The organism is Peribacillus sp. Hz7 (assembly GCF_042136355.1).
Lineage (GTDB): Bacteria > Bacillota > Bacilli > Bacillales > DSM-1321 > Peribacillus > Peribacillus asahii_A.
Genome location: NZ_JBHHJV010000001.1, coordinates 1 through 461,373 on the forward strand (window position 1 = coordinate 1; position 461,373 = coordinate 461,373).

436 protein-coding genes, 5 pseudogenes, 4 riboswitches and 3 other annotated features (1 of these 448 only partly in view) are annotated in these 461,373 nt (G+C 37.9%); of the genes and pseudogenes, 355 read left to right on the forward strand and 86 right to left on the reverse strand.

Annotation, left to right across the window (positions count from 1 at the left end):
* Positions 1 to 146: pseudogene (locus tag ACE199_RS00005) on the forward strand (IS110 family transposase); the annotation flags it as partial.
* A 652-nt stretch (positions 147 to 798) separates the two neighbouring features.
* On the opposite strand, the gene ACE199_RS00010 reads toward ACE199_RS00005, so the two are convergent.
* On the reverse strand, positions 799 to 966 hold the full coding sequence (locus ACE199_RS00010; RefSeq protein WP_375348071.1) for a hypothetical protein: 168 nt from the start codon (positions 964 to 966) through the stop codon (positions 799 to 801).
* Positions 967 to 1,283: 317 nt separating this feature from the next.
* On the opposite strand from ACE199_RS00010, the gene ACE199_RS00015 reads away from it, so the two are divergent.
* The 3 genes from ACE199_RS00015 to ltrA all read left to right on the forward strand — a co-directional run bounded on the left by ACE199_RS00015 (position 1,284) and on the right by ltrA (position 4,371).
* A complete protein-coding gene (locus ACE199_RS00015; protein ID WP_375348072.1) occupies positions 1,284 to 1,772 on the forward strand; it encodes a YsnF/AvaK domain-containing protein in 489 nt (162 codons plus the stop codon).
* A 70-nt stretch (positions 1,773 to 1,842) separates the two neighbouring features.
* The gene (locus ACE199_RS00020; RefSeq protein WP_375348073.1) at positions 1,843 to 2,265 is read left to right on the forward strand and encodes a YsnF/AvaK domain-containing protein; all 423 of its coding nucleotides are present in this window, start codon (positions 1,843 to 1,845) and stop codon (positions 2,263 to 2,265) included.
* 915 nt (positions 2,266 to 3,180) lie between these two features.
* Complete coding sequence (gene ltrA, locus ACE199_RS00025) at positions 3,181 to 4,371, forward strand: group II intron reverse transcriptase/maturase (protein ID WP_375348074.1); 1,191 nt, start codon at positions 3,181 to 3,183, stop codon at positions 4,369 to 4,371.
* A gap of 335 nt (positions 4,372 to 4,706) precedes the next feature.
* Here the strand turns inward: ltrA and ACE199_RS00030 are convergent, their stop codons facing one another.
* Positions 4,707 to 4,943, reverse strand: a complete 237-nt coding sequence (locus ACE199_RS00030) for a heterocycloanthracin/sonorensin family bacteriocin (protein ID WP_375348075.1) — start codon at positions 4,941 to 4,943, stop codon at positions 4,707 to 4,709.
* Between the two features lie 508 nt (positions 4,944 to 5,451).
* Here ACE199_RS00030 and ACE199_RS00035 point away from each other — a divergent pair.
* Together ACE199_RS00035 and ACE199_RS00040 are read left to right on the forward strand one after the other, a co-directional pair.
* Positions 5,452 to 5,637 carry a hypothetical protein gene (locus ACE199_RS00035; RefSeq protein ID WP_375348076.1) on the forward strand — a complete coding sequence of 62 codons (186 nt, stop codon included), beginning with the start codon at positions 5,452 to 5,454 and terminating at the stop codon, positions 5,635 to 5,637.
* A 154-nt stretch (positions 5,638 to 5,791) separates the two neighbouring features.
* Positions 5,792 to 6,073: a hypothetical protein gene (locus ACE199_RS00040; RefSeq protein ID WP_375348077.1), complete on the forward strand. Its 282-nt coding sequence runs from the start codon at positions 5,792 to 5,794 to the stop codon at positions 6,071 to 6,073.
* Positions 6,074 to 6,150: 77 nt separating this feature from the next.
* Here ACE199_RS00040 and ACE199_RS00045 read toward each other — a convergent pair whose 3' ends face one another.
* Positions 6,151 to 7,386 carry an IS110 family RNA-guided transposase gene (locus tag ACE199_RS00045; RefSeq protein WP_375348595.1) on the reverse strand — a complete coding sequence of 412 codons (1,236 nt, stop codon included), beginning with the start codon at positions 7,384 to 7,386 and terminating at the stop codon, positions 6,151 to 6,153.
* Between the two features lie 645 nt (positions 7,387 to 8,031).
* Between ACE199_RS00045 and ACE199_RS00050 the strand changes: the two genes are divergently transcribed.
* Positions 8,032 to 8,910: an SMI1/KNR4 family protein gene (locus tag ACE199_RS00050; protein ID WP_375348078.1), complete on the forward strand. Its 879-nt coding sequence runs from the start codon at positions 8,032 to 8,034 to the stop codon at positions 8,908 to 8,910.
* Between the two features lie 154 nt (positions 8,911 to 9,064).
* On the opposite strand, the gene ACE199_RS00055 is transcribed toward ACE199_RS00050, so the two are convergent.
* Positions 9,065 to 9,670, reverse strand: a complete 606-nt coding sequence (locus ACE199_RS00055) for a LysE family translocator (protein WP_375348597.1) — start codon at positions 9,668 to 9,670, stop codon at positions 9,065 to 9,067.
* A gap of 751 nt (positions 9,671 to 10,421) precedes the next feature.
* On the opposite strand from ACE199_RS00055, the gene ACE199_RS00060 reads away from it, so the two are divergent.
* The 4 genes from ACE199_RS00060 (at position 10,422) to ACE199_RS00075 (ending at position 15,036) form a co-directional block, all read left to right on the forward strand.
* On the forward strand, positions 10,422 to 10,589 hold the full coding sequence (locus ACE199_RS00060) for a hypothetical protein (RefSeq protein WP_375348079.1): 168 nt from the start codon (positions 10,422 to 10,424) through the stop codon (positions 10,587 to 10,589).
* Positions 10,590 to 11,359: 770 nt separating this feature from the next.
* Positions 11,360 to 11,758: a hypothetical protein gene (locus tag ACE199_RS00065; protein WP_375348081.1), complete on the forward strand. Its 399-nt coding sequence runs from the start codon at positions 11,360 to 11,362 to the stop codon at positions 11,756 to 11,758.
* Positions 11,759 to 12,198: 440 nt separating this feature from the next.
* Positions 12,199 to 12,279: riboswitch (glycine riboswitch) on the forward strand.
* 140 nt (positions 12,280 to 12,419) lie between these two features.
* Positions 12,420 to 13,784: an amino acid permease gene (locus tag ACE199_RS00070; protein ID WP_375348082.1), complete on the forward strand. Its 1,365-nt coding sequence runs from the start codon at positions 12,420 to 12,422 to the stop codon at positions 13,782 to 13,784.
* Positions 13,785 to 14,031: 247 nt separating this feature from the next.
* Positions 14,032 to 15,036: a DUF3231 family protein gene (locus ACE199_RS00075; RefSeq protein WP_375348083.1), complete on the forward strand. Its 1,005-nt coding sequence runs from the start codon at positions 14,032 to 14,034 to the stop codon at positions 15,034 to 15,036.
* Positions 15,037 to 15,177: 141 nt separating this feature from the next.
* On the opposite strand, the gene ACE199_RS00080 is transcribed toward ACE199_RS00075, so the two are convergent.
* A complete protein-coding gene (locus tag ACE199_RS00080) occupies positions 15,178 to 15,318 on the reverse strand; it encodes a hypothetical protein (RefSeq protein WP_375348084.1) in 141 nt (46 codons plus the stop codon).
* 83 nt (positions 15,319 to 15,401) lie between these two features.
* On the opposite strand from ACE199_RS00080, the gene ACE199_RS00085 reads away from it, so the two are divergent.
* From ACE199_RS00085 to ACE199_RS00110, 6 genes are all read left to right on the forward strand, one after another.
* Positions 15,402 to 16,226, forward strand: a complete 825-nt coding sequence (locus tag ACE199_RS00085) for an SMI1/KNR4 family protein (RefSeq protein WP_375348085.1) — start codon at positions 15,402 to 15,404, stop codon at positions 16,224 to 16,226.
* Between the two features lie 78 nt (positions 16,227 to 16,304).
* A complete protein-coding gene (locus ACE199_RS00090; protein WP_375348598.1) occupies positions 16,305 to 16,745 on the forward strand; it encodes a DUF4275 family protein in 441 nt (146 codons plus the stop codon).
* A gap of 322 nt (positions 16,746 to 17,067) precedes the next feature.
* Positions 17,068 to 17,478 (forward strand): hypothetical protein, encoded by a 411-nt coding sequence (locus ACE199_RS00095; protein ID WP_375348087.1) that lies wholly within the window; start codon positions 17,068 to 17,070, stop codon positions 17,476 to 17,478.
* A gap of 400 nt (positions 17,479 to 17,878) precedes the next feature.
* Positions 17,879 to 18,658: a TSUP family transporter gene (locus ACE199_RS00100; protein WP_375348088.1), complete on the forward strand. Its 780-nt coding sequence runs from the start codon at positions 17,879 to 17,881 to the stop codon at positions 18,656 to 18,658.
* Positions 18,659 to 18,892: 234 nt separating this feature from the next.
* Positions 18,893 to 19,600 (forward strand): YfjL-like protein, encoded by a 708-nt coding sequence (locus ACE199_RS00105; RefSeq protein WP_375348089.1) that lies wholly within the window; start codon positions 18,893 to 18,895, stop codon positions 19,598 to 19,600.
* Positions 19,601 to 19,749: 149 nt separating this feature from the next.
* A complete protein-coding gene (locus tag ACE199_RS00110; protein WP_375348090.1) occupies positions 19,750 to 20,133 on the forward strand; it encodes a VOC family protein in 384 nt (127 codons plus the stop codon).
* Between the two features lie 72 nt (positions 20,134 to 20,205).
* On the opposite strand, the gene trmL is transcribed toward ACE199_RS00110, so the two are convergent.
* The 3 genes from trmL to ACE199_RS00125 all read right to left on the reverse strand — a co-directional run bounded on the left by trmL (position 20,206) and on the right by ACE199_RS00125 (position 22,774).
* Positions 20,206 to 20,676 (reverse strand): tRNA (uridine(34)/cytosine(34)/5-carboxymethylaminomethyluridine(34)-2'-O)-methyltransferase TrmL, encoded by a 471-nt coding sequence (trmL, locus tag ACE199_RS00115; protein ID WP_375348091.1) that lies wholly within the window; start codon positions 20,674 to 20,676, stop codon positions 20,206 to 20,208.
* A 519-nt stretch (positions 20,677 to 21,195) separates the two neighbouring features.
* Complete coding sequence (locus tag ACE199_RS00120) at positions 21,196 to 21,690, reverse strand: hypothetical protein (RefSeq protein ID WP_375348092.1); 495 nt, start codon at positions 21,688 to 21,690, stop codon at positions 21,196 to 21,198.
* A gap of 187 nt (positions 21,691 to 21,877) precedes the next feature.
* Entirely contained in the window at positions 21,878 to 22,774 is an 897-nt protein-coding gene (locus ACE199_RS00125) for a DMT family transporter (RefSeq protein ID WP_375348093.1), read from the reverse strand.
* Between the two features lie 491 nt (positions 22,775 to 23,265).
* On the opposite strand from ACE199_RS00125, the gene ACE199_RS00130 reads away from it, so the two are divergent.
* Together ACE199_RS00130 and ACE199_RS00135 are read left to right on the forward strand one after the other, a co-directional pair.
* Entirely contained in the window at positions 23,266 to 24,270 is a 1,005-nt protein-coding gene (locus ACE199_RS00130; RefSeq protein WP_375348094.1) for a quinone oxidoreductase family protein, read from the forward strand.
* A gap of 264 nt (positions 24,271 to 24,534) precedes the next feature.
* A complete protein-coding gene (locus tag ACE199_RS00135; RefSeq protein WP_375348095.1) occupies positions 24,535 to 24,867 on the forward strand; it encodes a DUF1904 family protein in 333 nt (110 codons plus the stop codon).
* Positions 24,868 to 24,944: 77 nt separating this feature from the next.
* On the opposite strand, the gene ACE199_RS00140 is transcribed toward ACE199_RS00135, so the two are convergent.
* A complete protein-coding gene (locus ACE199_RS00140; protein ID WP_164853141.1) occupies positions 24,945 to 25,088 on the reverse strand; it encodes a hypothetical protein in 144 nt (47 codons plus the stop codon).
* 672 nt (positions 25,089 to 25,760) lie between these two features.
* Here ACE199_RS00140 and ACE199_RS00145 point away from each other — a divergent pair.
* The 3 genes from ACE199_RS00145 (at position 25,761) to ACE199_RS00155 (ending at position 27,234) form a co-directional block, all read left to right on the forward strand.
* Positions 25,761 to 26,651, forward strand: coding sequence for an acyl-ACP desaturase (locus tag ACE199_RS00145; RefSeq protein WP_252293677.1), 891 nt, complete (start codon positions 25,761 to 25,763; stop codon positions 26,649 to 26,651).
* Positions 26,652 to 26,679: 28 nt separating this feature from the next.
* Positions 26,680 to 26,934 carry a hypothetical protein gene (locus ACE199_RS00150; RefSeq protein ID WP_375348096.1) on the forward strand — a complete coding sequence of 85 codons (255 nt, stop codon included), beginning with the start codon at positions 26,680 to 26,682 and terminating at the stop codon, positions 26,932 to 26,934.
* Positions 26,935 to 27,093: 159 nt separating this feature from the next.
* Positions 27,094 to 27,234, forward strand: coding sequence for a hypothetical protein (locus ACE199_RS00155; RefSeq protein ID WP_164853142.1), 141 nt, complete (start codon positions 27,094 to 27,096; stop codon positions 27,232 to 27,234).
* Between the two features lie 167 nt (positions 27,235 to 27,401).
* Here the strand turns inward: ACE199_RS00155 and ACE199_RS00160 are convergent, their stop codons facing one another.
* A complete protein-coding gene (locus tag ACE199_RS00160) occupies positions 27,402 to 28,310 on the reverse strand; it encodes a DsbA family protein (RefSeq protein WP_375348599.1) in 909 nt (302 codons plus the stop codon).
* A gap of 307 nt (positions 28,311 to 28,617) precedes the next feature.
* Between ACE199_RS00160 and ACE199_RS00165 the strand changes: the two genes are divergently transcribed.
* The 4 genes from ACE199_RS00165 (at position 28,618) to ACE199_RS00180 (ending at position 33,321) form a co-directional block, all read left to right on the forward strand.
* On the forward strand, positions 28,618 to 29,190 hold the full coding sequence (locus tag ACE199_RS00165) for a TetR/AcrR family transcriptional regulator (protein WP_375348097.1): 573 nt from the start codon (positions 28,618 to 28,620) through the stop codon (positions 29,188 to 29,190).
* 193 nt (positions 29,191 to 29,383) lie between these two features.
* Positions 29,384 to 29,524, forward strand: a complete 141-nt coding sequence (locus ACE199_RS00170) for a hypothetical protein (protein ID WP_375348098.1) — start codon at positions 29,384 to 29,386, stop codon at positions 29,522 to 29,524.
* A gap of 635 nt (positions 29,525 to 30,159) precedes the next feature.
* Complete coding sequence (locus ACE199_RS00175; protein ID WP_375348099.1) at positions 30,160 to 30,804, forward strand: hypothetical protein; 645 nt, start codon at positions 30,160 to 30,162, stop codon at positions 30,802 to 30,804.
* Positions 30,805 to 31,809: 1,005 nt separating this feature from the next.
* Positions 31,810 to 33,321: a malate:quinone oxidoreductase gene (locus ACE199_RS00180; RefSeq protein ID WP_375348100.1), complete on the forward strand. Its 1,512-nt coding sequence runs from the start codon at positions 31,810 to 31,812 to the stop codon at positions 33,319 to 33,321.
* 370 nt (positions 33,322 to 33,691) lie between these two features.
* Here the strand turns inward: ACE199_RS00180 and ACE199_RS00185 are convergent, their stop codons facing one another.
* The 3 genes from ACE199_RS00185 to ACE199_RS00195 all read right to left on the reverse strand — a co-directional run bounded on the left by ACE199_RS00185 (position 33,692) and on the right by ACE199_RS00195 (position 38,108).
* Entirely contained in the window at positions 33,692 to 34,468 is a 777-nt protein-coding gene (locus ACE199_RS00185) for a YibE/F family protein (RefSeq protein ID WP_375348101.1), read from the reverse strand.
* Positions 34,465 to 35,604 carry a YibE/F family protein gene (locus tag ACE199_RS00190; RefSeq protein ID WP_375348102.1) on the reverse strand — a complete coding sequence of 380 codons (1,140 nt, stop codon included), beginning with the start codon at positions 35,602 to 35,604 and terminating at the stop codon, positions 34,465 to 34,467. Before ACE199_RS00190 ends, ACE199_RS00185 begins: the two co-directional genes overlap by 4 nt.
* 656 nt (positions 35,605 to 36,260) lie before the next feature.
* On the reverse strand, positions 36,261 to 38,108 hold the full coding sequence (locus tag ACE199_RS00195; RefSeq protein ID WP_375348103.1) for a helix-turn-helix domain-containing protein: 1,848 nt from the start codon (positions 38,106 to 38,108) through the stop codon (positions 36,261 to 36,263).
* A gap of 492 nt (positions 38,109 to 38,600) precedes the next feature.
* Here ACE199_RS00195 and ACE199_RS00200 point away from each other — a divergent pair, with 492 nt between their 5' ends.
* The 12 genes and pseudogenes from ACE199_RS00200 (at position 38,601) to ACE199_RS00255 (ending at position 51,369) form a co-directional block, all read left to right on the forward strand.
* Positions 38,601 to 39,848 (forward strand): MFS transporter, encoded by a 1,248-nt coding sequence (locus ACE199_RS00200; RefSeq protein ID WP_375348104.1) that lies wholly within the window; start codon positions 38,601 to 38,603, stop codon positions 39,846 to 39,848.
* Positions 39,849 to 40,208: 360 nt separating this feature from the next.
* On the forward strand, positions 40,209 to 41,651 hold the full coding sequence (locus ACE199_RS00205; RefSeq protein ID WP_375348105.1) for an MFS transporter: 1,443 nt from the start codon (positions 40,209 to 40,211) through the stop codon (positions 41,649 to 41,651).
* A gap of 44 nt (positions 41,652 to 41,695) precedes the next feature.
* Positions 41,696 to 42,892 carry a M20 family metallopeptidase gene (locus tag ACE199_RS00210; protein ID WP_375348106.1) on the forward strand — a complete coding sequence of 399 codons (1,197 nt, stop codon included), beginning with the start codon at positions 41,696 to 41,698 and terminating at the stop codon, positions 42,890 to 42,892.
* 154 nt (positions 42,893 to 43,046) lie between these two features.
* A pseudogene (locus ACE199_RS00215) lies at positions 43,047 to 43,229 on the forward strand (S4 domain-containing protein); the annotation flags it as partial.
* Positions 43,230 to 43,394: 165 nt separating this feature from the next.
* Positions 43,395 to 44,138, forward strand: a complete 744-nt coding sequence (locus ACE199_RS00220) for an amidohydrolase family protein (RefSeq protein ID WP_375348107.1) — start codon at positions 43,395 to 43,397, stop codon at positions 44,136 to 44,138.
* Positions 44,139 to 44,466: 328 nt separating this feature from the next.
* Positions 44,467 to 45,792 carry an RNA-guided endonuclease InsQ/TnpB family protein gene (locus ACE199_RS00225; RefSeq protein ID WP_375348108.1) on the forward strand — a complete coding sequence of 442 codons (1,326 nt, stop codon included), beginning with the start codon at positions 44,467 to 44,469 and terminating at the stop codon, positions 45,790 to 45,792.
* 176 nt (positions 45,793 to 45,968) lie between these two features.
* The gene (locus tag ACE199_RS00230; protein WP_375348109.1) at positions 45,969 to 46,991 is read left to right on the forward strand and encodes a homoserine dehydrogenase; all 1,023 of its coding nucleotides are present in this window, start codon (positions 45,969 to 45,971) and stop codon (positions 46,989 to 46,991) included.
* 383 nt (positions 46,992 to 47,374) lie between these two features.
* Positions 47,375 to 48,241 carry a metal-dependent hydrolase gene (locus ACE199_RS00235; RefSeq protein ID WP_375348110.1) on the forward strand — a complete coding sequence of 289 codons (867 nt, stop codon included), beginning with the start codon at positions 47,375 to 47,377 and terminating at the stop codon, positions 48,239 to 48,241.
* A gap of 471 nt (positions 48,242 to 48,712) precedes the next feature.
* On the forward strand, positions 48,713 to 49,234 hold the full coding sequence (locus ACE199_RS00240) for a CBO0543 family protein (RefSeq protein ID WP_375348111.1): 522 nt from the start codon (positions 48,713 to 48,715) through the stop codon (positions 49,232 to 49,234).
* Positions 49,235 to 49,243: 9 nt separating this feature from the next.
* Positions 49,244 to 49,699 carry a hypothetical protein gene (locus ACE199_RS00245; RefSeq protein WP_375348112.1) on the forward strand — a complete coding sequence of 152 codons (456 nt, stop codon included), beginning with the start codon at positions 49,244 to 49,246 and terminating at the stop codon, positions 49,697 to 49,699.
* 17 nt (positions 49,700 to 49,716) lie between these two features.
* Positions 49,717 to 50,241, forward strand: coding sequence for a hypothetical protein (locus ACE199_RS00250; RefSeq protein WP_375348113.1), 525 nt, complete (start codon positions 49,717 to 49,719; stop codon positions 50,239 to 50,241).
* Positions 50,242 to 50,598: 357 nt separating this feature from the next.
* A complete protein-coding gene (locus tag ACE199_RS00255; RefSeq protein WP_375348114.1) occupies positions 50,599 to 51,369 on the forward strand; it encodes a TerC family protein in 771 nt (256 codons plus the stop codon).
* Between the two features lie 277 nt (positions 51,370 to 51,646).
* Here ACE199_RS00255 and ACE199_RS00260 read toward each other — a convergent pair whose 3' ends face one another.
* Together ACE199_RS00260 and ACE199_RS00265 are read right to left on the reverse strand one after the other, a co-directional pair.
* On the reverse strand, positions 51,647 to 52,180 hold the full coding sequence (locus ACE199_RS00260) for a GNAT family N-acetyltransferase (RefSeq protein ID WP_375348115.1): 534 nt from the start codon (positions 52,178 to 52,180) through the stop codon (positions 51,647 to 51,649).
* Between the two features lie 183 nt (positions 52,181 to 52,363).
* Positions 52,364 to 52,792: a MarR family transcriptional regulator gene (locus ACE199_RS00265; RefSeq protein ID WP_375348116.1), complete on the reverse strand. Its 429-nt coding sequence runs from the start codon at positions 52,790 to 52,792 to the stop codon at positions 52,364 to 52,366.
* A 137-nt stretch (positions 52,793 to 52,929) separates the two neighbouring features.
* Here ACE199_RS00265 and ACE199_RS00270 point away from each other — a divergent pair, with 137 nt between their 5' ends.
* The 3 genes from ACE199_RS00270 to ACE199_RS00280 all read left to right on the forward strand — a co-directional run bounded on the left by ACE199_RS00270 (position 52,930) and on the right by ACE199_RS00280 (position 55,610).
* Entirely contained in the window at positions 52,930 to 53,424 is a 495-nt protein-coding gene (locus tag ACE199_RS00270; protein WP_375348117.1) for a CarD family transcriptional regulator, read from the forward strand.
* Positions 53,425 to 53,600: 176 nt separating this feature from the next.
* On the forward strand, positions 53,601 to 54,164 hold the full coding sequence (locus tag ACE199_RS00275) for a TetR/AcrR family transcriptional regulator (protein ID WP_375348118.1): 564 nt from the start codon (positions 53,601 to 53,603) through the stop codon (positions 54,162 to 54,164).
* Positions 54,165 to 55,610, forward strand: coding sequence for a DHA2 family efflux MFS transporter permease subunit (locus tag ACE199_RS00280; RefSeq protein WP_375348119.1), 1,446 nt, complete (start codon positions 54,165 to 54,167; stop codon positions 55,608 to 55,610). It begins immediately after the preceding gene.
* Between the two features lie 212 nt (positions 55,611 to 55,822).
* On the opposite strand, the gene ACE199_RS00285 is transcribed toward ACE199_RS00280, so the two are convergent.
* The gene (locus ACE199_RS00285) at positions 55,823 to 55,996 is read right to left on the reverse strand and encodes a hypothetical protein (RefSeq protein WP_252283211.1); all 174 of its coding nucleotides are present in this window, start codon (positions 55,994 to 55,996) and stop codon (positions 55,823 to 55,825) included.
* A gap of 272 nt (positions 55,997 to 56,268) precedes the next feature.
* On the opposite strand from ACE199_RS00285, the gene ACE199_RS00290 reads away from it, so the two are divergent.
* The 5 genes from ACE199_RS00290 to ACE199_RS00310 all read left to right on the forward strand — a co-directional run bounded on the left by ACE199_RS00290 (position 56,269) and on the right by ACE199_RS00310 (position 60,309).
* On the forward strand, positions 56,269 to 56,520 hold the full coding sequence (locus tag ACE199_RS00290) for a DUF1292 domain-containing protein (RefSeq protein ID WP_375348120.1): 252 nt from the start codon (positions 56,269 to 56,271) through the stop codon (positions 56,518 to 56,520).
* 73 nt (positions 56,521 to 56,593) lie between these two features.
* Positions 56,594 to 56,749 carry a hypothetical protein gene (locus ACE199_RS00295; protein ID WP_252283213.1) on the forward strand — a complete coding sequence of 52 codons (156 nt, stop codon included), beginning with the start codon at positions 56,594 to 56,596 and terminating at the stop codon, positions 56,747 to 56,749.
* Between the two features lie 446 nt (positions 56,750 to 57,195).
* Positions 57,196 to 58,350, forward strand: coding sequence for a DUF4317 domain-containing protein (locus ACE199_RS00300; protein WP_375348121.1), 1,155 nt, complete (start codon positions 57,196 to 57,198; stop codon positions 58,348 to 58,350).
* A gap of 409 nt (positions 58,351 to 58,759) precedes the next feature.
* Complete coding sequence (gene truA / locus ACE199_RS00305; RefSeq protein WP_375348123.1) at positions 58,760 to 59,497, forward strand: tRNA pseudouridine(38-40) synthase TruA; 738 nt, start codon at positions 58,760 to 58,762, stop codon at positions 59,495 to 59,497.
* Between the two features lie 299 nt (positions 59,498 to 59,796).
* Positions 59,797 to 60,309, forward strand: a complete 513-nt coding sequence (locus ACE199_RS00310) for a DinB family protein (protein WP_375348124.1) — start codon at positions 59,797 to 59,799, stop codon at positions 60,307 to 60,309.
* A 114-nt stretch (positions 60,310 to 60,423) separates the two neighbouring features.
* Here the strand turns inward: ACE199_RS00310 and ahpF are convergent, their stop codons facing one another.
* Both ahpF and ahpC read right to left on the reverse strand, forming a co-directional pair.
* Entirely contained in the window at positions 60,424 to 61,953 is a 1,530-nt protein-coding gene (gene ahpF / locus ACE199_RS00315; protein ID WP_375348125.1) for an alkyl hydroperoxide reductase subunit F, read from the reverse strand.
* A gap of 13 nt (positions 61,954 to 61,966) precedes the next feature.
* Positions 61,967 to 62,530 (reverse strand): alkyl hydroperoxide reductase subunit C, encoded by a 564-nt coding sequence (ahpC, locus tag ACE199_RS00320; protein ID WP_375348127.1) that lies wholly within the window; start codon positions 62,528 to 62,530, stop codon positions 61,967 to 61,969.
* 1,026 nt (positions 62,531 to 63,556) lie between these two features.
* On the opposite strand from ahpC, the gene ACE199_RS00325 reads away from it, so the two are divergent.
* Positions 63,557 to 63,982, forward strand: coding sequence for an SRPBCC family protein (locus ACE199_RS00325; RefSeq protein ID WP_252293738.1), 426 nt, complete (start codon positions 63,557 to 63,559; stop codon positions 63,980 to 63,982).
* A 154-nt stretch (positions 63,983 to 64,136) separates the two neighbouring features.
* Here ACE199_RS00325 and nspC read toward each other — a convergent pair whose 3' ends face one another.
* Positions 64,137 to 65,264 carry a carboxynorspermidine decarboxylase gene (gene nspC, locus ACE199_RS00330; protein ID WP_375348128.1) on the reverse strand — a complete coding sequence of 376 codons (1,128 nt, stop codon included), beginning with the start codon at positions 65,262 to 65,264 and terminating at the stop codon, positions 64,137 to 64,139.
* A 1-nt stretch (position 65,265) separates the two neighbouring features.
* Positions 65,266 to 66,504: a saccharopine dehydrogenase family protein gene (locus ACE199_RS00335; protein WP_119118043.1), complete on the reverse strand. Its 1,239-nt coding sequence runs from the start codon at positions 66,502 to 66,504 to the stop codon at positions 65,266 to 65,268.
* 901 nt (positions 66,505 to 67,405) lie between these two features.
* Between ACE199_RS00335 and ACE199_RS00340 the strand changes: the two genes are divergently transcribed.
* Both ACE199_RS00340 and ACE199_RS00345 read left to right on the forward strand, forming a co-directional pair.
* Positions 67,406 to 67,594, forward strand: coding sequence for a hypothetical protein (locus tag ACE199_RS00340; protein ID WP_375348129.1), 189 nt, complete (start codon positions 67,406 to 67,408; stop codon positions 67,592 to 67,594).
* A 194-nt stretch (positions 67,595 to 67,788) separates the two neighbouring features.
* Positions 67,789 to 68,568, forward strand: a complete 780-nt coding sequence (locus tag ACE199_RS00345; protein WP_375348130.1) for an alpha/beta fold hydrolase — start codon at positions 67,789 to 67,791, stop codon at positions 68,566 to 68,568.
* Between the two features lie 191 nt (positions 68,569 to 68,759).
* Here ACE199_RS00345 and ACE199_RS00350 read toward each other — a convergent pair whose 3' ends face one another.
* Positions 68,760 to 69,041 (reverse strand): DUF3219 family protein, encoded by a 282-nt coding sequence (locus ACE199_RS00350; RefSeq protein WP_375348131.1) that lies wholly within the window; start codon positions 69,039 to 69,041, stop codon positions 68,760 to 68,762.
* A gap of 436 nt (positions 69,042 to 69,477) precedes the next feature.
* Between ACE199_RS00350 and ACE199_RS00355 the strand changes: the two genes are divergently transcribed.
* The 13 genes from ACE199_RS00355 (at position 69,478) to ACE199_RS00415 (ending at position 80,831) form a co-directional block, all read left to right on the forward strand.
* A complete protein-coding gene (locus tag ACE199_RS00355) occupies positions 69,478 to 69,876 on the forward strand; it encodes a DoxX family protein (protein ID WP_375348132.1) in 399 nt (132 codons plus the stop codon).
* Positions 69,877 to 70,073: 197 nt separating this feature from the next.
* On the forward strand, positions 70,074 to 70,706 hold the full coding sequence (locus ACE199_RS00360; protein ID WP_375348133.1) for an FMN-dependent NADH-azoreductase: 633 nt from the start codon (positions 70,074 to 70,076) through the stop codon (positions 70,704 to 70,706).
* Between the two features lie 422 nt (positions 70,707 to 71,128).
* Positions 71,129 to 71,878, forward strand: a complete 750-nt coding sequence (locus ACE199_RS00365) for an SDR family NAD(P)-dependent oxidoreductase (RefSeq protein WP_375348134.1) — start codon at positions 71,129 to 71,131, stop codon at positions 71,876 to 71,878.
* A 45-nt stretch (positions 71,879 to 71,923) separates the two neighbouring features.
* Positions 71,924 to 72,355: a GNAT family N-acetyltransferase gene (locus ACE199_RS00370; protein WP_375348135.1), complete on the forward strand. Its 432-nt coding sequence runs from the start codon at positions 71,924 to 71,926 to the stop codon at positions 72,353 to 72,355.
* A gap of 113 nt (positions 72,356 to 72,468) precedes the next feature.
* Positions 72,469 to 73,530, forward strand: coding sequence for an LLM class flavin-dependent oxidoreductase (locus ACE199_RS00375; RefSeq protein ID WP_375348136.1), 1,062 nt, complete (start codon positions 72,469 to 72,471; stop codon positions 73,528 to 73,530).
* Positions 73,531 to 73,994: 464 nt separating this feature from the next.
* Positions 73,995 to 74,804, forward strand: coding sequence for an ABC transporter ATP-binding protein (locus tag ACE199_RS00380; RefSeq protein WP_375348137.1), 810 nt, complete (start codon positions 73,995 to 73,997; stop codon positions 74,802 to 74,804).
* Positions 74,805 to 74,828: 24 nt separating this feature from the next.
* Positions 74,829 to 75,653 carry an ABC transporter permease gene (locus ACE199_RS00385; protein ID WP_375348138.1) on the forward strand — a complete coding sequence of 275 codons (825 nt, stop codon included), beginning with the start codon at positions 74,829 to 74,831 and terminating at the stop codon, positions 75,651 to 75,653.
* A gap of 71 nt (positions 75,654 to 75,724) precedes the next feature.
* Positions 75,725 to 77,071: an LLM class flavin-dependent oxidoreductase gene (locus ACE199_RS00390; RefSeq protein ID WP_375348139.1), complete on the forward strand. Its 1,347-nt coding sequence runs from the start codon at positions 75,725 to 75,727 to the stop codon at positions 77,069 to 77,071.
* A 56-nt stretch (positions 77,072 to 77,127) separates the two neighbouring features.
* A complete protein-coding gene (locus ACE199_RS00395) occupies positions 77,128 to 78,144 on the forward strand; it encodes an ABC transporter substrate-binding protein (RefSeq protein WP_375348140.1) in 1,017 nt (338 codons plus the stop codon).
* 54 nt (positions 78,145 to 78,198) lie between these two features.
* A complete protein-coding gene (locus ACE199_RS00400; RefSeq protein ID WP_375348141.1) occupies positions 78,199 to 79,542 on the forward strand; it encodes an LLM class flavin-dependent oxidoreductase in 1,344 nt (447 codons plus the stop codon).
* Positions 79,543 to 79,556: 14 nt separating this feature from the next.
* The gene (gene ssuE, locus ACE199_RS00405) at positions 79,557 to 80,087 is read left to right on the forward strand and encodes an NADPH-dependent FMN reductase (RefSeq protein ID WP_375348142.1); all 531 of its coding nucleotides are present in this window, start codon (positions 79,557 to 79,559) and stop codon (positions 80,085 to 80,087) included.
* 327 nt (positions 80,088 to 80,414) lie between these two features.
* On the forward strand, positions 80,415 to 80,618 hold the full coding sequence (locus tag ACE199_RS00410; RefSeq protein WP_375348143.1) for a hypothetical protein: 204 nt from the start codon (positions 80,415 to 80,417) through the stop codon (positions 80,616 to 80,618).
* A 3-nt stretch (positions 80,619 to 80,621) separates the two neighbouring features.
* Positions 80,622 to 80,831 (forward strand): hypothetical protein, encoded by a 210-nt coding sequence (locus ACE199_RS00415; protein ID WP_375348144.1) that lies wholly within the window; start codon positions 80,622 to 80,624, stop codon positions 80,829 to 80,831.
* Between the two features lie 177 nt (positions 80,832 to 81,008).
* On the opposite strand, the gene dapA is transcribed toward ACE199_RS00415, so the two are convergent.
* A complete protein-coding gene (dapA, locus tag ACE199_RS00420; RefSeq protein ID WP_375348145.1) occupies positions 81,009 to 81,902 on the reverse strand; it encodes a 4-hydroxy-tetrahydrodipicolinate synthase in 894 nt (297 codons plus the stop codon).
* A gap of 127 nt (positions 81,903 to 82,029) precedes the next feature.
* Positions 82,030 to 82,209, reverse strand: a riboswitch (Lysine riboswitch).
* A gap of 245 nt (positions 82,210 to 82,454) precedes the next feature.
* Here dapA and ACE199_RS00425 point away from each other — a divergent pair.
* The 3 genes from ACE199_RS00425 (at position 82,455) to ACE199_RS00435 (ending at position 86,181) form a co-directional block, all read left to right on the forward strand.
* Positions 82,455 to 83,825, forward strand: coding sequence for an FAD-binding oxidoreductase (locus ACE199_RS00425; RefSeq protein WP_375348146.1), 1,371 nt, complete (start codon positions 82,455 to 82,457; stop codon positions 83,823 to 83,825).
* Positions 83,826 to 84,299: 474 nt separating this feature from the next.
* A complete protein-coding gene (locus ACE199_RS00430; RefSeq protein ID WP_127759486.1) occupies positions 84,300 to 84,566 on the forward strand; it encodes a hypothetical protein in 267 nt (88 codons plus the stop codon).
* A gap of 679 nt (positions 84,567 to 85,245) precedes the next feature.
* The gene (locus ACE199_RS00435; protein WP_375348147.1) at positions 85,246 to 86,181 is read left to right on the forward strand and encodes a bile acid:sodium symporter family protein; all 936 of its coding nucleotides are present in this window, start codon (positions 85,246 to 85,248) and stop codon (positions 86,179 to 86,181) included.
* Positions 86,182 to 86,292: 111 nt separating this feature from the next.
* On the opposite strand, the gene ACE199_RS00440 is transcribed toward ACE199_RS00435, so the two are convergent.
* Positions 86,293 to 87,294: an LLM class flavin-dependent oxidoreductase gene (locus ACE199_RS00440; RefSeq protein WP_375348148.1), complete on the reverse strand. Its 1,002-nt coding sequence runs from the start codon at positions 87,292 to 87,294 to the stop codon at positions 86,293 to 86,295.
* A gap of 487 nt (positions 87,295 to 87,781) precedes the next feature.
* Here ACE199_RS00440 and ACE199_RS00445 point away from each other — a divergent pair, with 487 nt between their 5' ends.
* Positions 87,782 to 88,714, forward strand: a complete 933-nt coding sequence (locus ACE199_RS00445) for a ketopantoate reductase family protein (protein ID WP_375348149.1) — start codon at positions 87,782 to 87,784, stop codon at positions 88,712 to 88,714.
* Positions 88,715 to 89,037: 323 nt separating this feature from the next.
* On the opposite strand, the gene ACE199_RS00450 is transcribed toward ACE199_RS00445, so the two are convergent.
* Positions 89,038 to 89,511, reverse strand: a complete 474-nt coding sequence (locus tag ACE199_RS00450) for a CarD family transcriptional regulator (protein ID WP_375348150.1) — start codon at positions 89,509 to 89,511, stop codon at positions 89,038 to 89,040.
* Between the two features lie 372 nt (positions 89,512 to 89,883).
* Between ACE199_RS00450 and ACE199_RS00455 the strand changes: the two genes are divergently transcribed.
* Together ACE199_RS00455 and ACE199_RS00460 are read left to right on the forward strand one after the other, a co-directional pair.
* Entirely contained in the window at positions 89,884 to 91,491 is a 1,608-nt protein-coding gene (locus ACE199_RS00455; RefSeq protein WP_375348151.1) for a tannase/feruloyl esterase family alpha/beta hydrolase, read from the forward strand.
* 291 nt (positions 91,492 to 91,782) lie between these two features.
* Entirely contained in the window at positions 91,783 to 93,438 is a 1,656-nt protein-coding gene (locus tag ACE199_RS00460; RefSeq protein WP_375348152.1) for a PQQ-binding-like beta-propeller repeat protein, read from the forward strand.
* A gap of 196 nt (positions 93,439 to 93,634) precedes the next feature.
* Here ACE199_RS00460 and ACE199_RS00465 read toward each other — a convergent pair whose 3' ends face one another.
* Positions 93,635 to 94,990, reverse strand: coding sequence for an amino acid permease (locus ACE199_RS00465; protein WP_375348153.1), 1,356 nt, complete (start codon positions 94,988 to 94,990; stop codon positions 93,635 to 93,637).
* A gap of 250 nt (positions 94,991 to 95,240) precedes the next feature.
* Between ACE199_RS00465 and ACE199_RS00470 the strand changes: the two genes are divergently transcribed.
* Complete coding sequence (locus ACE199_RS00470) at positions 95,241 to 95,447, forward strand: CDGSH iron-sulfur domain-containing protein (RefSeq protein ID WP_127759497.1); 207 nt, start codon at positions 95,241 to 95,243, stop codon at positions 95,445 to 95,447.
* 158 nt (positions 95,448 to 95,605) lie between these two features.
* A complete protein-coding gene (locus tag ACE199_RS00475; RefSeq protein ID WP_375348154.1) occupies positions 95,606 to 95,872 on the forward strand; it encodes a hypothetical protein in 267 nt (88 codons plus the stop codon).
* Here ACE199_RS00475 and ACE199_RS00480 read toward each other — a convergent pair.
* Positions 95,852 to 99,724: a dynamin family protein gene (locus ACE199_RS00480; RefSeq protein ID WP_375348155.1), complete on the reverse strand. Its 3,873-nt coding sequence runs from the start codon at positions 99,722 to 99,724 to the stop codon at positions 95,852 to 95,854. The two genes, ACE199_RS00475 and ACE199_RS00480, sit on opposite strands and share 21 nt — an antisense overlap.
* 350 nt (positions 99,725 to 100,074) lie before the next feature.
* Between ACE199_RS00480 and ACE199_RS00485 the strand changes: the two genes are divergently transcribed.
* Together ACE199_RS00485 and ACE199_RS00490 are read left to right on the forward strand one after the other, a co-directional pair.
* Positions 100,075 to 100,824 (forward strand): SDR family NAD(P)-dependent oxidoreductase, encoded by a 750-nt coding sequence (locus ACE199_RS00485; protein WP_375348156.1) that lies wholly within the window; start codon positions 100,075 to 100,077, stop codon positions 100,822 to 100,824.
* Positions 100,825 to 101,321: 497 nt separating this feature from the next.
* Positions 101,322 to 102,578 (forward strand): diguanylate cyclase, encoded by a 1,257-nt coding sequence (locus ACE199_RS00490; protein ID WP_375348157.1) that lies wholly within the window; start codon positions 101,322 to 101,324, stop codon positions 102,576 to 102,578.
* A gap of 126 nt (positions 102,579 to 102,704) precedes the next feature.
* On the opposite strand, the gene ACE199_RS00495 is transcribed toward ACE199_RS00490, so the two are convergent.
* Positions 102,705 to 103,724 carry a C40 family peptidase gene (locus ACE199_RS00495; protein ID WP_375348158.1) on the reverse strand — a complete coding sequence of 340 codons (1,020 nt, stop codon included), beginning with the start codon at positions 103,722 to 103,724 and terminating at the stop codon, positions 102,705 to 102,707.
* Positions 103,725 to 104,048: 324 nt separating this feature from the next.
* Here ACE199_RS00495 and ACE199_RS00500 point away from each other — a divergent pair, with 324 nt between their 5' ends.
* Positions 104,049 to 104,336 carry a hypothetical protein gene (locus tag ACE199_RS00500; RefSeq protein ID WP_375348159.1) on the forward strand — a complete coding sequence of 96 codons (288 nt, stop codon included), beginning with the start codon at positions 104,049 to 104,051 and terminating at the stop codon, positions 104,334 to 104,336.
* Between the two features lie 194 nt (positions 104,337 to 104,530).
* Here ACE199_RS00500 and ACE199_RS00505 read toward each other — a convergent pair whose 3' ends face one another.
* Positions 104,531 to 105,766, reverse strand: a complete 1,236-nt coding sequence (locus ACE199_RS00505; RefSeq protein WP_375348160.1) for an ATP-binding protein — start codon at positions 105,764 to 105,766, stop codon at positions 104,531 to 104,533.
* Between the two features lie 303 nt (positions 105,767 to 106,069).
* A complete protein-coding gene (locus ACE199_RS00510) occupies positions 106,070 to 106,252 on the reverse strand; it encodes a YolD-like family protein (protein ID WP_375348161.1) in 183 nt (60 codons plus the stop codon).
* Between the two features lie 621 nt (positions 106,253 to 106,873).
* Between ACE199_RS00510 and ACE199_RS00515 the strand changes: the two genes are divergently transcribed.
* The 14 genes from ACE199_RS00515 (at position 106,874) to ACE199_RS00580 (ending at position 123,014) form a co-directional block, all read left to right on the forward strand.
* Entirely contained in the window at positions 106,874 to 107,986 is a 1,113-nt protein-coding gene (locus ACE199_RS00515) for an ABC transporter substrate-binding protein (RefSeq protein WP_375348162.1), read from the forward strand.
* Complete coding sequence (locus tag ACE199_RS00520; protein ID WP_127759507.1) at positions 107,976 to 108,809, forward strand: alkaline phosphatase family protein; 834 nt, start codon at positions 107,976 to 107,978, stop codon at positions 108,807 to 108,809. Before ACE199_RS00515 ends, ACE199_RS00520 begins: the two co-directional genes overlap by 11 nt.
* A 104-nt stretch (positions 108,810 to 108,913) precedes the next feature.
* Complete coding sequence (locus tag ACE199_RS23495; protein ID WP_483878196.1) at positions 108,914 to 109,768, forward strand: ABC transporter permease; 855 nt, start codon at positions 108,914 to 108,916, stop codon at positions 109,766 to 109,768.
* A complete protein-coding gene (locus ACE199_RS00530) occupies positions 109,765 to 110,637 on the forward strand; it encodes an ABC transporter permease (protein ID WP_375348163.1) in 873 nt (290 codons plus the stop codon). Before ACE199_RS23495 ends, ACE199_RS00530 begins: the two co-directional genes overlap by 4 nt.
* A complete protein-coding gene (locus tag ACE199_RS00535; protein WP_375348164.1) occupies positions 110,637 to 111,650 on the forward strand; it encodes an ABC transporter ATP-binding protein in 1,014 nt (337 codons plus the stop codon). The genes ACE199_RS00530 and ACE199_RS00535 overlap by 1 nt, the downstream gene beginning before the upstream one ends.
* A gap of 427 nt (positions 111,651 to 112,077) precedes the next feature.
* On the forward strand, positions 112,078 to 112,860 hold the full coding sequence (locus ACE199_RS00540; protein WP_127759511.1) for a DeoR/GlpR family DNA-binding transcription regulator: 783 nt from the start codon (positions 112,078 to 112,080) through the stop codon (positions 112,858 to 112,860).
* 124 nt (positions 112,861 to 112,984) lie between these two features.
* The gene (locus tag ACE199_RS00545) at positions 112,985 to 113,857 is read left to right on the forward strand and encodes an HAD family hydrolase (protein ID WP_375348165.1); all 873 of its coding nucleotides are present in this window, start codon (positions 112,985 to 112,987) and stop codon (positions 113,855 to 113,857) included.
* Between the two features lie 29 nt (positions 113,858 to 113,886).
* Entirely contained in the window at positions 113,887 to 114,231 is a 345-nt protein-coding gene (locus ACE199_RS00550; protein ID WP_127759513.1) for a DMT family transporter, read from the forward strand.
* A 49-nt stretch (positions 114,232 to 114,280) separates the two neighbouring features.
* On the forward strand, positions 114,281 to 114,580 hold the full coding sequence (locus tag ACE199_RS00555) for a DMT family transporter (RefSeq protein ID WP_306821308.1): 300 nt from the start codon (positions 114,281 to 114,283) through the stop codon (positions 114,578 to 114,580).
* Positions 114,581 to 114,642: 62 nt separating this feature from the next.
* Positions 114,643 to 115,977 carry a D-serine ammonia-lyase gene (locus tag ACE199_RS00560; protein WP_375348166.1) on the forward strand — a complete coding sequence of 445 codons (1,335 nt, stop codon included), beginning with the start codon at positions 114,643 to 114,645 and terminating at the stop codon, positions 115,975 to 115,977.
* A 430-nt stretch (positions 115,978 to 116,407) separates the two neighbouring features.
* Positions 116,408 to 119,167 (forward strand): response regulator, encoded by a 2,760-nt coding sequence (locus ACE199_RS00565; RefSeq protein WP_375348167.1) that lies wholly within the window; start codon positions 116,408 to 116,410, stop codon positions 119,165 to 119,167.
* 10 nt (positions 119,168 to 119,177) lie between these two features.
* Positions 119,178 to 120,029: a CheR family methyltransferase gene (locus tag ACE199_RS00570; RefSeq protein WP_375348168.1), complete on the forward strand. Its 852-nt coding sequence runs from the start codon at positions 119,178 to 119,180 to the stop codon at positions 120,027 to 120,029.
* Positions 119,983 to 122,013 (forward strand): PAS domain S-box protein, encoded by a 2,031-nt coding sequence (locus ACE199_RS00575; RefSeq protein ID WP_375348169.1) that lies wholly within the window; start codon positions 119,983 to 119,985, stop codon positions 122,011 to 122,013. Before ACE199_RS00570 ends, ACE199_RS00575 begins: the two co-directional genes overlap by 47 nt.
* 47 nt (positions 122,014 to 122,060) lie before the next feature.
* A complete protein-coding gene (locus tag ACE199_RS00580; protein WP_375348170.1) occupies positions 122,061 to 123,014 on the forward strand; it encodes a sugar ABC transporter substrate-binding protein in 954 nt (317 codons plus the stop codon).
* Between the two features lie 211 nt (positions 123,015 to 123,225).
* Here the strand turns inward: ACE199_RS00580 and ACE199_RS00585 are convergent, their stop codons facing one another.
* On the reverse strand, positions 123,226 to 123,687 hold the full coding sequence (locus ACE199_RS00585; RefSeq protein WP_252295400.1) for a hypothetical protein: 462 nt from the start codon (positions 123,685 to 123,687) through the stop codon (positions 123,226 to 123,228).
* A 42-nt stretch (positions 123,688 to 123,729) separates the two neighbouring features.
* Positions 123,730 to 124,752 carry a DUF3231 family protein gene (locus ACE199_RS00590; RefSeq protein WP_375348171.1) on the reverse strand — a complete coding sequence of 341 codons (1,023 nt, stop codon included), beginning with the start codon at positions 124,750 to 124,752 and terminating at the stop codon, positions 123,730 to 123,732.
* A gap of 655 nt (positions 124,753 to 125,407) precedes the next feature.
* Here ACE199_RS00590 and ACE199_RS00595 point away from each other — a divergent pair.
* From ACE199_RS00595 to ACE199_RS00610, 4 genes are read left to right on the forward strand one after another with little or no spacing between them, the layout of a single operon-like run.
* Positions 125,408 to 127,108, forward strand: coding sequence for a spore germination protein (locus ACE199_RS00595; protein ID WP_375348172.1), 1,701 nt, complete (start codon positions 125,408 to 125,410; stop codon positions 127,106 to 127,108).
* Complete coding sequence (locus ACE199_RS00600; RefSeq protein WP_375348173.1) at positions 127,056 to 128,165, forward strand: GerAB/ArcD/ProY family transporter; 1,110 nt, start codon at positions 127,056 to 127,058, stop codon at positions 128,163 to 128,165. Before ACE199_RS00595 ends, ACE199_RS00600 begins: the two co-directional genes overlap by 53 nt.
* Positions 128,146 to 129,366 carry a Ger(x)C family spore germination protein gene (locus tag ACE199_RS00605; RefSeq protein WP_375348174.1) on the forward strand — a complete coding sequence of 407 codons (1,221 nt, stop codon included), beginning with the start codon at positions 128,146 to 128,148 and terminating at the stop codon, positions 129,364 to 129,366. Before ACE199_RS00600 ends, ACE199_RS00605 begins: the two co-directional genes overlap by 20 nt.
* A gap of 25 nt (positions 129,367 to 129,391) precedes the next feature.
* Entirely contained in the window at positions 129,392 to 129,595 is a 204-nt protein-coding gene (locus ACE199_RS00610) for a CLC_0170 family protein (protein WP_375348175.1), read from the forward strand.
* Positions 129,596 to 129,638: 43 nt separating this feature from the next.
* Here the strand turns inward: ACE199_RS00610 and ACE199_RS00615 are convergent, their stop codons facing one another.
* Together ACE199_RS00615 and asnA are read right to left on the reverse strand one after the other, a co-directional pair.
* Positions 129,639 to 131,363, reverse strand: a complete 1,725-nt coding sequence (locus ACE199_RS00615; RefSeq protein WP_375348176.1) for a methyl-accepting chemotaxis protein — start codon at positions 131,361 to 131,363, stop codon at positions 129,639 to 129,641.
* A gap of 158 nt (positions 131,364 to 131,521) precedes the next feature.
* Positions 131,522 to 132,535 (reverse strand): aspartate--ammonia ligase, encoded by a 1,014-nt coding sequence (asnA, locus tag ACE199_RS00620; protein WP_375348178.1) that lies wholly within the window; start codon positions 132,533 to 132,535, stop codon positions 131,522 to 131,524.
* A 182-nt stretch (positions 132,536 to 132,717) separates the two neighbouring features.
* On the opposite strand from asnA, the pseudogene ACE199_RS00625 reads away from it, so the two are divergent.
* Positions 132,718 to 133,241: pseudogene (locus ACE199_RS00625) on the forward strand (manganese catalase family protein); the annotation flags it as partial.
* A 194-nt stretch (positions 133,242 to 133,435) separates the two neighbouring features.
* Here ACE199_RS00625 and ACE199_RS00630 read toward each other — a convergent pair.
* On the reverse strand, positions 133,436 to 133,885 hold the full coding sequence (locus tag ACE199_RS00630) for a YndM family protein (protein ID WP_375348179.1): 450 nt from the start codon (positions 133,883 to 133,885) through the stop codon (positions 133,436 to 133,438).
* Between the two features lie 164 nt (positions 133,886 to 134,049).
* On the reverse strand, positions 134,050 to 134,673 hold the full coding sequence (locus tag ACE199_RS00635) for a LysE family transporter (protein WP_375348180.1): 624 nt from the start codon (positions 134,671 to 134,673) through the stop codon (positions 134,050 to 134,052).
* A gap of 250 nt (positions 134,674 to 134,923) precedes the next feature.
* Here ACE199_RS00635 and ACE199_RS00640 point away from each other — a divergent pair, with 250 nt between their 5' ends.
* The 3 genes from ACE199_RS00640 (at position 134,924) to ACE199_RS00650 (ending at position 135,891) form a co-directional block, all read left to right on the forward strand.
* A complete protein-coding gene (locus tag ACE199_RS00640) occupies positions 134,924 to 135,178 on the forward strand; it encodes a sigma-G-dependent sporulation-specific acid-soluble spore protein CsgA (protein ID WP_375348181.1) in 255 nt (84 codons plus the stop codon).
* Between the two features lie 53 nt (positions 135,179 to 135,231).
* Positions 135,232 to 135,369, forward strand: coding sequence for a hypothetical protein (locus ACE199_RS00645; protein ID WP_252289614.1), 138 nt, complete (start codon positions 135,232 to 135,234; stop codon positions 135,367 to 135,369).
* 171 nt (positions 135,370 to 135,540) lie between these two features.
* The gene (locus ACE199_RS00650) at positions 135,541 to 135,891 is read left to right on the forward strand and encodes a hypothetical protein (RefSeq protein WP_252293855.1); all 351 of its coding nucleotides are present in this window, start codon (positions 135,541 to 135,543) and stop codon (positions 135,889 to 135,891) included.
* A gap of 87 nt (positions 135,892 to 135,978) precedes the next feature.
* On the opposite strand, the pseudogene ACE199_RS00655 reads toward ACE199_RS00650, so the two are convergent.
* Positions 135,979 to 136,603, reverse strand: a pseudogene (locus tag ACE199_RS00655) (LysE family translocator).
* A 267-nt stretch (positions 136,604 to 136,870) separates the two neighbouring features.
* On the opposite strand from ACE199_RS00655, the gene bcbE reads away from it, so the two are divergent.
* Positions 136,871 to 138,139 (forward strand): bacillibactin exporter BcbE, encoded by a 1,269-nt coding sequence (bcbE, locus tag ACE199_RS00660; RefSeq protein WP_375348182.1) that lies wholly within the window; start codon positions 136,871 to 136,873, stop codon positions 138,137 to 138,139.
* Positions 138,140 to 138,198: 59 nt separating this feature from the next.
* Here bcbE and ACE199_RS00665 read toward each other — a convergent pair whose 3' ends face one another.
* On the reverse strand, positions 138,199 to 139,452 hold the full coding sequence (locus tag ACE199_RS00665; protein ID WP_375348183.1) for an MFS transporter: 1,254 nt from the start codon (positions 139,450 to 139,452) through the stop codon (positions 138,199 to 138,201).
* Positions 139,453 to 139,706: 254 nt separating this feature from the next.
* On the opposite strand from ACE199_RS00665, the gene ACE199_RS00670 reads away from it, so the two are divergent.
* Both ACE199_RS00670 and ACE199_RS00675 read left to right on the forward strand, forming a co-directional pair.
* Entirely contained in the window at positions 139,707 to 140,138 is a 432-nt protein-coding gene (locus tag ACE199_RS00670; RefSeq protein WP_353737941.1) for a MarR family winged helix-turn-helix transcriptional regulator, read from the forward strand.
* A 67-nt stretch (positions 140,139 to 140,205) separates the two neighbouring features.
* Positions 140,206 to 140,631 (forward strand): DUF1801 domain-containing protein, encoded by a 426-nt coding sequence (locus ACE199_RS00675; protein WP_375348184.1) that lies wholly within the window; start codon positions 140,206 to 140,208, stop codon positions 140,629 to 140,631.
* Between the two features lie 80 nt (positions 140,632 to 140,711).
* On the opposite strand, the gene ACE199_RS00680 is transcribed toward ACE199_RS00675, so the two are convergent.
* Together ACE199_RS00680 and ACE199_RS00685 are read right to left on the reverse strand one after the other, a co-directional pair.
* Positions 140,712 to 140,903: a hypothetical protein gene (locus ACE199_RS00680; protein WP_119118094.1), complete on the reverse strand. Its 192-nt coding sequence runs from the start codon at positions 140,901 to 140,903 to the stop codon at positions 140,712 to 140,714.
* Positions 140,904 to 141,088: 185 nt separating this feature from the next.
* A complete protein-coding gene (locus ACE199_RS00685; RefSeq protein WP_164853151.1) occupies positions 141,089 to 141,553 on the reverse strand; it encodes a MaoC/PaaZ C-terminal domain-containing protein in 465 nt (154 codons plus the stop codon).
* A 1,091-nt stretch (positions 141,554 to 142,644) separates the two neighbouring features.
* Here ACE199_RS00685 and ACE199_RS00690 point away from each other — a divergent pair.
* The 17 genes from ACE199_RS00690 (at position 142,645) to ACE199_RS00770 (ending at position 162,910) form a co-directional block, all read left to right on the forward strand.
* Positions 142,645 to 143,922 (forward strand): L-lactate MFS transporter, encoded by a 1,278-nt coding sequence (locus ACE199_RS00690; protein WP_375348186.1) that lies wholly within the window; start codon positions 142,645 to 142,647, stop codon positions 143,920 to 143,922.
* A 213-nt stretch (positions 143,923 to 144,135) separates the two neighbouring features.
* Positions 144,136 to 144,864: an SGNH/GDSL hydrolase family protein gene (locus tag ACE199_RS00695; protein ID WP_375348187.1), complete on the forward strand. Its 729-nt coding sequence runs from the start codon at positions 144,136 to 144,138 to the stop codon at positions 144,862 to 144,864.
* Between the two features lie 169 nt (positions 144,865 to 145,033).
* A complete protein-coding gene (locus tag ACE199_RS00700; protein ID WP_252293867.1) occupies positions 145,034 to 146,716 on the forward strand; it encodes a sigma-54 interaction domain-containing protein in 1,683 nt (560 codons plus the stop codon).
* A gap of 405 nt (positions 146,717 to 147,121) precedes the next feature.
* Positions 147,122 to 147,829 carry a FadR/GntR family transcriptional regulator gene (locus ACE199_RS00705; protein ID WP_375348188.1) on the forward strand — a complete coding sequence of 236 codons (708 nt, stop codon included), beginning with the start codon at positions 147,122 to 147,124 and terminating at the stop codon, positions 147,827 to 147,829.
* Between the two features lie 22 nt (positions 147,830 to 147,851).
* Positions 147,852 to 149,255 (forward strand): FAD-binding oxidoreductase, encoded by a 1,404-nt coding sequence (locus tag ACE199_RS00710; protein ID WP_375348189.1) that lies wholly within the window; start codon positions 147,852 to 147,854, stop codon positions 149,253 to 149,255.
* Complete coding sequence (locus ACE199_RS00715) at positions 149,256 to 150,560, forward strand: (Fe-S)-binding protein (protein WP_375348191.1); 1,305 nt, start codon at positions 149,256 to 149,258, stop codon at positions 150,558 to 150,560.
* 499 nt (positions 150,561 to 151,059) lie between these two features.
* Positions 151,060 to 152,208: an acyl-CoA dehydrogenase family protein gene (locus ACE199_RS00720; RefSeq protein WP_375348192.1), complete on the forward strand. Its 1,149-nt coding sequence runs from the start codon at positions 151,060 to 151,062 to the stop codon at positions 152,206 to 152,208.
* Positions 152,209 to 152,231: 23 nt separating this feature from the next.
* On the forward strand, positions 152,232 to 153,491 hold the full coding sequence (locus ACE199_RS00725) for an MFS transporter (protein WP_375348193.1): 1,260 nt from the start codon (positions 152,232 to 152,234) through the stop codon (positions 153,489 to 153,491).
* 18 nt (positions 153,492 to 153,509) lie between these two features.
* The gene (locus ACE199_RS00730) at positions 153,510 to 155,126 is read left to right on the forward strand and encodes a long-chain-fatty-acid--CoA ligase (protein ID WP_375348194.1); all 1,617 of its coding nucleotides are present in this window, start codon (positions 153,510 to 153,512) and stop codon (positions 155,124 to 155,126) included.
* Between the two features lie 2 nt (positions 155,127 to 155,128).
* The gene (locus tag ACE199_RS00735) at positions 155,129 to 156,022 is read left to right on the forward strand and encodes a 3-hydroxyacyl-CoA dehydrogenase family protein (RefSeq protein WP_375348600.1); all 894 of its coding nucleotides are present in this window, start codon (positions 155,129 to 155,131) and stop codon (positions 156,020 to 156,022) included.
* Positions 156,023 to 156,042: 20 nt separating this feature from the next.
* Positions 156,043 to 156,858 (forward strand): 3-hydroxyacyl-CoA dehydrogenase family protein, encoded by an 816-nt coding sequence (locus tag ACE199_RS00740; protein WP_375348195.1) that lies wholly within the window; start codon positions 156,043 to 156,045, stop codon positions 156,856 to 156,858.
* Complete coding sequence (locus ACE199_RS00745; protein WP_375348196.1) at positions 156,855 to 158,003, forward strand: acyl-CoA dehydrogenase family protein; 1,149 nt, start codon at positions 156,855 to 156,857, stop codon at positions 158,001 to 158,003. The genes ACE199_RS00740 and ACE199_RS00745 overlap by 4 nt, the downstream gene beginning before the upstream one ends.
* Before the next feature lie 13 nt (positions 158,004 to 158,016).
* Positions 158,017 to 159,216 carry a thiolase family protein gene (locus ACE199_RS00750; RefSeq protein WP_375348197.1) on the forward strand — a complete coding sequence of 400 codons (1,200 nt, stop codon included), beginning with the start codon at positions 158,017 to 158,019 and terminating at the stop codon, positions 159,214 to 159,216.
* Between the two features lie 19 nt (positions 159,217 to 159,235).
* Positions 159,236 to 160,018, forward strand: a complete 783-nt coding sequence (locus ACE199_RS00755; RefSeq protein WP_252293886.1) for an enoyl-CoA hydratase/isomerase family protein — start codon at positions 159,236 to 159,238, stop codon at positions 160,016 to 160,018.
* 306 nt (positions 160,019 to 160,324) lie between these two features.
* Positions 160,325 to 161,167 (forward strand): ABC transporter ATP-binding protein, encoded by an 843-nt coding sequence (locus tag ACE199_RS00760; RefSeq protein ID WP_252289654.1) that lies wholly within the window; start codon positions 160,325 to 160,327, stop codon positions 161,165 to 161,167.
* Complete coding sequence (locus ACE199_RS00765; protein ID WP_119118754.1) at positions 161,100 to 161,858, forward strand: ABC transporter permease; 759 nt, start codon at positions 161,100 to 161,102, stop codon at positions 161,856 to 161,858. The genes ACE199_RS00760 and ACE199_RS00765 overlap by 68 nt, the downstream gene beginning before the upstream one ends.
* Before the next feature lie 38 nt (positions 161,859 to 161,896).
* Positions 161,897 to 162,910, forward strand: coding sequence for an aliphatic sulfonate ABC transporter substrate-binding protein (locus ACE199_RS00770; RefSeq protein ID WP_375348198.1), 1,014 nt, complete (start codon positions 161,897 to 161,899; stop codon positions 162,908 to 162,910).
* A 57-nt stretch (positions 162,911 to 162,967) separates the two neighbouring features.
* Here ACE199_RS00770 and trhA read toward each other — a convergent pair whose 3' ends face one another.
* Entirely contained in the window at positions 162,968 to 163,615 is a 648-nt protein-coding gene (gene trhA, locus ACE199_RS00775; RefSeq protein WP_375348199.1) for a PAQR family membrane homeostasis protein TrhA, read from the reverse strand.
* 134 nt (positions 163,616 to 163,749) lie between these two features.
* On the opposite strand from trhA, the gene ACE199_RS00780 reads away from it, so the two are divergent.
* Positions 163,750 to 164,331 carry a DUF1836 domain-containing protein gene (locus ACE199_RS00780; protein ID WP_375348200.1) on the forward strand — a complete coding sequence of 194 codons (582 nt, stop codon included), beginning with the start codon at positions 163,750 to 163,752 and terminating at the stop codon, positions 164,329 to 164,331.
* 86 nt (positions 164,332 to 164,417) lie between these two features.
* Entirely contained in the window at positions 164,418 to 165,083 is a 666-nt protein-coding gene (locus tag ACE199_RS00785; protein WP_375348201.1) for a phosphatase PAP2 family protein, read from the forward strand.
* A gap of 80 nt (positions 165,084 to 165,163) precedes the next feature.
* Here ACE199_RS00785 and ACE199_RS00790 read toward each other — a convergent pair whose 3' ends face one another.
* The gene (locus ACE199_RS00790) at positions 165,164 to 166,309 is read right to left on the reverse strand and encodes an amidohydrolase (protein WP_375348601.1); all 1,146 of its coding nucleotides are present in this window, start codon (positions 166,307 to 166,309) and stop codon (positions 165,164 to 165,166) included.
* Between the two features lie 248 nt (positions 166,310 to 166,557).
* Here ACE199_RS00790 and ACE199_RS00795 point away from each other — a divergent pair, with 248 nt between their 5' ends.
* The 25 genes and pseudogenes from ACE199_RS00795 to ACE199_RS00915 form a co-directional block, all read left to right on the forward strand.
* Entirely contained in the window at positions 166,558 to 168,105 is a 1,548-nt protein-coding gene (locus tag ACE199_RS00795) for a spore germination protein (RefSeq protein ID WP_127759551.1), read from the forward strand.
* 1 nt (position 168,106) lies between these two features.
* A complete protein-coding gene (locus ACE199_RS00800; RefSeq protein ID WP_164853152.1) occupies positions 168,107 to 169,219 on the forward strand; it encodes a GerAB/ArcD/ProY family transporter in 1,113 nt (370 codons plus the stop codon).
* The gene (locus ACE199_RS00805) at positions 169,216 to 170,376 is read left to right on the forward strand and encodes a Ger(x)C family spore germination protein (RefSeq protein ID WP_375348202.1); all 1,161 of its coding nucleotides are present in this window, start codon (positions 169,216 to 169,218) and stop codon (positions 170,374 to 170,376) included. The genes ACE199_RS00800 and ACE199_RS00805 overlap by 4 nt, the downstream gene beginning before the upstream one ends.
* Positions 170,377 to 170,382: 6 nt before the next feature.
* Positions 170,383 to 170,607: a hypothetical protein gene (locus ACE199_RS00810; protein ID WP_127759554.1), complete on the forward strand. Its 225-nt coding sequence runs from the start codon at positions 170,383 to 170,385 to the stop codon at positions 170,605 to 170,607.
* A gap of 305 nt (positions 170,608 to 170,912) precedes the next feature.
* Positions 170,913 to 171,329 (forward strand): hotdog family protein, encoded by a 417-nt coding sequence (locus tag ACE199_RS00815; protein ID WP_375348203.1) that lies wholly within the window; start codon positions 170,913 to 170,915, stop codon positions 171,327 to 171,329.
* A gap of 19 nt (positions 171,330 to 171,348) precedes the next feature.
* Entirely contained in the window at positions 171,349 to 172,662 is a 1,314-nt protein-coding gene (locus ACE199_RS00820; RefSeq protein WP_375348204.1) for a sigma-54 interaction domain-containing protein, read from the forward strand.
* Between the two features lie 365 nt (positions 172,663 to 173,027).
* Positions 173,028 to 174,182, forward strand: coding sequence for an acyl-CoA dehydrogenase family protein (locus ACE199_RS00825; protein ID WP_375348205.1), 1,155 nt, complete (start codon positions 173,028 to 173,030; stop codon positions 174,180 to 174,182).
* A 139-nt stretch (positions 174,183 to 174,321) separates the two neighbouring features.
* Positions 174,322 to 175,122, forward strand: a complete 801-nt coding sequence (gene menB / locus ACE199_RS00830) for a 1,4-dihydroxy-2-naphthoyl-CoA synthase (RefSeq protein ID WP_375348206.1) — start codon at positions 174,322 to 174,324, stop codon at positions 175,120 to 175,122.
* 18 nt (positions 175,123 to 175,140) lie between these two features.
* Positions 175,141 to 176,778 (forward strand): AMP-binding protein, encoded by a 1,638-nt coding sequence (locus tag ACE199_RS00835; protein ID WP_375348207.1) that lies wholly within the window; start codon positions 175,141 to 175,143, stop codon positions 176,776 to 176,778.
* Between the two features lie 40 nt (positions 176,779 to 176,818).
* Positions 176,819 to 177,565: an SDR family NAD(P)-dependent oxidoreductase gene (locus tag ACE199_RS00840; protein ID WP_375348208.1), complete on the forward strand. Its 747-nt coding sequence runs from the start codon at positions 176,819 to 176,821 to the stop codon at positions 177,563 to 177,565.
* A 179-nt stretch (positions 177,566 to 177,744) separates the two neighbouring features.
* A complete protein-coding gene (locus ACE199_RS00845; protein ID WP_375348209.1) occupies positions 177,745 to 178,497 on the forward strand; it encodes an SDR family NAD(P)-dependent oxidoreductase in 753 nt (250 codons plus the stop codon).
* A 203-nt stretch (positions 178,498 to 178,700) separates the two neighbouring features.
* Positions 178,701 to 181,736, forward strand: a complete 3,036-nt coding sequence (locus ACE199_RS00850; protein WP_375348210.1) for an efflux RND transporter permease subunit — start codon at positions 178,701 to 178,703, stop codon at positions 181,734 to 181,736.
* A 202-nt stretch (positions 181,737 to 181,938) separates the two neighbouring features.
* A complete protein-coding gene (locus tag ACE199_RS00855; RefSeq protein ID WP_375348211.1) occupies positions 181,939 to 182,940 on the forward strand; it encodes an LCP family protein in 1,002 nt (333 codons plus the stop codon).
* 198 nt (positions 182,941 to 183,138) lie between these two features.
* Entirely contained in the window at positions 183,139 to 183,711 is a 573-nt protein-coding gene (locus tag ACE199_RS00860) for a nitroreductase family protein (protein WP_375348212.1), read from the forward strand.
* Between the two features lie 139 nt (positions 183,712 to 183,850).
* Positions 183,851 to 185,017, forward strand: coding sequence for a tryptophan synthase subunit beta (gene trpB / locus ACE199_RS00865; protein ID WP_375348213.1), 1,167 nt, complete (start codon positions 183,851 to 183,853; stop codon positions 185,015 to 185,017).
* Between the two features lie 547 nt (positions 185,018 to 185,564).
* A complete protein-coding gene (locus ACE199_RS00870; protein WP_375348214.1) occupies positions 185,565 to 186,899 on the forward strand; it encodes a C40 family peptidase in 1,335 nt (444 codons plus the stop codon).
* A 239-nt stretch (positions 186,900 to 187,138) separates the two neighbouring features.
* Entirely contained in the window at positions 187,139 to 187,579 is a 441-nt protein-coding gene (locus tag ACE199_RS00875; RefSeq protein WP_375348215.1) for a hypothetical protein, read from the forward strand.
* Complete coding sequence (locus tag ACE199_RS00880) at positions 187,567 to 187,854, forward strand: YxcD family protein (protein ID WP_375348217.1); 288 nt, start codon at positions 187,567 to 187,569, stop codon at positions 187,852 to 187,854. Before ACE199_RS00875 ends, ACE199_RS00880 begins: the two co-directional genes overlap by 13 nt.
* Positions 187,855 to 188,120: 266 nt before the next feature.
* Positions 188,121 to 188,288, forward strand: coding sequence for a YezD family protein (locus ACE199_RS00885; RefSeq protein ID WP_127759565.1), 168 nt, complete (start codon positions 188,121 to 188,123; stop codon positions 188,286 to 188,288).
* 220 nt (positions 188,289 to 188,508) lie between these two features.
* Positions 188,509 to 189,294: a serine hydrolase gene (locus ACE199_RS00890; RefSeq protein ID WP_375348218.1), complete on the forward strand. Its 786-nt coding sequence runs from the start codon at positions 188,509 to 188,511 to the stop codon at positions 189,292 to 189,294.
* Between the two features lie 129 nt (positions 189,295 to 189,423).
* The gene (locus ACE199_RS00895; protein ID WP_375348219.1) at positions 189,424 to 190,155 is read left to right on the forward strand and encodes an AAA family ATPase; all 732 of its coding nucleotides are present in this window, start codon (positions 189,424 to 189,426) and stop codon (positions 190,153 to 190,155) included.
* A gap of 59 nt (positions 190,156 to 190,214) precedes the next feature.
* Positions 190,215 to 190,721, forward strand: coding sequence for a GNAT family N-acetyltransferase (locus ACE199_RS00900; protein WP_375348220.1), 507 nt, complete (start codon positions 190,215 to 190,217; stop codon positions 190,719 to 190,721).
* A 633-nt stretch (positions 190,722 to 191,354) separates the two neighbouring features.
* On the forward strand, positions 191,355 to 191,804 hold the full coding sequence (locus ACE199_RS00905; protein ID WP_375348221.1) for a hypothetical protein: 450 nt from the start codon (positions 191,355 to 191,357) through the stop codon (positions 191,802 to 191,804).
* A gap of 214 nt (positions 191,805 to 192,018) precedes the next feature.
* Positions 192,019 to 192,279: a hypothetical protein gene (locus ACE199_RS00910; protein WP_375348222.1), complete on the forward strand. Its 261-nt coding sequence runs from the start codon at positions 192,019 to 192,021 to the stop codon at positions 192,277 to 192,279.
* Positions 192,280 to 193,025: 746 nt separating this feature from the next.
* A pseudogene (locus tag ACE199_RS00915) lies at positions 193,026 to 193,238 on the forward strand (tyrosine-type recombinase/integrase); the annotation flags it as partial.
* Positions 193,239 to 193,298: 60 nt separating this feature from the next.
* Here the strand turns inward: ACE199_RS00915 and ACE199_RS00920 are convergent.
* The 3 genes from ACE199_RS00920 to ACE199_RS00930 all read right to left on the reverse strand — a co-directional run bounded on the left by ACE199_RS00920 (position 193,299) and on the right by ACE199_RS00930 (position 196,893).
* A complete protein-coding gene (locus ACE199_RS00920) occupies positions 193,299 to 194,531 on the reverse strand; it encodes an aminopeptidase (protein WP_375348223.1) in 1,233 nt (410 codons plus the stop codon).
* 126 nt (positions 194,532 to 194,657) lie between these two features.
* Positions 194,658 to 195,218, reverse strand: coding sequence for an FAD-dependent oxidoreductase (locus tag ACE199_RS00925; protein ID WP_252293936.1), 561 nt, complete (start codon positions 195,216 to 195,218; stop codon positions 194,658 to 194,660).
* Between the two features lie 187 nt (positions 195,219 to 195,405).
* On the reverse strand, positions 195,406 to 196,893 hold the full coding sequence (locus ACE199_RS00930; RefSeq protein ID WP_375348225.1) for an aldehyde dehydrogenase family protein: 1,488 nt from the start codon (positions 196,891 to 196,893) through the stop codon (positions 195,406 to 195,408).
* 378 nt (positions 196,894 to 197,271) lie between these two features.
* Here ACE199_RS00930 and ACE199_RS00935 point away from each other — a divergent pair, with 378 nt between their 5' ends.
* The 11 genes from ACE199_RS00935 (at position 197,272) to ACE199_RS00985 (ending at position 207,896) form a co-directional block, all read left to right on the forward strand.
* Positions 197,272 to 198,483: an MFS transporter gene (locus ACE199_RS00935; RefSeq protein WP_127759593.1), complete on the forward strand. Its 1,212-nt coding sequence runs from the start codon at positions 197,272 to 197,274 to the stop codon at positions 198,481 to 198,483.
* Positions 198,484 to 198,622: 139 nt separating this feature from the next.
* Positions 198,623 to 198,727, forward strand: a riboswitch (SAM riboswitch).
* Between the two features lie 132 nt (positions 198,728 to 198,859).
* On the forward strand, positions 198,860 to 199,045 hold the full coding sequence (locus ACE199_RS00940; RefSeq protein WP_127759594.1) for a Fur-regulated basic protein FbpA: 186 nt from the start codon (positions 198,860 to 198,862) through the stop codon (positions 199,043 to 199,045).
* A 134-nt stretch (positions 199,046 to 199,179) separates the two neighbouring features.
* Entirely contained in the window at positions 199,180 to 199,401 is a 222-nt protein-coding gene (locus ACE199_RS00945; protein ID WP_375348226.1) for an aspartyl-phosphate phosphatase Spo0E family protein, read from the forward strand.
* A 209-nt stretch (positions 199,402 to 199,610) separates the two neighbouring features.
* On the forward strand, positions 199,611 to 200,129 hold the full coding sequence (locus tag ACE199_RS00950; RefSeq protein ID WP_127759595.1) for an acyl-CoA thioesterase: 519 nt from the start codon (positions 199,611 to 199,613) through the stop codon (positions 200,127 to 200,129).
* 144 nt (positions 200,130 to 200,273) lie between these two features.
* On the forward strand, positions 200,274 to 201,281 hold the full coding sequence (locus ACE199_RS00955; RefSeq protein WP_375348227.1) for an ABC transporter ATP-binding protein: 1,008 nt from the start codon (positions 200,274 to 200,276) through the stop codon (positions 201,279 to 201,281).
* Complete coding sequence (locus ACE199_RS00960) at positions 201,278 to 202,204, forward strand: ABC transporter ATP-binding protein (protein ID WP_375348228.1); 927 nt, start codon at positions 201,278 to 201,280, stop codon at positions 202,202 to 202,204. Before ACE199_RS00955 ends, ACE199_RS00960 begins: the two co-directional genes overlap by 4 nt.
* Before the next feature lie 17 nt (positions 202,205 to 202,221).
* Positions 202,222 to 203,187, forward strand: coding sequence for an oligopeptide ABC transporter permease (gene opp4B, locus ACE199_RS00965; RefSeq protein ID WP_375348229.1), 966 nt, complete (start codon positions 202,222 to 202,224; stop codon positions 203,185 to 203,187).
* A gap of 24 nt (positions 203,188 to 203,211) precedes the next feature.
* The gene (locus ACE199_RS00970) at positions 203,212 to 204,108 is read left to right on the forward strand and encodes an ABC transporter permease (RefSeq protein ID WP_375348602.1); all 897 of its coding nucleotides are present in this window, start codon (positions 203,212 to 203,214) and stop codon (positions 204,106 to 204,108) included.
* A gap of 24 nt (positions 204,109 to 204,132) precedes the next feature.
* Positions 204,133 to 205,899: an oligopeptide ABC transporter substrate-binding protein gene (opp4A, locus tag ACE199_RS00975; RefSeq protein ID WP_375348230.1), complete on the forward strand. Its 1,767-nt coding sequence runs from the start codon at positions 204,133 to 204,135 to the stop codon at positions 205,897 to 205,899.
* A 119-nt stretch (positions 205,900 to 206,018) separates the two neighbouring features.
* Positions 206,019 to 207,062 (forward strand): M42 family metallopeptidase, encoded by a 1,044-nt coding sequence (locus ACE199_RS00980; RefSeq protein ID WP_375348603.1) that lies wholly within the window; start codon positions 206,019 to 206,021, stop codon positions 207,060 to 207,062.
* A gap of 72 nt (positions 207,063 to 207,134) precedes the next feature.
* Positions 207,135 to 207,896 carry an NRDE family protein gene (locus ACE199_RS00985; RefSeq protein ID WP_375348232.1) on the forward strand — a complete coding sequence of 254 codons (762 nt, stop codon included), beginning with the start codon at positions 207,135 to 207,137 and terminating at the stop codon, positions 207,894 to 207,896.
* A gap of 503 nt (positions 207,897 to 208,399) precedes the next feature.
* Here the strand turns inward: ACE199_RS00985 and ACE199_RS00990 are convergent.
* From ACE199_RS00990 to ACE199_RS01005, 4 genes are all read right to left on the reverse strand, one after another.
* Positions 208,400 to 209,194, reverse strand: a complete 795-nt coding sequence (locus ACE199_RS00990) for a HipA family kinase (protein WP_375348234.1) — start codon at positions 209,192 to 209,194, stop codon at positions 208,400 to 208,402.
* 35 nt (positions 209,195 to 209,229) lie between these two features.
* On the reverse strand, positions 209,230 to 210,324 hold the full coding sequence (locus ACE199_RS00995) for a glycosyltransferase (protein ID WP_375348236.1): 1,095 nt from the start codon (positions 210,322 to 210,324) through the stop codon (positions 209,230 to 209,232).
* Positions 210,287 to 210,610 carry an NUDIX hydrolase gene (locus ACE199_RS01000; RefSeq protein ID WP_375348237.1) on the reverse strand — a complete coding sequence of 108 codons (324 nt, stop codon included), beginning with the start codon at positions 210,608 to 210,610 and terminating at the stop codon, positions 210,287 to 210,289. Before ACE199_RS01000 ends, ACE199_RS00995 begins: the two co-directional genes overlap by 38 nt.
* Before the next feature lie 1,342 nt (positions 210,611 to 211,952).
* Entirely contained in the window at positions 211,953 to 212,855 is a 903-nt protein-coding gene (locus tag ACE199_RS01005; protein ID WP_375348238.1) for a LysR family transcriptional regulator, read from the reverse strand.
* A gap of 491 nt (positions 212,856 to 213,346) precedes the next feature.
* Here ACE199_RS01005 and ACE199_RS01010 point away from each other — a divergent pair, with 491 nt between their 5' ends.
* From ACE199_RS01010 to ACE199_RS01045, 8 genes are all read left to right on the forward strand, one after another.
* On the forward strand, positions 213,347 to 214,531 hold the full coding sequence (locus ACE199_RS01010) for a CaiB/BaiF CoA transferase family protein (protein ID WP_375348239.1): 1,185 nt from the start codon (positions 213,347 to 213,349) through the stop codon (positions 214,529 to 214,531).
* Between the two features lie 52 nt (positions 214,532 to 214,583).
* On the forward strand, positions 214,584 to 215,369 hold the full coding sequence (locus ACE199_RS01015; protein WP_375348240.1) for an enoyl-CoA hydratase/isomerase family protein: 786 nt from the start codon (positions 214,584 to 214,586) through the stop codon (positions 215,367 to 215,369).
* A 149-nt stretch (positions 215,370 to 215,518) separates the two neighbouring features.
* Positions 215,519 to 216,874, forward strand: a complete 1,356-nt coding sequence (locus ACE199_RS01020) for a TRAP transporter large permease subunit (RefSeq protein ID WP_375348241.1) — start codon at positions 215,519 to 215,521, stop codon at positions 216,872 to 216,874.
* 16 nt (positions 216,875 to 216,890) lie between these two features.
* A complete protein-coding gene (locus ACE199_RS01025) occupies positions 216,891 to 217,166 on the forward strand; it encodes a hypothetical protein (protein ID WP_119116087.1) in 276 nt (91 codons plus the stop codon).
* A 150-nt stretch (positions 217,167 to 217,316) separates the two neighbouring features.
* A complete protein-coding gene (locus ACE199_RS01030; protein ID WP_375348242.1) occupies positions 217,317 to 218,498 on the forward strand; it encodes an acyl-CoA dehydrogenase family protein in 1,182 nt (393 codons plus the stop codon).
* 37 nt (positions 218,499 to 218,535) lie between these two features.
* Positions 218,536 to 218,931, forward strand: coding sequence for an acyl-CoA thioesterase (locus ACE199_RS01035; RefSeq protein ID WP_375348243.1), 396 nt, complete (start codon positions 218,536 to 218,538; stop codon positions 218,929 to 218,931).
* A 14-nt stretch (positions 218,932 to 218,945) separates the two neighbouring features.
* Complete coding sequence (locus tag ACE199_RS01040) at positions 218,946 to 219,122, forward strand: Spo0E family sporulation regulatory protein-aspartic acid phosphatase (RefSeq protein ID WP_375348244.1); 177 nt, start codon at positions 218,946 to 218,948, stop codon at positions 219,120 to 219,122.
* 132 nt (positions 219,123 to 219,254) lie between these two features.
* Complete coding sequence (locus ACE199_RS01045; protein WP_375348245.1) at positions 219,255 to 220,409, forward strand: MFS transporter; 1,155 nt, start codon at positions 219,255 to 219,257, stop codon at positions 220,407 to 220,409.
* A 340-nt stretch (positions 220,410 to 220,749) separates the two neighbouring features.
* On the opposite strand, the gene yidC is transcribed toward ACE199_RS01045, so the two are convergent.
* Positions 220,750 to 221,508, reverse strand: a complete 759-nt coding sequence (gene yidC / locus ACE199_RS01050) for a membrane protein insertase YidC (protein ID WP_252295410.1) — start codon at positions 221,506 to 221,508, stop codon at positions 220,750 to 220,752.
* Positions 221,509 to 221,547: 39 nt separating this feature from the next.
* Entirely contained in the window at positions 221,548 to 221,835 is a 288-nt protein-coding gene (locus ACE199_RS01055) for a hypothetical protein (protein WP_375348246.1), read from the reverse strand.
* 134 nt (positions 221,836 to 221,969) lie between these two features.
* Between ACE199_RS01055 and ACE199_RS01060 the strand changes: the two genes are divergently transcribed.
* From ACE199_RS01060 to ACE199_RS01080, 5 genes are all read left to right on the forward strand, one after another.
* Positions 221,970 to 222,479, forward strand: coding sequence for a transporter (locus ACE199_RS01060; protein WP_375348247.1), 510 nt, complete (start codon positions 221,970 to 221,972; stop codon positions 222,477 to 222,479).
* Between the two features lie 170 nt (positions 222,480 to 222,649).
* Entirely contained in the window at positions 222,650 to 223,036 is a 387-nt protein-coding gene (locus tag ACE199_RS01065; RefSeq protein WP_375348248.1) for a GntR family transcriptional regulator, read from the forward strand.
* Positions 223,029 to 223,928 carry an ABC transporter ATP-binding protein gene (locus tag ACE199_RS01070; RefSeq protein ID WP_375348249.1) on the forward strand — a complete coding sequence of 300 codons (900 nt, stop codon included), beginning with the start codon at positions 223,029 to 223,031 and terminating at the stop codon, positions 223,926 to 223,928. The genes ACE199_RS01065 and ACE199_RS01070 overlap by 8 nt, the downstream gene beginning before the upstream one ends.
* Entirely contained in the window at positions 223,903 to 225,846 is a 1,944-nt protein-coding gene (locus ACE199_RS01075) for a DUF6449 domain-containing protein (protein ID WP_375348250.1), read from the forward strand. Before ACE199_RS01070 ends, ACE199_RS01075 begins: the two co-directional genes overlap by 26 nt.
* Positions 225,847 to 225,858: 12 nt before the next feature.
* Positions 225,859 to 226,371 (forward strand): RNA polymerase sigma factor, encoded by a 513-nt coding sequence (locus tag ACE199_RS01080; RefSeq protein ID WP_375348251.1) that lies wholly within the window; start codon positions 225,859 to 225,861, stop codon positions 226,369 to 226,371.
* 76 nt (positions 226,372 to 226,447) lie between these two features.
* Here the strand turns inward: ACE199_RS01080 and ACE199_RS01085 are convergent, their stop codons facing one another.
* Positions 226,448 to 226,651 (reverse strand): cold-shock protein, encoded by a 204-nt coding sequence (locus ACE199_RS01085; RefSeq protein ID WP_119116098.1) that lies wholly within the window; start codon positions 226,649 to 226,651, stop codon positions 226,448 to 226,450.
* A gap of 538 nt (positions 226,652 to 227,189) precedes the next feature.
* On the opposite strand from ACE199_RS01085, the gene ACE199_RS01090 reads away from it, so the two are divergent.
* Both ACE199_RS01090 and ACE199_RS01095 read left to right on the forward strand, forming a co-directional pair.
* Complete coding sequence (locus ACE199_RS01090) at positions 227,190 to 228,767, forward strand: peptide chain release factor 3 (RefSeq protein WP_252293961.1); 1,578 nt, start codon at positions 227,190 to 227,192, stop codon at positions 228,765 to 228,767.
* A gap of 491 nt (positions 228,768 to 229,258) precedes the next feature.
* Positions 229,259 to 230,272, forward strand: coding sequence for an EAL domain-containing protein (locus ACE199_RS01095; protein ID WP_375348254.1), 1,014 nt, complete (start codon positions 229,259 to 229,261; stop codon positions 230,270 to 230,272).
* 88 nt (positions 230,273 to 230,360) lie between these two features.
* Here the strand turns inward: ACE199_RS01095 and ACE199_RS01100 are convergent, their stop codons facing one another.
* Positions 230,361 to 231,554 (reverse strand): FtsW/RodA/SpoVE family cell cycle protein, encoded by a 1,194-nt coding sequence (locus tag ACE199_RS01100; protein WP_375348255.1) that lies wholly within the window; start codon positions 231,552 to 231,554, stop codon positions 230,361 to 230,363.
* A gap of 265 nt (positions 231,555 to 231,819) precedes the next feature.
* Between ACE199_RS01100 and ACE199_RS01105 the strand changes: the two genes are divergently transcribed.
* From ACE199_RS01105 to ACE199_RS01120, 4 genes are all read left to right on the forward strand, one after another.
* Complete coding sequence (locus tag ACE199_RS01105; RefSeq protein ID WP_375348257.1) at positions 231,820 to 233,403, forward strand: aldehyde dehydrogenase family protein; 1,584 nt, start codon at positions 231,820 to 231,822, stop codon at positions 233,401 to 233,403.
* Between the two features lie 92 nt (positions 233,404 to 233,495).
* Positions 233,496 to 233,596, forward strand: a riboswitch (yybP-ykoY riboswitch).
* A gap of 92 nt (positions 233,597 to 233,688) precedes the next feature.
* Positions 233,689 to 234,489: a TerC family protein gene (locus ACE199_RS01110; protein WP_375348258.1), complete on the forward strand. Its 801-nt coding sequence runs from the start codon at positions 233,689 to 233,691 to the stop codon at positions 234,487 to 234,489.
* 268 nt (positions 234,490 to 234,757) lie between these two features.
* Positions 234,758 to 235,498: an RNA polymerase sigma factor SigI gene (gene sigI, locus ACE199_RS01115; RefSeq protein ID WP_252293969.1), complete on the forward strand. Its 741-nt coding sequence runs from the start codon at positions 234,758 to 234,760 to the stop codon at positions 235,496 to 235,498.
* A complete protein-coding gene (locus tag ACE199_RS01120; protein WP_375348259.1) occupies positions 235,495 to 236,715 on the forward strand; it encodes an anti-sigma factor domain-containing protein in 1,221 nt (406 codons plus the stop codon). The genes sigI and ACE199_RS01120 overlap by 4 nt, the downstream gene beginning before the upstream one ends.
* A gap of 49 nt (positions 236,716 to 236,764) precedes the next feature.
* Here ACE199_RS01120 and ACE199_RS01125 read toward each other — a convergent pair whose 3' ends face one another.
* Positions 236,765 to 236,965, reverse strand: coding sequence for an alpha/beta-type small acid-soluble spore protein (locus ACE199_RS01125; protein WP_119116104.1), 201 nt, complete (start codon positions 236,963 to 236,965; stop codon positions 236,765 to 236,767).
* A 365-nt stretch (positions 236,966 to 237,330) separates the two neighbouring features.
* Between ACE199_RS01125 and ACE199_RS01130 the strand changes: the two genes are divergently transcribed.
* Complete coding sequence (locus ACE199_RS01130) at positions 237,331 to 238,677, forward strand: TrkH family potassium uptake protein (protein ID WP_375348604.1); 1,347 nt, start codon at positions 237,331 to 237,333, stop codon at positions 238,675 to 238,677.
* 48 nt (positions 238,678 to 238,725) lie between these two features.
* Here the strand turns inward: ACE199_RS01130 and ACE199_RS01135 are convergent, their stop codons facing one another.
* Both ACE199_RS01135 and ACE199_RS01140 read right to left on the reverse strand, forming a co-directional pair.
* On the reverse strand, positions 238,726 to 240,468 hold the full coding sequence (locus ACE199_RS01135; protein ID WP_375348260.1) for a B12-binding domain-containing radical SAM protein: 1,743 nt from the start codon (positions 240,466 to 240,468) through the stop codon (positions 238,726 to 238,728).
* A 258-nt stretch (positions 240,469 to 240,726) separates the two neighbouring features.
* On the reverse strand, positions 240,727 to 241,767 hold the full coding sequence (locus ACE199_RS01140; RefSeq protein WP_375348261.1) for an acyltransferase family protein: 1,041 nt from the start codon (positions 241,765 to 241,767) through the stop codon (positions 240,727 to 240,729).
* 399 nt (positions 241,768 to 242,166) lie between these two features.
* Between ACE199_RS01140 and ACE199_RS01145 the strand changes: the two genes are divergently transcribed.
* Together ACE199_RS01145 and ACE199_RS01150 are read left to right on the forward strand one after the other, a co-directional pair.
* Entirely contained in the window at positions 242,167 to 242,400 is a 234-nt protein-coding gene (locus ACE199_RS01145) for an aspartyl-phosphate phosphatase Spo0E family protein (RefSeq protein WP_119116107.1), read from the forward strand.
* Positions 242,401 to 242,527: 127 nt separating this feature from the next.
* Positions 242,528 to 243,079, forward strand: coding sequence for a PilZ domain-containing protein (locus ACE199_RS01150; RefSeq protein WP_127759615.1), 552 nt, complete (start codon positions 242,528 to 242,530; stop codon positions 243,077 to 243,079).
* A 54-nt stretch (positions 243,080 to 243,133) separates the two neighbouring features.
* Here the strand turns inward: ACE199_RS01150 and ACE199_RS01155 are convergent, their stop codons facing one another.
* Together ACE199_RS01155 and ACE199_RS01160 are read right to left on the reverse strand one after the other, a co-directional pair.
* Positions 243,134 to 243,865 carry a ZIP family metal transporter gene (locus ACE199_RS01155; RefSeq protein ID WP_127759616.1) on the reverse strand — a complete coding sequence of 244 codons (732 nt, stop codon included), beginning with the start codon at positions 243,863 to 243,865 and terminating at the stop codon, positions 243,134 to 243,136.
* A gap of 60 nt (positions 243,866 to 243,925) precedes the next feature.
* Entirely contained in the window at positions 243,926 to 245,146 is a 1,221-nt protein-coding gene (locus ACE199_RS01160) for an MFS transporter (RefSeq protein ID WP_375348262.1), read from the reverse strand.
* A 261-nt stretch (positions 245,147 to 245,407) separates the two neighbouring features.
* Here ACE199_RS01160 and ACE199_RS01165 point away from each other — a divergent pair, with 261 nt between their 5' ends.
* The 3 genes from ACE199_RS01165 (at position 245,408) to ACE199_RS01175 (ending at position 249,019) form a co-directional block, all read left to right on the forward strand.
* A complete protein-coding gene (locus ACE199_RS01165) occupies positions 245,408 to 245,845 on the forward strand; it encodes a MarR family winged helix-turn-helix transcriptional regulator (RefSeq protein ID WP_375348263.1) in 438 nt (145 codons plus the stop codon).
* A gap of 212 nt (positions 245,846 to 246,057) precedes the next feature.
* Entirely contained in the window at positions 246,058 to 247,752 is a 1,695-nt protein-coding gene (locus ACE199_RS01170) for a M3 family oligoendopeptidase (protein ID WP_375348264.1), read from the forward strand.
* A gap of 232 nt (positions 247,753 to 247,984) precedes the next feature.
* On the forward strand, positions 247,985 to 249,019 hold the full coding sequence (locus ACE199_RS01175) for a YkvI family membrane protein (protein WP_375348265.1): 1,035 nt from the start codon (positions 247,985 to 247,987) through the stop codon (positions 249,017 to 249,019).
* Positions 249,020 to 249,065: 46 nt separating this feature from the next.
* Here ACE199_RS01175 and ACE199_RS01180 read toward each other — a convergent pair whose 3' ends face one another.
* Together ACE199_RS01180 and ACE199_RS01185 are read right to left on the reverse strand one after the other, a co-directional pair.
* A complete protein-coding gene (locus ACE199_RS01180; RefSeq protein ID WP_375348266.1) occupies positions 249,066 to 249,710 on the reverse strand; it encodes a hypothetical protein in 645 nt (214 codons plus the stop codon).
* 196 nt (positions 249,711 to 249,906) lie between these two features.
* The gene (locus ACE199_RS01185) at positions 249,907 to 250,083 is read right to left on the reverse strand and encodes a YkvS family protein (protein ID WP_127759622.1); all 177 of its coding nucleotides are present in this window, start codon (positions 250,081 to 250,083) and stop codon (positions 249,907 to 249,909) included.
* Positions 250,084 to 250,407: 324 nt separating this feature from the next.
* Between ACE199_RS01185 and ACE199_RS01190 the strand changes: the two genes are divergently transcribed.
* Positions 250,408 to 250,602, forward strand: coding sequence for an abortive phage infection protein (locus tag ACE199_RS01190; RefSeq protein WP_127759623.1), 195 nt, complete (start codon positions 250,408 to 250,410; stop codon positions 250,600 to 250,602).
* 56 nt (positions 250,603 to 250,658) lie between these two features.
* Here the strand turns inward: ACE199_RS01190 and ACE199_RS01195 are convergent, their stop codons facing one another.
* A complete protein-coding gene (locus ACE199_RS01195) occupies positions 250,659 to 251,471 on the reverse strand; it encodes a thermonuclease family protein (protein ID WP_375348267.1) in 813 nt (270 codons plus the stop codon).
* Between the two features lie 129 nt (positions 251,472 to 251,600).
* Between ACE199_RS01195 and ACE199_RS01200 the strand changes: the two genes are divergently transcribed.
* The 5 genes from ACE199_RS01200 to ACE199_RS01220 all read left to right on the forward strand — a co-directional run bounded on the left by ACE199_RS01200 (position 251,601) and on the right by ACE199_RS01220 (position 255,876).
* Positions 251,601 to 251,774, forward strand: a complete 174-nt coding sequence (locus tag ACE199_RS01200; RefSeq protein WP_375348268.1) for an ATP-binding cassette domain-containing protein — start codon at positions 251,601 to 251,603, stop codon at positions 251,772 to 251,774.
* A gap of 262 nt (positions 251,775 to 252,036) precedes the next feature.
* Complete coding sequence (locus ACE199_RS01205; RefSeq protein ID WP_119116119.1) at positions 252,037 to 252,303, forward strand: phosphocarrier protein HPr; 267 nt, start codon at positions 252,037 to 252,039, stop codon at positions 252,301 to 252,303.
* A 1-nt stretch (position 252,304) separates the two neighbouring features.
* Entirely contained in the window at positions 252,305 to 254,029 is a 1,725-nt protein-coding gene (gene ptsP / locus ACE199_RS01210) for a phosphoenolpyruvate--protein phosphotransferase (RefSeq protein WP_375348269.1), read from the forward strand.
* 158 nt (positions 254,030 to 254,187) lie between these two features.
* Positions 254,188 to 254,973, forward strand: a complete 786-nt coding sequence (locus tag ACE199_RS01215; protein WP_375348270.1) for an SDR family oxidoreductase — start codon at positions 254,188 to 254,190, stop codon at positions 254,971 to 254,973.
* A gap of 33 nt (positions 254,974 to 255,006) precedes the next feature.
* Positions 255,007 to 255,876: an NAD(P)-dependent oxidoreductase gene (locus tag ACE199_RS01220; RefSeq protein ID WP_375348271.1), complete on the forward strand. Its 870-nt coding sequence runs from the start codon at positions 255,007 to 255,009 to the stop codon at positions 255,874 to 255,876.
* Between the two features lie 61 nt (positions 255,877 to 255,937).
* Here the strand turns inward: ACE199_RS01220 and ACE199_RS01225 are convergent, their stop codons facing one another.
* Complete coding sequence (locus ACE199_RS01225; protein WP_375348272.1) at positions 255,938 to 257,080, reverse strand: aminotransferase A; 1,143 nt, start codon at positions 257,078 to 257,080, stop codon at positions 255,938 to 255,940.
* 154 nt (positions 257,081 to 257,234) lie between these two features.
* On the opposite strand from ACE199_RS01225, the gene corA (ACE199_RS01230) reads away from it, so the two are divergent.
* Positions 257,235 to 258,230: a magnesium/cobalt transporter CorA gene (gene corA, locus ACE199_RS01230; RefSeq protein WP_375348273.1), complete on the forward strand. Its 996-nt coding sequence runs from the start codon at positions 257,235 to 257,237 to the stop codon at positions 258,228 to 258,230.
* Positions 258,231 to 258,325: 95 nt separating this feature from the next.
* Here corA (ACE199_RS01230) and corA (ACE199_RS01235) read toward each other — a convergent pair whose 3' ends face one another.
* Complete coding sequence (gene corA / locus ACE199_RS01235; protein WP_375348274.1) at positions 258,326 to 259,279, reverse strand: magnesium/cobalt transporter CorA; 954 nt, start codon at positions 259,277 to 259,279, stop codon at positions 258,326 to 258,328.
* Positions 259,280 to 259,641: 362 nt separating this feature from the next.
* On the opposite strand from corA (ACE199_RS01235), the gene ACE199_RS01240 reads away from it, so the two are divergent.
* Positions 259,642 to 260,547 carry a chemotaxis protein gene (locus ACE199_RS01240; protein WP_127759632.1) on the forward strand — a complete coding sequence of 302 codons (906 nt, stop codon included), beginning with the start codon at positions 259,642 to 259,644 and terminating at the stop codon, positions 260,545 to 260,547.
* 379 nt (positions 260,548 to 260,926) lie between these two features.
* On the opposite strand, the gene ACE199_RS01245 is transcribed toward ACE199_RS01240, so the two are convergent.
* Together ACE199_RS01245 and ACE199_RS01250 are read right to left on the reverse strand one after the other, a co-directional pair.
* Positions 260,927 to 261,430 (reverse strand): YkyB family protein, encoded by a 504-nt coding sequence (locus ACE199_RS01245; protein WP_375348275.1) that lies wholly within the window; start codon positions 261,428 to 261,430, stop codon positions 260,927 to 260,929.
* A gap of 261 nt (positions 261,431 to 261,691) precedes the next feature.
* On the reverse strand, positions 261,692 to 262,075 hold the full coding sequence (locus ACE199_RS01250; RefSeq protein ID WP_375348276.1) for a hypothetical protein: 384 nt from the start codon (positions 262,073 to 262,075) through the stop codon (positions 261,692 to 261,694).
* A 594-nt stretch (positions 262,076 to 262,669) separates the two neighbouring features.
* Here ACE199_RS01250 and ACE199_RS01255 point away from each other — a divergent pair.
* A complete protein-coding gene (locus ACE199_RS01255) occupies positions 262,670 to 263,050 on the forward strand; it encodes a fluoride efflux transporter FluC (protein WP_375348277.1) in 381 nt (126 codons plus the stop codon).
* Positions 263,047 to 263,415, forward strand: coding sequence for a fluoride efflux transporter CrcB (crcB, locus tag ACE199_RS01260; protein ID WP_375348278.1), 369 nt, complete (start codon positions 263,047 to 263,049; stop codon positions 263,413 to 263,415). The genes ACE199_RS01255 and crcB overlap by 4 nt, the downstream gene beginning before the upstream one ends.
* Positions 263,416 to 263,529: 114 nt before the next feature.
* Here crcB and ACE199_RS01265 read toward each other — a convergent pair whose 3' ends face one another.
* Positions 263,530 to 264,396 carry a metallophosphoesterase gene (locus ACE199_RS01265; protein WP_375348279.1) on the reverse strand — a complete coding sequence of 289 codons (867 nt, stop codon included), beginning with the start codon at positions 264,394 to 264,396 and terminating at the stop codon, positions 263,530 to 263,532.
* Between the two features lie 144 nt (positions 264,397 to 264,540).
* On the opposite strand from ACE199_RS01265, the gene ACE199_RS01270 reads away from it, so the two are divergent.
* Together ACE199_RS01270 and ACE199_RS01275 are read left to right on the forward strand one after the other, a co-directional pair.
* Positions 264,541 to 266,406 carry an SLC13 family permease gene (locus tag ACE199_RS01270; protein WP_375348280.1) on the forward strand — a complete coding sequence of 622 codons (1,866 nt, stop codon included), beginning with the start codon at positions 264,541 to 264,543 and terminating at the stop codon, positions 266,404 to 266,406.
* Positions 266,407 to 266,513: 107 nt separating this feature from the next.
* On the forward strand, positions 266,514 to 267,719 hold the full coding sequence (locus ACE199_RS01275; RefSeq protein WP_252294016.1) for an EAL domain-containing protein: 1,206 nt from the start codon (positions 266,514 to 266,516) through the stop codon (positions 267,717 to 267,719).
* A 94-nt stretch (positions 267,720 to 267,813) separates the two neighbouring features.
* Here ACE199_RS01275 and ACE199_RS01280 read toward each other — a convergent pair whose 3' ends face one another.
* Both ACE199_RS01280 and ACE199_RS01285 read right to left on the reverse strand, forming a co-directional pair.
* On the reverse strand, positions 267,814 to 268,050 hold the full coding sequence (locus ACE199_RS01280) for a glutaredoxin family protein (protein WP_119116133.1): 237 nt from the start codon (positions 268,048 to 268,050) through the stop codon (positions 267,814 to 267,816).
* A 61-nt stretch (positions 268,051 to 268,111) separates the two neighbouring features.
* Complete coding sequence (locus ACE199_RS01285) at positions 268,112 to 269,089, reverse strand: MBL fold metallo-hydrolase (RefSeq protein ID WP_375348281.1); 978 nt, start codon at positions 269,087 to 269,089, stop codon at positions 268,112 to 268,114.
* A gap of 183 nt (positions 269,090 to 269,272) precedes the next feature.
* Between ACE199_RS01285 and ACE199_RS01290 the strand changes: the two genes are divergently transcribed.
* The 10 genes from ACE199_RS01290 to ACE199_RS01335 all read left to right on the forward strand — a co-directional run bounded on the left by ACE199_RS01290 (position 269,273) and on the right by ACE199_RS01335 (position 277,610).
* Entirely contained in the window at positions 269,273 to 269,512 is a 240-nt protein-coding gene (locus ACE199_RS01290; protein WP_119116135.1) for a DUF1797 family protein, read from the forward strand.
* Between the two features lie 196 nt (positions 269,513 to 269,708).
* Entirely contained in the window at positions 269,709 to 269,855 is a 147-nt protein-coding gene (locus ACE199_RS01295) for a hypothetical protein (protein ID WP_182480510.1), read from the forward strand.
* Positions 269,856 to 269,970: 115 nt separating this feature from the next.
* Complete coding sequence (gene cbpB / locus ACE199_RS01300) at positions 269,971 to 270,408, forward strand: cyclic-di-AMP-binding protein CbpB (protein WP_119116136.1); 438 nt, start codon at positions 269,971 to 269,973, stop codon at positions 270,406 to 270,408.
* Between the two features lie 407 nt (positions 270,409 to 270,815).
* Entirely contained in the window at positions 270,816 to 272,312 is a 1,497-nt protein-coding gene (locus ACE199_RS01305) for an MDR family MFS transporter (protein WP_375348282.1), read from the forward strand.
* A 257-nt stretch (positions 272,313 to 272,569) separates the two neighbouring features.
* Positions 272,570 to 273,454 carry a transcriptional regulator CcpC gene (locus ACE199_RS01310; protein WP_127759640.1) on the forward strand — a complete coding sequence of 295 codons (885 nt, stop codon included), beginning with the start codon at positions 272,570 to 272,572 and terminating at the stop codon, positions 273,452 to 273,454.
* A 173-nt stretch (positions 273,455 to 273,627) separates the two neighbouring features.
* Positions 273,628 to 274,329: a 2,3,4,5-tetrahydropyridine-2,6-dicarboxylate N-acetyltransferase gene (gene dapD, locus ACE199_RS01315; RefSeq protein WP_375348283.1), complete on the forward strand. Its 702-nt coding sequence runs from the start codon at positions 273,628 to 273,630 to the stop codon at positions 274,327 to 274,329.
* Positions 274,330 to 274,405: 76 nt separating this feature from the next.
* Positions 274,406 to 275,536 carry an N-acetyldiaminopimelate deacetylase gene (locus tag ACE199_RS01320; protein ID WP_375348284.1) on the forward strand — a complete coding sequence of 377 codons (1,131 nt, stop codon included), beginning with the start codon at positions 274,406 to 274,408 and terminating at the stop codon, positions 275,534 to 275,536.
* Between the two features lie 162 nt (positions 275,537 to 275,698).
* Positions 275,699 to 276,241 (forward strand): peroxiredoxin, encoded by a 543-nt coding sequence (locus ACE199_RS01325; RefSeq protein ID WP_127759643.1) that lies wholly within the window; start codon positions 275,699 to 275,701, stop codon positions 276,239 to 276,241.
* A 142-nt stretch (positions 276,242 to 276,383) separates the two neighbouring features.
* Positions 276,384 to 276,839 (forward strand): TlpA family protein disulfide reductase, encoded by a 456-nt coding sequence (locus tag ACE199_RS01330; RefSeq protein ID WP_127759644.1) that lies wholly within the window; start codon positions 276,384 to 276,386, stop codon positions 276,837 to 276,839.
* Between the two features lie 108 nt (positions 276,840 to 276,947).
* Positions 276,948 to 277,610 (forward strand): potassium channel family protein, encoded by a 663-nt coding sequence (locus tag ACE199_RS01335; RefSeq protein WP_375348286.1) that lies wholly within the window; start codon positions 276,948 to 276,950, stop codon positions 277,608 to 277,610.
* A 128-nt stretch (positions 277,611 to 277,738) separates the two neighbouring features.
* On the opposite strand, the gene rnjA is transcribed toward ACE199_RS01335, so the two are convergent.
* Both rnjA and ACE199_RS01345 read right to left on the reverse strand, forming a co-directional pair.
* On the reverse strand, positions 277,739 to 279,406 hold the full coding sequence (rnjA, locus tag ACE199_RS01340) for a ribonuclease J1 (protein ID WP_127759646.1): 1,668 nt from the start codon (positions 279,404 to 279,406) through the stop codon (positions 277,739 to 277,741).
* Positions 279,407 to 279,409: 3 nt separating this feature from the next.
* Positions 279,410 to 279,622 (reverse strand): DNA-dependent RNA polymerase subunit epsilon, encoded by a 213-nt coding sequence (locus ACE199_RS01345; RefSeq protein ID WP_127759647.1) that lies wholly within the window; start codon positions 279,620 to 279,622, stop codon positions 279,410 to 279,412.
* Positions 279,623 to 280,611: 989 nt separating this feature from the next.
* Between ACE199_RS01345 and ACE199_RS01350 the strand changes: the two genes are divergently transcribed.
* The gene (locus ACE199_RS01350) at positions 280,612 to 281,382 is read left to right on the forward strand and encodes a Cof-type HAD-IIB family hydrolase (RefSeq protein ID WP_375348287.1); all 771 of its coding nucleotides are present in this window, start codon (positions 280,612 to 280,614) and stop codon (positions 281,380 to 281,382) included.
* A 150-nt stretch (positions 281,383 to 281,532) separates the two neighbouring features.
* Here the strand turns inward: ACE199_RS01350 and def (ACE199_RS01355) are convergent, their stop codons facing one another.
* Positions 281,533 to 282,087, reverse strand: a complete 555-nt coding sequence (gene def, locus ACE199_RS01355) for a peptide deformylase (protein WP_375348288.1) — start codon at positions 282,085 to 282,087, stop codon at positions 281,533 to 281,535.
* A 132-nt stretch (positions 282,088 to 282,219) separates the two neighbouring features.
* Positions 282,220 to 282,369 (reverse strand): YjcZ family sporulation protein, encoded by a 150-nt coding sequence (locus ACE199_RS01360; protein ID WP_252294041.1) that lies wholly within the window; start codon positions 282,367 to 282,369, stop codon positions 282,220 to 282,222.
* Between the two features lie 155 nt (positions 282,370 to 282,524).
* Between ACE199_RS01360 and ACE199_RS01365 the strand changes: the two genes are divergently transcribed.
* The 6 genes from ACE199_RS01365 to ACE199_RS01390 all read left to right on the forward strand — a co-directional run bounded on the left by ACE199_RS01365 (position 282,525) and on the right by ACE199_RS01390 (position 289,324).
* Positions 282,525 to 283,184 (forward strand): YkyA family protein, encoded by a 660-nt coding sequence (locus ACE199_RS01365; RefSeq protein ID WP_375348289.1) that lies wholly within the window; start codon positions 282,525 to 282,527, stop codon positions 283,182 to 283,184.
* Positions 283,185 to 283,715: 531 nt separating this feature from the next.
* The gene (gene pdhA, locus ACE199_RS01370; protein WP_375348290.1) at positions 283,716 to 284,831 is read left to right on the forward strand and encodes a pyruvate dehydrogenase (acetyl-transferring) E1 component subunit alpha; all 1,116 of its coding nucleotides are present in this window, start codon (positions 283,716 to 283,718) and stop codon (positions 284,829 to 284,831) included.
* A 3-nt stretch (positions 284,832 to 284,834) separates the two neighbouring features.
* On the forward strand, positions 284,835 to 285,812 hold the full coding sequence (locus ACE199_RS01375; RefSeq protein WP_375348291.1) for an alpha-ketoacid dehydrogenase subunit beta: 978 nt from the start codon (positions 284,835 to 284,837) through the stop codon (positions 285,810 to 285,812).
* Positions 285,813 to 285,934: 122 nt separating this feature from the next.
* Positions 285,935 to 287,242: a dihydrolipoamide acetyltransferase family protein gene (locus ACE199_RS01380; RefSeq protein WP_375348293.1), complete on the forward strand. Its 1,308-nt coding sequence runs from the start codon at positions 285,935 to 285,937 to the stop codon at positions 287,240 to 287,242.
* Between the two features lie 5 nt (positions 287,243 to 287,247).
* Complete coding sequence (gene lpdA / locus ACE199_RS01385) at positions 287,248 to 288,660, forward strand: dihydrolipoyl dehydrogenase (protein ID WP_375348294.1); 1,413 nt, start codon at positions 287,248 to 287,250, stop codon at positions 288,658 to 288,660.
* 415 nt (positions 288,661 to 289,075) lie between these two features.
* Complete coding sequence (locus ACE199_RS01390; RefSeq protein WP_375348295.1) at positions 289,076 to 289,324, forward strand: hypothetical protein; 249 nt, start codon at positions 289,076 to 289,078, stop codon at positions 289,322 to 289,324.
* 10 nt (positions 289,325 to 289,334) lie between these two features.
* On the opposite strand, the gene ACE199_RS01395 is transcribed toward ACE199_RS01390, so the two are convergent.
* Positions 289,335 to 289,766 (reverse strand): DUF1885 family protein, encoded by a 432-nt coding sequence (locus ACE199_RS01395; RefSeq protein ID WP_375348297.1) that lies wholly within the window; start codon positions 289,764 to 289,766, stop codon positions 289,335 to 289,337.
* Positions 289,767 to 290,012: 246 nt separating this feature from the next.
* Between ACE199_RS01395 and ACE199_RS01400 the strand changes: the two genes are divergently transcribed.
* Positions 290,013 to 290,141, forward strand: a complete 129-nt coding sequence (locus ACE199_RS01400) for a GapA-binding peptide SR1P (protein WP_127759656.1) — start codon at positions 290,013 to 290,015, stop codon at positions 290,139 to 290,141.
* 521 nt (positions 290,142 to 290,662) lie between these two features.
* On the opposite strand, the gene ACE199_RS01405 is transcribed toward ACE199_RS01400, so the two are convergent.
* Complete coding sequence (locus tag ACE199_RS01405) at positions 290,663 to 292,147, reverse strand: aminotransferase class I/II-fold pyridoxal phosphate-dependent enzyme (protein WP_127762479.1); 1,485 nt, start codon at positions 292,145 to 292,147, stop codon at positions 290,663 to 290,665.
* A gap of 254 nt (positions 292,148 to 292,401) precedes the next feature.
* On the opposite strand from ACE199_RS01405, the gene ACE199_RS01410 reads away from it, so the two are divergent.
* The 9 genes from ACE199_RS01410 to trpA all read left to right on the forward strand — a co-directional run bounded on the left by ACE199_RS01410 (position 292,402) and on the right by trpA (position 301,075).
* The gene (locus tag ACE199_RS01410; protein ID WP_252289818.1) at positions 292,402 to 293,361 is read left to right on the forward strand and encodes an NAD(P)H-dependent flavin oxidoreductase; all 960 of its coding nucleotides are present in this window, start codon (positions 292,402 to 292,404) and stop codon (positions 293,359 to 293,361) included.
* A gap of 52 nt (positions 293,362 to 293,413) precedes the next feature.
* A complete protein-coding gene (locus ACE199_RS01415) occupies positions 293,414 to 293,686 on the forward strand; it encodes a UPF0223 family protein (RefSeq protein WP_119116158.1) in 273 nt (90 codons plus the stop codon).
* Positions 293,687 to 293,998: 312 nt separating this feature from the next.
* Positions 293,999 to 294,237 (forward strand) — a binding site (T-box leader).
* Between the two features lie 97 nt (positions 294,238 to 294,334).
* Positions 294,335 to 294,553: a binding site (T-box leader), on the forward strand.
* An 88-nt stretch (positions 294,554 to 294,641) separates the two neighbouring features.
* On the forward strand, positions 294,642 to 296,036 hold the full coding sequence (gene trpE / locus ACE199_RS01420) for an anthranilate synthase component I (RefSeq protein WP_375348298.1): 1,395 nt from the start codon (positions 294,642 to 294,644) through the stop codon (positions 296,034 to 296,036).
* On the forward strand, positions 296,033 to 296,629 hold the full coding sequence (locus ACE199_RS01425; RefSeq protein WP_252289824.1) for an anthranilate synthase component II: 597 nt from the start codon (positions 296,033 to 296,035) through the stop codon (positions 296,627 to 296,629). The genes trpE and ACE199_RS01425 overlap by 4 nt, the downstream gene beginning before the upstream one ends.
* 28 nt (positions 296,630 to 296,657) lie before the next feature.
* Positions 296,658 to 297,680, forward strand: coding sequence for an anthranilate phosphoribosyltransferase (gene trpD, locus ACE199_RS01430; RefSeq protein ID WP_375348299.1), 1,023 nt, complete (start codon positions 296,658 to 296,660; stop codon positions 297,678 to 297,680).
* Positions 297,681 to 298,454 (forward strand): indole-3-glycerol phosphate synthase TrpC, encoded by a 774-nt coding sequence (trpC, locus tag ACE199_RS01435; protein ID WP_375348300.1) that lies wholly within the window; start codon positions 297,681 to 297,683, stop codon positions 298,452 to 298,454.
* Between the two features lie 11 nt (positions 298,455 to 298,465).
* Positions 298,466 to 299,095: a phosphoribosylanthranilate isomerase gene (locus ACE199_RS01440; RefSeq protein WP_375348301.1), complete on the forward strand. Its 630-nt coding sequence runs from the start codon at positions 298,466 to 298,468 to the stop codon at positions 299,093 to 299,095.
* Positions 299,092 to 300,297, forward strand: coding sequence for a tryptophan synthase subunit beta (gene trpB, locus ACE199_RS01445; protein WP_252294066.1), 1,206 nt, complete (start codon positions 299,092 to 299,094; stop codon positions 300,295 to 300,297). The genes ACE199_RS01440 and trpB (ACE199_RS01445) overlap by 4 nt, the downstream gene beginning before the upstream one ends.
* A complete protein-coding gene (trpA, locus tag ACE199_RS01450; RefSeq protein ID WP_375348302.1) occupies positions 300,290 to 301,075 on the forward strand; it encodes a tryptophan synthase subunit alpha in 786 nt (261 codons plus the stop codon). The genes trpB (ACE199_RS01445) and trpA overlap by 8 nt, the downstream gene beginning before the upstream one ends.
* Before the next feature lie 153 nt (positions 301,076 to 301,228).
* Here the strand turns inward: trpA and ACE199_RS01455 are convergent, their stop codons facing one another.
* The gene (locus ACE199_RS01455; protein WP_375348303.1) at positions 301,229 to 301,849 is read right to left on the reverse strand and encodes a YktB family protein; all 621 of its coding nucleotides are present in this window, start codon (positions 301,847 to 301,849) and stop codon (positions 301,229 to 301,231) included.
* Between the two features lie 181 nt (positions 301,850 to 302,030).
* On the opposite strand from ACE199_RS01455, the gene ACE199_RS01460 reads away from it, so the two are divergent.
* The gene (locus ACE199_RS01460; RefSeq protein ID WP_127759666.1) at positions 302,031 to 302,228 is read left to right on the forward strand and encodes a hypothetical protein; all 198 of its coding nucleotides are present in this window, start codon (positions 302,031 to 302,033) and stop codon (positions 302,226 to 302,228) included.
* A 427-nt stretch (positions 302,229 to 302,655) separates the two neighbouring features.
* Positions 302,656 to 303,450 (forward strand): inositol monophosphatase family protein, encoded by a 795-nt coding sequence (locus tag ACE199_RS01465; protein WP_252294078.1) that lies wholly within the window; start codon positions 302,656 to 302,658, stop codon positions 303,448 to 303,450.
* 62 nt (positions 303,451 to 303,512) lie between these two features.
* On the opposite strand, the gene ACE199_RS01470 is transcribed toward ACE199_RS01465, so the two are convergent.
* Entirely contained in the window at positions 303,513 to 303,698 is a 186-nt protein-coding gene (locus tag ACE199_RS01470; protein ID WP_373995318.1) for a DUF5325 family protein, read from the reverse strand.
* A 122-nt stretch (positions 303,699 to 303,820) separates the two neighbouring features.
* Here ACE199_RS01470 and typA point away from each other — a divergent pair, with 122 nt between their 5' ends.
* Genes typA through ACE199_RS01485 form a run of 3 tightly spaced genes read left to right on the forward strand, consistent with a single transcriptional unit; the run spans position 303,821 to position 306,280 of the window.
* Complete coding sequence (gene typA, locus ACE199_RS01475) at positions 303,821 to 305,659, forward strand: translational GTPase TypA (RefSeq protein ID WP_375348304.1); 1,839 nt, start codon at positions 303,821 to 303,823, stop codon at positions 305,657 to 305,659.
* A 19-nt stretch (positions 305,660 to 305,678) separates the two neighbouring features.
* Positions 305,679 to 305,984 (forward strand): YlaH-like family protein, encoded by a 306-nt coding sequence (locus ACE199_RS01480; protein WP_119116168.1) that lies wholly within the window; start codon positions 305,679 to 305,681, stop codon positions 305,982 to 305,984.
* Between the two features lie 8 nt (positions 305,985 to 305,992).
* Positions 305,993 to 306,280 carry a hypothetical protein gene (locus ACE199_RS01485; RefSeq protein ID WP_252294082.1) on the forward strand — a complete coding sequence of 96 codons (288 nt, stop codon included), beginning with the start codon at positions 305,993 to 305,995 and terminating at the stop codon, positions 306,278 to 306,280.
* A 225-nt stretch (positions 306,281 to 306,505) separates the two neighbouring features.
* Here the strand turns inward: ACE199_RS01485 and ACE199_RS01490 are convergent, their stop codons facing one another.
* Together ACE199_RS01490 and ACE199_RS01495 are read right to left on the reverse strand one after the other, a co-directional pair.
* Positions 306,506 to 306,706, reverse strand: a complete 201-nt coding sequence (locus ACE199_RS01490; RefSeq protein ID WP_119116170.1) for a YlaI family protein — start codon at positions 306,704 to 306,706, stop codon at positions 306,506 to 306,508.
* Positions 306,707 to 306,851: 145 nt separating this feature from the next.
* Positions 306,852 to 307,451 carry a YhcN/YlaJ family sporulation lipoprotein gene (locus ACE199_RS01495; RefSeq protein ID WP_127759669.1) on the reverse strand — a complete coding sequence of 200 codons (600 nt, stop codon included), beginning with the start codon at positions 307,449 to 307,451 and terminating at the stop codon, positions 306,852 to 306,854.
* A gap of 162 nt (positions 307,452 to 307,613) precedes the next feature.
* On the opposite strand from ACE199_RS01495, the gene ACE199_RS01500 reads away from it, so the two are divergent.
* The gene (locus ACE199_RS01500) at positions 307,614 to 308,942 is read left to right on the forward strand and encodes a PhoH family protein (protein WP_252294088.1); all 1,329 of its coding nucleotides are present in this window, start codon (positions 307,614 to 307,616) and stop codon (positions 308,940 to 308,942) included.
* A gap of 171 nt (positions 308,943 to 309,113) precedes the next feature.
* Here the strand turns inward: ACE199_RS01500 and ACE199_RS01505 are convergent, their stop codons facing one another.
* On the reverse strand, positions 309,114 to 309,620 hold the full coding sequence (locus ACE199_RS01505) for a peptidyl-prolyl cis-trans isomerase (protein WP_375348306.1): 507 nt from the start codon (positions 309,618 to 309,620) through the stop codon (positions 309,114 to 309,116).
* Between the two features lie 157 nt (positions 309,621 to 309,777).
* Between ACE199_RS01505 and ACE199_RS01510 the strand changes: the two genes are divergently transcribed.
* Together ACE199_RS01510 and pyc are read left to right on the forward strand one after the other, a co-directional pair.
* On the forward strand, positions 309,778 to 310,059 hold the full coding sequence (locus ACE199_RS01510) for an Fpa/YlaN family protein (protein WP_127759672.1): 282 nt from the start codon (positions 309,778 to 309,780) through the stop codon (positions 310,057 to 310,059).
* Positions 310,060 to 310,590: 531 nt separating this feature from the next.
* Complete coding sequence (gene pyc / locus ACE199_RS01515) at positions 310,591 to 314,028, forward strand: pyruvate carboxylase (RefSeq protein ID WP_375348307.1); 3,438 nt, start codon at positions 310,591 to 310,593, stop codon at positions 314,026 to 314,028.
* 48 nt (positions 314,029 to 314,076) lie between these two features.
* Here the strand turns inward: pyc and ACE199_RS01520 are convergent, their stop codons facing one another.
* Complete coding sequence (locus ACE199_RS01520; RefSeq protein ID WP_375348308.1) at positions 314,077 to 315,054, reverse strand: COX15/CtaA family protein; 978 nt, start codon at positions 315,052 to 315,054, stop codon at positions 314,077 to 314,079.
* A gap of 808 nt (positions 315,055 to 315,862) precedes the next feature.
* Between ACE199_RS01520 and cyoE the strand changes: the two genes are divergently transcribed.
* The 7 genes from cyoE (at position 315,863) to ACE199_RS01555 (ending at position 322,789) form a co-directional block, all read left to right on the forward strand.
* Entirely contained in the window at positions 315,863 to 316,795 is a 933-nt protein-coding gene (gene cyoE, locus ACE199_RS01525) for a heme o synthase (RefSeq protein ID WP_252289848.1), read from the forward strand.
* 257 nt (positions 316,796 to 317,052) lie between these two features.
* Positions 317,053 to 318,135, forward strand: coding sequence for a cytochrome c oxidase subunit II (gene coxB, locus ACE199_RS01530; RefSeq protein WP_127759676.1), 1,083 nt, complete (start codon positions 317,053 to 317,055; stop codon positions 318,133 to 318,135).
* A gap of 25 nt (positions 318,136 to 318,160) precedes the next feature.
* Complete coding sequence (gene ctaD, locus ACE199_RS01535) at positions 318,161 to 320,035, forward strand: cytochrome c oxidase subunit I (RefSeq protein WP_375348309.1); 1,875 nt, start codon at positions 318,161 to 318,163, stop codon at positions 320,033 to 320,035.
* Entirely contained in the window at positions 320,035 to 320,664 is a 630-nt protein-coding gene (locus tag ACE199_RS01540) for a cytochrome (ubi)quinol oxidase subunit III (protein ID WP_119116180.1), read from the forward strand. Before ctaD ends, ACE199_RS01540 begins: the two co-directional genes overlap by 1 nt.
* 4 nt (positions 320,665 to 320,668) lie before the next feature.
* Entirely contained in the window at positions 320,669 to 321,001 is a 333-nt protein-coding gene (ctaF, locus tag ACE199_RS01545; protein WP_127759679.1) for a cytochrome c oxidase subunit IVB, read from the forward strand.
* 246 nt (positions 321,002 to 321,247) lie between these two features.
* Entirely contained in the window at positions 321,248 to 322,141 is an 894-nt protein-coding gene (ctaG, locus tag ACE199_RS01550; protein ID WP_375348310.1) for a cytochrome c oxidase assembly factor CtaG, read from the forward strand.
* A gap of 186 nt (positions 322,142 to 322,327) precedes the next feature.
* Entirely contained in the window at positions 322,328 to 322,789 is a 462-nt protein-coding gene (locus tag ACE199_RS01555; protein ID WP_252289852.1) for a DUF420 domain-containing protein, read from the forward strand.
* A 226-nt stretch (positions 322,790 to 323,015) separates the two neighbouring features.
* Here the strand turns inward: ACE199_RS01555 and ACE199_RS01560 are convergent, their stop codons facing one another.
* Positions 323,016 to 323,378, reverse strand: a complete 363-nt coding sequence (locus ACE199_RS01560; protein ID WP_119116184.1) for a YugN family protein — start codon at positions 323,376 to 323,378, stop codon at positions 323,016 to 323,018.
* Between the two features lie 398 nt (positions 323,379 to 323,776).
* On the opposite strand from ACE199_RS01560, the gene ACE199_RS01565 reads away from it, so the two are divergent.
* From ACE199_RS01565 to ACE199_RS01590, 6 genes are all read left to right on the forward strand, one after another.
* Positions 323,777 to 324,685 carry a CAP domain-containing protein gene (locus tag ACE199_RS01565; protein WP_375348311.1) on the forward strand — a complete coding sequence of 303 codons (909 nt, stop codon included), beginning with the start codon at positions 323,777 to 323,779 and terminating at the stop codon, positions 324,683 to 324,685.
* Positions 324,686 to 324,967: 282 nt separating this feature from the next.
* Positions 324,968 to 325,408: a YlbD family protein gene (ylbD, locus tag ACE199_RS01570; RefSeq protein WP_252289856.1), complete on the forward strand. Its 441-nt coding sequence runs from the start codon at positions 324,968 to 324,970 to the stop codon at positions 325,406 to 325,408.
* A gap of 13 nt (positions 325,409 to 325,421) precedes the next feature.
* Entirely contained in the window at positions 325,422 to 325,664 is a 243-nt protein-coding gene (locus tag ACE199_RS01575) for a YlbE-like family protein (protein WP_127759684.1), read from the forward strand.
* A 66-nt stretch (positions 325,665 to 325,730) separates the two neighbouring features.
* On the forward strand, positions 325,731 to 326,150 hold the full coding sequence (locus tag ACE199_RS01580; RefSeq protein ID WP_252294105.1) for a hypothetical protein: 420 nt from the start codon (positions 325,731 to 325,733) through the stop codon (positions 326,148 to 326,150).
* Positions 326,151 to 326,204: 54 nt separating this feature from the next.
* On the forward strand, positions 326,205 to 326,648 hold the full coding sequence (locus ACE199_RS01585) for a YlbF/YmcA family competence regulator (protein ID WP_252294107.1): 444 nt from the start codon (positions 326,205 to 326,207) through the stop codon (positions 326,646 to 326,648).
* Positions 326,649 to 326,764: 116 nt separating this feature from the next.
* The gene (locus ACE199_RS01590) at positions 326,765 to 327,040 is read left to right on the forward strand and encodes a YlbG family protein (protein ID WP_127759687.1); all 276 of its coding nucleotides are present in this window, start codon (positions 326,765 to 326,767) and stop codon (positions 327,038 to 327,040) included.
* A gap of 92 nt (positions 327,041 to 327,132) precedes the next feature.
* Here ACE199_RS01590 and ACE199_RS01595 read toward each other — a convergent pair whose 3' ends face one another.
* Complete coding sequence (locus tag ACE199_RS01595; protein WP_127759688.1) at positions 327,133 to 327,531, reverse strand: DUF7147 family protein; 399 nt, start codon at positions 327,529 to 327,531, stop codon at positions 327,133 to 327,135.
* Positions 327,532 to 328,035: 504 nt separating this feature from the next.
* On the opposite strand from ACE199_RS01595, the gene ACE199_RS01600 reads away from it, so the two are divergent.
* The 3 genes from ACE199_RS01600 (at position 328,036) to coaD (ending at position 330,843) form a co-directional block, all read left to right on the forward strand.
* Positions 328,036 to 329,433 carry a hypothetical protein gene (locus ACE199_RS01600; protein WP_375348312.1) on the forward strand — a complete coding sequence of 466 codons (1,398 nt, stop codon included), beginning with the start codon at positions 328,036 to 328,038 and terminating at the stop codon, positions 329,431 to 329,433.
* A 345-nt stretch (positions 329,434 to 329,778) separates the two neighbouring features.
* On the forward strand, positions 329,779 to 330,354 hold the full coding sequence (gene rsmD / locus ACE199_RS01605) for a 16S rRNA (guanine(966)-N(2))-methyltransferase RsmD (RefSeq protein ID WP_375348313.1): 576 nt from the start codon (positions 329,779 to 329,781) through the stop codon (positions 330,352 to 330,354).
* Positions 330,355 to 330,357: 3 nt separating this feature from the next.
* Positions 330,358 to 330,843 carry a pantetheine-phosphate adenylyltransferase gene (gene coaD, locus ACE199_RS01610; protein WP_127759691.1) on the forward strand — a complete coding sequence of 162 codons (486 nt, stop codon included), beginning with the start codon at positions 330,358 to 330,360 and terminating at the stop codon, positions 330,841 to 330,843.
* Between the two features lie 55 nt (positions 330,844 to 330,898).
* Here coaD and ylbJ read toward each other — a convergent pair whose 3' ends face one another.
* Positions 330,899 to 332,158: a sporulation integral membrane protein YlbJ gene (ylbJ, locus tag ACE199_RS01615; RefSeq protein WP_375348605.1), complete on the reverse strand. Its 1,260-nt coding sequence runs from the start codon at positions 332,156 to 332,158 to the stop codon at positions 330,899 to 330,901.
* Between the two features lie 162 nt (positions 332,159 to 332,320).
* Between ylbJ and ACE199_RS01620 the strand changes: the two genes are divergently transcribed.
* A complete protein-coding gene (locus ACE199_RS01620; protein WP_127759693.1) occupies positions 332,321 to 333,118 on the forward strand; it encodes a patatin-like phospholipase family protein in 798 nt (265 codons plus the stop codon).
* Entirely contained in the window at positions 333,108 to 334,130 is a 1,023-nt protein-coding gene (locus ACE199_RS01625; protein WP_375348314.1) for a SepM family pheromone-processing serine protease, read from the forward strand. The genes ACE199_RS01620 and ACE199_RS01625 overlap by 11 nt, the downstream gene beginning before the upstream one ends.
* A gap of 66 nt (positions 334,131 to 334,196) precedes the next feature.
* On the opposite strand, the gene ACE199_RS01630 is transcribed toward ACE199_RS01625, so the two are convergent.
* Entirely contained in the window at positions 334,197 to 335,408 is a 1,212-nt protein-coding gene (locus ACE199_RS01630; protein ID WP_375348315.1) for a nucleotidyltransferase, read from the reverse strand.
* 213 nt (positions 335,409 to 335,621) lie between these two features.
* Here ACE199_RS01630 and ACE199_RS01635 point away from each other — a divergent pair, with 213 nt between their 5' ends.
* The 4 genes from ACE199_RS01635 to ACE199_RS01650 all read left to right on the forward strand — a co-directional run bounded on the left by ACE199_RS01635 (position 335,622) and on the right by ACE199_RS01650 (position 338,063).
* A complete protein-coding gene (locus tag ACE199_RS01635) occupies positions 335,622 to 336,143 on the forward strand; it encodes a YceD family protein (RefSeq protein ID WP_127759696.1) in 522 nt (173 codons plus the stop codon).
* 68 nt (positions 336,144 to 336,211) lie between these two features.
* On the forward strand, positions 336,212 to 336,385 hold the full coding sequence (gene rpmF, locus ACE199_RS01640; RefSeq protein WP_119116200.1) for a 50S ribosomal protein L32: 174 nt from the start codon (positions 336,212 to 336,214) through the stop codon (positions 336,383 to 336,385).
* Between the two features lie 193 nt (positions 336,386 to 336,578).
* A complete protein-coding gene (locus ACE199_RS01645; RefSeq protein WP_375348316.1) occupies positions 336,579 to 337,343 on the forward strand; it encodes an enoyl-CoA hydratase/isomerase family protein in 765 nt (254 codons plus the stop codon).
* An 84-nt stretch (positions 337,344 to 337,427) separates the two neighbouring features.
* Positions 337,428 to 338,063 carry an RsfA family transcriptional regulator gene (locus tag ACE199_RS01650; RefSeq protein ID WP_252294125.1) on the forward strand — a complete coding sequence of 212 codons (636 nt, stop codon included), beginning with the start codon at positions 337,428 to 337,430 and terminating at the stop codon, positions 338,061 to 338,063.
* Positions 338,064 to 338,134: 71 nt separating this feature from the next.
* On the opposite strand, the gene ACE199_RS01655 is transcribed toward ACE199_RS01650, so the two are convergent.
* A complete protein-coding gene (locus tag ACE199_RS01655; RefSeq protein ID WP_375348317.1) occupies positions 338,135 to 338,584 on the reverse strand; it encodes an N-acetyltransferase in 450 nt (149 codons plus the stop codon).
* 409 nt (positions 338,585 to 338,993) lie between these two features.
* On the opposite strand from ACE199_RS01655, the gene ACE199_RS01660 reads away from it, so the two are divergent.
* The 41 genes from ACE199_RS01660 (at position 338,994) to ACE199_RS01860 (ending at position 385,776) form a co-directional block, all read left to right on the forward strand.
* The gene (locus ACE199_RS01660; RefSeq protein WP_375348318.1) at positions 338,994 to 339,875 is read left to right on the forward strand and encodes a 2-dehydropantoate 2-reductase; all 882 of its coding nucleotides are present in this window, start codon (positions 338,994 to 338,996) and stop codon (positions 339,873 to 339,875) included.
* Positions 339,876 to 339,880: 5 nt separating this feature from the next.
* Complete coding sequence (locus ACE199_RS01665) at positions 339,881 to 340,273, forward strand: DUF3397 domain-containing protein (protein ID WP_127759700.1); 393 nt, start codon at positions 339,881 to 339,883, stop codon at positions 340,271 to 340,273.
* Between the two features lie 254 nt (positions 340,274 to 340,527).
* Complete coding sequence (gene bshC, locus ACE199_RS01670) at positions 340,528 to 342,156, forward strand: bacillithiol biosynthesis cysteine-adding enzyme BshC (protein ID WP_375348319.1); 1,629 nt, start codon at positions 340,528 to 340,530, stop codon at positions 342,154 to 342,156.
* 196 nt (positions 342,157 to 342,352) lie between these two features.
* The gene (gene mraZ / locus ACE199_RS01675; protein WP_127762482.1) at positions 342,353 to 342,784 is read left to right on the forward strand and encodes a division/cell wall cluster transcriptional repressor MraZ; all 432 of its coding nucleotides are present in this window, start codon (positions 342,353 to 342,355) and stop codon (positions 342,782 to 342,784) included.
* A 46-nt stretch (positions 342,785 to 342,830) separates the two neighbouring features.
* A complete protein-coding gene (gene rsmH, locus ACE199_RS01680; RefSeq protein WP_127759702.1) occupies positions 342,831 to 343,763 on the forward strand; it encodes a 16S rRNA (cytosine(1402)-N(4))-methyltransferase RsmH in 933 nt (310 codons plus the stop codon).
* A 29-nt stretch (positions 343,764 to 343,792) separates the two neighbouring features.
* Positions 343,793 to 344,146 (forward strand): cell division protein FtsL, encoded by a 354-nt coding sequence (ftsL, locus tag ACE199_RS01685; protein WP_119116657.1) that lies wholly within the window; start codon positions 343,793 to 343,795, stop codon positions 344,144 to 344,146.
* Positions 344,146 to 346,311, forward strand: coding sequence for a penicillin-binding protein (locus ACE199_RS01690; protein ID WP_375348320.1), 2,166 nt, complete (start codon positions 344,146 to 344,148; stop codon positions 346,309 to 346,311). Before ftsL ends, ACE199_RS01690 begins: the two co-directional genes overlap by 1 nt.
* Before the next feature lie 165 nt (positions 346,312 to 346,476).
* A complete protein-coding gene (locus tag ACE199_RS01695) occupies positions 346,477 to 348,399 on the forward strand; it encodes a stage V sporulation protein D (protein WP_375348321.1) in 1,923 nt (640 codons plus the stop codon).
* Between the two features lie 243 nt (positions 348,400 to 348,642).
* Entirely contained in the window at positions 348,643 to 350,103 is a 1,461-nt protein-coding gene (locus ACE199_RS01700) for a UDP-N-acetylmuramoyl-L-alanyl-D-glutamate--2,6-diaminopimelate ligase (RefSeq protein WP_375348322.1), read from the forward strand.
* A 35-nt stretch (positions 350,104 to 350,138) separates the two neighbouring features.
* Positions 350,139 to 351,116, forward strand: coding sequence for a phospho-N-acetylmuramoyl-pentapeptide-transferase (gene mraY, locus ACE199_RS01705; protein WP_127759706.1), 978 nt, complete (start codon positions 350,139 to 350,141; stop codon positions 351,114 to 351,116).
* 1 nt (position 351,117) lies between these two features.
* Positions 351,118 to 352,470, forward strand: coding sequence for a UDP-N-acetylmuramoyl-L-alanine--D-glutamate ligase (gene murD, locus ACE199_RS01710; RefSeq protein ID WP_375348323.1), 1,353 nt, complete (start codon positions 351,118 to 351,120; stop codon positions 352,468 to 352,470).
* A gap of 187 nt (positions 352,471 to 352,657) precedes the next feature.
* Positions 352,658 to 353,758, forward strand: coding sequence for a stage V sporulation protein E (spoVE, locus tag ACE199_RS01715; protein WP_375348324.1), 1,101 nt, complete (start codon positions 352,658 to 352,660; stop codon positions 353,756 to 353,758).
* A 367-nt stretch (positions 353,759 to 354,125) separates the two neighbouring features.
* Positions 354,126 to 355,034 (forward strand): UDP-N-acetylmuramate dehydrogenase, encoded by a 909-nt coding sequence (murB, locus tag ACE199_RS01720; RefSeq protein WP_375348606.1) that lies wholly within the window; start codon positions 354,126 to 354,128, stop codon positions 355,032 to 355,034.
* A 179-nt stretch (positions 355,035 to 355,213) separates the two neighbouring features.
* Positions 355,214 to 355,993, forward strand: a complete 780-nt coding sequence (locus ACE199_RS01725; RefSeq protein WP_375348325.1) for a cell division protein FtsQ/DivIB — start codon at positions 355,214 to 355,216, stop codon at positions 355,991 to 355,993.
* 619 nt (positions 355,994 to 356,612) lie between these two features.
* Entirely contained in the window at positions 356,613 to 357,902 is a 1,290-nt protein-coding gene (ftsA, locus tag ACE199_RS01730; RefSeq protein WP_375348326.1) for a cell division protein FtsA, read from the forward strand.
* A gap of 41 nt (positions 357,903 to 357,943) precedes the next feature.
* Complete coding sequence (gene ftsZ / locus ACE199_RS01735; protein WP_127759711.1) at positions 357,944 to 359,113, forward strand: cell division protein FtsZ; 1,170 nt, start codon at positions 357,944 to 357,946, stop codon at positions 359,111 to 359,113.
* A gap of 594 nt (positions 359,114 to 359,707) precedes the next feature.
* Positions 359,708 to 360,634: a sigma-E processing peptidase SpoIIGA gene (gene spoIIGA, locus ACE199_RS01740; RefSeq protein ID WP_127759712.1), complete on the forward strand. Its 927-nt coding sequence runs from the start codon at positions 359,708 to 359,710 to the stop codon at positions 360,632 to 360,634.
* 142 nt (positions 360,635 to 360,776) lie between these two features.
* Positions 360,777 to 361,496, forward strand: coding sequence for an RNA polymerase sporulation sigma factor SigE (gene sigE, locus ACE199_RS01745; RefSeq protein WP_119116647.1), 720 nt, complete (start codon positions 360,777 to 360,779; stop codon positions 361,494 to 361,496).
* Positions 361,497 to 361,640: 144 nt separating this feature from the next.
* Complete coding sequence (gene sigG, locus ACE199_RS01750) at positions 361,641 to 362,420, forward strand: RNA polymerase sporulation sigma factor SigG (protein WP_119116646.1); 780 nt, start codon at positions 361,641 to 361,643, stop codon at positions 362,418 to 362,420.
* Between the two features lie 327 nt (positions 362,421 to 362,747).
* On the forward strand, positions 362,748 to 363,017 hold the full coding sequence (locus ACE199_RS01755; RefSeq protein WP_252289910.1) for a YlmC/YmxH family sporulation protein: 270 nt from the start codon (positions 362,748 to 362,750) through the stop codon (positions 363,015 to 363,017).
* A gap of 58 nt (positions 363,018 to 363,075) precedes the next feature.
* Positions 363,076 to 363,897 carry a peptidoglycan editing factor PgeF gene (gene pgeF / locus ACE199_RS01760; protein WP_375348327.1) on the forward strand — a complete coding sequence of 274 codons (822 nt, stop codon included), beginning with the start codon at positions 363,076 to 363,078 and terminating at the stop codon, positions 363,895 to 363,897.
* Between the two features lie 7 nt (positions 363,898 to 363,904).
* Positions 363,905 to 364,582 (forward strand): YggS family pyridoxal phosphate-dependent enzyme, encoded by a 678-nt coding sequence (locus tag ACE199_RS01765; protein ID WP_375348328.1) that lies wholly within the window; start codon positions 363,905 to 363,907, stop codon positions 364,580 to 364,582.
* A gap of 12 nt (positions 364,583 to 364,594) precedes the next feature.
* Complete coding sequence (locus tag ACE199_RS01770) at positions 364,595 to 365,047, forward strand: cell division protein SepF (RefSeq protein ID WP_119116642.1); 453 nt, start codon at positions 364,595 to 364,597, stop codon at positions 365,045 to 365,047.
* A gap of 6 nt (positions 365,048 to 365,053) precedes the next feature.
* Positions 365,054 to 365,317 (forward strand): YggT family protein, encoded by a 264-nt coding sequence (locus ACE199_RS01775; RefSeq protein WP_127759716.1) that lies wholly within the window; start codon positions 365,054 to 365,056, stop codon positions 365,315 to 365,317.
* A gap of 95 nt (positions 365,318 to 365,412) precedes the next feature.
* Positions 365,413 to 366,186, forward strand: coding sequence for a YlmH family RNA-binding protein (locus ACE199_RS01780; protein ID WP_375348329.1), 774 nt, complete (start codon positions 365,413 to 365,415; stop codon positions 366,184 to 366,186).
* A 73-nt stretch (positions 366,187 to 366,259) separates the two neighbouring features.
* Positions 366,260 to 366,775 (forward strand): DivIVA domain-containing protein, encoded by a 516-nt coding sequence (locus ACE199_RS01785; protein WP_127759718.1) that lies wholly within the window; start codon positions 366,260 to 366,262, stop codon positions 366,773 to 366,775.
* Between the two features lie 64 nt (positions 366,776 to 366,839).
* Positions 366,840 to 367,084: a binding site (T-box leader), on the forward strand.
* Positions 367,085 to 367,161: 77 nt separating this feature from the next.
* Complete coding sequence (gene ileS, locus ACE199_RS01790) at positions 367,162 to 369,930, forward strand: isoleucine--tRNA ligase (RefSeq protein WP_375348330.1); 2,769 nt, start codon at positions 367,162 to 367,164, stop codon at positions 369,928 to 369,930.
* A gap of 141 nt (positions 369,931 to 370,071) precedes the next feature.
* Positions 370,072 to 370,728 (forward strand): DUF975 family protein, encoded by a 657-nt coding sequence (locus ACE199_RS01795; RefSeq protein WP_375348331.1) that lies wholly within the window; start codon positions 370,072 to 370,074, stop codon positions 370,726 to 370,728.
* A 238-nt stretch (positions 370,729 to 370,966) separates the two neighbouring features.
* Entirely contained in the window at positions 370,967 to 371,437 is a 471-nt protein-coding gene (gene lspA, locus ACE199_RS01800; RefSeq protein WP_252289922.1) for a signal peptidase II, read from the forward strand.
* The gene (locus ACE199_RS01805; RefSeq protein ID WP_375348332.1) at positions 371,430 to 372,344 is read left to right on the forward strand and encodes an RluA family pseudouridine synthase; all 915 of its coding nucleotides are present in this window, start codon (positions 371,430 to 371,432) and stop codon (positions 372,342 to 372,344) included. The genes lspA and ACE199_RS01805 overlap by 8 nt, the downstream gene beginning before the upstream one ends.
* Positions 372,345 to 372,526: 182 nt before the next feature.
* Positions 372,527 to 373,084 carry a bifunctional pyr operon transcriptional regulator/uracil phosphoribosyltransferase PyrR gene (gene pyrR, locus ACE199_RS01810; protein WP_252294159.1) on the forward strand — a complete coding sequence of 186 codons (558 nt, stop codon included), beginning with the start codon at positions 372,527 to 372,529 and terminating at the stop codon, positions 373,082 to 373,084.
* 170 nt (positions 373,085 to 373,254) lie between these two features.
* Positions 373,255 to 374,556, forward strand: a complete 1,302-nt coding sequence (locus tag ACE199_RS01815; RefSeq protein ID WP_375348333.1) for a solute carrier family 23 protein — start codon at positions 373,255 to 373,257, stop codon at positions 374,554 to 374,556.
* Between the two features lie 203 nt (positions 374,557 to 374,759).
* A complete protein-coding gene (locus ACE199_RS01820) occupies positions 374,760 to 375,692 on the forward strand; it encodes an aspartate carbamoyltransferase catalytic subunit (protein ID WP_375348334.1) in 933 nt (310 codons plus the stop codon).
* Positions 375,655 to 376,935, forward strand: a complete 1,281-nt coding sequence (locus ACE199_RS01825) for a dihydroorotase (RefSeq protein WP_375348336.1) — start codon at positions 375,655 to 375,657, stop codon at positions 376,933 to 376,935. The genes ACE199_RS01820 and ACE199_RS01825 overlap by 38 nt, the downstream gene beginning before the upstream one ends.
* Positions 376,935 to 378,017 (forward strand): carbamoyl phosphate synthase small subunit, encoded by a 1,083-nt coding sequence (locus ACE199_RS01830; RefSeq protein ID WP_252294166.1) that lies wholly within the window; start codon positions 376,935 to 376,937, stop codon positions 378,015 to 378,017. The genes ACE199_RS01825 and ACE199_RS01830 overlap by 1 nt, the downstream gene beginning before the upstream one ends.
* A 1-nt stretch (position 378,018) precedes the next feature.
* Positions 378,019 to 381,228 (forward strand): carbamoyl-phosphate synthase large subunit, encoded by a 3,210-nt coding sequence (carB, locus tag ACE199_RS01835; protein ID WP_252283261.1) that lies wholly within the window; start codon positions 378,019 to 378,021, stop codon positions 381,226 to 381,228.
* The gene (locus ACE199_RS01840; protein ID WP_375348337.1) at positions 381,225 to 381,995 is read left to right on the forward strand and encodes a dihydroorotate dehydrogenase electron transfer subunit; all 771 of its coding nucleotides are present in this window, start codon (positions 381,225 to 381,227) and stop codon (positions 381,993 to 381,995) included. The genes carB and ACE199_RS01840 overlap by 4 nt, the downstream gene beginning before the upstream one ends.
* A 5-nt stretch (positions 381,996 to 382,000) precedes the next feature.
* The gene (locus tag ACE199_RS01845; RefSeq protein WP_375348607.1) at positions 382,001 to 382,903 is read left to right on the forward strand and encodes a dihydroorotate dehydrogenase; all 903 of its coding nucleotides are present in this window, start codon (positions 382,001 to 382,003) and stop codon (positions 382,901 to 382,903) included.
* Position 382,904: 1 nt separating this feature from the next.
* Positions 382,905 to 383,621 carry an orotidine-5'-phosphate decarboxylase gene (gene pyrF / locus ACE199_RS01850; RefSeq protein WP_375348338.1) on the forward strand — a complete coding sequence of 239 codons (717 nt, stop codon included), beginning with the start codon at positions 382,905 to 382,907 and terminating at the stop codon, positions 383,619 to 383,621.
* Positions 383,615 to 384,250 (forward strand): orotate phosphoribosyltransferase, encoded by a 636-nt coding sequence (pyrE, locus tag ACE199_RS01855; protein WP_127759731.1) that lies wholly within the window; start codon positions 383,615 to 383,617, stop codon positions 384,248 to 384,250. Before pyrF ends, pyrE begins: the two co-directional genes overlap by 7 nt.
* Positions 384,251 to 384,477: 227 nt before the next feature.
* Complete coding sequence (locus ACE199_RS01860; RefSeq protein ID WP_375348339.1) at positions 384,478 to 385,776, forward strand: Ppx/GppA phosphatase family protein; 1,299 nt, start codon at positions 384,478 to 384,480, stop codon at positions 385,774 to 385,776.
* A gap of 66 nt (positions 385,777 to 385,842) precedes the next feature.
* On the opposite strand, the gene ACE199_RS01865 is transcribed toward ACE199_RS01860, so the two are convergent.
* The gene (locus ACE199_RS01865; protein ID WP_375348340.1) at positions 385,843 to 387,558 is read right to left on the reverse strand and encodes an Rqc2 family fibronectin-binding protein; all 1,716 of its coding nucleotides are present in this window, start codon (positions 387,556 to 387,558) and stop codon (positions 385,843 to 385,845) included.
* A 250-nt stretch (positions 387,559 to 387,808) separates the two neighbouring features.
* Here ACE199_RS01865 and ACE199_RS01870 point away from each other — a divergent pair, with 250 nt between their 5' ends.
* The 17 genes from ACE199_RS01870 to spoVM all read left to right on the forward strand — a co-directional run bounded on the left by ACE199_RS01870 (position 387,809) and on the right by spoVM (position 405,880).
* Positions 387,809 to 390,487, forward strand: coding sequence for a cation-translocating P-type ATPase (locus tag ACE199_RS01870; RefSeq protein ID WP_375348341.1), 2,679 nt, complete (start codon positions 387,809 to 387,811; stop codon positions 390,485 to 390,487).
* 103 nt (positions 390,488 to 390,590) lie between these two features.
* Positions 390,591 to 391,466, forward strand: coding sequence for a YicC/YloC family endoribonuclease (locus tag ACE199_RS01875; RefSeq protein ID WP_375348343.1), 876 nt, complete (start codon positions 390,591 to 390,593; stop codon positions 391,464 to 391,466).
* Positions 391,467 to 391,520: 54 nt separating this feature from the next.
* On the forward strand, positions 391,521 to 391,784 hold the full coding sequence (remA, locus tag ACE199_RS01880) for an extracellular matrix/biofilm regulator RemA (RefSeq protein ID WP_034313813.1): 264 nt from the start codon (positions 391,521 to 391,523) through the stop codon (positions 391,782 to 391,784).
* A gap of 10 nt (positions 391,785 to 391,794) precedes the next feature.
* Positions 391,795 to 392,409, forward strand: coding sequence for a guanylate kinase (gene gmk, locus ACE199_RS01885; protein ID WP_375348344.1), 615 nt, complete (start codon positions 391,795 to 391,797; stop codon positions 392,407 to 392,409).
* A gap of 3 nt (positions 392,410 to 392,412) precedes the next feature.
* Positions 392,413 to 392,619 carry a DNA-directed RNA polymerase subunit omega gene (rpoZ, locus tag ACE199_RS01890; RefSeq protein WP_127759738.1) on the forward strand — a complete coding sequence of 69 codons (207 nt, stop codon included), beginning with the start codon at positions 392,413 to 392,415 and terminating at the stop codon, positions 392,617 to 392,619.
* Positions 392,620 to 392,873: 254 nt separating this feature from the next.
* Positions 392,874 to 394,082, forward strand: a complete 1,209-nt coding sequence (coaBC, locus tag ACE199_RS01895; RefSeq protein WP_375348345.1) for a bifunctional phosphopantothenoylcysteine decarboxylase/phosphopantothenate--cysteine ligase CoaBC — start codon at positions 392,874 to 392,876, stop codon at positions 394,080 to 394,082.
* Positions 394,083 to 394,090: 8 nt separating this feature from the next.
* The gene (priA, locus tag ACE199_RS01900; protein ID WP_375348346.1) at positions 394,091 to 396,502 is read left to right on the forward strand and encodes a primosomal protein N'; all 2,412 of its coding nucleotides are present in this window, start codon (positions 394,091 to 394,093) and stop codon (positions 396,500 to 396,502) included.
* A 260-nt stretch (positions 396,503 to 396,762) separates the two neighbouring features.
* Positions 396,763 to 397,248 (forward strand): peptide deformylase, encoded by a 486-nt coding sequence (gene def / locus ACE199_RS01905; protein WP_127759741.1) that lies wholly within the window; start codon positions 396,763 to 396,765, stop codon positions 397,246 to 397,248.
* On the forward strand, positions 397,245 to 398,192 hold the full coding sequence (fmt, locus tag ACE199_RS01910; RefSeq protein WP_375348347.1) for a methionyl-tRNA formyltransferase: 948 nt from the start codon (positions 397,245 to 397,247) through the stop codon (positions 398,190 to 398,192). The genes def (ACE199_RS01905) and fmt overlap by 4 nt, the downstream gene beginning before the upstream one ends.
* Positions 398,192 to 399,544, forward strand: coding sequence for a 16S rRNA (cytosine(967)-C(5))-methyltransferase RsmB (rsmB, locus tag ACE199_RS01915; protein WP_375348348.1), 1,353 nt, complete (start codon positions 398,192 to 398,194; stop codon positions 399,542 to 399,544). Before fmt ends, rsmB begins: the two co-directional genes overlap by 1 nt.
* On the forward strand, positions 399,541 to 400,635 hold the full coding sequence (rlmN, locus tag ACE199_RS01920; RefSeq protein WP_252283267.1) for a dual-specificity RNA methyltransferase RlmN: 1,095 nt from the start codon (positions 399,541 to 399,543) through the stop codon (positions 400,633 to 400,635). The genes rsmB and rlmN overlap by 4 nt, the downstream gene beginning before the upstream one ends.
* A 6-nt stretch (positions 400,636 to 400,641) precedes the next feature.
* Positions 400,642 to 401,391 carry a Stp1/IreP family PP2C-type Ser/Thr phosphatase gene (locus tag ACE199_RS01925; RefSeq protein WP_375348350.1) on the forward strand — a complete coding sequence of 250 codons (750 nt, stop codon included), beginning with the start codon at positions 400,642 to 400,644 and terminating at the stop codon, positions 401,389 to 401,391.
* 5 nt (positions 401,392 to 401,396) lie between these two features.
* Positions 401,397 to 403,403 (forward strand): Stk1 family PASTA domain-containing Ser/Thr kinase, encoded by a 2,007-nt coding sequence (pknB, locus tag ACE199_RS01930; protein ID WP_375348352.1) that lies wholly within the window; start codon positions 401,397 to 401,399, stop codon positions 403,401 to 403,403.
* A 26-nt stretch (positions 403,404 to 403,429) separates the two neighbouring features.
* A complete protein-coding gene (rsgA, locus tag ACE199_RS01935; protein WP_252283270.1) occupies positions 403,430 to 404,311 on the forward strand; it encodes a ribosome small subunit-dependent GTPase A in 882 nt (293 codons plus the stop codon).
* 3 nt (positions 404,312 to 404,314) lie between these two features.
* Positions 404,315 to 404,965 (forward strand): ribulose-phosphate 3-epimerase, encoded by a 651-nt coding sequence (gene rpe, locus ACE199_RS01940; protein ID WP_375348353.1) that lies wholly within the window; start codon positions 404,315 to 404,317, stop codon positions 404,963 to 404,965.
* Positions 404,966 to 405,030: 65 nt separating this feature from the next.
* Complete coding sequence (locus ACE199_RS01945; RefSeq protein ID WP_375348354.1) at positions 405,031 to 405,684, forward strand: thiamine diphosphokinase; 654 nt, start codon at positions 405,031 to 405,033, stop codon at positions 405,682 to 405,684.
* A gap of 115 nt (positions 405,685 to 405,799) precedes the next feature.
* Positions 405,800 to 405,880, forward strand: coding sequence for a stage V sporulation protein SpoVM (gene spoVM, locus ACE199_RS01950; protein ID WP_119116607.1), 81 nt, complete (start codon positions 405,800 to 405,802; stop codon positions 405,878 to 405,880).
* Positions 405,881 to 406,113: 233 nt separating this feature from the next.
* Here spoVM and rpmB read toward each other — a convergent pair whose 3' ends face one another.
* Positions 406,114 to 406,302 carry a 50S ribosomal protein L28 gene (rpmB, locus tag ACE199_RS01955; protein WP_028392895.1) on the reverse strand — a complete coding sequence of 63 codons (189 nt, stop codon included), beginning with the start codon at positions 406,300 to 406,302 and terminating at the stop codon, positions 406,114 to 406,116.
* Positions 406,303 to 406,550: 248 nt separating this feature from the next.
* Here rpmB and ACE199_RS01960 point away from each other — a divergent pair, with 248 nt between their 5' ends.
* The 50 genes from ACE199_RS01960 to ACE199_RS02205 form a co-directional block, all read left to right on the forward strand.
* A complete protein-coding gene (locus ACE199_RS01960) occupies positions 406,551 to 406,913 on the forward strand; it encodes an Asp23/Gls24 family envelope stress response protein (RefSeq protein ID WP_127759750.1) in 363 nt (120 codons plus the stop codon).
* Positions 406,914 to 406,930: 17 nt separating this feature from the next.
* Positions 406,931 to 408,601: a DAK2 domain-containing protein gene (locus ACE199_RS01965; RefSeq protein ID WP_375348355.1), complete on the forward strand. Its 1,671-nt coding sequence runs from the start codon at positions 406,931 to 406,933 to the stop codon at positions 408,599 to 408,601.
* 148 nt (positions 408,602 to 408,749) lie between these two features.
* A complete protein-coding gene (gene recG, locus ACE199_RS01970) occupies positions 408,750 to 410,825 on the forward strand; it encodes an ATP-dependent DNA helicase RecG (RefSeq protein WP_375348356.1) in 2,076 nt (691 codons plus the stop codon).
* Between the two features lie 106 nt (positions 410,826 to 410,931).
* On the forward strand, positions 410,932 to 411,492 hold the full coding sequence (gene fapR, locus ACE199_RS01975; RefSeq protein ID WP_375348358.1) for a transcription factor FapR: 561 nt from the start codon (positions 410,932 to 410,934) through the stop codon (positions 411,490 to 411,492).
* Positions 411,493 to 411,513: 21 nt separating this feature from the next.
* Positions 411,514 to 412,509: a phosphate acyltransferase PlsX gene (gene plsX, locus ACE199_RS01980; protein WP_375348359.1), complete on the forward strand. Its 996-nt coding sequence runs from the start codon at positions 411,514 to 411,516 to the stop codon at positions 412,507 to 412,509.
* A 12-nt stretch (positions 412,510 to 412,521) separates the two neighbouring features.
* Positions 412,522 to 413,472 (forward strand): ACP S-malonyltransferase, encoded by a 951-nt coding sequence (fabD, locus tag ACE199_RS01985; RefSeq protein WP_375348360.1) that lies wholly within the window; start codon positions 412,522 to 412,524, stop codon positions 413,470 to 413,472.
* Positions 413,469 to 414,212 carry a 3-oxoacyl-[acyl-carrier-protein] reductase gene (fabG, locus tag ACE199_RS01990; RefSeq protein WP_127759755.1) on the forward strand — a complete coding sequence of 248 codons (744 nt, stop codon included), beginning with the start codon at positions 413,469 to 413,471 and terminating at the stop codon, positions 414,210 to 414,212. Before fabD ends, fabG begins: the two co-directional genes overlap by 4 nt.
* A 126-nt stretch (positions 414,213 to 414,338) precedes the next feature.
* On the forward strand, positions 414,339 to 414,572 hold the full coding sequence (gene acpP / locus ACE199_RS01995; protein ID WP_119116599.1) for an acyl carrier protein: 234 nt from the start codon (positions 414,339 to 414,341) through the stop codon (positions 414,570 to 414,572).
* A 137-nt stretch (positions 414,573 to 414,709) separates the two neighbouring features.
* Positions 414,710 to 415,444: a ribonuclease III gene (gene rnc, locus ACE199_RS02000; RefSeq protein WP_375348361.1), complete on the forward strand. Its 735-nt coding sequence runs from the start codon at positions 414,710 to 414,712 to the stop codon at positions 415,442 to 415,444.
* A 28-nt stretch (positions 415,445 to 415,472) separates the two neighbouring features.
* Positions 415,473 to 419,036 (forward strand): chromosome segregation protein SMC, encoded by a 3,564-nt coding sequence (smc, locus tag ACE199_RS02005; RefSeq protein ID WP_375348362.1) that lies wholly within the window; start codon positions 415,473 to 415,475, stop codon positions 419,034 to 419,036.
* 17 nt (positions 419,037 to 419,053) lie between these two features.
* Positions 419,054 to 420,166 (forward strand): signal recognition particle-docking protein FtsY, encoded by a 1,113-nt coding sequence (gene ftsY / locus ACE199_RS02010; protein WP_375348363.1) that lies wholly within the window; start codon positions 419,054 to 419,056, stop codon positions 420,164 to 420,166.
* Positions 420,167 to 420,293: 127 nt separating this feature from the next.
* Complete coding sequence (locus tag ACE199_RS02015) at positions 420,294 to 422,681, forward strand: hypothetical protein (protein WP_375348364.1); 2,388 nt, start codon at positions 420,294 to 420,296, stop codon at positions 422,679 to 422,681.
* Positions 422,678 to 423,613, forward strand: coding sequence for an ABC transporter ATP-binding protein (locus ACE199_RS02020; RefSeq protein WP_375348365.1), 936 nt, complete (start codon positions 422,678 to 422,680; stop codon positions 423,611 to 423,613). Before ACE199_RS02015 ends, ACE199_RS02020 begins: the two co-directional genes overlap by 4 nt.
* Complete coding sequence (locus tag ACE199_RS02025) at positions 423,610 to 424,452, forward strand: ABC transporter permease (protein WP_252289998.1); 843 nt, start codon at positions 423,610 to 423,612, stop codon at positions 424,450 to 424,452. The genes ACE199_RS02020 and ACE199_RS02025 overlap by 4 nt, the downstream gene beginning before the upstream one ends.
* A gap of 11 nt (positions 424,453 to 424,463) precedes the next feature.
* Positions 424,464 to 425,972 (forward strand): hypothetical protein, encoded by a 1,509-nt coding sequence (locus ACE199_RS02030; RefSeq protein WP_375348366.1) that lies wholly within the window; start codon positions 424,464 to 424,466, stop codon positions 425,970 to 425,972.
* Between the two features lie 7 nt (positions 425,973 to 425,979).
* On the forward strand, positions 425,980 to 426,987 hold the full coding sequence (locus ACE199_RS02035; RefSeq protein WP_375348367.1) for an AAA family ATPase: 1,008 nt from the start codon (positions 425,980 to 425,982) through the stop codon (positions 426,985 to 426,987).
* The gene (locus ACE199_RS02040) at positions 426,984 to 427,847 is read left to right on the forward strand and encodes a DUF58 domain-containing protein (protein WP_375348368.1); all 864 of its coding nucleotides are present in this window, start codon (positions 426,984 to 426,986) and stop codon (positions 427,845 to 427,847) included. Before ACE199_RS02035 ends, ACE199_RS02040 begins: the two co-directional genes overlap by 4 nt.
* A 9-nt stretch (positions 427,848 to 427,856) precedes the next feature.
* Positions 427,857 to 429,620, forward strand: a complete 1,764-nt coding sequence (locus ACE199_RS02045; protein ID WP_375348369.1) for a vWA domain-containing protein — start codon at positions 427,857 to 427,859, stop codon at positions 429,618 to 429,620.
* Positions 429,610 to 432,363 carry a VWA domain-containing protein gene (locus ACE199_RS02050; protein ID WP_375348370.1) on the forward strand — a complete coding sequence of 918 codons (2,754 nt, stop codon included), beginning with the start codon at positions 429,610 to 429,612 and terminating at the stop codon, positions 432,361 to 432,363. Before ACE199_RS02045 ends, ACE199_RS02050 begins: the two co-directional genes overlap by 11 nt.
* 94 nt (positions 432,364 to 432,457) lie before the next feature.
* Positions 432,458 to 432,790 (forward strand): putative DNA-binding protein, encoded by a 333-nt coding sequence (locus ACE199_RS02055; protein ID WP_375348371.1) that lies wholly within the window; start codon positions 432,458 to 432,460, stop codon positions 432,788 to 432,790.
* A 12-nt stretch (positions 432,791 to 432,802) separates the two neighbouring features.
* Positions 432,803 to 434,143, forward strand: a complete 1,341-nt coding sequence (ffh, locus tag ACE199_RS02060; RefSeq protein WP_375348372.1) for a signal recognition particle protein — start codon at positions 432,803 to 432,805, stop codon at positions 434,141 to 434,143.
* A gap of 142 nt (positions 434,144 to 434,285) precedes the next feature.
* On the forward strand, positions 434,286 to 434,558 hold the full coding sequence (rpsP, locus tag ACE199_RS02065; protein ID WP_375348373.1) for a 30S ribosomal protein S16: 273 nt from the start codon (positions 434,286 to 434,288) through the stop codon (positions 434,556 to 434,558).
* A 12-nt stretch (positions 434,559 to 434,570) separates the two neighbouring features.
* Positions 434,571 to 434,801 carry a KH domain-containing protein gene (locus ACE199_RS02070; RefSeq protein ID WP_119116682.1) on the forward strand — a complete coding sequence of 77 codons (231 nt, stop codon included), beginning with the start codon at positions 434,571 to 434,573 and terminating at the stop codon, positions 434,799 to 434,801.
* A 194-nt stretch (positions 434,802 to 434,995) separates the two neighbouring features.
* Positions 434,996 to 435,382: a YlqD family protein gene (locus ACE199_RS02075; RefSeq protein WP_375348375.1), complete on the forward strand. Its 387-nt coding sequence runs from the start codon at positions 434,996 to 434,998 to the stop codon at positions 435,380 to 435,382.
* A 10-nt stretch (positions 435,383 to 435,392) separates the two neighbouring features.
* Positions 435,393 to 435,911 (forward strand): ribosome maturation factor RimM, encoded by a 519-nt coding sequence (gene rimM / locus ACE199_RS02080; RefSeq protein ID WP_375348376.1) that lies wholly within the window; start codon positions 435,393 to 435,395, stop codon positions 435,909 to 435,911.
* Positions 435,911 to 436,645: a tRNA (guanosine(37)-N1)-methyltransferase TrmD gene (gene trmD, locus ACE199_RS02085; protein ID WP_375348377.1), complete on the forward strand. Its 735-nt coding sequence runs from the start codon at positions 435,911 to 435,913 to the stop codon at positions 436,643 to 436,645. The genes rimM and trmD overlap by 1 nt, the downstream gene beginning before the upstream one ends.
* Before the next feature lie 129 nt (positions 436,646 to 436,774).
* The gene (rplS, locus tag ACE199_RS02090) at positions 436,775 to 437,122 is read left to right on the forward strand and encodes a 50S ribosomal protein L19 (protein ID WP_375348378.1); all 348 of its coding nucleotides are present in this window, start codon (positions 436,775 to 436,777) and stop codon (positions 437,120 to 437,122) included.
* Between the two features lie 300 nt (positions 437,123 to 437,422).
* Complete coding sequence (gene lepB / locus ACE199_RS02095; protein ID WP_252291395.1) at positions 437,423 to 437,983, forward strand: signal peptidase I; 561 nt, start codon at positions 437,423 to 437,425, stop codon at positions 437,981 to 437,983.
* Between the two features lie 37 nt (positions 437,984 to 438,020).
* Positions 438,021 to 438,893, forward strand: coding sequence for a ribosome biogenesis GTPase YlqF (ylqF, locus tag ACE199_RS02100; protein ID WP_375348379.1), 873 nt, complete (start codon positions 438,021 to 438,023; stop codon positions 438,891 to 438,893).
* Between the two features lie 219 nt (positions 438,894 to 439,112).
* Positions 439,113 to 439,892, forward strand: a complete 780-nt coding sequence (locus ACE199_RS02105; RefSeq protein ID WP_375348380.1) for a ribonuclease HII — start codon at positions 439,113 to 439,115, stop codon at positions 439,890 to 439,892.
* Positions 439,893 to 439,915: 23 nt separating this feature from the next.
* Positions 439,916 to 441,892, forward strand: coding sequence for a hypothetical protein (locus ACE199_RS02110; RefSeq protein WP_375348381.1), 1,977 nt, complete (start codon positions 439,916 to 439,918; stop codon positions 441,890 to 441,892).
* Entirely contained in the window at positions 441,889 to 442,170 is a 282-nt protein-coding gene (locus tag ACE199_RS02115; protein ID WP_252294252.1) for an EscU/YscU/HrcU family type III secretion system export apparatus switch protein, read from the forward strand. The genes ACE199_RS02110 and ACE199_RS02115 overlap by 4 nt, the downstream gene beginning before the upstream one ends.
* A 268-nt stretch (positions 442,171 to 442,438) precedes the next feature.
* Positions 442,439 to 443,599, forward strand: coding sequence for an ADP-forming succinate--CoA ligase subunit beta (gene sucC / locus ACE199_RS02120; RefSeq protein ID WP_375348382.1), 1,161 nt, complete (start codon positions 442,439 to 442,441; stop codon positions 443,597 to 443,599).
* A 20-nt stretch (positions 443,600 to 443,619) separates the two neighbouring features.
* Positions 443,620 to 444,522: a succinate--CoA ligase subunit alpha gene (gene sucD, locus ACE199_RS02125; protein WP_127759777.1), complete on the forward strand. Its 903-nt coding sequence runs from the start codon at positions 443,620 to 443,622 to the stop codon at positions 444,520 to 444,522.
* 155 nt (positions 444,523 to 444,677) lie between these two features.
* A complete protein-coding gene (dprA, locus tag ACE199_RS02130) occupies positions 444,678 to 445,556 on the forward strand; it encodes a DNA-processing protein DprA (RefSeq protein ID WP_375348384.1) in 879 nt (292 codons plus the stop codon).
* A 270-nt stretch (positions 445,557 to 445,826) separates the two neighbouring features.
* The gene (gene topA, locus ACE199_RS02135) at positions 445,827 to 447,902 is read left to right on the forward strand and encodes a type I DNA topoisomerase (RefSeq protein ID WP_375348386.1); all 2,076 of its coding nucleotides are present in this window, start codon (positions 445,827 to 445,829) and stop codon (positions 447,900 to 447,902) included.
* Positions 447,903 to 448,585: 683 nt separating this feature from the next.
* Positions 448,586 to 449,893: an FADH(2)-oxidizing methylenetetrahydrofolate--tRNA-(uracil(54)-C(5))-methyltransferase TrmFO gene (gene trmFO / locus ACE199_RS02140; RefSeq protein ID WP_119116573.1), complete on the forward strand. Its 1,308-nt coding sequence runs from the start codon at positions 448,586 to 448,588 to the stop codon at positions 449,891 to 449,893.
* Between the two features lie 59 nt (positions 449,894 to 449,952).
* On the forward strand, positions 449,953 to 450,855 hold the full coding sequence (xerC, locus tag ACE199_RS02145; protein ID WP_375348387.1) for a tyrosine recombinase XerC: 903 nt from the start codon (positions 449,953 to 449,955) through the stop codon (positions 450,853 to 450,855).
* A gap of 25 nt (positions 450,856 to 450,880) precedes the next feature.
* Complete coding sequence (gene hslV / locus ACE199_RS02150) at positions 450,881 to 451,408, forward strand: HslVU peptidase proteolytic subunit (RefSeq protein ID WP_119116571.1); 528 nt, start codon at positions 450,881 to 450,883, stop codon at positions 451,406 to 451,408.
* Between the two features lie 15 nt (positions 451,409 to 451,423).
* Positions 451,424 to 452,830, forward strand: coding sequence for an ATP-dependent protease ATPase subunit HslU (hslU, locus tag ACE199_RS02155; protein ID WP_252294264.1), 1,407 nt, complete (start codon positions 451,424 to 451,426; stop codon positions 452,828 to 452,830).
* Between the two features lie 44 nt (positions 452,831 to 452,874).
* The gene (gene codY / locus ACE199_RS02160) at positions 452,875 to 453,654 is read left to right on the forward strand and encodes a GTP-sensing pleiotropic transcriptional regulator CodY (RefSeq protein WP_127759782.1); all 780 of its coding nucleotides are present in this window, start codon (positions 452,875 to 452,877) and stop codon (positions 453,652 to 453,654) included.
* Positions 453,655 to 454,561: 907 nt separating this feature from the next.
* On the forward strand, positions 454,562 to 454,951 hold the full coding sequence (flgB, locus tag ACE199_RS02165; RefSeq protein WP_375348388.1) for a flagellar basal body rod protein FlgB: 390 nt from the start codon (positions 454,562 to 454,564) through the stop codon (positions 454,949 to 454,951).
* Complete coding sequence (gene flgC / locus ACE199_RS02170) at positions 454,951 to 455,409, forward strand: flagellar basal body rod protein FlgC (RefSeq protein ID WP_375348389.1); 459 nt, start codon at positions 454,951 to 454,953, stop codon at positions 455,407 to 455,409. The genes flgB and flgC overlap by 1 nt, the downstream gene beginning before the upstream one ends.
* A gap of 21 nt (positions 455,410 to 455,430) precedes the next feature.
* Positions 455,431 to 455,739: a flagellar hook-basal body complex protein FliE gene (fliE, locus tag ACE199_RS02175; protein WP_252290035.1), complete on the forward strand. Its 309-nt coding sequence runs from the start codon at positions 455,431 to 455,433 to the stop codon at positions 455,737 to 455,739.
* Between the two features lie 96 nt (positions 455,740 to 455,835).
* Entirely contained in the window at positions 455,836 to 457,437 is a 1,602-nt protein-coding gene (gene fliF / locus ACE199_RS02180; RefSeq protein ID WP_375348390.1) for a flagellar basal-body MS-ring/collar protein FliF, read from the forward strand.
* Positions 457,438 to 457,449: 12 nt separating this feature from the next.
* Positions 457,450 to 458,469 (forward strand): flagellar motor switch protein FliG, encoded by a 1,020-nt coding sequence (gene fliG / locus ACE199_RS02185; protein WP_375348391.1) that lies wholly within the window; start codon positions 457,450 to 457,452, stop codon positions 458,467 to 458,469.
* Positions 458,462 to 459,223 (forward strand): flagellar assembly protein FliH, encoded by a 762-nt coding sequence (gene fliH, locus ACE199_RS02190; protein WP_375348392.1) that lies wholly within the window; start codon positions 458,462 to 458,464, stop codon positions 459,221 to 459,223. The genes fliG and fliH overlap by 8 nt, the downstream gene beginning before the upstream one ends.
* Positions 459,223 to 460,542, forward strand: coding sequence for a flagellar protein export ATPase FliI (fliI, locus tag ACE199_RS02195; protein ID WP_375348608.1), 1,320 nt, complete (start codon positions 459,223 to 459,225; stop codon positions 460,540 to 460,542). Before fliH ends, fliI begins: the two co-directional genes overlap by 1 nt.
* A 2-nt stretch (positions 460,543 to 460,544) precedes the next feature.
* Positions 460,545 to 460,985, forward strand: coding sequence for a flagellar export protein FliJ (gene fliJ, locus ACE199_RS02200; protein ID WP_375348609.1), 441 nt, complete (start codon positions 460,545 to 460,547; stop codon positions 460,983 to 460,985).
* 11 nt (positions 460,986 to 460,996) lie between these two features.
* A protein-coding gene (locus tag ACE199_RS02205) for a MotE family protein (RefSeq protein ID WP_375348393.1) crosses the window boundary here: on the forward strand, positions 460,997 to 461,373 show its 5' portion. 235 nt of this gene lie beyond the right edge of the window; the window shows 377 of its 612 coding nt (coding positions 1-377); its start codon is at positions 460,997 to 460,999; its stop codon lies off the right edge, out of view.

Consider the following 461,373-nt stretch of genomic DNA (forward strand, 5'->3'; position numbering starts at 1 on the left):
CTTTAAAAAAGATGCAATCTCTTATCGCCCTGTGCAATAAATTGATACGTGTATTGTTTACCATCGGTAAAAAACAATGTGAATTTAGCGAAGAAAGAATGTTACAGGACATCCCTCATATGGTTGTGATGCAGAGGGTAGCTTAGGTTTTTGTAGCCCTGTTAATCAGAATAAAGGAACGTTTATGTTTTAGTAGACATTTGAAGCACGGATTAGTCAGTATTCAACTAAATTTCGGGCAAGGACCCTGTCGGGCAGCATAAACTGACATCCACCTCATGGAAAGGTTGGACGAAGGAATTTTGGAGCGAAGACTCTGTGAGACATGGGAGGGTTGACCTCCATGAGAGACGTGAAGACCACTAGTGCAACTATAATTCAACTGGATACCCACTTATTGGATAACAGTGGTTAAGTGGCTAAAGGTTTTTTTACTCCTTGGCTCCAAAAATATCCTTCACTTCCCCCTAATCCCAATAAGAGAATGACTAACACATGTAAGCGACTTTAAAATTCTAAGAAAACAGGAGAAAACAAGAGATATTCCTTATTTTATAGAGGGAGTTTAGTTGAACAAGTAAAGTGAGTCATTAATGTAGCATTTGACTTAAATTCGACATAAAGGATGGCGATTTCTATTGAAAGATAAAAGAGATATAAGTCTTGCCATATTATAAAAAATCATCCAAGAAAGGATGGTTAGTGAAAATGGAACAAGATTTTATTTCACTAATATCTTATGCATATCCTGAGTTCGTGTATTTAGGCAATAAAACAATTATCAAAAATTAGGGTGATCTATTTCCCCCATAATTTTGTAACATCAAGCGGTACTAAATCTCGTCCACTTATTTGTTTATGAATTATTGGGGTTTTGAAGGGGTCAAAAATTCCACTATCTTTATTAGAATAACGTGCACGTACATCAACACCTAGGATATTTCGAATTATATTGCGGTACGTCATTATATCCATCTCCTTCATTTATTTATTATAATTTATTATCTTTCCTGGTATTAAAAAAATTCAATGAAATTTGTTCACACTAACGGGTGCTTTTGTTGAAGTTCCAGCTGCCATTTGGCGGCTTTTATTGTTGAACTAATCTGGAAGGTAATTCAATAAGAGGAATAAAAATTCGATTCTCCTTAATATCGTATTTGATTCAATAGATAATTTTATTAATCCAAATAAACTTTTTAACATATTTTTTAAAGAATAAATATCCCTCAAGGGTACATTATAAAAAAGGCTAATTAAATTAACTTGTGAGGGGGATTTTTATGGGTGACTTTTTAGGTTTATTTAGTGATGACAAATCTAGAAATCAAGAAAATGATACTGAATCAAAATTCCAAGATAATGAAACCAGTGGTATATTACAACTTCATAAAGAAGAGTTAGATATTACAAAAAATAATGTCGATGCCGGAGAAGTGGTCCTATCTAAAGATGTTGTTGAAGAACAAAAAACCATGGATGTTCCTGTAATGCATGAGGAAGTTGTTATTAAGAGAACACCAATTAATAATGAGCGAAGTGATGAAACCATCAGCTCTGAAGAGACTATTCATATTCCTGTTACCCAAGAACAAGTTGAGGTAAACAAGTACACGGTAACTACTGAGGAGATTTCCGCCTCTAAACGTCAAGTTCAGGAAACTCAGCAGGTTCAAGAAACTCTTAAACACGAAGAGGCACATGTTAATACAACTGGAAGTGTAGATATTATTACCGATGGTTCAGACTTTGAAGATATAAATAACAGGTAAAAACAAAAACACCTTTTCATAACTTAATGAAAAGGTGTTTTCACCATTTTTTTTGAGGGGGGCATTAAAGTTGCCTAATAAGCAGAATTCAACACATGATCATCACGAGGAAATAAGGCTTGAATTACATAAGGAAGAATTTCAGGTAAGTAAAAAAATTATTGAAACAGCAAAAGTTAATGTATTTAAGAAGACTTATACCGTAGAAAAGCAAATTTTGGTTCCAGTAATCCATGAAGAATTAATTATTGAGAAAAAGATATTAAATCCCGAAAGTACCACGGATACAAAAGTTGAAACGATACGTATTCCTTTAAGTGAAGAGCGTATTGAGGTAACGAAACACCCAATAATCCTTGAGGATGTCGAAATTTATAAGAAAAAAATAGAAGAACATATACAATTTAATGAAACTTTAAAGGAAGAGAAACTTCACATTGATACTATTGGAGATATAAGGGTAATGCTTGATAATCAAACACCAACTGTCTAAGATACTATAAAAATGTACATAAGAAATACACTCTAGCGTTGAAGTTTGGCCTTAAAATTTTTAAATAAAATATAATCCCTCTTAATTTATTCATCTTTTTATTAAGTACTTGCTTATTATCACGCAAGTTTTTTCAATGGATTAACAAACAAGGCGAAGAAAGCTCTTTGTTGTAGGATAGAAAGTGCTTATTGAACTACCATGAAAATAAGTTTCCCTAGACTTGAAAAAAAGCAATACTTAAGAAGACCCCGGCCGATCGTCAAAAAAAACGGGAGGGCGTGACTGGATTAAGGTCAGTATCAGTATTGACAGGTCCTATCCATTTTCATTCATTGTGGTGCAGCTCTGCTGCATGGGTGGCTAACGGGTACAATAGTTTAAGATCTAGCTGTCATTATGGCAGCTTTTCTTAGTGTGCCAGGCATGGCAACTATCTAGGTGGTGAAAGTCCACTGTGGGGGTACACATCGACCAACCACTAAGGAAGCGCAAGGTACTTATCGTGAGGTAAGGGCTGGAGGAAGCGTGGAATAAAATCTTGACTCGACGAACAGAAATCTGATACTAAGGCTTTATAAAGGGATTAGACTCCTAAGCAAGTTAAAGTCCAAAAGATGTGCGTAACTTTGTAGAGTAAATCAGGCGAGTAAAAGAGGAAAGATAGTTGTCTTACCCTGGGAGGTCTTGCGGATGTACAGAAGTACAGTCGAAAAAGGTTAGTCGCAAGAAGTCAGCAGAAGCCATAGTAATGAATCAAATTCATGAAGGGCCGAACAATTTATAGTGTTTCAACACCACGAATGCGTAAGTGACGTACTCCGAATGTGTTAATGGCGAAAGTATGAGCGTATCTCAAAGGATAACCAAAAATGGGGCTATCACTTACTACGTGAGAGGAAAGGAGAAACGAGTGTGAAACTTTTAGAACAAATTCTAAGTAATCAAAATATGAACGAAGCCTACCTACGTGTCTATAAGAATAGAGGTGCAAGTGGGGTTGATGGAGTAACAGTCAACGAACTAAAGCAATATCTGAAAGAGAACAAAGATGAGCTACGTCAGCGCATCAGAACAAGAAAATACCAACCACAAGCTGCCTTAAGAGTGGAAATCCCAAAAGAAAACGGAAAGATGCGCAAATTGGGAATACCAACAGTAGTGGACAGAGTAGTTCAACAAGCCATTCATCAAGTTCTCAGTCCGATATTTGAAGAACAGTTCAGCGAATTCAGTTACGGTTTCAGACCAAAAAGAAGTTGTGAGATGGCGATTATAAAAAGCCTGGAATTTCTGAATGATAGTCATGATTGGGTAGTCGACATTGACCTTGAAAGATTCTTCGATACCGTCCATCACGATAAACTCATGCGAATTATATCCAACACAATAAAAGACGGAGATGTCATCTCGTTAATCAGAAAATACTTAGTCAGTGGAGTCATGGTGAATGGAAAATATGAAGACACACCTGTCGGTACTCCGCAAGGAGGAAACCTCAGTCCACTATTGAGTAATATTATGTTAAACGAACTTGATAAGGAACTAGAGAAAAGAGGACTAAGGTTCGTGAGGTACGCAGATGATGCCCTTATCTTTGTGAAAAGTGAAAAAGCAGCAAACAGAGTAATGGATTCAATCGTGAGATTTATAGAAGAGAAATTAGGTCTGATAGTCAATGTAGAGAAGAGTAGAATCTCACGTCCAAAAGAATTGAAATTCTTAGGATTTGGGTATTATTACGACATTAATAATAAGAGATATCAAGTGAAACCTCACCCAAGTTCGGTACAGAAGTTTCAAAGGAAGCTTCGACAACTGACAAAACGAAACTGGAGTGTTCCACTAGACTACCGAATATTGAAACTGAAACAAGTTATATTTGGATGGGTAAACTACTTCAGAGTGGCAAAAATGAAAAAGCTGACTGAACGAATAGACAGAAAGCTTCGCTCCAGAATTAGGGTCATCATCTGGAAACAATGGAAAGTAGCGAAGAAACAAATTAAATCGCTTATTCAACTAGGGATTCCGCAGGAAGAAGCGAAGGGATTAACCTACTGTCGAAAAGGTTTCCGATTCATAGGATTATCAAAAGTCGTCTAAAGAGCAATCTCAAACAAAAGACTAAAGCAGAGGGGAGTCCCCTCTGCTTTAGAACATTATCTAAAAGTACACACTGTGATATAAATTGAAACGCCGTATACGTGATCCGTACGTACGGTGTTGTGAGAGGGGCGAAAATAATACATTTATTTTCCCTCTACTCGATTTCGACTAACGGTGCAGTTTAGTGAAAGAAGGAATTCCTAGTCTTTATTGTGCACTATATTTAATGTACTATAATATTTCCAATATGATATAGCAACAAAGAAGTCCCCCTGCGGCAGATCATGCGGGGGCACTTCTGTTTCATAAAAAAGCAATTTTTTGTTGAAGATTTACCAACCACCGCAACGCATGCCACCGCAATGCCAACCACCGCAACGCCAACCACCGCAACGCCAACCACCGCAATGCCAACCACCGCAATGCCAACCGCCGCACATCATGCCACCGCAACGCCAACCGCCAAATATTATTCTCGAATCCTGACTCTGAGGAACCATTGGAATTAACTGACCAACTTGGAAATTATCCATTCCCAAAGTTTGAAGTTCATTTTGAAAATTGAGCATTTTTACCCCCCTGTTTATTTAATAATTAGGTTGAACTGACATCTAACAAGAGATTTGAACGAAGAAATTTTGTCAGTTATGTGTAATTAGGAGATACTATGTGTACTATCTTCAACAGAATATGCTTACTTTTAGGTGGCTGTTACTGGTTTAAGAGCCTATTTCATGTTAGAAGTATCATAAAATGTTGTGTCTAGAAGTAACGATGGTGATTAATTTTATTCAACTTGTTTTAATTCTCAACGAAAGATCTCTTTAAGGGGAAGATTTTCTTTTGAAAAGGAAGGAACCCCGTCAACCTTATTCTTGTTAGGAACGAGAGGTGGACTACTACCCTTGTTTGTATAAGAGAAAGATTGTGAAGTATTACACTTAAACTATCGGGTGCATTACTGGAACAAGGTAATGTTTTTTTCTTATTCAAGTAACGAGCAGGATAATACAATAAGAAGAATATGTCTTATGTCTCATCAGATTCATATTATTCATTAAGAAAGGGATGATAACGATGACAAAATTATCTTATAGTGGTTTAAAATATGGGGAAAGTGATATGGAAGTAAAATTACTGGTGGATATACAAAATGATTGGTTTGAGGTAACGCATACGAAGGAAGTGTCTCAAGTAATGAATAAATCAACAGGTGAATATATCATAGTAAAACGAAACACCCTGAAATTTGAGGTTGTTTAATAGTACGAATTGATTGTGAAGTATTGTACTTAAAGTAACGGGTGGCTTTCCTGAAACAAGGAACAGCGCTAATTTTCATTTTAGGGCCAATTAATTGAATAAGAAATGCTAAAATTAAAACTAACTTATAATCACATTTTAGGAGTTAAAATCTATGTTCAAAAGTAGTGTATGGAAATACCTTTTATCGGTTGTTGTTTATGTTGTAACAATTCTTGCTGTTGATGATAATCATAAATTTGAGGAAAATTCTCTAATCAGTTTTGGAATCTTTACATTCTCTTATTGGATAGGTGTTTGGTATTGGAACAAAAGAAGAACAAAAGAAAAAGAACAAAAGATAGCAGTAAAATTTAAAACTTTTTGTTCAATTAAACCAGCTAATAGTTTGTCAATATTTTCCGATAAAAACTTAAAATATTTCATGCTATACTAAATTTATGCATACCAAATAACCTTCCAAGGTTCTGTGTTTGGAAAATTTTGGGCTATTTAGTTATTTATACTTTTAAACTAGGTTAGATCTTGGAAAGCCGATTTGCTTTTTAAAAGTGCATAAATCCAATGTAAGAGTTTATTAGCACATGCTATCACAGCTACTTTAAAGGGTTTTCCTTCTTCACGTTTCTTATCATAAAACTCTCGTAATCGCTTGTTACGGGGAATAATTTCATTTGTCGTTTTCTGCTTGCGACAATCTCGAATAGCACATTTAACGGCCATATACAAGGCCTGCCTTAGTCTGCTAGAGCCTCGTTTGGTAATTCGATTTAAAGTCCCTTTGAATGTACCAGATTCAAAGATACTGGGATCGATTCCGGCAAATGCTACTAGTTTCTTAGGATGATTAAACCGATCAATTTCCCCAATCTCAGAAATAATCGTGGCAGCGATTTTTTCACCGATGCCGGGGATTGACCGGATAATATTACATTCTTCAATATGCTTTGCTAAAGCATCTATCTCATCTTCAAGCGTGGATAGATGTTTTTTGTATTCAAGAAGCATATTAATATACATGTTCAAACTTAAAGAAAGGCTATGATATAGGGCTTTCTGAAATGGGTTTCGAGCTGCGGCAGCCATTAGTTTTTCTGCTTGATTGTTTGCCCATTGTTGTGAACGACTTTTACAGAACTCTTTAATTTTGTTAGCGATTGTTTCTTCGCCTGCTTCCAAAACTTCTTCTGAAGTAGGAAATGCTTGTAAAGTCAGTAAAGAAACATCCGAATATAAAGCTCCAAAAACTCCACAGTATTCAGGAAATACTTGATCCAGAACTGCCTGAAATTGCAGTTTGGTTTGTACAAACATGCCTGTAATATTTTCGTGTTGTCTTGTAAGATTACGAAGGTTCAAGAGCTGGATTCCTCTTTGTTTGTAAGGCTCTAAGTCTTCTTTATAGTACAGCCCGCAGAGGTGATAAGCGTCAATGATATCTGTCTTTACCTTGCGTAAACTAGAACTCTTAGCTCGATATGATATGAGAGGATTCACGATAATTAATAAATACCCTCTGTCCTCAAAATACTGGACAATTGGTGTGTGATAATGTCCAGTGGCCTCTAACACAATGGGAGGACGTCCCCCTGATACATCTTCTACTTCTTTAATGAAATCTAGAAGACTACTTAACCCTTCAAGAGTATGTGCTACTTTGAAGCTCTTTTTGTACGGCTGCTTTTTATCCAAGAATGCTTGAACCTGACTTTCACCTTTTGCTACATCCAGACCTATGACTGGATTCATCATTTATCCCCTCCTAAAAATCTATTGACCGGTAACCCCTATTCCTCCATGTAGTATCATAGCTTCGCTTGTTATACGAGATCATTGTCCCAACCAGCCTCAATCATGTTTCTACAAGTAGGGGGTGAACTGTTTAATGGACGGGATCGAGTCCCAAGGGCCAGAACCTTCTACCCCGGCTACCGCAATCATATATCGATATAAAAAAAGGTCAATCAGAAATATTTTCTTTTCTGATTGACCTTATAATACGAAAATCGGATACTTACTGTTTAAATGGCTCAATAGAAGAAGTCAAAGGAAATCATTTACTTGGGATAAATTCAGACTCTTTCTTAATAAATACCCATTACCTTACGCAAGAATTAAGGTTAACATATATGACTTAAGAAAAGAGATTAGCTATATTATGTGAATGGTAACTAGGAGGAGCCGTGTGCGTTAATTGCGCAAGCACGGTTCTGTGAGGGGGGAGGAATACAATCTACCGTGAGGTAGAGAGATTCCCTTCTACTCGACTAGCTGAACAAGGAATGCTTTATTTTATTGAATAAATAGAGGGTTTTTTATAATAAATATCGAAAACATTCATGTTAATTTGAATGTAGTATGACAAAGTAATCCGAAAGTATCATGGAGGAAGAGATGAAGAAAGTAATAAACATGATTAATCCAAGTTCGAAAGTGGATGGAGTGTCGTTAGTTGAATTGAAAAAAACAGAAAAAGCACTTGGTGCTATTTTTCCAGATGAATACAAGGAACTTTTTTTCGAAACGAATGGAGCAAAATTTGGTGATTGGACTTTGTTCCCTATTCAAACTAATGAACAAACAGCATTAACAATTGATATTGTAAAACAAAATCGGGAATTCAGACCAAATAATATCCCAAGTGAAATGATGTGTATTGGTGAAAATATCAATGGTGATAAGCTTTGTTACCGAATTAGAAAAAGATTTATGCAGGAACAAATCTATGTTTGGTATGCTAAAACTGAGAAAAGCGATTGTAAAGCATTAACATTAAAAGAATTTATAGATTGGTATGTACCTAAAGTAAATGCTAATAAGCCTAATAAACTTGGCACTTTTATGGTTGAAAGTGGAAAGTTTATTGTTACTGACCCATACTATAAAGTGGATGAAGAAGCTGAGTTGCAAATCGTACTTTTAAATGTGAAAAATGGTAATTGGACAGCTTCCATTTCTTATACTCCTGATGAAGTTGTTAAAAACTTATTTGTATTTTATGGGGAAAAGAAACCAAGTGGAAAATGGCATGTTTGCGATAAACAGATTGGAGTTGACTCTGCACAAGCAGGAATTTTTGACTTTAAAACATTTGGTAGAGACGAAGCCATCCAATTTGATGAGGTAGTTGCTTCAGATGCACAAGGGGGAGTTGTCTCAGATGGTGCGGTTTCAATGTCTGGTTATGGTGACGGAATGTACGAAGTGAAAGTAAAATATAACATTTCAAAAATGGTTGTTGGAGTGATGATTGACTTTGTAGATGAGGAATAATGTTATTCACCAATGAGCAGTGAAATACATCTTTGTTTATTCAGCTAACGGTGCAGGTTAGTTTAACAAGGTTGAAATAGATAATTTATTCCGGAAAAAATAAGACCCTTCGATTTAGGAAAATCAAGGGTCTTACCTAATGCATAAGAATAATCTAATTATGTGTCTTTTCAAGAAATAGCTTTATACCAAAACCTATCAGTATTGTTCCTGTGATTCCTTCAATAATGTTTTGTGTTTTAGGTTTTTTCATAAAATCACTAATATAATTGATTAAATATACATAAAGTAAAGACCATACGGCAGTCAATACAGTATAAGTGGTACCCATTATAACAAACGGTAAAAAAGTATTGCTTCCAGGGTCAACGAATTGAGGGAAAAAGGTTAAGAATAAGATAGCAACTTTGGGATTCAGGATATCTGTAAGGAACCCTTGTTTAAAACAAGATGTGCTTACAAACTTGCTTTTTTTGTTCATCTCAACGCTTGCTGTTTCTTCCTTTTTCTTTAAAGACCATAATGTCTTAACACCCAGATATAGTAAGTAAACAGCACCTACATATTTGAAGATAGAAAATAATAATGCTGATTTCACAATGATGGCTGAAAGTCCTAATACAGCAGCAGAAGTATGGATAAGAAGGGCACAACAAATACCTAAAACTGTTTTAAGCCCCCCGACTTTCCCAACGGTGACAGTATTTTTTGTAGCAATTGCAGTATCGGGACCGGGTAAAATGATAAAAAAAATACACATAAGGATAAACAGATAAAAGTTTTCCAATTTATCATCACCTTTCCAATTATGATATGGTAAAAATTCTTACACTGTATTATATATTAATCGTGTATATACTTGAACATAACCTTTGTTTGATTCAATTCCTTGTTGAACTACGAGGTGCTTTAATACAAGAACAGGACCGTCAATAGACGGTCTTTTTTTATGCTTTTAAGTTTCAAAAGTTATAAGAAAGAAGCGTATCAAAAAGTGCAGTTTATGGTGCTGTTAAGATGTTGCAATCAAGTGAACAGATACTGGTAAATGTACAGGTTTGATACTGGTGGGAATTGATAAAAATACCCATAGAATGAACCTTGCACGTGGAAAGGGAAAGGCGTCAATGTAATTTGCTTTACACTATACTGTTGAATATTAATATTCAAGTTTTGTTGTGATTTGTTGGAAGGGTATGTATGGGGGGCGGGGTATATAGTTTTGTGAGGTTAGCTATCAGAATATATAAGCACAAATTTCCACCTTCAGCATTTTACCGGCACTTTTACAGGGCTTGAACGTGTGAAGGATGGTTCAGGTTTTAAAGAAAATAATAGCAGTTGTTTCCTAGTAATTTTTTGGCTGTTGTTTTCACGAAAGTTATATAGTGATATAGTCGAAAATTCTTATTTGTGCTATACTAATGTGGTGATATCTCTTATTTATGTTATACTAATGTAGTGCGATTTCTTGTTTATGTTATAATTTAGTTGATTATACGGAGGTTTATATGGAAATTGTTATGTATCAGAATGAATGTTATAAGGTCGTACATAGATATGAATCAGGTTATTGGGAAATAAATAAGGTAAATGAGAAAAATAATAATAATGTTATTCTCGTAAACAGTATAGAATTACAGGCAATATCAGACGAAGAAGCAGAAATTAAGAATTAACTTAGTTTCTGCTTTTCTGCTGTATAGACTTCTTATTTTCAATATCTTGCTATAACCAATACATAATATATATCATTCTGAACAACCACCCCTATATATGATTTTACAGAAGCCCTTTTTCAAATATCCAGCTAACAAATTTCAGAAAAATAATTTTACCTCATAAATTTTCCTCACTTTGTCTTACTTCAGGGCTTAACGAAGTACCTATTAGTAAGGAAAAGTATTCAGTGTTTGCTGGTACTTTCCAAATAAAAAAAAAATTGAATATTAATCTTCAAAAATAAAAAGCACTTACTGGTGATTAGTTGCACTGGTAGGTGCTTCTTTTTTTGTTGTAAAAGCTTCTGTAAAGAAATGAGTTGATGCAGTACCCACAAAGTAAAAGATAATTTGCTTGTATTGCGTTTCTCTGCACATCAATTCAAGGTTTTGTTCAGTTTATTAGCTGTTTTCAATTCTAGCAAGTGAAGCATCATTCAAACGTACTGAAATTACATTCTTCCTTTTGTTTTCCAACTTCCCGAGCACCTCTTCACCCTATCCTTCAACTAGCTTTCACCCTACCTTCTACAGCCAATAAAAACAATTATTTCTGTTAGATTATATGGTATCATATACAATAATTGACTAAAAATGACTACATTTGTTAACGTTTGACGAATATCTTTGGTTCATCGCTGTAACAACATTTGAAACAAAGAACGTTTGAACAAAAGAAGTTTTACGCTTGATCGTATATAGGTAAATTAGGAAGGGTGATGTGAACCATGAAAGAAAAAAGATACATATACGTACATCCAAGTGGTGAGTATTTAATATGCACATTTGATAAACCTGATAAGATTTTAGAAGCACCAACATTTAAAGAAGCAATGAGAATTGCACCAAACTATATTGCATACGCTGAAAAAGGTAATACCCTTATTTTTAGGGATATGACCATTAAAATTAAAGATAATCCAAAACACCGTTTGAAAGATGAAGAACTTGCTAATGCACTACATGATGAAGGTGAACTTAAAAGTGCTGAAGATGGTTTTGCAGAATGGAATAGGATACTGATGAAACTGGACAATGGTCAAAGAATAAGATTTCTTGGAATGGTTTTTAATGATAGGTTCAATGCTGGTAAACCAGTTGATGTTGATGATTTACTGAATTACTGAAGGGGTGCTGTTGAAGCACTTCTTTTTGATATTATACAGAAGGGATTAATATGTTTGAAATGAAGGATCAATACATAGTAAAAACAAGTAAACGTGGAACTGAATACATAGAAACTGAAGCTGGTGCTTAATGTATCAGCTTCTTTTGCATTGGCATCCCTTTAAGCATTATTTCAATGTTCAGCAAAGAATATTTAGAGCAAAGAATTTTTGCTTTAATTGTAAACTTATTGCGATAAGCCTTATTGTGTACACGCTAATTATAGAATTTACAGATGAATTCTTTCGAACTGTACCCTAAATGAAATCAAAGATGATGAGAGATATGCCCTATCCACTATATTGACAAAATATTAATCTACTACTAAAATGGAAAATATTCAGAAATAATATTTTTAAATAATAAGCAAGCTATGATTGCTATGGATCACACTATAGCAGGAGCAGCTTCTGGAGAGACCGTGGGAATTCCACGGCGCCGAAGGGTTCACAATCTCAGGCAAAAGGACAGAAGAGTATTGAATATGTATTTGTTGTGCTGAGCGTTTTAGCATAACAAGTACTTATTTATTATTCTTATATCTTAGAGATTGGAGGACATCCAATCTCTTTTTTTATTGCTCTCGTTTCATATGTAAGCTTTTATTAAGGAGGCGCCATTATGGCACAACATGAATTAAAGAGGGGTTTATCAAATCGGCATGTTCAACTTATCGCGATTGGAGGCACTATTGGTACTGGGTTATTCTTAGGATCCGGCAAAGCGATACAACTAGCAGGTCCGTCCATCATCTTTGCCTATTTAATCGTAGGTCTTGCTATTTTTTTTGTGATGAGGGCGCTAGGAGAACTTTTGCTGTCTAAAGCAGGTTATCAATCGTTTACAGACATTGCCGAAGACTATCTTGGACCTCGGGCAGCGTTTGTAACCGGATGGACATATTGGTTTTGTTGGATTATGACAGCTATGGCTGATGTGATTGCTGTTGGGGTATATGTACAATATTGGTTTGATATCCCGCAATGGATACCTGCCATTATCTGCTTGATCATTTTATTAGGACTCAATCTATTAACCGTAAAGCTTTTTGGAGAATTGGAGTTTTGGTTTGCATTAATAAAGGTCATCACGATTCTCGCATTAATAGGCATTGGGATTATTTTGCTGGTGATAGGATTCAAGACAGATGCAGGAACGGTTACGATTCAAAATCTTTGGGAACATGGAGGGATTTTTCCAAACGGAATATCAGGCTTCTTACTTTCATTCCAGATGGTGGTCTTTGCCTATGTGGGTGTGGAATTAGTAGGTGTATCGGCAGCGGAAACATCCAATCCAGAAAAAAATATCCCATCGGCGATTAATAAAATTCCTTTAAGAATCCTATTTTTCTACGTTGGCGCAATTGTTATCCTATTGTGTGTTAACCCATGGACAGAACTAAATGCAGCAGAAAGTCCTTTTGTAAAAACGTTTAGTCTAGTAGGGATTCCAATTGCCGCAGGAATTATTAATTTTGTCGTATTAACTTCAGCTGCTTCTGCCTGTAACAGCGGGATGTTTTCAACAAGCCGAATCCTGTTTAATTTAAGCAAAAATGACCAAGCGCCATTGCATTTTGCAAAACTGAATAAGAATCATGTACCAAGTAGTGCGTTATGGATATCTGTGCTTGTCTTATTAGTGGGAGCTCTTTTGAGCAAACTTATACCGGAACAAGCTTTTGGAATCGTGACAACCATTAGTGCGATTTGTTTTATTTGGGTTTGGGGTGTCATTCTCATTTGCCATTTGAGGTACAAGAAAACACGTCCGCAATTACAGGCAAGATCCAAATTTAAAGCACCATTCACACCATTTATTAATTACGCTGTCCTAACGTTGTTTGCCATGATTCTCATCATTATGCTGGTTGCTGAAGAAACACGACCGGCCCTGTTGTTAACACCAATTTGGTTTATTCTATTACTTACTCTGTATTCAAATCGTCGAAAAAAGGAAAAAAATATAAAATTATCTACCTAGAAAAAATGAGGGAGCGTTTTTTAGTTTAACGAATGGGCTTGAATTGTGATAAGTATCTGTTTAAGGGGGGCACCGAAAGGGCCCCCTTAAGGCTTGTTAATGGCTACAAGAAGGGAGGGCTATCTAGAGGTATCAGCTAAGACCTTTTTTCTATTCGATAAATATAACTAGATTGTTCCGTTATATTTTTAACCGTTTGAGGGGATATTATTCCATGATGTATTCCATTACATAGGAGGTTGTTCTAATGGAAGATAAAACAAATATTCGTTTAACTGCTGCGGAAATGTCTAGTTTATGGACCCAATACATAAACGATACATTGGCTGTTTGTGTGAACAGTTATTTCTTAAAAAAAGTAGAAGATGAAGAAGTACGTCCTATTGTTGAATGGACGCTGGATACAGCCAAAGAGAATATTTCCATTATGCAGGAACTGTTTCAAAGAGAAGATTTTCCGATACCTATCGGGTTTACAGAACAAGATGTAAATTTACAAGCTCCAAGACTTTTTTCCGATACATTTTTCTTAATGTATTTACGGCACATGTCTACTCTTGCAATGTCAACTAGTAGTTTGTCATTAAGATTGGCAACACGGCCAGATGTGGTTACTTTTCATAAGCGTGTATTAAATAAAGGGGTTGAATTGCAGGACAAAACACGTGATTTAATGTTAAAACAAGGGACCTATGTAAGACCTCCTTATATATCTACCCCCGACAAAGTGGATTTCGTAGAAAAACAACACTTTTTAGCTGGATTTTTCGGGAAAAGGAGGTCCCTTACTTCAGTTGAAATCTCCCATTTATTTTTTAATATTGAAACAAATTCTGTGGGGAAAGTTTTAATAACAGGATTTGCCCAAACTGCTCAAAATGATGAAGTGAAACAATTTTTCTCAAGAGGAAAACAGCTTTCCAAAAAATATGTAGATACATTTAGCAAGTTTTTAATAAAGGAGGATTTATCAGCCCCTATGGGTTGGGATTCGGCTGTTTTAGATACAACAACAAATATTTTTTCAGATAAATTAATGATGTATCATGTCTCAGCAATGACTGCTGCAGGAATTGGAAACTTTGGAATATCATTGGCGGCAAGTCCAAGAAGAGATTTAGGATTAAAATATGCATCTTTAATTCCAGAAATCTCGTTATATGCCGAAGATGGAGCCAATATTATGATTAAACACGGTTGGATGGAGGAACCTCCACAAACAGATGACCGTAATCAATTAATACAGAATTAATTAGTACAATTGAAGAAATAGAATTGATCTTCAGCAATCGGGCGATATAGTTGAATAAGATGTACGGGAAATAAGAAAATGACGTGTACCATTCTACACGTCATTTTCTTGTTTTGACTTATAAACAGAATTCCTTTACTTTTAACCTAGCATTTTCTTTAATTTGCTCACCGTTTCTATTTGCATATCCAAATCAGTATGGGAGTAGATATCTAACGTAATGCCGACATTTGCATGACCGAGACGTTCACTGACAATTTTGGGATTGATGCCTTGTTTCATTTTTTATCTTGCATCTATTATTGTGAACGATGATAAAATTGATTAAAAAGGCAGTATTTTCTGTTTTATGGGAGTATTAGAGAATGAATGTAGAAGAATTATGGGAAGAAGAATTGGATGAGTATTTCAAAGGTGAAGTCGATTCAGAGATAGTAGAAAATATTCAGAAGGAATTAAATGTGGATTTGCCAGAATCATATATACACTTGATGAGGAAAAGGAATGGGTTCTATGTAAAAAAGAAGTATTTCCCGACTACTACTCCGAATAGTTGGGCTAATAATTCTGTGCATGTCGATTATTTATATGGAATCGGGGAAAATCCAGGACTACTAGATAGTATGTATTTGCGAAAAGAATGGGGAATACGCAGTAAAAAATTACTGATTATATCGGCAGACCCACCGATGTTTATTTGTTTGGATTATAGAAAGAGGAAAAATCCTTCGGTTATTTTCATCGATGTAGAGCAAAATCAAGAGATAAAATTAGCAAATGATTTTCAGGAATTTATAGGCGGACTTGTTGATTACATAGAGGAAGAGGAATTAGACCCTTATGATTCAGAGCTTTCTGAGGAGGAAATAAAAGATTACTATGCAAAGATTGATAATGTAATACAAAAGGGAAAGCCAGGAGAAATTGACCGTTTTTTCACAAAAATTCTCTCAACGAATAACGAGTTAATTCGTTATATGGTTGAAAAAATGAGACAATACGAAAAACCAAAAGTCCATTTTTATTTATTGCTTTTCTTATCCTGTTGTGCTGAAGGGGAGAATAAGGGAATCATAAAGGATGATTATTTATTAGAGGTTTTCAATGAACTTTCTCAAAGTAAAAATAGGGATGTTAGGGATTTGAGTTTGTATAGCTTAAAGGAATTACATAGGAGACTCAACGTGTAAGGTTTTAGTATATTTTTTAACAGAGATACGAATGAGACATGAGTATTATGTAGAGTAGGTGTCGTTTTGGAATATGTGATGGATTTAGTCTCTCTGCTTGAGAAGAAAAAAGTAAAGGTAACTGAAATACCTAAGTGGGGAACGTATCTAAGAAAACAATGGGAAGATAACTTTGCCAATCATCTTAGTGACAAAGAAAAAAATTCTATTTACCTTTATGATGAAGATGGCTGCTGTGGCTACCTATGGCATGTATTTAGCTGGGAAAAAAAGAAGTGCTTGAAAGAGGAACAAGCTGATCTAGCATTTAACAAAGAATCAAAACAATCTTGTTATGTTTTTTATCAGCATTCTAATGATGCGTTAATTCTTGAAAAGGCTTCATCTTTAAATGCAGATGATTTCCTAAATGAAGAAGATGTGTATGTAGTAGATAAGGAATTCAGCTGGACTTATGTGAGAACCCATGAAACAGGCTGGTGCGGTCCTTATTTCAGTAGAAAAGATAAAACAATCTAAAGTTATACAGCGGGTGGGGATCGGGGGTTCAAGTCCCTCACAGGTCATCGTCTAAACAAAGCTCAAATCCTTTTGTAGCAAGGGTTTGGGCTTTTTCTTACAGTCGTAAGGAATCCATTGTTTGTTTTTATGTGCTTTTTTGTCCGTTATGTCCAGAAACGATTATCAAACCGATTGGCTGTTTTCTTCTGCATTTCTTCATTTGTGTGTGAATTGAGGAAAAGATTATTTTATTAATTATTATTAATTTGGCAACAAATGAATTGAAACATCATTGATTCGGGAAACGTATAAAAAGAAAAATTTGAAAGGATTTAAAATGATGGACGATATTGATAAAGAACAGTCTGCTAAACGAGAAAAATCGTCAAGTCCTCTTAGAAAACTAATTAAACGTATTTGGTACGTTTCGTTAGCTGTGGGAGCTGGGGCAACCATGTTACAAGAAAAATTTCCGTTTAAGGAAATGTTTTGGATTATCTCTATAAGTTCACTAATCCTTGCTTTTTCTTGTGCTGTCATGCTCTTTAAAAAAGACCTTGCATTAGTAGAGCGTATTCTTTATTCAATCACTACGATAGTGTTATTGTTTATGAACCCTCATTGGTTAGACATTCCTGCTTATTCAACAAATAATCATAGAGTTGTTGAAGGGGACCTACGGAATTTGAATATAGAAGTCCATATAAGGCGGGAAGTTATTTACATGTTAAAGTTCAAAATAAAGAATTGAAGTTGCCGACAAGTGTTCTAGAATCACATTCTGATAGATGGTTTGTCATTCATTATCTTCCAAATTCAAAATTCATCACGGACTACAAAATTCTAACCAAACAGGAAACGCAAGAAAAAATGAAAAAAGAATAAATGTCTATAACGATTGTTATGGTGACTCTTATTAAGCTAACAGATGGCTAGAGTTCAATAAGTGCAAGCCATCTTTAGCAGCCATGACCTTCAATAATCGGGAGCGTTTCTGAAATAACTGGAAACGCCTTTTTCTTATTTAGCTAAAGGATGCAGTTTAATTCAAGAAGGATTTTATTTTAACTTAACGAATCTTTAATTTTCCTAATTGTAAAAAACTGATTTTTTAGTTACTATTTTAGTAGTAACTAAAAAGGGGCCGTTTTATGTTTGGAGATTTGGATATTTCATTAGTCATTATTTTATTTATTTTTGGTTTTTTAGGAGCTTTTTTAAATTCAATTGTTGGTGGTGGTGGGTTGATTACGTTACCAGTATTATTGTTTGTTGGCCTACCACCAGCCACAGCAATCGCCACGAATAAACTTGCATCTACATTAGGAAATTTAACGAGTATGCTGACATTTTTACGTGCTGGAAAAATTGATTTCAAATTATTAAGGCCGATTGTACCGCTTGTTTTTATGGGATCAATGCTTGGGGCGGTTACAGTACACTATATTTCACCTGATTTACTCAAGCCTCTTATTTTCATCATGCTGGTAGTTGTTCTGATTTACACAATTATAAAAAAAGATTGGGGAAGCATTGAAAAACGACGTGTAATGACAAAGAAAAGCAAAGCTCTTTTTATCAGTGTGTTAATTGCCATTGGTTTTTATGACGGTTTTTTAGGGCCTGGTACAGGATCATTTATTATATTTGTCTTTATCATAATGGGTTTTGATTTTATACAAGCTTCAGGAAATGCCAAGCTACTTAATTTCATAAGTAATTTCGCAGCACTTATTATGTTTTTATTTCTTGGTACAGTTAATTACTCATATGGAATAATTATGGGTTTATCGATGATTATGGGCGCTTTTGCTGGAGCGAAATTCGCATTAGGACGTGGAGCTACTTATGTGCGAATTATTTTTATTCTTGTAACCTCTTTGCTTATTTTAAAAAATGGATATGATTTTTTTATGGAGAAGATTCATTAATATACGAGGGCGGATATATACTATTTGTTTCTCAGACTTTAAATTAGGACAATCCTCATTTGTATTGAAGAGTTCGTGAAAAATTGTACTTAAGAATAACGGAGGAGAATAATGTGATAAAATAATACATACAAGTTAAATTCTGTATGATACTTATAAGTTATAACTCTGTTAAAGTAGATTTTTCTGATTTAAAGTTATCATTTTAAGTATTTTGAATGTATAGGAGACAAAATGAAAAAATCAACAAAAGTAACTTTAGGTATCGTATCAGCTGCGATGATTGTGTTTGGAGGCTTTGTATACGTTTCATTTAATGGTGTACCATGGAAAAAGGTTGCGGTATCTCAAGAATTAGAAAAGCATGTCGAAAACAAGTACAACATTAATGTAGAAGTAGTAGATAAATATTATAACTATAAAGATGGAAGTTATGGGGCCGCGTTTAAAGTACATAGAGATCAAGAAGAATTTACATTTAATAGTGATAAAGCAGGTAATGGTGAATATTTGGACTATTATGTAGAAGAATTATGGACAAGCCAATTAAAAAAAGAAAGTTATCCTATTATTAAACGTTCTTTTAAAAGTCTTCCAATTGAATCTTATGATTACATGTTCATTTATGGAATTGCTGATGAATTACAAATTAAGAGCGATAATATTCCTGATTACAAAAAGGTGAATTCTGAACTTGATCTGGTACTTCGATTGCAGGACTATTGGAGTGAAGAAACGAAGAAAAGAGGAATCCATGAAACATATACCTTAATCCAAGAACTAAAAAAGCAAGGTATCGATAATATTGGCCTCATTATTGATTATAAAGAGAGAGCAGAAGAGCAAGAAAAAGGGCATATTTATCGTATTTTCTTTGAAGCAGGAGATTTAAAGAAGGTTCATGAACAAGAAGATATAGAGAAATATTTAATTAAGGAATAAATGATGGTGATTCGCTATTCATTAAGAAATGTGTTAAAAATAAAAAACATAAAAGGTACTTATAAATTGAACTAGCGGGTTGTTTTACTTGCAGCCAGATTGTTAGCACAGTACCATGTGTCACAACTATCAAAGGAGGAAAAGACAGTATGAGAATCGTTGTTACCAGTATATTTGTACAAGATCAAGAAAAGGCACTGGAGTTTTATTCAGAAAAACTAGGGTTTGTAAAAAAGGAGGACGTTCCTGCTGGAGAATTTAGGTGGATAACGCTTGTTTCTCCAGATGATCAAGACGGTACCGAGCTTTTACTCGAACCGAATGCCCATCCTGCCGCAAAGGAGTATCAAAAGAAGATATTCGCCGAGGGCATCCCAGCAACAATGTTTGGCGTTGCAGATATTCGTAAAGAGTACGAACGATTAATGGAAAAAGGCGTAACGTTTACTATGGAACCGACAAAAATGGGCGAAGTCACAATAGCTGTCTTCGATGATACATGCGGCAACCTTATTCAGATCGTGCAGAAGTAATTTTATGGCGAAGAAACGTAGTTCTTAATGAACTTATTGGTAAACAAAATCTTCCGAGACGGAAGATTTTGTTTATTTTAAATGGGGATATCCTTGCTGGCGCAGGGCCTCATATACTAATATAGCAGCTGTATTCGAAAGGTTCAGTGAACGAACATGATTACTCATTGGTATTCTTAAAAAGTGATCTTCATTTTTTTCTAGTAAATCTTTTGGTAAACCGGTTGTTTCTTTTCCAAACATAAAATAATGTTCCTTTGATACATCACTGAAATCAAAGGCTGAATGTGTTTTTTCACCAAACGTTTCAATATAGTAAAACTCACCTTGATTTTTTGAGAAAAAGTCATCCAATGATTCATAATACGTTATGTTTACAAGCTGCCAGAAATCTAAACCTGCTTGTTTGATCATTTTTTCATCTGTTGAAAAGCCAAGAGGTCGGATTAAGTGTAAGGCTGTATCCGTTGCAGCACAAGTAAGTGCAATATTTGCAGTATTAGTCGGAATTTCTGGTTGATATAGTACAACATGTATTGCCAAGAATGGTCACCTCTATTTTTATTTTACCCTCCAAATTATAGCATACGAATTGTGAAGATTTGTACTTAAACGGAGCAGGATAGGTAAAGGGGAATAGTGTTAAATTAACAATATATGTAAAATATATTAAAAGTTTATTTATTGTATTTTTATAATGCTAATTAGAGGTTCTGATGAAAAAAAGAACTTCTTTTTTTATTTGTTGGAGAATGTAGCGAACAAGGTGAGAAGTTCTACGGCTTGTTGTTTATTTTTAGCTTATTGTTGGAATAATGAATACAACTAGTAGAAATAAGGAGTGTTTAGTATGAGTAAAAAATGTTATGGTTGTGACTCAACAAACATTTATATCGAAGAAGAAGTATTTGAAGAGGATTATATTATCCAACTTTATATTTGTGATAATTGTGAAGTAAGCAGCACGAGATTGGAATATTATACTGATTAAAAACAAATAGGCAGGTGCCTGTCCCTCAATCGTTTAATGTTGTAAAGCGGTGAGGGACAGGCACCTGTGTATTATTTAGAAGTGAATATAAATCTTTCTTTTAATGGCCTGCCTTCACTTCCTTTTTGAGTCCAAACAATTTCTACTTCTAATTCAGACGCTTCTTCAGCTAAAAGAAAACTGTGAAATTGATAGGGGATTTTCTCATTCAATTGTTCTGCTAAAGAAACTGATTGTTCAAAGTGGTTTTTATTACAATCAGTTTGATCAGGGCAGCCAAATAGTGCATATTTTGTTTTAGAATTCGGTTGGTTTCTAAACAGATGGATTTCTGCAGATAACACGTCTTCACCAATGTTATCAACCTTTAAAGAATACCTATGGAAGTTTCCTTCCTTTGATTTTACTAGCCCTGTACCACCTAGTTTAGCTTTGTCTAATTTAACTGACCATTGTTTCGTTGTTTGTTCGGCCGGTAATTTATCAAACGTTAAAGCTTCTGTCTCTAGAGTTGTTGAGGAGATAAATAAAAGAGATAGTAGACATATTGCAAATATTTTTTTCATTGTTACGGTTACCCCCTAATTTTATTTTCTTATATTTTTCTCAAATTAAAATAAAGTATGCGGTTTTTAATGAATGGTTGAAGTAGAGAGCTTATTGAGCTAAACCAGCTAATAGATTATCAAGAAAAATAAAAATACTCTAACATACGAAACAGCGGGAAACGAATGCTTCCCGCTGTTTTGTACATTATTTAGCTGATTTTATCTTTAATCGCTTTGAAAATTTCATCGATTGATTTTCGCTAACGAATGTTGAGCCTAACAGCAATGCACCACCAAGCATTTGAACAACTGTCATTTGTTCTTGCAAGATAATAGCAGAAATCACTAATGATGTGATGGGGTCTGTATAACTTAATGCAGCGATGCTCTGCCCTTTTAATTTCTGCATACCTGAGAAGAATAACAAGAATCCAATACCTGTGTGTACAATCCCTAAGATTAAAATAAATGGAATGGAAGAACTTGATACTTCCAAAATGCCAAATCCTTCAGTAAAGAATACATATGGCATGAGAAGCAAGGTCGAAGTTCCAAGCTGAATGAATGTAATTCCGAGCCCGTCCATGTTTATGATGAACTTGTTGAATAGCATTAATGAAGCGTAGAATATAGCTGCCATTAATCCATAGCCAATGCCAAGTAAATGACCTAATCCAGATGTACTTACACCACTATTACCAACAATCAACAACATACCTAGCATGGCTATACCAATGCAGATTATTTTCTTTGCAGATAATTTTTCCTTAAGTACCAACGGCGAAAGGATCAGGACAAAGACAGGTGCAAAATAATAACTTAGTGCTGCATTAGAAATGGTTGTATGCTTGTACGCTTGGAAAAGGAAAATCCAATTTCCACCTAATGCAATACTCGAAAGTAATAAAATCAAAGCATTTGCTTTAACCAATGCCCATGAAAATTTTTTCTTCATCATGAACATGACTGTCATTAAAAAGAAACTGCCAATTAAACCACGTAATAAAGCTATTTCACTCGAAGATAAATCAATGTATCTTACAAATACGCCAATCGTACCAAAGATGATCATTGATAATAGGAACTGAATGTTAGATTTCATCGTCTACTCCTTCGAATCTGCGAAACAGCTTATATTTCGCAGATTCTTAATCTGTTTTTAATATAAGCTTATTCAGTGCTGATTTAACAGCTGGAGTAAACGGTGGCGGCGGTGATGTGGAAAAGGACTTCCAAGTGTATAAATGTATATTGGATAATGGCATAATGATCCCCCTATTTCTACTAGCATATTGATATTGTCTAATTATACTTTATAGAAGCGTATTCAACTATAGGGTCTGTTTCTGCAACAGCGAATTTAGTAGGTGAATTCGGAACATAGAGTGAGGTTATTTATAATAAGCAATCAACCTAAACAGCTGGGGGACAGGCACCTTAACTAAGTCTGTTAAATGACGTTCTTTTGTGTATTCAGTATGAGTTAAATCGTTTGTAATAGTTTGGATGTTACAATATACTGAAAATAAGGTATATTTTAACATTAGATTCGAGTGAGCGCTCGTTCAATCCATACTTTTAGGGGGAAAATAGATGAAAGCCATTGTTTTGCGAGAATTAGGCGGACCTACTCAATTAAGATATGAAGATGTGGAAGTTCCGACGCCAAAAGCAAATGAAGTTTTAGTAAAACTTAAATATGCATCGTTAAATCGAAGAGACCTATGGATTACTTATGGACAGTATCCAGGGATGGAACTGCCATCTATTTTAGGAGCAGATGGAGCAGGTGAGGTCGTTGCTGTTGGAGACCAGGTTTCTGAAATTAAAGTAGGAAGTGCTGTTGTTATTAACCCTGCTTTGAATTGGGGAGAAAGCCGAGCTTTCCATGGACCAGATCACCGTATATTAGGAATGCCATCCGATGGTACATATGCTGAATATGTAGTTGTTCCAGCAGAGAATGTTTTTACAAAACCAACATATCTTTCTTGGGAAGAAGCGGCTGCCTTACCATTAGCAGGTGTAACAGCTTTTCGTTCCCTTATGTACAGGGGCAACCTTAAAAAGGGAGAAAACGTCCTTATTCCTGGAATTGGAAGTGGTGTGGCTCTGCTTGCCCTACAGATTGCTGTAGCACATGGGGCGAATGTATTTGTTACATCTAGCAGCGATGAGAAACTTGAAAGAGCAAAGCAGCTTGGGGCAAAAGGCGGGGTGAATTATCGCTCGGAAAACTGGGTAAAAGAAATGAAAAAGTTAATGGATGGTGCTGATCTCATCATCGATAGCGTTGGTGGAGAAAACTTCAATCATTTAATTAATTTATGTAAACCAGGTGGACGTATCGTTAATTTCGGTGCTACAAGCGGAGCGGTTAAAGAACTACTTCTGCCACGAATATTTTTTAAACAATTGGATATAAAAGGGTCTACAATGGGAAGCCCAGAAGATTTTAAAGAGATGCTCCAATTTTTTGAAGAACATAAAATTTCTCCATATGTTGATAAATGTTATCCTCTTAAAGAAGCGATAGAAGCACTGATTTATATGGAAAATGGCGTTAATTTTGGGAAAATTACTTTAAAGATTGAATAATAAAGTTTAGAAATAGTTTTATTTGAACTACTCTTTTAGGTGAAACAAATGGAATGAACGGATGTCAAAGTTAAACAGGGATTGCTGCGATATCAATAAAACGGATAGAACAGGGATTGGTTAATAGAGTTCTACTTAACCAATCCCTGTGGTTTACATCTGCAACATGGAAAAGAAGGAAAGACTTTGTTTATCAAGAGACTTGATATAAAATTTCTAGTAGAAAGCTAACAAATGATGTGATACATAATGGAGGGAATACAATTGCCACACTTAGTGATTCGAGGAGTATCGATTGAAGAGATGAAAAGAATCAGCAAGCCATTAGTAGGGGAGCTTGCAGAAATTTGTGAGTGCGGGACAGATAACTTTACGTTCGAAGTGCCTCATTCCACGTTTGTATTTGACGGGGAAGAAATTCCGGCTTTCCCGCTTATTGAAGTAAAATGGTTTGAACGCGGTCAAGAAACTCGCGATCGCGTCGCCCAATCTGTTACTAAATATATCATGTCAACAGGTGTTGATGAGGTAGAGGTCGTGTTTATTCCTTTCTCTGAGCCTGCTTATTATATTAATGGCGAAAGAGTCGGAGATTAAAGGAAACATGAGGCTAGTATGCCTGTCCCCCGATTGTTTAACGATGTAAAGCGGTGTGAGGGACAGGCATGTTAAACTTATTTTTTAAAAATATAGAAAATGATTCTTTCAAAAACATCCAATTGATCTGTAATAATGAAAGCAGGGAGAAGCATCATCGCAAGAAATACAACAAGATTAGAAACAACTCCTATTTTAAAGAAACTATTTAAAACCTTCATAATTATCCCTTCTTAGTTTTAGTGATACTATATACTATTCTGGTATATTGAAAAAGATTGGACAATCTGTTAATAAAATAATAATGACAAGAAAACAATTCTATTATTTCTGTACTTCCCAAGAACTTTCTAATAGCTAATACAACTAGATTATTCCTATTTTATGATAAAAATTAGCTGGGGATAATAGTGAGGGCAGCTTTACTAAACGATATTAATAGTGTAAGATTTATATATGATAGTATTGCAATTATGGTGATGATTCACCGAATTTACTTGCAAGAAGGAGAAAAGAAGTTATTTTGGATCATTGACTGAAAAAAATATTATTTTTAGTCTACTTTGTTACCATTGTGGAGTCCTACTACTCAACAATATTTATTGAGCCTAAGTCACCTCCACGTCAGCAATCTCAAAATGTACAAGTTACTATTCATCCGTTTTTATCCACAGCTCATGTGCGGTAGCAAGGATTAATAAGAAAGCCTCCGAATTAGGAGGCTTTTATTTTTTTATCAAAATATAGTTTTACTGATTGTACCTGTCCCTCATGACTAAACAGCTGGGGGATGGGTATCTTATCTTGTATTCCTTTTATGATTTAAATTATAATTGTTAAGAAAATTCAAATGATTTAAAGTTAGACAGCAAAAAACCTTAAGGAGAAAAGACATGTTAAATTCAGATTTGGATATACGCTTAGAACCTCGCATTAAAGAATTATATCGATTACACAAGGAACGTTCTGCAAATATTGACTGGAGCTATCACGAATTTATTCCATGGGACAAGGCCATGTCCTTTAAACGAGTTCCTTGGGATGAGAGTCAAGTAACTCTTCCGGAAGGTGTAATTGTAGCGATAGAAACAGCATTACTTACAGAAGTAAATTTACCTTGGTATACTTCGCATTTGGATTATACATTTAAAAATTCAATGGAAGTAATAAATGATTTCGTACGCACTTGGACGGCTGAAGAAGACCAGCACTCTAACTTACTTGAAACGTATTTATTGGTGACACGAAATGTAAATCCCACAAGATTGCATGAATTAAGAAGACGAGTAGTTGAAAGCGGTTGGTTCCCGGACTTCACTAACCCGCTAGCAACAATGGCTTATACTTCATTGCAAGAGTTAGCTACACTCGTTTTTTATAATAATGTAGCTAAAATAGCGGGTCCGCATGATAAAGATTTAGCAACTTTACTTCGACGTTTAGCGAAAGACGAAGCGCTTCATTATGCATTCTATCGCGACACAGTAAAAGCGCATCTTGAACTGGATCCGAATTTCATTGTTTATTTTGAGGATGTCATTATTAATTTCTCTATGCCAGGCGCCGTTATGCCAGACTTTAACGAGAGAATGAAAACCATTGCAATAGATGCGAATTATGGCCCGCTGCAATACTTTGACCAAGTATTAGACGTAGTTGTGACTTATTGGGATATTGCTAACTTACAACCCACTAGCGAAGAAGCCAAACAATCGCAAGCGAATATATTGAAATATCATGGGCGTTTAAAAAGAATTAAAGATCGTCATCTAGCAAAAAAATAAAAAGTAGATGTATGAAAGGGTTTTTATAATGAAAGCAACTTGCGAATTATGTGGAAAAGAAACAAAAGATAAAGTAAGTTATTTAGAACTTGAAACGTGGGAATTTGATGTTTTGAAGAAAGAGAAAAAAGATTTTTACTCTATTTGTTTTGATTGTTTTGACAAGCATACCAATCATTTCATTGATAAGGAGACGGATCTTGAATTGAGAAAAAAACGTTCTCTTTCGGTGAATAGAGAGATTCAAGAAGAAATTGAGGCTATTCTTGAAATGGAAAGTTGAAGAAGAAAATCAAATAGCATAGCCTTCAAAAAAGAAAGCAAACTAAAATAGCGGATGCCAATAACAAAAAAATAATACGCTGATCTCTTTGTGCAGTGTATTTATAATGGTTGGTATCTAAGGGCAATAACTAAATCGAACTACAAGGATGGTGAAAACATGTTTAAAAATAAGCAAATGAAAAATAAGACTGCTTCATCTAAAACAGATGTGGAAATTCCAAATGATGGACTTACAAAATTAGCATTAAAAGCTCAAAAAAATAAGGACGCTCTAACTGCCCTTCAAAATTTAACTTGATGTTTTTGAGGGATTCTAAAATTAATCGTTATTAAGACAGTCTTTTTGTTTGAGGTTAAACAAATGAAATGAACGGATGTAAGAGTTAAACAGGGAGTGCTGCGGCAATCCCTGTTTATGATGCCTGTGAAGAATTGTAATTATGGTATGGGAAGTGTTTTAAATCATTATTTTCTTACAAAGTATGTTTCACCGAGAACTTCTTTCGTTTCATAGGTACCTGGTGTTAATTCCGTTTCAACAAATGATTCAATATCGGCTTGTTCAACATCATACATGATTTCAATCTCTTTCGAAAATAAAAGTTTTTCTTTTTCAAGCAAGCTTGAAAGGGGTGGTTGTTGGGTTGGTTGTAGTTCTTCCACATTTAGAACTTGCTTTAATCCGTCAACATAGTATTCAAACGAGCGACCACCGACAATTTTTACGCCCTTATTTTCCTCATTAATCATGATAATGGTAGGAAATCCTCTAGCACCTAGACTTCTTGCAAGACCAAAATCTTCATTTAACAATTGTTGTCCAGATGGTTGTTCAGCTTCATTTACAAGTGCTTTTCCATCAAGTCCAAGTTTATTTGCGATTTCAATCAAAACGGATTTATCTGAAATATTTTGATTAAATGCGAAAAGCTCTTCTCTTGCACGTCGTAAATAATCATAGGCTAATGCATCATTATGATTTTTTTGAATTACTTTAAATACACGCGAGGGTGGGTAGGATGATTGAACTGGATTGTCAATCATGAGTGACCCATCAATTGGCATACGTGAATATTCTCCAACTTCCCTCCAGTGACCAGCAACGTCTGCGGGTTTGTAAATTCCGTTTGCAGGATCAATTGGTCCGTCATGCCATTTTTCCAGTAGTCCTCCCATAACTGTATGAAAGTTAAAATAGTGTCCGTATTGTTCTTTAAAACGACGAAGAGTGGGTTCAATCGCCCAGCAATGAGAGCAAATTGGATCAGTTACATAATAGAGATTAATCGATTTCTTTGGTTGATTAAAATCAATAACCTCCATTTCTTCCTCTCCAGCTGCTCCGCATACACCTGTTTCTAAATCACAAATCATATTATTATTGTTTTTCAATTCATTTTCCCCCATCTCTGCAAAATTAGTAAAAAGACTTAGTGCTGGCTGAGTTCCTACTGTTGAAACGTTTGATCCGGTTAGAATCAAACGCAAATTGTTAGCTGCTGTAACTTAAGGGAAGAACCGTAGCTGACAATTTCAGCTGCTTATTATTCCGCGCCTTATAGTTTGCTTTGCAATTCTATTTTAAGCCATAATGAAACCACCAATAAACCAATAGTTAATTGGATTTGTCGTTTATACAACACATCGAAAAAATTGTTTGAAAAGTAGGAGGGACGATGATATGACTCAATCAAAGACAGATCCCCGAATTCTACGTACTCGCAAATTAATCATGGATTCTTTCATTGAACTTTCAGGTAAAAAAGAATTCAAAGAGATTACCATAAAAGATATAACTGCAGAAGCCATGATTAACCGTGCAACATTCTATTATCATTTTAAGGATATATATGACTTATTAGAGAAGGTATTATCAGAAGTATTATTAGTTAATTTGAATTCTGATTCCTACCAGAATGACGAACTAAATGAAAAAGCGCTCGTAAGTATCTTCGTTGCTATAACAAATTTTCAAACGTCATTATCTAATCGTTGTCATAGAGGATACGAAGATACCATTGCACGTATTATTAGGGAACAGCTTGAAATCATTTTTTATAAAATGTTGTTAAAACAAAGTACAACTGAAGAGGGGAAAGCTTTAAAAATTACAGCTGTCATATTAAGCTGGGGAATTTACGGTGCTTCTGTAGAATGGAGAAGAGATAGTAAGGAGCTGTCGCCGGAAGAATTTATCAAATCAGCAATTCCTTATATCATGTCTGGGATTGATGTTGGCATATTAAAAAAATGAATTGGCTATTTTTTTAAATCCTTAGCATGTTCCCATTGTGAACGAATGTACTTAAACGGATTGGGTAGCATTTGTCCAATAAGTGGAAAAACTTTTTTATCGGGTGAGTTTAGTTGAATTAACATTCAAAAATGTTCGTTTAAGATTGTAGGTGTGGGGCAAACTAAAAAAGATTGCCAAAGGGGGTTACCAAATGAAGGATGAAAAAAATAAAATAAAGTATGACGCTGATGGAAATGTTTTATCATCGGCGTCAAATTCGAAAGAAAGACCAGCATCTCCCGACTCTAAACGCGGAATCTTGGATGAAAAGAACCCGGATGATTTTGAATGAAAAATACTTTAACATCTTGTCTACCGGCTGTCCTTTTTAATAAACTGTTTAACAGATCTGTCTAATATATTTATCCGCTGAAAAATCATGCTTAGGCTTTAAAAGTGGTTGAAGAGGCTGTCCATAGAAAATGGTATAAGATGATTTTTTAGGGCAACCTCTTTTTAAATTAGGCTCTGTTAAATGTTAATATTGATAATTGTATAAAAAGTAAGGGGAACCCCGTCTATAATTAACGGGTTCTCCTTTGGGAGAGAAAAGTAAAGAATAAGTGTCAATTTGACAGACCAAGTAACATAACTTTGGTCTGTCTTTTTTATGATTAGGCTCTGTTTAACTTATGCCTTTTTGTTATTTCATTTTCAATAACGAGTAAACTAAGGTTCTTTGTACAGATGCTCGGCGTGGTTTAATTTCATAGATAACATTGCATTTGATACAGATGAACGTAGTATTCGCACATTTGCAGTACAAAGTTGTCTATATCCAATGAATGAAACGAATACCTCCATCCTGTCAAGAAAAATGACAGCTTTATAAAGGTATTTGGGGAAATTTGTAGAATAAGTATCTACAATGAAAGAAAAACAAGTTCCTTTTGATTAAGAAAAGGACAGAAGGCTTTTGGGGGAGAAATGATATATCAGTTGATGGATATCGGAATGGCGATTATTTTTGCGTTACCTCTATTATTAATCACAATAAAAAGTAAAAAGGAAACAAGTAAATGGTGGCGTTGGTCTGAAAGATTGATGATTTTAAATGTTTTAGCAATGATTATTATTTTTAAATTTGGTGAGCTTGTATGGGTAATGCTATTTTGGCAGTTTCTATTTATTTATCCTGTAAGTATTATCCTTTATATATTTCTGTATTCAAAAGATAAAACTGATTATTTTATTGGATTAGGGAAAAAACAATTAATACTTATTTCAGTCATATTAGTTATAAGTTTAAGTGCAGTAAGTTATGGTATGTTTGTAGCAAATCAAGATGTAAAACTTGCTCACCAACAATTTTTAGAGGAATTGATAAAAGCAGAAAATCCAACCGAATATTTAGCATATAATGTGCGTGAACCATCCACCGTTATGGAACTTCCTTCACAAACAAAACAACTTATGAATGGAAATGTGAGAGCAGTAACATTTCCTTGGAAAAGTACGGTTTATGTAACGGATGCTTCTAATAAGAAAGCTTGGTCGCAAGAATTTACTTATGTACGTTTTTATGATGATTGGGTACTAGAAGGAAGCTTTAATGTTTCTCTTGTTGAATAAGTAATTAAACAGCGAAAAGGGGCGATTATGAATTATTCGTCACTCGAAAGAAAAGCGTATTCGAAAATCTCGAATACGCTTATTAATTTGCAAAGAATCAACAATAAAGTTAAACGGAGCCTTTAATTAATACCCAATTATTCACCTAGCTCTTATTCCGAAAAAGATTTTGAATTAAGAAATTTCCTCACACAGCTTTAAACATAAGTTTAACAAACAAAAACCTCCAATTTAGTATGTACTCATCTTATAGAATTATGTTGTCAGGGTATTACCACTCTTATTAAGCTGAACGAGTGCGTCTCTTCCATTTTCATGTGCTGTAAATGACTCCACATTAGTCTTCCCTTAATTTTTAAAAATTTGTTGATATAATTTGGTAATGCAGGTCAAGTATAAGACGACATCAATAGGTTAAGGTAATAGTATCTACAACTCATTAAACAGCAGTCCAGGAAAGTAGTCGAGGGCTTATAACAAATGGGGAATCTATATAGATTTTTCCGTGCAGGTTATCTTACTGGAAAGTCTGGAATTTTTGATGTATGAAGGGTTTCGTTCTTTTTACGTATTGCTTGTGTTCGGGTGATTTTGGTTCTTTTTAAAATTGGCTCACATGAATCCTAAACAGCATTATCAATATTAGGTACTAGGTATGTATAGAACCATAATTCCTTTTATTACCATAAAATCCCTATAACTGTAATATAATAGTAACTATTTTCATCTCTAAATAAATGTGATACATTATTATATGTAATTAGTATAAAAAGCCATGTTTCTAGGGCTTTGTGGATGAAATTTCCGCTTTTACCAGAGTCCGGATAGTTTATGTCTGTAATATAATAGTAGATATTTTAATCTATAAATAAATGTGATACACTATAATTAATATAATTAAATTAATAATTTGATACAGAAAAGGTGTGTGACTAGGTTGCGCCTTGTCTTGTTTTGACGCGCCTACATCCTTTCTGCAAATCTTAGGGTATAAGGATGGTAAAAATGAGTAATAGAGAAAATAAAACAGATGTTATCTTAATTGGTGCCGGAATTATGAGTGCAACTTTAGGGACACTCATAAAAGAATTAGTACCAGATTGGAAAATTACAGTGTTTGAGAAGCTTGACAAAGCAGGAGAAGAAAGCTCTAACGAATGGAATAACGCGGGAACAGGGCATGCAGCACTGTGCGAGCTTAACTATACTCCTCAAAAATCGGACGGCTCTATAGATATTACTAAAGCTATCAACGTCAATGAACAGTTTCAAGTTTCAAGACAGTTTTGGGCTCATCTTGTAAATAACGATTTAATCCGTAACCCACAGGACTTTATCATGCCATTGCCTCACATGAGTTTAGTAGAAGGGGAAAAAAATGTAACGTTCTTGAAAAAGCGTTTTGAAGCGCTTTCAAATAATCCGTTATTCCAAGGTATGGAATTTTCTGATGATCCAAAAAAACTGAAGGAATGGATTCCAGTTATTATGGATGGCCGTACATCAAAGGAACCGATTGCAGCAACAAAGATCGACTCTGGAACGGATGTTAACTTCGGTGCTTTAACGCGCATGTTAATTGACCACTTAAAGAAACAAAACGTTGAAGTTAACTACAACCATCAAGTTAATGATCTTAAACGTACTAGCGACGGCTCATGGGAATTGAAAGTGCGTAATGCTAGCGGTCAAGTAGAACGTCATACGGCAAAATTCGTCTTTATCGGCGGCGGCGGCGGAAGCTTACCTTTACTGCAAAAAACAGGTATTCCTGAAAGTAAACATGTTGGCGGATTCCCAGTAAGCGGAATATTCTTAGCATGTAATAATCCGAAAGTTGTCGAGCAGCATCATGCAAAAGTATACGGAAAAGCTAAAGTTGGTGCTCCTCCAATGTCTGTTCCGCATCTGGATACACGATATATCGATAACAAAAAATCATTGCTATTTGGACCGTTTGCCGGCTTCTCGCCAAAGTTCTTAAAAACTGGTTCTAATATGGATTTGTTAGGTTCTGTAAAACCGAATAATGTCTTCACGATGTTATCGGCAGGTGCAAAAAACATGGCATTGACAAAATACTTGATCCAGCAAGTTATGTTATCGAAAGAACAACGTGTTGAAGAGTTACGCGAGTTTGTTCCGAACGCTAAAAGCGAAGATTGGGATATCGTAGTAGCGGGTCAACGTGTACAAGTTATTAAAGATACTGCTGCGGGTAAAGGTACGCTTCAATTTGGTACGGAAGTTATTACTGGCGCTAACGGTTCGGTTGCTGCATTACTAGGGGCTTCTCCAGGTGCTTCTACTGCCGTTCACGTTATGCTTGAGGTAATCAAAAAATGCTTCCCGCAACATATGAACGAGTGGGAACCGAAACTTAAAGAAATGATTCCTTCTTATGGTAAGAAGCTGTCAGAAAACCCAGAGCTTTTCCAAGAACTTCATAATGCAACATCTGAGGCGCTTGGTCTAAGTGAAAAATCGTTACAAAAATCAGGTCAAAGCGTATCATAAGTAGTTGCGAATTTTTTGAAGCTATAACCCAAAATGTAACGACTTAAAGATATGGAATAAGTGTTCTGTTATTTCGTTAAAAAAGGACTTCTCACTTTTGTGAGAAGTCCTTTTTCGGTTTTGAGGGTGGAAAAAACGCTGCGAATTATTAGTAAAATAAAAATCATCCCCTATGCCAGCAAGCTTGCGGAAACAGGTGATGATTTTTAATCATTCCAACTCGCGCGTTGAACGTCAACACTCGCGCAATGCGACTAAATTCAAATGTTATACACTTAAGTGTTGCTTAATTAACATCGAAATGCACATAATTATTCAGTCTAACTCAAAATTACAAATACAAATTGTTTGAGCTTTCCTCTCATGAAGCTTATTTAAATCTCTTGTTATTTTCTCTTGTTTTTACTAAAAAATAGGCATTAATCCAGGAAGCGATTGGAATAATCAGAGCTATACCAATTCCGGCACAAAATATAGATATCATCTCAGCACTAAATACTTTTGAATTTACGATTTCTCCAACAGAATAAGATAAATGTTTAAACCATATAAGCAATCCTAGATATCCTCCAAAGAAGGCAAAAAATAACGTATTCGTATTTGTTCCTAAGATATCCTTCCCGATACTTAATCCAGATGTGAATAAATCTTTCCTGCTAATTAATGGATTATGATTAAATATTTCACGCATGGGAGATGTAATGGAAATGGCAACATCAGTAATGGCACCTATTGTACTCATAATAATCACGGAAGCTCCAATTTTAACAAAATCTACCCCGATATAAAGGGAAAATATGCTAAGCTCCTCTATTTCTTCTTCACCAAACCCCTGAATCATAGCATTTCGTGTCACCATGTCAATAAAAAAAAGCAAAATGACAATTGTGATAATAGTAGAAATGAATGCTGTTATTGTTTTACTGTTCATTTCATTAATATAAAATAGGTTAATAAAACTAATCACTGCACATGCAATCAATGTTAAGATAATCGGATCAGCATTTGGATCTGTCATAAAAAGTATGGTAAGAAGTAGAACAACAAAGTTTAGGAATAAAGAAAAAAAAGACCGTGCTCCTTTTTTTCCACCAATAAGTATCATGAGTATAAATAAAATGGCTGCCAGCAACACTAATACATTCATAATTTTGCCCTCTTTCGATTAATGAAAAAAATAGAAGTATATAGACCTATTGGAATAGTTAACACTATTCCAATACCGCCAGCTAGGGCTCGAGCCAATTCTAATGAAAGGTTCATGGAAAGGGTAAAACCCAATGCAGAAGCATTCTTGAAATATAAAATAAGCATTGGAATGGAACCGCTTATATATGCAAAAAACAAAATATTTGTCATGGTTCCCATAATATCTTTTCCAATCTCCATTCCTGAAGTTTTAAGTGCTTTTACTGGTATGTCGTTATTCTTTTCATACAACCCAAAGATAGAAGAAGACATTGTAATGGCTACATCCATTACGGCTCCTAAAGATCCGACGATTAACCCGGCCATAAACACCATTCGATAAGGATGAGTTAGAAATTGCATTTCTTCATATCGAAGGCCATTTTCGGAAGTTAGCCGCATGACAAGATAGGTAATTAACAGCGAAATAAAAGTTCCTAGCAGGGTCGCAACAATAGCTGCATATGTTTTTTCATTAAAACCGTTAACGAGTAACAAAGAAATGACAGTAAATAAAATAGCACTTACACTGCATATCACTACTAAACTTATGTTTGATGTATTCAGATAAACATCCAATGCATATGATAACAAAACAGCATTGGCTGCCAAACTTATAATAGAAAACAGCCCTTGCTTTTTTCCAACGATAAGTAGAGTAAAGATAAAAATCCATGCTATGATTACAACGTGTTTGTCACGTTTTACATCTTTTATGGTTCCAGTTAAATCTGTATTTTCTTCTTTGTTCGTGTCAATCGAAACAAACAATTCATCTCCAACATGGTATTCTTGATCATAAGCTCCGGATGATGAATACTTGTTAGTTAAATAGATAATCCTTCCTTTTTCTTCTCCGTTTTTTAACTCGGCCACTATACGCTGATTGAATAGATAATCTTTATTATCATGTATATCAATCATTTCAGTTTTATCTTCCAAAGTGGTTTTGATGACTTTGGCTATCGGACGTTCATAGAATGAATAATTGTGATTAACAAAAAAAACAGAGGCGGCAAAACAAAGTCCTATTATGATATACAAAAAAATTTGTTTGTAAGTCATTTCTTTAAATTTGTTTACTATAACATTCAAAAAAAAACCTCCAACTATCGAGATGGAATCCAGTGTATAAAATTTGAACATGCTGTTTTTGGGAATGAATTAGAATTTTTATAATTGTTTTCAAAAAATGCATTGTTCTAGATAACAGCGTATCTCTAGCACAGCTAACGATGGTACTCATTTAACAATGGAATTAGAATAACAGGAAAATTTTCAAACTTCAAGAGAATGCCTCCCGATTCGTTTCTTATTATGATTAGGAATGTTAAGGTGTCTGTCCCTCAGTGCTATAATGTTATAGTGAGACGGGGACAGGTACCGTATCCCAGAGTACAAATTCATAATATGAGCTTTACAGAAATGAAAGATAAACCAGTCGTTACTCTGAAATTCGAATTTTGCGGCTTAAATTCTAGTGTGTTTACACAACAAAAAAAGCAGGCTCAAGCCTGCCAACTGCAATGGGTGAATTATCTATTATATAAAGTGAAACTTCCATCAGTGGGGGTTTTCCTTCATCCCCCACTGATGGTTAGTTGAACCAATCGGACCTTTACGGGCAGTTGTCCCCCACCTATCTTCTTTGGTTCCTCATAAGCTTGAGGTGGGGGTCTTACTGCCCGTTAAGTGTGGGATAAAAGATTTAAGTGATACTGATGATTTGGATTTTCTTTTTTATCGAATTTCTACATTAAGTTTCCCGGCTCTGTTAATGAACCAAAAAAGGTTTTATAAAGATAGACCGCCAGCTGTACTTTTAGGTAATCCTCGTAATGGCTAAAGTCCATATCTAGAATATCCTCAATTTTCTTAATGCGGTGATAGAGCGTATTTGTATGGATATGAAGTTCCTTAGCGGTAGAAGTCATGGAACGGTTATTTTGTATATATGCGAAAAGTGTATGCAGAAGTTCGTCCTTTTTCTCCTGACTTGTCCATAATAGGGAAAACGTCTCACGCAGAAATGAATTGATTTCTTCAGGGGAATGGTTTAAAAAAAGGATGCTAATTCCAATATCCCTGTAATGAAGAACGCCTTTTTTCTTTTGGTTTTTCAAGTGAAGAAGGGCTTTTTCTGCTTTTACATGATTTTCTTCGGCTTGTCCAGGATAGTAATGTCCTGTGCTAATTCCTGCCCGAGCTACTACTGTAAACCGTTCGTTCCACCATTCTATGCTGCTTTCGATTATTTTTGTAATGTATGCTTCGCTGACAGCATCTCGGGCAGAAGAAAAAAAGGTAATTTTATTATTGTAGCTAAAAAGAAGGCTGTTTTCTAAAGTTATTTTCTCTTTCAAATGTGTTAGAAGAAGCAGTGCATCGTTTTCAAGAGAGCGCAGATCGACGTTTCCATCTAATTCAATTAAAGCTGTTTGAAGAAAATAATGATTATCAATTCCTAATTCCTTTGCAGCAATCTCAGCCTGCTGGGGATTTTTTATTTTTAGAAACTGTTGATATGTTTCGTAGGTTTTCTTATACATGATTTCAGTCTGTGATCTAAGTTTCATAATTTCAAGAGAAAGAATAGGTGCTCCTTGTTCGATGATAAGTTTGTCGAGTTGTGATAGAGCGGCGCTTCCTTCTACTATCAGACAACCTAAGAAAACGGAGCCTGATCTAATCGGATAAATATAGCAATCAATATGAATGGTGTCACAAATTGATACATAAGCTGGTTCAATTTTATTAGTAAAGAAAAAGAAAATATCATCTATCCTTTCAGTGAAATGTTTAATGGGTTGCGGAATGTAATTGCCTTCAAGATAATCCGCATAGATAAAATTCCTTTCCATCAGTTTATTCATTTCTATGATAATAGCTTTTAATCCTTTGTTCTGAACTGATAACTTGGTGAGGTGATTGTGAATTTCTGTTCGCTTTTCTAACAGCGCGTTGGTTTCTTTGAGCCTTTGTGATAGATGGGTGACTTCATCTAGGCTTTTCTGTACTTCTGTGTGAAGTTGAGCATTATGAAGTGCAATAGCTGCTTGGGAAGCGAAGCTTTGTAAGAGAAGGAGATCTGTTTCGCTGAGACCATCTTCTATATCAAAGCAATGAAATGTCATAACGCCAATCCGTTTTGTTCCAAATGAAACGGGGACGGCTAAGATAGACTTAATAGTTTGGCTATTAGGGTGTGCCTTATTAAGGATATCAAGGTTTTCTTTGCTTAAATCGCTCATATTATCATAAATTTTTTCCTTGGAAGTAATTAGCCTTACACAGCCGTCTCTGAAAACTTTCCCTGTAATAGACTCACCTATATTTATTTTAAGGAAGCTGATGTTCTCATTAAAGCCAACATAGGTCTTTATAATCAGTTTATTCGAAGGCTCATCATACATTTGTATATAGCCTGCCTCTGCTGTTTCAACTATTTTCAAGGCAAAATGCATGATTTTTTTTAGTACTTCATCCAATTCGAGAGTTGAGTTCATTGCCTGGAAGCTTTCCATTAAATTCATTACGTGATACTGTGCCTTTTGATTTTCTAGACTTAATTGTTGGAGAAGCGCTTCTTTTCTTTCCATAGTCTTGACCTCCATTGTTGATATGAACAATTGATATATACTATCATTGTTTGATTCCACATTGACCGATATGTATGAAATTATATAATATTTAGTAAATAACCAAAAGTGACAAAAATCACTTTTTGAAAGCGCTTTCCATTAAATGGTAATGAAGTTTAGTAGAAAAACTTACAAGGAATTAGAAAATAAAATTGAAGATTTCTTTTACTACTAGATGAGGCGCCGCTGCTTGGTTAAAAGGAGCGAAACTGGAGAAAACGGTTGCGTACAGCGCTGATTTTGAGGCATTACCAATTCGGGATAAAAAGACTGTTCTCTCGGCTGCACTGTTTGGAGCAGCATATTCAGCAAAGTAAAGCAGCACTTTGCGTTACACGCATTGGTGAAAAAGATTATAGGAATTAACTAATATTAACATATTGTAAGGGGAAATTAGGCTGTTTGATTTTAGTTAAGATTAATAGTTAACTTTAGGAGGAGGACATTAATGTGCAAAACAACCAAATTAATAATAAAAAGAGGCATGTGATTCTTGCACTGCTATTTTTAGGATGGTGCTTGTCTTATCTGGATAGGATGGCAATGAATGTTGGGATTGTGGAAATTGCAAAAGATTTTAATCTTAGCCCTTCTGTTATGGGGGTTGTGCTGAGTAGTTTTTTTGCTGGCTACGCTTTAATGCAATTGCCTGGCGGCTGGCTTGCTGATAAATTCGGATCCAGAAAAGTAATTACGGTTGCTATTGTGTTTTGGTCAATATTTACTGTTTTGACAGGAATGGCTTGGTCTCTTATGTCTATGATTATGATTCGGTTTATGTTTGGTCTCGGAGAAGGAGCATATCCTGCAGCAAGCTCCAAAGCAATAGCGGATGTTTTTCCTAAAGCAGAGCGAACTAGTGCTCAGACAATCATGATGTCCTCCAATTCACTTGGTGGAGTGATTGCCCCTTTAATTGCTACGCCGTTACTCGTGTGGATTGGTTGGCATAATCTCTTTATCAGCATAGGTATATTAGGTATTTTCGTTGCAGCTTTACTTTGGTATTACTTAAGTCCGAAAAATATGCAGGTCGAAACAGTTGAGGAAGAAACGGTTCAAAAAGCTTCTTTTAAAGATGTTTTAAAAATTCGGACAAGCTGGCAGTTGGCCATTATGTGGTTTGGAGTAAGTACAGTCGTATGGGGACTCATTTCATGGATGCCTCCTTATCTTGTAAATGTGAGAGGTCTTGATTTGATGTCTATGGGTATGCTGACGTCCATTCCTGCACTTGCTGGGGCTGTCGGTGTTATTATTGGCGGACAACTTATTAAGTCTTTATTAAGCGGCAAAGAAAAATATCTTGCAATTGTAAGCTTTATCATTATGATTGTATCTCTTTATTTGTTATTCAACGCACCGTCTGTTTCACTAGTTATTACGTATCAAGCTATATGTATGTTTTTTCATGGCCCAATTGTGGCTATTATATTTAGCCTTCCGCATAAAATGTTCTCAAAGAACGTTATTGGGTCTACATTTGGGATGATTAATCTTGGCGGGATGATTGGAGCATTCCTTGCACCAATGGTTATGGGCTATTTAATTGAAATTTTTAATGGATTATATGTATCCGCATTCATGTATATCATTGCCTGTGCTGTTTTAGGTATCTTTGCGGCAGCGGGACTTATAACGAAAAAGAATCTTTCAGGCGAAGCTCATGAGAGGACTCGCGACGAAACAGTTATATAATTAAGTAAAGTCACGTTTGTTCAGAGGCTGGGTGTTTGTCCATTTTGATAAAAAGTCTAAAAACTCATAATGTACCTAGTAAATCGAATTGATTATGAAGTTCCTGACTACGATCTAATTTTAGTATAGTAAGTGAACCAACTTCATTTAATCTTCCGCAAACAGACGCACTTCTTAGGTAAGAAGGCGTCTTCTTTTTATAAGAATAAAAGCCAGTGGATTTGCGGAAAAAGGGAATTTTCACTTTAGTATAGTTGAAGATTTATTTTATTTATTTTTTGAGAGTATCTTGAAAGTAATCTGCAAATGATAAATAAAACAAATCACTCCCTTTACTAAATGAATAATGGAGGTTCAACTATGGAAACAACAAGTTATAAAGGCACAAATAAAATGATTATTGGTATTGTGTTTGGGGTTATCACTTTTTGGCTCTTTGCTCAGGCAATGGTTAATGTTGTTCCAGCCGTGCAGAAAGATTTAGGTATTTCACTTGGCACATTAAATATTGCAATCAGTTTAACGGCTTTATTCTCGGGAATGTTTATCGTTGCTGCTGGCGGACTAGCAGATAAAATTGGTCGCAAAAAAATGACCTATATCGGGTTAATTCTAAGTGTTATCGGCTCTCTTTGCCTTGTATTAGCACAAGGAGCCGTTTTACTAATCATTGGTCGTGTCATTCAAGGACTTTCAGCAGCCTGTATTATGCCTGCAACAATCGCGTTAATGAAAGCTTACTTTGAAGGTGCAGAACGTCAACGTGCTCTTAGTTTCTGGTCGATTGGATCTTGGGGCGGATCAGGAGTTGCTTCCTTCGCAGGTGGTGCCATCGCAACCTATATGGGATGGAAATGGATTTTCGTCTTTTCTATCATATTCTCTTTACTTGGTATGTGGCTGATTAAAGATACTCCAGAAAGTAAAGGTGAATCAACAGGTGCTTTTAAATTCGATTACACTGGTTTAGTCATTTTTATCATCACAATGCTTGCTCTAAACGTTTTTATTACTTTTGGTGCAGATTTAGGCTGGACAAGTCTGCTTACAATCGGTCTTGCAATCGTTACAATCATTGGAGCCATTGTTTTCTTCAAAGTTGAAAAAAGTAAAGATATAGTACTAATTGACTTTTCCTTATTTAAAAACAAACCATATTCTGGCGCAACTTTCTCCAATTTCTTGTTAAATGCGATTGCTGGTACTCTTGTTGTGGCAAACACTTATGTACAAGTAGGGAGAGGATTTAGTGCCTTTCAATCAGGAATGTTATCATTAGGGTATTTAATAGCAGTGTTAGCGATGATTCGTGTCGGAGAGAAAATTTTACAAAGAGCAGGCGCAAAATCACCAATGATTTGGGGAGCTCTCATTACAACAGTTGGTGTAGCTATTATGGGATTAACTTTTTTATCTGATGTTATATATACAGTGGTTGTCTTTATTGGATTTGCTTTGTTTGGACTTGGATTAGGGATTTATGCAACTCCATCAACAGACACTTCTGTATCTAACGCACCTTCAAACAAAGTCGGTGAGGCTGCCGGAATCTACAAAATGGCAAGCTCACTTGGCGGAGCGTTCGGTGTGGCGATTTCAGCGACTGTTTATAGTTCAATTGCAGCGGTTGGTAGTCTTGAAATCGCAGCTACTGCAGGGATTATCGTAAACGTAATATTCGGTGTACTTTCTATTCTTTCCATTATGTTTATGGTTCCTGGAGATACTGGAAAAAAAGCAATCGAAAAATCATCTAAACAAATAAGAAAGCCAAATCCTAGTCAACCAAATCCAATTCATTAAAGAATTCGGAGTATTCATTTCGAACAGTTAGAGGGGATTATTGAATGTTATTAGATGAACTAATGAAAAAATTAGATGAAAAAAAGGATCGTATCATTGAGATTCGCCGTTATCTACATGAACATCCAGAACTTTCTTTCCAAGAAGAAGAAACGGCTAAATATATCAGCGATTTTTATACGGACGTGCCAGTGGATTCAGTTGAAACAAACTTCGGTGGTGAGCGTGGTGTCGTTGTAACCATTAAAGGTTCCAAGCCCGGAAAAACCATTGCTATTCGTGCTGATTTCGACGCCTTACCAATCAAGGAAGAAACGGGGCTGCCTTTTGCATCCAAAAACGAAGGGGTTATGCATGCTTGTGGTCATGATGGTCATACAGCATACATGTTGGTATTAGCTGAGACATTAGCCGAGTTTAAAGATCAACTAAAAGGTACGATTCGAGTTATTCATCAACCGGCAGAGGAAGCTCCTCCAGGCGGCGCAATTGGGATGATTAAAGCAGGTGTCCTGGATGGTGTAGATGCAATCATTGGAATTCATGTAATGAGCAACATGAAAACAGGTCATATTTATTACAGAAGCGGGAACACCCAAACAGGAAGATCTTATTTTAAATTAGTTGTTCAAGGTAGAGGTGGACATGGCTCGTCACCTCATCTAGCGAATGATGCTATTGTTGCAGCGAGTTCATTCGTCATGAATGTACAAACCATAGTCAGCCGTCGAATCAATCCATTTGATACAGCATCAGTTACCATTGGAAATTTTGATGGAAAAGGTACATTCAATGTAATCAAAGATGCGGTTACAATTGAAGGAGATGTTCGAACAATGTCTCCTGAGACTCGAGAAATCGTAGAAACTGGAGTGCGTGCTTTTGCGGAAGGGTTAGAAAAATCATATAGCGTAAAGTCTATTCTTGAATATAACAATGACTATCCAGTTCTATATAATGATCCTGACGTAACGGAACATGTACGTCAAGCTTTAGAACAAGCATCGATTCCAGAAGTAGAAGCTGTTTTGGAAACACCGCCACAGCCGCCTTCAGAGGATTTTGCTTACTATCTTCAAAAAGTACCAGGATGTTTCTTCTATGTCGGTGCTATTCCTGAGTCAGGTGAAGCTTACCCGCATCATCATCCTAAATTTGATATCAATGAAAAAAGCCTTATCATTAGTGCTAAAGCTATGGCTGCTGTTGTAGCTTCTTACTGTGATGGGAGCGAAACGTAAGAGGATTTCATCTGAATAAAGAAAATAAAAATAGCCCCATTATGGAATATTTAATTTCCTCAATGGGGCTATTTGTTATTATTGTAGAAATAGTTATGTGAAAATTCATTATGAATGTTATACATTATCCCTTGTGTATTAAGTCTTTTTAGACATAGATTTACTTGTTGAATTGCAATTATTAAGCTCCAAAAGCGAAGCCAGAAGAATGATTGAAAACAGAGGGGTAAAAATACACGGAAATAAGGTAGAAGATACGAGGCTGCAAGTTTCGATTACCGATGGACTAATCATACAAGTTGGGAAACGCAAATTTGTAAAAATTAAAACATTATAAAGTACGATATAAAGGTACGGCTTAAAGTTGTACCTTTTTTTCAGCCTTGTTGAACTAACGATTTAGTTTAGTTCAATAAGGTAAACTTATGAATTTTTATAAATAACCTATAATTTTATTTATGTACTGGAGCTGATATGTTAAAGAAAAGAAAGGGGAATGACAATGAGAATTTTTGATGCACATTTTCATATTATTGATTTTGATTTTCCAATTATCGAAAACCAAGGATATTTGCCGCCTAGTTATGTTGTAGAAGATTATCAAAATGAAACTGCTAATTTAAATGTATTAGGTGGAGCTATTGTATCTGGGTCATTCCAAGGATTTGATCAAGAATATTTATTAAAGGCACTAAAACAACTGGGTTCAACATTTTGTGGCGTAACACAATTACCTTTTACAGTGACGGACGAAGAAATACTACATTTAAATGAAAATGGGGTAAAAGCATTACGCTTTAATATTAAAAGAGGCGGTTCAGAAGATTTATCGAAGCTGGATTACTTTGCTAGAAGAGTTCATGATTTAGTAGGTTGGCATAGTGAGCTTTATATTGATGCAAAAGAGTTGCCCGAAATTGCATCGAATATTGAAAAATTACCGGCTATATCAATCGACCATTTAGGATTATCAGAAGAAGGATTACCGCATTTATTAAAATTAGTTGATAAAGGCATACACGTAAAAGCAACAGGATTTGGACGTGTGGAACTGAATGTTGAAAATGCTTTAAAATCCATATATGAGACAAATCCAGATGCTCTTATGTTTGGAACAGATTTACCATCCACAAGAGCAAAAAGACCTTTTGAGTATGGAGATATTGAATTGATTCAACAGCTATTTGATGAACAAGCTGCTGATAAAATCCTGTATACGAATGCTTTCAAATGGTATTTCAAGTAATGTAGCTTTTATTAGATTTGAAGTGAGTACATTTAAAGTACGGGTAACGTTAGTTAAAGAAGAATGAAGTGATTTTAGGTTGGAGAACTTCTTATAGTTATTCTATTAAAGGGTGCTGATCTTCAATAAGATATTTCTTTTTACATTACAGATTTCCCGAACGAGAAAGCCCACTTCTTTAGAGGTGGGCTGATAGTGAGGTCGAACCAGGCGTGTCTCGTGACACGTTAATGGTTCGATTTTTTTAGTGTTGTGGGCGTATTTCTTGTATGGGGAATGTATGTTCTTATATAATGGTTTTATAGAAAACAAGAGAGGAGGAAAAAACATGTTTGTCACACACTCATTTCGTATTCCCTATGAGAAATATCTATATGAAGAATTGAGAATGATGCAGAGAGAAGCGGCTTCTGTATGGAATGATATCGTTCGAGAAGCGACTTCTTATTATGTTTCCCGTAAAAAGTGGTTAAGTAAAACAGAGATTCAATCTGTTCGAAAACAAACGTATCAGCTCCATTCTCAGACCGTTCAAGCCATTGCGGATAAGTATGAAGCGAATCGAGAAACGATTCGACAGCTTCGAAAAACGGATAAAAAAGCGAAGTATCCGTGGAGAAGAAAATACTATTATTGCATCCCATTAAAAAAAGCATCGATGGATATAACCAAAGATACCATTTCGATAAAAAAGGCATCCTACGGATTCTTACTTCCTGAATGGTTGACTAAAAAGAAAAAGAAGAATTGGAACGAAAAATTCCCAAAGAAAAATGAGGCTATTCTTCTTCCTAATCTTTCGGAGGAACCGTTAGATGAATGTAACTACGCAGAAATTGTATGGAGAGACAGTGCCTATTGGTTTTGTTATACTGTACAAGTCCCTGAAAGGGATATATCATCGTTTGATAAAAAAGTGGCTGGTGCTGATTTAGGAGAAATTCATGCCGTGGCAGTCGCAACAGAAAACAAGGCTCTTCTTGTTTCAGGGCGAGCCATGCGTAGTATCTCTCAATTCCGAGCGAAAGTATTGGCGGAGTTAAGTAAAAAGATGTCTCGCTGTAAAAAAGGCTCTAATCAATGGAAAAAGTATAAACAAGCCAAACACCGCATTCGTCAAACTAGTAAAAATCAACTCAAAGAGTTGGAACATAAAACCACAAAAGAAGTCGTTTCTTTTTTAGTCGAAGAACAAGTTACACATTTCGTGATAGGCAATGTATCAGGCATTGAAAAATGGACAAAGAAGAATGAGAAAAAGAAACAAAAAACGAGTAAAGTCAGAAGACAACAACTGTCGTTGTGGAACCAAGGGAAAATGAAACAAAAACTCACCTATAAAGCTGCATTGATGGGGATAAAAGTAGAGGAAACAGAAGAACGCTACACCTCTCAAGATTGTCCGTTTTGTAACGGACGACATCAAGCGAAAGGAAGACACTTTATTTGTTCTGTTCATAAAACAGAAATCCATCGTGATGTAAACGGAGCACAAAATATTGCCCGTAAAAAACATACGATGGCAGTCCAATTTCTTTATTCGGTCCTATTCAAACAACCGATTTGGTATAAACGCTTTTTGTCTGAAGAAATCAGACAAAAAACGAAACATCCGAAGGATAAACCGAAGAAAGAACCAAGTATCGCCAGTTGAATGGCGTAGTGGCACCGACCTTGCCCTTTTGAAAGACTGTTTTTCTCTCAAAAGTTGCTCGCCCAAGTTTCACCCCTGCACCTTCCTGTGGAAGTTTGTAAGTGGAATGTTTGCGAGAAAGAACCCCACTGGCTTCAGCCGTGGGAGTGGTCAGAGTGAAATAAAAGGAGATTTCTATGCAGAAGAAAATCATATTAACTGGGTATGGTACCGTTGCTAAAGAGCTAATCAAACTGATTATTCACAATGGAGCTTCGATGAAAGAAAAATACGGCTTTGACTTACTCGTAACTGGAATCGTTGGCAGTAAAGGAATGATTTACGAAGAAAAAGGAATCAAGCTTGAGAGCTTGATGGATTTCGGAACGGGTTCGGAAGCACTTTTGAGATATTCAGAATATTTCAAGCTCCCTTTTACTGAACCAATTTTTCAAGGAGATGTCTTGATCGAGTGCTCTCCGACAAATATAGAAACGGGAGAACCAGCACTTGGCTATATTCAGAAATCTATCGTGAATGGGATGGATATTGTCTCTGTTTCAAAAGGAGCACTTGTAAAGTCATTCAATGAAATTAAAACACAAGCAGCCAAGTATGGTAGCCGATTAAAATACAGCGGCGCAACCGCAGCAGCCTTACCAACGCTTGATATCGGAGAATATAGTTTAGCAGGATGCACGATTACTCGTATTGAAGGCATTTTAAATGGAACCTCCAATTTCATTTTAGCGAGCATGAGCGAGAACAATTTATCTTTTGAAGAAGCGCTAAAAATTGCACAGGAAAAAGGAATTGCGGAAGCAAACCCTGCTTTAGATGTGCAAGGATTTGATACGGCTTGCAAAATTCTACTCCTCGCTAATGGATTTTTCGGAAGCAGCTTATTAATTGACGATGTAAAAATTAGAGGCATTGAACAAGTCACTAAGGAAGACATTCAGGAAGCTAAACAAAATGGCCGTACACTTAAGCTTCTAGCTAGTGCTTACAAAGAAGCTGGGAATGTAATCGTAGAAGTAAAACCATGTCAGCTCGAAAGTGAGCATCCTTTAGCTCATGTCAATGGAACAAATAAAGGTATCGTCTTTGAAACAATCGAAATGGGGGCCGTTTGTGCAACTGGAGGAGCATCCCACCCAAGAGGAGCAGCAGCGGCAGCATTAAAGGATGTCATTAATCTATATAGAGAAACGAATTAGACCTGTTCCGATTTCGATAGTATTTTGGAGCAGGCAAGCTAGGAGTGGTCTGTTCGAAAAGCTGGATCAGCAAGGGATGGTTACATGAAAGTGGGAATCTAAATTTATTGAAATGTGGTTCTATTAGGGAAAATTGTTACTTATTCTAGGAAAATATATTACACTTGCTCAAGTTAATACAGATTGGCTAAAAAATCATTAGATTTCTTTTGAGATTGTGAAATATTACACTTAAAGTGACGGGGAGTGGTTGTTCAATTAGAGCAATCGCTTCTTGTGCTAATGGGTGCAGGGTAGTTGAAGAAGGAAATGGTTCTATTATGTCGAATTAAGGGTGATGCAGAAGATTTTGCAAAACATCATTGTTTGTGGAGGAAATAGCTTTGGATACTATTACACACACACTTTTTGGACTTTCATTATATGGCTCAATTCAGAAAGATAAGATGGATAGAAGAACAAAAATGGCTTATTTATTCACTTCCGTTGGAGCGAGTCAAATTCCTGATAGTGATGTGATTTCTCAACTGTGGGATACAGAAGGGCTTTATCAAATGTGGCATCGCGGCATTACTCACTCTATTTTTCTTACACCGATATGGGCTTTATTATTCTATGTCCTATGTATGCTTTTCTTTAAAGTGAAGGATAAGCGGTTATTTTTTCTAGGATGGCTTGCGGTAGTGATTCATAATACCAGTGATTTGTTTAATGCTTGGGGGACGGGGTATCTTGAACCATTTTCTCAAACAAGAATTACATTTGGAACCATCCCGATTATTGATTTTGTTTTCTGGGTTATCATTGGCAGTGCTTATTTTTTATCAAAGAAGACGACGATTCTGAAGAAACCTTATTATTTTCGCGCAGCTTGGTTCTTAATAGTTCTTCATGTTAGCCTGCAAAGTTTACAAGGGTATTATTACTATCAAAAGTACAATCAAGATTATGAGCAAATTGCTTTATCAGCTGGTTTTATCCCTACTACCTTTCAGGTCATTACTAAACAAGAAGGAGTCGTAACCATCTTTCAGGATGGAATCTTCCAACGTAAAGAAATCCAATATGTACTTGAATCTAAAGAGGATGCAGACCTGGATTATTTATTCTCAAAAAGCCCAACAGCCAAAACTCTCTACCAATGGTCACCATTTGTAGTCATCATTGATGATGATAAACAACTTGGAATTTATGATCCGAGATTCTACCGAAACGGCCAATCCTTCCTCTATGAATACATTACACATTAACGCTTAAAAGTACCTAGGGACTGTCCCCAAGTACTTTCGCCCAAAAGGCTTCGCATTGCGTACATGGAAAAGCCTCTTACTGAAGTGCCAGTGAACCAAAAATAAATCTAGCCAGTCACTAAATTTTCATCGCAATAGTTATTAATCAGAGCTGTCTTCAAGACAGCTTTTTCTTGTTCAACTGGCGGGGGAGGTTAGCTTAAATAAGAAGAAGCACCAATAGGTAATTCTAAATATCATGGTATTAATTAACTTAATGCACTTTTGATTGCGATTAATATTAAATACAAAGTTCCATTCTGTTAGAGCTTTGCATCAATGTCTTGGTTCATTGCCAGTTTTGATGTTACATCCTTTCAACCTTTTTAAAATTCTCATTGTTCATGTAATGATTTAATTCTTTTTGGACTAATCATATGCTTTTTAGAAAATAATTATAAGAGTAAGGAAAAATGGTTGGGTGGTTACGAAATGCATATTTTCCAGGCATTGTTATTTTTACTGGCAGCTATGAGATGGGGAGATTGGAGAAATTGGCGGAGATATTACCCTACTATTTTATTTTTTATTGGTGGCGACCTTTTGAAGAGCGCTTTACTCCATGACCATCGTTGGTGGGTATATCAAGAAACGATATTTGGAGAGAGGATATTGTTTGGACATTTAGTTATCAATCTCCTCATCATGGCAGTCATTTATCCCTCTACGATCATAATTTATCTGGGGAAATTTCCTATTGAAAAGAGTAAACGAATCTTCTGGATTCTTTTTTGGGTCCTTATTTATATTACCATGGAATCCATTAATCTTTACTATGATGTAATCAATTATTACCATGGATGGCATATTTGGTGGTCAGTAATTTTTGATATTGTTATGTTTGCTATTCTTTGGATTCATCATAGTAGACCACTGTTAGCTTGGGCATTTTCCATTACATGGCTCATTATTTTATGGAATATTTTTGATTTACCCTATACCTTGTTGAAATAAGGGGCATTTATGAATATATCGATCGTATCATCCATCACTTTACTCATTCTTATTTCTTTTTGTGTTACCCCTAAAAAAATGCATATTTTTGAAATAATTTTTATTTGGCTTATCGTATGGCTGCTCACTCATCCGTTAGCTTGGATTATATACGTTAATTTAACTTGGATAAAAGTATCGACGAAATTAGCGGATTTTTCGATTTATTTTTTTGACAGATTAATTCTTTCACCGCTTCTAGTAGTGATTTTTTTGGAGGTTTCATTGAGGTTCAATCGAAAAGCAGAAAAATGGGCCGTTCTTTTGGTGGCCATATTAATTTTAATGTTTACTGAATATGGTTTGCTCAAAATGGGAGTTTTTTATGATGTTAAGTGGAATATTGTCTATGCTTTTATTGAAAATTCCTTTATCCTGCTCGTTTCTTATTTTTTATGGATGAGATTTAGGAGAAAATTTATTTAAAAGGAGTTTTGGTACCCATGTTTTTATATTTACCGAAACACTTTGATGAAAATGAATGGTTCATTATCATTATTCTGGTTTTGAGTATTTTCTTGGTGAGACTGCCTAAAAGAATGCCTACCGAAGTTTTTTACTTAATCGTCTTATTTATTATGGCTGTTCCAAGCATCATCGACTATAGTATTGCTGCGATGCCTCCTTATGATCTATATCGAATGAATGATTCGGAGAAGCTTGAAGTGTTTGATATTCTATTAATTGGAGTTTATATTCCATTTGGGTATCTTTGCGTGTATTTGTATGGATGGTTTCAACCGAAGAAAATGAAGAGTGTACTTTATATTTTAAGTTGGGCCCTCTTGGCTACTTGTTTTGAATTTATCATGGTAAGATTACATATCTTTACTTATCATGGATGGAGTTTGGCCTATTCTTTTCCCACCTATTTGTTTGTTATTTCTCTATTCTTATTCTATTATGAGTTTCTTCTTTTCCACTACAAGAAAAAGGTTGAGTGCAAACTTCATCATAAAAACACTTAACATTGTAGTTGCAGGGTTTCTTTACCAAAAATACTCTTTCTTTATAAAAAACGCTAGTATGCTGATTTTTGCTTCAAAAGCATATCGAATTCCAAAAGGGACTTTGACGCTTGGAGCTGCTATGTAGCAGCTTTTTTTTGCTTACTAAACAAAGGGGCAGAATAGGAAGAACCATCTGGAACATATGATATTTGCAGTATTTGTTTTTTGTTGAAATGATAACAAATAGCGTACAGAGAAGAATATGGCTACATAATAAAGCCGTATTATTTAGGGTTACCTGTAGCTTATAAGGGCATTCTATTGTTAGTGAAACTTTCAACATAATATCTTAAGTTTTAGAAAGGAGAGAGGTGGATGGAGTCACTCTGGCTAGAGTATGCGTGGACATTGTTAATTCTAATTGGGTTAGAAGGACTGTTATCGGCTGACAATGCCCTTGTACTAGCAGTTATAGCCAAGCATTTACCTGAAAATCAGAAAAAAAAAGCTATAAATTACGGAATTATTATGGCCTTCGTTTTCCGATTTGCTGCACTTTTTGCCATTTCTTTTATCGCAAACGTCTGGCAGGTACAGGCGATAGGAGCAGCTTATCTTCTTTATTTAGGCTTAAAGCATATCATTCAGGCCCGGTTCGGGAAAGAAAATGAAAATATTCATAAGGACGATGAAAAGGAATCCGCTGGGAAAGGTTTTTGGCCCACAGTAGGGAAGATTGCTGTAGCTGATCTCGCTTTTGCAATTGATTCGATTCTAGCTGCGGTTGCTCTTGCTCTTGGTCTTCCGGATTCACCGCTTGATGACTTCGGCGGCATGGATGGAGGACAGTTTATTGTTGTTGTTCTTGGAGGGCTTGCTGGTCTTATCTTGATTAAGTATGCAGCAACCTGGTTTGTACAACTTCTTGATAAACGTCCAGCATTGGAAACGACAGCATATGCAATTGTTGCCTGGGTCGGTGTCAAACTTGCTGTCATTACTCTTGCCCACGAGGATATTGGTATCTTAGATCATCATTTTCCTCACAGCACCGCTTGGACTCTGATTTTCTATGGAGTATTAGTTGGTATTGCTCTAATCGGTTGGTTTGCACCGGGCAATAAGTCAGTAAATCCTAAAAGGTGACAAAGAAAAGAGAAGGGTGAGTATAATGAATGCGTATAAGTCTATATGAGGTTTCCATTAAACACTGCAACTTTTTACGCCGCTTTGCGGAAAGCTGATTTTTGTGACTTATAGGTGGCTATTGGGTGCGCTGACTTAAGTAGGATGAACGCACTTTTTCATGGAACGTCACAGTTCAATGAGAAAAGTATATGTGTTTAGTTGATTATAGGCTAATTAAAAAAGGTTGTCCTCGGGACAACCTTTTTTAATTAATATCTAATCATTCATCTAGCTTTTATTCTGAAAAAGATTTTGAGTACTGAACGACACCTTGCACATTTTCAAGAGAATTCTTTGTTAATTCTAAAGCCATAAATACTTCATCAGGCACCTCAAATGGAGCTTGTATATTCCATAAGCTCGCCGGTTTAAAACCAAACTTTGGATAATAGTCTTTATGTCCTAAGACGATTACTGAACTAAACCCGTGCTCTTTTGCATTTTTTAATGCAGCATGAATTAATTGACTCCCAATTCCCTTTTTCTGATAATTAGGTGCAACAGAAACTGGAGCAAGTGCCAAAGAATCGACAGCGTTATTACCATCTACAATTTTTATTTTAGATAACAGAATATGACCCACAATGTCTTTGTCTTGATTTAATGCGACTAATGAAAGTTCAGGAATAAATGCCTCTGATTTTCTAATCCGATTTACAAGTACGTGTTCTTTCTTGTCGCTATATTCTTCATGTAAAAAGGCTTCTTTAACAATTTCTTCAGTCGTATTATATTCTTCAGTGAGTTCTTGTCTAATTAAGATATCCATTTATAGTCTCCTATTCTTTTTGGTGAATGACACCTTTTTTATATCTATAAATGGCACTTCCTTAATGCACGAAGTCATTAAGAAAGTTTACTCACCCAGCTCTAAACATAAGTTTAACAAACAAAAACCTCCAATTTAGTATGTACTCATTTTATAGAGTGATGTTGTCGGGGTCAACCTCGACTATAGCCCCCAGTCTAGCTTTAAAATATCGTTAAGAATTTGAAATTTCTCAAACCCAATTTTATGGATGATTTTTTTTTCGAGATTTGCCTTTAAGGCTTCATTTTTCTCATAACATTCTTCGCCTAGTTGAGTTAACTGTATACACTTATCTTTTTTGTTGTTTTCTAAGCTGCTAACTGTAACTAATCCCTTTGATTCAAGTCTTTTTATGAATTTATGTGTTGCTTGCCGAGAAATGTCAACATGTTTTGTGACATATGAAATAGTTGGCCGCTTTTTATAAATTCTCGCCATAATAAACCATTCAGAATTCGATATATATATGTCACTAGTATCATTCCACAATTTCTCAGTAATACTTCGAAGTTGAACATGCCGCTCGCTTAATGAGTCAATGAAATCCAAGTTTTGCAATTCTAAATCCAACTACTTCACCCCATTTATTTTCTTCAGTTATTATACGAAGGTCTTTTTATATTGTCAACAAGATTGACGATTTGCAAGAAGTATAATAAACTATTTTGTAAACCATGTTGACAATTATAAAGATAGGAGTAATGATGATGTTTAATATTGGAGATATGATTATCTATTCAACACATGGATTAAGTCAAATTGATGATATATGTGAAAAGACTTTTTCTAATGTAACTAGAACCTATTATGTTTTGCGTCCTCTTGCAGAATCAAGTTTAACAATAAGTACCCCTGTCGATAATGATAAAGTAGTTATGCTTAAGTTGTTGAGTCGTGAAGAAGCGGAAGAAATTCTACAATCCTTTAAACTTCCGGGTACGAGCTGGATAGAAGATGTTAAAAAACGTAATAAGAAATATCGAATTATGGTGAACACAGGGAATCGCAAGGAGATTGCTCAAATAGCTAATACGTTGATGCGGAAAGAACGTGAACTCAGCCTGAAAAAACAGAAACTTTATGATCAAGATCGCAAGCTTTTACATACCATTCAAAACTTATTATTTAAAGAGATATCAGCGTGTTTGGATATTTCTGTTGAAGAAATCCTGGAACAGGTTAACAATATGATAAATGAGTAGCGTAGACCTACTAATAATTATTATTAGTTTAAATATGTTAAGAAAGTGTTTTAATCAAAATTCATGTTGAACTTTTTAGTTAATAAAAAATTTATAAAAAAAAAAGCTTACATCATAGAAAAAAATTTTGTTATAGTAAAACAGACCGGTCGGTATGGTGGAGGTGTACTACGGAAATGGATACAAAATCGCTGATAATCGGCATCGCGACAACTCTTTTTCAGCAAAAAGGATATAAGGGCACAGGCTTAAATGAAATCTTAAAAGTATGTAATATTACAAAAGGTTCGCTCTATCATCATTTTCCGAATGGAAAAGAAGAATTACTCATTGCTTGTCTTCAGTCAATGGAAGAAGCAATTACTACAGACATTGAGGATATTTTCAAACGAAATCAAAGTACTCAAGAAGCTATACAGGCAATGATTGAGAAATTAGCAACTGACTTTGATCGAGAAGGTACGCTTACTGGTTATACATTTAGCAGCATGGTTAGCGAGATGGCGTCATTAAGTGAACCAGTCCGAAATGCCTGTTCGAATCTTTACACAAGGATTCAAGAGATTTATTCCAACAAGTTAGTAGCAGATGGGTTTTCAACAGAAGCGGCTCATTCAATTGCCCTAATGATGACGGCTTCTATTGAAGGTGGAATGATGCTTTGTTTAACACAAAAATCAAGTGAACCTCTCAAAATTATTTCTCATGTATTACCCAATGTATTGAAGGAGAATGGATAAATGAAACAACAACTCAAGGCCGACTCGATAACGGAGCAACAGACGAAAACAGAGTCGGAAACGAAACAACAATTTAAAACAGGACCAATTATGGCTGCTCTTTTAGTGGCAGGCTTTGTCGGACTTTTTAGTGAAACAGCCTTAAATATTGCCTTAGGACAATTAGGTCAATTATTCCAAGTGGACCCTACAACCATCCAATGGCTAGCGACAGGGTACTTTTTAACATTAGGGATTTTAATACCAGTAACAGGTATTTTGATGCAAAAATTTACAACAAGACAAATGTTTTTGACTTCTATCATGCTAACTATTATCGGTACAGTTCTCGCAGCAACAGCGCCCGCATTTGGAGTTTTATTAGCGGGACGTATTATTCAAGCGGCAGGATTAGCGATTAATTTACCTTTAACACAAAATGTTATTTTTGCGATATATCCACCGCATAAACGAGGCGGCGCTATGGGGGTTATGGGCTTAGTTATGTTAGCTGGTCCAGCATTAGGCCCAACAATAGCGGGACTTATTTTAGATACATTATCATGGAGTTGGATTTTCTGGGTTCAAGTACCTTTCTTACTGTTCTCTCTTATTTTCGGATTCATGTATTTACCAAATGTTAATGAAGTACGTAAAGTTTCAATTGATGCATTATCTGTTATTCTTTCGACGATTGGATTTGGCGGTATTGTTTACGGATTTAGTGTATCTGGTGTTAATGGTTGGACGAGTACAACGGTTCTTGGTTCCATCATTATTGGACTTATCGCAGTCATTCTTTTTGCGGTTCGTCAAATGAAAATGAAGACTCCTATGATGAATTTAAGAGCATTTAAATATCCAATGTTCGTTCTTGGAGTGTTTATGAGCTTTATAACATTCTTTAATATGTTGTCTATGCTTGTTATTTTACCAATGTATATGCAACTGGCCTTATTAATCGCTGCATTTACAACAGGTCTTATCCTTCTGCCAGGTAGCTTACTGAACTGTGTATTAGCTCCAACCATTGGTCGTTTATTTGATAAATATGGACCAAAAGCAGTGATCACGCCTGGAACTGTTCTAGTAGCCATCGCTTATGCCATCTATTCACAATTTGGTACAGAAACGGCGTTATGGATGGTTGTAGTTACTCATATTGTCATGATGTTAGGGATAGGAGCGGTGCTTGCTGCAACACAAACAAATACGCTGAATTCTCTTCCACGACAGTATTATCCAGATGGAATCGCTATAACTCAAACGATTCAACAAGTAGCTGGTGCTGTTGGTATTGCGGTAATGGTATCGGTTTTATCAGCTAAACAAACTAGTTACTTAGCAACAACTGCGAATGAATTACCGCAAGCAGCAGTAGCGGGGTCATCATTTGTGTTTACAATCGGTTTAATATTAGCGGTTATTAATTTTGTATTGTCGCTATTCATGAAAAAGCCCAATTAACTTAAAGATAAAAGTTTAACAGAAAAAAGTTATTCCTTATGGGATAACTTTTTTCTGTGTAGTTAAAGAAAGACAAAGGCTCCCTAATGTGATGGATAGCCGTCAACCTAAATATAGAAAGAGAGCTTGTAATATCTATTTAGGAATGGCTTTAAATAGTTAAATAACCCCCTGTTAGGTGCGACTGACTCCTAAGTTACGGGCTTTTGCGGTTATTTGGATTTTCCTTTCCTCATTGCTTTGTCAAGTAATGCAGCGTTTTCTAAACCACTATCACTAAATGCGTTATCGCTGTCTAAGTTATTATCGATTGATCCTTCATCCATACTATCATTGAATTGGCCTTGAGATTTCGTTGTTTTATTGTCATTGTTAACTTCCGGCATAAAATTTCCTCCTTTTAAATATCACGAGATCGAAAGTTCATTCCAAACATTTCTTCTATGCGTCTTTGGGTATTTTTACTTTATCCATTTTGCTCTCTAAAAATGTATATAAAAACTGAATGTTTAACAGGCTATGACAGAGACATTAATTTATAGGGATTTTTGTCGAGGGAATGCCCATTTTTAGTCAATAATTAGGATTGTAATTACAGTCTTTTCGAATTTTCATTTAATAACTGTTCTTTTAAGAATTTTATTGAGGTGAGATGTTCGTGCGTCATGACCATAGAGATTATATAACCGTTGAGGATGAGAAAGGTAACCGTAAAGATTATGCGATTGAGGCATTATTTGATATGAAGGAAGAATCTTATGCTCTCCTAAAGGGAGAAGAAGAGACGATTGTCATGAAAGTCGAGGGAGAAGAGGGGAACCAATACTTATTAGGTATATCGGATCCTTTAGAAAGTGAAGCGATTTTGGATGCATACCAGATTGCGGTCGAAAATGCACAGGACAGATAAAGGAAATTTGATTTAGGATACTTGTAAAAGGTTACCCATAATCGAAAAAAATGAAGAGGAGGATGATTATTTTATGAAAAGTCAGCGAATCCCGGAACATAAACTAAATGTTACAAACACAGTTGGCCAAGCTCTTGAAAATATGGTGAACAATACGTCATCTAATACAATTGATAAGGAAAAAACACAATCTACAACATCACAGGTTCATTCAAACGAAGTGAAGTAAATCTTTCAACTTAAGAAGAATTACCGCTAATAAGTAATTATTTGCATAGAACAAGATATAAAAAATTAACCATGGGGTCTGTTTAGAATGCTGTTAAAAGTAACAAGGGGATCAATTAATATAAGAGTTTCCCTGACTTTTCCGTATTCGAGCTTTTTAATGGACACATGCTTATTATTTCTATGTGGACCCTACAACTCTCCGATGGTTAGCAATAGGTTATTTTTCAACTATATATCATGGAATTGAGTTTCCCAGGTTCAAGTACCTTCCTTACTGTTTTCTCTTATTTTCGGTAATTAATTTTGTATCGTCTTTACTTCCGAAAAAGCTTAATGATGTAAAGTTAAAATCTTAATTGAAAAAATAGAAATAGAGAGTAGGAGTTATCTATCTTTCCTATTTTCCTGTCTGAACAGTATAATCAGGAATAGGAGTTGAGATATATGAATAAAAAAGACATTGCTAATATTCGAAAGCAATTTAAAGTAGATAACGACCATCTTATGAACATTCGTGAAATCTTTAATGTGTATGTTAGGAAAGAATCAGGTGAGATTTATCATCATATCAGTCAACCATTTCAAATGTTAGAACAGGAAGCACAGGAATTATTTTTGGCAAACTTTAAAAAGGTTTTAACAGGTCATCTTGATGCCAAACTGTTTGAGCTGAAATTTCAACGAGATGTGGAAGGCAGCACACAAATGATTCTCTTCGAAGGATTACAGGCGGAAACAACAGAAGATTGGAAAGAGAACATGCTGCAAATTGTCGGGAAAATGTTTGCTAATGCTGCTTATGAATTTGATACGGTCGTGACGTTTATTCGAGGGGAATATCGAAAGCCGACTCGGAAACGGGATTTGGAATCTGGAGAAGGCGGGGATGATGCAGTTTATTCCAACGAGTTTATCCTTTGCAGTCTCAATAAAACCGATCAGCCAAAAAAAACCTTGGTGTTTGATTATATAGAGAGAGAATTCAAATCGAATAATCTCTTTGATCCAATTGTTAATTTAGAATCTCCATTATCAGGCTTTCTGTTTCCTGCCTTTAATGATAATGCTGCAGATGTAAATCATATTCTATATTGTGCAGGGAAAGTGAATCAACCAGATGAACGATTTATTGCAGAGGTTCTCAATTGTGAAGACATTATTACTGCCGCTGAGGATAAGGACAGCTTTGAACAAGTCTTAAAAAATGTGATCGGAGACGAAGTGGATTCCAGAGTCATTTCCAATGTCTATGAGGAAATCGATAAGATGGTACAGGAGAATAAAGAAAGTGAACCTCCTACATTGGATTATCGGGACATTGAACGCATTTTAGAGGTGAGCGGGGTCGAAAATGTGGATACCGCAAAAGTGGAGCATGCCTTCAAAGCAGTCGTGGATGACGAAAAACATGAATTCAAGGCAAGCAGTTTACTTCCTAAATCGATTAAAATCAATACGAAGGTGGCGGATGTCTCCGTAAGCCCGAAAGACCTAAAAAATATAAAATATATTATGTATCAAGGAAAACGGTGCCTATTGGTGGAAATCGATGAAGATGTAATTGTGGAAGGATTTCGACTGGAATCAGAGACGTTTTAATAGGTTTCACAGACAAGTTCCTTGACCCATTACATGATATAGTAATGAATGTTAGTTGGTTCTCTACAAATGGTAGGGACCAACTTTTTTTATTTTAGGGTTCAGTGATTTCATTAAACGTTTACTGAAGATAGAATGAAAATCTTTTGAATGTTTCCTTCGTTGCATGACATCGGCCTCTTTGGTACACTATGCAGAAGTGCTTTTTACACTGATTGTTAGGATGTATACACAAATTATATAGTAAAGTTCTTGTAAGCAGTGAGGTGCCCCCGAATGAAACCTGAAAATGGGGGAGCGGGGAAGCTTAGAAAACATATTACATATACAGTGCACTAATAACTTAACAGTTTGATATGGTTTCTCATACAAGCAAGAGTTGTGTGGGGGATAGAATAAGGAGGAAGCAATGAATAATTATAAAATGACCATTCAATATGATGGCGGGCGCTATAAGGGCTGGCAACGTCTTGGTAATAGTGACAATACCATTCAAGGAAAAATAGAAAATGTGTTAACCGAACTGGTAGGGGAAAATGTTGAAATCATTGGATGCAGCAGAACCGATGCCGGTGTACATGCTCTTGCTCAAATAGCTAATTTTAAGACGGATAAAAATTTGACTGAATCGGAAGTCATGAATTATTTGAATAGATATTTACCGCAAGATATCAGTGTTGTGGAGGTTACGTTCGTTCCTGAACGTTTTCATGCGCGTTATAATGCTAAAGATAAAACGTATTTGTATAAGATTTGGAATGAACACTACACCCATCCTTTCATGCGAAAGTACAGTATGCATGTGGAGCAGGAGCTGGATATCGCAAGAATGAGAAGAGCTTGTCAATATTTTATAGGTAAGCATGACTTTACTGCTTTTTCAAATGCAAAGTCTAAGAAAAAATCGATGGTGCGTGAAATATATTCTATTAATATAGAAGAAACTGATGGCTTCATCCAAATTAGAGTGCGGGGAGATGGATTTCTTTATAATATGGTTAGAAAGATTGTCGGAACGTTGATAGAAGTTGGCTTGGGTGAAATAGATGCTGAAAACATCCCAAGTATTTTAGATTCAAAAGAAAGAATCCAAACAGGCCGTATGGCAGATGCAGCCGGGTTGTATTTGGAAAAGATTGATTTTTAGACTAAATATGATGCACCGTCTATGCTATCTGTAAATGGGTTGATGTTCTGACCACTCCCATAACGCAGATAAAAAGCATTAGTTAATCATAATGGCTGAAATAAATAGTGCAGTGTGCATAAATGTCCTGTATTTCTTATGCTTATTAAAGGGTGTTTGAAAAAATGAGATGGTGAAGGTTTCTACTTAAACTAGTGGCGCAGAATAGTGAAATGAAAATCAAAGAATACTTTTCAGCGTGGAGCATATATACAGAATAGAACTCTGAGTACTCACTTTCTGGTGAAGGGAGAAATTTCATGAGTAAGTCAGTAAATGACAATCTGTATGAAACGAGAAATAACTTAGTAAAAGAGATTACTTTATTAAGTTATGATCACTTTAATATGAGGCCTGGTATGAATAAATGGAGCATAGCACAAGTTTGTCATCACTTAGTTTTAGTGGAGAAGGCATCTACTAAGGCTATTGCATGGGGATTAAAAGAGATTGATAGTACTCAAAAAGAACGTAAAAAAATTCACCTCATATTGGATAGAACGAAAAAGATTAAAGCTCCAAAAATTGTTGAACCAGATGTAGAACCATTTGAGGTTCAGCAAATAATTGATTTGTTAAGCGATTCGAGAAAAGAATTGATGACTTTTCTTAGTACTGTAGAAGATACATCCATATTGAAGGGAAAATCAGTAAAGCATCCGGCCTTTGGTGAATTACCTCTCGATCAATGGATAGAAATGATATATTTGCATGAACAGCGGCACATAGAACAAATAAAAGAGATAAAATTGATTTTAGATGCGAGGCACTAAACGTAAGGTTATAAACGGATTCTTTGATAAAGTTTTAAACAATAAAAGAAAGGCCCTTTGCTATCAGTTTGATAGTAAAGGGCCTTTCGAAAAGGATAGATATCAGATTATTGATTAATTGCGGATTAGATAATCGAAAGCGCCTAAGGCCGCAGTTGCACCTGATCCCATAGAAATAATAATTTGTTTATATGCGCTATCTGTACAGTCACCTGCAGCAAATACGCCAGGGATGTTTGTTGCACCGTGTTTATCGACTACAATCTCACCCATGCGAGTACGTTCAATCGTTTCACCTAACCAGTCGGTATTAGGTACAAGGCCGATTTGAACGAATACACCCTGCAATTCAATATGATGAACTTCTTCGGTCTCCCGGTCCATGTAAGAAATACCGTTAACTTTATCAGTGCCGGTAATTTCTTTTGTTTGAGCATTCTTTACGACCGTTACATTAGGCAGACTATAAAGACGTTCTTGGAGTACAACATCAGCTTTTAGCTCTGAATTAAACTCAAGAACTGTTACATGTTTCACAATACCTGCCAGATCAATTGCCGCCTCAACACCCGAATTACCGCCGCCAATTACAGCTACGTGTTTTCCAGCAAATAATGGACCATCACAATGAGGGCAGTATGCTACACCTTTGTTCTTGAACTTCGCTTCACCTGGTACACCAACATTACGCCAACGAGCACCTGTTGAAAGGATGACGGTTTTACTCTTTAGAACAGCACCGTTTTCAAGCTCAAGTTCAATGAAGTCTTTCTTTTCTAAACGCTTGGCACGTTGTAAATTCATGACATCAATGTCGTACTCTTTCACATGTTCTTCAAGACTTGCTGCGAGCTTAGGGCCTTCCGTATAGTTCACACTAATAAAGTTCTCAATGCCCATAGTGTCCATAATCTGACCGCCAAAGCGTTCAGCAACAATGCCTGTGCGAATGCCTTTACGTGCTGCATAGACAGCTGCGCTTGCACCGGCTGGTCCGCCTCCGACAACAAGCACATCGAATGGATCCTTATCGGCGAACTCTGATGCGTCCGGAGTACTTCCCATTTTGGCAAGGATTTCTTCAAGCGTCATACGACCGCTGCCGAATGATTCCCCATTTAGGAACACCGTTGGTACGGCCATGATGTTTTTGCTTTCCACTTCTTCTTTAAACGCTGCACCATCAATCATGGTATGCGTAATGCCAGGGTTAAGAATACTCATCAAGTTCAGTGCTTGTACAACATCAGGACAGTTGTGACAACTCAAGCTAATGTAAGATTCAAAGTGATATTCCCCTTTAATGCTCTTAACTTGATCAATGACTTTCTGATCAACCTTTGGAGCTCTTCCGCTCACCTGCAACAGAGCCAATACTAATGAAGTAAATTCATGTCCAAGAGGAATACCAGCAAAAGTTACCCCAGTGTCTTCACCGATACGATTCACACTAAAGCTTGGCGTTCTTTGTAATGGTGTTTTTTCTACTTTAATATTGGGTGACATAGTGGCTAATTCGTCTACTAAAGTCAACATGTCTCGAGATACATCATCAGATTCTGCGCTAACTTTGAGCAGCACATCACCCTCCATCAGTTGAAGATATTGGGCTAACTGTGCCTTTATATCTGCATCTAGTAACATTTAATCGTACTCCTTAAATCTTTCCTACAAGATCAAGGCTTGGTTTAAGTGTTGCAGAACCTTCTTGCCATTTTGCTGGACAAACTTCACCTGGATTGTTGCGAACATATTGTGCTGCTTTAATTTTGTTAACAAGAGTGCTTGCATCACGGCCGATACCGTCAGCATTAACTTCAACTGCTTGGACAATACCATCTGGATCGATGATGAAAGTACCGCGATCAGCAAGACCTTCTTCTTCGTTCAGTACATCGAAGTTACGAGAGATTTTTTGTGAAGGGTCACCAATCATAATATATTCGATTTTGCCAATAGCTTCTGAGTGATCGTGCCATGCTTTATGTGTGAAATGAGTATCTGTTGAAACAGAATACACTTCAACTCCAAGTTCTTTTAGAGTAGCATATTCGTTTTGAAGGTCCTCAAGTTCAGTAGGGCATACGAATGTAAAGTCTGCTGGATAAAAGCAAACTACGCTCCATTTTCCTTTTAGGTTTTCTTCAGTAACTTGGATAAACTCACCGTTATGATAAGCTGATGCTGTGAATGGTTTTACTTCTTTTCCAATTAGAGACATGATTTAAATTCCTCCTAGAGTGTTTTGTAAGAATTGATAAATAGCTAGTTTAGAACATATAGTCATAATAATTTTAATTTCTTTTTAATCATCATTAGTTAACTATAATAATTCTAATTCAAAATTTATTATTATATAAAACTTAATGTCTTGTCAAGAATAATACTCAACTTTATTATGAATTATTTTAATAGCTATTATTAATCAATGCTGGTGGCTGTTGTAATTATGGAGTGCTTAGTAATTGAAAAAGAGGTATAAATTGATTTTGATAGTAAAATATAAATTTTCAACTACTATCTATGTTTCTCAATTAATGGGTATTTAGGACAGATACAATGTCTTTAAAACTAAAATTGACGGAACAATGAGAAACTATTGTTTTCGACTCAATAGACGGTGAATCCATATGGTTAAATGTGGATTTTGTTGTAACTCTGTGAAAGAAATAGGAAGAATAGCTGATATATAAGTATGGTAAAGTGGTTATTTTATAGGTTGTATTGGATGGTTCCATGAAAGGGCGGGGGAGGAATGGAGGCTTTCCCCGTTGCACAAGCGGCAAAGATTTTAATGTTTTATCTTTCTTTACGGTGTCACTTTAGGAGTTATTTTGCACTATAAGTAAATATAAAAAGTCCAATTTCTCAACATTAAAATTAAGAAATTGGATTTTTATCGTTACTTCGGAAAAGCGCCCGATTCTGGAATAAGTGTATGTGATCGCTCCTTAATAGAAGAACATATAGAGTTGCATCACGTTGTTTAATAAACGCACCCTTTACTTTAAGTACAATTCTTCATAATCTTTCTATTCTTGTAACTGAGCATCATCCGCATCAGCTAAGGCATAGCACGCCACCCATTGTTACAAGGTTAGTGGCAGGGAAGAAATAGAATACAGGGGTGATAAAAGCAATCAATGAAAAAGTAGTCTAATATTTCGAAATAACATACAATATAGTCAGGCACCTATTGTGGATAAACCGCCCCAAAATATTCGTTTTAAAGAGGAGGTAATCTGAAATGGAAACATCTAAAAAAATAACAGTAGAAACAACAGTTCAAGCATCAGTAGAAAAGGTATGGAAATATTGGACAGAGCCAACTCATATAACAAAATGGAGCACAGCTTCCGATGACTGGCACACACCATTTGCTGAGAATGATTTAAGAGCAGGTGGGAAATTCCTTTCCAGAATGGAAGCCAAAGATGGCAGTTTTGGTTTCGATTTTGGTGGCATTTATGATGAAGTAAAGTTACATGAGGTTATCGCTTATACAATGGGCGATGGAAGAAAAGTTAAAATCACTTTTAAAGGTCAAGAAAACGAAACCGAAGTAATTGAAACTTTTGATGCTGAAACTGAGAATCCAATTGAGATACAACAACAAGGATGGCAGGCGATTCTAAATAATTTCAAAAAATATGCAGAGCAAACAACCATTTAAAAAGGCAAATCAGAGATGTTCAAGTAATCATTTTTATGAGGCTTGTGCTAACTAAGTGTAGATTTGGCATTGAATGAATCTTATCCTGTAAGTTTTTTATGCAAAGAACCAGACTCATGTTTCAGAGTCTGGTTCTTTAAAATCTACTATTTTCTTATGCGAGTCTCATCTTAAAATCTTGATAGCCAAATTGGCGCACGACGCGACAATCTCCATCTTTGTCTTTAACAGCGATGGCTGGTAATGGCATGCCGTTAAACGTGGTGGTTTTCACCATGGAGTAAATCGCCATATCACCAAAAACTAATCTGTCACCGCTTTTTAATGGCTGATCAAAAGAATAATCGCCAATCACATCGCCTGTAAGACAAGTTTGTCCGCCAAGTCGATACGTAAATGGTTTCTCGCCTGCGTCTCCTGATCCGAAAAGAGGAGGACGATATGGCATTTCTAATACATCAGGCATATGACAAGTTGCTGAAGTGTCAAGAATAGCAATCTCGATTCCATTTTTATGGAGATCAAGTACAGATGTGATTAGATAGCCGGCATTGAGCGCAACGGCTTCACCTGGCTCAAGATAGACTTCTAAACCGTATTTCTCCTGCATTCTCTTAATGCAAGCTTCTAATCTTGGAATATCATAATCTTCTCTTGTGATATGGTGACCGCCGCCAAAGTTAATCCATTCCATCTGTGGCAGCCATTGTCCGAACTTTTCTTCCACTGCATTTAGAGTTGTCTCTAAATCGTCAGAGTTTTGCTGACAAAGAGTGTGGAAGTGAAGTCCTGAAACACCTTCAAGCAAATCGGGACAAAAATCTTCCTGTTTTACACCGAATCTAGAACCTGTTGAACATGGGTCATAGATTTCATGGCCAACTTGTGTAGAACATTCAGGATTGATGCGTAAGCCGACTTTTCTGCCAGCTTGAAGAGCTTTATCTTTAAACTTTTCCAACTGTGAGAAGGAATTAAAGATAATATGATCGCAAATAGATATAATTTCGTCGATTTCATCTTCACGATAGGCAGGGGCAAAGACATGATTTTCTTTGCCCATTTCCTCGTAACCTAGACGTGCTTCGAATAAACCGCTTGCTGTTGCACCACTTAAATATTTTCCAATGAGGGGATACATTGTTGTCATAGAAAATGCTTTTTGTGCTAAAACAATTTTACATCCTGTACGTTCCATGACTCCGTTCAGGATTTTTAGGTTTTTTTCTACAAGATCTTCATCGACTACATAGCATGGTGTTGGTAATTCTTCAAATCGCATATTAACGAGCTAGCTCCGGTTCTACTGATTTTACTGGCTCAGAATCGACAAGCTCTGGATCAAAGCTTTCTTTCCATGGAAGTCCCCATTTGTTTAATGCATCCATGAATGGATCTGGATCAAATTCTTCAATATTGTACACGCCTGGTTTATTCCATTTTCCAGTCATGATCATTGCCGCACCAATCATTGCAGGCACGCCTGTCGTATAAGACACTGCTTGAGAACCTACTTCTTTATAGCATTCTTCATGGTCACAAACATTGTATACATAATATGTTTTCTCTTTTCCGTCCTTTTTCCCTTTGAAGATACAGCCAATGTTCGTTTTACCCTTAGTGCGTGGTCCAAGTGAAGCAGGATCCGGTAATACAGCTTTCAAGAACTGAAGTGGAATAATTTGTTTTCCTTCGAATTCAATTGGTTCAATAGAAGTCATTCCTACATTTTCAAGGCATTTTAGGTGAGTAAGGTAACTTTGGCCAAATGTCATGAAGAAACGGATACGCTTAAGTCCAGGGATGTTTACCGCAAGAGATTCAAGCTCTTCATGGTATAACAAATACATATCTTTTTCGCCAACTTCAGGGAAGTTATACACGCGTTTGATTTCCATTGGTTTCGTTTCGATCCATTCACCATTTTCCCAATATCTTCCGTTGGCAGAAACTTCACGGATATTGATTTCAGGATTGAAATTTGTTGCAAACGGATATCCATGATCTCCAGCATTGCAGTCAAGAATATCGATATATTCAATTTCATCAAAGTGATGTTTTAATGCATAGGCAGAAAATACACCTGTAACACCAGGATCGAAGCCGCTTCCTAAAAGAGCTGTAATACCAGCCTTTTCAAAACGTTCGCGATATTCCCATTGCCATTTGTATTCAAATTTTGCTGTATCTTCTGGTTCATAGTTTGCTGTATCCATATAGTGTGTTTTTGTTGCAAGACAAGCATCCATGATTGTTAAATCTTGATAAGGTAAAGCTAGATTCATCACGATGTCTGGTTTTACTTCTTCAATTAACGCAATTAACTCATCCACGTTATCGGCATCAACTTGTGCAGTTGTAATTTTTGTTTTTCCACCATCTAGTTTTTCTTTTAAAGCATCGCATTTAGATTTTGTACGACTTGCGATACAAATTTCCTCAAATACTTCACTATTTTGAACACATTTGTGAATAGCAACTGAAGCGACTCCACCACAACCAATAATAAGTGCTTTTCCCATTTCTCTTATCTCCTAACCTAAATAGATTTTTCAAAGCAAAGAGCAATTCCATAACAACCTAACTAGCCGTGCATCAACTACTTAGTATGTCTTTAGGAATAACCCATTAAGAAATTTTTAAACAATAAAAAAGCAAGTGCAAAACGCATAATCGCGCACAACACTTGCTTTAGATATAATTATCAATATTTAAAAAGCATAAGTATATCCATGACAAAGTCACGTGCATACGTCTACCATAAAAATCTAAAATTAGGGCAGAAAGCTCTTTAATATTCAAAATATATCGTAATATGATCAGAGTCTATATAGCAAATAATTACTTTTTCCACTCTTATTGACCGTTTCACAAGTTGATGTGCACATGCACTGGTTGTAAAGTAACCAACTTATAAAATTTGAGCTTTTAACTCAATCAATAAGGCAACTAAAGTTGCCAATCGGCATTTGACCCGGCTGTCCGTATGGCCTTGACTTCTTAAAGAAGTGGTCAAAAAATTATCTGCTTGGAAAGACTCAGAAATTTGAATATTAGCTTTCCAATCAACGCTTCTTTAGATTATCAACATACAATAAAAATATCAATAGGTAAAATAAAAAAAAAATTACCAACTTCAACTATTGAATTGAATTCTATATTATGTAAGTTTAGTTTTAAATGATACTTTCTTGACAGAGATTATTGATATCAATAATTTCTGTGTGTTTATACATAGCACAGAAACTGCACAAAGTACCGAAAAGCAAATAGGCTTGGGCAGGTAGAATTCCGTAGCGAAGCGCGTTCTCCTCTAGATATGATTCATGATTGTGAAGTGTTGTATGTAGGCTAAAATTACAATTGTTTGTATAAAAATGGTAAGATGAAGAGGGGACAATATGAAAAGAGGAGAGAAAATGGATGCAGGAAGTAGATATCTGGGGTCTTATTTTTCAATTAATCGCTTTAGCAGTTCCGATCATTTTTATCGTAATCCTATCATTATCTTGGCGCTCTTCAAAAAACAGAAAAAAACAATTCAATCATATTGACCACAAGTTAAACTCCATGGAGAAAAAAATTAAGAAATTCATGGGCTACCGTAATTAGGATGTAATCGCTATACTCATATGGATGGCTTTGCTCGAATAAAGGGCAAAGCTTCTTTTCTTATTCAAATCACTCACAAGATTGTTTTGAACTCCATCCTTTTTCGCTTCGCTACCCTACAATCTAGGTACTCACCTATGTTTACTGAAATGAATATCCTATTGTTAAAACCATCTTATTATGGAGGAATGGGCATGGGATACTTTGTGAATGTAGAACCGGGTGTGAATCTATATGTAGAAGATATTAACCCAGGCGGTAGCAAAACTATAGTGTTTATACATGGGTGGCCGTTGAGCCATAAACAATTTGAATATCAGTTTGATGTTCTTCCTGCATTGGGTTACCGCTGTATTGGCATAGACTGGAGGGGCTTTGGAAATTCGGATAAACCAATGAGCGGCTACACTTATAACAGACTGGCAGATGATATCCGCACGGTAATAGGTACCCTTCAATTAGACAATGTTACGCTCGTGGGCCACTCTACGGGTGGAGGAATCGCAATTCGATATATGTCTCGACACAATGGTTACGGAGTATCCAAACTTGTCCTCGTTGACGCTGCAGCTCCGACAGGCTTTTCAACGGAAACGGCTAATAAACTTCTTAAGGAAACGTTAAATGACCGCCCCAAGATGATGCAGGGAGTAACGGATACGTTTTTCTTTCAGTATATAACCAGCTCATTCTCCGACTGGTTTTTCCAAATGGGATTACAGGCTGCAGGGTGGTCAACCGCGGCAATCATTGTTTTATTAAGAGATGAGAAGCTCCATGAAGATATTCTAAAAATAAGTGCCCCCACTTTAATTATTCACGGCATCCATGACAAAGTTATTCCATTTGCGCAAGCTCAAGAACTACATCAAAAAATAAGAAATTCACAGCTTGTACCGTTTCAATATAGCGGCCATGGTCCGTTCTGGGAAGAACGTGACAAGTTTAACCAGCTATTGACCCAATTTATTTAGTTAAAATTAGCGCTAGATTTTTTGTGAAATATGAAGGTACCTAATCAGAGAGAGAAAAAGAAGGTAAGAAATGATTGATCATTTTAGGTGAGAAGACTCCCACTTTAAGTTTGTGCAGAGCGTAGTCCAACAAAGAGTGGGAGATGAATGGCCTTTTGTGTATAGGGAACTGATTTGAAAGAGTTCTTTTCTTAACTTTTTTCAAGTAAACACAGCTTAAATTCTCCTACGTTGCCTTTTTCATAAAGATTTGTAATGGAAGTTGAATACTGTTGAATGGTCCCTTTAAATTCTCGATTTCTTTCGGGGATTTTTACATCAAATGCTCCTTTGTATAGTAATGTTGTCACATCATGGTAATCTTCACTTGTCACATCAAACGTAACGGAAATGAGATCGCCATCCTGCGTCTTTTTTTCCCCATACTCTTTCACTGAAATAGAGTAGTTATTTAAAATGATTGTTTTTACCAAAATGATCATATCCTTTTTTGAAATAATTAGGTGCCGATACAAAACTGATTATACTATACACTCCGTTACAGTCTGCAAATCGGAAAAATAAAAAAAGATTATTGACATAAAATTTTTTAAGTATTATCATTATCTCGTATTCAAGATATATTAATTAAATGTAATTTTCGGGGGTGGAAAAAAGAAAATGTACTGATTTGCCCAATCTTATATGAATGTAACAACTAAAGCATTACGGGAGCGAATGAGGTGGGAGTAGGCAACAGTTGACCTTCATGCCGTAGAAGCTAGTTGATTATATATTTGAATCATTAAATCGTGTTGAGATAGGAATAATGATTCAAAAAGGTAAATGAAAGAATAGGAAGTTAAATTTTTTTAATCATTTATCTTGAATTCAAGATAAAATACAGGGTGATTTTAGGAGGGTTTTTTGATGATAAGTATTGGATTATTAATCATTCGTTTGGTAGTAGGTGTTTTATTCATTGGTCACGGTGCTCAAAAACTATTTGGTTCGTTTGGAGGTTATGGATTAAAAGGTACTGGAGGATGGTTTGAATCTATTGGCATGAAGCCAGGAGTAACAATGGCTCTTTTCGCAGGATTAGCAGAACTTATTGGAGGAATTTTATTTGTTTTAGGATTTTTAACCCCGCTTGCAGGAGTAATCATTGCAGGAACGATGGTAATGGCCATTGTGAAGGTACATGGTCCAAATGGATTATGGGCAACATCAAATGGATATGAATATAACCTTACCCTGCTTGCAGTGGCTATTGGTATAGCGCTAATAGGTCCTGGGCAATACGCTTTAGACGCATTTTTATTCTAAAATATAGTTAATTAGAGATTATTGAACTAAGGTAATGTTACGACATTTTAAAGAAGGCAGATTGAACGATTACCGCGCTTATGAGTTCACTAACACTGTAAGTGCTTGAAATCTATTTTGTTGACAATTATATTTTACTTATATATTATGAATTCGAGATATCTTTATTAATGATAATTTAAAGGAGACTAACAATCATGAACGTATTAGTTGTAAAAGCAAATAACCGTCCAGCTTCCGAAGCAGTATCAAGTAAAATGTATGAAACTTTTATGGAGAACGTAGAAGGTGTAAATGTAACAACTTATGATGTATTTGCAGAAGATATGCCTTACTTTGGTCAAGATTTATTCAACGCTTTCGGTAAAGTAGAATCAGGCGAAGAAATGACAGATGTAGAACAGCGTATTTTAGCTGCTAAACAAAAAGCAATGGATGCTTTAACAGCAGCAGACGTAGTAGTATTCGCGTTCCCATTATGGAACTTAACAATCCCAGCTAAATTACAAACATTTATCGACTATGTGTACCAAGCAGGTTTCACATTCAAATATAACGAAAATGGTCAATTAGTAAGCTTAATGACTGATAAAAAAGCGATTATTTTAAGTGCACGCGGCGGTGTTTACTCAACACCAGAAGCAGCGCCAATGGAAATGGCTGCTACTTATATTAAAAACGTTGTTGGCGGCGTATTCGGTATGGAAATCGTAAACGAAGTCATTATTGAAGGCCATAATGCAGCGTCAGATCAAGCTGAAACGATTATTGCTGAAGGTTTAGAAAAAGTTAAAGCTGTAGCAAAAGAATTATCAGCAGTAACAGCTTAAATCATAAGTTTTTTATCTAGATTTTAAAAAACATGATGTGAAATAGATTGGCACAATCCTTGTCTGTTTTATATAACGAAGCGAGAGGCTGTCCTAAAAGTCATGAAAATGGCTTTCGGGGCAGCCTTCCCGTTTAGTTGAACAATCATTCTCCTTAGATCGTTCCTTTTCTACCGTCCTCAAAAAGTGTGTTTAAGGACAAAGTTCCAGAACTCGAGTCAGGAAATGTCCTTCATCAAGGTCACGAAGAACAAAATCGAGGAATCCAGCGGGGAAATGTCCTTCATCAGAGTCATGAAGCACAAAATTCCAGCAATCCAGCAAATCTTTCTTTTTAATCTGTTATAGAGGCAGGTTTTCTCTCTATTGTTCTTTTGTGTTATCTTAAAAAATATTGAGGGTAAAAAGGATGTGTACAGATTATGGATTTCTCTAATAAAACAGTCGTGATAACAGGAGCGGGAAATGGCATTGGAAAAGGCGTTGCTTTATCTTATGCAGAAAAAGGGGCTAATGTCGTTTTAGCAGATATAGATGAAACAGCAGGTATACAAACGGTTACTAGCATAAAAGAACAGGGTGGAGAAGCACTTTTCGTACAAACAGATGTAAGAGTGGAAGCGGATATTGTTCGATTAATGGAAGCAGCTAATCAAGCATACGGTCAGATCGATATTTTAATTAATAATGCAGGAAAAGCGTTATTCAGGTCTCCTTATGATTTATCGATAGAAGAGTGGGACGATGTGATTAATACAAACTTAAGAAGTGTGTTCTTAGGCTCACGTGAAGCGGCAAAATATATGCGTCATAATAAGGATGGCGGATCGATTGTCAATATTGCCTCCACAAGGGCTGTTATGTCTGAGCCAAATTCGGAATCTTATGCGGCCACAAAAGGTGGAATCGTTGCCATTACACATGCGCTGGCGGCCTCATTAGGTGAGGACAGGATTACAGTAAATGCTATTTCTCCAGGTTGGATTGAAACAGGAGATTATGCAAAATTAAGTAAAATCGACCATGAACAGCATCTATCCAAGCGCGTAGGAAAACCAGATGATATTGCACGAGCTTGTCTATATTTAACAGCTAAAGAAAATGATTTTGTTACAGGTATTAACCTTGTCGTAGATGGTGGCATGACAAGGAAAATGATTTATGAGGAATAAGAAGTAAAGTGCTTGAATCATACATCCAGAAAGGGCTGAAGGTAAGTGGAGTTAAAAAGAATAGCAGTCGATAATGATTTGAAAAAAGCATTTCAGATTAGAAAAGAAGTATTTGTTGAGGAACAAGGTGTGCCAGTAGAGGCAGAATTCGATGAATTTGACACACTAAATGGACAATGTGAACACATTTTAGTTTATTACGAGGAACACCCTGTCGGAACGGGAAGAATAAGAGTTGTTGAAGGCCTAGGGAAATTGGAGAGAATTTGTATTTTAGCTCCGTATCGTAAATTTGGTCTTGGGAAAGTAATTATTAAAGCATTAGAAGAAATAGCAAAAGAAAAAGGAATATCTCGAGTGAAATTACATGGACAAGCACAAGCAGAAGGTTTTTATGAAAAGCTTGGTTATCAGGCGTCATCCGATGTATTTATGGAAGAAGGTATTCCGCATGTTTTAATGGTAAAGGAATTATGAGGGTAAGAAGAAGTTGAGTGCGACCTTAATGTCTTGGCACTCTGAAAAATAAGATTACATAAGAGCTATAGAGAATCATACGATTTGTTCTCTAGGAGCAGGAGGGGAATAAAATGGAGATAGGTATAAGCACGTTTGTAGAGACAACACCAGATGTCAAAACGGGCGAAGTGATCAGTCATGCACAGCGTATACGTGAAGTAGTTGAAGAAATTGTACTAGCCGATGAAGTAGGCTTAGATGTGTTTGGTGTAGGTGAACATCATCGCAAAGATTATGCGGCATCTTCTCCAGCCGTTGTACTGGCTGCAGCTGCGTCGCAAACGAAGCGAATTCGATTAACAAGTGCGGTTACGGTGCTTTCTTCTGCAGACCCGGTGCGAGTGTTTCAGGATTTTGCAACAGTGGATGCGATTTCAAACGGCCGTGCAGAAATCATGGCAGGCCGGGGCTCTTTTATTGAATCATTTCCACTGTTTGGCTATGACTTAAAAGATTATAATGAGCTGTTTGAAGAGAAGCTGGAGCTATTGTTAAAAATTCGAGAATCTGAGAAAGTGACTTGGAGAGGCGGGCATCGACCAGCGATTCAAAATCTTGGTGTGTATCCGCGTCCAGTCCAGAATCCATTGCCGGTCTGGATTGGCAGCGGCGGGAATTCTGAGTCGGTCGTTCGTGCAGGTTTACTAGGGTTGCCGCTCGTTCTAGCGATTATTGGCGGCCGTCCGATTCAATTTGAGCCGCTTGTCCGACTTTATAAAAAGGCCGCAGCACGCGCTGGCCATGATGTATCAAAGCTTTCCGTCGCCTCGCATTCACATGGTTTTGTTGCGGAGAACACGGAAGTGGCAGCGCACAAATTTTTCCCCTCGACCCAGCAAGCGATGAACGTATTAGGACGAGAGCGTGGATGGGGACCGTACACCCGAGCTACTTTCGATGCTGCTCGCAGTTTGGAAGGTGCCCTGTATGTTGGGGATCCACAGACCGTTGCTGATAAAATTATTTATCTGCGAAAGAATGTAGGTATCACCCGTTTTATGCTGCATGTACCAGTTGGCACAATGCCTCATGAAGATGTCATGAGGGCGATTGAGCTGTTAGGTAAAGAAGTGGCACCTAAAGTTCGCGAAGAGGTATCAAGATGGGAAAGGGAGAGTGAAGAGAAGGAATAAGTTCATTTTATAAATCCCAGTTTGTTTAATTTAAAATGGCCTCAGTTTATATAGGATAGGGTCATTTTATTGCATAAAAACAGGAAGCAGGTCGAAAATACTGTTTTCCATTTTTAAGTGAATATGGTGAAATTTTTAAAAAATATCATTGACATTCTATTTTTATGTGATAAATTAAGTTTATAAGTTTAGTTGGTATTAAACCTACAAAAAACTCCTACTTTTACCTGTATCGTTAAAATAGGATCGATTGAGTAGGACAAAGTTAAATACATAGCAGATGCTGACTGGTTAACCGGAGGCTCAGATGATAAACGATAGTCGTTGTCACCTGAGCCTTTTTTGCTTAAACAAGTCGGCGGCCACTAGTAATCTAAGCTAAGGTAACTAATTAGCAGGATTGCTATAACTATAAACCTACTATTCTTATGTGTTTATTTATAAAAAAGGGTGGGGTGAGCTCATTGACAGGTACTGAGAAAATTAGATTTGAACGTGTCACAAAAACTTTTACGGTTCGTGATACGAAACAAAAGGGTGTAATGCAAGAATTTACAGCAGTAAAGGATTTAAGTTTTACGGTAAAAGAAGGCGAGTTTTTAACATTAGTAGGTCCAAGTGGTTGCGGCAAATCAACTTTGCTTGATTTACTAGGGGGCTTATCAATGCCAACACGCGGACGCATTTTAATTGATGATGAAAAAATTACAGGCCCAGGGCTCGATCGCGGTATTGTCTTTCAGCAATATGCCCTATTTCCATGGAAGACAGCACGCGGCAATATTGAATTTGGCTTAGAGGCAAAGGGTGTTCCGAAGCATGAACGAAGAGAGCGGGCCGAGTATTTTCTTGCTTTAGTTGGACTTAGTCATTTTGCGGATCGTTATCCACATGAACTATCCGGGGGAATGAAGCAGCGTGTAGCGATTGCTAGAAGTCTAGCCTTTAATCCAGATGTCTTACTGATGGATGAACCCTTTGCAGCACTTGATGCCCAAACACGCGAATCCCTGCAAAGTGAACTTTTGCGTATTTGGGAGAAAACGAAGAAAACGATTATTTTTATTACACATGGTATCGATGAGGCAGTCTATTTAGGTGAACGTGTCGTCGTGTTGACACCAGGGCCTGGTACGGTGAAAACGATTGTGGATATTCCGCTTAAGTCGCGTTTAGAGGATGCGGATATTCGTTCCCATCCTGATTTTGTGAAAGCGCGTCATGAAGTTTGGAGTTTACTGCATGAACATGAATACCAAGGTGCTCATATTTAACTAGAATAGAGAGGAGTCATACTTATGGAGACAATAAAATCTATACAGTCAGCTGTAGAGCCGAGAAAACCAAAACTGTTTGTGTTTTCCAGCCTACAAAAGGTTTTCAAACAGTCTATTGTATTAGTGGCATTATTTTTACTATGGGAAATCGCACCACGAATTGGCTTAGTAGATCAGGCGTTCTTTCCGACATTTTCCAGTGTAGTGATTTCTTGGTGGGATATGGTTATATCAGGTGAGCTTTTTGCTCATTTTATGGCGAGTATCACCCGTTCAGTAAGTGGGTTTGGGTTAGCGTTGCTGATTGCCATTCCATTAGGGTTGATGATTGGTTGGTATCCATTGGCAAGAGAATTATTAAATCCAGTGTTAGAATTGTTCCGAAATACAGCGGCATTAGCTTTGCTGCCGGTATTTATGTTGCTGCTAGGAATCGGTGAAACGTCTAAAATTGCTATTGTATTATTCGCCTGCACATGGCCGATTCTCTTAAACACCATTGCTGCTGTAGGAAACGTAGATCCATTATTAATTAAATCAGCGCGTTCGATGAATCTCTCTTCTTATCAACTATTTCTTAAAGTGATTTTACCAGCATCCGTTCCAACTATTTTTACAGGGATTCGTATGGCAGGAACAGGAGCGATTTTAGTGTTAATCGCAGCAGAAATGGTCGGAGCAAAAGAAGGGTTAGGTTATTTAATTACGTATTCACAATACAACTTCCAAATTCCTGAAATGTACGCAGGTATTTTAACGATTGCTTTATTAGGCTTACTCATCAATCAAGGCTTAAGCATGCTTGAGCGTAAATTTTCAAAATGGAAGCAGCCAGTAAATCTATGAGATGTAAGGGATTCTATTATTTTTTTATATTAATTCTAACTAAAACAATAAGATAAATAGGAGTTGGTAATATGACAAAAAAACAAATGAAATTAGGCGCGTTTTTCCATTTACCTGGACATCATGTAGCGAGCTGGCGTTATCCTTCGACAGCGGCAAATCGTATATTCGATTTAGAGTATTTAACTGAATTAGCGCAAACAGCCGAGCGTGGAAAATTCGATATGATTTTCTTTGCGGATGTATTTGGTCAAACACCTTCAGAAAGACTAGCCACTTCGGCCTTGAAACTGGATCCACTTATTATTCTTTCGGCGCTTGCAGCCGTGACAAAAAATATCGGTTTAACGGCAACATTAACAACAACTTATAATGAACCGTTTCAAGTAGCGCGTAAATTTGGTGCCATTGATCATCTGTCAAAAGGGCGAGCAGCTTGGAATGTAGTGACATCTGGAAATGAAAAAGAGTCACTATTGTTCGGTAAAGAAAAGCATCTAGAACATGCACGTCGTTATGAAAGAGCAGAGGAATTTGTAGAGGTTGTCAAGAAGTTATGGTTTTCAATTGAAGACGAGGCACTTGTAATCGATAAGGAGAAAGGGAAGTTCTTAGACTTAGAGAAAGTCCATCCAGTTAATCATGAAGGGAAATGGTTCAAAGTACAAGGAACGCTGGATTCACCATCGACACCGCAAGGTCATCCAGTAATTGTGCAGGCAGGCTCTTCAGAAGCAGGGAAGGAACTTGCCGCAAAAACGGCTGAGGTTATTTTCACAGCATGGCAGACACTTGAAGAGGCACAAGCATTCTATCGTGATGTGAAGGGGCGCCTTACAAAATATGGCCGTAAACCTGAAGATTTAAAAGTTATGCCAGGTGTTTTTATTACAGTAGCGAAAACAGAGGAAGAAGCGATTGCTAAACGAAAGGAATTAAATGGCTATATTTCGCCCGAGATAGGTCTTGAATACTTATCTAATTTCTTTGGTATCGATTTAACAGGATACGATGTAGAGGCACCGCTTCCTGAAAGTGTAGAGTTTAATGATAATACGAATCCACAAATCCGTTATACCATTATTCGCACTCTTGCGGAACGTAAAAATTTAAAAACATTACGGGAAGTATACGAGCATATTGCGGGGGGACGCGGTCATCGAGAGATCGTTGGTACACCAGCACAAATTGCTGATCAATTAGAGGAATGGTTCTTAAATGAAGGAGCGGATGGCTTTAATGTGATGTCACCAACTTTCCCGGACGGTCTTCATGATATTGTGGAATTAGTTATCCCAGAATTACAGAGACGCGGTTTATTCCGTACAGAATATGAAAGCAATACACTGCGTGGAAATCTAGGACTTTCCATACCTGTAAATCCATCTAAAAAACAGATACAGAACGCTGGAAAATAGATAGGAATTTACTGTTGAAAGAGTATGAGACTTAGGGTGAAGTGAGGAGAAAAATTATGAAAAAATTAGCATCACTTATTTTAGCAACCGGTGTAATCGGCAGTATTTTAACAGGCTGTTCAGATAATAAGACAGCTGCTGATTCGAAAGAAGATACAGTACTGCAATATCAAGGGTCGCCAGGTATCGTGGGCTTTCCTGAACTAGCAGAGGATTTAGGCTATTTAGGAGATTTGAAGTTGGATTATATAGGTGATAGCGCTGGCGGACCGGAAAGCATTCAATTAACCTCGACAAAACAAATAGATTTTGGTGCCGCATTTAATGGAGCGATTATTAAATCTTATTCCAAAAATGTAAAATTAAAGTCCGTTGTTGGTTCTTATGGCAGTGATGAAAATACGTATATGGGTGCCTATGTACTTGAGGGCAGTCCGATTAAATCAGCTAAAGATTTAATTGGTAAAAAAGTGGGTGTAAATATTTTAGGGGCTCATGCGGAGTTCGTTATTAAAGATTATTTACGTCAAGGCGGCTTAACGGAGAAAGAAATTGAACAAGTGACACTCGTGACAATTCCGATGTCGAATGCAGAACAAGCGTTACGAAATAAACAGCTAGATGTGGCTGTATTGGGCGGGTCTGCAAGTATTGCAAGAGATCGAGCTCTAGAAGCAGGGGGAATTTTAGAATTATTTAAAGACATTGAAGTGTTTGGTACAGAATTTACAGCAGGTGATTATTTCTTTACAGAGCAGTATATCAAGGAGAACCCAAATACTGTAAAGCAATTTACGGAAGGGGTTGCCAAGGCTATTGAATGGGCACAAACAACGCCAAGAGAAGAAGTCATTGCACGCTTTGAGAAAATTATCAATGAACGCGACAGAAAAGAAACAGCCGATAACCTTAAATATTGGAAGAGTACAGGAATTGCCGAAAAAGGCGGTGTCATTACACCATCGGAATATGACGTTTGGATTGAGTGGCTTGTAAAAAATGGTGAATTAAAAGAAGGTCAAGTGAAGGCGGAAGATTTATATACAAACGAATATAACCCGTTTGCTAAATAATTTTTTTGTAAAATTCCGATTAAATAAATATGATAAGTAGGAGTTGTTGTTATTATGACGAAAAAACAAATGAAATTAGGGGCGTTTTTCAATTTACCTGGACATCATGTCGCAAGCTGGCGTCACCCTTCTTCAGGAGCGAACCGTACATTGGATTTAGATTATTTAATTGAATTAGCCCAAACGGCTGAGCGCGGTAAATTCGATATGGTGTTTTTTGCAGATGTATTTGGTCAATCCCTTTTAGAAAATTCATCATCGGGATTGAAGCTTGATCCAGTCATTATTATTTCAGCGCTTGCAGCCGTTACGAAAAATATTGGGTTAACTGCTACATTAACAACTACATATAACGAACCGTTTCATGTGGCGCGTAAATTTGGTGCCATTGATCATCTATCAAAAGGTCGAGCGGCTTGGAATGTAGTCACTTCAGCAAATGACAGCGAATCACTCCTTTTTGGTAAAGAAAAGCATTTACAGCACGCGCTCCGCTATGAACGCGCAGAGGAATTTGTAGATGTTGTCAAAAAGCTATGGTTTTCGATTGAAGACCAGGCACTTGTTATCGATAAAGAACAAGGTCGATATTTAGATATAGAGAAGGTGCACCCAGTTAATCATGAGGGAGAATGGTTTAAGGTACAAGGGGAGCTGGATTCACCATCGACACCGCAAGGTCATCCAGTTATTGTGCAGGCTGGATCGTCCGAAGTTGGAAAAGAACTGGCGGCAAAAACAGCGGAAGTTATTTTTACAGCGTGGCAAACACTGGAAGAGGCTCAAGCTTTCTATCGTGATGTAAAAGGACGTCTAGCCAAATATGGCCGTCAGCCTGAGGATTTGAAAATTATGCCTGGTGTATTTATTACAGTGGCTAAAACAGAGGAAGAGGCACTTGCCAAACAGAGAGAACTGAATAGCCGTATTTTACCAGAAGTAGGTCTAGCCTATTTATCGAACTTCATCAATATTGATTTATCAGGATACGATGTCGATGCGCCGTTGCCGGATTTTAGTACGATTGAAGATGAAACGAATCCGCGTATCCGCTATAACATTATTCGTGATATTGCAAAACGAGAAAATTTACAAACAATCCGTGAAGTTTATGAACGTATTGCGGGGGCACGGGGTCACCGGGAAATCGTTGGAACACCTGAACAGATTGTAGATCAATTAGAAGAGTGGTTCTTAAATGAAGGAGCAGATGGCTTTAACATTATGCCGCCAACCTTCCCGGATGGCTTGAACGATATTGTTGAACTCGTAATCCCGGAACTGCAGCGTCGAGGTTTATTCCGCACTGAATATGAGAGCGATACGTTGCGCGGGAATTTAGGACTTTCAGTACCTGTACATCCATCTAAAAAAACGGCACAAATAACTGGAAAATAAAGGAGAGAATGCAAATGACTAAAGCAGTGATTATTAATGGAGGCAATACAAAGAAATCTCGTTTAACAGCTATTCAACAAAAGGTGGAAAGATTTTTTGAGCAAGAGGCAATCGACTTTCATTCGCTTTATGTACATGAGCTGCCAGCTACGGATTTAATTACAGCAAACTTTGCAAGCGAGGACATTCAGCGTGCTAATCAGCAAGTAGCAGAAGCAGAAATTGTTGTCATTTTAACGCCTATTTATAAAGCTTCTTTTACAGGTATTTTAAAGACCTATTTAGATTTATTGCCGCAAAAAGCATTAGAGGGAAAAATCGTTGTACCTTTAGCAGTAGGTGGCTCGTTTGGTCATCTTTTAGCCATTGAATATGCATTAAAACCAGTATTATCGGTACTAGGTGCAACTGAAATCTTAAATCCGGTCTATGTTATTGATCAGCAAATTGAACGTTTAACAACAGGCGGTTTCCGTATTGAGGAAGAAGCAGAGCAGCGCTTAACAGCAGAATTACAAAAGCTGCTTACTGTAAAGGTTAGTTAGATTAGTTTAAGTAAAGTACTTTATACGATAAGGTTAAAAGGTTTATTTTGGAAAATTGTACTTAGAATAATAAAACCTTTTTAAATAAAGGTTCTTTAAGATATTCAAGTTACAAGAAAGTTATAGAGTTTAGTTAAGGACGTTGGTGAATTTAAACCGACGTCCTTTTTTGATACGTTTAGCATGGGTACAAGTAATAAATGCTTTTTGTTTCTAAAGAAGTTCGGTAATTGTATAAAAAACTTGGGTTTACGATTTTTTATAGATATTTGTCCAATCAAATTTAATGTCAGTTACATAGTGTGTGAGTAATAATTTGGGGAAGATGTGAAACGTTTGGATAATAATAGAAAAAATAAAATAGAGCAAGAAGTTAAAGTACACTGTTCTAAATGTGGCGGGAGGAAATGTAATTGCGTTAAAGTTAAGAAGAAACAAAAAGTCATAGAAGATAATAAAAAATTAATAATTGAACAAGAAGTTGAGGTAAATATATTTAAAGGAGAAACGGGTTCAACAGGAGCAACATGAGCAATGGGTGCAACACCAACGTTTGGTTCGTTATATAGGTCTGATACTGTAAGAACCTTTGTACAAGGCGTTCCGATAGAGTTTGATTTTCCTAGACTCATTTCAAATACGAATCGAAATTCAGGAACCAATAGGATTACGATTTTAGTCAATGGTGTACATGAAATAACTGCAACTCTTACTTTTTTAAATATTGGAAGTGCGACAAGGTGAAAAAGTAACCAGTATAAAAATGACGTGTACCATTTTACACGTCATTTTTTACTTTCATTTAATAAATAAAGTAAGATACGAGTGCGGATCTCCCAGACAGTAATGTGATATGGGAGGTCAGCCACTTTTTAGATTTCGCATAGATGAGTCAAAACTTTCGTTTATTAGAAAACTTTTTTAAGAAATCGTTTCTTCTTTTACATTCAGTACTTGCAGTGCTTGTTGTAATGAATTTGTTTCTTCATCGTTTAGAGGAATGATTGGTAAGCGAACGCCGCCGACAGACATTCCTTTTAGATTTAATGCTGCTTTTACCGGTGATGGATTTGGTGCAGCAAATAGTGCTTTTATAACTGGGAGAAGGCTGCGGTGAGCTAGAGCAGCTTCTTGAAGCTTGCCATTTTTGAAATTTTCAATCATCGCTTGCATTTCATTACCGATAATGTGAGAAGCAACTGAGATTACTCCCGTGCCGCCAATCGATAATACAGGTAATGTTAAACCATCATCACCGCTGTACAATGAAAAATCTTCAGGTGTCTGGCTGATAATTGCAGTCATCGCATCTAAGTTGCCGCTTGCATCTTTAATGGAAACGATGTTTGGGATTTGTGCAAGGCGAACGACAGTCTCAACAGAAATATTGACAATGCTGCGCCCCGGTATATTATACAGCATAACCGGTAATGACGTTGACTCAGCAATTGCTTTAAAGTGTTGATATAATCCCTCTTGAGAAGGTTTATTGTAGTATGGAGCAACGAGCATAATTCCATCGACCCCTGCTTGTTCTGCAAGCTTCGTTAAATCGATAGAGGCTTTAGTGTTATAAGAGCCAGTACCAGCAATAACAGGAATTCTTCCATTCACAACTTCAACGACAAATTTGAATAATTCGACTTTTTCTTCCGTCGTTAACGTAGGGGATTCTCCAGTTGTACCCGCAACTACTAAACCGTCTGTACCATTGTCAATTAAATAATTGATTAAGTTTCTTGCAGCATTAAAATCAATCTCACCATTGTGATCAAATGGGGTTACCATTGCAGTTAAAATTTGTCCGAAATTCATTACTTCTCCACGTCCTTTAAATTATTTTTATATAGAGGGAGAAGGGCGATTAACGATAAACGCGAAAAAGCAACAACGGGGCTTCGCTGCTGCAGTAGAAACAATATGTAACAAAAATTATTTCTGTGCGTAAGATAGCCCTCCATATAGTTTCCTATATGACAGTTCTGTATTTATTCAATAACAGAACCAGCTTCAAGAAATATGAGATTCTTTCCACTTCGGCAAATTCCCCTTTTCGCAATCGTCATTGGACCTCATTATCCTCCCAGTGCGTACTTATGGTCTTTGCTCCTCTATCCTTACTTCAAAAGAATATTGAAATAAGTGAATATTTAATTATGTTAGATGATACCAGTTTTTTTACTTGATTGCAATGGAAAGTTAGTGTTTGTCTCTTTTACTTTTTGAAGAATCTAGGTCAACTAGTTTGAGAGTATGACTATTGGTGTAATTATAATTACAGAATTTTGTGAAAAATTAACCAAATAATGGTACTATTATATGGTAACAATGAACTAGTGTTCAAATATAAAGGATAGGAGTGATTACATGATGTATAGTACCCTTGAGAAGCATGTAGGCAGCCGGTTAATACGTCCAAATGATGCACGCTATGATGAAGTGAGAAGGGTTTGGAATGCTGTAATTGATAGAAAACCAGCCGCAATAGTAGTTTGTGAGTCAGAAGATGATGTGATTGCAGCTGTACAGTTTGCGAAGGAAAATGAATTATCTATTTCGATTCGCGGTGGAGGACACCATGTAGCCGGCCTTGCTGTTTGTGATGATGGGGTAATGATTGACTTATCACATATGAGAAAAGTGACAGTAGATGAAAAAAGACAAGTGGCTGTTGTAGAAGGTGGAGCCACTCTTGGAGATATAGATCTTGAAACTCAAAAGTATGGACTGGCAGTTCCTACTGGAACAGTTTCCGAAACAGGTGTTGCTGGGTTAGCTCTAAATGGCGGGATTGGTTATTTAAGAGGGAAGTATGGGTTAACTTGTGACAATCTTGTTGGTGCAAGAGTCGTAACAGCAGACGGTGTTGTGCTTGAGGTTAATGAAAAGAATCATCAAGATTTATTTTGGGCAATTCGTGGAGGCGGCGGAAATTTTGGGGTCGTTACTAGATTTGAGTTTGCCTTGCATGCAGTAGGTCCAGAAGTATTGGCTTTGGATGTGATGTACGATTTTAAGGATGCAAAAGCCATCTTAAACAAAGTTCAACAATTTTTGGCCCAAGCTCCTGATGAAGCAGTTTCTCTTAATATAACAGCTGCTGTGCTGCCGCCCGCCCCGTTTTTACCTGAATTTTTACATCATAAAAAGGTAATCATGCTTTTAGGAATCTATGCAGGTGATGCGAAAGAAGGCCAAACAGTCATTCAACCGCTTCGCGAGTTAGCAGAACCAATTGTTGATCAAACAGGAGTAGTCCCATTTGTAGCGTTCCAAAAGAAGCTAGACCCAATGGTGCCAAAAACCGTACCTGTTTATGGAAGCTCTCTTTTCTTTGATGAATTAGATGATACAGTCATTGAGCAGCTCCTCTATAAAATAGACAATGCGCCGGCTCCAAGCATCCTTGTTCAGTTGTGGGCACTTGGCGGACAAATGAATCGAGTACCTGTTCATGCAACTCCATTTGCTATTCGAAATGCAAAGTTTGTCCTGCTGGTTGATGTAATGGCTATGGCTGGAGACGATGCTGTATGTAAACAATGGGTAGATTCCGTATACGGAGGACTGCTCCCGTTTTCCTACAAAAATGCCTCATATCTTAATGGAGTCGGTGTAAGCGACGATGCAACGACTAATGCATTTCAAGAAAACTACGAGCGCTTAGTAGAGGTAAAGAAAACGTACGATCCAAGTAATAGATTCCGTCATAACCATAACATTAATCCACAAGGATAATCTATTGGCTGTTAAGTATGTTCAGGCTTGGGGAACTACAGGTTCAGAAACAGTTGTTATTAGTATCCTGACCGAGCAGAAGAAATCATTGAAACTAGTTTAGAAAAGGTTGCAGAAAACTTCTAAATGAATAGTGTGGAGCAAACCAGCATGGTCATTTGTGCTGGTTTTATTTTGTAGTTAAAGGTTTCTTCAATGCGAAAACATTAAACGGACCAAAAAATCCATATCATAGAGTGTACCTAAAGCTAAAGAACCAGTTAAAGTGATGCCCGATGCGATAGTAATTAATACTAGATTATATTTCCCCCTTATCTGAAAACAAACCATTTTTTCTATGTACAGTTATAATGGCGACAATCATTGGGATAATAATTAATACAGCAGCCAACGGCATAAATAATCCTTTGCACATACTTAATGTTGTTAATGCCAACATGCTTACCTTATTTTTAATAAAAGGAGGAGTTAATCATGGTTAATGATAAGGAACTGGATATACAAACGAAAATGGAGACTCTTTTTACAACTACTTGTGGCACATGGGAAAATTGTACAGATTCAAACATTCAGTCGTTCTTAGAACAATGCCAGGAAAATAATATTGACCCGCAATATTGTATGAGTTGGGTAGAGCAGCATAAATCAGAAATACCTGACTGGCAAGATGTTTCCAAAGTATCGCTTGACTGGGTGAATCAACATACTTCAACTGGCTCGCCCGTTTCATTTAATGAATAGAATCCTCATTAATCAGTGGAGAGACTATTGGGCTCTCCACTTTAATTATGAAGCCTGTGAAAGGGATGACAGTAAATATTGAATGTCATGCTGCCAAATTTGGAGTTGGTGTTTTGCTTCTTTTTATTTAATAGAAAAATAGTTTAGAAAATTGGCTAGGTGGGGATTCTTGGATGTTAAGGATTTCAGCTTTTTTTCGTTTTTAGTGCTTTTAGGTACTTTCGGTTAATTTTAAGATTAGCGAGTTCTATATTAAAATTAGTGAAAAAGTATAGACGAAGTGTATACAACTGTAGTTAGTGGCCTCATTAACAATAACTAAGTATTAGTAACAGTGTTAATTTCCATTATGAAAAGAAAAGTTAAAGGGGATGTTTTTTAAAAATAAAAATGTTCCATTTTTTGTAAAAATAATATATAGTCTTATAATAGTTTAAATGGATAAATGTAAAGTGAGGGAATAGTTAAGATTGCTCAAGGAGTCGCAAAGTGTCTAAAACTGGGGCCTGAGATGGAGGTGGCTGCTTATTAATACGGCACGTGGGGGAAAGAGCCAGAGTTTATTGGTAATCTAGAAGTAAAATGCTATAACAAGCTAGTCTACTAAAGGGATGGATGATTGAGATGAAAAAGGATGTTTGACAAATTAAATAGTATTCTAGGGAGATTTTTACCCATTATGATACCTTCAAGTTTATTAATTGGTATTTTTATTGGGGATTCTATGCAAGAAGTTAAATTTCTTATACCTTGGATATTCGCTGTAATGACTTTCTCTGGGAGTCTCGGGTCTAATTTTAAACAATTAACAATGGCTCTACATAATCCATTTCCAATCATATTAGTAATGATGATCTTACATGTGATTATGCCAGGTATCGCTTGGGGAATCGGTCATCTTTTATTTGCTGGTGATTTTGACACAATGACAGGATTAATTCTGTCTGTTGTTATTCCAACTGGAATTACTAGTTTCATATGGGTGGTTATGTATAAAGGAAGTGTCCCGGTTGCTCTTTCTATTATATTATTAGACACACTTCTGTCACCGATTATTGTACCACTTAGTTTATCGGTTATTACGGTACAGCAGGTAGAAATAGATACGTATAAATTAATGACGGATTTAATTCTTATGATTGTTATTCCTTCTGTATTGGCCATGTGTCTGAACCATATGACTAAAGGGAGAATACAGCCTATATTAGGAGAGAAATTAGCTGTTTTTTCAAAATTGGGGATCGCTACGATTGTTATGATTAATGGGGGGATTGTATCGCATTATTTTAGAGAAATGAATGGGAGAATTGTCTTTATTGCAGGTACCGTTGTTATCATTGCTATTACAGGATATTTCTTGAGCTGGATTACTGCTAGGGCATTTAAGTGGAATAGAGATGTAGCCGTATCTGTAGCTTTTACAGGTGGAATGAGGAATATTAGTGCGGGAACTGTAATAGCCAGTACGTATTTCCCTCCTAAAGTAGTTTTACCTGTTGTTTTAGGAATGTTATTTCAACAAGTTTTAGCTTCTTTATGTGGAAAATTAATAGCGTCCTATGATAAAAAACAAACTAAAGTATCTAACAGTAATTATTCGGAAGTTATAGGATGACTGTTTTTAGTTAATAAAATGGATATTAATGAATACAAAAGGCTTGGCTATTTGCGAAGCCTTTTGTACGTACAGTTCTGTAAGAAGTCAGGGGTTCATCACTTCTAACCTTTACTTCCCATCCACCACTTCTTTTAAAATCTCATAAGAACGTTTTTGTTTGTCGGGATCATAAATATACGATACAGCCATAATTTCATCGACGTTATACTTCTCTTGAAAACTCGTCAACTGTTTTCGAATCGAATCTTTATTTCCTAACAGAGTCACACTGGACATTGATGCAGCCATTGCTTTTTCAGGTTGACTCCAAATGTGATCCATATTTTCAACAGGAGGTTGTAACGGTGTTTGAGAGCCGCGCACAACATTTAGGAAAAACTGCTGCATGGTGGTTGATTCGAATGTAGCTTCTTCGTCGCTTTCAGCGGCAATCACGTTCAAGCAGACTATCATATATGGAGAGTCTAAGTATGGAGATGGCTGGAATCGGTCGCGATAAATAGAAATAGCTTCCTCCATATATCTTGGTGCAAAGTGAGAAGCGAATACATAGGGCAAGCCTAATTTAGCTGCTAGAACGGCAGAATCCGTCGAAGAACCGAGGATATAGATTGGGATATTTGTTCCAACACCTGGATAAGCTTTTACATAACTTTGAAGCTCTTCAGGTCCGAAATACGTAAGTAATGCCTGAACATCGTTCGGAAATGTATAGACAGAATCCTTTTGAGCTCGTCTTAATGCGCTTGCGGTCATCATATCGGTACCCGGTGCCCGGCCAAGACCTAAGTCCAATCGATTAGGATAGATGGTTGCCATCGTTCCAAATTGTTCGGCTACGACCAAAGGGGAGTGGTTAGGCAGCATAATTCCGCCAGACCCAACACGTATATGTTCTGTATGTTCTAAAGTGTGTTTAATTAAAATAGAAGTCGCTGAACTCACTAATGTTGGTGTGTTATGATGCTCAGCAATCCAATATCGTGTATAGCCCATCTTCTCAGTCGCTTGCGCTAAATCGGCCATTGCCTCGATAGCTTCTTTCGCACTTTGTCCTTCACGAATAGGAGCTAAGTTTAAGACTGATACAGGTATTTGTATATTTGACATGTAAATGTATCCTTTCTTCATGAAGTGTCACTATTATAGTAACAATTAGAACAGTGGAAACAAACTTAAATGCTTGGGTAGAAAAATAAATAAAGGAATAAGTGCCCGAAGGTTTATCGTTCTCTTTTTAACGCAAACAATGTATTACTCCTTGCAGCTCCGTTCCATATATCTGGTACAATCAATTCTATTTTGAAAATAATAGAATCTTAATTCGTCAATAAATTTTATGTAAATAAGCTTTAAATCCTTTTGATTCAAGGCACCTCTTTGACTAAGCAGCAAGGGGATGCTTTTTCTTATATTCGTATCCGAAAATCACAAAGTGTAAGAGTAATCTAAATGGCTTAGAGGACAAATGGATAGAGGTTCAGAAAAGGCTAGGCGGTGTCTAAGGAACGAGAGATTTTCAATAGTTTGTGACTAGAGTATTGCCTCTCTTCCGTGATAACATAGATAAAAAGAGATAAGAAAGGTTGGTGCTACGATGAATATTTTGGTGCAAGGTGCAGGAGCTTTAGGTGCTTATTTTGGCGGGAGGTTGTTAGAAGCAGGTTTAAACGTTTCGTTTTTTGTGAGAGAAAGAAGGGCAGCGCAATTAGCGAAAGAAGGGTTGAAAATATACAGCCCTGAAGGAAACTTTGAAACAAGAGATGTAACGGTTTATACAGAGGCCGAACAAGCTGAAAATATCGATTTAATTATACTGGCTGTAAAAGGGTATCATCTGGGACAAGTCATCCCGCAAGTTCAAACAATTGTGGAGCAGACAGGAGCGTTTGTACTTCCTTTGTTAAATGGTATAGAGCATTTGGAAACATTGCAGCAAGCCATTGGAAAAGAAAAAGTGCTAGGAGGATTCGCCTCTATCATTGCAACGTTAAATGAACAAGGTCACGTAGAGCATACTAGTGGAAGCAGTGCTGTGAAATTTGGAGCTCTTCATAACGAGCAAACAGAAATATGTGCGCAATTAGAAGCGGTACATAATGATGTAAAAACGAATATTTTAAGGGAAGAAAATATTTTAAAGCATATGTGGAAAAAGTACATATTTATTACGTCATTTTCAGGAATTACGTCAGCGATGCAGCTGCCAGCAGGTTTTATTACAAGTACGGAAGCGTCATTTGCCGTTGCTAGAAAGGTAATCTTGGAAATGAGCATGCTCGCTGAGAAAGAGGGGATTGTTTTAACAGAGCAAGAAGTAGAAGTGATGGCAACTAGATTAAAAGGTTTCCGAGAAGAAGCTACCTCTTCCATGCATCAGGATATGAGAAAAGGACTTCCTTTAGAGGTTGAGCATTTACATGGAGGAGCACTGCGTTTGGCTGCTAAACATGATGTAACTCTTCCTGTTATTGAAACGCTGTACGGGGTATTGAAACCTTATGAAAACGGAAAGCCAAGTGGACTATAATCGTTACGGCAAAAAAGCGGCTGTGAGACAAAGAGAGAAAGTTGTGTAAAGGAAAGTTCATAGGATGTATCTTATTGAAAAGGCTGGAATCCTTGTTACATCGAGGGTTTTAGCTTTTTTAGGTTGGGTCGGAATCGATACTTTACAGCTGTGACTAAGAGGAGTAGAAGATGAAGTGTCCCCGTACTAAGGGGAGAGATACGATTAATCATATTAAAATTCATTGGTTAGTGTCGTATCTGCCTGTCCTTTTTTCTTGAGGGTTAGAGTAAGTGTTTTTAAATAAAAAAACACCAAGTAAATGATGTACGGTGGAGAGGTTTTTAACTGGATAGTTTCAACAAGTTAGCTGCTTGATTTTCTGTGAGATCAGTAATTAAAACGAGCTCGCTAATTAAGTTTCTTCGCGCTTGATTTAACATGCGTCTTTCACTTGAATTAAGCGATTTTTCCTTACTCTGAAACAAGAGATTGCGAACTATTTCAACAGAATCATGCACATCGCCTGTCTTCATTTTTTCTAGATTTGAGATATATCTTTCTTTCCATGAAAGTGAATTATGCGGTTTTTCGTCATGGAAATCTAACCATATTTTCTTCATCGTCTTCCGGTCAACGAGTGAACGAATACCTGATGTGTGTATCTTGTTCATCGGGATCATAACGTCCATTTTACAAATCGGAATGTTAATCACACAATATTCCTCTGTTTTCCCTAGGATTTCTCTTTCTTCAATGGCTTTAATGATACCTGCCCCATGCATTGGATAAAAAACTTTGTCGCCAATTTGAACCAAATCATACACCTCCATATCTATCTACATTTATTATGGTAGCATATAATTGATATTTAATCAAATTTAATATAATACCATGAATTATTGGTTTGTGTCAACAAATAAAATGTTAATTAATATAGTTCTATTTTCCTAAAATGACTATTTGTATAGATACATACTATACCTTGCGAATAGAATGTCGCTAGTATGGAGTTAAGAGAATGGATAAAGGATTGTTTAAACGGGTAATCGCTTGTTGTCTTGTGTGAACGAGGCAGGTTTTTAATTTTTCCCGTTTTTGAAAAATTCCTCTCTCATTTAAGGCTAAGGAGATTGTTTACGGTACATATTAACATTGGTTTACAATCTGAAAGGTACGGGAGGAAGAATATGAAAAGTAAATTGAAAACTTGGATTTTATTTCCTTTTATTTCATTTGTCTTTTTATTAGTATGTAGCTTGGATAATAATGAGGTTTATATGCAAGATCGAGCATCTGTCTGTTTAAACCTGAAGGGCATGAGCATACCGGCATCCCAAATCGGTTTGCCGACCAATGGTGCTACCGTTCAGTCCGCGAAGTTCGTATGGAAAACTGGAAAGTACTATAAAAATAGAGGATTTTGTAAGGTGCTAGGAGCGATTCACCCAGTAGATAAGAATGCTCCGGATATTCATTTTCAAGTCAATCTTCCCACGAATTGGAACCATAAACTATTGCAAGTAGGCGGCGGTGCTTTTGATGGTGTGTTAGTAACAGGTCTAGGAGCTACCATTGGAAAGCCTTTGGCAAGTCCAGATGCCTTGTCGAAAGGCTACGTGACGTTTGGCAGTGACTCGGGCCATCAAGGCAAGAGCTTAGACGGAAGCTTTGCCTTGAATGACGAAGCCTTGGCTAACTTTGCTTCCGATCAATTGAAAAAAACGAAAGATGTTGCTCTTGAGCTAGTGGATGCACGTTACCACAGTAAACCATCTCAGGTCTACTTTTTTGGCAGATCGAATGGAGGGCGTGAAGCATTAAAGGTTGTTCAACGCTTTCCTGCAGAATATGATGGCGTCATCGTATTATACCCGGCATTAAACTGGGTATCTAAGGCGATTAAGGATAATCAAAACGCTAACGCCCTCTACGCTAATAATGGAGCTGCATGGATTAGCCCGGCGGAAAACAAGCTCATTAATGAAACAGTTCTTAACGCTTGTGATTCCTTGGACGGTGTTGCGGACGGTATTGTAAGCCATATAACAGCTTGTGCAAAGAAATCAAATCACATTCTAAACTTCTTAAGCAAACATCTTTCTAAGGAAAAGGTAGATATCATCAAACTTTTCAATTCACCATTGCGCTTTAACTATCCGCTTGCAAATGGATTGACAGTCACGCCGGGATATTCTCAATTGCAGGGTGCAAACATTAGCGAGAGTAGACTTTCTCAATATGGAACATCGCCGTTAAAAAGAAAGAACTTTGTCTCAAGATTAGGAGATGGAGTCATTAAGTATATGGTTGTTCGAGATAAAGATTTTAATCCTGTCCATTTCAATCCAGATCAATGGAAGGCTCAAGTTGTGAAAGCCTCACAATTGCTTGATGCGACTGATCCTAATCTCTCTAAATTCAAGGACAGTGGGGGAAAATTAATCTTGCTTCACGGAACAGCAGACCAGATTGTTACTCCGTACGGCTCGGTTGATTATTACAACAAGCTTGTCGATAAGTTTGGAAAAAGTTCGCTTAATCAATTTGTTCAGTTCTATTTGGTTCCTGGCTACGGTCATAGAAGATCAGAAGCCTTCACAATGAGAGCAGATTTACTCGGTGCACTAGATACATGGGTAGTGGATGGAAAGAGACCCGTGAATCTCGTTGCACAAGATCAAAACGCTGATACTTTTGGTCGTACCCGTCCGCTATGTGAATATCCAACTTATCCAAAGTACAAAGGAAAAGGGAATGTAAACTCGGCTGCAAACTTTACTTGTGCAGCTCCTTAATTTGTGACATAGGAACTTTGATTTTTTTTTAGGGCCTGTCCTATAAGTTATTTATATGATTATGGGCAGGCTCTATAATAAAGTATTTTAAAATCTTGAGGCATGGTTCTTATTGCTCAATAAATAAAAATATTTTGAATATTTCGACAAAATAACAAGGCATACGACATCATTATTATGATATAAGTAAGGTAAATATTGTTAATTGACTTATTTATAGAAAAGCAACAAATGTTCCGACATTTAATCAGAAAGATGTAAATGATTAATAACATAATGGTGGTGTCCTTGTTGAAAGCAAATAGATTCATATTATTATCTTTGTTTTGTTCTAGTTTAGCTCTAACGACAGCTTGTGTAACGAAAGAAGCAAATACAAGTATTGAAACAAGTGAAAGAACGAAAGACAATCAAATGGATGAACCGATTGTATCTTCAGAACCGCAAGAAAAAACTCAAACAATCAAGCAAGTGAATGAAACGGAGGAAACATTCCTTGAAATTCATCCAAAAGAAACTCCAGAGATCCTCTATGAAACCATTCCAAAAGACAAATTGCATAAATTAAAATCTGTACATACGTTTTCTGAAGTGTATACGGAAGTAGAAGGTGTATTAACTTTCCGTGGAAATAATTTGAGAAACTCCTCTAGTTATGGTGAAGTGAAAATGAATCCGGTTTCTTTAGAGAAAACATGGTCATTTGTTACAGGTTCAAGCCCTAAATGGGGAGGTGGAGCTGGTTGGACAGGGCAGCCGGCCATTATAAAGTGGGATTCAGACATTAGAGAAATGATGAACCTTAAGGAAGAATTTAAACATAAGGAAAATTTCATCGAGGTGATTTATGCGAGTCTTGATGGAAAAATCTATTTCTTTGATCTTGAATCTGGTAAAGAATCAAGAAATCCTATTAATATTCATAATCCTATTAAAGGAAGTATATCCATTGATCCGCGCGGCTATCCGTTACTTTATACCGGTCAAGGAATACCTCAGCAAGGAGATATTGGTTTTCGTATTTTCAGTTTAATAGATGGAGAGATGCTGCACTTCATTCCAGGTATTGAAGCGGATGCTTATCGTCCTTGGGGAGCTTTTGATGGTTCTGCTCTTGTGAATAGAGAAACAGATACTCTTATTCTCGGCGGAGAAAATGGATTATTCTACAATATTAAATTAAATACGGTTTTTAATAAGGAAGAGAAAAATATTAGGGTTGCTCCAGAACAAATTAAATATCGCTACAAAGTAAAGGGGAATGATCATCAAGGGATTGAGAACTCTGTAGCAGTCTATAAAAACCTTGCCTTTTTCGCGGATAATGGAGGCAGCATTCAAGGGATTAATTTAATGACAATGAAACCAATCTGGGCATTGTCAGGGACTGATGATACAGATGCGTCGATTGTGATTGAGGAAGAAGAAAATATTCCTTTCCTATATACAGGAACAGAAGTAGATAAATTAAGAGGAAGTGATAGCCATTCCCTTATACGTAAAATACATGGTGTAACAGGTGAAGTCGTTTGGACGAAAAAGTATGACGTGATGTATAACGAAAGTGTCAATGGAGGCATGCTGTCTACACCTGTTATTGGAAAAAATGAAATGAAAGATTTAGCGATTTTCACCATTGCACGGCACAAGACGATGAATGCAGGGCTTATGGTCGCTGTTAATAAAACGACTGGGGAAGAGGTATGGCGATGGGAAATGCCTAGTTATACGTGGTCATCTCCAGTGGCGGTATACGATAAAAATGGACAAGCTTATCTGATTCAATGTGATTCAATTGGTACGATGTATTTGTTAAATGGAAAAACAGGAGAAGTCATAAATAAGATAAATCTAGGATCTAACATTGAGGCATCACCTGCTATTTTTAACGACTCTATCGTTGTTGCAAGCAGGGGAGGACAGATTTTTAAAGTGAAAATCAAGTAGTGTACGTAATTTTTTGGGTGAGGGAGAATGATAAAATACTGCAGGCTGGGGTGAATAACCCCGGCCTGTTCAATTATTTATAGAAAACCCACCTCTTCTTTAAAGTTTAAACAGTATTGTTGATAACAGACTCTTATGAAAAAACAATGCCACTTTTGCTGTTAAACATGCAGGTATAGGCGGATTCTGCTTAGGTTTACCCTGCATTCCATACCTTTTTTTGCATAATAATCGCAGCTAGGCCTATAATAGCGACAAATAACAAACTAACAAAAAACCCCATGCGAATGCTTTTCTCCACCAATGTTCCGCTTACCGCTGCAAGGATCAGGGCAATCCCGATAAAAGCTAACAGCTTCCCCCATACTTTCATTTCTAAAATACGAAGAGCAGAAATAATAATGAAAGACCAATTGAACAAAATTAAAATCCCTGCAGCTGTCGTAATATACTCGTAAATTTTACCAGGTAACAATAGAGCGGTAACGATGGATGCGATTAATCCAATCGTTGCGAGTAATAAAGAAGGCAAAGGGAGGTCCTTCCACCTTTTAATCTTTTTAGAAAACACAGCCGGAGCATCGCCGCCATCTGCTAGCGTGGCAAGAAGTGTTGTTACCCCAAATAATGAAGCGGTCATTGTTGAAAAACCAGCCATAATGATTGCTGCATTAAATACATGCGGAAAAAAATTAAAATGATATTTATCGAGTGCTGTTACAAAAGGACTTTCCTTCGAGTTAAACGCGCCATGTGCAGCCATATAAACGGCAAGTCCGAGTGAAATAATATAAATAATAATTAGCACGATTAACATGATGATTCCTGCTTTAGGAGCATCTTCTTTCTTTTTCAGTCTCATGGCCATTAGTCCAATGACTTCTATTCCTCCATAAGCGTAAAAAGCATAGATTAAGGAAGACCAAAAACCTTCCCATCCCTCAGGAAATAGCTCCTTCGTTGAATTCGGAAATCCAGCATGTTTTACATCACCATGAATCCATCCGAACACGGCAGCGGCGGCAAGAATAATAAACATAACAATAGCGGCTGTTTTTATAATAGCTAATAAATTCTCTACTTTATCGAAACCTTTATTGCCGGTTAATACAACGATAATAGAGAGAATGGCGTACCCAGTTGCAAACAGCCAAAGAGGAACATGGGGAAACCAAAATCTTGATAAGATGGAGAGAGCTGTTAATTGACTGCCCATAATGAGGATATTTGAACTCCAATATCCCCAGCCGCAGCTAAAGCCAGCCCAACGCCCATAAGCTTTGTTTGCATAGTAGCAAAACGATCCATCTTGAGGATCCTCAGCCGTCATTTTAGCTAATAAGTTGTATACAATATAGGTACCAATGGCTGCTAACAAAAAGGAAAAGACAATAGAGGGACCTGTTATTTCTATACCAATGGCTGACCCGAGAAAAAAACCTGTACCAATCGTACAGCCAACCCCTATTAAGGACAATTGCCACCATTTTAAATTTCCGTCTTTATTACCTTTGTTACCCTTACTTTGACCACTAGGAATAAAAAAATCCAATGCCATACCTCCTCGCATATCAAGTACTATCCTTTGATAAGGGCTTTTGTTTTATGTACAAGCATCTTTGGCAAAATAAGACGCTTGTACTAACAAGTCTTTAAATTCATGAAAATAGGAATGCGTTATATAGGGAGAGAATAGTAATAGGGAATAAATCCACTCTTTTTAACACATTACTAAATAACATGGTGTTTGCTTAAATGGATGAGTAATCAATTGTAATGAATAGAAAAGAGGTGTCTTTCATTTGGAACAAGAAAAGGTAGTTATTAAAATTAACGATAATGGTTCTATTCGCGTTAATGGGAACGTTGAACTAGTAGACGGTAATGGAGATGCATATAGTGTGGGAAATACTTTTTCTCTTTGCCGATGCGGCCAATCCGGGAAACAACCCTTTTGTGATGGAACGCATAAAAAAATTGAATTCAATAGTGCTCCGCGAGCAGAATAGGTTTTACATAGTGTAAGATTAGACAAATGAATGTCAGAAAGTCGAGCTATTGGTTCTTGGAACATGACCAGTAGCTTTTTTATTTTTAGGCTACAAAAATTTGAAACTAAGCTTACTCTTCCAACGTAAATTTAGGAAGCGGATAAGGGGGACAATGAATGGAAATCCGTCATCCGGGTCATGAAGGACCAAATTCAGAAATCCAGCAAGAAAAAGTCCGTCATCGGAGTGATGAAGGACCAAATTCAGAGATCCAGCAAGAAAAAGTCCTTCATCCGGGTTATGAAGGACCAAATTCAGCAAATCCAGCCAGGAAAATGTCTATCATCAGAGTCATGAAGGACAAAATCCGGCAATCCGCCAAGGGAAATGTCCTTCACTTTTTAGACAGCCCCTCAGCTCTTTCAATATACGTGACTGTTTAATTCCTGTAGTTTCCTGTGAATAAATGCATGTGTGTGTTTTAAGTCATTGTTATCTATCTCTACAGATAAAGCTGTAATTTCTCCTTTGAAAAAATCTTCTGCCTGTATAAGTAAGGATTCCTTTAATTTCATCATCTCTTTTTGGAAAAGGGAGTAATAGTGCAATTCAATCTTTTCGCGCTGGTTTTTTATATACTTATCTACAGGCCCTCTTAGCTTTTCTTCAAGCTCGTCCCGTAATACGCGGTTGTCTTTTACTATAAAGGAATCTTTCATATTTTGATAACGCTCTAACAATTGTTCATATTGTCCAAATGAAAAATCATGCATCTCTTCTGAAAAAGAAAGCAAATCAATAGTTGGCTCACTATACGGCATAAAAAATGTGTGATGGACATCCTTTTCAATCGTCCCTGTTAAACGTCGATGTTTCTCTTTTAGCTGCTTTTTTAGAAATACTTCAATGCGAAAAGAAGTGGCTCTCATTTCTTGCGTGAGATCATAGGCGATAAATTGTATAATTTCACTCAGACATTTTCTTAATGTGGTATGAAAGTCTCCTTCCCGAAAACGACTAAACGTAAAAATATCTTTAAATTCATCAAAATAACGATAAAACACACGCTGTTTTACATAATAAAGAAGTTCATGAATTTCTTGCAGCACTAACTTTTCTTCAATATCATCCTGACTTGTGCGAATCGTTTCAACGGCTTGCTCTTTTTTTATAAAGGCTTCGTTTAATCGTTTTACTCTTTCTGATTCATCTATATCTGCTGCATGCAGCCAGCTATCCATAATTCGAGTAATCATCGAAAGGTCATGGATGGATGATTGAATAGAAAGCTCCGTTAAATCATTTAATGTAAAACGGTGAAGTGCTTCCTCAAAGGCAGCTAAACCTGAATAGCTCACTCCATTCTTTCGTGATGGCTCCGGGATTTTTGATTCATAAAGTTGCTTTTGCTCTTGTGTACAGGCCCCTCTTATATATCTTTTCGCATACATGGCCAGCTGACTGGATACAGGGAAGATAGACGGGTAACGAATTCCGCAGCGAAGAAGTTCTTTTTCCACATGAGTTAAAACATGTTGTACTTCTTCTGCATTTTCCGCTAAATCGGCTGCATTCACAATAAAGAACATTTTATCATTGGTAAAACAGTCCTTAATACGACCAAGCTGGATGAGAAACTCTCGGTCCGCCTTCGAAAAAGCATGGTTGTAATATGTAACAAAAAGAACAGCATCCGATTCTTTAATATAATTAAAAGCTAGTTCAGTATGACGACGGTGAATTGAATCAGCGCCTGGAGTATCGACGAGAATGATGCCTTGTCGTGTGATTGGACAGTCATAATACAAGTTGATTTTCTCAATAAAACAAGCGTGTTGTTCTGTAGCAACAAGTCTTTGAAATTCAGTGATGGAGACCTTCTTTTCTTGGTTAATTAAAGCATTCATTTCGTCATATCCTAATTGAATGGCTTTTAATAAGGCAATGTGTCCTTTATCCAACAATTCTAGAGGGTCTCGCTTCTCTTCTTTTTTCTGCTCATTGGAATCGGTGCTATCGTTATCAACTTTTTCTCTTTCGGCTATTTCTTTAAGAATTTCTTCCCGTTTTAATAACAATTGAAAGAGCTCTGAAATACGTTCAACTGAAGTTTCAGAAGGGGAAAGGGCATCATTAATATCCTGTAATAAATCTTGTTCTTGTTTAAAGTTCACAATGACCGTTTCGTGAGGGTACTCCTGAGTTGGCGGCAAGATTTGATTGATAGCTGCAGTTGTTGGGCTTGGCGAGACGGGTAATATATTCTCTCCTATTAAAGCATTGGCAAAAGAGGATTTCCCCGCACTAAAAGCTCCAAATAACGTCACGATAAACCTTTGATTTCTCAGCCTGTCCGCTCGTTCTCCTAAGTCTAGACTATATGAATGCAATCCTTTATATTTCTCAATTTGAGCGGCTATTTCTATGAGACTGTCTGCTGTTTGCTGACGCTTTTCATTGAGATGTTTGAGATCGACTTGTTTTTCTTTCTTTTCGTTTGTAAATACTTCCCCAATATTAACGGTCCATTTCTTCGGCTGAACAGAAACTGCTCTTCCTTTAGTAAATGTAAATGATGATGAAGACTGTAAAGGGTGGCTTTCGTTCTCCGTAATGGTTTGAGATGTGTTATGACGTAACAGTTCTCGCAAGGAGTTAACCCTCGTTTCAACTTTGTTATGGATATTCTTGATTCCTGAAATGGCGGCTAACTTTCTTTCTAATTCATCCCGTTTTCTAATTTGATTTTTTTGTTGTGAACCTTCTCGTTTTCGTAAAGCCTTTATCGCTTCTTCTAATTGGACTCTTGCTGCTTTTTTGTAATGCGCATGTACGGATTCTATAACGGATTGACAGTAGTTAAGAACATACTCATGTGAAAACAAAGCGCCTCGCTTTAACAAATTTGTAATGATATCTGGCTCAAGGTTTCCTTCAAACCGATGTATGGATAACTGAACTGCCTCATCATCAATTTCATAAGCTTCCATATGTTTAAAGAGTAAATCTTTAATGTGGATATCTAAATAAGTTCTTGCATTTTCTTTCACTTCGTTGAAAAATTCAGTTTTTCTTTTTTCCTTTTCTGCTCTAGTTTTTTTTCTAGAAAACAAACCATTTAATTTAAAACTAAGCTGTTCGGATTCAAGAAAGTCTCTTGCTAGATTTCTTGTGTGATAGGGCATTAAATTTGCGTTTTGTAATACGGTTTTAAGTTTTTCTTCAAATTCAATTTCAAAGTGTTCTTGCAAGTCATCTAAAGGAATGAGCTTTTCTTTAGTTGCTTTCAAGTTCTTTCTTAGCTCTGCCTCATCCTCTAATTGATGAGGGGTCAATATTTCGCCATACTCCGTTAACTCTTTATTGTATTGTTTTTTTAACCACTTTTTATGTTGTTCGATTAACATAAATCCTTCTTTTACGATATTTAGTAAAACTCTTTTTTCTTTCGAGGTGATATACGTTTCTAAGCATGACTTTAATTGATCAAGCTCATTGAAACGCGCGTTATGTACTTTTCCGGAAACAAATAATAATTCATTGAAGCTTATGTTATGGTCTACTAACGATTGATGGACTTGCTCGCGAAACAAAGAAAATGGAATTTCTGTTTCCAAATGTTTATCAATTTGATTAACAACGATTATACAATCTTTATTACTTGTTGTTATTTGTTTTAAAAAGGAAAAGTTAACCTCCGATTGAACATGATGATAATCCATCATATAAACAATAGAATCAACTAAATGAAGACTTGATTCCGTTGCGACACGATGAGCATCATCTGTAGAGTCGATTCCCGGAGTATCGATAAAGGCTACACCTTCTGGTAAATTTGCATTTGGATTGCTAATTTCTATTTCTGTCACTGAATCTCCGTCACGGCAGTAGCTTTGAATTTGTGTTAAATCGTTCGGGTTTTCTAGCGTAAGCAAGCCCTTTTCTTTAAAAAGTACCTTTACAAATGGAGGACCATGATGAATTTTAACAATGTTGGCACTAGTAGGAATAGGGTGAGATGGTAAAATGGTTTCTCCTAATAATTCATTAATTAAAGTGGACTTTCCGGCTGAAAAATGGCCGCAAAAACCAATAGCGTATTCGTTACGGCTCGCTTTAGCTAAAAGATCTTCTCCCTTTTTTAAACACTCTTCATTCGCATCTTCTTTAAAGATATGATTTAGCTCACGTAATCGCTCTTGCACCATTTGGGTCGTATAATTAGCGTTCATAATCGTTTCATCCAGCTTGCCAAGTTCCGTATTATTACTCATATCTTTCTCACTTCCAATCACGACGATTTATCCTTTATGAAAAAATGTACTATAAAATCTCATCTAAAGAGCGGGGCATTTCTATTGTATAAAAGACGGCAAGGCGTTGCCTATATTATTGAACATATCTGACACCCGTATCAATTTTTTTATCATAAAATTGTTCAAAAAAGTATTAATTCTTACTGCTCGCTAGGTTCATATGTAATATCGACGGATTTATGAATTCTATAGATGAATCTTAAATGAATAATCAATTTTGTTTGAAATTGTGAAAAAGGTATTTTGTGAATCTGCGTAGAATTTAAAAGAGTAGTTTTGATTGTAGCGGTGTTTATATCCATTTCTTGATAATGATAAGGGGGAGAAGCATGCGACTTAAAGATCGAGTTGCAATGATTACAGGTGCAGGGGGGCCTATGGGGCAAGCTATTGCTTTACGGTTTGCGGAAGAAGGAGCAGCACTTGTATTAACGGATATATCGGAAAATAGGTTAAAACAAACAGAAGAAAAAGTAGCTAGTCTAACAGAAGTAGTTGCTATACGCTCTAACGTATTAAATCTTTCTGAGATTCAAGAGGTTGTTCAAGCAGGTCAAGATCGTTTTCAATCAATAGATATTTTAATCAACGTGGTCGGCGGCGTTCGAGGGGCACAGATGAATCAGTCAATTATGGAAATGGACGTAGACCGATGGGATGATACGTGGAAACTAAATTTAAAGGGAACTGTCAATTGTATTCAGTTAGTAGCTAATCAGATGATGGCTAAAAAATATGGGAAAATCGTAAATATTTCCTCTATTCATCTAGCTGGAGCAAAAGGATTTTCTGATTATGGAGCTGCTAAAGCAGGTGTAGCCTCTCTAACGAAAACGGCTGCAATGGAGTTAGGGCCTTATATAAATGTTAATTGTATTGCTCCTGGTGTTATTCAAACATCAGCGGTGGAGAGAATGAATGAAGAAGACATACAAGCTTATAAAAATCAAATTATCCTTAATCGATTGGGGGAACCAATCGATGTAGCAAATGCAGCTCTATTTCTAAGCAGCGATGAATCAAGGTATGTGACTGGACAAATCCTAGCAGTTGCCGGTGGAATGTCACCACACCTATAAGTTTGATTGAGAGGAGCGTGCAATACTTAAATTGATAATTATGGAATTCATGCCCCTCGTAGCTAATTGCAGTAGCTCTTCTTGACATTGTTGGTTTTATCGATGTTGAGAGGGGCTTTGTTCATTCAAGCTGTTCCTCGTTCTTAAAGTTGTGATTACTGATTTAGATAGTCCAACAATTAACAGTGTCATTTAAAAGAGCCAAAGTTAAAATAAATGGTATATTGACAGCCAAACGCTAAATATTAAACAGAATAGATATTTTTCCGATATAAATAAAGTTCAATGTTTGTGCTTTGAAGGGAACAAGTATGTTTGCATTCGTTATTGCGAAGCGAAATATATAGTAAAATACAGAGATAGGAAAAATCTTGCTTTATATATGATAGAAGAGATGATTAAGAATAGATAGAGCTGAAGAGAAGTGTATTGATAATTAGTAGTATCATATTAATAAAGTTTACGATAAGGGAAACTATGTAAGTGGGGTAAAGCATATGAAAGAACAGTACCTTAAGGAGTTCTTTGAAAAATCACCAACAGCTTATTCATATCACAGGGCTATCATGGATGAACGGGGGATTCCTTGTGACTATGAATTTTTAGCAGTAAATCAGACATATGAAACTCTGATGGGGGTAAAAGCTTCAGATGTTATTGGTAAAAGCTTTTATGAAGCGTTCCCGGAAGGCTGGGAAGGCGAGTCCCAATGGAAGGAAACCTTTAATAATGCAATTATGAGTCAAAAAGCAACGCAGTTTGATATGAATCATTATTCGATTCAAAAATGGATTAGAGTTAAGGTGTTTCCGCTGCATGAGCGTATTTTTGGCTGTATATATGTCGATGTTACGAAGGAATATATGTTGGATAAGGAAATCGAAGGCTTTCTAAAAGTAAATCTGGATATGCTTTGCGTTGCCACTACGGATGGACAGTTTCTGAAAATTAATAAACAATTTGAACATGTGTTAGGATATACATTTGAGGAACTGCTAGGTGAAAGCTTTGTTTCTCTTGTACATACGGACGATGTATCTTCGACTTTAGCTGCAATGAAGGACTTAGAAGATCAGAAGGAAATATTGAGTTTTGTCAATAGGGTTCGCTGCAAGGATGGTTCATACAAATATATTGATTGGCGATCCCAGCCTAACGGTAAATATATCTATGCTTCTGCAAGGGATATTACAGAAAAACGCGCAGCCGAAAAGAATTTGATTCAACTGAATAAAACATTGCAGAAGAAAAATAAAGTATTAAAGAATCTGGCTATTACGGATGAGTTAACAGGCTTATACAACCGGCATTTTATCGAACAGAGAATAAAAGAGAAGTTTGAGCATGCAGATGCTAGTCATGAGCCGGTTTCTATAATCATTTTCGACTTGGATCATTTTAAGCGTGTAAATGATACTTGGGGACATCCTGTTGGAGATGAAGTATTGAAACATACTGCTGAAATAACACGCAGTATTATACGTAAATCCGATATTTTGGCTAGACTCGGTGGTGAAGAGTTTGTCATATTGATGCGGCGAAGTACCATTGATGATGCCGTTGTTGTGGCAGAAAAGATACGGACAGTGATAGAAGATAGCGGGCATTCAATTGCTGGTAAACTCACAGCTAGTTTTGGAGTTGCTGAAAGAAGGGACTTTGAATCATTCTATAGTTTGTATAGAAGAGCAGATGAAGCTCTGTATCGTGCTAAAAAAGGCGGACGAAATCGAGTGGTCAGTTCCGGAACATGAAGACGGTGTTCCAGTAGATTCATTGCATAAATCTTAAGTAGGAATCTAGAAATGAATGAAGAAACTACCTATATAAAAAAGCCTCCCTTCAAATAAAAAGGGAGGTTTTAATGATTATATGCTGTTTTATTTAAGAACACGAACAGCTTTTACAAAACGAGGTTCCCAGTAAGAACTGTTAATGTTCGCATAAGATACACCTTTAGATGTAGAAGCATTTAGCATCTGTCCGTTACCGGCATAAATTCCTACGTGATTAATAGCACCATCATAGTTGGTATCAAAAAATACTAAATCTCCTTTTTGTAAGGTGCTTTTTGATACAGGTGTCCCAACTTGAGCTTGAGCTGATGAAGTTCGAGGTAAGGTAACACCTACAGCTTGGAATGCTCTCCATGTGAATGAAGAACAATCGAAAGCATCTGTACGTGAGGTGCTGGCACCGTACACATACTTCGCCCCTAAATATTTTGCACCAGCCGCTAATACTTGATTTGCTTCAGCGGAAGCAGTTGTAGCAGTTGAAGTAGACTGTAGTTTAGCTACTGCTGATGAAGCTTTTCCAGAAAGTTTAATAGATTGACCAACGCGAATGGCATTTGCATTTGAAATGCTTGGGTTTAAAGAAAGTAAAGCTTTTACGGTTGTATTATGTGTTTTAGCGATTTTGGAGAGAGTATCGCCTGATTTAACTTTATATGTAGTACTTGAACTGCTGCTTACAGTCGCCGTAGTAGCCTTAGCTGCAGAGGCTTGTCCAGATACACGAATGGATTGACCAACATAGATACGGTTTGGATTAGAAATCTCAGGATTTAATGCAAGTAACTTACTAAGAGAGGTATTATATCGTGCAGCGATGCTACTTAGTGAATCTCCTAGTTTGACCACATGTTTTTGTGTTGAGGTTGTGCTCTTATTACTAGTAGATTTATTAATCTGTAAAACTTGTCCAGGTTTAATAAGATTACTAGTTAAATTGTTTTTAGTTTTTAATTGTTGAACAGTTGTATTATGTACTTTAGCAATTTTATATAAAGTGTCACCTGATTTTACTTGGTATGTATTAGCATAAGCAGAAGTACTGGCAACTAGGGTACCAATAATAGTTCCTGCGACAATAAAAGATTTTTTTAACTTCTTCATAAAGAAAGCTTCCTCCCGAATAATCATAAAGATTAAATTTCAATTTCAATTTAATTATAGAGAGATAACAAAAAAAAGAACATGACAATTTTAATAAAAATACATTTCAAATATTACGAGAACGTTACGAGGTGTCTTGTTATGGTGTCAAATGGATTTTGTGTATAAAATTACAAATATAGGCTATTCAACCCATGTAGACCATTTTCTACTTTTCTAATATAATCTTTCTTGGTTGCAGTATAAACGCTGTTTCACGAGAGTAAGTCGAAAATCAACAGCATCCTATAAAGAGCTTTATAATTAAGAAGGGAGACTACATAAGTGAGACTAAAAGCTGGTAGCGCATTAGGGTATAGAGGGAGAGTTATCAGTATAAGCTGTATGGCTGCCGTTCTTAACAATAAAATCAATCATTTTAAAGGTCAAATGAAAAGGGAAAATTGGCCGCATAAAGGTGATTTATCTGTTTCAATTGGTGAAGCTAGCTATCCCTCAGATGCTGATCATTTAAAAGAGTTAATCGTTAAAGCGGATTCGAGTATGTACAAAGTAAAAATGAATTATAAACAAATGCGAGCAGTAAAAAGTGAAGAATCTATTCAACATTAAGCGGCCGTTTATCCCACGCTTAACGGGCAGTAAGACCCCCATCTCAAGCTTATGAAGAGTCAAAGAAGATAGGCTAGGTGGGGGATGAAGGAAAACCCCTACTGATGGAAGTTTCACTTTATATAGCGCTTCGGATAAAAGTAAAGGAGAGAAGGCTTATTTTTCTAAAAAAGCCTCCTCTCCTTTATTCATTATTAGTCAATCTGGATAAGCTCACAATTTTTTGAGGGAAAGCAGATTGTAACGGTTGTCCCTTGCCCTTCTGAGCTTTGGAAATCAATGCATCCATTATATTTCTCTATTATATGGTAGCAAATCATTAAACCTAATCCTGTTCCGTTGCTTTTTAAAGAATAAAAAGGAGTGCCAAGAGACTTTATTTCCTCCTCTGACATTCCGTTACCATAATCAATTACGTTAATTTCTACGAATTGATTTTTCCTTTTTGCCTTAACAATAACAGAATCCCTAATTTTTGAAGCCTCAAGGGCATTTTTAATAATATTTATCATTAATTGTTTATACTCTATGTTGTTAGCGCAGATATAGCAATCTTCCTCTACTTGTAAGTCAATCTTATTATCACGTAAAAGCCCATATGATTTCAGTAAATCTGTTACACTTTGAAGAACGTTATGAACATTTACGACTTCTATTGTTTTAACTTTATCTGGCTTTGCAATCGTTAAAAATTGAGAAATAACTTCTTCAGCCGTATTTAATTCGTCAATCATTAGAGTAAACGTTCCTCTTATATCCTTATTAACTGGACTATCTTTTTCACTGTAGAGCTGTAAAAAACCTTTAACAACTGTCAAAGGATTTCTAATTTCGTGTGCAACAGCAGCTGCTAATTGTCCTGTTGTCTTCAATCGTTCGGAATGTTGTAATTGTTCATAATATAATTGCTGTTTTTTAATACGTTCGTACGATACATGATAAATGAGATAGATAATGACTTGGCTTCCTATAAAGTTGATAGCATGGCCTGCTAAATCCTCTTTTATATGAGGAAACTGATTGCTATGACCCATTACCGTAATATAACTAAATGTAACGATTATTAAGAGTGCGTTTAAGATTAAAGAAAAATAAAACAGCTTTGAATCAAAAAATAAAATAGAAATGGCAGGAATAAGACATAGAAAAATAAAGGTAGACCAAGTGTCTGGATATAAAAAGAAAACGGTATATAGGAAAGTGAATGCCGCGATAATAATAGCAATTCTAAAACTATGATTTTTATACTTCGGATAAAGCCATAAACATGTAAATAGAATGATAGCAAGAACACTATGTAAGATGTAGCCTAAATCAAATCGACCCAAGCGAGGATTATCGAATAATGACCCCAGCATCATTACAACTGTCCAGATGAGTACTACCGTATAATATATTTTTTTATTTATTTGAGGGTAAAACTCCTTCATACATACTCCTTTTGTTGTTTTTCGTTTTAAGTCGATGAACATTTTTTAATGTGCTAGTTTAAAGTTTTCTAATTATAAAAAACTGTACTATTCAAACATAATAACATAAATGATTAAATGATTTGGAAAAAATTTATGATTGACAGATGACAGAATATTATGTCGTATGGAGGAGTTAGAGTTGCTGTAAGAAAAGGATAATTATGAGTCTCATTCGTACAAATGAAATGCTTAGTTGAAGATAAATAAAAACCTAGATCCATTTGGTCTAAGTTAAGAAGTTTCTTTATTTGATTTGTTTGCTTAATAAATATGTTTGATACTGGATAAGCGGATGGAAAAATGCTTTTGTTTTTCATCCTTTAGGGATAGTCTTTGCTCAATAAGGTTCAGGCTATAAACACGTCCTTTGAAGGTTTGTAAGGCTCCGTTTGTATAATAATCAATCGTAATAGGTCTATTTTCCGTTAGCTTTTTTAGATACATCTATATCCTCCCTATGATAAGTAATGGTTTATATAATTCCACTATAGAATAAGTATTTTAAGATAGGATGAAGAACATGTTAAAGATATTTATTAAACGAGTAAAGTGAATATTATCTAATCTGTAAAAGGGTACGAGTGACATCAAAATAATGAAAACTGTCTTTTATTAATAAAGAAATCCTTAAAAAGGTTGATCGAAGATTTGACAACTGAATTAAACAACTTTAAAGAGCAATACTACATACGAATTGTAGTATTGCTCTTAGTTTTTTACATCAAAATTAAACGACATTATGATTTCTATACAGAAAAGTTTTAGATTTATTGTCTAAGTGGCTGTTTTGTATGTGAAGGATTTTTACTTGAAAAGCTGGGGAGAGGCAGTATTTACATGCCAATCACCCCAGCTTTTTTAATGAAGATTCTCGGTTAAAGAAGAGAAGAAAAGAGGAGAAAATTTTGACGTTTACACAGGATTAAAAGCCATTGATCGAAATAAAAAGCGGATTTACAAAGTCTTAACATAGGATTAATGTGGTGTTAACACTGTCAGATTATGATTAATCCGTAATAATCATTAACAAACGTTAAACAAACCACACAAACGGAGGCACTTTTTATGAATTTGATATTTAAGAAGAAAGTTTACAAGTCTATTCAAGCTGCGGTGTTAGGAATGAGTGTAGTGGGATTAGCTGCTTGTGGAGATACTAAAGAGTCGGCTACTCCAGTTGTTAGTGATCCGAATTCATTAACCTTGAAAGAAATCGAAACCAAGGCAAAAGAAGAGGGAGCAATTAATAGTGTCGGTATGCCTGATTCATGGGCTAACTGGGGAGAAACATGGGGTGAAGTGACGAAAAAATATGAACTGGAACACAATGATACGGATTTGTCCAGTGCAGAAGAGATTTCCAAAATGGAATCTGAAGGAAAGAATGCAACAGCTGATATCGGTGATGTAGGGATTTCGTTTGGGCCAATTGCGGAACAGAAAAAATTAACGATGCCATATAAGACCTCTTATTGGGACGAGGTACCTGATTGGGCAAAGGATGACAACGGAGATTGGGTGGCTGGTTATCAGGGAACGATTGCCTTCCTTACTAATAAAGAATTGGTGGATAATCCGCCAAAATCCTGGGATGACATATTAAAAGGAGATTATAAAGTAACAGTTGGAGATGTTCAGCGTGGTACACAGAACCAGATGGCTGTTCTTGCCGCTGCTATCGCTAACGGCGGTGATGAAACAAATCTCCAACCAGGGATTGACTATTTTGTTAAGCTCGCTAAGCAAGGCCGACTAAGCTTAACGGATGCCAAGCCGGCTAATATCGAAAAAGGGGAAGTGGAAGTTGCCATTGTTTGGGACTTTAATGCACTTGGTTACGCTGAACAAATCAACCGTAACCAATTTGAAGTGACCATTCCTAGTGAAGGTTCAGTTGTGAGCGGCTACGCAACGATTATTAACAAATATGCAAAGCATCCACATGCTGCGATGGCAACTAGAGAATACATTTTAAGCGATGAAGGACAAATTAACTTGGCTAAAGGATTTGCCCGTCCAATTCGCGATGTAGAACTTCCGAAAGAGGTAGCTGAAAAAATGGTTCCAGAAGAACAGTATAAAAATGCAAAACCAATTGAAGATTACAAAGCTTGGGAAGAAACGTCTAAAACGTTACCACAGCTTTGGCAAGAAGAGGTGTTAGTCCATGTCAAATAAAGTGATAACAATTGTTGTTGATGGTATGAGATATGATAAAGCGTGTGAGGCGCTCGGATTTATTCAACATCTAGTTGAAACAAATCAGGCAGCACTTTATAAAGTAAAGTCGGAACTTCCGAGTCTTTCCCGTCCCTTATATGAAGTATTACTGACAGGTACACCAGCATCAGTAAACGGAATTACGTCCAATCAAACCGTTCGTCTATCTACTGAGAAGAGTCTCTTTCATCTTACGAAAGAAAACGGTTTAAGAAACGGAACAGTATCCTATTACTGGATAAGCGAACTTTATAACCGCGCGCCGTTTCATTTTATTGAAGATCGTGAGCAGGAGGATACGTCTAAGCCTATTCAATATGGAAAATTTTATTGGGACGATGACTATCCAGACAGTCATGTGTTAATGGATGCAGAAGTTTTGCGTAGGAAGCATGACCCGCACTTTTTATATATCCATCCGCTCGGTGTAGATGTAAAAGGAGAAGCTTTTGGTTCTGAATCGAAAGAATATCGTGAGCAAATCTTAAAAATGGGAAGCTTGTTGGCACAACTTTTACCAATTTGGATTGCAGAAGGTTACCACATTTTAATTACATCTGATCATGGTATGAGTGAATATGGCAATCATGGCGGCATAACTGATGGTGAGCGTGACGTACCACTCTTTATTATTAGTCCAAAAGTTGAGCCTGGCATTTACAGTGAGACGGTTCCGCAATTAGCTCTTGCTCCACTCGTTTGTGAACTTTTAAATATTAAGCCGTCCGATAAAATGATTTCATACCAATTGCCAGGTTTGAAAAGAAAAATCACTCTTTAAAAGAGATGCTTCTACAACATTAAAATGAAGATTGACTGGAATTGGTTTAACGAACTGTTAAACCAATTCCCAAATTGTTAATGAATATCGAGGAGCGAGACGTCTTGAGAAAAATAAAAAAACAAAAAGTTTACTTATCAGCTCTTTTATTGCCTTTTATTCTGTTTGTAATCGGATTTGAAATAGGGCCATTAGTAGCCATGATTAAGAATAGTTTTTATGCAGACGATGGAATCCGAGTTACGATTGATCAATATATAACTATATTTAAAAGTAAATTTTATTTACAAGCTATTCAAAATAGTCTTATTATTTCTTTGTTTTCTGCTGTAACTTCTGTCATTATAGCGGTCATCGCCGCCTATTCAATTACAAAGTTCTCACAAAAAATACAAAATCGTCTGCTGATGATTACCAATATGACGTCGAACTTTGAAGGGATTCCCCTTTCATTTTCCTATATTATTTTGCTAGGAAACAATGGGTTGTTTACGTTGCTTTTTGCCAAGCTAGGTTGGAATGTGTTTGAGGATTTTAATTTATATTCTTGGACAGGCCTCATTCTTGTTTATATTTATTTTCAAATTCCGCTCGCGGTCATGCTTATCTACCCGTCTTATCAAGGAATCAAGCAACAATGGAAAGAAGCCTCTTCATTATTAGGAGGATCAACACTATCATTTTGGCTTCATATCGGAATTCCAGTTCTTTTACCTAGCATTGTAGGTACATTCAGCATTTTGTTTGCTAATGCGATGGGGGCTTACGCTACAGCTTATGCATTGGTTGGCAGCAATTATAACTTATTGTCACTGCAAATTGCTTCTCTGGTTGCCAGTGATGTTGCATTAAAGCCTCAACTAGGCAGTGCGATGGGCGTGATTCTGGCAGCAACTATGATAGGGGCGATGTGGTTCAATGAACGGATGATGCGTCGCATTAGGAGGGATTTACGATGAAATCTTCATTGACTTTTCACAAAGTGATTATTGGTTTGCTAGTTATATATTTGTTAATTCCGCTTGTAGGGACATTTTTATTCTCGATTGCCGGTAAATGGGATCATACCATTCTACCTGAGAGTTATACGATGAGATGGTATATTGAACTATTTCAGGATGAGCGGTTTTACGATGCTTTTCAACGAACCCTGTTTTTAATTTTTATGTCTGTAGGCCTCAGTGTGGTTATTATGCTTCCGACCATTTTTATCATCACAGTATATTTTAGTAAATGGGAAGGAATGCTTCAAGCAGTGGCTATGCTTCCTTATGGAATTCCTCCTATTGTGGGGGCTGTTGGATTAATCAAGTTATATTCGGATGGCCCCATTCAAATTGCCGGAACCCCTTGGATTTTAATTGGTGCTTATTTCATAACCATTCTGCCGTTCATGTATCAAGGTATTCGTAACAGCCTTCGCACGCTTAATGCTGTACAGCTTGTTGATGCAGCTGAGTTACTGGGTGCTACAAAATTTCAGGCATTTCGCACTGTAGTATTTCCAAACATTCTATCAGGTATTTTAGTGTCTACCTTATTGTCAGTTGCCCTTTTATTTAGTGAGTTTGCTTTAGCTAATTTGCTTGTTGGGGGCCGATTTGAAACCCTTCAAATTTATCTTTCGGACAAACTAAACAGTAGCGGTCACTTAACAAGTGCAATTGTTATTACGTATTACTCAGTGATTTTACTTTTAACAGGGACTGTATTGAAACTGACGTTTAAAAATGAAAAAAATTCTGTCGTGCCAAATAAGAAGCGAATTCTTTCATTTTTTAAAAAACAAACTCGCCATAAAAAAACTGTGTTAGAAGGTGAAAACTAATGAGTTATGTAACTATCGATCAAGTGACTAAGGGATATGAAAACCAAGTTGTTTTGAATAATATTTCTTTAACATTAAAAAAAGGAGAATTTGCTACACTTCTTGGGCAAAGCGGATGTGGGAAAAGTACATTACTACGTTCAATTGCGGGACTTGAGGGCGTTGATTCAGGGAGAATTTTAATAGATGGAAAAGATATTACTAATTTATCTCCGCGTCAGCGCGAAGTCGGCATGGTGTTTCAGTCTTATGCACTTTTCCCTAATATGAGCGTTTTTGATAATATCTCTTATGGCCTTAGAATGAAAAAAGTAAAAAATATTAAATCAAGAGTAACAAAGATCATTGATATGGTTGATTTAACAGGAAAAGAAGAATCTTATCCTCATCAATTATCTGGTGGGCAACAACAGAGGGTTGCTCTGGCCCGTGCGCTTGTTATGGAGCCTAAAGTTCTACTTTTAGATGAACCGTTAAGCGCATTGGATGCTAAAATCAGAAAAAATCTGCAAAAAGAATTAAGAAGAATACAAAAAGAACTAGATATTACAACGATTTTTGTTACACATGATCAGGAAGAAGCCATGACGATGTCTGATCGAATTTTTGTGATGAATAAAGGAAATGTGGTACAGTCCGGTTCTCCATCAGAAATTTATACCTCACCAGTGAATACATTTGTTGCAAAATTCATTGGAAATTATAACGTTTGTAATATGGAGATTTTTAGAAAACTCATTCATAGCACAGAATTAAGAGGAAATGACGTCGCTATTCGTCCGGAAGTTTTACAGTTAGCTCCTGTTGGTGAGGAGAGATTGGATCTACAAGAGAATTGGCGAATTAAAGGGGTTATTAAAGACGTTTCTATGACGGGCAATGTTTTAAGATATGAAGTAGAAACAGAGGAGTCCTCTTTCCATGTAGACTATCTTCACCACCAAGGAACAATGTTTGAACGAGGAATATGTGTTCAAATGTTTTTGCCGAAGAAAGAGTGCATTATCTTTTGAACTACTCACCACTTAATTTTCTAACGAAAATTTGAAGTGGGAGATTCCTGCGAACACCAGTGTATCCACTAGTTTTTTAGCAGGCTCTACCCGTAGTCCCTACGGTGATTGCAAAAATATCTTGTATGTTGAACTCGCCACACGCCCTACTCTGCTTGGTTTTCGCTACTTCGGTGCGTGTGGAGGCGATTAGAACGTTGAAGATTTTACCTAGCAGACGATTTTCCTGCTAGAACCTCATATCTTCAGTTTTCAAAGAACAACTTACAAGTATATTATAGTACGCTTGTTCGGGGTGTTCAACAATTTAGGCTACCATCTACCGACATTCATCTCCCACCTACTCATTGGGCTACGCCTTTCACACTCCTTGAGGTAGGAGTCTTCTGTCGGGAAACGATAAATTATTAATAATAAGGAGAGAAATATGTCAGTTTTACCAGAAGAAAGAAAGAATGAAATTCTAAAAGAACTGAACAAAACGGGAAAAGTAAAAGTCATGGAATTAGTTGATCAATTTAATGTTTCAGAGGAAACGATTCGACGCGATTTGATGATATTAGAGGAAAAGGGGCTTTTAAAGAGGGTTTACGGTGGAGCAATTAAAACAGTCTTTCAGTTTGAGGAACCTCCATTTACGCAACGTACAACGGTGAATCAACAAGCGAAAGTTAAGGTGGGTAAAAAAGCGGTAGAACTTATTTCTAACGGAGATGTAATTGCCATTGATGTAGGGACAACTATGCTTGAATTTGCGCAGTGTATTGAAAACAAAAAGGATATCACGATTTTAACCAATTCTCTTCCTGTATCATCCGTGTTGACTGAATCGCTCAATCAAAATAAGTTTACAGGCCAAGTTCTATTGCTAGGCGGACAAATTGATCCAAAGCATCAATCTATAACTGGCAGTCTCACGGAACAAATGTTAAATCAGTTTAATGTTGATAAAGCGTTCATTTCAGCTGGTGGTGTTTCTATTCAAAGTGGGGTTAGTAATTATCATCTACATGAAGCATTAGTTTCGCGAAAGATGGCCGAAGTATCCAAGCAAGTTATCATGTTAACGGATTACTCTAAAATAGGTGTCGATACATTTTGTAAAGTGTGGCCTCTAGAAAAATTCGATGTGATTGTCTGCGAGCAACCATTTCCAGAGGAATGGAAGAGTTATTCGAAGCTAGAGGAAATCAATTGGATTCAGGCATAGTGAATCTATAAAAGGACGCATAGAGATAGAGATGGAAGAAGGGTTTCCCTCTTCTTTTGATTGCCTTTTTTTAAAATTAGAAAGAAAAACTTAATAGATAGACTGAGAAAAGGGGCTATATAATATGAGTTTTATTGCAATAGATTTAGATGGAACATTATTGAATGACCAGAATGAAATTAGTGAAGAAAATATAAAAGCGATTCAATATGCCGAAGATAGAGGTTTTGAAGTGGTGATTTCAACAGGTCGGGCTTATTTTGATGTTCAAGCAATTTGTGAAAAAGCAGGGATTGCTCCAGTTGTAATCGGTACAAATGGAGCAACCATTCATTCAAAAAATAAGACATGTGTTTCTTCTGTTACTTTAACTAAAGATTGTGTTGAAACTATTATTCAATGGTTAGATGAACGAAATTATTATTATGAAGTGTTTACTGATAAGGCTATTTATACTCTTAAGAAAGGAAGAGAACATTTTTATAATGAGATTCAACGTTTGAAAAGGGTAGATTTAGATGCAGATATGAAAGAGTTAGTTGAAGTAGCGGAAAGACAATTTGATCAGTTTGGGTATGTGTTAGTTGAAAACTATTATGACATATTAAAACAGGAGGAGGAGTTTTACAATATTTTAGTTTGTTCTTTTGATAAAAAGGAGTTAGAGGAAGCACGGAGTCAATTCAAAAAGTTTGATGAGTTGATGGTTGTTTCATCTGCCGATCATAATATTGAGATTACTAGTAAAAGAGCTTCAAAAGGAATGGCCCTTGAAAAATTCGCTTGCTTGATGAATAAATCTTTAGATCAGGCTATGGCAATTGGAGACAGCAATAATGATTTATCTATGTTCCAGAAAGTTACATACAGTGTAGCGATGGGAAATGCGAAAGATGTGATAAAAGCTGCCTGTACAACGACAACCCTTAAAAATAATGAAAATGGGGTAGCTCATGCTATTTACCGATATATGGATAACTTCGTGATTCAAAAGTAAGTGCTGCTGTTGAAGGAGAGAGTAATAAAATGGCATGGATATATATCATAATGGCAGGGTTTTTGGAGGTTGTTTGGGTGATTGGTCTTAAATATTCACAAGGCTTCACCCAGCTTATACCTAGTGTACTAACAGCAGGTATTATAATTTTTAGTTTTTTTTTACTTTCAAAAGCTTTACATTCCATTCCCTTAGGAACTGGTTACGCCATTTTCACTGGATTGGGAACGGTGGGGACAGTAGTAGCTGGTATGCTTTTTTGGGGAGAGCCTATTAATCTACTGAAAGCATTTTTTGTAGCTTTAATGATTCTAGGTATAGTTGGAATAAAAAACAGCCCGACACAGTCTAAAACAGCAAAGGAAATGAAATGATTTACACAAGAATAGGAGGAGATGATTCGATGGCTTATTTTTTCTTCTGATTGCCGGTTTCGCAGAGATTGGCAGTGTCATATGTCTAAAACGCGCAGATGGGTTTAAAAAATTATTACCCTCTTTAGCTTGTCTATTTTTTGGGAGTTTAAGCTTTTATTTTCTTTCTTTGTCATTAACCTCTCTTCCGGTAGGGACTGCTTATGCAATATGGACCGGTATTGGCTCTGTTGGAAGTGTTTTAGCAGGAATGATTTTCTTTAATGAACCTAGAAGTTTAAGATCCATCCTATTAATTATGTGCATTGTTATAGGCGCTATAGGTATTAAGATGACTTCTGGACATTAAGATTGGATGTTTAAGTGGCAGCTAATATAGAAAAAGTACAATCCCTATGGAGGAGAAGAGAAATGAAAACTGTTCAAGATTGGATAGAAGAATATCCTTTAATAAACGAGTTAGTGGCTACAGAGGAAGTGTTTTGGTCAAATCCTAAATATAAACCATTTCAAACTGTGTTGGAGAATCTCCCGCTTAATGATAATGATGTAAAAGATGCCGTGGAAAGGTTAAAGCGTTTTGCTCCTTACATCGCTAAAGTTTTTCCAGAAACAAGAAAACTTAACGGAATCATAGAATCCCCTATTGTACCCATCCCGGCGATGCATCAACAGTTATCACATATGTATGAGCAGCCGTTAGATGGGACATTTTTGTTGAAATGTGATAGCCATCTCCCCATTTCAGGTTCCATTAAAGCACGCGGGGGTATTTACGAAGTGTTAAAACACGGAGAAGCATTAGCTCTTGAACATGGTTTATTGACGGTAGAGGATGATTATTCTATCTTTGATAGTGAAAAATTTAGAAACTTTTTTTCACAATACTCCATTGCGGTAGGATCTACGGGCAACTTAGGGTTGAGTATAGGCATTATGAGTGCCAAATTGGGCTTCAAAGTAACAGTTCATATGTCTGCTGATGCGAAGGAATGGAAAAAAAATCTTCTGAAAAGCAAAGGAGTAACAGTTATCGAATATAAGGAAGATTATAGCAAAGCCGTCAAAGAAGGGCGAAAGCAGGCGCATAGTGAAGCGAATTGTTACTTTATTGATGACGAAAACTCTCGTGATTTATTTTTAGGGTATGCGGTAGCAGCAAGTAGATTAAAAAAACAATTAGAGGATTTAAATGTAACAGTAGATGAAAACCATCCGCTATTTGTTTACCTTCCATGCGGAGTGGGCGGTGGACCTGGGGGAGTGGCTTTTGGTTTGAAACTAATATATCAAGATCACGTACATTGCTTTTTTGCAGAACCTACACATTCTCCGTGTATGTTACTTGGACTGGTAACAGGGTTGCATGATAAGGTGTCTGTACAAGATTTTGGAATTGACAACATCACATCAGCAGATGGTCTTGCGGTTGGAAGACCATCAGGGTTCGTTGGTCCAACCATTGAACCTTTATTAAGCGGAAGTTATACGGTAAGTGACAATGAATTATTTAAACTATTAACCACATTGGCTGATACAGAAAATATTCATCTGGAGCCTTCTGCATTAGCTGGTGTAATAGGACCCGTAAAGTTATGGAACGAGAAACAAGGTAAGGAGTATATAAAAAATCATAACTTAAAAGATAAAATGAAAAATGCTGTACATCTCATGTGGGCTACCGGTGGAAGTATGGTTCCTAAAGAAATAATGAATGAGTATTATAAAAAAGGATCGGAATTATGATCAATCAGAATTCCTATGGAGTTAGAGGCATCGTGAGAATTGGTGTTTCAAAAGAAATAAAGAACAATGAGGACTATATTGCTAAGGGGCTATGTAGTTCATTATGGATAAATAAACATTTAGCTCAGTCTTTGGACTGGGCTTCTTTTGTTGAACTAAGTGTCTCTTTATTAATGAATAGGGGATGCATGCCAAAAATCAACAGAGTCATATAAAAATAATTTACCGTGAATAAAGTCTTGCAAAATATGTTATAATCTGTGGTGTAATGACATTTTTAGATTGATTTGTAACATATTAAATAAGTAAACGTCAAGAAATATCGGAATGTTCACACAAAGAATATATAAGTTGAGGAATCATTATTTATCTTTGCGTGTCATTTTAGTATAACGTAATGAATAAAAAAATAACGGAGCGGGGAGGAAGTATGAAATTTACAACAAAGCTCTATGCGAGTATCGGATTAATCTTATTATTAATTTCTATTAGCGTCGTTGTTTTAATGAACATGCTTGAACAGTCTATAATTAAGATGAACGTCGTGGTGAATGAATTATACGAACGAATTGACATTGCTTCGGAGATAGAATATGAGACTGCTAATGTTGGAAGAGCGTTCAGGGAGGCTACAGCAACTCCGACAAATGGAAATAATAGAGCAGCCTTGAATGCTTGGGAAGAATCAAACCTGAAGATCAAACAAGGAATTGAGTCACTTAAAGAACTGGATACTCAAGAAAAATCACTTGAGTTAATGGAACAATATACAACACTGCATGATTCATATCGAGATATGGTACAGCAAGTCATCGTATTGCAAAAAGTAAATAGTGAGGTTGATAGTCAAGCGGCAATGGTCGATGAGATCAAACTTACTCGGGAAAGAATGCTTCAAGTTTCTCAGCTCCTCGTTGGATTACAAGAACAAGAGATGAAGAATGAACTTTTAAGATCTCGAGACACTTATAATTGGGCTGTCACATCGATCTATATCTATTTAGCTATCAGCTTGAGCTTAGGAATAGGACTGATTATTTGGCTTATTAGAAGTATGACTAAGAATCTCGATAAGGTAACGACTGTTATGAACAGTGTTAGCAATAGTAATGGGGACGATTTACCTCGTATTGAAATCGTTTCCAAAGATGAAATTGGTTCAATCGCAACTGCTTTTAACACAATGGTTTCGGAGCTTGAGGCACATAGTAAGCTAGAAAAACACTTACTAGAGGAAGCGGAAGAACATGGCTGGCTTAAAACGAAAATTGCCGAAATAGCAACGATGTACCCGGAAGCTAAAGATATACAGATGCTTGGCGAGTCATTCATTTCTAAGCTTGTTCCTATAGTAGATGCGAGTTTCGGTGTTTTCTATTTGAAGAGTGAAAATGAAGCTCGGCCGTATCTTAAAAGGATAGCAGCGTACGCTTTTTCAAATCATTTTAAAGCATCTGAAGGCTTCTATATTGGAGAAGGGCTTGTTGGACAATGTGCGCTTGAAAAACAGACCATCTTGCTTACACAAGTACCAGAAGATTATATAAGCATACGTTCCGGTACAGGGGAAGGTTCACCAAGAAATATTATTATCTTACCTGTGCAACTTGAAGGAGAGGTGCTTGCGGTAATCGAAATTGCCTCCTTCCACGCCTTTAACTCTAGTCAAGTTAAGCTTCTTGAAGAAATCAATAGCACGTTAGGAATGGCGATCAATAGTATGCTAAATCATATGAGGGCAGAACGATTGTTGCAAGAATCACAAGCTTTAACAGAAGAACTTCAAGTCCAATCTGAAGAATTACAATTACAGCAAGAGGAATTAAGGACGACAAATGAGAAACTTGAGGAGCAGTATACAGCCTCCGAGCAGAAGAAAAAAGAGTTAGAAAAAGTGAGGGAGGCTCTTGAAGAAAAAGCTCAGCAATTAGAGATTAGCTCACAATATAAATCGGAGTTTCTTGCTAACATGTCTCATGAGCTTAGGACACCACTTAATAGTTTACTCATTTTGGCACGGATTCTTTCTGAAAACGAAGAGGGCAATCTTTCAAAGAAACAAGAGGAATATACTCGAACCATCTATACTTCTGGTAATGATTTACTCTTTTTGATAAATGATATTTTAGATTTAGCAAAAATAGAGTCTGGTAAATTAGAAGTGATTTCCAAGGAAATCGATTTATACGATGTACAAGATTATTTGAGTAAGCAATTTTCACCTATTGCTAGTCAAAAAGATATTCAGTTTAACGTTCAATTAGAACCTAATGTAGCAAAATATTTATATACAGATGAACAATGTCTAAAACAAATATTAAAAAATCTGCTGTCCAATGCTTTTAAATTTACTGAAAGCGGTAGCGTATCGCTGCAAGTTCGAAAGGTACGGACGGAGTATATTGAGAAACAAATGCCTGTGAGTGCTCAAGCAGAGTATATGCTGGCTTTCTCAGTTATTGATACCGGCATCGGGGTACCTAGAGAAAAACAAAGAGTGATATTTGATGCCTTTAAACAGGCTGATGGAACGACAAGTCGAAAGTATGGAGGGACAGGGTTAGGATTATCCATAAGTCGTGAAATGGCTTCTGTATTAGGCGGCTTTATCGAGTTAACAAGTGAAGTTGGAAAGGGAAGCAACTTTACGCTATATCTACCAATCCTACAATCAAGCGAGATACTAGAGGCAAACTCCTATATAGAGGAAGCCGCAGCAGAGCTCGAGTATGAGGGGTATTCACTGAATGAGAAAAAGGAAGTGGATGAAGAAGGCAGCAGTATAAACGAAGAGGGCAAATCTTCGCTCAAACATAAAAAAGTACTCATTGTTGATGATGATATACGAAATGTTTATGCATTAACAATCGCACTTGAAAAATATGAAATGGATATCATTGTAGCTGAAAATGGTCGTGAAGCGATTGAAATGTTACAAGGTAATCCAGATACCGATATTGTTTTAATGGACATTATGATGCCTGAAATGGATGGTTTTGAGGCGATGCGTAGAATCAGACAACTACCAAGGTATGAAACATTACCGATTATTGCGCTGACGGCGAAGGCTATGAAACAGAGTCGCGAAGAATGTTTAGCTGCAGGAGCAACGGATTATATTAGTAAGCCGATTGATGTAGATCAATTATTCTCGCTTATGCATGTATGGTTATATAGAAAGGAAGGATAATCAATTAAGAATGAAAAATAAACTCATACAAGATCCAGTACAAGTTCAAGAGATAGAGAGAATTGAAATCGAGTTACTTCTAGAAGCCATTTACCGCTATTATGGCTATGATTTTAGAAATTATGCACAGTCCTTCCTGCAAAGGAGAATTTTGCATCGTGTTCGCAATGAAAATCTGACAAGTGTTTCGGCACTGCAGGAAAAGCTGCTTCGTGATCCTGAGGTAATGAAGAGATTATTTTCTGACCTTTCGATAAATGTTACAGAGATGTTTCGTGATCCTGCATTTTTCCAGTCTTTTCGAAAAAATATTGTCCCTTTTGTAAGAGATTATCCAGATATTCGAATTTGGCATGTAGGCTGCTCTACTGGTGAGGAAGTTTATTCAATGGCTATTCTGTTACATGAAGAAGGAATCTATGAAAAAGCTAAGATTTGGGCAACCGATATTAATCCAAAAACTTTAGAGCAAGCAAAGAAAGGTACCTTTTCTTTAGCGAATATGCAGCTATATACAAAAAATTATATGGAAGCTGGCGGAATAAGAGCTTTTTCAGAATATTATAAGGTCGTAGGTGAACAAGTTGTTTTCCCCCCCTTTCTGCAAAAAAATATTATGTTTGCGGAGCATAACTTAGTAACAGATTCTTCATTTAATGAGTTTGATATTATTATTTGTCGAAATGTTCTTATCTATTTTAATAAGAGTTTACAAAATGATGTCCATCAGCTTTTTTATGAAAGTCTAAGTTTATCAGGTTTTATCGGGTTGGGCAAAAGAGAGGGGATTAGATTTACACGTCATGGAAACTGCTATGAAGAAATCGACTCAACAGAAAAACTATACCGTAAATATAAATAATGCTGCTTCCCAAAAAGTGAATATATTAATGGTAGACGATCATCCTGAAAATCTACTAGCATTGGAAGCTGTACTCTCATCTCCGAACTATAACTTAGTTTGTGCGACATCAGGGAAAGAAGCGTTGAAATGTTTGCTAAAACAAGAGTTTGCAGTGATTTTACTAGATGTACAGATGCCGGGACTAAATGGGTTTGAAACAGCTAAACTAATACGCGCGCGAGCGAAAACCAAACATACTCCGATTATTTTTATTACAGCGATTAGTCAAGATCGTGAACATGTTGAACGTGGTTATTCCGTTGGAGCTATTGATTATATTTTTAAGCCATTTCAGCCTGAAATATTAAAAGCAAAAATAGGAAAATTTGTTGAAATGCACGAAAAATATGAAGAGGAGATTAGTAAGAGTGAATGGCAACGTTCAGTCGAACTAAAGGAAGTAAACCAAAAATTAGACCGGACAACCTCGGATTTGCGTCGAACAGAAGCATTAACCAAAGTAATTGGTGAAACGTTAATGGATACGATTGTTACCTTTGATGATCAAGGGCATATATTATCGGTGAATCCTGCTGTCCAAAAGATGTTTGGCTATCAGTCTGATGAATTAATAGAACAGAATGTTTCTAAGCTTCTTCTAGAAGTGATAGGAGATCAAGGGGAGAGTTCCTTGGATTTCCTATCCTTAATCAAACAAGAGGTTGGAAAAGTAATTGAATCGGTTGCATTACGTAAAGATAAAAGTCATTTTCCTGCAGATATCCAAATTGGAGAGACGGAAATAGAGGGAAGTCAAATATTTGTTTGCGCTATTCGTGATGTTACGGAAAGAAAACAGGTTGAGGAAGTTAAAAAGCAACAGTTTGCTAATCTAGAACATATGGTAGAACAACGTACAATCGAGCTTCTATCAGCTAATGAAAAGCTCCAACAAGAAATTGTGGAGAGAAAAAAGATTGCGGACTACCTTTTTGTTTCACAGGAACGGTTTCGGAAAATATTTGAGTCTAGCCCTAACTTAATGGCGATTATTTCACAAGAAAATGGAACCTATATGGATATAAATACAAGCTGGGTAACATTCACTGGTTACAGCTATGAGGAGTTACAAAATCAAAAAATTAATTTACAAGATTTTATTGAAGAAGCAGGTGGTCATTCCATCCATCTAGAGCAACCTATTCGTAACATGAAAATTCAATATAAGACAAAAAGAGGAGAAATGCGTGCTGGATTATTATCATCAGAAATGATTAATATCGAACCGGAACCTTGTATTCTTTTTGTATTGACAGATATTACGGAAAGGGTTCTTTTGGAGAAGGAGATGGCTCGATTAGACCATTTGAATTTAATTGGAGAGATGGCAGCGGGAATTGCTCACGAAATTCGAAATCCAATGACCACGGTTTATGGGTTTTTACAAGTAGCAAGGGGTAGAGATGTATCAAAAGAGGTCATTGATCTCATGTTAGATGAATTAAATCGAGCTAATTCTATTATTACTGAATTTCTAAATTTAGCTAAAAATAAAGTAAGCGATAAACAAATGAAAAATTTAAATACGATTATTAACGCGTTATTTCCACTTATTCAAGCAGAAGCAATACGTGCTAGTAAACAAGTAGCTCTTGATTTGAGTGAATGCCCGGATATATCAATTGATGAAAAAGAAATTCGTCAATTTATATTAAATATGGCTTTGAATGGGCTGGATGCTATGTCTTCTGGAGGGAAACTTACGATAAAAACGTATGCGGAAGAACAGGCAGTCATTTTAGAAATAAAAGACGAAGGAGCGGGCATAAGTCCAGAAGTATTGGAGAAAATAGGAACCCCTTTCTTCACTACGAAGGAGAAGGGAACAGGGTTAGGCTTAGCGATTTGTTATAGTGTAGCTGAACGACATCAAGCAGAGATTGATATCGAAACAGGAAATGAAGGGACAACCTTTTCCATCCGATTTAAAAAGAATCATTGAGAAATGCTTCTGTCAGGGGAGTTTCAAGAAGAAGGAAGGGGGATTATATGTTTAACAACCGGAAAAGATTTCTTCTTATGATTTTTATGATTTCTCTGATTGTCATCGTTTTTATATATAAACAGTTTGGAGAAGAAAAGCCGAAAGTAGTTGTCGTTTTACAGAGCTATGACCTTGATTATTGGGATTTGATTAAAGCAGGAGCAGAAAAGGGATTTGAAGAATTCGGTATAGATGGTAAAGTGATTATGCCTAAAGATGAAACAGTAGAAGCTCAGAAGGATTTATTAAAGAAGGTTCTTAAAGAAAATCCAGATGTATTAGTTGTTTCTCCGGTTTATTCATCTGATAGTGTTACTTCAGAATTAGAAAAGTTTGTAAAAAAGGATATTCCTGTATTATTTGTATATACGGAGGATCCTTGGGAACATAAGACGGCTTATATCGGTACTAATAACTTGGATTTAGGTAAAAAAGCAGGGGTTTTAATGGCTTCACAGCTGCAGCCGGGGGATAAAGTGGCTCTTCTGCGTGGAAAACGATCAATCGTTGAAGGACAACGGATAAGGGGAGCTAAAGATAGTTTAGAGACTGTGAGGATCGAAATAGTGACAGAAGAAACCGGATTATCAGATAGTGACCCTGAATTAGTTAGGAAAACATTCGAGGATATTTTACGAGAGCATCCAGATCTTAAAGGTGTCATTGCTTCAACGGATTATATTGCACTTCCTGTGTTAAAGGTACTTAAGGAACGTGGAATGCAAATGCCTGTTGTAGGGGCAAGCGGAACTCCTGAGATGATCAAGTTAGTAGAAGATGGGACATTGTCTAGTGCAATAGCACAAAACCCTTATGATATGGGGTATATAAGCGTTCAAACCGCATTAAAAGTGACAAAGGGAGAAAAAGTAAATCCAAACATTGATAGTGGTGTAGATATTGTCACAAAAGGTAATGCGAAGGAGAGACTGGACCTCTTAAATAGCGTGCTGGAGTGAAGGTTCTCACGGGGTATCTATATTAAAAAGCCTAAATTCTTTGTAGTACAAGGGATTTAGGCTTTTTAATTATGTACATAAAAGAGTATCTCTAAAATAGATTAAGGTACTATATCAGATTCTTATGTTTCTTTTGTTGTGGATAAGAAGAAGGTTAAGGAACATTTCCATTCATACTTAATATATCTGAGTGAAATTATGGGGTTTTCAGTTATTTTTTCGTTTTTAAATTTCCTAATATAATTTTTATAAACAAGCCGACGCCTATGCCGGGAATCACAGACAAGATAGATAAAAAAGGAGGACCTAATAAAACCCCAAATATTTTTAAATTCGAGGAATAGATCAATCCTATAGTCATGAAATAAGCACTAAAAACAAATGGGAGAAAAGAATAAGGGGATTTCCCGCCTCCAGCATCCCGATAAGCATCCCATATGGCAAACATATAAATACAGGGATAAAACATCAACCATTGATAATTAGTTCGCTCAATAGCTGATTGAATATCACCTTGAAAGCTATAAATAATCACTTGGTTCAAATTTGATTGCACGTTAATTAAAACTTCTAATATGATAAAAAGTAGTCCTTTGAAAAACTTTCCGTTTAAAATTTGTCCAAATCCAGGTAATGCAATACTCCAAAGAACTTTCTCAATTCGTTCTTCCATTGACATTCCTTCACTTCCTATTGGCTAACCAATCAATGAATTTTAACTATTTTGGTTCTTATTTTTTGCAAGTTGTTCTTTATCCATCGTTCCAGGTGGCTGTTCGAGCCATTCATTACTAATCATTATGTCAGCGCCATCTTTCGCATATTGACCGATTTCAAGTGATAAACGTTCATAATTCATGGCTAAATCGCTTCGCTGACTTGCAGCAGCTGCTGTTGCATAGTTTCCCATACCAGCTGCACTCAAGAATGACATAAGAAACATTGTTAATTTATCTGAAAAAGGCGGCGTTGTTGAATCGGTAATAGATAAGTCTGACGGCATGGGTGATTGTATATCGTTATCTATTAATGCTTTTGTAAAGATTTGAACGTGTTTGTTTGAAATATCTTTTCCTCTTAACATCCATTTTTGAATATTTTCTCTTGATGATGTTTGGGCAAAACTTAACGCAATTTTTGATCCCATGAGGTTGGTTTTAATATTCATATATAAGTAAGCTATTTCTAATGCATTCAGCGGTCTTTTGTTAGTAAATGGATTTAATCCGCTTAAATATTTTTTGCTGTCTACAAAGTCCGATTTAGTTGGATAAGCAATATAGGGTGGTCTAACAAACAATCCTTTTGAAAGGGATACATCTGCACCCATATCGTATAAGTTAGATGCTTCCGTAAGGCCTTCCAGAAAATATGCTCTTATATCTTTTCTAGCACTCATTGAAACAAAGCCGCCGTATGTAACTAAGCTTAATCTGGATAAATGACCGATAAAATCCAGCATCAATGAATCAGTATATAGACGAGGGGCATCCATATTTACATCTTCACTTGTAAATCCTGTCGGTAATGGCAGTTGTTCTTCTTGATACAAGTGGGTAAGTTGTTCGATATGGGAAGATGAAAGGTCATAAGCAAATTGGATAATAGAACGGATTTCTTGATCCTCTACATCTTTTAGAAAATACCTTAAAATACATTTGGACATACTATCGTTCATGTATGCAGTCCAAATAGAAGCGATTTCAGCCGAAGTTAGTCGAGCATGATGTTCAGTCATAATTGGTTGCCTCCAAAAATGGTTTAATCTCATTTTAAATTATTCTTTACAATCAACCATATAATATGACAGAGACTTAAAGAAAAAATGTTCCTTCATTAGTGTTGCATAAATAGTTCCGCAGTTTTCCGTTTAATTAGTTAGTCTGTTTAGGACAAAAGTTCAATACCTAATTACAGGTGGCTTTATCTAGTTGGGCTTTATTTATCATTAGATCCAGGAGACGATAACAATTTGTTTGTTAAGGAACGGCTTTTTTTTAATTTTCTGGAACTAGATATAACGCTGGTTTCTAAAATGTAGCCCTTAAATAAGGGCTGGTTTGTAAAGTTTTTCATGTAATCTTCTCCATAGGATAGTCCTTTATCTATGATAAAGGACTTTTTCTATGCCGAAAATTAGGAAGCTGAATATGTATACTATTTGAAATAATTAATGGGTGGAGTACTAGTAATTTTATATAAATAGCTACGAATGAAACATCCTTAATGCTCCCTCTTGCGCTACCGTGTGTCTGATTGAAGTTCTGGTCTGTGTATGCTGAGCTGTTGAAACTAGAAATCATTCATTATTTGTAGGGTTCAAATGTAACCTATTAGGTTAAGAGCGGTTACTAGCTTCATCATACGCCAGTAAAGGAATAATTTACTTTTACATGGACAAAGTAAAAAAAGGTGGTGGTACCGTGGTTTTATTTTTTAAGCAAAAGAAAAAGAATGGTCAAATCATCTCCAAAAAGACTCCCAGTTCAGTAATAGAAGAACATTCTAAAAATAAAATTTCTAGTTCTCTTGATGAAACCGTTCATTTTATGAAAGGGATACTTGGAGATAGCAATGATTTCGTGATAAAGCACTTTGAGGTATTTGGCCAATTTCGCGCGGTGATGTTTTATTTTTCAGACTTAACGGATCAAACTCTTATTAATAACGATATATTAAAACCGTTAATGTATATACCTAATCACTTGCTGCAAAGGAAAATTGTCCTGAATGATTTAAAAGATGTCATTATTAACGAAACGCTTTATCACAGTCAAGCTAAGCTCAATGACTGTCTTGATCGTTTAGTTGATTTTGTTTTACGCGGGGAAACCGTTATTGCAATTGAGGGCATAGCAGAAGGGATTCATATTGGAACCCGTAAACTAGAAAAACGGGCAGTTAATCAACCTGAAACAGAGCAGGCGATTATGGGACCGCGTGAAGGATTTATTGAAAATATTGCAACTAATCTTGCTTTATTGCGCTATCGACTTCCCACCCCCGACTTTTGCGTGAAAAAAATGGAGATAGGACGCCTTACCAAATCAAAAGTTGCTATCTGTTATATAAAAGGAATTGCGGACAACACGGTCATCAACGAAGTGGAGAAACGACTTTCTGAAATTGATATTGACGTCATTATGGATGCAGGCTACTTGGAACAATTTATTGAAGATAATCCATTTTCTCCGTTCCCGCAAGTTCACAGCACAGAAAGACCAGACAAAGCAGTTGCTAACTTAGCAGAAGGAAGAGTTGCTATTTTAGTGGATGGTTCTCCGTTTGCTTTAATGGTCCCCGTGGTTTTCAGCCAGTTTTATCAAACGGTGGAAGACTATTCAACTAGATTTTTAATGGGGAGTTTTGTGAGACTTTCACGTATGCTGGCACTCGTATTTTCACTTGTTTTTCCCTCTCTTTACGTTTCGTTCATTTCTTTTAATCCGGAACTGCTGCCAACAGAGTTTGCCGTTGCTGTTGCAGGAGGACGAGCTGGTATTCCTTTTCCCGCTGTGGTTGAAGTATTAGTCATAGAAGTAGCGATGGAAGTACTGCGCGAAGCAACCGTTCGACTGCCGAAACAAGTAGGGGGCGCCTTATCAATTGTTGGGGTGCTTGTCATTGGTGAAGCAGCGGTGAATGCAGGTTTGGCGAGTCCGATTACAGTTGTGGTGATTGCATTAACAACCATTGGTTCTTTTGCAACTCCGGCTTATGTGGCTGCTTTTGCACTCAGAATGCTCCGATTTCCCATTATTATATTAGCAGGAATCTTCGGTTTGTACGGAGTTGTCATAGGAATTATTTTTATATTTAACCATATGCTTTCGTTAAAATCATTCGGAGTTCCATATATGGCCCCGGTTTCTCCTGAAAACTACCAAGGAATGAAAGATGTCGTAATTAGAAGTCCACTATGGTGGATGCCGAAAAGACCGACTTTTCTCCATCAAGAAAATGTTGCTAGATTAAGGGAGGAAAGGAACAAAGCATTAGAGCATAATAAAGTCGGAAACGACCAGCGGGAGGAAGGTACAGGTGGAGGACCCAAGAGAAATCACAACTCTTCAAGCGACGACAATCTTAATTAGCACGATTATTGGGGTTGGAGTTTTACCTTTGCCGCTGTTTGCTGTAAGGGCAGGGGAAACAGGAGCCCCGCTTGTTACGCTGTTCGGTATTGGGATAGCAGCAATTGGACTATTTATTATTACAAAGCTGGGTATTCGTCATCCTAGTAAAACCATTATTACTTACAGTGAAGAGATTCTTGGAAAATGGCTGGGGAAAGTTTGTAGTATATTCGTTATCATCTTTTTTACTATTTTAACAGCTCTCACTGCACGTGAATTTGGTACGGTTGTCACGACGAGTGTATTAATCGAAACACCGCTAGATGTAACGGTCATTGTTATGCTTGTATTAGCGGCAATTAGTGCACGAAATAACATAAATGTATTTGCCTATATACATAATTTTTACGTTCCTATTATATTAGCTCCGGTTTTAATCGTTGTAGCTGTTTCTTTAAAAAATGCTAATATTCTTTATTTACGTCCTCTCATTGGGAGTGGTTTTAATGAGATGTTTTTTGGAGCATTAACCGTTGCTGCTTTGTTTCAAGGTTCATTCATTATGACATTGATTATTCCAGCTATGAAGCAGCCGAAAAAAGCGATGAGGGCAAGTATATGGGCAATTCTTATATCTGGAGGCTTATATTTGCTGCTTGTTATCGCAACTGTGGCCGTCTTCGGTACGGAAGAAATTAAACAACTTTTTTGGCCCACATTAGAACTTGCCAGAACAACTTCCTTGCCAGGGAATATTTTACAACGTTTAGATGTTGTTTTTTTATCTGTATGGGTTACGGCTGTATTTACAACTATATTTGCGAGTTATTATATGACGATTTATTCGATTAAGCAGTTTTTTCGTTTACAGGATCATAAAATGCTGTCTTACTTTATTCTTCCATTTGTCTATATATTGGCTATGCTGCCAGAAGGTATTTTTCAAATGTATGACGTTATTCGATACGTAGGAAGAATCGGACTTAGTATTACGATTCTTTATCCACTGTTTTTATTTATTCTTGATGTATTAAAAAGTAAGAGGAGGAAACATAGTGAGTCAAAACAAGTATAAAGCGAAGCGAATATTTCTTTTGATTTTCTTAGTTCCCCTTCTTACTGGTTGTTGGGATAGTCGAGAAATTGAGCAGAGGGCTACCATATTAGCAATCGGCATAGATAAGGCGGGTCCAGGTGCAGAAGAACGGGAAGCAGAAGTAAGTCACGGGAAAGGAGAGATATCAATACCAGAAGAGGATATGATAGAAATTACCGTTCAAATAGCGATACCTGGGCGGATTCCATTGGGACCACAAGTAGGTGCTGGAGAAAAAAAACCGGTATTGGTCGTGCCTGTTGTTGGACATACAATTGAAGATGCCATATACAATCTTCAACAAGAAATTGCAGATGAAATATTTTTAGGACACTTAAGATTGATTGTATTGAGTGAGGAAGTAGCAAAAGAAGGAGTGCAACGTTTTAATGATTACTTGAGACGCAATCCGGAAATTCGAAGAACAGCTTCAATTGTTGTGTCAAGAGAAAAAGCTTCAAAATATATGGAAGTAAGTCCTGAGCTAGAACGTGTTCCCTCTCTCTACTTGGCAGAAATGGTTGAAAGTTTAGTTGATTTAGGGAAATTTCCTGAAAGTTTCATTGGAAAATTCTGGAGTATTTTCTCAAGTAAAGGACAGGATGGATACCTTCCGTATTTTCACATTAAAGGGAAAAAAACTATACAAATTAATGGTCTAGCTTACTTTCAAGGAGATAAAATGGTGGGAAAGACAAAACCGCAGGAGATTGGCTCATTTATGGCTGGAATAGGTGCAGAAAAGGGAGGGTACCCCGTTTTTACTGACATTCCCGGTAACGAAAAAGAAATAGCGTTAGTCCAAGCAGTCAAACGAAAAACAAGAATAAAAGCAAATTTAAAAAATGGTAAGCCCCATGTTTTGGTGAAAGTTCGCTACGAAGGTAAAGTTTCGGAGAAGGAAAGCCCGAATGTTAAGATAAAAAAAGAGGAAGATATTCGAGTTCTTGAAAGAGAATTTTCAAATACTGCGCAAAAGTCATTGAGTAATTTAATTGCTAAAACACAAAAAGCAAAGTCTGATATTTTTGGGTTTGGCGAGTATTTCCGAGGGAAGTTTCCTGGATATTGGAAACAAAACGTTGAAACAGAAGAAGATTGGCGGAATATTTATAAGAATCTTTCCTATGATGTAGAAGTAGATACTTATATTCGTCACAGCGGCATGAAAGATAAATAACGTGCCATGAAAGGAAGCTGTGTTTATGGACGATATCCGTTCGATTAACTATTTGATTATCATTTTGTTAGTGACAGGAATTTTGCTTTTGCTGACAGATGTAAAAGCCTATAAAAATGCAGGTTTAAAAAAAGAAAGAAAAGTTACGCTCATACTAGGTTGGACCCATCTTTCATTAAGCATTATTTTAACGCTGACAGCTTGGATTTATTGGACTTGGGTCTGGTAAAAAATAAGCAGCGAACAAATACACCTGTTCGCTGCTTGTTCACTTAATGTAATTTAAAATGATCAACCGAGCTATTTAAGTTTTCTGCTAATTTTGCAACAGATTCGGAACTGCTTACAATCTCATTCATTGCACTAGCTGATTGCTGAATGGAAGCTGAAGTTTGCTCAATTCCTGCGGTGGACTCTTCTATTATTGAGGCGCTATTTTCGAGCGAATAATTGATTTCTTCACTTTGTTTGGAAAGAGTATGGATATTTGTTGATATATCTTGTATCTGCATTTGTATGTTCAGTATAAATGTATTAATTTTATTAAATGTTTCTCTCGTTATTTTAATCTGCTCTGTTCCTCTTTCAACTTGTGTAAAGCTATGTTGCAGGGCAGTTACCGTTTCTGTTGATTCAGTTTGAACACCTTCAACAATGTTTACAATACTTCCGACGGATCCTGATGCTTGTTCCGCTAATTTACGAACTTCTTCAGCCACGACCGCAAAGCCTTTCCCATGCTCGCCTGCTCTTGCTGCCTCGATTGCAGCATTTAATGCTAGTAAATTTGTTTGGTTAGAGATTTCTAGAATTACTTGAACGAGCTTTGAAATTTCTTTTGACTGCAAATCTAATTTTTTAACTTTTTCAATAGACTTTATTACTTCTTGGTGAATCATATCCATTTGTTTCTCTGATTCTCTCATTAGGTCAGAGCCGTTAGTTGTTAAGTCTATAATCTTATTTGAAGACTGGCTTAGTTCATCCCCTTTATTACTTGCTTCCTGAAGTTGACTAGTAAAATGTTGCATCGTTTGAGAAACTTGATTGGCAGAACCAGCCTGTCTATCTGCTCCATTTGATAATTCGTTCATCGTAATGGCAATCTGTTGATTTCCTTCTTTGACTTCATTTGCATGATGAACCAGCTGATTAGATGCATCGACTAACTGAATAGAATTATTGTTTATCCCTTGAATAACTTGTTTTAAATCATTCAGCATTTGTTGAAAGGCAGTGGTTAATATACCAATTTCATCGGTTCTTTTAGTCTCTAGCGTAATAGAAAGGTCTCCATCGCCTACTTTTGCAACTTGATTAGTTAAGTTCTTTAACGGTTTAATAAGGTAATGGGTAAATAGATAAACAATGGTTACACTGACTAATAAAATAATAAGTGTTAATGTAATCATTTTATTCTTATAAGAAGCGATTGAAGTATAGAATTCGGTTGCATTTAAATCGGCACCTACTATACCGATTACTTCACCGGAACTAGACTTGAGCGGGAGGTAAGTAGTAATAAGACCTCCATACTCCTTTGTATTGGACATTTCAATTTGTAAATCTCCTGTTTCAAAAGCTTTCACTATATTCGGATAAGTAGCAGGATCTTCTTTATCTCCTAGTTGTGATGCGTTTTCATCGCCTATAGGCATACCGTCTACCATATAAAAATAATCATAACCATTTTCCGTTTTTTGACGAGACATCGTGTATAAATAGGTTAATCCTGTTTTTTCTCTTAAATCATTCAATTCTGTACGTAATTCTATGTAATAATCGTTTTCCCCTGCATCCAATGTGATTTCTTGTTCGTACTTGTCTATATCAATGATGTTAACGGCCTGCTTAGTGATATTTGTTGCTACTTGACTCAAAGAATCTTTCACTAACTGAACAGAGGAATGATAACTAACATAAGCAGTCACCAAACATGATAACAACACAATGGTAGAAAATATGAAAATCATTTTAAGTTGTATACTTTTCTTCATTCTTTTGCCTCACTTTCGTATAATTTCTATTTATAGATGTTTTTAGGGAAAATCAATATCATTCTTATAATAGAACTAATTACATAATGTTACAATAAAATGTTCCTAGAAAATACCCGTAGCGAACAGTTCTATGGGTATTTTCTAGGATATATATACTATAAAAGGGTGATGTTGTTTTCTTCACACTCTTTTAGAATTTGATGATTCCATATGGAGGCTTGAACTTCACCAATATGAGCTTTCTTTAGAAAGAACATGCATAATCTAGACTGACCGATGCCGCCTCCTATTGTATAAGGCAGGTTTTCACTTAAGATAGCTTGATGATAGGCTAGCACTCTTCGTTCCGCAGTATTAGCCAATTTCAATTGTTTTAATAGGGTCTTTTTATCTACTCGAATGCCCATAGAAGATACTTCAAAAGCTCTCTTTAATAGTGGATTCCAGAATATGATATCCCCATTTAATGCCCAGTCATCGTAATCAGGGGAACGACCATCGTGTTTTTCTCCAGAGCGCAAGGCGCCGCCAATTTGCATAACAAAAACAGCTTTATGTTCCTTAGCGATTGCATCTTCTCTTTGCTTTGGAGTGAGTGAAGGGTACAAGTCCTCAAGTTCTTGAGTAGTAATAAAGTAAATGTCATCGGGTAAGATAGGCTGGAGAGCGGGGTGAAATTCGTGCATATAGTTTTCTGTTGCTTTCATTGCTTCATAGATTCGCTTAACTTCTGTTTTTAGTGTATGGAGGTTGCGCTCTTCCTTAAAAATAACTTTCTCCCAGTCCCATTGATCGACGTATAGGGAGTGGAGATTGTCTAATATTTCGTCTCTTCTAATGGCATTCATATTCGTATAAAGTCCTTCACCAGAGGCAAATCCATATCTAGCAAGGGCGATCCTTTTCCACTTTGCTAAAGAGTGAACGACTTCAATTTGTGAATTGTTAATATCTGAGGCCTGAAAGGAAACGGTTCGTTCTATACCATTTAAGTTATCATTTATTCCCGTGCCTTTATTTAATAGTAAAGGGGCTGATACCTTTATTACGTTGAGTGTTCTTGCAAAATGATCTTCAAAATGACTTTTTAATTCATTTATTGCAATTTCTGTATGCATTAAATTAAGTTTAGATTTATATCCATTGGGGATAACCAAGGTTTGATCCATTTTTATCATCCTCTCAGTTATATATTTCCTTTATCTTACGTTTTCACCTCAGTAATTTAATTCACTAAGGTAATGAACTAAATTACTTTATGAATAAATTTCACAGTTGTGCCTATCAATTTATATAAAGAAGGATGATTTTTTATTTTTTATAACCCGTATGGATTAATAAAAGGACATACACTGGGTTAGGGGCCATGCCTGCGGATAGTGTAGGAAACAGGTGGACAAAAGATTATATATTGCGAGTGGTAATTTATTGGCGGATTTTAGAGCGAATCTTAATGCCGAATCTCAAGGACGTTTACAAGCGGTCAGATTGTATGAGGCAACAAATGATTGTGGAGTTAAGGACATGCTATCCTGGCTGATTGCTCGTGACACGATGCATCAGAACCAATGGATTGCGGCTATTAAAGAACTCGAAGCTAAAGAGAATGTGGTTGTACCAAGTACGTTTCCTAAGGAGCTGGAAAAACAAGAGGTTTCGTATACACTCTTCAATTTTTCTAGAGGAAATGAAAGTGCAACCGGGCATTGGGCTCAGGGACCTAGTATGGATGGAATAGGAGTTTTCAATTATGTAGAGAATCCAGCTCCTTGTGCCAACAAGCCCAAACTAAAACCGGCACCTCCATATATCCATGATACGCTACCAACAGTTCTTAGAGGAAGCAATGGGCTTATTCCTCTCAGTTTAAATTAGTTTAGTTAAACGAAATAAATGGGCTGCTTAATAAAAAAGCTATGTTATAGAACATCGTTGATTTTTGGCTCACTTCATGGGACGAAGGTTAAAATGAGCCAAAAACCATTTAATCAAGGCTATTGTTTAAAAAAGCTAATAAAAAAGAGGAGACACTTGAAAAAGTATGATTGTTCAAGTGTCGTACCTCTGCTTTATAGCTCATCTTCATCCTCATATTTACGAGTTGGAATTCTTGGGGTAAGTTCTTCTGAAGCTTCTGTTTGGTATCGTAACGTAGAAATTCGGTTGTCGTCCTCTTTTATGAGGATCTGATTGTCCATATATTTATGGAAGAAGTACTCAAATAGAGCTACACCTATTGCTGAAGCGAAAGCAGCCGTTACTATATCGTCTCCATAGGTTATGCTGTCGCCTATCAACCAAATTAATAAAAAGGCTAATCCGAAATCAGCAATGGTTGCAATTGTATTATTTGTTTTAGGTAAAATAAACAAGTCGCCAATTAAATAAGAAACAATTCCTAAAACTAAACTGATTAGAAACACATTCCCAAAAGACATGTCGAATGCTACTCCAAGTATCATATATAAAAGAACTAGACTAGAAATAAATTTTATCGCTAGGGCTCTTACATGTTTCATTTTATCGTCTCCTTTCAATACATATTGTGCTTATTGAGAAGAGAGATTATTCGTGTTTTTCATGGGCTGTTGTATGCGTACGAATTAAATAAAAAAGAGGCGTGTGCATATTTAGTTGTACACGCCTAAAATCAGAAACTTCCTATTATATATGTATGTATTTTTTAAAATAAAATCTTAGCCGCTTGGATAGCGAAATACATGCCAAAACAGATGAGCGATAGTCCAGATAATGCAGAGATGAGGACTAAGATAGACGGTGTTAAAAACCTTCGAAAGCTGCTCGAAACGAGAGCCATCGTAATATCCCAGCATAAAATACCAAGGAAGATAGCAGAGCTGTATAGAATCAAATGCTGAATATCATACTTATCGGCGGCATTAGCTAAAACTGATCCGTAAATGCCAAGCCAAAACAAAATCGTCAAAGGATTAGAAATCGACATCAGGAACCCTGATAAAAAAGAGGAAAAATGGGAGTCGTTTGCCTCTCGCTTATCTATAGCCAGTTTTCCTGCACTAAGTACGGTTTCAATTCCTGTGTAAGTGAGGACAAAGAATCCAAAAAGCCACAAAAACGTTTTCATAAAATCCATTTCTAAAAAGTGAACAACCCCAAAATAAACGAGAGCCATATAAACAGCATCTGCTAATATAGCCCCCAACCCTAATATCCAGGCGTGCCAAAATCCTTTCTGAATGCCTTTATCTAATTGAGCGGCATTAATAGGACCAATTGGTGCAGCTAATGACAAGCCTAACAAAATATAACTAAAAAAAATACCCAATCCATTTTCACCTCACCGTTTAGTACCTTCCTGCTTGTACCAATGTATTCGGATAAAGAGGTTTGTACCACTTTTTTAGATAACATACATTTACTTTTAGGGCCTTTACGATTCAGCGAGAATCGGGAGCATGTATTAAGTGGGCTTTTCTGTAGAAAATAATTTTACATGTAGACGCTGTTACACACCTTTAGTAAGCAAAATCAACGGTGTCTAGAGCATTTCCTATATTTAACAAGGAGTGTGGAGAATGGATCAATCATTAGGTTATTTACGAGAAATATTGGCTGGTTATACGGAAAATGATGCAATGGGAAAGAGACTTTTTGATAAAATTTCAAATCGTAATTACGTAACAGAAGGGGAGTTTGTTGAGGACTTAACGCAAGTAGAAAACAATTATCTTAATCGTGTATTGGTTGATGCAATTAAATACGCAAATCAGGAACAGGACGCTGAAAGAGCTCATCAATTAAACGAAGTGTATGAGCTGTTATTTATCTGACTAGGTCGGCAGTGTGACGATTTAGATTGAAGATTGAAAAGAGGGGACATCATTTGACGAATATTATAGATGGAATGGATGAAGCGAGATTTCAATCACCTTATCCAAATGGTAATAAGCAAAGAAAAAGTAAGAGTAAGGAAGATAAGAAAATGCCGATGGTGCTAAAAAATCTAAAGAATGGTTCATGAAAAGGTCATGATACAAATTATAATAAAACTCCGCTTAGTATGGCGGAGTTTTATTATGCATGGAGCTAACAATAGCGGAGGGCACCTTATCTATAAACATCATCAGGCATAAATCAGAGAGGAGAGGAAAATACTAAACATACAATTCATTAACTTTCGGAGGTAAGGTACATGTCTGTGTTTGTTTACCAAACATTTGAGCTGAAGCAGGAAAAATTTAAAGAAGGAATCGAAAATTTGCAGGAAATGGCTAAGTATCGAAATGAAAACTATAATCATAAGGTAGAAATATTAACACCTATTACGGGAAAAGATTATACATATGTACTTTTTTCAACATATGAAGGGTTGGCAGAAATGGAATTACAAAATAAAAAAATGTTTGACGATGAAGAGTACTTGAAATTGATTGGAGACTTTTTTCTGGAAAATATTGTACAAGGGAGCATGCATACACAGTTCTACCGACGAATGAGTGAGAAGAAAAAAGATAACAACGATAAGGATAAGAAAAAAGAGTAAGCGAATCATTTACAATAAACTAACACGGGGCATTACTTTTAGGAGTAAAGTCCTTATTATGATTGGAAGGGAGCTCAGCATCATGATTTAAAGAAGAGCTGTAATTCCTTGATAGCCAAAATATAAACCAAATCCAATGAGTGTTAATCCGGATAGGATAGATATACCTCTTAAGCTGTTAAGACTTAAAAATTTTCGGAATCCGGTTGTTAGCCCAGCAACGACAAGGTCCCACAACATTAAACCAAGAAAGATCATACTGCTATAAACGAGCAGGGATTTTGTTCCGTTTACTTGGGCCGTTTTTGCTAAAACAGAACCGTAGATTCCTAACCAGAAAAGAATCGATAAGGGACTTGTAATAGACATAATGAAGCCTGTAAGAAAACATTTGAATAATGAATCTCTTCCGCGGCTATCAGCAAGAGCAAGTGAATTAGCACTAAATATACTTTCCACTCCCGAATAAATAAGTATAAAAGCTCCAAATAACCAAAGGAATACTTGGACGATAAACACTTCCAAGAAATGGACCATTCCTAAATAAACCATTAGTATAAATACCCCATCTGCTATCATGGAGCCAACTCCAACAATCCATGCCAAAACCCGTTTTTAATTCCTTTATCTAAACGAGCTGAATTAACGGGGAAAATGGGGCCGCTAACGTAAATCCTAACAAAATATAGTTTAATAAAATGCTCAAGCTCAAACATAATCACTTCACTCGATATTAATAACTTGTACATTCTATGTATAAAAAGATAGAGCTATGAATCCTCGTCCTGAAAATATCCAAGTATTACAGTGGGATAATTCATCAAAGTGAGGGGAGAGTGTGGTGAATGGATGCTGAATGAGGCTATCATTTTTTGTCAAGGATAATATGCTATCTAGCAGTCCATATTAACAGTAGTTAATGCAATTTCTGAAACAGCTGTAACTGTTTCAGAAAATAATAAAAAAAGGCGTGTCACCGATGGAACATGTAGAAAATATTCAATCTGTAAAGGCTAACAAGAAATCAAAGAGTGCATCCAAAAACAAGCCTAATAATCAAAAGTGGGCTGTACTATCCATTTCATCGATTCCGCTTGTGATGACATTAGGAAATTCAATGCTTATTCCAGTTCTTCCAGCTATGGAAAAGAGTATAGGGATATCACCGTTTCAATCTAGTATGATTATTACTGTCTACTCGATTTTAGCTATCATTTTTATTCCTATTGCAGGGTTCTTATCCGATCACATAGGCAGGAAGAAAGTCATTATTCCAAGTCTAGCAATTGCGGCAATTGGGGGGCTGATTTCTGCATGGGCAGGATGGAAAATAGATAATCCATATTGGATCATTTTAATTGGACGGGCTTTACAAGGAATTGGAGCAGCTGGAGCTTTTCCAATTGTCCTACCGCTTGTCGGTGATATGTTTAAGACGGACGAAGAAGTGAGCAGCTCGTTAGGGTTAATTGAAACATCCAATACGCTTGGGAAAGTACTGAGCCCTATTTTGGGAGCCTTTTTGGCAGGATTCTTTTGGTTTATCCCATTCTTTTCTATCCCAATTTTTTGTTTAATATCAATTTTACTTATGGTTTTCTTAGTTAAAAGCCCTAATAAGAGAGAGAAACCGCTTCCCTTTAAACAATTTATACACAACATAAAGGATACTTTCAAAAACAATGGGAAATGGCTTTATGCTGTGTTTATTATTGGAATTATTTTAATGTTTGTGTTATTCGCCGTTTTATTTTATTTGTCTGATACATTGGAAAAAGTATACGATATGAAAGACGTAAAAAAAGGGCTGTTATTAGCTATTCCATTGGGAGGGCTATGCATTGCTTCTTATATTACAGGGAAATTAATTAAAGAAAATAAAGTTCTTATGAAATGGATAACCTTTGGGGGAATTGTTTTATTAGTTGCATCGATTGTAACGCTAAGTTTTTCTAAAGCTATGTGGTTTATAATTACTTTATTTTTATTAAGCGGTATTGGAATTGGAGTAGGGCTGCCATGCCTCGATGCACTTATTACATCAGGAATTGAAAAGCAAGAACGTGGAACGGTTTCTTCTATTTATAGCTCGATGCGTTTTATTGGGGTAGCTGCCGGGCCACCTGTTATGGCGATTATGATGAAACATGCTGAAAACTCTCTTTTTTATATATTAGGCGGTTTAAGTGTGATTGCAGCTATTGCTACGTTTATGGCTATTAAGCCTGAAACCGAAGAAGCGAAATGAACATATGTTTCATAGTCAATGAACAAGGCTGTCTCGCCCTGAGACAGCCTTGTTTCTAATCAATGAGCCGATTTAGCCTGATCAATATGTTTGATATGCTTATAATTGAACAAGATGAATAATACAGAAAGGACAACAAATCCTGCACCTACAAGAAACGGAACATGTGAGTTGTAAATCTCAGCAAGTTTAGCTGCCATAAAAGGTGAAATTGCAGCTCCGATGAAACGTAGGAAGCTGTATGCAGCAGATGCTGTAGAGCGTTCAACAGGTGCTGCATCCATCACAGCTGTTGTAATCAATGTATTATTATTTCCTAATAGCGCACCTGCAATAATAACAGCAGAGATTACAACGACGGAGTTTGCTGTCCAAATCCCCATTATGAGCAGGGTAAGAGCAAATAAAAGTAACATCATGACCATTGACTTAATGGCTCCGAAGCGTTGTTGAAGTTTTGGCGCCATAAAAACAGAAGTAATGGCAAGTAAGATTCCCCAACCTAAAAATACATAGCCTAATCCTTTTGGGTCTAGCCCCATGATGAATGGCGCATACGCCATGATTGTAAAGAATCCGATATTGTACAAGGCAGCAACTATCCCTAATGTGAGCAGTGAACGATGCTTCATCGCACGGAACGGATCTAATAAGGAAGTTTTGGTTTTAGTAATTGTTTTTGTGTTCGATGCGGGCATTAATTTAGATAGAATAATAAAGGCAAGGACCATCAATGTTGCGACACCAAGAAACGGTGCTCTCCATGATAAAGAACCTAATGTTCCACCAAGTAGTGGTCCAACTGATATGCCAAGTCCAACCGCCATTTCATATAGAATAATCGCTTTGGTCGTTCCGCTATTAGAAAGCGAAACGATTGCGGCTAAAGCAGTTGCAACAAATAAGGCATTACCAAGACCCCAACCAGCTCGCAATCCAACCAATGTCCATATATTGTTGGCGATTCCGCCACCAAGTCCTGAAACAATCGCAATGATGATAATTCCTAAAAGCAGCGTCCATTTATGTCCAAGTCTTGAAGAAAGCGTACCAGTAATAAGCATTGCAAATGCCATAACAGCATTATAACTCGTATAAAGTAAAGTTACTTCACTAGGTGTAGCATGCAATTTTTCAGCGATGGTTGGTAAAACAGGGTTCACAAGCCCCATTCCCATAAAGGCTGTAATACTGGCGAAAAAAATCGCCCATACAGCTATCGGTTGATGAAAAAGACCCCCTTGCCCTTTTGACAATTCAGATTGTGTGGATGGTATTGCTACTTTTGTTTTTACTTTTGATGTAGCTGACATACCTTTCTCCTCTCCTAACTGTTTTCAACTATCTATAAGGGAAAACTCCTCATAGTTTTTTTCACTAATAAATCCGAATATGCACAACAATTAAATGTAACAATATTCCTGAAGTTGCATCATACAACTATTTTAATTGTATGATGCAACTATTTGATATGTCAATACAATTTTCTAGCGTGATTAGTCATGAATTGACAAACGTTTGTAGTGAGTTATCATAATTTATAGAGAATATTTGATGAGGTGGAAAGATGATGAAGGAAGATTTACTGGAAACAATCGAACTAGAAATGGCAATACTCGGTCGGCGTCTTACATCTGTTACACCGAATAAAGCTCAAACGAATTTAGACCGAGCTACATATCTTCTATTGCTTAAGTTATTCGTTCAAGGTTCTATTGGAGTAAAAGTATTGGCGAATGAATTACAATTGGATATGTCTACAGTAAGCAGACAAGCTGCTACATTAGAGCATAAAGGGTATGTGAATAAAATTCCTGACCCCCTAGATGGTCGGGCATCCTTTTACCAAATTACTGAACTGGGAAAAACAGAATTATTAACATACAAACAAATGAGAATGGAGAGAATTGGGGAGTTAGTGAAGGAATGGTCAGATGAAGAATGCGAAGTATTTGGCCGGCTGTTAAAAAAGTTTAATCAAGCACTGCATCAAAAATAGAGATAATACGTCATCAAGGCGATTGGAAATGGCAGCGAATTCTTAAGAAAAGGGGTGATTCTAAGTTATGTATGAACTAAAAACAAAGGAAAATGATAACAGTGTTATAGAGTTTATTGAAACGGTTGAAAGTCCTAAAAAGCGTGAAGACGCCTATAAATTGTTAGATATTTTTACAGAAACGACAGGTTTTCAAGCGAAAATGTGGGGACCAAGTATTATCGGATTTGGTTCTTACCATTATACATATAAGTCCGGTCATGAAGGGGATGCACCGCTAGTCGGCTTTTCACCTCGAAAAGCAAAAATTAGCTTGTATTTTGCGACGGGTGACACGACACGAGAAGAATTGTTAAAGGATTTTGGCAAACATACGACAGGAAAAGCGTGTGTATACATTAATAAAGTGGCAGATATTGATGTGGATGTGTTAAAGGCATTAATTCAGCAATCTATAAGATTTCTACAAGAAACTTATCCGAATCAACTTTGAAAATAAAAGAATCTAAACCCTTAATGAGTCTAGATTCTTTACAGGCTGCTGAGAGGTTCCTCAACAGCCTATTTTAATGCTTATAGAAAGTCATTAATGTTTTCGTTCACCCAAACATAGATTTTTTCTCTTACGTCTGCATCATTTGCTCCGTGTTGTTCTGAAAGAGCAACAATTTCAGCTGGCAGCTGCTCGATTACTTTGTCTACTTGCTCGTCTGTTGGCGGCATTCCTAATGCGTCAATAAAGCACTCTTGAATAATTTCTTTCATGTCTGTTCCTCCGTTAAGTAAAATAAATGGACTAGCTTCCTTTTCAAATTTTAATTGAATTTTATATAAATTGAAACATATTTCAGCTGTAGTTAAAAAAAATACCCTAATCCGTTGATTTTATGATTAGGGAGGAGATATATAAGGAAAAAGGCTGCCCCTTTTCATTTCGGGACAACCTCTTTTCACACGGTTACGAGTTGTTTAGTGTCACTTGATTCTTTTGTTTTTAATAATACAGTGATTTCTGTTAATAGTACGACTTCTTCATATTGATTCGTCATAGTAAATTTGAGGGTGACTTTGCCGCGGCCGGGATTTGATGTTGGTGTTGAATTGACAACTTCTACTTCTGTATATAACACATCATTCTTTCTAACAGGTGCTGTAAATTTAACATAGTCAAGACCTTTTCCAACGATGAATTCCTCACCTAATTTATTTAAGCGAATCCATTGTCCCCACATCTTACCAAGAGTTAGAAAGCCAGAGCTGATGATTCCGTTAAACATGCTATTTTCAGCATATTCTTGATCGACATGGATTGGTTGAGGATCGTATTTCGTTGCAAAATCGGCAATTTCTTCTGATGTCATTAAAATAGGTTCGCATTGAAAACGTTGACCAAGTTTAAATTCTTCAAAAAACATTAAGACTCTCTCCGTTCTTTTGTTTGGTGTGTTATGTAACGTGTTACACATTTTATTTTTAATAGGATATTTTACAACTATAAGTTTAAATCAAAAATTTACGTTAGTAAAATACTAATTTTAGATTAGATTTCTAATTAATATTTGTGTTAATAAATTAAGGAAAGAATACGGGGGATTTAATATGAAGGAATAAAATGCCTGATATATCAACAGTTTCATTTCTTCTTTATATGAATGAATTGTCTGTTGAAATGATAAATAGAACTTTTTTTGTAATATTTTTTATAAATTACATAATTTTCTAATATAATTTTAAATATCAATTGTTAGTATTGATTATAGAAGTCGTGGAATATACGACTATTTTTTTGTATTACTACAGTGATTAATTTGACAAGGGAAGTTGGATGAAATCGTTATTTGAAAATTTATTATCTTACCTTGTCGTAATGATTATTATACTGATATACAACAAGGTGTATAATTTCATTTTCTTTTTCAGAAAATATGTAGGGAGGGAATGAATAGTTATTTATTCAAACTTACTCATATCACAGTAGTAAAGAGATCTTCTGTAATAAATCTGCACAAAAACTTTGTTACACCGTTTTTTGTGTATGAGAAAATGTAGAGGAAAATAAAGAGTTATCATGGTTGTTGAGCTTATTGATAAGGCTGCGTATGTAATAAAACAGAATGTTTTTTGATATGAAACGCTATAAACTTGTTTTAAAAAATGCGGAGAAGGTCTATCCCTTTTTCATTTGAAACACTGTATTTAAAGTATTGTGAAAAAGTAGTTTGAACGGTACGAGTAATCACTTTTTGGGGGCCGATTCTAAAAAAAGTAATAATACTGGTAAAGTTTTTTATTGATTTTTTTATGGGAAAGATGTTATGTTTTATTTCAAGGAAATATTGAAATGAATTCAAGAGTTTTTCTATTTTGGGGGAAATGGGAATCATTGGATCTAGGAATCATTCTATTTTGGGGAAAATAGAAGTTGTTCATAATTTTCAGTATTTTCTATATTTTCTATTTTTGGGGAAATAGAAAATGATACATGGGAACAAGGGGGAACTTAATAATGAAAAACAGATGGTTAATTGCTTTATCAGCTATCGCGATTCATCTCTCAATTGGTGGTGCATACGCTTACAGTGTATACAAACTGCCAATAACTGAAACAATGGGATGGACAACAACACAAGTAACCGTGGCATTTACAATAATGATGGCGCTTGCAGGAACGTCTGCCGCTTTCTTTGGAAAATTCGTTGAAAAAAATGGTCCAAGAAAATCAGCCTTGCTGGCTGCGGTTCTTTTTGGTGCAGGACAAGCTGGTTCAGGACTAGCTATTATGATGGATTCAGTAACTTTATACTGGTTAACTTATGGATTATTAAGTGGTCTTGGAATGGGGATTGGATACATTTCACCGGTATCAACACTGATTAAATGGTTCCCAGATCGCAGGGGATTAGCAACAGGTATGGCTGTACTTGGCTTCGGTGCAGGATCTCTTATTACAGCTCCAGTTGCAGCAAACCTTATGGAGACTGTAGGTATTTCATCCACGTATTATATTTTAGGTGCAGGTTATTTTATATTAATGTTTTTAGGTGCTTCTTACATTACACCTCCTCCAGCGAATTATATGCCAGAGGGAATGAAACAAGCTATTGACACTGGTAAAAAAGAAGTAAAGAAAGATCTACGACAATTAACAGCAAAAGAAGCAGTGAAAACAAAGCATTTCTGGATGCTATGGGCAATGAAACTTATTAATACGAGTGCGGGGATTATGATGATTTCGGTCGCTTCTCCAATGGCTCAAGAGGTAGTTGGCTTATCAGTTGCTGGGGCCGCTGCTCTAGTAGGGATCATGGGAATCTTTAATGGTGGCGGTCGACTTGGTTGGGCAGCAGCTTCTGATTATCTTGGTCGACAAAATGTTTTCATCGTCTTCTTTGTTATTCAAATCGTAGCGTTCTTATTACTACCAATTACAACAAATGTTTTAATATTCCAAGCATTGATCTTATTAGTTGTTAGTTGTTATGGTGGAGGATTCTCTAATCTTCCTGCTTTCGCTGGAGATTTATTCGGAACAAAAGAAGTTGGTGCAATCCATGGTTATCTATTAACAACTTGGTCATTAGGTGGAGTGTTTGGACCGATATTAGTAAACGCTATTAAAGGAAGTACAGGCAGCTATGTTCCTGTTTTCTATACGTTCTTTGGATTAATTACAGTTGCTTTTATCATTTCAATTTGGCTTAAAATGGACATTAAGAAATTCCAAATGAAGCAACAAGTAGTTAATGAACAACCGGTAGGAAAGACTTCAAGAAAGACTTCATAATGGCGATTAGATGTTTCTAGACTTTAATCCGCAGCAGTAAAGTTGTAATTTATAATTGATTAAGACATTATCCATGTAGTTTCCTTATCGTGAGATGGGAGATACTTGGGTAGTGTCTTTTCTTGGTTTAGTAAAAAAAATTTTGGTTGAGTAGGATTTGGACGAGAAAATGCGAAATATATATTGTTAAACATAATAATATAGGAGGCGTTTATGAATCATTTAAAGAAAGTGATAGGTATATTATTAGCGATTACATTAGTTGTTGGTGTATCCTTTCCTGTTAACGCTACAAAGACTACAACGAAAGCTAAAACGGTAGATTACGTAGCGCTAGGCGATTCATTAGCAGCGGGAATAACACCGGATGGAATTCTGGATTATAGTTATACCGATTATGTAGCTTCAAAGTTTGATAGTAGTAAATTATATAAGTTAGTGGATTACGATAATTTTGGTGTTTCAGGGTATACATCTGTTCAGCTGAAAAATGATGTTTTGAAAAGCAGTAAGATTAGAAAAGAGATAAAAGCAGCTACTCATATTACAATTGATATTGGAGCCAATGATCTTTTAGCTAAGCTTAAAACAGATCCAGCCACCGCTGTGGAGGCAATTCCTGAAGTGAGTGCTAATTTGCAGATTATTCTTAGTACGATTGATAAATTGAATCCAAAGGTTAAAGTGTATGTTATGGGATATTACAATCCCTTCGTTTATTATCCACAAGAGCAGCAAGAGGCCATGTTACCGCTGTTAACTAATCTGAATGCTCAAATTAAGTCTGTTGCGCAAAAGAATAAAGATACATATGTAGCGACGGATGTAGTCATTCAAAAGAAGGCTAAAACGTATCTTCCCAACCCTAATAATATTCATTTAAGTAAATCCGGATATAAAGTAATAGCAAACGAGTTTTGGAAAGTGATTTATAAAAAGTAATCAGTATATCCGTTTTGTTCTCCCTAATGTTAAGTTAGGGGTTTTTTATTGACAATTTTATCTCTTATATAGTTTTACTTTATCGTATACAATGCAATTTTACTAAAATAATATATTTGTAGTATTTGGAAAAATGTTTGTGTTACAATTTATGGAAGGGGGTGCGCGCATGAACATAGTGGAAATAGATGTAGCTTTCCCAACGTTTATAACGAACAAATCAGGGGAAATTCTTGAAGTAAATGAAGTGATGAAACAGCAATTAGGTATAGAGGTTTGTGATAAACATGTGAGCGATGTATTTTCTGAATGGAGCGTCTCTAAGGATCGATGTTTGGCACTGGGAAAAATGAGAGAGTTCTCTTGTGTATTCATCATACAAAGGCTTAGTGAAGACCGATACATGTGTGCTGGAGTTTTTTCACAAGAAATTGATTATATATTAAACGAGATAGATGTCCTTCAAAAAATGAATCGACATTTAGATGCGGTTATTGAAAATTCTTATGATGGTATTTATATCACGGATCGCGAAGGGAAAACAATTAAGACAAACTCTGCTATTGAGAGAATAACAGGTATTCCAAAACATTATTACATAGGAAAGAACGTCGATGATTTAATTAAACGAGGGATTTTAGAATCATCGGTTAGTCAGAGGGTACTTGAACAGAAAAAAAGTGTTTCCCTTGTTCAGCCAAATCGAGCAGGGAAAGAAACGTTATTAACAGGTAGCCCGATTTTTAACGATGATGGAGAAGTGGAAGCGGTTGTCACGAATATAAGGGACTTATCAGAACTAATGGAACTGCAAACAGCCCTTCGAAAAGCTAATGAGTTAAACAAAAGCTATCAAAAAGAAATTGAACGATTAAAAGGAAATCAAGAAAATGCCTTTTCTCAAATCGTGATTAATAGTGAAAAGATGAGACAGCTGTATGAGGTTGCTGAACGTGTATTAAATGTCGATACAACCATCTTAATTTTAGGACAAACCGGGGTCGGAAAGGATGTTTTAGCGAAGTTTATTTACAATCAAAGCAATCGGAGGATGCAAGGTAAATTTATTAAGGTAAACTGTGGGGCGATTCCCCCTGATTTACTGGAATCAGAGCTGTTTGGCTATGAAGGCGGTGCGTTTACGGGAGCTAATAAACAAGGGAAACCTGGATTGTTTGAATTAGCGGATATGGGGGTTCTATTTTTGGATGAAGTAGGTGAATTGCCGCTGAATCTGCAAGTTAAACTGCTTCGGGTCATTCAAGAACGTGAAGTACAAAGAATTGGTGCAGTTAAGTCAAAGAAAATCAACGTTCGAATTATTGCAGCCACAAACCGGGATTTGCGTGGAATGGTAGCGGATGGAACTTTCCGAGAAGATTTATTTTATCGCTTAAATGTGATTCCCATCTCGATTCCCCCTTTAGCTGAACGACGAGAAGATATTGTACCGTTAGTTTCGTATTTTTTACAAAGTATGAATGAGAGATATGAACTGAATAAAAGTATAAGTGAAGAGCTTAGGTCTTTTCTTTATCAATATCATTGGCCGGGAAATATACGAGAGCTGTCTAATTTAGTTGAAAGACTTGTATTGCTAACACAAGATAATGTCATCATGATTAAACATTTACCTCCAGAATATCAAACGGATTTTTTATCTTCTTCATCTATATCTTTAGATTCTGTAACTTTAAAAGAAGCAATTGAGCGAGCTGAAAAACAAGCGATTGTATGTGCTATGGAGCATTGTACGACAACGTATGAGTTGGCACAGCGACTAGATACGAGCCAACCTACTGTTGTTAGAAAGTTAAAGAAATATAATCTTTCTTTGCAAGGCGAGAGTTGATTTTGTTTATTCCACTCTTAACGGGCAGTAAGACTCCCGCTGATGGAAGTTTCGCTTTATATGTCATTAAATTAAAAAGGCTGAAATTCTTGATTTATTAAGGATTTCAGCCTTTAGTTCGTACATGATATTTTAAAAACTATTTTTAATTTGCAAAAGTTGTTCCGGCAGCTAGATAGGATGTAATGATGTGGGAAAATCAATTTGGATGTATATAGCCTCACTTTCCTAATTACCTTATAATTTGTATGACAAATTATCAGGGGATGATAGAGTTTTTCTTGATTTTTTGTAACTTATACGATATTTATCTAAAAATTTCTAAATAAAACTGGAAATTTGTATAACAAGTTTATATAATTATTACAAAATTATCCAAATGATATAAGGCAGGAAAGGTAAAAAATGATGTCTCCAAAAGAAAAGATTTCGCAGATTATTTCTAGAGAATTATTGCAAATGATAGAGAAAGGAAAATATTTACCCGGGGAAAAGCTACCGACTGAAATGGAATTAGCAAGTCAATTTGGAGTAAGTCGAGTGCCAATTCGAGAGGCTTTAAGTGTGCTACGTGCTTCCGGGGTCATCACTTCTAGGCAAGGGGGAGGGAGTTATGTTACAGAATCGACGAATACAGCTTTGCTTCAAGGAATTAAAGTTGAAAGTAATGATGTTCAAAGTATTAAATTCCTATTTGAAATGAGGAAAGCGGTTGAGCCAGAAGCAGCTTATCTTGCTGCGATAAGAAGAACACCGGAAGAACTAGAGGAAATGAAGTTGATTTTACACCAGCTTGAAAAAGAATCTGTAGAAGAAGGAAAAAGTGGCATAGAGGCAGATATTGATTTTCATCGTTCTATTGTCCGTGCTACTCATAATCCCATTATGATACAGACCATTGAAAATCTTTCGGTATTATATGAAAAAGTGTTGAGTATTACCCTTCAGCCTAATACAGAGTTAGCGCATAAAAGAAGAAATGTATTTAGGGAACATCAACGTATTGTGGAAGCGATTGAACTTGAAGAACCGGAACTTGCACGTGTTCAATGTTCCGTCCATTTAAGGAATGCAGAGAAAAAACTAGGCCTTTTTATAAAGGACTTTATTTAGAGGAAGATGAGGAGAATTGAAAATGCTTACATCCAATCAGATTATGAAGATTAATCATATTGTACAAATTGGTAGAGTGTTACTAGATGAACATGACCGGTATAGTTATTCGTTCGATGCTTCCTTTGGTACGTATCTTCCGGATGCCGTCGTTCAAACGAAACATGTAGAAGAACTTGCCGAGCTTGTGAAATTTGCTAATCAGGAAGGCATCCCGATTTATCCGCGTGGCCAATCTACTTCATTAAGCGGTGGACCGCTTCCGGTACAAGGAGGAATTGTCATTGATCTATCGGTAATGAATGATATCTTGGACATTGATGAAGAAGATCTTGTCGCAGTGGTTTCACCAGGTGTATTAACGGCAGCCATCCATAAGGCAGCAGAGGAGAAGGGATTGATGTATCCGCCTGATCCAAGCAGTTCGCATGTGTCTACTATCGGAGGGAATATGGCGGAGAATTCAGGAGGTCCAAGGGGATTAAAGTATGGGGTCACAAAAGATTATGTAATTGGTCTTGAAGTCATTACACCTGAAGGGGAAATTATTCAAACTGGCGGAAGAACGGTGAAAAATGTAACGGGTTATGACTTGACGAAGCTTATCGTAGGTTCAGAGGGGACGCTTGGCATTATTACGAAGGCTATTCTTCGGCTTATTCCGAAACCTCCAGCTACTGCTACTCTAATGGCTATCTTCTCCAACTTAGTAGATGCAGGGAGAGCTATTTCTAACATTCTCTCTTCAGGTATTTTGCCGTCTAAGATGGAATTGATGGATCAAGCTTCGATTATTGCTGTTGAAAATTATCAACCGATGGGACTTCCAAAGGATGCGGAAGCGATTATTTTATTAGAATTAGATGGTCATCCTTTAGCGTTACAAGATGAAATTATCCAAGCAGAGCAATTATGCTATGTCGTTGGTGCGAGTCAAGTTAAAATTCCGAAGAATGATATGGAAAAAGAGGAAATCTGGAGAGCAAGAAAGCTCGTATCGCCTGCGATTGTGAGAATCAAGCCAACTAAAATCTCTGAGGATGCTACCGTTCCGCGAAGTAAGATTCCCGAAATGTGTGAGCGGCTTCAAGAGATTAAGAGACGCTATCAAGTTCATTTAGTGCTGTTTGGTCATGCCGGAGATGGAAATCTGCATCCTAATATTATTTGTGATAAAAGTGATGCAGAGGAGATGGAGAGGGTAGAGAAGGCGGTAGCTGAAATATTTACGGCAGCAGTGGAACTTGGAGGGACTCTATCGGGTGAGCATGGAATTGGGAATATGAAGGCACCTTTTATGGAAATGGAGCTTGGAACAGTAGGGTTAGATATGATGAAGAGGATTAAAAAGGCGTGGGATCCTAATAATATCATGAATCCGGGGAAGATTTTTCCTGAACCAGGACAGAAATTGGAGTTGAAGTAGATGAATGAAACAGTGGAGCAATTACGTCAAGAGTTTCAATATGATAAGACAAATCAATGTGTTCAATGTGGCTACTGTCTCCCTGTATGTCCGACATATAGGAGTATGGGGAAGGAAACTCATTCTCCACGCGGCAGAATAAATCTCGTAAAGATGGTCGGCGAAGGAAGAATCACGGATTTATCTGTCTTGGAGGAGCCTCTTAATCTATGTCTAGGCTGCAGAGCATGTGAAACAGCCTGTCCAACAGGTGTGGAGTATGGAAGTATTTTAGAATCTGCAAGGGCTGCCTTGGTTAAGAGAAAAAGCTTTTCTTTTCCGGTTCGTTTAGTAAGGAAAACAATGTTTAAGAAAGTCTTTCCGAGTAAAAGTGTAATGAATTTTACGGGGCATGCTTTTTGGCTTTATGAAAAAACAGGGGTACAGAAGCTGATGAGAAAGTCCAAGCTTTTGCATAAGCTGCCTCATCATTTAGGAGAATTTGAAGCGATTATGCCAAAATCTGCATCACCGAAACAACGTGCTCACTCTTATTCATATGTAAAAGCAAAAGGAGAGCGCAAATATACGGTTGCTTTTTTTACAGGCTGCATTATGGATGCGATGTTTCATAAAATTAATGATTTATCCATTCGATTATTGGCTGAGGTCGGCTGTGATGTCTATGTAGTGGATAAGCAAACGTGCTGTGGTGCTTTACATGCTCATTCAGGCGAAATGGATGATGCTAAGGAGCTGGCTAAAAGAAATATTATCGCTTTTGAAGAAATAGAAGCGGATTATATTGTGAATAATGCTGGCGGATGTGGAGCGATGCTTTATGAATATGCTCATCTTCTTAAGGGCGAACCGGAATGGAAGAGACGAGCGTCTGTCTTCTCTGCTAAATCCAAAGATATTAGTCAAATCCTCATCTCTTGTGAAGGAGTTCAAGACTTAAAAATAAGAGAGAATGAGCGAGTCACTTATCAAAGGTCTTGTCATATGACGAATGTTCAAAAAGTAACGACGGAACCTGTTCAGCTGTTAAAAGGAATACCTGGTATACAGTTTGTTGAAATGAAGGAAGCAAATATGTGCTGCGGTTCAGCAGGAATCTATAATATGGTGAATTACGATGAATCTATGAAAATACTAGATGAAAAAATGAAGCATATGAAAGAAACAAAAGCGACTGTCATTATTACAACAAATCCTGGCTGTCTCCTTCAAATGAAATTAGGAATTGAGCGAGAAAATTTATCTTCATCTGTCAAAGCTCTTCATCTTATTGAATATTTAGCTGATGCTGCTGGAATAAAGTAAGGATATTTCTATACTGAACAGGGATGTTTTTGTACGGATTGATGATCACTGTGCACTTGTCGAGATTAACAGCGTATTTAAATAAACATTCTTAATGTCGTTTTAACAAGTTGAACATATATAGAGTCAACCTGCTGTGACTGGAAAACATAATATTTTTATTTGAAATGGAGCCTATTAGATAGGCTTTTTTTGTTTAATTTAAGGCTGTTGTGCAGGAAGTTGTTGATTTTTGGCTTAAGCGTGCAAAATCACGTTTTTATGGAGCTGAGCGAATATGAGCTGAAACTTGTTTTTTCAACAATTATTGTGTGATTCAAAAATGAAATGTTGATTCATTTTTGAATCAAGAGAATCTGCTAGTACTCTCTGTTTTTGATTCAAATATAAATCGACAAAGAATAGAAGATTAGGAAAAATGAGGTAATTAAAGAGGTTTCCTTTTGGCACACTTCTTGCATTATGTATATAGTATTCCAAATTATTAGGAGGGATTGACATGTTTACGACAGTAAACCCAGAAATTGAGCAAATTAGACAAATGGTAAGGAACTTTGTAGAAAATGAAGTGGAGCCGTTTGCGCAGCAAATTGAGGAAGAGGATAGAATTCCTGAGCATTTAATCGCGCAAGCAAAAGAACTTGGATTATTCGGAATGAGTATCCCTGAAGAATACGGTGGAATTGGATTGGGAATGGTTGGAAAGGCTGCAGTTTTGGAGCAGTTAGGAAGAACGCATAATGGATTTGCTACGTTGATTAGTGCTCATACAGGTATTGGAAGTACAGGACTAGTTCGTTTAGCTTCTCCATTCCTAAAGGATAAATATTTACCGGAGCTTGCGACAGGCAGAAAGACAGCGGCATTTGCTTTATCTGAGCCAGGTGCAGGATCAGACGCAACGAATTTGTCGACAAGAGCAGAAAAGTTAGGGAATAAATGGATTCTAAACGGAACAAAGCATTTTATTACAAATGCACCGATTGCAGATGTCTTTACGGTTTTTGCACTGACAGATAAAGATAAAAGAGCAAAAGGTGGAATTACGGCTTTTCTAGTAGAAAAAGATTTTCCTGGTTTTACGATTGGTAAAAAAGATAAAAAAATGGGGCTGCGTGGTTCATATACCGCACAATTAATTTTCGAAAACTGTGAAGTTCCGGAGGAAAACGTTATCGGTGAAGTCGGAATGGGATATATGGCCGCTTTAAAAATTCTTAGTGAAGGCCGTATTGGGTTAGCTGCACGAGCAGTTGGATCTTCTCAAAAATTAATTGAATTATCAGCTGCATATGCGAAGGAAAGAATTCAATTTGGAAAACCGATTGCCTCGAACCAAGCGATTCAATGGATGCTAGCGGATATGGCGACGGAAACAGAAGCAGCGAAAACTTTAATGCTAAAAGCGGCACATATGGTCGATGAAGGGAAAAAAGTAGTGAAAGAGTCGTCTATGGCTAAATTGTTTGCATCGGATGTCTTTAATCGAGTGGCAGATAAAGCGGTTCAAATTCATGGTGGTATGGGTTATGTATCCGATTATCCAGTAGAGCGTTTTTATCGCGATGCTCGAATTACACAAATTTATGAAGGAACAAATGAAATCCAAAGATTGATTATTTCTAGAAACGTGCTTGATGAAAATTAATCTCTAGAGAGTGAGGCGAAGGTATGCGTTGGATAGTTCTTTGTTTATTGTTTTTTGGGATGATGATTAACTTCGCAGATAAATCAATCATTGGATTGGCAGCGGTTCCAATTATGAAAGATTTCGGGTTATCTTATGCAGAATGGGGACTCGTTGGAAGTGCCTATTATTGGTTATATCCCGTTACTGGAATCTTTGGTGCAGCGTGGGCAGATAAAGTAGGAGCCAAAAAAGTATTAGGATTTTTAATGCTAACATGGGCTGTCCTCCAGTTTGGAGTAATTGCCATTACAGCCCTTCCATTATTGATCGTATATCGCCTCTTATTAGGTGCTTTTGAAGGGCCGTTTAGTCCAGTTGCTTATAGTCATGCAGATAAATGGTTTCCTCCAAAGCAACGTGGATTCGCGAACTCTGTTGTTGTATCGGGAGCGACCGTTGGCGCAATGGTTGCCGCTCCTATTCTTGTAGCGATGATTACAGCATGGGGCTGGAAATATGCCTTTGCTGCACTAGGTCTTGCAAGTATTGTTTGGGCCGTAGCCTTCCAATTCTTAACAAAAGAATCACCAGTGGAAGCATATGAAAAAGCTAAGAAGAAGGCTGCCCCTGAAAAATTTAAATTAAAAGATCTCAAGTATATCCTTACATCACGCGTCGCTTTATTTACGACATTGGCTTATTTTTCAACGTATTTCATCGTTGTATGGCTGGCTACATGGTTACCGCTTTACCTTGTTGAAGTAACAGGAATGAGTAATGGACAAATGGGCTTTGCAGTAGCGGCTGTCGGGATTGCGTCTGTTGTACTTTATATGGGAGTGTCTGTGTTATCGGATGCTGTATTTAAAAAGACTAAAGACTGGAAAATTTCACGTGTATATGTAACAGGCGGTGCGATGCTTATTGGTGCATTGAGCATGTTATCCATTCTAGTGTTCCATAATCCGATTTGGGTCATTATCGCGATGTGTTTAGCAAAAGGACTTACGTATGCAATTCTGCCAATTGGTCCAACGATTATGATTAATGAAATGCCGGAACGCCGTGGGCTTATGACAAGTATTCTAACTTCTTCCGGTAACTTGGCTGGTATCGTTGCCCCTGTTTTAACAGGTTTTATTGTGAATTTAGCAGCTACAAAAATATTTGGATATAACCTGTCCATTGCCTTTATGGCTGTGCTTGTTCTTATTTTCTCCGCGTTGTTTATGATTTTTGTCAGACCTACTGAGCAAGCTCAATCAGACGAATCAGAATTATCGGAACAGGTTGGATCATAAAAGGAGGGTGAAGTAATCTTGGAAACGGAACAAGTAAAGCCGTGGAACAAATATTATGAAGAAATAAAAGATACGTTTCATATTCCGAAGATTTCATTGTATGCCATGTTCGAGACTTCGGTTCAGCGATTTGGAGAACAGCCGGCTATTATTTTTGAAGATCAAGAAATTACGTATAAAGAACTTAAACGAAGAGTGGATTGTTTAGCTCAGGCATGGATAAATAAGGGGGTTCAGCAGGGAGAGCGAATCGGCGTTATGGTCGCCAATCATCCAGATTATATCGTTTCTTATTATGCTGCTCAGGCAATCGGTGCGATTGTTGTTCAAATTAACCCTGCTTATACGCCGAGAGAATTGCTGCAAATTGTCCAAGATTCTCATGTTTCTTATATCGTGGTAGATGCTCGTTCTGTCGCAACAGTTGATACGATTCGTGAAGTCTTTTCTTTTAAGCATGTAACGTTATCGACAACCGTAAGTGCTCATGAAGTTGAATGGGGAGACTCGATGAAAGAATTAATCGAGTCAGCTTCCCCGCTTCAACACGCTGCACCGATTAATCCTGTAGAAGATGTTGCGATTATTCAGTATACAGGGGGAACAACAGGGAAAGTAAAAGGGGCGATGTTAACGCACTATAATTTAGTTGCAAATGTCTATCAGAGCTTTGTGTTATATCGTCAACGAGTGGAATTTGGCCAGGAAACGGTTCTAGCTGTAACTCCTCTCTATCATGTATTTGCGATGACGGCTGCCATGAATCTAGGAATTTATTTAGGAGCTAGATTATTAGTCATTGAAAAATTTAATGTAGATGACGTTCTTCAACAAGTAAAGAAACATCGACCAACGATGTTTCCCGGTGTGCCTAAAATGTATATTTCATTCGTTAATCATCCAAACGCATCTACTTCGGGGCTAGAGTCGCTAAAAGTTTGTTCTTCCGGATCGGCTCCTTTGCCTGTAGAAATTATTCATAAGTTTAAAGAGCTGACAGGTGCTTCTATTTTAGAAGGGTTCGGTATGTCAGAAACATCACCAACTACCCACCGTACACCAATCAATGGAGAACATAAGGTTGGGAGTATCGGAATTCCTGTCCCTGAAACAAATTGTAAAATTGTGGATGAAAATAACAAAGAGCTTGGTGCCAATATGGTGGGCGAACTTTTGATTAAAGGACCTCAAGTGACGAAGGGGTATTGGAATAATGTGTCTGAAAGTGCCCAAGCGTTGCAAAATGGCTGGTTGCACACAGGAGATCTCGCTACGATGGATGAGGAAGGTTACTTTTACATTGTTGGAAGAAAGAAGGAAATGATTATTTTAGGTGGATTTAATATTTATCCTCAGGAAGTAGAAGGAGTTTTGTATGAACATCCAGATATTCAGGAAGCGGCCGTTGTCGGAATACCTGATCGAGAAAATGGCGAAATGGTGAAAGCTTATGTTGTGCCGAAAAATGGCTGTACACTCGATCTTGACGAAATTCGAGGGTATTGCTATACAAAATTAACGCCATACAAAGTTCCGAAAGTCATTGAAGTAAGAGATCAATTACCGCGAAATGGTGTAGGGAAATTATTAAAACGTCTATTAGTTAAAGAAGAGATGGAAAAAGGAGGCAACTGATGATGGGAACTCAAGAAATTAAACAAGTAGGAGTAGTTGGAGCTGGAGCGATGGGGTCACAAATTGCGATGGTTACGGCTCTTGGCGGATATCCAGTCGTTTTACAAGATATCGCAACAGAAAGCTTACAAAAGGCCGAAGCTTTTCTAAGAGAACAAATGGCAAGACGTGTGAAAAAAGGGAAATTTACAGAAGAACAAGTTGAAAGTGCATTCGCTAATCTTACATTTACAACGGAACTAGCAGACTTACAAAATACTGATTTAGTCATTGAAGCAATTGTTGAAAAGCTAGAAGTGAAGCAAGCGTTGTTCGAGCAGCTCGATCGTATTGTGCCAGAGCATACGATCTTGGCAACGAACAGTTCGACTATCGTAAGCTCTAAGCTAGCCGATTCGGTTCGTCGTGCTGAGAAAGTATGTAACATTCATTTCTTTAATCCTGTGCTTGTTATGGATTTAGTTGAGGTTGTAAAAGGACCACATACATCTGATCAAACAGCGGAAAAGAGCGTTGATTTTATTAGATCGATTGGTAAGATCCCGGTGTTATTAAAGAAAGAGATTTCAGGCTTTATTGCGAATCGTATTCTTGGAAAGTTAATGGATGAAGCGGTTTTCTTATATGAAAATGGCTATGCCTCACATGAAGAAATCGACCTTGTCGTGACGAAGGCGCTAAATCATCCAATTGGACCGTTTGCTCTTATGGACTTAACGGGCATTGATGTGAATTACTTTGTACGGATGCAACGCTACTCAGAAAGTGGTGATGAGAAAGACCGACCAGCGGCTGTTGTAGCGGCGAAAGTAGAAAAAGGGGAGCTAGGGAAGAAAACCGGTAAAGGCTTCTATGAATATGATGAGAACGGAAAGCGCATTGAACAAAGAGTCTAAGTGATTGGGGAGAGAGAGAAATGAAGAACATTACAGTAATTGGTGCCGGCACAATGGGGAGAGGAATTGCTCTTGCTTGTGTACAGGCAGGGTATGATGTTGTCGTACAAGATGTAAGTGAAGAATCTTTACAGCGATGTGAAACGTATATTCGTAAGTTTACAGATTCTGTGTCCATTCAGTTTGAAACAGATTTACAACAAGCGGTGAAATCCGCTGATCTAGTGATTGAAGCTGTGCTAGAACTGATGGATTTAAAAGTGGAGATTTTTAAAGCACTTGATGCATTTGCACCTCCACACGCTATACTCGCTACGAATACATCAACAATGAGTCCTACAGAGATTGCTTCACAAACATCTAGGCCGGGTCAATGTATCGCTCTTCATTTCTTTAACCCTGTTCATAAGATGAAACTCATTGAAGTCATTTGTGGGCTTGAAACAAGTGAAGAGACGATCCAAACGAGTATGGAGTTTGGGCAAAGTCTAGGCAAAGAGTGTGTGAAAATCAATGAATTTCCTGGTTTTGCTGCTGGCCGAATGAATTGCTTAATTGGGAATGAAGCGATGAATATGGTCATGGAAGGTGTAGGGTCTATTGAAGATATCGACAAAGCGATGAAGTTAGGCTTGAATCATCCGATGGGGCCACTTGAACTAGCTGATTTAGTCGGCCTTGATACACGGTTACGTAATATGGAATATTTATATGAAACATTAGGAGAGAAATATCGTCCTTGCCCAATTCTCAAAAAATATGTTAAAGCAGGCTGGATTGGCAAAAAAGCTGGTCGTGGATTTTACAGATATGACGAGGAGGGCAATAAATTATGAGTCTAGCAATCAGTGAAGATATTCAATTACTAAAAAAGAATGTTCGTGATTTTATTCAAACAGAAGTAGAAGCGGTTGCGATGCAAATTGAAGAAGAAGACCGCATTCCGGAGAGAATTGTTCAGTTATCTAAAGAGATGGGGCTGTTTGGACTGAGCATCCCAGAAGAGTATGGTGGATTAGGAGTTGGCATGGTCGGGAAATGCGCCCTTTACGAAGAAATTGGTGCGACACATAACGGCTATACAACACTGATTGGGGCACATACGGGAATTGGTACGGTTGGAATTGTCGAGATGGGCAATGAAGCGCAAAAGAGAAAATATTTGCCCGATATGGCTGCAGGGAATCGAATTGGTGCTTTTGCCTTAACAGAACCGCAAGCAGGATCGAATGCGACGAATTTGAAAACAACGGCTGTTAGAAAAGGTGATAAATATATTTTAAACGGCTTGAAACATTATATTACGAATGCTACCGAGGCGGATATATTCACAGTGATGGCTGTAACGGATCCGTCAAAAGGTGCGAAAGGAATTACTTCTTTCATTATTGAAAAAGATTTTCCAGGCTTTCATGTAGGAGCTGTCGAGCGAAAAATGGGTCTGCGTGGATCTCACTCCGCAGAAATCATTATGGAAGATTGCGAAGTACCTGTTGAAAATGTTTTAAGTGAAGAAGGACAAGGGTATGTCAATGCACTTAAAATTTTAGCCAATGGCCGTGCAGGTTTAGCCGCTCGAAATTTAGGTTCTGCTCAAAAATTACTTGACTTATCGATGATGTATGCAAAAGAGCGTATTCAATTTAATGTGCCAATTATTGAGCATCAAGCTGTTGCTCATATGTTAGCGGAAATGGCTGTTGATATTGAGGCTCTAAGATCCTTTACATATCGCGTCGCCGAGATGGTTGATGAAGGGAAGAAAGTTATTAAAGAAGCAGCGATGTTAAAATTATTTGGTTCAGAAGTATACAATCGTGTTGCCGATAAAGCGGTACAAATACATGGCGGCATTGGTTATATTGCTGACTACCCAATTGAACGTTTTTATCGTGATGCTCGTATTACCCGCATTTATGAAGGAACTTCAGAAATTCAAAAAAATATTATTATCGGTCAATTAAATAAAGAATATAACTAAGGGGGAAGAAAAAATGGAAAAGAATCGAATTGTTATTGTTGATGGAGTACGTACACCAATTGGGCGTTATGGCGGGGGATTAAAAGATGTGAAATCGGGCTTTTTAGCTTCACGAGTGATTGAAAGTGTACTAGAAAAAGCGAATGTGTCTCCAACAATTGTGGATGAAGTAATCTTAGGAGAAGTTCGTCAAACGTCAGAAGCTTCCAATGTTGCTCGTGTCGCTGCACTGCGAGCAGGTATTCCTTCAAGTACACCAGCTTTCACCGTTAACCGTCTTTGTGCATCTGGTATGCAAGCTATTGCTTCAGGTGTTCAACAAATTCAATCAGGTCAGGCGAAAGTTGTCATTGCAGGCGGGACGGAAAGCATGAGTAATGCACCGATTTTCATTCGCGGTTCACGCTTTGGCGGCGATCAGACTCAGCTAGTCGATTCAAATAAGGAAAATGGACAACAGCCTCAAGAGACGTACGGCTATCAATTAGGTATGGGGATAACAGCAGAAAATGTTGCTGAGAAATATAACGTTTCACGAGAAGATCAAGATAAGTTTGCTTATGAAAGCCAACAGCGTGCGGATCGAGCAATTAAACAAGATGTATTTCGTGAGGAAATCGCTCCAGTAACCGTTCAAGTGAAGCGCTCAACGATTGTTGTGGACACAGATGAACATCCACGTCCAGAAACGACATTAGAGAAACTAGGAACACTGAAACCTGCTTTCAAACCAGATGGTTCGGTTACAGCAGGAAATGCATGCGGTCGTAACGACGGAGCAGCAGCGGTCTTACTTATGTCAGAAGAAGAAGCAGCTTCTCAAAATCTCCAACCATATGCGGCTATCGTAGATTGGGCAGCAGTTGGTGTACCACCAGAAATTATGGGAATTGGGCCTGTACCAGCTGTTCAAAAATTATTAGAACGTACTGAGTTAACAATTAACGATATTGATTTATTTGAAATCAATGAAGCCTTTGCTTCACAAGCGCTAGCTGTTCAGAGAGAGCTAGGAATTGATCCTGAGAAATGCAATGTAAATGGTGGAGCAATTGCACTAGGACATCCACTAGGTGCAACAGGTGCACGTATTGTCGTGACATTAATGCATGAATTAAAACGAAGAGGCGGACGTTATGGAGTTGCAGCTCTTTGTATAGGCGGCGGACAAGGTATGGCGATTCTTATTGAAAACCTACAAACTAATTCATGATGAGAAAGGGGGAATCGGGATGACGATTTATGAAACAATTGTAGTTGAACGAGAGGGAAATCTAGCTTATATCATTATTAATCTACCAGAAGTAAGAAATCGACTAAGTAAGGAAACGTTAGCGGAGATTGTTGAAGCATTAGAAGAACTTAAGAACGATCGCGAAGTCGGTTGTGTCGTGTTCCGTGGACAAGGAGACAAAGCTTTTGCAGCCGGTGCTGATATTAACCAGTTGAATGCGCGTCAAGCATTGGATATGTTACAAGCCGGAGGAATGCAAGAAGTCTATGATTATATTGAATCGTATGAAAAACCGACGATTGCGATGATTAATGGGGTTGCGCTAGGCGGCGGCTGTGAATTAGCGATGGCTTGTGATATTCGCCTAATTGCAGATCATGCGAAAATGGGATTGCCGGAATTAAATTTATCGATTATTCCAAGTGCTGGTGGAACCCAACGACTTACACGACTAGTTGGGAAAGGAAAAGCAATCGAAATGATTTTACTAGGAAAATTTATTTCAGCGGAAGAAGCGAAACAGATTGGCTTAGTGTCTGAAGTCGTTCCACTTGCTGATTTAAAGGCTAAAGTAGAAGAAACAGCGAAACAAATTTTAGCTAAAGGTCCTCTTGCGGTGAAGCTTGCGAAGGTTGCGATTCACTTAGGCTCAGATGTTGATATGAAAACAGGACTCATGATTGAGCGCCTTGCTCAAGCGGTTCTCTTCTCTACAGAAGATAAATCAGAAGGAACAGCGGCCTTTATTGAAAAAAGAAAGCCTGTATTTTTATCCAAGTAATGAAATAAAAAGACCATTCCGTTATAATAGGGAATGGTCTTTATTATTGTTTGATAAATCATAAAATTCTTGAGTTTCTGTTGGGAATTTCGATATCCATTGCAAATATCCTTATTTTAATACAGTAAATTCCACTAAATAATAGTAGAATATTTGACTAAAACTATCGAATATAGCAAGGCTTTAAGGAAATAGGCAAACAATATAAAATTATCTCTTAATAATCTTGACGAAATTCATAGGATTAATTATGATTTAGGGACAATATTGAATTAGAAAACTTAGATTTGAAGTGAGGTGTGTTGCATGTATTTAACAATTAATGGGATTGAAAAAAGCTTTGTTAATGAGAAGAAAGAACGAGTGAAAGTACTCGATAATATTAATATTGAAGCCGAAAAAGGAAGCTTTGTTTCGATTGTTGGACCATCGGGCTGTGGGAAATCAACACTGTTATATTTAATTGCAGGACTTGATCAGCCGGATGCTGGAGATATACGAGTGGCAGGCCAAAAGGTGAAGAAGCCTGGGCCAGAGCGAGTTGTTGTCTTCCAAGAGGCGGGGTTGTTTCCATGGCTAACCGTATTAGAGAATGTTACATATGGTTTGAAGCTGAAGAAAATGTCGAAAGCAGAAGCTGAGGCAAAAGCGTTAGAAGTATTAAAGATGGTTCACCTTAGCCGTTATGTAGATTCGTATCCTCATCAGTTATCCGGAGGCATGAAGCAAAGGGTTGCTATCGCCAGAGCTTTAGTAATGGAACCAGATATTTTATTAATGGATGAGCCGTTCTCGGCACTAGATGAACAGACAAGAATGGTGTTACATAAAGAGCTTATAGAAATTTGGAGAAAAACAAAAGTAACGATTTTCTTTATTACTCATAATATTCGAGAAGCTGTTCAACTTTCAGAAAAGGTCGTTGTCTTTGCTACTCGTCCAGGGAAAATCAAAGACATTATTTCCGTTCCATCGATGAAAGACGGAGTCATGCCCGATAGTGTTACATTACATACGGAGCAGAAAGTTTTGAGTATTTTACAGGAGGAAATCGAAAAAGTATTGAAGGAGGAAATGGGAGATGACTACAGCTTTAAGACGGGTCCTGTTCATCGCAATGATAGCGGTGATATGGGAAGTCACATCTAGACTTTCAAGCCTTCCTGATTTTATGTTTCCAGGCCTTCTTCAGGTATTAGATACATTGGTTAACGGTATAATAAGCGGACAAATTACGGAAGCTATTTTAAAAAGTATAGGAAGGATTTTACTTGGGTTTACGATAGCTATTGTTATCGGTCTTATTCTAGGTTATTTTATTTGGCGCTACAAGCTTGTGGAGGATACGCTCGGCTTTGTTGTAACAGCTCTGCAGTCCATTCCAAGTATTGTTTGGTTTCCGCTTGCGATTATTTGGTTTGGATTAAATGATTTTTCCATTCTTTTTATCGTAACGATTGGGGCTACCTGGACGATGACAGTCAATGCTACGAGCGGCTTCAAAAATGTTCCACAGCTGTATCAACGAGTTGCTAAAACCTATGGATCAAGCGGTTTTCATTTTTTACGTACGGTCATCTTACCGGCTTCTGTGCCGCAAATCATTTCTGGTTTACGTATTGCTTGGGCCTTTTCTTGGCGCGCCTTAATGGCAGGGGAGCTGCTTGGCGGAGGCGGCGGTCTTGGTCAACTATTAGAAATGGGCCGATCACTTGGTCAAATGGATTTAGTTATTTCGGTTATGATTATTATTGCTATTATCGGAACAATTGTAGACAATGTTGTATTTTCTCGCTTAGAACGAAATGTTCAATTAAAGTGGGGAGTTAGTTCACGCTAGTTTGTAGAAATTACTCATTTAAAAAAGGAGAAAAGCAGATGAAAAAGTTATTGTTTACACTCATTGCTTCTATACTATTTATTGGTATATTAAGCGGTTGTGCACAATCTGATCAAAAAGAAGAAAAAGCAGAAAAAGGCTCTGATGAAAAAACGGTTAAAATTGGTTACTTCCCGAACTTAACGCATATCGCGACAATTGTAGCGCTTGAAAAAGGCTATTTTGAGGAAGCATTCGGTAAAGATGTGAAAATTGAAACAAAAACAGTTAGCAATGGCGGATTATTTATGGAAGCGATGGCTACAAAAGCAATCGATGTTGGTACAGTTGGTCCTGGACCGCTGCTTAACTTCTATGTGAAAAATCCAAACTATCATTTGATTTCTGGAGCAGTCAATGGCGGGGCTGTACTTGTTGCAAGTGAAGCAAGCAATATTAAAGATTTAAAAGATTTAGACGGCAAAAAAGTAGCGATTCCGGTTATTGGGAGTACGCAAGATGTAATGCTTAGAAAAGCGCTTCAAGAGGTGGATTTAAAACCAACAACAAATGGCGGTTCAGTAGAATTATTTGCGTCAGCTCCTGCAGATACGGTTTCTCTTTTCGTTCAAAAATCAGTGGATGCGGCTGCTACTCAGGAACCATGGGGCTATGTGTTGGAAAATCAAGCAGGTGGCAAGCTGCTGTTAGATTGGGATGAATTCGCATGGGGCAAAGATTCTACAAATACAGTAGTAGCTGCTAGTAAGGAGTTTTTAGAGAAAGATGGTCTTGCTGCTTCTTATTTAAAAGCTCATAAAAAAGCAGTAGAGTTTATTCAAAACAACCCTGAAGAAAGCCAAGAAATTGTTATTAAACATTTGAAAGACTTAACAGGTAAAGAGTTGAAGAAAGACGAAGTAGAAGCGGCGTTCTCTCGCTTACAAGTAACAACAGATGTGAATGAAAAAGTGATTCAAGAAATGGCGGATATTAGTAAAGAAGCAAACTATATTCCAAGCAATGATATTAAAGGCTTGATTGATCTTTCAGTTCTTGAAGGAATAAAATAAGAAAAAGTGAACTCCGATACGATTGTGTATCGGAGTTTTTTGATGATGTGTGAGATATTACAGTACAAAAAAGTACACGCTCATAAAGTGGGCTAAGCTTCCTAACAGAATAAAAATATGAAAAATCTCATGAAACCCCCAGTTTTTAAAAGTAAGCCATTTTGGCTTAAGCGCATAAATCAAGCCGCCTATCGTATAAATACACCCTCCGATTATTAATAGAAGCACTCCTTGAAAGCTTAAGACCGAAGATAATGGAACGATGACAAAAATAATCATCCAACCCATGGCAATATATAGGGCAGTAGAGAGCCAGCGAGGGCAATTAAACCAAATCATTTTAAAAGAAATTCCGCATAGGGCAATGGAAGAGATAATGAAAAATAATGCCCATCCTGTTACTCCGCGCAAACTGATTAAGCAAAATGGAATATATGTTCCAGCAATTAAAATAAAAATCATGGAATGATCTAGTTTTCTTAAAAAAGCAATCACTCTGTCTTTTGCAATAACCATGTGATACGCAGCGGATGCAGAATACAGAAGAATCATGCTTAAGCCAAATACGATGACAGCGGTAATTGTCAGGGGAGATCCTCCTGTAGAGGATGCTTTGATGACTAGTGCCAGCAATCCAATAAAAGCTAAAATCGCTCCAGCTAAATGGGTGAATCCATTAATAGGTTCTCGGATATATTGATTCATAATGTGGATGCTCCTTTATGTAGTTTTAATAACTACTTAGTATATTATATGCATGCTGATATGTAGTCAAGGTTTACGAAGTGTTTTTTATGGGATAAAATAATAGCTATACAATAAATATAGGTGGTTTTTAGATGAAAAACATACAAGATATTTTAAATCAGCTAGAACTGGAAAGTCATATTTCTTTAAATGACATTCCAGAAATAGATTTATATATGGACCAAGTGATTCAATTATTTGAGAATAAATTTAATGGGACGAAAAGAAATGAAGAAGAAAAAGTTCTGACAAAAACAATGGTTAACAACTATGCAAAAGGAAAATTATTTTTTCCAATTAAGAATAAAAAGTATTCTAAAGAGCATCTGATTTTAATCAGTCTTATTTATCAATTAAAAGGGGCCCTATCTATTAATGATATTAAAGAGCTGCTTGAAGGCTTAAATCGGAAGGTTGTGAAGGAAGAGTTCCGGTTAGATGACTTTTATAATAGTGTTCTTACTGTGAATACGAAAAATGTTGAGAATTTTTATGAAGGGATAAAGGAGCATATTAAGGATGTAAAAGAGGAAATGCAAGCGCTAGAAGATAGTGATCGTTCCTATTTGGAGCAGGTTTTATTGATTGCTTCACTTGTTCAGATGAGCAATGTATATCGAAGAACAGCAGAAAAATTAGTTGATGAAATTATTGGAGGAAAAGAAGTTAAGTGAGAGTAAGGAATGATGAGATGATTAAAAATAATGAGTAAGGCTACATAGTTACCCTATTTTTTTATGTGTTGAGGTGATTGTTTCTTGTGAATAATAAATTTCAGTTATCGTGGATTTTTATTTTAAGCATTGTATTCTTGATTGGATTTAGTATGATGGCATTGTTATTTAGTCAAAATGAAGTTACGGCATTTGATCGTGCAATCATTAGCTTTGTTCAAGGGCTGGAATCGCCATATTTAACAGCGGTTATGAAATTTTTTACGTTTATCGGATCATTCAAGGCAATTATTGTTATTTCTCTGTTCACGATGGCACTTTTATATGCAGTATTGAAGCATCGAATAGAGCTTATTTTATTTATTGTCGTGCTTGTTGGTACGCCTATTTTAAATCGTCTCTTAAAAGAGTTTTTTCAACGAGCCCGCCCGGATTTGCATCGGTTGATTGAAATTGGAGGATACAGCTTTCCGAGTGGACATGCGATGAATGCGGCGTCTATGTATGGGATTCTTGCTTTTTTACTATGGCGTCATATTCCTACTAGATGGGGACGAAGCTTGTTGATTATCTTTAGCAGTGCCATGATTGTTACGATTGGAATCAGCCGAATCTATCTGGGTGTGCATTATCCTAGTGATATCATCGCTGGATACTTGGCGAGCGGATGCTGGCTTGCGATTACAATCGCCGTTTTTCAAAGATACCAAGAAAAGAGGAGTTCCTTTAGAATTGACAGGAATTCGGCGTGAACTCGGCACAAATTGGTGGGACTCCAAAACAAACTATAAAAAAGGAAACCCATAAGACAGCAACTTATGGGTTTCTTTTTTTATTTTAGATTCGATTTCTCCAGTACTCCAACAGCTAATTCATAAAAATATTGTGAAGCTGGGAAGAGCGCTGTATCATCTATTTTGAATTTCGGGTGGTGTAAGTCATATGGGCCGCCGGAGCCAATCATGACGAAGACACCTGGAACTTTTTCTTGGTATAAAGCGAAGTCTTCGCCGATAGAGCTAGCTTCGAGAGTTTTCGTAGTATAGCCTGTTTTATCTCCTATTTCAAGGGCGAGATCGGCCCATTCTGGTGTATTATCAACGGATGGCGGTCCTGGATGCCATATGAATTCAACGTTTGCATCAAATGTAACACCAATACCATGTAACACTTTCCGCATACGCTTCTCAATAAATGCTCGTTCGGTTCTACCAAATGTACGAACCGTACCTTCTAAATAAGCGGAATCCGGGATCACATTCCATGTATTTCCGCTATGTATTTGCGTAATACTGAGCACAGCTGCTTCCCGCGGTGCGACGTTTCGGCTAATAATCGTTTGAAGCGTCGAAATAATGTGACTCGTAATAATAATCGGGTCATTTCCTTCTTCTGGTTTTGCTGCATGTGCACCCGTTGCTGTTACACGTATTTCAAAACGGTCCACAGCGGCTGTTAATACCCCATGTTTTGTTCCTAGCTCGCCTACTTGTAAAGTTGGATCATTATGAAGTCCAAATATTGCATCGACATCGTCCAATGCCCCTGTGTCTAAAATTGCTTTCGCACCATGAGATGTTTCTTCTGCTGGCTGGAAGATGAAGCGGATGGTTCCTGCTAACTTTTCTTCTACTTGCTTTAATAAAAAAGCGGCCCCTAATATAACAGACGTATGAAAGTCATGTCCGCATGCGTGCATGACTCCTTTGTTTGTAGATGGGAACGCCACATCCGCCTGTTCTAAAATCGGGAGTGCGTCAATATCGGCACGAAGCGCAATAGTTGGGCCGGGCTTACTGCCTTTAATTTCGGCAACGACTCCAGTTTTTAGTGGTAAATCAAGAATGGTAATATGTCGAGAATGTAAAGCTTCTTTAATTTTTTGAGTCGTTTCATACTCTTCATTTGATAACTCGGGATTCATATGAAGGTCACGTTTGAATTCTACTAAATATTTTTCTAATTCTGTATGGTTTATAGCCAACGGTTTCTCCTCTCCTTCAATGAAAATATGTATAAGTCCATTTCTTCCTTAATGTAAATATTATGGTAAGCATCTGAAAGAAGTCAATGCAGAAGTAGCTTCTTATACATATTTCTCGAATTTCTATCTATTTCATAATTGTCCCTGCTTTTTACATAATCCCTTTCCATAATGGAGAAAATGACTTTGACATCATTTGGACGTTATAGGTTGTAATGTTTCGTTTGAAAGGGGGAGAAGGTATGCTTTTTCGACGTTCTAAACGGAAAAAAATAAATAAACATCAACAAATGGAGGAAGAGAAAAGTCCATTATCCTCCGATTTGAACAAAAATATCGAAAAGATTCGTTTACTATACGAAGATTGTTCGGATGTCGTCTTTCGTTCTTTTTTAATTGGCGGCAAAGTAAAAGCAGAATTAATCTACATTGATGGATTATCGAACATGGAAGAGATGGATACAAGTGTTCTTTCCCCTTTAATGAAGAAGATGGAGGAGAAACGAAGTAACTTGTCTAACTGGATGGAAGAGAAACTATCGGTTGCCAAGATAACAGAAGTAGAAACAGTGGAGGAATGTATTGAACACACTTTAATGGGCAACCCCATTCTACTAGTTGAACATGAAAGTAAAGGACTCGCTTTAGGGCTGGCTCGATCGGAAAAACGTGCAGTTGAAGAACCAGCTTCTGAATCCGTTGTGAAAGGCTCACGTGAAGGTTTTGTTGAAACAATTAGTGTAAATATATCATTAATCCGAAGAAGACTCAAAGATCCGCAATTAAAAATGAAATCAATGAAGATTGGACGTAGAAGCCAAACGGAAGTGGCTATCGTGTATATGAAGGGGCTCGCGAATGAAACATTGCTTGAAGAAGTGAATAATCGATTACAGAGAATTGATATTGATGGCGTATTAGAAAGCCAATATATCGAGGAATTAATAGAGGATCATCCCTCTTCTCCCTTTCCGCAGATTTTAAGCACAGAACGGCCCGACGCGTGTGCTGCTAGTTTATTGGAAGGGAAAGTCGTAATTCTTGTAGATGGTACTCCTTTTGCGATGATCGCTCCTACAACACTTTTGTCCTTATTGCAAGCTAGTGAAGATTACTATCAACGCTTTGTGCTAAGTACAGCGATTAGATGGCTGCGTTATGGTTATGTCCTATTATCTTTGTTACTACCGTCTCTATATGTGGCTGTGCTAAGTTTTCATCAGGAAATGATACCAACAAAGCTTCTGATGAGTATAGCGACAACACGAGAAAATGTTCCTTTTCCTGCCATTGTGGAAGCGTTAATTATGGAAATTACGTTCGAGGCATTACGAGAAGCAGGGGTAAGGTTGCCGAAGCAAATTGGTTCGGCTGTTAGTATTGTCGGTGCTTTAGTTATCGGACAAGCGGCGATTCAGGCTGGGATTGTGTCACCTCCGATGGTCATGGTCGTAGCTTTAACAGGAATTGCCTCTTTTACAATCCCCCGATACAACTTAGGAGCTACCTTAAGGATATTGCGCTTTCCGATGATGTTCCTTGCTGGTACATTGGGCATTTTAGGTGTGATGTTAGGACTTCTTATAATTCTTACACACTTATGTACGTTGCGTTCTTTTGGTGTTCCTTACCTTTCACCAATGGCCCCATGGAATAAGAGTGATATGAAAGATTTCCTCATACGAGCTCCTTGGTGGCAATTATCCAAGCGTCCTCATTTAACTGGAGAGTTTAATGAATATCGCCAAGGCCCTAATCAAAAACCTGGCCCTAGAAAGGGAGGAGAGTGACGTGCTGGAACATGGGAAAATATCGGCAGTACAAATGGGAATGATGATCTACTCTGCCATTGTCACAACAGCCATTCTTTATTTGCCAGCTTCTATCTATGACTATGCAGGAAAAGATTTGTGGTTGTCTCCTATCTTATCTGCCATTTTAGGTTGTATTCCGGTATATGTCGTATATCAATTACATCGTCTTTACCCAGGAGATAGTATTATCCAATACAGTTGTTCCATTGTTGGGAAGATTGGTGGAAAACTGATTGGGGCAATTATTTTGCTTTTTATTTTATTTATATCCAACCAAGCGCTTTGGCAGTATGGGGAGTTTGTCAGCAGCTATTTTCTTCCGCAGACGCCGCAAGTCGTTTTACTTGGCACGATGGCCTTTGTCAGTAGTTTAGCTGTATATGGAGGGGTGGAAGTGATGGGAAGACTTTCAGATTTACTTACTCCTGTCCTGCTTCTTATGTTTTTGACAATTATTATCCTTCTTCTTCCGGATGCACAAGTAAAGCATATGCATCCTATTTTGGGAAATGGGGTTACTCCGGTTTTGAAGGGAGCTTATTTTTCTAACTTTTGGTTTTGTGAGTCCCTATTCATCACTTTCTTTCTTCCTTTTTTAAAAGACCCGGAAAAAGGTAGGAAATGGGGGATTGTTTCCGTATTGTTATTGTTAGTAATAGTGGTCAGTACGAATTTGATTTCTCTTTTAGTATTAGGAAGTGCAACAGGAAGCTTTAATGCCCCATTAATGAATGCTGTTCAGTATATTAGTATAGCTGAGTTTCTATCCCATCTTGAAGCAACTGTGATGGCTTTTTGGATTACGGGTGCCTTCGTTAAAATGTATGTATTTTATTATGTGTTGGCATTAGGCACGGCACAGTGGTTTAACCTTTCTGATTATCGTCCGCTTGTGCTTCCAATCGTTTTTCTATCGGTGGTCTTAGCCGTCTGGCAAGTACCGAATGTGTCGGCTTTCTTCGTGTATAGCCAAACAATAAACTCTGCAGTAGGACCTATTTTATTTACAATGATTCCTCTCTTCCTTTTGCTGATTGCTTTCTTACGGAAAAACAAGAAGCAAGAAAAACAGGTGGAACAGCAGCAATGAGAATGATGTTATATCTTATAGGGTTAACCTGTACGTTTCTACTAACAGGATGTTGGGATCGAGCCGAGGTGAATGATGTGGCTTTAATCAAAGGTGTTGGCGTTGATCGAATAGACGATAACACAATTGAAGTAACGGTTGAAATATCAGTTCCACAAGCGCTGGGTCAAGGTGGAGGCCAAGGTCAAGGTCAAGGTCAAGGAGGCGGTGGGTTAACACAAGTAGCAGCTAGATCTGGCAAGGGGAAGACAGTTCCTGAAGCGTTAGAGAAACTTCAGGAACAATTGCCAAGGAAAATATTTTGGGGACATTCAGAAGTCATTATTATAAATGAAAAGTTAGCGAAGGAAGGCATTCGTGACTCTATTGATTATTTTATACGTGATCCAAGGCCACGTATTCGGTCGTATGTGTTTGTGGCGAAAGGGAGTGCCAAAGAGATCCTTTCTCTTAAAACGCCATTATATAGTCCTTCTGAAGTACTTTGGGATATGGCTGAATCACAGACTTTGATGCATGTGACTTTAGTTGAGTTACTTCAAAGGCTTGTAAGCGGCGATGTATTCCTTCCAATGGTGCATAAATTACCACCACCAAAAGGGAAGAAATCAAATGAAACGATTGCTTATATTTACCGCACCGCCATTTTTAAAAAGGACAAAATGATTGGTTCTATTGATGATGAATTGACCAGAGGTGTGAAATGGATCCAAAATGACGTGAAAGAATCTCAGATTACGTTATTACCAGAAGGAGCACAAGGATATATATCCATGACTCTCCGTGAGGCAGACGTAAAGCTTGTCCCTAAAATAAAAGGAGATAAGTGGGAAATAACGATTAAGACTAGAACAACAGAAGAGATTGTCTTAAATGAAACGAATATACAAGTTAAGTTACCAAAAGAGATAAATTCTTTAGAAAAACAACTAGTTAAACAATTGGAAGGACGTTTAAAGAGAGTGGTAAAAAAAGTACAAAAAGAACAAAAAGCTGATATTTTGGGATTTGGAGAAGCTTTTGAACGGAAGTATCCGAAGGAATGGCGAGAAGCGAAAGACAAATGGGATGACATCTATCCACAAGTAGAGGTCAAATATGACATTGAGACAACTATTTTAAGAATGGGTGCAGGAACGGCAACAGAAGCGAGGTGAGAAATATTGAAATGGCTATTTGCACTAGGAATTACTTTTTTAGTAGCATGCATGATTGTGTACGAATGGCCAAAAATGAAACAGGACCAGAAAAAGGAAAAAAAGGTTTTTATTGTATTGGTCACTTTTGAATGGCTATTTTCTCTAATCTTTTTGTTTTACCCTGATTTGAAAAATCCGTCTGACTTTCTGCTGCCGATGGTTGATAAGGTGCAAAAAATATTGAAATAAGAAATATCATTTAATTTGTGTATAATAGTTGTTAATATATGTTTTTTCATTATATTAAGATTTCGAAGTCGATTGGCAGTGATTACACATTGCTGCATGTTCAGCTTGAATGGCTGGCAACTGAAAATCATGAAATTTGATAAGAGGTAAACCTAATAAGAGGATATCAAAGCTTTCTTTACTAAAGCATTCGCTAACGTAAAGAGAGCTTTTTTGTTCTTGTAGAAGTGTTTTCTTCCCATTTATGATAGTAGAATATATACTAAATATTAGAAATATTCACAACGATAGAAAGGAAGGGTTCGATGGTCTATACAATTGAGGAATTGTTTATCGGACAGATTGCCCGTTTGCAACGAACATTTTCTGAAGCCGACGTAAGAGCATGCAATGAATTAACGAAAGATTATAGTCCAGTATACAGACCGAGTGAAGAGAACTGGGAAAATTATTATCATCAACCCATTGTTCCTGGTTTGTTAACAGAAGGGTTAATTAACCAAGTAATTAGCGATAAACTGCCTGGGAGTGCTTGTATTTTACTGCAAAAGGAATTGGTTTTTTATCATCCTGTATTTGTCGGAGACGTAATTACAGCGGAGTTAGAGATTATTGATATTAATGTAGAACGGAATTGGGTCACTCAAAAGGTTACTTGTTACAATGAGATTGGAAATGAAGTAATTAAGGGACAAGTCGTCATTTTTTTATTATCCAACTAAGAATTGACAGGTGATAATCATGAAGAAAACACTGAATTTAATCGACCCAATTGATGAATGGGGTTCCTTGAAAGTAGATGCGAATGGTCGTCTCGTTGACGTTAGTCCGGAATTTTGTGAGAACTTTTCGATAAATAAACAGGATTGGCTCGGGGCATCGATTAATGACATCATTCAAGGCACATTTAGCAGAAAGCGTACAAAAGTCCTGTTTGGTGTTATTTTTGGATATTCTTGTTTAATTAAAGTTTCTAAAGTCAATGAGTATCAGCTTTACCGAGTCATCGTGCGGCAAGATGATATCGACCATGTTGAAATGATTTCATTTATGAATTCAATGGATTCTTCTAAAATGAAGAAAAAATCCTCTTTTCAGAATCGATATAGCTTTGAGGAGATTATGGGAGAAAGTCCTGCGATCGAGCAAATTAAAGAATTATCAGCTCGGATTGCGACAAGTAATTCAACCGTATTATTAACGGGAGAAAGCGGAACGGGAAAAGAATTATTTGCCCAAGCTATTCATGGATTAAGCTCGAGAAAAAACAATCCTTTCGTTGCTGTAAACTGTGCGGCGATTCCAGATGAATTGTTCGAGTCAGAGGTGTTCGGATATGAAGCAGGAGCGTTTAGCGGTGCCAAAAAGGAAGGAAAGCCTGGCAAAATAGAATTAGCTCATCACGGCACGCTCTTTTTGGATGAAATATCGGAGCTTCCTTACCAAGCGCAAGGAAAGTTATTGCGTGTATTGCAGGAAAGAGAAGTAGAACGATTAGGAGGAACGGCTAATAAAAATGTCGATATCCGAATTATTGCTGCGACGAATCGAGATTTAAAAACGCTCGTTCAAGAAGGGAAGTTTAGACAGGATTTATTTTATCGATTGTACATTTTTGAATTAAAAATCCCTTCTCTTCGTCAAAGGAAGGAAGACATTCTTCCGTTAGCTTACTATTTCATCAATTATTTTAATGAGATGCTAGGGCGTCAAGTGAAATTTATTGATGTCAAGCTTCAGGAATGGCTAGTAAATTATGAATGGCCAGGGAATGTACGAGAATTAAAAGCGTATATAGAACGGGGAATGAATATTGTTGAAGGCGATACAATCACGATGGAGGCTTTATATTTTTCACCTAGTGAATCAACTCCTCGACGAGCAAGAGAATCGGCCCCTCTTCTTAGTTTAGAAGAAGCGGTAGCAAATGCAGAAATCGATGTGATTCAACGTGCCCTTCAAGAGGCGAAAGGCGACCGGACTGTAGCTGCTCAAAAACTACACATACATGTTGCTAGCCTTTACCGAAAACTATCAAAATATAATTTAAAATAATAGAATTTAGAACGTGGGGCTGTCTAAAAGCGGACAGCCTCACTCTTTCTTTACTGGATTTTGTTCTTCATGCTCCTGCTGAAGGACATTTTCCTGGTTGAATTCCTCGGTTTTGTCTTTTAACACCAATGAGAATAATTGTTCAACTAAATAGGGAGGCTGCCCTGAAAGTCATAAAAATGACTTTTGGGACAGCCTCCTTTTTTATAGGCGAGCAAATAGAGGGGCCTTTGCAAATATGCTTCGCAAGATTGCGAAACTATCTCATTTTTGCGAATAGATGTGACGAGATATGCGTTTTTACTAGTAAATTCCAGTTGGCACGATATTTGCATAATTAATATAGGCAAAGGGAGGGATTAGCAATGTTGAATTTTTCATTTACAGAAGAGCAAGAATATTTTCGTAAGATGCTGCAAGAATTTGCGAAGGAGGAGTTGCTGCCTCATTACACGAAGTGGGACCGAGAAGGAATTACTCCAAGGCATTTGTGGAAGAAGCTAGGGGAGTTAGGTGTAAATGGTCTCCGAATTCCTGTTGAGTATGGGGGGAGCGGTGCTGACTGCGTTACGACAGGAATTGCTGCAGAGGAAATTGGCAGAGGGGATTTCAATCTAACCTATGCGGTTATGCTAAATGCGCTGATTGGAGAAATTATTAATAACCATGCTCGCGAGGAGTTAAAACGAGAATGGCTTCCGCAAATCGCTAGCGGTGAAAAGATTGTGGGGATTGCGATTACGGAGCCGGCTGCAGGAACAGATGCTGGTGGAATTAAAACAACGGCCGTACATAAAGGAAATGTATATGTCCTAAATGGAGAAAAGTCAGGAATTAGTGTAGCAACGTGTGGAGATGCGTTTATTATCTTCGCCAAAACAGACCCTGAGTTAGGTAACCGTGGGATTAGTGCCTTTATTGTACCGTCTGATTTACCTGGAGTGGAATGCAAAGGGTATGAAGATATGGGGAATATTCCAGTTGGCAGGGGCTCGATCTACTTAAACGATGTAGAGGTTCCAGAGGAATACTTAATTGGTCTTGAAAATAAAGGTTTTTCCCAAGTTATGAATGGATTTGATCTAAGTCGTTTGTTAATAGGACTACAGTGTGTGGGGGCTGCTTCTCAAAGTATTGATGAGACGATTGAACATGTAAAAGCTAGACAGTCCTTTGGTAAGCCGCTTGCAACCTACCAAGGCATTCAGTTTCCACTTGTGACTCATTATACGCAATTAGAGCTTATTAAATGGCAGGCATATCGCGGACTTTGGCTTCGTGATCAAGGATTAAAGCATAGTAAAGAGTCCTCTTCTGTTAAATGGCTAGGTCCGAAATATAGTGTAGAGGCTATTCATGAATGTTTATTATTTAACGGTCACTATGCTTATACGAAGGAAATGCCGCATGAGCAGCGTTTGCGCGATGTAATTGGATTAGAGATTGGAGACGGAACAGCTCAAGCGAATATGATGGTTATCGCCAAAGATATTATTGGGAAAGAGTTCCGTTCTTATTAAACTAGAGGGCTGTATTGTATAAAAATATAGATTGCTATTTTATCGATCAAATTGCGAGAATTCAAAGAACGTTTACGATGATGGAAGTAATTAAAGGACAAATGAGTCTAAAACTATTATAGCGATGGAGGTCAATAATATGGAATTAACAGATATTTTATATGAAAAAACGAATGGGATTGCCAAAATTACAATTAACCGTCCGCAGGTTTACAATGCTTTTCGAGCAAGAACAATCCAGGAATTAATTTGGTCTTTCCGTGACGCATGGGATGATAACCGCGTTGGGGTTGTTATTTTAACGGGAGCAGGCGAAAAGGCATTCTGTGTCGGTGGAGATCAAAAAGAAAAAGGCGATGAGGGTGGATATGATTATTCCGGCGGTTTAGGAGGTGGTATTGGTCTAGAGGTGGAGAATCTGCATCAAACTATTCGAAACATTCCAAAGCCAGTTATTGCAGCGGTAAATGGATTCGCGATTGGCGGAGGACATGTGCTTCATGTAATTTGTGATTTAACGATTGCGGCGGAAACAGCAAAATTTGGTCAAAGCGGACCTAAAGTAGGAAGCTATGATGCGGGGTTTGGCTCAGCTTATTTAGCTAGAGTTGTTGGGGAAAAGAAAGCGCGAGAAATTTGGTATTTATGTGAACAATATTCTGCACAAGAAGCAAAAGAAATGGGTCTTGTGAACAAAATTGTTCCTGCAGAGCAACTGCAGCAAGCAGCAGAAGAGTGGGCTGAAAAGATTGTTGAAAAGAGTCCAACAGCGCTGAAAATGCTTAAATATTCCTTTAATGCAGATAGTGCAAACATCCAAGGAATTTCGCAGTTATCAATGGGTGGTCTGGCTATGTTTTACAACACAGCAGAATCGGAAGAAGGAAAGAATGCTTTTCTTGAAAAACGGCCAGTAGATTTCAAAAAATTCAGACAGTAAAAAGGGGGATGGAATTTAGTGAAACTAGATACGCTTTTGAATCAGGAATATGTGGAGAAGTACCAGTCTATTTGGCCGAATCGAACAATCTTAGATTACTTAAATGAGGCAATCGCAAATCATCCGGACAAAGTGGCGATTATTGATAAGAAGAGCCGCTATACGTATAGAGAAGTTGGAAAACTAGTGGATCGAGTCGCCTTAGGTTTGCTGAAAATAGGTTTGGGAAAGGGAGATGTTATTTCGATTCAATTGCCTAACTGGAATGAATTCGTCATCCTTCATTATGCGGTTACTCGAATAGGGGCTATTACAAACCCTCTTATTCCAATTTATCGTGATCGTGAAATTGGCTATATGGTAGGTATGGTTGAATCGAAAATGATAGTTGTTCCAGATAAATTCCGAGGCTTTGATTACCCCGCCATGATAGAAAGGCTTAGCCACCAATGGCCGGCAATGGAGCATGTCTACGTGCAAGGGGAGAATATTCCAAGCGGAATGAAATCTTTAGCCACGCTGTTTGAAGAACCGTGGGAAGAGCGTATGGATGTAAAAGTGTTAGATGAAATCGAGCATAATCCGAATGATGTGACAGAAATTATTTTCACTTCCGGAACGACCGGAAATCCTAAAGGGGTTATGCATACACACAATACACTTTGTGTTTCAACGAATTATTGGATTGAACGTTTACGTTTAACCTCTGATGATGTGATGCATATGGCTTCTACTTTTGCACATCAAACTGGATTTGGCTATGGGGTACGACTACCGACTCATTATGCAGGAACGGCTGTTTATCAGGATATTTGGAATCCAAACGAATTTTTAGAGTTGATAGAGAAAGAGGGAATTACATTTACTGCAGGTGCAACACCATTCCTTGAAGATACTGTTCGATTAGAAGGAATTGGGAACTATAATCTTAGCACATTGCGTGCATTTGTTGCGCTAGGGGCCCCGATTCCAAGGCAGCTAGTTAAAGAGGCAAATGAAAAGGTACCGTGTAAAATTTTAGCTGGTTGGGGGCAGTCGGAAAACGGTCTTGTGACCTTGACGAAGCTTGATGATTCAGAGGAAAAACTAACAGGTACAGACGGTGTTCCTTTTTCAGGAATGGAAGTCAAAGTGGTGGATATGAATGGTGAAATATGTCCTCCGCATCAAGAGGGAGCTTTACTATCAAGGGGGCCAGCGCAGTTCGTCGGCTATTTAAAACGGATGGATGACACACTTGCCGAGCATCAGGATGGCTGGTTTATTACAGGGGATCGTGCTGTGATGGATGAAGATGGATACATTCGTATATCTGGTCGTAATAAAGATGTAATCATCCGAGGCGGTGAGAATATCCCTGTTGCCTATGTGGAAAATGTTCTTTATGAACACCCGGATATTTCTATCGTGCAAATTATTGCGATGCCTGATCGAAGACTTCAAGAGAAGGCTTGCGCATTCATTAGCATGAAGCAAGGCAAAACGCCATTAACTTTACAAACTATGCGTGAATTCCTTGAGCAAAAAGGGATAGCCAAGCAGTATTGGCCAGAACATGTAGAAGTTATTGATGAATTTCCGCGAACACCAAGTGGAAAAATTAAAAAATTCCGTCTAAGAGAAATGATTAGTGAACAGATTAGTGGCCAAGTGTAAAAAGTAAATCGAAAAAAATAGATTAAGTGGAGGGGAAGTTATGAGTAAACGAGTTGCTTTTATAACAGGAGCAGGTAGAGGAATGGGAAGAGAGATTGCTAGAACGCTAGCTGCCAAATCTATGAATATTGTTGTTACAGATGTAAATTTAGAAAACGCACAAGAAACGGTTTCTATTTTAAAAGAAGAAGGGGCAGAAGCGGTTGCCGTGTATTGCGATGTAACGAAGCTGGAAAGTGTTCAGGAAGCGGTCGCAACAGCACTTACTCATTTTGAAAAGATTGATGTATTGGTCAATAATGCAGGATGGGATAAAGTGGAACCATTTTTAAAAAGCGAACCAAGTACATGGAAAGCAATTATTGACATTAATTTAATGGGGCAAATTCATACATGTAAAGAAATTTTACCAGTCATGGTTGAAAACGGTTACGGAAAAGTCATTAATATTTCCTCTGACTCAGCGAGAGTTGGTTCAAGTGGAGAAGCAGTTTATTCGGCTGCAAAAGGTGGAATCGTGGCCTTTACGAAAACATTGGCTAGGGAAATGGCAAGACATAAACTAAATGTCAATTGTATTGCACCAGGACCAGCTGATACACCGCTATTTAGGGAAATTGGCGAAGCGAATGAAAAGCTTGCATCGGCTTTAGAAAAAGCAATTCCATTCAGACGTTTAGCTCAACCTAGTGATATTGCTAATGCTGTGGCGTTCTTGGCCTCTGATGAAGCAGAATATATTACGGGTCAAACACTTTCAGTGAGCGGCGGATTAACGATGGTGTAAGAATTTCATAGGAATGAGGCTGAATTAAAAATAGGAGATTGGCATGATTTTCTGTAGATTTGGCACGATTATAAGTCAAATTGGCATGATTTCTCATGAATTTAGCACGATTATAAGCTAAATTGGCATGATTCTACTTTTAAGACAGCCTCGTTCTATTTTTAGAAGGAGGTTACTCGATGAATAGCAGTTTACAAGGGAAAAATGTCTTAATTACCGGTGCTGCAAAAGGAATTGGTCGAGGAATTGCGTTAGCGGCTGCTAGTGAAGGGGCGAATATTGCGTTACATTACCGTGGATCTGAAGCAGAAGCTATGAAAACAGCGAAAGAAATCGAAGAACTTGGGGGAAAAGTAACTCTCGTACAAGGTGATCTTGCACGTTTAGAAGATATTAAGAGAATCAAAGAAACGCTTGATGAGAAGTTTGGCCATGTGGATTGTATTGTTAACAACGCTGGCTGGGCGCAAGTAAAATCGTTCTTTCAATATGAGCCAGAAGAATGGAAACGTGAAGTAGATATTTGTTTTTATGGTGTATTGAATTTAGTACATACGTTTATGCCTGCGATGATGGAGAACAATCAGGGGAAGTTTATTAATATTGTCGGGGATTCCGCAAGAACAGGGGATCGAAATTTAATTGTTTCAGCAGCTGCTAGAGGGGGAGCAATCAGTTTTTTAAAGTCACTAGCAATCGAAGCAGGTCGAAACAACGTGCAATGTAACACGGTTTCACTTGGACTCATTGACCAAGGTGAATTGAATTTTAATGAAGCAACACTCGCGAAGGTGGTCAAGCAGTATCCGCTCAAAAGACTTGGAAAAGTCGATGATGTAACGGGAATTATTTTATTTTTATTATCGGAATCAGCGGATTGGATTACCGGCCAGGTCATATCGGTAAATGGCGGGCATAGTATGTTGGGGTAATGAATGCATGAATAAGGGAAAAAGATGCGGCATACACTTCTTTTATTTGGTAGGGATTGATAATTGGACCATACCAAAGAATGAAGTGTTTTTTTCTGTGTTTACATAGAATTTATACTTCTTTACACATTTTAGTCGACCGTTTATGGTAATATTTAATATGGGATTATTTTATTAATTTTCCAATGATAGGGGATGTGTATGTGGAATTCTTCACAAAGTGGGCGTTTAAGAATAAAGCTGCTGTTTCGTTAGTAACTGTTTTTATTCTATTAATTGGGATGTTCAGCTATTTCAAATTGCCTATGGAATTTTTACCTTCCGCTGATAATCCACAAGTGACGATTGTCACAATGGGTCAGGGGACGGATGCAAAAACAATGGAAACGACCGTAACAGATCCGATTGAAAGGGCTGTTACAGGATTAAAAGGAAAGACCTCTGTCTATTCTGTGACGGGGGACGGCTTTTCAAAAGTTGATTTATTCTTTGAAGCAGGATCGGATATGAAACAAGCAAAGCTGGATGTCCAAGAAGCTTTAGGGAATGTAGCTCTGCCTCAACAGATGTCAAAGCCTACAGTTACCCAGCTTAATACATCGATGATTCCAATTTCATTTATCGCTGTAACATTTAAAGATGGATTAACAGCGGAAAACTTAGATTTTGTTCAGGAGGAGCTCGAGCCTTTATATAAAGATATTAAAGGAGTTTCCGATGTTCAAACATTTGGTGCTGCGGAGTCCGTTCTTTCCGTTAAAGTGAACAATAAACAATTAGCGAAAAAGAACGTATCGATTGAACAGATTATGGGAGTTCTGAACGGGCAAAATACGGCTCTAGCTGTTGGAGAAAACGTCATTGACGGGAAGACAAGTAATATTAAAGTAATTGGAGATGTAACAAGCGTTGCCAAGCTAAAAGCACTAAGGGTCAAACCAAGGGTTACGCTCGGTCAAGTGGCGGAGGTTGAAGAAGTAAAAAACGACAATCTTATTAGCCGATTTAATGGAGAAGACAGCATTGATATGAGCATTGTTAAGGACGGTCAGTCAAATGCTGTAACCATTAGCCGTGAAGTAGAAAAGATCACAAAAGAAATTAATGACAAGTACCCTGATCAGCAATCGACGATTTATTTATCTACAGCTGATATGGTAGAAACGTCTGTTCAGACGATGGTGAAAGAAGTATTGCTTGGTGCATTGTTTGCTACGATTGTGATTATGGTCTTTTTACGAAATGTACGCTCAACTTTTATTACAATCGTTTCGATTCCGCTGTCCCTTGGTTTAACCCTCTTCTTGTTATCCTTATCGGGTGTAACCTTAAATATTTTAACACTGGGCGGTGTCGCTGTAGCAATCGGTCGCTTAGTGGATGATAGCATTGTGGTTATTGAGAATATTTTCCGGAAAATGCAGCAAGAGAAGTTTTCTCCTCAATTAGTGATGGATGCTACGAAAGAAGTAGGTGTGGCGATTACAGCTTCTACTCTTACAACTGTCGCTGTTTTCTTGCCGGTTGCTTTATTGAATGGAGGGCTTCAAGAGTTCCTGCTGCCTTTTGCTTTAACGGTTACGTATTCTTTACTTGCTTCGTTACTTGTCGCGTTAACGGTTGTTCCGCTTATGAGTGCAGGACTGCTAAGGAAAACGAAGCTTCCTAAACACCGACCGGCCAAGCGTTTTACAAAGGTTGTGACGTGGTCATTGAATCATAAATGGGTTGTCCTTCTGATTTCCTTCTTATTGTTTATCAGTTCTATTGCTACATACTTTGCGATGCCTAAAGGAGCGGTGGACAATTCGACAGCTGATTATGTATCAGTAACGCTCGCTTATCCAAATGATCAGCCATTTGATGAAGTAAAAGATAAAGCAATTGAACTCGAAGAAACGATTCAAGATATGAATGAAGTCGATGATGTGTTTATGCAATTAGGAGTCTCCGCTGAAGCCGCTCAATATGGTGCGGTGACATCACCTACAGAAGCGACTTTTGGTATTTTAGTAAAAGATAAAGAGCAGATTGATACAATCTTAGAAAAAATCGAGCAGCAAAAAGAGCATTATCCTGATGCGAAGCTTGAAGCGAGTGCCGCTTCCTTTATGATGGGAGCAGGGCAAACGAATATTACGATCGATGTAATCGGGAATAATGTGGAGGAGCTCGAAGGAACAGCTAATCAAATTAAAGATCAAATTCAAGATATTGAAGGTGTAGAAGAAGTTACAACGAATCAAGATGAAAAGAAAACCATCTACTCATTCAAGGTCAATTCATCTAGAGGAAATACAGAGCAAATTGCTCAACAACTCGGTGTAATGCTGAATAGAACGCCTATCGGCCATATTACGCTGGAGGAACAGTTAACACCTGTGTACCTTGAACCAATCTTAAATCCGAAAACACCAGAGGATTTAAAGGATATTCCGGTTATGACAGCGTCTGGTTTAGTACCTGTATCAAAAGTTGCTTCATTAAAGAGTGAAGAAAGTACAACGAATCTGTTTCATAAAGACGGTGAAACATATCTTCAAGTAACAGCAACAGTTGATCCAGCTAAACTCTCTGATATTGCAAGCAAAGTAAATCTTGAGATATTTGGAGATAAAGAGAATAAAGGTCTCGATATTCCGAAAGATGTAGAGGTGTATGTTGGGGGAGCAAGCGTACAGCAAGCCGATGATTTTACTGATTTGTTTGTTACGATGTTCATTTCGATTGGTATTGTTTTTCTGATTATGGTAATTACATTTAAGTCCATGAGAGCGCCGATTGCGATTCTATTTTCATTGCCGTTCGCTGCGATTGGTGCCGTCTTAGGGCTGTTAATTAGCCGTATTCCGGTCGATATGACAGCACTTTTAGGGGCGCTTATGTTAATTGGTATTGTCGTGACAAATGCAATTGTCTTGTTAGACCGAGTGAAACAAAATGAACAACATATGATTATTCGTGATGCGATTGTTGAAGCGTCAGCAACAAGATTCCGTCCAATTGTGATGACGGCTGTAGCCACGATTTGTGCGATGCTTCCTCTTTTATACAAAAAAGCGGAAACAGGAAGCTTAGTTTCCCAAAGCTTAGCCATCGTTGTTATTGGCGGTTTAGCTGTTTCTACATTACTCACTCTCATTGTTATTCCATGTATATATGAATTGTTGTATTTTAAAAAGTCAAAAAAACAAAGAAGGAAAGCGAAAGTCTTTGCTGAAGAACGTGTTGATATGTAAAGCAGGTAAAAAAGTTTGTAGAGAAATTTGTCTCTACAAACTTTTTTTATAGAATTATAAAGTGAAACGGGGGCCTCATTGCCCGTTAAATGTAGGATAAAATGTTAAGAGTTTCTAAAGTTTTTAAAGTTATAGTGACGAAATTTTCTTTTTATTCGATAATATAGAAAAATAAAAGTTATACATAGAAGAAGGAGCATATATGGAAGAGATGGTGAAGCGTTCTAACAAGAAAAGAACGAAAAAATTTGGAAAACTTAAGCTTTTTGTATTAGTTATATTACTGATTCCTTTAGGACTGCTTGGTTATGGGTATTTTCAGTATTATGATGCGAAAACAAAAGCGGAAAGTGCACTCGGTTCTGCTCATAAAAAAGAAGAAATAGAATTTAATGGCGAGAAACATGAACAAGATAAAGTTCATATTTTATTAATCGGAGTGGATAAAAGAAAAGGACAAGTGCAATCCAATTCGGATACGATTATGATTGCTCAGTTTGATCCGAAAAATCAAAAAGTTAAACTAGCTACATTAATGAGAGATATGTATGTTCCAATTCCAGGTTATAGCGATTCCTACAAAATCAATGCAGCTAATTTCTTAGGTGGTCCTGAGTTAGTTAGAAAAACGATCAAAGAAAACTTTGGAATTGATACAGAGTATTTTGTGATGGTTGATTTTAAGGGATTTGAAACGATTATCGATACATTAAACCCCGATGGCATAGAAATTGATGTAGAAAAGTCCATGAGTAAGGGGATTGGAGTTAGTTTAGTCGAAGGAACACAGAAATTAAATGGAAAAGAACTGCTTGGATATGCTCGTTATAGACAGGATAGCGAATCAGATTTTGGCAGAACGAGACGTCAGCAACAAGTGATAAAAGTATTATTGGATGAAGTCGTGAGTACAAACGGAATCTCAAATGCTCCAAGATTACTAGGGGTCGTCCAACCGTATATTTCTACTAATATTAGCAGTGTGGATAGCTTAAGTTTAATTAAAGAAGTGTTATCTAACCGGCCTGAATCTGTAGACACTTTAACGATTCCAGTTCAGGGTTCGTACACCGATGAACGAGTTGAGGGGAAAAATGGCGGTCATAGTCAGCTTGTGCTGCAAATCGATGAAGCAGTCAATCGTCAAGCGCTGCATGATTTTCTGCTGAATGAATCAGATGATAAGGTCGCTCAATCTCACTAATTATAGCGTGTGAATTGGAAATCATATATTTGTTTGGTAATATTTATTTTGAAGCAGTTAGTTTTACATCTTCATTATGTTTATCCAACATTTAACGGGCAGTAAGCCTCCCGCCTCAAATTTATGAGGAAACAAGGAAGATAGGTAAGCTTTCACCAATCAGGTTTGTACGGTCACTTTATAAGGAGTGTTGAAAAAATGGATGTTATTACAGCGATTAAAACGAGAAGAAGTATCGGGGTTGTGAAGCCAGATCCAGTACCAAAAGAATCAGTTGAAGCTATTTTAGAAGCGGGAACATGGGCCCCTTGTCATCATCGAACAGAACCGTGGCGTTTTTTCGTTTTAACAGGCGATGGTCGAAATCGTTTAGGAAACCTTTTCGCTCAAATGACACAAGCAAAAATGGAGGAACCTCTAAGTGAGGAAGACCAAAAAAGATTAGAACGTGAGAAAAATAAGCCGTTGCGAGCACCTGTGATTATTACAGTAGCGGTCGAACCTTCAGATCAGAGTAAAGTGCTTCTTCAAGAGGAATTTGCTGCGGTGCATGCGGCTGTTCAAAATATGCTGCTAACTGCACACGCTTTAGGATTGGGAGCGGTTTGGAGAACAGGTGATATTTGTTATGCACCGGAAGTGAAGGAGTTTTTTGGACTTACAGGAAAATCAGAAGTCGTTGGCTTTCTGTATATTGGCTATTCCGATATACAGAAGGAATTAAAAGGGAAGAGAAAGCACTTTTCTGAAGTGACACAGTGGATGGATTGAATGACGGGAGGAACCTAAACGTGAAATAGGCGTTTAGGTTTTTCTGTTCTATTTTCACGAGAGAATTATTTCAATATTTCAATATTAATGGACACTTGTTATAATAGATGAAACGTATGATAAAGGAGTAGAGTTTAGAATGACGAGTAATAGTGTAGAAAGTAAAGGATACTTTGGAGAGTTTGGCGGCAGCTATATACCAGAAAATCTTCAAAAAGTAATGGATGTAATAGAAGAACAATTTTTGAAATATAAGGATGACCCACAGTTTTTGGCTGAATATCAATATTATTTAAAAGAATATATCGGTCGTGAAAATCCATTAACATATGCGAAAAACTTAACCGAACAAATTGGCGGGGCGAAAATCTATTTAAAACGTGAAGATTTAAATCATACAGGCGCTCATAAGATTAATAATGCAATCGGCCAAATTTTATTAGCGAAAAAGATGGGAGCTAAACGTGTGATCGCTGAGACAGGTGCAGGTCAACACGGAGTGGCTACCGCTACCGCTTGTGCGATGTTTGGCTTGGAATGTGTCATTTATATGGGAAAAGTCGATACGGAACGACAAGCACTAAATGTATTCCGAATGGAATTACTAGGTGCTAAAGTTGTAGCAGTCGATAAGGGACAAGGTCGCTTGAAAGAAGCGGTCGATGAAGCGTTAAATGATTTAGTTCAAAACTACGAAAATACGTTTTATTTATTAGGATCAGCTGTAGGACCTCATCCATATCCAACGATGGTGAAGCATTTCCAAGCAGTCATTAGTGAAGAGTCTAAACGTCAAATTCTTGAAAAAGAAGGAAAGCTACCGACCGCTATCGTAGCATGTGCAGGCGGAGGAAGCAATGCCATTGGTTCATTCGCTCATTATATTGATGAACCAAACGTTCGGTTAATCGGTTGTGAACCAGCAGAAGCACCAAGTATTTCAGAAGGTGTTCCAGCGGTTATACATGGTTTTAAATGTTTAACGTTGTTAGATGAAGAAGGAAATCCGAAGCCTACTTTCTCGATTGCAGCAGGATTAGATTATCCGGGTGTAGGTCCAGAACATAGTTATTTAAAAGTAAGCGGTCGAGGGGAATATGTAACGGTTACAGGGCAGGAAGCATTAGATGCATTCCAGCTTCTTTCTAAAACGGAGGGAATTATTCCAGCGTTAGAAAGTTCTCATGCTGTTGCTCATGCGATTAAATTAGCGAAAGAATTGTCAAGTGATGATGTGATTGTCGTAACGTTATCAGGTCGTGGTGATAAAGACGTGGAGCAAGTATTCCGCATGCTGCAAAAGTAAAGGAAATACGAGATAAGACTCTTGCCATATCGGTGAGAGTCTTATTTTTTTAGAAAGCGCTGTTTCCCATAAAATAAGACAAAATTCAACAGTGTCGTATCACCTAGTCTTTTTTCTATAGTTCAACAGGAAATAAATGGCGTCTTATTTTATTTGTAATGTTATTGTAATATTAAATCTATTTAATGGTAATTGAGGGTTTTTAGTTCATTTTCATCGTTAACTTAGGCTTATGTTTGTATAGATTTTGTCATAATATAGGATTTTCTAGCTACCTAAGACGAAGAAATAAGTCGAAAAATAGGAGTTTATGTTTAAAATGAAATATAATTGTAATATGAATAACACAACTTTGATAAATTATGATGTTATACTTCAATGTAGGAAAAAGTTATTTGATTATGTTTATTATTCCATTACAAACTTACATACGAGATTAATGCATTAAGAACATATAAAAATTTCTAAGCTATTCATAACAAATAAGATTCATAGAGCGCAAAGAATCTGTTACTAGATAGCTAGGGAAGAAAGCAGGGGAACGAGTTTGAAGAAAAAATTTATCGCATTAAATACATCTATTATGATCGGACTAGGAAGTTTATTTTCAATTCCAGCAGTACAAGCAGAAAGCATTTCAAATATTGAGTCTGAACGTACAGGGATCCAAGAAGAAATTGCTGAAGCACAGAAACTTATTAAAGAACTAAATGCAGAGCAAGCAAAGCTGAAAAAACAAATTGAACAAGTTGAACAAGCTATTAAAGAAAACAACGCAAAGATTACAAAAACGAAAGAGCAAATTAAAGAAACACAAGCAGACGTAGATGCACTGAAAAAGTCCATTGCAGCATTGGAAGAACGAATTGCAAATCGTGAAGAAGTTCTTAAAGAACGTGCTCTTTCATTCCAAGAAAGCGGCGGCGATGTCAACTATGTGGAAGTATTATTTGGGGCAACAGACTTCAGTGATTTCGTAGGTCGCGTTCAAGCGGTAGCGACAATGGCTCAAGCAGACCGTGATATTTTAGCTCAGCAAGAAGCGGATAAAGCTGAATTAGAAGATAAGAAAGAAGCAGTTGAGAAGAAATTATCTAACTTAAAAAGCATGAAGGTTGAGTTAGAAGGAATGCAGGTTCAAATTGAATCTCAGAAGAAACAAAGTGAAAGAGCCATGGCGAAGTTAGAGGCAAAAGAAGCAACAACGGAACAGCTTCAAGAAGGCCTAGAGAAAAAGGACGCTAACCTTGAAGCGCAAATTGCTTCTATTCTTGAAGAAAGAAGACAAGAAGCAAAACGTAAAGCAGCAGAAGAACAAACTTTACAACAAGCAGCAAGAGAAGCGCAGCAATCAACACAATCATCAACATCTAACAATAGCTCTTCAACATCATCGGCAAACGATAAATCTGATACATCTGATAAATCGAAATCAACTGAATCAACTGAACCAAAAGCTGCTGCACCAAAAGCTGCTGCACCTAAACCAAGCAGTGCTAACACAGGTTCAGCGATTACAGCAGGATACAAGTATATCGGGAACTCTACTTATAAATTTGGCGGCGGTAGAACGGCATCAGATATTGCGAACGGTTTATTCGATTGTTCTGCTTTCGTATCTTGGGCATATCGTCAAGCTGGTGTGAGCCTTCCAGCACATACAGATGCTTTAGCGGCGTCTGGAACAAAAATTTCAGCAAGCCAAATGCAGCCAGGAGATTTAGTATTCTTTGATACGTATAAAAGAAATGGACATGTTGGTATTTATGTAGGCGGCGGTAAATTCATCGGTTCTCAAAGCTCTACAGGTGTAGCTATTGCGAATATGAGCAGCGGTTACTGGGCTGACACATTCAAGGGATATGTTGTACGTGTAAACTAATAAGTATAGAGGGAATAAGCAGAGGGTACATTCTCTGCTTATTTTTCTATGAAATGCTATTTTGGTAATATTTTCAACAAAACTATTTTTGAAAAAATAAAAGAAAAAAATGAAACTTATTTTGTTCTATATCGTAAATACTATAAAGTATAAGATGAAAGGTGCTGGGAAAATTCGTATAGGACAATAAGGTACATTTACTAAAAAATGAAACATATATCAAGGAGGAACTTACTTACATGAAAAAATTATTGGCAGCTGTATTAACTGCAATTCTGGTGTTAGCACCTGTTGGAAGCTTTGTATTCCAAGAGAGCGCAACAACGGTTGATGCAAAATCCTACAAATCAGGAAAGAAAAGCTTTAATACTAATAGAAACAGCAATATCCAAAATAATAATATAAACAAATCTGATGCGACAACAACGAATAAAGCAAAGACGAACACTACTAATAAAGGCGGCTTTATGTCTGGCGGACTTATGAAAGGTCTTATGTTAGGTGGACTTGCTGGATTATTATTTGGAAGCTTATTTGCGAATATGGGTGTATTAGGATCAATTCTTGGTTTCTTAATTAATGTAATTGCAATCGTAGCTATCATTGTCATCATTCGTAAAATCTTCGTTTACTTCAAGGATAAAAAGAAAAAAGAGGATACTAATCCGTGGAGAAATTAATCATTCCAGAACAAGATATTATTAATGCGCTATGTGTGTATATTTCTCGTAAAAAACAAGTTCAACCTCAAGATGTTGAAGTAGAATTGATGTATGATGATGAGTATGGATTTTCTGCTGAAGTGTATTGGGAAGGGCGTAAGCAAGTTCTAATTACAGTGAACTTAATTGAAGCACTTCGTTTATGGCTTGATGAATTTTTAAACCGAGATCCTTATTCCGGAATTGAGCTAGTGCTTGATGATGAAGAAGGAATTATAGCTGTTATTAACTGAAAAAAAGGATGTACCTATTTTGATGGGTGCATCCTTTTTGTTTACATACCCCATTCTAGTGGAGGAAATTAGGAATGGTGGAAAAGTTTTAAAAGTGAATTGACAAATTTATCTTGCTGTATTATATTTAATTCATAGTTTTTTAATATGTTTAATGTGATAACTGTGAAAAATGTTGTACTATTTTGATAAATTGATAATGTCTATAAGTGAAACAGTAGAATACAAGAAGCAGGTGTGAATTCATGATTATAGGGGGGCTTCGTATGAGCAAGTTAGAAGAGCAGCAATTACAATATATTTTATCCAGTTTGCAAAATATCCAGTATGGTTCAGTAGTTATTACGGTACATAACGGCGAAATCACACAAGTCGATACAACGGAAAAGAAGCGGTTTCCACTTTTAAAAAGTCATACTGCCAAAGCCAAATAGAATAAATCAATGGGAAACTAAAGCATCACAAAGTATAGGGTGGTGCTTTTATTTATTTTTCATATTGCTATATATAATACGGTCAATTATTCAACAAGTTCTCCATATCTTGAACTGCTATGAATGGATAGGTCTATAAGTTCTCACTCTTTCCGTGATAGAATAAAGAGAAGAGGTGAGCAGGGGTTCACCTCGATAATGGGAAAAAAGGGGGATTTGTATGACTTTACAATCAATTGAACCAAAAATTTTAGAGCTTATTGAAACATTTGATGGGCGAATCGCGTACAAAATTGAAAACGATCGCGGAGAGTCTATTTCTTATCACGAACATGAAGCGTTTCAATCCGCAAGCTTAATTAAAATCCCGATGATTATTGAAGGGTATCGTCAAGCTGAGAACAAAGATATCTATTTAAATCAGCCGTTAACGATTCCACGCAATGAGGTCACTCGCGGGTCTGGTGTACTCCATACTTTGTCCGATAAGGTATTTTTAACAGTTGAAGATTTATTAACGCTCATGATTACAATTTCGGATAACACCTCTACGAATATGATGATGACGTTGCTTACTTTTGAGAAGATTAATCAATGTATTCAAGAGCTAGGATTGGAAAATACCGTTCTAGAACGAAGAATGTTTGATTTTAAGGCGTTAAAGGAAGGGCGCGACAATACGATGTCAGCCTCGGACACGGTACGATGCTTAAAAGCGATACATACGGGTAATTTTTTAACAAAAGCCAGTCAAGAAAGGATTCTAGACATCTTTGAACAGCAGCAATTTAAGGAACGCCTTCCTGCTATGATGGGAAAAGGTGTGAAAGTGGCTAATAAAACGGGCAGTCTTCGTGGAGTCATGCATGATGCGGCCATTATTCGCTCTGAAACGGAAACGGTTTACGCGGCTGTTTTAACGGAAGATATGGCGTCAGAAGAGGAAAGCCGTCAGATTATTAGTAAGATTGGCAAGTTGATTTATGATGAAATGGTAAGCTCTTAACTTTATATTGGAATGAAAAGAGGCCGTCCCAAGCTTTAAACTTGGGACGGTTTTTAAAAATAATACAAAGAGTGGAAATATAAGGAAGGTGATTACAATTAGTTGAAATATGATAAAGGAGGGTAGCCGATGTTTTTAAAGAAAATCACTATGCTTCAAGAGAAAGTGGCTGGGGATCAGTATCCATTTTCAATTCCAGCGATTCGGTCATTATCTGAATTAAAAATTGAAAAGCCGGTCACCTTTTTTGTTGGCGAAAATGGCTCAGGGAAATCCACTTTATTAGAAGCGATTGCCGTTAATGCTGGTTTTCATGCTGCTGGCGGCGGGCGGAACAATATATATGATGTACATGCAGCACAAGCTGATTTGCGAGATTATATTCGGCTTTCGTGGCTGCCGAAAATTACGAATGGCTTTTTCCTGCGAGCGGAATCATTCTACCAGTTTGCTTCTCATATTGATGAATTAGCAAAGGAGCATCCTAGTATTTATCAGAGCTACGGGGGACAATCTCTGCATGAGCAATCACATGGCGAATCGTTTCTATCTTTATTTACAAATCGATTTAATGAAAATGCGATTTACTTTTTAGATGAACCAGAGGCGGCACTATCACCAGCAAGACAACTAGCCCTTCTTCGCGTTATGCACGATTTAATGACGAAAGGGAATGTTCAATTTATTATTGCCACGCATTCTCCTATTTTACTCGGCTATCCGGATGCGCAAATTCTGAGCTTTGATCATGGGAAAATTAAAGAAGTAGATTATGAGAGTACGGAGCATTATCAAATAACGAAGTATTTTTTACAGCATCGGGAGAAAATGCTGATGGAGCTGTTTATGGAGGAAGATTAAAAAAGAGCTTGCAGAATTGATTCGCAACATATTTGTGTAGAACAAGAGGGGGAATTTACATGGTAAAAATTCGTAAGGCTTTCAGTGATGAAGTAGAAATGATTCGACAGCAAAGAATAGAGGCATATGAAGAACATGCACAGAGCATCCCAGAAGGACATTGGGAGGCTCTAAAGAAATCTATCGCGTCAAATGCCGATGAACAGAAGGATGTTGAACTTCTAGTTGCTGAATTAGATGGGGCAGTGGTAGGCAGTGTTGCTCTGTTTCCTGCGAAATCAGATGCCTATAAAGGACTTGTTGATATGTTAGATTACCCTGAAATAAGAATGCTGGCAGTCACACCACAGTCACGAGGAAGAGGTGTTGCTGAGGCATTAATAAAAGAATGTATTCGTCGAACAAAAGTAACGGGTTCAGAGTATATCGGCTTACATACGGCAGACTTTATGAAATCTGCTATGCGGCTGTATGAACGTATGGGCTTTGTACGCATGCCGCAATTTGACTTTCAACCTGCGGATGACGGAATTATTGTAAAGGCATATCAATTATCTATTGAATGAAGAATATGGTAAAAGAAACAGCCCCTGTTTCCTAGTATATAGAAACATGGGGCTGATGAATGTAATCATATGTTTAATGTTAAAACGCCCAATCTTCATTACGGAAGACAGGTTCAGCAGTACCGTCAGCTAGAATGCCGTCGATGTTAGCTGGAAACGTTGATATATAAGGGTTTTATGATTTTTGAACAAGAGGATAAAAATGGATAAGTGTTAGAAAAAACGCTTTTTTGTGACCACTGCGTGACCAGAAAAAGTATAGTTATAAAATCAACCTAAACAGTTAATAAAGTTCCCTTAGAATCAGCCTTTCTTAAATTATTAAGGGAGGCTGATTTGTGTAGAAAAACTCCTATCTTTACCCTTATTAAGATGTTCTCCATCACGATAGGTAGGTTAAATATATGGAATGTGAAGTAGAAAGATACCTGTTATCGCTAACAACACCTTCTTGTGAACATTAAAAAAATGTGTAAATCCTGGTTTAAGGAAGTAATCATCTTGCCTTTATTAGTGACATTAAACAGGTTAGGGCCGATGTACAGAAGTTAGAATCAGAACAGAGACTTATTAATTAATAAACAGAATAATGATAAAATATAGCGGGTTTTCTCATGGGATGGAGGTATGTTTATGCTTCAACAGATTAGGATAGGAAAATGGTTAATTGAAACTGATATTGAGAAGACACGAGAATTTTACAAGAAGGATATAACGGTATGTACTTGCTTATATTGCAAAAATTATGTTGAAGCTTGTAAGTATCTAAAGACCTCTGTATTAGATGTATTCACCAAACTAAGGATTAATCCAACAAAACCAGCACATCTTTCTGAATTCCCTACTGAAGAAGCGGGGACACGATTATACTTAGGGCATTATCATCTTGTAGGGAGAGTGCTAGAAGGAGAGTTGTGTACAGATACTAATTTTAATGAAGAAAATACTATTGAGGTAGACAATTTCACAGTTGGATTTTCGGAGGATTTAGAGTTTGTACCAGAAGGATTCCCAAACCCTGTCCTACAGTTAAGCTTTGAGGCTAATATTCCCTGGGTTCAAAGTGAAAATCCAGACGAATAATCATAGCGTGGTTCTGAAATAAGTGTAGGCAAGGGATGACTTTAGATTTGAGTTATCCTTTTTTGCGGCAGTGGATTGTAATTGAGGTTGATTAAAGGTTAATAAAACTGTGATTTTATGAATTAAAATACAGGGTTGTGGCCATGTATTTTTTATTGCTTGGAAAGGCTCAATGAATTCTCAAACAGAATACCATACATGAGGTGGTGATTATATGGATAATGAATATCAATACTATCATGTGCCGGTTAATCCGATAAATCAGCAACATGATATACACACAGAAACATCAGCAAATGAACTTAACAGGCAACAATATCCTGGGCAACAAGGGTTTCAACAAGGGTTTAGACAAGGCTATAGACAAGGGTATAGACAAGGGTATAGAGATGGATATCGAGCAGGGCAACAAGCAGGGTATTATCCAGGACATCGGCCAATACAACAGTCGTCGTGGCCTGATGAAAGTTGGTAAACCTAATGGTCAAGAGTGTTCTGGCAAGATTATTTTACCACTAAATGGTCCGAGTTTAGAGCCATAACTAATCCAGCATATAAATAAAAAGAAACTCTTCAAAAAATGATAAAAAACAGTGTCTTAGAAACGAACTGTATTGGTCGATAATCAAAGATTAATATAACCACAACTCAATTGAAAATTAGAGTCTAATAAAAACCCCTAGGGTTCACCCGGCCCAAGGGGTTTTCTATGCTAGACTAGATTAATTTTTATCGAAACTGCAAACCAGAAAGATGAGAATCCGTTCCGTCGATTCTCCGCAAGAATGGCATCAGCATCCATATTTTGTTGCTTCGAAAACAACATGAACAAACTGCCCCTTTAGCTTAAGTATATTCCTTCACAATCGATATAACTTACATTAACAACCATTAACAACACGTTAACGTATATATGTCCACACATGCCCACTGACGCTCATTATTGCTCGTGGTGGCGTTTCAAGAGTCTCCCTTCCCGCTCTTTATTCAACTTTGCTTATGGATGAATGATTTTGGGGGCTCTATGTAAGCTTGTTCAGAGTTAGTTTGTTAGTGTGTTGGTTTGTTACAGAAACCACTCTCATTCACAAACTGGCACTCGGTAAATGCTCGATACGATTCAAATTGTGGATATGATTTAATGCGGTAAAGTAATAAAAAAATCAGAGATACACTGATGCAGTTCGATAAGGATAACAGAATCGTATCCCTATTAGAGTAAAGCTAGGGTTGTCTACAATCCGCTTTCATGATTTAAGACACACACATGTTACGATGTTAATCAAACAAAATGTGAATGTTAAGGTGATATCTGAGCGGGTTGGACATACTTCAATCCAAATTACATTAGATAAATATAGCCACGTGCTTCCGAGCATGCAGAAACACGTGGCTGAGGAATTAGATAAGTTGTTTAAAATTAAAGAAATGTGACCATTTTTGTGACCACTCGAGGTTTTGAACCTTCAAAATGCCTCTATATCAACGTTTTAATTAAAACGCCCAATCTCCGTTACGGAAGACAGGTTCAGCAGTTCCGTCAGCTAGAATGCCGTCGATGTTCATTTTGTCAGAGCCAATCATGAAGTCAACGTGAGTTAAGCTTTCGTTTAAGCCATGTTCAGCTAGCTGTTCCGGTGTCATATCTTTTCCACCTTCAAGACAGAAGGCATATGCACTGCCGATAGCTAAGTGATTGGATGCATTTTCGTCAAACAGTGTGTTAAAGAATAACACATTAGATTGTGAAATAGGGGAGTTGAATGGCACGAGTGCGACTTCTCCTAAGTAATGAGAGCCTTCGTCTGTCTCCACTAATTGTTTTAAAATTTCTTCGCCTTCTTCTGCTTGTACCTCGATAATGCGTCCATCTTTAAACGTAACAGAGAAGTTATTGATAATATTTCCACCATAGCTAAGCGGTTTTGTGCTTCTTACTGTTCCGTTAACACCTGTTTTTAATGGGACTGTAAACACTTCTTCCGTCGGCATGTTGGCCATAAAATGATGTCCGTGTTGGTTGATGCTGCCGGCGCCGCACCATAGATGTTTTTCAGGAAGCTCAATTGTTAAGTCGGTTCCTGGAGCTGTGTAATGAAGTTTTGTGTAGTGCTTGTCATTCAAATAATCTACTTTTTCATGCAAGGTGTCATCGTGTGTTTTCCATGCTTCAACAGGGTTTTCTGTATCAACACGAACCGCTTTGAAGATGGCCTCCCATAGTTTATGTACGCGATTTTCAGCGGGTTCTTCAGGGAATACTTTGTTTGCCCAAGCTTCAGAAGGAACGGCTACGATGGACCAGCTTACTTTATCAGATTGCATAGCTTGGCGCCACGGTTTTAAGGCAGTGCCTGATGCTTTTTGGAAATTCGCAATTCGCTTTGGATCTACGCCTTTTAATAAATCGGGACTGGAGGAAATCACCGATAGAAAGGCTGCCCCTTTTTCCGCTAGTTCAATGGTTTCTTTTGCACGCCATTCAGGATATTCATGAAAGACTTCATCTGGTGCTAATTCATATTTTGTGCGATTCACAATGTCGTCGTTCCAATTGACAATTACATTATATGCACCAGCTTCATACGCCTTTTTGACAATTAAACGTACGAGCTCTGCGCCTTCTAGTGTTGTATTGACAACAAGCGTTTGTCCTTGTTGGATGTTAACACCGACTTTTACAGCTAGCTCTGCATATTTTTCTAAATTTGCTTGGAAATCACTCATTATGATTCCTCCTTTTCCAAAATCTACAACTTATATTGTACTAATAGAGAAAGAAAAAAGAAACTTATAGCATCCGTAAACAATGAAAAACAACAAACTGGATCTGCAGTTTGTTGTTTTTCAGTCTTATTTTAATACATCGTGATCAACATAACGTTCTCCGTTTATTTCGCTAATCAAGTTGATTGCGACTCTTGCACCGTCTCCAGCCGTCACAATCGTATGTGCACTCGTTCCTGCACATGCTCCAGCAGCCCAAATGCCTTCTACGTTTGTTTTTCCAGCAGCATCTACATCAAACACTTTCTTTGATCTTGGCTCTGTACCATCTTTTGTTGTGATACCTGCTTCTTCAGCTAAGCTTGTTAGCCCGCCTGTTGCTAAAATGATTTGTTTCGCTTCAACCGATCCGTTTTCTGTTTGGATTTGAAATCCTTCAGTCGTTTTATTAATTCCCGTTACTTTTGTTTCAATTAGTTCTGCACCAAATTTTTTCGCTTGGGCTAGACCTGTTGCTAATAAATCAGGTCCAGCAATTCCAGCTGTACCGTAATGATTATCTAACCAAGCTCTTTTTGTGCCGCTTTGGCTGCTGTCTAGAATAACTGTTTGTTTTCCTGCTTTGGCGGTAAAGATGGCAGCACTGCCTCCAGCCGCTCCAGCTCCAATAATCGCTATTTCATACATAGGAAAAACCCTCCTTTTTTATACTCAAGTTTATTTTAACAAATGAAGGAGAAAGGGGGTTAATGATTGAGACTAAAATGGCGAGATTACTTTTCGAATTGGCGAAATTCTGCTCCGAGTTGGCGAGATTATGGAATAAAAGAAAGGTCCCCCATTCGTATGAATAGGGGACCCATTTTATTTAATGTTATCGATTTAAATTAATCCAAACGCTCTTCACTTCTGTGTAGTTGTTTAGAGCATAGGAGCCCATTTCACGGCCGATACCGGATTGTTTGTATCCGCCAAATGGAGAAGCGGCATCAAATGCATTGTAGCAGTTGACCCAAACCGTACCAGCACGCAGCTTGTTAGCAATATAATGAGCATTGGCAATGTCGCTTGTCCAAACACCAGCAGCAAGGCCATATTCACTTGCATTTGCTCGTTTGATGACATCATCTAAGTCCTCATATGGTAAAGCTGAAATAACAGGACCGAAGATTTCTTCTTTCGCAATCGTCATGTTATCTTCGACGTTAGCAAAAATAGTAGGCGCAACAAAGTAACCTTCTTCACTAGGAGGAGCTCCGCCAGCTAGCACTTCCGCACCCTCTGTAATCCCTTTAGCAATGTAGCCAAGTACGCGCTTTTGTTGTTCTTCGGAAATAAGCGGTCCAATTTGAGTATTTGGATCAAGACCTGCTCCTTGTTGAATGGATTTAGCATGACTTGCCATGTCAGCTACCACGTTATCGTAATGCTTCTTTTGAATAAAGACACGAGAGCCGGCGCAACAAACTTGTCCTTGGTTAAACATAACCCCGTTTAACGCGCCAGGAATCGCTTTAGAGAAATCAGCATCAGGCAGGATAATGTTTGGTGATTTTCCACCAAGTTCAAGCGTCACCCGTTTTAGTGAATAGGAAGCAGAACGCATGATGCGTTTGCCGACTTCTGTTGAGCCGGTAAAGGCAATTTTATCTACTTCAGGGTGATCAACTAAAGATTGGCCTGCTGTTTCTCCGAAGCCAGGAATGATGTTGATAACCCCGTCTGGGAATCCTGCTTCAGAAATTAATTCAGCAAGATAAAGAGCAGACAGAGGCGTTTGCTCTGCAGGTTTTAGAACAACTGTACAACCAGTGGCAAGGGCAGCCCCAAGCTTCCACATGGCCATTAAGAGCGGGAAGTTCCATGGGATAATTTGTCCAACAACTCCAACAGCTTCATGTCTTGTATAGTTAAAATAATTGCCGCTTACAGGGATAGTTTGTCCAACGATTTTCGTTGACCAGCCTGCATAATATCGAATATGTTCAATCGCTAATGGAATATCGGCATTAGTTGTTTCTCTAATTGGTTTACCGTTATCTAATGTTTCAAGTTGAGCAAGCTCTGTTTTGTTTTCTTCCATTAAGTCCGCGAGCTTGTACATTAAACGACTGCGCTCTGCTGCACTTAATCTTGACCATGGGCCTTCATCAAATGCTTTACGAGCTGCCTTGACGGCTAAATTAATATCCTCTTTATCACCTTCATATACTTCAACAAGTTTTTTACCTGTTGCTGGATTTGGAGTGGAAAATGTTTTCTTAGAGACACTTTCAACGAATTGTCCATTAATATACAGCTTTTTTGGTCCTTGTAAAAACTTTTGAAGCTTTTCACTAACTTGCAAAGTAAGATTTGACATAAATACCTCCTAAAATATACATAAAATGGTATTGTGCAAATCATGGTGAGGGATAAATAGGTGAGAGCATTTATGATACTCCCTAATACATCTTAACAAATGTAATGATTATACTTAAATGTTAAATATTGTTAATTTTAATATTTTTTATAGGTGAAAATTTCTCTTTGAAAGGTGTGCCAAACTGCAGTTTGGCGCGAAAAAAGTCAAAAATCATCAGCACTCTATGATAGATTTTAAAAAATGTCTATATTTTTGTCATGACAGTTGTATTTACTATAGTCATGAACAAAAATAATAGATAAAATAGAAATGGGATAAAAATATATATAGTAGGAATTTTTTTAGTGTTACGGAAGTTCATCAGGAGGAATTATCATGGATAAAAAAACAAAACGGATAGCAGATCGCAAGCTGTTAGGGATTGCTGGGGCAGCTTGGATGTTTGATGCTCTGGATGTGGGGATGCTCTCCTTTATTATTGCGGCTTTGAAAATGGAAGAAGGATGGAATCTGACTGATGTGCAAGCTGGATGGATTGGAAGTACGCAATCGATTGGGATGGCTGTTGGGGCTTTACTGTTTGGAGCAATGGCGGATAAAGTAGGCCGTAAAAATATTTTAATTATTACGCTTTTACTTTTTTCTATCGGAAGCGGGTTATCAGCATTAGTAGGGACGATTAGTTTATTTTTAATTTTACGCTTTTTCATCGGCATGGGGCTGGGAGGAGAGCTTCCTGTCGCATCTACACTTGTAAGTGAAAGTGTAGCACCGAGCAAACGTGGACGAGTCGTTGTCTTATTAGAAAGTTTTTGGGCGTTAGGTTGGATTTTATCGGCTCTTATTTCTTATTTTATCATTCCGACATACGGCTGGAGAATTGCTTTAATTTTAAGTGCGTTACCAGCTTTTTATGCGGTATACCTGCGTTTTAGTTTACCAGACTCACCGAAGTATGAAGAGTTGAAGCCGAAGGAAAAACAATCGATGCTTCAAAATATGAAAAAAGTGTGGGCGAAAGAGTATTCCAAACAAACTCTTATTTTATGGGTGCTTTGGTTCTGTGTTGTATTCTCTTACTACGGCATGTTTCTATGGTTACCAAGTGTGATGCTGATGAAAGGGTTCAGCTTAATTAAAAGCTTTGAATATGTGTTAATTATGACGCTTGCTCAGCTTCCAGGTTATTTTACAGCTGCTTGGTTTATTGAAAAAATGGGTCGTAAATTTGTGTTAATTACTTATTTAATTGGTACAGCAGTGAGCGCTTATTTCTTTGGAACAGCTGAAGAGCTGCCGTTGTTAATTACATCAGGAATTCTTCTTTCTTTCTTTAACTTAGGTGCATGGGGGGCTTTATACGCTTATACTCCAGAACAATACCCAACAGTGATTCGGGGAACAGGGGCAGGGATGGCAGCGGCCATTGGACGTATCGGAGGAATTCTAGGGCCGTTATTAGTCGGGTACTTAGTAGCTGCCAATACATCGATTAGCGCAATTTTTACGATTTTTACCGTTGCCATACTAATCGGTGCCATCGCGGTGGCTTTTGGTAAAGAAACAAAAAATACAGTATTAGAATAGAAATTTGAGAAAGGAGTGCACTTGCACTCTTTTTTCATTTAGGTTATGCTAGCATAGTTGAGCAAACGATTTCCTATGTTGATATTGACATTTATTTACTAATCATATAGTATTTATATACTTTCATATTACTTTTTAATTCTTATCCAGAGAGGTGGAGGGATTTGGCCCTTTGAAGCCTCGGCAACAGACCTGTTATAGGAACTGTGCCACATCCAACAAGCAGCTGCTTGGAAGATAAGAAGAGTCGAATGAATACAGTAGCCTCTTCTTGGATAAGAAGAGGCTTTTTAAATATGCGCTGAATGTAGCTGGAATATGGAATGATGTAAGAGGTTCAGGTATCACATAAACAGAATAGAAAGGGGTTATACATATGGAATTATTTAAAAAGATTGAAGAGAGAAAAGCGCTGTTAATTGATAAATTATTAGCAAAAGGTGTATACAAAACAAAAGACGAGCGGCATTTATATGATGTTCCATTAAAAGTATTAGAAGATGAATATAAGCTTGTTGTTAATAAACCCGATCAACACTCCTCTTCCTCATGGATGACATAGTGAAGATTGATTTGTTTACATAAACATGAAAATTGGAAGTTATGTTCGGATTGTCACAAAATATTCAAGAAATGTATTCATATTTGAAGATGTTTACAAATTTATCACAATTAGAAGGGATAAATTAGATTGATTTGGGACTAATTATCTATTATGATATTTTTGTAAATATATTGAAAAGTGGGAAATGGACGATGAAGAAACTATATGCTGAACTAATTAATGAAAAAATTGAGGAAAAAAGACAAGAAATGATTAGATTAGCTATAGATTTTGGCTTTACAAGTCAGCTGGCGGTTCAAGCAAGTCAAGAGCTCGATACTCTTTTAAATGCGGCTGCAACTAGAGACAAATAGTTACACACTTCCTTTTCAAACAGATATTTGAAAAAATTCAAGAAAGCTATTGCTAAAAAATGAGCAATAGCTTTCTTTTATGTTGGCTATAATAAGCTTGTGAATCTAAAGCGATATTTAATAAAGCCTTTAGGAGATGACTGTCGTTCATTCACAATTAGAATCCCTATTGAGTGATACTACAGGTCGACAAAAAGGGGTGTGTCATCATGGAAAAAACAAAAAAATGCCGGGACTCTCTAGTTGTTAAAACAAGTATCGTTCTTCCTCCAGACACGAATAATATTGGTACGATGTTTGGAGGGAAATTAATGGCGCAAATTGATGACATAGCAGCTATTTCAGCGATGCGCCATGCTCGGTCGCATGTTGTAACGGCTTCAACGGATTCGGTGGATTTTCTGCATCCAATTTCTGAGGGCAATGCGGTTTGTTTAGAAAGCTTTGTTACTTATACGGGCCGCACCTCCATGGAAGTAGTGGTAAAAGTAGTAGCTGAAGATTTGCAAAGCGGTGTTCAAAATTTATGCGCTCTTTCTTTTTTAACTTTTGTAGCGATTGATGAAAAGGGAAAACCTATTTCTGTTCCTCGTTTAATTTCAGAAACAGAAACGGAGAAAGCGCTATATGAATCAGCGAAAGAACGAGCACAAGCGAGAAAGAAGCGGAGAACAGATACACAATATATTGCCGATACTATTGGAAACGACCTTGTTTGGTCTTTATGAAAAATCGAGTAAATACTCGATTTTTTTGTTGTTCAAAAGGTATAAAAAAATAAAAATGATTAAAAATAACAGTAATTATTTGAGAAAATAACCAAAAAGTGTTAAAAGTTGAGTAATGTTATAAAAACGGTTAGGGGGATAGGCATGGAAAAAGAACTCCTGCGAGTAGAAAACCTAACAACCTCATTTTGTATTGATGATCAATATTATGCAGCTGTTGACGATTTATCTTTTACCGTTCATGAAAATGAAATTGTTGCCATTGTAGGAGAGTCCGGCTGCGGTAAGAGTGCACTTGCTTTGTCTATTATGCAATTGCACGATAAAAAGCGAACAAAATCAGAAGGTTCTATTATATATAAAGGGACAAACTTATTGAATGCAGCAGAATCGAAGTTAAATAAAGTTCGCGGTCGACATATTAGCATGATTTTTCAAGAGCCGTTAACGGCATTAAATCCCCTTATGACAGTTGGTAAACAAATAGAAGAAAGTCTTCATTATCATACAGATTTATCAAAGAAACAGCAAAAAGCTAAAACGCTTACTCTGCTTGAACAAGTCGGGATTCCGTATCCAAAACGCACCTATAAGCAATATCCTCATGAATTGTCAGGAGGAATGCGACAAAGAGTGATGATTGCAATTGCCGTAGCTTGTTCTCCTTCCCTTGTTATTGCCGATGAACCAACCACCGCACTAGATGTAACCATCCAAGCACAAATTCTAGATTTATTAAAAGACATTCAACAAAAAACAAAGATGGGTATTATTTTTATTACCCATGATTTAGGCGTTGTCGCAGAGATTGCCGATCAAGTGATTGTTATGTATGCGGGACAAATTGTTGAAAAAGGGAGTGTAAAAACAATATTGGAGAGGCCGCTTCATCCCTATACGAAGTCTTTGCTTCACTCTATCCCTACTGTGACGAAAGAAAAGAGTCGATTGCATGTAATTCAAGGGATGGTGCCGCCCATTGCGAAAATTAACAGAAGCGGCTGTCGGTTTAAAGAGAGGATTCCCTGGATTTCTGTGCAATCGCATGCGCAATTTCCGAGGCTTCATGAAGTGGAACCAGGTCATTTTGTTCGCTGCACTTGTTATAAACAGTTTCATTTTCCGAAAGAAGGGGGTACAGCGATTCGATGACGTTGCTAAAAGTAGAAGATATCAAAGTTTATTTTCCAATTCGAGGCGGCTTATTTCATACAGTAGTAGACCATATTCGGGCGGTAGATGGTGTTTCTTTTGAATTACAGCAAGGAGAAACGTACGGGCTTGTTGGCGAGTCGGGAAGCGGCAAATCTACAACAGGAAAGGCTATTGTAAAGCTGCATCAGGTGACTGCTGGAACCATTACGTTTCAAGGCAAAGATCTTACGTATTTGAGCAGAGGGGAAATGAAGCCTTTTCGTAAAGATATTCAAATGATATTTCAAGATCCATATTCCTCTTTAAATCCGAAAAAGCGCGTGCTGGATATCATTGCGGAGCCGATTCGAAATTTTGAACGTGTATCGGTAACGGAAGAGAGAAAAATCGTGCAACAGTATTTAGAAAGAGTGGGGCTAAATCCAGATTCTATTTATAAATATCCACATGAATTTTCGGGTGGACAGCGTCAGCGGATTGGTATCGCTCGTTCTTTAACGTTGAAACCTAAATTGATTATTGCGGATGAACCTGTGTCAGCCTTGGATGTATCCGTCCAAGCACAAGTATTGAACTTTCTTCAAGATTTGCAAAAAGAATTTCAGTTAACGTATTTATTTGTAGGGCATGATCTTGGTGTCATTCGGCATATGTGTGACCGCATTGGTGTGATGTATCGCGGGCGGTTAGTGGAGGAAGGAACGAGTCAAGATATTTACAAAAATCCACAGCATATTTATACGAAACGGTTAATGGCCGCGATTCCCGATTTATCACCTGATGCTCGCGGGCAAAAAATAAAGCTTCGAAAACAGGTAGCTGCAGAATACAAGCAATTGTATTCTACCTTCTTCGACGAAAATGGACGAGCGTATGATTTAAAGCCGATTAGTGCCACACATAAAGTGGCATTGCCATAGGAGGTGAGAGGAAGCCTATGTGGAAATTTATTGTACGCCGGTTATTGATGATGATTCCACAGTTATTTATTTTAAGTGTTCTTGTATTTATGATGGCTAAAGCAATGCCGGGTGATGCTTTAGGAGGAAGAGAAATTGATCCGCGAGCTAATCCAGATGTGATTGAAGCACAGCGAGAAAAGATGGGATTAAATGATCCTTGGCATGAACAATATATTCGATGGGTGAGCAATGTTTCAAAGGGAGATTGGGGAGTATCGTATACACATAAAGTACAAGTAACGGATGTGATTGAGGACCGAATTTGGAATACAGTGAATTTGGCTCTCTTGACTTTAATTTTTACGTATTTAATCGCTATACCACTTGGGTTAATAAGTGGACGGTACAGCAATTCATGGATTGATGAAGTGATTACAGGCTATACGTATATAGGCTTTGCGACTCCTATGTTTATCTTTGCGATTATTATGCTCTTTGTATTCGGTTTTTCCCTTGATTTATTTCCGACGGGGGGAAGCGTTAATCCTACAGTGGAAGAAGGGACGTTTGCCTATGTACTGAGTAAAATTAATCATATGATTTTACCAGCGTTTAGTACGGCAATTGTTTCTACAACGGTTATTATTCAATATTTAAGGAATGAAGTCATTGATAATAAAATGAAGGATTTTGTTCGAACAGCAAAAGCGAAAGGCGTACCAGAAACAAATATTTATACTCATCATGTATTACGAAACTCTTTTTTACCGATTGCGGCTTTTTTAGGCTATGAAATTACGGGCTTAGTGGGTGGAGCGGTAATTATTGAGACGATTTTTAATTATCCAGGCATCGGTCAATTATTTCTGAGCTCTGTTCATGCTCGTGATTTTAGTGTTGTTACCGCTGTTGTCATGATGACTGGCTTTGCTACCCTATTGGGGACTCTTCTGTCCGATATTATTCTAAGTATAGTCGATCCGCGTATACGGATTGACTAAGGAGAGGTGAAGCGAGTAATGGAATTGAACGTAAATACAGAAAAACATGGACAATCTATACAAATAACACCTTCTGGAAGACAGCTAATTTGGCAGCAAATGAAAAAAGACCGTCTAGCGATGGGTTCGTTCATTTTCTTAATTTCCATCCTGCTCTTTGTGTACAGCGCAGCTTTTGTTATGGATGCAGAAGAAATTGCTCGAATTAACTTACGAGCTCTTCATCAACCTCCTTCTCTGGAGCATTGGTTAGGGACGGATTATGGCGGACGAGATGTATTTGGTCAATTAATTATTGGAACACGTAATTCGTTTACGATTAGCTTTTGTATCACATTGTTAACCGCTTTGATTGGGTTAACAACGGGGCTTGTGGCTGGTTATTTCGGCGGGGCGACTGATCATGTTGTCATGCGCATCATTGACTTTATCATCTCTTTACCGACGACGATGTTTATTATTGTGTTAGTGACGATTATTCCCGAATTTACAATATGGTCGTTTATTTTAGTGATGACTTTGTTTTATTGGACGGGCAAGGCACGATTGATTCGTTCCAAAGTGTTAGCGGAGCGAGAATTAGATTATGTTCAGGCTTCACAAACGTTAGGAACTCCGCATTGGAAGATTATGTTCTTTCAAATTTTTCCTAATGTAAGTTCGATTATCATCGTGAATTTTATTTTGAATTTAGCAGGGAATATTGGGCTTGAATCAGCTTTAACGTATTTAGGATTTGGGTTGCCAGAAAGTACACCGAGTCTTGGAACTCTCATTAGCTATGCAAGAAATCCGGATGTGTTAGAGCATAAATGGTGGGTATGGCTGCCAGCTTCCGTCATGATTCTTGTGATGATGTTAAGTATCAATTTTGTCGGTCAAGCGATTAAACGTGCGACGGACGCTAGACAAAGAAGATAACGAACAACAAGAGGAAGGTTTTTTATGAACGCTAAAGGCTATCAAGTATTATGTACATTCATAAGCTTCATATTAGTAGCAGCTTGTCAATCGGGACAAAAGATGGAGGAAGTCCATCAAGAAGTGGCAGGTGTTAGAACGAGTCAGACGTTTTTAACAAAAACAACGAACACAGCCAATGCACTTGAAGGTGGTCATCTGAATTATGGCTTAGTCGCAGACAGTCCGTTCGAAGGAATATTAAATGGAGTTTTTTTTGAAAATGCGTATGATGCGGAAATCTTGCAATTTTTTGATGAAGCGCTGCTCGCGACAGATGAAAACTCGCAATTTACTCAAGAGGGTGCCGCGACATATGAAATGTCTAAAGACTATAAAACAATGACGATTACGATTCGAGACGGTGTTAAGTGGCATGATGGCAACCCTGTAACAGGGGAAGATTTAGAGTTTGCTTATTTAACAATTGGTCACCCTGATTATAACGGGTCGCGCTATGATACAACTTTTCAAAATATTGTTGGAATGGATGAATATCATGCAGGAAAAGCAGAGCGTATCTCTGGTATTAAAGTGGCTGGAAATCGGGTTTCATTAACCTTTAAAGAAGCCAATCCGTCGATTTTAACAGGGGTGTGGACGTATCCGCTTCATAAAAAGTATTTAGGGAATATTCCAGTCGCACAAATGCCAGCTTCCGCGAAAATCCGTCAACATCCAATCGGTTTTGGACCATTTAAAGTAAAGAAAATTGTTCAGGGGGAAGCGATTGAGTTTGAAGCCTTTGATGATTATTGGAAAGGAAAGCCCAAGCTTGATCGTATTTCTCTATCTGTTGTGAACTCAACCACAGCCGTTAAAGCGCTGCAAGCTGGAAAAATTGATGTGGCTAAGATTTCGGCTGATTTGTATGAGGGAGCAAGGAAGTTAACGAATGTCAATCTTCTTGGACAAATGGAATCAACCTATACGTATATCGGTTTTAAGCTAGGCCATTATGATTTAGACAAGAGAGAAAATGTAATGGGCGGAACCAAATTGTCAGATAAACGTGTTCGTCAGGCAATCGGTTATGCGATTAATAATGATGAAGTCGGACAATTTTTATATAAAGGACTTCGTTTTCAAGCGAATACAGTAATTCCGCCTACACAGCCTAATTATTATGATGCAAGTCTTGCTGGGTATACGTATAACCCTGAAAAAGCAAAGAAGTTATTAGATGAAGCAGGTTATGTGGATCGAAATGGTGACGGCTTCCGGGAAGATCCAAAAGGAAAGAAATTTGTACTTAATTTTGCCTCGATGGCTGGCGGAGATGCGGCGGAACCATTAGCTCGGTACTATATTCAGCAATGGCGGGATGTTGGTCTACATGTCCAATTGTTAGAAGGAAGGCTTCATGAGTTTAACTCTTTTTATGATCGCTTGAAAAAAGATGATCAAAAAATTGATTTATATCAAGCCGCATTTGGCGTTGGATCAGATCCTGACCCATCCGGTCTTTGGGCAAGGGATGCCGCTTTCAATTATACTCGGTGGGTGAATGAAAAGAATGATGAGTTCTTGCAAAAAGGAGTTTCAGCAGAGGCGTTTAATAATGAGTATCGTGCAGAGGTTTATAAAGAATGGCAAGCATTGATTAAAGAAGAAGCACCGCTTATTCCTACTTTATTTCGCTATGGATTTCTAGGAGTAAACGAAAGGGTGCGAGATTTGGAGCTTGAAACAGGCAGTGTCCATGTAGATTGGTCGAAGGTAGCGGTAACAGCTGAAAAACCAATTAAATAATCAACAAACAGCCGGTTCGTTTGCTGAATCGGCCATTTGCTATGGAGCGTTGCTTTTTCCTCTAAGTAAAAAACGGTATACTTAGTGTACGAAGAAAGGGAGTGTTGATCTTGGTTTCCATAATTGATGAAAACGAAATTGTTTCCTACATAAAAGAGTTAGTCGCTATTCCAAGTCCATCGGGGTATACAGGGGAGGCGATTGCTTATGTTGCTGCGTTTATGAAAAGAAATCATGTTTCGTATCAGCTAACGAATAAAGGGGCTTTACTGGCGACGATACAAGGGAAGGACCCGAATAGACATCGTTTGTTGACCGCCCATGTGGATACATTAGGTGCGATGGTAAAAGAAATCAAACCGAATGGCCGCTTGAAATTAGCGATGATTGGAGGATTTCGCTGGAATTCCGTTGAAGGGGAATATTGTACAATCCATACCGCAGAAGGGAAGGCGTATACAGGAACGATTTTAATTCATCAGACATCTGTTCATGTGTATAAAAATGCAGGAGAGGTGAAGCGTGATGAAGAAGCAATCGAAATACGGATTGATGAAGTCGTGAAATCACAAGCTGAAACAGAAGCTCTTGGCATTTCTGTTGGAGATTTTGTTTCATTTGAACCGCGTGTAGAAGTAACAGAGAGCGGTTTTATTAAATCTCGTCATTTAGATGACAAAGCAAGTGTCGGCATTTTGCTTCATATCATGGAGCGCATTCAAACGGGAGACATTTCTTTATCACATACGACGCATTTTCTTATTTCTAACAATGAAGAGATTGGGTATGGAGGAAATTCGAATATTCCAGCTGAAGTCGTCGAATACATAGCGGTTGATATGGGAGCAATTGGAGATGGGCAAGCGACGGATGAGTACAGCGTCTCCATTTGTGCCAAAGATTCATCCGGGCCGTATCATTATAAGCTGCGTCAACATCTTGTATCTTTAGCGAAGGCTCATGCGATTGATTATCGAGTCGATATTTACCCGTATTATGGTTCTGATGCGTCCGCAGCGATTCGAGCCGGACATGATATTGTACATGGATTAATTGGCCCTGGAATTGATGCGTCTCATGCATTTGAGCGGACACATACTTCTTCGTTAAAGCATACAGCCCATTTACTTGCGCATTATTTACAGTCGGATTTGGTTATTTAATTCGATATCTCGATTATTTTAAAGCAAATAGTTTTTTGTAACAGAAACGATATGTAGAAGGGAGTGACAGATATGTGTTTGATAAATTTCGCTTATAAAATGGACTCACGGTATGACTTAGTTGTTGCTGCCAATCGGGATGAATTTTATGAAAGACCGACGGCACAGGCGTCTTTTTGGGAAGATGCATCGCATGTGTTGGCAGGCAGGGATTTAGAAAAAATGGGAACATGGATGGGGGTCACTAAACAAGGTCGTTTTGCGGCCCTTACCAATTATCGTGACCCAGATAATGAAAGCGGCAATATGCGTTCTCGTGGAGAATTAGTTGGTCAATTCTTAATAGGAGACAATCAGCCTCAACAGTATTTGCAAATGATTCAACAGCATCGTGATCAATATCCTGGATTTAACTTAATCGTTGGGGATGTAAGTTCCCTTTACTATTATTCGAACATAGAAAATGAACTTCGCTTGTTAAAACCTGGGCTGTATGGACTGAGTAATCATTTGTTGGATACACCGTGGCCAAAAGTACGTAAAGGAAAAGAAGGATTGGAAAGTTGTTTGAAAGGTTCAACTGAAAACTTAAAGGAATGTTTATTTTCAAGCTTGCAATATGCGGATCCTGCTCCAGATGAAGAACTGCCAAGTACAGGTGTTTCTTTAGAATGGGAACGAAAGCTTTCTCCGCTATTTATTCAAACTCCGGATTATGGAACAAGGTCATCTACTGTTTTGTTCATGACTGATAAGAATGTTCGATTTGTAGAACGAATGTTTAAGGGAAGAGAATACAAGGAGAGGGAATTCACGTTTGAAATTGAACGATAATTGCAACGAAATAGTTCAGCTTGTTGATTCTTGAACTACTCACCACTTAATTTTCTAACGAAAGTTTGAAGTGGGAGTCTTCTCGCCTAAAATAATAAAGTGAGAATTAAGAAGTTATATAACCTATTACAACCATTATTATTATCAGTGAAATTAACAAAGATGACTCCTGCTATGTAAAATTAAAGACAAGTGAATGTATGTTTTTGTTATGACAGCTTAACTGGTCTTTAATGTCACACATAATATAAAAATTAGTACATCACTTATATATTAGTGGTGTACTTTTTTATTTATTAGACCGCTTAAATGAATTGTAGTTTTCGATAGTGTGTGACCAGAGTATGACCAATATTTTTGTAAAAAACCTAGATAAAATTTAATACGAAATATTAAGATTTTGAGATATGACATTATGCGGAAAAAAATTGAATAGACTGTGGTCCCATTTTTAAAAAATAGAAGCCTTAAACCAGTAGGGAGTTATTTTTTTATCTGATATATTACTTAATATTACTAGAATAGTTGATAATACTGGCTAAGATATCGGGTAAGTTACTTTTCTGTTCTAAAAAAAACTTGTAGAGAGCCTCTCTATCCTCCGTACTCACATGCCACTCTTTAGGGATAGATTGAATAACTTCATAGATCAATTTGTTTGGCAAACCTATAATTTTTTCTGCAAACGATGTAAGCTCTTTGTGATCATTGAGAAGAGAGTAGACCCATTTATAAAAGGGCCAATGGAAGTTGTATTCCGGCTCCTCACTAAGCGTTTGAGCAGACCATTGGTATCGGCCCGGAAAACATCGGCCATGATCAATCATATGGACATAATAGCCGCCTTCAACTAGAGGTTCCAAAATTACATTCGTCGTACCCCGATCGCTGTTGTTCACCCATTGGTCGAATACCGTTATTCCTGCAAGCATATCGTGGTTTTTCACTTCCGTCCTGGAGGGTGGAGCTTCTCTGACATCCTCGAATACAACAGCGTTTTCAATAAAAACACAGCCATATTGGTGTCCGGAACTATATTTGTAGTTTTCGGATTGTAATTCAGGAGTTTTCTCGATAAACTCGTTTGGTATATATACAAGCTCAAAGGGGATAACGGGAAGTGAAAAGAGCGCTGCTAATTTGCCAATCACATATTCATTGACCACTTCTTTGCCTCTTTCTTTCGTAGTACCGTGCCACTTCACGACATATTTTTTACCATCGCTAAAAAAAATGACATGAGCCGTTTCACCTCTTAACGATTGTACATACTTAACTGGATATTTTGACTGTTTCATAATGTCTTTTCCCTCTTACATGTATTTGTATTGCATTATCTCCTCTTTTTTCCTTTCTTGTTTTTAATTAATTCATATAACTTTTGTTGTTCCACGATTTGCTTATTTAAATCAAATTTTTGTTCAATGACCTGTCGTGCTCTTTGGGTATATGTTCTCCATACCTCTGGATGATTCAAGAAATATTCTATACCTTTAGACAATTTCACATAATCTTTTTCGGGAGCAAGATATCCAGTTCTTTTGTGCTCAATTAATTCCGGAATCCCCCCGTTAAAAGTGGAAATTACCGGTAAACCACTTGCCATAGCTTCTTTTAATGCATTTGGAATCCCTTCTACATCGCCATCTTCTGCTGTTTCACTGGCAAGGCAAAAGAGATGAGAATCTCTTAACTCCTTAGAGATTTGGTGTGAATCCATTGCTCCTCTTAGAAAAACGCGATTGTTTAACTGGTATTTATCAATGAAGCTTTTAATTTTCTCTTCATCTTCTCCTGTCCCAATAATGTGCAGAGTTGCTCTTGGATATTTATGATGAATCAGGTGAAACGCCTTCAAAAGCGTAAGGAACCCTTTTTTCTCGACAAGCCTGGCTACCGACAAGATTCTGATTTCTCCTTTCGGAGGTAGGGAACGTTTGAAATATGGGTATAAATTTAAATCCAGACCGCCATATAAAACATGTATCCTGTCTTTTGGAAATCCTAATGTTTTTAATTCCTTAGCAAGAAAACGGCAAACTGCAAAATAGCCAGCTCCCTGATTTATTAAAGATTTATATCGTTTCTTATTTTCGAGAAATCTCTTTTTTGTTTGAGTGGAAGAATCACGTCCTCGAAAATGGACAATCAAAGGAATGCCATGCTTTGTAGCTGCTGGTAAAATATCGAGTGAATGTTTCCCTTGATGAGCGTGAATAGCCACGACATTTTGCTTCCTAAAGAAGGCGCCAAGGTCTTTAATTTCATTTACATTATAATAATGTTCAAACTGATATTGAACATTGTTGCTATTTGAGAAAGGTCCTATTACAATAGCCCGATACTGATTCAACCTAATAATCTGATTGTACATAAATCCTTGATTTATTTTAATAGGTTCTCCAATATAAAAAGCGATAGTTTGCACTATTTTCTTCCTTCCTTTCCTTCCCTCTACAATTAAATATCGATTTCTTTACTTTAAAACTTTGTAATATTTGTCGATCTCGTGCACTTGAATCTTTTAGAAGAACGGACCATTTTAAAAATTGAACCTTTTGTGTTTCTATACCATCAGGTTTTAAATTCCCGCTACGTATGTCTCTGAGCGAGTAAGCAATGATAGCAGGATAGTATTCATCCCTATTAGGCAGCTTCGTATAAAAGTTCTCCCCTGAAAATACCCCAATTAATTGAAGATTTCCGATATTCATCCCTATTCCTTCGGATATTTTCCTAATGCAAGCTTCTTCCGCAGCTTCCACGAATTCGATATAGCCAGAGCTGGCAATCTCCACATTTCATCGCTTTGTACCATCAGAAGGAGCCGTGCTAATCGAAAACTAATACGGTGACCACCGTAAGAATCAAAGGGCTTGTTCCAACGAGAGCACGTAATTCTTCAATGTATCCCATCCTTATGCCTTCTTTCGGGATAATTGTCTATCCTATCTGTGATGCTCTTTTATGAAAATTCTTCATATTACATTACATGCAGAATGGAAAAAATCGAAATGGACAACCAACTACTTATATTCATAAAAATTTCTGTTAAATACTCAATTGAACATATGAAAATTAGAACACCGAAGGATTTATCAAATGGTGAATAATACGAACGGGTGCGTGTGCGGCCGAGCCTAGGTCGTATCATATAGCGGGTGGGATTCCCGTCGAGTAAGAACTAGCCATTCGCTCGTAGCGAGTCTTGGAGGGTTAAAGGTAACTTTAGTCTTTAAGCGTAGACAGTTAGGTAGCGGGCTGAAAGCCAAATGGTTGAAGGGATTGAGCTCCATAATGTTAGTAACTCGAGAGGGCTGATGCCTTACGCACAGCAGAAAGCTACATCTTATCCTTCGTTAAAGGCAAGAAGGGTAAGGCCTCTCTGGAGTCAGAGACCTCGGCACGTCACACATTGATATGATACGGCAACTCGGGAGACCCTACCGGTCTTTTCGTGATAGAAGAGTATGGTTTACAAGCGATACAAAGCAAGGAAACCAAAAGCCGATGTAGGGAGTCGGATAGCAGCGTAGTACCGATGAAGTTGGGTAATGCCGATGGAGGAAAGGCTGGCTACCAGTTATCACCCTTACTAGGGACACATTTACTACACTCAGAGGTAGGAATAATGATGGAAACAAAACTAGTAAGGATAGCAGAATTAGCAAAAATCAGAATGAAAGAGATGAGCTACATTTTGTGAATGGTAACTAGGAGGAGCCGTGTGCGTTAATTGCGCAAGCACGGTTCTGTGAGGGGGGAGAACTCAATCTACCGAAAGGTAGAGAGGTTCTCTTCTACTCGACTAGTTCAACAACAAAAAATATTGTTGTTGTGGTAAGTGAGGTCATTTTTAGTACAAAAAAGGATAGTTAAGCAGATATAATTACTGCTTAACTATCCTTTTTCTTTTCCCATTATAATGTGTGACATTTTATATTTTAATTACATTAGGTTTGAGTGCCAGACCCTCGGTATGGTAATGCTTTAATACGTTGGGGGTCAGGCGCACTAGCATAAAAATGGTGGTAGAAGCGCCAGTGAGTAGGTACCTTATTGAGAGTAGGTTTGGTTACTTATAAAAAACTGAGAAATGAGAGAGTTCAGCTCATGTATTATAGATGGTAGATTCCTATCATGGTGGATTGCAGTATATAATGTCCTTTTTATCATAGGATTGTTCACTTGAATTATGTTGATATTTTTTTCTATTTGAGAATTTAAATGGCTTTCGAATATTAAAGCACTCCCTAATTCAGAAGCAACTAGGCTAATAATTGAGCTGGTTCTGCTGGTTTCGAAAGCAATATTAGGTTTTATATCATGCTGAGTAAAAGCAGCCATTATAATTTGGCGTGTATGATAATTGTTTGGGAAAAAAATTAGAGGCTCGCCGTCTAAATCAGTAAAACTAACTTCTTCTCTATTATTAAAATGATGATGTAGTGGAGTAATTAATACTAAAGGCTCTTCGAAAACAGGAGTAAACTTTAATACATCTGTATCTTGGCAATTGGAAGTGATTCCAATATGCACATCATATTTCTTTAATGATTCCGCAATTTCCTCCGCTCCCATTTCCTTAATTTTAATAGGTATATGTGGATATTTCCTTTTAAACTCAGGAATTATTCTACATAACCATGGAATACTAGTTACATAAGCTCCAATGCTAATTTCACCTAAACCTACATTCTTAACATCTTCCATTTCTTTAGTGGCATTTTTCAGTTGTTGTAGAATCTGTACTGAATGCTTATATAATACTTTTCCTGCATCTGTTAAAGTAATTTCTCTTGTATTTCTTTTAAACAACTTACAATCTAGTTCTTGCTCGAACATTTTCATTTGTTTACTAAGAGATGGTTGAGAGATATGTAGTTCCGATGCAGCTCTAGTTATGTTTTTATTCCGAGCTATTGATTCAAAGTACTTTAATAAACGAGTATCCATCATTTTTACCTCCAAAGTATTTCTTAAAGATTCATAGCTTGAGGTTATGGTTCCATAAATAGGAAGTATTGGTATTATAGCACAAAAATCATTTATAGTAATAATTACCAAATGTTTGAAGCATACAAAAGTATCCATTCATTTTTTATATCCAACACTAAAAGTGCTTCAAATAAAAATACTAAAAATGTAATAGTATTTTTATTGATTAATTGAAGGGGGAATTTGCTTGAATGTTGATGAAGTCAATAACTAACCATTATCAGTTTGTAGACAGTGTTATGATGTGTCCTTGAAGATTATAAGGTAAATTACATTTGATTATGTAAGCGGTTAAATTAGGATTCTATCTTACATTAAGAAAAGAGATTTCTAGTATTGTCGTATGAGTTCTTAAAAATAGATGAAACAAATCCTTTATAACAATAAATGAATTATTTTATAACAAAGAATCGGATTTTATTCGTAATACCACATAAAGGGAGGGAGAAATAATGAGTCAAGCGTTAGAAGGCTTACTAGTGTTAGATCTAGGACAAATATATAATGGTCCATACTGTTCCTTAATGTTAGCTTATCAAGGAGCTAAGGTAGTTAAAGTGGAACCAATGGATGGTGAATCTCTGCGGAAAAGAAGAAAAGATTGCCATGAGTTTTTAATGTTTAACTCCAATAAATTAGGGATTACATTGAATTTAAAAACAGAGGAGGGGAAAGAGCTTTTTTTGGATTTAGTCAAAAAAGCAGATGTAGTATTGGAGAATTATGCTAGAGGCGTGATGGATCGATTAGGGCTCGGTTATGAAACGCTGAAAGAGGTTAATCCACGTCTGATTTATGCAACTGGTAAAGGGTATGGATTAGAAGGTCCTTATGCAGATTGGCCTGCTATGGACATCACTATCCAGGCAATAAGTGGTGTGATGAGCAGCACAGGATTTCCAGATGGACCACCAGTAAAAGCTGGACCTGCCTTTTCGGATATAATGGGTGCTATTCATTTATTCGGTGGAATTACTACAGCCCTTTATCAACGAGAAAAAACGGGCAAAGGACAATTAGTAGAAGTAGCTATGCATGATACGATGTATCCTGTTTTAGCTTCACCATTAGGAGGCTTCTATAGAAGCAAGGGTACGTTACCAGAGCGAACTGGGAACCGTCATAGCGGATTGGCCATTGCACCTTATAATGTATATCCAGTGAAGGATGGTTACATTGCTATCTTTTGTGATGCTCAACGGCACTGGGAATCATTAGCAAAGCATATTGGTAGAGAAGATTTGCTGGAAGATCCACGTTTTCGAACGAATGTAGATCGTGCTAAGAATGTAGAGGTTATTGATAAGATATTAACGGATTGGTTAGCTGACAAGAAGAAGTGGGACATAGTGGAAGGTTTCTATGAAGCACGTATTCCATCTGCACCCGTCTTATCTATTGAAGAAGTGGCTGATGATCCACATTTGATAGCCAGAAAGATGATTGTTGAGATTGAGCATCCGGCAAAAGGGAAAATTAAGGTTCCGGGTTCCCCTATACGATTATCGGACTCTCCATTAGATGAAGTGGTACCTGCACCTTTATTAGGACAGCATACAGATAAAGTGCTAATGGAGTATGTGAACTTGAACGAAGAGCAACTTAGCGACTTACGTAAAAAACAGGTTATTCAATAAAGTCTCACGAAAGAATAAATAGAATCTGTAAGAGGGATGTGAAGGGAGAATTATGACGTCAACAATAATAAATCAAATAGAAGACCATGTTCAAATCATCACTTTAAATAGACCAGAAAAGAAAAATGCGTTTAACACTGAAATGATTGAAGCGTGGATTGAATCTTTAGAGCAGGCACAGCAAAATGATGACGTACATGTAATAGTCATTACTGGTGCTGGAGATGCATTTTGTTCTGGAGGTGATGTAAAAACAATGAATGAGGGGAAAGACTCTCCCTTAGATCATAAACATAGGCTTTGGAAATTTATTCATGGTGTTCCATTGACTCTGAAAAAAATGGATAAGCCTGTGATTGCAGCAATTAATGGGCCAGCAGTAGGAGCAGGATTGGATATGGCTCTTATGGCAGATATCAGGACAATGGCAGATACAGCTAGAGTAAGTGAAGGATATGTAAAGGTAGGGCTTGTTCCCGGAGATGGTGGAGCATATTATTTGCCTAGATTAGTAGGAGAGGCAAAGGCACTTGAACTCTTATGGACCGGTAACTTTATTGATGCAGAAGATGCTTTGCGATTAGGATTGGTAAATCAAGTATATCCACGAGAAGAATTTATGGAAAGAACATTAGAGTTGGCCAAACAAATTGCATACGGCCCTCAAGTAGCAATCCGAATGACTAAAAGGGCCGTTAAACAGTCACTAAAAATGGACTTGGAATCATCGTTAGATCTCATTTCCTCCCACTTTGCTATTATCAAAGAAACAGAGGACCATAAAGAAGGAGTGTTAGCATTTTCTGAAAAAAGAAAACCAAAATTCCAAGGGAGATAGCATTGTTTTAGAAGCTTGATTCAATATAAAACTAGTATAATAAAAAGTTTTCGAGTAGTAAGCATCGCATAAAAAGCTATAACCATAAAAGAAAACTGCAAAGATAATAGAGAAATATATATGCTTGTAAAAAAAGAGGGGGTGCAGTGATGGGAAATGCTTTTTTAGCATTACTAGCTTTTATAGGAATCATCATTTTTTGGAATGTCCTTCTGAAAAGAAATATTGGAGAAGCGATGTTTTTTGGTTTAATAGGGACTGCCTTGTTTGGTGGGACTCAGGCTCCACAATTAATATGGGATGGATTGGTGTATGCCGCCACATACGAAGTAATGTATGCAGCATTGGCATTTGTATTTATGTCTTATTTAATTGACAGGACAGAAGTACTAAGTGGGATGCTACTCATTCTTAATTCTATATTTGGACGTCTTCCTGGCGGAGCTGCTTATATAGATACAATAGCTTCAGCTGCAATGGGTACCTTAGCCGGATCAGGTTCAGCTAATACCGCGGCTACAGGGGCTTTTACAGCTCCATGGATGGTGAAGACAAATTGGAGTCGCGAATTAGCCGCTACAGTAGTAGCTGGCAATGGGGGATTGGGAACAGCTCTTCCACCTTCGAGTTCTATGTTTATCATGTTAGGTTTTGCACCTGTTGCTGCCCTAGTTTCAGAAGTTAACATATATATAGCCTTGTTCGTAGCAGGAGCCTATCAAGTATTATATAGAATAATTTTAATTATGTATCTTGTACGAAAACACAAAATTAAAGCGGTTTCACCCGAATTTGTTCAACCATTAAGCCAGTCATTACGAGCCGGTTGGAAATCTTTGTTTATTTTTCTAGGAGCTCTTATTCCAATGATTATTACCATTGGACCTGTTTCTGAAATGTTAGCAGCCAACCCAAATATAGGGGAAGAAGCGATGGGGAGTATATCATTAATCACGTGGATTCCTATTTTAATCATATTTATCGGATTAATAGTAGGTTGGACAAAGCTGCCAAAAAGTTCAACGGATTGGTCTAAGTTTTTAAATAATGCTATTCCTCGCTTCGCCTATATTGGTGCTATTTTATTATTCGCCTTTGCTGCAGGTGAAGTTCTAAGTAATTTAGGATTGGCTGAAGATTTAACATCCTTAATGGAAACGCTTTCTATATCAAAATGGTTAATGATCGCGATTATAGGGGTATTAGTTGTTTTAGTAGCAGGTCCTCTATCTTCTACTGCAACATTAACTGCAGTGGGAATGATTTCTTTCTCTGCGCTTATTTCAGTAGGAGTCCATCCGGTTGCCGCGGTCATCTGCATCCTTGTATTCGCAAGTACAGAAGGTTCTTCACCACCTGCTTCTGGTTCAATATTTATTTCTGCTGGGTTAGCGGGTGCCGACCCGAAAAAGATGTTTGTTCCGTTAATTACTTATTACGTGGTCCCAATTTTTATCATTGGATGGTTAATTGGAATGGGAGTATTACCTCTCCCAATACATTAATAAGAGAGGTGAAATGATGAGAAAAACTTTTCAATTTTTATTTAAGGTAAGCTGCGTATTATTCTTGCTAAGCGGTTCCTTGCTAGTTATTGGACAAATGGTAGGCCTTCTTTTACTTAATGGGGATCTTATCATTTTCAGTGCAGACACTTTTGGAAAGCCTACGTTTATTTTGAGTACCTTTGCTGGATTATTTGGTTTTGCATTGAATTATATTCCTAATACTGTGCCGGTAGATAATTCGGAACCAATAACACAACAAATGGAGAATAGTCAGTCTACACCAACTTAACGTTTAAAAATCCATATTTCATTACTATTTGTAAGCATGTTCAAATAACAAGTTAAGGTTTGATTGTTCTCAGATAAAGACAATTTTTCTATTAACGTAATATTTTAGTAGTTTATATACTTTAATCATATAAATAAGGAGTGAGAGGAAATGGATTTTACATTACCTGATGAAATAGAAATGCTACAGAAGTTAGTTCGTAACTTTGTAAAAAAAGAATTAATGCCATTAGAACATTTAGTAATAGAAAACGAAGCTAATCGAGGTTTAGACAATTCGCCGTTACTTCCTCCTGAGATAGAGGAAAATTTGCTTAGGAAAACAAAGGAATTGGGATTATGGGGATTAGATATTCCAGAGGAATATGGTGGGACAAATTTAGGGTTTTTAGCTAAGGCTGTTGTGATGGAGGAGTTATCTAAAACCATAGTTCCTTTTACTTTACCTCCAGATGCACCGAATGCCCACTTTTTAGCTGCTTGTTGTACGGAGCAACAAAAAGAGCGTTATCTATTACCGTACATTCGAGGAGAAAAGAGATCGGCTATCGCAATTAGTGAACCAAATGCAGGCTCCGATATTGGCGCTATGCAAACAACCGCTGTGAAAAAAGGAGACAAGTGGGTATTAAATGGCACAAAAATTTGGATTAGTCATGCCGATAAGGCAGATTTTATTATAACGATGGCCGTTACGGATCCAGAAAAGAGACAGCGAGGGGGAATCACAGCTTTTTTAGTAGATAAAAACACACCAGGATTAACGATTTCTAAAGGTATACCAACTATTAGTTATCAACATCCATATGAACTTATTTATGAAGATGTAGAATTAGGTGAAAGTCAAGTTTTGGGTGAAGTTGGACAAGGTTTTGTTCCTATGGCGAATCGTCTAGGTGTTCGGCGTTTAGAGCTTGCCCAGCGTTCAGTTGGAATGTCAGAGCGATTACTAGAGATGATGATAGAATATGCGAATCAAAGGAAAACATTTGGTCAATACTTAGCTGATCGTCAGTCCATTCAATGGTGGATTGCAGATGCAGCAACTGATATTCATGCAACACGTCTTATGGCATATCATGCTGCATGGAAGATGGATCAAGGGGCCAAGGACATCCGTCGTGAAGCAGCTATGTTAAAAGTATTTGGTACTGAAATGGCTCAAAGAGTAGCTGATCAAGCCATTCAAATGCATGGAGGAATGGGCTTAGCCAAAGAAATGCCGCTTGAATTTATGTATCGATATATACGTGTCATCCGTATCCTGGAGGGGGCTTCGGAAGTCCATCGCTGGACTATCGCTCGTGATCTGTTACGTAATGGTATAAGATAAACCACAAAGTCTATCTTATTTAGAAAGTCGGTGCTGCATGGAGACGATAATAGAATGGATCGTAGAAGAAGAAGACATAGATAGTATGGATCATGTCAATAATTGCGTATATGTTTCCTATCTAGAAAAGGGCCGAAAACATTGGTACCAAGAAGCAGGAGCTTCAAAACAAGATTTGGAAAAAAAAGACTTAGGAACCGCAGTATTAAAGTTGGATGTTTTATTTCGTAAAGAAGCAAGATTAGGGGAACGCTTATGGATTAAAACCTGTACTGCTCGGTTGGGAAGCACGAGCTTTGTACTTGAACAAAACATTATTAATGAAGAAGGGGAAATTATCACAGAAGCGATGGTAACGAGTGTGATGTTTGACCGGATAGAAAGAAAAAGCACAATAGTAGCGAAGGAAATCTCAAGGTGGTTTATAGAATAGGTGATGAAACCATAATGACTTTAATGAAGACTCATAAATTAGAAAATAAAATCTATCAATTGAGAAAAGAGTTAATCGGAATTGCAGAAAAAACTGGATTAAATAGCCCTGACACTATATGTTGCAGTCAGAAGTTAGATCAATTTATCACGATTTATCAAAAGACTTCACTTTTAAAAAGAGAAAATTAAAATATGTAGTTCAAGAGATGAATTCAGTGAAGAATTAGAACTTGTTCGTCATGATAAAATAGGCAGACGAATTCCTCAGGAGTCGTCTGCTTTTCCTTTTCCAGTATGATCAAAAGGAATGGGTGTGCTTATGTGACAAAAAGGAGAAAAATAAATAAAAATCTCGTTTTTATATCTACGACGTTGTTTATGGTTAGCATTGCCGGAAGCAGACCGCTTCTTCCTTTGTATGCAGATGAACTTGGTGCAAGTCATGCTGAAATTGGACTCATTGTTGCATTATTTTCTTTTTTTCCATTATTCTTATCTATTCAATCAGGAAGAATGATTGACCGGATTGGAGTTAAAGGACCACTGATTGCAAGTATTATATTCGGCATTTTATCGATGCTTATTTTAAGCATATTTCATAATTTAGTAGGAGTGTATATTTCACAAATCTTTTCGGGTTTCGCTCAACTCGTATTCGTCTTGTCGATGCAAGCATATTCTGGTCAATTTCCAAAGAGTAAATTGCGTGAATATTATATTTCCGTATTTAGTATTGCTGTAGCTGCGGGCAGTTTTTTCGGTCCACTCTTTTCTGGTTTTTTAACCGACTTAATAGGATATAGTACCGCTTTTTTAACATTAAGTTTTGTGTTAGCCGGACCACTGCTATTGTCTTTATTCTTTTCAGAGAAAAAAGCGATGTCGATACAAGAGAAAAAGAATGAAAAGAACTCATTTCAGTTACTTCGCATTCCTGATTTAAAAAGAGCAGTGCTGGTCAGTTCAGTCGGGCTGTTAGCAAAAGATACGTATATTGCCTTTTTTCCTTTGTTTGCTGCAGAAAATGGTTTATCCCCTTCAGCGATTGGCGGGATCATTGCGCTGAATGCGGGAGCAGGAATGTTTATCCGAAGCTTTTTGCCATGGGTTTCCAAGCGTGTAGATCGTGATGTAATCATTACTATTTCAATCTTTGTTTCTGGTATCATGTACATGTTGAATCCATTGTCCAATCATATACTCTGGCTGAGCATTTTATCAATCATTCTCGGCTTTTGTACTGGAATTTGTCAGCCATTGTCTATATTTGCAACAATTATTGCTTTGCCTAAAGAGCGTGTAGCAGAAGGACTGGGTCTTCGTTTAACATTTAATAAATTGACCCAAGTTGTAGGTCCCCTTTCATTGGGATCATTGTCCCCTGTATTTGGGATTGCTGGTGTCTTTTATGCGTGCGGCGCAATAATTTTAATAGGTTCTTTACATCCAAACAAGCTTCTTTTTTACAAGAAGTGACTAATGATATCTAGTTTTGAAATAAAGTTAACTACGTTTATTATCGTAAAATCAAATTCGGTGGTAAAGGTGCCGAAAAAGTTTTACGCAATGGTATAAGCTAAGCCCTAAATCTTATATTCTAGCATTTAAATGGTTAAGTGAAAGGATAAAGGAAAAGGGTGTAATAAGTTTTGTTTCTAATAGTTCATGTCTTGATGGACGTGCAATGGATGGATTGAGAAAAGAACGGGAAATATGTTGGAATAGCGAAGGAGCTATTCCTTTTTTTGATTGAGGGAAGTTATTAATGGAATGTAAAAAAGATGACTCCATATAGGAATCATCTTTTTTACATTATTTAGCTTTTTTCCAATGTTGTTTCAGTTGATTGGTTTGCAGGCTGTTTTTTATAGATTCGATTGAACAACATAGATTGCCCAATTAAGAAAAGTCCGCCGACTGACCAGTATAGAGGGAGTGCGGCCGGAGCAGAGAATGAAATAAATAGAATCATAATGGGAGAAAGCAGTCCCATGAATTTCATTTGTTGCTGCTGTTCTGTAGGCATTTGATGTAAAGAAAATTTGAATTGCAAGTAATAAATAACCCCCGCAATAAGCGCCATAACAATATTAGCTTGACCAAGGTTAAACCAAAGAAAGCTATGTGTCGCGATTTCGTGAGAGCTTTTAATCGCGTAATAAACGCCCATTAGAATCGGCATTTGAATAAGCATCGGCAAGCATCCCATATTTAAAGGATTTACGCCGTGTTTTTGATAGAGCTGCATCATTTCTCGTTGTAGTTCTGCTTTTTTTGTAGCATCTGTTGTTGATTTTATCTTCTCTTGAAGCGTCGTCATCTCAGGTTTTAGGGCGTCCATCTTACTTTTCATCGCCTGTTGTGTTTTATACTGTTTCGCGGTAAGCGGCATAATTAAGAGACGAATGATTACCGTCATGAGCACAATGCTCCACCCGTAGTTACCATGAAATAAAGTCGCGTTAAAATCTAAAAGAGATATGATTGGATTCACTAAGAATGTATGAAACATTCCAGCATTATTGTCAGTGAGTGAGCATCCTGAAAGCAGTGATGTAAAGATTACAGCTACCATAATTTTTTTCAATTGTTTTCCTCCTCAAATTGTTTTTTATTAAACAAGGTGAAGGAGGTTTGTTTTATCTGAATCATCCGGTGCACTTCTTTGCCGAACTTTTGTAAAAAAGCCTTGCAACATACGGTAGTCAAAATATTTATCAAAATTAATCGGGATTCGAGCATGTTTGGCTTGAATCAAAGCTTGATGTTTATGATTTAATTTTGTGCTCTGTGTATTTAAAAAATAAACAGCAGCAAGAGGAAAGACTAATGTCATAATATAGCCGGCCCATAAAGCCTGCTGAATCGTTTGATAATCAAATCCTATTAATAGTTCCAGCATAGGAATCCCTCATTTTTCGATTACATGTTATAGAGGTACTATAACGAATTGTCTGGAAGTAGTCAAATGTATGTAAATATCTAACTTTCGCTGATGAATGAATGAAGGCAGGCACTATATGTAGGGAAATACATATGGATAAAAGGAAGTTGAATAATGAGGTGAAAGAAATGTATCCATATAATCCATATTATGGGCAAGAGTTTTATATGTATCCATCAACATCGTATGAGTATAATCCATATAATCAACCTATAGCAGAGGATTCATTCCGTCCGCCAAACCCACCACCGCGACCGCCCCAAGGAGGATATGGTCCACCACCGCCACCATCAGGCCCTCCACCATACGGAGGCGGCCAATATGGTAGTCCTGCACAAGGCGGCGGACCGCCAACAGCTCCTCCGCCTGCATTTGTGCCGCAGCTTTCACAAGTGTCAACGCAGGCTATAGATGCTCCTTCTATGCGTGGTTGTTTGTACCGATATACGTATGTCTGGCTGAGGAATAGACGCTCGTTTTGGTTTTATCCGACATATGTTGGCAGAAATTCTGTTGCAGGATATCGCTGGAGAGAAAGTAGTCAACGCTGGGTGTACTTCGGTATTGACGCCAATGAAATTCGTTCTTTTCAATGTTACTAAATTAAAAAAGCAATCTGCGTCTTATCTAGGGGCAGATTGCTTTTTTGATGTTTAAGGATAGTTTTTTAACAGCTGTTTCCATAAAAGGAGGTTGATTTACTGGAAAAGGCTGTTTATAATCAAGGTGTACTATGTTAAGTAGTACACTTGGTACAGTGAGGAGGGGGATGATGTTCGAGTTAGATGTTCGCAGCAGAAAGCCAATTTACGAACAGTTGATGGATAAGTTAAAAGAGCTAATCATCACAGAAGTTCTGAAGGAAAATGAACGGTTGCCTTCAGTTAGAACGTTAGCTCAACAATTAACAATCAATCCCAATACGATTCAAAAAGCATTTAGACAGTTGGAAATGGAAGGGTTCATTTATACGCTTCCGGGGAAGGGAAGCTTTGTTTCACCAGCGAATAGGGTGAGAGATACAGCAAAGGAACAGAAGCTTAAGGCAGAGCTTGCTAAGATTGTGAGCGAGGCTCTTTATTTAGGGATCGATATCGAAGAAATTTATCAAATTATTGAACAAACACGGGCTGGAATAAGGGGGGATCATCATGATTGAATGTAAACAAGTGACGAAGTTGTATGAAAAGAAGGAAGCGGTTCATGACTTAAATATAGCGATTGCAACAGGGTCAATTTTTGGATTGCTTGGCTCAAACGGGGCTGGAAAAACAACGCTTTTAAAAATGCTAGCGGGTATTCTGGAGCAGGATGCAGGAGATATTCAGATTGATCAGCAGCCTGTGTTTGAAAACAAACGATTAAAGAATCGATGTGTGTTTATCCCTGATACACCTTATTTTCTTTCTAATTATACGATTTTACAGATGGCTTACTTTTATAGCCGGATGTACAGTGACTGGAACGAAGAGCGTTTTACTCAATTGCAAGAAGTGTTCCAACTTCCTATACATAGTAAAATCCATCGTCTGTCAAAAGGGATGCAACGGCAAGTCGCTTTTTGGTTAGCGTTATCAACGATGCCCGATGTGTTAATTTTAGATGAACCATTTGATGGGTTAGATCCAGTTATGCGTCAAAATGTTAGACAGCTTTTGATTCAAGATGTAGCGGAACGTGAAATGACGATTATCATCTCTTCACATAATTTACGTGAAATTGAAGATTTAGCGGATCATGTGGCGATTTTACATCAAGGGAGAATTATTCTTGAGAAAGAATTGGATGATTTGAAAGCCGATGTACATAAAGTTCAATTTGCTTTTAAAGATAAAATTCCAACCGGGTTGTATCGCGGCTTGCATATTTTACATAAAGAAAAACGAGGCAGCGTCGTGATTTGTATTATAAAAGGAAATGAAGAAGCGATTGCGGATCATTTTCATTTGTATCAACCGGATATTTTCGATATGCTGCCGCTGACGTTAGAAGAAATTTTCATCTATGAAATGGGGGATGTTGGGTATGCCATCCAAAACGTCCTCGATTAATCAAGAACTGTGGAAGTATATGTTTAGAAGCTCCGGCTGGATTTCCATTCTATCTATACTAGGGTTACTGTTTGCTTTGCCGCTTGAGCTTTTTATCTCAATCGTAGAAGAACGAACGGATTATTATGGACAAGTAAAAAACTTATTTGCTATTCATAGTACGATTCAATATGCGTTAATGGTCGTTACTCCTGTGTTAGTTGCTGTCTTTTTGTTTCGCTTTTTACAAGTGAAACAAATGTCTGACTTTATTCATAGCTTGCCTATATCAAGAAAGCAAATTTATGGTCATCATCTTGCTGCTGGTCTTGTTTTTCTACTCGTCCCGATTATAGTAACTGCATTTATTTTATTTGTTTTTTATTGGACGATAGATGTAAGCGGGCTATTTACGTTAAAGGATATCGGAGTATGGGCAGCTGTCACTTTTTCGATTGAAGTGCTCATTTTTTCAGCCGCTGTTTGTATCGGGATGATTACGGGATTATCGGCTTTGCAGGCTGTATTAACGTATATTACGTTACTTCTTCCTGTTGGTTTAGTTATTCTCTTAGGTGCTAATATTCAATTTTTATTATTTGGATTTTCGGAAAGTTATTATACGAACTCGGTTGTTCGGCGATTATCACCGCTCGTTAAAGCGGCTGATTTAAGCAGAGAGAAGCTGCATTCAATCGATATTTATATATACCTCCTTGTAGCTAGTAGTTTGTTTTTTGTTTCACTTCTTTTATATCAAAAAAGAAAGCTTGAGTATGTGTCACATGCTTTTGTTTTTCCGATTATGAAACCGGTGTTTAAATATGGGCTAACAACATGTGCGATGCTATTAAGCAGTTTGTACTTTCATGGTACGACGGAACGTATAGGATGGCTTTTAGGTGGTTTGATAATCGGTGCGTTGACTGGCTATGTGGTGGCAGAAATGGTACTGCAGAAAACGTGGCGAATTCAACTCGCATTTAAAGGATTCGGATACTTTGCGGTAGCAGTATGTATAGGTGTCGGCTTAATCAAGCTTGATCCGCTGGGCTTTGAAACGAATATTCCTGATTTAGCACAGGTTGAAAAAGTCTATATCCGAAAGGAACTAGGGAGTTATAGTGATGAGATGAATAGTGCATACGTCGCCTTAAAAGAAGAGCGGAGTATCAAGGTGTTACGAAATTTACATGAGCAAATTCTCGAGCACGGTAAGAGCGAAATGTTAGCATCGGATCGTCATTACCAATCTATTTCTTTAAAGTACGAGTTAACGAATGGAAAAAAAGTAGTGCGTGAATATTATTTACAAAATTATAATGCTTTCTCTTCTTATTTAAAAACCATCTATGAATCTGAGGAATATAAGAAAAAAGCTTACTCCTTATTAACGACATCTCCAAAGGATGTGTATCGAATTTCTATTTCCGCTAATAGCTATTTGGATAAATCAATGGAGCTGCGTGATTCAAAGGAAATTACAGAAGTGATTCAAGCGATACAAACGGATCTTTCCTATCAGAGCTATGAAGATATGCTAAATCCAACTGGTGAGTATGCAGATATTTCGATTGTGTTGGAAAAAAATCGCTTTATTCATCTATCATGGAAAGCCTCTATGCAGCATTTTACGGAATGGATGAAGAAAACAGGGAAAGACAATGACGTACGGATTCTTCCAGAGGAAATCGATTATATGCTAGTCCAGCCATATGATTCGCATGTAGATTACTATAACGAGAGGTTTGTACCAGATAAGAATGCATTAAAAATAACAAATGGCAATCAAAAGGAAGCAGTATTAAATACGCTAGTGTCCAACATAGGTGGAAGCTATATTGTTGCCGTTTATTATAAAGAAAGCAGTGAAATAGATATTAAGGGACTATCGAATGAATACGCACCTGCTTTTATTAAAGAGCATTTTAACCAATGAGGGGGAGAGAGAATGAGCAAGGGGAAAGTATCGGAGAAATGTAGTTTTACTTCCAACTACAAAAAGTTTTATAAGCGGCTCTATTACCTTGCTTTAGCGATTATTAAATGCCCTCATTTAGCTCATGATATTACGCAGGAGACGTTTATTAAGGCTTATTATAAAAAAGATACTATTGTCGATATGGATAAGGTTGGTGCTTGGTTATCGACGGTGGCGACAAGAACAGCGATTGATTTTTGCCGGAAACAAAAGCGAATTTGTCAGGTCTTTCAACAAGAATTAATCGAGGGAATGGGCTGCCATGCAATTGTTGAATGTGAAATGGAATTAAGTTGTTTAAAGGAAGATTTATGCAGGCAAGTAATGAAATTGGCCGATAAGCAACGTGAAGTATTATTATTGAAGGTGAATGGCGGGTTGAAGGAAACCGAGATAGCGGACGTTTTGCATATGAAGCCGACGACGGTAAAAGTGAACTTATATCGAGCTCGAAAGCAGTTGAGACGAGCATTAACGGCATAAAGCAAGAAGAGGGATACGGCTCATATAGAGCTGTATCCCTCTTTAAGTGTTTGTTTCATATAATGTTTAATTTAAATTATAATTTTACAACGTTTTTAGCTTGAGGTCCGCGGTTGCCTTCTTCGATTTCGAATTCAACTTCTTGGCCTTCATCTAATGTTTTGAAGCCTTCTCCTTGAATAGCAGAGAAGTGTACGAATACATCGTTTTCGCCTGGCACTTCGATAAATCCAAATCCTTTTTCGCTGTTAAACCATTTTACTTTACCTGATACTGTCATACGATAAATCCTCCTAAACATTAACAAAAGATTAATGGTGACACTTTTTTTCTTAATTGTAGAAAAATAGGCATTCACACATTAGCAAAAACCTTCACTCCTCTTTCAGAAGATGTTTGATAATATGTGAATTTTTTGATTAAATGGTAAAACCTATTATATTGGATTATAAACTAAAATATTCGAAATAACAACAAATAAACGATATAATATCTAAAAAATTCCATTTATTTTCAATTTATTGAAAAGTAAGACTTTAATATATAAGTAGAAGAAATTTTTCTTTTATTGTATACAGGATTGAAAAATATGTGCTTGTCGATATTTGAAACTCTTTTTTTGGCAAAATGCATTTTAGGTGTACATCTTTTTTTCGCTCATGTTAAAATGGAAAGGTTGAACAGGCTATTGTGCATAGTCAAGATAAAAACCTAAAAATCAATTGTTTATTCTGCGATTTTAAGGCTTTATTAGAGATAAAATATAACATCATACTATACATGAAATGTAAAACTTTGATGAACGAAAGGAAAAAATTATGCCAACTTTACATGATCAGGTTCAATCAAGAAGAACCTTTGCTATTATTTCTCACCCGGATGCCGGGAAAACGACATTAACAGAAAAATTACTATTATTCGGTGGTGCGATTCGTGACGCTGGTACTGTTAAAGCAAGAAAAACAGGAAAGTATGCGACAAGTGACTGGATGGAGATTGAAAAGCAGCGTGGAATTTCCGTTACATCGTCGGTTATGCAATTTGATTACAATGATTTTCGGGTGAACATCTTGGACACACCTGGTCACCAAGATTTCAGTGAAGATACGTACCGTACATTGATGGCTGTAGATAGTGCAGTCATGGTTGTCGATTCAGCAAAAGGGATTGAGGACCAAACGATGAAGCTATTTAAAGTTTGCCGAATGCGCGGAATTCCGATTTTTACCTTCATTAACAAAATGGACCGTCAAGGAAAGGAACCGCTGGAATTACTCGCAGAGCTAGAAGAAGTACTAGGCATTGAAACATATCCAATGAATTGGCCGATTGGGATGGGGAAAGATTTTGTAGGTATCTACGATCGCTTTAACAATCGGATTGAGCAATTTAAAAGTGAAGATGAAAATAATCGTTACCTTCCTTTAAATGAAGAAGGCGAGTTAGAAATCGAGCATGAATTACAGGAATCTCCTCTTTATGAACAAACATTAGAGGAAATTATGTTGTTAAGTGAAGCGGGAAATGAATTCTCAGAGGAGAAAATCGCCAATGGTACATTGAGTCCTGTGTTCTTCGGAAGTGCGTTAACGACATTTGGTGTACAAACGTTTTTAGATGCGTATTTACAGTTTGCTCCAGAGCCGCAAGCGAGAATGTCAACGAGTGGAGAAGTGGATCCAGAAAGCCAAGACTTCTCAGGTTTTATCTTTAAAATTCAAGCGAATATGAATCCAAAGCACCGAGATCGAATTGCCTTTTTACGTATTTGCTCTGGGAAATTTGAGCGTGGCATGAGTGTAAACTTAAGTCGTACGGGTAAACCAATTAATCTGTCTTCTTCTACACAATTTTTAGCTGATGACCGAAATACGGTAAATGAAGCGGTTAGCGGAGATATTATCGGGCTGTATGATACAGGGAACTATCAAATTGGGGATACGATTACAACGAGCAAAGATATGTATCAGTTTGAACGTTTGCCTCAATTTACACCAGAGCTATTTGTTCGGGTTACGGCTAAAAATGTCATGAAGCAAAAGCATTTTCATAAAGGCATTCATCAGCTTGTTCAAGAAGGGGCTATTCAGTTGTTTAAGACCGTACGAATGGAAGAATATTTATTAGGTGCAGTCGGACAGCTTCAATTTGAAGTATTTGAGCATCGGATGAGAAATGAATATAACGTCGAAGTTTTGATGGAGCGAATCGGCAGTAAAGTGACTCGTTGGGTAGAGGCGGATAAAGTAGATGAAAATCTACATAGCTCACGAAGCATTCTTGTGAAGGATCGGTATGAGAAGTATGTGTTCCTGTTCGAAAATGAATTTGCCCTACGTTGGTTCAATGATAAAAATCCAGATATAGAATTGTATAATCCAATGGATATAAAGTGAAACTTCCATTAGTGGGGGGCTTCCTCCCACACTGATGGTTAGTCACGTTCTACGGTCACTAAGATCTCCGCTTCGCTTCAATCGAGTGACCGTACGAACCTGATTGGTGAAAGCTTACCTTTGAAAACCACAAAGGTAAGCTTTCACTGTATCTCACCAATCGGACCTTTACGGGCAGTTGTTCCCCAACTATTTTCTTTGTTTCCTCATACGCTTGAGGTGGGAGTCTTACTGCCCATTAAGAGTGGGATAAAATAAGTGTTTAATCTAAAGCTCATGCATAGTAGTTTGCATGAGCTATTTTTTGTTGGCGTTCATTACAAATGCTATTGATTTTTTCATTTATTTGGGTCTAAAATCATAGAGAGGGCCATATTATGGTTAATTGTTTGTAAGAAAATAGTCATAAAGTCATGATTTTTGTAGTTTTTATAAGCTTCTGCATGTACAATTAATAACAGATAGAGCAGTTATATACGGGGGCCTTTATAATGGACAAGATGTGTTGTAGTTCATGTGACTTAATGTTTGTTTTTAGAGAGTGTGGATATCTATTTCTTCATGGGATAGATGACTTAGAAAGTATGTATCCAGAAGCTATTAAGGCAAATGGCGGATTGTATCTCCCTTATCGTTCTAAAGAAGAAGTGATGGAACAAGTACAAACAATCCTTTCAAAATTAGATAGATGCGATCACATAGAAGGGAATTTAGTTCAAGCAATATGTCGGCCGTCTATTATGTACTCGCTTCATCAATTATTACAAAATATAAAAGAACATGCCATGATTCAAATTATTCGTCAGACGGAATTTATCAGCTTCTTTCAGCCTATTGTTTCGTTGCGCAGTAATGAAATCATTGCCTTTGAAGCTTTACTACGAGATCCTTTAGCTAGAGTTTCACCTGGTCGGTTGTTTGAAGCTGCCCAAGCTACAGGTTTGCATTATCTATTAGATATGAAAGCAAGGCAAACAGCCATCCAATCTCGAATGGGTGTTATACCTCATGGAATTAAAAGCTTTATCAATTTCTTACCTTCAACCATTTATGATCCAGCGTTCAGTGTAAAAAGTATTATCCAACATATTGAGCGCCATCATGTACGACCAGAGGATATTGTATTTGAGGTTGTTGAAACAGAGGAAATCGTAGATATAGATCATTTAAAAACAATTTTTAGTGCATATAAACAGGAAGGGATTAAAGTAGCGCTAGATGATTTCGGAAGCGGTCATTCGACATTAGAAGTGCTGATGCAGCTTGTTCCTGATTATGTGAAGATTGATCGAGCACATATTATGAATTGCGATGAAGACGTAACGAAACAAAAGGGATTAATCGAACTGGTTAATATCTCCAAAGATCTTGGGATTACGTCGCTTGCTGAAGGGGTTGAGCGAAAAGAAGAGCTTGAATTTTGTCGTGCTATTGGTATTGAGCTTGCTCAAGGATATTATCTTGGAAAACCAGAAAAAACACCGAAATTATTAATGAGTGTATAACATAGTTATTTAGAGAACAATTCTTTTCTCAGTTGAAGCGGCAGGTTTTACTATTAATCTGTCATAAAAAGTAACAGCCAGTAAGTGTTTACTGGCTGTTATGTATCTCCTCTATAATCTTTGGAGTGCTATTTTCTTTTTCTTCGAGTAGATTCATACGCATAATGATATTTTGAAAGATTCCCATCGAAATCATCATGAGCAGCAATGAAGTTCCTCCATAACTAATAAAGGGTAAAGTGATTCCTGTAATTGGAATTAATCCTATTACACCACCGACATTAATAAATACTTGAATACCAATCATCGAAGAAATTCCAATTAATAATAGACTTCCAAAAGGATCCTTGCATTTAGCGGACAGTATAAATCCACGCAACACGATAAATCCGAGAGTAAGCAATACAAATCCTACTCCAAAAATCCCTAATTCTTCAGAAATAATGGCCAAAATAAAATCGGTATGTGCTTCTGGAAGATATCCATATTTCTGCACACTATCGCCTAGACCTACCCCTGTTAATCCTCCCGATCCAATGGCCAGAAGTGAGTTAACAAGCTGATATCCATCATCACCTGCTGTACCAAAAGGGTCCATAAACCCTGTGAAACGAGCCACCTTATTATCGGAAAATACACTCGATAAATTTCCTGTAAGAAGTACACCTAGAGCAAAAATCCCTGCAAGGCTTACGAAGATAATCAAAAGTTTACTTAAGCTTTTTAACGTCATACCAGAAGAGACAATAATCGTACAGGAGATGAGAAAGATAATGACTGCTGATCCGTAATCGGGCTGAGTAGCAATTAAATAACAAATCCCGATGAGAAACAAAATCGGCGGGATGACTGCTTTATCAATATTGTTAATACGATCCTGTCTTTTTCCGTACATAGCGGCAAGATAAATAATCATCGCCAGCTTCGCGAATTCCGCTGGTTGAAACGAGCTAGATCCTATTTTAATCCAACTTTGAGCTCCGCTTGAAGCATGACCGAATAAATCGACGACGATTAATGAGCCTGCAATACCAAACATGATAAACATGAGAAACTTTTTATTTTGATAAGCTTTATAAGGAAAAACCATCGCCGCAATCATAGCTACAAAAGAGATGATTAGTGCTATCTTTTGTTTCTCATAAAAGTAATCCATTGGGTAGTTGTAACGTCCTACAGCTGTAATCATGCTAGAACTGTACACCATAACGAGTCCGAATAAGCAGAGTAGCACAATAGCGATAAAAATTGGATAGTCGTAGGCTTTAATTATTCTTTTCACCTGTGCGTTCACCTCTATTTTACATATGAGCGACCAAATCGCCCTTCTCTATAGTAACGGAAAACTGCCTGTAATGGAAAAAAAAATTCGTCTAAAATCATATTTTCGCCAAGAAGGGGCAAACTTCCTTTGGAAAATGAAATTTAAGCCTTTTTTCTTTGAAATAGCGTGAAGGTGAAATGTTTTATACAATAAGATTATGTAGCGCGGATAGAGCTGATTTTTTTAATAATATGAACAACGTTATATAATGGAGCTAAAATGAATGATGACAGACGAGGATGAGGGATACATGGTGCAGCAACAAATGAAGTGGAATGTATATGCTCCAGCAACTGGTGAGAAGATTGCTGAGCTGGAGGAAACGTCGCTTGACTCCATTCCTAAGCTATATGAACAATCACATAAGGCCTTTGATATGTGGTCAACACTTTCTATTTCGAAGAGAATCGAGTACATTCGGCAGCTAAGGCTTTTAATTGTGGACAAGATGGATAAGCTTGCTGACATCATCTCGAAAGATACAGGAAAGGTCAAAACAGAAGCGCTTGTGGCAGATTTAATGCCAACGCTTGATGCCATGCTGTATGTTGAAAAGCATGCTGAAAAGTTATTGAAACGACAAAAAATGAAAACACCTTTATTATTAATCGGGAAAACATCATATGTGGAGTATATGCCAAGGGGGACTGTCCTTGTGATATCCCCGTGGAACTATCCTTTTCAACTAGCGGTAACGCCTATAATTTCAGCCCTTGTCGGGGGGAATACAGTTATTGCGAAGCCTTCCGAAGTAACTCCTCTAGTTGGTAAAATGATAGAAGAATTATTTGTAGAAGCTGGTTTTCCAGAAGGAGTTGTTCAATTTGCTCACGGTGGAAAAGAGTTAGGAGCAGCACTTACTGAACAAAAGCCAGATTATATTTTCTTTACAGGTTCTGTGCGAACAGGAAAGATTATTGCAGAAGTGGCGGCAAAACAATTGATTCCAACGACACTTGAGCTAGGCGGGAAAGACCCGATGATTGTTTTTCAAGATGCTAACATAGAGCGGGCGGTAAATGCAGCTTTATGGGGAGCATTTACAAACAGCGGTCAAGTATGTATGAGCGTTGAACGACTTTATATAGAGCGTCCAATTTATGAACAATTTCTGACGCTATTGAAGAAGAAAGTAGCTTCCTTAAAACAGGGAGATTCGCTGCATGATGATGTTGGTTCGATGACATTCCCTGCTCAATTGGATATTGTAGCCGATCATATTCGGGATGCTCTTGATAAGGGAGCAACGCTTGAAATAGGGACCGCACCTGACGAATGGGAGCAAGGTACGTGTTTTATCCAACCTTCACTTTTATCAAATGTGAATCATACAATGAAAGTAATTAATGAAGAATCTTTTGGTCCCCTGCTGCCTGTTATTCCTTTTGATACAGAAGCAGAGGCGGTTCAACTTGCAAATGATAGTGCATACGGTTTAAATTCAAGCGTTTGGACCTCTGATGAACATAGAGCAAAGCGGGTTGCGGCGCAATTAGTGACAGGGGCTGTTAATATTAATGATGTGCTTGTTTCAGTCGCTAATCCTCATTTACCGTTTGGCGGTGCCAAACAGAGTGGGATTGGCAGCTATCATGGTGAAGGTGGCCTTCGTATTTTTTGTCATGAAAAAGCAATTGTACATGATTCAGGGAAAAAGTCCGCTGAAATTCAATGGTACCCATATGAAGGTAAATATACCCATTTTCTTTCGCTTTTTCAACAGTATTTCGCTAGGAAAATCAGTTGGGTTTCTTTTATAAAGAGCTATCAACAATTACTTAAATTATCGAATTTTAAGGATAAATAAGGAAAATTGCCCTATTTTTTCACAATCGTTTAAAAAATACTTGTGTTATAGAAAGGTATATCATATACTACTAATATATTAAATATGATTTTTCCTTAATCAAAGGGGAGTAGCGTTAGGGTTCGCCCTAAAACAAAGTCGTCATTACATGAATGGAGACATTCATCGGCTTTGTTGACATGACTTCATGTTCAGCAAGACCTTTGCCTATTACGGCAGAGGTCTTTTTGTTTTGCCGAATGCCGATAGGGGGAAAGACATACTAACTATTGGAGGGAAAAGTAAATGGATGCATCACTATTATTGGAATACGGCTGGGTTCTTCTCGTATTAATTGCCCTTGAAGGACTTCTTGCCGCAGACAATGCAGTTGTTATGGCCGTCATGGTTAAACACCTACCAAAAGATCAACAACGAAAAGCGTTATTCTATGGGTTATTTGGAGCGTTTGTATTCCGCTTTGCCAGCTTGTTTCTTATCACATATTTGGTTAATATATGGCAAATTCAAGCGATTGGTGCCTTATACTTACTATTTATTGCTTGTCATAATATTTATAAAAAGTATTATGGGAATGAGTTGGATGTTGCGCCGAAAGCGAAAGCCACTTCTGGCTTCTGGATGACTGTTTTAAAAGTAGAGCTCGCAGATATTGCCTTTGCGATTGACTCTATGCTTGCAGCTGTAGCATTAGCGGTAACCCTTCCTGAAACAGGATGGTTCAAAGTGGGCGGTATTGATGGCGGACAGTTTTCGGTGATGTTCTTAGGTGGAATCATTGGCTTAGTTATTATGCGATTTGCAGCTAATGCGTTCGTGAAAGTATTACATCAACGACCATCCCTTGAAACAGCAGCCTTTTTGATTGTAGGTTGGGTTGGCGTAAAGCTGGCCGTTCATACACTTGCTCATCCGTCATTAGGGGTCATTAATGAACACTTCCCAGAATCCATTGTATGGAAGTCAATTTTCTGGACTGTGTTACTTGGAATTGCAGTTGGAGCTTTTCTATTATCGGGAAAAAAAGACAAACAAGACAAACAAGACAAACAAGACAAACAAGACAAACAAATACAAGAAGTCTAAATAACAATTCAGGTGTCTGATATGGCGCCTGGATTTTTTTATGAATCGATTATCCCCATAAAAAAATCTTCTATCTCGTATTATTATAGGGAGTTCGGATAAAGAGGAAACACCCAACATGAAAAATGGGTATTATTTCTTATGTTTCATAACGGAAATATGAATTTGTTTTGAAAATAGGACTTTTGAAACTGTGATTCACATCTGCTCCGCTTAAGATTAATATATTGACCTTATGTTTAATGGTCAAAAGGAGTGAGATGTACGCATGATAGGTTTTTTATTTACAGCATTGAAGAAAAAACGTTCATTAGAAGATTGCGTCATCAAAATTCAACAAGGTGACACGAAGCTTCGAAATGATACGATCCATTCTTATAAGCCTTTTATTGCTAAAACAGTTTCAAGCGTTTGTAATCGATATATTCATGAATCAGATGATGAATACAGTATTGGTCTGATTGCTTTCAATGAAGCAATTGATAAATATTCATGTGAAAAAGGAAAGTCTTTGCTTGCGTTTGCTGAGGTTATTATTAAGCGCCGAGTTATTGATTATTTAAGAAGTCAGTCAAGAAATAAGGAAGTGATTTTGGAGTCTGCTTGGAATGAAGAGGGGGGCGATGATTCATTTCTCGATGATCAAAATTCTATTCAGGCATTTGAACAGGAGCAAGAAACGTTAAAAAGAAGAGAGGAAATTCTTCTTTATAATCGTCGTTTACAGGAATTTGGCTTATCTTTTCAAGAATTAGTTCATCATTCACCAAAGCATATAGATGCTCGTTTAGGAGCAATTTCTATTGCGAAGACATTAATGGATGATGGGGAGCTAAGAGACCTTTTGTTCATGAAGAAACGGCTTCCGATTAAACAATTAGAGGAAAAAGTACGAGTGAGTAGAAAAACGATTGAACGACATCGTAAATATATTATTGCGATGTGTATCATTTTAAATGAAGAGTTTGTGTACTTATCGCATTACATAGAAGGGGTGACTCAGCAGTGAAAAAGGGTATAGTTCTATCAGTGACTAAACGACATATTACGTTGTTGACCCCAGAAGGTGAGTTTGTCAGAAGAAACCGGGATAACGGAGTGTATGAAATTGGTGATGAAGTAACGATTATCCCAGTAGAACGAACGTTTCCCATTTCTTCTAAGAAAATAGCCGTTATTGGCACGTTTGCCTCTGCTTGTCTTCTATTTTTCTCAATTATTGCTGTTCAACCCTCCACTCATGTATCTGCTTACATGACGATTGATGTAAATCCTAGTGTTGAAATAGGTGTAGATGATGATTTAGATGTGATTGAACTAAAAGGGTTAAATGATGAAGGAAAGCGTGTCGTGAAGGAATTGGGTGTATGGGAAAATAAGGAGCTTTCGACAGTGACTGACAACATTGTTGCCAAGACAAAGGAACTAGGCTATTTGAAGGGTTCTACACAGAAGATTGTCGTCTCCACAACCATGATCGAAAAGAATAAGAAGGTCAATCAGCAATTAAATAAAGAGCTGCAGCATATGTCCCAGCAATGGCCGATAAATCGTACAAAAGTACAAGTTATTCAAGCGACAAAAGAAGAGCGTAATGAAGCTAAAAGACAGGGGCTCTCAACAGGAAAATATGTTGAACAAAAGCGGGAGAGTCAGCAAAAGAAGATTCAGACGAATGAGGACAATCAATCAAAAGAGAAAAGTCAAATAACGAATACTCCTGTTCAAAAGACTGAAGAGAAGAAGACGGCTCAGCCTTTACAAACGAATCAGGAAACAAAAAAAGCAACAAATGAGAAATCTTCTAGTCAGTCGGGGTTGAAGGATAATCAAAAGTCAGTAGAAACGGAGAAGTCTAACAAAGAAAAGCCATCTTCATCAAAAAAAGAACATGTATCTAAAGAAAGAGAACAGCAACAAGAACAACGAAAGAAAGAGAAAGAATGGCAAAAAGTACAACAAGAGAAAGAGAAGAAATGGCAAAAAGTACAACAAGAGAAAGAGAAGAAATGGCAAAAAGTACAACAAGAGAAAGAAAAGGAATGGCAAAAAGTACAACGAGAGAAAGAAAAGGAATGGCAAAAAGCGCAACGAGAGAAAGAGAAGGAACAACGCAAAGAACAACTGTATAAACCAGTAAAAAAAGAAGAGAAATCTCATCCAGGTAATGCAGGTAATCATAAAAAAGAAAATAACAATAGAGAGAAGCAGCGTCAGGATGATTAATGAAAGAGCCCGGTCAAAGACCGGGCTTTAGCCATGTTATTCTATTGTATTAAAATTTACCGCTAAGCTGAGATTGAGCTTGTTGCACTAATCGTTTTGTGATTTCTCCGCCTACAGATCCATTTGCACGTGCTGACGTATCAGATCCTAATTGAACGCCAAACTCAGAAGCGATTTCATATTTAATTTGTTCTAAAGCTTGTTCAATTCCAGGAACAAGTAATTTATTACTGCTGTTATTATTAGCCATGTTATAATCTCCTTTAGTTTATATGTTATACAGTGGCATCTGCCGCTGTAGTCATAGTATAAGTAGATTAATTTTTTTTAGTTGCGTTGCGGTTGCTTTTCTATTGGCAAGAGCACCTTATAGTTGAAGGAATGGAATAAGTCGAGAAGGATTGGAAAATGGTTGAAAAACGGGTACACTAGGTTAAGAAATTATTTTAATTCAATAAGTTAATGGCGAGAGAGACTCATTGCTTGACAAGAATTGATAATTTCAATCCGAGCTCAGTATCCTACAAAGAGGATGCTAACTGAGTGGAGTTGTATTTTACATACGTTTGAAGAGAATTTCAACAGAACGAGAGGAACGGGAACGTGTAGATGATTATGTTTAAAAAAATATTGGCTAGGCTTTCTCCTGCTCAGCTTATTATTGGGTATTACTTTATTGCCGTTAGTATTTCTACAGGCTTGCTTAGCCTCCCAATTGCGATTCAGCCAGAAGTGGAATATAGCTTTAGTGATGCCTTATTTACGGCAGTGAGTGCCGTAAGTGTAACCGGATTATCGGTTGTTAACGTATCGGAAGTGCTTACGGTTCCGGGTTATTTTATTTTGATGTTTGTTCTCCAATTTGGTGGAATTGGGATTATGACGTTAGGAACCTTCTTCTGGCTTATCGTAGGCAAGAAAATCGGTTTAAAAGAACGTCAATTAATTATGGCCGATCAAAATCAGATGCAATTATCAGGCGCTGTTAAATTATTAAAACAAATTATTGAAATCTTTTTGGTGATTGAATTTATAGGTGCACTTATTCTTGGAATATGGTTTCTCAAATATGAGCCAGACTTAGGAAGCGCGATGCTAAATGGCTTGTTTATGTCTATTAGTGCCACGACAAATGCCGGTTTTGATATTACGGGCATTTCTATGGTTCCGTATCAACATGATTATTTTGTTCAAACAGTCGTCATGATTTTATTGATTCTAGGAGCGATTGGTTTTCCTGTTTTAATGGAATTAAGAGAATTTTTTACGTCAAGAAAACGCACATTTAAGTTTCGATTTTCTTTGTTTACAAAGTTAACTTCCATTACGTTTTTTGGACTAGTAGTCGCCGGTACTTTGTTTATTTTATTAATGGAATGGAATGGTTTCTTGCAAGATAAAAGTTGGCATGAGTCTTTATTTTATTCCTTATTTATGTCTACTACAACGAGAAGTGCAGGTCTTACTACGATGGATATCACAGCTTTTTCAGAGCCTACCTTATTGCTCCTCAGTTTACTGATGTTTATTGGGGCTTCTCCTAGTTCTGTTGGAGGCGGGATTCGGACGACGACTGTTGCTATTCTTCTTTTATTTGTGTGGAACTTTGCACGAGGTCGACGTTCGATTAAAGTGTTTGAGAGAGAAATTCATCCTGATGATATTTTTAAAGCGATGGCTGTACTCATTGTTGGTTTACTTCTCAGCATTAGCAGTATTTTTATTTTAATGATTACGGAAGATTTTACGTTAACTGCGATTATTTTTGAAGTATGCTCTGCTTTTGGAACAGTTGGTTTGTCTTTAGGAATTACGCCTGAATTAAGTGAATTTGGGAAAGGCCTTCTGATGATTTTGATGTTTATTGGTAGAGTGGGAATTACGTCTTTATTATTCAGTGTGGGGCGTAAAGAAGTAACAGAAAATTATCATTATCCAAAAGAACGAGTGATTACAGGATAAGTAAAGAAACCCCTTTTCATCAGCCTGGATGAAAAGGGGTTTTGTTTATCATTTAGTTGTATATGAATAGATGGTGGAGCCTTTTCCGCTAGGATCAAAATAGGCAACCATAACAGAGGATTGGCGCACCATTTTACCTGTAGTTAAATACGTATTTAAATCAAATGGAAGTTCTTCAATCATTGTATGCTTACGCAAATCTTTTTCATTTAATTGCAGGGAAGCAAAGTGTTTACCTAACTTTGTTGAATCTGCTAGAATTTCTTCGTATATCCAGTTACGTTCTTGCTTTTGAGAAGGTTCCCACCAAGTTTTTCGCGGTTTATACTTCTGGCTGTTTAAATAGTCATATTTCATTAATCCGGTAACAAAATCTGTTTCAATCTCGTCTTTCGTCGCTAAAAATTGCTGTAAGCGACGGAATAAGTCTTCCAACTGATGTCCGATTCGAGACCATCCTTTTTCATCCCAATACGTCCCGAACTGTTGGAAGAAATCGAATGGAGAGGGGAATGCGTTCTGAATTAAATACTCAATCGTATAGTCCATCCGGTGATCATTCCAATATTTTTCTAATACATCTTCCACTTGTTTAATGCGTACAATATCATCAAACGATAGCACATTATTACCAAGAATTTCGTAAGGGGCATGGTCGCTGTATATATAATCGTGTTCGTTAGCGCGAATGCGCAGCCCTGTTCCACGCAGCATTTTTAAAAAGCCCAGTTGTAGTTCCTCTGGTCTTAGTGCAAATACGTCATCAAAGGTTTTTTGGAAAGAGTAATAATCCTCTTCAGGTAAACCAGCAATTAAATCGAGATGCTGATCAATCTTTTGTCCTTCCTTCACCATTGTCACGGTTCTTGTCAGCTTTTCGAAATTTTGTCTCCGTTGGACAAGATCATTTGTTTGATCATTGGTGGATTGTACACCAATTTCAAAGCGGAAAAGACCTGCTGGTGCATGGTCATTTAAAAACTGAATTACTTCCGGCCTCATAATATCGGCCGTGATTTCAAACTGAAAAACCGTTCCTGGTCGATGCTCGTCTATTAAGAATTGGAACATTTCCATTGCATAGCTTCGGCTAATATTAAAGGTTCTGTCAACAAACTTAATCGTTTTGGCACCGTGCTCCATTAAGTAGCGAATATCTGCTTTAATTTTTTCACGATCAAAATAGCGAACGCCTACTTCAATAGAAGATAAACAGAATTGACAGTTAAACGGACAGCCGCGGCTCGTTTCAATATAGACGACACGTTTAGAAAGAGCCTCTCGATCTTCTTCAAAACGATACGGTGATGGTAACGTCTTTAAATCGATTTTTCCAATCTGTGGCTGTATGGTTTTCTTTCCATCTTGACGGTAGGCAATTCCACCAATTCTTTTGAAGTTTCTTTCACCGCTTAGCTCTGTTAATAATTCCTTAAAGGTTACTTCTCCTTCACCAATAACGATGAAGTCTGCATCGGGAATGAGATCGAGCCATTCGCTAACATCGTACGTTACTTCAGGTCCACCGAGAACGATACATAAATTGGGATTGATTTTCTTCAACATCGCTACGACTTTCATCGTTTCTTCAATATTCCAAATGTAGCAGCTGAAGCCAATGATATCTGGCTTCTTCGCATATAAGTCACCAACAATGTTCATGATAGGATCTTTAATCGTATATTCAGCTAATTGAACAGAAAAGTCGGGTTCTGCATAAGCTTTTAAATAGCGAATGGATAGAGATGTATGGATATATTTTGCATTTAATGTCGTAATAATTGTATTCATAATTACAATGCGTGTACACGCAATGCCTCCTTCGTAAACAATCACTTGTATAGATTAAGTCACTAATCATTTATTTTAACATAGTGACGCGAGATTGAAAAATGAATCTTGCATCGTACACTGGACAACGAATAGTTATGTGAAATTTTATGATTAGAATTTATTAAATAACGTTGTTTATTTTTGGATCCTTTAAGCGGAAAATCGCATCAATGTCTATTAACATAACCTAGTATAAAAGCACCTCCGTAGAGATGCTTAATGTGTTGTTGATTCATGCTGTTTTGTTCGTCCAGCTTTGAGATTTTTCTTGAATTGTTTAAAACGAGATAGCTTTAATTCAATCATCGGTTGAGCAAATGATCCTACAAGGTTACTTGAAAGAATAGTCGTTAATACAAACGAAATGGCAACGAGTATGATGAAGTACTCCATGTTATTAAAGTAATTATGAAATTCACTTTCGCGGAAGAATTTAATAAAGAAACCGTGAAGCAAATATACATAGAGAGTTTGTTTTCCCCAGTTTGTGAAAAAGTATTGTCCACGCGGAATTAACGATAAGAAACTAAATACCATAATTAAACTTAAACCATAAAAACCAAGCCGCTTAAACATGGAAATAATCGTTGCTTCTTCAAGTTCTGAATAAGGCTTAGAACCGAGCAGCCATTTGTAATTAAAATCAGGATATACATAGAAACCGATGAAAACAAGCAGCATGATGAAAAACGATGTCATTCGAATACTTGGTTTCGTTAGCTGCTTTAAGTTCTCTTTACTAATATGATAGCCAATTAAGAATAATGGGAAGAACACAAACGTTCTCGATAAACTTAAATAATTGGAAACCGAATCAATATACCCGACTAATAAGGCAATAATAATCGATAAACTAATGCCTATAAAAGGGGGAAGCTTTGCGAAACCGAGTAACATAATGTTCCAGCAAAATAAGCTGATTAAAAACCATAAAGACCATTGCGGGTCAAGTAAGTCAACCGATAATGATGAGCGCTGATATAAATAATAATAGTAAATCGTATAAATCACTTGAAAGATAATATAAGGTAGAATTAATTTTTTGGTGATTTTTAGGATATATCCTTTTTCATAAAAGCCTTTAGCAAATAATCCTGATACAAGGATGAAGGCCGGCATATGAAAAGAATAGATTGTTTTATATAAAGCTTGAATAATCTCGCTTTCATAAATATACGAATTAAGCAAATGTCCAAAAACAACAAAAGCTATCAAAATAAATTTTGCATTATCAAAATAAGTATCGCGATGTCGCATAGCCCCTCCTTTAAAAGTGTAATAGAATCGGATTGGTAATTATTGTATTTCCAATCTAGTTTTTCATTAAATAATCATAGCTCTATCGATATGATGATGCAACTAGGAATTCTTTCATGTAGTGCTAGTATAAGAAAATCGGACGTAATGATGGTAATCTGGCTTATATTACAGGTTAAAGGGATTCTACTAATTGACAGAATCTAGTTTATTGGTTCCTTTTAATTTATATGAAAACCTGTAGAAAATGTCAAAAATTATTTCTTTTTTTGTTCGTTTGTACAGCATAAAATGAAAAGTTTTGTCTTATTTTGCGAATCTATTTACATATATTGTTTAATTTGTAATACTAGTTAATTATAAAGACTATAATTAATTAGGGGGATAAGGCCAATTACTATGAAGTTGAAAAAGTTAAGGAGCCCGAGAGAAGTCTCGGCTGAAATAAATATAAAGAGAATAGAGATGATGGAATTAGCCCGAGTGTATGGAATGAATGGTGAGCCGACCGTTCGTTCAAGTCAAGAATTGGATTTATTAATTAATGAATATTTGATTTTACAGCATCATTTAGCTGTGAAAGTGAAAGTAAAAGTGAAAGAGAGTTTGGTTATTGGGCATGATTGTGGGTAAACTGACCTGTATACAAGGAATATAATAGGTAGGCAAAATTAGAAATATCTTTTGGTTAATTTTTCTCAAAAAAGGTTGCATTGTTTGGTATAATAAAAAGCATCACGATGGAACAAAGGAAGATGGTATGGAGTTTATACAATTATTGAAGAATCAAGAAGTTACGCAAGCCGCTCTTTTCTCAGTTGAAGGGGAGCTAATGAATGTAATCATTAAGGATTCAAAAGAGTTTCATGCTGGAGATTCTGTTGCTTGTGTAGTTAATAATCAAAAGTTTGATACAAAAATTATAAAAAGACAACAACATAATTTATACTTATATATCCCTTGGTTTGATCAGTTAAATTTAAGGGAACGTAGAAAAGCCGTTCGTACCTGTTGTGAAATACGTGCTTATATACAATCAGAGCAAAAAGAAATACCTGTTACTGTTTTGGATGTAAGTATTACGGGACTAGGCTTTTTTTGTGCGCGTAAGCTTTCAGCGCATAGACCATATAAAATATCGTTTATGATGGAAGAGACTATGAATCATCTGGAAGTAATGATTCAACATGTGCAAGAAACCGAAGAGGGTTTTCGTTATGGATGTCAGTTTATTAATAGTAGGGAAGGGACTTTATTTCCGATTCGACGATATATTTTAAAACAGCAACTTACAAAGTTAGAAGACGTATAGACGCTGCTAAAGAAGGCTGACCCCTATAATCATTGAGTCAGCCATTTATTTTGTTTAGATTTCTAGTAGAAGAATCATAAAAAGTAATCCAATAATAAAGGAATATGTTGAGGATTGTTCATTCCCGTCACCGTGACTTTCAGGAATTAATTCTTTATAGATAATAAATAACATAGCTCCTGCTGCGAATGCTAAGCCGTATGGCACTAAAAAAGTAATGTAAGAGGTTAAATAATATCCTAATAAAGAAGTAACAATTTCAATCGATCCTGTTAAGGTCGCGATAATGAATGCTTTTAGCTTACTAATTTTTTGATTAAATAGAAATAAGGCAACTAATAAGCCTTCAGGGGCATTTTGTAAGCCAATTGCAAAAGCAATTAAATTCCCTGTTTCCGAAGCAGAATCCGAAGCATAGCTTACACCTACTGATAAACCTTCTGGGATGTTATGAAGGGTAATGGCTGTAACGATTAGCAATGCTTTCTCATCGAATTCAATTCCGCTCTTGTTATGATCTAGATCCATATGTGGAATGTTTTTTTCAAGTAATGTTAATGTTAGCACGCCAAGGAAAATGCCAATAACAAGCTGAATGTAGTTTCCATTTGCTAATGATTCAGGAATTAAGCTCATAATGGAAGCAGCCATCATAATGCCTGCTGTAAAGGCAAGCAATGTATCCCGAAAGCGATGGCTGATTGTGTTTTTAAGAAATAGAATCGGTAAAGCGCCGACTCCGGTTGAAAGGGCAGATAAAATACTGCCTATTAATACTTCACTCATAACGTGCTCCTTACTCCATTTAGATAATCTATTGGAAGTATACAAAATGTTAGAAAAAGGTTATGCATACCATTTTTTTAATAGGTTATCTGAAGGAAGAATGATTGCTATAACACCTAAAATCGGCAAGAAACTAACGATTTTAATCATCGTAATAATCCCCACTACGTCTGCGATTGCTCCTAAAGCAACAGAGCCGACAGCTCCCATTCCAAAAGCAAATCCAACGGTTAGACCAGCCATTGTGCCAACTTTTCCAGGAAATAATTCTTGTGCGAAAATCACCGTTACAGAAAAACTTGTCATAATAATAAAGCCGATGATTAATAACAAGATAAAGGCTATAGTAGATGATACAAATGGTAATAGAATCGTTAATGGCGCGCTCAAAATAAAGGAATAAAGAATAACATTTTTTCGGCCGAAACGGTCAGCGAATGGTCCACCAAAAAACGTACCGATGGCTCCAGCTGCTAAAAAGGCAAAAAGAAAAAGCTGTGCTGTCTTAATCGGAAATCCATATTGCTCAATTAAATAAAAACTATAAAAGTTGGTCATACAAGAAATATACCAAGAACGAGCAAAAATGATAAATAATACGATACTTAATGCGATGGACACTTTTTTCGTTAATGCTTTGTTGCGCGTCTGTACTGCTTTTGTCTTCGGTTTAAATTCTACTAGTTTACGTGCATACCAATTCGCAATATACAGCAATAGCATGACAGCAAGAAAAGCAATAGGTGTAAACGAAAGAGCTCCTTTTTGTCCGAATGGAACAAGTATAAGGGCTGTAATAAGTGGAGCTAATGCTTGACCGCTGTTGCCTCCTACTTGATAAATGGACTGAGCAAGTCCGCGTCTTTGCCCCCCTGCCATAAAAGCAACGCGTGAGCCTTCTGGATGAAAAATAGCAGAGCCAAATCCCATTAGCAGTACCGCACATAAAATGATAGAATAAGTAGGTGCAATGGCTAGCAATGTAACCCCTATTAGCGTGCTTGTCAGTCCAATGGGAAGGGCATAGGGAATCGGTTTTTTATCTGTATAAAAACCGACGGCAGGTTGTAAGAGAGAAGACACGATGTTTAAAGTGAACGCAATCATACCTAGTTGGGTATAACTAAGAGACATCGTCTTTTCTAAAATCGGAAACATAGCTGGAACAACAGCTTGTAGTGAATCATTTAATAAATGGCATAAGCCAATGATGAGTAACACACGTAATGTCATTTCTTGACTTTGTTTGGTTGTTTTTTGACTAGTTGTCGCCGTGTTCATGATACTTCTAGCTCCTTCATTTATGTATTTTTCCTTCCTTTTAATAAAGGGAGATGGATGATATAAAGGTTATGCTGAATCATGGGAAGCGCGTGAATATTTATTGGTATGAATTTACTGTGCTGTTTCTTAGTATATCAAACTGTATAAAGAAACAATAGCCTAGTGCTTAATAGGCTAATTTGACAAAGAAAGAGAAATATATTACAATCATTTAAATTCGAGATATTTTAATTGAAAATATTTAAAGGTTGTGAAGTAATGGAGAAAGATAGTATTCAGCGTTCTTTAAAACTGTTTATTGTGTTATCGCGAGCGCATCGCTCTATCAATGATATGGTAAATAAACACATCGCTGAACATGGACTAAATCCTACTGAATTTGCTGTGTTAGAATTGCTTTATCATAAAGGAGATCAACCGTTGCAGCAAATAGGAGGAAAAATTTTGCTTGCGAGCGGTAGTATCACATATGTTGTGGATAAATTAGAGCAAAAAGAATATTTAATCCGTGTGGCATGTAAAGATGATCGTCGTGTTACGTTTGCACAAATTACGGAAAAAGGGAAATCCTTTATCGAGGGGATGTTCCCTGAACATGAAAAAAGAATTGATGATATTATGAGTGCGTTGACTCCAGAAGAGAAAGAAACAGCGATTGAATTAATTAAGAAGATTGGTTATGGCGTGCAATCATAATAAATAGATGGACTGAAGAACACCTTATAGATGAGGTGTTCTTTTTAATGGATTAAACATTTTTGTTGAACAAATCCTTTATCTTACATGGATGGTCTGCAATAATTTTTTGAATGATAGGAGAAAAGATTTCCAATGTCGGATAATATGCTATGCTTACAGGGAGGTTATACACTAGGGGTATACATTATGAAAGAAAAGGGAGTGCGAGCATGACATTTATGGAATATGAGTATAAGCGTCCACAAATAGAGGAAGTGAAAGAGCTATTTTCTTCCGCTATGGAGAAGTTTAAAGAGGCAAAGAATGCTGATGAACAAATGGAAGCCGTACAAGATACTAATCAAATGCGCAATTCTGTGAGCACGATGTTTAACATTGCTCACATTCGTCATTCGATTAATACACACGATGAATTTTATAAAGTGGAAAATGACTATTTAGATGAGTTCGCTCCAGAGATGGAAGAAGTAACATCGTTGTTTTATGAAGAGCTGGTACGTTCTCCATTTAGGGAAGAGCTTGAAGCTAAGTGGGGACCTCAGCTGTTTAAACTAGCAGAAGCTCAGTTAAAAACATTTTCGCCAACGGTTATTCCGTTATTGCAAAAGGAAAATAAGCTGTCTAGTGAATATTCACAACTTATTGCTTCAGCGAAAATCGAATTTGAAGGAGAGGAGCGTACGCTTGCTCAATTACAGCCATTTATGGAGTCGCCGAATCGCGAGCTGCGGAAGAGCGCAAGTGATGCGTACTATCAGTTTTTGGCATCCAATGAAGCAAAGCTCGATCAAATTTTTGATGAGCTCGTAAAAGTACGTCATGAAATAGCGACGAAGCTGGGGTATAAGAACTTTGTGGAACTTGGATATTACCGCATGGCCCGAACAGATTACAACGCGGAAATGGTTGCTAAGTTTCGGAAGCAAGTGGAGGAAGTTATCGTACCCCTTGTGAGCCGTTTAAAGAAACGTCAACAAGAGCGTATCGGTGTTGAGACTTTAAAGTTTTTTGATGAAAACTTTGAATTTAAAACAGGAAACGCAACGCCAAAGGGAAATGCTCATTGGATTATTGCGAACGGTAAAAAAATGTATAGTGAGCTTTCTGCAGAAACGAAAGAGTTTTTTGACTTTATGGTAGACAATGAGTTGATGGATTTAGTTGCGAAAAAAGGAAAAGAAAGCGGTGGGTATTGTACATTTATTGAAGATTACAAAGCTCCGTATATTTTCTCAAATTTCAATGGTACATCTGGGGATATCGATGTATTAACGCATGAAGCAGGGCATGCCTTCCAAGTCTATCGAAGTCGCTTGCAAGATATTCCTGAATATTATTGGCCTACTTATGAGGCATGTGAAATTCATTCAATGAGTATGGAATTTTTGACTTGGCCGTGGATGGAATTATTCTTTAAGGAAGACACCGATAAATATAAGTTTTCTCATTTAAGCTCTGCGTTAGTGTTTTTACCATACGGTGTAGCTGTCGATGAGTTTCAGCATTTTGTATATGAGAACCCTGAGGCAACACCAGATGAAAGAAAGCAAGCATGGAGACAGATTGAGAAAAAATATTTGCCGCACCGTGATTATGATGGCAATCCTTTTTTAGAAAAGGGTGGCTTTTGGCAGCGTCAAGCACATATTTATAATTCTCCTTTCTATTATATTGACTATACGCTGGCGCAAATTTGTGCGTTTCAATTTTGGAAACGAGCTATAGAAGGAGATCGTACCGCTTGGGACGATTATTTACATTTATGCGATTTAGGTGGCAGTCGCTCATTTCTCGGTCTTGTTGAGGCAGCTAACTTAAAATCACCATTTGAAGATGGAACCGTTCAAGAGGTTGTTGCTACTATTGATGCTTGGTTAGCGACCGTTGATGACAAGGCTCTATAAGCAGGGAAAAGCTAATCTACGCGATTAGCTTTTTTTATTGATGGAAGTTTCACTTTATGCTAACCAACAGAGTTTGATAATAGAGTCTTAAATATATAATGATATCTGACCACTCCCATCTCTAAAGGGGGGGCAGCGCACCGTAATGGGCTTTCTTTTCGCAAAATCCGTAATAAGCTTGTCTAAAACGCCTTCTCTACACATATAGATGGGATAATAAGGAGGCGAAGGGATGTTGTCACGGTGGGCAGGAGTTTTTCAGATTGCGGCGGTTTATGTTGGAACCATTGTAGGTGCCGGTTTTGCAACTGGAAAGGAAATTGTTGAATTTTTTACCCAATACGGCCTATACGGCTTTTTAGGGATTTTAATAGCAGGTTATTTATTTATCTTTATAGGAACAAAAATGATGCTTATTTCTTCCCAAATTCATGCGGCCTCTTATGAGGAGTTTAATGAATATTTATTTGGTAAAAAGATTGCTTCTATTATCAATTTGCTATTTTTAGCGATGCTGGTAGGGGTTAGTGCCGTGATGCTTTCCGGAGCAGGAGCTGTCTTTGAGGAACAGTTAGGAATGTCCAAACATATTGGTGTTTGGTTAACGATTGTGCTCGCAATCGCAGTTCTAATATTTGGAACGCGGGGATTATTTGCGATTAATTCATTTGTTGTGCCAATCATGATTAGTTTTAGTGTACTTTTATGTGTGTTAACGATTGGAAACGGGGGTTTTTGGGAATCGTTATTGCACATACCAGAAACAGGAATGACGGTAAAAGTGTTAGTTTCTCCTTTTTCGTACACGGCTTTTAATTTAGCACTGGCGCAAGCGGTACTTGTGCCGATTGCCTATGAAGTTCAAGATCAGGAAACCATTAAGCGCGGCGGCATGCTTGGAGGAATCTTTCTCACTATCATTTTGTTATCGGGTCATTTTGCCTTAATGACTTTGCCTAATATAGCGGATTATGAAATTCCTTCCGCTATTATTATGAAATCAGCAGGAGAGGCTTTATATTGGGTATTTATTCTTGTAATCTATGGGGAAATTTTTACGTCAGTTATTGGAAATATATTTGGTTTAGAACGACAAATTAGTGGGTTTTGGAAAGTGCCAAGTATTTGTATTATTCTTCTCTTGTTTATGATTGCCTTTTTTATTAGTGAGGTAGGCTATGGGAGATTAATTGGCTATTTATATCCATTGTTTGGGTACATCAGTTTACTTTTCTTAGTGCTCGTTTGGCGAAGTAAGGTTGAATGAATAGACAAGAGAAAGGAGCTATTTGCGCCTTTCTCTTGTCGGCGTTTTATTTTTTTGCAAGAATCGTTTTTGCCATTTCTAAAAAGGCATCTCGATAATCTGCTTCTTTTGTTGTAAACATTGTAAGAAGAACAGGAGCCTTCTCATTTTTGAGTAAAACGGAGGTAACGACTTCATTATCTGGTGTCACTACTTCATAACTGACACCATTTTCAATCTGGAGCTTCGGATCAGAAATCGATTCTGAAATACTGCTAAGGAACGTTTTCATATATTTTTCTGTTTCTACTAAATCTGTACCTTCTGGTAATAGCTCAATACGCATCGAAATAGCATCATTTTCAGATAAAAAAACGAGATCTTTGCCGGGTTCTTCAGCACTTAATTCAAATTCCGGAAGTACGTACATATTAAATGGTTGGTTGTCGCTTGTTTTTAAGAAAGCTGTTTCTTCTTTGCTTTCTTTGTTTAATGTATACGTTAAATTTGTTTCCATGACGCGTACTTCGTTGGATTGTTCTTCATTTGTCTTCTCATTTTCTGAAGAGCCATTTTGGTTTTCATTCGTTTCTTCAGCTTGTGATGAATCATTTTGCTTTTCATTTACTTCTTCTTTATCTGCTGTGCCGCATCCTGTTAATACTAATGTTGCCACAGCAACTCCTGATAAGATTGATGTCCATTTTGTCATACTGTTTTCCCTCAACTTTCTGAAATGTCTCTTGTGTCTATGAGCAAGAATATTTACGACAGGTCCCTTCTATTATAGATGTTTCTTTTAGAAAGGAGTCATAAGAATGTGTAAATATAAGCACAAATGTCACAAATTAGGCATTTTTGTCTACAGAGTTGAGGGATGTACAACTGTTGTGTTGTATACTGGGAAATTATTTAATGATTGTGTAGTTTTTATGGTTGACAACTGTTTTTTGTTCAAGCTCTAAATCGCGATAATTGTCCATATAGGTCACATCGACAATGACAGAGTTTTCATTTACTTTCTCAACGATGCCTTGTAAACCTTCGCGAAATTCAATAATATTACCTACTTCTGCTTTTTTCATTGCGATCATCCTTTCATAGTTCAGATTAATGGACCAAAAAAGAGGGTTAAACTATGTATATGCTGTTTTGGTCTGTCGACTACAAAATTATTTAAGAGTCGATTGCGAGGTGGATTAAAAACACTATTCATTTGACGAAGATAAATAGTTTACTATACAGTTTGCACTATTTTTTACGGTTCGTAAAGAAAATAGTAGAAAAAATTACAAAAAATTCAAAAAATATTTTAGGAAGTGGACATGTGCTACAATGAGAAAGGTTTTTAGAACAATGTTATTGAACAGAACTTAGAAGAAAAGGATAAAGGAATGGTGGTATATACAATGAACGAACAAGACGTACAAACAATTCTTAATCAATTAGCGAATCGGGATATTCAGGAGTATAAAGTAACAAAGGAGCATTTTATGACGTTTCGACAACAGCTTGTGAAGCGAGAAGATTTTAAACATTTTCGTGGAGAAGCGAAGCATAATGGGGAAGTCGTGTATACATATTTAGATGAAGCGCGTAGTTAAGGTAAACGGCCGGCTTATAGAGAGCTGGCCGTTTACTTTGTTTTTTAGCTGCTGTTTTAGCGTTGTGATGGACGGAACCCAGCTGCTTTTGCTTCTTCTTCGGTACAAAACATTTCTTCTGCTTTTGTTACATCGTAGTGTGCACCGGAAGGAAGATGATAGATTTTATCTCCTTTTGAATTAATATTTCCTTTAATAGTTGGGTTTGCGCAAGTTTGTTCATTAACAGTAGGCTCTTTTTGCGTTTTGTCTTTTGTATCTGCAATTGAATCATTAAATCCTTTTGATGTTACATAATTTTCGATGGACCAAATGCCAATGGCTTTCTTTTGGGCTTCTTTCTGTACTGCTTCTAGTTCATCTAAATATTTTGTATTGGGAGCATACACATAGGCTACTCGTGCAAGTCCTTTTTCAAGCAGCATTTTGTTGACCATTTTGCCATCTACATAAAAGTAGGCAAGCAAGCGTCCGTATTTATCTCGCTCGCTAATGCCGGTTTCGACTTCCACTTTAGAACCAGTAGGCATTAATTCTTTTGAAAATTGACTTGCTTCTGGTCCAAAGGGTTGAACACCTTTGGATGGATGAACGGTTTCCGGTGTATCGATAAGAAGTAAGCGGACCGTTTCTTCGTTGCCGTTTGGCAGCTTAATTTTCACGGTATCTCCATCGACGACTTTAACGATTTCTGCGGTGAAGGTGCTTCCTTTCTTTTCTTGAACGGTTTCCTCCTTATTAGTAGAGTTAGTTTGTTGTGCTGTTGCGTTCTCTGTTTTGTTTTCTATTGTTTCTGTTTCACTACAAGCGGTTAGTAAAAGGATACTCATACATGCAAGTAGGATATATTTTAAATAGGATTGTAGCATAAGGGACCTCCATTTATATTGGTTGTACATTTCCGATGATTGAATTAAGATACAGAAAGAAAACGTATATTCTTACTAAAGTTATAGTGTAGTTAAATGAAGGGGAAAAGTAAAGGGGCATATGGAGAGATGTTGGTTTTAGAAAAGGTCGTTTATAAAGGTATTATTAACCTCGATTATCTTGAAATGAAGTCGGGCGTTGTCACTTGTCTTGTAGGAGAAAGCGGGGCAGGAAAAACGACGTTGCTACGACTGTTGAATCGTATGAAAGATATTGATAGCGGAAAAATCTTGTCTCGTTAACCGTTATTATCTTTATTCTGCTTAGCTATAAAGTGTTTTTTACGAAGAATGCACAATTAGATTTATAAACAAATTATTTATAAACGAGATTTTTAAATGGATTTTAATAAGAATTTCTTGATTTTTTACTATTTGTTTGGATTTTCGTTTGTTTGTAACAAGTAGTAATGCTATTCTGAAGAATGAAGGATTGTTCCTTGTTCATTTAAAAGAAAAGGCTTTCCTAATTTGTTGATCATCTTAATAAAGGGGTTAGATTGATATGATAGAAAAAAAGTTTAAAGTAGTTGCGGAAACAGGCATTCATGCGCGTCCAGCAACGTTATTAGTACAGGCGGCTGGTAAATTCGATTCAGAAATTACATTGGAATATAAAGGGAGAACAGTGAACCTTAAGTCTATTATGGGTGTAATGTCTTTAGGTGTTGGTAAAAATGCGGATATCACGATTACAGCTACCGGCAGCGACGAAAATGATGCGATTAAAACGCTTACGGAGACGCTGGATAAAGAAGGTTTAGCTCATTAATATGTCCACTCTATTAAGTGGAGTCGCCGCTTCTGCTGGAATAGCCATTGCAAAAGCGTATCGACTCGACGAACCTATATTGTTTGTCGAAAGAAGAACGATTGAAAACAGTGATGCGGAAATTGCCCGTTTTCAAGAAATGATACATAAGTCACGAGCTGAGCTCAAGATGATACGGGCAAAAGCAGAACAGCATGTTGGTGATGATCACGCAGCCATCTTTGATGCTCATTTACTTATACTAGAAGATCCAGAATTTTTGCTTTCTATTCAACATAAAATTCAAACAGAACAAATCAATGCTGAGTTTGCGCTGCAGGAAACGGTCGATATGTTTATGATGATGTTTGAGCAGAATGATAATCTATTGATTAGGGAACGCGCAATTGACCTTTATGATGTGAAAATGCGGTTGTTAGCTCATCTTCTTGGTGTTCATCTGCCTAATCCAAGTTTAATAGCCGAGGACGTCATCATTATTGCAAATGACTTGACACCGTCAGATACTGCTCGATTAAATCCTCTCTATGTAAAAGGCTTCGCCACGGAACGCGGAGCCAGTTCATCGCATTCCGCTATCATTGCCCGCTCTCTTAATATTCCAGCGATTGTAGGAGTAAAAGAAGGGCTAGCTGCTATTAATCATGGTGATATGGTGATTATTGATGGATTCAGAGGACAGGTCCATATTAATCCAACCTCTGAATTGATGAAGCGCTATGAGTCGGAACAAATTGCGGAACAAGCTATAACAAGCAAATGGGATCATTTTGTTCATCAACCAACTGTAACTAAAGACGGGCATCAAGTAACTTTAGCAGCGAACATCGTTTCAGAGAAAGAGGGAAGCAGCGTTCTCTTCAATGGTGCGGAAGGTGTAGGATTATTTCGTACGGAATTTTTATTTATGGGGAGAAATGAGTTACCGAGTGAAGAAAAACAGTTTCAAACGTATAAGGCAATTTTAGTAGGCATGCAAGGAAAGCCAGTTGTCATTCGCACATTAGATGTTGGGGGGGATAAAGACGTTCCGCACCTACATCTCCCTTATGAAAGTAATCCTTTTTTAGGATATAGAGCGATTCGTTACTCGTTAAAAGAGCCTGTTCAATTTGAGACGCAATTACGAGCATTGCTTCGTGCGAGCGTCTTTGGTCATTTAAAAATTATGTTCCCAATGGTTACGACTTTAACAGAGTTACGTACAGCTAAAATGCTCTTGAATAAAGTGAAGCAAGAGCTGCTGGATGCCGGAACGCAGGTAAACGAGAACATTGAGATTGGGATGATGGTAGAGGTACCGGCGACGGCAATTATGGCGGATGTGTTTGCGAAGGAAGTTGATTTCTTTAGTATTGGTACAAATGACCTTATTCAGTATACGATGGCAGCGGATCGTCTAAATGAACGAGTAGCTTATTTATATCAACCATACAATCCAGCTATTTTTCGCTTAATTAAAATGGTGATTGATGCCGCTCATAATCAAGGTAAATGGGTAGGTTTATGTGGCGAAATGGCAGCAGATCCAGTAGCAATCCCTATTTTATTAGGGCTGGGTGTAGAGGAGTTTTCCATGAATGCTGCTTCCATCTTACAAGTTCGTTCTTATATTCATCAGCTTTCACAAATAGAAATGAGAAAGCTGGCAGAGACTATATTACATATGGAAACAGCGGAGGATGTCCAACAATTTATTCAGCAAGCACTGAATGATGTATGTTAGCGAATCTCTGCTATGATTTTGATGTCGAATGGACAAAGCCATTCGGCTATTTTTCATGTATATAAATAAAAAATTTGAGCGTTTATTTCCCTATTTTTCCTAATAGACAGCTATAATAGTAGTCATAGAAGTAAATTGATAACATTAGGAGGATGACAATGGATTTTCAATTAGAGAATAAAAATGCGCTGATTTTAGCATCAAGTCAAGGGTTAGGGAAGGCGATTGCAGCAGAGTTGATAAAAGAGGGCAGTAATGTGATGCTTGTTGGCCGTTATGAAGAGAAGCTTGTTAACGCCCAAGAAGAACTGCAAAAGCTAGGATTAGGGAAAGTTGTTTATACAGTAACAGATCTTTCGAAATTAGAAGATATCCAAGCCCTTGTCAAAAAGACGGTAGACGAGTTTGGAAGTATTGATATTTTAATCAATAATGCAGGAGGACCGCCTGCTGGGACGTTTGTAGATATGAGTGATGAGCATTGGCAGCAATCTTTTGAGCTGAATTTACTTAGTTATATTCGTACGATTCGTGAAAGCTTGCCTTATTTAAAGCAAAAGGGAGGAAGAATTGTGAATATTGCTTCTTCTTCGATTAAAGAACCGATTCAAGGGTTGATTTTATCCAATACGTTTCGAACAGCCATTGTTGGGTTAGCTAAAACATTGTCTGTTGAATTAGGTCCTGACAATATTTTAATTAATACAGTTGGACCAGGACGAATTGCAACGGATCGTATTCAATATTTAGATAAAGTAAGAGCTGACAAAGAAGGAACTACACAAGAACAGTTATCTCAGCAATTACTGAAAAATATTCCTCTTGGCCGATATGGAGAACCTGAGGAGTTTGCTAAGTTTGTGACGTTCCTCGTTTCAGGAGCGAATACGTATCTAACAGGACAGTCTTATTTAGTAGATGGCGGTATGGTTAAATCAATTTAAACAAGCGTGTTGGGAGTGAGGGGATTGGTACTAATGAAGGAGAATGCAATTATCGGTTTTATTGGTACAGGTGTTATGGGAAAAAGTATGGCCCATCATTTATTAAAAGCAGGATACGAGCTCTATGTGTATACGAGAACAAAGGGAAAAGCAGAAGAGCTGCTGAATCAAGGGGCAAAATGGGCGGATACACCGAAAGAACTAGCACAGCATGCGAATGTAATTATTACGATGATTGGCTATCCGAAAGATGTGGAGGATATTTATCTTGGTGAGCAAGGACTTATTGTAAACGGTAAACCTGATACATATATGATTGATATGACAACGTCTACCCCCTCTTTAGCTGAGCGAATTGCGAGCGAGGCTAAGAAAAAAGGAATGGCAGCTCTTGATGCACCTGTGTCAGGAGGGGATATTGGAGCGCGAGATGCCAAGCTTGCGATTATGGTCGGCGGTGAAGAAGAAGATTTTAAGACGGTTCAACCGATTTTAGAAGTTATGGGAAATAATATTATTTACCAAGGGAAAGCAGGGGCTGGGCAACATACGAAAATGTGTAACCAAATTACGATTGCTTCAACGATGATTGGTGTAACAGAAGCGATTGTGTATGCGAAAAAAGCAGGATTAGATCCAGACCGTGTGCTGCAAAGTATTTCTACTGGAGCGGCTAGCAGCTGGTCGTTAACGAATCTTGTGCCACGGATGGTGAAAGAGGATTTTGAACCAGGGTTTTATATTAAACACTTTATTAAAGATATGACGATTGCGCTTGAAGAGGCCGATAAAATGGGGATGGATACACCAGGGCTTGCCTTAAGTAAATCATTGTATGTCCAACTTGCAGAAGCAGGTGAGGAAAACAGCGGTACACAAGCATTGTATAAATATTACAAGTGAAACGTAAATAAGCATGCAGTCTGTGATGGACTGCATGCTTATTTCTTTCTCATTGGCTTTCTTATCGTAAAAATGCTTCGATTCGATCGAGTGCTTCTTTCAATGTTTCCATAGAGTAAGCATAAGAAATACGGAAATAGTCATCGCCGAGTGAAGAGAAAGCTTCACCAGGAACGACAGCGACCTTTGTTTGTTGAACAAGCTTCAGGCAAAAATCTAGAGAAGAGGTATAGCCTTTTGGCAGTTTAACAAAAAAGTAGAATGCACCGTTTGGTTTAACGACGTCTAACTGCATTGCCTGAAGGCGATTATATACATAGTCTCTTCGTTTGGCATATTCCTCTTTCATTGGTAGTGCGTCATTAAATCCTGTAGTGAGCGCAGCTAGAGCTGCTCGCTGAGAAATCGATGAAGCGCACGTCACGTTGTATTGATGTACTTTTAAAATATGTTGACAAATATTTGCCGGGGCAAATAAAAAGCCAATTCTCCATCCTGTCATTGAATGAGATTTAGATAAGCCGTTTAACACGATTGTTTGTTCTTTTAAGAAGCTAGCAATCGAAACATGTTCTTGGTCGTATACTAATTCACTATAAATTTCATCCGCTAAAATCATAATATCTTTGCCGCGAATAAGATCGGCGATAGCTTCTAATTCGGCGCTCGTTAATGTAACGCCTGTTGGATTAGATGGATAAGGTAATACAATACAACGAGTAGCTTCTGTTATGTAGGGCTCGATCACATCGGCTGTCATCCGAAAATTATTTTGCGTTGTATCTGCATATACTGGAACCGCACCACACATTTTTATAATCGGTTCATAGCCAGGGTAAACAGGTCCAGGCAGAATGACTTCCGTGCAAGGCAATAGAATAGTTCTAAATGCGATATCAATGGCCTCACTTGCCCCAGTTGTCACGATAATTTCATCTTCTGCTCGATAGGAAAGAGCATATTTCTTCTTTACATATTCACGAGCTGCTTCTCTTAATTCTAAATAGCCAGCATTATGTGTATACACGGTATAATTTTCGTCAATTGCTTGTTTAGCTGCCTCTTTTATATGAAGTGGTGTCGGGAAATCTGGTTGTCCGATCGTTAACGAAATAGTCCCTTCAATATCGGCTACCATATTATAGAATTTGCGTATTCCCGATATTTCCACTGATTTGACAAGAGGATTAAGTATATGATCCATCTGATTTTATTCCTCCTTTGAATATGCATATATTTTATCATTTCATGACGGAATAAAGAAAATAAATCTTCATTATTTTTAATTGTTTTTCTATTAGCAAGATGGAAGAGTATAATAAAGGTTAATTGTTAAATTATTCAAAAGGGTTGGTTATGTGATACATATTTGTGCAATAACAAAGAATCATGAGTTTGTTTCTAATTTATCTTTAGAAGATGTTCATGAGCAACATATAGACTGGTATTGGGTTGATTTTTTTCAACCAAATGAAGAGGAACAGGAGGAGTTGGCTCGTTTTTTTCAATTTCATCCATTGGCCATTGAAGATTGTTTAGATAACTTCATTCAACGTCCTAAAATTGATTATTATGAAACATATCAATTTATTATCCTGCATGTGCTAAAAAAAGCAGATTTGCGATCGGTTGAATTAGATTTGTTTGTTGGAAATCGATGGCTTGTTACGTTTCATAATGAAGAATTGGAGGAGATAACAGTTGTATGGGAGCGGTTAAAAAAAGATATCTCCATGAAAAAAGGTCCGTTTTTTCTTATGCATGGGTTGATTGATTATATTGTCGATGAATATTATCCGACGGTGTACAGCATAGAAAATCAGTTAAATCAGATCGAGGATAATACAGAAAATGAGACGATTGCAGAGTTAATTGATCAGCTATTTGATCTACGGTCTGACTTGTCAAAGTTACGGCGTACAATTATGCCGATGCGTGATTTATTGTATCGAATGACTTCCTCGGATCGGATTAGTTATTTACAAGAACAGCATTCCTATTTTAATGATGTATATGATCATTTATTGAAGTTAGCGGAAATGTTAGAAGCATATCGTGATTTTTCTTCAGATATCCGTGATAATTATTTATCCGTTAACTCGAATAATATGAATAAAACGATGATGACATTAACGGTTATTACAACGATTTTTATGCCTCTTACTTTTATTGCTGGCGTATATGGTATGAACTTTTCTTTTATGCCGGAGCTAAATTGGCGCTATGGTTATTTTGTTGTACTAGCTATGATGGGAGGAATCGCGCTGCTTATGTTCTGGTATTTTGTGAAAAAAGGCTGGCTGAATAATAGCAAGCAAAAAAGAAAAAGAGCGCGAAAATCAAAAGTGCTGTAAACTTGGAAAACTTTTCTTTAAACCGTATATAATATACATTTGAGGCTATGGTGCCAGACTTTCGGTTTAATAGGCTGGGGGGAAGGCGCACTAGCCTAAAACCACCCCTTCCTCTTAAACCAAAAGTACATGGATACTCCAATAACTCCCATTAATCCAAGAGAAAAGAAATAACCATATTTCCATGTTAATTCGGGCATATATTCAAAATTCATCCCGAAAATCCCTGCAATCAGTGTTAAAGGGGCAAATATAGAAGTTATAATGGTAAGAACTTTCATCACATTATTTGTTTGGTGAGAGTTTAATGAGAGATAACTATCTCTTATATCTGCAGTTACTTCCCTATCCGACATGACCATTTCTGATAGTTTCAAAAGATGGTCGTAAATATCAGAGAAGTATTCTTTTCTTTTTTTTACACCGCTCAAATGGTGAGAGTTTAGCATACGGTAAAGTAAATCACGCATTGGATGAATGGTATGCATTAGATTTAACAACATATATCTTGTATCAAACAGTTCATTCATTAAATGACTCATTGATTTATTTTGTATATTATCTTCAATTTTATTTAATTTTTCTTCTATTTTATAAATTAATGGGAAGTAATTATCCACGATTTTGTCTAAAATTTGATAAAACACATAGAAGGTGTCCCATTTCTCAACATTTTTTTGAGATAGTAATCTGTCCCATACTTGAGAAACTTCTATTGCTGGATTAAGGTGGAAAGTCACTATAAAGTTTTCTCCTACAAAAAAATCTAACTCCTCTTTTAAGATTTCTCTTTCCTCTTCTCGAACGAGATGTGTAGTATAAAAAGTATAATCATAATAATAATCTAATTTTGGTCTTTGAAGTGTATGTATACAATCTTCAATAGCGAGTGGATGAAAGTGGAAAGTTTTCTCTAAATGTGTTAGCTCTTCTTTAGTAGGCTCATTAAAATCCACCCAAAACCATTTATATTTAGAGAAATTCAAATCGTCTATAAACACATGTTTTTCTAACTTATTTTTATCAGTAATCCCGATAAAGCTTATCATATTAACACCTTCTAATCATTCCTTCAATAATGATTTATATGTTATGTTTTATAACTAATTTTCCCCTTTAGTTTAATGAATATGTTAACTGCTAACATTGATAATTAGTAAAATGATGAATAAGAGTCAATTACAAAAATATTTTGGCATTTACTATTAACGATTTAGTGTTGGAATCCGAATTATGTAGTATAAGGGAATTGTTAGAGCAGGGGAGTGAATGGAAATAAGGAATCTATCTCCAATATGTGAAGTTTCTCTGTGTGAAATAGGTCATTTTTACTAAATTGTCTGATTTGACAGCGACAAAACATGGTATATTAAATGTAGTAAATGGGAATTGAATAGGAAGGACGAGGGATATGAAAGAGAACAAAGGGATTTTGTTAGAAAGTGGGACAAATGAATTAGAAATTGTGGAATTTGGTATTGGAAAAAATAAATTTGGGATTAATGTCATTAAAGTGAAAGAAATTATTAATCCTGTTCCGATTACTATTGTGCCCCACGCACATCCTAATGTAGAAGGAATTATTGAATTGCGTGGTGAAGTTTTGCCTGTTGTGAATGTGGCAGACGCATTAGGTTTCCCCGCTTCAGAAAATCCAAAACAAGATAAGTTTATTGTGGCCGAGTTTAATCAACAAAAAGTCGTATTTCATGTTCATTCGGTTACACAAATACACCGTATTTCTTGGACGCAAATTGAAAAACCTTCTGATATGTACCAAGGCCTTGAAGGCCAAATTATTGGGGTCATTAAATTAAATGGTGACATGATTCTGCTTTTAGATTTTGAGAAAATTGTCGTTGAAATTAATCCAGAAACAGGAATTAGTATCCAGCAAGTGAAAAAGCTAGGGAAACGCTCGAATTCGCAAACAAGATTGGTTGTGGCTGAGGATTCCCCGCTATTGCGTAAATTGCTTCATGATACGTTAACAGAAGCTGGTTTTGAGTACTTGGAGTTTTTTGAAAATGGACAAGATGCATTAGATTATTTAGAAAGCATAGTGGAATCAGGGAAAACGCTGGCGGATGAAGTGCATTTAGTTATTACGGATATTGAAATGCCGCAAATGGATGGACATCATTTAACGAAGAGAATTAAGCAGCATCCTGAATTATCCAAGCTGCCGGTTATCATCTTCTCTTCATTAATTACTGATAGTCTTCGCCATAAAGGACAAATTGTTGGGGCGGATGCTCAAATTAGTAAACCTGAGATTACTGCTTTAATTAAATTAATTGATGAATATAGTTTATAAAGTGAAACTTCCATCAGTGGCGGCTCTTTCATTCCCCACTGATGGTTAGTCACGTTCTACGGTCACTAAGATTTCAAGCTTCGCTTTCAATCAAGTGACCGTATGAACCTGATTGGTGAAAGCTTACCTTTGAAAACCACAAAGGTAAGTTTCACTGTATTTTACCAATCGGACCTTTACGGGCCCTCTCTTCTTTGTTTCCTCATAAGCTTGAGGTGGGGGCTTACTGCCTGTTAAGCGTGGGATAAATCTACATAAAAAAACGAGTTTGAGACGTGTAGTCTTAAACTCGTTTTTTTATGATTGGCGATTGGGATTTATCGTGACCTTTAGCTCAGTTCAATGATGTTAAAGAAGTAAAGATTCATTAGATTTCCAACTAGTATTTCGATCCTTTACCTAAAAAAGATGAAGGAAAGGGGTTGTGGTATCGCTGGTTAGGTTGGTTCATTTTGTTCTGCTTTTTCTTCATATCTGGTTTAGATTGTAGATCCTTTGCTTGTCCAGTATAAGATTGTAGTATTTGTTTTGCTTTCGATAATGACATAACAGCTTTAGGGTTCCGAATGGATGCTGAGCGGTTACCGAGATGGGGTAAAATTTTTAAATCTTCCTTTGTAGGTGGAAGGTGAAAGACATATGCACCGCATGTAACGATTACGTCGGATTGTTGTGCAGCAAAACGAGGGTTATCAGAGAAATGGAGACCTATTTTCTTTGCTTTACCTTCTTTCAACAATTTATTTAAAGCGAGGCGTTTTAAGTCATACAAATACTTTGGCTCCAAAGCTGTTTTTGCATGCTTGTTGACAATAAATACTGCTTGCGCAAGGGAGTCGGTTGAGGTATCTGCCATTTCAGAATGTCCTTTCATATCTTTCATTACAGGAACTCCTTTTCTTCATGAGCTTTATGCTCTTTTTGATAGCATTGTTAGTTCGATAATCTATGTAGTTTGTAAGTCATTTACATATCTATGCATCATCATTATACCACTTTCCAATATTTAAGAAAGTCATTCTGAGATTTATAAAAGAAATGTTTTAGTTTTACGACCTTTTTCAAAAAATCATGAAAGTCCTCACTTCTAATCTAGAAGTGAGGTATGATTGAAAGATATAATGAGGTAGAGACATACCGTTTGTTACAGGCTAGGGGTTCGATTATAAATATTTATAGTATCTGATGTTGCTGCTTGTGCAGTCACTTGCGGCGGATAGGCAGGAACTCCTTGCCCCCCGAATCCACCGTAATAACCACCAAATCCCGGGTCACCAAATCCTGGGGCACCAAATCCGCCATAATAACCAGGATAAGGCGGGTAGAATGGACGGTTCCAGAGAAGTGGAACAGCTAAACCTGCAATGAACGCAGCTGGTATGGCAAGGCCGAGCCCAAGAGGAAAAAACCTTTCGTCGCCATAGTGATGTTGTTCAGGGGCGTGTCGATCAATCGGGTAGGATGAATAAGTAGAATAAGGGTAAGGAAGATAAGAGTAGGAAGGGTAAGCGTATGGATATGTTTGCATATAAAAACCTCCTTTTTGAAAAACTATATAGTTTCGCACCTTGTAGAATGGCAGGAGCGAAGAGATAGGTTATCATTAATTGAAAGTTGCTAGAAAAGCCTATCAAATAATCTATCTACATGCTTATGCTTTTCTATATAGTGTATGGGATTTGCCCCGAAAAGAGCCTGTTTCACTCCATTCTGTTATAATGATGATATTTATCCCGCACTTAACAGGCAATAAGACCTCAATTCAAGCCTAGAAAGAAGCAACGAAGGTGAGTGGGGATAACTGCTCTCATCTAGCCACTTGAGGTCATAAGATGAAAGGCTCTGTGGCAAACTGGACCAACGCCGTATTTTATCTTATGCTTATCACGGGCCGAACAGCTGACTCGCATTTGTAGTAAAGGTCTGATTAGCGAGATACAAGGAACGTAACTTTGTGGTTTTCAAAGGTCAGCTTTCACCAATCAGGTTCGTACGGTCACTTGATTGAGGTGGAGGTTTTAGTGACCGTAGAATGTGAATAACCACCTGTGGGCAGTGGGGATGAAGGAAACCCCAAACGGATGGAAGTTTCCCTTTATTGCGAAGTTTGAGGTGAGTATACATGTTAATTCGAATACTAGCTATTGGGATTGGTGGTGGCTCTGGTGCCGTATTGCGCTATATGATTCAAGAAGTACTGCCGTCACCCATTTTTCCATGGAGCACCCTGTTGATTAATATTGCTGGTAGTTTTTTGCTAGGGGGGGTCACGGGTTATTTTATGAATCGAAATCGAGGAGAGATTCTGCAGTTAGCTTTAGGTACCGGTTTGTGCGGAGGGTTTACGACGATGTCGACGTTCTCTGCTGAAGCGGTGGCTTTAATGAGAGAGTCAATCCTACTTAGCGGATTATATATCGGGTGTACGGTGTTAGGCGGACTGACCGCTTATTTCATTGGGCAACATGTATTTCTAGGTAGAAGAAGTGGAGAACGAGGATGAATGTTGTTTTTGTATGGATTGGCGGAATGATCGGAGCTATTGCAAGATATAGCGTGCAAACGTATTTGAAGAGGATTTTACCGGAAAGTACGATTCCACTAAGTATTTTGATTATTAATTTGGCGGGCTCTTTTGGATTAGGCGTGTGTATTTCAGCGGGAAATGAGTTAAATCTATCGTGGCAATTGTTTAGTATGACGGGTTTTTTAGGAGCTTTCACAACGTTTTCAACGTTTAGTTCAGAAAGCCTATTTTTGCTCGGGAAACAGCAGTATATGAAAGCCTTTTTATATATAACAAGTTCGATTATAGGCTGTATATTTGTATTTTTTATTGGCAATATTGTAGCGATGTCGTTATTATAAATAAGAAAATAAATTTGTAAAGCAACAGAAGAAATGACATGGATTATGTCATTTCTTCTACAGCATTTTTTTTGGCTAGTACAGCATTTTGTCATTATTCATGCAGGAATCAGTCTAGATGTGTGGAGAGTGTAATTCATACACTGTAATTTCTGGACGCGACAAAAAACGATAAGGAAGGCGAGTTGTACCGATTCCTCTGTTGACATATAAAGTGAGGGAGTCGATGTTGTACAAGCCTTCCGGATATCTCTCGGCAAAAGGTGGAGTGACAAGTGCTCCAAAAAACGGAATTTGCACTTGTCCACCGTGACTATGGCCGCTTATTTGCAGGTGAATTGGATAATTCTTTGCCGTATCTGCTAAATCAGGTGCATGAGATAATAGAATGGTATACTTACTTTCAGGAATACCAGAAAGTGCTTCTGGAAAGTCTGGCTGACCGAGCATCGCGTCGTCAATACCTGTGAGATAAATAGATTCCTTTGATAAAAGAGAGAGCTCTATGTTTGCGTTTTGTAGAAGAGTAAATTCACACATTTCCATAATGGATTTGTATATTTCAGAACCATAACCACCGTGATCGTGGTTTCCATATACACAGAATTTCCCTAACGGAGCATGAAGCTTTTGTAACACAGGAATAATTTCTTTATAATTCCTATATTTATCCGGTTTGTCCATTAAATCTCCTGTAAAGATAATGACATCCGCTTGCAGGGCATTTATTTTTTGGATAAGTGTTTGTAAGTCTTTTAATTGAAACTGAAATCCTAAATGTGTGTCGCTAAACTGAACCATTTTTAAACCGTGAAATCCTTTTGGAATGAAGGAGTGACTGATTGGAATATGGTTGGTTTTTAACCAATGCGGTTCAATATTATGGATGTAGTATTTTCCGCCAATTCCTAAACCAGTGATGGTTAATAAAGAGGCAATACTTTTTTTTAGAAATGTTCTGCGTGAAATAGTTTTATTCATGTTAATCAACCTATCTAATAAATGATACTTCCTCATATTAGCAAATAAAAGATAGAAAAAGAAGGGATATATTCTTTTGTTACACTATATTAAAGAAACGGAAACGGATAGGACATATTGTGTGTGCCTATACGGAGGTGCTTGATGACTCAGCCTTTGTTTATAACAGTTCTCATACTTGTATGTACAATCGCTTGTATTATATATGGAAAATTTAGAGCAGATTTGATTGCATTAGTTGGCTTAGTTGTACTAGGTTTAACTGGAATTTTATCTTTAGAGGAACTTTTAGCGGGATTTGCGAATCCGGTCGTCATCACGCTTGCTGCCTTATTTATCGTAAGTGCAGGTATTTTTAATAGCGGGCTTGTTGACGAAGTTGGAAATTATTTATTGAAATTCGGTGTAGGTTCAGAATTAAAGCTGCTGCTTATTGTGATGATAACGGGTGGCTTACTTAGTGCTTTTTTTAGTGGAACGGGTATTGTCGTCATTTTAATTCCGATTGTCGTAAGCATGGCTTTGAAGAAAAAAATGAGCCCGTCCCGCTATTTATTACCGCTCGCTTATGCGAGTAGTTTAGGTGCCGTTCTTACCTTAATTGGGACAGCGCCGAATATCTTGATTAGTTATATTTTACAAAGCGAAGGCATCGTAAAGTTGAAGTTTTTTGATTTTACACCTATCGGACTTGTGGCCTTTGCAGCAGGTGTAGTATTTATGCTGACACTAGGGCGAAAGCTGCTGCCCGAAGAACCATTAGCAGCGAGGAACAGCGTGAAGGAGTTATCGGCTAGGGAATTAGCCGGCATGTATAAAGTATATGATCGTCTGCATTATTTACACATACCGGGTAACTCGGATATTGTTGGAGAAAGACTAGCTAATTTACATCTTCCGTTTCAGTATGAAATTACGTTGATTGAAATTAAGCGTAAAGCGAAAGAGAAGCAATTGCCTTTGCTTTCAAAGCAATCGGTTATTTCCGCTAAAGCAGATGAAGTACTGCATCCAGATGATATTATTTTAGTGTTTGGGGAAGTCGAGAATGTAGAGCGGTTAGCCGTCGATTATGAATTAGAGTATAAACACTTTAATCCAGAACAAATTAAAAAGCACTTCGTGAGCAGTAAATTTGGTTTAACGGAAATCTTAATTATGCCTAACTCTAATTATGAAAATCAAACACTGATGGATATGCAGTTTCGTGAAAAATATCGTTGTAACGTATTAGCGATTAATCGTAATGGCGAATATATTCAAACAGAAGTTGGGACAGAAAGACTAAAGCAAGGTGATGCTCTTCTTATTCATGGAGAGTGGAAAAACATTGAGCGTATTTCAGCGGATCTTGAAGACATGATTGTCATTGGAAGCGCCTCTGAAGAAGTTGTCGAGCAACGGGAGCGTACTCAGTCGAAGGCGCCGATTATAGCTGCTGCCATTACAGCCTTGATGACTATTCTCTTATCCATTGGCGCGATACCATTTGTCTTATCTGTTGTAATCGCCGCACTGCTGATGGTAGTAACCGGTTGTGTACGTTCGATGGAAGAAGCTTATCAGAAGATTAATTGGGAGCCTGTTTTATTAATTGCGGCGATGATGGGCATTGTGCGGGCGTTAGAGAATACAGGCGGTGTACGATTAATTAGTGATTGGTTTGCTATATTCTTTGATTATACAGGTCCGTATGGTTTGCTAGCTGGCTTTTATTTATTAACGATGCTTTTAAGTCCGTTTATTCCTTATGGGGTAACTGCGATTGTGATGGCTCCGATTGCCTTATTATGTTCTAATACATTAGGAGTAAGTCCAATTCCAATATTAATGGGAATTGCTATTGCTGCAAGTGTTGCATTATCTTCACCTAAAGCTACGTCTAGCAATACCCTTGTAATGACTGCTGGTGAATATCAGTCAAAAGATTTCGTGTTAATGGGAATTTTATTGCAAATTTTTGTTGGAATTGTCTTAGTTTTAACAATCCCATTGTTCTTTCCATTTTAAAGATAATAGGTTACTTAATGGGTTTTAAGAAATTTCGTATTATCAAGAATAGAAACTAATGGTATAATTTGTGCATATTGATGTTTCGTGATTAGGGGGAATACATCATGGATGCAGATAACATATTGGCGAATCTTGACCGAGTTGTTCCGTTTTTTCAACCAATTTTTAGTGCGGATCAACATCAGGTTATTGGTTACGAAATATTAGGGCGTTTTGAAGAGAACTCTGAATATAAGAGTTTAGGACCTTTTTTTCAAGATGCGACCATTCCAGAAGAGTATAGAATTGAAGTAGATAATTATTTACTGGAAGTAGCACTAGAACGTATTAAGGATTACGGAGAAGAATTTCTTATTTTTATTAACCGTGACCCAAATTTACTGATGTTTGATCATGGCGAGCAATTTATGGAAACGTTGAAACAACATTTAGAATTAGACGAGCTTTCACGTGTTGTGCTGGAGCTATCTGACACTATTGATATCGATAATTTTGAGCCATTGCAGCACGTGCTTGCGTACTATAAAACGTACGGTATTAAGGTTGCTTTCGATCATTTAGGGGATCATAGCCAGCTTGATAAGATTGCACAACTGTCACCTAATATTCTAAAGGTTAATGTAGAACAAATGCGTATATCTGGCGGAGATGCTTATCAAGTCGTTTTATTTTCCCTTAGTATGTTAGCTAGAAAAATTGGAGCGAGCTTATTATTTGAAAATATCGAAACAGAATACCAGCTTCGATTTGCCTGGAAAAATGGAGGGCGCTATTATCAAGGATACTTTTTATCAAAGCCCGATTTACTATTTATTGACAAGCATAAATTACGTGAAAAGTTTCAGCAAGAATGTCAAAATTTTATCTCATATGAAACGAAGAAATTAGAAGCTGTTTATGAAAAAACGCAACGGTTCAATGAAGAGATAAACATGTTTTTGAAAGTACAGAAGCGTTATGAATCACATGAAGAAATGCTAAAAGTGCTAGCCAATAAATTAGAAAAAGTTTGTTTTCGATTGTATGTATGTGATGACCAAGGATACCAAACGTCACCCAATATTCTTTACAAAGATGGTGAATGGCTCATTCAAAAGAGTTATTTAAATAGCAATTGGAGCTGGAGACCGTATTTCCTAGAAAATATTATTAAAATGAGGAATGAAAAGACGGGGATTTTATCAGATTTGTATAGTGATATTGAAACAGGTGAAACAATTCGAACGTTCTCTTATCCGATTAATAATAAGGAATATGTTTTCCTTGATTTATCTTATAGTTATTTGTACGAAAATGATGCTTTATTATAAGAGTTGACAAAAAAAGTTGAGCTCTAAAGGTTGTTTATGAACAACTTTAGGCTCAACTTTTTTCGTTTATACGTATGGATTGCCTTGAATTTTGCTAATCTAATTGTAGTTCTTTTTTAATTTCTTCGAGTTCAAAGCCGATAATGGCTTTTCCATCTATGACAACAGTAGGTGTTGAATAAGATCCGTATTTCTTTGTTAACTCTTGAAGTGCAGTTTTATCTGTTTTAATATTTTTTTCCTTATAGGATATGTTGTTGTCGTTAAAAAACAATTTCATAATTTGACACGGGGGGCAGTCCGGTTGTGTATAAAGAGTTACGTCTTTCATTTTCTTCCTCCAATATGCAGTTCGATTTCGTATTCTTATTATAGAGAAAGTAACTATTCTTTTAAAGCGGTTTGCTTATCTTTTCTTCTTTTTGTTTTCTCATTAAATAATCGATGAGCCCCATTGAGCAGACCTCTAAATCGAGCGCTATAATTTCAAAAACGGGATGGTCAGCAGGAATTCCTTGTTTTGCTAGTAAATCACGTGTTTTGTCATACAGTATTTTCTGAGTCATTGACACTTGTTCATCAAAACTTGAACATGAATGGAAGGCGCTCTCAGCTGCTTCTATATAAATAGGGAGCCATGTTTGGATTTGATGGTAGACTTCTTCAGGGTTGTCAGATACACCGTAATGACCAAAATAAATGCGTTCAACCCCGATGCTTCGATATAAATCAATGGCGGCTAACATCGCTGTTGGATTAAATTGATTCGGTGAAGTAGATGGCATGTACCATTCAATTCCTGCCTCATCTAGGTCGCGATAATAGACACCAATTGTATCTCCTGAGAACATTCCTTTAGAAGTGGAATCAAAGATGCTGAGATGATGGTTGGCATGTCCTGGCGTATCGTAAAAAGTGAGAGAAGCTTGATTAGCAAATTGCAGTGTGTCTTGATTGTGCTTAATGATGAGCTTTTCTTTTGGTATAGGTAAAATAGGGTCGAATAATTCATCGAATTTATTGCCATAGACAGCTTTGGCACCTGCAATTAAACGGGAAGGATCTTCGAGATGTCTAGCTCCTTTAGGGTGAACAATAACTTTTGCATTCGGGCAATGTGATAAAAATAATCCAGTGCCGCCAGCGTGATCTAGATGAATGTGGGTTAAGATGATATAGGCAATATCTGCAGGATCAATATTTAATTCGGCTAACCCCTTTAAGAGATGAGGAATAGAAGGACTTGCTGATGTCTCTACGATTGTTAAAGGTGTATCGTGTATAACATATGTACCTGTCCGATGTTCGCGATTTAAATCGAATCCATCGATTAACGAAATTCGAAATCCGAGTTCAGAAATTGTGTCCATTTAGGCCGCCTCCATAATAATTTATTATGTACAAATGCTTGTCCTTATTTTATTCTGTTAATAGTGCCATGTAAAGAATGAATATTTAAGTATTCTGAATTTATTTGGTCGTGGTTATTGGATAGAAAAGTATGATATAGTGAAACCTATCGAAAAGGTTTTATATTAGAAAGGAGTGGTAGTATGTCTCAATTGCAGGGCATTCTTACCAGATTGAAAAATCTTCAAGAGCAAGCAAAGGAAACCGAGTCTGCTCAACGTTTTTTTGAAATAGATGGAGTGAAAATCTGCCAAGTTACATATTTCAGCAAAACGGACATGTTTGAGCTGGAAGTATACAGCGAAAAAGGGAAGTCTTCGAAATATCAATTTGATAATGTTGATATGATTACAATCGAAATCTTTGATTTACTTCAATCTTAATAGTACATGCTAAAAGAGCCAACCTGATTTAATTTTAGGGTTGGCTTTTTTCTATGAGGCTATGTGTATGCTGCTATTGCTTGTGAGAGTATGTTAGCTTTAGGCTCCGCCCGTTCAAAGGCAGTGCTTTTCTCTATTGTTTTAGCCTATTCATAAATCATTAAACATCGAGGAATGCTATACGTGGAGGGGTCATATGAATAAAATAATGGTAAGGTGTCCGAGTTGTTTAGATGAAAGGAATATTGAATCTGTGTTAACCGCTCAATCCAATCAGAATGTCATTTATGAGTGCCCGAATTGTCGATATGTGGCGAAAAATATACAAACAAGTAAGGGATGATGAATGCGTTTACATTTATTTGAAATCAAGGATATTTGGTGAAGCGATTTCTCCTTACCTATGTTACACTAGAAATAAGAGAGAATTTTAATAACATATGGTAAGGAGTTTTTACATGATTGGTACTCATGATGGGAATTTATTGGATTCAAGCGTGAAAGACTTGATGATATCTTCAGAACGGGTCGCCCACGTGCAGGTAGCCAACAATCTTGAACATGCGCTTTTAGTATTAACAAAAAGTGGTTATACGGCGATTCCGGTACTAGACCCAATGTATAAACTGCATGGATTAATTAGTACACCTGTAATTCTTGAATCCATATTGGGACTCGAACGGATTGAATTTGATAATCTTGAAAATAAAAAGGTTTCCGAAGTTATGATTCGAGATATCCCTCGCCTTCATGTAGAGGATTCAGTGATGAAGGGGTTAGAGTTATTAATTGACCATCCGTTTGTATGTGTTGAAACAGACGAAGGGGTTTTTGAAGGTATTATAACAAGGAAAGTATTATTACAGCATGTATATGAAGAAGAGCTGGACTCTTAAGCGATAATGAAAATTGGCCTCCGCAATGGAGGCTAGTTTTCTTTTTTAGGCTCAAATAAGATGGTGAATCCATTTTATCCCACACTTAAAGGTAGTAAGACTCCCATCTCAAGCTTATGCGGAAACAAAGAAAATAGGTGGGGAGAAAACTGCCCTCATCTAGCTGCATCTCCTAGTCCCTCGAGGTCAATAAGCTGTCATGCTCTGTGGTAAACTGCGCCACGCCGCATTTTGCCTTATGCTTGTCGGGGCTAAACAGTGGCCTCGCTTTTGTAGTAAAGGTCCGATTGGTGGCTAACCATCAGTGAAGGATGAAGGCCTTCCACTGATGCAAGTTTCACTTTAGAGCAGAGTTTTTTCTACATATTGTGTAGTATAAGTAAAGCTGTACCGGAAAGGGTGTTGGTATGATTCGAGATGAACATACACTACAGAAAAATAAGTCATTAAAGCGACCGTTAATTCTTGCAGCTATTATGTTAGCGATGTTTTTAAATGCTATTGAAGGAACGATTGTATCGACGGCTATGCCGGCCATTGTGAATGAATTAGGCGGCTTTGCTCAATACAGTTGGGTTTTCTCTGGCTATTTATTAATGAATGCGGTTACGGTATTGATTTATGGGAAATTATCCGATTTATTTGGACGGAAACCGGTTTTTTTATTTGGTATGATTCTTTTTTTATTCGGTTCGATTTTATGCGGCTTCGCCAATACGATGACAGAGTTGATTATTTACAGGTTTATTCAAGGTTTTGGAGCTGGAGCTGTAGCACCTGTTGCCACTACGATTGTCGGCGACATTTATGATAAGCGAGAGCGCGCGCGGATTCAAGGGTACTTGTCTAGCGTATGGGGGATTTCTGCTGTAATGGGGCCGGCTCTCGGTGGTTTAATTGTTGAATCTCTCACATGGCGTTTAATATTTTGGATAAATGTGCCGTTAGGTATTTTATCAATTATAGGGATTTGGTTTTTCCTGCATGAGAATATTGAAAAGAAAAAGCATAATATTGACTATAAAGGTGCTGTTCTGCTCACACTTGGGATTTCTACATTTATGATTATTCTCGTTGAAGGCGGCGTAAGATGGACATGGATTTCATGGCCTATCTTTATACTTGCAATCACTGCTCTTAGTGCCTTTTTCTTTTTCGTACGAGAAGAGAAAAAAGCACCTGAGCCCATGATGCCGTTTAATATTTGGCAAGAGCGGGCGATTTTAATTGCTAATATTGTTTCTTTAACAACAGGCATTATGATGATTGGTTTGTCCAGCTTTCTCCCGACATTTGTTCAAGGAGTTATGGAGCGTTCACCGACAGTTGCTGGCTTTACATTAACAGCCATGTCGATTGGTTGGCCGATTGCGTCCGCATTTGCGGGACGGTTGATGCTGAGGATTGGCTTTAAGGAAACGTCGTTACTTGGCGGTGTATCCTTAATCGTCGGAAGTATTGTACTCGTTTTTATGAAGCCGGAATCAGGGCCTTTTGTCGCTGCAATGGGATCCTTTTTTATCGGAGTTGGAATGGGCTTAACCTCTACCTCATTTATTGTATTGATTCAAAATAAAGTAAGTTGGGAGCAGCGAGGGATTGCAACCGCCTCAAATATGTTTATGCGAAACGTTGGGAATACGGTTGGAGCTGCTTTGCTTGGCGGCGTTTTGAATAGCCGCTTTCAAGCTTATTTAACAGAGCATACGAAACCAGAAGAGAACGTGACTTTAGATACGGCTAATCAATTGCTCGATAGTGAGGCGCGCGCAAAGCTGCCAGAACACATTGTTGAGGTACTTCAGACTGGTTTGACCCTTTCTTTACATACGGTCTATCTTATTGTCCTGCTGCTAAGTATCATTAGTTTTCTCTTGTTGCTATTTGTACGAAAAAAGAAATAATAGAATGTACGGCCTTTTCTTGATTAGGAAAGGCTGTTTATGTTTTTTAGAGGTTAAGAACGTATCACATTTTCGACATGTTTTGGTGTATAGCTCTAAGTCAGCACTAATCGCTTCGAAAGGCAAAGAACGTATCTGTTAGCCGTTTATCTTATACTTACGCTTTTTGCTTGTATTATAAAGCGACTTTGTTGATAATGAAACGTGGGATAAATTTAAATAAAACCATAAGAGAAAATTATCAAGGTGGATGTTTAATGTCATTTTCTGAATTTCATTTATTATCTGTTCTAGCTGAGGAAATGAATATGCGGAAAGCTGCAGAACGATTATTTGTATCACAACCAGCACTGTCACAGCGACTGCAAACGATAGAGAAAGATTGGGGAACCAAATTATTTTTACGTTCACAAAAGGGACTGTCGCTAACACCTGCAGGCGAGGCCGTCATTCGATTTGCCAACGAAGTACGGGAGAAGGAAGAAAAGGTGCGCGAAAGTATTCAAGCGATGGATCATGAGGTGTATGGAACGTTGAAAATTGCCTGTGCAACGATTGTCGGGCAAAATTGGTTGCCTCAAGTGTTAAAGAAGTTTGTCCAAAAATATCCGCATGCAAAAATCTCCCTCATAACGGGTTGGAGCAGTGAGATTTTAAAATCGCTCTATGAAGGGCAAGTTCATGTGGGTATTATACGTGGAGCTCCTGATTGGAAAGGGGTTAAACAGCATTTATTTACAGATATGCTGTATTTAGTGGACACGGAAATGAAAGAGCTAGATCAAGTGCTTGAGACAGATCGACCGTTTATTCAGTTTAAGAGCGATTCGAATTATTATCAAGAAATTCAAGATTGGTGGCATAGACAATTTCAAACAACACCTAAAAATACGATTGTCGTTGATCAAATTGAGACGTGTAAACAAATGGTGTTTAATGGGATTGGCTATGCGATTTTACCAGCCATTACACTTCATGATAAAGATACGAATATTTTTAAGATACCTCTTTTTGATAGTCAGAATCATTCGATTGAGCGTGATACGTGGCTATGCGGCTATGAATCGGCGTTTCAGCTTAAACAAGTGCAAGCTTTTACAGAAGTAGTCAAAGAGCATATTCTCGAGCAAGGGATGATATAAGAAAGATTAAGAGGGTCAAAATCGCTTTATTCGTTCGTTTTCTGTCAAAGAAAGGGTTTTCTTGATGAATAAAATATGTAGGTTATGTTTTTCGAGAGATTCAGCTTGTTTTACGAGCGGTTGTCTGATAAATTAAAAACGAGTAAGGATACATAACTAGGGGGTTAAGCAAAATGGATGCACGCGAAATTATTTCATTTATTGCAAATAGCAAAAAATCAACACCTGTGAAGGTTTATGTTAAAGGTGATTTAGAAGGTTTAGATTTTGGAGCAGAATCTAAAACATTTATCACTGGAAACACAGGGGTTGTTTTCGGTGAGTGGACGGATATTGAAGCGGCTCTTACTGCTGCTGGAAGCAAAATTGAAGATTATGTAATTGAAAACGATCGTCGCAACTCAGCAATTCCTTTATTAGATTTAAAAGGAATCAAAGCTCGTATTGAGCCAGGTGTTACAATTCGCGATCAAGTGGAAATTGGCGACAATGCGGTTATTATGATGGGGGCGACAATCAATATTGGTGCTGTAATCGGTGAAGGTACAATGATCGATATGAACGCTACACTTGGTGGACGTGCAACCGTTGGGAAAAACGCTCACATTGGTGCTGGAAGCGTATTAGCAGGTGTAATTGAGCCGCCTTCTGCAAAGCCAGTTGTTGTAGAAGATGATGTTATGATTGGGGCAAACGTTGTTGTACTAGAAGGTGTAACGATTGGTAAAGGTTCTGTTGTTGGAGCTGGTGCTGTCGTAACGAAAGATATCCCACCTTACTCTGTAGCAACAGGTGTACCTGCACGAGTTATTAAAGAAATCGATGAAAAAACAAAATCAAAAACAGAGATTTTGCAAGAGCTTCGTCAACTTTAATTTTTACGTACAATAAACAGGGGAGAGCGTGGATATTTTTTATCCGCGCTTTTCTTAATAGAAAGGGAGTAGAATCATGTCGCAGTTAAGTCCATTTGTTGCCATTCGTCGAGACTTGCATCAAATTCCGGAGATTGGCTTTCAAGAATTTAAAACACAAACCTATTTATTAAACTATTTGCAAAGTATTCAAAATGATCGAATGGAAATTGAAACGTGGCGAACAGGCATTTTTGTGAGAATTGCTGGAACGAATCCACGAAAAACGATAGGATACCGAGCAGACATTGATGGTTTACCGATTAAAGAACAAACTGAATTAGCGTTTGCTTCTCAGCATGAAGATTATATGCATGCGTGTGGACATGATTTTCATATGAGTATTGGGCTAGGTGTACTGACTCATTTTGCTAAGCATGCTATTGAAGATAATTTGTTATTTATTTTTCAACCTGCTGAAGAAGGACCTGGCGGGGCAGAACCTATGATGAAATCAGAGACGATGCAGAAATGGAAGCCGGATATGATTGTTGCGCTGCATGTGGCTCCTGAATATCCAGTAGGAACTATTGCTGTAAAAGAAGGATTATTATTTGCGAATACATCTGAATTGTTCATCGATCTGAAAGGTAAAGGCGGACATGCTGCATACCCTCATGAAACAAATGATATGGTAATTGCTGCTTGTCAATTAGTTGGACAATTACAATCTATTGTATCTCGTAATGTGAATCCGCTTGATTCAGCTGTTATTACGATTGGGAAGATTACGGGAGGAACCGTTCAAAATATTATTGCCGAAGAAGCTCGTTTAGAAGGGACTATTCGAACGTTGAACGCAGGGTCAATGAACAAGGTGAAAGCTCGAATTGGAGCGCTTGTAGAGGGAATAAAAGCAGGCTTTGAATGTGAAGCGGAAATTGATTATGGTTCAATGTATTATCAAGTGGATAATGAGGAACAATTAACACGAGAGTTTATGAAATTTACTGATGAAGCAGCAGATGTAGATTTCTATCATTGTAAAGAGGCCATGACGGGGGAAGACTTTGGTTATATGTTAAAAGAGATTCCTGGTTTTATGTTTTGGTTAGGAGTCCAATCGGAGTATGGACTGCATCACGCAAAGCTGAATCCAAATGAACGAGCGATTGATTTAGCGATTACCCATCTAGTGAATTACTTTACATTTAAAGGTAATTCGTAATAATTATGAAATTATAATTGTTAAAAAGTGAAGCATATTCGACAAAATAAGCTAAATTCTTGACCTTGCCATCATTTGGTTCTACAATAGACTACAGTGGTAAAAAATAACTGAGAATATTAATTCACATTCTCAATTGAATACATATTGGAGGGAATTTAAATGGCAGAACGTTTTGTAGGAAAACAAGCACCACGCTTCGAAATGGAAGCAGTATTACCAAACAAAGAATTCGGAAAAGTAAGTCTTGAAGAAAACATTAAAAATGATAAATGGACAGTTTTATTCTTCTATCCAATGGACTTCACTTTTGTATGTCCAACAGAAATTACAGCATTATCTGATCGTTATGATGAGTTTGAAGATCTTGATGCACAAGTAATCGGTGTATCAACAGATACAATTCACACTCACTTAGCTTGGATTAACACAGATCGTACAGACAATGGTCTTGGTGAGTTAAAGTACCCGCTTGCTGCTGATACAAATCATGTTGTATCTCGTGAGTATGGTGTATTAATTGAAGAAGAAGGGGTTGCTCTTCGCGGTTTATTCATCATCAACCCAGAAGGCGAACTTCAATATCAAGTAGTAAATCATAACAATATTGGTCGCGATGTTGATGAAACATTACGTGTACTACAAGCACTTCAAACTGGTGGTCTTTGCCCAGCGAACTGGAGACCTGGTCAAAAAACACTTTAAGTTTCATTTACTGACTATTAATAGTAAGACCTAACTTATAAGTTAGGTCTTTTTTTAAAGATAGGTGTATCAAGTTCGAGTAACAAGAACGATGAACATATACGCTTTAAACAATAATATGTATATGATGGAGGGGTTTACGATGAAATTACGTGATCAAATGCCAGAGTTAAATGGTGCGACAGAATGGTTAAATGGAGAAGTAACGAAAGCAGAGTTGATTGGTGAAAAACCAACGTTAATTCATTTTTGGTCAATCAGTTGTCATCTTTGTAAGGAAGCTATGCCGCAAATTAATGAGTTTAGAGATAATTATAAAGATAAATTAAATGTAGTGGCTGTACATATGCCACGCTCTGAGAAAGATTTAAATTTAGATGAAATTAAACAAATTGCAGCAGAACATGATATTACTCAATCAATTTATGTAGACAGTGAATTGAAATTGAATGATGCTTTTGAGAATCAATATGTTCCAGCTTATTATGTATTTGATAAAGAAGGAAAGCTTCGCCATTTCCAAGCAGGTGGAAGTGGAATGAAAATGCTTGAGAAACGTGTAAACCGTGTTCTTGCTGAAAACGAACAAGCTGAATAAGCCCTTAGAAGTCCTTAGTCATGCTATAACAGTTCGTTTATACCTTTTAAGATGTAACAATGGTAATATATGAATAAATGCGACTAAGGGATGTTTGGAGGGGTGGCAGTGAAAAAAGTGTTTGCGGTAATTGGTCTAGGTCGTTTTGGCGGCAGTATTGTTAGAACGCTTGCTCAAGAAGGGATGGAAGTTTTAGCAATCGATGCAGATGAGGATCGCGTAAATGAATTTGCTAAAATTGCTTCACATACCATCGTAGGGGATACGACAGATGAAAATGTACTTAAAAGTATTGGGATTAGTAATTTTGATCATGTCATCGTCGCAATCGGTGAAAATATCCAAGCTAGTATATTAACGACACTGATGTTAAAAGAATTAGGTGTAGACCATGTAACGGTGAAAGCGCAAAATGATTATCATGAGAAAGTTTTGCGTAAAATTGGGGCTGACACAGTTGTTCATCCAGAACGGGATATGGGGCGTAGAATTGCTTATAATATCGTTTCCAATAATATATTAGATTACTTGGAGCTTTCTGAGGATCATTCAATTGTCGAGATTGTTGCAAGTGAGAAAATGAATGGGAAGTCTATTTTTGATCTTGATATTCGAGCTCGTTATGGACTTAATATTGTGGCTATTAAAAGGGGAACTAACATTAATGTTTCTCCACAGGCTCACGATGCCATTAACGCAGGTGATATTCTCATTGTAGTCGGCGCAGATACAGATATTGGCCGTTTTGAAAGAAAAGTGTGTGGTGTCTAAAAGCATAAAAAAAGCAAGCTTATGAGTCGATGCTTGCTTTTTTATATGCTTTTCACGATATATATAACGATTAGAATAACAAAAAACCAAAGCCTTTAGCTAAAATGTGCTAGAGGCTTTGGTTTTTATTACACTTCCATAATGATTGGTAAAATCATTGGACGGCGTTTTGTTTTTTCATATAGGAATGGAGCTAGTGTGTCAGTAATTTCATTTTTAATTTCTGACCATTGTGTTGTTTTACGCTCCATGACTTTGTTTAAGTGTTTAGAAATTAATGCTTGAGCATCGTTGATTAAGTCACCAGATTCTCTCATGTAAACAAATCCACGAGAAATAATGTCTGGTCCTGCTGAGATTTTAAACTCTTTCATATTAATGCTGACAACGACAACAACCAATCCTTCCTCTGAAAGGATGCGACGGTCACGTAGAACGATATTTCCGATGTCGCCAATTCCGTTTCCATCGATATAAACGGATCCAGAAGGAATTTTTCCAGCTACTTGCGCTGTGTTTTCGCTTAACGCAAGTACCTCGCCGTTATCCATGATAAAGCAGTTTTCTTCAGGTACACCACAATCGATAGCATGTTGAGCGTGCAATTTTTGCATGCGATATTCTCCGTGAATCGGCATAAAGAACTTCGGTTTAATTAGACGAAGCATTAGCTTTTGTTCTTGCTGACCGCCATGACCAGATGTGTGAATATCACTTAATGGTCCAGAGATGACATCTGCACCAGCTCGATATAACTGATTGATTGTTCTAGATACGCTGACCGTGTTCCCTGGAATAGGAGATGAAGAAAAGACAACGGTATCCCCAGGGATAATTTGAATTTGACGATGCGTTCCGTTCGCAATACGAGAAAGGGCGGCCATCGGTTCACCTTGGCTACCTGTACATAGAATTGTCACGCGGTTAGCTGGTATTCTATTGATGCTTTGTGCATCCATAAAAGTATCTTTTGGTGCAGTAATATAGCCTAGATCTTGTCCAATGGTAATAGCTGCTTCCATACTGCGTCCAAAGACAGCGATTTTACGTCCGTTTGCCACTGCTGCTTCGACAACTTGTTGAAGGCGGTGAATATTTGAAGCGAACGTAGCGAAAATAATTCGCCCATCTACTTTACGGAACACATCATGAATCGTATCGCCAACGCGACGTTCTGACATCGTGAAGTTAGGTACTTCACTGTTTGTGCTATCTGACAATAAGCACAGTACGCCTTCTTTTCCAATCTCAGCCATCTTTGTTAAGTTAGCTGGCTCACCGACAGGAGTAAAGTCGAATTTAAAGTCTCCTGTATGGACGATTTGTCCAGGTGGTGTTTTGACAACGATTCCATATGAATCTGGAATACTGTGAGTTGTACGGAAGAAAGAAACAGATGTTTTTCGGAATTTAATAACTTCATCTTCTGTAATTTCAATTAATTTTGTCTGACGTAATAGACCGTGCTCTTCTAATTTATTACGAAGCAGTCCAAGTGCAAGTTTACCACCGTATACAGGAATGTTTACTTTTCGAAGAAGGTAAGGAATTCCGCCGATATGGTCTTCATGCCCGTGCGTAATAAATACTCCCTTAATTTTATCTACATTTTTTTCTAAGTAGCTGTAATCAGGAATGACATAATCGATACCGAGAAGTTCGTCTTCTGGAAATTTAATTCCGGCATCAATAATGACAATTTCGTCCTGAAATTGAACAGCATAAGTATTTTTACCGATTTCGCCTAGACCGCCCAATGCGAAAACGGCTGTTTGATCGTTTTTGACAAATTTCATAAATTATCCTAGCTCCAATACTTTATAATCTTCGTGCTGTTTTTCATAATCTAAATAAGCTCCTTCAACAACTTCCACGTATTCTACGTTAAAGGGTTTTTGTTTTAACTTGTGACGGACGTCGCGAACAGATTTTCCTTCTACATAAAGAATTTGCGTGTTTTCTCTAATTGGAACCTCTGCTATATTTACTTGATAGTATACCTTAAAAATCATAATAATCTCTCCTCGTTTAATTACATTGCTTGTTTCATTATATATAAAAACAACAAATTTTTCATGTTTTACAACATCATACCAATAGAAAGCTAATTGTACTGCGTGTTAAACATCATATTAGTCATATAAAATTTTATTTAAATAATGAGTGATATGATAGACTATTGTTAATTAAAGCTAATCAATAAAACTGTACGTAAATAGTGTAACATATATGTATCGTTGGAAACGCTTATATATGTAATCCATCAGAAAGTACACTTAAATAAAACTTTACAATAAGGAAGAAGCCCTTCGCAAGTTTTAGAAGGACCGTTTTAAAAAAATATCGCAAATAGGTAATGTACCAGTAGACTAAGTTGACACAAATTCATAGAGGTACTTTAGGCGATGGATTTTTTCTAAGAAGATCATTCCATTGTTTAAGCAGCTTTTTACGCAGCTTTTTTAACATGGTGATCACGCTCCCTTGATATTATTGTATAGCAATATTTAATAATGTAAATATTTCTTTGTAGTACTTGCCGTATTTTTCTAAAAAGCGGTAGCCGACATAGCAACTATTTGAAATATAAGATTGGTTTATTCATCATTATCATATGTCATTTTGGTAATAAATTACGTTGATAAATATGGGAATTTGAATGAACGTAGAAAAGAAATGGCAGATTGGCCGATAAATAGGGAAAATTATCCCACTCTTAACGGGCAGTAAGACCCCCACCTCAAGATTCAGAGTGAACAAGGAAGGTAGGTGGGGAACAACTGCCCGTAAAGGTCCGATTGGTGAGATACAGTGAAACTTACCTTTGTGATTTTCAAAGGTAAGCTTTCACCAATCAGGTTCGTACGGTCACTTGATTGAAGCGAAGCGGAAATCTTAGTGACCGTAGAATGTGACTAACCATCAGTGGGGGATGAAGTAAAACCCCCCCAAGTTTCACTTTATTACATAATGAAAACAAAGGATAGGAAGTGAAGGTAGAATGAAAATTGTATTCTTCGATATAGATGGCACGTTGCTTGATCATGATAAGAAATTACCAATCTCGACGAAAAAGGCGATTAAACAATTGCAGGATAATGGGGTTTTTGTGGCCATCGCAACAGGGCGTTCGCCATTTATGTTCGAGTCGTTGCGAGAAGAATTAAATATTGATACATTTGTGAGCTTTAATGGGCAATATGTGGTGTTTGAAAAAGAAGTGGTCTATCGAAATCCATTAAAGATTAGTGAGATTAAAAAGCTGCATGAAACGGCAGAGAAATATAATCATACTCCGATTGTTTTTATGGATGAAGCAACAATGAAATCTAGTGTGGCCAATCATGAACGAGTGGAAAAAGCATTAGGAAGTCTGCGATTCCCGTATCCTGATGTAGAAGTGGATTTCTATGAACAGAATGATATATATCAAGCGTTGTTATTTTGTACAGAAGAGGAAGAGGAGCGATTTAGCAATCACTGTGACTCCTTCCGTTTTATTCGTTGGCATCAATATTCTACAGATGTTCTGCCGAGTGATAGTTCAAAGGCGGAAGGAATTAAAATTCTTATGGAACATGTTGGGTTTCAGTTAGAAGATGTTTATGCATTTGGGGATGGACTAAATGATATTGAGATGTTAGAAGCCGTTGGTCATGGTATAGCGATGGGGAATGCTGCTTCAACTGTAAAGGAACATGCGGATTATGTAACAAAAGATGTGGGAGAAGAAGGAATTTATCATGGATTAAAGAAACTGCAGCTTATTTGAATATTTTGTACATAATATTGTGTGTAACACACATGAGCCAAAAATCAACCGTGTCATGTAAAAAGAGCCCCCCTTGCATAGCGCAAGGGAGGTTTCTCGGAGTTTTCGTAGTTTACTAACCAGTCAAGTTCTTGAAGCTGAAGTTTCATGCTACCTTTCGATGGCTATTGAGTTAGGTGGAATACTAAAAGGGTCTTCTTTATTAATATGATCATAAAACATAATTCCGTTTAGATGGTCGATTTCATGTTGAAAGCAAATAGCGGCAAGTCCTTTTAGTCTAAGTTTGACTTCTTCCCCTTCAAGTGTCGTTCCAGTTACGGTAATTCTAGCATGCCGAGGAACATAACCAGGTACAACGCGATCCACAGAGAGGCAGCCTTCACCAGCTGTTAAATAAGCCTTTTCCACAGAATGACTAATAATTTTTGGATTGAAGAGGGCGTAACTATATAATTTACCCTCGCCATCTGTTAAATGGACGGCAATCATTCGTTTTGATACATTAATTTGTGGAGCGGCGAGACCAATTCCGGGACGTAGATTGTATTGTTGAACTAGTTCTAGATTTTGACTATTTTGCACATATTCCATTAGGCGGGCTAAAATTTGTTGATCTTCTTCTGACGCAGGAAGAGGAACTGCCTCAGCTACTTTTCTTAAGGTAGGTTCTCCTTCTTTAATAATATCTTTTGTTGTTAACATGTTTTGCACCCCAATTTTTTTATGTATGTTATCATTTTAACAAAATGAACAAGAAATTGTGAAATAGATACACAAAATAGGATAAAAATGAAGCGGGGAGCAAGAACTCCCCAATCTCACCATATAGTCATATTAAAAACATAGACAAGCGCCAACGATAATAAGCAAAATGAATAGGACAACGATTAACGCAAATCCTCCTACTGCACCGCAGCCGCCACCATAACCGTAGGAAGGAGCAACGGGATAACAACAAGCTTGATTGTAGCCTCCGTAGAACATATGTGATACCTCCATATATAATATTTTGAAACATGATCATTTGGGTTTCCCAAACGATTACTATAGCCTATGCATAACGAAGCAAATCGTGTAGGCGAGGGCCCTGTTCATAAATAAATTCATCAATAAAATTATGAAGGGGAGGTAAATGGTGGATGAATAAACATTGGAGTATACTAGCTATTATATTATGCTCAACCATTGTGTTATCAGGGTGTTGGGCCAGTGTCTCTCCAGAGGAAAAAGTGTATCGAATACTAGAAGAGTCAGTAAAGAAAGAACATGAATTTGAAGAACAGCACGAACGAATTACACAGCTAGAAAAGGAAGAAAAGAAAATATATAAAGACATTATTGAATTAGGTTGGCGGCAATCAGGTTCTATTAGAACTTTAGCAGAAGAGGCGTTGGACAATATTGGGGAAAGAGAAAAATTTCTTGCCGCGGAACATAAAAAAATTCAAGCTTCTCAAAAAACATCCATGAAAATGGAAAATCAAATTGATAAAATCGAACGAGAAGAAATAAAGAAACAAGTCATAACTCTCCATAAAACGATGAACAAACGTTACGAAACGTATGAGAAGTTATATGAAGCATATAGGCAAAGTTTAGTTTATGATCGAGAATTATATGAAATGTTTACGAATGAAACTTTGAAAATGGATCAGCTGCAAGAACAAATTGAAAAAATAAATAAAAGTTATGAAAAAGTACTGCGTTATTATGAACAATTTAATGAATTAACGGAAACATTTATGCAACAAAAAGCAGATTTTTATCGAAAAAATGAACTGGAAAATGATGAAGAATGAAAACTGGCTGATTGGCCAGTTTTTTTGTTTGGGAGAGGAACTGTACTATAAAAAATGGAAATGTAAGCGTTTAAATATTTTTGTGGAATAGTAATGGTGATATGGTAAATAGCTTCATGTATAGCATAATTCAAGGTGATGTATCAATTCGCTAAAGGGAAACGTTATTTTGAATCAATAAGAGAGGGAGAGAGGGAAAATAATTTTGTGATACAGTTTTCTTTTTATACTATAACAGCTTCTTTTTAGATTATTACAATAAATAAATGAGTAATCCTAAAAATAAGTTGATTTAACGCTGTTAAAGGGGTTGACTTTAGGGTGATTCATCTTGTAAACTGTGGATAAGAAAACAAGTTGTATTACTTTTTTAAAAGATTTTATTAATACAGAGGTAAAATGTACAATGTAAATTATGTGATTAGGTTTGCAAACGAAAGCTTAAGGGAAACATAAATTGTTAGAGATGCGTTACAGTTTAGGATTTATACAATAATAATGAATAACCTTTTAATGAAAGGATGATACAGAATGGCTTCAAAAACGAAACAATTTCAATTGGATGTAGAGGAACAGTTTCGAGCAGTAGCAGGGCAGTTCCAGACTTTTCAAATATTGAATGAGGAAGGCGAAGTAGTAAATGAGGCAGCTATGCCGGATTTACGAGATGAAGAGTTGCAGGAATTAATGAGACGTATGGTATATACAAGAATTTTAGATCAACGTTCCATTTCTTTAAACCGTCAAGGCAGACTAGGTTTTTACGCTCCTACTGCTGGACAAGAGGCGTCGCAAATTGCTTCGCACTTTGCTTTAGAAAAAGAAGATTTTATTTTACCAGGATATCGTGATGTCCCACAAATTGTTTGGCACGGATTGCCGCTTTCACAAGCTTTCTTATTTTCTCGCGGACATTTCAAAGGAAATCAAATTCCGGAAGGCGTGAATGTAATTTCTCCACAAATTATTATTGGAGCTCAATATGTTCAAGCAGCTGGAGTAGCGCTCGGCATGAAGAAGCGTGGTAAAAAATCAGTAGCCATCACATATACCGGAGATGGTGGAACGTCTCAAGGTGATTTCTATGAAGGAATCAACTTTGCGGGTGCGTTTAAAGCCCCAGCTATTTTCGTCGTTCAAAATAACCGCTTTGCGATTTCTACTCCTGTAGAGGCACAAACGGCTGCAGAAACTTTAGCACAAAAAGCGGTAGCGGCAGGAATTCCTGGTATTCAAGTTGATGGAATGGATGCGTTAGCCGTTTATGCGGCAACGAAGGAAGCTCGTGAACGCGCTGTTAATGGAGAAGGTCCAACCTTAATTGAAACGTTAACATATCGTTATGGACCACATACGATGGCTGGTGATGACCCAACACGTTACCGTACAGAAGAATTGGATAATGAGTGGGAATTGAAAGATCCACTTGTTCGCTTCCGTAAGTTTTTAGAAAATAAAGGTTTGTGGAATGAAGAATTAGAAAATGAAACGATTGAACAAGCGAAAGAAGATATTAAAGAAGCTATTAAAGTAGCGGACGCAGAGCCGAAGCAAAAAGTAACAGATTTAATTTCAATTATGCATGATGAGATGCCATTTAACTTAAAAGAGCAATTTGAAATTTATAAAGAAAAGGAGTCGAAGTAAGCCATGGCTCAAATGACGATGATTCAAGCGATTACAGATGCATTACGTACAGAGTTACGTAATGATGAAAATGTATTGGTTTTTGGAGAGGATGTTGGAGTAAACGGTGGAGTTTTCCGTGCAACGGAAAATCTGCAAAAAGAATTTGGTGAAGAGCGTGTCTTTGATACACCACTTGCTGAATCTGGAATTGGTGGTTTAGCGGTAGGGTTATCTCTACAAGGTTTCCGTCCAGTTCCTGAAATTCAATTCTTTGGGTTTGTTTATGAAGTCATCGATTCAATTAGTGGTCAATTGGCACGGATGCGCTATCGTTCAGGCGGACGCTATAACGCACCGGTAACGATTCGTTCACCATTTGGCGGCGGTGTGCATACGCCAGAATTACATGCGGATAGTTTAGAGGGACTAATGGCGCAACAACCGGGATTAAAAGTCGTCATTCCTTCTACACCTTATGATGCAAAAGGGTTATTAATTTCAGCTATTCGTGATAATGATCCAGTTATTTTCCTGGAACATATGAAATTATATCGTTCGTTCCGCCAAGAAGTACCGGAAGAAGAGTATAGCATTCCTCTAGGAAAAGCGGACGTAAAACGTGAAGGTACTGATCTTTCCATTATTACGTATGGAGCGATGGTTCAGGAATCTATTAAAGCGGCCGAAGAATTAGCAAAAGAAGGTCATTCTGTTGAAGTGGTTGATTTACGTACCATTTCTCCATTAGATATTGAAACAATTATTGCTTCTGTTGAAAAAACAGGACGAGCAATTGTTGTTCAAGAAGCACAAAAACAAGCGGGAATCGCGTCTAATGTTGTATCAGAAATTACAGAACGTGCCATTTTAAGTTTAGATGCTCCTGTGTTACGTGTTGCTGCACCAGATACAGTATATCCGTTCTCACAAGCTGAACAAGTGTGGTTACCGAATTATAAAGATATTATTGAAACGGCAACAAAAGTATTGAAGTTTTAATCCTACTTTTTGAAGAAACGGTAAAGTAATTGTCAGATACTTTGACAAGGATAATCAGAAATTCGTGATAAATGACTTTATTCGTAGCACCAAGTATGATTTAATATAGGAGGTTGAATTCAGTGGCATTTCAATTTAGACTCCCTGATATCGGAGAAGGTATACATGAAGGTGAAATAGTAAAGTGGTTTGTAAAGCCAGGAGACAAAGTCCAGGAAGACGACGTCCTTTGTGAAGTTCAAAATGATAAAGCTGTCGTGGAAATTCCATCTCCTGTTGAAGGAACGGTGGAAGACATTCTTGTAGAAGAAGGAACGGTTGCCGTTGTTGGTGATGTTCTTGTTACATTTGACGCTCCTGGATATGAACATCTTAAGTTCAAAGGGGATCATGAGGAGGAAAAAGCAGAAGACGTTAGTAAGGCGGAAGCTGAAACTCAGACAACAACTGAGGTTGTTCAAGAGTCATCTCCTGCTCCAGTAGCGGATGTTGATTCAAGTCGTCGTATTATTGCGATGCCTTCTGTGAGAAAGTATGCACGAGAACAAGGGGTAAATATTCGCTTGGTTACAGGTTCGGGAGATAATGGGCGTATTATGAAGGAAGACATTATGGCTTACATAAATGGTCAAACCACTCCACAAGAAGAAGCTGGACAAGCTGAAGCTTCGCAACAACAAGAAATGGAAACTACAGTTGCTGAAACAGTTGTGATTCCTGAAGGGCAATATCCAGAAACGCGTGAGAAAGTAAGTGCAATGAGAAAAGCGATTGCCAAAGCAATGGTGAAATCTAAACAAACGGCTCCGCACGTTACGTTAATGGATGAAGTCGATGTTACGCAACTTGTTGCTCATCGTAAAAAGTTCAAAGAGATTGCTGCTGCTAAAGGAATTAAGTTAACTTTCTTGCCTTATGTTGTTAAAGCGTTAACAAGTGCATTACGTGAGTATCCTATACTTAATACATCCTTTGATGATGAGACGAGTGAAATTATCCATAAGCACTATTTCAATATTGGAATTGCTGCTGATACAGATAAAGGTTTACTCGTTCCCGTTGTAAAAGATGCAGATCGCAAATCGCCTTTTGCTATTTCAAAAGAGATTAATGAGTTAGCTGATAAAGCCCGTGAAGGTAAATTAACTCCTGGAGAAATGAAGGGGGCATCCTGTACGATTACGAATATCGGTTCTGCAGGAGGTCAATGGTTCACTCCAATCATTAACCATCCAGAAGTTGCTATTCTCGGGATTGGGCGTATAGCTGAAAAAGCGATTGTTCGCGATGGAGAAATTATTGCAGCTCCAGTCTTGGCATTGTCTTTAAGCTTTGATCACCGTATCATTGATGGTGCGACAGGTCAAAATGCCTTAAATCATATTAAAAAGTTACTGAATGACCCAGAATTATTGTTAATGGAGGCGTAATCATCATGGTAGTAGGAGATTTTCCAATTGAAACAGATACTTTAGTCATCGGATCTGGCCCAGGAGGGTATGTAGCAGCAATTCGTGCGGCACAGCTTGGTCAAAAAGTAACAGTTGTTGAAAAAGGTGCAATTGGTGGGGTTTGCTTAAACGTAGGATGTATCCCATCTAAAGCGTTAATTGAAGCAGGACATCGTTTTCATAATGCACAGCATTCAGAAAACATCGGTATTACTGCAGAAAACGTAAAAATCGATTTTTCAAAAGTACAAGCGTGGAAAGAATCGGTTGTTAATAAATTAACAGGCGGCGTAAGCGGTCTATTAAAAGGAAATAACATTGAAGTGGTTGCTGGTGAAGCATATTTTGTAGATGCTAACAATGTACGTGTGATGACTGAAAACTCAGCTCAAACTTATACATTTAAACATGCGATTATCGCAACTGGATCTACACCGGTTGAAATTCCAGCTTTCAAATATTCTAAACGTGTTATTAACTCTACAGGAGCTCTTGCTCTTGAAGAAGTTCCATCTTCTATGGTTGTAATCGGTGGAGGAGTTATCGGGGTTGAACTTGGTAGCGCTTATGCGAACATGGGTACGAAATTAACAATTCTTGAAGGAACAGATGATATCTTCTCAGGTGCTTACGAAAAACAAATGACAACTCTAGTGAAGAAAAACCTAAAAAGCAAAGGTGTAGAAGTTGTTACAAAAGCACTTGCGAAAGGTGTAGAAGAAACAGAAAACGGCGTTATTGTAACGTATGAAGTAAAAGGTGAAGAGAAGAAAATCGAAGCTGATTACTTACTTGTTACAGTTGGTCGTCGTCCAAATACTTCTGATATCGGTCTTGAGCAAGTTGGGGTTAACCTAACTGATAGAGGCTTAATTGAAACAGATCAACAAGGTCGCACAAATGTACCAAACATCTTTGCTATTGGTGACGTTGTTTCTGGTCCACAATTAGCACACAAAGCATCTTACGAAGGTAAAATTGCAGCTGAAGCAATTGCTGGACACCCTTCTGAAATCGACTATTTAGGAATCCCAGCTGTTGTATTCTCTGAGCCAGAATTAGCGACTGTAGGATTTACTGAAGCACAAGCGAAGGAAGCAGGAATTGAAGCAATCGGTTCTAAATTCCCATACGGTGCAAACGGCCGTGCGCTTTCTTTAAATGCGACAGACGGTTTTGTGAAACTTGTGACTCGTAAAGAAGATGGATTAGTAATTGGTGCGCAAATCGCTGGTGCAAATGCATCTGATATCATTGCTGAACTAGGACTTGCTATTGAAGCAGGTATGACAGCTGAAGATATTGCGATGACTATCCATGCACATCCATCATTAGGAGAAATTACAATGGAAGCTGCTGAAGTAGCTCTAGGTACTCCTATCCATATTATTAAATAATAACGTGATGTTTTTAGCACACTGCCTTTTAGCAGTGTGCTTTTTGTGCTATTCCGGCACTTAACGGCCTACCTCAGGCTTATGAGGAAACAAAGAGATAGGTGGGAACTACCCTCATCTAGTTGCGGTTCCTAGCCTCGCTTTTGTAGTAAAAATCCCATTGGTAAACTTTCACCAATCAGGTTCATACGGTCACTTGATTGAAGTGGAGGAGATTTTAGTGACCGTAGAACGTGACTAATCATTAGTGAGGGATGAAGGGAAACCCTCACTGATGGAAGTTTCACTTTATAAAGGAATGGTTTGTCTATAAAATTTTGATCAATGGAAATGGATAGCAGAAGCGTTACATAAGATGAAACTATAGAAGTTTTAATGGATGCCCATAGATTTAAAGATGAATGGAGTGACTAATGTGAAAAGATATTGTGTTTTTCTTTTTCAACTAATCATTTGGAGCAGCTATACGCTTGCGGAATGGTTGTCGATGAATGATCGCTTCTTCTATAAATCACTAATGTTTCTTCTGTTTTCCTATTTCGCTATTTATATTGGAAAGCTTATTTTACAATCGACTAAACAGACGCTGCTAGTAACCGTGATGAGTTTATTTTGTTATGCGGTCTTGCAAATTTGTTTGGAAGTGATTATTCCTATTCATTAAAAGAATTTCTTCACTTACGAGGATAAAAGTACATGATACGCTTATTGAACAAGTGAAGTTCCCCTTTTAATTGTTTGGCGAGAAATTTACATAGTTCATTAGCTTTGCCTTTATCTCCAAACGTAGAATGTTCAGCGAGCGTTATCTGAATATACATTTTGATACGTTCGTTTTCTTCCTCATGAATTTGTTCTTGATCGATTCCGATTAAGATAAGATGGTAACCGTCTGTTAGGGATTGAAGGTATATCATATTGTTTGTAGGAGGTGCCGGCTCTTTTATTTCATAAGGAAAGGCTGCTTCATGGTAATTCCAATTTATCTGCCTGCCTGTTTTTGAGGTTATGTTTTGATAGTCATGTAATAATTCTTTAATCGTGTCAATCGTAACTGTCGTTCGTTCTGGATGTGGAACGAGTTTAATATACGCATGTTCAGTCATGTTCATCCTCCTTAACTCCAATTTACCTCATTATACTTTACCATTATTTGTATGATTGGTATTGTTAAAAAGAAGATAAATTTCGTGGATAACGCTATAAGAGAGTTTAAGTGAAAAAATGATAAAAATACGAAATATATGTTATACTTTTTTGCTTGAAATTTTAAATGTGTTATATTATTATGAATGTAAAGCGGTTACAATTCGATTATATAACATCTAATATATTAGAAGGGAGTTGTCGGAATGGGAACGATCATTTGCCAAAGCTGTGATAGTACAATCGCTCATTTTGAAGATGAAAAAGTAAGTATTCTTTATTCACATAGTCAAAAATGCCCTAGCTGTAATACAACTGCTGCTGAGGAAAATTAAAAAATAAATAATGACGTAGAAGTTCGGGTGCTTTTCGATTTGGGAGGTACCTTTTTTGTGTTTTAGGCTCTGTTTATAGGGGATTGTATGAACGATTATTTATCCCACGCTTAACGGGCAGTAAGATCCCCACCTCAAGCTTATGAGAAAATAAAGAAGAGAGGTGGGGGGACAAGGACAACTGCCCTCATCTAGTTGCGGCTCCTAGCCCCTCGAGGTCATAAGCTGTCATGCTCTGTGGCAAACTGCGCCACGCCGCATTTCATCTTATGCTTGTCGGGGCCGAACAGTCGCCTCGCTTTTGTAGTAAAGGTCCGATTGGTGAGATACAGTGAAACTTACCTTTGCGATTTTCAAAGGTAAGCTTTCACCAATCAGGTTCGTACGGTCACTTGATTGAAGCGAAGCGGAGATCTTAGTGACCGTAGAACGTGACTAACCATCAGTGGGGGAGGAAGGAAAACCCCCACTGATGGAAGTTTCACTTTATTTTATCAATAGTGTAACTAGAAAAAGCTGACTCAAGTGAGCCAGCTTTTTCTAGGTTGTTGTTTCTTAATTACTCGTAAAAATTTAATTTCAGGATCTTCAGGTCCTTGTACAGGCAGTCCTGCTTCTATATTTTTTTGAATATATGTGATGTTTTCAACCGTAATCATTTCCCCTGGAATGAAGATTGGGATGCCAGGCGGATATACCATAATGAATTCAGCGCTAATACGATTAATAGATTCCTCAATCGGTACAACTTCTGTTTCCGCATAGAAGGCGTCTCTAGGCGTACAAGCAAGATTCGGTGTATTTGGCAGTATAACGCGAACGGGATCATTCTCGTTTGCTTCACCTTTAAATTGCTCAGCTAAGTCTTGTAAAGCAAAAATAAGGGAATCAGCGTCCGCTTTCGTATCTCCTGGTGTAACTAAACAAAGGATATTATATAAGTCTGATAATTCTACCTCGATGTTATGCTTTTCACGAAGCCACTTTTCAACATCATACCCTGTAATTCCTAAGTCCTTGATTGAAATAATCAATTTAGTTGGGTCGTAATTGTATGTGGCTTTCTTGCCTAAAATTTCTTTTCCTACACAATATAAAAAAGAAATTTCATTAATGGCATCGCGTGTATAATTGGCTAGTTTAATCGTTTCATCAATCATTTCTCTTCCTCTTGTTGCCAATTGTTTTCTAGCAGTATCAAGGGAAGCTAGCAAAATATAAGATGTAGAGGTTGTTGTTAACATACTAAGAATAGACTGCACACGGTTAACGGGGATAAGCCCTTCTTTCACATTTAAAATCGAGCTTTGCGTCATAGAACCGCCGAGCTTATGAACGCTTGTTGCGGCCATATCTGCGCCTGCCTGCATCGCTGAGAGAGGTAATTCATCGTGAAAATGAATATGAACACCGTGTGCTTCATCGACAAGGACAGGTACATTATAGGAATGAGCTGTCTCGACAATTCTCTTTAAATCCGCGGCAATGCCGAAATAGGTTGGGTTGATGACAAGTAACCCTTTTGCATCAGGATGCTCCTGTAATGTTTTTTCCACTTGATCTATAGTAATACCGTGAGAAATCCCTAAATTTTTATCAATTTCTGGATTGATAAAAATAGGTACAGCTCCAGAGAATACAATCGCTGACATAACCGATTTATGAACATTTCGAGGGACGATAATTTTATCTCCAGGTCCACAAACTGTCATAACCATTGTCATAATTGCACCGCTTGTTCCTTGAACTGAGAAAAATGTATGATCAGCTCCGAATGCTTCAGCTGCTAAATCCTGCGCTTGTTTAATAATGCCTTTAGGTCGATGAAGGTCATCTAGCGGAGCGATATTAATTAAATCGATAGATAATGCGTTTTCGCCAATAAATTCGCGAAATTCCGGGTCCATTCCATTTCCTTTCTTATGTCCAGGAATATGAAATTGAATCGGATTTTTTTTTGCATGATCGATTAAGCCAGTATATAAAGGAGTTTCGTATTGTGACAATTCTTTTTGACCCCATTTCTTAATCAATGTAAATTTCGCATAAAACAAGAGAAATTATAGCATGTATAAATGTCGTTGCATAGGGAAATTTCCGAAAAATAAGCTCGGAAAATTGAAGGGTTAGTAAATATTTGTAATAATATAAAGAAATACCAGAATGGATGGTATCAGGGGAATCATGTAAATGATAGGCTATGTTCATTCAGGTAGTAATAACGTCATTTAACAACGCAAATAAAAGGGGGAGACTTATAATGAAATGGAGTACACGTGTTACAGAATTGTTAGGCATTAAATATCCAATTGTTCAAGGGGGGTTAGCCTATTTAGCATATGCTGATTTAGCTGCAGCGGTTTCCAATGCAGGCGGTCTTGGACAAGTAACAGCGATGTCTTTACGTACACCTGAAGAACTTCAAGAAGAAATTCGAAAAACAAAATCTTTGACGGACCAACCATTTGGTGTTAATTTTGCCATTGGTAATCATGGGCGTCCGTATGAGCATTTTCTTGAAGTAGCTTTGAAAGAAGAAGTGAAGGTTGTTTCTGTTACAGGAGGAAACCCGGCTCCTTTTTTAGATTTTGTCAAAGATACGCCCGTTAAAAAACTTGTTCTTGTTGCAGCAAGACGACAAGCGATGAAAGCTGAGCAATTAGGTGCAGATGCGGTCATGGTTGTTGGACAAGAAGGAGGCGGTCATTTAGGACGTGATGATATCGGAACATCCGTATTAATTCCTCAAGTTGTTGATTCTGTTAAGATTCCTGTTATTGCTTCAGGCGGCTTTGGGGATGGTCGAGGTTTAATGGCGGCATTAGCATTAGGCGCAGAAGGGATTGAGATGGGGACGCGATTTATTGCAGTTAAGGAATGTGTCCATGCTCATGAACTGTATAAAAACGCTTTAGTGGCTGGGACGGAAAATGATACGGTTGTTATTAAACGTTCTATTGGAGCACCAGCTCGAGCGATTGCAAACAATTGGACAGATAAAATTTTAGAAATTGAGAAAGAAAACGGTGGATACGAGCAGTTGAAAGATTACATAAGCGGGCAAGCGAATCAACGCTATATTTACGATGGTGTTGAAGAGGAAGGATTCGGCTGGGCTGGGCAAGTGATGGGATTAATTCATGATGTTCCATCAACAGCTGAGCTATTTGATCGTATTATTGGTCAAGCAGAAGAAATTCGAAATAAATGGGCAAAATAAACGAAAGTGCCGAACAGCAAGAGAGAAACATATAATAAAGAGGTGCGAAACAATGGAATATCAATATCCAATGGACTATACGTGGTCAACAGAAGAAATTGTAGATGTAATTACTTTTTTTGAAGCAATTGCAAAAGCGTATGAAAGTAAAGTTTCAAAAGAAGAGCTGATGAAGGCGTACCGACGCTTCAAAGAAATTGTGCCAGGAAAAGCGGATGAGAAAAACTATACCGATGAATTTCAAGAAAGCAGTGGTTATTCCGCTTATCAAGTGATAAAAAAAGCAAAAGAAACAGCCGATGATGGCTGGATTCAAATGAAATGATTTTATCCCACACTTAACGGGCAGTAAGCCCCCCGCCTCAAGCTTATGAGAAAACAAAGAAGATAGGTGGGGACAACTGCCCTCATTTAGTTGCGGCTCCTAGCCCCTCGAGGTCATAAGATGAAATGCTTGTCGGGGCGGAACAGTCGCCTCGCTTTTGTAGTAAAGGTCCGGTTGGTTTAACTAACCATCAGTGGGGGATGAAGGAAAACCCCCACTGATGGAATTTTCACTTTATTGTGAAAATTTTTAGAAAATTTATTGACTTTATTAAAGGATTGTTCTAACATAACAAGTATAAATTATATGAATATACAGGCGAAGACGAAGAGTAGTATCTTAAATAGTTGTTCTATAGAGAGCTGGTGGTTGGTGCAAACCAGTGAGCAAAGTTAAGAGAATGGACTTCCGAGCCCCAAACCGAAACAGTCTGGAGTAGGCTTTGGCGATGTGTCTCATCGTTACTTGAGATAAGCATTCTGATAGAGAATGCTATAAAGTGAGCTTTTCGAAGCTAATAAAGGTGGTACCACGGGTTCCTCGTCCTTTGGATGAGGGCCCTTTTTGCATTTTTTTAAAAGGTAGAAATGATAAAATTTCCGATATGTTTTGGTGTCTGGCTCCAGACGCCTTACACTTTTCTCATATAACAAATCGATGAATAAGAGTAGTAATCTTTATAGAGGCGTTTACAGAGAGCCGGGGTTGGTGGAATCCGGTACGATATATAAAGATGAATGGACTTATGAGTGGTGTCTTGAACGATAGTAGAGGGACCCGGATTTCCACCGTTAACGGAATTGAGCAGGGAAAGAAAAAGAGTCCTTTCCAATTTGAGGTGGCACCGCGGTCTAAATCGTCCTCTACAAACGTACACATTACGTTTGTAGAGGACGATTTTTTTATATGGAAAATACATAGCGCCTTGCGCTTTTCTAATAAGGGGGATAAGAAGATGAATAAGGTGAATCAACAAAGAAAAATCCGGTTTAAAGGAAAAACACTCGAAGGAGATATCCATACGCCAATTGCCATTTTTCAAAAGTTGCAGGGTGAAAAAAAGTTTTTATTAGAAAGTTCTCATTCTCATCAAGATAATGGCCGCTATTCGTATATTGGTACGGACCCATATTTAGAAGTAAAATCAATCGAAAATAAAGTCGTTGTGACTGATCACGAAACGGGAGTAACGAGCGAAGAACAAATCAAAGTCGTCGAATTTTTAAAGCGTGAGCTACTTGTTGAGGTTGAAGCAGATGGTGTAGAATTGCCGCCTTTTAACGGGGGAGCGATGGGGTATATCGGGTATGATGTCATCCGTCAATATGAAAATATCGGTTACGTTCCAGAAGACGAATTAGGTATGCCAGATGCTCACTTTCTGTTTTTTAAACAACTAATTGTATTTGATCACTTATTACAAAAAATTCATCTATTAACAGGCGAAGAAGATTATGAAGCAAGTCTTGCTAATATGAAAAAGATGATTTTAGAGCCGAATGTTCCGAGTGAGGAACTGTTAGCAGAACCGCTGCAGTTCTCATCTAATTTTAGTCAAACGGAATTTGAACAACTGGTCGTGGACGCAAAAGAAGCGATTGTAGCTGGTGAGGTATTCCAAATTGTACTGTCACAACGCTTTCAAGCACCTTTTAACGGGAAGTCATTTGATGCCTACCGCCGCTTACGATTAGCGAATCCATCGCCGTATATGTTCTATTTAGAGTTTGGAGATTATACGGTACTAGGTTCTTCTCCAGAAAGTCTCATTAGTGTATCTGAAAAAACGGTAAATGTTAATCCGATTGCTGGTACACGCCCAAGAGGAAAGACACTGGAAGAGGACAAAGGCTTAGAAGAAAGCTTACTCATTGATGAGAAAGAATTAGCAGAGCATCGTATGCTTGTTGATTTAGGAAGAAATGATTTAGGGCGTGTATGTGAGATTGGTTCGATTCATTTAACAGAAGAAATGAAAATTGAACGTTATCAGCATGTGATGCATCTTGCTTCCAAAATTACCGGGGAACTGCGTGATGGATTTACAAGCTTGGATGCGTTAACGGTTTGTCTGCCGGCTGGTACCGTTTCAGGAGCACCTAAAATTCGCGCAATGGAATTGATTAATAAATTAGAGAATACTAAGCGCGGTGTGTATGCTGGTTCAATTGGTTATATTAGCTATGGTGGAAATTTAGATATGGCATTAGCGATTCGAACGATGATTATTAAAAATCAGAAAGCATATGTGCAAGCAGGGGCGGGGATTGTATATGATTCTAACCCAACAAAGGAATATGAAGAAACACAAAATAAAGCTAGAGCCCTTATGGAGGTGCATAAAAAATGATTTTATTAATCGATAACTATGATTCTTTCACATATAACTTATATCAATATTTAGGCGAAGTGGAACAAGAAATTCTCGTCAAACGGAATGATGAGATTACGATTGCTGAAATTGAAGCACTACAACCGACAGCGATTGTGATTTCTCCAGGGCCGGGTCGACCAGAGGAAGCGGGCGTGAGCATTGACGTTATTCAAGCATTTTACAAAAAGATTCCGATTTTAGGGATTTGCCTTGGTCATCAAGCGATTGGTGCAGCATTTGGAGCAAATGTGATTGGCGCTAAAAATATTATGCATGGAAAAACGTCTGTGATTAAAAGTACGGGAACGGATTTATTTGCTAAACAAGAAGTAGAATTTCCGGTTATGCGCTATCACTCGTTAGTCGTTGAAAGAGCAAGTTTGCCAGAAGAGCTTGAAGTGACGGCAACATCTTTAGATGACGGAGAAATTATGGCGTTGAAACATCAGAGTTATCCGCTATACGGTTTGCAATTCCATCCAGAATCAATTGGGACCAAGACCGGAAAAGAGTTATTGCATGAATTTTATAAAATAGCCCTTCTTTATCAAATTGAAACATCTGTTTAAGTAAAGCAAGCGAATGGGGGAGTTAAGGATGAAACAATACTTAGAAAAGTTAGCAGAGCGTCAAAATTTGACGGCAGAAGAGATGAGTAGAGCAACCCAAACGTTATTTAGTGAAGAGGTCACGGATAGTGAAATTGCGGCATTTATGATTGGTTTAAAATCAAAGGGAGAGACAGCGGAAGAGATTGCAAGTTTAGCGAAAGTAATGCGTGAGCAAGCGAAAACGGTAGAGACAAACAGCATTAATGTGATGGATAACTGCGGAACAGGCGGAGATGGCTCACAAAGCTTTAATATTAGTACAACATCGGCCTTCGTGTTGGCTGGAGCAGGAGTAAAGGTTGCTAAGCATGGAAATCGAAGCATTTCGAGTAAAACAGGCAGTGCCGATGTGCTGGAGGCATTAGGCATTAATCTATATCTTGAAAAAGAAAAAATGGAGTCTTTATTAGAGGAGATTGGGATTACGTTTTTGTTCGCACCATCTGTTCATCCGAAAACGGCTAGGATTATGAAGGTAAGAAAAGAGTTGAAAATTCCAACAATTTTTAACCTTATCGGACCTTTAACAAATCCTGTAAAATTAAATACGCAGTTACTTGGGATCAATCGTCGTGATATGCTTGAGACAATCGCGAGCTCGTTAAATAAAATCGGCAGAGAGCGTGCTGTCGTTGTAAACGGTGCTGGTTTTATGGATGAAGCGAGTTTACAAGGAGAAAACTTCCTTGCACTACTTGATCAAGGAAAGGTAACTTCTTTTACTCTTCACCCTCATGAAGTTGGTTTGCCAGTGTATGATAATACGGCTATTAAAGGTGGAGATGCAAAAGAAAATGCGGATATTCTTTTGCGATTATTAAAAGGTGAAAAAGGAGCGTATCGCGATACAGTTCTTTTAAATGCAGGCTTAGGGTTATATGCTTACGGAAAAGCTGCAACAATTCAAGAGGGAATTACAATTGCGCAAGAAAGTATTGATAGTGGGGCCGCACTTGGGAAGCTTGAAGCGCTTATTACACATAGTACATCAAATAAGGTGGTGCAATAAATGGGAAATATTCTAACGAAAATCATTGACGAGAAAGAAATAGAAGTAGCAAGATTAAAGGAAACCGGATTAACGGGTGAGGCACTTCAAGTGAAGCGGCCCTCGCTTGTTGAACAATTACGAACTGCCACATCAATGTCGGTCATTGCTGAAATTAAACGAGCTTCACCATCTAAAGGAGAAATTAATTTAGATGTAAATCCTGTAGAGCAAGCATTAACGTATGAACGAAATGGAGCGACGGCTATTTCTGTTTTAACCGACGAAAAGTTTTTTAAAGGGCGTATTGAAGACTTGCAACAGGTGAGTCAAAATGTAGCAATTCCAAGATTATGCAAAGATTTTATGGTCGATGAAATTCAAATTGATCGCGCGTATGAATCAGGGGCCACGGTTATTTTATTAATTGTTGCCGCTCTATCGCAAGAGCGATTGCAAGCTCTTTATACGTATGCGAAACAAAAAGGATTAGATGTTTTGACAGAAGTACATGATGAAGAAGAATTAGAGAGAGCTTTAGCGATAGATGCAGAAATTATTGGCATTAATAATCGTAATTTGAAAACATTTGAAGTCGATTTAGCTGTGACGGAGAGACTAGCAAGTCGCTTGGATTCTAATCGTCATCTTATCATTAGCGAAAGTGGCATTAAAACGGTAGCGGATGTAGAACGTGTGAAAAAAGCAGGTGCAAGAGGCATTCTTGTTGGAGAAACATTGATGCAAGCCGTTGATTTACCGGAAACATTAAAGCAGTTTCAATTGCCGTTATAAAGGAGAACATCATGTTTGTAAAAATTTGTGGCGTTAAAACGGTAGAAGCAGCGAAAATAGCAGCGGACGCTGGGACGGATTTTATCGGTTTTATTTTTGCGGAAAGCAGTCGTAAAATTGAGCCAGAAGAGGCTCGTGCTATTGCAAAAGAATTACCGCAGCATATTAAAAAAGTGGGTGTATTCTCCAATCAAAGTGAAGTAGATATTATCCGTACAGCCGCTCTTGCAGGGTTAGATTATATCCAATTACATGGTCAAGAATCAGCAGAGCTTGCAAGCCGCATGCCTCTTCCTGTAATTAAAGCATTCTCGATTGAGTCGAGCGCTGATTTTACGAAACTAGTAAACTATCCAGCTGATTATTATTTAGTTGATTTACCAAAGAATTCAAAATCCGCACAGAGAGCTAAAACATTAGATTGGAACGCTCTTGCTGCTGCATCTTTACCATTTGAAAAAATCATCTTAGCAGGCGGTCTTACAGCCGATAATGTAGCCGAAGCAATTCAGGTCGTAAAGCCGTTTGGTGTGGATGTAGCGAGCGGGGTAGAAACGGACGGCGTAAAGGATGAACAAAAAATGCGGGCTTTCGTTTTGCAGGCGAAGCAAAGCACGACAGAAACGAGGAATGAACAATGAGTAAATACGTACAACCAGATCAAACAGGGCATTTTGGGGTTTACGGTGGTCGTTTTGTTCCAGAAACACTAATGCATGCCATTACTGAATTAGAAGACGTATACGAACAAGCGAAACAAGACCCGGAATTTCAAAAACAATTAGACTATTATTTAGAAAAATATATCGGCCGCGAGACACCGCTTTATTTTGCTGAAAATTTAACGAAGCTAGCTGGCGGAGCAAAAATTTATTTAAAGCGTGAAGATTTAAATCACACAGGTGCTCACAAAATTAATAATACAATTGGTCAGGCGTTGTTAACGAAAAGAATGGGGAAGAAAAAAGTCATCGCCGAAACAGGAGCAGGGCAACATGGAGTGGCAACAGCTACGGTATGTGCACTTTTAAACTTAGAATGTATTATTTTCATGGGCAGTGAAGATATTCGACGTCAAAAATTAAATGTGTTTCGGATGGAGCTATTAGGCGCGAAAGTTGTGTCTGTTTCTCAAGGCAGCGGTACGCTGAAGGATGCTGTAAATGAAGCGCTTCGCTATTGGGTAGCCCATGTGGAAGATACACACTATATTATGGGATCTGTATTAGGACCGCATCCATTTCCAGTGATTGTAAGGGACTTCCAAAGTGTGATTGGAAAGGAAACGAGAAAGCAGTATCTTGAAGAAGAAGATCGTTTGCCTCATGCTGTTGTTGCATGTATTGGCGGCGGCAGTAATGCGATGGGTATGTTTTATCCGTTTGTAGAAGACGAGTCTGTTCAAATGTACGGTGTAGAAGCAGCCGGGCATGGACTTGACACAGCACTTCATGCAGCAAGCTTAACAAAGGGAAAACCAGGTGTGCTTCATGGTGCGTATATGTATTTACTACAAGATGAAGATGGACAAATTCAAGAAGCTCATTCGATTTCAGCTGGACTGGATTATCCTGGAGTAGGCCCAGAGCATAGTTACTTAAAGGATATCAACCGGGTGACCTATACATCTGTTACAGATGAAGAGGCGTTAGAGGCTCTTCAGATGCTTTCGAAGGAAGAAGGGATCATTCCAGCCCTTGAAAGCTCCCATGCGATTGCTTACGGTTTTAAATTAGCTAAGCAAATGAAACAAGAGGAAGGGATTGTCATCTGTCTTTCAGGACGTGGAGATAAAGATGTCGAAACTGTTCAAGCGAGATTAGGGGGTAGTGAACATGAGTAATAATCGATTAGCTACGGCACTAAAAAGCTGTGAGCAGAATGGTGAAAAAGCGTTCATTCCTTATATTATGGCGGGAGATGGCGAGCTCTCTAGTTTAAAAGAGCAGTTGTTATTTTTTGAACAGCAGGGAGCGACTGCTGTGGAGCTTGGGATTCCTTTTTCAGATCCAGTAGCAGATGGGCCAGTTATCCAGCGTGCAGGCATTCGCGCACTTAACAATGGCACGACATTAAAGAAAATTTTAGAGGAATTAGAGAATATCCGAGAAGATGTTTCGATTCCGCTTATTTTCATGGGGTATAGCAACTCGATTTTAGCCTATGGCATCGGGCAGTTTGTGACTGATTGCGTAAAAGCTGGGATTGCCGGCTGCATTATTCCGGATGTTCCTGTAGAAGAAGAAGGGTTATTCGCTCCGATTCAAGAGGCGGGAATCCATTTGATTCGTTTAGTTACCTTAACATCATCGAAAGAAAGAATGGCTGAACTTGCTGAGACTGCACAAGGATTTATTTATGCGGTAACGGTCACGGGTATTACAGGAGCACGTGAAGCATTCGGTAGTGAAGTAGGAGCTTATCTAGAACAAGTAAAAGAAATTAGTCCTGTTCCAGTCTTAGCAGGGTTTGGTATTTCTACTCCAGAACATGTTCGCAGTGCGACAAAATATTGTGATGGAGTCATCGTAGGCAGCAAAATTATCGAAAGCTTTGAGCAAAATCGTAAACAAGATATTATCGAGTTAATTCAAGCGAGTAAAAAGCAAGTGCAACAGTAGAAGGTATAATCATTTAGGCTATGCTGAAAGGCGTGTGAGACCGTGGTCTAACACGAAATGAGCCAAAAATCGTTTTATCAACAATATTATTTAACACAGTCATCATTTAAAATAAACTAAGCATCATTCGTTTCGATGATGCTTAGTTTGTCTTTATTGCAATTTATATAGTGGTAATAACGTTTCAAATGTGTATTGGATTGTATCAATTAACTCCTTATCCGTTAACTGAACCGCTTCTTCACGTGGAATCTGAATACCGCAGAGAATCTCTGCTTTTTTAACGGTTTGAAGTCGTTTAAACATGGAAAGTAAATCTTCCGTATTCAATTCGTTATGAGGAATAACATCAGGTTTCATATGATCGATAGACCAGACGAAGCTTTCTGGGACGATGCTTTTTAATAAATCGGCATTTTCTTCAAGCTTTTTGCCAAATTCAGCTTTATTTGGAGCTTCGTAAATAACAGCAAACCAAACGAATAGATGGGTTTCCCATAATCCGATTTGAAAATGCGGCATCATTTTATAGCCGCGGCGGTTAGCGGCAAAAGCGACCCATGTATCCTTTGGTGGATTAATGGTTCTACGTGCATGCTTAGCGACATGCGGAAAGATTTCTTCTCCTGTCATAATGGATAATTGCTGGGCAAAGTAGTCACCAAGGTCCTGAAGCTTTGGGCGAATTCTTTCTTTTAAAGCGTCCATGCGTTCTTCGAGACCATCAATCGTAAATGTGTTGAAATCGCTTGCTGTAAAGTGTACTTGATTCATTAAACATCTCTCCTATTGAACTTTCTCAGCTTATCTTAGCATAGCCAATAAAAAAAAATAAAAAATTATTGATGAATTAGCGTATAAATTTGTTGCTATTTTTTGTCGGACATCATATGATAAGATAAATATATAAACAAATCTGAAAATTTCGTTAATTAAGGAAGGGAGAATGTTAATTATGAAACAAGTCGTGAACCAAGCGTTAAAGGCTAAAGAAGTTGAAAGACATAGAGCTGCAGTTTTACGAATGGAAATGGACTATGAATTAGCAACCCTTTTTGAAGCACTTGAAGAAAAAAATGAAAATAAAAAATCACAATGTAAGCAAAAACTAGAGCGCATTCGCTTAGAATTATTAAAACTAAAAGCATTGTAACATACGAAGTGAACTGAATAAAGGAGAAATTGGTATTTGACATGAACGATGTTGCGTGCAAAACCTTATATAAAAGCTAGGCGGACACTTCGTACGTAAAGTAAAAGTGTCCGCCTTTCATTTTTATATTTTATAACTAAAAGGCTCTGTTAATCGAAAACGTTCTATAACAGACAGCTATGCAAAAATTTGCACCATCATGTGATATGAAAATAAGCGCTTTGTCTATTGTTTTTCAACGCTGCTTATTTTTAGGGAAGTCTTGTAAAAAAGAGCGAGCCCAAGCGCTTGCGCTTTTCTGATAAGTTGTGGCAAAATTAAGAAAAGAATTGTTAAAAAATTGAAGTGGTTTAATGTGAATAATCAATGTAAGGATAAAGAACTTATTAATAGAAGTAAGTTGCAGAAAACAAGGGTGGGGATTTAGGTGGCATCAATTAAAGAAATGGATCAATATGCAAAGAAATGGATTAAAGAAGCCGGAGCAAAGTTAAGAGAGTCCTTTGCAATGGAATTGGATATTGAAACAAAAACGAACCCGAATGATTTAGTAACCAATATGGATAAGGAAACAGAGCGGTTTTTTGTAAGTAAAATTAAAGAAACCTTTCCAGGGCATCGTATTTTCGGTGAAGAAGGAATGGGGCATGATATCAATGATTTAAAAGGAACTGTTTGGATTATTGATCCGATCGATGGGACACTGAATTTTATTCATCAACAACGCAATTTTGCTATTTCATTAGCCATTTATGAGGATGGGGTCGGAAAAGTAGGGATGGTGTATGACGTCGTTCATGATGAACTATACCATGCTATAAAAGGAGAAGGCGCCTATTTGAATCATCATCCATTATCTCCCCTATCCGAGGTAGGTGTAGGGGAAGCGATTTTGTCCATCAATGCGAGCTGGATTGTTACGAATAAACGAATTAATCCGGCTATCTTAGCTGCCTTAGTCAATGATGTTCGCGGCACTCGCTCATATGGATCAGCAGCTTTAGAGCTTGCCTTTGTTGCAGCGGGAAGAATTGATGCGTATATTACGATGCGTTTATCACCTTGGGACTTTGCGGCAGGTTCAATCCTTGTTGAAGAGGTAGGAGGAAAAGTAAGCGATTTGTTTGGAGAAAATTTAGATTACATAAAAGGCGGTTCACTGTTTGTGGCAAAACCCGGCTTTCACGAATCTGTTTTGGAAGAGTATATTTTAAACAGATAAACTTGAGATACACCCATGAAAAAATCGCCGAATGATACGGCGATTTTTTTAAAAGGATGTTGTTAATCTAATTTACCAGCTTCACGCCATTTCTTTTTTTGGGTAAAGCCAAATCCCATGATTCCACAAAGGATAATGATTGCTACTACAATTCCTAATATGCTTTTTTCGGCAATGGATATACCAATTGAACCAATACAGATTGTGGCTAATATTGCTAAAATTAAAAATGGCCATTTGATTTTCATAATTTTCACCCCTAATAGTTATATTGTACATAATTTCTGTATTTGTTTCTACTATGTTTGTGATATAATATGTAAGCTAATATTAAAGATACGAATACACCAACTTTTTAGGAGTGAATTTTTTGAAATTAAGAGAAGATATTCGAAATATAGCTATCATTGCCCACGTTGACCATGGGAAAACAACACTTGTGGATCAGCTGTTAAAGCAATCTGGTACATTTCGTGAAAATGAACATGTAGAAGAACGTGCAATGGATTCAAATGACATCGAAAGAGAACGTGGAATTACTATTCTTGCGAAAACTACAGCTGTTCAATATAAAGATACACGTATCAATATTCTTGATACACCAGGACACGCCGACTTCGGTGGTGAAGTAGAACGGATCATGAAAATGGTGGATGGTGTTATCCTTGTTGTCGATGCTTATGAAGGATGTATGCCGCAAACACGTTTTGTGTTGAAAAAAGCATTAGAACAAAAGCTTGCACCAATCGTTGTTGTAAACAAAATCGATAAAGATTCAGCTCGTCCGGAAGAAGTTGTCGATGAGGTATTGGATTTATTTATCGAATTAGGTGCTGAGGAAGATCAATTAGAATTCCCAGTTATTTATGCTTCAGGTATTGCAGGTACGTCAAGTACTGACCCATCAAAACAAGAAGAAAACATGGTGCCATTATTTGAAACAATTGTTGAAACGGTTCCTGCTCCAGTTGATAACAGTGACGAACCGTTACAATTCCAAGTTGCTTTGCTTGATTATAACGACTATGTAGGACGTATCGGAATTGGTCGTGTATTCCGCGGGAAAATGCATGTTGGTCAACAAGTATCTCTTATGAAGCTTGATGGAACAGTTAAAACATTCCGTGTAACAAAAATCTTTGGTTTTATCGGTTTGAAAAGGGTAGAAATTGAAGAAGCTTTCCCTGGCGACTTAATTGCTGTTTCCGGTATGGAAGATATCAATGTAGGGGAAACAGTTTGTCCAACGGAACATCCGGAAGCACTGCCGGTTCTACGTATTGACGAACCAACTCTTCAAATGACATTCCTTGTGAATAATAGTCCATTTGCAGGTCGTGAAGGTAAATTTGTTACGGCTCGTAAAATTGAAGAGCGCCTTCGTACTCAATTACAAACAGATGTAAGCTTACGTGTTGAGAATACAGATTCACCAGATGTTTGGATTGTATCTGGACGAGGCGAGCTTCATTTATCTATTTTAATTGAAAATATGCGTCGTGAAGGGTATGAACTTCAAGTATCAAAACCGGAAGTTATCGTACGTGAAATCGATGGTGTACGTTGTGAACCTGTAGAGCGTGTTCAAATTGATGTACCAGAGGAGCATACGGGATCCATTATGGAATCGATTGGTGCTCGTAAAGGTGAAATGCTTGATATGATTAATAACGGTGGCGGCCAAGTTCGTTTACTTTTCAACGTACCGGCACGTGGGTTAATTGGTTACTCAACTGAGTTTTTAACATTAACTCGTGGTTATGGAATTATGAATCATACATTTGATAGTTATCAACCAATGCAATCAGGTCAAGTTGGTGGACGTCGCCAAGGAGTTCTTGTTTCAATGGAAAATGGTAAAGCAACTCAATACGGAATTATGGGTGTTGAAGATCGCGGTGTCATTTTCGTTGAACCAGGTACAGAAGTATACGAAGGTATGATTGTTGGTGAACACAATCGCGAAAATGATTTGACTGTTAACGTTGTAAAAGCAAAGCAAATGACAAACATGCGTTCAGCGAATAAAGACCAAACAACTTCTATGAAAAAGCCAAGAATCATGTCTCTAGAAGAAGCGTTAGAGTACTTGGCTGATGATGAATACTTGGAAGTGACTCCAGAATCTATTCGTCTTCGTAAGAAAATTCTAGAGAAAAATGAACGTGAAAAAGCAGCGAAAAAGAAAAAATATGCGGAAACAAAGTAAGCGCTAGGAGGAATAAAGCATGGATATCCAAGAGCGATTATCGTTTTTTGCAGCACTATATCGGGTCGATGAAAACCCTGAAGCAGGAATGTGGTATTTATATTTAACGATTTTTGGATTATGTATCCTTGTGTATCAGTTAGGTTTTGCCAAAAAATTGCCTTTGCTTAAAAATATAGTGATCTATACGGTAATGGCGTTTGGATGTACAATGCTTTGTTTTCTTGGAGTGTTTCTTCCGATGGCGGAAGGGCTCGTCATTGCAGCCATTGTGCTTGGTATTTATCGTATGCGTCTTAAACAATCAAAAAAAGAAGGGGCGTAAAGCTGTAGATGAAATCATTACAGGATGCACTTTATAATTGGCTCACGATTAAAGTAGTCTGTGATGCAAGACCGAATGACACGGCGGCTAAACAAACGGAACAGTTTTTTAGCCGTCTGTTAGAAGAGGATCATCAGCTTAGCCATCTTTCAGTAATAAAAGAGTCACCATTTTATTTTATTACGTTTTGGAAAGATGGAAGCGAGCAGCAGAAGCGTTTTCCGATTGAGATGATTGATGTAATGTTAAATCAAATTGAATTAACACCAGATAAATATCGGAATGTTGATGAGTAAAAGCAAAAGCCGTGCAAATGTTGCACGGCTTTTTTTATAGGAAATAGACGAGAATACCCCCGACCTTAAGGAATGTGAAGGGCGACAGCCCAGTGAGTAGGTGGGGTAGTTCAAAGGGAATTGCAAGCGGTTTGAAGTTGTTTTGATAAAAGGGGTATAGCCATGTTGAGTGTAAATATCTAGCCCCTCTAGCAGCCGTATAAGTTCACCTTCTGGTATTATTTTTTACCACTCATCTTCTTGAACAGCTGTACGGTATAAGTGGAACTTTCCTGTTGCCATTCGTTCATTTGTCCGTTTCTCAATTCGTGCATAGCATGTTTGACACATAAAGGTATGTATAGGACGATTGCGCAGTTTTTTTGCCTCGGGAGCATCATCCGAAAGTGTTTCAATTTGATCGCATATAACGCATTTGACCTTCATTTTAGACCCTCGCTTTTAATGTCAGATATAAGTAGTATACCATGTTTACAATCGCTGGGCCAAAAATCATTTTATCAACAATATTATTTAACAGCCCCTATTAAATATTAAGAGGCTGCTCAGTTTAGAGCAGCCGTAAGCTTCCTTAGTCTAGATGACCATTCGATTGTTTATTTTGTTTGTCTTCCAACATTTTTTGTTCTTTCTCATTATCAATCGTTTGTTTTTGTTCATTCATCACCTTGTTTGGTGTTTGTTCTACGAGATCACCAGGAACTTCTGGGATAATTCGGCTTGTAATATCCGAAAGCTCATTTAATATACCTCGGATAGGCTGGCCATTTTCAATATCAGCAGCAACTTCCCTAATTCTTTCATTTAAATCAGGGTCAGCGACAATTGTTGCATAAGCACCATATGGATCCTGTTGCAAAGCTTCACCAACGGAATACTTAATAGTACCGACTTGTGATCGTTCGATATCTTGATCGATATCAATACCGACAATTGCATATTTTCCAAGGACTACGGCTGTGGCATCATTGACGTGAGGCACTTTAACAGCTAAATCGGTTAATCTTTTGGCAGTTTCGGCTCCGGACTTCCGATCTGTCTCCTGTATATTCGTATTTTTCACTTCCGTGATGTTAGGTCGCTGATTGTCATTTATTTCTCTGCCTTGTTCGTTCTGAGAACATCCTCCAACAATGATGATAGCAAGAATCATCCAACAAAATTTTTGCATAATGTACCCCCATTTACGACATTTTGTTTATAGTCTGTAAATGTTCTTCTATCTTTATGCAATGAAACATATATTTTATCAACAGTCTCGTCCGCTACATAAGATGCAGGAAGCAGTCAAAAGAGTACGACAATACTGACAAAAGTAGGCAGGGGGATTATCTTGGGGAAAATCTATGTATTAGATACAAATGTCCTGTTGCAGGACCCGTATTCAATTTTTTCTTTTGAAGCGAATGAAGTTGTTATCCCAGCAGTTGTTTTAGAGGAATTGGATTCAAAAAAACGCTACATGGATGAAATTGGTAGGAATGCAAGGCAAGTATCGAAATTAATTGACGGTTTTCGAGAAAAAGGAAAACTGCATGACGGGATTCCCCTTCACAATGGTGGGAAGTTAAGAATTGAACTGAATCATCGTTCATTTCATGAGCTTCAAGAAATTTTTGTGGAAAAAACGAATGATAATCGCATTTTAGCTGTAGCGAAAAATATTTCATTAGAGGAGGAAACGAAGCCGGACGGAAAAGCGGTTATTTTAGTTAGTAAAGACACGCTTGTTCGAGTAAAGGCTGATGCTATCGGTCTTGAATCGGAGGATTTCTTAAATGACCGTGTCGTTGAATTGGATCATATTTATCCTGGGTTTAAAGAAATCTATGTCACGGTAGATAAATTAAACCAATTTTATATGAAAGGGCATTTGTTGCTATCGGAATTAAAAAAAGAGACTTATTTTCCAAATCAATTTTTATTGATGAAGGATGAACTTGGTGGTTCTGCTTCAGCTATAGGCATGGTAGATGATCACAAAAAAATGGTAAAGAAACTACATTATGAAGGTGAACATATTTGGGGGATTAAGCCCCGGAATGTGCAGCAAACGATGGCGTTGGATATTTTACTTCGAAAGGATTTACCTCTTGTTACGTTAATTGGTAAAGCAGGAACGGGGAAAACGTTACTTGCTTTAGCGGCAGGACTGCTTCAAACAGAAGATCAAGGGATTTATAAGAAATTGCTTGTAGCCAGACCGATTGTCCCAGTTGGCAAGGATATTGGATATTTACCAGGAGAAAAAGAGGAGAAGCTACGACCTTGGATGCAGCCGATTTTTGATAATCTAGAATATTTATTTAATACAAAGAAACCAGGAGAATTGGATGCGATTCTTGCCGGTATGAGTTCAATTGAGGTAGAGGCATTAACGTATATCCGTGGAAGAAGTATCCCTGATCAATTTATTATCATTGATGAGGCTCAAAATTTAACGAAGCATGAGGTGAAAACCATTTTAACTCGTGTAGGTGATCGCAGTAAAATTGTGTTAATGGGTGATCCTGAGCAAATTGATCATCCTTACCTAGATGAGTATAACAATGGCTTGACATATGTAGTTGAAAAATTTAAACAAGAAAAGATTGCTGGACATGTAAAGTTAGTAAAAGGGGAGCGCTCAGGATTAGCACAATTAGCTGCCAATCTCTTATAACGAATAGAAACGGCAAGATTGATTAGCTTGCCGTTTCTTATGAAGCTCTTTTTCTCCGTGCTTAACGGGCAGTAAGACGTCCACCTTAAGCTTAGGAGAACTTTTGTAGTATAGGTCCGCTTGGTGACTAACCATCAGTAGGGGTCAAGGAGAACCTCATTGATGAAAGTTTTACTTTACTGTAAACGATTTAACGTTTTTAATGGGATTATCTCGATTAGAGCCATCTCCCAAATAGATATGTAATGGTCCTCCATCTTCTTCCAAACGAAGCGGTTTACCTTCTTTAGAGAAACCGAGGAAAAATTCGTTTGCTACTTCGATAGGGAAGCTTAATTCTTTTCCATCAGCTGTCACAATGATTTCGGTTGCTCCTTCTTCAGGAACAGCATTTTGTAAAAATGGCTTAAAAGGAATGCCGAATGTGCCTGTCATAAGTTTAATTTTTTCAAATTTTCGTTCCGTTTTCAAAGTAGGAGGCACAATTGCTCCTTCACGGATTTCTTTTTGCCAGTGTTCAGCAGCTTTTTGTGTATAGTCTTCTAATTCATCCACTACCACAGTATCTTTATCAAAATATGTATCAATTTCAATTTTGCGATCGTCGAAAATCCAAACACCTGGATCCAATGTAATCGGAAATTTCACCTTGCCGTTAATAAACACGATTGATTCCAAATTTCTCATTCCCTTCTGTTAATGACATTACTTAGTATAATCAAAAATAAAGAAAATGTCACACCTTGAGAACGAGTAGATGTCCTTGCTTTTTTAGTCAACTACAGGTAAAATTTAAAGATAAGATTTAATCGCTTCTTGAGCGGGGGGATTTCATATGGCATCTGAAATGCTTATCAATCATCGAGAAAAAGCTTATGCTTTATTAAAAGCAGATGCTGACAAGATACTTAAACTAATCAAAGTACAAATGGATAATCTTACCATGCCTCAGTGTCCTCTTTATGAAGAGGTGCTCGATACTCAAATGTTTGGCCTATCGCGTGAAATTGATTTTGCGGTCCGTTTAGGGTTAGTAGAGGAAGTAGAAGGTAAAGCACTATTAGAAGCATTGGAGAGAGAATTGTCCATTTTACATGATGCGTCTACAAAGAAATAAATATATGCTAAACTCAAACAAATCTCGATGATTGTTTGAGTTTTTTATTTTAGGTGTTGTTTAATACATTGTTGCTAAAATTAACTGCCTTTTTTAATAAAATGTCAGAGAAGAGGGCCGTTTGTGCTCATTTTTGTATACATGAATAATTGGATATGTTTGTACTTTCATTCAAAAAAATAGAATTTTTTGAATTTTTATCTTGAATTCATACCATATTAGTATTATTGTTAGAGTATTATGTAAGAAAAATGGATGGATGCCCTTTTAAGATTAGTTATTCAAAAGAATTCTTATCCTAAAATAGGCATGGAACCATATTCATTTTTTTGCAGTAAATCTAGAAGAAAGCGCTTACTTCAATCGAGTTTAAAAAATGGTATATTGACATAGTGGTTAGTGTTTTGCTTTTAGGTATTAGGTTTCCGATAATATGATATTGACAAAGTAATTATAAGAATAAAAAGTTGAGAGTTCTCTCTCGTCTTTTTTTCTATAAAGCAAAAAATATTATAGAAGCAGGTGGAACAAATGGGGAGAAAAATAGAGAAAGTACTCGCAGCAAATAGGGGAGAAATTGCGATTAGAATTTTTAGGGCTTGTACGGAACTAAATATTCGTACAGTAGCTATTTATTCAAAAGAAGACTATGGCTCATACCACCGATATAAAGCGGATGAAGCTTATCTTGTGGGCGAAGGGAAAAAACCAATTGATGCTTATTTGGATATTGAGGGAATTATTGAAATCGCAAAAATGAGCGGTGTAGATGCCATTCATCCAGGTTATGGATTTTTGTCTGAAAATATTGAATTTGCGAAAAGATGTCAAGAAGAAGGCATTATTTTTATTGGACCAGAAACCCAGCATCTAGATATGTTTGGAGATAAGGTAAAGGCTAGAACACAAGCGGAATTAGCCGGTATTCCTGTCATTCCTGGTAGTGATGGACCTGTTGCAAATGTTGAAGAGGTTGTCGATTTTGGTAAGCAGTATGGTTTTCCGATTATCATTAAAGCGTCGCTTGGCGGCGGCGGTCGAGGCATGAGGATTGTTCATCAGGTAGACGAAGTAGAGGAAGCGTATGCACGCGCAAAATCTGAAGCAAAAGCTGCATTCGGAAATGATGAAGTATATGTGGAACGATTTATTCAAAATCCAAAGCATATTGAAGTGCAAATTCTTGCTGATACGCAAGGAAATATTGTTCATTTATATGAGCGTGACTGCTCTGTACAAAGACGTCATCAAAAAGTGGTCGAAGTAGCTCCTTCTGTTTCACTATCAAAGGAATTAAGAGAACGCATTTGTGAAGCGGCTGTGAAAATATCGGAAAATGTAAACTATGTCAATGCTGGTACAGTAGAATTCCTTGTGGCTAACGATGAGTTTTATTTCATTGAAGTGAATCCTCGTGTTCAAGTAGAGCATACAATTACAGAAATGATTACGGGAATTGATATTGTTCAATCACAAATTTTAATTGCAGAAGGACATAGCTTACATAGCGATGTCATTGGTATTCCAGCTCAATCAGAGATTACAACACATGGTTTTGCAATTCAGTCTCGTGTTACAACGGAAGATCCTTTAAACAACTTTATGCCGGATACAGGAAGAATTATGGTGTATCGTTCTGGTGGCGGTTTTGGTGCCCGCTTGGATGCAGGAAATGCCTTCCAAGGTGCGGTTATTACTCCTTACTACGACTCACTGCTTGTCAAACTATCAACTCATGCCATTTCTTTTGAAAAAGCAGCGTCGAAAATGGTTCGAAATTTAAGAGAATTTCGAATTCGAGGGATTAAGACAAACATTCCATTTCTTGAAAATGTTGTCCAACATGAAAAGTTTTTAACGGGTCAATATGATACATCGTTTATTGATACAACGCCGGAACTTTTTGATTTTCCTGTTCGAAAAGACCGTGGTACAAAAATGCTTTCTTATATAGGAAATGTGACGGTAAATGGCTTCCCAGGTATTGAAAAACATAAAAAGCCGGTCTTTGATGAGCCGATTATTCCAGCTGTTCAGGATTTACCAACTATAGCAGGCACAAAGAATATTTTGAATGAACAAGGTGCAGAAGGGCTTGTTAAGTGGATTAAAGAGAAAAAGGAAGTATTGATTACCGATACAACGTTCCGTGATGCACATCAATCATTGCTTGCAACGAGAATTCGTTCGAAGGATATATTAGATATTGCTGAACCAACTTCGAAGTTATTGCCTGATTTGTTCTCTTTAGAAATGTGGGGAGGAGCGACGTTTGATGTAGCGTATCGCTTCTTGAAAGAAGATCCGTGGGATCGACTCGCAAATTTGAGACAGAAAGTGCCGAATACGCTGTTCCAAATGTTACTTAGAGCATCGAATGCAGTAGGGTATAAAAATTACCCAGATAATGTTATTCGTGAATTTGTTCAACAATCGGCTGAAACAGGTATTGATGTATTCCGAATCTTCGATAGCTTAAACTGGGTGAAAAGCATGGAAGTTGCGATTGATGCTGTTCGTCAATCAGGAAAGATTGCTGAGGCGACTATCTGTTATACAGGTGACTTAAATGATCCGAGTCGAGCGAAATACAATATTGATTATTATAAAAATATGGCAAAAGAATTAGAACAAACGGGTGCTCATATTTTAGCTATTAAAGATATGGCTGGTTTATTGAGACCAGAGGCAGCATATCGTCTTATTTCGGAGTTGAAAGATAGCGTATCGCTTCCAATTCATTTGCATTCTCACGATACAAGCGGTAATGGGATTTTTATGTACTCTAAAGCGATTGAGGCAGGAGTAGATATTGTGGATACAGCAATTGGATCATTAGCAGGTTTAACATCACAGCCAAGTATCCAAACGCTGCATTATGCATTAGAGGGGACAGTACGACAACCGAAGCTTAATATTGATGCACTTGAACAATTATCACAATATTGGGAAGATGTTCGTAAGTATTACCGTGACTTTGAAAGCGGTATGAATGCACCGCATGCAGAAGTATATAAACATGAAATGCCTGGTGGTCAGTACAGCAATCTGCAACAACAAGCAAAAGCTGTTGGATTAGGTGACCGCTGGAATGAAGTGAAGGAAATGTACCAACGTGTCAATATCATGTTCGGTGATATCGTAAAAGTAACCCCGTCTTCTAAAGTTGTAGGTGACATGGCTCTCTTTATGGTCCAAAATAACTTATCAGAAGAAGATGTGTTAACGAAAGGAAAAACGATTGATTTTCCAGACTCTGTTATTGAATTATTTGAAGGCTATTTAGGCCAACCAGTTGGCGGATTCCCGAAAGAACTGCAAGAAGTGATTTTAAAAGGGAAGCAACCTATTACTGTACGTCCGGGTGAATTGCTAGAACCTGTAGATTTCGATGCGTTACAAGTAGAGTTGACGAAAGAAATCGGTCGTTCAGTGTCTAAGAAGGATGTCATTGCGTATGCTCTATATCCAAAGGTGTTTCTCGATTACGTAAAAACAATAGAGCAATTTGGTGATGTTTCAAATCTTGATACACCTACATTCCTGCACGGAATGCGATTAGGAGAAGAAATAGAAGTTGAGATTGAAACCGGGAAAACATTGATTGTGAAACTTGTTTCTTTAGGAGAACCATTAGCGGATGGTACACGTGTTGTTTATTTTGAATTAAATGGTCAATCACGTGAAGTCATTATAAAAGATGAAAACATTAAATCATCGGTTGTAGCTAAAGTAAAAGCTGATCCGAAAAATAAAAATCAAATTGGAGCAACAATGCCTGGAACTGTAATCAAAGTAGTTGTTGAAAAAGGAGATCAAGTAAAGCAAGGGGATCACTTAATCATTACGGAAGCAATGAAGATGGAAACGACTGTACAAGCACCATTCTCTGGTACGATTCAAGATATCTATGTAAAAGATGGTGAAGCAATTAGTACAGGTGATTTATTAATTGAACTGTCTAAGTAAGAGATAATAAATAGTCCACCATTCCATAGAATGGTGGACTATTATTTTTTAATGTAATGAAATCGATGAAGAGGATTGTTGATTGGAATTATGAATCAAAGAGCTTTCTTCTTGTAACAATACAGCATTTTTAGTACTTCGAGAGGTTAGGAGTACTAAATAGCTCATAACACCGAAGAAGCAGGCGATAAATAGAGAGTGCGCCAATGCTATGTATAAGTTTTGTCTAGAAAAGATGACAAAGGCGCCAGCTGCTACCTGTAAAAACACGAGAAGGAAGGCAGAAATCCAACCGCCATAAATTACTTGTTGATGCTTATAATGCTTGATGGCTATAATCATTGCGTAGGTGACCCATAAAAAAATAATTCCAGCTATTGCCCGATGCCCCATTTGAATCCATTCATATAAATTTTCAGGAAGACCGATTTGGCTATTCACACAAAAAGGCCAATCTTTACAAACAAGGCTGGATTCTGTATGTCGAACAAGAGCCCCGGTGTATACGACAATGAAACAGAAGATAGTAATTCCTAGTATGTGGAATTTCATTCGACGATCCACGATGAGCTTCTCTGCTTCAAATTTTTTATCCACTTCGAATATGAGCAAGGTTAATAAGAAAACAGCAGCAAAGGAAATAAGAGAAATGCCAAAATGAAGCGCTAACACAAAATCAGATTGTGCCCATTTTACAGCTGCTGCTCCAATCAATCCTTGAATGGCGAGAAAGCCGAAAGAAAGGATTGACAGGAATTTTGCCTCACGAACATGTCCGATTTTTCTCCAAGTCCAAATGGAAAGAATAAGTACCATCATGCCAACTCCGCCAGAAACAAGTCGATGGGCGAGCTCAATTAGGAGTTCAAGTGTAATTTCATCAGGAATCAGTTGGCCATTGCATAGGGGCCAAGAGCGTCCGCATCCTAATCCTGCATCTTTTTTTGTGACCAATGCTCCTCCGAGTAGGATTAGAAGCATACCAATTGACGTTAAAACTGCAAACCATTTAAGAGATGCTTTCATATATCGTTTCACCTTCTTTACTGGTTATATGGACGATTTATCACTGAAAACTCTATTAGGATTATTAATCTAGGCTTAATATGTTTAGATTTTGGATGTTTAGAAGTTTCACTTATCTATGCTTGATATTACACAAAATGGTATCTTTTTACAAGTTTTTGTAGTTTTTATATATTTATGTAATAATTTGAGTGTCTCGATTAGGGAATGAATTTGAAAACGATTTTAATTTTTAGATTTGTGGAGCAGACAGTACCTTTTAGAGTAGTTGAAAAAGGTACAAAATTATAGTTTTATGTAAGAAAGGTTAATCCTAAAATGGTTTTAACAACAATAGGATTGAATGTAGACAATCCTGTGAATTAATTTCGTACTATAGAGCATGAGGAAGTTATTTTAAATAGGTCGCATAGGAAATGTAAAGGGGATTTTTTTGTAGAAATTAACAAATGGATTCCCTTTTTTGGCAGGGAATATGACTAAAAGAAGAGAACTAGGGAATGATGATTATAACTGAAGTGCAATAAATAGCATTCACAATAAAGTCATAAAAAAGACAAAATAAATTCACAAAAGATTTCATAGGTATGATTTAATATATTGAGGAAACGTATTTTAAGGTTATTTTCTGTAAATACGTATAAGAATAGAGAGAAAAACATTGTTTTAATATTGTATGCACACTTTTATTTTGGTAAAATTTAACTTTTTTGAAGGCTTCGATGGTTACAAAAATGCAAAAGTATGAAATAATGTCTAGTAAGTAGCTTATTATGTTTGCTCTAGGAATTATTAAGGAGGAAGAATCATGTCAAATCTAAGGGCTATGGCAGACACTGGGAACGGTGGGTCGCCAATTCATACAAATATAGAAGAAACATCAGCTTGGAAAGACTTTCTCGCTCTTATAAAAGTAGGAATCGTTAATTCTAATATGATTACTACATTTACCGGCCTTTGGTTAGCGTTACATTTTACTGGTATGAGCTTTTTAGGCAATCTAGATTTAGTGTTTTTTGCATTAGCAGGTTCTGTTTTTATTATTGCTGGTTCTTGCAGCTTTAATAACTATTACGATCGAGATATTGATCATTTGATGGAACGAACAAAAAATCGGCCAACTGTTACTGGTAAAGTCAGTCCGTCGAAGGTGTTAACATTAAGTTTTCTGTTAATCGCCATCGGTCTTGGTTTATTAGCTTTTGCTAATCTAACAACAGCTGTCATTGGATTCGTTGGGGTTTTCGCTTATATTGTTTTGTATACAATGGTTTCGAAACGTAGATATGTATCGAATACGATTATAGGAAGTATTTCAGGAGCGGTTCCTCCTCTTATTGGATGGGCGGCAGTTGATCCTAATTTAGATTTATTAGCGTGGGCTTTATTTGCCATTATGTTCTTATGGCAACCACCACATTTCTATGCATTGGCAATGAAGCGAGTGGAGGAGTATCGAGCTGCGAATGTTCCGATGCTTCCAGTTGTAAAGGGCTTTAAGCGAACAAAAGTATCCATCGTTCTATGGGTGACGGCTCTGCTGTTTGTTCCTTTTCTATTAACACCACTGGGAACTCCGCTGGTCGTTTTAGCTGCATTGCTTGGAATAGGATGGTTTGTTTTAGGACTAAAAGGATTTACAATGAAAGATGACCTAAAATGGGCTCGCATTATGTTTGTTTATTCTTTAAACTATATGACCATTTTATTTGTAGCGATGGTCATTGTGACATTAATATAACGTGATATTTTTTGGACAGCCTGTTTTATAATTAAACAGGCTGTCGCTAAATATCATTAAGTTTACGTTAGCCGCTTATACATAATAAATGATGGATAATAGGGCTCTTTATAAAAGCGGTTGCACAAGTGTATTTATTTCTTATTTAATCATAGGAATTCTTTCTTTTTGATAGAAATTCATATATAGGAAGAATTTTCACAAGTAATGACAGATGAGGTTGTGAGAAATTTTTACGAAAGAGGGGTTTCTAATTGATGAAAAGAAAGCTGCACAAATGGCGCTTGCTACCTTTGTTAGGCATTTTGACGTTTGTCCTCTCAGGCTGTGGAATGGCTTCTTTATCCGCATTACGTCCGGCAGGTGAAGTTGCCCAAACTCAGTATAATTTAATGATGCTGAGTACCATCATTATGGTTTTGGTTGTTATCGTAGTTACTATTCTATTTCTTATTGTCATCTTTCGTTTTCGTCGTAAAAAAGGCGATGACACCATACCGAAGCAAGTAGAAGGAAGTCACAAACTTGAAGTAATTTGGACGGTTATCCCAATTATTCTTCTGATAATTCTGACTATTCCGACTGTTAAGGTGACATTTGACTTAGCAGATACAAAGGCAATGGATCAGAAAGATAAGGAGGGAAAAACGAAGGATGCTCTTGTTGTAAATGTTCGAGCAAATCTTTATTGGTGGGAGTTTGAATATCCTGATTTAGGGGTTATTACGAGTCAAGACTTAGTCGTTCCTACTAATGAAAAGGTGTACTTTAATTTGGTTGCATCCGATGTAAAACATTCATTCTGGGTTCCGGCTGCTGGCGGTAAGATGGACACAAATACGGATAATCCGAATCAGTTTTATTTAGAGTTTGATAGTCAAAAAGCAAATGAAGCAGACGACCTTTTCTATGGAAAGTGTGCAGAGCTGTGTGGACCTTCACATGCATTGATGGATTTTAAAGTTGTAGCTAAATCAAAAGATGACTTTAATACATGGGTGAAGGACATGAAAGCCGCTTCTGAACCAGTAGTGGAAGGTAGTCTAGCAAAACAAGGGGAAGAGATTTTTAATCAAAGCTGTATCGGCTGTCATGCTGTTACTCCAAATGATAGTAGACCTGAAACTGCCCGTCAGGCTCCTAATCTAGCTACTTTTGGTGAACGTGAAAGAATAGCAGGAGTCCTTGACCATACGGAAGAAAACTTAAAAAAATGGTTGGAAGACCCTGAAGTGTATAAGCCGGGTAACACGATGACAGGTACGTATGGGGAGCTTTCAGATGGACAAATCAATGCTCTTACAGCTTATTTAATGCAATTGAAAGTGGAAGAAAAATAGGACACAGTAATGAGGGGGTTAAATTGTGAGTACGTACGCTAAAAAACAAGGGTTTGGCGCAACGCTATGGGATTACCTGACGACGGTAGATCATAAGAAAATCGCTATATTATACCTTATTGCCGGCGGATTATTTTTCGTCCTAGGCGGCTTAGAAGCGATGTTTATTCGAATTCAGCTGGCCATTCCAAATAACGACTTTGTCAGTGCAGGGTTTTATAATGAAATTTTAACCATGCATGGGACGACGATGATTTTCTTAGCAGCGATGCCATTGATTTTTGCAATGATGAATGCTGTTGTACCATTGCAGATTGGGGCACGTGATGTTGCTTTCCCATTTTTAAATTCATTAGGATTCTGGTTGTTTTTCTTTGGGGGACTCTTTTTAAATCTTTCTTGGTTTATGGGAGGAGCTCCTGATGCTGGATGGACATCTTATGCTTCCTTATCTCTCCACTCTCCAGGACATGGGGTCGACTTCTATATATTAGGTCTTCAAATATCAGGACTAGGAACATTAATAGCAGGTATTAACTTTCTCGTAACGATTATCAATATGCGTACACCAGGTATGACGTATATGAGGATGCCGCTGTTAAGCTGGTCAACCTTCGTTGTTTCTGCGCTAATTTTATTTGCTTTCCCGCCGCTTACAGTTGGCTTAGTTTTATTAATGTTTGACCGTATGTTCGGTTCTAACTTTTTTGATGTAGCAGCCGGGGGGAATACGATTATCTGGGAGCATTTATTCTGGATTTTCGGTCACCCGGAAGTATATATATTAATATTACCGGCTTTTGGTATTTTCTCAGAGATTTTGGCCACGTTTTCAAGAAAACGATTATTTGGGTACTCTTCGATGGTATTCGCGACGGTGTTAATTGGTTTCTTAGGATTTATGGTTTGGGCACATCATATGTTTACAGTCGGTTTAGGTCCGATTGCAAATGCGATTTTTGCTGTTGCAACAATGGCAATTGCGGTACCAACGGGAATCAAAATTTTCAACTGGCTCTTGACGATGTGGGGAGGCAGTGTCAAATTTACCGTCCCAATGCTATATGCAGTTGCTTTTATTCCCTCATTTACGATGGGAGGAGTAACGGGAATTATGAATGCTGTAGCACCGGCAGATTATATTTTTCATGATACGTATTTTGTTGTTGCTCACTTTCATTATGTTATTGTAGGGGGTGTCGTATTCGGGCTTTTAGCTGGGATTACGTTTTATTGGCCAAAAATGTTTGGTACCATGCTTAATGAAACTTTAGGAAAAATATCGTTTTGGACGTTTTTAATTGGTTTCCATTTAACCTTCTTTATTCAACACTTCTTAGGTCTCATGGGGATGCCGCGTCGTATTTTTACATTCCTAGACAATCAAGGGTTAAATACAGGAAATATGATTAGTACAGTCGGTGCCTTCTTTATGGCATTTGCAGTCATTGTACTTGTCATTAATATTATTATTACATCTGTGAAAAACGTAAAAGTTGGGAATGACCCATGGGGAGACGGACGGACGCTTGAATGGGCTATTTCTTCTCCGCCGCCATATTATAACTTCAAGCAGTTGCCGCTTGTTCGCGGTTTAGATGCTTATTGGGTGGAAAAAATGGATGGGAAAACGGAAATGACCCCAGCGGAACCTCTAGGTGATATTCATATGCCTAATTCATCGATTTTGCCGTTAACCACTTCTTTCGGTTTGTTTGTTGCAGCGTTCGGTGCTCTTTACAATATGGATGACGATAAAACGTGGACAGTACCTGTCATCATTATCGGTCTGTTGATTACATTAGGCTCGATGCTCATTCGTTCGATTAAAGACGATCATGGATATCATATTCATAAAGAAGAGTTAACAGATGATCACGATAAGGGGGTTAAGGCATAATGCAGATGGATCAAAAGTTCACTGATACAACATGGCCGGCAGCTCCTGAAAAAGCAACGTTAGAAGGGAAAAATAAATATTTAGGCTTCTGGCTTTTCCTTGGTGGAGAAACGGTACTTTTTGCTTCGTTATTTGCCACTTATCTTGCGCTAAAGGATAAAGTACCTAATGCAGATGCTGCTCTGGCAAAAGATATTTTTGACTTACCGCTTACATTTGTAGCTACGATGCTCTTGTTAACGAGCTCGTTAACAAGTGTGTATGCGATGTATCATATGAAAAATCACGATTTCAAACGTATGCAAGCGTGGTTAGTAGTGACCGTTCTCTTAGGCGCCGGTTTCCTCGGTTTAGAAATTTATGAGTTTAACCATTACGTGCATGAATTCCATCATACCTTTACGAGCAGTGCATTTGGCTCAGCTTTTTATACGCTTGTTGGTTTTCATGGAGCGCACGTTGCCTTTGGATTGTTATGGATTACCTCCTTAATGCTTCGCAACGCAGGACGTGGGCTAAATTTGTATAATGCACCTAAGTTTTATGTAGCAAGTCTTTACTGGCATTTCATTGATGTAGTGTGGGTATTTATCTTTACAGTCGTATATTTAATGGGAATGGTGGGATAGAAGAATGGTAAATGAACGATTAAATTCAGCTAACCCAAGTCTTGATTTAAAATATCGCCGTAAGAAAAATGCAGAAGAAATGAAGCACCAAGTAATCACTTTTGCAATGATGATTTTCTTTACGTTAATTGCTTTTGCTGCCATAGGATTTGATTTTAGTAAATGGTTTGTCAAACCTGTTATTCTTTTACTTGCGGTTGTTCAAGTGATTTTTCAACTGTATTATTTTATGCATATGAAACATAAAGGGCATAGTACGATTGCGTTATTTTTATTCTCAGGTCTAGCAGTCGGCTTGCTTACTGTTTTAACTTTTTTAACCATTGTCTGGTGGTAAAATGATGTAGAAATCGGCTACTTGTTAGCCGATTTTCTATTTATCCCATACGTAACGGACAGGCCCCCACTGATCAAGTTTCACTTTACAAGGTTCTGTTAAATAAGGGTGTAGATTCTGGCTTATGTTAGTTTAGCAAAAGTTGTCTAAATGAGTTCATTTAATGGTTATAAATAGTTATTTTTGAATCATTTTCCATTTTTAGCTATAATACAAGTAAAGAAAACCTACTCTTGGGGTGAGTGTATGTCTATTGATATTTTTGGTTTTCGTGCTTTATGGAGTCCATATTATTTGATGGTACTTATTTGTATAACCATTGGCTATTTTTTATTTGCGACGAAATATCGTCATCGTGCTATAGGGAATACTGGACTCACAAATAGACAAGTGGTGTACTTTTTACTCGCGATGCTTTTGTTGTATGTTGTGAAAGGATCACCTGTTGATTTGATGAGTCATATTATGTTCAGCGCTCATATGACCCAAATGGCTGTACTTTATTTAGTCATTCCGCCGCTATTTATTGTTGCCATACCAAATTGGATTTGGCGGATGTGGATTGATAGGAAAGTAAGCAAGGTGATTTTTTCTTTTTTCACTAAGCCATTAATCGCTTTGCTAGTATTCAATAGTTTCTTTTCGTTATATCATCTGCCGCTTATATTTGATGTAGTTAAAACGAATATATGGTTACATGCAGCATATACTATGATTTTATTTATAACAGCTGTAATGATGTGGTTCCCGCTTGTAAATAAGCTTCCTGAGAGACAAAGCTTATCTGGTGTAAAGAAGATTGCTTATATTTTCGGCAGCGGGATTTTAATGACTCCGGCTTGTGCGTTAATTATTTTTGCTAATGCCCCGATGTATAGCACATTTTCTAATCCTGAGCTATGGGCTAATGCAATGAGGCTGTGTGTTCCATCTTCTATGTTAGCTGGGTTAAATTTAAGCGGCCCTGAAATGTTTAGCGGTTTACCAGCACTTCAGGATCAACAGCTTGGCGGGATTCTGATGAAGATTATTCAAGAAATTGTATTAGGTTATGTACTTGGTGTCATTTTCTTTGCTTGGGCTAAAAAAGAGAACGGTGGGGGAACTAAAATCGATCCACTTCCGTCTGATTATCGATAAAGCGAAACTTGTCCATAATTTTTTGGACAAGTTTTTTTAAAAAAAGCAAATGATAGTTTGTAATTAGAGGAAGAATAGAAGAGGAAAGTGAGCATTTTGTTAATAATGAAGGGATTATATTGTGTTTTACTAGGGCCTTTTATACAATGAACGTACAATACATATAGAGAGGACGTTATAGTTTTTATGTCTTTACCAATTCTTCCAACAATCAGTACCAGCTTTATTGTGCTAAGTGCTATTACTGTAGCTATTGGTTGGTATCAAATTAAACAGCGTAAAATCGAAACGCATCAAAAGACAATGATGTGGGCAGCTATATTTGCTGTAATATTTTTTACTATTTATCTTTCTCGTACCGTTTTTGTCGGGAACACCTCTTTTGGCGGTCCAGATGATATTAAGATTTACTATACAATCTTTTTAATCTTTCATATTATTTTAGCAACAACAGGAGCGGTTCTTGGGATTATCATGCTAGTAACAGGATACAAGAAAAACTACCGTATTCATAAAAAAATTGGTCCAACAACTAGCGTGATTTGGTTCTTTACAGCCATTACGGGTGTAGCTGTTTATTTCCTGTTATATGTCATCTATCATGGTGGACAAACAACGTCATTAATTAAAGCGATTTTAGGATCGTAAAATATAGAAAAGGCCTGATTCTCTTCAAGAGTCAGGTCTTTTCTATATTAAAAGTAATGTTATAGGATGATGCCACATTTTATGAACGAGCTTATTTATTATATAGAGACAGAATGGTTATAGCTAAAGATGATTTGTGAAGGTGTGGATGAAGTCAAACCGCAGGGGAGCGGTAGAAAGAGTAAAATAGAAACAACGCATGTTTTAACATGCGTTGTGAGGTTAATTAAAGACCGTTAAATTCTACTAATTCTTTATGAACGTCCGCTAAGATTTTTTCGCATTGTTTTACTAATGGAGCAGGAAAGTATTCTCCATCGCCATATTCCACTCCGTGTGGATAGTAATGTTTCCCTAATAGTGGTACGCGTAATTTAATGATCGCTTTATGACTGCCAACATCACCTTCAATAGCTTCGCCTAAAATTCTTAAATAATAAACGCCTTCTGTTAATTCGAATTTTCGATCGTAACTAACGCGTTCATAATCCCATTGTTCTGCACGGATTAGACCATACTGGGGCATTAAATCATCAAGACGGTTTAAATCAGCTGTTATGTGGTGTAAGCCAGAGTTTTCAAGTCTCACAAATAGTACCTCCTAATCGTTACAATTAAAATTCGAGATAAAACCCTTTTGTGAATTCCATAAATATACAATTGGTGCTTATGTTTAATAATAGTATGAATTGATCGAAGTTGCAACGAACGACTGGGAAGTATTTTGTGAATTCAGAAAGTTCTCTTGCGCGGCTTTTATAGTAGCTACTTATTTATTATAAGAAAACATGATATAATGGGCGTGAGCTGTAAAACGAAAAGAGAGGAAGTGATCCTCTGCGTAAACTTGCAAAAATTGTTGTACTAGTTATAATCTTTTTTGTTGTCGGTATTTTTCTGAATATTAACGAAGATGATAACTCTCATTCAATTTTAAATGGGAATAAAGGGATTAATTCAAATAAAGATATAAATGAGTCTACTACTTTGAGTAAAAAAGAAACGACTCGAGAAGCAGAGAGTGGATTAGCTGTTACAATAGGTGAGAAAGAAGCAGAGATTAAGAAGAAGTTTGGTCAACCAAATCGAGTAGACGTGTCCGCTTATGGTTATGATTGGTGGATTTATAATCAAAATGCAGATTCTTATTTTCAGTTGGCGATGGAAAATGGGAAAGTTGTATCAGCTTATGGCATTGGTGATAAAGTGAATATTTCCCCGTTTAAAGTAGGTCAGCCTATTGATGAAATCTATTCGAGTGTTTACGTGGAACCGTCCGTTGATATCGAAACGGATGGAAGCTCCTATCGCTTTGAATTATCGGAGGAAGATATGAATATGAGACCGATTGTTGAGATAGGAGATATTTATGCTCAATTGTATTTGGATAAAATGACAGGAACGCTTTCGAGTGTGCGTTTTTTAAATGAAGAGACTTTGCTTAAACAAAGACCATATGAATTAACCTATAGCGGTGAGCTTATAAAGGTGGACGAATTATCAGAAGTCGAATGGTCACAAGTCGAAGAAGGAAATGAACGACAAATTTTTGATATTTCGAATATTATGCGTAAACGTTTTAATGTTCCAGCATTACAATGGGATGAACAAACTGCAGAGGTTGCGTACCTTCATAGTTATGACATGTCAGATAGCGATTATTTTTCTCACGTTTCTAAAACACAAGGTGACTTAGAGGACCGTTTAGAAAAAGGAAAGGTGACGTATCATTCAGCAGGTGAAAATATCGCAGCGGAGTATGTAGATGCCATTGCTGTTATGGAAGGGTGGCTTAATAGTAAAGGACATCGTGATACGCTATTAAATAAAGAGTTCACCCATTTAGGTGTTGGCGTTTATGAGAAATATTACACGCAAAATTTTATTAAACCGTGATGAACGAAAGTGAGAGCTAAAGATAATCAGCTTAAATAAAGTGAAACTTCCATCAGTGAGGATCTTACTGCCCGTTAGGTGTGGGATAAATAATGATTCGTAAAAACGAGTTCCGAATAGGGGCTCGTTTTTATATGGGCTCCTGCTCGTGTGAAACTATGGTCTCACACGAGCAGGAGCCCAAAATAAACAGCGTGGTATTAAAGAATAGAAAAGGGTGCGCACCTTTTAGAGGGATTTGCATATTGTACAATAGGTAAATGTCTGAGTGAGGTGAGAATAATGGCCAAAAATAAACGCCAGTCGATTGAACAATTTCGTGAGTTTGTAAAGGGGCATCCTCATTTACGCAATGAAGTGAGGCGTAAGGAGACGACTTGGCAGGAACTCTTTGAAGAGTGGTATTTATTAGGGGCAGATCATCCACGCTGGAACGTTGAACAAGAAAGAGCGCAACAAGAAACTGTGCAAGAGCACCCAAAAGCAGTGGAGCAAAACGATAAGGAGCTTGTGCAAAATCAAGAATTTCTTACTATGTTGCTTGGAGCGTTGAAAAGTATGGATATTAATCAAATTCAACAATATATTAGAAGTGCCAACCAAGCAATTGGAACGATTCAAGGGTTGTTAGAAGTGTTTCAAGGAGATAGATCAACGAAAGAAGAGCCACCGAAGCAAGAAGTAGAGAAACGTGGCAACCCTTTTGTATTTAGAAAAGATTAAGGAAGGGATTATATTGCGCCAAAATATTTATGCCTTTATTGAAGAGAATGAGGATGTACGCAATTATTTACGGATTCAGCCGATTTGGTATAAAAAGCTTATGCGTAATCCACAGCATTTGGATCAATTAGAAACAGAAGCGAAATATTTTTTTAAGAAATCTATCCCTCATCGGGTGTCTAAATTTTCGGATGGTGTTCAAGTAGCTTCGATGATGCTTCATATGTTTCAAGCGATGAATAATTCAGGTAGTTAGCGGTGAATTTTCATGAGTAATTTGCTCCTTTTAGCCAACAATAATGGTGAAGGGAGGTTTTTTAGCATGAAGAAATTAGTTATTATATTTGTTTTATTGTTTATGATAAGTGGTTGTGGTCAGAAAATTCCTAAACCTAAAGATATAATCGAGAATGTTCATAGTCTTTTTGAAACTAGGGCAGAAGCATCTGCATGGAAGGCAATGAATGAGGACTTTTTTGTGAAAACAATAGTTAAAGAAGATAATGTGTATGTGGAGTGTTATGTAAAAGGGTATAGCTTTTCACAAACAAATTCTAAAAAGTTGGCAACGGTTACCGTTTCTATAGATGGAAAAAAGCATAGTGAGCGTACGACAGCGGCTTTTGTTGTAAGAGATGTACCGAATGGAAAACATAGGATGAAGCTTGAAGTTTTAAATGAAGATGGAGAAAAAACAGGGCTAACCAAAGAAGTGGAGGTACATATTGAGTCAACTATCTAATAGCTCGCTTCTTGATTCGAAAAATGGTAAAATGGTGATGGAGGTGAGCGATTAATGCTTGCTACTATGGAAACCATTGAAATCGTTCAAAAAGCTGAAGCACTGGCTAAATTAGTGATGCAATCTGAGATTGGTGAAAATTATTTTGCTCATTTATATAAACTAAAGAATGATCAACTCGCGCAACAAAAAATTAAAAAGTTTGTGGCGCTGAAAGATTTATACGAAGAAGTTCAACGTTTTGGAAAATATCACCCGGAATATAAAAGGGTAAATACGGATATTCGCGAGGCAAAACGAGATATGGATTTGCATCCGACGATTGCTGATTTTAAAAGAGCTGAAATGGATTTGCAAACGGTATTAGATGAAATCAGCATGAAAATTGGTCGAGCTGTTTCCCCTCAAATAAAAGTTCCAACAGGCAATCCTTTCTTTGATTCAGGATCGGGCTGCTCTGGAGGTTGTGGAACAGGCGGCAGCTGTGGCTGTTCTTAACGAAGCATTAAATTGGTGTAAGGATACTAAGTATCTCTACACCAATTTTTAGTTGAAAGCAAAGTTTTTCCTATGCTACACTGAATAAAAACCTTTAATATGAGGGAGATAAAAATATGATTGGAGCTAGGCAAGGAATTATTGTCTATTTACATACATTAAAACAAGCGAAAATGCTTAGAAAATTTGGAAATATTCATTATGTATCTAAAAAGCTAAAGTATGTCGTCCTGTATACGAATATGGATGAAGTAGAGGCGTTAGTAGAAAAGCTAAGAGGCTATTCTTTCGTGAAAAGAGTCGATCTTTCTCATAAACCTTTTCTCAAGGTAGAATACGAGAATTCCAAGCCAGATAAAGCGAAAGAATATGATTATAAGATGGGTATTTAAAAGGACTGTTCTCACAGCTGTGGGAACAGTTCTTTTATTACAATAAGTATTCAATCGTTTACTTAGCATTGAATGATTATCATACTGCTTTTTTAAAATCCTGTTTTCATCGGTGGTAAATATTTGTTCATACGCAAAATGCCGATTAAATGCTGGTAATACAAATCTAGTTCTGCAAACAGCGTAGACGGCTTAATCTCTAATTCGATAATGGACTTGTCGAGTTCCTTCGCCAATCCTTCAAAAAGCTCGTATCGCTTATTTGGAGTTATTTGTGGGTTAGGGATGCCTTCGCGACAAATATAAAGTGGCTGAAACTCCCCTTCAGTTGTCGGGTGCATCACAACAACAAGAGATGTTACTTGTTTATCGTTTGAGGTTGTGTGAAGGGCTAATAATCTAGCTACTCGATGTCTATTGTTTTTTCCGATTTCTAGTAATTCATATAAATCAGAATATCCTTGTCCAAGTTCAATAAAACGTTGAATCAATTCAATCTCTCCTTATGTGCATATTCCTTCATACTGTACCATTTTCCTGTTCAAAAGAGAAGTTATACAACTGCATACGTGTCTAATAAATTGAAACTTCCATCAGTGGGGGTTTTCCTTCATCCCCCACTGATGGTTAGTCACGTTCTACGGTCACTAAGATCTCCGCTTCGCTTCAATCAAGTGACCGTACGAACCTGATTGGTTCAACTATACCTTTGAAAATCGCAAAGGTAAGTTTCACTATATTTCACCAATCGGACCTTTACGGGCAGTTGTCCCCCACCTATCTTCTTTGATTCCTCATAAGCTTGAGGTAGGGGTCTTACTGCCCGTTAAGTGTGGGATAAATAAAAGATGCATGAATCTCTCTTTTTATCTAAAATGAACAGGGGTTCAATGGAACTATAAAAAGAACTTAAGGATAAGTTCATAGAATATTCCCGTGACTTTTCGAGTGTATTTTGGTACTTTGGTATCATAGACAGAAAGGGGAATTGGTTTGTGAAGCGTTTATTTTTTACCATTCTTTTTTTATTGTTGCTTATAACGGGCGGAGTGCTTTTTTGGCAATGGAATGTTTATTCAGAGAAGCAAAGTGCCCAATCTAAACATATTTCCTATCAGGTAAATGAAACGGTACATATGGAGGTAAAAGGTCGCTATATTGAAGTTGAACATGAATTTTTCGGCCTTCCGGCTGGGAATTATCGGTTAAACTTTCAAAAATCTATTAAACCAGTATGTCAAGAAGACGATAAAAGTTGTCAACAATCGGGTAATCAAAAGCAGAATCTAGAAACAAATGGGGGTACGCTTCGTTTTACGTACAAGCTAAGAAAATCAACATCACAAGCTTTTGTATTGAATAACTGGGCCGTTCAATTAGAACAAGTCAAGATAGCGAATACACGTGTGGAAATTACCGATTACTCTAAACGGTCGGGAATTTGGGCTGCTGGAGCTCGTTTAATCGGTGAAACAGAGAAAGAGAAAATAAGTTATTACGTGTTTGAAGGAAGAGGAGGGACATTCCCTTTATACTATCAACAAAAAAAGAGCAAGAAGTTTGAAGCGAATGATGTAATGGTTTATGGTGTCTCTTCTGATCGATTAGTTCAAGTGGTTCAAAAATATGAAGCAACAGCACCTATTACATTGATTATTACAACAGCCGTCTCTCCTTTTTCCTCAGAACATTTGCTAATTGGCCCTAGTGTAGATAAGCTAGCCCAAGTGTTATCTAAGCGCTATTACCAAACCCATTACCCATTCTCAAATAAAAAAGAGCAATGGCTACAATCGGTTATTGGCGCTTATGTGCGGGATGAGAAGCCGAAAGGTAAAGCGAAACAACTATATGAGGAACTGGCTAAAGGGTTGACCAAAGAGCAACAAGCAGCATTCGCTTCTGTATTGAAAAAGAAGCGGGGACATGAATTTTCAGCTGAGTATTTAGATGAATTATTATCAAATGTTACAGGATTTGTAACCCATTACTTTGAATTGAATAAAGTAGAAAGTCATAAAGTTCACCCGCTTATTTTTATCAATCATGCTAAATGGCTGAATCGAGATGGGGAGCATTCAGTTGTAAAATCTGTGACTGTTCGTTTGAAACGTTATTATTTATTAGAGCAGGTAACAGAAAAACTAGGATTTCATTCAGAGTGGGTGAATCAGCACTTTTATTTAAATAATGGTTCAAAGACATTTCGTTTATACCCAGGAAAAACGGTATTTCTCTACAATGAAAAAGCGCATAGTGTAGAAGGGACATTATTAACACAATTTAATAATCAGTATTATATTAGCGAAGATTATATGTTAAAGGTATTTAACGTATTTGTTCGTGAACAAAACAATGGGTTGGAATTGGTGGATTTGAATACGTTACAGTAAGAAAAGCGGAGCCGGCTGGAAAACAACACATATCAAAGAGTTTTACGCTCTTATGGTATAAAAAAAGCCCTGCAGACTTCTGCAGGGTCCTTCTATGTCTGATTAAGGACTAGAAGGCAAAGGGAGAGGAGAAACCGGAGGAAGAACTTATGGGGAAACGTAAGCCTTCTCCGCGGTTGGCAACAACATCTACGATAGTGATGTTGTTATTCACATTATGACCAAAATTCTCCTTATTATTCATGAAACGAGTTGTATTGTTCTTATTTTTTTTATTGGCGAGATATTTCGAATGTGTTAGGATAATTGAGTAACAGAAATTTGTCAGAAAAATGTGGTGAGAACATGAGGGTCGTTTCTGGAACATGTAAAGGAAGACCATTGAAAGCTGTACCGGGTACAGGAACCCGTCCTACAACTGATAAAGTAAAAGAATCGATTTTTAATATGATTGGCCCGTATTTTGATGGCGGCCTTGTGCTGGATTTATTTGCAGGCAGCGGGGGACTTGGTATAGAAGCGTTAAGCCGAGGAGCGGATCAAGCTATTTTCGTCGATCGTGACTATACAGCTTTTCAAACAGTGAAAGCGAACTTAGAGCTATGTAAATTGACGGAGCAAGCAGAGCTTTATAAAAATGATTCACAACGAGCATTGAAGGCGCTTATTAAGCGGGAGTTAACGTTTGATTTAATTATGCTCGACCCACCTTATAAGAAGCAAAAGCTTATCGAGTTGCTAGAGGAAATATCAAAGGCTAGACTGTTAAATGATAAGGGGTACATCGTTTGTGAACATAGCCATGATGTTACTTTGCCGGAGCAAGTCGGTGATTTAGTTATAAAAAGAAAAGAAGTCTATGGAATTATCGCCGTTACTATTTATCAATGGGGGTATGTTCAAGACGAACAGGGGGAATAAATCATGTCAAAAATAGCGATTTGTCCAGGAAGTTTTGACCCGATTACATTTGGTCATGTTGATATTATTCAAAGGGGAGCCAATGTATTTGATGAAGTATACGTTGTCGTTTTAAATAATTCGGCTAAAAAGTCTTTATTTACAGTCGAAGAGCGGATGGATTTAATTCGTGGGGCGACGGCTCATATTCCGAATGTAAAAGTTGATTCATTTCAAGGTCTTACTGTTGACTATGCTGAAAGCGTTTCCGCTAATGCGATTATTAGAGGGCTTCGTGCCGTATCAGATTTTGAATACGAAATGCAAGGAACGTCGATGAACAGGCTTTTGAATAATCAAGTAGAAACATTCTTTATTATGACAAAAAATCAGTATTCCTTTTTAAGTTCAAGCATTGTGAAAGAAGTGGCTAAATATGGTGGAGATATTTCCTTGCTAGTACCTGAGGTTGTCATCCAGGCAATGAAAGAAAAATTCCATTTGATATGACTGAATATTCTACTAAAAGAGAGCGTGTCATTCGACGCGCTCTCTTTTAGTGGAATTAAAATCGAATTATTCTTTTGGCTATAATGCATGTATAAATACTTAAACTAATAATGGTGAACAGAGGTCCTAAGTGGAGCATTTGTTCATATAATGTTGTTGCTTCATCTCCAATAATCTGACTAACCGGAAAAGCGAGTGCGGCATGTCCATAGTCTGGAATCTCTACATAAAGTGAATTCCAAAGCAGATAAGCAAGTATCGCGGCAATAAAGCCATGCAGGACGCGGGCAAAGAAAAAGGGAGCGAAACGGATATCTGTTTCGGCCAAAATACTTGCTACTTGCGCTTGGACGCTTAAGCCGCTAAACGCTAAAATAAAGCTTGCAATCATCGCTTGCTGTAATAAATCAGTGTTTGAAATAGAGCTTATCATTTTTGCGCCAAGCGTCATTTCAAACAGTCCCGAAATAAAAGGAATGCTAAAGAAAGGTGACAGTGAAAATACTTGTAAACATCCAGCTATGGCTTTTGCAAGCAAGGCTGTTACATTCATTTGAGATAATAGCTGGTTGATGACTGAAAATAGAATGATAAACCCGCCAATCATTAATAATGTATGAATGGAAGAGGTTACCGAGTCACCAAGCATTTTTCCAAATGGACGAGTTTCCTTTAAACGTGTCCGATGCATCTGCTTGAGGGCCGCTTTTACAGATGGAAGTTTGATTGTTCTATTTTGAATGGCTTGCTCCTCTTTTTGTCCATAAAACCGCATGATGAAGCCAACAATCATATTTCCTCCATAATGAGCCGCTGCAAGAAGGATACCGAGCTTTGGGTTTTGAAAAAAGCCAACGGAAACGGCGACGAAAATAAATAATGGATTGGAGGAGTTTGTAAAGGAAACGAGACGTTCTCCTTCAATTCGAGTTAGTTGTTTTTCCAATCGAAGTCTAGCGGTAAATTTTGCTCCAGCAGGAAAGCCGGAAGCTAGCCCCATTGCCCAGACAAAACCACCTACACCAGGAACGCGAAAAAATGGTCGCATTAATGGTTCAAACATGACTCCTAGAAAGCTAACAACACCAAAGCAAATTAATAGCTCAGAAATAATTAAAAACGGCAAAAGAGATGGGAAGACAATTTGCCACCACATATGTAAGCCGTTCTTAGAGGCATCAAAGGACTCCTGAGGAAAAACGACTAATGCAATGGCCATAATCGTAATGAATAGGGCTAAGGTGATTGATTTAAGTTTCGGTAACAACAAAGCTTGCTCCTCCTTAATCAGGAATCTGCTAGGTACTTTATGCATATGAGTGATAAAATAAAAGGAAGTTTTATACAAGTGGGAAAATCGAGATAAAAAATAATCTACTAAATCGAAGCTAATCATTTTATCCTGTTTAAACAATATGCTTGTATGAACCGCTTTAAGACAATAATTTTGAATGAGACAATTTGAGGAGGAATAGCATTGCGAGAACCGAAGATTGGATTAGCGCTTGGTTCGGGTGGTGCGCGAGGTTTTGCTCACCTAGGTGTGATTCGGGTATTACAAGAAGAGGGCATTCCTATTGACTTAATTGCAGGGAGCAGCATGGGAGCGATGGTTGGTGCTTTATTTGCAGCAGGTTCAGATATTGAGCGGCTTTATAAACTATCGCGTGTATTTAAAAGGAAGTATTATTTAGATTTTACGTTTCCGAAAATGGGTTTTGTTGCAGGGAAGCGAGTAAAAGAATTAATTCGTGTATTTACATATGGAAAGAAGTTAGAAGAATTAGATATACCTGTTGCGGTTGTAGCAACTGACATTCGAACAGGAGAAAAGGTTGTTTTTCAGGAGGGGCCGATTGCTCCGGCTGTTCGCGCAAGTATTTCGATACCCGGTATTTTTGTTCCGGAGAAAATTAATAATCATTTATTAGTTGATGGAGGTGTCGTTGATCGGGTACCTGTCTCGGTTGCAAAGCAAATGGGAGCAGATATCGTTATTGGCGTAGATGTTTCGCATATTAATCAGGAGGTAGAGATTACGTCTATTTATGATGTGATTATGCAAAGCCTTGATATTTTACAAATGGAATTGGTCGAGAATAGAGAGTTTGCTTCCGATGTCATGATTCGTCCGCGAGTGGAAAAATATAGTTCGAAATCATTTACAAATATATCTGAAATAATTAGTATTGGAGAAGAAGCAGCTAGACAGAAAGTCGATTACATTAAATCGTGTGTTGCATCTTGGAAGGAGTCTTGCAAAAATGAGCCGTAAAGCGTATGTCAACACTACTTTAGTGGTTGCCTTGCTTATTCTTGCCTCTGCATTTTATTATTTGCCGTATTATGTGACAAAGCCTGGTATGGCGAAAGAATTAGAACCGATTATTGAAGTTTCTGGCGGTGATCGAGCAGAAGGGAGCTTCATGCTCACAACGGTTAGAATGGGAAGAGCAAATATTTATTCGTATTTGCTTGCTAAATGGAGTGACTATCAAGAAATTTATCCAGAGGCATCCGTTCGAGGCGAAGATGAAACGGATGAAGAATATAATGTAAGGCAGCTGCATTTAATGGATACTTCGAAAAATCATGCCATTAAAGTGGCTTATGACCACGCTGGGAAAGAGTTTTCTTATCAGTATCTGGGTGTGTTTGTCTTAGATGTACACGAGGATATGCCAGCGGCTGGAATTTTAAAAGCGGGTGATCAAATTATTCAAGTCGATCGCTTAAGTTTTGAGTCCTCGCAACAATTCATTGATTATATTGCTACGAAAAAAGCAGGGGATACCGTTGACATCGTTTATAAGCGAGAAGAAACGGAGAAACAAGCAGCAATCACCTTGCAAGCGTTTAAAGATAAACCGAATCAAGTAGGGTTAGGTATCTCTCTTGATGATGCTACGAGAGTCATAACCGTTCCAAAAGTGTCTATTGATTCTGAGCAAATCGGTGGACCATCGGCAGGATTAATGTTTTCTTTAGAAATTTATAATCAATTAACAAAAGGGGATTTAACGCAAGGTTATCAAATTGCAGGTACAGGTACGATTGATGAAGAAGGAAAAGTAGGGCCTATTGGAGGCATTCAACAGAAAATTGTCGCGGCTGATAAATCAGGTGCTGATATTTTCTTTGCACCTAATGAGGAAGGAGCTCCTCATTCCAATTATCGAGAGGCATTAGTGGCGGCGAAAGATATTAATACGAAGATGAAGATTATTCCAGTTGATCACTTTACAGATGCCCTGCATTATTTAGAAACATTAGAAGATAAAAAATAAGAGGCGGACTTTGACTTTCCGTCTCTTATTTTTTTATTGTTCATCAATAGTGTTCTCTCACAATTGTTAAACTTTGAGCCGAATCGGTGCGGCGAATTCCCGCTTTATTAATTCGGTTTGATAAGGCTCTGTTAAGCCTTGGGCAAATACGTTTGTCGCACGTAAATCTGGTGTAATATCAGCATCGTTGTAGGCTGATATTTTCGAAATTAAAGGAAGAGGCAGCTCTTTTTTGACCGATTGTAAATACTGTTGGCCCTTTTCCGTCATTCCGAGTAAACGAAGGTATGATGGAAAGGACAAAGCCTCCATTTCGGCTTGCAAGCTATGCGTCAAAATATGAGTGCATATGCGTTGGATACGCGTCCATGTGTAGCGTTTTGTTTTCACTTGTGTCACAAATTGTTGGAATGTACTAGAGTGTTTAGCTATATCTAATAATCGATGTTCAATGCCTTCCTCTACTTCATAGATGGACGCTAATTCAGCGGCAGAAGAAGTAAGAATTCGATATTTAAGAAGCGGCCAGTACAATTCCCAATGATGAAAGCTTTGATAATAAGTAATATATGTTTCTAAAATAGCAAGGGTTGAATGTGGTACATAGCTGGAAATCGTCTGCATGCTTTGTTTCTGTTCGATAATCGCTTTTCGAATGCCTGTAGCGCTTGCAATCGCTTTATCGTGAAGCGTTGTTTCGTGATAGCCTGCTGCTACCCGCTCGATTGTAAAAGGTTCTATTTTGTAGTTGTTTGATAAAGCAGCGTGCACATATTCTTTGCCAAGAATGTTGTTTGGCTGTGATAGATCTAGTCCCCTTTCATTGGATGAAAGGCTGCGAAAAGCAAGGGAAGCAGCTGCTGGATAACTCTTTCCTTCTTTTAAAAACGTTTTTAACGCACTTTTGTATTCTGCTTCTTTTTCTTGAAGCAAATGATAGGTATCGAGAAACGGAGCAATCTTTCCGTCTTCACTGCCAAAGCAGAACGCATTACATTGCATAGCCTCAAGCAGACTAATGGAGCCGCGAGCAAATAATTCAGCGTTGGCTGTTGCGAAACGATAAGGAAGCTCGATAACAAGGTCTACGCCGCCGCGTAAGGCCATGTCTGTTCGTGCCCATTTATTAACGAGTGCAGGTTCACCACGTTGTAAAAATGAACCACTCATTACAGCGATGACTACATCAGCTTCAGTCTGTTTCTTACTTTCTTGAATATGTAGGGCATGTCCATTATGAAATGGATTGTATTCGACAACTACACCAACAGCCTTCATTAAGGTCACCTCACTGAAAAAGTTTGTAATTTGGTTTCTACATGCTAAAATAGAAATTCAAGTATAGTTTGAAGTATTTATTCAACATCATAAGTATCATTCGTAAAGCTTCCAACATTCGTTAGAATGACTACATTATAGTGTAAAGAAAAAATATTGACAAACGAATAATTGAAAGCTATAATTATTTTTGTTGCCTTGAGGTGATTTCATTTGAAATGGACAATTAGTCAACTTCAAAAAATACGGGACAAACATTTGCAAATTGATGAAATAGTGGATGTTACAGACATTAAGGAGAGAGACCCGCAGATTCGCGACGTTTCACCGATGAAAGTAACAGGAAGAGCAGATATTGGTTCGACGAAAGTTACTTTCCACTTGCATCTATCGGGTAAATTTATTTTACCGTGTTCCCGAACGCTGGTAGATGTCAACTACCCAATTGATATTGAAACAACAGAAACTTTTCTATTCAAAACAGCAGGCATCGAGTATGATGGAGATGATGTGACAATTGTAGAAGGTGATGTTGTGGATCTTTTGCCAGTCATTAAAGAAAATTTATTGCTAGAAATACCGATGCAAGTTTTTTGTGAGGATGTTAACTCAGAAGAAGCTGCTCCTCAATCTGGAAATGACTGGACCGTTATTTCTGAAGAAGAAAACAAACAGAAAGTGGATCCTCGATTCGCAAAGCTTGCCGATTTTTTTGAAAACAATAAAGAATCTTAATTGAAAGTATAAAAGTCAGTTAATCTGATTTTTATGGATTTCTTATATTTTTTAAGGAGGTGGGAATAATGGCTGTACCTTTTAGAAGAACGTCTAAAACTGTAAAAAGAAAACGTCGTACACACTTCAAACTATCTGTACCTGGTATGGTAGAATGCCCAAGCTGCGGTGAAATGAAACTTTCACACCGTGTTTGTAAAGAATGTGGAACATACAACGGAAAAGAAGTTGTTAACAAATAATTTCTTTATATTACATCGAGCAATATGCTAATGAAAGCACAGGGATTATATCCTCTGTGCTTTTTTGCTTTTGCTATGTTTAATATAAAGTAGAATATAACTTTAAAATGGAAAAAGTTAAATAAAAATTCACAGAATGTTCAATGAATGGTGTAAAATAGAAGAGTGATTAATTAGTTAGGATGGTGAAGGTATGAGTCAGACGGTTTTAGTGGAAAAAAATGAACGCGGTTACATGAAAATTATTTTACATCGACCAGAAAAAAGAAATGCAGTTAGTTATCAATTGATGGAAGAATTTGAAGCTGCACTTGACCAAGCAGCCCAAGATAATGATGTAAAAGTAGTTGTGATTACAGGCTATGGTGATCGCGCTTTTTGTTCGGGTGGCGATTTAGCTGAATTTCATTCGCTTTATACAGAGGAAGAATCTTACGGAATGCTGTCTAAAATGGGAGCGATTTTATATAAATTAGCTGTATTCAAAAAGCCTACTATTGCTTTGCTGAATGGTAGTGCAGTTGGAGGGGGCTGTGAGATTGCCTCAGCATGTGATTTTCGACTTGCTAAAAGCGGTGTGAAGCTAGGTTTTGTTCAAGCATCGTTAGGGATTACAACAGGATGGGGCGGCGCTTCGATTTTATTAGAGAAAATCCCTTATCAATCAGCTATGAAGCTACTATTGAATGGAACCATTTATACAGCAGAGGCAGCGAAAGAATTAGGATTTATTGATGAAGTGATTCAAGGAGATTTAGAAGAATGGGAGCGCTTTGTCGATACGATTCTGACTCGTGAGGTAGGCGTATTGATGGCTTACAAAAATCTATTAATTAATAAATGGGAAGAGACGGGTTTAAAAGGGCGTATGGAGATGGAAAGCAGACAATGTGCAAAGTTATGGGAAACGGATGCTCATCATCAAGCAGTTGACTCATTTTTAAATAAAACAAAATAATCTGACTTAGTTTACTCTTTTCTCTTCTATCTTTTCTAGTAAGTACATATATATGAAGAAAAAACTTGCTTTGGGGGTAGAGAGATGTCAATTGCGAGACAAGATGCATGGAGTCAAGATGAAGATTTATTGTTGGCTGAAGTTGTCTTAAGGTATATTAGAGAAGGCAGCACTCAACTTCGAGCATTTGAAGAAGTGGGTAAACAATTGTCTAGAACACCTGCAGCTTGTGGCTTTCGTTGGAATTCTTTTGTTCGTAAGCAATATAAATCGGGAATCGAGCTCGCAAAGAAGCAGAGAAAAGAGAATAAAGGTCAGAGGGATGCACGATTAGAAGAAAAGCTAGAACGAGAAATGGAGAATATGCATGAATGTACTCAACAAGTAGAATTTGTTGAGGAGAATAAGACGAGTGATTCGGTTTCGTTTCAAGAAATTGTTTCCTATTTAAAGAAAATGGATGAAACGGCTCGACTATATGAGCAGGAAAAGCAGCAACGGGCTGAAGAGCTTGGGGACTTACAGCGAGAAAATCAGCAATTGCGTGAGGAAATTAAAGTGTTACAAAGTCAACTTGTTGTTGTGGAAGAAGATTATCGAGCGCTTTTGCATATTATGGAGCGTGCTAGGAAACTCATTATTCATGAAGATGATCCGGCAAGTTCAAAAGTGAAGTTTCAAATGGATAAAAACGGGAACCTTGAGAGAGTAAATAAATAAATAAACTCGTGGCTAAGGGGAGTTTTTGCAACCTCTTAGCCACGAGTTTTATTTTGCAGACGATTGCGCAATTATGGACGCCATACGAGTGGATTTTCACCAAGATCGCGATCCATATCATAAGTAATTGGTTCAAAGCCCATTTTTGTCCAAAAAGCTTGTGATTGAACTCTCGGGTTTGTTTTAATTGGCAGATGAAAGCTTTTAGCATAATCTACTAAAGCTTTTCCGTAGCCTTTCTTTTGATAATTCGGAAGTACTTCTAATTTCCATAGCACAAGAAAATCTTGTTTCTGGTCAAAGTAATCATCGAACTTCGCGCTTTTTTGATATAAGCTCATTCGGGCAACAAGTGTATCTCCGAAATAAATGCCGTAAAATGGTGATTCACTATCGTTTTCAATGATATTTGCTTCTAAATCATCGAGCATAGATAATTCTTGTATACCGTATTCTTTGAATTTCTTAAATTCTTCAAGCGTTTTGAAATTCACGAGTAAGCGTTCCACTTTGTATTCCATCTAAAGCTCCCCCTTATATCTTCCATAAACCCCATTTGTTATCTAGTTGTAAAGAATAAAGCGCTCTTTATTTATGTTTATATCAAGGCTATGTTCATGAATATGGTTGATTTATACAATTTTTGCCCTATTCGGTGTGAAAACGTGGTTTCACATGCCTTTCAGCTCTGCTGAAAGTTAAATGAGTCACAAATCCACAACGTTATTCAACAAAACCTATATCCAAAAAGAAAACGCTTCACTACTAGTATAACATATTCTATTTTATCCTTCCTTATTTAAAGCATAGAATTAAAATAGGTTGCTTGTTGAGAGGGAATTCTCTTATTCTTACAAACCTATATCTTCTTCTGTACTATAAGTGATTAGGTTAAATGTGATAAAATAGGAATAATTATGGAGGTAATTTATGAAAATAGCGATTATTGGAGGCGGAGCAATAGGTTTATTGTTTGCCAATTATTTGAGTCAATCACATAGCATAACCGTATATACAAGAACGGAAGAACAGGCTGCGCGTTTAAATCATGATGGATTAAATTTTATGAGGAACGGAGAGGTGCAAACGAAAACAATCGCCGCGAAAAAATTAGCAAAAAATGTGGAAGATGCACAATTGGTGATTGTCACGGTTAAGCAATATCAGCTTTCCGACATTTATTCGTCGATTCAATATTGTAAGCAGCCCCTGTTATTTTTGCAAAATGGTTATGGACATATTGAATTTCTAAATAAGCTAGCTTCACCTTCTCTTTTTGTTGGGGTCGTTGAGCATGGAGCTTTAAAGCATGATTCACATACAGTTGAACATACAGGGGCAGGTAAAACAAAGCTTGCTGTTTTTCGAGGGAATGAAAGTGAATTGCCGTTTAGACATGAATCGATAGAGCTCTTTCCATTTGAAGTGTATAAGGATTATCATTCTATGTTGCTTGAGAAGTTGATTGTCAATGCGGTTATTAATCCGTTGACGGCTATTTTAGGTGTGCCAAATGGAGAGCTTGTTACGAATGCAGCATATGCCAAGTTAATGGACACCTATTTTCAGGAACTAGCGTCGATTTTGCATATAGACAATCCGGGACAAACATTAGAGCATGTGAAGGCCGTATGTCGAGGAACATCAGAAAATCGTTCGTCCATGCTGAAAGATTTAGAGCATGGACGTCAAACAGAGATTGAAGCCATTTTAGGATACGTTCTTTCACAAGCCAAACAAAATGGACAGGAACATCGTTTGATTGATTTTCTTTATACGATGATTAAAGGTAAAGAACGGAAGGAAGGCTGATAGTAGTGGAGTTTGTTGTATCCGCATTCGTGGCAACATTCGTAACATTACCGATTCTCGGATATATCGTTTTTTTTACTGTGGCAAAGCAAATGACAAAAAACCATCGCAGGTCTGTTCGTATTGCAATGGATTTAAGTACTATATTTTTTATTTTTGCTGTTAATTATTTGATTACGGTGATTTGGAATAAGCAGCTTTTTTGGGTGTTAATGTTGATTGTTTTAACGATCGCCTGTACAGTTGTCCTTGTTCACTATAAGGTAAAACAGGAAATTGTTTTTTCAAAGGTTCTGAAAGGGTTTTGGAGATTAAACTTTGCATGCTTTTTTTGTACGTATTGTGCCCTTGTCTTGTATGGGTTATTTACTAGAATTCTAGGGGTATTCATCTTCTAATACTGCATAACCTGTTAGTACATACGACTTGAACTATGTTAAACAAAAGCTTAACGATGGATATTATCGAATGTTAAGTAAGGTTATGAGGGCAAGCAATGAATTCTTGTATAACCTAACCTAGTTGAATCATTTAGTGAAGCTTTCAGCAGTGTTGCATAAAATTCGGCTGTTAGGCAACTTTTTTTATTTTTTTGACATAGCGTGCTATACTCAAAAGTACTGAAGATGCAGAGAGAGGGAGTAGTACATAAATGGAGATGAAAGATCTCGAGTTACCATCTTTAAATCGATTTGCTTCGGATTATTTACAAGGGCATCTCGAAGTTGAAGATTATTTCCACTATGATTTGTCTAGTAAAGACATGTACCATAATCGATATAAAGAATTAATGAATCGAACGTTTCTGCGCCAAGAGGTGGCAGATTATATAGAGAACTATATGGCAAGATTGCCAAAAAGTGAAGCTGTGATGAAGAGTATTTCGGATTTGCGTAAGGAGGGGTCCGTTGTCGTAATAGGTGGACAACAAGCTGGTTTATTAACAGGTCCATTATATACGATTCATAAAGTAATCTCGATTATTAAATTGGCCAAAGAGCAAGAAGAAGTGCTTAAGAAAAGAGTTATTCCCGTCTTTTGGATTGCAGGGGAAGACCATGACGTAGCAGAAGTGAATCATGTCTATGTGATGAAAGAGGGGAAACCGACTAAGAAAACATATCCTTCCTATCAGCCGTTTAAAACGATGGTTTCTGATATTGAATTAGACGCACAGGTTATGCAACAGTGGTTTGACGAGATTATCGAAACGTACGGTGAGACAAATTATACAAGTGCGCTGCTTGTCAATATGAAGACTATTTTGTGTCGTTCGAAAACATTTGTTGATTTCTTTTCGGCACTTATCCATGAATGGTTTCATGAATATGGTTTATTGTTAATCGATGCAGCAGATCCGCGGTTACGACAATTAGAGGCGCAATTTTTTACGCAAATGGTAGAGCGTCATGAAGATATTACGGCAGCCGTATGTGCGCAACAAGCGTTCATTCAAGAGCAAGGATACCGACGAATGATTGAAATGGATGCGAACGCTGTTAATTTATTCTATTACAATCCAGAGAAGAAAGACCGCTGCTTGTTAGAGAGAAACAATGGGCAAATTATTGGGAAAAATGGTGAATTGCGTTTTACAAAACAAGAACTTTTACAGACGGCGAAAGATAGTCCGGAGCGGTTAAGTAACAATGTTGTTACACGCCCGTTAATGCAGGAGATGCTCTTTCCGGTACTAGCTTTTATTTCAGGTCCAGGCGAAATTGCTTATTGGGCTGAATTAAAGCGGGCTTTCGATTTATTCGAGATGAAAATGCCGCCGATTGTGCCAAGGCTTAATATTACGCTAGTAGAGCGCGGGATTGAAACAGACCTTCAGGAAGTTGACTTGGAGCTTGAAACAGTTTTAATAGAAGGAACAGACAAAGCAAAAGAAAGTTATTTGGAATCTGTTAAAGATCCGCTGCTTGAACAGTTGTATGACAAGATGAAGCGAGATTTACAAGTTAATCATCAACAGTTATCAGAGCATGCTGTTGAACTAGATAAAGGACTTCAATCTTTACTGCACAAAAACCGCTTTTTTATTGAGCAACAGTTAGACTTTATCTATGGAAAAATGGAAGCGAGCACGAAAGAAAAGAATGCCGTTGTCGTTCGTAAATACGATCGAATCGCTCAATCTTTGTATCCACTACATTCTCCTCAGGAACGAATTTGGAATATCTTTTATTATTTAAATAAATATGGGCCGGATTTTGTACAGGATTTGATGGAGCTTTCGTATAGCTTTAATAATCAGCATAAACTTATATATGTATAGGAAGAGACAGGTTTTGAGCCTGTCTCTTTTTGCATGTCGGAGGATTGTTTAAGTATATAAGCGTAATTAGTAGTGCTTGTTTATCCTATAATCAACATTTAATGGAAAATGGTAGGTCCAAAGTATTTAAATTTAAAACAAGTGGAGATAAGTGGAGAAATGTGGTACATTGATAGTAGAAAGTGGGGTATTGGGTATGTTTATGGGGGAATACCATCACACCATTGATGCCAAAGGGCGGTTGATTGTTCCTGCAAAATTTCGGGACAACCTAGGTGAACAATTTGTGTTGACACGAGGTCTTGATCAGTGTTTGTTTGGTTATCCCATGGCGGAGTGGAATCTTCTCACAGAAAAGTTAAAGGCGTTGCCATTAACGAAAAAAGATGCCCGTTCTTTTACTCGCTTTTTCTTCTCAGCTGCAACAGAATGCGACATAGATAAACAAGGCCGAATTAATATTCCAGCGCCGCTTATTTCATATGGCCAATTGGAAAAAGAATGTGTAATTCTTGGTGTGTCCAATCGAATTGAGATTTGGAGCAAGCCCCTTTGGGAAGACTATTTTGCAACATCAGAAGACTCTTTTGCTGAAATAGCAGAGAGTATGATCGGCTTTGATATTTAAGGCGACCCGAATGGGACTCAATTAATCGATTGGAAGGATGAAAAAAATGTTTCAACATACGACTGTGCTACTTAGAGAAACGGTTGATGGTTTGAATATAAAACCGGATGGAATTTACGTGGATTGTACACTTGGAGGAGCGGGACATAGTGAATACTTGCTTTCGCAGTTATCTAGTGAGGGAAAGCTATACTCCTTTGATCAAGATATTACCGCTATCCAAAATGCTAAAGAGAAATTACGTGCATATGATGATCGCGTCGTGCTCATCCAAAATAACTTTAAATATTTACAAGAAGAACTGCAGGCGCGTGGAGTGGACAAAGTAGATGGTATTTTATATGACTTAGGTGTCTCCTCGCCGCAATTAGATACACCAGAGCGAGGGTTTAGTTATCAGCATGATGCCCCACTTGATATGCGAATGGATCAAAATGCTTCTATTTCTGCTTATGATGTGGTGAATACATGGTCATATGAGGATTTAGTACGCATTTTCTTCCAATACGGAGAAGAGAAATTCTCTAAACAGATTGCAAGAAAGATTGAAGCTGCTCGTGCCAAACAACCAATTACGACTACATTTGAATTAGTTGACCTTATTAAAGAAGGGATTCCAGCCCCTGCAAGACGTAAAGGAGGACATCCAGCTAAGCGGGTGTTTCAAGCAATTCGAATCGCAGTAAATGATGAGCTAGGTGTTTTTGAAGATTCGTTAGAACAAGCCATATCCATGTTAAACCCTCGTGGTAGAATCTCTGTTATTACCTTCCATTCATTAGAAGATCGTATTTGTAAAAAGGTATTTAAAGCTGCTAGCTCCCTACCTGACCTTCCACCTGGTTTGCCTATTGTTCCTGATGAGTTTAAGCCAACGTTGAAGTTGATTACGAGAAAGCCGATTTTACCTTCAGAAGCTGAATTAGAAGGGAATAATCGTTCGCGGTCAGCTAAGTTAAGAATTGCAGAAAAGCAGTAAACAAATGATACGCAATAGGAGTGAGTGGAATGAACTCGTTTGCTAAAAAAATTCAGGAGCAACAACCTGAACAGCAGCGACAAACTGTTCAGACAGTTGTCGTTCGGAAAAGCAAAATTTCAATTGGTGAACTATTTTTGCTATGTGCCCTTGCTGCAATGGTGGCATTTGTTAGTGTCAAAATGATTTCTAATCAGGCTGCTATTTATAAAGTAAATAAAGATATTCAGCAAGCAGAAGTTTCTATTGAAAAGCAAACAAAAGCGAATGAAGATTTAAAAATACAGGTTAAAGAATTAAGTGGTTATGAAAGATTATGGAAAAAGGCTGAAGAACTTGGCCTTAAACGTAATGATAATAACGTGAAGGTTGTGCAGGAATAATGCTCAAACAAAAAAATATGAAGCGAGGGGCAGCCGGGTTATTTTTCTTTTTCGGCCTGCTCTTTTTTGTCTTACTGATTCGTTTTATTTATATTCAGGCAACAGGTGTCGCTGGTGGAGAAGTGCTGGCATCCAAGCTGGATAAGAAATATGAGAGAGAACAAGTGCTTGAAGCAAAAAGAGGAAATATTTTAGATACAAATGGGGAAGTCATTGCAGAGGATACGTCGTCTTTCACCTTAATCGCGATATTGAGTGAAAAAGAGAAAGAGCATGTTAAGAATCCGAAAGAGACGGCAAAGCAGCTAGCTAAGTTCATTGAAATGGATGAGTCGGACATTTATGAACGTCTGACTAAAAAAGGTCTATTTCAAGTGGAGTTTGGAAAGGCGGGACGTGATTTAACACACGAAACGAAACAGAAGATTGAAGAGCTGGAGATGCCTGGCATTACGTTCCAAAAGAAGAACCGACGCTTTTATCCAAATGGTGTGTTTGCCTCTCATTTAATTGGTTATGTGGAACAAGATGAAAAAACAGGAGATACAGTGGGGAAATTTGGAATTGAGCGGTATATGAACGATGATTTACTAGAGAAGAATGGGAAGATTACCTTTGATAGTGATTCATGGGGCATGTTATTGCCGGATAGTCAAGAAAAGGTGACGGCTCCCCAAAATGGAAAGAATGTTACGTTAACGATTGATAAGAAGGTTCAAACGGTATTAGAGGACGCTTTAACAAAGGTTGAAGAAAAGTATAAACCTAGTCAAATCATTGCGATTGTTTCTAATCCAAAAACAGGGGAAATTGTTGCAATGGGACAACGACCAAGCTTTCATCCTGTTACGAAGGAAGGTTTGACAGATACTTGGCGAAATTTAGCCATTGAAGAAAGCTTCGAGCCAGGATCAACGATGAAAGTTTTTACATTAGCAGCCGCGGTGGAAGAGGGAGTATTTAATCCGAATGCGACGTATGTGTCTGGAAGCTACAATGTACCCGGGTCCAAATCACCTAGAGACCACAGCGGGATACCGGCAGGACAAACGATGACGTTTCTAGAAGGAGTTCAACGCTCTTCTAACGTTGCCTTTTCAACGCTTGCTATGGATAAAATCGGTGCCGATACGTTTCGTGAATATTTAACGAAATTTGGTTTTGATAACAAAACAGGTATTGACTTGCCAAATGAAATTATCGGAAAGATTCAATATAAATATAAAATTGAAAAGGTTACGACGGCATTTGGTCAAGGGTCAACAATCACACCAATTCAGCAAATTCAAGCTGCATCAGCGATTGCTAATAATGGCAAGATGATGAGACCGTACGTCATTAAAAGTATTTCTAATCAAGACAATGGGAAAGTGTTGAAAACAACAAAGCCGAAAGTAGTTGGTCAGCCTATTTCGGCAAAATCGGCGAAAGAAGTTCGAGATTATTTAGAAACGGTTGTGACAGCTAAAAAAGGAACAGGTAAGCCATATGCTTTAGAAGGGTATGATGTGGCCGGGAAAACAGGGACTGCTGAAATTGCTGGAGCAGATGGACGTTATATGGTTGGACGGGATAACTATGTGTTTTCCTTTTTAGGAATGGCACCAAAGGATGATCCGCAGCTTGTTATGTATGTGGCCGTTAAGCAGCCGCAATTAGGTACTTCTTATGTAGGAGCAGATCCGGTATCAGAGATTTTTAAACCAGTTATGCAAAATAGTTTGCAATATTTAAATATTGAACCAACGAATATAGAAAAACAAACAGTGACTGAGCTTGAAGATTTTACGAACCAATCGCTTCAAACTGCTACAAAAAAGCTCAAGCAATTAGGATATGAAGTAGTGACAATTGGCGATGGAAGCAAAGTCATCGATCAAGCTCCGAAAGCAGGGTCTACTTTACTGTCAGGTGAGAAAATTATTTTCCGAACGGAAGGGAAAATGAAGGCACCTAATATGCAAGGCTGGTCGCTGCGGGATGTTATGAAGGTTGCTAATATTAGCGGTGTACAATTAAATACAGCAGGTACTGGTTATGTGACAAAACAAAATATGAAAGCTGGTAAGACGATGAAAGAGGGCGATTATCTTATTGTTGAACTAACAAAACCGAATGAAATCGTCGAGAACAAGGAACCAGATAAAGAAGAAGTGCATGATTAACGCATGTGTACTCATATAGACAGCTATATAAACAAAAGTTTTAACGAAAAAGCATTGGCGTAAGCTGATGCTTTTTCGTCGTGATCCATTCGACTTTGCTTTTCTTAGTCTACCGTCTGTAAGACAAGCATATATTGTAGCAAGTGTGAATGGAGGTGTCTGTTTTTGCGAGTTTCTAATGTAACGGTGCGAAAACGGCTGGCGATTGCTTTAGCAGCAGGGATTGTAATTTTTTTTATTATCGATATTCGCCTAGGAATTGTGCAATTTTTACGTGGCAACGAGTTAACGAGTTTGGCTGAAGATTTGTGGAGCCGGAATATTCCGTTCGAACCGAAGCGCGGTGAAATATTGGATCGTAATGGAGTAGAGCTTGCGACTAATATTTCAGCTCCGACTGTATACGTCATTCCAAGGCAAATCGAAAACCCGGGCGAAGCGGCGGAACAACTTGCTTCTATATTAAATATGGACAAACAAAAAGCCTACGAATTAGTGACAAAGAAGACGATGAGTGTTCGTATTCCAGAAGGACGGAAGATTTCTCATGAAAAAGCGAAAAAAATAAAAGCGCTAGGGTTAAAGGGAGTATATATTGCAGAAGACTCCAAAAGGCATTACCCATTTGGTTCCTATTTATCACATGTACTTGGATTTGCTGGTTCAGATAATCAAGGTTTAATGGGCATTGAATTGACGTACGATAAAGAATTAAGTGGTGAAAAAGGCTATGTGAAATTTTACTCAGATGCTAAAGGAAAAAGACTCGAAAATATGGCAGATGATTATAAAGCGCCTGTTGATGGCAATGATGTAAAGCTGACGATTGATAGCAAAATTCAAACGATTGTTGAGCGAGAACTTGATAATGCAGAGGCGACCTATAATCCGGATGGCATCATTGCGATTGCGATGGACCCGAATTCAGGTGAAATTTTAGCGATGTCGAGTAGACCATCTTTTGATCCAGCCAACTTCCAGGAAGTACCATCTGAAGTGTATAATCGAAATTTACCAGTATGGAGTTCCTATGAGCCAGGTTCGACATTTAAGATTATCACACTGGCAGCGGCTCTTGAAGAAGGCAAGGTCAATTTAGATAGAGATACGTTTTTTGACCCAGGACATGTCGAAGTAGCAGGCGCAACTTTACGTTGTTGGAAAAGGGGCGGGCATGGCTCACAAACCTATTTAGAAGTAGTTGAAAATTCGTGCAACCCCGGCTTCGTTCAATTAGGAGAACGGCTCGGAAAAGACAAGCTGTTTCAATATATTAAAGATTTTGGCTTTGGAGCAAAAACAGGTATTGATTTAGCTGGAGAGGGTACAGGGATTATGTTTAATATGGACCGAGTTGGCCCGGTTGAGCAGGCTACAACAGCGTTTGGACAAGGGGTATCTGTGACTCCGATTCAACAGGTAACCGCTGTTTCTGCAGCGGTCAATGGCGGCATCCTGTATACACCTTATATTGCGAAGGAACTAATTGACTCAACAACAGGGGAAGTAGTGATGGAGAAAAAACCTAAAGCGAAGAGGCGCGTTATTTCCGAGGAAACATCGAAGGAAGTGCGCCGTGCTCTTGAATCGGTTGTAGCGAAAGGAAGCGGAGCCGGTGCTTTCGTAGAATCTTACCGAGTTGGCGGGAAAACAGGAACGGCTCAAAAAGCAGAAAATGGCCGCTATTTGGAAAATAATCATATCGTTTCCTTCATTGGATTTGCCCCGGCAGACAAGCCAGAAGTCGTTATTTATGTTGCTGTAGATAATCCGAAAGGGACTGTACAATTTGGTGGTGTAGTTGCCGCTCCAATCGTTGGGAAAATCATGGAAGACTCTCTTCATGCTCTTGATGTGAAGCCGCGAAAAAATCAAATTGAAAAAGAGCGGAAATGGAACGACCCTGTCATGATTGAAGTACCTAATGTTGTGGGAATGACGAAAAACGAATTACAAACGCAGCTGCTTGATTTAAAGCTCGATATTGCTGGACAAGGTGATTATGTTATTAAACAAGCACCGGAAGCAGGTGTGAAAATAAAAGAAGGGGCCACAATACGAATTTATCTTGGCGAAAATACAGAATAAGTATAAAATAAACATGGTTAGTGGAAGCGGCTGAAACATCAGCCGCTTTGTTTTACGATAACCTAAACTGAATAATACAGTTTAGGGAGTGGAGGTTTTGTTTGGAAATAAAATAGTTAAAGGAAACAGTTAAGAAGGCTGAAGAGTCTACAATAGAAAAGCAATGATACATGCTTTTCTCGACAAGGTGTAATGGTTCACCTATAATAAATCCTCAGATAAAGTTGAGAGGGATGGAGAAAAATGAAGCTACATACATTACTATCTTATTTACATGCTTTAGTTAAATATGAAGGGGCTAATCCGGACATTACCTCGATAGAGAATGATAACCGTAAAGTAAAGGACGGTAGTTTATTTGTTTGTATTCAAGGGTACACCGTTGATGGCCATGAGTTCGCGAAATCTGCCGTAGACAATGGAGCAAGTGCCATTCTTGCTGAGCGACCGCTTGATTTACCGGTACCCGTTATCGTTGTTCGAGATACAAAGCGGGCAATGGCGGTACTGGCCGATGCTTTTTACGGTCATCCAACACAAAAGCTGCGCTTAATTGGCATTACTGGCACAAATGGCAAAACAACAACGAGCCATCTTTTAGAGAAAATCTTTGGTGACCAACAACAAACAACCGGGTTAATCGGTACGATGTATACGAAAATCGCTGATCAAACGTATGAAACGAAAAATACAACACCCGATAGTGTAACGTTGCAGCAAGCGTTTCATCAAATGATTGAAGCAAACGTAGATACCGCTATTATGGAAGTGTCGTCACATGCTTTAGAGCTTGGGCGGGTGCATGGCTGTGATTATGATATTGCAGTTTTTACTAATTTAACGCAAGACCATCTAGATTTTCATAAAACGATGGAACATTATAAACAAGCAAAATCTTTGCTTTTCTCTCAGCTTGGAAATACTTATATAGAGAACCGTCCTAAATATGCTGTGTTAAATGCCGATGATGAAGCAGCAGAAGACTTCATTAAGGCAACTGCAGCGACAGTTGTGACATATGGGATTGACAAACCAGCTGATGTCGTTGCTAAGGATATTCATATTTCGGCAAAAGGGACCGCATTTACGCTTGTATTTGCGAATGAAGAGCGACACGTGCAACTGCAGCTTATGGGTAAGTTCAGTGTGTATAACGTACTAGCGGCAATTTCAGCAGCATTATGTGCGGGCGTAGATTTAGATGCAAGCATTCAATCAATCGAAGAAGTAAAAGGTGTTTCGGGTCGTTTTGAACTTGTTTCAGCAGGGCAAGCATTTCCTGTTATTGTAGATTATGCTCACACGCCGGACAGCTTAGAAAATGTGTTGAAAACAGTTCAAGAATTTGCGGAGAAAAAGATTTTTGTCGTTGTTGGATGCGGAGGCGACCGAGATAAAACAAAACGTCCATTGATGGCTAAAATTGCTTGTCAATTTGCGACGCTTCCAATTTTTACTTCCGATAACCCGCGCAGCGAAAATCCAAGCCAAATTTTACGTGATATGGAAACAGGCGTTGCCGGCCAACTGTATAAAGTAATAGAGGATCGTCGTGAAGCAATCGCCTATGCAGTTTCACAAGCTGAAGCTGGTGATGTAATTCTCATTGCCGGAAAAGGACATGAAACGTATCAACTAATAGGAAATCAAGTGTTGCACTTTGACGACCGTGAAGAAGCAAAGAAAGCAATTTTAAACAAATAAATGATTTTATTGCATGAGGAATGAGGGAGTAAGGAATGTTGGAACAAGTGATTTTTTATACGATTTTGGTAGCTTTTTTAATTACTGTCCTGCTCTCCCCGATTTTTATTCCATTTTTAAGAAGGCTTAAATTTGGGCAAAGCATTCGGGAAGAAGGGCCAAAATCACATCAGAAGAAAACAGGAACACCAACGATGGGCGGCATCATGATTTTGCTTGCGGTTACGATTGCGACACTCGTGATGACATTTAAATTTTCAGAACCATCGTTTGAAACATATTTATTATTATTTGTTACATTAGGGTTTGGTTTATTAGGCTTTTTAGATGATTTTATTAAAGTAGTGATGAAGCGAAATCTCGGTTTAACATCGAAGCAAAAATTATTCGGTCAAATCGTTATTGCTGTTATTTTTTATTTAATTTATCGACGCGCCGATCATTTTGTTCCTTCTTTAACGATTCCAGGAACGGATGTTGCTATTGATTTTGGATGGTTTTATGTATTTATTGTTATCTTCTGGCTTGTTGGGTTCTCGAATGCTGTGAATTTAACAGATGGTTTGGATGGGCTTGTTTCCGGGACATCAGCCATTGCTTTTGGAGCATTTGCTGTACTTGCTTGGAATCAATCTCAATATGATGTCGCGATTTTCTCTGTAGCTGTTGTAGGTGCGGTACTAGGTTTTCTTGTCTTTAATGCTCATCCTGCTAAGGTGTTTATGGGGGATACAGGCTCGCTCGCTTTAGGTGGAGCCATTGCGTCAATTGCGCTGTTAACAAATTTAGAATTAATGCTTGTTATTATTGGTGGAGTCTTTGTTATTGAAACATTGTCGGTTATTTTGCAAGTTGGTTCGTTTAAATTAAGAGGAAAAAGAATTTTTAAAATGAGCCCGCTGCACCATCATTATGAGCTTTCTGGCTGGTCAGAATGGCGCGTTGTTGTGACGTTTTGGACGGTAGGATTACTTTGTGCAGTGCTCGGAATCTATTTAGAGGTGTGGGTGTAAAATGAAGGAAACAGCAAAATATTCACAAAAAAAAGTATTGGTATTAGGGTTAGCGAAAAGCGGGGTCACTGCCGCTTCCCTTCTTCATAAACTTGGGGCATTTGTAACGGTAAATGATATGAAGCCGTTGTCTGAGAACCCTGAAGCGCAAGGATTGTTGGAGCAAGGCATTAAAGTGATATGTGGGAGCCATCCTATTGAGTTATTGGATGAGGGATTTGAGCTAATTGTAAAAAATCCTGGGATTCCTTATCGCAACCCGCTTGTAAAAGGAGCCTTAGAAAAAGGAATTCCAGTTATTACGGAAGTAGAGCTTGCTTATCAAATTAGTGAGGCTCCTTTTGTTGGGATTACGGGAACGAATGGGAAAACAACGACGACCACATTAATTTTTGAAATGTTAAAGGCTGGGAACAAGTCACCTTTAATTGCTGGAAATATTGGTACGGTTGCTTCAGGTGTGGCTAAAGAGGCGAAAGCAGAAGATACAATTGTCATTGAGCTATCATCGTTTCAGTTAATGGGGATTGAAGAGTTTCGCCCAGAAATCGCGCTTGTGACAAATCTATATGATGCTCATCTCGATTATCATAGCTCGAAGCAAGAATATGCAGAGGCGAAAGCAGCGATTACAAAAAACCAACAACAGGCGGATTTCTTCGTTTACAATGCAGACCAAGAAGAAGTAAGACGCATGGCTGCTGGCTCACAGGCGGAGTTAGTTCCATTTTCAGCGACGACAAAACAGGAGCAAGGTGCATATGTAGAAGCAGGTGTTGTTTATTTTCGCGGTGAAAAAGTGATGAATACAGCGGATATTGCTCTGCCAGGCAAACATAATTTGGAAAATGTTTTAGCTGCTATATCTGCTGTGAAATTAAAAGGCGTTTCAAATGAAGCGATTCAATCGGTACTTTCGTCGTTTCATGGAGTAGAGCACCGTTTGCAATATGTAGCCACAATAGAGAATCGTAAATTTTATAATGATTCAAAAGCGACGAATATTTTGGCTGCTTCTAAGGCGCTTACGTCTTTCTCAGAACCGACGATTTTACTAGCCGGTGGCCTGGATCGTGGCAATGAGTTTGACGAATTGAAGGCGAGTATGAAAAACGTGAAAGCTGTTGTGACATTTGGACAAACAGCAGAGAAAATTGAACGTGTAGCAAAAGAAATAGGAATAACGAATATTAAACGTGTCGATAATGTAGTAACGGCTGTTCCGGTTGCTTTCGAATTATCAAACGAAGGCGACTGCATTCTCCTTTCTCCAGCTTGTGCAAGCTGGGACCAATATAAAACATTTGAGCAAAGAGGGGACATGTTTATGGAGGCTGTGCATAAGCTGAAGTAAGAGCTTTTTATTGAAAGTATTTGGGCTTTACAGAAGAAAGCAGCATTGCTTTCACTTCGACATCTTAGAAAAAAGCGATAATGGTGGTTATCGCTTTTTTTTTGACTAAAGTATAGCCTGCCTATGTACGACTTCAGCTGGTGTTGCTCGCAAAAGGCTCTAAAATCTTCTTAGAGGTGGATTATCTGTGCCATTAAAAAAATCTAATCCCGATTTAATTCTCATTATCGTGACACTAAGTCTTTTGGCCATCGGTTTAACTATGGTATACAGCGCCAGCGCTATTTGGGCAGATTATAAATTTGATGATTCTTTTTATTTTGCAAAGCGTCAGTTGTTGTTTGCCTGTTTAGGCGTTGTCGCGATGTTTTTTATTATGAATGTCGATTATTGGACGTGGCGCACGTGGGCGAAGCTGCTGGTTATTATTTGCTTCATTTTATTATTAGCTGTTCTTGTGCCTGGAATTGGGATGGCACGTAATGGATCGCGAAGCTGGATTGGCGTTGGAGCTTTTTCAGTTCAACCATCAGAATTTATGAAACTGGCGATGATTGCTTTTTTAGCCAAGTTTCTTTCTGAACGGCAAAAGCTGATTACATCGTTTAAAAAAGGGATGCTGCCATCACTGGGCCTTGTCTTTTTAGCTTTCGGGTTAATTATGCTTCAGCCTGATTTAGGAACGGGCACAGTTATGGTTGGGACGTGTATGGTCATGATTTTTATTGCTGGAGCAAGAATTAGCCACTTTGTTGGGCTAGGTTTAATCGGGGTTGCAGGTTTCGTAGTCCTCGTATTATCGGCTCCGTATCGAATAAAGCGAATTACGTCTTTCTTGGATCCGTGGGAAGACCCTCTTGGAAGCGGATTCCAAATGATTCAATCTTTGTATGCAATTGGTCCAGGAGGTTTGTTTGGTCTTGGATTAGGGCAAAGTCGGCAAAAGTTCTTTTATCTTCCGGAGCCGCAAACGGATTTTATCTTTGCTATTTTATCGGAGGAATTAGGGTTTATTGGAGGCTCGCTCGTCCTCTTTTTATTTGCTCTAATGCTTTGGCGAGGAATTCGCATCGCCCTAGGTGCTCCAGACCTTTATGGCAGTCTTGTGGCTGTTGGGATTATTGGAATGGTAGCCATTCAAGTTATGATTAATATTGGCGTTGTAACCGGATTGATGCCGGTTACCGGAATTACCTTGCCTCTTTTAAGTTACGGGGGATCTTCGTTAACGTTGATGCTTATGGCTATCGGTGTGTTGTTGAATATTAGTCGTTATTCCCGCTTTTAAGGAGAAGCTCTGTTCATATAGAGCTTCTTTTTTTATAAGCCGCTGTCTAAATCAATCATCATTGATTAACAGAGATTCAGGAAAAATTACCAATATAGATTATGGAGAATTTGTATAGAATTATTGGCATTAATGCCCTGTTTAGACTATAGTATAAGAGGCTAAAACGATGTAAAATAGTGATACGTCTGTCATGCTAGTAAATTAAATTGTACGTCGGAATGTAGATGAAACATTTCGCTTTTAATACGTTAAAAACGTTTAATCTCCCCAAAGAGTTGAAGGGGAAGAAAAGACATGGACTTTCTTTACTAGAGAGACAAGTGATGCTTTTCTAAAAGGAATATTGAGGAGGCTTATTTTTATGATGGAGGCAATTGTACAACAATTAAGAGATTTACAGGTTGGTAAAGTTCTTGTGAATGAACCGCTTGCAAATCATACAACGATGAAAATGGGGGGACCTGCGGATTTATTTATTGAACCTTCTTCGATTGAAAATTTGGAAAAAACGATGAAGATTATTAGAGAGAATAATGTGCCTTGGCGTGCAATCGGAAGAGGATCTAATTTGCTTGTAAGTGATGCTGGCATCGAAGGAGCCCTTATTAAATTGGGCAAAGGATTAGATCATTTGGAGATAAATGAGTCGGAAATCCGAGTTGGAGCAGGCTATTCGCTTGTTAGTCTTTCTGTGCAAATTAGTAAAAAAGGGTTAGCGGGTCTGGAGTTTGCCAGTGGCATTCCAGGGTCAGTTGGAGGCTCTGTGTATATGAATGCAGGGGCCCATGGTTCCGATATGAGCGAGATATTAGAGAAGGCTTATGTTTTATTTGCTGATGGAACGCTTGCGTGGCTCTCTCAAGAAGAGATGGAATTCTCTTATCGAACATCTATTTTACAAAAAAAACGCCCGGGAATTGTGTTAGAGGCTATCTTTCAGTTAACACCTGGTAATCGGGAAGAAATTGTAGCTAAAATGCAGAGCAATAAAAACTATCGGAAAGAGACACAGCCATACAATCTTCCTTGTGCAGGCAGCATTTTTAGGAATCCGCTTCCTCATTATGCAGGACAGCTTGTACAAGAGGCTGGTTTAAAAGGGTATTCCATTGGCGGTGCACAAATTTCACCGATGCATGGTAATTTCATTGTAAATACGGGAAATGGAAAAGCTGCAGATGTGTTAGCTTTAATTCAATATGTAAAAGATACCGTGTTTAAACAATATGGAATTATGATGGAGACAGAAGTTGAAATAATTGGTCGAAAATAATGGAACAATCTATAAACATACTTATGTACTGTGATATAATAAATTGCGGAAAATGAAGAATCGTCGAGTTTGAATAACTATTCTTGTAAATAAATGATGGTGTAGAGCTTAATTAAATTGAATAAGACGAAGTCGCTTTTCTGGTGTTTGATTTTACTTTTTAGGAAGAGGTGAAAGGGGTGGAGAAAGGGAAAGTCATTTCAATTGAGGATCGCATTCCAAAACTGAAAAAGATAAGAAAGAGAAAAACAAATCGTCGTTTAATATTTTTGCTCTCTCTTTTTTTTATTCTTGTTGGTTGCGTATTATACTTTCTATCACCATTAAGCCATGTAAAATCGGTCGAAGTAGAGGGAAATCGATATTTGTCTAAGGCGCAGATTGCAAAGCTGAGTAATATAAACAAAAATCAAAGTATATGGAAGGTCGATACAGCACAAATTGCGGCTAATATAAAGGAAAATCCTGAAATTAAGAGTGCTGAGGTCGTTCCTGTGTTTCCTAATTCGATTAAAATTACAGTATCAGAACATAATAAAATGGCTTATTTGCTTAAAGGAAAGCATTTTTATCCTATTCTTGAAAATGGAGAGATATTAGATGGTTTAGAGTCAGGAGAAATCCCTGTATTTGCTCCTGTGTTAATTGATTTCAAAGAAGGAAAAGCTTTGAATCGCTTGTTGGAAGAATTGGTAAAATTACCAGAAGAAATCCAGAATTTGGTTTCGGAAATTCATTATAAACCAACAAAAATGGATCCGTATCATATTATAATGTATATGAATGACGGGTTTGAAGTAAGCGCGACAAGCGAAACTCTTTCTGAAAAAATGGTGCACTATCCCTCAATTGCAAATCAGTTAGATCCTAAAGTAAAAGGGATTATTGATTTAGAGGTAGGTTCATTTTTCAAAGCCTATCAGCCTCCTGAACAAGAGGAAGGGAAAGAGGAAGAATAAGGAATAGAAGGATATCTTTCTAATATCAATGCAATCTAGGAAATTTCTAAATTATATATTAAAAAAGTAATAAGAGATTCCGAAATAAGATATAGCGATTATTATCGTTTGATCTTATATTGTATAATTTGTGTTGAAATTTCCTTTAAATGGTACCTATTAGAAGGAAATGAGGTAGGAAGATTCGTTCATACGGTGTCACATTCTGTTTATATATCAGAATATATACAGGTTTATTATAATCGTGTGTCAACCGTATGTTTATCTTTTCTAGACGTGAATCTTAGTGTAGACTTGTATTGAGTATAGGCTGTGTTTGACAAAAAAACTTTTTGAAATTTTACGTTCATGTTCGGATGAGTTGGATAAAATGGTTGACTTCTTATAAAAAAACGAAAAAATCGTTCGTTTTTAAAAGGGAAACAGCTATAAATGACGAATAGATTAAGGAAATATCTATTATTGCTAGAAAATGGATATCCTTTTGCCGGGGCAGAAAGTAAGGTTGTCAAATAAGTTAAGAACGAAAATACTTTGCTTATAATTAATTGCTCTTACTATATAAACGTTAACGTTGTAATTCCAAAAAAATATATAATACTGAAGGAGGTGCCATGGAATGAACAGCAATGAATTTTACGTTAGTCTCGACATCGGTACATCCAGTGTAAAAGTAATCATTGGGGAAATGGTTAATGATACATTAAACATTATTGGTGTGGGAAATGTCAAATCAATGGGACTTAAAAAGGGATCCATAGTCGATATAGATGAAACCGTTCAATCTATTCAAAAAGCTGTTGAACAAGCGGAAAGAATGATTGGAATGGAGATACGAAAAGTAGTTGTCGGCATTAGCGGTAACCATGTGGATCTTCAGCCTTGTCATGGGGTTGTAGCTGTTTCAAGCGAGAACAAAGAAATTACAGAACATGATGTGCTGCGTGTTAAAGAGGCAGCCGAGCTGATTACAATACCGTCGGATCGTGAAATTATTGATACTGTGCCGATTCATTACAAAGTGGATGAATTAGATGAGATTAATGACCCAAGAGGTATGATTGGGGTTCGGCTTGAAATGCGTGGTATTTTAATTACAGGTCTACGCACGCTTTTACATAATTCGTTAAGATGTGTAGAGAAAGCAGGATTAGAAATTATAGATATCGCCCTTCAACCATTAGCAGCAGGCTCACTTGTGTTATCGAGGGATGAAAAGGATCTTGGCGTAGCCTTAGTAGATATTGGCGGAGGTTCTACGACATTAGCCATCTTTGAACAGGGTTACTTGAAATATACATCGGTCATTCCAATTGGTGGAGAAACGATTACGAAGGATCTTTCGATTGTGCTTCGAACGACGACAGAAGATGCAGAGAAGATTAAACTTAAGCATGGACATGCCTTTTATGATGATGCTTCTGAAGAGGAAGTATTTCAAATTCCGATTATTGGCAGCGACCAACAACAGCCTTGTAATCAATTAATGTTGGCAGATATAATTGAGGCAAGGATGACTGAAATATTTGAGTTGATCCAAGATGAATTAAATAGACTTGGATTCTCAGATGTACCAGGAGGGTTTGTACTAACTGGCGGTGGTGTGAAGATGCCTGGCGTGCTAGATTTAGCGCAATACATTTTCCAAAATCGAGTCAGAACGGCTGAGCCGAATTATATTGGAGTTCGTGAACCACAATATACGACAGCTGTTGGTTTGATTAAACATGCATGTAAAAAAGAGAGAATGCAGAAAAACACTGCTACAAAGACACCTGATGTTGCTATGCCGACTCAAGAACAAAACGAGCCGCGTAAACCAAGGCAGACACAACAGCCGCAAGAGGCCCCTGCCAAAAAACAAGGTGAATCTAAATTCAAAAAAATTCTAGGATACTTTTTTGAATAAAACAAAGAAAAAGGGAATTTCGTCAAAATAGGAGGCTTGTCATGTTAGAGTTTGATTCTAATTTAGAACAATTAGCAATGATAAAAGTTATAGGTGTTGGCGGCGGCGGAAACAATGCTGTAAACCGTATGATTGAGCATGGAGTACAAGGTGTAGAATTTATTGCTGTGAATACCGATGCTCAAGCTCTTAATCTATCTAAAGCAGAAGTAAAGATGCAAATCGGCGGTAAATTAACACGTGGATTAGGTGCCGGTGCGAATCCAGAGGTTGGGAAGAAAGCGGCCGAAGAAAGTAAAGAACAAATCGAAGAAGCTCTTCGTGGTGCAGATATGGTGTTTGTTACTGCTGGTATGGGCGGCGGAACAGGGACTGGTGCAGCTCCAGTCATTGCGCAAATTGCAAGAGATTTAGGAGCGCTAACGGTTGGAGTAGTTACTCGTCCATTTACATTCGAAGGACGCAAGCGTGCGACACAGGCCCAAGGCGGCATTTCAGCGATGAAGGAATCGGTAGACACGTTAATTGTCATTCCAAACGATCGTCTTTTGGAAATTGTTGATAAAAGTACACCGATGCTTGAAGCATTCCGTGAAGCGGATAATGTTCTTCGTCAAGGGGTACAAGGTATTTCAGATTTGATTGCTACACCAGGTTTGATTAACCTCGATTTTGCCGATGTGAAGACGATTATGTCAAACAAAGGCTCTGCTCTTATGGGAATTGGAATTGCCTCTGGAGAAAATCGTGCAACAGAAGCTGCGAAAAAAGCAATCTCCAGTCCATTGCTTGAAAAATCCATTGATGGTGCACAAGGTGTGCTTATGAATATTACAGGTGGTACGAATTTAAGTTTATTTGAAGTTCAGGAAGCAGCTGATATTGTAGCGACTGCGTCTGATCAAGAGGTAAACATGATTTTTGGTTCGGTCATTAATGAGAATTTAAAAGATGAGATTGTTGTAACGGTTATTGCAACAGGCTTCAATGAAGTAGAGCAGCCATTACGTCAGCCTACACGTCCTTCATTTGGACAACAGCAACCGAGAACACAACCACAACCACAATCTCAACAGCCATCACAGCCGACTATGAAGCGTGAAGTGAAACGAGAAGAAACACATGAGCCACCGGTTCGCAGTGTAAATACTCAAGCGGAAGAAACATTAGATATTCCAACATTCCTTCGCAACCGTAATAAACGTCGTTAAGGAATAATGATTGAAAAAGATTCAAAGGTTACGATTTTATGTAGCCTTTGAATCTTTTTTTGTTTATCCCACACTTAACGGGCAGTAAGCCTCCACCTCAAGCTTATGAGGGAACAAAGAAGATAGGTGGGGGCAACTGCCCATAAAGGTCCGATTGGTTCAACTAACCACCAGTGGGGATGAAGGAAAACCCCCACTGGTGGAAGTTTCACTTTATCTACAAGTATTGTCGATTTCTCTCTAGTCCCTCATGCTTTAGTTTTAGACTTTTTTGGGAGCTATGCTTCTCTCTGAAAAAAAAGAACCAATACTTATAGTGTTTTTTCAACAAAAAGGTTGAAAAACTTTTACAATTTCAGCACAAAAAGTGACACACTTTCGCAAAGCAGGTACGTTATACTCTTTTCAAGAACGATAGACCATCAGCAAGGGTGATCTACATGATTATGAAAAATGAAGTGGAAGAATAAAGGCGGCGTGAACGTAAGCATGCACCACTAAAAGCCCTAGGATACATCAAATGTTCCCCTAACTTGAAGGTGATGTAAAAAGATGCGGAGTTCCGCCCCTTTTCCTTCGAAAGGAGTGGACGGCTTGACAGTATACGTAGATATCATTTGGCTATTAAATTGGCTTTTCGACTGTCTTCTTTTGTATTGGACTGCGATTATCTTAAAGCGACGAGTACCGTTATGGCGGCTGGTAGCAGGTGGTTTAGTCGGTTCCTTCATTATCGCGTTGGCATTCACTTCATATTCTGCTTTGACTGATAACATCTATATGAAATTATTATTTTCCGTCTTTATGGTGTTGACTGTATTTGGCTTTATTCGTTTAAAACTTTTTTTGAAGACACTTATGACACTGTATTTTGTGACCTTTTTATCAGGAGGAATTTTACTTGGGCTCCATTATTTCTTCTCGTTTCAAGTGGCAGAAATGTCTACTAGTACACAAATGGGTATGAATCGCTTCGGTGATCCAATGAGCTGGCTGTTTGTAGCGCTTGGTTTTCCACTTGCGTGGCAGTTTTCGAAACGAATGCTTGATGGAATGGAAATGACGAAACTCAACTATGACCAGATAGTGACGGTAACGGTTGAGGTAGCAGACTTTAAAGCTGAATTTCAAGGTCTCATTGATAGCGGGAATCAGCTGTATGATCCGATTAGTCGCTCCCCGGTCATGATTGCGTCAATTGTTGGACAGGAGTCACATATCCCGGCTGATATGTTGGAGCTTTTTGAAAATCCTGATACTATGCTGCAAGAAGGTGAAATGACGAACTACACCTGGGCCGAACGAATTCGCGTGATTCCTTATAAAGTAGTTGGACAGAGTCATCAATTATTGACCGCTATTAAACCAGATTCTTTGCGCATTCAGTATGATGAAAAAGTATACGAAGTAGAACGTGGCCTTGTGTCGTTCACTTTGCAGCAGCTTTCGGCAGAGAATACGTATCAATGTATTGTACATCCGAAAATGTTGACAGGCATTCCTGTTCCGAATGCTTCATAGGGCGATAGTCTATGAGTCTCGTTTTTATTACAAAATATCGTTAATGGATGTGTCGTGTAACAGAGTTGTTCATCCATCCACATATGGAATACACCATAATCGCGTTCAATAACAAAGTCTAAGTGTAGAAGGGAGAATTATTTTGAGGAAATTTATTCTTCGTATAACGTACTTGTGGTACAAATTATTATTTAAATTAGGGCTCAAAACAGATGAGGTTTTTTATATAGGCGGAAGTGAAGCGCTGCCACCGCCTCTATCAAAAGAAGAAGAAGAAATCTTGATTAATAAGTTACCAAAGGGAGATGAGGCGGCTCGTTCCATCTTAATTGAACGTAACTTAAGACTTGTGGTCTATATTGCTCGTAAATTTGAGAACACAGGCATTAATATTGAGGATCTTATCAGCATCGGAACGATTGGGTTAATTAAGGCGGTTAATACGTTTAACCCAGAGAAGAAAATTAAATTAGCTACCTATGCATCGAGATGTATTGAAAATGAAATTCTCATGTATTTACGAAGAAACAATAAAATTCGTTCGGAAGTATCGTTTGATGAACCATTAAATATTGATTGGGATGGGAATGAGCTTCTGCTATCAGATGTATTAGGTACAGAGGAAGATATTATTACGAAAGATTTAGAAGCGAATGTTGATCGGAATTTATTGACGAAAGCATTAACCCAACTATCGGACCGTGAAAAGCAAATTATGGAGCTGCGCTTTGGACTAGCAGGTGAAGAGGAGAAGACTCAAAAGGATGTAGCAGATATGCTTGGTATTTCTCAATCTTATATCTCCCGTTTGGAAAAACGAATTATTAAGCGGCTTCGAAAAGAGTTTAATAAAATGGTGTAAAAATTTTTTCTAATGCTGATAAATAGTGATGTAATCAATATTCTTTAGCTAAACTGACATGTTTCGACGACAAACAAGTGCATATTTTTCCCTCCCGCGGAGATACTGATGTTTGTACAGCGCTCCTGTGAGGAGGGAATAAATTTGTCTCGTAATAAGGTTGAAATCTGCGGTGTTGATACATCGAAATTACCGGTTTTAAAGAATGATGAAATGAGAGTACTCTTTAAAGAAATGCAGGATGGCGATATTTCAGCAAGAGAGAAACTGGTAAATGGGAATCTTAGGCTCGTTTTGAGCGTCATTCAACGCTTTAATAATCGCGGGGAATATGTAGATGATCTATTTCAGGTAGGCTGTATAGGGTTAATGAAGTCCATTGATAACTTTGACCTCGGTCAAAATGTAAAATTTTCAACGTATGCTGTACCCATGATTATTGGTGAAATTAGACGTTACTTGCGTGATAATAATCCAATTCGTGTGTCTCGTTCGTTAAGGGATATCGCCTACAAAGCTTTGCAAGTAAAAGAAAAGCTCATAAGCCAAACGCTTCGTGAGCCAACAGCAGAAGAAATCGCAAAAGTGTTGGAGGTACCCCATGAGGAAATTGTCTTTGCTCTAGATGCAATCCAAGATCCTGTTTCTTTGTTTGAACCGATTTATAATGACGGCGGGGATCCAATTTATGTACTCGACCAGTTAAGTGACGAGAAAAACAAAGATAGTACGTGGATTGATGAAATTGCTGTGAACGAAGGCATGCGCCGCTTAAATGAACGCGAAAAAATGATTTTACGTAAACGATTCTTTCAGGGAAAAACGCAAATGGAGGTAGCTGAGGAAATCGGCATTTCACAGGCGCAAGTTTCTCGGTTAGAAAAAGCGGCCATTAAACAAATGAATAAAAATATCCAACATTAAGCGCGTTACAAGCTTGCCAAACTGGGTAAAGAAGCCCTTCTTTACCCTTTGCCCAGCAAGCTATGTAGCGGGCTTTTTATTTTGGTTCATTTATATATGGGACCAGAGCGAATAGAAGTAAAAAATCACCAACCCTCACTTTATCCCACACTCCAATGGGCAGTAAGACCCTACTGATGGAAGTTTCACTTTATATGACATGATTGAGTTGAATGAACCATATTATTGAACATATTCTTCTTTTTCATCGATTATGTTTCATGGGAGCCTTCGTCTTATCATATATATAAATCAACAGGTACATCAATGAAATGGAGCTGATGTTCGTTGACAAGAATTTCTGATTTTCAGATTAAAGATATTGTTAATATAGCAGACGGAAAAAAGCTAGGAAATATGACTGATTTAGAAATTAATACAACTACTGGTAAAATTGAAGCAATTGTTGTTTCTAACAGTAGCAGATGGATGGGAGTATTTGGGCGGGATCAGGAAATCGTCATTCCATGGCATAAAATTAAAAAAATTGGAACGGATGTTATTCTCGTTGAGCACCAGTTATTATTTCAAACAGAAATGCCCGATGATCAGTATTAACATGAGCGATTGCGTGATAAATGTGGTACACTAAATAAAAAATAATGAGGAATAATATATGCGAGAACCATTTACTTTAATCAAAGATCGATATTTGCTTATTGACTCATGGACTAAAAAAGATTCTAACCTTGTTGCAGGGTTTACGACGAAAAATGGCGGAGTGAGTCAAAAAGAGTATCAAACGCTAAATATTGGCTTTCACGTTGATGATCGTCTCGTAGATGTGCAGGCCAATCGCCGTCTTTTGGCAGAGGATCTTTCATTTTCATTGAATTGTTGGGTTGGTGCAGAGCAAACGCATGAAACCTGTATTCAACGAATCGGTCGTTCAGATGTAGGCAGAGGAGCGATCGAATATGAATCTAGCTTCAAAAGGACAGACGGTTTTTATACATCGGAGAAAAATATATTGCTGACTCTCTGTTATGCGGATTGTGTGCCATTATTGTTTTATGCACCGAAACAAGGCTTTATCGGAGCAGCACATGCTGGGTGGAAAGGGACGGTTGGTGAAATCGCCGGTAAAATGATTAAAGCTTGGCAAGGAGAGGGGATATCAGCAAACGAAATCTTTGTTGTGATTGGACCTTCGATTTGTTCAAATTGTTATATTGTAGATGATAAAGTTATCCACCGTGTGCAAAAATTGCTGGAAGAATATGACGAAAAGCCATATAATTTAATCAGTGAAGGACAGTATCAATTAGATTTGAAGCATTTAAACGCTATCATATTAGAAAAATCCGGAGTTCCAAAACATCAGATAGATATATCAACCTATTGTACAAGCTGTCATGATGATTTATTTTATTCACATCGACGTGATAAAGGACGTACAGGTCGTTTGATGAGCTTTATTGGTTGGAAGGAGGAGTAACGTAGTTGTGAAAGTTGCAGATAAATTAGTACACATCGAAGAACAAATACAAGAGGCATGCGCGCGTAGCAACAGGAAACGTGAGGAGGTTACGCTAATTGCTGTTACGAAATATGTAACAACAGAGCGGGCAAAGGAAGCTCTCGAAGCGGGAATTGAGGACTTAGGAGAAAACCGTGACGAAGGGCTTTTAACTAAATATGAAGTATTACAGGACAGGCCTAATTGGCACTATATAGGATCATTACAAACACGTAAAGTGAAGATTGTTATTGATAAAATTGCCTATATTCATTCATTGGATAGAATTTCTTTAGCAGCAGAGATTCAAAAACGAGCAAATGAACCGATAAAATGTTTAGTACAGGTAAATGTTTCTGGTGAAGAATCTAAACATGGACTTAAACCGAGTGAAGTGCTCCCATTTATTCAAGAATTAGCGGAGTATGATCAAATCATTGTAGCTGGGTTGATGACAATGGCACCGCTAACAGATGATGAGCAAGTATTGCGAACATGCTTCCGAGGACTTAAAGAACTTCAAATGCAGATTCAGGGGGCTGACATTGATTATGCACCGTGTACGGAGTTATCAATGGGAATGTCTAATGATTTTGTCATTGCGATTGAAGAGGGAGCAACGATGATTCGAATAGGTACTGCATTGGTAGGCGAAGAATCTTAAGGAGGTACGCGAATGTCGATTGTATCAAAATTCAAATCTTATTTTGCGTTAGATGATGAGTATGAGTATAAGGAAGAAGTGGTAGAGAAAGAGGTTGAAGAGCCAAAAGTGGTTAAGACCTCGAAGCCAGCTCCTGTTAATACATCGAATAATAATATCGTAAGTTTGCAAAGCGTACAAAAATCTTCTAAAGTAGTATTATTGGAACCTCGTGCTTATGCGGATGCACAGGAAGTAGCCGATCATTTAAATAATAAGCGAGCGGTTGTTGTGAATTTACAACGAATTCAGCGTGATCAAGGAAAGCGTATCGTTGATTTTCTAAGTGGTACCGTTTATGCAATTAATGGGGATATTCAAAAAATAGGGACAGATATTTTTTTATGTACTCCTGCTAACGTCGATGTTTCCGGAAACATTACTGGTTTCGGATTCGATGAGGAAGATGAGGAAACGAGGTGGTAGTATTTTATGGGGTTAATCTTAAGTTTATTTGTAACAATTATTGAAGTGTATTCTATCGCATTAATTATTTATATTTTAATGTCATGGTTCCCGAATGCTAGAGAATCAGCTGTCGGTCAGTTTTTTGCTAAAGTTTGTGAGCCGTATTTAGAACAGTTCCGCAAATTTATTCCACCGCTAGGAATGATTGATATTTCTCCAATCGTGGCGATACTTGTTTTAAATCTTGCGAAATCAGGCGTGTTTCAACTTGCTAATTGGATTAGCTGACAAGTGATGTACTCTTTAGAGTAAACGTGCGTAGTCTGCAATAAACGCATACAATTTTTACATTGTCAATCATGAACATACATAGGGAGTTGTACATGAGTATTTATCAACATTTTAGACCGGAGGAAAAGGAGTTTATCGATGGAGCTGCGAGTTGGATTCAACAAGTGAAGAACTCTTATGCACCGAAGCTTACAGACTTTCTTGATCCGCGTCAGCAGCAAATTGTCCTTTCTTTGTTAGGACGTGATGAGGATGTTAACTTGCAATTTTATGGTGGTGCTGATACGGTAGAACGTCGACGAGCGTTATTATTCCCAGACTACTTTTCCCCGGAATTGAGCGACTTTCAACTCAGTCTCTATGAAATCTCTTATCCTAAAAAATTTATTACACTTGAACATCGTCATGTACTTGGAACGCTTATGTCGCTCGGATTAAAGCGCGAAAAATTTGGTGATATTCTTATAAAAGATGACGAGGTTCAGTTTGTTGCGGCCCAAGAAATCGATACGTATTTAATGGCTAATCTTGAAAAGGTCGGAAAAGCAACAATAACGATTAAGAAACGCCCATTTTCACACATTATTCAAGTGGATGAGAATTGGGTGGAGCACTATTTAACTGTTAGCTCTTTAAGGCTTGATACGGTACTTGCAACGGCTTTGAATCTATCACGACAAAAGGCTCAGGTATTGATTGCGGCCGGTAAAGTGAAATTGAATTTTAAGCAAACGGAAAAAACTTCCGAGGACTGCCAAGTTGGAGATGTGATTTCGGTTAGAGGATTTGGTCGATGTAAAATGATTTCAATTGATGGGAAAACAAAAAAAGACAAGTGGAAAGTGCTAATCGGTAAGAAGAAATAATCGTTTAGTGAAAGGGATTTTATAGATATTTGTCGAATCATAGAGAGAAGAATTTGTTGTGGAGGTGCCCTTAATGCCCTTAACTCCGATGGATATACATAATCAAGAGTTTAGTAAAGTGTTTCGTGGGTATGATGAAGATGAGGTAAATGAATTTCTTGATCAAATTATTAAAGATTATGAGCTCGTTTTACGAGAAAAGAAAGAAATTGAACAAAAATTAGAAGAAACATACGAACGCCTAGGACATTTTACAAATATTGAAGGTACACTTAATAAATCGATTCTTGTTGCTCAAGAAGCAGCGGAAGAAGTGAAGCGTAATGCGCAAAAAGAAGCAAAATTGATTATTAAAGAAGCTGAAAAGAATGCGGATCGGATTGTCAACGATTCGTTACTTAAGGCGCGTAAAATAGCAGTTGAAATCGAAGAGCTCAAGAAGCAATCGAAAGTGTTCCGCATGCGCTTTAAAATGCTTGTCGAAGCACAGCTTGATTTATTAGATAATGAGGATTGGGATCACCTTCTTGAATATGAAGTAGATGCAACTGAAATTGAAATAAATGATGGAATGAAGGAAGAAAATTAAACGATTCCTTGACGAGTAGTACGTATTTCGCATATAATTTTTTAACAAAACCATTTAGATAATTAAGTAGACGATGACGGGGACAGTATATTTCTTCAAAATCTTATTTAAGCGATTCGGGGATGGTGAGAGCCCGGAAATAAGAGAAGAATAGAAGATCACCCTAGAGTTCCAAGTTGAACGCAATTTTGCTAGTAAACAAGGCGTTACATTCACGTTATGAATGCTCAAAGAGGATGGCTCTTGTTTTTTAGAAGAGTAATCTAACCAGGGTGGTACCGCGGGAATTCAAGCTTTCTCGTCCCTTTACTAGGGATGAGAAAGCTTTTTTATTTGTCCTGTCATTGTTTCAGAAAATTGTCTAAATACAGATGGAGGATATATACATGGATTATAAAGATACGTTATTGATGCCAAAAACAGAATTTCCGATGCGTGGGAATTTACCGAAGCGTGAACCGGAAATTCAAGCAAAATGGGAAGAAGTGAATATTTACAAACAAGTGCAACAGCATACAGAAGGACGCCCGTTATTTATCTTGCATGATGGCCCTCCTTATGCAAATGGCGATATTCATATGGGTCATGCGTTGAATAAAATTTTAAAAGATTTTATCGTTCGCTTTAAATCGATGAACGGTTTTCATGCCCCTTATGTACCAGGGTGGGATACGCACGGTTTACCAATTGAAACAGCATTAACGAAAAAAGGTGTAAAACGTAAAGAAATGAGCGTAGCTGAATTCCGCAAGCTTTGTGAAGAGTACGCTTATGAGCAAATTAATAATCAACGTGAACAATTTAAGCGTTTAGGTGTTCGTGGGGATTGGGAAAACCCGTATATTACATTAAAGCCAGAATATGAAGCACAACAAATTAAAGTGTTCGGTGATATGGCGAAAAAAGGTTATATCTATAAGGGGAAAAAACCTGTTTATTGGTCTCCTTCAAGTGAATCAGCGCTTGCTGAAGCGGAGATTGAGTATCAAGATAAACGTTCGGCTTCCATCTATGTTGCATTTGAAGTACGTGATGGAAAAGGGATTCTTGAAGAAGGTGTCAAAATTGTTATTTGGACAACAACGCCTTGGACAATGCCTGCTAACTTAGGAATTTCTGTTCATCCGCAATTGAAGTATGTTGTTGTTGAAGCTGCTGGTGAGAAATATTTAGTTGCCGAAGCGTTACTTGAAGCTGTAACGACGGCAATCGGTTGGGAAAACCCACAAGTCATTCAAACGGTAAAAGGTGCAGAGCTAGATCGTGTAGTAGCGAAACATCCACTATATGACCGCGATTCATTAGTGATGCTAGGTGAGCACGTTACAACAGATGCTGGTACAGGGTGTGTTCATACGGCACCAGGACACGGGGAAGATGACTTTATCGTTGGTCAAAAGTATGGTTTAGATGTTCTTTGTCCAGTAGATGAAAAAGGTGTTATGACAGAAGAAGCTGGTGAATTTGCAGGATTATTCTATGATGAAGCAAATAAACCAATTACAGAAAAATTAAAAGAAGCAGGGGCGTTGTTAAACTTAAGCTTTATCACGCATTCTTATCCACATGATTGGCGCACAAAGAAACCGACGATTTTCCGTGCAACGGCTCAATGGTTTGCCTCAATTAAAGACTTCCGTGAAGACCTGTTAACGGCGATTGCTGAAACGAAATGGGTGCCAGCGTGGGGAGAAACGCGTCTTTATAATATGGTTCGTGATCGTGGCGATTGGTGTATTTCTCGTCAACGCGCATGGGGTGTTCCGATTCCGGTGTTTTATGCGGAAAATGGTGAACCGATTATCACAGACGAAACGATTAATCATGTATCAGAATTATTCCGTGAGCATGGTTCAAACGTGTGGTTTGAGCGTGAAGCGAAAGACCTTCTTCCTGAAGGGTTTACGCATGAAGGCAGCCCAAATGGCGTATTTACAAAAGAAACAGATATTATGGATGTTTGGTTTGACTCTGGTTCTTCCCATCAAGCCGTTTTAGAGGAGCGCGATGAGCTGCAACGTCCAGCAGATTTATATTTAGAAGGCTCTGACCAATATCGTGGTTGGTTTAACTCTTCTCTTTCTACAGGGGTTGCAGTGACAGGCAAAGCACCATATAAAGGCGTATTAAGTCATGGATTTGCTTTAGATGGTGAAGGTCGTAAAATGAGTAAATCCGTTGGAAATGTTGTTATCCCGGCAAAAGTTATGAATCAGTTAGGTGCTGATATTTTACGTCTATGGGTAGCATCTGTAGATTATCAAGCGGACGTTCGTGTATCGGATGCTATTTTGAAACAAGTGGCGGAAGTATACCGTAAAATCCGTAATACATTCCGTTTCTTATTAGGAAACTTAGATGGTTTTAATCCAGAAACAGATAAAGTAGCGATCGCTGACTTACGTGAAGTCGATCAATATATGTTAGTGAAATTGAATAAATTAATTAAAAATACGAAACAAGCATATGACAACTATGAATTTGCGACAATTTATCATCTTATCAATAATTTCTGTACACAAGATTTAAGTTCATTCTATCTTGATTATGCGAAAGATATTTTATACTGTGAAGCACCGAATGGGCGAGATCGTTTAGCGATTCAAACAGTATTATACGAAGCATTAGTAAGCTTAACGAAACTTGTTTCACCAATTCTTTCTCATACAGCGGATGAAGTATGGGCGTTTATTCCAGGTGTAACAGAAGCGAGCGTTCAGTTGACATTAATGCCGGAAGAGCTGTCAATCGATGGAGCAGAAGCGATTGAAGAAAAATGGAATGTGTTTATGAACTTGCGTAATGATGTGTTAAAAGCATTGGAAGAAGCGCGTAATGAAAAAGTAATCGGTAAGTCGTTAAATGCGAAAGTATCAGTGTATGTGAAGGAAGATGTGAAAAACCTGCTTGCCAGCATTGAAGAAAACATGGAGCAATTATTCATCGTTTCACAATTCGAAGTAGCAGGTGATGTATCTGAAGCTCCTCAAGAGGCAGTTACACTAGAATATGCGGCAATTGTTGTTTCAAAAGCGAACGGTGAAACATGTGAGCGTTGCTGGAATGTGTCTGAAGCGGTTGGTGAAGTGGAAGAGCATGCAACATTATGTCCACGCTGTGCAACAGTTGTAAAAGAATATTATGTCAATCAATAATTTTTTAGAGAACTAGACCTTCTATCGGGTCTAGTTCTTTTTTTCAGCTTTTATTAAACAATATTTTTGAACGTGCTCTATTCTTTTTTTTCTCCTTTTTACATACTTTGTTATAGACAGACTTCGAGGAGGCGAATACAGATGAAAATTTCAGCTATTAAGCAACAAGCGAGAGGTGCCTTACAAGGAAATTGGGGACTTTGTGTTCTTCTTTCTTTTCTTACATTCTTGATTTTTACCATTGTTCCGAATGTTATATCCCTTCTGTTTGGTGGAGGATGGGAGGTAAGTGAGGGGTCAGCCGAGGTATCATGGCAAGCGAGTATAGCAAATATTATTGTGTCCTTTCTTTTGATTCCATTATCGGTTGCGGTGTATTGGTTTTATCTTTCGATTGCTCGTCTAGAAGGAGCTAGATTATCGCAAGTGTTTGCGATTTATGCTGATTGGAAAAAATCGTTGAAATTAATCGGAACGTCGATTGTAGTGAGCATTTTTATTTTTCTTTGGACCTTATTATTTATTATTCCAGGTATTATTAAACAATTTTCGTATTCCCAAACATTTTTCTTGTTAAAGGATCATCCGGAATATTCAATTTTAGAGGCCATTACGGAAAGTAAAGTGCGAATGAAAGGATATAAGTGGAAATATTTCTTGCTTCATTTAAGTTTTATCGGATGGGGGATTCTCTCTGTAATTACATTTGGAATCGGATTCTTATGGTTAATTCCTTATATTACAACATCAACAGCTACCTTTTATAATGAGTTGATTAAAACACAAGAGTCACAGTGACATAAAGTGAAACTTCCATCAGTGAGGGCCTTATTGCCCGTTAAGTGTGGAGTATAGTAATACGGAAAGGCGTTGTAGAGGACATATCTGCAACGTCTTTTTGTTGGTGGATAGAAAGGATAAGCGATTTGAGGGACTGACTAGAGTGTCTTGAGCTTTTCTCATTCACATTCGCCATGAAATCGTTGTTTATGCTACAATGCATAAGTAAAGATTGAATTAGTTTGGGGGAAGTGTGATGCGGTATTACGTAATTGCCCTTTTTGTAATTGTAATGGATCAGCTGACAAAATGGATGATTGTGAAAAAGATGGAGTATGGTGACAGCATTGAAGTAATTGAAAACCTTTTGTATATTACTTCACATAGAAATCGCGGGGCTGCATGGGGAATACTAGAAGGACAAATGTGGTTGTTCTATATAATTACAGTTGGTGTTGTAATTGCTCTTGTTTATTACATACAGAAAATGGCGAAGCAAAGCGTCTTAATCGGTGTTTCATTAGCTTTTATGCTCGGCGGGGCCATTGGGAATTTTATCGACCGCGTATTTCGTCAAGAGGTAGTTGATTTTGTACATACGTATATTTTTACCTATAGCTTCCCAATCTTTAATGTAGCAGATGCTGCGTTAACGATTGGAGTCGGACTACTTATTATTTACATGATATTAGAAGAAAAACTCGCTAAGGAGAAAAAAAATGGATAAATTGCAATACAGCATAGATGAAACACTACAAGGAGTACGGATTGATAAAGCGTTATCGACGTTAAATCAAGAAGGGTCACGCACACAAATTCAGCAGTGGATTAAAGAGCAGCATGTGCTCGTAAATGGAGCTGTTGTGAAAACTAATTATAAATGCAGTGCAGGAGACCTCGTTGAAATTACAATTCCAGAACTCGAGGAGCTAGATGTTGTTGCTGAACCGATGGATTTAGATATCTATTATGAAGATGCGGATGTACTAGTCGTTAATAAGCCAAGAGGGATGGTTGTGCATCCAGCGCCTGGACATCATTCCGGTACACTTGTAAATGGCTTAATGGCTCATTGTACAGACTTATCTGGTATTAATGGGGTGATGCGTCCTGGAATCGTTCATAGAATTGATAAAGATACATCTGGCTTACTTATGGTAGCCAAAAATGATGTAGCACATGAAAGCCTTGTACAGCAATTAGTAGATAAAACGGTGACGCGTAAATATCAAGCGGTTGTTCACGGGGTTATTCCTCATGATTATGGAACAATTGACGCACCAATTGGTCGTGATAAAAAAGATCGCCAAAGCATGACAGTTACAGAAGAGAATTCGAAGCATGCCGTTACTCATTTCCGTGTGATCGAGCGTTTTAAAGCTCATACATTAGTAGAATGTCAGCTTGAAACAGGAAGAACGCATCAAATTCGTGTTCATATGAAGTATATTGGTTTTCCGCTTGCGGGTGATCCAAAATATGGTCCGAAGAAAACGTTGAAGTTCAATGGACAAGTGCTTCATGCAGGGTTACTTGGATTTGTGCATCCTCGTACACAAGAATATTTAGAATTCGAGGCACCGCTTCCTCAAGATTTTGTTGAATTACTCGATTATTTACGAAAAAGTAATTGACAATACTACGCAAACGTTTTATTATAATAATAACTTAATGAACCTTTAACACAGTCCAGAGAGGCTGAGAAGGTAACGGAATGAGTAATGGGATAGGATTGCCTATTACGGATGTTACAAAATTCTCATGCCTTTTGAAGGTATGAGAATTTTTTTGTTAAAGTGTCCATCATATAAAATGGATGGAGGTGGCTAGTTTGAATGAAAAGGCAATCGTCCTTGACGAACAAGCTATACGCAGAGCGCTAACGAGAATTGCTCACCAAATTATTGAGAAAAACAAAGGGATTGAAAACTGTGTGTTAATAGGCATTCGCACACGTGGAATTTATTTGGCTAACCGCCTTGCTGAACGAATTCAGCAGATTGAAGGCAAAGCCATTCAAATTGGTGAAATCGATATTACCATGTATCGCGATGATTTGTCGAAGAAGACAACTGACGGTGAACCATTAGTAAAAGGTTCAGATATCAACGTGGATATTACGGATAAAACGGTGGTTTTAGTAGATGATGTGCTGTTTACAGGTCGAACAGTACGAGCAGCATTAGATGCTCTAGTTGATATTGGCAGACCTTCACAAATTCAACTCGCAGTTCTTGTTGATCGCGGTCATCGCGAATTGCCGATCCGCGCCGATTTCGTTGGGAAAAATGTACCTACATCTCAATCAGAGAAAATTTCTGTTACGTTAACAGAAATTGATGATATTGATCAAGTAAGTATACTAGAAAAATAAAATATTCCCTTTTAACAGGCAGTCCAGAGAGGCTGACAAAGGGGGTCACAATCTTAGAATGTGTACTCAGTGCATGCGATTGCACATTCTAGGTAACCCTCTTTGTAAATAAGCAAAGAGGGTTTTTTATGACATCAGAGATTGTTGCAGCATACTAGGAGGATTACATCATGAAAGAAACAAAAAGAGATGTCTTGTTAGATGTCGAGGATGTCCCGAAAGCAGGACAATGGATTACATTAAGTTTACAACATTTATTCGCGATGTTTGGAGCAACGGTTTTAGTGCCTGTCCTAGTAGGGCTTAGTCCAGCAGTTGCTTTAATATCAAGCGGTCTTGGAACATTAGCGTACTTATTAATTACAAGGGGACAAATTCCTGCTTATCTCGGATCTTCATTTGCTTTTATTACACCAATTCTTGCAGCGAAAGCATTAGGTGGACCAGAGGCAGCGATGATTGGCTGCTTTGCGGCCGGCTTATTGTATGGAGTTGTTGCTTTAATTATACAAAAAGTGGGTATTAGATGGTTAATGAACTTATTACCGCCGGTTGTTGTAGGACCCGTTATTATGGTCATTGGTTTAAGTTTAGCAGGTACAGCCGTAAAAATGGCGATGTACGAAGATTCAAGTGCCGAAGTACTTGTTTACAGTACAACTCATATTATGATTGCCCTTATTACTCTAATCACAATCATTTGTTGTAACGTATTTTTTAAAGGTTTTCTTAGCATCATTCCGATTTTGGTAGGGATTATTGTTGGATATGCTTGCTCTGTATATGCAGGAATCGTTGATTTTACTGGAATTAAAGAAGCAGAATGGATTGCAGCACCCGATCTGTTAATTCCATTTGTAACATACACACCGGTTTTCTCTTGGTCTGTGATTGCTATTATGATTCCAGTTGTCATCGTTACTTTATCCGAGCATATCGGACATCAAATGGTATTAAGTAAAGTAGTCGGTAGAAACTTCCTTGAAAAGCCAGGCTTACATCGTTCCATTTTAGGGGATGGTGCAGGGATTATGATCGGATCATTTATCGGAGGGCCTCCGCTTACATCTTACGGTGAAAACATCGGTGTGCTAACGATGACACGAGCATTTAGTGTGTATATCATCGGTGGTGCAGCTGTGACTGCTTTATTATTCGGCTTTGTTGGTAAAGTGTCAGCGGTTATTAGTTCAATTCCAGGAGCTGTTATGGGCGGAGTTTCAATCCTGTTATTTGGAATTATCGCTTCAAGTGGATTAAGAATGCTGATTGATCATAAAGTAGATTTTGACCAAAAACGTAACCTAATGATTGCTTCTGTCGTACTTGTTTTAGGAATCGGGGGCGCCTTTATTAACTTACCAGGTAATGTTCAATTATCGGGTATGGCTTTATCGGCTATCGTTGGAGTAGTCCTTAACCTTGTATTACCAGGTCGTGAAAAAAATAATGGTGACATGTTTGAACAATAATGTAATACTATAATAAGACGTAATAAAATAACTAACCACCTTTTAAAAGAAGTCCAGAGAGGCTTAAAAGGGTGTTCGCAGTAAAGACAGTAGGTAGATACTTTTTCTACCACGTCTTTCTAGCCCACACCCTGTCCTTAACTGGCGGGGTGTTTTTTGTATAAAACCCCCTGCCTCACAAAATTGTGGGAGGAGCAGGATCAATGAAAAGATTATTAACAATGAACGAGTTAACGATTTCTGAAATGGAGCATATTCTTGCAGAAGCCGAGCAGTTTGCCAACGGCGCAGTATGGAGACCACAGCAGCAAATGATGGTAGCTAATTTATTCTTTGAACCGAGCACACGTACAAAGTCAAGCTTTGAAATGGCTGAACGCAAACTAGGTTTAGAAGTGATTCCGTTTGATGCAGGTGCTTCAAGCGTGCTGAAAGGAGAAACACTCTATGATACAGCGAGAACATTAGAGTCTATCGGTGTTCAAGCTTTGGTGATTCGACATGAGCAAGATCATTATTTCGAGCAATTACTTGGGAAGCAGTTAAATATTCCAATTGTTAATGCAGGGGATGGCTGCGGACATCATCCAACTCAATCTTTGCTCGATTTATTGACCATTAAACAGGAATTTAATACATTCAAAGGATTAAAAATTGCGATAATTGGTGATATAACGCATAGTCGAGTGGCACGATCTAATGCGATTGCGCTTACGCGTCTCGGAGCGAAGGTTGTTTTCTCAGGCCCACCAGAATGGTTTGATGAAAACAGCGGTCTTGGGGAGTATGAAGCGATTGATCAAGCGATTGCGACAAGCGATGTAGTGATGTTGCTTAGAATTCAACACGAAAGACATGATTCCAACGCAGAAATCACTGATTACTTAACGCAATATGGATTGACAAAAGAGCGCGAGCAAATGATGAAGCCGCACGCGATTATTATGCATCCAGCACCAATCAACCGAGGTGTAGAAATTGATAGTGAATTAGTAGAATGCAGCCGCTCAAGAATTTTTAAGCAAATGCAAAATGGTGTATTTGTAAGAATGGCCGTATTGAAAAATGTACTTGAACAATTTGAAGGGGGAACTTTACATGAAAACAGTCATCAAAAATGGAGTATTACTCAATAATAATGAATTCAAGCAAGTCGATATAGAAATAGAAGGTAAACGCATTACAAAAATCGGAGAAAACTTGCCAACGGAAGGTTCGGAGGTTATTGATGCAAAAGGCTTGTTAGTTGCTCCAGGATTTGTTGATCTGCATGTTCATTTACGTGAGCCGGGTGGCGAGCATAAAGAAACAATTGCTACAGGAACGTTAGCCGCAGCAAGAGGAGGCTTTACAACAATAGCCGCTATGCCGAATACGAAGCCAGTTCCGGATTCTGTTGAAACACTAGAAGCATTAAATACAAAGATTGAAGAAACAGGACATGTGCGCGTACTACCGTATACGGCTATTACCGTTAATCAAGCAGGAGAAAAGCTTACAGATTTCGCAAGCTTAAAACTAAGCGGAGCATTTGCTTTCACAGATGATGGTGTAGGTGTACAAGAAGCAGGCATGATGCTTGAAGCGATGAAGCAGGCAGCAGCGCTTGATATGGCGGTTGTTGCACACTGTGAAGATAATAGTTTAATTAATGGCGGCTCTGTTCATGAAGGAAAGTTCTCCGCACAACAAGGCATTAACGGCATTCCGTCTGTATGCGAAGCTGTACATATCGCCCGCGACGTGTTGCTTGCTGAAGCAGCCGGATGTCATTACCATGTTTGTCACATTAGTACGAAAGAATCTGTACGTACAGTACGCGATGCGAAACGTGCAGGCATTCGTGTGACAGCTGAAGTAACACCGCATCACTTATTATTATGTGAAGATGACATTCCAGGGCTAGATACAAATTATAAAATGAATCCTCCGTTAAGAGGCGCTGACGATCAAGCAGCACTGATTGAAGGATTATTAGATGGAACAATCGATTTTATTGCAACGGATCATGCACCGCATACAGCAGAAGAAAAAGCACAAGGTATGCAAAAAGCACCGTTTGGAATCGTTGGTTTAGAAACAGCATTCCCGCTCCTTTATACACATCTTGTGAAAAAAGGCGTACTTACATTACAACAGCTTGTAGATTTCTTAACAGTAAAACCAGCTGAGAACTTTGCACTTCCATACGGGCAATTAAAAGAAGGCGCACTAGCGGATATTGTGTTACTCGATTTAGAAACAGAGCAAGAAATTAACGCAGAGGAATTTGCATCAAAAGGAAAAAATACACCATTTAACGGCATGAAATGTTTTGGATGGCCGGTATTAACAATAGCTGAAGGTAAGACAGCATGGCAAAAAGGAAGTGGACAGTGATGAAAAGACAACTTATTTTAGAAGATGGTACAGTGTTTATTGGTGAAGCATTTGGAAGTGATATTGATAAAATTGGAGAAGTTGTATTTAATACAGGGATGACAGGATATCAAGAAATTTTAACGGATCCTTCTTACTGTGGACAAATTGTCACATTAACATATCCGCTAATCGGGAATTATGGAATCAATCGTGATGACTTTGAATCAGTTTCTCCAGCAGTTGCAGGTTTTGTCGTGAAAGAAGCAGCTGAATTTCCATCTAACTGGCGTAACCAATTATCATTAGATGAGTTTTTGAAAAATAAAAATATTCCGGGAATCAGCGGAATCGATACGCGAAAACTAACAAGAATTATCCGTCAGCACGGTACGTTAAAAGGAGCGATTTGCAGCATTGAGAAAAATGCAGAAGAAATTATTTCGCAACTAAAAGCAACGGTATTGCCTGCTGATCAAGTAAAACGTGTGTCAACAAAATCAGCTTATTTTAGCCCAGGTCGCGGACCGCGTGTTGTGCTTGTGGATTACGGCATGAAGCACGGAATTTTACGTGAATTAAATAACAGAAATTGCGATGTGGTTGTTGTACCGTATAATGTAACAGCTGAAGAAGTGTTAAGCTTCCATCCGGATGGCATTATGCTTTCTAACGGACCTGGAGATCCAAAAACGGTAACACAAACGCTTGAGATGATTCAAACAGTTCAAAAAGAAGTGCCACTATTCGGAATTTGTTTAGGCCATCAATTGTTTGCTCTTGCGAATGGTGCAGATACAGAGAAATTAAAATTCGGTCATCGTGGATCGAATCACCCAGTTAAAGACTTACGCACAGGGAAAGTAAGCTTAACATCTCAAAACCATGGTTACACAGTAGATACAGAATCTGTTGCGAAGACAGAGTTAGAAATTACACATGTTGCGTTAAATGATGGAACGGTTGAAGGGCTTCGTCATAAACAGTATCCTGCGTTTACCGTACAGTACCATCCAGAAGCATCACCAGGACCAGAAGATGCAAACTACTTATTCGATGAATTTATGCAGATGATTGAAGCATCTAAGAAAGTGGGGATTTAATATGCCGAAACGTAATGATATTAAAAGCATTTTAGTGATTGGATCTGGCCCGATTATCATTGGCCAGGCAGCGGAATTTGATTATGCAGGTACACAAGCGTGTATCGCTTTAAAAGAAGAAGGATACCGTGTTATCCTTATTAACTCGAACCCGGCAACGATTATGACAGACAGTGAAATCGCAGATGCTGTGTATATTGAACCGATTACACTTGAGTTTGTAAGCAAAATTATTCGTAAAGAACGTCCAGATGCTCTTCTTCCAACACTTGGCGGTCAAACAGGACTGAACATGGCGGTTGAACTAGCAAACGCAGGAATTTTAGAAGAATGCAACGTGCAAATCCTCGGCACAAAGCTTGATGCGATTGAGCAAGCAGAGGATCGTGACTTATTCCGTACATTAATGAATGATTTAGGTGAACCTGTACCAGATAGTGACATCATTCACTCTTTAGAAGAAGCGTACGCGTTTGTTGAACGCATTGGATACCCAGTTATTGTTCGCCCAGCTTTTACGCTAGGTGGAACTGGCGGCGGAATTTGTGAAAACGAAGAACAGTTAATTGAAATCGTAGAGGGCGGTTTGAAAAGCAGTCCTGTACACCAATGCTTACTTGAAAAAAGTATCGCAGGTTTTAAAGAAATTGAATATGAAGTAATGCGTGATGCAAACGATAACGCAATTGTTGTGTGTAACATGGAAAACTTCGACCCAGTTGGTGTTCATACAGGGGATTCCATTGTCGCTGCACCGAGTCAAACGTTAAGTGACCGTGAGTATCAAATGCTTCGAAATACTTCTTTGAAAATTATTCGTGCTTTGAAAATTGAAGGTGGATGTAATGTTCAGCTAGCGCTTGATCCGAATAGCTACCAATATTATGTCATCGAAGTAAACCCGCGAGTAAGTCGCTCATCTGCACTTGCTTCAAAAGCAACAGGTTATCCAATCGCAAAATTGGCAGCCAAAATCGCAGTCGGTTTAACACTTGATGAAATGATGAATCCAGTTACCGGTAAAACGTATGCAAGTTTTGAACCGGCGCTTGACTATGTCGTGACAAAAATTCCACGCTGGCCATTTGATAAGTTTGAAAGTGCAAACCGTACGCTTGGTACGCAAATGAAGGCAACGGGAGAAGTTATGGCGATTGGCCGTACATTTGAAGAATCGATTTTAAAAGCCGTTCGTTCACTTGAAGCAGGTTTATATCACTTAGGATTAAACGTAGAAGAGCTAGAAGACGGCCTAATTGAAAAGCGAATTCGCATTGCAGGCGATGAGCGTCTATTCTATATCGGTGAAGCACTTCGCCGTGGCGTAACGATTGAAACGATTCATGAGTGGAGTCAAATTGATTTATTCTTCCTTCATAAGCTGAACAAAATTATCAACTTCGAACAACAAGTGAAAGAAGATCCATTTAATCCAGACGTATTAAGAAAAGCAAAAGAGTTTGGTTTTTCTGATAAAACGATTGCTCAATTAGCAGATGTGACAGAGTTACATGTATATGAAACAAGAAAACAATTAGGCATTGTTCCTGTCTATAAAATGGTTGATACATGTGCAGCGGAATTCGAATCAGAAACTCCTTACTTCTATGGCACATATGAAGATGAAAATGAATCGATTGTCACAGACAAGAAAAGCGTTGTTGTTCTAGGATCAGGTCCGATCCGTATTGGTCAAGGTGTTGAGTTTGACTATGCTACGGTTCATTCCGTATGGGCAATTAAAGAAGCAGGTTATGAAGCGATTATCATTAATAACAATCCAGAGACCGTATCAACAGACTTCAGTATTTCAGATAAACTGTACTTTGAACCGCTAACAATTGAAGACGTGATGCATGTCATTGACCTTGAGCAACCAGAAGGCGTTGTCGTTCAATTCGGTGGCCAAACAGCGATTAACTTGGCAGATCAATTAGTGGAACGAGGCGTGAAAATTCTCGGTACATCATTAGAAGATATTGATCGAGCGGAAAACCGTGATAAGTTTGAACATGCTCTGCACGAACTTAATATTCCACAACCAAAAGGAAAAACAGCAACATCTGTAGAAGAAGCCGTTGTGATTGCAAAAGAAATTGGCTATCCAGTATTAGTTCGTCCTTCTTACGTATTAGGTGGTCGTGCGATGGAAATTGTTTACTACGAGGAAGAACTTTTACATTATATGAAAAATGCAGTAAAAATTAATCCAGAACATCCAGTTCTTATTGACCGTTACTTAACAGGAAAAGAGATTGAAGTAGATGCGATTAGCGATGGTAAAACGGTCGTAATTCCAGGAATTATGGAGCATATTGAACGTGCGGGTGTTCACTCTGGGGATTCCATTGCTGTCTACCCAACACAAAGCTTAACAGCTCAGCAAAAAGAAACGATTGTTGATTATACAACACGTTTAGCCAAAGGCTTAAACATCATTGGTTTACTAAATATTCAATATGTTATTAGCCAAGGTGAAGTGTACGTGATCGAAGTAAATCCACGTTCTAGCCGTACGGTACCATTCTTAAGTAAGATTACGAATGTCCCAATGGCAAACTTAGCGACAAAAGTGATTTTAGGACATTCATTAGAAAGCTTTGGCTATGAAAATGGCTTGGTAGCAGAAAAAGCGGGTGTATATGTAAAAGTTCCAGTCTTCTCTTTCGCGAAATTAAGAAGAGTAGATATTACGCTCGGACCAGAAATGAAGTCAACGGGTGAAGTAATGGGGAAAGATCGTACACTTGAAAAAGCATTATACAAAGGCCTTGTTGCTTCTGGTATAAAAATTCAAGGTCACGGTTCCGTACTTTTAACCGTTTCTAATAAAGATAAAGAAGAAGCTCTGCAATTAGCGCGACGCTTCCACAATATTGGCTTCAAATTAATTGCAACAAGCGGAACTGCAGCATCTATTACAGAAGCAGGTATTCCGGTTACAACGGTTGGTAAAATTGGTGAAGAAGGTAAAAACTTACTTGATGTAATTCGTAATGGGGAAGCTCAATTTGTGATCAACACGTTAACAAAAGGAAAACAACCAGAACGAGATGGCTTTAAAATTCGCCGTGAATCTGTTGAAAATGGTGTACCTTGCTTAACGTCACTTGATACGGCAGAAGCAATACTACGAGTGATTGAATCGATGACATTCTCTGCAGAAGCGATGGAGAAATCAGAAAAAAGTCGTGAGGTGAGCTTTTCATGATTGTAAAGGAAACGATGAAGGTCTTGTCACATAAAGAATTGGCGCCAGCTATCTTTGAGTTGACTTTACAAGGACAATTAGTCGAAGAAATGAAACAACCTGGTCAATTTGTCCATGTAAAAACGAGCGATGGTCTGGATCCGTTATTAAGACGTCCGATCTCCATCTGTTCCTTTAATCAACATGAACAGTCCTTTACGATGATTTATCGTGCAGGAGGGAAGGGTACGAAGTTGCTTTCTAAAAAAACAGAAGCTGAAACAGTGGACGTACTTGGACCATTAGGAAATGGCTTCCCAGTTGATGCAGTAGAAAGCGGTGAGACAGCGCTGTTAGTAGGCGGAGGAATTGGTGTTCCTCCTCTCTACCAGCTTTCGCAAATGCTTGTAGCTAAAGGTGTTCAAGTGATTCATGTGCTTGGCTTTGAAACAAAATCAGCCGTGTTTTATGAGCGTGAGTTTGCCGCTTTAGGGGAAACCTATATTGCTACAGTCGATGGATCACATGGTACAAAAGGGTTTGTAACGGATGTGATGAAAGATTTAGCTGATTCCTATAAAGCGATTTACTCTTGCGGTCCAACACCGATGTTAAAAGCGTTAGAAACGGGATATTCGGACAAGCCTCTCTATCTGTCATTAGAAGAAAGAATGGGCTGCGGAGTCGGTGCTTGCTTTGCTTGTGTTTGTCACAGTGGGGAAGGATCTTCTTATAAAAAAATATGTAGTGACGGACCGGTTTTCCGTGCTGGAGAGGTGATACTGTGAGCAAACTGTCAATTGAATTACCAGGTCTTTCATTAAAAAATCCAATTATGCCAGCATCAGGCTGCTTTGGTTTTGGCCGTGAATACAGCCAATTTTACGATTTAAGTAAGCTTGGTGCAATCATGATTAAGGCAACAACACCTGAGCCAAGATTCGGTAATCCAACGCCGCGGGTTGCGGAAACAGATGCTGGAATGTTGAATGCAATCGGTTTACAAAATCCTGGTCTGAAAAAAGTCATTTCAGAGGAATTAACATGGCTAAGTAACCATGATGTGCCGATTATTGCGAATATTGCTGGTTCACAGATAGAAGATTATGTGGAAGTAGCGCGTGAAATTAGTCAAGCATCTAATGTACATGCACTTGAATTAAATATTTCCTGCCCGAACGTAAAAGAAGGCGGGATTACTTTCGGAACGGATCCAGAAGTAGCAAAAAAAGTAACAAAAGCGGTGAAAGACGTTTCAAGTGTTCCGGTGTACGTGAAGCTATCTCCAAATGTAACGAATATCGTTGAAATGGCGAAAGCAGTCGAGGCGGGCGGTGCTGATGGTTTAACGATGATTAATACATTAGTCGGCATGCGTCTGCACTTAAAAACAGGTAAACCGATTATTGCGAATAGAACAGGCGGCTTATCAGGCCCAGCGATTAAACCAGTTGCTCTTCGCATGATCTATGAAGTAAGTCAGCAAACCTCTCTACCGATTATTGGTATGGGCGGCATTACGAATGCTGAAGATGTGATTGAGTTTTTCTATGCGGGAGCAAGTGCAGTGGCAGTTGGTACAGCAAACTTTGTTGATCCATTTGTTTGTCCAACGATTATCGATGAGCTTCCAGCGCTCCTTGATGAGCTTGGCTTTGATCATATTTCACAATGTACGGGAAGGAGCTGGAAATAAGATGAATAACTCGCTGATTATTGCGCTTGATTTTCCTAATCTAGAAGAAACGAAAAAGTTCTTACAGCCTTTCGGTTCCGAAAAATTGTTCGTGAAAGTCGGTATGGAGCTTTTTTATCAAAATGGTCCAGCGATGGTTTCATATTTAAAAGAGCAAGGACATGATGTGTTTCTTGACTTGAAGCTTCATGATATTCCGAATACAGTGAAAATGGCGATGAAAGGTCTTGCTAGCTTAGGAGCGGACTTGGTCAATGTTCATGCCGCTGGCGGCCAAAAAATGATGGAAGCAGCACTAGAAGGTTTAGATGCTGGGACTACAGGCGGTCAAAAACGACCGCTATGTATTGCGGTTACGCAATTAACAAGTACAACAGAAGAGCAAATGAATAAAGAACAGAATATCCTTGGTTCACTTGAGGATGCTGTCCTGCATTATGCGTCTCTTACAAATGCAGCAGGACTGGATGGTGTGGTTTGTTCCACTCATGAAGTGAAGCGAATCCATGAAGTGATTGGTTCACAATTTTTAACGGTAACGCCTGGTATCCGTAATGCAACAGGAGCTACGCACGATCAAGCGCGCGTTGCGACACCAGCACTAGCAAGAGAGCTCGGTTCAGATTTCATTGTTGTGGGTCGAGCGATTACGAAAGCTGATAACCCATTACAATCCTATTTATCGATGAAGAATGCTTGGGAGGGAATTTCATGTTAAAACAAACTATTGCACAACATCTATTAGAAATTAAAGCGGTGTACTTACAGCCGAATGATCCTTTCACATGGTCTTCAGGAATGAAGGCACCGATTTATTGCGACAATCGCTTAACGCTTTCTTATCCAACTATTCGTCAAGATATCGCTCGCGGTTTGCAGCAATTAATTGAAGAGCATTTTCCTGGTACGGAATTAGTTGCCGGAACAGCAACAGCAGGAATTGCCCATGCAGCATGGGTGAGTGATTTAATGAATCTCCCAATGTGCTATGTTCGCTCGAAAGCAAAAGAGCACGGCAAAGGGAATCAAATTGAAGGCAGCGCAAAGCCAGGTCAAAAAGTTGTTGTTGTAGAAGACCTTATTTCGACAGGCGGCAGTGCGATTACAGCTGCACAAGCACTAAGAGAAGCTGGCTGTGATGTACTTGGTATTGTTTCGATCTTTACATATGAGCTCGAAAAAGGAAAAGAAAAACTAGCAGCTGAAGGGTTAGTTTCTCATTCGATCAGCGATTATTCGACACTTGTACAAGTAGCGAAAGAAAAAGGCTATATTAATGAAGGCGAACTGCAAAAGCTAACGAAATGGCGTGAAAATCCAGAAGATCCTTCTTGGATTGATGCTTAAAAGAAAAAGAATGTCCTACCGTATTAAAAACGGTAGGGCGTTTTTTTATTATTTTGGTTCTGTTAAAAATCGTATACATCAACACGTTAACATAGCCATCATTTTAAGAATCTTAACGAAATTTTTAATAAAATGAAATGCTAGCCTAACGTAAGAGAAAGAGAAGTAGTGTATAATAACGTAAGCGAATTTGTCTTAATTTGTAATAATGGTTAAGGAGGATTGGTATGGAACGGATAGCGGTCATTGATATAGGCTCGAACTCCTTTCATATGATTATTTGTGAAGTCAGTGGGAACTATTTTAATCCCGTTAAAATCGTCAATGATAACGATTATAAGGCTTATGTTCGTTTGGGGGCTAATTTACAACAAGGGGATTACATAAAGCTAGAAAAGATTCAGGAAATTATGACGGTTTTAACTAGATTTCAGCATGTAACGATTCGCAACAAAGTGAGCAAAATCTTTTGTGTAGCAACAGAGGCTTTACGTCGTGCGGCTAATGGACAGGAAATTATTCAATTAATAAAAGAACAAATCGGAATTGAAGTTGAGTTGATCTCCGGTCAACAAGAAGCGTATCTAGGATACTATAGCATTGTTAATAGTTTCGCACTCGACAATTATTTAATGGTTGATATTGGCGGGAGCAGTACAGAACTTGTGTATGTTAGTAATCGAGAAATGAAACAATCAATTAGCTTACCAGTTGGTTCATTAAATATTTGTGACCGATTCCAATCTACGAATACGATTGACGATCAGCTTGGTATGGAAATGACTCAATCTTTTACAGCGATGCTGGACTGTGTTGAATGGCTAAAGGACATAGAAATTGATGCGATCATTGGTGTTGGCGGAACGATGCGAACCATTGGAAAGTATGATCGTGCGAAAAAACATTATCCGTTGCCGATTCAGCATAATTATTCGTTAACCTTTGAACGCGTTCAAGCTATTTTTGGAGAGCTGCGAACGTTAACAGAACAGGAACGTTTAGAGGTAGAGGAGCTCCCTAAGAAGCGAGCAGCCATCTTTCCGAGTGCTTTATTATTCGTTGTAACGATTATGGATTATGTACAGAATAAACAACTTATTTTAAGTAAGCATGGGTTAAGAGAAGGCGTTGTGTGGGATTATCTATTACATGGAAAAGTATGTGAGAATATTTTAGAGCGTGATATTGAACAGCTTTTGAATGAGCATGCTCTTTCCGAGCTCTATCAGCAACGTTTGACAGAGGTGTTTGCTGCGTGTCAGTCGATGTTAACTACTGAAGAGGTCGATGTGATAAAGCTTGCCACGCTCTTTAATTTGAAAAAACAGTACTCTGATGGAAAGCAGACTAAGAAATTTTTGAAATACTTATTCTCACGCGGCATATTTGGAATGACTCATCAGCAAATGATGATGGCGCTGTTGATTGCTGGTTATAACGTGGACGATAAGTATAAGAGGATTTTGACTGATAGTGACCATGCATTTGTTTTGCACATGAAGTCATTGAATTTGTTTAGAGAATAAAAGAATGTATAGGCTGTTTTACAACGTTTGAATGAGAAAGAACGTTGTAAAACAGCCTCTTACGTATTATTCATTATTTTTTAATTGAATGACGATTTCTTCGTCTGGTGTAACAAACAGGGTTTGCTGCTGTTCATAAATGACGAAGCCAGGTTTTGCGCCGCTTGGTTTTTTTACATGACGCACCTTCGTATAATCAACGGGGACAGAGCTTGATTGTCGGGCTTTACTATAATAAGCGGCTAAAATAGCGGCTTCTGTAATCGTTTGTTCACTCGGTGCTTCGTTGCGAATGACAACATGTGAACCAGGAATGTCTTTCGTATGAAGCCATATTTCATCGCGACGGGCAAATTTATTCGTTAAGTAATCGTTTTGTTTATTGTTTTTTCCAACGAAAATAATATCTCCGTTTGTAGAGTGATATGTTTCAAGCTGCGGTTTGGCATTAGCTGGTTTTTTCATGCCTTTTTTTTGTTTTTGGCGTAAGTAGCCTTCTTCTTGCAACTCCTCACGAATTTCTTCTAAATCCTTTGGTGAAGCGGATTGTAGCTGCTGCTGCAACGTTTCAAAGTAGTGTAATTCCTCTTTTGTTTTTTCAATTTGTTCCTGGACAATGGCGACCGCATTTTTTGCTTTTTGATATTTTGAAAAATAATGCTGGGCGTTTTCTGTCGGTGTTTTTTGTGGATTAAGTGGAATAACGACGGTGCTTTCATTTTCATCATAATAATTGACGACTTCAATTTCTGTTAGTCCCTTTGTCATTTGATATAAATTCACGGTTAGTAATTCGCCATATAATTGATATTGCTCGCTGCGTTCGGTTTCTTGTAAAGTTCGCTCAAGCTTTCCAATTTTTTTTCGGTTTTTTTCCACCTCATTTGTGATAAATCGTTCAAGGTCATGCCCTTGCTGCTTAACACGATCACGCTCAGCCTTACCAAAATAAAAACGATCGAGCATTTGGCTGAGCGATGAGAAAGATTTAGCCTCGCCGGAAAGATGCTGTAAAGGAAGCATATAAAACACGTCTTTTTTTCCATCCGATATCATAGTAGGTATGTACTCTTGCTTAGAAAGTGTATGGATTAATGCAAGAAAAGCTCCTGGCAATGTGTCCGAATTAGCAAGTCCAGCGAGATGAACGGCTTCTTTAGCGAATAAAGGAGAGACTCCAGCAAACTGTTGCACAAGCTGACGATCTAATTTGCCTGCATTGAAATCTAGTTGTTTTACGATATCTTCTGTAGAAGCAGTAAATGGGTTTTGTTTGTGCTGTGCAGGAGGGAGCTTATACTCTTGCCCTGGCAAAATAGCGCGGTGACTATTCACTGCATAGGATACATGTTTAATACTATCGAGAATCATATTTCGTTCTTGATCAACTAAAATAATGTTGCTGTGGCGACCCATAATCTCAATCATTAATTGTTTTTGAGATAAATCGCCGAGTTCGTTACGTCCTTTTACATCCAAAATAATGATTCGGTCTAATTCATGTTGACGAATATCCTCAATCGTAAATCCTTCAAGATGCTTTCTGAGCAGCATGCAAAACATGGGCGGTTCTTTGGGATTCTCATAATCTTCTTCTGTTAGTTGAACTCTTGCATAGCTTGGATGAGCAGAGAGTAATAATTTGAAATTTTTCTTGCCTGCTCGAATCACTAAAATTAATTCATTTTTATAAGGCTGATGCACTTTATTAATACGGCCGCCTTTTAGTAAAGAAGCGATTTCTTCTGTCATCGCCTTTGTAAATAATCCGTCAAATGACATATATTCTACATCCTTTTTCAAATATTGAGTGAAGTAACTACTATCTTGTAAGCAATCGAGACTTGTACTACTTTTCATAATCATTATAGCATTTTTTTGGACGAGTCTGAATATGTATGGGAGGAGAGATGGTTGGAGCTTGTCAAGGTTAGAGGAGGGGGAGTACTGCTTAGATCGTGCACATTATCTGTTTCTGTAAATAATCCCGCCGCCACTTTTCTACTATTATGCAGAGGATGTGTGATGCTCGATGAAGTTCCGGGAAATGAAGACGCAAGAAATAGAGAATGCTCTTCAAACAAGCATTAAGCTTGGATTGAGCGAAGATGAGGTGACGAAAAGGCAGCGTAAACATGGGTTTAATGAACTTCAAGAAGCCGAAAAACAGTCTGCGTTACTGTTATTTTTTGCCCAGTTTAAAGATTTCATGGTGCTCGTATTATTGGTCGCAACGCTTATCTCGGGGATACTAGGTGAATATGTAGATGCGATTGCTATCATTGCAATTGTGTTTTTAAACGGGATTCTTGGATTTTTTCAAGAACGAAAAGCAGAGAAGTCTTTAGATGCTTTAAAGGAGATGTCTGCTCCGCAAGTCTATGTGTTACGTGATAATAAATGGATAAAAACACCTTCTAAGGAAGTCGTTGTTGGGGATGTTTTAAAATTTGCAAGCGGTGACCGAATCGGAGCAGACTTGCGAATTGTTGAATCATTCAGTTTAGAAATTGAAGAATCTGCTTTAACAGGTGAATCACAGCCGGCTGTTAAAACATCTGAGCAGCTTTTATTTGATGCGGATGGTATTGGTGATGAAGAGAATAAAGCGTTTATGGGGACGATGGTAACGAGAGGAAGCGGTAAAGGGATTGTCATCGCCACTGGAATGGATACAGCGATGGGGAAAATTGCCCACTTGCTTCAAACGGCTGAAACGATGATTACACCGCTTCAACGTAGATTGGAGCAGCTTGGTAAAATTTTAATTGCGACGGCGCTCGTGTTAACGGTTATTGTAGTACTGACAGGTGTATTACAAGGACATGACGTGTATACGATGTTTTTAGCAGGGGTGTCGCTTGCGGTTGCAGCTATTCCTGAAGGCTTGCCGGCTATTGTGACGGTTGCCTTGTCGCTAGGTGTGCAACGTATGATTAAGCAGCGGGCGATTGTTCGTAAGCTTCCTGCTGTTGAAACGCTCGGTTGTGCATCGGTTATTTGTTCGGATAAAACAGGAACGATGACACAAAACAAAATGACAGTGACAAAGCTATGGAGCGGCGGAAAGACATGGGATGTTACAGGGACCGGCTACGCTCCTGAAGGAGAATTTCTAGACGGTGAACGAGCTGTTTCTTTACAAGGGGAAAAATCATTGCTTCAATTGTTAACATTCGGTATGCTGTGCAATAAAGCTGATTTAGTGAGAAAAGGAGATCGGTTTACGTTAGACGGCGATCCAACGGAAGGAGCAATGTTTGTTGCCGCCTTAAAAGCAGGGTTAACGAGAGAGCAATTGTTTGAGAAATTTACAATTGTGAAGGAATTTCCATTTGATTCGACACGAAAAATGATGAGTGTCATCATAAAAGATGAAGCAGGAAAGCATTTTGTTGTGACGAAAGGAGCTCCAGATGTCCTGTTTGCTCGCTGTGAATCAATTTTGTGGGATGGGAAAATGGCTCCTTTGAATAAAGAATATCAAGCAAGTGTTCATCGAGAAATGGAAGGACTAGCTTCACTTGCTCTTCGGATGATTGCGGTAGGCTATAAGCCATTAGCGGCTGGACATGTCGTGTTACATGAAGAGGAAGCTGAAAAGAATTTAACGTTTATGGGGCTGCAAGGAATGATTGATCCTCCTCGTCCTGAAGTGAAGCAAGCTATTAAAGAATGTCGAGAAGCAGGCATTAAAACAGTGATGATTACGGGAGACCATGTGACAACCGCTAAAGCGATTGCTGCGCAACTCGGTATTTTAAAGGGCAAGGAGAAGGTAGTTGAAGGGAAGCAATTAAATGATTTGTCGTTTGAAGAGCTAGAAGAAATAGTGGAAGATGTTGCGGTGTTCGCTCGTGTGTCACCAGAGCACAAACTACAAATTGTAAAGGCTCTGCAAAATAAAGGGCATATCGTAGCGATGACCGGCGATGGAGTGAATGATGCCCCGGCTATTAAAACAGCGGATATTGGGGTAGCGATGGGGATTACAGGAACGGATGTAGCCAAAGAAGCCTCCTCCCTCATATTAGTGGATGATAATTTTGCGACGATTAAATCAGCGATTAAAGAGGGACGGAATATTTATGAAAATATTCGGAAGTTTATTCGTTATTTATTAGCTTCGAATGTAGGAGAAATTTTGGTGATGTTTTTTGCCATGCTTTGTGCCTTACCGTTGCCGATGGTGCCTATTCAAATCTTATTCGTCAATTTAGTGACAGATGGTTTACCCGCGATGGCTTTAGGTCTAGATGCGCCAGAAGATGATGTGATGAAGCAAAAGCCGCGTAGTCCAAACGAAGGCGTATTTGCAAGGGGACTTGGGTGGAAGATCATTTCTCGCGGTTTTTTGATTGGTCTTTCCACCTTGATTGCTTTTTATATTGTCTATCGTGCGAATCCGGACAATTTGGAATACGCTCAAACGGTCGCTTTTGCTACATTAGTGTTAACGCAGCTTATTCACGTGTTTGATTGCCGAAGCGACCGTTCCATCTTTTCACGAAATCCTTTTGGAAATAAATATTTAGTTGGCGCTGTATTATCTTCTTTATTGCTAATGATTGCGGTCATCTATTATGAGCCATTGCAAATGATTTTCCATACGGTTGCGATTCCTGCTCGTGATTGGCTGTTAATTATCGGAATGTCGTCGATTCCAACTTTTTTACTGGCTGGCAGCTTTTTAGCAAGAAAATCAAAATAATATATGATATAATCCATAAGGTAGTAGAGTGTTCTCTATTACCTTTTTATTTTTTTCCAATACATATAATGACCGTACATTATGTTTGATAGGAAGTGAAACCATGGTTATTAGTATGACAGGCTATGGACGAGGTAAGGCAGAGAATGATCATGTAAGGGTAACTGTTGAAATTAAAACGGTGAATCATCGCTTTTGTGAATACAATATTCGAATGCCACGACAGCTTTTATTCTTAGAAGATAAAGTAAAGAAGAAAGCAAATGAATATATTCGGCGTGGACGAGGAGAAATTTTTATTACAGTCGAAGGGGAAGGCCTTGTTGCTAAGGAGCTGAAGTTCGATTGGGATATTGCGGATCAATTTGTTTCACTCATAGATACAGTACAAGAAAAGTATAAGTTAAAATCACAAGTCACGTTACAAGATTTACTGAGACTTGAAACGGTTTTTTCAGTAGAAGAAGTGCCCGCAGAAAATGATGAAGTGGAATGGCTCCTACTGCAAGCATTAACGAGCGCGTTAGAAGATGTAAAACGTATGCGCATTCAGGAAGGCCAAGAGCTAGCTTATGACTTAGAAACACATAAGGAAAAGGTAGCAGCTATTGCACAACATGTGAAACAATATGCTCCTTCGGTTGTTCGTACTTATAAAGACAGGCTAGCGATGAAGTTAAACGAGTTAACGGATGGGTTGATTGAAGAAAGTCGACTTGTTACAGAAGCAGCCATTTTTGCGGATAAGTGTGACATTAACGAAGAGTTAACTAGATTAGAAAGTCACTTATTACAATTCGCAGAAACATTGAAGCAAAAAGATCCGATTGGTCGTAAGCTTGATTTTCTTGTACAAGAGATGAACCGAGAAGTGAACACGATTGGTTCAAAGGGAAATGACTCTCTTATTACAAAGGAAGTTGTTGAAATGAAAAGCTTATTAGAAAAGATGAAAGAACAAGTTCAAAATATTGAATAGGTTGTTTATGATTGAAGCTTCAAGGTGACAATAGAAGAGGGATGGAGGACAATAATGTCGATCAAGCTCATAAATATCGGTTTTGGAAATATTGTTTCTGCAAATCGTATTGTCTCAATCGTGAGTCCGGAATCGGCTCCAATTAAAAGAATTATTCAGGATGCCCGCGATCGCGGTTCATTAATAGATGCTACATACGGAAGAAGAACAAGAGCTGTAATTATAACAGATAGTGATCACGTTATCTTATCAGCTGTTCAGCCGGAAACAGTTGCTGCACGTCTTCAAGATCGTGATGACAGCGTAGAAGAGGGGTAAAGGATATATTATGAAAGAAAAAGGGTTATTGATTGTATTATCTGGGCCATCTGGTGTTGGAAAGGGAACGGTTCGAAAGGCTATTTTCTCAGAGCCTGATAAATCGTTTGAGTATTCTATTTCGATGACGACTCGTCTTCCACGTGAAGGAGAAGTTGACGGGATTGATTATTTCTTTAAAACGCGGGAAGAGTTTGAAGCGCTCATTGAGCAAGGGAAATTGCTCGAGCATGCTGAGTTTGTAGGCAACTACTATGGTACACCTGTTGATTATGTACGAGAGACAATTGAGGCAGGAAAGGATATTTTCCTAGAAATTGAAGTAGAAGGAGCAAAGCAAGTTCGGGAAAAATTCCCAGATGGCTTGTTTATTTTTCTGGCGCCGCCAAGTCTTTCAGAACTTGAGAACCGCATCGTGAATCGTGGAACGGACACGGAAGAGGTGATTCAACGCCGAATGAAAGTGGCAAAAGAGGAAATTGAACTTATGAGCTTATATGATTATGTCGTTGAAAATGATTCTGTAGAAAAAGCATGTGAAAAAGTAAACTGCATTATTGTTGCTGAACATTGTCGACGTGAAAGAGTAGAAGCTCGTTATAAAAAAATGCTGGAGGCTGAATAAATTATGTTATATCCACCAATTGATTCTTTATTACTTAAAATTGATTCTAAATACTCACTTGTTTCTGTTGCCGCTAAGCGTGCTCGTGAAATGCAAATTAAGGAAGATTGCCAAATTGAAAAGCCTGTTTCTCATAAATCTGTTGGTCGTGCGCTAGAGGAAATTTATTCTGGGAAATTAACTTATACGAATCAATATGAAGAAAAGTAAGTAATTGCATTTGCTTGACCTTTTCGGGTCTGACTCCGTAAAGCAATGAGGCTCGGTAGTTTATCTACCGTATCTCGCTCTGCAAACGTTGTCAGACCTTTTCTTTTTGTGCAGGAGCAGGGGATGTCCGCATGATCTTATTCTATTGGAATAGATGTTTGAATGATAGTCGTTTCAAAAGGTAAAGTCATATTCGTTTTGTATCCATTTGGATTATAATAAAATAAACAATGTTCAAGCTAGGGGGAAATTCTATGCTTATCGATAAAAAGATTCTTCTTTGTGTAACAGGTGGTATTGCTGTATATAAGGCAGCAGCTTTAACAAGTAAATTGACACAAGCGGGAGCTTCGGTGAAGGTAATCATGAGTGATTCAGCTCGTCAATTTGTGACTCCGCTTACATTTCAAGCGCTATCACGACATGATGTCTATACCGATACGTTTGATGAAAAGGATTCAGCTGTTATTGCTCATATTGATTTAGCAGACTGGCCGGATCTTATTCTGCTTGCTCCAGCGACAGCGAATGTGATTGGGAAGCTTGCTAACGGTATTGCTGATGATATGATTACGACAACACTTTTAGCTACTGAAGCACCAGTTTGGGTTGCTCCAGCGATGAATGTACATATGTATGCCCATCCTGCTGTCCAAAAAAATATGGACACATTACGATCTTTCGGCTATCAGTTTATTGAACCAGGAGAAGGCTATTTAGCGTGTGGTTATGTTGGTAAAGGGCGCCTTGAAGAACCTGAGACGATTGTTCAGCATTTGCAGCGTTTTTTTGATGAGAAGGATCAACCATTACCGCTTCGTGGGAGGAAATGTTTAATTACGGCAGGACCGACGCGGGAAGCGATTGATCCCGTTCGCTTTTTAACGAATCATTCGAGTGGGAAAATGGGGTATGCTTTGGCAGAAGAAGCGATTAAACTAGGTGCGGAAGTGACGCTTATTTCAGGCCCAGTTCATTTAACACCACCTGCTAAAGCTCATGTTGTACAAGTTGAATCAGCAGCAGAGATGTATGATGCGGTCTGGCCATTTTATGACGATGCGGATATTGTTATTGGTACAGCTGCTGTAGCGGATTATAAGCCAAAAGTTTATCATACACATAAAATGAAAAAACAACCGGGAGACAATGTAATTGAGTTAGAACGAACAAAAGATATTCTTCAAGAGTTGGGAATGAAGAAAACTCATCAACTTATTATTGGGTTTGCTGCTGAAACGAACGCAGTAGAAGAATATGCACGTGGAAAGCTTGAGAAAAAGAATGCAGATATGATTGTAGCCAATAATGTAACGACAGCAGGAGCTGGCTTTGGAACAGATACGAATATTGTAACGATGTTTAAACGAGATGGCAGTGCTATCAACTTGCCAATGCTGACAAAAACAGAGACAGCAAAACGAATTTTAACTGAAGCAGCTTCGATGTTACAAAAGGATTGATGGAAAGTATGAACATTGCAACAGTTATTGTGGATGTTCCCGCAAAGCAAACCGACCGTGAATTTGATTATCGAATTCCTGACAAATGGATAAACATCATTCAACCGGGCATGCGCGTAATTGTCCCGTTTGGCCCGAGAATGGTACAAGGATTTGTGGTCGGATTGAAAGAGCATAGTGAGTGGAATAAGTTGCGTAATATGAAAGAGCCGATGGATTTAGAACCGGTCTTAAATAAGGAATTGCTGCAGCTTGCCAATTGGATGACACGGGAAGCGATGTGTTTTAAAATCACCGCTTTACAAGCAATGCTCCCAGCAGCGATGAAAGCAAAATATGAAAAAGTCCTTAATATAATCGAAGAAAAAAAGGGTAAGTTGTCTCCTATTGTTCTTGCTGCAATGGGACATCGTTCTTCCATCACTTGGAAGGAAGTCATTGAAGGCGAACATGGAGCTCTTTTTCAAAAGGAAGTACAACAGGGGCATCTTGAGCTTGTTTATTATGTGAAGAATAAATTAAATAAAAAAACAATCAAAGTGATTCGCCCATTACATACAGGGGAAAAGCTTGCGGAAATTGCACTCACTTTTACCGGAAATGCGAAAAAACAGCGTGAGGTTTTACAATATTTCTGTGCGCATCCTGAACCTATTTCGTTAAAAGAGCTGCTTGAAGTAACTCATGCATCGAACGGGACGGTCAAAGCATTAGTCAAGAAGCAGCTGCTCGCTGAAGAACATCAGGAAGTATATCGTAATCCGTATGAAAATCGAATCTTTGAACGGTCAGAGCCGCTGTCGTTAACGACTGAGCAAGCTTTAGCACTGCACCCGATTCAAGAAAATATTAGGAACAAAGAACATGAGGTGTTTCTTCTATATGGAGTAACAGGGAGCGGGAAAACGGAAGTCTATCTTCAAGCCATTGCTTCCGTTATTGAAAAGGGTGAGGAAGCGATTATGCTTGTTCCGGAAATTTCGTTAACACCGCAAACGGTCAAACGTTTTAAAGAACGATTTGGTGAGCAGGTCGCTGTGATGCATAGCGGTTTGTCAATCGGAGAGAAGTATGATGAGTGGCGTAAAATTCATCGTAAAGAAGTGAAAGTGGTCGTCGGGGCACGATCGGCCATCTTTGCGCCCTTTGAACATCTTGGTTTAATTATTATCGATGAAGAACATGAAGCAAGCTATAAACAAGAAGAGACACCGCGCTACCATGCCCGTGATGTCGCGATTGAGCGAGCTAAATCACATCGCTGTCCGGTTATTCTCGGCAGTGCGACACCTACATTAGAATCGTTTGCCCGCGCTCAAAAAGGGGTATATAAGTTACTAACGATGAGTCGGCGTATGAATGAAAGTGCACTTCCAGCTGTTGAAATCATCGATATGCGCGAGGAACTTCGCAATGGAAATCGCTCGATGTTTTCAGAAATGCTGTTAACGAAATTAACAGACCGTCTTGAAAAAAGGGAACAGACTGTTTTGATGTTAAATAAACGAGGACACTCATCCTTTGTTATGTGCCGCAGCTGCGGCTATGTGATTCATTGTCCAAACTGTGATATTTCTCTCACCTATCATCGCTTTAATGATATAATGAAATGTCATTATTGCGGTCATGAAGAGGGCATGCCAAATGTTTGTCCAGAATGTGAAAGTGAACATATTCGCTTTTTTGGAACAGGAACGCAAAAAGTAGAGGAAGAACTAGCGAAGATACTCCCTGAAGCACGCGTTATTCGTATGGATGTGGATACGACAAGCAAGAAGGGATCGCATGAACGATTGTTGAATGCTTTTGGAGAAGGCAAGGCTGATATTTTACTTGGTACGCAAATGATCGCAAAAGGTCTTGATTTTCCTAATATTACGCTTGTCGGAGTTTTATCAGCAGATACAATGTTGCATTTACCAGACTTTCGTTCTTCAGAGAAAACGTTTCAGCTTTTAACGCAAGTGAGCGGACGAGCTGGACGGCACGATCTTCCTGGAGAAGTAGTGATTCAAACATATACACCTGAGCATTATAGTATTGAGCTGGCTGCTCTTCAACATTATGATTCGTTTTATGAACGAGAGATGTTGATCCGGAGGCAAAGTCATTATCCGCCTTATTTCTATCTTGTTCTTATTACTGTATCACATGAAGATGTTATGAAAACGGTGGCGACGACAGAAAAGATTACACACTATTTAAGAATGCAGTTAAGTCCGCATTCTATTATTCTCGGCCCAGTTGCTTCACCGCTTAGTCGAATCAACAATAGATATCGCTATCAATGTCTGATAAAATACAAGCGGGAGCCGCAATTACATCATCATTTACACACGATTTTAGAGCATTATCAACAAGAATCTATACAACATCATTTGACCATTTCGATTGATTTAAATCCACAAATTATGATGTAGTCCAGTCGCGAGCTGCTAGTAGCGCTCGCGTTTTTAAATAAAATGATTGTAAAACGAGTAAGGGGATATCGCTTCGCGTGCCCTGCGCTAGGACAGTATAAAATTTTCAATATGTTTTGGTGTCTAGCTTCAGGCGCCATCGGCTCGAGGGCATAAGTCAATCACTTCGAAAGGCAAAGAACGCCTTTTGTCAGCGCTTGTCTTATGCTTGTCGCCGATAAGCAGGCGCCTTGCGCTTTTCTAATAGGAGGTTTAATTTTTTGACGATTTTACCAATTGTAATGTTTCCGGAAAAAATTTTGAAACAAAAATGTGCAAAAGTCACAAGTTTTGATAAAAATTTGGCTAAGCTGTTAAATAATATGTATGAAACGATGGTCGAAGCAGATGGAGTAGGGCTCGCTGCTCCGCAAGTTGGTGTGAAAAAACAAATTGCTGTCGTGGAAATAGATGAGGAATCCGGTGTCATTGAAATGATCAATCCAGAAATTTTAGAAGCAGATGGAGAACAAACCGGGATTGAAGGGTGCTTAAGTTTTCCGGATGTATACGGCGAAGTAACACGTCCATATCGTGTAAAGATTCGGGCACAAAATCGACGTGGAGAATATTATGAGCTTGAAGCGGAAGATTTTTTAGCGCGCGCCATTCAACATGAAATTGATCATTTGCACGGCGTTTTATTTACAAGTAAAATTTCTCGCTATATAACAGCAGAAGAGCTAGAAGGGTTTGAGGAACAATGACAAAGATTATTTTTATGGGGACGCCGGATTTTTCGGTACCTGTTTTAAAGCGAATTATGGATGAAGGCTATGAAGTAATAGCGGTTGTAACGCAGCCAGATCGACCGGTTGGACGGAAGAAAGTATTAACGCCTCCACCTGTAAAAGTAGAGGCGGAGAAGTACGGTATCCCAGTATATCAACCAGAAAAAATTCGCAATGAAGCAGATTTAGCTGAGATTTTGGTTCTAAAACCTGACTTAGTTGTGACAGCGGCTTTTGGACAGATTTTGCCGAATGAACTGTTGGAAGCGCCAAAGTTTGGCTGTATTAATGTCCATGCTTCTCTTTTACCAGAGCTGCGCGGCGGGGCACCGATTCATTATTCAATTTTGCAAGGAAAAGAAAAAACAGGTATTACGATTATGTATATGGCTGAAAAGCTGGATGCGGGAGATATTTTAACACAGGCAGAGGTTGTCATTGAAGAAGAAGATAATGTTGGAACACTTCATGATAAGCTAAGTCAAGTGGGGTCAGATTTATTAGCGGAAACTTTGCCAAAACTAATAAACGGAGAACTTACTCCCATTAAGCAGGATGAAGCGAAAGCAACTTTTGCTTCGAATATTAAACGGTCCGATGAAAGAATTGATTGGACAAGAACAGGACAAGAAATTTATAACCATGTGCGCGGCTTAAATCCGTGGCCTGTAGCGTATACACTATTGGAAGGCAACGTCTTAAAAGTATGGCAAGCAAAAAAGCTTCCAGGCATGAAAGAATCCGCTCCGGGAACCATCATCGATGTTTGTGAAGAAGGGGTTGTTGTTGCAACAGGTAACGAAACCGCTATTCTCATTACCGAGCTTCAGCCTTCAGGTAAGAAAAAAATGCTGGCAAAAGATTATTTACGCGGTGCTGGGGCATTTATTAAAGCAGGTATGAAGGTAGGAGAAGAATAATGAAGCAAACGAAAAAGGGTGTGCGAGACATTGCCCTTGATATTCTCGAGTCAGTAGAGAAAAATCAAGCGTATAGCAACTTGATGTTAAATAATGTGATTAATAAATACCAGCTTTCCAGCGCAGACAGCGGGTTGTTAACGGAAATTAGTTACGGAACGATTCAACGAAAGATGACGTTAGATTATTTTCTAAAACCGTATATTAAAAACCCGAAAAAAACACAGTCTTGGGTAATCAATTTACTCCGCATGTCTGTTTATCAAATGGTTTACTTAGATAAAGTGCCGGATCATGCGATTTTGTTTGAGGCAGTAGAAATTGCGAAAAAACGAGGCCATAAAGGAACGACATCGATGGTTAATGGTGTACTTCGCAATATTCAACGAAATGGTGTTGCTTCTTTTGAGGAAATTGAAGATGAAAGCGAACGTTTAGCGATTAGGACGAGTCACCCAATTTGGCTTGTAAAGCGTTGGATTGAGCAATTTGGCTTTGAAAAAACCGAAGATATGTGTGAAGTCAATTTAACAGCTCCTTTGCAAACGGCACGGGTGAATGTAAAGAAAATTTCCCGCAGTGAGCTTGTGAGTATTTTAATTGAAGAAGGCTACGATGTTGAAGCGAGCGATATTTTGCCGGAAGCGATTATTTGTTATCGCGGGAACTTAGCTCATTCTGAAAGTTATAAATTAGGATACTTATCGATTCAAGATGAAAGCTCGATGCTCGTTGCCCATGCTTTAGGCGCAAGTGGAAATGATGCGGTTCTCGATTGCTGTGCAGCACCTGGAGGAAAAACAACACATATTGCCGAAGGATTAACGACTGGACAAGTGTATGCTTTAGATTTGCATGAGCATAAAGTAAAGCTGATTAAAGATCAAGCAGAGCGTTTAGGGCTTCGAAATGTTAAAACACAAGCTGCGGATAGCCGGCATGTTCAAGACTTATTTAACAAAGAAGGATTTGACCGTATTCTTGTCGATGCACCATGTTCGGGCCTGGGAGTCATGCGCCGTAAACCCGATGTGAAGTATACGAAAACAAAAGATGATATAATAAAACTCTCTTCTATTCAACAAAAGTTGTTAGATGCAGCGGCACCTTTAGTGAAGCAAGGTGGGCGCTTGATTTATAGTACATGTACGGTCGATCGCGAGGAGAATGATCGAGTAGCAGCTGCCTTTTTGGAGAGTCATCCGGAATTTGAAAGCGATCTAGGTTTAAAAGAAAGAATGCCTGAGGCGATTGTGCCTTATGTGCAGGGGCATAGACTTCAAGTATTCCCTCAATATTTTGAAAGTGATGGATTTTTTATTGCAAGCTTTAGAAAGAAGGTACAAGCATGACAGAGATTACAAAGTCAACAAGAGTGAAAAAAGATACGAAGCCAGAAAAGCCATCGATTTATTCGTTAGAAATTCAGCAGCTGAAAGAATGGGCTGTTGAGAACGGTGATAAAGCTTTTCGTGGTGAACAAATTTATGATTGGTTATACAAAAAGCGTGTAAAAGGGTTTGCTGAAATGACAAACCTATCAAAACAGCTGCGTGATAAATTAGAAGAACAGTTTACATTTACGACGCTGAATACATTAATTCAACAAACATCTAGTGATGGTACGATGAAGTTTTTATTTGAGCTTCATGATGGCTATTCGATTGAAACGGTACTAATGCGCCATGATTACGGAAATTCTATTTGTGTTACAACGCAAGTCGGATGCCGAATCGGTTGTACGTTTTGCGCTTCTACACTTGGTGGGTTAAAGCGTAACTTAGAGGCGGGAGAAATTGTCGCTCAAGTTGTAAAAGTACAGCAAGCATTGGATGAAGTTGACGAGCGGGTGAGTTCCCTTGTCATTATGGGAATCGGGGAACCATTTGATAATTATGACAACATGATGTCCTTTTTACGAAACATTAATCATGAAAAAGGCTTGAATATTGGAGCACGTCATATTACGGTTTCAACAAGCGGCATTATCCCAAAAATTTATCAATTTGCTGAAGAACCTCTACAAATTAATTTTGCTGTTTCGCTTCATGCACCAAATACGGAACTGCGCAGTAAATTAATGCCGATCAACCGTGCGTATAAACTGCCTGATTTAATTGAAGCTATTAAGTATTATACAGAAAAGACTGGGCGTCGTGTTAGCTTTGAGTATGGTTTATTCGGTGGAGAAAACGATACAGTGGAGCATGCGGAAGAACTCGCTGCACTTATTAAAGGAATCAAGTGCCATGTAAACTTAATTCCTGTTAATTACGTACCAGAACGTAACTATGTGAGAACACCTCGTGAACAAATTTTTGCATTTGAAAAAACATTGAAGAAACGTGGTATTAATGTAACGATTCGAAGAGAGCAAGGTCATGACATTGATGCGGCTTGTGGTCAGCTTCGGGCCAAGGAGCGAAAAGAAGAGACGAGGTGACTCGATATGCGGACAATTTATAGAACAGATCGCGGTAAAGTACGTCAACACAATGAAGATAATGGTGGAGTTTTTATCAATTCCACAGGGATTCGCCTTGCCATCGTAGCCGATGGTATGGGCGGTCATCGTGCTGGGGATGTGGCAAGCACGATGACCGTTGATTTGTTAAAGAAAAGCTGGGATGAAGCAGGCGCTATCGAGACAGCGAATGAAGCGGAAGCGTGGTTGAGAGAAAATATTACGAAGGTAAATGAAGTTCTTTTTCAACATGCTGCGGAGAATAACGAATGCCAAGGAATGGGAACAACTATTGTTGCAGCTATCTGTACAGACAAATTTGCATCGGTTGCCAACATCGGTGATAGTCGCTGTTATTTGCATAATGAAAGTGGGTTTAAACAAGTAACAGAAGATCATTCTCTCGTCAATGAACTCGTTCGTACTGGTCAAATTACGAAGGAAGATGCGGAACACCACCCGCGGAAAAATGTTTTATTGCGGGCATTAGGTACGGAATTAAAAGTAGAAATGGATATTGTAACGGTCATGTTTGAAGAAGAAGATATTCTGCTGCTCTGTTCGGATGGTTTGTCTAATAAAGTAAGCGAACAAGAAATGTGCAATATTGTGAAAAATGAACATTCACTAGAAGAAAAAGCAACGGCCTTTATTGATTTAGCAAATCAGTATGGTGGCGAAGATAATATTACCCTCGTACTCGTTCAATTTTATGATGAAAGTGTAGTGAGGTGAGTCTGATGCTGGTTGGTAAAAGAATTAATGACCGCTATAAGCTGCTAAAAATGGTTGGCGGCGGCGGCATGGCAAATGTGTATTTGGCTCGGGACATGATTTTAGATCGCGATGTGGCACTGAAAATCTTGCGCATGGATTTTAATAATGATGAAGAATTCATTAAGCGCTTTAATCGTGAAGCACAATCGGCAACGAGTCTTGCTCATTCTAATATTGTCAGCATCTATGATGTCGGTGAAGAAGGCGATATCTATTATATCGTAATGGAATATGTCGAAGGAATGACATTGAAACAATACATACAAAAAAATTCTCCTATTCCTATTGAAACAGCTTTAGATATTATGAAGCAAATTACAGCTGCCATATCTCACGCGCATCATAACGGAATTATTCATCGTGATATTAAACCGCAAAACATTCTCATTGACCATGAAGGGACTGTTAAAATCACGGATTTCGGTATTGCGATGGCATTAAGTGCTACAAATATTACGCAAACAAATGCGGTGCTCGGTTCTGTTCATTACTTATCCCCTGAACAAGCGCGAGGGGGGATGGCCAATAAGAAATCGGACATTTATTCGCTTGGCATTGTGATGTTTGAGTTGTTGACAGGAAGATTGCCATTCTCAGGAGAATCCGCTGTCTCTATCGCGCTGAAACATTTACAGTCTGAAACGCCGTCACCGAAGCGATGGAATGCCGACATTCCGCAAAGTGTAGAAAATATTATTTTAAAGGCAACAGCGAAAGACAGCTATTATCGTTATGAAAGTGTTGAAGCGATGGGGGAGGATATTCGTACAGCGCTTGATCCGGGCAGGGAGAATGAAGCTCCCTTTTTCATCCCGCAAGATGAAGAGGCCACAAAGGCAATTCCGATTATTACCAATGATTATCTAGACAGCATCGATGAGACAATCGTTAGAGGACCAGAGAAAAATAAGCCTGTTTCCGACCATGATGAATCGACCATTGCCAGCGATAAAGCAAACCACAATAAGCCTGCTAAACAACCTGAACAAGAAAAAACAAAGCGGAAAAAGGGGCCGGTTATTTTAGTGGCATCTTTTTTAACGCTATTATTTTTGACAATCTTGATTATTGTAGTGTTCCCATCTTTGCTAGGAACAAAGGAAGTAGCGATTCCCGACTTGCAAGGAAAAGAGTTAGAGGATGCGATTACGGAATTGCAGCATATAGGTTTAGTGCCAGGCAAAATTATTGAATTAGAAGACTCAGAAATTCCTGAAGATCATGTTATTAAAACGAATCCAAAGGAAGGTAAGAAAGTAAAAGAAGGCGCGAAAATTGACATTTATCAAAGTATCGGTCAAGAAACGATCGTTCTTTCTGATTATGAAGGGGAAAACATAGAAGACATAGAAAAGCAATTAGAAAAAATGGAATTTAAAGATATCGTCGTGACAGAGGAGTACCATGCTGATATTGCTTCTGGAACGATTATTTCACAAAATCCAGTGGCCAATACGGAAGTTTTACCTGAGGATACAGTTATTGAATTTACTGTTAGTAAAGGAAGCGAACAAATTTTACTGAAAGATTTAACAGGCTATAGTGAGGCAGGTCTAAAAGACTATGCGCAAGATAGCGGTTTGATAATAGAAGTGGAGAAGGAAGAATATCATCAGTCTGTGCCGGAAGGACAAGTTATTTCGCAGTCCCCTGCTGCTCATTCTTCGATTGATAACGGAAGCACAGTCAAAGTTGTATTATCAAAAGGAAAAGAAGAAGTACCACCAAAAACGGTTACAAAAGAAATTACGATTGAATATAAGCCTGATGTTATGGGGGTGGCTCAGTCTGTTCAAATTTACGTTGAAGATTTAACAAGAACGATGGATGAACCGTTTGACTCGTTTTATCTTACTCGTGATGAGAAACGAACGATTGATTTCACGGTTTCAATTGATAAACCTGCTAGGTATAAAGTTATGCGGGATGATCAAGTAATTATAGATGAAGAGGTACAGTATTCCGATTAAGAAAGTTTAGCAGAAGGAGTGGAGCTATGCCCGAAGGAAAAATTATTAAAGCACTTAGCGGGTTTTATTATGTGTTAGACGGTGAAGAAGTGATTCAATGTCGCGGCAGAGGCGTATTTCGCAAAAATAAAGTCACGCCCCTTGTCGGCGATTATGTCGTCTATCAAGCCGAAAATAAAACAGATGGCTACGTGTTAGAAGTAAAACCGCGAAAAAACGAATTGGTTCGCCCGCCGATTGCGAATGTGGATCAAGCGATTCTCGTTTTTTCGGCAGTGGAACCAGATTTTAGTCCAGCGCTGTTAGATCGCTTCCTTGTATTGATTGAGGATAATGAGATTGATCCGATTATTGTTGTGAGTAAAATTGACTTAGTTCCTCAAGAGAAGCGAGCTCAGTTGGATGAGTACGTAAGCAATTATAAAAAATTAGGGTATCCTGTGATGATTACGTCTTCTGTCACTGAAGTAGGAATCGATGATCTGCTTCCGTTTGTGGATGGAAAAACGAGTGTGTTTGCCGGGCAATCGGGTGTCGGTAAATCCTCAATATTAAATGCGATTAACCCTAAACTAGATTTAAAGACGAATGACATTTCATCTCACTTAGGTCGCGGCAAACATACAACTAGGCATGTTGAGCTTATTCATATTGGCTCGGGTCTTGTTGCGGATACACCAGGGTTTAGTTCGCTGGATTTTATCGAAATGGAAGCTGAACGGCTTACGTATTGTTTTCCTGAGTTTTATGAGTTAAGTGAGAATTGCAAATTCCGAGGTTGCTTGCATGATAAGGAGCCTCGCTGTGCTGTGAAAGCAGCGGTCGAAGCAGGAGAAGTTCCTGTTTACCGTTATGAACATTATAAACAATTTTTAGAAGAAATTAGAGAGAGAAAGCCGAGGTATTGAACGATGGTTAAAATTGCTCCATCTATATTGTCAGCTAATTTTGCAAAATTAGGAGAAGAGGTTTTAGACGTAGAACGCGGTGGTGCGGATTATATTCATGTCGATGTTATGGACGGACATTTTGTTCCTAATATTACAATTGGTCCGTTGATTGTAGAGGCAATTCGACCAGTTACGAAGCTTCCGCTTGATGTACATTTAATGATTGAAAATCCTGATCAGTATATTGAAGCATTTGCGAGAGCAGGTGCGGATTATATTACTGTCCACGTCGAAGCATGCCCGCATTTACATCGTACAATTCAATTAATTAAGTCTTTCGGTGTGAAAGCAGGCGTTGTGTTGAACCCGGCGACACCTGTTGTTCAGATTCAACATATTATTGAAGATGTAGACATGGTGCTGTTAATGACGGTAAATCCAGGCTTTGGGGGACAGAAGTTCATTCATTCTGTGTTACCAAAAATCGCTGAAGTAAAGGCATTGGCTGATCAATTCAATCCAGATTTGGAGATTGAAATTGATGGTGGTGTAAATGAAGAAACGGCCAAACTATGCATAGAACAAGGTGCTAATGTATTAGTGGCAGGCTCTGCTATTTATAACCAAGAAGACCGAGCTGAGGCAATCAGAAAAATTCGCGGTAATGATTAATTGTATGGAAGGAAGCCGACTCAATACTTGAGCGGCTTTTTTCTGTAGAGGTATGGAGGAGTTATATGAATATTTGTATTATGGCTGGAGGGCCAAGTCAGTATTGGCCCAACTTACAGATGTATAAACAAACAGCGAATCTGTGGGTCGGCGTTGATCGCGGAGTATTGGCGTTATTAGAGCAGGGGATTACTCCTCATCTTTCAGTAGGAGATTTTGATTCGGTGACGAAGGACGAGCTTCAAATGATGCAAGCTCAATTGCTAGAAGTATCGCTGTTTCCTTCGGAGAAAGATGAAACAGATCTTGAGCTTGCGCTTAACTGGGCCATTCGTCAAAAACCAAAGAATATTTATATTTTTGGGGCGACGGGAGGGCGAATTGACCATTTTCTTGGAAATATTCAACTGCTTCAACAAGAGACTGTTTTACAATGTTTAGATGAAACGGACATATACATCATTGATGAGAAAAACAGTGTTACTATAAAAAAGCCTGGGACATACGATATTCAATACGATTCAAAGAAGAAATATTTTTCTCTTTTGTCTGTGACGAAGGAAGTAACAGGTATTACGCTAACAGGATTTAAATATCCGCTGCATCAAGCACGATTAACGAGAGGGTCCACGCTTTGTATTAGCAATGAACTAATTTCTGAATATGGGAATGTTTCATTTGAAAAAGGCATAATAATGATGGTAAGAAGCAATGATTAAAATTTATGCTGGAGACAGATTCGGAATTCACCTTCTGTGCATAATCTGTTAAAAAGCTTATCTCGTGATAGAACATTCCACGAAATAGGTGTGGAGATATAAGAGGAGGGGCATAATGAAATTTTATACGATTAAATTGCCTAAGGTCCTTGGTGGTTTAGTGAAGGCGATGCTTGGAGCACTTAAAAAAGGATAAACAACAAATAAATGATAACACCCAGTCAATTGGGTGTTGTTTTTTATATAACGAGCTGACCAAGCCTGTTTCGCTTTATGTCTAGCTCTACCGGCTAGCTTGCTGTGCAGAAGATAATGGCCCCTAAAAGGCAAACTGCGCCTTTTGTGTCCATTCCTATCTGCTTCACGAGCTGACCAAGCCTGTTTCGCTTTTCAAAATAAAAAGGCACCCTGGGGAGGATGCCGTTAACATTATACGCGTTCTACTTTGCCTGATTTAAGAGCTCTTGCAGAAACGTATACACGTTTAGGTTTACCGTCAACTAAAATACGTACTTTTTGAAGGTTAGCGCCCCATGTACGCTTGTTTGCGTTCATTGCGTGAGAGCGTTTGTTACCAGAACGAGTTTTTCTTCCAGTGATTACACATTGACGTGCCATGTTTAATTCCCTCCTAACTACTCTTGCTTAAGTTCAAAACTATCTTAAGTCTTTTGAAATACCTTAATAATTTATCATACATGCCGTGAGAATGCAATACTGTAGTTTATTACTTTCAAGAAAAATACCTTGACATATAGTTGAGAAGAATCATTTATAATAAAATAGGATGGCTATGACTTTTAAAACAAGGGCTATTATAGTAGAATGTTAAATAGTTAATGCGATTTTTTGGGAGGGTAAAGAAAATGTCTATCGAACTACAAACGAAATATGGACAAATTGATATCTCTATGGATGTAATTGCTACTGTAGCTGGCGGAGCGGCTGTTGATTGCTACGGAATTGTCGGGATGGCTTCCAAAAAACAATTTAAAGACGGTATTGCTGAAATTTTACGAAGAGAGAATTTCGCTAAAGGCGTTATCGTTCGTCAAGAAAACGAAGAAGTTCACATTGATATGTTTATTATTGTTAGTTATGGAACGAAAATTTCAGAAATTGCTCATAATGTGCAATCGAAGGTGAAATATACTCTGGATCAAACAGTCGGACTTGCTGTTGATTCTGTTAATATTTTTGTGCAAGGAGTTCGTGTAACGAACGCTTAAGTATAGGAGGAAATTTTGTGTCAATTACGAGTTTAGACGGAAAGCGTTTTGCAGAAATGATCATTCAAGGGGCTAATCAGCTGGCAGCTCATGCTCAAATGGTCGATGCATTAAACGTTTTCCCTGTTCCAGATGGAGATACAGGAACGAATATGAATTTATCTATGACTTCTGGAGCGAAGGAAGTACAGAACAATGTGCAAGAGCATATTGGTAAAGTAGGAGCTGCGTTATCGAAAGGCTTGCTGATGGGAGCGCGTGGGAACTCCGGTGTTATTTTATCACAGTTATTCCGCGGCTTCTCAAAAGCGATTGAACATAAAGCAGCGATTACGAGCGAAGAATTTGCTCAAGCATTTGAAGCGGGTGTTCAAACGGCATACAAAGCGGTCATGAAACCTGTTGAAGGAACAATTTTAACGGTTGCTAAAGATGCAGCTAAGCAAGCGGTTGTTTCTGCTAAAAAGCATCGTGATATCGTTCTTGTGATGGAAGAAATTGTGGCAGAAGCAAATGCATCGCTAAATCGTACGCCAGATTTATTACCGGTTTTAAAAGAAGTAGGTGTAGTAGATAGCGGCGGTCAAGGTTTAGTGTTTGTATATGAAGGCTTTCTTGCGGAGTTAAAGGGAGAAGCTCTTCCAACTCGTTCGGCCAATATTCCAAGTATGGATGAGCTGGTAAATGCGGAGCACCATATGAATGTACAAGGGCACATGAATACGGAAGATATCGTATTTGGTTACTGTACAGAATTTATGTTGCGATTAGAGGCGGGAAAAGTAGCCAATCATCCTTTTGACGAAGAGTCCTTTCGTCAAGATTTAAGTGAGTACGGAGATTCTTTACTTGTTATTTCTGATGAAGAAATTGTGAAAGTACATATTCATTCGGAACAACCGGGAACTTGCTTAAACTATGGTCAACAGTACGGCAGCTTAATAAAGGTGAAAATTGATAATATGCGTGAACAGCATACAGCGATTGTCAATGAAACGACAACGCCGTTACAAACAGCGCCAAAGGAAAAAGAACAATATGGTGTTGTATCGGTTGCGATGGGTGCCGGAATTAGTGAATTATTTAAAAGCATTGGTGCCAAGCAGGTTATTGAAGGTGGCCAAACAATGAATCCGAGCACAGAGGATATCGTTAAGGCGGTACAAGCTGTTCATGCAGAAACGATTATCATCCTTCCGAATAATAAAAATATTATTATGGCAGCTGAGCAAGCTGCAGCTGTGTTAGAGGAACAAGTTATTGTTATCCCATCTAAAACAGTCCCGCAAGGAATGGCGGCGTTACTTGCGTTTAATCCAGCTCTTTCTGCAGAAGAGAATGAAGCGGTTATGAAAGAAGCCCTTTCTCATGTGAAGACAGGGCAGATTACCTATGCTGTTCGCGATACGCAAATCGATGGCTTAACGATTGAAAATGGCGACTTCATGGGTCTGGACGAAGGGAAAATTAAAGTCAAAGGAAAAGAAAAGCTTCAAGTTGCAAAAGATTTGTTAGCAGAGATGATTGATGAAGAGTCGGAAATTTTAACGATTCTTCATGGAGAAGACGCAACAAATGAAGAAGTAGAAGCACTTGTTGCCTTTTGTGAAGAAACATTTGAAGACGTTGAAGTAGAAGTCCATAATGGACAGCAACCTTTATATGCGTTTATTTTCTCAATTGAATAAAAAGATCCAATTGAATGTATGGATTCGATTGGTCGTGTATAAGCTGTGAATCAGCAATAAACTGCATAAGTCATTAGGCTATGCAGTTTATTTTTCGAGGATGAAAGAAACAATCAAGCAATCGTTGTTGCGGAGAGGAGAAGTGAGAATGTTTCAGGAGGCTGCAAGTGAAGCGATGAACAATTTATTACAGCCTGTTACTGCGATAAAGGGAATAGGTACGGATACGGCCGCTTTGTTACATGAGATGGAGATTGATACCGTTATCGATCTATTAGAGCATTTACCTTATCGCTATGAAGATTATCGACTAAAGGATTTAGAAGCTGTTGAACATGATGAGCGGGTGACAATTGAGGGGACAATTCATAGCGCGCCGCTCGTTAGTTATTTTGGAAAGAAGAAGTCGCGTCTAACGCTTAAAGTGCTAACAGGCCGCTATTTAATTACGGTCATTTTTTTTAATCAGCCCTATTTAAAAAGCAAGTTAGAAATGGGTGTAACGGTAACGGTTACAGGTAAATGGGACCGTCATCGTCAAACGATTACAGGTTCAGAATGCCATATTGGTCCATATCAATTAGAGAAAGAATTTGAGCCTGTTTATTCTGTTCGAGGCAGTTTAACGGTAAAGGGAATGCGGCGTTTGATGAAGAATGCGTTTGCGCAGTATGGTTCTTTTATTGAAGATAATTTACCCCCCCAATTATTAACTAGGTATAAATTGATGCCGCGGAAAGAAGCTTTGCAAACGATGCATTTTCCGCCATCCGCAAATGATGTGAAGCAGGCACGCCGCCGCTTTGTTTATGAAGAGTTTTTATTTTTTCAATTGAAAATGCAAGCGCTCAGAAAAGTCCAACGAGAGCAATCAAAAGGGATTGGACAAACCTATAATAAAGAGAGTGTAGAGGAGTTTACTCGGACTTTGCCGTTTCCATTAACAAATGCACAGCAGCGTGTCGTTTGCGAAATATTGGATGATATGAAGTCGCCGTTTCGGATGAATCGTTTGCTTCAAGGGGATGTTGGTTCAGGGAAGACGGTTGTTGCGGCTATTAGTTTGTTTGCCACTGTCTCTGCGGGCTTTCAAGGCGCTTTAATGGTGCCGACTGAAATATTGGCAGAACAGCATGCTCATTCTCTTTCACTCATGCTTGAACCTGTTGGAGTGAAAACAGCTCTGTTGACGAGTTCTGTTAAAGGGAAGAAGCGTCGGGAGCTATTGCAGCTGCTTGCAGAAGGTGAAATCGATGTGTTAATCGGGACACATGCTCTTATTCAAGATGAAGTGAATTTTCGTAAGCTCGGTTTAGTGATTACGGATGAGCAGCATCGCTTCGGAGTGGAGCAACGTCGTATTTTACGGGAAAAAGGAGCGAATCCTGACGTTTTATTTATGACAGCTACACCGATTCCAAGAACGCTTGCGATTACGGTTTTTGGGGAAATGGATGTGTCGATCATTGATGAGCTTCCTGCCGGCCGAAAAACGATTGAAACCTATTGGGCTAAACATCAAATGGTGGATCGTATTCTTTTGTTTATTGAAAAAGAGCTGCGTAAAGGACGTCAAGCGTATGTTATTTGTCCATTAGTGGAGGAGTCAGAAAAATTAGATTCGCTGCAAAATGTGTTAGATGTTCATGCGATGCTTTCGCAGTACTATTCAGGCCGCTATAAGGTCGGCTTAATGCATGGACGCTTACCTGCGGATGAAAAAGAAGAAGTCATGAGGCAGTTTAGCATGAATGAGGCACAAATTCTAGTATCGACTACCGTTGTAGAGGTTGGGGTGAATGTGCCGAATGCAACGGTTATGGTCATTTATGATGCCGAGCGCTTCGGGCTTTCGCAGCTTCATCAGCTGCGAGGTCGAGTTGGACGAGGAAGCGATCAGTCTTATTGTATTTTGCTAGCAGATCCGAAAACAGAAGTAGGTAAAGAGCGGATGAAAATTATGACCGAAACAAATGATGGTTTCGTTCTTTCAGAAAAAGATTTAGAATTGCGCGGCCCTGGCGACTTTTTTGGCAAAAAACAAAGCGGGTTACCAGAATTTAAGGTAGCGGATATGGTTCATGATTATCGTACGCTCGAAGTGGCGCGCGATGATGCGGCAAAATTAATAGCTTCACAGAGCTTTTGGAACATGCCGGAATATTTGCCGCTGCGCACATATTTGGAACAAACAGGTGTGTTAGATGGGGAGAAGTTGGATTAATTTTAAAAAATAACTAGCAGATTACGAGTTTTCTTGCATTCTGCTAGTTTAACTTATATACTACTATTAGTACCTAGTCTTAATACTTTGGATGGTGACCTTCGATATGAGAAGAAACAAGAAGGAACGCCAGCAATTATTAGTCGAAACGATAGAAGGAAACCCTTTTATCACGGATGAAGAGCTGGCTAATCAGTTCTCTGTGAGCGTCCAAACGATACGGCTTGATCGTCTTGAATTATCAATTCCAGAGCTTCGTGAACGTATTAAAAACGTCGCTGAAAAAAGATTCACGGATGAAGTACGAGCGTTACCTTTGGATGAAGTCATTGGAGAAGTAATCGATATTAACTTAGATGAAAGCGCTATTTCGATATTAGACATTAAAAAAGAACATGTTTTTAGCCGAAATGGAATTGCAAGAGGGCATCATTTGTTTGCGCAAGCGAACTCGCTTGCTGTAGCAGTTATTAATGATGAACTAGCTCTGACAGCGAAAGCAGCTATTTCCTTTACACGTTCTGTAAAGGAGCATGAACGTGTGATTGCAAAAGCAAGAGTGAAAACTTTTGAGCACGTTACTGACCACCGTACCGTTGTGGAAGTGCGTAGCTTCGTTGGAACAGAACTAGTGTTTAAAGGTGAATTTGAAATGTATCGCTCATAATGAGCGGGAGGATGAATAAATATGAAAATCGCGTTAGATGCAATGGGTGGGGATCATGCTCCAAAAGAACAAGTGCTAGGAGCGATGAAGGCGGTTGAAGCCTTTGCAGACGTTGAAATATTGTTAGTGGGAAATGAAGCGAAAATCAGACCATTTTTAACGAATGATCAGCGTATTACAGTCATACATACAGAAGAAGAGATTTTAAGCACGGATGAGCCAGTTCGAGCAGTGAGACGTAAAAAGACAGCTTCTATGGTACTTGCTGCACAGCAAGTAGCAGATGGAAAAGCGGATGCTTGTATTTCATCTGGAAATACAGGCGCGTTAATGGCTTCTGGGCTGTTTGTTGTAGGTCGAATTGATGGAATTGAACGCCCAGCTTTAACACCAACAATGCCAACGATTGATGGTAAAGGGTTTGTGTTTTTAGATGTTGGGGCTAATTCAGACGCTAAAGCGGAGCACTTATTACAATTTGCGATTATGGGTTCTGTTTATGCGCAAAAAGTACGTAATGTCGCAAAACCACGAGTGGGCTTATTGAATATCGGCACCGAAGAAAAAAAAGGAAATGAGCTAACGAAAGAAGCGTTTGCTTTATTACAGCAATCTGAAGATATTCATTTTATCGGTAACGTTGAATCGCGTGATTTACTCAATGGTGCAGCCGATGTCGTTGTCACAGATGGATTCACAGGCAACATGGTGCTGAAAGCGATTGAAGGCACGGCGATGAGTGTATTTAAAATGGTAAAGGCCGCGATGATGAGCAATCTGAAAAGTAAAATCGCTGCGGGACTTTTAAAGCCTCAATTAATGGGGATTAAAAGCCAAATGGATTATTCAGAGTATGGCGGCGCAGGGTTATTTGGGTTAAAAGCACCTGTTATTAAAGCGCACGGATCGTCGGATGCTAATGCTATTTATAATGCCATTCGTCAAACAAGAGACATGGTTGCACACGATGTGACAGAGACGGTTGCTAAAACAATCGAAAAAATTAACAGTAAGTAAGGAGTGTAGACAATGGGAAAAATCGCTTTTGTCTTTCCAGGTCAAGGTTCACAAACAGTAGGAATGGGACAAGATATCTATCAAGAAAATGAGCGAGCACAACAAACGTTTCAAACAGCGGATCAAAAGTTAGACGTTGCTTTATCAAATTTAATTTTTCATGGTCCCCAAGAAGAATTAACCATTACATATAATGCTCAGCCAGCTCTTTTAACGACAAGCTATGCATTTTTTACTGCGTTAACAGAAGCAGGCATTACGCCAGATTATACGGCTGGACATAGCTTAGGCGAATATACTGCCTTAGCAGCTGCTGGTGCAATGAGCTTTGAAGATGCGGTCTATACGGTTCGTAAACGCGGTGAATTTATGGAACAAGCTGTTCCGAATAAGCAAGGCTCTATGGCGGCAATTTTAGGAATGGATCGAGAGCTATTAGCAGACATTACAGCAGACATTACAGAAACAACTGGAGAAACGGTTCAATTAGCGAATATTAACTGTCCAGGTCAAATTGTTATTTCAGGTACGCGAAAAGGTGTCGAGACAGCAATGGTACAAGTGAAGGAAAAAGGAGCGAAGCGTGCTCTTCCATTAGATGTAAGCGGTCCTTTTCACTCTGCGCTTATGAAGCCTGCAGCAGAACAATTAAACGAAGTGTTAAATAAGATTAGTATTGTTCAAGCGGATATTCCTGTTATTTCGAATGTGACAGCGGAGCCGATTACAGAACCGGCTGACATTCAAGAAAAATTAATCGAACAGCTTTATTCTCCTGTCCTTTGGGAAGATAGCGTGAAGAAATTGCTAGATTTAGGTGTAGATACATTTGTTGAAGTGGGACCTGGTAAAGTATTGGGCGGTCTTATTAAAAAAATCGACCGTTCTGTAAATATTTATTCGGTCTCCAGCCTAGAAACGTTAGCGAAAACAATTGAAGCTTTAAAGGAGGAGCGTGCATGATGTTAGAAGGTAAAAAAGTTCTTGTAACTGGTGCTTCACGTGGAATTGGACGTGAAATTGCGTTAGAATTGGCACGTCTTGGTGCCGATGTAGCAGTTAACTATGCGGGCAGCGAAGCAAAAGCAAATGAAGTAGTGGACGAAATTAAAGCGCTTGGACGAGAAGCGATGGCGATTCAGTGTGACGTAGCGAATAGTGAAAGTGTAGCTGAGATGGTTAAAGCAACGATTGAACAGTTTGGTCGTTTAGATATTTTAGTCAACAACGCAGGCATTACACGTGATAATTTGCTTATGCGTATGAAAGAGTCCGAGTGGGATGATGTCATCAATACGAATTTAAAAGGTGTATTCCTTTGTACAAAAGCTGTGACAAGACAAATGATGAAGCAGCGCAGCGGACGAATTATTAACATTGCTTCAATTGTTGGTGTGAGCGGAAATGCCGGACAAGCAAACTATGTAGCGGCAAAGGCTGGTGTAATTGGATTAACAAAAACATCAGCAAAAGAATTGGCGCCGCGCGGCATTACGGTCAATGCAATTGCACCTGGCTTTATTTCAACAGATATGACAGACGAGTTAACAGAGGAGATTCAACAAGCTATGCTTCAGCAAATTCCTCTTGCTCGTTTCGGGGACCCAAAGGACATTGCTTCTGTAGCGGCTTTTCTTGCGTCGGATGCTAGTCGTTATATGACTGGACAAACACTTCATGTTGACGGTGGCATGGTCATGTAATACACTGTTACAGTTAGGCTTTGAGTTTTTACAGAAAATAAGGATGCAATCATTTTTGATGAGTACTAGTGTCTAGCTTTAAAAGCCGATAAATGGGCGCTTTGCGCTTGAGGGGAGGTGAATGCAGTGGCAGACGTATTAGAAAGAGTAACAAAAATCGTAGTAGATCGTTTGAATGTTGAAGAATCAGAGGTAAAACTTGAGGCTTCATTCAAAGAAGATCTTGGTGCAGATTCTCTAGATGTAGTAGAACTTGTAATGGAACTTGAAGACGAGTTTGATATGGAGATTTCTGACGATGATGCAGAAAAAATCGTTACAGTTGGAGATGCTGTAAATTACATACAGAGTGTATTGTAATGAAATGCTCTCAAATCAAAGCTCCGTTTTTTAAACGGAGCTTTCTCTTGTGGCCAGAATTAGGTATGATGGTAGGGAGGGGCAATTATAAATTTCGGGGAAATAAGCTTTTTAACCGTTGTGGAGGGTTTTATTAAATGCGCAGGAACGGAAATAATCATCAACTATCAGTCAAGGAGCAAAAATTTAAACAACTTCAGGATCGCTTAGGCATCCAGTTTTCTCAGGTCAAATTATTAAAACAAGCATTTACCCATTCATCTTATGTGAATGAGCATCGCCGCAAGCTTTACGAAGATAATGAACGGCTTGAATTTTTAGGAGACGCTGTATTAGAACTGACGGTATCTAAATATTTATTTAAAAAATATCCGATGATGAGCGAAGGGGAGCTAACAAAGCTAAGAGCCGCTATTGTTTGTGAACCGTCACTTGTTATGTTTGCCAATCAATTAGGGTTTGGTGAATTTGTATTGCTCGGAAAAGGAGAAGAAATGACAGGTGGTAGAGAGCGTCCAGCGATGCTTGCCGATGTTTTTGAATCTTTTATTGGAGCATTGTATTTAGATAGAGGTTTAGAACAAGTCGTCGAGTTTTTAAGAAAAGTGGTTTTCCCGAAAATAGACGAGGGTGCTTTTTCTCATGTGATGGATTACAAGAGCCAGCTTCAAGAATTGATTCAACGTGATAGCAGCGGTACCATTCAGTATAAAATATTACAGGAAAAAGGACCGGCTCATAATCGTGAATTTGTTTCTATTGTTTTACTCAATGGAGAAAAACTAGGGTCTGGCTCTGGTAAATCGAAAAAAGAAGCAGAGCAGCATGCTGCCGAGCGTGCCTTGAACGTATTAAGACAAAAAAGATCATAATGATTGTGAAAGATAAGGGGGAGAGAGCATGTTCCTCAAACGCTTGGACGTTGTAGGATTTAAGTCTTTCGCAGAGAAAATTTCAATGGACTTTGTACCAGGTGTAACCGCAGTCGTAGGGCCGAACGGAAGTGGAAAAAGTAATATAACAGATGCGATTCGTTGGGTGCTTGGCGAACAGTCCGCCAAATCATTGCGCGGGGCGAAAATGGAGGATATTATCTTTTCCGGAAGCGATTCAAGAAAGCCTTTGAATTTTGCTGAGGTATCTTTAACCCTTGATAACGTAACAAATTCTTTACCCATTGATTTTCATGAAGTCAGTATTACAAGAAGAGTGTACAGATCGGGTGACAGTGAATTTTTAATTAATAATCAGCCCTGTCGTTTAAAGGATATCGTCGATTTATTTATGGATTCAGGCCTCGGCCGCGAAGCCTTTTCGATTATTAGCCAGGGGAAAGTAGAAGAAATATTAAGCAGTAAGGCGGAAGAAAGACGAGTTATTTTTGAAGAAGCAGCTGGTGTTTTAAAATATAAAACGCGTAAAAAGAAAGCCGAGCAAAAGCTTGCTGAAACACAGGAAAATTTAAATCGTGTTCAAGATATTCTTTATGAATTAGAAGGTCAGGTAGAGCCGTTAAAAATTCAATCGTCGCTTGCTAAAGAGTTTTTGGCGAAGAAGGAAGAGCTAGAGCAATTTGAAGTGAGCTTAACAGTTTATGAAATTGAAGAGCTTCACCGAAAATGGGAAAAGCTATCTCATGAGTTAGAAGAGCATACGCTAAGAAAAGAGCAAATGGCAAGCGAACTGCATCAAAAGGAAGCGGCCCTACAGGCGCTGCGCCAGAAAACAGCTAGTTTAGATGCAACGATGAATGATTTACAAGCGATTCTTTTAACATCGAGTGAAGATCTGGAAAAGTTAGAAGGTAGAAAAGAAGTATTAAAAGAACGGAAGAAAAATGCGACACAAAATAAAGTTCAACTTGAAAAGTCCATCGAAGAGGCTAAAGCGTTTATCGCCCGTTTAGAGGTTGATAAAGAAGCTCAAATCATATTGGTTCGCGAATTAGAAAACGAAGTAAAAAACTTGCAGTCGCTCTTGCAAGAAAAGCAACAAACCTTAGGTTCCTTCCAAACGAATATTGAGGAGACGATTGAACTTCATAAAAGTGACTATATTGAATGGCTAAATAAGCAAGCAACAGCGAAAAACGAAAAGCAATATTTAGCTCAGCAGCTGGAGCAGCATGCTTATAAAAATGAGAGGCTGGATAATGATAATGCGAAGTATTTAACAGAAAGAACGTCAATCGTGAAGCAAAAACAGCAGCATGAAGTGGAATTGCGTGAGATGACGCTCGAGTTAGAAAAGCATGTGGCTCGTTATCGTAGTCAGGAAAAGCAACAAGAAGAAACGAAGGACCGCTATCAAAAACAAGAAACGACACTGTATAAAGCGTATCAATTTTTACAGCAAGCGAAGGCGCGTAAAGAATTGTTAGAGGAAATGGAAGAAGAGTATGCAGGGTTCTTCCAAGGTGTAAAAGAAATATTAAAAGCAAAAGCTTCTTTGCAAGGCATTGAAGGGGCTGTTGCGGAGTTGATTACAGTGCCAAAAAGCTATCAAACGGCGATTGAGATCGCACTTGGCGCGGCGATGCAGCATGTTGTTGTTCGTGAAGAAGGGCATGCGCGTCAGGCGATTAGCTTTTTAAAGAAAAATGGTTATGGCCGGGCTACTTTTTTACCACTCTCCGTAATAAAAGGTAGAGAAGTGCCACAGTCTCAATTGAAACTGCTTCAAAACCACCCAGCTTTTATTGGTACTGCTGCCCAATTAATAGACTATGAAGCGAAATATGCAGAGATTGTAACGAACTTACTTGGAACGGTCGTTATTACACGTGATTTAAAAGGAGCAAATGAGCTGGCTAAATTAGTCGGTCACCGTTATCGTTTTGTAACGCTTGATGGGGATGTTGTAAATCCTGGTGGTTCGATGACAGGGGGGGCACTTAAGCAAAAGTCCTCATCCTTATTATCGCGAAAAGCGGAATTAGAGGAACTTAAAAATAAGCTTGTCGATATGGAAGCGAAAACAAATCAATTAGAACGTGAAGTTCGGGAGCTAAAAGCTGAAATCACGCAGCAAGAAGAACGTTTAGCAGAAATGAAGCAATCGGGTGAGTCATTGCGAGAAAAAGAGCAATTACTGAAAAATAAATTTCGAGAAATTGAATTACAAGAAAAGAATATTAATGACCGCCTTCATTTATATGATTTAGATAAAACACAACTCATAGAAGAAGAGCAGCAAAGAACGGCCCGCCTTGAAGAGTTGGAGAACATTATCGTATCGTGTGCAGAGGAGCTTAGTCGACTTGATGAAACGATTGCTCAATTGACGGAGCGAAAGGAAACACAGCAATCCTCAAAAGAAATCCTTCTAGAAGAGATGAGTGAGTTGAAAGTAACGCTTGCTTCCAAACGAGAACAGCTTCGTAACCAAAAGGAAAATATGGCTCGTCTTGAGGAAGATTGGCTTATGACACAAACGAAGCTTGCTGAATATGAGGATGACTGGTCGCTTTTAACGAATGAAATGAGTGATAGTTCAAGCGGGGAAGAACGATTAGAGGACGCCGCAAAAGAGCAGTTTGCATTGAAAAATGAAACGATTGAAAAGATTTCGGTTACACGTCAAGAAAAAGAGAGTTTGCAAACGGAGCTTGAGGATATGGAGCTCGATTTAAAAGAGCAAAATCGTCAATATAAAGGCATTGCAGAAAGCGTCAAAGATGAAGAAGTGAAGTTGAATCGACTTGATGTGGAGCTTGAAAATCGACTTTCTAAGCTACGAGAGGAATATCTTTTAAGCTATGAGGCTGCAAAAGAGAAGTATCCGTTAACATTGCCGGTTGAAGAAGCGAAGAAACGCGTCAAGCTCATTAAATTGGCGATTGACGAGTTAGGAAACGTTAACTTAGGGGCAATTGATGAGTACGAGCGTGTATCAGAGCGCTATGAATTTTTACTTAATCAAAAGGATGACTTGCAGCAAGCGAAAGATACCCTTCTTCAAGTGATTCATGAAATGGATGAAGAGATGACGCGGCGCTTTTCTGAGACCTTTTATGCGATTCGTGATCAATTTGGACAAGTGTTTAAAGCGTTATTTGGCGGAGGCCGTGCTGAATTAAAGTTAACGGATTCGCTGAATTTATTGCAAACAGGTGTTGAGATTGTCGCTCAGCCTCCTGGGAAGAAATTGCAAAATTTAAGTTTATTATCAGGTGGAGAACGAGCATTGACTGCGATTGCCTTGCTGTTTTCCATTTTAAAAGTGCGTCCGGTGCCATTTTGTGTGCTTGATGAAGTTGAAGCTGCGCTGGATGAAGCGAATATTACGCGTTTTAGTCAATTTTTGCGCAGGTTTAGCGAAGAAACGCAATTTATCGTCATTACACATCGCAAAGGTACGATGGAAGGTGCGGATGTGTTATATGGCATTACGATGCAAGAATCAGGTGTTTCAAGGCTTGTTTCTGTACGAATGGAAGAGACAGAAGAAGTAGCAAGAGTATAACAGAAGGAAGTGACACAATGAGTTTTTTTAAGAAGCTGAAAGAGAAATTTGTAGGTGCGAAAAATGAAAATGTAACACCAGAACTTACTGAACAACTGGAAGCGAATGAACAGTTGGAGTTGAACGAACAAATAGCGTTGAACGAGCAGCCGGAAGTGAAGGAAGAGATTGAAAAGAAGAAAGAGCAGATTTCGATTGGAGAGAAGTTTAAACAAGGTTTAGCGAAGACGCGTGATGCCTTCTCAAGCCGAGTCAATGATCTAGTCGCACGCTATCGTAAAGTGGATGAAGAATTCTTCGAAGAGCTTGAAGAAATTTTAATTCAAGCAGATGTCGGCTTTGATACGGTGATGGAGCTTGTCGATGAACTAAAAATGGAAGTAAAGCGCCGCAATATTTCAGATACAAAAGAAGTGCAAGATGTTATTTCTGAGAAATTAGTCGACATTTACCAAAGCGGAGACGAAGAACAATCTGAGTTGAACATTCAAAAAGATGGCTTAACGGTTATTTTATTCGTTGGTGTGAATGGCGTTGGGAAAACGACAACAATCGGAAAAATGGCTCATAAGTTTAAAGAGGAAGGCAAGTCGGTCGTATTAGCAGCGGGTGATACGTTCCGTGCCGGTGCGATTGATCAACTAGAAGTATGGGGCGAGCGTGTTGGCGTCGATGTTATTAAACAAGGAGAGGGCTCTGATCCGGCGGCGGTTATGTTTGATGCGATTCAAGCAGCAAAAGCACGCGGTGCGGATATTTTGATTTGTGATACGGCAGGCCGTTTACAAAACAAAGTGAACTTGATGAAAGAGCTTGAAAAAGTAAAACGAGTGATTGAGCGTGAAGTACCTGGTGCACCGCATGAAGTATTATTAGTGTTAGATGCAACAACAGGACAAAATGCATTAATTCAAGCAAAAACCTTTAAAGAAGCAACAAATGTATCAGGCATTGTGCTAACAAAGCTTGATGGAACAGCAAAAGGGGGAATCGTGTTAGCGATTCGAAATGAATTAGCGATTCCGGTTAAGTTTGTTGGATTAGGTGAGAAAATGGATGATTTGCAAGAGTTCGATGCAGAGAAATATGTGTACGGATTGTTTGCAGACATTATTGAAAAAGCAGAATAATTATATGTGAACGAAAGTCAGAAGGGTTTTTCCTTTCTGGCTTTTTTCATATTCTAAAAAGTTTTTGTATACTTTTTTATTTTTTCATTCGTCTATTTTATAGAGAGAAACAAAAGGGGGAGTTCGTTTGTCAAATATAGCACGTCAAGTAGCCGCCAGTTTGTTGTTTTTAATGGCTTTTACGATTTTTCCATTACTGGCTGCTGCTGAGCAACCGAAGATTAGTATTTCAATTGAAGAAGGGTTAGGTGGATATGCGAAGCGTTCGGCGGCGCTGCCTGTCAAAGTTGAAATAGAGAATAAAGGAGAAGCGTTTAGTGGAACGTTGCTGCTTCAGTTTCAAGCAACCTATCAGTTAGGAGGCTCACAAGCCATCCGAGTTGAACTGCCAAAGGGAAGTGTGAAAACATATTCTATTACCTTGCCTGCATATACAGATGAGAATTATTCTTCGTCTGCAGTTCAACAAACGATTCATTTATATGAAGGAGATTGGAAGAAAGGGAAGGAAGTAGCGTTTAAAGGGACAAAAGTGATTGCACCTAAATTCGTCGATTCGGGGGAAGTACAGATTGGTATATTAAGTGAAAAGTATGATCGTCTAAAAGAATGGCGTGTACTGCCTTCCTCTCCAACGAATACATTCGATTTAACAAAGGGAGATTTGCCAAAAGAGGCGAGAGGATACGATGTGCTCACATATTTAGTTATCGATGAATTTTCCATGAGTACACTCGATCATGAGCAACAGGAAGCCATTGCTGAATGGGTTCAAAACGGAGGGATTTTGATTGCTGGTGCAACACCGAATGCCAGTCAGCAATACGATACACTTTACGATTTATTACCGATGAAGCCGAATAAAGAGGTAACGATTAGCAGTGCTTTTTTAGGAACGGGTAAGCAAGCACCTTCTTTTAAGCAGATTCCTAGTTTTGTTGGGGAAGTTGAAAAAGAGGCAGGTATTATGGTGAAGAGTGATAATCATCCAGTCGTTGTCAAAAAAGAGTTTGGAAGCGGGATGATTATCCAAACAAGTTTTTCACTTGGAGATGAACCGCTAGCTTCTTGGAATAAGTACGGGACTTGGGTTGAGTCGACTTTGCTGACATTAACAACGAATAATCCGTACAATCAAATGGATAATCTCTTAAATAATTTAGAGTGGGAATTATCGGAACCGAATAAATGGTTTGATCATACAAATTTTTCAACTGGTCAATTAATTCTCTTATTAATTATCTATTTACTTATTTTAATTCCGCTCTTATATGTAGTCCTTAAGAAATTGGATAAACGCGAGCATGCGTGGTGGAGTATTCCGGTTATAGCGATTATTAGCTCAGTCGTCATTTTTGCGCTTGGAGCAAAAGATCGAATTGCTCAGCCTCAATTAAATCAGCTTGGTATTTATCAAGTGAATCATCAACATGTAACGGGTATTCAATCTAATGTGTTACTTTCGAATACAAGCGGGGACTATAAGCTATCTTTTGCAAAGGGTGAAATGCTTGCTTTGCCATCTGCACCGGATTCTGTTTCTGGTAACCCGCTTCGAGCTCCAGTTGTCGAAGAAAAAGCGAAGGAAGTAGAGATTGAATTTCCAGGCGTCGAATATTGGTCAACACGTTCGTTGGTGGGACGCATTTCGCAAAAACAAGCTGGTGAATTTAAGGCCGATTTGAAAGTAGAAAATAAAAAACTAGCAGGAACCATTGTGAACAATTTGAACTACGATTTTGAGGAAATCATGATTGTATCAGGCAACCAGAAATGGGATTTAGGGGCGTTAAAAAAGGGAGAGATGCTGACTGTTAACCAAAAGTTAAAAACGGATTTCTTAATGCGCCCTACGATGAGTTTTCCATCGAGCATGCATACGTGGAAACCTGGGCAAAAAGTGGACTGGAATCAAGTTCGGAACGATCAATTATTATATCTTGCCAGTCAGTATTTCTTTAATGGACAAACAGCAGATAATGCACCTGTCATTATTGGATTGACGAAGGAGCAAGTGACAGGACTGAAATTAGAAAATGGAAAAATGAAAGAACATAATAATAACTTGATTTTCCAAACCTTTGAAGCAGACACGACTTTATCGGGAGAAGTGAGTTTGCCAAAAGAGATGTTTCAATGGAGAATTGAAACAATCAATGGTCATTATGAGGTAAATACGAGTATCGCACCTTCTTCTTATTGGCTGGAAGTTGGAGAGTATGAGGCATATGCTCAAATGCCAGCTGTCATGGAAGATCCATCTTTTAAAGTTTCGAAACTGACGATTAAGTGGACGGATTCCAAGCTTCAGTATGCACTATACAATGTGAAAACAGGCAACTATGAACCGATTGCTGGGGATGAGCGAATTTTGACGCTTGAAGGAAGCAAGAAGATTAACGCTTATCTTTCTGCCGACGGTGAATTGAAAGTGAAGCTACTGAAGAAGCAAGATCCTAATGGTGCTGAAAATCGTTTACCGGTTATTACTGTTGATGGGGAGGTTACACCGTGATTGAAATTATCGGATTGACAAAACAATATGGGAATTTTACGGCGCTTGATCATTTAGATTTGCATATTGATGAAGGGACCGTATTTGGTTTTGTAGGTCAAAATGGAGCAGGGAAGTCTACCACCTTCTCTATTTTAGCGACCTTGCTTGCGCCGACTTCGGGAACAGCCTTTGTTAATGGCTATAATATTTTAAAAGACCCAAAAAAAGTCCGCGAGCAAATTGGCTATATGCCCGACTTCTTTGGCGTATACGATCAATTAAAGGCAGAAGAGTATCTCGATTTTTACGGAGCAAGCTATGGTATCTCTATCAATGAACGAAAGAAATTGATTCCTCAGCTTTTAGAGCTTGTGAATTTAACCGATAAACGAGATTCGTATGTTGATTTATTATCACGCGGGATGAAGCAGCGTCTTTGTTTAGCTCGCAGTTTAATTCATGATCCAGAAGTACTTATTTTAGATGAGCCCGCTTCTGGCTTAGATCCGCGCGCTCGTATTGAAATGCGGGAGATTTTAAAAGAATTGAAGCACATGGGCAAAACGATTTTGATTTCGTCGCATATTTTACCGGAGCTCGCAGAAATGTGTGATGTCATTGGCATTATTGATCAAGGGAAGTTAAAGGCACAAGGCTCTGTTGCGGAAATTCAAGAGAAATTGCAAGGTGCCAAGAGCATGATGGTGAAGGTGAATCGTAATATTGAACGTGCGCTGACCTTTTTTGAAGACAATCCAGATATTAGTGAAATCGAGCGTCATGAGGATGGAGCGAGCATTCAGTTTTTGTTTAAAGGCAATGCGGAGGCGCAGCAGCAATTATTGAAGGCTTGCGTTATGCAAGAGCTCGACTTAGTTAGTTTCGCCGAAATCGAAACCGATTTAGAAGATGTGTTTATGGAAATTACGAATGGGGGGATGGAGTCATGAAAAGCTGGCTGATGAATCCCGTATTAAATAAAGAATTCAAGCTTCGCTTTCGTTCTTTAAAAAGTTTTCTTGGTGTTTTATTTTATGTGCTAGCGATTGGCATCATCGTGATTGGAATGATTTTCGTACAGCAGTTGAGCAGTATGGGTGGGGTGAACCCAGAACAAAGTCGTGAGCTATTTATGATTTTAGCGGTGTTGCAGTTTGCGTTAATTATTTTTATTACACCAGGCTTAACGGCAGGTGTTATTAGCAGTGAGCGAGAGCGGCAAACGTTGAATATTTTATTAACGACATCGCAAAGCTCCAGCAGCATTATCATTGGGAAGCTCGTGTCATCGGTCGCTTTTTTATTATTGTTAATCATTGCAAGTTTGCCTTTATATAGCATCGTCTTTTTATATGGAGGTATTTCGCCGCGTGAGCTGCTAACGGTGTTTGCTTTAAATGTTTTTACCGTCTTTGTCATTGGCAGTTTAGGTGTTATGTTTTCGACGTTTATTCGCAAAACGATTGCAGCAATGGTCACAACATATGGCGTGATGTTATTTCTTGTTGGAGGAACGGGCTTTTTGGCGCTAGTTGCGACAAGCTTTACGCAAATGAGTCAGACAGGAACACCAACTACGAATATACTCGTCTATCTTTTGGCGATGTTTAATGCACCCATTACACTTGTGAATTTGTTTCAACCGAGCATCGCTGAAGAGATCGCACGAATGTCGGGAGTATCTTTTCCGCTTTGGGGTGCTCATCTTATTTCTTATACACTTATTTTTATTACGGCAATTGTACTTAGTGTTCGAAAGCTCCGTCCAAAAATGAAAGCGAAGAAATGAGGAACGAAGCGATGGAAGAAAAGAAGCAGTTTGAAAAGCTTGTGAGGCCTGTGCAACGTCAGCTTTTTTGGCTTTTACTTGGAAGAGAAGTACAATGGTTTCTTCTTGTAGCAAGCATTTGGGCGTTTCTCCTTTTTCTTATTACAAGAGTCATTGTTTTCCCCTTTATGCTGCGTTTTTTAGCAATTGGGTGGCTTGTGCTTGGAATAGTGTTAATCTATCGCATTTGGAAAAAAAGGCCGTCATTTAGGGCGGCTTCGCTTCTTTTTAATCAATATGTGCCAGATGATCGCGTGTTAACGGCTTTTTCTTTTTTAGATAAAGAAGGAGAACTAGAAAGATTACAGCTTCGTGACGCACTTCGTCAAATGAAAATAAATGAAGCAAGCGTTTTAAAGCGAAAAAAGAAAATATGGTACCCAAAATGGTTGATGATAGCTTGCTTGTTCGCAGGAGTTGCGACTCTTTCAGCCTTGTTTCCCAATGAATGGATGAACGAAGCAAAAGAAGCAGAAAAAGTTTCAAAAGTAATGAAGGAGGCTGAAAAGAAAGTAGAGGAAAAAGTGAAGGAAACAAAGGACCCAGTTGCCAAAAAGGCGCTAGAAGAGGCAAAGAAGAAGCTAGCCGAAGTGAAGGAGCCGAATGAGGCACTAAAGGAATTAGAGAAGTTATCCAAACAACTTGACCTCCAGGTGATGAAGCGAAAGGAAACACAGAAACAGCTAGATAATTGGAAAAAGCAAGCCGATGAGGCTGGTTTAAAGGACTTAGCTCAGTTTCTTGAACAAAAGGATTTGGAACAGTTAGAAAAAGAGTTGAAAAAGTTGAATGAAAATTGGGAGCAGTTAACGAAAGAACAGCAAGAGGTATTAAGTGAAGTAACGAATCAAAACGAGAAGTTAACAGAAGAACAGCTTACAGCTCTCGCTGAACAATTAAAAGAAGCGATTCAATCTGGACAGCTGTCTAAACAATTAGCGAATGCTAGTCAGCAAGTCCAACAGGTTAGTCAAAACGTACAGCAACAAATGAAAAATAACGGAATGACACCAACGCAAATAGGAAGCGGCACCCCAGGAAATAATCAGAACTCTGCTTCATCTTCTTCCAATCATTCAGCGGGCAATCAAAAAAGCAATCAAACTAGTAATAATCAAAATGGCAGTGGTTCTGGAAGCGGCGGAAGCGGCGGTTCGGGCTCAGGGTCTGGCTCAGGATCGGGCAGTGGTCAAGGAAGCGGTGCGGGACTTGGACAAGGATCACGGGAACTATTAACAATTCCAGAAGAAACAAAAGGAAAGCAAAATGTCGAATCCGATAGCGGGGGACTTGGGGAAGGAAGCGGTCAAGAGCAAAAGACCGATGAAGGCCCTGTTTTAAAGGGGAATGTGCGTAATTATCAAGAGGTCTATGAGCAATATGGTGAGTCGTATCGAGAAAGTACGGAGCGCCTGAAGCTGCCTGCTGATTTAACGGATATTGTCAAAAATTATTATGACCAAATTGATCCAGAAAGGTAGTGAATATATGTCAGATAAAGAGATGCAGTTTATGAAAGCACAACAAATCGTGGAAGACGTTAAAAAAGAGATTGCTCGTTTTATTGTTGGACAGGAAGAAGTTGTCGAACAAGTACTTTGGAGTATTTTTGCAGGAGGGCATGTGTTATTAGAAGGGTTACCGGGCCTTGGAAAAACGATGCTCGTTCGGACCATTTCAGAAAGTATGGATTTAAGCTTTTCGCGTATTCAGTTTACCCCGGATCTAATGCCAGCAGATATTACAGGAACGATGCTGCTTCAGCCTGATGAGGATGGAAAACAGCACTTTACCTTTCATAAAGGGCCTTTGTTTTCACATATTGTGTTAGCTGATGAAATTAACCGAGCCACACCGAAAACACAAAGTGCCCTGCTTGAAGCGATGGGGGAGCAAACGGTGACGGTGATGGGAGAAACGAAAAAGCTTGAGCGGCCGTTTTTTGTACTAGCGACGCAAAATCCGATTGATTTAGAAGGAACATATCCACTTCCTGAGGCACAAATGGATCGTTTTATGTGTAAAATTCTCGTTGGATACCCTTCTAAGGAAGAACTAAGAGAAATTATGAAGCGTACGACTGGTACGGAGTCCATTTCTATTGAAAAGATTGCTTCGATTGAGGATGTATTATTTTTACAAAGTCTATCAAAAGAAGTGCTTGTATCGGAAGAAATGCTAGATTATGCAATTGATATTGTAGCGATGACGCATCCAGATGCGGAAGCAGTACCAGAAATTGTGCAGAAATATGTGCAATATGGCAGTGGCCCCCGTGGCTTACAAAGCTTACTTAAAATGGCGAAAACAAGAGCGCTATTTGCGGGGCGGTATCATGTGTCAGCGGGAGATGTAAAGCAAACGGCAATTCCGGTGTTACGCCATCGCTTGCTATTGAATTTTGAAGCAGAAGCAAGCGGCATTCAGGCAGATCGCGTTCTTGCTGAAATTGTGGAAGCGGCATATACGTTAGGCAAAGGATCATCTGCATCATGATAGCAACTTCTTTTTTAGAAAGGCTGCAAAAGAAACGGCTGCTTGTGAAAACACGAAAGCGCGGTATGCATAAAGGTTCAAGGCAATCCAGCGCGTTTGGTTCATCGCTTGAGTTTTCGGATTTTCGAGTTTATCAGCCAGGGGATGATGTGCGTCGAATTGATTGGAATGTGTACGGCAGAACACAGAAGCATTATATTAAACGATTTTTGGATGAACAGGAAGTGGCGATTGCGATTTATCTTGATATGAGTTCATCGATGCGCACGTATAGCGAGAAGTGGGAGCTTGCTCGCTTATGTGCCGCCGCACTTAGTCATATTGTGCTATCAAGTGAAGATCGACTTTCTTTTATTCCGGTCACTTCAACGAATATGCAGCCGATTCGCCGTAAAGGAGCGGTATATCGGAAACAGGTTTTTCATGAGATTCAACGTTTAGAAGAGAGGGAGAGTACGCCCGCTTTTTTTGCACAATTAAGTCAACAAATACTGAAGAATCAACAGTTAGCGATTCTTCTTACCGATGGATTGGAGCCGCTGGATGTTATAGAAGCAGCGTTAAAAAAGCTGCGCTCGGTGAGGCAGGAGATTTGGTTGTTTCAGCTATTAGCTGAGGAAGAAATGAAACCGAGCTACAGTGGTGATGTGAAGCTGGTTGATAGTGAATCGGCGGGAACGGTGAATGTCAGTATGAATCCTCTGTTAATTGAAAACTATCAAAGCCGTTTGAACAATCATAATCAGCAGCTCGAAGCGATTTGTCGTACACTCGGTTGTCGATATTTCCTTATGAACGGCGAGAAAGATATTCAAACGATTTTGTTTCATGATTTACCGAGACAAGGGTTTATGAATTGAGGTGAGAAGATGTCTGTTGCAAGTCCGTTCTTTTTTTTATTTAGTTTGTTCATTGCAGCCTTCATTTTATTGTATTTCTTTCGCAAGCAATATGAACAGTTACCTGTTTCATCAAATATGCTTTGGGAGCAAGTGTTAAATGAACGGCAAGCATCACCATGGCTGCAAAAGCTGCAGTATAATCTCCTTTTTTGGCTGCAGTTGCTCATTCTGGTGCTCATTATGCTGGCGTTGACCCGTCCATATTGGTATGGAAAAGTGCCTGCAGGTGATCACTTCATTTTGGTTGTTGATACATCAGCGACGATGAGTGCAAAGGAAGGAGAGAAAACTCGATTTGCGACAGCAAAAGAGGATATCTTTAAGTTGCTTGATGAGATAGATCAACAAGAGGTGACGATTATTAGCACCGGGCAAAAGCCAAAGATTATTGCGAATCATGAACAAGATCAGCATGCGCTTCGAAAAGCGATTCAAGAGCTCGAACTTTCGTATGAGTATGATGCAATGGATCAAGCGCTTGAGCTTGCCGAATCGTTAGTGACAACGAAGGATTCGGTTGTGCATTTGTTTTCAGACCATGTGGTCGAAGAGGATGTTGCTTCTTTTTCAGAGGATCAGTCGGTGTTTGTACATAATTATAATAGTCAACATGATAATCTTTCATTGCTTTCGTTTGGTACGGCACCAGAGGGAGAGAAAGTATCGGCTGTGGCTGTGATTGCGAATGAAACAGATGCCAATGAACAAGTGGATCTTCAAGTGATGAGTGGTGAAACGCTTCTTTTTTCCAAAAAAGTGCATGTAGCAGCGAATCAGGAAGCGGTTGTTAATATGCCAGTATTACCAGCACATCCATATTATCAAGCTGTAATCCGTACACCTGATGATTATGAAGCGGATAATGAACTAACCGCTATTTCAACGACATCCTATGATAAGGTGTATGCCGTTGGTGATGTGAATCCTTTTTATCTAGCAGGATTACAAACGCTTGGTCTTGAAGTGATTCAAGTCGATGATGTTGCTAAAATTGGTCGTGATGGCATGGTCATTGCAGAAGGAGTGAGTCTTACGCAGCTAGGCGAGTATCCGCTTCTTTTTATTCAAAGTGAAGCGAAGAAGAAACAGAAAGTAACTGAAACATTAACAGCAGCGGATGATCCATTATTCACGCATGTTGATAGCAAAAAGGTGTATATCGCTTCTGCCTTTCGTCCACTTAATCAGGAATGGCAAACGATTTTGGCAAGTGGAGACCAGCCGCTGATTCAAAAAGGAACCCATCATGGTTATCCAATTATTGCGCTCAATTTTGCACTAAGTGACACAGATTGGCCGCTGCAACCTGGGTTTCCGCTCTTTTTATATAACAGTTATCAATGGTTGACACAGCAAACGAATTTTCTCGGATATTATCAGCCAGGGGAAGAAAAATGGTTGAACTTAGGGAATAAACAAATGGATTTAAGTGTTTTTACAGAGGACGGAGACAATTTATACACAATCAATCTTGCCGAAGAAAGTTTTATTGCTCCAGTTAAACCAGGGGTATACGAAGGTATAGCTGACGAACAGTCGTATTATTTCTCTGTGTTATTGGATGAACGGGAAAAAAGCTTAGAAGCAGCTCCTTCCTTTGCAATGAATCCAAAAGAAGCTCAGTCAAGAGAGATGACGGAGAATATTCAGGATCATTTGTGGTTTTGGCTGGCTTGTATCGCATTACTCTTGTTGATGGCAGAGTGGGAGGTGTACCGTCGTGGGTATTGAACTAATGTATCCTTATTTGCTGTTGTTACTCCTTCCGTGTGTGTTTCTTATGTATTCTTTTTGGAAAAATAGCCGCCTCACAATGAACCGTAGTGAAAAAGTAATTATAATAACGCTTCGTTCACTCGTCTTTTTTCTTCTTATTTTTGCATTAACAATTCCGCAGCTATTACTGCCGGTAAAAGGGACGACGGTCGTCTTTTTAGCGGATCAATCAGCGAGTGTAGATCATGCAGAAGAAGATATTCTTGCCTGGATTGAGACGAGTGTTAATAAGAAAGCAGCTGATGATGCATTTGCTGTTGCTTCGTTTGGGGGCGATGTGGCAGCCGAGCAAGCGGTAACGAAGAAAGAGACTGTAATTTCACAGTTTAGTAGTGAAGTAGATGAAACCGAGACGTCCATTGAAGCTGGTATTCGCTTTGCTTCCTCTTTTATTTCGAATGATGAAAACGGACGAATTGTGTTGTTTTCAGATGGAAATGAAACGATGGGGCATGCAGTAGAAACAGTGAAACTGCTCCATAATAAAGGGGTTGAATTGGATGTTGTGCCGATTCAAGTACCAGTCAAAAAAGATGTTTCTTTAACGGATTTATCCGTTTCTCCTTCTCTGTATCAGGGAGAAAAGGCAGATATTTCGGTATCGATAGCAAGCGATATTGCTCAAGAGGCAACGATTCGCATTTCGTTAAATGATAAAGAAATCATCAAAAGATCTGTTGCTGTCAAGGAAGGGAATAACGTATTCGGCTTTTCGCATATTGTAATGGAAACAGGCATGCATGTGTATAAAACAGAAATTGCAGCGAAAGAAGATGCTTATGCTGAAAATAACACGCTGCATGCGATTACAAATGTTAAAGGTACGCCAAAAGTGTTGATTGTTGAAGAAAACCGAAGTTCGTTATCGAGTATTTTATCGGGGAATGGCTTTGATGTAGAAACGATTGTACCAGAAAAATTGCCGACAACGTTATCGGGGTTTTTACAGTATCAAAGTGTGGTGTTTAACAATGTATCAGCCACGTCTATTTCGCAAAACCAAATGCAATTAATTGAGCAATCTGTAAAGGAATTCGGCAATGGTTTTGTGATGACAGGAGGCGAAAATAGCTTTGGACTTGGCGGGTATTTTAAAACCCCAATTGAAAAGCTGCTCCCGGTCGATATGGATGTGAAAGGAAAAAAAGAAATGCCATCATTAGGCTTAGTGATTGTTATGGACCGTTCAGGCAGCATGAGCGGGAATAAATTATCTCTTGCGAAAGAAGCAGCTGCCAGGTCTGTGGAGCTATTAGAAGAAGGCGACACGTTTGGTTTTATCGCCTTTGATGATCGACCTTGGCAAATTGTTGAAACAGGGCCATTAAAGGAAAAGGAAGCGGCGATGGACCAAATTCGTTCCGTTGCATCTGGAGGCGGTACCGAAATTTATCGTTCATTGGAGCTTGCTTATGAGCAGCTGCAGGACAAGAAACTGCAGAGAAAACATATTATTTTATTAACGGATGGTCAGTCACCCGGAAATGATTATGAAGCGTTGATTGAAGAAGGAAAAGAACAAAATATTACGTTATCCACTGTGTCAATTGGAAATGATGCCGATAAGCTGCTTCTAGAAGAGTTAGCTCAATGGGGGGCCGGCCGTTATTATGACGTCGTCGATTCTTCTGTCATTCCAAGTATTCTCTCACGTGAAACAGTGATGGCAACGAAAACGTATATTGAAGACAACCCGTTTTATCCAACGATACAACAGGGAACTGGTTGGAACTCTCTTTTTGCAGATGGAGTGCCGCAAATGAATGCCTATATTGCGACAACAGCGAAAGAACGGGCAACAGAGCCTCTTATTAGCGGTAAAGAGGACCCCGTGCTTGCCGAATGGCAATATGGCATGGGAACGACAATCGCGTTTACTTCTGATGTAACGGGAAAATGGTCTGGTGATTGGCCGCGTTGGAACCAATGGGGGAACTTTTTAAATCAGATGATTACGACAACATTGCCGAAGTATGAGAGTGAGCCATATACGGTTACGATGGATCATAGCGGTGATGAGACCGTATTATCTATTCAAGCGGCAACGAATAATATACACCCGTTATCTGCAAGCATTGTGTCTGAAAAAGGCGACCGGATTGACAGTCATCCGAAATTAGTTGCACCAGGGAAGTACGAAATGACGGTTCCGAATCAATCAGGCTTATACTTTTTAAGTGTACAGCAGGATTATGAAACGGGGGCTTCAAACCTTTATCAAACGGGTTTTACGATTCCGTATTCAAAAGAGTATGCACAGCAAGGATTGAATCAACGATATATAGATGAACTGCTTGCGGCGTCTGGTGGGCAAGAATTGAAAAAAGAGGCATCGGCATTTCGAGATCTTAAAGAGATGTCCCAGCACAAACAGAGTATAAGTGTATGGTTATTGTGTGCAGCCTTTTTGCTGTTCTTTGTCGAAATTGTCATTCGCCGTTTTGGCTGGCAAAGGTTGTGTTCTTTCTTTACGAGGAAAAAGCAAGCTATTGAACGTTCGAAAGCTGAAACGACTGTGAAGCGTTTGAAACAGGCGAAACAAACGGTTGAAAGAGCTCCTAATAAATCAATGCAAGTAGAGGAACAGAAGCAAGCAACCGGAAAATCACAGCTAAAGCAAATGGATAAAAAGCTGTCTTCGTCAGAACGTGAAGAGCGAATGAAACGACTGTTAGAGGCGAAGCGACGTAAACATTAGAAAGTGGTAAGGATTATTGCTTGACATTACTGTAGCCAATAGGTAAACTATAAACTTGTAAAGGGTTTTCACTTAACAGCAGGGAGTGACTAACATGCTTGAAAAAACAACGCGTATTAATTATTTGTATGATTTTTATCAATCGTTGTTAACCGAAAAGCAACAGAGCTACATGTCCCTCTACTATCTAGATGATTACTCTCTTGGGGAAATTGCTGAAGAATATGAAGTCAGTAGGCAAGCAGTATATGACAATATAAAAAGAACAGAAGCGATGCTTGAAGAATATGAAGCAAAGCTTTTGTTATTTCAAAAATTTCAACAGCGTAATAAGTGGATTGCTGAGTTTAAGGCTCTGATTGAGCACGAATCTGTGACAAAAGAGGAGCTGGCTCAGGCCATTGCAACGCTTGAGAAGTTAGATTAGGAGGCGGCAATAATGGCATTTGAAGGATTGGCCGACCGACTGCAAAGCACGATGCAAAAAATTCGCGGCAAAGGGAAAGTAAACGAGGCGGATGTTAAGGAAATGATGCGCGAAGTGCGCTTAGCTCTTCTTGAAGCCGATGTTAACTTTAAAGTTGTTAAGGATTTTATTAAGCGAGTGAGTGAACGTGCGGTAGGTCAGGAAGTGCTAAAGAGCTTAACCCCCGGTCAACAGGTTATTAAAGTAGTGAAAGAAGAATTGACAGAGCTTATGGGCGGTGAACAAAGCAAGATTGCTGTTGCAACAAAACCCCCAACTGTCATTATGATGGTAGGTCTTCAAGGGGCGGGTAAAACGACGACAACCGGGAAGCTTGCTAATCTTCTTCGCAAAAAATATAACCGACAACCATTGCTTGTTGCGGCAGATATTTATCGTCCAGCAGCGATTAAGCAGCTTCAAACACTAGGTAAGCAATTAGATATGCCTGTTTTCTCATTAGGCGATCAAGTAAGCCCAGTGGAGATTGCGAAGCAGGCTATTGCTAAGGCAAAGGAAGAACATCATGATTATGTGCTACTTGATACGGCAGGTCGTCTCCATGTTGATGAAAAGCTAATGGACGAACTGAAGGATATTAAAGAGCTCACAAAGCCTGATGAAATTTTCCTTGTTGTTGATGCCATGACAGGGCAAGATGCTGTAAATGTGGCGCAAAGCTTCAATGAACAGCTCGGTTTAACGGGCGTTGTGTTAACGAAGCTCGATGGTGATACACGAGGCGGAGCTGCGCTTTCCATTCGTTCTGTAACGAATACACCGATTAAGTTTGTCGGGATGGGCGAGAAAATGGATGCGATTGAAACGTTTCACCCAGAAAGAATGGCTTCAAGAATTCTCGGCATGGGCGATGTGTTAACGTTAATTGAAAAAGCACAAGCAAATGTGGATGAAGAGAAGGCGAAAGAATTAGAGAAGAAGATGCGGACAGCTACTTTTACCTTTGATGATTTCCTTGATCAACTTGGCCAGGTACGCAATATGGGTCCTCTTGATGATTTATTGAAAATGATTCCAGGGGCCAATAAAATTAAAGGATTGGATAATGTTCAAGTGGACGATAAGCAAATTGGCCATGTCGAAGCAATTATCCGTTCTATGACAAAGCAAGAAAAAGAACAACCTGAAATCATTAATGCTTCACGTCGTAAACGAATTGCTAAAGGGAGCGGAAGATCGATTCAAGAGGTCAACCGTCTTCTAAAACAATTTGAAGATATGAAGAAAATGATGAAACAAATGACAAATATGCAAAAAGGGAAGAAAAAAGGATTTAAATTCCCATTTATGTAATGGTTTTTAGATAGAGAAAATGGGCGCAGCGCTCTATATTATAATGTTTTTTCTATCTGTTAAGAAAAAAACCTTTACAAACATACAAGGTGTTTGGTAACATATTATCTTGTGTGAAACTACTCGGAGGTGTTTATTTAAAATGGCAGTAAAAATTCGTTTAAAACGTATGGGAGCTAAAAAATCTCCTTTCTATCGTATCGTAGCAGCTGATTCTCGTTCACCACGTGATGGACGTTACATCGAAGTAATTGGAACATACAATCCAGTTGCAGAACCAGCTAAAGTAGAAATCAATGAAGAGTTAGCTCTTAAATGGTTACAAGACGGTGCTAAACCATCTGATACAGTTCGTAACCTTTTCTCTAACGAAGGCATCATGGAAAAATTCCATAATGCAAAATTCAGCAAGTAATCAACTAAGTTGATGAAAACTCTAATTGAAACGATTGTCTCAGCGCTTGTTGATCATCCTGATGCGGTTGTGGTAACGGTGAAGGAAGAGGCTGATCGAATCGTCTATGTTCTTTCGGTTCATAAGGAAGACATGGGCAAAGTGATTGGCAAGCAAGGGCGTGTTGCGAAAGCGATTCGGACTGTAGTTTATGCAGCAGGATCCTCACAGCAAAAGAAAATCTATTTGGAGATTTCCGAATAAGGAGGGCTAATACCCCTCCTTTTTTTGTACGATCATTTATTTTGCGATATACTTAACTATAGAATGAAATTTGATAATATTTGGAAGGATAAACGATTATAGTGTTAATGCTGCGACCACGAGATACATATATTCTTTTATACATATCGTTGCTTAAGTATGAAAAAATCCTACATATTATAGGGGGGGCTGGAATGAAAATTCTTCAAAATGTTATCGTTACGCAAGTGTTGACAGAATCCAGCAAGAATGAGCTCCTTGATGCGTACAAATCGAAGCGCTTGCAGTTGCAAAAAGAAAGTGAGCAACTCCGTTTTGAATTGAAAAAACTAGAGAAAACGCGTCATACGCAACCAGCAACTCTTAAGTCGCATTTTGAGAAAGAGATTAACAATCGCTTGGAGAAAATTAAATTGGTGGAATTTCAAATGGAGCAATTAGAAATTCTGCCGATTGGGAGCGAGTTAAAAGAACGCGAGGTTCAAAGTCTGGTTGAGGTTCAAGTTGGAGCGAATTGGGAAGAACTAACTAAAACAAAAACAATCGTCATTAAAGATGGCATTGTGTCAGAAATTCGGTAGAGGTGACAGCATGGAAAGATGGTTTAACGTTGGAAAGATTGTCAATACGCATGGTATACGAGGTGAAGTTCGGGTTATTTCGAAAACGGACTTTGCAGACGAGCGTTATAAAGTCGGCAATACTCTTTACTTATTTAGGGAGAAGCATAAGGATCCGTTAGAACTGACGATTGCTTCACATCGCACACATAAAAATTTTAATTTACTAACATTTGAGGGCTATCATAATGTAAATGATGTCGAGCCGTTTCGCGATGGAATTTTAAAGATTAATGAGTCTCAGTTAACTGATTTAGATGAAGGGGAATTTTACTTTCATGAAATTATCGGTTGTACCGTATATACCGATACCGGAGAAGAGGTCGGTGACATTCGTGAAATTTTAACACCGGGTGCAAACGATGTTTGGGTTGTGAAAGGTCCTAAAGGGAAAGATGTATTAATCCCTTATATCGATCACATTGTGAAAGAGGTCGATATTACAAATAAAAAGGTCATTATTACACCGATGGAAGGATTATTAGACTGATGAAGATTGATGTGCTCTCTCTTTTTCCGGAAATGTTTGAAGGTGTTTTAGGATCATCGATTTTAAAAAAGGCGGCGGAGAAACAAGCAGCCAGCTATCGAGTTATTAATTTTCGCGACTATGCTGACAATAAGCATCATACGGTGGACGATTATCCATACGGTGGCGGTGCAGGGATGGTCTTGAAGCCTCAGCCTATATTTGATGCAGTGGAGGCTCTTCAAGGAGAGACGACGGTGAAGCCGCGTGTAATTCTGCTTTGCCCGCAAGGTGAACGATATACACAAAAGAAAGCGGAAGAGCTAGCCCGTGAAGAGCATCTTGTTTTTGTTTGTGGACATTATGAAGGCTATGATGAACGAATTAGAGAACATGTTGTGACAGATGAAATATCGCTTGGAGATTATGTGTTGACAGGCGGTGAGCTAGGGGCCATGGTCATTATTGATAGTGTAGTCCGTCTTTTACCTGGTGTATTAGGGAATGAAGCCTCGCCTGTGCTTGATTCCTATTCATCGGGACTTCTTGAACATCCACATTATACAAGACCGGCTGATTTTCGCGGTATGAAGGTTCCGGATGCATTATTATCAGGTAATCATAAAAAAATTGAAGAATGGAGAATGAAAGAATCGTTGCGTCGCACTTGGATACGCCGCCCGGATTTACTTGATTCTTATTCTCTTTCAGAAGTTGAAAAAAAATTATTAGCTGAGGTTCAGAAAGAACAATGAATCTATTGTATTCCAGTTCATCATATGGTACAATGATTTTTGTGACTTGGGCAATATGTCCAGTCTTATAACGATGTTCCGCTGTAGACATGCTAGGTTTGCAAGAGCATCCATGAGGAGATGAAATCAATGCAAAAACTTATTCAAGAAATTACACAAGAACAAATTCGCACTGATCTTCCTGCGTTCCGTCCTGGTGACACAGTACGTGTACACGTTAAAGTTGTTGAGGGAACTCGCGAACGTATTCAGTTATTTGAAGGTGTTGTAATCAAACGTCGTGGTGGCGGAGTGAGCGAAACTTTCACAGTTCGTAAAATTTCTTACGGTGTTGGAGTTGAACGTACATTCCCTGTTCACACACCAAAAATTGCGAAATTAGAAGTAGTACGTTACGGTAAAGTACGTCGTGCGAAACTTTACTACTTACGTGAACTTCGTGGTAAAAAAGCACGTATTAAAGAAATTCGTCGCTAATTTATCGATTTTAGTAAGAGTGTACGCACTGCCGTTTTCAAAAGGCTATAACTTATATAGCATTATACAAAAAAGGAGCTTGATTATCAGGCTCCTTTTTTGTATAAGTGTTTATATATTGATTAGTGCCTAATGTATGTTCATGTCTCTAGTCGGCAGCATTAGTGAACATCGCTAGGCTAAAGAAGAATGTGTTAATAAAAACAGATTCTTCGGTAACAGGAGTTACTCGCTATCAGATGAGTAAGATGGTAAAATGATGAATGGATGAACATGCTTGATTTAAAGAGGATGGTGACCATGGCTAAAGGGAAAAATGAACTAGTAGAGTGGATAAAAGCGATTATTGTCGCTGTTATTATCGCAACGGTCATTCGCCAATTCTTTTTTGCTCCGGTTGTTGTGGATGGTTACTCGATGATGCCGACTTTGAAGGATACAGATCGAGTTATTGCGAATAAATTTTCTTATGTAATAGGCAAACCGAAACGCTTCGATATTATTGTGTTTGAGGCACCAGAAGGCAAGGATTATATTAAACGTGTAATTGGCCTGCCAGGTGACAAAGTTGAGTATGATCATGATACGCTCTATATTAACGGCAAACCGTATCAAGAGCCTTATTTAGATAAATATAAAGCAAAGTTAGTAGATGGCGGCCCTCTAACAGAATCTTTTACATTAAAGGATATTAAAGAAATTAATCAAGAAACGGTACCAGAAGGTTATTTATTCGTTATGGGCGATAATCGTCGTTTAAGCAAGGATAGCCGTCATATAGGTGTCATCTCGTATGATAAAATACTAGGTAAGACAAATACGGTGTATTGGCCTATAAAAGATATAAGGAAAGTCGAATAGATTGTTGAAACATTAGAAATAGGAAGGTTGATTCTTAGTGACAATACAGTGGTTCCCTGGCCATATGGCCAAAGCAAGACGGGAAGTAACGGAAAAGTTAAAATTAATTGATATTATATTTGAATTGGTAGATGCGAGAATTCCAGCATCTTCAAGAAATCCGATGATTGATGAGATTATTCAACATAAGCCAAGAATTATTTTATTAAATAAGGCAGATATGGCTGATCCAGTGAAAACAAAGCAGTGGCTCGAGTATTTTAAAGCACAAGGAAAAACAGCTATTGCGATTAACTCGCAGGCAGGTAATGGCTTGAATCAGCTTACAGCAACTGCTAAAGAGCTGTTAAAAGAAAAGCATGAGCGGATGAGAGCGAAAGGTATTAAGCAGCCACGAGCAATTCGAGCGATGATTGTCGGTATTCCAAACGCAGGGAAATCGACGCTGATCAATCGATTAGTGAAGAAAAATATTGCTAAAACGGGAAATACACCAGGTGTGACGAAAGCGCAGCAATGGATTAAAGTAGGTAAGGAAATGGAGCTGCTCGATACACCGGGGATTCTTTGGCCGAAGTTTGAGGACCAAGAGGTAGGCTTGAAGCTAGCATTAACAGGAGCTATTAAAGATACTATTTTAAATTTACATGAGGTATCGCTATACGGTCTTCGCTTTTTAGAAAGAGAATATCCAGGGCGGCTGCAATCGCGCTATAACTTAGATCAGATTCCAGAAGAAACCGTGGAGCTTTTCGATGCAGTTGGTAAATTCCGTGGCTGTTTGGCGGGCGGTGGTCTTGTCGATTATGATAAGACAGCTGAATTAGTTGTTCGAGAGATTCGTTCCGAAAAATTAGGGCCTCTTACATTTGAAGTACCTGGTGAAGAACGAGAAGATATAGAAGAATAATTCATGGATACGGAGCTGGATGTTTTCGCTCCGTATTTTTGTGCAATAAGACAGCATGCAATTTTTGATAAGTTTTGGTGTCTAATTTTATACCTGCCACCCTTAGCTAATAGATGTTCAAACTTACTATCTATCAATCAAGGACCGGTGGTGTTTTTTCTAATTAGATGCTGTAGAATGACAGCGGCGTAGCCGATAATGAATATAACAGGTGAGAATATGGACACACGTATGAGTATTAAAGAAATAGCATTGAAATTACAAGAGATTACGAATCCGAATGATGATTTTTTCATTCAATGTCAGCAGGATGAGCGCAAAGGTGTTATCAATTTAGTGAAGAAATGGGAGCGTTCGTTTGAAAAAGAGCAGCAATTAAAGCAGCATTTTATCACTATGTCTCAATATGAACGAGAGTTGCGAAAGCAAGGGGTTGCGCTTATTGCTGGAATTGACGAGGTAGGGAGAGGTCCGCTTGCAGGTCCTGTTGTGGCGAGCGCGGTTATGTTGCCAGAGACGTTTTATTTGCCGGGACTCAATGATTCTAAAAAAATACCCGAAATAAAGCGTGAATTGTTTTATGAAACGATTATGCAAGAAGCGATTGCGGTCGGAATAGGCATTGTTGATAATGAAGAAATTGATGCGATTAATATTTATCAAGCAACGAAGAAAGCGATGATTACCGCGATTTCTGAATTACGTGAGCAACCAGATCATCTTTTAATTGATGCAATGGAGCTTGAAGTGAACATTCCGCAATATTCCATTATTAAAGGAGATGCTAAAAGTATTTCTATTTCTGCAGCATCGATTATTGCAAAAGTGACGCGGGATCGCATGATGAAGGAATATGCAAAGCAATATCCCGAATATGGTTTTGAACATAATATGGGGTACGGGACGAGTGTACATTTAGAGGCGCTATCCCGATATGGACTGACACCATGGCATAGAAAAAGCTTTTCGCCTATTAAAGAAATGATTCATCGTGGGTAATTGTATGGAAGGAGATGAGAAGTGTGCAATTTGTAACGATGGGGGCCCAAGTCCATACATCTACAAATGTAGATTCCGGTCTCGCATTTAAAGCTGGACAAATCTTTTTCGGGAAAGTAAATAAAATTTACCCGAATCAAATAGCCGAAGTGCGAATTGGCAATCAAAAACTTATCGCTACTTTAGAAGCCCCTTTGCAAGCAGGAGAACGCTATTGGCTGCAAGTTCAATCTAATGAGAGGAAGCCTGTGTTAAAGGTATTAGATACACCGCATGCCGCCCAGACGATGAATATGAAAGCAGCCGCTCAACAATTGATTGCGCACCTTGGGATAACTGCGAATGCGGAGGCAGCAGAACTTGCTGAGTTTCTTATGAGAAATCAGTTTCCCATTACTAAAGATTCGTTCCAAACGGCCCTGCAATGGCTGAAATTAACAGACTCTTCTCAATCTGGCTTAGCGACGATTAAAACGATGTATGTTCAACAATTGCCTTTTGTTGAGGATGTTTTTAAAGCTCTATTAGCCCAGTCTAAAGGAGAATCTCTACATAATATGCTTGGCGATTTGCTTGGCAAGCTCACCTCAGCATCTACTGGCACAGCGACAACGCATCAATTAAAAGAAGTACTAGAGTCGCTTGTTCTATCGAAACAAGGACATCTACAAGAAACAGGCTTATTGAAGCTTGTAAGTCAATGGGCAAGTCCAGATGCAGCTCCTGACCTTAAAGCAGGAGCATTTAGTTTACTTCAGAAAGTTGGTTTGATTTCTCCTTCGTTTTCGGAAGCAGAATTTTTAACGAAACTAGTTACAGATTCACAAATAAGCGGTGTCCCTCAGGCTAAAACAGAGCTTGCTATGAAGTGGCAGCAAGGGATGCAGCTGCTTGCTGATTATAAAACAGCGCTACAAAATGGAGATCATCGTACTGTACATCTTCAAAATGTGACAAACTGGTTGGCTGAGCAACAAGGAGTGCCAAAAGCTCCATTAACAAACTTGGTACAAGGACAACAGCTAGCGACAACGAGTGTAAGCTCAGCCGATTTTGCTCAGCAGCCTGCCAATTCAGCTGCGCCTTTAAAGATAAATCCTCAGCAAACTGATTTACCAAAGTTGACGATGGACGTAGTGGAAATGCTAGTTACTGAAAGTGAGAGCAAATCTGTTCTAACATCATTTTTACATTTGTTGAATCCAAATCGTTCACAGGTAAATAGCTCGAAGGAGGCTTTAGCGAACCAATTGTTATCATTTTCACAAAATCCCTCTGAGAGCTCAGTATTACCACATGAAAGAGCAGTTTTACAAGTACTAGCATCAGAGTTTCAAATGACAGATTTGACGACAGGAACAGCCATATATTCTCACTTGAAGGACATCGTCAAAATATTAGGGCTACAATTCGAGCATGTACTGGTGCATGCACAAAATGCGAATCCGACTGCTTTAGAAGAAGAGCTTGTGACGTTAAAGCCGCTGCTGCTTAAGCTGCTTCAGGAACAGCAGCATCCAGCTGTTATTAAAGAGCTGGCGGAACAGATTGTGAATCGTTTAACAGCTCAGCAAATTATGTCACAAGAAAATGGGCCGCTTCAAAATGTTTTGCTGACGTTACCATTAAATATAGGGAAATATGAAACTGATGTTACTTTACAATGGAGCGGCCGTCGAACACAAGAAGGTGGCATTGATCCAAATTATTGTAGAATTTTATTTTACTTAGATCTTGAACAATTAAAGGAAACGGTTATTGATATGCAAGTTCAAAATCGAGTGATTAAAGTCGTTGTCATGAATGAACAAAGTGAGACATTAGAAAACATGGCAAGTCCTTATATCGGTCTCTTACGAAGCAGTCTTGAACAATTAAATTATAAATTATCTGGTGTATTATTTGAAAATACGCTTATGAAACATGGGAAGGAAAAAAGGAACCAGTCGACTTCGTATCCAGTGGCTGGTTCCTACAATGGAGTGGATGTTCGAATATGATAGAGGATAAACGAGCAGAAGCTATTGCTTTGAAGTACGATTCTGAAAAAGACCCGGCTCCCAAAGTATTGGCTAAAGGAAAAGGGAAGGTAGCAGAGAACATTTTAGAAAAGGCAAAAGAGCTAAATATTCCTGTCCAAAAGGATCCGTCACTAGCTGAGCTTCTAGGGAAATTGGATATTAATGAAACCATACCAGATGAATTGTACCGCGCGGTGGCTGAGGTATTTGCCTTTATTTATAAAATGGATCGAGATGCAGAATCGCGCAACAGATAAAACTATTTTGATATAATGATGTTTCGGTAAAAACATAGCTTAGGCTATGTTTTTTTCTTTATTTTAGTTAATTATCTGGTCCAAATAAGAGAATATAGTAGACAATATTTTTAACATTTTATACAATAAATTGGAAGTATATGATAAAAGTGCTATTAAATTCCTTGTTTTATAAGGGAGATACATTAGCCTATTTATATACTGATATAGAAGCTGTGCGGGAAGAATTTTTTGGAGAATATTTTCTCGAAATAAGGGGGATGGGAACATGAATATCCATGAGTATCAAGGCAAAGAGATTTTAAAGCAATACGGGGTATCTGTGCCGAATGGCCGAGTTGCGTATACGGTTGAGGAAGCGGTTGATGCAGCAAAAGAACTAGGGACAGATGTCGTTGTTGTCAAGGCTCAAATCCATGCCGGAGGACGTGGAAAAGCCGGTGGCGTGAAGGTAGCAAAAGATCTTAAAGAAGTGCGTACATATGCCGAAGAGCTTCTTGGGAAAACACTTGTAACGCATCAAACTGGACCATCTGGCAAAGAAGTAAAACGATTGCTTATTGAAGAGGGATGCGATATTCAAAAGGAATATTATATCGGCTTTGTTTTGGATCGTGATTCCGATTGTATCGTACTTATGGCTTCTGAAGAAGGCGGCACAGACATCGAAGAAGTAGCAGAAAAGAACCCAGAGAAAATTTTTAAAGAATATATCGATCCAGTTGTTGGATTAGTACCTTATCAGGCACGAAAGATTGCTTTTCAAATAAATATACCAGATCAAGTGATTAATAAAGCTGTAACGTTCATGCTTGGATTATATAGAGTGTTTATTGAAAAAGACTGTTCAATTGTAGAAATTAATCCGTTAGTTGTAACGGGAGATAATCAGGTGTTAGCTTTAGATGCCAAGTTTAATTTTGATGACAATGCTTTATATCGTCAAAAAGAGGTTGTGGCTTATCGGGATTTAGATGAAGAAGATGCAAAAGAAATTGAAGCCTCTAAATATCAGTTAAGTTACATTTCATTAGAAGGAAATATCGGTTGCATGGTCAATGGTGCAGGACTCGCGATGGCAACGATGGACATTATTAAACATTATAATGGTGATCCGGCTAACTTCCTTGATGTAGGGGGCGGTGCGACGGAAGAAAAGGTAAAAGAGGCATTCAAAATTATTTTATCAGATAGCCAGGTTAGAGGAATTTTCGTTAATATTTTTGGAGGAATTATGAAGTGTGACATTATTGCTGCGGGAGTAGTAGCAGCAGCGAAGGAATTGGGTCTCGATGTGCCGCTTGTTGTTCGTTTAGAAGGTACAAATGTTGAATTAGGTAAGCAAATTTTACGAGAATCCGGCTTGAATATTACAGCAGCAGAGTCGATGGCAGATGGTGCGCAAAAAATTGTCTCATTAGTTGGTTAATGAATGGAGGAGGGAATGTTATGGCGATTTTTGTTAATAAAGACACAAAGGTTATTGTTCAAGGGATTACAGGCTCAACAGCCGCGTTTCATACGAGTCAGATGCTTGATTATGGTACAAAAATTGTAGCGGGTGTAACACCGGGGAAAGGCGGCACAGAAATCGAAGGGGTTCCTGTTTATAATACAGTTGCAGAAGCTGTGCGCAAAACGAATGCAACCGCTTCTGTTATCTATGTTCCAGCTCCGTTTGCGGCAGATGCGATCCTAGAAGCAGTTGATGCTGAGCTAGACTTAGTGATTTGTATAACTGAGCATATTCCGGTGTTAGATATGGTAAAAGTAAAACGATATTTACAAGGCAAAAAGACGAGATTAATAGGACCGAACTGTCCAGGTGTCATTACAGCGGATGAATGTAAAATCGGTATTATGCCGGGCTATATTCATACAAAAGGGCATATAGGCGTTGTCTCTCGCTCAGGTACATTAACCTATGAAGCCGTGCATCAATTAACGAATGCAGGCATTGGACAAAGTACGGCTGTTGGGATTGGCGGTGACCCGGTCAATGGTACAGATTTTATTGATGTATTAAAGGCCTTCAATGAAGATCCGGATACACATGCTGTTATTATGATTGGTGAAATCGGCGGAACAGCTGAAGAGGAAGCGGCACGCTGGGTGAAGGCTAATATGAAGAAGCCTGTTGTTGGCTTTATCGGCGGTCGTACTGCACCTCCGGGAAAACGTATGGGGCATGCAGGTGCGATTATTGCTGGTGGAAAAGGAACGGCGGATGAAAAAATTCGTGTAATGAATGAATGCGGGATTCGAGTGGCAGCTACACCGTCTGTCATTGGAGAAACTTTGATTTCCGTTTTAAAAGAGAACGATCTTTATGAAGCTAGTAAAGTGCGTTAAATAATTAGGAAAACCGCCTTTGGCTTATTTTAAGTCAGAGGCGTTGTTGTATTAAGGTATAAATCGTAAGTGTATTAAAAAGTCAACTTGGCAAAGTACTGCATGCTCTTGCCGTCGACTTTTCTTCAAAAATCCCCCGTAAGGAGTGTCCTCATTTGAATCCAAAAGACAAGCTTATCCATCTTCATCATTGTCGCGGCGCTGGTTGGAAAACGATTCAAGCTATTGTTCAAGTCGATCCATTACTATCTTCTCTTTTTACAAAGTCATATGCTGAATGGAAGGATATCGTGCCGCTGCCTTCAAATAAGCTGCAAATGTTCTTTCGCGATTTACATTCGCTTTCTATTATGGAGAAACTAAGGAGATACGAAGAGTGCCATATTCAGTGTTTAACGATGTTTGACGAAGAATATCCTTATTTGCTTCAACAAATCTTTGACCCCCCTTGGGTGCTTTATATGAAAGGGAGAAAAGAATTATTAAAGGAACAGAACACATTGGCTATCGTCGGGACGAGAACGCCGACCACATACGGCCTAGGGGCATTAAAGACTATTCTTCCCAAGTTAGTTGAGAAGAACTTTACTATTATTAGTGGAGTCGCTGCAGGCATTGATGCTGCTGCTCATATGGCCACCCTTAATGAAGGAGGAAAAACCATCGGTGTTTTAGGAGGGGGGCTGCTGCACATTTACCCGAAAAGGAATGTACAATTGGCAGAGACAATGATGAAACAAGGTCTCTTGTTGTCAGAAATACCTCCGATGAGACGGGCAGAACCATGGATGTTTCCCGTGCGCAATCGAATTATTAGCGGTTTATCAAGAGGAGTGCTTGTTATAGAGGCGAGAAAAAGAAGTGGTACACTTATTACAGCACAGGCTGCTCTTGAGCAAGGAAGAGATGTCTATGCCTTGCCTGGGAATATTTTAAGTCCTCAGTCTACAGGTACTAATCAATTAATTCAGGATGGAGCCAAGCTTGTGCTAGCCGCTTCAGATATCGAGGAAGAGTATGCGAATCTTTTTTAAACGACTTTGTTAAACAATAGGGTGGTTCATAATATCTTGTAATCCGGCTTTTTATATAGGGGAATTTTAGGGGGAATGTACAAAAGTAATACAATTTATACAGGGAATTTTTATAAAAAGGGTTGAAATTTTTGTAAAATTGTTATAAATTTTGCAAAACCCCTTTTTGTCTAGATAGAGGTTAACAATGGAAAGAGATATTGACAAATGAATTTTGAATGATTAATAATAGTGAAGATTTATATTACCTCTTTGAGGAGGACTTGTTGAATGTCAGATTACTTAGTGATAGTAGAATCGCCGGCGAAGGCGAAGACGATAGAGCGTTACTTAGGAAAAAAATATAAAGTTAAAGCTTCAATGGGACATGTTCGCGATTTACCTAAAAGTCAAATGGGGGTAGATGTTGAGCATGACTATGAGCCTAAATATATAACAATTCGAGGAAAAGGTCCTGTATTAAAGGAATTAAAGACCGCTGCTAAAAAAGCAAAGAAAATTTACCTCGCAGCTGACCCCGATAGAGAAGGGGAGGCAATTGCTTGGCATTTAGCCCATAGTTTAAATGTAGATATTCATTCAGATTGCCGTGTGGTATTTAATGAAATTACAAAGGATGCCATTAAAGAATCGTTTAAATCACCTAGACCAATTAATATGAGTCTAGTCGATGCTCAACAAGCGAGACGCGTTCTAGACCGCTTAGTGGGCTATAACATTAGTCCTTTGCTTTGGAAAAAAGTAAAAAAAGGACTAAGCGCAGGACGCGTTCAATCTGTGGCCGTTCGAATGATTATTGATCGCGAAAAAGAAATAAAAGATTTTGTTCCGGAAGAATATTGGAGCATTAGAGCGGATTTTGTGAAAGGAAAGGAACAATTCGAAGGTGCTTTTTTCAGCTTAAATGGTGAGCGAACAGAATTAAAAAGTGAAGAAGATGTGAAAAAAGTACTAGCTAACTTAGAGGGCAGTGAGTTTAAGATTGCAGGTGTAACCAAAAAAGAACGTAAGCGTAATCCCGCAGCGCCTTTCACAACGTCTTCTTTACAGCAAGAAGCGGCGCGGAAATTAAATTTTCGTGCTAAAAAAACGATGATGCTTGCTCAACAATTATATGAAGGAATTGAGCTTGGTAAAGAAGGAACCATCGGGTTAATTACTTATATGAGAACGGATTCTACCCGAGTTTCGGACGTGGCTAAGCAAGAAGTGCATACATATATTGAAAGCACATACGGGCAAGAATATATGCAAGCAGAGCAGAGGAAAGAAAAGAAACAAACCAATGCGCAAGATGCTCATGAAGCTGTGCGACCAACGAGTACATTACGTGAACCGAGTTCGGTAAAAGAATTTCTTTCTCGTGATCAATTCCGTTTATATAAATTGATTTGGGAGCGTTTTGTGGCTAGTCAGATGGCTGCAGCGGTTATGGATACGATGAGCGTTGATCTTCAAAATGGTCCCGTTTTATTCCGTGCTAATGGCTCGAAAATTAAGTTTCCTGGTTTTATGAAAGTGTACGTGGAAGGAACGGATGATTCCGTTGAGGAGAAAAATAATTTACTGCCAGATGTAGTGGAAGGCGACATCTATTTTTCGAAAGATGTAGAGCCGAAGCAGCATTTTACGCAGCCGCCTCCACGCTATACAGAGGCAAGGCTTGTCCGTACATTAGAGGAGCTTGGAATAGGTCGACCATCAACGTATGCGCCAACCCTGGATACGATTCAGAAACGAGGATACGTAACGCTCGATAACAAACGTTTTGTGCCAACGGAGCTTGGAGAAATTGTGTTAGAGCTTATTCGTGAGTTTTTCCCAGATATTTTAGATGTTGAATTTACAGCCAAAATGGAGCAGCAATTTGATGGTGTCGAAGAAGGCCAGATAGAATGGATTAAAGTAATTGATGAATTTTATCAAGACTTTGCCATTGATTTAGCAAAAGCTGAAGCTGAAATGGAGAAAATCGAAATCAAAGATGAACCAGCAGGCGAAGATTGCGAAGAATGTGGTCATGAGATGGTCTTTAAAATGGGACGTTATGGAAAGTTTATGGCTTGCAGCAATTTCCCAGACTGTCGCAATACGAAGCCAATCGTAAAGAAAATTGGTGTGAAGTGTCCGAAGTGTAAGGAAGGCGACATCATTGAACGAAAAAGTAAAAAACGTCGCCTCTTTTACGGTTGTGATACATATCCAAGCTGTGATTTTATTTCCTGGGATAAGCCGTTACCAAGAAGCTGTCCAAAATGCGAAGGCATATTAGTGGAGAAGAAGTTGAAAAAAGGAATGCAAGTTCAATGTATAGAGTGTGATTACAAAGAAGAGCCACAAAGTTAAATGGTTAGAAAAGGTGAGCCCATGCTCACCTTTTCTTTGTGTAGATCGGATAGATAAAAGTAAGTGGAGGAAAGGGCAATCATGTAAGCTTGCGGCCTTTTATTGTCTAAAAAAAGAGAGGTGTCTAATGAGTGTATATTAGTTTGATAATGGAGAAGGCACTCGCTTTTTAGGGAAATTATAAAGGGATTCTTTTGGTTGTGGGCTATGTGAATGAATTTGTTATTTCGTACGATTTTGGCTTAAATGAATCAAAAACCAACAAGGTTATGTAACAGAGCATTATAAGTGATAGATCGAAAAACTTTTTTATTTAGCGAAGGTGATGTACAATGCAGTGGACAATTCCTTTTGTTTAACGATATAATGTTTAATTGCGGTCTAGGAATAAAAAAGGATGTCGCGCATCTAAGCACATAGAGGTCACTATTTCCCGTAAAATAATGAATGAAAATTTGTGAGTGAATATATGAGAAGGTAGATCAAAATCATAATTTTATTTGAACTATAAAATGAACATGACCTGTCTAGAAGAGAGGCACTCGCTGTGTTTTTTAAAGGCAGGCTGTACTAAATCATAGTGTTAATCAAACGGTTTTTTGCGTCCAGTTTCCTCGTGTATTGGGAATTAACTAAGGCGCCTTGTGCTTTTCTTATCATATCTTTATATGGAGGTTCGTAAAATGAAAGAAGCAAAAGTTAATGTGATTGGAGCAGGTCTTGCAGGAAGTGAAGCTGCGTGGCAACTGGCTAATCGAGGAATTCAAGTTCGTTTGTATGAAATGCGTCCAGTGAAGCAAACACCAGCTCATCATACTGATAAGTTCGCAGAGCTTGTCTGCTCTAACTCTTTGCGTGGCAACGCGTTAACGAATGCGGTAGGCGTTTTGAAAGAAGAAATGCGCATGCTCAATTCAGTTATTATCGCAGCAGCCGATGCGTGTGCAGTTCCTGCTGGCGGAGCTCTTGCAGTAGATCGACATGAATTTGCAGCACGTGTGACAGATTTAGTGAAGAATCATCCTAATGTAACCGTTGTAAATGAAGAGGTAACAACGATTCCAGAAGGCCCAACGGTCATTGCGACGGGACCTCTTACAAGCCAAGCATTATCGAATAGTTTGAAGGAGATTATGGAGGAAGAGTATTTATATTTTTATGATGCTGCTGCACCAATCGTTGAAAAAGATAGCATTGATATGAATAAAGTGTACTTAAAATCCCGTTATGATAAAGGAGAAGCCGCTTACTTAAACTGTCCGATGACGGAAGAGGAATTTGATCGTTTCCATGAAGCGTTAATCACAGCGGAAACTGTTCCATTAAAAGAGTTTGAGAAAGAAATCTTCTTTGAAGGATGTATGCCAATTGAAGTAATGGCGGCACGCGGGAAGAAGACTATGCTGTTTGGGCCGATGAAACCAGTTGGACTAGAAGATCCGAAAACAGGTAAAAGACCTTTTGCTGTTGTTCAATTACGCCAAGATGATGCAGCAGGTACGTTATATAACTTAGTAGGCTTTCAAACACATTTGAAATGGGGGCCACAGAAGGAAGTCCTTCGATTAATTCCGGGTCTTGAAAATGTGGAAATTGTTCGATACGGGGTTATGCATCGCAATACGTTTATTAATTCACCAAAAGTATTGAAATCAACGTATCAATTTAAAAATCGTGATGATCTTTTCTTTGCAGGTCAAATGACGGGTGTAGAAGGTTATGTGGAATCGGCTGCTTCAGGATTAGTTGCAGGAATGAATGCGGCTCGAATGATGATGGATCAAGAGCCAATTGTATTCCCACAAGAAACAGCGATTGGAAGTATGGCTCACTATATTACGTCAACAAATGCAAAAACATTCCAACCGATGAATGCTAATTTTGGATTATTCCCAGACCTTGGTGTTAGAATTAAGTCGAAGAAAGAACGATATGAAATGCATGCTAATCGCGCTTTACAAACAATTCAGAACTTTATGAAAAGTTTGTGAAATGTTTGCTTGCAGTCAGTAAGTGTGATACGATTTAGTAGCCTTTGAGAGGTGTATGTATGGTGGATACGAAAAAAGCGTTACAATTGTTTATAGAATATTTACAAATTGAGAAGAACTGTTCACCTTATACAATTGATAATTACAAACGAGATCTTGGCGAATTTTTTTTGTTCTTAGAGACACAGAACATTCAGCAATTAGCGTTGGTTGAATATTTTGATGCTCGTCTATTTTTAACAACTTTATATGAACGAGATTTATCTAAACGGACAGTTGCAAGGAAAATATCTTGCTTACGAACCTTTTATAAATTTTTAGTGCGAGAAGGGATGGTGGGGGAAAATCCATTTTCCCTCTTAGCTCTACCTAAAAAAGAACACAAGCTGCCTCGTTTTCTTTATGAGGAAGAGATTAATCAGCTGTTTTCTGCTTTAAATAAAGACACACCGATGGGCTTGCGGGATGCTGCTTTATTAGAGGTCCTTTATGCAACAGGGACTCGAATTAGTGAATGCTGCAACATTCAATTACAAGATATTGACTTCTCTCTTGAAACGATTTTAGTGCATGGGAAAGGGAAGAAAGATCGATATGTACCGTTTGGTCAATGTGCTAAAGAGGCTTTACAGACTTACATAAATATAGCACGTACCGAGACGATGTCTTCTTATCGAACATCTCATTCCTATTTGTTTATTAATTATCGTGGAGAGCCATTAACTGTTAGAGGAGCTCATTATGTGTTAAATGAATGCATTAAAAAAGCTGCGGCAAATGGGAAGCTGCATCCTCATATGTTAAGGCATTCGTTTGCCACGCATTTATTAAATAATGGAGCGGATTTAAGAACGGTTCAAGAGCTTTTAGGGCATTCCAAAATTTCATCTACTCAAATTTATACGCATGTAACAAAAGAGCAGCTTAGAAAAGTATATAATTCAACACATCCAAGGGCTTAATACGCTTTTCGAAAGGGGTATTCTTATGACAACCATTTTTGCTGTTCATCATAATGGACAATGTGCGATGTCTGGCGACGGTCAAGTGACATTAGGAAACTCAGTCGTCATGAAGCATACAGCGAGAAAAGTGAGAAAGATTTTTAACGGTAATGTGCTGGCGGGATTTGCTGGATCTGTAGCGGATGCTTTTACTTTATTTGAAATGTTTGAGGCGAAGCTTGAAGAATATAATGGTAATCTTCAGCGTGCGGCTGTCGAAATGGCAAAGCAATGGCGCAGTGATAATATTTTGCGCAAGCTTGAAGCGATGTTAGTCGTAATGGATCGGAAACATTTGTTACTTGTCTCGGGTACAGGGGAAGTGATTGAGCCAGATGATGGAATTTTAGCGATTGGTTCTGGCGGTAATTATGCTCTGGCTGCAGGGCGAGCTTTAAAGCGGTTTTCCGCTGAGCAGTTATCGGCGAGAGACATTGCAGAGTCTGCATTAAACATTGCAGCTGAAATCTGTGTGTTTACGAATTCAAATATTATTGTAGAAGAGCTGTAAAGGAGGAGCGCAAAAATGGCAAAGAAAGCTGCTTTAACACCGAGACAAATTGTTGAGAAATTGGATCAATATATTGTAGGTCAAAAAGAGGCAAAGCGTGCTGTAGCTGTTGCCCTTCGCAATCGTTATCGTAGAAGTCTTTTATCTGATCAGTTACGTGATGAAGTCGTTCCGAAAAATATTTTAATGATTGGACCGACTGGTGTTGGGAAAACGGAAATTGCTCGCCGAATGGCGAAGCTTGTTGGAGCTCCTTTTATTAAAATTGAGGCTACAAAATTTACAGAAGTCGGTTATGTCGGCCGTGATGTGGAGTCAATGGTTCGAGATTTAGTGGAGACATCCGTCCGTCTTGTGAAAGAAGAAAAGATGGTGAGCGTAAAAGAACGAGCGGAAGAACAAGCCAATCGCCGTTTAATTGAATTGCTCGTTCCATCAACAAAAAAGCAGAACAATTTTAAAAATCCATTAGAAGCATTGTTTGGTGGGAGCCATGTGCAAGAAGAAACGGTTGAATCACATTCTGAGGATGTAAGCTTGCAGCAAAAGCGCAAACTGATTGCGGACCGCTTAGCCAAAGGGGAACTAGAAAACGAAATTATTACGGTAGAGGTTGAAGAACAACAAGCATCGATGTTTGATTTATTACAAGGTTCGGGCATGGAACAGATGGGCATGAATATGCAAGATGTTCTAGGCGGACTAATGCCGAAGAAGAAGAAAAAGCGTAAGCTGAAGGTAAGTGAGGCGCGCGGTGTTTTAGTGAATGAAGAAGCGGCGAAGCTTATCGATATGGACGAAGTGACACAAGATGCTGTGAGGCGAGCGGAGCAAACCGGAATTATTTTTATTGATGAAATTGATAAAATTGCAAGCAAACAGTCCGGTTCGTCTTCAGCTGATGTTTCTCGTGAAGGGGTTCAACGGGATATTTTACCGATTGTAGAAGGGTCAACCGTTGTAACAAAATATGGATCTGTTAAGACAGATCATGTGTTATTTATTGCAGCTGGGGCGTTTCATATGGCGAAACCCTCTGATTTGATTCCGGAATTACAAGGAAGATTTCCAATTCGTGTTGAGTTACAGAAACTAACAGTTGATGATTTTGTACGGATTTTACATGAGCCAGATAATGCTTTATTAAAACAGTATATAGCATTATTGGAAACAGAAGGTATACAAATTGAATTTTCTGACGATGCTATTGGTAAGATTGCGGAAGTAGCGTTTGAAGTCAACCAAAATACGGATAATATCGGGGCAAGACGTCTTCATACAATCATGGAACGTTTATTAGAAGATTTGTCGTTTGAAGCACCGGAGATTACCCTTGAGAAGATTACAATAACACCGCAATATGTAGAAGAGAAGTTAGGCTCTATTGCGCGTAATAAAGACTTAAGTCAATTTATTTTATAATTAATGATTGAGATGGATAGGCACTATTGGGAGGAACAATAAAGATGAACTTATTAAGTAAAACAAGAAAAATTAATGCAATGCTCCAAAAAGCAGCTGGTAAACCTGTGAATTTTAAAGAAATGGCCGACAGTTTAAGTGAAGTGATTGACGCGAATGTATTCGTTGTAAGTCGTCGAGGAAAATTATTAGGTATTTCTATTAGTCAAAAAATTGAAAATGAACGCTTAATAAAAATGTATGAAGAGAGACAATTCCCTGAACAATATACAAAGAATTTATTTAATATACAAGAAACTTCTCCTAATTTGACTATGGATAGTGAGTATACAGTTTTCCCTATTGAAAATAAAGATCTCTTCGCTAATGGATTAACAACGATTGTACCGATTATCGGTGGTGGTGAGCGTTTAGGTACATTAGTTCTGGCTCGTTTAGAAGAAAAATTTGAAGATGACGATTTAATTTTAGCGGAATATGGTGCAACGGTAGTAGGAATGGAAATCTTGCGTGAAAAAGCAGAAGAAATTGAAGAAGAGGCTCGCAGTAAAGCGGTTGTACAAATGGCAATCTCTTCACTATCTTATAGCGAATTAGAAGCAATTGAGCATATTTTTGAAGAATTAAAAGGGAATGAAGGGCTGTTAGTAGCATCTAAAATTGCTGACCGTGTCGGCATTACACGTTCCGTTATTGTAAATGCTCTTCGTAAGTTAGAAAGCGCTGGGGTTATTGAATCTCGCTCTTTAGGTATGAAGGGGACATATATTAAAGTATTGAATGATAAATTTTTACTTGAATTAGAGAAATTAAAAAATAGTTAATAGAAAAACAGCAGGAGAATAGGGTCTTGTAATGTCCTAAGTAAGGATATTACAAGGCTCTTTTTTTGATGTTAAACAACCCATGGGGTATTTTCTACGAAAGCGGCGGTCCAGCTTTGACAGCTTATGACCTCGAGAGGCTAAGCAGGTTATAGCTACAGTAGAGCATTTATCCCCTGTCTATATTCCTTATTTCCTCATAAGTTTGAGGCTGCAGGCTTGATTTTTCGTTAAGTGTTGGGTGAAAAGTTATAATGGAGAACAGTTTTGTTACATTAGTGTGACGTTTTTTGGGAAAATAGAGGAGAAAGTCACGTAAGTGTGATTTTTATCATTTTAATTATATTGTTATAACTACTACAATAGTAGAAATGCTTTATATAATGCGCGGGATATGTAAGATTGAAGCAGACGGTCGATGGTCATGATGAATGTAGACATTTGTCGATTTTTATCAAAAATAGGTGAATATTTCTAGTAGATATAGGTATCAATGTTTAAAAAGTATAAAAAATCTTAATAATTTTTGATTTCAATATACGGTATAATCGTTAATAGCTATAGATTTTTAACTATTATTTTCAAAAGAGGTTATTTTGAAATGAATTGAAGGGGAAAAAATAATCATTTCCAGACAAAAAAATAGTTCTAAAGTAACGGGCGCATAGAGTGATTTTCTTCTATTATTAGAGATGTGTTTTCGGAATAACTGGATTATTTGTCGAAATATGTAACAAAAAATCATTTTTTTGGGATTCGAGGTAAAATTTATCGACAAAATAGTACTTTAGTTTTGTGAAAATTCGATGATTTATTTACGGATTAGTCTTACAATGATTACTGAGAAGATGGTCGATATAGTACAAAAATAAAATACAATTGCCATAAGAAAGAGGTGAGGAATAGTATGGAATTATTTTCAAATACCTTTAGGAATCTTGAGAATTCTTTAGATTATTCAAGTATGAAGCAGAAAGTTATTTCGCAAAACATTGCTAATGTAGATACACCTAACTATAAGGCGAAGAATGTAACGACCAGTTCTTTTAAAGAAGCGTTGCAGGCCTCTATGGACAACTACCGTACGGATCAAAGGCATTTTGAGTTTAGTACAAAAAGCAATGGATCAGCGATTGTGACACAGCAAAATGTAACGTATAACAATAATGGCAACAGTGTTGATATTGATAAAGAAATGACTGCCTTAGCGACAAATCAAATTTATTATAATGCAGTAACAGACCGACTAAGCGGGAAATTTAGTTCATTACAAAATGTAATCAGAGGTGGTAAATAATGAGTATGTTTCACAGCATAAACACAACAGCCTCTGCTCTTACTAGTCAGCGCTTGAGAATGGATGTCATTTCTTCTAATATGGCGAATGCTGAAACGACTAGATCGCAGTATGTTGATGGTGAATGGCAACCATATAGTAGAAAAGCGGTAGTTCTTCAAAGTAAAGAGAATGAAAGCTTCTCAAACTTTTTACATACAGCTATGGGACAAACGAAAGGTGTGGGGGCTGGTGTACAGGTAACTAAAATTGTTGAGGATGAGACAACGCCTTTTAAACTTGTATATAATCCAGAGCACCCGGATGCGAATGCAGAAGGATATGTTGAAATGCCAAACGTAGACCCTCTTAGGGAAATGGTAGATTTAATGAGTGCTACACGCTCGTATGAGGCGAATGTAACAGTGTTGAACGCCTCAAAAGGGATGATGATGAAAGCACTAGAAATAGGGAAATAAATAGAATAGGGGGATGAGACAATGGCAGGACTTACTCTTTCTGCTGCCAATAACGTGGCCAATTTGCAAGAAGTGACTAATACAAAGAAAACAACACCATTTGAAGCACAGCAATCTTTTGGAGCAGCGTTGAAGGAATCAATCAATCAAGTGAATGAAGCACAGCTTTATTCTGATTCGTTAACGAATAAAATGGCGAATGGAGAAAACGTAGACTTACATAGCGTAATGATTGCATCACAAAAAGCAAGCATTTCATTATCAGCAACATTAGAGATTCGTAATAAAGTTGTTGAAGCATATCAGGAAATTATGAGAATGAATATTTAACGTTCATTTTAAAACCTCATTTTAAAATATAGTGCTAGGAGGAATGAAAATGTAAACCTCCTTTCATAAATTTATTAGACTAACCGGGGGATTAAAATGAATGATTCATTAGTGAGAATAAAAGAGAAAATAACGGAATACTGGAGTACCCGCACAAAAAAACAAAAAATTATTGGTATTAGTGCAGCAGTTTTGCTAGTTATCCTCATCGTCGTTGCTTCGATTTTAGCTACACGTACTACTCTTGTTCCTTTATATTCTAATTTGACTCCTTCAGAGACGGGTTCAATTAAAGAGAACTTAGATAGCAAAGGGATTGAAAATGCAATTTCGAACGATGGAACAACGATTAGTGTTCCGGAAGAAAGTGTAGATACTTTAAAAGTAGAGTTAGCTGCTGAAGGCATTCCTAGTTCAGGAAATATTGATTATTCTTTTTTTGGTGAAAATGCCGGGATTGGAATGACAGAAAATGAGTTTAATGTTGTAAAGCTAGATGCGATGCAATCAGAAATTGCTGGTCTTATTAAGAAAATCGATGGTGTTCAAGATGCTAGCGTAATGATTACATTGCCCGAACAAGGTGTTTTTGTTAGTGATACGAATGAAGAGGCATCTGCGTCCGTTGTGTTAACAACAAAGCCAGGTTATAAATTTGAAGAAAATCAAATTAATGCTCTCTATCATTTAGTGTCAAAAAGTGTTCCTAATCTGCCTACTAATAATATCGTCATTATGAACCAAAACTTTGAGTATTTTGACTTAGAAGATGAAAATAATTCTGTAGGAACTAAATTTGCTTCACAACAAGAAATTAAAAAAGAAATTGAACGAGATGTTCAAAGACAAGTGCAAAATATGCTTGGAACATTAATGGGAAGAGACAAAGTAGTCGTATCAGTTTCCACGGATATTGATTTTACTCAAGAAAATCGTGAAGAAAATTTAGTTGCTCCTGTTGATGAGGAGAATATGGAAGGGATTGCAATCTCGGCTCAAAGAATTAATGAAACCTATACGGGTGACGCAGCTGCAACAGGTGGAATTCCACAAGGTGAAGATACAGCAGATTCATTAGGTACATATGTTCAAGGTGGAACAAATGGGACTGGAGACTATGAGAAGGTAGAAGAAACTATTAATAATGAAGTAAACCGTATTAAAAAGGAAATAGTAGAAAGTCCGTATAAAGTACAGGACCTAGGCATCCAAGTGATGGTAGAGCCGCCTACACCGGATGATCCAACCTCTCTTTCACAAGATAGCATCGATGATATTACAAAAATTCTTGGAACAATTATTCGGACAACGGTAGCTAAAGATGAGAATGGGGAAGCGTTAACAGATGCAGAAATTGAAGAGAAAATTGCCATTTCTGTTCAACCGTTTAATGGAAAAGTGGGCGTAACGAATGCTCAAGAAAGTTCAGCGTTACCATTATGGGCTTATATTGTTGGAGCAGTATTATTGCTTGCTATTATCGTTCTGCTTATTTTATATATTCGTTCAAGAAAACAACAGGCGGCAGAGGAAGACGAAGAAGAAGAATTGTTGGAAGAAGCAGTTTATGAAATACCAGATTTATCTGAAGAACAAGATTCCGAAGCTTCTATTAAACGCAAGCAGCTGGAGAAAATGGCAAAAGAAAAACCAGAGGATTTTGCAAAATTATTAAGAAGTTGGATAGAGGAAGACTAGGAGGCGATGCAGATGACAGGAAAGAAGAAAAAAGGTGAATTGACAGGAAAACAAAAAGCAGCCATCCTGCTGATTTCCTTAGGTCCGGATGTTTCTGCATCGGTCTATAAACATCTTTCTGAAGAGGAAATTGAAAGGCTGACTCTTGAAATCTCTGGTGTAAGAAAAGTAGATTCAAAGGAAAAAGAAGAAGTATTAGAAGAGTTTCATAATATTGCCTTGGCGCAAGATTATATTTCTCAAGGCGGGATTGGTTATGCGAAACAAGTGCTTGAGAAAGCGTTAGGAGAAGATCAAGCAGCAGCGATTATAAATCGTCTTACTTCTTCACTGCAAGTACGTCCGTTTGATTTTGCTCGAAAAGCTGAACCTGGGCAAATTTTAAATTTTATTCAAAATGAGCATCCACAAACAATTGCTTTAATTCTATCGTATCTAGAATCGACACAAGCGGGTCAAATCTTATCGGAGCTGCCACAAGAAATGCAAGCAGATGTTGCTAAACGAATCGCTTTAATGGATAGTACATCACCAGAGATTATTAACGAAGTAGAACAAATTCTGGAGAGAAAACTATCGGCTACTGTGACGCAAGATTATACGCAAACAGGCGGTGTTGAAGCGGTTGTGGATGTCTTAAACGGTGTGGATCGTGCTACGGAACGAACGATTCTCGATGCACTTGAAATTCAAGATCCTGAATTGGCTGAGGAAATTAAGAAACGCATGTTTGTTTTCGAAGATATTGTTACGTTGGATGGAAGAGCGATTCAACGTGTTATTCGTGAATCTGATAATGAAGATTTAAAGCTTGCTCTTAAAGTGGCGAGTGAAGAAGTAAAAGAAATTGTATTCCGTAATATGTCTAAACGAATGGTGGAAACGTTCCAGGAAGAAATGGAGTATATGGGGCCTGTAAGATTACGGGATGTCGAAGAAGCACAATCCCGTATTGTTGCTGTTATTCGCCGCCTGGAAGAAGCAGGTGAGGTCGTCATCGCTCGTGGCGGAGGAGATGATATTATTGTCTAGGATTATTAAATCCTCTCAAGCGAAAGAACAAGTTGGAAAAACGATTAAAATCCGCCCGTTTCCTGTCATTCATTCAGAACATGAAGAACAGGCGGCGGTAATCGATGAAACAATGCTGCATGAATTGTTAGAACAAGCTGAACGACAAGCTGAATGGCTAGTTCAACAAGCAAATGAACAAGCAGTCGCGATTAAGAACGAGATCGAGCAAGCAAGGGTTTATTGGGAACAAGAAGAAAGACCGATGTACATGGAGCAAGCTCAAAAAGAGGGCTATCAGCAAGGAATAGAGGACGGGGTGCAAAAAGGATATAGGGAGAGGGCTGAAACAATCGCTTATGCCAAGGAAATTGTAGAGCTGTCTAAACAAGAATACAGCAAACAAATTGAAGCAGCAGAGCCTGTTATTTTAGAACTTGCGATGAAAGTGGCCGGTAAAATTATTGGATATGAATTAAAGGAGAATGAAGAGGCTTTTTTCTCGATGGTGAAACGGGCAATTAAAGAGGCGAGGGAGAATCGCGAAGTGCAACTTCATATACATCCGAGTCAGTATCCGTTCATTCTTTCTCATAAAGAGGAGCTTGAAGCAATCTTTCCGAAGAATACGGATTTATACGTCTATCCGAATGATGAATTGGCAGAAAGCAGCTGTATCATTGAATCTGAAAGTGGAAGAATCGATGCAAGTGTCGATAGTCAACTTCGAGAAATGAAAGATAAACTGATGAAATTATTAGAAGGGGAATCATGATGAAAGCGATTGACCTGATACCGATAATTGATGAACTTGATACTTTTAAGCACTATGGCCGTGTAAAACGGGTTGTAGGGTTAATGATTGAATCTCAAGGTCCTGAAAGTTCGATTGGGGATATTTGCTACATTCATACCGGTGTTCGTCAACATAAAAAGAGAATTTTAGCAGAAGTTGTCGGTTTCCGTGATGAAATGGTCATTCTTATGCCGTTTACAGCCGTCAATGATATTTCTCCAGGAGCAATTGTAGAAGGATGCGGCCGTACATTAGAAATTAAAGTGGGCAGCGGTTTAATCGGGAAAGTTGTGGATCCGCTTGGACAGCCGATTGATAGCTCACTTCTTCCGAAAGGACTTGCTTCTGTAGCGATTGATCAAGATCCACCGAACCCGATGAAGCGCCCACCTATCTCTGAGCCAATCGATGTAGGAGTTCGTATGATTGATAGTTTGCTAACCGTTGGGAAAGGGCAGCGTGTAGGAATCTTTGCAGGGAGCGGTGTTGGGAAAAGTACGCTTCTTGGGATGGTAGCGAGAAACACCACTGCTGATTTAAATGTCATTGCGTTAATTGGAGAGCGTGGTCGAGAGGTGCGTGAGTTTATCGAAAAAGACTTAGGTCCAGAAGGCTTAGCACGGTCTATCGTTGTTGTAGCAACAAGTGATCAACCAGCATTAATGCGTATTAAGGGGGCACTTGCTGCAACAGCGATTGCTGAGTATTTCCGCGATAAAGGCTTGGATGTCATGTTAATGATGGACTCTGTTACTCGGGTGGCAATGGCTCAGCGTGAGATTGGCCTAGCAGTGGGCGAACCGCCGACAACAAAGGGATATACACCATCTGTCTTTGCAATACTGCCGCGTCTTTTAGAAAGAACGGGTACGAATCAACTTGGAACGATTACTGCTTTTTATACGGTGCTTGTTGATGGGGATGACATGAATGAGCCGATTGCGGATGCCGTGCGCGGGATACTTGATGGGCACTTTGTATTGGACAGACAGCTAGCAAACAAAGGTCAGTTTCCAGCACTTAACGTATTGAAGAGTGTGAGTCGTGTTATGAATAATATCGTTGGTACCGAGCATAAGAAGGCAGCTGAGCAATTACGAGCGAATTTAGCAACGTATTTAGAATCAGAAGATTTAATTAATATTGGAGCGTATAAACGAGGTTCTTCGAAGACAATTGATGAGTCGATTAAACGCTATCCTGCTATTTTATCTTTTTTAAAGCAAGGGACGCATGAAAAAGCGACAAAGGAAGAAAGTATTGGCAACCTTATACAGTTGATGGGAAAAGGTGAATGAAAATGATCTACCAATATAAATTTGAAAAGATATTAACCATCAAGGAAAAGGAAAAAAGCGATGCGCGTGCGGCGTATAATGAAGCACTGAAAAACTTTGAACAGGTGGCTGAGAAGCTTTATAAATTGTTGAAGAAAAAAGAAGAATTGCTTGATTATCAGCAAGTAAAGTTGACTTCAGGTCTTTCTGTCCAAGAAATTCGTCACAACCAGCTTTTTATGGGGAATTTAGAGAAGTTAATCGAGCAATGTCAAAAAGATGTTATTCAAGCACGCTATAGGATGAATCTTCAACAAGAAAGATTGAAGGAAAAAAACATCGAAGTGAAAAAATATGAAAAAATAAAAGAAAAAGATTTTCAAAAATTCCTAGAGGTTGTGAAGGAAGCTGAAAATAAACAGATGGATGAGATTTCTATCCAGCAGTTTTTAAGCAAGGGATAGGGGGGACTAAAATGGCTCGAAAAGCTAAACAAAACATTGAAGACGTTGAATTAGAAGAAAAGAAATCGGGGAAAATTCAATGGTTTCTATTTGCTATCGTCATTCCTGTCATCTTTGCCATTTTGGTTACAATCATCGTCATGACTTACTATGGTGTAAATGTGTTTGAAAAAACGAAGGAGATTTCAGATAAGATTTCTACACAAGTTTTTCAAAATGATGAAAAACAAACAGAACAAACAACTGCAGACTATGATCAAAAAATTGTTGACCTTGAAGCAGAGATTAAAGACAAAGAGGCAGAAATTCAGTCTCTAGAGAGCATCATTGATAGTCGTGATAAAAACCTTCAAAAGGTAGAGGCCGAAAAAGAACAACTTCAAAAAGA

Coding starts and splice junctions, on each gene's coding strand:
- ACE199_RS00575 (WP_375348169.1), top strand. CDS start 119,983: ATGAAGAAATCGACTCAACAGAAAAACTATACCGTAAATATAAATAAT.
- spoVM (WP_119116607.1), top strand. CDS start 405,800: ATGAAATTTTATACGATTAAATTGCCTAAGGTCCTTGGTGGTTTAGTG.
- nspC (WP_375348128.1), bottom strand. CDS start 65,264: ATGCGATTTGAAGAATTACCAACACCATGCTATGTAGTCGATGAAGAT.
- ACE199_RS01520 (WP_375348308.1), bottom strand. CDS start 315,054: ATGAAAGCATCTCTTAAATGGTTTGCAGTTTTAACGTCAATTGGTATG.
- smc (WP_375348362.1), top strand. CDS start 415,473: ATGTTCCTCAAACGCTTGGACGTTGTAGGATTTAAGTCTTTCGCAGAG.
- ACE199_RS00675 (WP_375348184.1), top strand. CDS start 140,206: ATGTATGAACTAAAAACAAAGGAAAATGATAACAGTGTTATAGAGTTT.
- ACE199_RS00270 (WP_375348117.1), top strand. CDS start 52,930: ATGTTTAATATTGGAGATATGATTATCTATTCAACACATGGATTAAGT.
- topA (WP_375348386.1), top strand. CDS start 445,827: ATGTCAGATTACTTAGTGATAGTAGAATCGCCGGCGAAGGCGAAGACG.
- ACE199_RS01425 (WP_252289824.1), top strand. CDS start 296,033: ATGATTTTATTAATCGATAACTATGATTCTTTCACATATAACTTATAT.
- rplS (WP_375348378.1), top strand. CDS start 436,775: ATGCAAAAACTTATTCAAGAAATTACACAAGAACAAATTCGCACTGAT.
- bcbE (WP_375348182.1), top strand. CDS start 136,871: ATGGAACATGTAGAAAATATTCAATCTGTAAAGGCTAACAAGAAATCA.
- ACE199_RS00035 (WP_375348076.1), top strand. CDS start 5,452: ATGACAAAATTATCTTATAGTGGTTTAAAATATGGGGAAAGTGATATG.
- ACE199_RS01415 (WP_119116158.1), top strand. CDS start 293,414: ATGGAATATCAATATCCAATGGACTATACGTGGTCAACAGAAGAAATT.
- ACE199_RS01590 (WP_127759687.1), top strand. CDS start 326,765: ATGATTGGAGCTAGGCAAGGAATTATTGTCTATTTACATACATTAAAA.
- ACE199_RS01025 (WP_119116087.1), top strand. CDS start 216,891: ATGAGAAAAACTTTTCAATTTTTATTTAAGGTAAGCTGCGTATTATTC.
- ACE199_RS00895 (WP_375348219.1), top strand. CDS start 189,424: ATGTTTTTAAAGAAAATCACTATGCTTCAAGAGAAAGTGGCTGGGGAT.
- ACE199_RS00225 (WP_375348108.1), top strand. CDS start 44,467: ATGTTTGTCACACACTCATTTCGTATTCCCTATGAGAAATATCTATAT.
- trpA (WP_375348302.1), top strand. CDS start 300,290: ATGAGTAATAATCGATTAGCTACGGCACTAAAAAGCTGTGAGCAGAAT.
- ACE199_RS01625 (WP_375348314.1), top strand. CDS start 333,108: ATGAGCCGTAAAGCGTATGTCAACACTACTTTAGTGGTTGCCTTGCTT.
- ACE199_RS01225 (WP_375348272.1), bottom strand. CDS start 257,080: ATGGATCATATACTTAATCCTCTTGTCAAATCAGTGGAAATATCGGGA.
- ACE199_RS01015 (WP_375348240.1), top strand. CDS start 214,584: ATGACGTCAACAATAATAAATCAAATAGAAGACCATGTTCAAATCATC.
- ACE199_RS01085 (WP_119116098.1), bottom strand. CDS start 226,651: ATGACAGTATCAGGTAAAGTAAAATGGTTTAACAGCGAAAAAGGATTT.
- rsmH (WP_127759702.1), top strand. CDS start 342,831: ATGTTTCAACATACGACTGTGCTACTTAGAGAAACGGTTGATGGTTTG.
- ftsA (WP_375348326.1), top strand. CDS start 356,613: ATGAACAGCAATGAATTTTACGTTAGTCTCGACATCGGTACATCCAGT.
- ACE199_RS01215 (WP_375348270.1), top strand. CDS start 254,188: ATGGATTTTCAATTAGAGAATAAAAATGCGCTGATTTTAGCATCAAGT.
- ACE199_RS01175 (WP_375348265.1), top strand. CDS start 247,985: ATGTTGTCACGGTGGGCAGGAGTTTTTCAGATTGCGGCGGTTTATGTT.
- opp4B (WP_375348229.1), top strand. CDS start 202,222: ATGTGGAAATTTATTGTACGCCGGTTATTGATGATGATTCCACAGTTA.
- ACE199_RS01630 (WP_375348315.1), bottom strand. CDS start 335,408: ATGAAGGCTGTTGGTGTAGTTGTCGAATACAATCCATTTCATAATGGA.
- ACE199_RS00365 (WP_375348134.1), top strand. CDS start 71,129: ATGGATTTCTCTAATAAAACAGTCGTGATAACAGGAGCGGGAAATGGC.
- ACE199_RS00080 (WP_375348084.1), bottom strand. CDS start 15,318: ATGAAACAAGGCATCAATCCCAAAATTGTCAGTGAACGTCTCGGTCAT.
- rnjA (WP_127759646.1), bottom strand. CDS start 279,406: ATGAAATTTGTCAAAAACGATCAAACAGCCGTTTTCGCATTGGGCGGT.
- ACE199_RS01305 (WP_375348282.1), top strand. CDS start 270,816: ATGATTCGAGATGAACATACACTACAGAAAAATAAGTCATTAAAGCGA.
- pyrE (WP_127759731.1), top strand. CDS start 383,615: ATGTTAAAACAAACTATTGCACAACATCTATTAGAAATTAAAGCGGTG.
- ACE199_RS00195 (WP_375348103.1), bottom strand. CDS start 38,108: ATGGAAAGAAAAGAAGCGCTTCTCCAACAATTAAGTCTAGAAAATCAA.
- ACE199_RS00425 (WP_375348146.1), top strand. CDS start 82,455: ATGATGTATAGTACCCTTGAGAAGCATGTAGGCAGCCGGTTAATACGT.
- ACE199_RS00385 (WP_375348138.1), top strand. CDS start 74,829: ATGGAGACAATAAAATCTATACAGTCAGCTGTAGAGCCGAGAAAACCA.
- ACE199_RS01130 (WP_375348604.1), top strand. CDS start 237,331: ATGTTTAAAAAAATATTGGCTAGGCTTTCTCCTGCTCAGCTTATTATT.
- asnA (WP_375348178.1), bottom strand. CDS start 132,535: ATGGATCAAACCTTGGTTATCCCCAATGGATATAAATCTAAACTTAAT.
- ACE199_RS00440 (WP_375348148.1), bottom strand. CDS start 87,294: ATGTCAAATATACAAATACCTGTATCAGTCTTAAACTTAGCTCCTATT.
- ylbJ (WP_375348605.1), bottom strand. CDS start 332,158: ATGCATAAAGTACCTAGCAGATTCCTGATTAAGGAGGAGCAAGCTTTG.
- lpdA (WP_375348294.1), top strand. CDS start 287,248: ATGGTAGTAGGAGATTTTCCAATTGAAACAGATACTTTAGTCATCGGA.
- ACE199_RS01220 (WP_375348271.1), top strand. CDS start 255,007: ATGAAGGAGAATGCAATTATCGGTTTTATTGGTACAGGTGTTATGGGA.
- ACE199_RS01775 (WP_127759716.1), top strand. CDS start 365,054: ATGGGGTTAATCTTAAGTTTATTTGTAACAATTATTGAAGTGTATTCT.
- ACE199_RS00885 (WP_127759565.1), top strand. CDS start 188,121: ATGAGCAAGTTAGAAGAGCAGCAATTACAATATATTTTATCCAGTTTG.
- ACE199_RS01080 (WP_375348251.1), top strand. CDS start 225,859: ATGAGCAAGGGGAAAGTATCGGAGAAATGTAGTTTTACTTCCAACTAC.
- ACE199_RS00610 (WP_375348175.1), top strand. CDS start 129,392: ATGGACGATATCCGTTCGATTAACTATTTGATTATCATTTTGTTAGTG.
- ACE199_RS01245 (WP_375348275.1), bottom strand. CDS start 261,430: ATGAAAGATATGAAAGGACATTCTGAAATGGCAGATACCTCAACCGAC.
- ACE199_RS02045 (WP_375348369.1), top strand. CDS start 427,857: ATGTCTGTTGCAAGTCCGTTCTTTTTTTTATTTAGTTTGTTCATTGCA.
- ACE199_RS01945 (WP_375348354.1), top strand. CDS start 405,031: ATGAATATTTGTATTATGGCTGGAGGGCCAAGTCAGTATTGGCCCAAC.
- ACE199_RS00760 (WP_252289654.1), top strand. CDS start 160,325: ATGTATTTAACAATTAATGGGATTGAAAAAAGCTTTGTTAATGAGAAG.
- trmD (WP_375348377.1), top strand. CDS start 435,911: ATGAAGATTGATGTGCTCTCTCTTTTTCCGGAAATGTTTGAAGGTGTT.
- ACE199_RS00150 (WP_375348096.1), top strand. CDS start 26,680: ATGAAAGCAACTTGCGAATTATGTGGAAAAGAAACAAAAGATAAAGTA.
- ACE199_RS00955 (WP_375348227.1), top strand. CDS start 200,274: ATGGAAAAAGAACTCCTGCGAGTAGAAAACCTAACAACCTCATTTTGT.
- trpC (WP_375348300.1), top strand. CDS start 297,681: ATGGGAAATATTCTAACGAAAATCATTGACGAGAAAGAAATAGAAGTA.
- ACE199_RS00845 (WP_375348209.1), top strand. CDS start 177,745: ATGAATAGCAGTTTACAAGGGAAAAATGTCTTAATTACCGGTGCTGCA.
- ACE199_RS01645 (WP_375348316.1), top strand. CDS start 336,579: ATGAGTCAGACGGTTTTAGTGGAAAAAAATGAACGCGGTTACATGAAA.
- priA (WP_375348346.1), top strand. CDS start 394,091: ATGAACATTGCAACAGTTATTGTGGATGTTCCCGCAAAGCAAACCGAC.
- ACE199_RS00795 (WP_127759551.1), top strand. CDS start 166,558: ATGCTTTTTCGACGTTCTAAACGGAAAAAAATAAATAAACATCAACAA.
- mraZ (WP_127762482.1), top strand. CDS start 342,353: ATGTTTATGGGGGAATACCATCACACCATTGATGCCAAAGGGCGGTTG.
- ACE199_RS01460 (WP_127759666.1), top strand. CDS start 302,031: ATGAAACAAGTCGTGAACCAAGCGTTAAAGGCTAAAGAAGTTGAAAGA.
- ftsL (WP_119116657.1), top strand. CDS start 343,793: ATGAACTCGTTTGCTAAAAAAATTCAGGAGCAACAACCTGAACAGCAG.
- ACE199_RS00295 (WP_252283213.1), top strand. CDS start 56,594: ATGAAAAGTCAGCGAATCCCGGAACATAAACTAAATGTTACAAACACA.
- ACE199_RS00545 (WP_375348165.1), top strand. CDS start 112,985: ATGAGTTTTATTGCAATAGATTTAGATGGAACATTATTGAATGACCAG.
- ACE199_RS00335 (WP_119118043.1), bottom strand. CDS start 66,504: ATGGGAAAAGCACTTATTATTGGTTGTGGTGGAGTCGCTTCAGTTGCT.
- ACE199_RS01495 (WP_127759669.1), bottom strand. CDS start 307,451: ATGCAAAAATTTTGTTGGATGATTCTTGCTATCATCATTGTTGGAGGA.
- ACE199_RS02040 (WP_375348368.1), top strand. CDS start 426,984: ATGATAGCAACTTCTTTTTTAGAAAGGCTGCAAAAGAAACGGCTGCTT.
- ACE199_RS01805 (WP_375348332.1), top strand. CDS start 371,430: ATGGATAAATTGCAATACAGCATAGATGAAACACTACAAGGAGTACGG.
- ACE199_RS00590 (WP_375348171.1), bottom strand. CDS start 124,752: ATGACTGAACATCATGCTCGACTAACTTCGGCTGAAATCGCTTCTATT.
- ACE199_RS00825 (WP_375348205.1), top strand. CDS start 173,028: ATGTTGAATTTTTCATTTACAGAAGAGCAAGAATATTTTCGTAAGATG.
- ACE199_RS00355 (WP_375348132.1), top strand. CDS start 69,478: ATGATAAGTATTGGATTATTAATCATTCGTTTGGTAGTAGGTGTTTTA.
- opp4A (WP_375348230.1), top strand. CDS start 204,133: ATGAACGCTAAAGGCTATCAAGTATTATGTACATTCATAAGCTTCATA.
- menB (WP_375348206.1), top strand. CDS start 174,322: ATGGAATTAACAGATATTTTATATGAAAAAACGAATGGGATTGCCAAA.
- ACE199_RS01200 (WP_375348268.1), top strand. CDS start 251,601: ATGTTGGTTTTAGAAAAGGTCGTTTATAAAGGTATTATTAACCTCGAT.
- ACE199_RS01280 (WP_119116133.1), bottom strand. CDS start 268,050: ATGAAAGACGTAACTCTTTATACACAACCGGACTGCCCCCCGTGTCAA.
- ACE199_RS00230 (WP_375348109.1), top strand. CDS start 45,969: ATGCAGAAGAAAATCATATTAACTGGGTATGGTACCGTTGCTAAAGAG.
- ACE199_RS00160 (WP_375348599.1), bottom strand. CDS start 28,310: ATGATTTGTGATTTAGAAACAGGTGTATGCGGAGCAGCTGGAGAGGAA.
- ACE199_RS00725 (WP_375348193.1), top strand. CDS start 152,232: ATGCGTTGGATAGTTCTTTGTTTATTGTTTTTTGGGATGATGATTAAC.
- ACE199_RS01440 (WP_375348301.1), top strand. CDS start 298,466: ATGTTTGTAAAAATTTGTGGCGTTAAAACGGTAGAAGCAGCGAAAATA.
- corA (WP_375348274.1), bottom strand. CDS start 259,279: ATGATAAGCTTTATCGGGATTACTGATAAAAATAAGTTAGAAAAACAT.
- ACE199_RS00530 (WP_375348163.1), top strand. CDS start 109,765: ATGAAATCTTCATTGACTTTTCACAAAGTGATTATTGGTTTGCTAGTT.
- ACE199_RS01270 (WP_375348280.1), top strand. CDS start 264,541: ATGACTCAGCCTTTGTTTATAACAGTTCTCATACTTGTATGTACAATC.
- ACE199_RS01700 (WP_375348322.1), top strand. CDS start 348,643: ATGAAGCTACATACATTACTATCTTATTTACATGCTTTAGTTAAATAT.
- ACE199_RS01255 (WP_375348277.1), top strand. CDS start 262,670: ATGTTAATTCGAATACTAGCTATTGGGATTGGTGGTGGCTCTGGTGCC.
- ACE199_RS00615 (WP_375348176.1), bottom strand. CDS start 131,363: ATGAAGAAAAGTATACAACTTAAAATGATTTTCATATTTTCTACCATT.
- ahpC (WP_375348127.1), bottom strand. CDS start 62,530: ATGTCTCTAATTGGAAAAGAAGTAAAACCATTCACAGCATCAGCTTAT.
- rpmF (WP_119116200.1), top strand. CDS start 336,212: ATGGCTGTACCTTTTAGAAGAACGTCTAAAACTGTAAAAAGAAAACGT.
- ACE199_RS00395 (WP_375348140.1), top strand. CDS start 77,128: ATGAAAAAATTAGCATCACTTATTTTAGCAACCGGTGTAATCGGCAGT.
- ACE199_RS00275 (WP_375348118.1), top strand. CDS start 53,601: ATGGATACAAAATCGCTGATAATCGGCATCGCGACAACTCTTTTTCAG.
- pknB (WP_375348352.1), top strand. CDS start 401,397: ATGCTGGTTGGTAAAAGAATTAATGACCGCTATAAGCTGCTAAAAATG.
- ACE199_RS01490 (WP_119116170.1), bottom strand. CDS start 306,706: ATGAAGGTCAAATGCGTTATATGCGATCAAATTGAAACACTTTCGGAT.
- ACE199_RS00125 (WP_375348093.1), bottom strand. CDS start 22,774: ATGAAATCTAACATTCAGTTCCTATTATCAATGATCATCTTTGGTACG.
- pyrR (WP_252294159.1), top strand. CDS start 372,527: ATGGAGGTGGCTAGTTTGAATGAAAAGGCAATCGTCCTTGACGAACAA.
- ACE199_RS00780 (WP_375348200.1), top strand. CDS start 163,750: ATGAAAAACATACAAGATATTTTAAATCAGCTAGAACTGGAAAGTCAT.
- ACE199_RS00495 (WP_375348158.1), bottom strand. CDS start 103,724: ATGAAGAAGTTAAAAAAATCTTTTATTGTCGCAGGAACTATTATTGGT.
- ACE199_RS00285 (WP_252283211.1), bottom strand. CDS start 55,996: ATGCCGGAAGTTAACAATGACAATAAAACAACGAAATCTCAAGGCCAA.
- ACE199_RS00155 (WP_164853142.1), top strand. CDS start 27,094: ATGTTTAAAAATAAGCAAATGAAAAATAAGACTGCTTCATCTAAAACA.
- ACE199_RS00720 (WP_375348192.1), top strand. CDS start 151,060: ATGTTTACGACAGTAAACCCAGAAATTGAGCAAATTAGACAAATGGTA.
- ACE199_RS01250 (WP_375348276.1), bottom strand. CDS start 262,075: ATGCAAACATATCCATACGCTTACCCTTCCTACTCTTATCTTCCTTAC.
- ACE199_RS00435 (WP_375348147.1), top strand. CDS start 85,246: ATGATACCTTCAAGTTTATTAATTGGTATTTTTATTGGGGATTCTATG.
- ACE199_RS01240 (WP_127759632.1), top strand. CDS start 259,642: ATGAAAGAGAACAAAGGGATTTTGTTAGAAAGTGGGACAAATGAATTA.
- ACE199_RS00240 (WP_375348111.1), top strand. CDS start 48,713: ATGCATATTTTCCAGGCATTGTTATTTTTACTGGCAGCTATGAGATGG.
- ACE199_RS00445 (WP_375348149.1), top strand. CDS start 87,782: ATGAATATTTTGGTGCAAGGTGCAGGAGCTTTAGGTGCTTATTTTGGC.
- ACE199_RS00170 (WP_375348098.1), top strand. CDS start 29,384: ATGAAGGATGAAAAAAATAAAATAAAGTATGACGCTGATGGAAATGTT.
- ACE199_RS00630 (WP_375348179.1), bottom strand. CDS start 133,885: ATGAAACATGTAAGAGCCCTAGCGATAAAATTTATTTCTAGTCTAGTT.
- ACE199_RS00140 (WP_164853141.1), bottom strand. CDS start 25,088: ATGAAGGTTTTAAATAGTTTCTTTAAAATAGGAGTTGTTTCTAATCTT.
- ACE199_RS01040 (WP_375348244.1), top strand. CDS start 218,946: ATGACTTTAATGAAGACTCATAAATTAGAAAATAAAATCTATCAATTG.
- ftsY (WP_375348363.1), top strand. CDS start 419,054: ATGAGTTTTTTTAAGAAGCTGAAAGAGAAATTTGTAGGTGCGAAAAAT.
- ACE199_RS01090 (WP_252293961.1), top strand. CDS start 227,190: ATGCCAACTTTACATGATCAGGTTCAATCAAGAAGAACCTTTGCTATT.
- ACE199_RS00705 (WP_375348188.1), top strand. CDS start 147,122: ATGATGTCTCCAAAAGAAAAGATTTCGCAGATTATTTCTAGAGAATTA.
- coaD (WP_127759691.1), top strand. CDS start 330,358: ATGTCAAAAATAGCGATTTGTCCAGGAAGTTTTGACCCGATTACATTT.
- ACE199_RS00685 (WP_164853151.1), bottom strand. CDS start 141,553: ATGTTTTTTGAAGAATTTAAACTTGGTCAACGTTTTCAATGCGAACCT.
- carB (WP_252283261.1), top strand. CDS start 378,019: ATGCCGAAACGTAATGATATTAAAAGCATTTTAGTGATTGGATCTGGC.
- rpe (WP_375348353.1), top strand. CDS start 404,315: ATGGTTAAAATTGCTCCATCTATATTGTCAGCTAATTTTGCAAAATTA.
- ACE199_RS00250 (WP_375348113.1), top strand. CDS start 49,717: ATGTTTTTATATTTACCGAAACACTTTGATGAAAATGAATGGTTCATT.
- ACE199_RS00400 (WP_375348141.1), top strand. CDS start 78,199: ATGACGAAAAAACAAATGAAATTAGGGGCGTTTTTCAATTTACCTGGA.
- ACE199_RS00360 (WP_375348133.1), top strand. CDS start 70,074: ATGAACGTATTAGTTGTAAAAGCAAATAACCGTCCAGCTTCCGAAGCA.
- ACE199_RS01010 (WP_375348239.1), top strand. CDS start 213,347: ATGAGTCAAGCGTTAGAAGGCTTACTAGTGTTAGATCTAGGACAAATA.
- ACE199_RS01145 (WP_119116107.1), top strand. CDS start 242,167: ATGAAGTTGAAAAAGTTAAGGAGCCCGAGAGAAGTCTCGGCTGAAATA.
- ACE199_RS00310 (WP_375348124.1), top strand. CDS start 59,797: ATGAGTAAGTCAGTAAATGACAATCTGTATGAAACGAGAAATAACTTA.
- ACE199_RS01155 (WP_127759616.1), bottom strand. CDS start 243,865: ATGAGTGAAGTATTAATAGGCAGTATTTTATCTGCCCTTTCAACCGGA.
- ACE199_RS00930 (WP_375348225.1), bottom strand. CDS start 196,893: ATGTCAAATCTTACTTTGCAAGTTAGTGAAAAGCTTCAAAAGTTTTTA.
- ACE199_RS00920 (WP_375348223.1), bottom strand. CDS start 194,531: ATGAGTGATTTCCAAGCAAATTTAGAAAAATATGCAGAGCTAGCTGTA.
- ACE199_RS01330 (WP_127759644.1), top strand. CDS start 276,384: ATGAAATTACGTGATCAAATGCCAGAGTTAAATGGTGCGACAGAATGG.
- ACE199_RS00345 (WP_375348130.1), top strand. CDS start 67,789: ATGGGATACTTTGTGAATGTAGAACCGGGTGTGAATCTATATGTAGAA.
- ACE199_RS00490 (WP_375348157.1), top strand. CDS start 101,322: ATGAAAGAACAGTACCTTAAGGAGTTCTTTGAAAAATCACCAACAGCT.
- ACE199_RS00905 (WP_375348221.1), top strand. CDS start 191,355: ATGCTTCAACAGATTAGGATAGGAAAATGGTTAATTGAAACTGATATT.
- truA (WP_375348123.1), top strand. CDS start 58,760: ATGAATAATTATAAAATGACCATTCAATATGATGGCGGGCGCTATAAG.
- ACE199_RS00875 (WP_375348215.1), top strand. CDS start 187,139: ATGAAAAAATTATTGGCAGCTGTATTAACTGCAATTCTGGTGTTAGCA.
- sucC (WP_375348382.1), top strand. CDS start 442,439: ATGAATATCCATGAGTATCAAGGCAAAGAGATTTTAAAGCAATACGGG.
- ACE199_RS01655 (WP_375348317.1), bottom strand. CDS start 338,584: ATGGAATACAAAGTGGAACGCTTACTCGTGAATTTCAAAACGCTTGAA.
- ACE199_RS00040 (WP_375348077.1), top strand. CDS start 5,792: ATGTTCAAAAGTAGTGTATGGAAATACCTTTTATCGGTTGTTGTTTAT.
- ACE199_RS00510 (WP_375348161.1), bottom strand. CDS start 106,252: ATGTATCTAAAAAAGCTAACGGAAAATAGACCTATTACGATTGATTAT.
- ACE199_RS00640 (WP_375348181.1), top strand. CDS start 134,924: ATGGATCAATCATTAGGTTATTTACGAGAAATATTGGCTGGTTATACG.
- ACE199_RS01840 (WP_375348337.1), top strand. CDS start 381,225: ATGATTGTAAAGGAAACGATGAAGGTCTTGTCACATAAAGAATTGGCG.
- ACE199_RS00045 (WP_375348595.1), bottom strand. CDS start 7,386: ATGAATCCAGTCATAGGTCTGGATGTAGCAAAAGGTGAAAGTCAGGTT.
- rpoZ (WP_127759738.1), top strand. CDS start 392,413: ATGTTATATCCACCAATTGATTCTTTATTACTTAAAATTGATTCTAAA.
- trpB (WP_375348213.1), top strand. CDS start 183,851: ATGACGAGTAATAGTGTAGAAAGTAAAGGATACTTTGGAGAGTTTGGC.
- ACE199_RS00475 (WP_375348154.1), top strand. CDS start 95,606: ATGGAAATCCGTCATCCGGGTCATGAAGGACCAAATTCAGAAATCCAG.
- ACE199_RS00065 (WP_375348081.1), top strand. CDS start 11,360: ATGAAAGAAAAAAGATACATATACGTACATCCAAGTGGTGAGTATTTA.
- ACE199_RS01360 (WP_252294041.1), bottom strand. CDS start 282,369: ATGTTCTACGGAGGCTACAATCAAGCTTGTTGTTATCCCGTTGCTCCT.
- ACE199_RS01265 (WP_375348279.1), bottom strand. CDS start 264,396: ATGAATAAAACTATTTCACGCAGAACATTTCTAAAAAAAAGTATTGCC.
- ACE199_RS00745 (WP_375348196.1), top strand. CDS start 156,855: ATGAGTCTAGCAATCAGTGAAGATATTCAATTACTAAAAAAGAATGTT.
- ACE199_RS00515 (WP_375348162.1), top strand. CDS start 106,874: ATGAATTTGATATTTAAGAAGAAAGTTTACAAGTCTATTCAAGCTGCG.
- trhA (WP_375348199.1), bottom strand. CDS start 163,615: ATGAATCAATATATCCGAGAACCTATTAATGGATTCACCCATTTAGCT.
- ACE199_RS01060 (WP_375348247.1), top strand. CDS start 221,970: ATGGATAAAAGGAAGTTGAATAATGAGGTGAAAGAAATGTATCCATAT.
- ACE199_RS01865 (WP_375348340.1), bottom strand. CDS start 387,558: ATGTCATTTGACGGATTATTTACAAAGGCGATGACAGAAGAAATCGCT.
- pyc (WP_375348307.1), top strand. CDS start 310,591: ATGGGGAGAAAAATAGAGAAAGTACTCGCAGCAAATAGGGGAGAAATT.
- ACE199_RS00960 (WP_375348228.1), top strand. CDS start 201,278: ATGACGTTGCTAAAAGTAGAAGATATCAAAGTTTATTTTCCAATTCGA.
- ACE199_RS01690 (WP_375348320.1), top strand. CDS start 344,146: ATGCTCAAACAAAAAAATATGAAGCGAGGGGCAGCCGGGTTATTTTTC.
- rsgA (WP_252283270.1), top strand. CDS start 403,430: ATGCCCGAAGGAAAAATTATTAAAGCACTTAGCGGGTTTTATTATGTG.
- ACE199_RS01480 (WP_119116168.1), top strand. CDS start 305,679: ATGGATATCCAAGAGCGATTATCGTTTTTTGCAGCACTATATCGGGTC.
- ACE199_RS00820 (WP_375348204.1), top strand. CDS start 171,349: ATGAAGAAAACACTGAATTTAATCGACCCAATTGATGAATGGGGTTCC.
- rimM (WP_375348376.1), top strand. CDS start 435,393: ATGGAAAGATGGTTTAACGTTGGAAAGATTGTCAATACGCATGGTATA.
- ACE199_RS00505 (WP_375348160.1), bottom strand. CDS start 105,766: ATGAAGGAGTTTTACCCTCAAATAAATAAAAAAATATATTATACGGTA.
- ACE199_RS00670 (WP_353737941.1), top strand. CDS start 139,707: ATGATGAAGGAAGATTTACTGGAAACAATCGAACTAGAAATGGCAATA.
- cyoE (WP_252289848.1), top strand. CDS start 315,863: ATGTCAAATCTAAGGGCTATGGCAGACACTGGGAACGGTGGGTCGCCA.
- ACE199_RS01780 (WP_375348329.1), top strand. CDS start 365,413: ATGAGTATTTATCAACATTTTAGACCGGAGGAAAAGGAGTTTATCGAT.
- ACE199_RS00890 (WP_375348218.1), top strand. CDS start 188,509: ATGACTTTACAATCAATTGAACCAAAAATTTTAGAGCTTATTGAAACA.
- flgC (WP_375348389.1), top strand. CDS start 454,951: ATGAGTATGTTTCACAGCATAAACACAACAGCCTCTGCTCTTACTAGT.
- ctaF (WP_127759679.1), top strand. CDS start 320,669: ATGGTAAATGAACGATTAAATTCAGCTAACCCAAGTCTTGATTTAAAA.
- ACE199_RS00015 (WP_375348072.1), top strand. CDS start 1,284: ATGGGTGACTTTTTAGGTTTATTTAGTGATGACAAATCTAGAAATCAA.
- ACE199_RS00900 (WP_375348220.1), top strand. CDS start 190,215: ATGGTAAAAATTCGTAAGGCTTTCAGTGATGAAGTAGAAATGATTCGA.
- rsmB (WP_375348348.1), top strand. CDS start 398,192: ATGAAGCAAACGAAAAAGGGTGTGCGAGACATTGCCCTTGATATTCTC.
- ftsZ (WP_127759711.1), top strand. CDS start 357,944: ATGTTAGAGTTTGATTCTAATTTAGAACAATTAGCAATGATAAAAGTT.
- ACE199_RS01205 (WP_119116119.1), top strand. CDS start 252,037: ATGATAGAAAAAAAGTTTAAAGTAGTTGCGGAAACAGGCATTCATGCG.
- ACE199_RS00325 (WP_252293738.1), top strand. CDS start 63,557: ATGGAAACATCTAAAAAAATAACAGTAGAAACAACAGTTCAAGCATCA.
- ACE199_RS00210 (WP_375348106.1), top strand. CDS start 41,696: ATGTTATTAGATGAACTAATGAAAAAATTAGATGAAAAAAAGGATCGT.
- rpmB (WP_028392895.1), bottom strand. CDS start 406,302: ATGGCACGTCAATGTGTAATCACTGGAAGAAAAACTCGTTCTGGTAAC.
- rlmN (WP_252283267.1), top strand. CDS start 399,541: ATGACAGAGATTACAAAGTCAACAAGAGTGAAAAAAGATACGAAGCCA.
- ACE199_RS01820 (WP_375348334.1), top strand. CDS start 374,760: ATGAAAAGATTATTAACAATGAACGAGTTAACGATTTCTGAAATGGAG.
- ACE199_RS01125 (WP_119116104.1), bottom strand. CDS start 236,965: ATGGCTAATAATAACAGCAGTAATAAATTACTTGTTCCTGGAATTGAA.
- ACE199_RS01830 (WP_252294166.1), top strand. CDS start 376,935: ATGAAAAGACAACTTATTTTAGAAGATGGTACAGTGTTTATTGGTGAA.
- ACE199_RS00700 (WP_252293867.1), top strand. CDS start 145,034: ATGAACATAGTGGAAATAGATGTAGCTTTCCCAACGTTTATAACGAAC.
- ACE199_RS01055 (WP_375348246.1), bottom strand. CDS start 221,835: ATGCTGGAACTATTAATAGGATTTGATTATCAAACGATTCAGCAGGCT.
- ACE199_RS01345 (WP_127759647.1), bottom strand. CDS start 279,622: ATGATTTTTAAGGTATACTATCAAGTAAATATAGCAGAGGTTCCAATT.
- ACE199_RS00010 (WP_375348071.1), bottom strand. CDS start 966: ATGACGTACCGCAATATAATTCGAAATATCCTAGGTGTTGATGTACGT.
- ACE199_RS00105 (WP_375348089.1), top strand. CDS start 18,893: ATGAAAAAATCAACAAAAGTAACTTTAGGTATCGTATCAGCTGCGATG.
- ACE199_RS01065 (WP_375348248.1), top strand. CDS start 222,650: ATGTTCGAGTTAGATGTTCGCAGCAGAAAGCCAATTTACGAACAGTTG.
- codY (WP_127759782.1), top strand. CDS start 452,875: ATGAACTTATTAAGTAAAACAAGAAAAATTAATGCAATGCTCCAAAAA.
- ACE199_RS00455 (WP_375348151.1), top strand. CDS start 89,884: ATGAAAAGTAAATTGAAAACTTGGATTTTATTTCCTTTTATTTCATTT.
- ACE199_RS00050 (WP_375348078.1), top strand. CDS start 8,032: ATGAAGAAAGTAATAAACATGATTAATCCAAGTTCGAAAGTGGATGGA.
- pyrF (WP_375348338.1), top strand. CDS start 382,905: ATGAATAACTCGCTGATTATTGCGCTTGATTTTCCTAATCTAGAAGAA.
- ctaG (WP_375348310.1), top strand. CDS start 321,248: ATGTCTATTGATATTTTTGGTTTTCGTGCTTTATGGAGTCCATATTAT.
- ACE199_RS00565 (WP_375348167.1), top strand. CDS start 116,408: ATGAAATTTACAACAAAGCTCTATGCGAGTATCGGATTAATCTTATTA.
- ACE199_RS00990 (WP_375348234.1), bottom strand. CDS start 209,194: ATGAAACAGTCAAAATATCCAGTTAAGTATGTACAATCGTTAAGAGGT.
- fliE (WP_252290035.1), top strand. CDS start 455,431: ATGGCAGGACTTACTCTTTCTGCTGCCAATAACGTGGCCAATTTGCAA.
- ACE199_RS01005 (WP_375348238.1), bottom strand. CDS start 212,855: ATGATGGATACTCGTTTATTAAAGTACTTTGAATCAATAGCTCGGAAT.
- fabG (WP_127759755.1), top strand. CDS start 413,469: ATGATGTTAGAAGGTAAAAAAGTTCTTGTAACTGGTGCTTCACGTGGA.
- murB (WP_375348606.1), top strand. CDS start 354,126: ATGGAGGCAATTGTACAACAATTAAGAGATTTACAGGTTGGTAAAGTT.
- ACE199_RS00220 (WP_375348107.1), top strand. CDS start 43,395: ATGAGAATTTTTGATGCACATTTTCATATTATTGATTTTGATTTTCCA.
- ACE199_RS01180 (WP_375348266.1), bottom strand. CDS start 249,710: ATGACAAAATGGACATCAATCTTATCAGGAGTTGCTGTGGCAACATTA.
- ACE199_RS00740 (WP_375348195.1), top strand. CDS start 156,043: ATGAAGAACATTACAGTAATTGGTGCCGGCACAATGGGGAGAGGAATT.
- ACE199_RS01555 (WP_252289852.1), top strand. CDS start 322,328: ATGTCTTTACCAATTCTTCCAACAATCAGTACCAGCTTTATTGTGCTA.
- fmt (WP_375348347.1), top strand. CDS start 397,245: ATGACAAAGATTATTTTTATGGGGACGCCGGATTTTTCGGTACCTGTT.
- trpB (WP_252294066.1), top strand. CDS start 299,092: ATGAGTAAATACGTACAACCAGATCAAACAGGGCATTTTGGGGTTTAC.
- ACE199_RS01310 (WP_127759640.1), top strand. CDS start 272,570: ATGTCATTTTCTGAATTTCATTTATTATCTGTTCTAGCTGAGGAAATG.
- ACE199_RS00070 (WP_375348082.1), top strand. CDS start 12,420: ATGGCACAACATGAATTAAAGAGGGGTTTATCAAATCGGCATGTTCAA.
- ACE199_RS01135 (WP_375348260.1), bottom strand. CDS start 240,468: ATGAATACAATTATTACGACATTAAATGCAAAATATATCCATACATCT.
- ACE199_RS00770 (WP_375348198.1), top strand. CDS start 161,897: ATGAAAAAGTTATTGTTTACACTCATTGCTTCTATACTATTTATTGGT.
- ACE199_RS01650 (WP_252294125.1), top strand. CDS start 337,428: ATGTCAATTGCGAGACAAGATGCATGGAGTCAAGATGAAGATTTATTG.
- ACE199_RS00985 (WP_375348232.1), top strand. CDS start 207,135: ATGTGTTTGATAAATTTCGCTTATAAAATGGACTCACGGTATGACTTA.
- ACE199_RS00300 (WP_375348121.1), top strand. CDS start 57,196: ATGAATAAAAAAGACATTGCTAATATTCGAAAGCAATTTAAAGTAGAT.
- ACE199_RS02030 (WP_375348366.1), top strand. CDS start 424,464: ATGGAAGAAAAGAAGCAGTTTGAAAAGCTTGTGAGGCCTGTGCAACGT.
- ACE199_RS01000 (WP_375348237.1), bottom strand. CDS start 210,610: ATGAATATCGGAAATCTTCAATTAATTGGGGTATTTTCAGGGGAGAAC.
- ACE199_RS00260 (WP_375348115.1), bottom strand. CDS start 52,180: ATGGATATCTTAATTAGACAAGAACTCACTGAAGAATATAATACGACT.
- xerC (WP_375348387.1), top strand. CDS start 449,953: ATGGTGGATACGAAAAAAGCGTTACAATTGTTTATAGAATATTTACAA.
- ACE199_RS01400 (WP_127759656.1), top strand. CDS start 290,013: ATGGGAACGATCATTTGCCAAAGCTGTGATAGTACAATCGCTCATTTT.
- ACE199_RS00185 (WP_375348101.1), bottom strand. CDS start 34,468: ATGAATGTATTAGTGTTGCTGGCAGCCATTTTATTTATACTCATGATA.
- sigI (WP_252293969.1), top strand. CDS start 234,758: ATGATAGGTTTTTTATTTACAGCATTGAAGAAAAAACGTTCATTAGAA.
- ACE199_RS01165 (WP_375348263.1), top strand. CDS start 245,408: ATGGAGAAAGATAGTATTCAGCGTTCTTTAAAACTGTTTATTGTGTTA.
- ACE199_RS01485 (WP_252294082.1), top strand. CDS start 305,993: ATGAAATCATTACAGGATGCACTTTATAATTGGCTCACGATTAAAGTA.
- ACE199_RS01070 (WP_375348249.1), top strand. CDS start 223,029: ATGATTGAATGTAAACAAGTGACGAAGTTGTATGAAAAGAAGGAAGCG.
- ACE199_RS01395 (WP_375348297.1), bottom strand. CDS start 289,766: ATGACTGAACATGCGTATATTAAACTCGTTCCACATCCAGAACGAACG.
- ACE199_RS00180 (WP_375348100.1), top strand. CDS start 31,810: ATGAGTAATAGAGAAAATAAAACAGATGTTATCTTAATTGGTGCCGGA.
- fapR (WP_375348358.1), top strand. CDS start 410,932: ATGAGAAGAAACAAGAAGGAACGCCAGCAATTATTAGTCGAAACGATA.
- ACE199_RS01190 (WP_127759623.1), top strand. CDS start 250,408: ATGAACGAACAAGACGTACAAACAATTCTTAATCAATTAGCGAATCGG.
- ACE199_RS00060 (WP_375348079.1), top strand. CDS start 10,422: ATGGAAATTGTTATGTATCAGAATGAATGTTATAAGGTCGTACATAGA.
- ACE199_RS00535 (WP_375348164.1), top strand. CDS start 110,637: ATGAGTTATGTAACTATCGATCAAGTGACTAAGGGATATGAAAACCAA.
- ACE199_RS00075 (WP_375348083.1), top strand. CDS start 14,032: ATGGAAGATAAAACAAATATTCGTTTAACTGCTGCGGAAATGTCTAGT.
- recG (WP_375348356.1), top strand. CDS start 408,750: ATGTTTCAGGAGGCTGCAAGTGAAGCGATGAACAATTTATTACAGCCT.
- ACE199_RS00245 (WP_375348112.1), top strand. CDS start 49,244: ATGAATATATCGATCGTATCATCCATCACTTTACTCATTCTTATTTCT.
- ACE199_RS00130 (WP_375348094.1), top strand. CDS start 23,266: ATGAAAGCCATTGTTTTGCGAGAATTAGGCGGACCTACTCAATTAAGA.
- dapD (WP_375348283.1), top strand. CDS start 273,628: ATGGATGCACGCGAAATTATTTCATTTATTGCAAATAGCAAAAAATCA.
- fabD (WP_375348360.1), top strand. CDS start 412,522: ATGGGAAAAATCGCTTTTGTCTTTCCAGGTCAAGGTTCACAAACAGTA.
- ACE199_RS02075 (WP_375348375.1), top strand. CDS start 434,996: ATGAAAATTCTTCAAAATGTTATCGTTACGCAAGTGTTGACAGAATCC.
- bshC (WP_375348319.1), top strand. CDS start 340,528: ATGGAGATGAAAGATCTCGAGTTACCATCTTTAAATCGATTTGCTTCG.
- ACE199_RS01585 (WP_252294107.1), top strand. CDS start 326,205: ATGCTTGCTACTATGGAAACCATTGAAATCGTTCAAAAAGCTGAAGCA.
- ACE199_RS00840 (WP_375348208.1), top strand. CDS start 176,819: ATGAGTAAACGAGTTGCTTTTATAACAGGAGCAGGTAGAGGAATGGGA.
- cbpB (WP_119116136.1), top strand. CDS start 269,971: ATGATTGGTACTCATGATGGGAATTTATTGGATTCAAGCGTGAAAGAC.
- ACE199_RS00860 (WP_375348212.1), top strand. CDS start 183,139: ATGGATGTTATTACAGCGATTAAAACGAGAAGAAGTATCGGGGTTGTG.
- ylbD (WP_252289856.1), top strand. CDS start 324,968: ATGGCCAAAAATAAACGCCAGTCGATTGAACAATTTCGTGAGTTTGTA.
- ACE199_RS01105 (WP_375348257.1), top strand. CDS start 231,820: ATGATGACAGACGAGGATGAGGGATACATGGTGCAGCAACAAATGAAG.
- hslV (WP_119116571.1), top strand. CDS start 450,881: ATGACAACCATTTTTGCTGTTCATCATAATGGACAATGTGCGATGTCT.
- ACE199_RS00570 (WP_375348168.1), top strand. CDS start 119,178: ATGAAAAATAAACTCATACAAGATCCAGTACAAGTTCAAGAGATAGAG.
- ACE199_RS02115 (WP_252294252.1), top strand. CDS start 441,889: ATGATAGAGGATAAACGAGCAGAAGCTATTGCTTTGAAGTACGATTCT.
- ACE199_RS00665 (WP_375348183.1), bottom strand. CDS start 139,452: ATGTCAGCTACATCAAAAGTAAAAACAAAAGTAGCAATACCATCCACA.
- lspA (WP_252289922.1), top strand. CDS start 370,967: ATGCGGTATTACGTAATTGCCCTTTTTGTAATTGTAATGGATCAGCTG.
- ACE199_RS01020 (WP_375348241.1), top strand. CDS start 215,519: ATGGGAAATGCTTTTTTAGCATTACTAGCTTTTATAGGAATCATCATT.
- ACE199_RS00765 (WP_119118754.1), top strand. CDS start 161,100: ATGACTACAGCTTTAAGACGGGTCCTGTTCATCGCAATGATAGCGGTG.
- ACE199_RS00205 (WP_375348105.1), top strand. CDS start 40,209: ATGGAAACAACAAGTTATAAAGGCACAAATAAAATGATTATTGGTATT.
- trmFO (WP_119116573.1), top strand. CDS start 448,586: ATGAAAGAAGCAAAAGTTAATGTGATTGGAGCAGGTCTTGCAGGAAGT.
- ACE199_RS00680 (WP_119118094.1), bottom strand. CDS start 140,903: ATGAAAGAAATTATTCAAGAGTGCTTTATTGACGCATTAGGAATGCCG.
- trpD (WP_375348299.1), top strand. CDS start 296,658: ATGAAACAATACTTAGAAAAGTTAGCAGAGCGTCAAAATTTGACGGCA.
- ACE199_RS01365 (WP_375348289.1), top strand. CDS start 282,525: ATGAATAAACATTGGAGTATACTAGCTATTATATTATGCTCAACCATT.
- ACE199_RS00935 (WP_127759593.1), top strand. CDS start 197,272: ATGGATAAAAAAACAAAACGGATAGCAGATCGCAAGCTGTTAGGGATT.
- ACE199_RS01795 (WP_375348331.1), top strand. CDS start 370,072: ATGAAAATTTCAGCTATTAAGCAACAAGCGAGAGGTGCCTTACAAGGA.
- ACE199_RS00750 (WP_375348197.1), top strand. CDS start 158,017: ATGGAAAAGAATCGAATTGTTATTGTTGATGGAGTACGTACACCAATT.
- gmk (WP_375348344.1), top strand. CDS start 391,795: ATGAAAGAAAAAGGGTTATTGATTGTATTATCTGGGCCATCTGGTGTT.
- ACE199_RS00520 (WP_127759507.1), top strand. CDS start 107,976: ATGTCAAATAAAGTGATAACAATTGTTGTTGATGGTATGAGATATGAT.
- ACE199_RS01285 (WP_375348281.1), bottom strand. CDS start 269,089: ATGGACACAATTTCTGAACTCGGATTTCGAATTTCGTTAATCGATGGA.
- ACE199_RS00145 (WP_252293677.1), top strand. CDS start 25,761: ATGTTAAATTCAGATTTGGATATACGCTTAGAACCTCGCATTAAAGAA.
- ACE199_RS00485 (WP_375348156.1), top strand. CDS start 100,075: ATGCGACTTAAAGATCGAGTTGCAATGATTACAGGTGCAGGGGGGCCT.
- ACE199_RS00755 (WP_252293886.1), top strand. CDS start 159,236: ATGACGATTTATGAAACAATTGTAGTTGAACGAGAGGGAAATCTAGCT.
- ptsP (WP_375348269.1), top strand. CDS start 252,305: ATGTCCACTCTATTAAGTGGAGTCGCCGCTTCTGCTGGAATAGCCATT.
- ACE199_RS00055 (WP_375348597.1), bottom strand. CDS start 9,670: ATGTGTATTTTTTTTATCATTTTACCCGGTCCCGATACTGCAATTGCT.
- ACE199_RS00085 (WP_375348085.1), top strand. CDS start 15,402: ATGAATGTAGAAGAATTATGGGAAGAAGAATTGGATGAGTATTTCAAA.
- ACE199_RS00390 (WP_375348139.1), top strand. CDS start 75,725: ATGACAAAAAAACAAATGAAATTAGGCGCGTTTTTCCATTTACCTGGA.
- ACE199_RS02025 (WP_252289998.1), top strand. CDS start 423,610: ATGAAAAGCTGGCTGATGAATCCCGTATTAAATAAAGAATTCAAGCTT.
- ACE199_RS00540 (WP_127759511.1), top strand. CDS start 112,078: ATGTCAGTTTTACCAGAAGAAAGAAAGAATGAAATTCTAAAAGAACTG.
- coxB (WP_127759676.1), top strand. CDS start 317,053: ATGAAAAGAAAGCTGCACAAATGGCGCTTGCTACCTTTGTTAGGCATT.
- mraY (WP_127759706.1), top strand. CDS start 350,139: ATGTTGGAACAAGTGATTTTTTATACGATTTTGGTAGCTTTTTTAATT.
- ACE199_RS00735 (WP_375348600.1), top strand. CDS start 155,129: ATGGGAACTCAAGAAATTAAACAAGTAGGAGTAGTTGGAGCTGGAGCG.
- rnc (WP_375348361.1), top strand. CDS start 414,710: ATGCGCAGGAACGGAAATAATCATCAACTATCAGTCAAGGAGCAAAAA.
- ACE199_RS00175 (WP_375348099.1), top strand. CDS start 30,160: ATGATATATCAGTTGATGGATATCGGAATGGCGATTATTTTTGCGTTA.
- ACE199_RS02105 (WP_375348380.1), top strand. CDS start 439,113: ATGGACACACGTATGAGTATTAAAGAAATAGCATTGAAATTACAAGAG.
- ACE199_RS01030 (WP_375348242.1), top strand. CDS start 217,317: ATGGATTTTACATTACCTGATGAAATAGAAATGCTACAGAAGTTAGTT.
- ACE199_RS00690 (WP_375348186.1), top strand. CDS start 142,645: ATGAAAAACAGATGGTTAATTGCTTTATCAGCTATCGCGATTCATCTC.
- ACE199_RS00950 (WP_127759595.1), top strand. CDS start 199,611: ATGGAAAAAACAAAAAAATGCCGGGACTCTCTAGTTGTTAAAACAAGT.
- fliI (WP_375348608.1), top strand. CDS start 459,223: ATGAAAGCGATTGACCTGATACCGATAATTGATGAACTTGATACTTTT.
- ACE199_RS00580 (WP_375348170.1), top strand. CDS start 122,061: ATGTTTAACAACCGGAAAAGATTTCTTCTTATGATTTTTATGATTTCT.
- ACE199_RS00855 (WP_375348211.1), top strand. CDS start 181,939: ATGGAAGAGATGGTGAAGCGTTCTAACAAGAAAAGAACGAAAAAATTT.
- ACE199_RS00805 (WP_375348202.1), top strand. CDS start 169,216: ATGAGAATGATGTTATATCTTATAGGGTTAACCTGTACGTTTCTACTA.
- ACE199_RS00430 (WP_127759486.1), top strand. CDS start 84,300: ATGGTTAATGATAAGGAACTGGATATACAAACGAAAATGGAGACTCTT.
- ACE199_RS01470 (WP_373995318.1), bottom strand. CDS start 303,698: ATGAAAATCAAATGGCCATTTTTAATTTTAGCAATATTAGCCACAATC.
- yidC (WP_252295410.1), bottom strand. CDS start 221,508: ATGGTAGCTGTAATCTTTACATCACTGCTTTCAGGATGCTCACTCACT.
- ACE199_RS00595 (WP_375348172.1), top strand. CDS start 125,408: ATGGACAAAGTAAAAAAAGGTGGTGGTACCGTGGTTTTATTTTTTAAG.
- flgB (WP_375348388.1), top strand. CDS start 454,562: ATGGAATTATTTTCAAATACCTTTAGGAATCTTGAGAATTCTTTAGAT.
- ileS (WP_375348330.1), top strand. CDS start 367,162: ATGGATTATAAAGATACGTTATTGATGCCAAAAACAGAATTTCCGATG.
- ACE199_RS00030 (WP_375348075.1), bottom strand. CDS start 4,943: ATGCTCAATTTTCAAAATGAACTTCAAACTTTGGGAATGGATAATTTC.
- ACE199_RS00815 (WP_375348203.1), top strand. CDS start 170,913: ATGGTCTATACAATTGAGGAATTGTTTATCGGACAGATTGCCCGTTTG.
- ACE199_RS00585 (WP_252295400.1), bottom strand. CDS start 123,687: ATGGAAGAACGAATTGAGAAAGTTCTTTGGAGTATTGCATTACCTGGA.
- fliG (WP_375348391.1), top strand. CDS start 457,450: ATGACAGGAAAGAAGAAAAAAGGTGAATTGACAGGAAAACAAAAAGCA.
- ACE199_RS01195 (WP_375348267.1), bottom strand. CDS start 251,471: ATGCTACAATCCTATTTAAAATATATCCTACTTGCATGTATGAGTATC.
- ACE199_RS01170 (WP_375348264.1), top strand. CDS start 246,058: ATGACATTTATGGAATATGAGTATAAGCGTCCACAAATAGAGGAAGTG.
- ahpF (WP_375348125.1), bottom strand. CDS start 61,953: ATGTTACTAGATGCAGATATAAAGGCACAGTTAGCCCAATATCTTCAA.
- ACE199_RS02055 (WP_375348371.1), top strand. CDS start 432,458: ATGCTTGAAAAAACAACGCGTATTAATTATTTGTATGATTTTTATCAA.
- ssuE (WP_375348142.1), top strand. CDS start 79,557: ATGACTAAAGCAGTGATTATTAATGGAGGCAATACAAAGAAATCTCGT.
- ACE199_RS01785 (WP_127759718.1), top strand. CDS start 366,260: ATGCCCTTAACTCCGATGGATATACATAATCAAGAGTTTAGTAAAGTG.
- ACE199_RS01275 (WP_252294016.1), top strand. CDS start 266,514: ATGGATGCAGATAACATATTGGCGAATCTTGACCGAGTTGTTCCGTTT.
- ACE199_RS01375 (WP_375348291.1), top strand. CDS start 284,835: ATGGCTCAAATGACGATGATTCAAGCGATTACAGATGCATTACGTACA.
- ACE199_RS00165 (WP_375348097.1), top strand. CDS start 28,618: ATGACTCAATCAAAGACAGATCCCCGAATTCTACGTACTCGCAAATTA.
- ACE199_RS01870 (WP_375348341.1), top strand. CDS start 387,809: ATGAAGTTCCGGGAAATGAAGACGCAAGAAATAGAGAATGCTCTTCAA.
- ACE199_RS00095 (WP_375348087.1), top strand. CDS start 17,068: ATGGACGATATTGATAAAGAACAGTCTGCTAAACGAGAAAAATCGTCA.
- ACE199_RS01825 (WP_375348336.1), top strand. CDS start 375,655: ATGAAAACAGTCATCAAAAATGGAGTATTACTCAATAATAATGAATTC.
- ACE199_RS00715 (WP_375348191.1), top strand. CDS start 149,256: ATGAATGAAACAGTGGAGCAATTACGTCAAGAGTTTCAATATGATAAG.
- ACE199_RS01925 (WP_375348350.1), top strand. CDS start 400,642: ATGCGGACAATTTATAGAACAGATCGCGGTAAAGTACGTCAACACAAT.
- ACE199_RS01540 (WP_119116180.1), top strand. CDS start 320,035: ATGCAGATGGATCAAAAGTTCACTGATACAACATGGCCGGCAGCTCCT.
- ACE199_RS00100 (WP_375348088.1), top strand. CDS start 17,879: ATGTTTGGAGATTTGGATATTTCATTAGTCATTATTTTATTTATTTTT.
- ACE199_RS00940 (WP_127759594.1), top strand. CDS start 198,860: ATGGAATTATTTAAAAAGATTGAAGAGAGAAAAGCGCTGTTAATTGAT.
- ffh (WP_375348372.1), top strand. CDS start 432,803: ATGGCATTTGAAGGATTGGCCGACCGACTGCAAAGCACGATGCAAAAA.
- ACE199_RS02035 (WP_375348367.1), top strand. CDS start 425,980: ATGTCAGATAAAGAGATGCAGTTTATGAAAGCACAACAAATCGTGGAA.
- remA (WP_034313813.1), top strand. CDS start 391,521: ATGTCGATCAAGCTCATAAATATCGGTTTTGGAAATATTGTTTCTGCA.
- ACE199_RS01325 (WP_127759643.1), top strand. CDS start 275,699: ATGGCAGAACGTTTTGTAGGAAAACAAGCACCACGCTTCGAAATGGAA.
- crcB (WP_375348278.1), top strand. CDS start 263,047: ATGAATGTTGTTTTTGTATGGATTGGCGGAATGATCGGAGCTATTGCA.
- ACE199_RS00695 (WP_375348187.1), top strand. CDS start 144,136: ATGAATCATTTAAAGAAAGTGATAGGTATATTATTAGCGATTACATTA.
- ACE199_RS01455 (WP_375348303.1), bottom strand. CDS start 301,849: ATGAATCAAGTACACTTTACAGCAAGCGATTTCAACACATTTACGATT.
- ACE199_RS00560 (WP_375348166.1), top strand. CDS start 114,643: ATGAAAACTGTTCAAGATTGGATAGAAGAATATCCTTTAATAAACGAG.
- fliJ (WP_375348609.1), top strand. CDS start 460,545: ATGATCTACCAATATAAATTTGAAAAGATATTAACCATCAAGGAAAAG.
- rpsP (WP_375348373.1), top strand. CDS start 434,286: ATGGCAGTAAAAATTCGTTTAAAACGTATGGGAGCTAAAAAATCTCCT.
- fliF (WP_375348390.1), top strand. CDS start 455,836: ATGAATGATTCATTAGTGAGAATAAAAGAGAAAATAACGGAATACTGG.
- ACE199_RS01035 (WP_375348243.1), top strand. CDS start 218,536: ATGGAGACGATAATAGAATGGATCGTAGAAGAAGAAGACATAGATAGT.
- ACE199_RS01290 (WP_119116135.1), top strand. CDS start 269,273: ATGTCTCAATTGCAGGGCATTCTTACCAGATTGAAAAATCTTCAAGAG.
- ACE199_RS01140 (WP_375348261.1), bottom strand. CDS start 241,767: ATGCGACATCGCGATACTTATTTTGATAATGCAAAATTTATTTTGATA.
- ACE199_RS01110 (WP_375348258.1), top strand. CDS start 233,689: ATGGATGCATCACTATTATTGGAATACGGCTGGGTTCTTCTCGTATTA.
- ACE199_RS01875 (WP_375348343.1), top strand. CDS start 390,591: ATGGTTATTAGTATGACAGGCTATGGACGAGGTAAGGCAGAGAATGAT.
- hslU (WP_252294264.1), top strand. CDS start 451,424: ATGGCAAAGAAAGCTGCTTTAACACCGAGACAAATTGTTGAGAAATTG.
- pdhA (WP_375348290.1), top strand. CDS start 283,716: ATGGCTTCAAAAACGAAACAATTTCAATTGGATGTAGAGGAACAGTTT.
- murD (WP_375348323.1), top strand. CDS start 351,118: ATGAAGGAAACAGCAAAATATTCACAAAAAAAAGTATTGGTATTAGGG.
- ACE199_RS00120 (WP_375348092.1), bottom strand. CDS start 21,690: ATGAAAAAAATATTTGCAATATGTCTACTATCTCTTTTATTTATCTCC.
- ACE199_RS00650 (WP_252293855.1), top strand. CDS start 135,541: ATGTCTGTGTTTGTTTACCAAACATTTGAGCTGAAGCAGGAAAAATTT.
- ACE199_RS01185 (WP_127759622.1), bottom strand. CDS start 250,083: ATGAAAAAAGCAGAAGTAGGTAATATTATTGAATTTCGCGAAGGTTTA.
- def (WP_375348288.1), bottom strand. CDS start 282,087: ATGTTAACAACAAAAGATATTATTAAAGAAGGAGAACCTACCTTAAGA.
- ACE199_RS00550 (WP_127759513.1), top strand. CDS start 113,887: ATGGCATGGATATATATCATAATGGCAGGGTTTTTGGAGGTTGTTTGG.
- ACE199_RS01860 (WP_375348339.1), top strand. CDS start 384,478: ATGGAACGGATAGCGGTCATTGATATAGGCTCGAACTCCTTTCATATG.
- ACE199_RS01350 (WP_375348287.1), top strand. CDS start 280,612: ATGAAAATTGTATTCTTCGATATAGATGGCACGTTGCTTGATCATGAT.
- ACE199_RS01770 (WP_119116642.1), top strand. CDS start 364,595: ATGTCGATTGTATCAAAATTCAAATCTTATTTTGCGTTAGATGATGAG.
- ACE199_RS00910 (WP_375348222.1), top strand. CDS start 192,019: ATGGATAATGAATATCAATACTATCATGTGCCGGTTAATCCGATAAAT.
- ACE199_RS00090 (WP_375348598.1), top strand. CDS start 16,305: ATGGATTTAGTCTCTCTGCTTGAGAAGAAAAAAGTAAAGGTAACTGAA.
- ACE199_RS01150 (WP_127759615.1), top strand. CDS start 242,528: ATGGAGTTTATACAATTATTGAAGAATCAAGAAGTTACGCAAGCCGCT.
- ACE199_RS00710 (WP_375348189.1), top strand. CDS start 147,852: ATGCTTACATCCAATCAGATTATGAAGATTAATCATATTGTACAAATT.
- dapA (WP_375348145.1), bottom strand. CDS start 81,902: ATGAATTTCGGACAAATTTTAACTGCAATGGTAACCCCATTTGATCAC.
- ACE199_RS01660 (WP_375348318.1), top strand. CDS start 338,994: ATGAAAATAGCGATTATTGGAGGCGGAGCAATAGGTTTATTGTTTGCC.
- coaBC (WP_375348345.1), top strand. CDS start 392,874: ATGCTTATCGATAAAAAGATTCTTCTTTGTGTAACAGGTGGTATTGCT.
- sucD (WP_127759777.1), top strand. CDS start 443,620: ATGGCGATTTTTGTTAATAAAGACACAAAGGTTATTGTTCAAGGGATT.
- rsmD (WP_375348313.1), top strand. CDS start 329,779: ATGAGGGTCGTTTCTGGAACATGTAAAGGAAGACCATTGAAAGCTGTA.
- ACE199_RS01095 (WP_375348254.1), top strand. CDS start 229,259: ATGGACAAGATGTGTTGTAGTTCATGTGACTTAATGTTTGTTTTTAGA.
- ACE199_RS01160 (WP_375348262.1), bottom strand. CDS start 245,146: ATGAACACGGCGACAACTAGTCAAAAAACAACCAAACAAAGTCAAGAA.
- ACE199_RS01510 (WP_127759672.1), top strand. CDS start 309,778: ATGGCATCTGAAATGCTTATCAATCATCGAGAAAAAGCTTATGCTTTA.
- ACE199_RS00415 (WP_375348144.1), top strand. CDS start 80,622: ATGGGTGCAACACCAACGTTTGGTTCGTTATATAGGTCTGATACTGTA.
- ACE199_RS01320 (WP_375348284.1), top strand. CDS start 274,406: ATGTCGCAGTTAAGTCCATTTGTTGCCATTCGTCGAGACTTGCATCAA.
- ACE199_RS01075 (WP_375348250.1), top strand. CDS start 223,903: ATGCCATCCAAAACGTCCTCGATTAATCAAGAACTGTGGAAGTATATG.
- ACE199_RS01580 (WP_252294105.1), top strand. CDS start 325,731: ATGAAGAAATTAGTTATTATATTTGTTTTATTGTTTATGATAAGTGGT.
- ACE199_RS00255 (WP_375348114.1), top strand. CDS start 50,599: ATGGAGTCACTCTGGCTAGAGTATGCGTGGACATTGTTAATTCTAATT.
- ACE199_RS02070 (WP_119116682.1), top strand. CDS start 434,571: ATGAAAACTCTAATTGAAACGATTGTCTCAGCGCTTGTTGATCATCCT.
- trpE (WP_375348298.1), top strand. CDS start 294,642: ATGAATAAGGTGAATCAACAAAGAAAAATCCGGTTTAAAGGAAAAACA.
- pgeF (WP_375348327.1), top strand. CDS start 363,076: ATGCGAGAACCATTTACTTTAATCAAAGATCGATATTTGCTTATTGAC.
- lepB (WP_252291395.1), top strand. CDS start 437,423: ATGGCTAAAGGGAAAAATGAACTAGTAGAGTGGATAAAAGCGATTATT.
- ACE199_RS01960 (WP_127759750.1), top strand. CDS start 406,551: ATGTCTATCGAACTACAAACGAAATATGGACAAATTGATATCTCTATG.
- plsX (WP_375348359.1), top strand. CDS start 411,514: ATGAAAATCGCGTTAGATGCAATGGGTGGGGATCATGCTCCAAAAGAA.
- ACE199_RS00110 (WP_375348090.1), top strand. CDS start 19,750: ATGAGAATCGTTGTTACCAGTATATTTGTACAAGATCAAGAAAAGGCA.
- ACE199_RS01410 (WP_252289818.1), top strand. CDS start 292,402: ATGAAATGGAGTACACGTGTTACAGAATTGTTAGGCATTAAATATCCA.
- ACE199_RS00340 (WP_375348129.1), top strand. CDS start 67,406: ATGCAGGAAGTAGATATCTGGGGTCTTATTTTTCAATTAATCGCTTTA.
- ACE199_RS00925 (WP_252293936.1), bottom strand. CDS start 195,218: ATGTATGAAATAGCGATTATTGGAGCTGGAGCGGCTGGAGGCAGTGCT.
- ACE199_RS01815 (WP_375348333.1), top strand. CDS start 373,255: ATGAAAGAAACAAAAAGAGATGTCTTGTTAGATGTCGAGGATGTCCCG.
- ACE199_RS01295 (WP_182480510.1), top strand. CDS start 269,709: ATGAATAAAATAATGGTAAGGTGTCCGAGTTGTTTAGATGAAAGGAAT.
- ACE199_RS00280 (WP_375348119.1), top strand. CDS start 54,165: ATGAAACAACAACTCAAGGCCGACTCGATAACGGAGCAACAGACGAAA.
- ACE199_RS00375 (WP_375348136.1), top strand. CDS start 72,469: ATGGAGATAGGTATAAGCACGTTTGTAGAGACAACACCAGATGTCAAA.